General features: G+C 47.4%; 508 protein-coding genes, 2 tRNA genes, 4 pseudogenes, 4 riboswitches and 2 other annotated features (2 of these 520 running past the window's edge). Of the genes and pseudogenes, 149 read left to right on the top strand and 365 right to left on the bottom strand.

Annotated features, from left to right (window positions below; all coding sequences use genetic code 11):
- The 5 genes from ACXAD6_RS06540 to ACXAD6_RS06520 all read right to left on the bottom strand — a co-directional run.
- Positions 1–130, bottom strand: the 5' portion of a protein-coding gene (locus ACXAD6_RS06540) for an FtsW/RodA/SpoVE family cell cycle protein (protein WP_474968179.1). 1163 nt of this gene lie to the left of the window's left edge; only the first 130 of its 1293 coding nucleotides appear in the window; its start codon is at positions 128–130; its stop codon lies off the left edge, out of view.
- Positions 127–540 (bottom strand): PadR family transcriptional regulator, encoded by a 414-nt coding sequence (locus ACXAD6_RS06535; protein WP_474968178.1) that lies wholly within the window; start codon positions 538–540, stop codon positions 127–129. Before ACXAD6_RS06535 ends, ACXAD6_RS06540 begins: the two co-directional genes overlap by 4 nt.
- On the bottom strand, positions 540–1079 hold the full coding sequence (locus ACXAD6_RS06530; protein WP_474968177.1) for a sigma-70 family RNA polymerase sigma factor: 540 nt from the start codon (positions 1077–1079) through the stop codon (positions 540–542). The genes ACXAD6_RS06535 and ACXAD6_RS06530 overlap by 1 nt, the downstream gene beginning before the upstream one ends.
- Before the next feature lie 139 nt (positions 1080–1218).
- On the bottom strand, positions 1219–1908 hold the full coding sequence (locus ACXAD6_RS06525; RefSeq protein ID WP_474968176.1) for a M23 family metallopeptidase: 690 nt from the start codon (positions 1906–1908) through the stop codon (positions 1219–1221).
- 311 nt (positions 1909–2219) lie between these two features.
- A complete protein-coding gene (locus ACXAD6_RS06520; protein ID WP_474968175.1) occupies positions 2220–2474 on the bottom strand; it encodes a hypothetical protein in 255 nt (84 codons plus the stop codon).
- Between the two features lie 123 nt (positions 2475–2597).
- Positions 2598–2803: a binding site (T-box leader), on the top strand.
- Between the two features lie 87 nt (positions 2804–2890).
- Here ACXAD6_RS06520 and ACXAD6_RS06515 point away from each other — a divergent pair.
- Positions 2891–4234, top strand: a complete 1344-nt coding sequence (locus ACXAD6_RS06515; protein ID WP_474970371.1) for a sodium-dependent transporter — start codon at positions 2891–2893, stop codon at positions 4232–4234.
- Positions 4235–4352: 118 nt separating this feature from the next.
- On the opposite strand, the gene ACXAD6_RS06510 is transcribed toward ACXAD6_RS06515, so the two are convergent.
- Positions 4353–4679 (bottom strand): YnfA family protein, encoded by a 327-nt coding sequence (locus ACXAD6_RS06510; protein WP_027953838.1) that lies wholly within the window; start codon positions 4677–4679, stop codon positions 4353–4355.
- Between the two features lie 654 nt (positions 4680–5333).
- Between ACXAD6_RS06510 and ACXAD6_RS06505 the strand changes: the two genes are divergently transcribed.
- Both ACXAD6_RS06505 and ACXAD6_RS06500 read left to right on the top strand, forming a co-directional pair.
- The gene (locus ACXAD6_RS06505; protein WP_474968174.1) at positions 5334–6470 is read left to right on the top strand and encodes a CapA family protein; all 1137 of its coding nucleotides are present in this window, start codon (positions 5334–5336) and stop codon (positions 6468–6470) included.
- A 1156-nt stretch (positions 6471–7626) separates the two neighbouring features.
- Complete coding sequence (locus tag ACXAD6_RS06500) at positions 7627–8175, top strand: hypothetical protein (protein WP_474968173.1); 549 nt, start codon at positions 7627–7629, stop codon at positions 8173–8175.
- A gap of 140 nt (positions 8176–8315) precedes the next feature.
- Here ACXAD6_RS06500 and ACXAD6_RS06495 read toward each other — a convergent pair whose 3' ends face one another.
- From ACXAD6_RS06495 to ACXAD6_RS06455, 9 genes are all read right to left on the bottom strand, one after another.
- Positions 8316–8585: a hypothetical protein gene (locus tag ACXAD6_RS06495; RefSeq protein ID WP_474968172.1), complete on the bottom strand. Its 270-nt coding sequence runs from the start codon at positions 8583–8585 to the stop codon at positions 8316–8318.
- A gap of 54 nt (positions 8586–8639) precedes the next feature.
- Positions 8640–8771, bottom strand: a complete 132-nt coding sequence (locus ACXAD6_RS06490; RefSeq protein WP_474968171.1) for a hypothetical protein — start codon at positions 8769–8771, stop codon at positions 8640–8642.
- The gene (locus ACXAD6_RS06485; protein ID WP_474968170.1) at positions 8759–9550 is read right to left on the bottom strand and encodes a hypothetical protein; all 792 of its coding nucleotides are present in this window, start codon (positions 9548–9550) and stop codon (positions 8759–8761) included. Before ACXAD6_RS06485 ends, ACXAD6_RS06490 begins: the two co-directional genes overlap by 13 nt.
- Positions 9551–9567: 17 nt before the next feature.
- On the bottom strand, positions 9568–10131 hold the full coding sequence (locus ACXAD6_RS06480) for a DUF4256 domain-containing protein (RefSeq protein WP_474968169.1): 564 nt from the start codon (positions 10129–10131) through the stop codon (positions 9568–9570).
- Positions 10132–10381: 250 nt separating this feature from the next.
- Positions 10382–10534, bottom strand: a complete 153-nt coding sequence (locus ACXAD6_RS06475; protein ID WP_474968168.1) for a hypothetical protein — start codon at positions 10532–10534, stop codon at positions 10382–10384.
- A gap of 622 nt (positions 10535–11156) precedes the next feature.
- Positions 11157–11972 (bottom strand): YitT family protein, encoded by an 816-nt coding sequence (locus ACXAD6_RS06470; RefSeq protein WP_474968167.1) that lies wholly within the window; start codon positions 11970–11972, stop codon positions 11157–11159.
- Between the two features lie 151 nt (positions 11973–12123).
- Entirely contained in the window at positions 12124–12513 is a 390-nt protein-coding gene (locus tag ACXAD6_RS06465) for a hypothetical protein (protein WP_474968166.1), read from the bottom strand.
- A gap of 162 nt (positions 12514–12675) precedes the next feature.
- Positions 12676–14421, bottom strand: a complete 1746-nt coding sequence (ade, locus tag ACXAD6_RS06460; RefSeq protein ID WP_474968165.1) for an adenine deaminase — start codon at positions 14419–14421, stop codon at positions 12676–12678.
- Positions 14422–14558: 137 nt separating this feature from the next.
- A riboswitch (purine riboswitch) is annotated at positions 14559–14660 on the bottom strand.
- A 53-nt stretch (positions 14661–14713) separates the two neighbouring features.
- Positions 14714–15115 (bottom strand): potassium channel family protein, encoded by a 402-nt coding sequence (locus ACXAD6_RS06455; RefSeq protein ID WP_474968164.1) that lies wholly within the window; start codon positions 15113–15115, stop codon positions 14714–14716.
- Positions 15116–15231: 116 nt separating this feature from the next.
- Here ACXAD6_RS06455 and ACXAD6_RS06450 point away from each other — a divergent pair, with 116 nt between their 5' ends.
- Entirely contained in the window at positions 15232–15609 is a 378-nt protein-coding gene (locus tag ACXAD6_RS06450) for a nuclear transport factor 2 family protein (protein WP_474968163.1), read from the top strand.
- 43 nt (positions 15610–15652) lie between these two features.
- On the opposite strand, the gene ACXAD6_RS06445 is transcribed toward ACXAD6_RS06450, so the two are convergent.
- Positions 15653–16624 carry a Gfo/Idh/MocA family protein gene (locus ACXAD6_RS06445; RefSeq protein WP_474968162.1) on the bottom strand — a complete coding sequence of 324 codons (972 nt, stop codon included), beginning with the start codon at positions 16622–16624 and terminating at the stop codon, positions 15653–15655.
- On the bottom strand, positions 16621–17304 hold the full coding sequence (gene rpiA, locus ACXAD6_RS06440) for a ribose 5-phosphate isomerase A (RefSeq protein ID WP_474968161.1): 684 nt from the start codon (positions 17302–17304) through the stop codon (positions 16621–16623). The genes ACXAD6_RS06445 and rpiA overlap by 4 nt, the downstream gene beginning before the upstream one ends.
- Before the next feature lie 378 nt (positions 17305–17682).
- Here rpiA and ACXAD6_RS06435 point away from each other — a divergent pair, with 378 nt between their 5' ends.
- On the top strand, positions 17683–18555 hold the full coding sequence (locus tag ACXAD6_RS06435; RefSeq protein WP_474968160.1) for a DMT family transporter: 873 nt from the start codon (positions 17683–17685) through the stop codon (positions 18553–18555).
- Positions 18556–18720: 165 nt separating this feature from the next.
- On the opposite strand, the gene ACXAD6_RS06430 is transcribed toward ACXAD6_RS06435, so the two are convergent.
- The 3 genes from ACXAD6_RS06430 to ACXAD6_RS06420 are packed head-to-tail and all read right to left on the bottom strand — an operon-like array spanning position 18721 to position 20014.
- On the bottom strand, positions 18721–19350 hold the full coding sequence (locus ACXAD6_RS06430; protein WP_474968159.1) for a pyridoxamine 5'-phosphate oxidase family protein: 630 nt from the start codon (positions 19348–19350) through the stop codon (positions 18721–18723).
- Between the two features lie 22 nt (positions 19351–19372).
- Positions 19373–19537 carry a hypothetical protein gene (locus tag ACXAD6_RS06425; RefSeq protein WP_474968158.1) on the bottom strand — a complete coding sequence of 55 codons (165 nt, stop codon included), beginning with the start codon at positions 19535–19537 and terminating at the stop codon, positions 19373–19375.
- 24 nt (positions 19538–19561) lie between these two features.
- The gene (locus tag ACXAD6_RS06420; protein WP_474968157.1) at positions 19562–20014 is read right to left on the bottom strand and encodes a hypothetical protein; all 453 of its coding nucleotides are present in this window, start codon (positions 20012–20014) and stop codon (positions 19562–19564) included.
- Between the two features lie 144 nt (positions 20015–20158).
- Between ACXAD6_RS06420 and ACXAD6_RS06415 the strand changes: the two genes are divergently transcribed.
- The 4 genes from ACXAD6_RS06415 (at position 20159) to ACXAD6_RS06400 (ending at position 25891) form a co-directional block, all read left to right on the top strand.
- Positions 20159–21730, top strand: coding sequence for a sigma-54 interaction domain-containing protein (locus ACXAD6_RS06415; RefSeq protein WP_474968156.1), 1572 nt, complete (start codon positions 20159–20161; stop codon positions 21728–21730).
- A gap of 169 nt (positions 21731–21899) precedes the next feature.
- A complete protein-coding gene (locus tag ACXAD6_RS06410) occupies positions 21900–23048 on the top strand; it encodes an iron-containing alcohol dehydrogenase (RefSeq protein ID WP_474968155.1) in 1149 nt (382 codons plus the stop codon).
- A gap of 17 nt (positions 23049–23065) precedes the next feature.
- Complete coding sequence (locus tag ACXAD6_RS06405; protein WP_474968154.1) at positions 23066–24454, top strand: hypothetical protein; 1389 nt, start codon at positions 23066–23068, stop codon at positions 24452–24454.
- A gap of 18 nt (positions 24455–24472) precedes the next feature.
- The gene (locus tag ACXAD6_RS06400) at positions 24473–25891 is read left to right on the top strand and encodes an NAD-dependent succinate-semialdehyde dehydrogenase (RefSeq protein WP_474968153.1); all 1419 of its coding nucleotides are present in this window, start codon (positions 24473–24475) and stop codon (positions 25889–25891) included.
- 312 nt (positions 25892–26203) lie between these two features.
- Here the strand turns inward: ACXAD6_RS06400 and ACXAD6_RS06395 are convergent, their stop codons facing one another.
- The 7 genes from ACXAD6_RS06395 to ACXAD6_RS06365 form a co-directional block, all read right to left on the bottom strand.
- Positions 26204–26875, bottom strand: coding sequence for an HAD family hydrolase (locus tag ACXAD6_RS06395; RefSeq protein WP_474968152.1), 672 nt, complete (start codon positions 26873–26875; stop codon positions 26204–26206).
- Between the two features lie 211 nt (positions 26876–27086).
- Positions 27087–28868 carry a M3 family oligoendopeptidase gene (locus tag ACXAD6_RS06390; RefSeq protein ID WP_474968151.1) on the bottom strand — a complete coding sequence of 594 codons (1782 nt, stop codon included), beginning with the start codon at positions 28866–28868 and terminating at the stop codon, positions 27087–27089.
- A 79-nt stretch (positions 28869–28947) separates the two neighbouring features.
- Positions 28948–29148 (bottom strand): hypothetical protein, encoded by a 201-nt coding sequence (locus tag ACXAD6_RS06385; protein ID WP_474968150.1) that lies wholly within the window; start codon positions 29146–29148, stop codon positions 28948–28950.
- 519 nt (positions 29149–29667) lie between these two features.
- On the bottom strand, positions 29668–31059 hold the full coding sequence (locus tag ACXAD6_RS06380; RefSeq protein ID WP_474968149.1) for a DUF2254 domain-containing protein: 1392 nt from the start codon (positions 31057–31059) through the stop codon (positions 29668–29670).
- A gap of 280 nt (positions 31060–31339) precedes the next feature.
- Positions 31340–31942 carry a class I SAM-dependent methyltransferase gene (locus ACXAD6_RS06375; RefSeq protein ID WP_474968148.1) on the bottom strand — a complete coding sequence of 201 codons (603 nt, stop codon included), beginning with the start codon at positions 31940–31942 and terminating at the stop codon, positions 31340–31342.
- Between the two features lie 56 nt (positions 31943–31998).
- On the bottom strand, positions 31999–32460 hold the full coding sequence (locus tag ACXAD6_RS06370; RefSeq protein ID WP_474968147.1) for a DinB family protein: 462 nt from the start codon (positions 32458–32460) through the stop codon (positions 31999–32001).
- Between the two features lie 47 nt (positions 32461–32507).
- Entirely contained in the window at positions 32508–33641 is a 1134-nt protein-coding gene (locus ACXAD6_RS06365; RefSeq protein ID WP_474970370.1) for an iron-containing alcohol dehydrogenase, read from the bottom strand.
- A 706-nt stretch (positions 33642–34347) separates the two neighbouring features.
- On the opposite strand from ACXAD6_RS06365, the gene ACXAD6_RS06360 reads away from it, so the two are divergent.
- Positions 34348–34521, top strand: coding sequence for a hypothetical protein (locus ACXAD6_RS06360; RefSeq protein ID WP_474968146.1), 174 nt, complete (start codon positions 34348–34350; stop codon positions 34519–34521).
- A 60-nt stretch (positions 34522–34581) separates the two neighbouring features.
- Here ACXAD6_RS06360 and ACXAD6_RS06355 read toward each other — a convergent pair whose 3' ends face one another.
- From ACXAD6_RS06355 to ACXAD6_RS06275, 17 genes are all read right to left on the bottom strand, one after another.
- Positions 34582–34932 carry a DUF2200 domain-containing protein gene (locus ACXAD6_RS06355; protein WP_474968145.1) on the bottom strand — a complete coding sequence of 117 codons (351 nt, stop codon included), beginning with the start codon at positions 34930–34932 and terminating at the stop codon, positions 34582–34584.
- Between the two features lie 51 nt (positions 34933–34983).
- Positions 34984–36027, bottom strand: coding sequence for a serine hydrolase domain-containing protein (locus ACXAD6_RS06350; protein ID WP_474968144.1), 1044 nt, complete (start codon positions 36025–36027; stop codon positions 34984–34986).
- A gap of 48 nt (positions 36028–36075) precedes the next feature.
- Complete coding sequence (locus tag ACXAD6_RS06345) at positions 36076–36414, bottom strand: hypothetical protein (protein WP_474968143.1); 339 nt, start codon at positions 36412–36414, stop codon at positions 36076–36078.
- A gap of 81 nt (positions 36415–36495) precedes the next feature.
- Positions 36496–36915 (bottom strand): hypothetical protein, encoded by a 420-nt coding sequence (locus tag ACXAD6_RS06340; protein WP_474968142.1) that lies wholly within the window; start codon positions 36913–36915, stop codon positions 36496–36498.
- A gap of 5 nt (positions 36916–36920) precedes the next feature.
- Complete coding sequence (locus ACXAD6_RS06335; protein ID WP_474968141.1) at positions 36921–37121, bottom strand: helix-turn-helix transcriptional regulator; 201 nt, start codon at positions 37119–37121, stop codon at positions 36921–36923.
- Between the two features lie 142 nt (positions 37122–37263).
- Complete coding sequence (locus tag ACXAD6_RS06330; protein ID WP_474968140.1) at positions 37264–38331, bottom strand: SDR family oxidoreductase; 1068 nt, start codon at positions 38329–38331, stop codon at positions 37264–37266.
- Between the two features lie 140 nt (positions 38332–38471).
- The gene (locus ACXAD6_RS06325) at positions 38472–38672 is read right to left on the bottom strand and encodes a hypothetical protein (RefSeq protein ID WP_474968139.1); all 201 of its coding nucleotides are present in this window, start codon (positions 38670–38672) and stop codon (positions 38472–38474) included.
- The gene (locus ACXAD6_RS06320; RefSeq protein WP_474968138.1) at positions 38669–39139 is read right to left on the bottom strand and encodes a PH domain-containing protein; all 471 of its coding nucleotides are present in this window, start codon (positions 39137–39139) and stop codon (positions 38669–38671) included. The genes ACXAD6_RS06325 and ACXAD6_RS06320 overlap by 4 nt, the downstream gene beginning before the upstream one ends.
- Positions 39140–39348: 209 nt before the next feature.
- Positions 39349–40191 (bottom strand): alpha/beta fold hydrolase, encoded by an 843-nt coding sequence (locus ACXAD6_RS06315; protein WP_474970369.1) that lies wholly within the window; start codon positions 40189–40191, stop codon positions 39349–39351.
- 21 nt (positions 40192–40212) lie between these two features.
- A complete protein-coding gene (locus ACXAD6_RS06310) occupies positions 40213–41106 on the bottom strand; it encodes an ABC transporter permease (protein WP_474968137.1) in 894 nt (297 codons plus the stop codon).
- Between the two features lie 11 nt (positions 41107–41117).
- Positions 41118–42068 carry an ABC transporter permease gene (locus tag ACXAD6_RS06305; RefSeq protein ID WP_474968136.1) on the bottom strand — a complete coding sequence of 317 codons (951 nt, stop codon included), beginning with the start codon at positions 42066–42068 and terminating at the stop codon, positions 41118–41120.
- Between the two features lie 58 nt (positions 42069–42126).
- A complete protein-coding gene (locus ACXAD6_RS06300; protein ID WP_474968135.1) occupies positions 42127–43749 on the bottom strand; it encodes an ABC transporter substrate-binding protein in 1623 nt (540 codons plus the stop codon).
- A gap of 19 nt (positions 43750–43768) precedes the next feature.
- Positions 43769–44989 carry a dipeptidase gene (locus tag ACXAD6_RS06295; protein WP_474968134.1) on the bottom strand — a complete coding sequence of 407 codons (1221 nt, stop codon included), beginning with the start codon at positions 44987–44989 and terminating at the stop codon, positions 43769–43771.
- 29 nt (positions 44990–45018) lie between these two features.
- A complete protein-coding gene (locus ACXAD6_RS06290) occupies positions 45019–46083 on the bottom strand; it encodes an ABC transporter ATP-binding protein (RefSeq protein WP_474968133.1) in 1065 nt (354 codons plus the stop codon).
- Positions 46067–47086 (bottom strand): ABC transporter ATP-binding protein, encoded by a 1020-nt coding sequence (locus ACXAD6_RS06285; RefSeq protein ID WP_474968132.1) that lies wholly within the window; start codon positions 47084–47086, stop codon positions 46067–46069. The genes ACXAD6_RS06290 and ACXAD6_RS06285 overlap by 17 nt, the downstream gene beginning before the upstream one ends.
- Before the next feature lie 15 nt (positions 47087–47101).
- Positions 47102–47890: an IclR family transcriptional regulator gene (locus ACXAD6_RS06280; RefSeq protein WP_474968131.1), complete on the bottom strand. Its 789-nt coding sequence runs from the start codon at positions 47888–47890 to the stop codon at positions 47102–47104.
- 261 nt (positions 47891–48151) lie between these two features.
- A complete protein-coding gene (locus ACXAD6_RS06275) occupies positions 48152–49576 on the bottom strand; it encodes an aldehyde dehydrogenase family protein (protein WP_474968130.1) in 1425 nt (474 codons plus the stop codon).
- Positions 49577–49870: 294 nt separating this feature from the next.
- Between ACXAD6_RS06275 and ACXAD6_RS06270 the strand changes: the two genes are divergently transcribed.
- Complete coding sequence (locus ACXAD6_RS06270; RefSeq protein ID WP_474968129.1) at positions 49871–50152, top strand: hypothetical protein; 282 nt, start codon at positions 49871–49873, stop codon at positions 50150–50152.
- On the opposite strand, the gene ACXAD6_RS06265 is transcribed toward ACXAD6_RS06270, so the two are convergent.
- The 16 genes from ACXAD6_RS06265 to ACXAD6_RS06190 all read right to left on the bottom strand — a co-directional run bounded on the left by ACXAD6_RS06265 (position 50149) and on the right by ACXAD6_RS06190 (position 60646).
- Entirely contained in the window at positions 50149–50634 is a 486-nt protein-coding gene (locus ACXAD6_RS06265) for a GNAT family N-acetyltransferase (RefSeq protein ID WP_474968128.1), read from the bottom strand. The genes ACXAD6_RS06270 and ACXAD6_RS06265 overlap by 4 nt on opposite strands.
- Complete coding sequence (locus ACXAD6_RS06260; protein ID WP_474968127.1) at positions 50631–51122, bottom strand: N-acetyltransferase family protein; 492 nt, start codon at positions 51120–51122, stop codon at positions 50631–50633. Before ACXAD6_RS06260 ends, ACXAD6_RS06265 begins: the two co-directional genes overlap by 4 nt.
- A gap of 13 nt (positions 51123–51135) precedes the next feature.
- Positions 51136–51324, bottom strand: coding sequence for a hypothetical protein (locus ACXAD6_RS06255; RefSeq protein ID WP_474968126.1), 189 nt, complete (start codon positions 51322–51324; stop codon positions 51136–51138).
- Between the two features lie 22 nt (positions 51325–51346).
- The gene (locus ACXAD6_RS06250; RefSeq protein WP_474968125.1) at positions 51347–51640 is read right to left on the bottom strand and encodes a hypothetical protein; all 294 of its coding nucleotides are present in this window, start codon (positions 51638–51640) and stop codon (positions 51347–51349) included.
- 38 nt (positions 51641–51678) lie between these two features.
- Positions 51679–51933 carry a hypothetical protein gene (locus ACXAD6_RS06245; RefSeq protein ID WP_474968124.1) on the bottom strand — a complete coding sequence of 85 codons (255 nt, stop codon included), beginning with the start codon at positions 51931–51933 and terminating at the stop codon, positions 51679–51681.
- Between the two features lie 44 nt (positions 51934–51977).
- Complete coding sequence (locus ACXAD6_RS06240) at positions 51978–53021, bottom strand: DUF1835 domain-containing protein (RefSeq protein ID WP_474968123.1); 1044 nt, start codon at positions 53019–53021, stop codon at positions 51978–51980.
- A gap of 304 nt (positions 53022–53325) precedes the next feature.
- On the bottom strand, positions 53326–53679 hold the full coding sequence (locus ACXAD6_RS06235) for a hypothetical protein (protein WP_474968122.1): 354 nt from the start codon (positions 53677–53679) through the stop codon (positions 53326–53328).
- A 184-nt stretch (positions 53680–53863) separates the two neighbouring features.
- Positions 53864–53956: a DUF3986 family protein gene (locus ACXAD6_RS06230; RefSeq protein ID WP_474968121.1), complete on the bottom strand. Its 93-nt coding sequence runs from the start codon at positions 53954–53956 to the stop codon at positions 53864–53866.
- A 112-nt stretch (positions 53957–54068) separates the two neighbouring features.
- Positions 54069–54305 carry a hypothetical protein gene (locus ACXAD6_RS06225; RefSeq protein ID WP_474968120.1) on the bottom strand — a complete coding sequence of 79 codons (237 nt, stop codon included), beginning with the start codon at positions 54303–54305 and terminating at the stop codon, positions 54069–54071.
- A gap of 45 nt (positions 54306–54350) precedes the next feature.
- On the bottom strand, positions 54351–54623 hold the full coding sequence (locus tag ACXAD6_RS06220; protein ID WP_474968119.1) for a hypothetical protein: 273 nt from the start codon (positions 54621–54623) through the stop codon (positions 54351–54353).
- A 217-nt stretch (positions 54624–54840) separates the two neighbouring features.
- The gene (locus tag ACXAD6_RS06215; protein ID WP_474968118.1) at positions 54841–56487 is read right to left on the bottom strand and encodes an FAD-dependent oxidoreductase; all 1647 of its coding nucleotides are present in this window, start codon (positions 56485–56487) and stop codon (positions 54841–54843) included.
- A gap of 37 nt (positions 56488–56524) precedes the next feature.
- Complete coding sequence (locus tag ACXAD6_RS06210) at positions 56525–56806, bottom strand: adhesin (RefSeq protein WP_474968117.1); 282 nt, start codon at positions 56804–56806, stop codon at positions 56525–56527.
- Between the two features lie 16 nt (positions 56807–56822).
- The gene (gene arsA / locus ACXAD6_RS06205; protein WP_474968116.1) at positions 56823–58592 is read right to left on the bottom strand and encodes an arsenical pump-driving ATPase; all 1770 of its coding nucleotides are present in this window, start codon (positions 58590–58592) and stop codon (positions 56823–56825) included.
- A gap of 13 nt (positions 58593–58605) precedes the next feature.
- Positions 58606–58965 (bottom strand): arsenite efflux transporter metallochaperone ArsD, encoded by a 360-nt coding sequence (arsD, locus tag ACXAD6_RS06200; RefSeq protein ID WP_474968115.1) that lies wholly within the window; start codon positions 58963–58965, stop codon positions 58606–58608.
- Between the two features lie 901 nt (positions 58966–59866).
- On the bottom strand, positions 59867–60190 hold the full coding sequence (locus tag ACXAD6_RS06195) for a hypothetical protein (RefSeq protein WP_474968114.1): 324 nt from the start codon (positions 60188–60190) through the stop codon (positions 59867–59869).
- A gap of 18 nt (positions 60191–60208) precedes the next feature.
- The gene (locus ACXAD6_RS06190; protein ID WP_474968113.1) at positions 60209–60646 is read right to left on the bottom strand and encodes a hypothetical protein; all 438 of its coding nucleotides are present in this window, start codon (positions 60644–60646) and stop codon (positions 60209–60211) included.
- A gap of 242 nt (positions 60647–60888) precedes the next feature.
- Here ACXAD6_RS06190 and trxA point away from each other — a divergent pair, with 242 nt between their 5' ends.
- Positions 60889–61203: a thioredoxin gene (gene trxA / locus ACXAD6_RS06185; protein ID WP_474968112.1), complete on the top strand. Its 315-nt coding sequence runs from the start codon at positions 60889–60891 to the stop codon at positions 61201–61203.
- Between the two features lie 41 nt (positions 61204–61244).
- Complete coding sequence (locus tag ACXAD6_RS06180) at positions 61245–62102, top strand: alpha/beta fold hydrolase (RefSeq protein WP_474968111.1); 858 nt, start codon at positions 61245–61247, stop codon at positions 62100–62102.
- 191 nt (positions 62103–62293) lie between these two features.
- Here the strand turns inward: ACXAD6_RS06180 and ACXAD6_RS06175 are convergent, their stop codons facing one another.
- Together ACXAD6_RS06175 and ACXAD6_RS06170 are read right to left on the bottom strand one after the other, a co-directional pair.
- Positions 62294–62713 (bottom strand): RDD family protein, encoded by a 420-nt coding sequence (locus ACXAD6_RS06175; protein WP_474968110.1) that lies wholly within the window; start codon positions 62711–62713, stop codon positions 62294–62296.
- Between the two features lie 199 nt (positions 62714–62912).
- Positions 62913–63125, bottom strand: a complete 213-nt coding sequence (locus ACXAD6_RS06170) for a hypothetical protein (protein ID WP_474968109.1) — start codon at positions 63123–63125, stop codon at positions 62913–62915.
- 136 nt (positions 63126–63261) lie between these two features.
- Between ACXAD6_RS06170 and ACXAD6_RS06165 the strand changes: the two genes are divergently transcribed.
- Complete coding sequence (locus tag ACXAD6_RS06165; protein WP_474968108.1) at positions 63262–63477, top strand: hypothetical protein; 216 nt, start codon at positions 63262–63264, stop codon at positions 63475–63477.
- Positions 63478–63595: 118 nt separating this feature from the next.
- Here the strand turns inward: ACXAD6_RS06165 and ACXAD6_RS06160 are convergent, their stop codons facing one another.
- A complete protein-coding gene (locus ACXAD6_RS06160; protein WP_474968107.1) occupies positions 63596–63967 on the bottom strand; it encodes a hypothetical protein in 372 nt (123 codons plus the stop codon).
- 18 nt (positions 63968–63985) lie between these two features.
- Positions 63986–64867 (bottom strand): DUF1028 domain-containing protein, encoded by an 882-nt coding sequence (locus ACXAD6_RS06155; protein WP_474968106.1) that lies wholly within the window; start codon positions 64865–64867, stop codon positions 63986–63988.
- A gap of 135 nt (positions 64868–65002) precedes the next feature.
- On the opposite strand from ACXAD6_RS06155, the gene ACXAD6_RS06150 reads away from it, so the two are divergent.
- On the top strand, positions 65003–65353 hold the full coding sequence (locus tag ACXAD6_RS06150; protein WP_474968105.1) for a YflT domain-containing protein: 351 nt from the start codon (positions 65003–65005) through the stop codon (positions 65351–65353).
- Positions 65354–65395: 42 nt separating this feature from the next.
- Here the strand turns inward: ACXAD6_RS06150 and ACXAD6_RS06145 are convergent, their stop codons facing one another.
- From ACXAD6_RS06145 to ACXAD6_RS06130, 4 genes are all read right to left on the bottom strand, one after another.
- On the bottom strand, positions 65396–66841 hold the full coding sequence (locus tag ACXAD6_RS06145; RefSeq protein ID WP_474968104.1) for a phospholipase D family protein: 1446 nt from the start codon (positions 66839–66841) through the stop codon (positions 65396–65398).
- Positions 66842–66941: 100 nt separating this feature from the next.
- Complete coding sequence (thiT, locus tag ACXAD6_RS06140) at positions 66942–67508, bottom strand: energy-coupled thiamine transporter ThiT (protein WP_474968103.1); 567 nt, start codon at positions 67506–67508, stop codon at positions 66942–66944.
- A gap of 87 nt (positions 67509–67595) precedes the next feature.
- A riboswitch (TPP riboswitch) is annotated at positions 67596–67694 on the bottom strand.
- Between the two features lie 81 nt (positions 67695–67775).
- Positions 67776–68522: an alpha/beta hydrolase gene (locus ACXAD6_RS06135; RefSeq protein ID WP_474968102.1), complete on the bottom strand. Its 747-nt coding sequence runs from the start codon at positions 68520–68522 to the stop codon at positions 67776–67778.
- Complete coding sequence (locus ACXAD6_RS06130) at positions 68500–69384, bottom strand: SDR family oxidoreductase (protein ID WP_474968101.1); 885 nt, start codon at positions 69382–69384, stop codon at positions 68500–68502. The genes ACXAD6_RS06135 and ACXAD6_RS06130 overlap by 23 nt, the downstream gene beginning before the upstream one ends.
- A gap of 199 nt (positions 69385–69583) precedes the next feature.
- Here ACXAD6_RS06130 and yfkAB point away from each other — a divergent pair, with 199 nt between their 5' ends.
- Positions 69584–70708, top strand: coding sequence for a radical SAM/CxCxxxxC motif protein YfkAB (gene yfkAB, locus ACXAD6_RS06125; protein ID WP_474968100.1), 1125 nt, complete (start codon positions 69584–69586; stop codon positions 70706–70708).
- 74 nt (positions 70709–70782) lie between these two features.
- A complete protein-coding gene (locus ACXAD6_RS06120; RefSeq protein WP_474968099.1) occupies positions 70783–71367 on the top strand; it encodes a YgjP-like metallopeptidase domain-containing protein in 585 nt (194 codons plus the stop codon).
- 204 nt (positions 71368–71571) lie between these two features.
- Here the strand turns inward: ACXAD6_RS06120 and zupT are convergent, their stop codons facing one another.
- Together zupT and ACXAD6_RS06110 are read right to left on the bottom strand one after the other, a co-directional pair.
- Entirely contained in the window at positions 71572–72372 is an 801-nt protein-coding gene (gene zupT / locus ACXAD6_RS06115; RefSeq protein ID WP_474968098.1) for a zinc transporter ZupT, read from the bottom strand.
- Positions 72373–72496: 124 nt separating this feature from the next.
- Positions 72497–73150, bottom strand: a complete 654-nt coding sequence (locus ACXAD6_RS06110; RefSeq protein ID WP_474968097.1) for an SIMPL domain-containing protein — start codon at positions 73148–73150, stop codon at positions 72497–72499.
- Between the two features lie 124 nt (positions 73151–73274).
- Here ACXAD6_RS06110 and ACXAD6_RS06105 point away from each other — a divergent pair, with 124 nt between their 5' ends.
- Positions 73275–74741 carry a flavin monoamine oxidase family protein gene (locus tag ACXAD6_RS06105; protein WP_474968095.1) on the top strand — a complete coding sequence of 489 codons (1467 nt, stop codon included), beginning with the start codon at positions 73275–73277 and terminating at the stop codon, positions 74739–74741.
- A 35-nt stretch (positions 74742–74776) separates the two neighbouring features.
- Here the strand turns inward: ACXAD6_RS06105 and ACXAD6_RS06100 are convergent, their stop codons facing one another.
- Positions 74777–75931 (bottom strand): S1C family serine protease, encoded by a 1155-nt coding sequence (locus ACXAD6_RS06100; RefSeq protein ID WP_474968094.1) that lies wholly within the window; start codon positions 75929–75931, stop codon positions 74777–74779.
- A gap of 12 nt (positions 75932–75943) precedes the next feature.
- Positions 75944–77095, bottom strand: coding sequence for a zinc ribbon domain-containing protein (locus tag ACXAD6_RS06095; RefSeq protein ID WP_474968093.1), 1152 nt, complete (start codon positions 77093–77095; stop codon positions 75944–75946).
- Positions 77096–77374: 279 nt separating this feature from the next.
- On the opposite strand from ACXAD6_RS06095, the gene ACXAD6_RS06090 reads away from it, so the two are divergent.
- Positions 77375–77875, top strand: a complete 501-nt coding sequence (locus ACXAD6_RS06090; protein WP_474968092.1) for a 3D domain-containing protein — start codon at positions 77375–77377, stop codon at positions 77873–77875.
- A gap of 61 nt (positions 77876–77936) precedes the next feature.
- Entirely contained in the window at positions 77937–78458 is a 522-nt protein-coding gene (locus ACXAD6_RS06085) for a GNAT family N-acetyltransferase (RefSeq protein WP_474968091.1), read from the top strand.
- A 75-nt stretch (positions 78459–78533) separates the two neighbouring features.
- On the opposite strand, the gene ACXAD6_RS06080 is transcribed toward ACXAD6_RS06085, so the two are convergent.
- A complete protein-coding gene (locus tag ACXAD6_RS06080) occupies positions 78534–78770 on the bottom strand; it encodes a hypothetical protein (protein ID WP_027953760.1) in 237 nt (78 codons plus the stop codon).
- A gap of 458 nt (positions 78771–79228) precedes the next feature.
- Here ACXAD6_RS06080 and ACXAD6_RS06075 point away from each other — a divergent pair, with 458 nt between their 5' ends.
- The gene (locus tag ACXAD6_RS06075; protein ID WP_474968090.1) at positions 79229–80470 is read left to right on the top strand and encodes a YeeE/YedE family protein; all 1242 of its coding nucleotides are present in this window, start codon (positions 79229–79231) and stop codon (positions 80468–80470) included.
- A gap of 378 nt (positions 80471–80848) precedes the next feature.
- Here the strand turns inward: ACXAD6_RS06075 and ACXAD6_RS06070 are convergent, their stop codons facing one another.
- The 7 genes from ACXAD6_RS06070 to ACXAD6_RS06040 form a co-directional block, all read right to left on the bottom strand.
- Positions 80849–80941, bottom strand: a complete 93-nt coding sequence (locus ACXAD6_RS06070; protein ID WP_422875628.1) for a putative holin-like toxin — start codon at positions 80939–80941, stop codon at positions 80849–80851.
- 165 nt (positions 80942–81106) lie between these two features.
- Positions 81107–81502, bottom strand: a complete 396-nt coding sequence (locus ACXAD6_RS06065) for a secondary thiamine-phosphate synthase enzyme YjbQ (RefSeq protein WP_474968089.1) — start codon at positions 81500–81502, stop codon at positions 81107–81109.
- Between the two features lie 3 nt (positions 81503–81505).
- The gene (gene dapF, locus ACXAD6_RS06060) at positions 81506–82474 is read right to left on the bottom strand and encodes a diaminopimelate epimerase (protein ID WP_474968088.1); all 969 of its coding nucleotides are present in this window, start codon (positions 82472–82474) and stop codon (positions 81506–81508) included.
- A gap of 186 nt (positions 82475–82660) precedes the next feature.
- Positions 82661–84685 (bottom strand): iron ABC transporter permease, encoded by a 2025-nt coding sequence (locus tag ACXAD6_RS06055; RefSeq protein WP_474968087.1) that lies wholly within the window; start codon positions 84683–84685, stop codon positions 82661–82663.
- Positions 84686–84700: 15 nt separating this feature from the next.
- Complete coding sequence (locus tag ACXAD6_RS06050) at positions 84701–85711, bottom strand: ABC transporter substrate-binding protein (RefSeq protein WP_474968086.1); 1011 nt, start codon at positions 85709–85711, stop codon at positions 84701–84703.
- A 198-nt stretch (positions 85712–85909) separates the two neighbouring features.
- Positions 85910–86707 carry a helix-turn-helix domain-containing protein gene (locus ACXAD6_RS06045; protein WP_474968085.1) on the bottom strand — a complete coding sequence of 266 codons (798 nt, stop codon included), beginning with the start codon at positions 86705–86707 and terminating at the stop codon, positions 85910–85912.
- 101 nt (positions 86708–86808) lie between these two features.
- Positions 86809–87237 (bottom strand): Rrf2 family transcriptional regulator, encoded by a 429-nt coding sequence (locus tag ACXAD6_RS06040; protein WP_474968084.1) that lies wholly within the window; start codon positions 87235–87237, stop codon positions 86809–86811.
- Between the two features lie 157 nt (positions 87238–87394).
- On the opposite strand from ACXAD6_RS06040, the gene ACXAD6_RS06035 reads away from it, so the two are divergent.
- Both ACXAD6_RS06035 and ACXAD6_RS06030 read left to right on the top strand, forming a co-directional pair.
- A complete protein-coding gene (locus tag ACXAD6_RS06035; protein WP_474968083.1) occupies positions 87395–88351 on the top strand; it encodes an alpha/beta hydrolase in 957 nt (318 codons plus the stop codon).
- Between the two features lie 225 nt (positions 88352–88576).
- Positions 88577–88756 (top strand): hypothetical protein, encoded by a 180-nt coding sequence (locus ACXAD6_RS06030; RefSeq protein ID WP_474968082.1) that lies wholly within the window; start codon positions 88577–88579, stop codon positions 88754–88756.
- Positions 88757–88805: 49 nt separating this feature from the next.
- Here the strand turns inward: ACXAD6_RS06030 and ACXAD6_RS06025 are convergent, their stop codons facing one another.
- Both ACXAD6_RS06025 and ACXAD6_RS06020 read right to left on the bottom strand, forming a co-directional pair.
- Positions 88806–89153: a VOC family protein gene (locus ACXAD6_RS06025; protein WP_474968081.1), complete on the bottom strand. Its 348-nt coding sequence runs from the start codon at positions 89151–89153 to the stop codon at positions 88806–88808.
- A 19-nt stretch (positions 89154–89172) separates the two neighbouring features.
- Positions 89173–89730 (bottom strand): GNAT family N-acetyltransferase, encoded by a 558-nt coding sequence (locus ACXAD6_RS06020; protein ID WP_027953751.1) that lies wholly within the window; start codon positions 89728–89730, stop codon positions 89173–89175.
- Between the two features lie 272 nt (positions 89731–90002).
- On the opposite strand from ACXAD6_RS06020, the gene ACXAD6_RS06015 reads away from it, so the two are divergent.
- Both ACXAD6_RS06015 and ACXAD6_RS06010 read left to right on the top strand, forming a co-directional pair.
- Positions 90003–91406 (top strand): cell wall-binding repeat-containing protein, encoded by a 1404-nt coding sequence (locus ACXAD6_RS06015; protein WP_474968080.1) that lies wholly within the window; start codon positions 90003–90005, stop codon positions 91404–91406.
- Between the two features lie 239 nt (positions 91407–91645).
- Positions 91646–91942, top strand: a complete 297-nt coding sequence (locus ACXAD6_RS06010; protein ID WP_027953750.1) for a hypothetical protein — start codon at positions 91646–91648, stop codon at positions 91940–91942.
- A gap of 27 nt (positions 91943–91969) precedes the next feature.
- Here ACXAD6_RS06010 and ACXAD6_RS06005 read toward each other — a convergent pair whose 3' ends face one another.
- From ACXAD6_RS06005 to ACXAD6_RS05945, 13 genes are all read right to left on the bottom strand, one after another.
- Positions 91970–92188, bottom strand: coding sequence for a cytochrome C oxidase subunit IV family protein (locus ACXAD6_RS06005; RefSeq protein ID WP_474968079.1), 219 nt, complete (start codon positions 92186–92188; stop codon positions 91970–91972).
- Between the two features lie 25 nt (positions 92189–92213).
- Positions 92214–92597: a cytochrome aa3 quinol oxidase subunit IV gene (gene qoxD, locus ACXAD6_RS06000; protein ID WP_474968078.1), complete on the bottom strand. Its 384-nt coding sequence runs from the start codon at positions 92595–92597 to the stop codon at positions 92214–92216.
- Between the two features lies 1 nt (position 92598).
- Entirely contained in the window at positions 92599–93204 is a 606-nt protein-coding gene (gene qoxC, locus ACXAD6_RS05995; RefSeq protein WP_474968077.1) for a cytochrome aa3 quinol oxidase subunit III, read from the bottom strand.
- 1 nt (position 93205) lies between these two features.
- Positions 93206–95149, bottom strand: coding sequence for a cytochrome aa3 quinol oxidase subunit I (gene qoxB, locus ACXAD6_RS05990; protein ID WP_474968076.1), 1944 nt, complete (start codon positions 95147–95149; stop codon positions 93206–93208).
- 24 nt (positions 95150–95173) lie between these two features.
- The gene (gene qoxA / locus ACXAD6_RS05985; protein ID WP_474968075.1) at positions 95174–96121 is read right to left on the bottom strand and encodes a cytochrome aa3 quinol oxidase subunit II; all 948 of its coding nucleotides are present in this window, start codon (positions 96119–96121) and stop codon (positions 95174–95176) included.
- A gap of 572 nt (positions 96122–96693) precedes the next feature.
- Positions 96694–97266, bottom strand: a complete 573-nt coding sequence (locus tag ACXAD6_RS05980; protein ID WP_474968074.1) for a hypothetical protein — start codon at positions 97264–97266, stop codon at positions 96694–96696.
- 75 nt (positions 97267–97341) lie between these two features.
- Positions 97342–98385, bottom strand: coding sequence for a zinc-binding dehydrogenase (locus tag ACXAD6_RS05975; RefSeq protein WP_474968073.1), 1044 nt, complete (start codon positions 98383–98385; stop codon positions 97342–97344).
- Between the two features lie 138 nt (positions 98386–98523).
- On the bottom strand, positions 98524–99525 hold the full coding sequence (locus tag ACXAD6_RS05970; RefSeq protein WP_474968072.1) for an aldo/keto reductase: 1002 nt from the start codon (positions 99523–99525) through the stop codon (positions 98524–98526).
- A 243-nt stretch (positions 99526–99768) separates the two neighbouring features.
- Complete coding sequence (locus ACXAD6_RS05965) at positions 99769–99957, bottom strand: hypothetical protein (protein WP_474968071.1); 189 nt, start codon at positions 99955–99957, stop codon at positions 99769–99771.
- A 68-nt stretch (positions 99958–100025) separates the two neighbouring features.
- On the bottom strand, positions 100026–100508 hold the full coding sequence (rraA, locus tag ACXAD6_RS05960; protein ID WP_474968070.1) for a ribonuclease E activity regulator RraA: 483 nt from the start codon (positions 100506–100508) through the stop codon (positions 100026–100028).
- 318 nt (positions 100509–100826) lie between these two features.
- Positions 100827–101933 (bottom strand): NADH:flavin oxidoreductase, encoded by a 1107-nt coding sequence (locus ACXAD6_RS05955; protein ID WP_474968069.1) that lies wholly within the window; start codon positions 101931–101933, stop codon positions 100827–100829.
- 104 nt (positions 101934–102037) lie between these two features.
- Positions 102038–102439, bottom strand: a complete 402-nt coding sequence (locus tag ACXAD6_RS05950; RefSeq protein WP_474968068.1) for a hypothetical protein — start codon at positions 102437–102439, stop codon at positions 102038–102040.
- A 74-nt stretch (positions 102440–102513) separates the two neighbouring features.
- Positions 102514–103281, bottom strand: coding sequence for a PAS domain S-box protein (locus tag ACXAD6_RS05945; RefSeq protein WP_474968067.1), 768 nt, complete (start codon positions 103279–103281; stop codon positions 102514–102516).
- Between the two features lie 216 nt (positions 103282–103497).
- On the opposite strand from ACXAD6_RS05945, the gene ACXAD6_RS05940 reads away from it, so the two are divergent.
- Positions 103498–104340 carry an aldo/keto reductase gene (locus tag ACXAD6_RS05940; protein ID WP_474968066.1) on the top strand — a complete coding sequence of 281 codons (843 nt, stop codon included), beginning with the start codon at positions 103498–103500 and terminating at the stop codon, positions 104338–104340.
- Between the two features lie 64 nt (positions 104341–104404).
- On the opposite strand, the gene ACXAD6_RS05935 is transcribed toward ACXAD6_RS05940, so the two are convergent.
- Complete coding sequence (locus tag ACXAD6_RS05935) at positions 104405–104908, bottom strand: SRPBCC family protein (protein WP_474968065.1); 504 nt, start codon at positions 104906–104908, stop codon at positions 104405–104407.
- Between the two features lie 71 nt (positions 104909–104979).
- Positions 104980–105168 (bottom strand): hypothetical protein, encoded by a 189-nt coding sequence (locus ACXAD6_RS05930; protein ID WP_474968064.1) that lies wholly within the window; start codon positions 105166–105168, stop codon positions 104980–104982.
- 105 nt (positions 105169–105273) lie between these two features.
- On the opposite strand from ACXAD6_RS05930, the gene ACXAD6_RS05925 reads away from it, so the two are divergent.
- Positions 105274–106158: an NAD(P)-dependent oxidoreductase gene (locus tag ACXAD6_RS05925; RefSeq protein WP_474968063.1), complete on the top strand. Its 885-nt coding sequence runs from the start codon at positions 105274–105276 to the stop codon at positions 106156–106158.
- 655 nt (positions 106159–106813) lie between these two features.
- Here the strand turns inward: ACXAD6_RS05925 and ACXAD6_RS05920 are convergent.
- From ACXAD6_RS05920 to ACXAD6_RS05895, 6 genes are all read right to left on the bottom strand, one after another.
- The gene (locus ACXAD6_RS05920) at positions 106814–107959 is read right to left on the bottom strand and encodes an MFS transporter (RefSeq protein WP_474968062.1); all 1146 of its coding nucleotides are present in this window, start codon (positions 107957–107959) and stop codon (positions 106814–106816) included.
- Between the two features lie 283 nt (positions 107960–108242).
- Positions 108243–109019, bottom strand: a complete 777-nt coding sequence (locus ACXAD6_RS05915; protein ID WP_474968061.1) for a DUF975 family protein — start codon at positions 109017–109019, stop codon at positions 108243–108245.
- A 104-nt stretch (positions 109020–109123) separates the two neighbouring features.
- Entirely contained in the window at positions 109124–109264 is a 141-nt protein-coding gene (locus tag ACXAD6_RS05910; RefSeq protein WP_474968060.1) for a hypothetical protein, read from the bottom strand.
- Positions 109265–109464: 200 nt separating this feature from the next.
- On the bottom strand, positions 109465–109725 hold the full coding sequence (locus ACXAD6_RS05905) for a hypothetical protein (protein WP_474968059.1): 261 nt from the start codon (positions 109723–109725) through the stop codon (positions 109465–109467).
- Between the two features lie 18 nt (positions 109726–109743).
- Positions 109744–110118: a hypothetical protein gene (locus tag ACXAD6_RS05900; RefSeq protein ID WP_474968058.1), complete on the bottom strand. Its 375-nt coding sequence runs from the start codon at positions 110116–110118 to the stop codon at positions 109744–109746.
- Positions 110119–110364: 246 nt separating this feature from the next.
- Positions 110365–110556 carry a hypothetical protein gene (locus ACXAD6_RS05895; protein WP_474968057.1) on the bottom strand — a complete coding sequence of 64 codons (192 nt, stop codon included), beginning with the start codon at positions 110554–110556 and terminating at the stop codon, positions 110365–110367.
- 181 nt (positions 110557–110737) lie between these two features.
- Between ACXAD6_RS05895 and ACXAD6_RS05890 the strand changes: the two genes are divergently transcribed.
- Both ACXAD6_RS05890 and ACXAD6_RS05885 read left to right on the top strand, forming a co-directional pair.
- A complete protein-coding gene (locus ACXAD6_RS05890; protein WP_474968056.1) occupies positions 110738–111217 on the top strand; it encodes a DUF2243 domain-containing protein in 480 nt (159 codons plus the stop codon).
- Entirely contained in the window at positions 111210–112004 is a 795-nt protein-coding gene (locus tag ACXAD6_RS05885; RefSeq protein WP_474968055.1) for a cytochrome c oxidase assembly protein, read from the top strand. The genes ACXAD6_RS05890 and ACXAD6_RS05885 overlap by 8 nt, the downstream gene beginning before the upstream one ends.
- 124 nt (positions 112005–112128) lie before the next feature.
- Here ACXAD6_RS05885 and ACXAD6_RS05880 read toward each other — a convergent pair whose 3' ends face one another.
- Together ACXAD6_RS05880 and ACXAD6_RS05875 are read right to left on the bottom strand one after the other, a co-directional pair.
- Positions 112129–113337: an iron-containing alcohol dehydrogenase gene (locus tag ACXAD6_RS05880; protein ID WP_474968053.1), complete on the bottom strand. Its 1209-nt coding sequence runs from the start codon at positions 113335–113337 to the stop codon at positions 112129–112131.
- A gap of 457 nt (positions 113338–113794) precedes the next feature.
- Positions 113795–115315, bottom strand: coding sequence for an AbgT family transporter (locus tag ACXAD6_RS05875; protein ID WP_474968052.1), 1521 nt, complete (start codon positions 115313–115315; stop codon positions 113795–113797).
- A 380-nt stretch (positions 115316–115695) separates the two neighbouring features.
- Between ACXAD6_RS05875 and ACXAD6_RS05870 the strand changes: the two genes are divergently transcribed.
- The 4 genes from ACXAD6_RS05870 to ACXAD6_RS05855 all read left to right on the top strand — a co-directional run bounded on the left by ACXAD6_RS05870 (position 115696) and on the right by ACXAD6_RS05855 (position 119356).
- Entirely contained in the window at positions 115696–115893 is a 198-nt protein-coding gene (locus tag ACXAD6_RS05870) for a cold-shock protein (RefSeq protein ID WP_027953723.1), read from the top strand.
- A 295-nt stretch (positions 115894–116188) separates the two neighbouring features.
- Positions 116189–117037: an STAS domain-containing protein gene (locus tag ACXAD6_RS05865; protein ID WP_474968051.1), complete on the top strand. Its 849-nt coding sequence runs from the start codon at positions 116189–116191 to the stop codon at positions 117035–117037.
- Between the two features lie 156 nt (positions 117038–117193).
- The gene (locus tag ACXAD6_RS05860) at positions 117194–118558 is read left to right on the top strand and encodes a DUF2254 domain-containing protein (RefSeq protein WP_474968050.1); all 1365 of its coding nucleotides are present in this window, start codon (positions 117194–117196) and stop codon (positions 118556–118558) included.
- A gap of 324 nt (positions 118559–118882) precedes the next feature.
- The gene (locus ACXAD6_RS05855; RefSeq protein ID WP_474968049.1) at positions 118883–119356 is read left to right on the top strand and encodes a hypothetical protein; all 474 of its coding nucleotides are present in this window, start codon (positions 118883–118885) and stop codon (positions 119354–119356) included.
- Positions 119357–119406: 50 nt separating this feature from the next.
- Here ACXAD6_RS05855 and nfsB read toward each other — a convergent pair whose 3' ends face one another.
- Positions 119407–120060, bottom strand: a complete 654-nt coding sequence (gene nfsB, locus ACXAD6_RS05850; protein ID WP_474968048.1) for an oxygen-insensitive NAD(P)H nitroreductase — start codon at positions 120058–120060, stop codon at positions 119407–119409.
- Positions 120061–120726: 666 nt separating this feature from the next.
- Between nfsB and ACXAD6_RS05845 the strand changes: the two genes are divergently transcribed.
- Together ACXAD6_RS05845 and ACXAD6_RS05840 are read left to right on the top strand one after the other, a co-directional pair.
- Complete coding sequence (locus tag ACXAD6_RS05845) at positions 120727–120915, top strand: YjzC family protein (RefSeq protein ID WP_027953719.1); 189 nt, start codon at positions 120727–120729, stop codon at positions 120913–120915.
- A gap of 551 nt (positions 120916–121466) precedes the next feature.
- Positions 121467–121763, top strand: a complete 297-nt coding sequence (locus ACXAD6_RS05840; RefSeq protein WP_474968047.1) for a hypothetical protein — start codon at positions 121467–121469, stop codon at positions 121761–121763.
- Here the strand turns inward: ACXAD6_RS05840 and ddlA are convergent.
- Together ddlA and ACXAD6_RS05830 are read right to left on the bottom strand one after the other, a co-directional pair.
- Positions 121760–122857 carry a D-alanine--D-alanine ligase gene (gene ddlA, locus ACXAD6_RS05835; protein ID WP_474968046.1) on the bottom strand — a complete coding sequence of 366 codons (1098 nt, stop codon included), beginning with the start codon at positions 122855–122857 and terminating at the stop codon, positions 121760–121762. The two genes, ACXAD6_RS05840 and ddlA, sit on opposite strands and share 4 nt — an antisense overlap.
- A gap of 82 nt (positions 122858–122939) precedes the next feature.
- Complete coding sequence (locus tag ACXAD6_RS05830; RefSeq protein ID WP_474968045.1) at positions 122940–123902, bottom strand: helix-turn-helix transcriptional regulator; 963 nt, start codon at positions 123900–123902, stop codon at positions 122940–122942.
- 88 nt (positions 123903–123990) lie between these two features.
- On the opposite strand from ACXAD6_RS05830, the gene ACXAD6_RS05825 reads away from it, so the two are divergent.
- The gene (locus ACXAD6_RS05825) at positions 123991–124860 is read left to right on the top strand and encodes an SDR family oxidoreductase (RefSeq protein WP_474968044.1); all 870 of its coding nucleotides are present in this window, start codon (positions 123991–123993) and stop codon (positions 124858–124860) included.
- A 61-nt stretch (positions 124861–124921) separates the two neighbouring features.
- Here the strand turns inward: ACXAD6_RS05825 and ACXAD6_RS05820 are convergent, their stop codons facing one another.
- From ACXAD6_RS05820 to ACXAD6_RS05775, 10 genes are all read right to left on the bottom strand, one after another.
- A complete protein-coding gene (locus ACXAD6_RS05820; RefSeq protein ID WP_474968043.1) occupies positions 124922–125302 on the bottom strand; it encodes an avidin-fold protein in 381 nt (126 codons plus the stop codon).
- A 21-nt stretch (positions 125303–125323) separates the two neighbouring features.
- On the bottom strand, positions 125324–126844 hold the full coding sequence (locus ACXAD6_RS05815; protein WP_474968042.1) for an HAD-IA family hydrolase: 1521 nt from the start codon (positions 126842–126844) through the stop codon (positions 125324–125326).
- Complete coding sequence (locus tag ACXAD6_RS05810) at positions 126844–128112, bottom strand: amidohydrolase family protein (RefSeq protein WP_474968041.1); 1269 nt, start codon at positions 128110–128112, stop codon at positions 126844–126846. Before ACXAD6_RS05810 ends, ACXAD6_RS05815 begins: the two co-directional genes overlap by 1 nt.
- Positions 128113–128133: 21 nt before the next feature.
- Entirely contained in the window at positions 128134–128484 is a 351-nt protein-coding gene (locus ACXAD6_RS05805; RefSeq protein ID WP_474968040.1) for a DUF4181 domain-containing protein, read from the bottom strand.
- 5 nt (positions 128485–128489) lie between these two features.
- Positions 128490–128663 carry a hypothetical protein gene (locus tag ACXAD6_RS05800; protein WP_474968039.1) on the bottom strand — a complete coding sequence of 58 codons (174 nt, stop codon included), beginning with the start codon at positions 128661–128663 and terminating at the stop codon, positions 128490–128492.
- A 9-nt stretch (positions 128664–128672) separates the two neighbouring features.
- The gene (locus tag ACXAD6_RS05795) at positions 128673–128858 is read right to left on the bottom strand and encodes a hypothetical protein (protein ID WP_474968038.1); all 186 of its coding nucleotides are present in this window, start codon (positions 128856–128858) and stop codon (positions 128673–128675) included.
- Between the two features lie 96 nt (positions 128859–128954).
- Positions 128955–129116 (bottom strand): hypothetical protein, encoded by a 162-nt coding sequence (locus ACXAD6_RS05790; protein WP_474968037.1) that lies wholly within the window; start codon positions 129114–129116, stop codon positions 128955–128957.
- Positions 129117–129270: 154 nt separating this feature from the next.
- Entirely contained in the window at positions 129271–130170 is a 900-nt protein-coding gene (gene galU / locus ACXAD6_RS05785; RefSeq protein WP_474968036.1) for a UTP--glucose-1-phosphate uridylyltransferase GalU, read from the bottom strand.
- Positions 130171–130197: 27 nt separating this feature from the next.
- Positions 130198–131730: a glycosyltransferase family 2 protein gene (locus tag ACXAD6_RS05780; RefSeq protein ID WP_474968035.1), complete on the bottom strand. Its 1533-nt coding sequence runs from the start codon at positions 131728–131730 to the stop codon at positions 130198–130200.
- 572 nt (positions 131731–132302) lie between these two features.
- Complete coding sequence (locus ACXAD6_RS05775) at positions 132303–132536, bottom strand: hypothetical protein (protein WP_474968034.1); 234 nt, start codon at positions 132534–132536, stop codon at positions 132303–132305.
- Positions 132537–132727: 191 nt separating this feature from the next.
- Here ACXAD6_RS05775 and ACXAD6_RS05770 point away from each other — a divergent pair, with 191 nt between their 5' ends.
- Positions 132728–132910 carry a hypothetical protein gene (locus tag ACXAD6_RS05770; RefSeq protein ID WP_474968033.1) on the top strand — a complete coding sequence of 61 codons (183 nt, stop codon included), beginning with the start codon at positions 132728–132730 and terminating at the stop codon, positions 132908–132910.
- A 40-nt stretch (positions 132911–132950) separates the two neighbouring features.
- On the opposite strand, the gene ACXAD6_RS05765 is transcribed toward ACXAD6_RS05770, so the two are convergent.
- The 8 genes from ACXAD6_RS05765 to ACXAD6_RS05730 form a co-directional block, all read right to left on the bottom strand.
- A complete protein-coding gene (locus ACXAD6_RS05765) occupies positions 132951–133481 on the bottom strand; it encodes a GNAT family N-acetyltransferase (protein WP_474968032.1) in 531 nt (176 codons plus the stop codon).
- The gene (locus ACXAD6_RS05760; RefSeq protein WP_474968031.1) at positions 133478–134530 is read right to left on the bottom strand and encodes a DUF2332 domain-containing protein; all 1053 of its coding nucleotides are present in this window, start codon (positions 134528–134530) and stop codon (positions 133478–133480) included. The genes ACXAD6_RS05765 and ACXAD6_RS05760 overlap by 4 nt, the downstream gene beginning before the upstream one ends.
- 497 nt (positions 134531–135027) lie before the next feature.
- Positions 135028–135471, bottom strand: a complete 444-nt coding sequence (locus ACXAD6_RS05755; RefSeq protein ID WP_474968030.1) for a GNAT family N-acetyltransferase — start codon at positions 135469–135471, stop codon at positions 135028–135030.
- 18 nt (positions 135472–135489) lie between these two features.
- Entirely contained in the window at positions 135490–136305 is an 816-nt protein-coding gene (locus tag ACXAD6_RS05750; RefSeq protein ID WP_474968029.1) for a lipid II flippase Amj family protein, read from the bottom strand.
- A 106-nt stretch (positions 136306–136411) separates the two neighbouring features.
- Positions 136412–136579, bottom strand: a complete 168-nt coding sequence (locus ACXAD6_RS05745) for a hypothetical protein (RefSeq protein WP_474968028.1) — start codon at positions 136577–136579, stop codon at positions 136412–136414.
- A gap of 108 nt (positions 136580–136687) precedes the next feature.
- Positions 136688–137395, bottom strand: coding sequence for a MerR family transcriptional regulator (locus ACXAD6_RS05740; RefSeq protein WP_027953701.1), 708 nt, complete (start codon positions 137393–137395; stop codon positions 136688–136690).
- A 122-nt stretch (positions 137396–137517) separates the two neighbouring features.
- Positions 137518–137856 (bottom strand): hypothetical protein, encoded by a 339-nt coding sequence (locus ACXAD6_RS05735; RefSeq protein WP_474968027.1) that lies wholly within the window; start codon positions 137854–137856, stop codon positions 137518–137520.
- A gap of 17 nt (positions 137857–137873) precedes the next feature.
- Positions 137874–138371: a S66 peptidase family protein gene (locus tag ACXAD6_RS05730; protein ID WP_474968026.1), complete on the bottom strand. Its 498-nt coding sequence runs from the start codon at positions 138369–138371 to the stop codon at positions 137874–137876.
- Between ACXAD6_RS05730 and ACXAD6_RS05725 the strand changes: the two are divergent.
- Positions 138371–138418, top strand: a pseudogene (locus ACXAD6_RS05725) (hypothetical protein); the annotation flags it as partial. The gene ACXAD6_RS05730 and the pseudogene ACXAD6_RS05725 overlap by 1 nt on opposite strands.
- A gap of 99 nt (positions 138419–138517) precedes the next feature.
- On the opposite strand, the pseudogene ACXAD6_RS05720 reads toward ACXAD6_RS05725, so the two are convergent.
- Positions 138518–138652: pseudogene (locus ACXAD6_RS05720) on the bottom strand (LD-carboxypeptidase); the annotation flags it as partial.
- 129 nt (positions 138653–138781) lie between these two features.
- On the opposite strand from ACXAD6_RS05720, the gene ACXAD6_RS05715 reads away from it, so the two are divergent.
- The 4 genes from ACXAD6_RS05715 to ACXAD6_RS05700 all read left to right on the top strand — a co-directional run bounded on the left by ACXAD6_RS05715 (position 138782) and on the right by ACXAD6_RS05700 (position 141391).
- Positions 138782–139150, top strand: coding sequence for a group-specific protein (locus ACXAD6_RS05715; protein ID WP_474968025.1), 369 nt, complete (start codon positions 138782–138784; stop codon positions 139148–139150).
- 17 nt (positions 139151–139167) lie between these two features.
- Positions 139168–139668: an RNA polymerase sigma factor gene (locus ACXAD6_RS05710; protein ID WP_160836432.1), complete on the top strand. Its 501-nt coding sequence runs from the start codon at positions 139168–139170 to the stop codon at positions 139666–139668.
- Positions 139665–139901 carry a hypothetical protein gene (locus ACXAD6_RS05705; protein ID WP_474968024.1) on the top strand — a complete coding sequence of 79 codons (237 nt, stop codon included), beginning with the start codon at positions 139665–139667 and terminating at the stop codon, positions 139899–139901. The genes ACXAD6_RS05710 and ACXAD6_RS05705 overlap by 4 nt, the downstream gene beginning before the upstream one ends.
- A 76-nt stretch (positions 139902–139977) precedes the next feature.
- A riboswitch (purine riboswitch) is annotated at positions 139978–140079 on the top strand.
- Positions 140080–140200: 121 nt separating this feature from the next.
- The gene (locus tag ACXAD6_RS05700; protein WP_160842302.1) at positions 140201–141391 is read left to right on the top strand and encodes a NupC/NupG family nucleoside CNT transporter; all 1191 of its coding nucleotides are present in this window, start codon (positions 140201–140203) and stop codon (positions 141389–141391) included.
- A gap of 153 nt (positions 141392–141544) precedes the next feature.
- On the opposite strand, the gene ACXAD6_RS05695 is transcribed toward ACXAD6_RS05700, so the two are convergent.
- From ACXAD6_RS05695 to ACXAD6_RS05655, 9 genes and pseudogenes are all read right to left on the bottom strand, one after another.
- Positions 141545–141760 (bottom strand): hypothetical protein, encoded by a 216-nt coding sequence (locus ACXAD6_RS05695; RefSeq protein ID WP_474968023.1) that lies wholly within the window; start codon positions 141758–141760, stop codon positions 141545–141547.
- A gap of 61 nt (positions 141761–141821) precedes the next feature.
- Positions 141822–142121: an ATPase gene (locus ACXAD6_RS05690; RefSeq protein WP_474968022.1), complete on the bottom strand. Its 300-nt coding sequence runs from the start codon at positions 142119–142121 to the stop codon at positions 141822–141824.
- 63 nt (positions 142122–142184) lie between these two features.
- Complete coding sequence (locus tag ACXAD6_RS05685; RefSeq protein ID WP_474968021.1) at positions 142185–142415, bottom strand: PF20097 family protein; 231 nt, start codon at positions 142413–142415, stop codon at positions 142185–142187.
- A 178-nt stretch (positions 142416–142593) separates the two neighbouring features.
- Positions 142594–143109 (bottom strand): hypothetical protein, encoded by a 516-nt coding sequence (locus tag ACXAD6_RS05680; RefSeq protein ID WP_474968020.1) that lies wholly within the window; start codon positions 143107–143109, stop codon positions 142594–142596.
- 105 nt (positions 143110–143214) lie between these two features.
- On the bottom strand, positions 143215–143613 hold the full coding sequence (locus ACXAD6_RS05675; RefSeq protein ID WP_474968019.1) for a disulfide bond formation protein DsbD: 399 nt from the start codon (positions 143611–143613) through the stop codon (positions 143215–143217).
- Positions 143614–144562: 949 nt separating this feature from the next.
- Positions 144563–144817, bottom strand: a complete 255-nt coding sequence (locus ACXAD6_RS05670) for a hypothetical protein (RefSeq protein ID WP_474968018.1) — start codon at positions 144815–144817, stop codon at positions 144563–144565.
- Between the two features lie 483 nt (positions 144818–145300).
- Positions 145301–145720: pseudogene (locus ACXAD6_RS05665) on the bottom strand (His/Gly/Thr/Pro-type tRNA ligase C-terminal domain-containing protein); the annotation flags it as partial.
- A 172-nt stretch (positions 145721–145892) separates the two neighbouring features.
- Complete coding sequence (locus ACXAD6_RS05660; protein ID WP_474968017.1) at positions 145893–146267, bottom strand: hypothetical protein; 375 nt, start codon at positions 146265–146267, stop codon at positions 145893–145895.
- A gap of 142 nt (positions 146268–146409) precedes the next feature.
- Positions 146410–146583, bottom strand: coding sequence for a hypothetical protein (locus tag ACXAD6_RS05655; protein ID WP_474968016.1), 174 nt, complete (start codon positions 146581–146583; stop codon positions 146410–146412).
- A gap of 338 nt (positions 146584–146921) precedes the next feature.
- Here ACXAD6_RS05655 and ACXAD6_RS05650 point away from each other — a divergent pair, with 338 nt between their 5' ends.
- Complete coding sequence (locus ACXAD6_RS05650) at positions 146922–147398, top strand: hypothetical protein (RefSeq protein ID WP_474968015.1); 477 nt, start codon at positions 146922–146924, stop codon at positions 147396–147398.
- Positions 147399–147560: 162 nt separating this feature from the next.
- Here ACXAD6_RS05650 and ACXAD6_RS05645 read toward each other — a convergent pair whose 3' ends face one another.
- From ACXAD6_RS05645 to ACXAD6_RS05595, 11 genes are all read right to left on the bottom strand, one after another.
- Positions 147561–148175, bottom strand: coding sequence for a hypothetical protein (locus ACXAD6_RS05645; protein WP_474968014.1), 615 nt, complete (start codon positions 148173–148175; stop codon positions 147561–147563).
- 228 nt (positions 148176–148403) lie between these two features.
- A complete protein-coding gene (locus ACXAD6_RS05640) occupies positions 148404–148655 on the bottom strand; it encodes a hypothetical protein (protein ID WP_474968013.1) in 252 nt (83 codons plus the stop codon).
- Between the two features lie 174 nt (positions 148656–148829).
- Positions 148830–149102 (bottom strand): hypothetical protein, encoded by a 273-nt coding sequence (locus ACXAD6_RS05635; RefSeq protein ID WP_474968012.1) that lies wholly within the window; start codon positions 149100–149102, stop codon positions 148830–148832.
- A 471-nt stretch (positions 149103–149573) separates the two neighbouring features.
- Positions 149574–149750: a hypothetical protein gene (locus tag ACXAD6_RS05630; RefSeq protein ID WP_474968011.1), complete on the bottom strand. Its 177-nt coding sequence runs from the start codon at positions 149748–149750 to the stop codon at positions 149574–149576.
- A gap of 155 nt (positions 149751–149905) precedes the next feature.
- Positions 149906–150424, bottom strand: coding sequence for a GNAT family N-acetyltransferase (locus ACXAD6_RS05625; protein WP_474968010.1), 519 nt, complete (start codon positions 150422–150424; stop codon positions 149906–149908).
- A gap of 10 nt (positions 150425–150434) precedes the next feature.
- The gene (locus ACXAD6_RS05620) at positions 150435–150782 is read right to left on the bottom strand and encodes a DUF4260 domain-containing protein (protein ID WP_474968009.1); all 348 of its coding nucleotides are present in this window, start codon (positions 150780–150782) and stop codon (positions 150435–150437) included.
- A 144-nt stretch (positions 150783–150926) separates the two neighbouring features.
- A complete protein-coding gene (locus ACXAD6_RS05615) occupies positions 150927–151154 on the bottom strand; it encodes a hypothetical protein (RefSeq protein ID WP_474968008.1) in 228 nt (75 codons plus the stop codon).
- A gap of 69 nt (positions 151155–151223) precedes the next feature.
- Positions 151224–151496, bottom strand: coding sequence for a hypothetical protein (locus ACXAD6_RS05610; RefSeq protein ID WP_474968007.1), 273 nt, complete (start codon positions 151494–151496; stop codon positions 151224–151226).
- On the bottom strand, positions 151497–152186 hold the full coding sequence (locus ACXAD6_RS05605) for a VOC family protein (protein WP_474968006.1): 690 nt from the start codon (positions 152184–152186) through the stop codon (positions 151497–151499).
- Positions 152187–152368: 182 nt separating this feature from the next.
- On the bottom strand, positions 152369–153844 hold the full coding sequence (gene dacB / locus ACXAD6_RS05600; RefSeq protein ID WP_474968005.1) for a D-alanyl-D-alanine carboxypeptidase/D-alanyl-D-alanine endopeptidase: 1476 nt from the start codon (positions 153842–153844) through the stop codon (positions 152369–152371).
- Between the two features lie 142 nt (positions 153845–153986).
- Positions 153987–154499 carry a GrpB family protein gene (locus ACXAD6_RS05595; RefSeq protein ID WP_474968004.1) on the bottom strand — a complete coding sequence of 171 codons (513 nt, stop codon included), beginning with the start codon at positions 154497–154499 and terminating at the stop codon, positions 153987–153989.
- 144 nt (positions 154500–154643) lie between these two features.
- Between ACXAD6_RS05595 and ACXAD6_RS05590 the strand changes: the two genes are divergently transcribed.
- The gene (locus tag ACXAD6_RS05590; RefSeq protein WP_027953684.1) at positions 154644–155309 is read left to right on the top strand and encodes a type 1 glutamine amidotransferase domain-containing protein; all 666 of its coding nucleotides are present in this window, start codon (positions 154644–154646) and stop codon (positions 155307–155309) included.
- A gap of 63 nt (positions 155310–155372) precedes the next feature.
- Here the strand turns inward: ACXAD6_RS05590 and ACXAD6_RS05585 are convergent, their stop codons facing one another.
- Positions 155373–157802 (bottom strand): EAL domain-containing protein, encoded by a 2430-nt coding sequence (locus tag ACXAD6_RS05585; protein ID WP_474970368.1) that lies wholly within the window; start codon positions 157800–157802, stop codon positions 155373–155375.
- A gap of 168 nt (positions 157803–157970) precedes the next feature.
- Here ACXAD6_RS05585 and ACXAD6_RS05580 point away from each other — a divergent pair, with 168 nt between their 5' ends.
- Complete coding sequence (locus tag ACXAD6_RS05580; RefSeq protein WP_474968003.1) at positions 157971–159047, top strand: mechanosensitive ion channel family protein; 1077 nt, start codon at positions 157971–157973, stop codon at positions 159045–159047.
- A 150-nt stretch (positions 159048–159197) separates the two neighbouring features.
- Here ACXAD6_RS05580 and ACXAD6_RS05575 read toward each other — a convergent pair whose 3' ends face one another.
- The 4 genes and pseudogenes from ACXAD6_RS05575 to ACXAD6_RS05560 all read right to left on the bottom strand — a co-directional run.
- Complete coding sequence (locus tag ACXAD6_RS05575; protein ID WP_474968002.1) at positions 159198–159518, bottom strand: hypothetical protein; 321 nt, start codon at positions 159516–159518, stop codon at positions 159198–159200.
- A 481-nt stretch (positions 159519–159999) separates the two neighbouring features.
- A complete protein-coding gene (locus ACXAD6_RS05570; protein ID WP_474968001.1) occupies positions 160000–160317 on the bottom strand; it encodes a hypothetical protein in 318 nt (105 codons plus the stop codon).
- Positions 160318–160338: 21 nt separating this feature from the next.
- Positions 160339–160527 carry a helix-turn-helix transcriptional regulator gene (locus tag ACXAD6_RS05565; RefSeq protein ID WP_027953680.1) on the bottom strand — a complete coding sequence of 63 codons (189 nt, stop codon included), beginning with the start codon at positions 160525–160527 and terminating at the stop codon, positions 160339–160341.
- A gap of 159 nt (positions 160528–160686) precedes the next feature.
- Positions 160687–160974, bottom strand: a pseudogene (locus ACXAD6_RS05560) (GNAT family N-acetyltransferase); the annotation flags it as partial.
- Positions 160975–161000: 26 nt separating this feature from the next.
- Between ACXAD6_RS05560 and ACXAD6_RS05555 the strand changes: the two are divergent.
- Positions 161001–161738, top strand: a complete 738-nt coding sequence (locus ACXAD6_RS05555) for a GerAB/ArcD/ProY family transporter (protein ID WP_474968000.1) — start codon at positions 161001–161003, stop codon at positions 161736–161738.
- Between the two features lie 47 nt (positions 161739–161785).
- Here ACXAD6_RS05555 and ACXAD6_RS05550 read toward each other — a convergent pair whose 3' ends face one another.
- The 5 genes from ACXAD6_RS05550 to ACXAD6_RS05530 all read right to left on the bottom strand — a co-directional run bounded on the left by ACXAD6_RS05550 (position 161786) and on the right by ACXAD6_RS05530 (position 165935).
- A complete protein-coding gene (locus ACXAD6_RS05550) occupies positions 161786–162181 on the bottom strand; it encodes a VOC family protein (protein ID WP_474967999.1) in 396 nt (131 codons plus the stop codon).
- Positions 162182–162265: 84 nt separating this feature from the next.
- Positions 162266–162922: a response regulator gene (locus ACXAD6_RS05545; RefSeq protein ID WP_474967998.1), complete on the bottom strand. Its 657-nt coding sequence runs from the start codon at positions 162920–162922 to the stop codon at positions 162266–162268.
- Entirely contained in the window at positions 162919–164463 is a 1545-nt protein-coding gene (locus ACXAD6_RS05540) for a GAF domain-containing sensor histidine kinase (protein WP_474967997.1), read from the bottom strand. Before ACXAD6_RS05540 ends, ACXAD6_RS05545 begins: the two co-directional genes overlap by 4 nt.
- An 18-nt stretch (positions 164464–164481) precedes the next feature.
- The gene (locus ACXAD6_RS05535) at positions 164482–164994 is read right to left on the bottom strand and encodes an NADPH-dependent FMN reductase (protein ID WP_474967996.1); all 513 of its coding nucleotides are present in this window, start codon (positions 164992–164994) and stop codon (positions 164482–164484) included.
- 125 nt (positions 164995–165119) lie between these two features.
- Positions 165120–165935, bottom strand: a complete 816-nt coding sequence (locus tag ACXAD6_RS05530; protein WP_474967995.1) for a helix-turn-helix domain-containing protein — start codon at positions 165933–165935, stop codon at positions 165120–165122.
- 115 nt (positions 165936–166050) lie between these two features.
- On the opposite strand from ACXAD6_RS05530, the gene ACXAD6_RS05525 reads away from it, so the two are divergent.
- Positions 166051–167217, top strand: coding sequence for an MDR family MFS transporter (locus tag ACXAD6_RS05525; protein WP_474967994.1), 1167 nt, complete (start codon positions 166051–166053; stop codon positions 167215–167217).
- A gap of 92 nt (positions 167218–167309) precedes the next feature.
- Here ACXAD6_RS05525 and ACXAD6_RS05520 read toward each other — a convergent pair whose 3' ends face one another.
- The 11 genes from ACXAD6_RS05520 to ACXAD6_RS05470 form a co-directional block, all read right to left on the bottom strand.
- Complete coding sequence (locus tag ACXAD6_RS05520) at positions 167310–167627, bottom strand: hypothetical protein (RefSeq protein ID WP_474967993.1); 318 nt, start codon at positions 167625–167627, stop codon at positions 167310–167312.
- A gap of 49 nt (positions 167628–167676) precedes the next feature.
- Entirely contained in the window at positions 167677–171066 is a 3390-nt protein-coding gene (locus ACXAD6_RS05515; RefSeq protein ID WP_474967992.1) for an SCO7613 C-terminal domain-containing membrane protein, read from the bottom strand.
- Positions 171067–171168: 102 nt separating this feature from the next.
- Positions 171169–171885, bottom strand: coding sequence for a phosphatase PAP2 family protein (locus ACXAD6_RS05510; protein WP_474967991.1), 717 nt, complete (start codon positions 171883–171885; stop codon positions 171169–171171).
- Between the two features lie 223 nt (positions 171886–172108).
- Positions 172109–172459 (bottom strand): nuclear transport factor 2 family protein, encoded by a 351-nt coding sequence (locus ACXAD6_RS05505; RefSeq protein ID WP_474967990.1) that lies wholly within the window; start codon positions 172457–172459, stop codon positions 172109–172111.
- Entirely contained in the window at positions 172456–172824 is a 369-nt protein-coding gene (locus ACXAD6_RS05500) for a VOC family protein (RefSeq protein ID WP_474967989.1), read from the bottom strand. Before ACXAD6_RS05500 ends, ACXAD6_RS05505 begins: the two co-directional genes overlap by 4 nt.
- Positions 172825–172840: 16 nt before the next feature.
- Positions 172841–173494, bottom strand: coding sequence for a YdbC family protein (locus ACXAD6_RS05495; protein ID WP_474967988.1), 654 nt, complete (start codon positions 173492–173494; stop codon positions 172841–172843).
- An 11-nt stretch (positions 173495–173505) separates the two neighbouring features.
- Positions 173506–174075: a histidine phosphatase family protein gene (locus ACXAD6_RS05490; RefSeq protein WP_474967987.1), complete on the bottom strand. Its 570-nt coding sequence runs from the start codon at positions 174073–174075 to the stop codon at positions 173506–173508.
- Positions 174066–174806, bottom strand: coding sequence for a class I SAM-dependent DNA methyltransferase (locus ACXAD6_RS05485; protein ID WP_474967986.1), 741 nt, complete (start codon positions 174804–174806; stop codon positions 174066–174068). Before ACXAD6_RS05485 ends, ACXAD6_RS05490 begins: the two co-directional genes overlap by 10 nt.
- A 14-nt stretch (positions 174807–174820) precedes the next feature.
- Entirely contained in the window at positions 174821–175243 is a 423-nt protein-coding gene (fosB, locus tag ACXAD6_RS05480; protein ID WP_474967985.1) for a metallothiol transferase FosB, read from the bottom strand.
- 94 nt (positions 175244–175337) lie between these two features.
- On the bottom strand, positions 175338–175583 hold the full coding sequence (locus ACXAD6_RS05475) for a hypothetical protein (RefSeq protein ID WP_474967984.1): 246 nt from the start codon (positions 175581–175583) through the stop codon (positions 175338–175340).
- Positions 175580–176212, bottom strand: a complete 633-nt coding sequence (locus ACXAD6_RS05470; protein ID WP_474967983.1) for a lysozyme family protein — start codon at positions 176210–176212, stop codon at positions 175580–175582. The genes ACXAD6_RS05475 and ACXAD6_RS05470 overlap by 4 nt, the downstream gene beginning before the upstream one ends.
- 418 nt (positions 176213–176630) lie before the next feature.
- Between ACXAD6_RS05470 and ACXAD6_RS05465 the strand changes: the two genes are divergently transcribed.
- The gene (locus ACXAD6_RS05465; protein WP_474967982.1) at positions 176631–177080 is read left to right on the top strand and encodes a DUF1569 domain-containing protein; all 450 of its coding nucleotides are present in this window, start codon (positions 176631–176633) and stop codon (positions 177078–177080) included.
- A gap of 119 nt (positions 177081–177199) precedes the next feature.
- Here the strand turns inward: ACXAD6_RS05465 and ACXAD6_RS05460 are convergent, their stop codons facing one another.
- The 7 genes from ACXAD6_RS05460 to ACXAD6_RS05430 all read right to left on the bottom strand — a co-directional run bounded on the left by ACXAD6_RS05460 (position 177200) and on the right by ACXAD6_RS05430 (position 182339).
- Positions 177200–177682, bottom strand: coding sequence for a hypothetical protein (locus tag ACXAD6_RS05460; RefSeq protein ID WP_474967981.1), 483 nt, complete (start codon positions 177680–177682; stop codon positions 177200–177202).
- Entirely contained in the window at positions 177682–177885 is a 204-nt protein-coding gene (locus ACXAD6_RS05455; protein WP_160835229.1) for a helix-turn-helix transcriptional regulator, read from the bottom strand. The genes ACXAD6_RS05460 and ACXAD6_RS05455 overlap by 1 nt, the downstream gene beginning before the upstream one ends.
- 1069 nt (positions 177886–178954) lie before the next feature.
- The gene (locus ACXAD6_RS05450) at positions 178955–179494 is read right to left on the bottom strand and encodes a GNAT family N-acetyltransferase (protein ID WP_474967980.1); all 540 of its coding nucleotides are present in this window, start codon (positions 179492–179494) and stop codon (positions 178955–178957) included.
- Positions 179495–179667: 173 nt separating this feature from the next.
- A complete protein-coding gene (locus ACXAD6_RS05445) occupies positions 179668–180741 on the bottom strand; it encodes a peptidyl-alpha-hydroxyglycine alpha-amidating lyase family protein (protein ID WP_160842210.1) in 1074 nt (357 codons plus the stop codon).
- Positions 180742–181052: 311 nt separating this feature from the next.
- Positions 181053–181232, bottom strand: a complete 180-nt coding sequence (locus ACXAD6_RS05440) for a hypothetical protein (RefSeq protein WP_474967979.1) — start codon at positions 181230–181232, stop codon at positions 181053–181055.
- Between the two features lie 175 nt (positions 181233–181407).
- Complete coding sequence (locus ACXAD6_RS05435; protein ID WP_474967978.1) at positions 181408–181593, bottom strand: hypothetical protein; 186 nt, start codon at positions 181591–181593, stop codon at positions 181408–181410.
- Positions 181594–181793: 200 nt separating this feature from the next.
- Positions 181794–182339, bottom strand: a complete 546-nt coding sequence (locus ACXAD6_RS05430; protein WP_474967977.1) for a DinB family protein — start codon at positions 182337–182339, stop codon at positions 181794–181796.
- Positions 182340–182916: 577 nt separating this feature from the next.
- On the opposite strand from ACXAD6_RS05430, the gene ACXAD6_RS05425 reads away from it, so the two are divergent.
- Positions 182917–183567 (top strand): hypothetical protein, encoded by a 651-nt coding sequence (locus ACXAD6_RS05425; RefSeq protein WP_474967976.1) that lies wholly within the window; start codon positions 182917–182919, stop codon positions 183565–183567.
- Between the two features lie 212 nt (positions 183568–183779).
- Here ACXAD6_RS05425 and ACXAD6_RS05420 read toward each other — a convergent pair whose 3' ends face one another.
- From ACXAD6_RS05420 to ACXAD6_RS05405, 4 genes are all read right to left on the bottom strand, one after another.
- Entirely contained in the window at positions 183780–183968 is a 189-nt protein-coding gene (locus ACXAD6_RS05420) for a hypothetical protein (RefSeq protein ID WP_474967975.1), read from the bottom strand.
- 318 nt (positions 183969–184286) lie between these two features.
- Entirely contained in the window at positions 184287–185456 is a 1170-nt protein-coding gene (locus ACXAD6_RS05415; protein WP_474967974.1) for a type III PLP-dependent enzyme, read from the bottom strand.
- A 3-nt stretch (positions 185457–185459) separates the two neighbouring features.
- Positions 185460–187436, bottom strand: a complete 1977-nt coding sequence (locus ACXAD6_RS05410) for an IucA/IucC family protein (RefSeq protein WP_474967973.1) — start codon at positions 187434–187436, stop codon at positions 185460–185462.
- The gene (locus tag ACXAD6_RS05405) at positions 187433–189262 is read right to left on the bottom strand and encodes an IucA/IucC family protein (protein ID WP_474967972.1); all 1830 of its coding nucleotides are present in this window, start codon (positions 189260–189262) and stop codon (positions 187433–187435) included. Before ACXAD6_RS05405 ends, ACXAD6_RS05410 begins: the two co-directional genes overlap by 4 nt.
- Before the next feature lie 202 nt (positions 189263–189464).
- Here ACXAD6_RS05405 and ACXAD6_RS05400 point away from each other — a divergent pair, with 202 nt between their 5' ends.
- Positions 189465–190208 (top strand): hypothetical protein, encoded by a 744-nt coding sequence (locus ACXAD6_RS05400; protein WP_474967971.1) that lies wholly within the window; start codon positions 189465–189467, stop codon positions 190206–190208.
- Positions 190209–190250: 42 nt separating this feature from the next.
- On the opposite strand, the gene ACXAD6_RS05395 is transcribed toward ACXAD6_RS05400, so the two are convergent.
- The 4 genes from ACXAD6_RS05395 to ACXAD6_RS05380 form a co-directional block, all read right to left on the bottom strand.
- The gene (locus ACXAD6_RS05395; protein WP_474967970.1) at positions 190251–191399 is read right to left on the bottom strand and encodes a mannitol-1-phosphate 5-dehydrogenase; all 1149 of its coding nucleotides are present in this window, start codon (positions 191397–191399) and stop codon (positions 190251–190253) included.
- 1 nt (position 191400) lies between these two features.
- The gene (locus ACXAD6_RS05390) at positions 191401–191838 is read right to left on the bottom strand and encodes a PTS mannitol transporter subunit IIA (protein ID WP_474967969.1); all 438 of its coding nucleotides are present in this window, start codon (positions 191836–191838) and stop codon (positions 191401–191403) included.
- 14 nt (positions 191839–191852) lie between these two features.
- Positions 191853–193964, bottom strand: a complete 2112-nt coding sequence (locus ACXAD6_RS05385; protein ID WP_474970367.1) for a BglG family transcription antiterminator — start codon at positions 193962–193964, stop codon at positions 191853–191855.
- Between the two features lie 274 nt (positions 193965–194238).
- Entirely contained in the window at positions 194239–196071 is a 1833-nt protein-coding gene (locus ACXAD6_RS05380; RefSeq protein ID WP_474967968.1) for a PTS mannitol transporter subunit IIBC, read from the bottom strand.
- A 249-nt stretch (positions 196072–196320) separates the two neighbouring features.
- Here ACXAD6_RS05380 and ACXAD6_RS05375 point away from each other — a divergent pair, with 249 nt between their 5' ends.
- Positions 196321–197952, top strand: coding sequence for an acetolactate synthase large subunit (locus tag ACXAD6_RS05375; RefSeq protein WP_474967967.1), 1632 nt, complete (start codon positions 196321–196323; stop codon positions 197950–197952).
- A gap of 210 nt (positions 197953–198162) precedes the next feature.
- On the opposite strand, the gene ACXAD6_RS05370 is transcribed toward ACXAD6_RS05375, so the two are convergent.
- The 3 genes from ACXAD6_RS05370 to ACXAD6_RS05360 all read right to left on the bottom strand — a co-directional run bounded on the left by ACXAD6_RS05370 (position 198163) and on the right by ACXAD6_RS05360 (position 200232).
- Entirely contained in the window at positions 198163–198792 is a 630-nt protein-coding gene (locus tag ACXAD6_RS05370; RefSeq protein WP_474970366.1) for a fumarylacetoacetate hydrolase family protein, read from the bottom strand.
- Positions 198793–198955: 163 nt separating this feature from the next.
- The gene (locus ACXAD6_RS05365) at positions 198956–199495 is read right to left on the bottom strand and encodes a YcxB family protein (protein WP_474967966.1); all 540 of its coding nucleotides are present in this window, start codon (positions 199493–199495) and stop codon (positions 198956–198958) included.
- Between the two features lie 110 nt (positions 199496–199605).
- The gene (locus ACXAD6_RS05360; RefSeq protein WP_474967965.1) at positions 199606–200232 is read right to left on the bottom strand and encodes an FMN-dependent NADH-azoreductase; all 627 of its coding nucleotides are present in this window, start codon (positions 200230–200232) and stop codon (positions 199606–199608) included.
- Between the two features lie 245 nt (positions 200233–200477).
- Between ACXAD6_RS05360 and ACXAD6_RS05355 the strand changes: the two genes are divergently transcribed.
- Positions 200478–200666 (top strand): YjzC family protein, encoded by a 189-nt coding sequence (locus ACXAD6_RS05355; RefSeq protein WP_474967964.1) that lies wholly within the window; start codon positions 200478–200480, stop codon positions 200664–200666.
- 31 nt (positions 200667–200697) lie between these two features.
- On the opposite strand, the gene ACXAD6_RS05350 is transcribed toward ACXAD6_RS05355, so the two are convergent.
- Positions 200698–200922, bottom strand: coding sequence for a hypothetical protein (locus tag ACXAD6_RS05350; protein WP_474967963.1), 225 nt, complete (start codon positions 200920–200922; stop codon positions 200698–200700).
- A 137-nt stretch (positions 200923–201059) separates the two neighbouring features.
- Here ACXAD6_RS05350 and ACXAD6_RS05345 point away from each other — a divergent pair, with 137 nt between their 5' ends.
- The 4 genes from ACXAD6_RS05345 to ACXAD6_RS05330 all read left to right on the top strand — a co-directional run bounded on the left by ACXAD6_RS05345 (position 201060) and on the right by ACXAD6_RS05330 (position 202601).
- Entirely contained in the window at positions 201060–201377 is a 318-nt protein-coding gene (locus ACXAD6_RS05345; protein WP_474967962.1) for an ArsR/SmtB family transcription factor, read from the top strand.
- A gap of 72 nt (positions 201378–201449) precedes the next feature.
- The gene (locus tag ACXAD6_RS05340; protein ID WP_474967961.1) at positions 201450–201878 is read left to right on the top strand and encodes a DMT family transporter; all 429 of its coding nucleotides are present in this window, start codon (positions 201450–201452) and stop codon (positions 201876–201878) included.
- 12 nt (positions 201879–201890) lie between these two features.
- Positions 201891–202349, top strand: coding sequence for a DMT family transporter (locus ACXAD6_RS05335; RefSeq protein WP_474967960.1), 459 nt, complete (start codon positions 201891–201893; stop codon positions 202347–202349).
- 90 nt (positions 202350–202439) lie between these two features.
- Positions 202440–202601, top strand: coding sequence for a Spo0E family sporulation regulatory protein-aspartic acid phosphatase (locus tag ACXAD6_RS05330; protein WP_474967959.1), 162 nt, complete (start codon positions 202440–202442; stop codon positions 202599–202601).
- A gap of 30 nt (positions 202602–202631) precedes the next feature.
- Here the strand turns inward: ACXAD6_RS05330 and ACXAD6_RS05325 are convergent, their stop codons facing one another.
- Positions 202632–203723, bottom strand: coding sequence for a GGDEF domain-containing protein (locus ACXAD6_RS05325; protein WP_474967958.1), 1092 nt, complete (start codon positions 203721–203723; stop codon positions 202632–202634).
- 261 nt (positions 203724–203984) lie between these two features.
- Positions 203985–204068, top strand: a riboswitch (cyclic di-GMP riboswitch).
- A gap of 10 nt (positions 204069–204078) precedes the next feature.
- Here ACXAD6_RS05325 and sda point away from each other — a divergent pair.
- Positions 204079–204300, top strand: coding sequence for a sporulation histidine kinase inhibitor Sda (gene sda / locus ACXAD6_RS05320; protein WP_474967957.1), 222 nt, complete (start codon positions 204079–204081; stop codon positions 204298–204300).
- Here sda and ACXAD6_RS05315 read toward each other — a convergent pair.
- Complete coding sequence (locus ACXAD6_RS05315) at positions 204287–204694, bottom strand: Lrp/AsnC family transcriptional regulator (protein WP_474967956.1); 408 nt, start codon at positions 204692–204694, stop codon at positions 204287–204289. The two genes, sda and ACXAD6_RS05315, sit on opposite strands and share 14 nt — an antisense overlap.
- Positions 204695–204813: 119 nt before the next feature.
- On the opposite strand from ACXAD6_RS05315, the gene ACXAD6_RS05310 reads away from it, so the two are divergent.
- The 5 genes from ACXAD6_RS05310 to ACXAD6_RS05290 all read left to right on the top strand — a co-directional run bounded on the left by ACXAD6_RS05310 (position 204814) and on the right by ACXAD6_RS05290 (position 210265).
- A complete protein-coding gene (locus ACXAD6_RS05310; protein WP_474967955.1) occupies positions 204814–205563 on the top strand; it encodes an MBL fold metallo-hydrolase in 750 nt (249 codons plus the stop codon).
- A 154-nt stretch (positions 205564–205717) separates the two neighbouring features.
- Positions 205718–206953 (top strand): hydantoinase/carbamoylase family amidase, encoded by a 1236-nt coding sequence (locus ACXAD6_RS05305; RefSeq protein WP_474967954.1) that lies wholly within the window; start codon positions 205718–205720, stop codon positions 206951–206953.
- A 13-nt stretch (positions 206954–206966) separates the two neighbouring features.
- The gene (locus ACXAD6_RS05300; protein WP_474967953.1) at positions 206967–208577 is read left to right on the top strand and encodes an amidohydrolase; all 1611 of its coding nucleotides are present in this window, start codon (positions 206967–206969) and stop codon (positions 208575–208577) included.
- Positions 208574–208795, top strand: a complete 222-nt coding sequence (locus ACXAD6_RS05295) for a DUF3311 domain-containing protein (RefSeq protein ID WP_474967952.1) — start codon at positions 208574–208576, stop codon at positions 208793–208795. The genes ACXAD6_RS05300 and ACXAD6_RS05295 overlap by 4 nt, the downstream gene beginning before the upstream one ends.
- Complete coding sequence (locus ACXAD6_RS05290; protein WP_474967951.1) at positions 208796–210265, top strand: sodium:solute symporter family protein; 1470 nt, start codon at positions 208796–208798, stop codon at positions 210263–210265. It abuts the gene before it with no gap.
- 77 nt (positions 210266–210342) lie between these two features.
- Here the strand turns inward: ACXAD6_RS05290 and fdhA are convergent, their stop codons facing one another.
- From fdhA to ACXAD6_RS05245, 9 genes are all read right to left on the bottom strand, one after another.
- A complete protein-coding gene (fdhA, locus tag ACXAD6_RS05285; RefSeq protein ID WP_281657660.1) occupies positions 210343–211557 on the bottom strand; it encodes a formaldehyde dehydrogenase, glutathione-independent in 1215 nt (404 codons plus the stop codon).
- A 167-nt stretch (positions 211558–211724) separates the two neighbouring features.
- On the bottom strand, positions 211725–212351 hold the full coding sequence (locus tag ACXAD6_RS05280; protein WP_474967950.1) for an FMN-dependent NADH-azoreductase: 627 nt from the start codon (positions 212349–212351) through the stop codon (positions 211725–211727).
- A gap of 184 nt (positions 212352–212535) precedes the next feature.
- The gene (locus ACXAD6_RS05275) at positions 212536–212679 is read right to left on the bottom strand and encodes a hypothetical protein (RefSeq protein WP_474967949.1); all 144 of its coding nucleotides are present in this window, start codon (positions 212677–212679) and stop codon (positions 212536–212538) included.
- A 63-nt stretch (positions 212680–212742) separates the two neighbouring features.
- Positions 212743–214191: an aldehyde dehydrogenase family protein gene (locus tag ACXAD6_RS05270; protein WP_474967948.1), complete on the bottom strand. Its 1449-nt coding sequence runs from the start codon at positions 214189–214191 to the stop codon at positions 212743–212745.
- Between the two features lie 8 nt (positions 214192–214199).
- Positions 214200–214946, bottom strand: coding sequence for an SDR family NAD(P)-dependent oxidoreductase (locus ACXAD6_RS05265; protein ID WP_474967947.1), 747 nt, complete (start codon positions 214944–214946; stop codon positions 214200–214202).
- Positions 214947–214961: 15 nt separating this feature from the next.
- Complete coding sequence (locus ACXAD6_RS05260) at positions 214962–216020, bottom strand: tartrate dehydrogenase (protein WP_474967946.1); 1059 nt, start codon at positions 216018–216020, stop codon at positions 214962–214964.
- Entirely contained in the window at positions 216017–217246 is a 1230-nt protein-coding gene (locus ACXAD6_RS05255) for a M20 family metallopeptidase (protein WP_474967945.1), read from the bottom strand. Before ACXAD6_RS05255 ends, ACXAD6_RS05260 begins: the two co-directional genes overlap by 4 nt.
- 13 nt (positions 217247–217259) lie before the next feature.
- Positions 217260–218726, bottom strand: a complete 1467-nt coding sequence (gene panF, locus ACXAD6_RS05250) for a sodium/pantothenate symporter (protein WP_474967944.1) — start codon at positions 218724–218726, stop codon at positions 217260–217262.
- Entirely contained in the window at positions 218723–219004 is a 282-nt protein-coding gene (locus ACXAD6_RS05245; protein ID WP_474967943.1) for a YhdT family protein, read from the bottom strand. Before ACXAD6_RS05245 ends, panF begins: the two co-directional genes overlap by 4 nt.
- Positions 219005–219204: 200 nt before the next feature.
- Between ACXAD6_RS05245 and ACXAD6_RS05240 the strand changes: the two genes are divergently transcribed.
- The 5 genes from ACXAD6_RS05240 (at position 219205) to ACXAD6_RS05220 (ending at position 221923) form a co-directional block, all read left to right on the top strand.
- Entirely contained in the window at positions 219205–220371 is a 1167-nt protein-coding gene (locus ACXAD6_RS05240) for a PucR family transcriptional regulator (RefSeq protein WP_474967942.1), read from the top strand.
- Positions 220372–220514: 143 nt separating this feature from the next.
- A complete protein-coding gene (locus ACXAD6_RS05235; protein WP_474967941.1) occupies positions 220515–220973 on the top strand; it encodes a LytTR family DNA-binding domain-containing protein in 459 nt (152 codons plus the stop codon).
- Positions 220970–221386 carry a DUF3021 domain-containing protein gene (locus ACXAD6_RS05230; protein WP_474967940.1) on the top strand — a complete coding sequence of 139 codons (417 nt, stop codon included), beginning with the start codon at positions 220970–220972 and terminating at the stop codon, positions 221384–221386. The genes ACXAD6_RS05235 and ACXAD6_RS05230 overlap by 4 nt, the downstream gene beginning before the upstream one ends.
- 72 nt (positions 221387–221458) lie before the next feature.
- The gene (locus tag ACXAD6_RS05225; protein WP_474967939.1) at positions 221459–221764 is read left to right on the top strand and encodes a hypothetical protein; all 306 of its coding nucleotides are present in this window, start codon (positions 221459–221461) and stop codon (positions 221762–221764) included.
- 36 nt (positions 221765–221800) lie between these two features.
- The gene (locus tag ACXAD6_RS05220) at positions 221801–221923 is read left to right on the top strand and encodes a hypothetical protein (RefSeq protein ID WP_474970475.1); all 123 of its coding nucleotides are present in this window, start codon (positions 221801–221803) and stop codon (positions 221921–221923) included.
- A gap of 36 nt (positions 221924–221959) precedes the next feature.
- On the opposite strand, the gene ACXAD6_RS05215 is transcribed toward ACXAD6_RS05220, so the two are convergent.
- Positions 221960–222385: a DUF1801 domain-containing protein gene (locus ACXAD6_RS05215; RefSeq protein WP_474967938.1), complete on the bottom strand. Its 426-nt coding sequence runs from the start codon at positions 222383–222385 to the stop codon at positions 221960–221962.
- A 280-nt stretch (positions 222386–222665) separates the two neighbouring features.
- Positions 222666–224129 carry a methyl-accepting chemotaxis protein gene (locus ACXAD6_RS05210; RefSeq protein WP_474967937.1) on the bottom strand — a complete coding sequence of 488 codons (1464 nt, stop codon included), beginning with the start codon at positions 224127–224129 and terminating at the stop codon, positions 222666–222668.
- Between the two features lie 360 nt (positions 224130–224489).
- Here ACXAD6_RS05210 and ACXAD6_RS05205 point away from each other — a divergent pair, with 360 nt between their 5' ends.
- Entirely contained in the window at positions 224490–225254 is a 765-nt protein-coding gene (locus ACXAD6_RS05205; protein WP_474967936.1) for a sporulation protein, read from the top strand.
- 79 nt (positions 225255–225333) lie between these two features.
- Here ACXAD6_RS05205 and ACXAD6_RS05200 read toward each other — a convergent pair whose 3' ends face one another.
- The 11 genes from ACXAD6_RS05200 to ilvE all read right to left on the bottom strand — a co-directional run bounded on the left by ACXAD6_RS05200 (position 225334) and on the right by ilvE (position 238294).
- On the bottom strand, positions 225334–226467 hold the full coding sequence (locus tag ACXAD6_RS05200; RefSeq protein WP_474967935.1) for a D-alanyl-D-alanine carboxypeptidase family protein: 1134 nt from the start codon (positions 226465–226467) through the stop codon (positions 225334–225336).
- Between the two features lie 228 nt (positions 226468–226695).
- Positions 226696–227859 carry an iron-containing alcohol dehydrogenase gene (locus ACXAD6_RS05195; RefSeq protein WP_474967934.1) on the bottom strand — a complete coding sequence of 388 codons (1164 nt, stop codon included), beginning with the start codon at positions 227857–227859 and terminating at the stop codon, positions 226696–226698.
- Positions 227860–228004: 145 nt separating this feature from the next.
- The gene (ilvA, locus tag ACXAD6_RS05190; RefSeq protein ID WP_474967933.1) at positions 228005–228964 is read right to left on the bottom strand and encodes a threonine ammonia-lyase; all 960 of its coding nucleotides are present in this window, start codon (positions 228962–228964) and stop codon (positions 228005–228007) included.
- 14 nt (positions 228965–228978) lie between these two features.
- Positions 228979–229584 (bottom strand): 3-isopropylmalate dehydratase small subunit, encoded by a 606-nt coding sequence (leuD, locus tag ACXAD6_RS05185; protein WP_474967932.1) that lies wholly within the window; start codon positions 229582–229584, stop codon positions 228979–228981.
- Positions 229585–229588: 4 nt separating this feature from the next.
- A complete protein-coding gene (gene leuC / locus ACXAD6_RS05180; RefSeq protein ID WP_474967931.1) occupies positions 229589–231001 on the bottom strand; it encodes a 3-isopropylmalate dehydratase large subunit in 1413 nt (470 codons plus the stop codon).
- A 35-nt stretch (positions 231002–231036) separates the two neighbouring features.
- Entirely contained in the window at positions 231037–232143 is a 1107-nt protein-coding gene (gene leuB / locus ACXAD6_RS05175) for a 3-isopropylmalate dehydrogenase (protein ID WP_474967930.1), read from the bottom strand.
- A 16-nt stretch (positions 232144–232159) separates the two neighbouring features.
- Positions 232160–233707: a 2-isopropylmalate synthase gene (locus tag ACXAD6_RS05170; RefSeq protein ID WP_474967929.1), complete on the bottom strand. Its 1548-nt coding sequence runs from the start codon at positions 233705–233707 to the stop codon at positions 232160–232162.
- The gene (gene ilvC, locus ACXAD6_RS05165) at positions 233694–234725 is read right to left on the bottom strand and encodes a ketol-acid reductoisomerase (protein ID WP_474967928.1); all 1032 of its coding nucleotides are present in this window, start codon (positions 234723–234725) and stop codon (positions 233694–233696) included. Before ilvC ends, ACXAD6_RS05170 begins: the two co-directional genes overlap by 14 nt.
- An 18-nt stretch (positions 234726–234743) precedes the next feature.
- Complete coding sequence (gene ilvN / locus ACXAD6_RS05160) at positions 234744–235265, bottom strand: acetolactate synthase small subunit (protein WP_027953607.1); 522 nt, start codon at positions 235263–235265, stop codon at positions 234744–234746.
- Positions 235262–236977: a biosynthetic-type acetolactate synthase large subunit gene (gene ilvB / locus ACXAD6_RS05155; RefSeq protein ID WP_474967927.1), complete on the bottom strand. Its 1716-nt coding sequence runs from the start codon at positions 236975–236977 to the stop codon at positions 235262–235264. The genes ilvN and ilvB overlap by 4 nt, the downstream gene beginning before the upstream one ends.
- 414 nt (positions 236978–237391) lie before the next feature.
- Positions 237392–238294 carry a branched-chain-amino-acid transaminase gene (gene ilvE / locus ACXAD6_RS05150; RefSeq protein WP_474967926.1) on the bottom strand — a complete coding sequence of 301 codons (903 nt, stop codon included), beginning with the start codon at positions 238292–238294 and terminating at the stop codon, positions 237392–237394.
- A 431-nt stretch (positions 238295–238725) separates the two neighbouring features.
- On the opposite strand from ilvE, the gene ACXAD6_RS05145 reads away from it, so the two are divergent.
- A complete protein-coding gene (locus tag ACXAD6_RS05145) occupies positions 238726–239319 on the top strand; it encodes an ECF transporter S component (RefSeq protein ID WP_474967925.1) in 594 nt (197 codons plus the stop codon).
- An 86-nt stretch (positions 239320–239405) separates the two neighbouring features.
- Positions 239406–239522 (top strand): YjcZ family sporulation protein, encoded by a 117-nt coding sequence (locus ACXAD6_RS05140; protein ID WP_160834986.1) that lies wholly within the window; start codon positions 239406–239408, stop codon positions 239520–239522.
- Positions 239523–239785: 263 nt separating this feature from the next.
- On the opposite strand, the gene ACXAD6_RS05135 is transcribed toward ACXAD6_RS05140, so the two are convergent.
- Together ACXAD6_RS05135 and ACXAD6_RS05130 are read right to left on the bottom strand one after the other, a co-directional pair.
- Positions 239786–239965: a hypothetical protein gene (locus ACXAD6_RS05135; protein ID WP_027953604.1), complete on the bottom strand. Its 180-nt coding sequence runs from the start codon at positions 239963–239965 to the stop codon at positions 239786–239788.
- 104 nt (positions 239966–240069) lie between these two features.
- Entirely contained in the window at positions 240070–240309 is a 240-nt protein-coding gene (locus ACXAD6_RS05130) for an indolepyruvate ferredoxin oxidoreductase subunit alpha (protein ID WP_474967924.1), read from the bottom strand.
- Between the two features lie 122 nt (positions 240310–240431).
- Between ACXAD6_RS05130 and ACXAD6_RS05125 the strand changes: the two genes are divergently transcribed.
- Together ACXAD6_RS05125 and ACXAD6_RS05120 are read left to right on the top strand one after the other, a co-directional pair.
- A complete protein-coding gene (locus tag ACXAD6_RS05125) occupies positions 240432–241181 on the top strand; it encodes a potassium channel family protein (RefSeq protein WP_474967923.1) in 750 nt (249 codons plus the stop codon).
- A 126-nt stretch (positions 241182–241307) separates the two neighbouring features.
- Positions 241308–242030 (top strand): thermonuclease family protein, encoded by a 723-nt coding sequence (locus ACXAD6_RS05120; protein ID WP_474967922.1) that lies wholly within the window; start codon positions 241308–241310, stop codon positions 242028–242030.
- 33 nt (positions 242031–242063) lie between these two features.
- Here the strand turns inward: ACXAD6_RS05120 and ACXAD6_RS05115 are convergent, their stop codons facing one another.
- The 7 genes from ACXAD6_RS05115 to ACXAD6_RS05085 form a co-directional block, all read right to left on the bottom strand.
- Positions 242064–243272, bottom strand: coding sequence for an aspartate kinase (locus ACXAD6_RS05115; protein ID WP_474967921.1), 1209 nt, complete (start codon positions 243270–243272; stop codon positions 242064–242066).
- Positions 243273–243289: 17 nt separating this feature from the next.
- A complete protein-coding gene (locus ACXAD6_RS05110) occupies positions 243290–245107 on the bottom strand; it encodes an IucA/IucC family protein (RefSeq protein ID WP_474967920.1) in 1818 nt (605 codons plus the stop codon).
- A 9-nt stretch (positions 245108–245116) separates the two neighbouring features.
- Complete coding sequence (locus ACXAD6_RS05105; protein WP_474967919.1) at positions 245117–246448, bottom strand: lysine N(6)-hydroxylase/L-ornithine N(5)-oxygenase family protein; 1332 nt, start codon at positions 246446–246448, stop codon at positions 245117–245119.
- Complete coding sequence (locus ACXAD6_RS05100; protein WP_474967918.1) at positions 246426–247004, bottom strand: GNAT family N-acetyltransferase; 579 nt, start codon at positions 247002–247004, stop codon at positions 246426–246428. The genes ACXAD6_RS05105 and ACXAD6_RS05100 overlap by 23 nt, the downstream gene beginning before the upstream one ends.
- The gene (locus ACXAD6_RS05095; protein WP_474967917.1) at positions 246994–248763 is read right to left on the bottom strand and encodes an IucA/IucC family protein; all 1770 of its coding nucleotides are present in this window, start codon (positions 248761–248763) and stop codon (positions 246994–246996) included. Before ACXAD6_RS05095 ends, ACXAD6_RS05100 begins: the two co-directional genes overlap by 11 nt.
- A complete protein-coding gene (locus ACXAD6_RS05090; protein WP_474967916.1) occupies positions 248750–250168 on the bottom strand; it encodes a pyridoxal phosphate-dependent decarboxylase family protein in 1419 nt (472 codons plus the stop codon). The genes ACXAD6_RS05095 and ACXAD6_RS05090 overlap by 14 nt, the downstream gene beginning before the upstream one ends.
- A gap of 91 nt (positions 250169–250259) precedes the next feature.
- Positions 250260–251666, bottom strand: a complete 1407-nt coding sequence (locus tag ACXAD6_RS05085; protein WP_474967915.1) for a diaminobutyrate--2-oxoglutarate transaminase — start codon at positions 251664–251666, stop codon at positions 250260–250262.
- 281 nt (positions 251667–251947) lie between these two features.
- Here ACXAD6_RS05085 and ACXAD6_RS05080 point away from each other — a divergent pair, with 281 nt between their 5' ends.
- Positions 251948–253630, top strand: a complete 1683-nt coding sequence (locus tag ACXAD6_RS05080) for a serine hydrolase domain-containing protein (RefSeq protein WP_474967914.1) — start codon at positions 251948–251950, stop codon at positions 253628–253630.
- 428 nt (positions 253631–254058) lie between these two features.
- Here the strand turns inward: ACXAD6_RS05080 and ACXAD6_RS05075 are convergent, their stop codons facing one another.
- From ACXAD6_RS05075 to ACXAD6_RS05065, 3 genes are all read right to left on the bottom strand, one after another.
- On the bottom strand, positions 254059–254514 hold the full coding sequence (locus ACXAD6_RS05075; protein ID WP_474967913.1) for an SRPBCC family protein: 456 nt from the start codon (positions 254512–254514) through the stop codon (positions 254059–254061).
- Between the two features lie 10 nt (positions 254515–254524).
- Positions 254525–254812 carry a hypothetical protein gene (locus ACXAD6_RS05070; RefSeq protein ID WP_474967912.1) on the bottom strand — a complete coding sequence of 96 codons (288 nt, stop codon included), beginning with the start codon at positions 254810–254812 and terminating at the stop codon, positions 254525–254527.
- 432 nt (positions 254813–255244) lie between these two features.
- A complete protein-coding gene (locus ACXAD6_RS05065) occupies positions 255245–256243 on the bottom strand; it encodes an NADPH:quinone oxidoreductase family protein (protein WP_474967911.1) in 999 nt (332 codons plus the stop codon).
- Between the two features lie 152 nt (positions 256244–256395).
- Here ACXAD6_RS05065 and ACXAD6_RS05060 point away from each other — a divergent pair, with 152 nt between their 5' ends.
- Positions 256396–256989, top strand: coding sequence for a TetR/AcrR family transcriptional regulator (locus ACXAD6_RS05060; RefSeq protein WP_474967910.1), 594 nt, complete (start codon positions 256396–256398; stop codon positions 256987–256989).
- A gap of 40 nt (positions 256990–257029) precedes the next feature.
- Here ACXAD6_RS05060 and ACXAD6_RS05055 read toward each other — a convergent pair whose 3' ends face one another.
- Positions 257030–257455, bottom strand: a complete 426-nt coding sequence (locus tag ACXAD6_RS05055) for an OsmC family protein (protein ID WP_027953588.1) — start codon at positions 257453–257455, stop codon at positions 257030–257032.
- 782 nt (positions 257456–258237) lie between these two features.
- Between ACXAD6_RS05055 and ACXAD6_RS05050 the strand changes: the two genes are divergently transcribed.
- Both ACXAD6_RS05050 and rlmN read left to right on the top strand, forming a co-directional pair.
- Positions 258238–258561: a nucleoside triphosphate pyrophosphohydrolase gene (locus tag ACXAD6_RS05050; protein WP_474967909.1), complete on the top strand. Its 324-nt coding sequence runs from the start codon at positions 258238–258240 to the stop codon at positions 258559–258561.
- A gap of 216 nt (positions 258562–258777) precedes the next feature.
- A complete protein-coding gene (gene rlmN / locus ACXAD6_RS05045) occupies positions 258778–259863 on the top strand; it encodes a dual-specificity RNA methyltransferase RlmN (protein ID WP_027953586.1) in 1086 nt (361 codons plus the stop codon).
- A 38-nt stretch (positions 259864–259901) separates the two neighbouring features.
- Here the strand turns inward: rlmN and ACXAD6_RS05040 are convergent, their stop codons facing one another.
- Together ACXAD6_RS05040 and ACXAD6_RS05035 are read right to left on the bottom strand one after the other, a co-directional pair.
- Positions 259902–263063: a bifunctional cytochrome P450/NADPH--P450 reductase gene (locus ACXAD6_RS05040; protein WP_474967908.1), complete on the bottom strand. Its 3162-nt coding sequence runs from the start codon at positions 263061–263063 to the stop codon at positions 259902–259904.
- A 68-nt stretch (positions 263064–263131) separates the two neighbouring features.
- Positions 263132–263707, bottom strand: coding sequence for a TetR/AcrR family transcriptional regulator (locus ACXAD6_RS05035; protein ID WP_027953584.1), 576 nt, complete (start codon positions 263705–263707; stop codon positions 263132–263134).
- A 260-nt stretch (positions 263708–263967) separates the two neighbouring features.
- On the opposite strand from ACXAD6_RS05035, the gene ACXAD6_RS05030 reads away from it, so the two are divergent.
- Entirely contained in the window at positions 263968–264396 is a 429-nt protein-coding gene (locus tag ACXAD6_RS05030) for an excalibur calcium-binding domain-containing protein (protein WP_474967907.1), read from the top strand.
- Positions 264397–264495: 99 nt separating this feature from the next.
- On the opposite strand, the gene ACXAD6_RS05025 is transcribed toward ACXAD6_RS05030, so the two are convergent.
- From ACXAD6_RS05025 to ACXAD6_RS04970, 12 genes are all read right to left on the bottom strand, one after another.
- Positions 264496–264753 carry a phage holin family protein gene (locus ACXAD6_RS05025; RefSeq protein WP_027953582.1) on the bottom strand — a complete coding sequence of 86 codons (258 nt, stop codon included), beginning with the start codon at positions 264751–264753 and terminating at the stop codon, positions 264496–264498.
- A gap of 78 nt (positions 264754–264831) precedes the next feature.
- Positions 264832–265821 carry an NADPH:quinone reductase gene (locus ACXAD6_RS05020; protein ID WP_474967906.1) on the bottom strand — a complete coding sequence of 330 codons (990 nt, stop codon included), beginning with the start codon at positions 265819–265821 and terminating at the stop codon, positions 264832–264834.
- Positions 265822–265945: 124 nt separating this feature from the next.
- The gene (gene ald / locus ACXAD6_RS05015; RefSeq protein ID WP_474967905.1) at positions 265946–267082 is read right to left on the bottom strand and encodes an alanine dehydrogenase; all 1137 of its coding nucleotides are present in this window, start codon (positions 267080–267082) and stop codon (positions 265946–265948) included.
- Between the two features lie 22 nt (positions 267083–267104).
- Positions 267105–268445 carry an aminotransferase gene (locus ACXAD6_RS05010; protein ID WP_474967904.1) on the bottom strand — a complete coding sequence of 447 codons (1341 nt, stop codon included), beginning with the start codon at positions 268443–268445 and terminating at the stop codon, positions 267105–267107.
- 135 nt (positions 268446–268580) lie between these two features.
- Positions 268581–270173, bottom strand: coding sequence for a PucR family transcriptional regulator (locus tag ACXAD6_RS05005; protein WP_474967903.1), 1593 nt, complete (start codon positions 270171–270173; stop codon positions 268581–268583).
- Positions 270174–270423: 250 nt separating this feature from the next.
- On the bottom strand, positions 270424–270660 hold the full coding sequence (locus tag ACXAD6_RS05000) for a hypothetical protein (protein ID WP_474967902.1): 237 nt from the start codon (positions 270658–270660) through the stop codon (positions 270424–270426).
- 12 nt (positions 270661–270672) lie between these two features.
- Entirely contained in the window at positions 270673–272166 is a 1494-nt protein-coding gene (locus ACXAD6_RS04995; RefSeq protein ID WP_474967901.1) for an NCS1 family transporter, read from the bottom strand.
- An 85-nt stretch (positions 272167–272251) separates the two neighbouring features.
- Complete coding sequence (gene hydA, locus ACXAD6_RS04990) at positions 272252–273667, bottom strand: dihydropyrimidinase (RefSeq protein ID WP_474967900.1); 1416 nt, start codon at positions 273665–273667, stop codon at positions 272252–272254.
- 18 nt (positions 273668–273685) lie between these two features.
- A complete protein-coding gene (preA, locus tag ACXAD6_RS04985) occupies positions 273686–274972 on the bottom strand; it encodes an NAD-dependent dihydropyrimidine dehydrogenase subunit PreA (RefSeq protein ID WP_474967899.1) in 1287 nt (428 codons plus the stop codon).
- Between the two features lie 28 nt (positions 274973–275000).
- Positions 275001–276374, bottom strand: a complete 1374-nt coding sequence (locus ACXAD6_RS04980; RefSeq protein WP_474967898.1) for an NAD(P)-dependent oxidoreductase — start codon at positions 276372–276374, stop codon at positions 275001–275003.
- A 109-nt stretch (positions 276375–276483) separates the two neighbouring features.
- Positions 276484–277374: a nitrilase-related carbon-nitrogen hydrolase gene (locus tag ACXAD6_RS04975; protein WP_474967897.1), complete on the bottom strand. Its 891-nt coding sequence runs from the start codon at positions 277372–277374 to the stop codon at positions 276484–276486.
- A 182-nt stretch (positions 277375–277556) separates the two neighbouring features.
- A complete protein-coding gene (locus ACXAD6_RS04970; protein WP_474967896.1) occupies positions 277557–279029 on the bottom strand; it encodes a CoA-acylating methylmalonate-semialdehyde dehydrogenase in 1473 nt (490 codons plus the stop codon).
- A 235-nt stretch (positions 279030–279264) separates the two neighbouring features.
- Here ACXAD6_RS04970 and ACXAD6_RS04965 point away from each other — a divergent pair, with 235 nt between their 5' ends.
- Both ACXAD6_RS04965 and ACXAD6_RS04960 read left to right on the top strand, forming a co-directional pair.
- Entirely contained in the window at positions 279265–280125 is an 861-nt protein-coding gene (locus tag ACXAD6_RS04965; RefSeq protein WP_474967895.1) for an SDR family oxidoreductase, read from the top strand.
- 112 nt (positions 280126–280237) lie between these two features.
- Entirely contained in the window at positions 280238–280729 is a 492-nt protein-coding gene (locus tag ACXAD6_RS04960) for a hypothetical protein (protein ID WP_474967894.1), read from the top strand.
- A 23-nt stretch (positions 280730–280752) separates the two neighbouring features.
- On the opposite strand, the gene ACXAD6_RS04955 is transcribed toward ACXAD6_RS04960, so the two are convergent.
- The 4 genes from ACXAD6_RS04955 to ACXAD6_RS04940 form a co-directional block, all read right to left on the bottom strand.
- The gene (locus tag ACXAD6_RS04955) at positions 280753–281082 is read right to left on the bottom strand and encodes a DUF4257 domain-containing protein (RefSeq protein WP_474967893.1); all 330 of its coding nucleotides are present in this window, start codon (positions 281080–281082) and stop codon (positions 280753–280755) included.
- Between the two features lie 222 nt (positions 281083–281304).
- Positions 281305–281577, bottom strand: coding sequence for a hypothetical protein (locus ACXAD6_RS04950; RefSeq protein ID WP_474967892.1), 273 nt, complete (start codon positions 281575–281577; stop codon positions 281305–281307).
- A 177-nt stretch (positions 281578–281754) separates the two neighbouring features.
- A tRNA-Val gene (locus tag ACXAD6_RS04945) sits at positions 281755–281827 on the bottom strand.
- Between the two features lie 119 nt (positions 281828–281946).
- Complete coding sequence (locus tag ACXAD6_RS04940; RefSeq protein WP_474967891.1) at positions 281947–282351, bottom strand: ribbon-helix-helix protein, CopG family; 405 nt, start codon at positions 282349–282351, stop codon at positions 281947–281949.
- A gap of 130 nt (positions 282352–282481) precedes the next feature.
- Here ACXAD6_RS04940 and ACXAD6_RS04935 point away from each other — a divergent pair, with 130 nt between their 5' ends.
- Together ACXAD6_RS04935 and ACXAD6_RS04930 are read left to right on the top strand one after the other, a co-directional pair.
- A complete protein-coding gene (locus ACXAD6_RS04935; RefSeq protein ID WP_474967890.1) occupies positions 282482–282781 on the top strand; it encodes an antibiotic biosynthesis monooxygenase in 300 nt (99 codons plus the stop codon).
- 213 nt (positions 282782–282994) lie between these two features.
- Positions 282995–284323 (top strand): DUF2254 domain-containing protein, encoded by a 1329-nt coding sequence (locus tag ACXAD6_RS04930; protein ID WP_474967889.1) that lies wholly within the window; start codon positions 282995–282997, stop codon positions 284321–284323.
- 55 nt (positions 284324–284378) lie between these two features.
- Here ACXAD6_RS04930 and ACXAD6_RS04925 read toward each other — a convergent pair whose 3' ends face one another.
- Positions 284379–284624 carry a biotin/lipoyl-containing protein gene (locus tag ACXAD6_RS04925; protein ID WP_474967888.1) on the bottom strand — a complete coding sequence of 82 codons (246 nt, stop codon included), beginning with the start codon at positions 284622–284624 and terminating at the stop codon, positions 284379–284381.
- 154 nt (positions 284625–284778) lie between these two features.
- A tRNA-Val gene (locus ACXAD6_RS04920) sits at positions 284779–284851 on the bottom strand.
- A 237-nt stretch (positions 284852–285088) separates the two neighbouring features.
- On the opposite strand from ACXAD6_RS04920, the gene ACXAD6_RS04915 reads away from it, so the two are divergent.
- The 4 genes from ACXAD6_RS04915 (at position 285089) to ACXAD6_RS04900 (ending at position 287584) form a co-directional block, all read left to right on the top strand.
- On the top strand, positions 285089–285817 hold the full coding sequence (locus tag ACXAD6_RS04915) for an alpha/beta hydrolase (RefSeq protein WP_474967887.1): 729 nt from the start codon (positions 285089–285091) through the stop codon (positions 285815–285817).
- A 35-nt stretch (positions 285818–285852) separates the two neighbouring features.
- Positions 285853–286368, top strand: coding sequence for a YjcG family protein (locus tag ACXAD6_RS04910; RefSeq protein ID WP_474967886.1), 516 nt, complete (start codon positions 285853–285855; stop codon positions 286366–286368).
- A 5-nt stretch (positions 286369–286373) separates the two neighbouring features.
- Entirely contained in the window at positions 286374–286802 is a 429-nt protein-coding gene (locus ACXAD6_RS04905; RefSeq protein WP_474970365.1) for a GNAT family N-acetyltransferase, read from the top strand.
- A gap of 104 nt (positions 286803–286906) precedes the next feature.
- Positions 286907–287584 carry a DUF421 domain-containing protein gene (locus ACXAD6_RS04900; RefSeq protein WP_474970364.1) on the top strand — a complete coding sequence of 226 codons (678 nt, stop codon included), beginning with the start codon at positions 286907–286909 and terminating at the stop codon, positions 287582–287584.
- Here the strand turns inward: ACXAD6_RS04900 and ACXAD6_RS04895 are convergent.
- From ACXAD6_RS04895 to ACXAD6_RS04875, 5 genes are read right to left on the bottom strand one after another with little or no spacing between them, the layout of a single operon-like run.
- Positions 287571–288470: an MBL fold metallo-hydrolase gene (locus ACXAD6_RS04895; RefSeq protein ID WP_474967885.1), complete on the bottom strand. Its 900-nt coding sequence runs from the start codon at positions 288468–288470 to the stop codon at positions 287571–287573. The genes ACXAD6_RS04900 and ACXAD6_RS04895 overlap by 14 nt on opposite strands.
- A gap of 23 nt (positions 288471–288493) precedes the next feature.
- Positions 288494–288805, bottom strand: coding sequence for a hypothetical protein (locus tag ACXAD6_RS04890; RefSeq protein WP_474967884.1), 312 nt, complete (start codon positions 288803–288805; stop codon positions 288494–288496).
- A 57-nt stretch (positions 288806–288862) separates the two neighbouring features.
- A complete protein-coding gene (locus ACXAD6_RS04885) occupies positions 288863–289105 on the bottom strand; it encodes a hypothetical protein (RefSeq protein WP_474967883.1) in 243 nt (80 codons plus the stop codon).
- Entirely contained in the window at positions 289087–289425 is a 339-nt protein-coding gene (locus tag ACXAD6_RS04880) for a DUF1360 domain-containing protein (protein ID WP_474967882.1), read from the bottom strand. The genes ACXAD6_RS04885 and ACXAD6_RS04880 overlap by 19 nt, the downstream gene beginning before the upstream one ends.
- A 55-nt stretch (positions 289426–289480) precedes the next feature.
- Complete coding sequence (locus ACXAD6_RS04875; RefSeq protein WP_474967881.1) at positions 289481–289714, bottom strand: hypothetical protein; 234 nt, start codon at positions 289712–289714, stop codon at positions 289481–289483.
- A 189-nt stretch (positions 289715–289903) separates the two neighbouring features.
- Here ACXAD6_RS04875 and ACXAD6_RS04870 point away from each other — a divergent pair, with 189 nt between their 5' ends.
- Complete coding sequence (locus tag ACXAD6_RS04870) at positions 289904–290377, top strand: CotY/CotZ family spore coat protein (RefSeq protein WP_474967880.1); 474 nt, start codon at positions 289904–289906, stop codon at positions 290375–290377.
- A gap of 44 nt (positions 290378–290421) precedes the next feature.
- On the opposite strand, the gene ACXAD6_RS04865 is transcribed toward ACXAD6_RS04870, so the two are convergent.
- From ACXAD6_RS04865 to mgtE, 4 genes are all read right to left on the bottom strand, one after another.
- Complete coding sequence (locus tag ACXAD6_RS04865; protein WP_474967879.1) at positions 290422–290949, bottom strand: CotO family spore coat protein; 528 nt, start codon at positions 290947–290949, stop codon at positions 290422–290424.
- 505 nt (positions 290950–291454) lie between these two features.
- A complete protein-coding gene (gene fabI, locus ACXAD6_RS04860) occupies positions 291455–292234 on the bottom strand; it encodes an enoyl-ACP reductase FabI (protein ID WP_474967878.1) in 780 nt (259 codons plus the stop codon).
- A 225-nt stretch (positions 292235–292459) separates the two neighbouring features.
- Positions 292460–294322 (bottom strand): monovalent cation:proton antiporter family protein, encoded by a 1863-nt coding sequence (locus tag ACXAD6_RS04855; RefSeq protein ID WP_474967877.1) that lies wholly within the window; start codon positions 294320–294322, stop codon positions 292460–292462.
- A gap of 16 nt (positions 294323–294338) precedes the next feature.
- Positions 294339–295703: a magnesium transporter gene (gene mgtE / locus ACXAD6_RS04850; protein WP_474967876.1), complete on the bottom strand. Its 1365-nt coding sequence runs from the start codon at positions 295701–295703 to the stop codon at positions 294339–294341.
- A 284-nt stretch (positions 295704–295987) separates the two neighbouring features.
- On the opposite strand from mgtE, the gene prpE reads away from it, so the two are divergent.
- Positions 295988–296722 (top strand): bis(5'-nucleosyl)-tetraphosphatase PrpE, encoded by a 735-nt coding sequence (gene prpE, locus ACXAD6_RS04845; protein ID WP_474967875.1) that lies wholly within the window; start codon positions 295988–295990, stop codon positions 296720–296722.
- A 46-nt stretch (positions 296723–296768) separates the two neighbouring features.
- On the opposite strand, the gene ACXAD6_RS04840 is transcribed toward prpE, so the two are convergent.
- The 3 genes from ACXAD6_RS04840 to yjbM are packed head-to-tail and all read right to left on the bottom strand — an operon-like array spanning position 296769 to position 299099.
- On the bottom strand, positions 296769–297674 hold the full coding sequence (locus tag ACXAD6_RS04840) for an RluA family pseudouridine synthase (protein WP_474967874.1): 906 nt from the start codon (positions 297672–297674) through the stop codon (positions 296769–296771).
- Positions 297640–298446, bottom strand: coding sequence for an NAD kinase (locus ACXAD6_RS04835; protein ID WP_027953547.1), 807 nt, complete (start codon positions 298444–298446; stop codon positions 297640–297642). The genes ACXAD6_RS04840 and ACXAD6_RS04835 overlap by 35 nt, the downstream gene beginning before the upstream one ends.
- Before the next feature lie 14 nt (positions 298447–298460).
- Positions 298461–299099 carry a GTP diphosphokinase gene (gene yjbM / locus ACXAD6_RS04830; RefSeq protein ID WP_474967873.1) on the bottom strand — a complete coding sequence of 213 codons (639 nt, stop codon included), beginning with the start codon at positions 299097–299099 and terminating at the stop codon, positions 298461–298463.
- Between the two features lie 131 nt (positions 299100–299230).
- On the opposite strand from yjbM, the gene ACXAD6_RS04825 reads away from it, so the two are divergent.
- The 4 genes from ACXAD6_RS04825 (at position 299231) to ACXAD6_RS04810 (ending at position 301412) form a co-directional block, all read left to right on the top strand.
- Positions 299231–299812 (top strand): CYTH domain-containing protein, encoded by a 582-nt coding sequence (locus ACXAD6_RS04825; protein WP_474967872.1) that lies wholly within the window; start codon positions 299231–299233, stop codon positions 299810–299812.
- Positions 299813–299867: 55 nt separating this feature from the next.
- Positions 299868–300260 carry a globin domain-containing protein gene (locus ACXAD6_RS04820; RefSeq protein ID WP_027953544.1) on the top strand — a complete coding sequence of 131 codons (393 nt, stop codon included), beginning with the start codon at positions 299868–299870 and terminating at the stop codon, positions 300258–300260.
- A 2-nt stretch (positions 300261–300262) separates the two neighbouring features.
- A complete protein-coding gene (locus ACXAD6_RS04815) occupies positions 300263–301150 on the top strand; it encodes a ClpXP adapter SpxH family protein (protein ID WP_474967871.1) in 888 nt (295 codons plus the stop codon).
- Positions 301151–301235: 85 nt separating this feature from the next.
- Positions 301236–301412, top strand: coding sequence for a hypothetical protein (locus tag ACXAD6_RS04810; protein WP_474967870.1), 177 nt, complete (start codon positions 301236–301238; stop codon positions 301410–301412).
- A 127-nt stretch (positions 301413–301539) separates the two neighbouring features.
- Here the strand turns inward: ACXAD6_RS04810 and pepF are convergent, their stop codons facing one another.
- The 3 genes from pepF to mecA form a co-directional block, all read right to left on the bottom strand.
- The gene (gene pepF / locus ACXAD6_RS04805) at positions 301540–303348 is read right to left on the bottom strand and encodes an oligoendopeptidase F (RefSeq protein ID WP_474967869.1); all 1809 of its coding nucleotides are present in this window, start codon (positions 303346–303348) and stop codon (positions 301540–301542) included.
- Positions 303349–303418: 70 nt separating this feature from the next.
- On the bottom strand, positions 303419–304561 hold the full coding sequence (locus ACXAD6_RS04800; protein WP_474967868.1) for a competence protein CoiA: 1143 nt from the start codon (positions 304559–304561) through the stop codon (positions 303419–303421).
- Positions 304562–304651: 90 nt separating this feature from the next.
- Positions 304652–305344, bottom strand: coding sequence for an adaptor protein MecA (mecA, locus tag ACXAD6_RS04795; protein ID WP_474967867.1), 693 nt, complete (start codon positions 305342–305344; stop codon positions 304652–304654).
- Between the two features lie 297 nt (positions 305345–305641).
- On the opposite strand from mecA, the gene ACXAD6_RS04790 reads away from it, so the two are divergent.
- Positions 305642–306307, top strand: coding sequence for a TerC family protein (locus ACXAD6_RS04790; protein WP_474967866.1), 666 nt, complete (start codon positions 305642–305644; stop codon positions 306305–306307).
- A gap of 61 nt (positions 306308–306368) precedes the next feature.
- Here the strand turns inward: ACXAD6_RS04790 and spxA are convergent, their stop codons facing one another.
- The 8 genes from spxA to ACXAD6_RS04750 form a co-directional block, all read right to left on the bottom strand.
- Entirely contained in the window at positions 306369–306764 is a 396-nt protein-coding gene (gene spxA, locus ACXAD6_RS04785; protein WP_027953538.1) for a transcriptional regulator SpxA, read from the bottom strand.
- Positions 306765–307048: 284 nt separating this feature from the next.
- The gene (locus tag ACXAD6_RS04780; protein WP_027953537.1) at positions 307049–307642 is read right to left on the bottom strand and encodes a GNAT family N-acetyltransferase; all 594 of its coding nucleotides are present in this window, start codon (positions 307640–307642) and stop codon (positions 307049–307051) included.
- Between the two features lie 764 nt (positions 307643–308406).
- Positions 308407–309621, bottom strand: a complete 1215-nt coding sequence (locus ACXAD6_RS04775) for a putative glycoside hydrolase (RefSeq protein WP_474967865.1) — start codon at positions 309619–309621, stop codon at positions 308407–308409.
- Between the two features lie 176 nt (positions 309622–309797).
- Entirely contained in the window at positions 309798–310736 is a 939-nt protein-coding gene (locus tag ACXAD6_RS04770) for an ABC transporter ATP-binding protein (RefSeq protein WP_474967864.1), read from the bottom strand.
- On the bottom strand, positions 310733–311791 hold the full coding sequence (locus ACXAD6_RS04765; RefSeq protein WP_474967863.1) for an ABC transporter ATP-binding protein: 1059 nt from the start codon (positions 311789–311791) through the stop codon (positions 310733–310735). The genes ACXAD6_RS04770 and ACXAD6_RS04765 overlap by 4 nt, the downstream gene beginning before the upstream one ends.
- A gap of 16 nt (positions 311792–311807) precedes the next feature.
- Positions 311808–312938: an oligopeptide ABC transporter permease gene (gene opp3C, locus ACXAD6_RS04760; RefSeq protein WP_474967862.1), complete on the bottom strand. Its 1131-nt coding sequence runs from the start codon at positions 312936–312938 to the stop codon at positions 311808–311810.
- A 6-nt stretch (positions 312939–312944) separates the two neighbouring features.
- A complete protein-coding gene (opp3b, locus tag ACXAD6_RS04755; protein WP_474967861.1) occupies positions 312945–313871 on the bottom strand; it encodes an oligopeptide ABC transporter permease in 927 nt (308 codons plus the stop codon).
- Positions 313872–314043: 172 nt separating this feature from the next.
- Positions 314044–315726 carry a peptide ABC transporter substrate-binding protein gene (locus ACXAD6_RS04750; RefSeq protein WP_474967860.1) on the bottom strand — a complete coding sequence of 561 codons (1683 nt, stop codon included), beginning with the start codon at positions 315724–315726 and terminating at the stop codon, positions 314044–314046.
- Positions 315727–316142: 416 nt separating this feature from the next.
- Between ACXAD6_RS04750 and ACXAD6_RS04745 the strand changes: the two genes are divergently transcribed.
- On the top strand, positions 316143–316505 hold the full coding sequence (locus ACXAD6_RS04745; RefSeq protein WP_474970363.1) for a DUF3899 domain-containing protein: 363 nt from the start codon (positions 316143–316145) through the stop codon (positions 316503–316505).
- A gap of 56 nt (positions 316506–316561) precedes the next feature.
- Positions 316562–316762: a binding site (T-box leader), on the top strand.
- 72 nt (positions 316763–316834) lie between these two features.
- Positions 316835–317836, top strand: coding sequence for a tryptophan--tRNA ligase (trpS, locus tag ACXAD6_RS04740; RefSeq protein WP_474967859.1), 1002 nt, complete (start codon positions 316835–316837; stop codon positions 317834–317836).
- Between the two features lie 28 nt (positions 317837–317864).
- Here trpS and ACXAD6_RS04735 read toward each other — a convergent pair whose 3' ends face one another.
- Together ACXAD6_RS04735 and ACXAD6_RS04730 are read right to left on the bottom strand one after the other, a co-directional pair.
- The gene (locus ACXAD6_RS04735) at positions 317865–318626 is read right to left on the bottom strand and encodes a DUF3603 family protein (RefSeq protein WP_474967858.1); all 762 of its coding nucleotides are present in this window, start codon (positions 318624–318626) and stop codon (positions 317865–317867) included.
- Between the two features lie 90 nt (positions 318627–318716).
- Positions 318717–318917 (bottom strand): YuzI family membrane protein, encoded by a 201-nt coding sequence (locus ACXAD6_RS04730; protein WP_160834913.1) that lies wholly within the window; start codon positions 318915–318917, stop codon positions 318717–318719.
- A 157-nt stretch (positions 318918–319074) separates the two neighbouring features.
- Between ACXAD6_RS04730 and ACXAD6_RS04725 the strand changes: the two genes are divergently transcribed.
- Entirely contained in the window at positions 319075–320085 is a 1011-nt protein-coding gene (locus ACXAD6_RS04725) for an LCP family protein (protein ID WP_474967857.1), read from the top strand.
- A 22-nt stretch (positions 320086–320107) separates the two neighbouring features.
- Here ACXAD6_RS04725 and fabF read toward each other — a convergent pair whose 3' ends face one another.
- The gene (gene fabF, locus ACXAD6_RS04720; RefSeq protein WP_474967856.1) at positions 320108–321349 is read right to left on the bottom strand and encodes a beta-ketoacyl-ACP synthase II; all 1242 of its coding nucleotides are present in this window, start codon (positions 321347–321349) and stop codon (positions 320108–320110) included.
- A 16-nt stretch (positions 321350–321365) separates the two neighbouring features.
- Positions 321366–322304 carry a beta-ketoacyl-ACP synthase III gene (locus ACXAD6_RS04715; RefSeq protein WP_474967855.1) on the bottom strand — a complete coding sequence of 313 codons (939 nt, stop codon included), beginning with the start codon at positions 322302–322304 and terminating at the stop codon, positions 321366–321368.
- 200 nt (positions 322305–322504) lie between these two features.
- Here ACXAD6_RS04715 and ACXAD6_RS04710 point away from each other — a divergent pair, with 200 nt between their 5' ends.
- Positions 322505–322684: a hypothetical protein gene (locus tag ACXAD6_RS04710; protein WP_474967854.1), complete on the top strand. Its 180-nt coding sequence runs from the start codon at positions 322505–322507 to the stop codon at positions 322682–322684.
- A gap of 41 nt (positions 322685–322725) precedes the next feature.
- On the opposite strand, the gene ACXAD6_RS04705 is transcribed toward ACXAD6_RS04710, so the two are convergent.
- Entirely contained in the window at positions 322726–323673 is a 948-nt protein-coding gene (locus ACXAD6_RS04705; RefSeq protein WP_474967853.1) for a BMP family ABC transporter substrate-binding protein, read from the bottom strand.
- Between the two features lie 88 nt (positions 323674–323761).
- Positions 323762–324274 (bottom strand): hypothetical protein, encoded by a 513-nt coding sequence (locus ACXAD6_RS04700; RefSeq protein WP_474967852.1) that lies wholly within the window; start codon positions 324272–324274, stop codon positions 323762–323764.
- A gap of 131 nt (positions 324275–324405) precedes the next feature.
- Between ACXAD6_RS04700 and ACXAD6_RS04695 the strand changes: the two genes are divergently transcribed.
- The gene (locus ACXAD6_RS04695) at positions 324406–324579 is read left to right on the top strand and encodes a DUF2929 family protein (RefSeq protein ID WP_084162939.1); all 174 of its coding nucleotides are present in this window, start codon (positions 324406–324408) and stop codon (positions 324577–324579) included.
- Positions 324580–324723: 144 nt separating this feature from the next.
- A complete protein-coding gene (locus tag ACXAD6_RS04690; protein WP_474967851.1) occupies positions 324724–325536 on the top strand; it encodes an undecaprenyl-diphosphate phosphatase in 813 nt (270 codons plus the stop codon).
- A 108-nt stretch (positions 325537–325644) separates the two neighbouring features.
- On the opposite strand, the gene moaD is transcribed toward ACXAD6_RS04690, so the two are convergent.
- The 5 genes from moaD to ACXAD6_RS04665 form a co-directional block, all read right to left on the bottom strand.
- Complete coding sequence (moaD, locus tag ACXAD6_RS04685; protein WP_474967850.1) at positions 325645–325878, bottom strand: molybdopterin converting factor subunit 1; 234 nt, start codon at positions 325876–325878, stop codon at positions 325645–325647.
- Positions 325875–326336 (bottom strand): molybdenum cofactor biosynthesis protein MoaE, encoded by a 462-nt coding sequence (locus tag ACXAD6_RS04680; RefSeq protein ID WP_474967849.1) that lies wholly within the window; start codon positions 326334–326336, stop codon positions 325875–325877. Before ACXAD6_RS04680 ends, moaD begins: the two co-directional genes overlap by 4 nt.
- Complete coding sequence (gene mobB / locus ACXAD6_RS04675; RefSeq protein ID WP_474967848.1) at positions 326326–326856, bottom strand: molybdopterin-guanine dinucleotide biosynthesis protein B; 531 nt, start codon at positions 326854–326856, stop codon at positions 326326–326328. Before mobB ends, ACXAD6_RS04680 begins: the two co-directional genes overlap by 11 nt.
- Before the next feature lie 120 nt (positions 326857–326976).
- Positions 326977–327261, bottom strand: a complete 285-nt coding sequence (locus ACXAD6_RS04670) for a metal-sulfur cluster assembly factor (RefSeq protein ID WP_035531397.1) — start codon at positions 327259–327261, stop codon at positions 326977–326979.
- 103 nt (positions 327262–327364) lie between these two features.
- Positions 327365–328129 carry an alpha/beta fold hydrolase gene (locus ACXAD6_RS04665; protein WP_474909131.1) on the bottom strand — a complete coding sequence of 255 codons (765 nt, stop codon included), beginning with the start codon at positions 328127–328129 and terminating at the stop codon, positions 327365–327367.
- Positions 328130–328308: 179 nt separating this feature from the next.
- On the opposite strand from ACXAD6_RS04665, the gene ACXAD6_RS04660 reads away from it, so the two are divergent.
- The 4 genes from ACXAD6_RS04660 (at position 328309) to ACXAD6_RS04645 (ending at position 330815) form a co-directional block, all read left to right on the top strand.
- Positions 328309–329127 (top strand): Cof-type HAD-IIB family hydrolase, encoded by an 819-nt coding sequence (locus tag ACXAD6_RS04660; RefSeq protein WP_474909132.1) that lies wholly within the window; start codon positions 328309–328311, stop codon positions 329125–329127.
- Between the two features lie 95 nt (positions 329128–329222).
- Positions 329223–329369 (top strand): hypothetical protein, encoded by a 147-nt coding sequence (locus ACXAD6_RS04655; RefSeq protein WP_474909133.1) that lies wholly within the window; start codon positions 329223–329225, stop codon positions 329367–329369.
- A 2-nt stretch (positions 329370–329371) separates the two neighbouring features.
- The gene (locus tag ACXAD6_RS04650; protein WP_027953513.1) at positions 329372–329578 is read left to right on the top strand and encodes a DUF3813 family protein; all 207 of its coding nucleotides are present in this window, start codon (positions 329372–329374) and stop codon (positions 329576–329578) included.
- Between the two features lie 688 nt (positions 329579–330266).
- Positions 330267–330815 (top strand): DUF6944 family repetitive protein, encoded by a 549-nt coding sequence (locus tag ACXAD6_RS04645; protein ID WP_474967847.1) that lies wholly within the window; start codon positions 330267–330269, stop codon positions 330813–330815.
- On the opposite strand, the gene ACXAD6_RS04640 is transcribed toward ACXAD6_RS04645, so the two are convergent.
- Together ACXAD6_RS04640 and ACXAD6_RS04635 are read right to left on the bottom strand one after the other, a co-directional pair.
- Positions 330808–331233: a hypothetical protein gene (locus ACXAD6_RS04640; protein WP_474967846.1), complete on the bottom strand. Its 426-nt coding sequence runs from the start codon at positions 331231–331233 to the stop codon at positions 330808–330810. The genes ACXAD6_RS04645 and ACXAD6_RS04640 overlap by 8 nt on opposite strands.
- A 15-nt stretch (positions 331234–331248) precedes the next feature.
- Positions 331249–332076, bottom strand: coding sequence for a DUF2785 domain-containing protein (locus tag ACXAD6_RS04635; RefSeq protein ID WP_474967845.1), 828 nt, complete (start codon positions 332074–332076; stop codon positions 331249–331251).
- Positions 332077–332210: 134 nt separating this feature from the next.
- On the opposite strand from ACXAD6_RS04635, the gene ACXAD6_RS04630 reads away from it, so the two are divergent.
- The gene (locus ACXAD6_RS04630; RefSeq protein ID WP_027953509.1) at positions 332211–332474 is read left to right on the top strand and encodes a NifU N-terminal domain-containing protein; all 264 of its coding nucleotides are present in this window, start codon (positions 332211–332213) and stop codon (positions 332472–332474) included.
- Between the two features lie 38 nt (positions 332475–332512).
- Here ACXAD6_RS04630 and ACXAD6_RS04625 read toward each other — a convergent pair whose 3' ends face one another.
- Positions 332513–333427, bottom strand: a complete 915-nt coding sequence (locus ACXAD6_RS04625; RefSeq protein ID WP_474967844.1) for a BsuPI-related putative proteinase inhibitor — start codon at positions 333425–333427, stop codon at positions 332513–332515.
- A gap of 61 nt (positions 333428–333488) precedes the next feature.
- Positions 333489–334337: a YitT family protein gene (locus ACXAD6_RS04620; protein ID WP_474967843.1), complete on the bottom strand. Its 849-nt coding sequence runs from the start codon at positions 334335–334337 to the stop codon at positions 333489–333491.
- 178 nt (positions 334338–334515) lie between these two features.
- Between ACXAD6_RS04620 and ACXAD6_RS04615 the strand changes: the two genes are divergently transcribed.
- Entirely contained in the window at positions 334516–335376 is an 861-nt protein-coding gene (locus tag ACXAD6_RS04615) for a DegV family protein (RefSeq protein ID WP_474967842.1), read from the top strand.
- A 619-nt stretch (positions 335377–335995) separates the two neighbouring features.
- Positions 335996–336850, top strand: coding sequence for a DUF4349 domain-containing protein (locus ACXAD6_RS04610; RefSeq protein ID WP_474967841.1), 855 nt, complete (start codon positions 335996–335998; stop codon positions 336848–336850).
- Positions 336851–336898: 48 nt separating this feature from the next.
- Here ACXAD6_RS04610 and ACXAD6_RS04605 read toward each other — a convergent pair whose 3' ends face one another.
- The 4 genes from ACXAD6_RS04605 to ACXAD6_RS04590 all read right to left on the bottom strand — a co-directional run bounded on the left by ACXAD6_RS04605 (position 336899) and on the right by ACXAD6_RS04590 (position 341385).
- Positions 336899–338290 (bottom strand): alpha-amylase family glycosyl hydrolase, encoded by a 1392-nt coding sequence (locus ACXAD6_RS04605; RefSeq protein WP_474967840.1) that lies wholly within the window; start codon positions 338288–338290, stop codon positions 336899–336901.
- Positions 338291–338452: 162 nt separating this feature from the next.
- The gene (gene asnB / locus ACXAD6_RS04600) at positions 338453–340294 is read right to left on the bottom strand and encodes an asparagine synthase (glutamine-hydrolyzing) (protein WP_474967839.1); all 1842 of its coding nucleotides are present in this window, start codon (positions 340292–340294) and stop codon (positions 338453–338455) included.
- Positions 340295–340467: 173 nt separating this feature from the next.
- Complete coding sequence (locus ACXAD6_RS04595; RefSeq protein ID WP_474967838.1) at positions 340468–340674, bottom strand: hypothetical protein; 207 nt, start codon at positions 340672–340674, stop codon at positions 340468–340470.
- A 351-nt stretch (positions 340675–341025) separates the two neighbouring features.
- The gene (locus ACXAD6_RS04590; RefSeq protein WP_474967837.1) at positions 341026–341385 is read right to left on the bottom strand and encodes a YisL family protein; all 360 of its coding nucleotides are present in this window, start codon (positions 341383–341385) and stop codon (positions 341026–341028) included.
- Between the two features lie 160 nt (positions 341386–341545).
- On the opposite strand from ACXAD6_RS04590, the gene ACXAD6_RS04585 reads away from it, so the two are divergent.
- A complete protein-coding gene (locus ACXAD6_RS04585) occupies positions 341546–342742 on the top strand; it encodes an ornithine--oxo-acid transaminase (RefSeq protein WP_474967836.1) in 1197 nt (398 codons plus the stop codon).
- A 171-nt stretch (positions 342743–342913) separates the two neighbouring features.
- Here the strand turns inward: ACXAD6_RS04585 and ACXAD6_RS04580 are convergent, their stop codons facing one another.
- The 3 genes from ACXAD6_RS04580 to ACXAD6_RS04570 are packed head-to-tail and all read right to left on the bottom strand — an operon-like array spanning position 342914 to position 345819.
- Positions 342914–343417: a GDYXXLXY domain-containing protein gene (locus ACXAD6_RS04580; protein ID WP_474967835.1), complete on the bottom strand. Its 504-nt coding sequence runs from the start codon at positions 343415–343417 to the stop codon at positions 342914–342916.
- Positions 343414–344613 carry a DUF2157 domain-containing protein gene (locus ACXAD6_RS04575; protein WP_474967834.1) on the bottom strand — a complete coding sequence of 400 codons (1200 nt, stop codon included), beginning with the start codon at positions 344611–344613 and terminating at the stop codon, positions 343414–343416. Before ACXAD6_RS04575 ends, ACXAD6_RS04580 begins: the two co-directional genes overlap by 4 nt.
- 15 nt (positions 344614–344628) lie before the next feature.
- Positions 344629–345819 carry a DUF418 domain-containing protein gene (locus tag ACXAD6_RS04570; protein WP_474967833.1) on the bottom strand — a complete coding sequence of 397 codons (1191 nt, stop codon included), beginning with the start codon at positions 345817–345819 and terminating at the stop codon, positions 344629–344631.
- An 85-nt stretch (positions 345820–345904) separates the two neighbouring features.
- On the opposite strand from ACXAD6_RS04570, the gene ACXAD6_RS04565 reads away from it, so the two are divergent.
- From ACXAD6_RS04565 to ACXAD6_RS04540, 6 genes are all read left to right on the top strand, one after another.
- Positions 345905–346126 (top strand): spore germination protein, encoded by a 222-nt coding sequence (locus tag ACXAD6_RS04565; RefSeq protein WP_474967832.1) that lies wholly within the window; start codon positions 345905–345907, stop codon positions 346124–346126.
- Between the two features lie 10 nt (positions 346127–346136).
- Entirely contained in the window at positions 346137–346364 is a 228-nt protein-coding gene (locus tag ACXAD6_RS04560; protein ID WP_474967831.1) for a spore germination protein GerPB, read from the top strand.
- A gap of 44 nt (positions 346365–346408) precedes the next feature.
- Entirely contained in the window at positions 346409–346969 is a 561-nt protein-coding gene (gerPC, locus tag ACXAD6_RS04555) for a spore germination protein GerPC (protein WP_474967830.1), read from the top strand.
- Positions 346966–347193, top strand: coding sequence for a spore gernimation protein GerPD (locus ACXAD6_RS04550; protein WP_474967829.1), 228 nt, complete (start codon positions 346966–346968; stop codon positions 347191–347193). The genes gerPC and ACXAD6_RS04550 overlap by 4 nt, the downstream gene beginning before the upstream one ends.
- Positions 347186–347554, top strand: a complete 369-nt coding sequence (locus ACXAD6_RS04545) for a spore germination protein GerPE (protein WP_474967828.1) — start codon at positions 347186–347188, stop codon at positions 347552–347554. The genes ACXAD6_RS04550 and ACXAD6_RS04545 overlap by 8 nt, the downstream gene beginning before the upstream one ends.
- A gap of 63 nt (positions 347555–347617) precedes the next feature.
- Positions 347618–347836, top strand: a complete 219-nt coding sequence (locus tag ACXAD6_RS04540) for a spore germination protein (RefSeq protein ID WP_027956504.1) — start codon at positions 347618–347620, stop codon at positions 347834–347836.
- A 68-nt stretch (positions 347837–347904) separates the two neighbouring features.
- On the opposite strand, the gene ACXAD6_RS04535 is transcribed toward ACXAD6_RS04540, so the two are convergent.
- The 5 genes from ACXAD6_RS04535 to ACXAD6_RS04515 form a co-directional block, all read right to left on the bottom strand.
- Positions 347905–348189, bottom strand: coding sequence for an HNH endonuclease (locus ACXAD6_RS04535; RefSeq protein WP_474967827.1), 285 nt, complete (start codon positions 348187–348189; stop codon positions 347905–347907).
- Positions 348173–351892 carry a helicase-exonuclease AddAB subunit AddA gene (gene addA, locus ACXAD6_RS04530; protein ID WP_474967826.1) on the bottom strand — a complete coding sequence of 1240 codons (3720 nt, stop codon included), beginning with the start codon at positions 351890–351892 and terminating at the stop codon, positions 348173–348175. The genes ACXAD6_RS04535 and addA overlap by 17 nt, the downstream gene beginning before the upstream one ends.
- Positions 351892–355389, bottom strand: a complete 3498-nt coding sequence (gene addB / locus ACXAD6_RS04525; protein WP_474967825.1) for a helicase-exonuclease AddAB subunit AddB — start codon at positions 355387–355389, stop codon at positions 351892–351894. Before addB ends, addA begins: the two co-directional genes overlap by 1 nt.
- A gap of 416 nt (positions 355390–355805) precedes the next feature.
- Complete coding sequence (lepB, locus tag ACXAD6_RS04520) at positions 355806–356345, bottom strand: signal peptidase I (protein ID WP_474967824.1); 540 nt, start codon at positions 356343–356345, stop codon at positions 355806–355808.
- 54 nt (positions 356346–356399) lie between these two features.
- Complete coding sequence (locus tag ACXAD6_RS04515; protein ID WP_474967823.1) at positions 356400–357047, bottom strand: TVP38/TMEM64 family protein; 648 nt, start codon at positions 357045–357047, stop codon at positions 356400–356402.
- Positions 357048–357257: 210 nt separating this feature from the next.
- Between ACXAD6_RS04515 and ACXAD6_RS04510 the strand changes: the two genes are divergently transcribed.
- Positions 357258–357674, top strand: coding sequence for a YhjD family protein (locus ACXAD6_RS04510; protein WP_027956510.1), 417 nt, complete (start codon positions 357258–357260; stop codon positions 357672–357674).
- Here the strand turns inward: ACXAD6_RS04510 and ACXAD6_RS04505 are convergent.
- Positions 357595–358122 (bottom strand): competence protein ComK, encoded by a 528-nt coding sequence (locus ACXAD6_RS04505; RefSeq protein ID WP_474967822.1) that lies wholly within the window; start codon positions 358120–358122, stop codon positions 357595–357597. The two genes, ACXAD6_RS04510 and ACXAD6_RS04505, sit on opposite strands and share 80 nt — an antisense overlap.
- A gap of 288 nt (positions 358123–358410) precedes the next feature.
- Between ACXAD6_RS04505 and ACXAD6_RS04500 the strand changes: the two genes are divergently transcribed.
- Positions 358411–358875: a DUF3939 domain-containing protein gene (locus ACXAD6_RS04500; protein WP_474967821.1), complete on the top strand. Its 465-nt coding sequence runs from the start codon at positions 358411–358413 to the stop codon at positions 358873–358875.
- 307 nt (positions 358876–359182) lie between these two features.
- On the opposite strand, the gene ACXAD6_RS04495 is transcribed toward ACXAD6_RS04500, so the two are convergent.
- The 5 genes from ACXAD6_RS04495 to ACXAD6_RS04475 all read right to left on the bottom strand — a co-directional run bounded on the left by ACXAD6_RS04495 (position 359183) and on the right by ACXAD6_RS04475 (position 365359).
- Positions 359183–360118: a hypothetical protein gene (locus tag ACXAD6_RS04495; protein ID WP_474967820.1), complete on the bottom strand. Its 936-nt coding sequence runs from the start codon at positions 360116–360118 to the stop codon at positions 359183–359185.
- 84 nt (positions 360119–360202) lie between these two features.
- Positions 360203–361750: a bifunctional metallophosphatase/5'-nucleotidase gene (locus tag ACXAD6_RS04490; RefSeq protein ID WP_474967819.1), complete on the bottom strand. Its 1548-nt coding sequence runs from the start codon at positions 361748–361750 to the stop codon at positions 360203–360205.
- Positions 361751–361876: 126 nt separating this feature from the next.
- Positions 361877–363415 (bottom strand): fatty acid--CoA ligase family protein, encoded by a 1539-nt coding sequence (locus ACXAD6_RS04485; RefSeq protein ID WP_474967818.1) that lies wholly within the window; start codon positions 363413–363415, stop codon positions 361877–361879.
- A 145-nt stretch (positions 363416–363560) separates the two neighbouring features.
- Positions 363561–364562, bottom strand: coding sequence for a lipoate--protein ligase (locus ACXAD6_RS04480; protein ID WP_474970362.1), 1002 nt, complete (start codon positions 364560–364562; stop codon positions 363561–363563).
- Between the two features lie 65 nt (positions 364563–364627).
- Positions 364628–365359, bottom strand: coding sequence for an MBL fold metallo-hydrolase (locus ACXAD6_RS04475; RefSeq protein WP_474967817.1), 732 nt, complete (start codon positions 365357–365359; stop codon positions 364628–364630).
- Between the two features lie 124 nt (positions 365360–365483).
- On the opposite strand from ACXAD6_RS04475, the gene yhfH reads away from it, so the two are divergent.
- Positions 365484–365612 carry a protein YhfH gene (gene yhfH, locus ACXAD6_RS04470; RefSeq protein ID WP_084163219.1) on the top strand — a complete coding sequence of 43 codons (129 nt, stop codon included), beginning with the start codon at positions 365484–365486 and terminating at the stop codon, positions 365610–365612.
- Between the two features lie 104 nt (positions 365613–365716).
- Here the strand turns inward: yhfH and ACXAD6_RS04465 are convergent, their stop codons facing one another.
- The 5 genes from ACXAD6_RS04465 to ACXAD6_RS04445 all read right to left on the bottom strand — a co-directional run bounded on the left by ACXAD6_RS04465 (position 365717) and on the right by ACXAD6_RS04445 (position 372588).
- Positions 365717–366730 carry a LacI family DNA-binding transcriptional regulator gene (locus tag ACXAD6_RS04465; RefSeq protein ID WP_474967816.1) on the bottom strand — a complete coding sequence of 338 codons (1014 nt, stop codon included), beginning with the start codon at positions 366728–366730 and terminating at the stop codon, positions 365717–365719.
- 159 nt (positions 366731–366889) lie between these two features.
- The gene (gene hemY / locus ACXAD6_RS04460) at positions 366890–368296 is read right to left on the bottom strand and encodes a protoporphyrinogen oxidase (protein ID WP_474967815.1); all 1407 of its coding nucleotides are present in this window, start codon (positions 368294–368296) and stop codon (positions 366890–366892) included.
- Between the two features lie 4 nt (positions 368297–368300).
- A complete protein-coding gene (hemH, locus tag ACXAD6_RS04455) occupies positions 368301–369233 on the bottom strand; it encodes a ferrochelatase (protein WP_474967814.1) in 933 nt (310 codons plus the stop codon).
- Between the two features lie 13 nt (positions 369234–369246).
- Positions 369247–370284 (bottom strand): uroporphyrinogen decarboxylase, encoded by a 1038-nt coding sequence (gene hemE / locus ACXAD6_RS04450; protein ID WP_474967813.1) that lies wholly within the window; start codon positions 370282–370284, stop codon positions 369247–369249.
- Positions 370285–370389: 105 nt separating this feature from the next.
- Positions 370390–372588 carry a transglycosylase domain-containing protein gene (locus tag ACXAD6_RS04445; protein ID WP_474967812.1) on the bottom strand — a complete coding sequence of 733 codons (2199 nt, stop codon included), beginning with the start codon at positions 372586–372588 and terminating at the stop codon, positions 370390–370392.
- 53 nt (positions 372589–372641) lie between these two features.
- Here ACXAD6_RS04445 and ACXAD6_RS04440 point away from each other — a divergent pair, with 53 nt between their 5' ends.
- Positions 372642–373148: an antibiotic biosynthesis monooxygenase family protein gene (locus tag ACXAD6_RS04440; protein WP_474967811.1), complete on the top strand. Its 507-nt coding sequence runs from the start codon at positions 372642–372644 to the stop codon at positions 373146–373148.
- A 36-nt stretch (positions 373149–373184) separates the two neighbouring features.
- Here ACXAD6_RS04440 and ACXAD6_RS04435 read toward each other — a convergent pair whose 3' ends face one another.
- The 5 genes from ACXAD6_RS04435 to liaF form a co-directional block, all read right to left on the bottom strand.
- On the bottom strand, positions 373185–373670 hold the full coding sequence (locus ACXAD6_RS04435; RefSeq protein WP_474967810.1) for a thioredoxin family protein: 486 nt from the start codon (positions 373668–373670) through the stop codon (positions 373185–373187).
- On the bottom strand, positions 373667–374092 hold the full coding sequence (locus tag ACXAD6_RS04430) for a disulfide oxidoreductase (protein ID WP_474967809.1): 426 nt from the start codon (positions 374090–374092) through the stop codon (positions 373667–373669). Before ACXAD6_RS04430 ends, ACXAD6_RS04435 begins: the two co-directional genes overlap by 4 nt.
- 87 nt (positions 374093–374179) lie before the next feature.
- Positions 374180–374806 carry a response regulator gene (locus ACXAD6_RS04425; RefSeq protein ID WP_474967808.1) on the bottom strand — a complete coding sequence of 209 codons (627 nt, stop codon included), beginning with the start codon at positions 374804–374806 and terminating at the stop codon, positions 374180–374182.
- Positions 374803–375867: a sensor histidine kinase gene (locus ACXAD6_RS04420; protein WP_474967807.1), complete on the bottom strand. Its 1065-nt coding sequence runs from the start codon at positions 375865–375867 to the stop codon at positions 374803–374805. The genes ACXAD6_RS04425 and ACXAD6_RS04420 overlap by 4 nt, the downstream gene beginning before the upstream one ends.
- 12 nt (positions 375868–375879) lie before the next feature.
- A complete protein-coding gene (gene liaF / locus ACXAD6_RS04415) occupies positions 375880–376620 on the bottom strand; it encodes a cell wall-active antibiotics response protein LiaF (protein WP_474967806.1) in 741 nt (246 codons plus the stop codon).
- 207 nt (positions 376621–376827) lie between these two features.
- On the opposite strand from liaF, the gene ACXAD6_RS04410 reads away from it, so the two are divergent.
- A complete protein-coding gene (locus tag ACXAD6_RS04410; RefSeq protein ID WP_474967805.1) occupies positions 376828–377265 on the top strand; it encodes a ferritin-like domain-containing protein in 438 nt (145 codons plus the stop codon).
- Between the two features lie 400 nt (positions 377266–377665).
- Positions 377666–378844 carry an amidohydrolase gene (locus ACXAD6_RS04405; protein WP_474967804.1) on the top strand — a complete coding sequence of 393 codons (1179 nt, stop codon included), beginning with the start codon at positions 377666–377668 and terminating at the stop codon, positions 378842–378844.
- Here ACXAD6_RS04405 and ACXAD6_RS04400 read toward each other — a convergent pair.
- Genes ACXAD6_RS04400 through ACXAD6_RS04390 form a run of 3 tightly spaced genes read right to left on the bottom strand, consistent with a single transcriptional unit; the run spans position 378841 to position 381541 of the window.
- Positions 378841–379542 (bottom strand): EcsC family protein, encoded by a 702-nt coding sequence (locus tag ACXAD6_RS04400; RefSeq protein WP_474967803.1) that lies wholly within the window; start codon positions 379540–379542, stop codon positions 378841–378843. The two genes, ACXAD6_RS04405 and ACXAD6_RS04400, sit on opposite strands and share 4 nt — an antisense overlap.
- Before the next feature lie 48 nt (positions 379543–379590).
- Entirely contained in the window at positions 379591–380805 is a 1215-nt protein-coding gene (locus ACXAD6_RS04395; RefSeq protein WP_474967802.1) for an ABC transporter permease, read from the bottom strand.
- Entirely contained in the window at positions 380798–381541 is a 744-nt protein-coding gene (locus ACXAD6_RS04390) for an ABC transporter ATP-binding protein (RefSeq protein WP_474967801.1), read from the bottom strand. Before ACXAD6_RS04390 ends, ACXAD6_RS04395 begins: the two co-directional genes overlap by 8 nt.
- Positions 381542–381681: 140 nt before the next feature.
- Here ACXAD6_RS04390 and ACXAD6_RS04385 point away from each other — a divergent pair, with 140 nt between their 5' ends.
- From ACXAD6_RS04385 to ACXAD6_RS04375, 3 genes are all read left to right on the top strand, one after another.
- On the top strand, positions 381682–382110 hold the full coding sequence (locus ACXAD6_RS04385; RefSeq protein ID WP_474967800.1) for an HIT family protein: 429 nt from the start codon (positions 381682–381684) through the stop codon (positions 382108–382110).
- 128 nt (positions 382111–382238) lie between these two features.
- On the top strand, positions 382239–382772 hold the full coding sequence (locus ACXAD6_RS04380; RefSeq protein WP_474967799.1) for a tryptophan transporter: 534 nt from the start codon (positions 382239–382241) through the stop codon (positions 382770–382772).
- Positions 382773–382920: 148 nt separating this feature from the next.
- Positions 382921–383328, top strand: coding sequence for a YtxH domain-containing protein (locus ACXAD6_RS04375; protein WP_474967798.1), 408 nt, complete (start codon positions 382921–382923; stop codon positions 383326–383328).
- Positions 383329–383468: 140 nt separating this feature from the next.
- On the opposite strand, the gene ACXAD6_RS04370 is transcribed toward ACXAD6_RS04375, so the two are convergent.
- The 3 genes from ACXAD6_RS04370 to ACXAD6_RS04360 form a co-directional block, all read right to left on the bottom strand.
- Positions 383469–384386: a glycine betaine ABC transporter substrate-binding protein gene (locus tag ACXAD6_RS04370; RefSeq protein ID WP_474967797.1), complete on the bottom strand. Its 918-nt coding sequence runs from the start codon at positions 384384–384386 to the stop codon at positions 383469–383471.
- 61 nt (positions 384387–384447) lie between these two features.
- Positions 384448–385296: an ABC transporter permease gene (locus tag ACXAD6_RS04365; RefSeq protein ID WP_027956537.1), complete on the bottom strand. Its 849-nt coding sequence runs from the start codon at positions 385294–385296 to the stop codon at positions 384448–384450.
- Entirely contained in the window at positions 385280–386482 is a 1203-nt protein-coding gene (locus ACXAD6_RS04360; RefSeq protein WP_474967796.1) for a quaternary amine ABC transporter ATP-binding protein, read from the bottom strand. The genes ACXAD6_RS04365 and ACXAD6_RS04360 overlap by 17 nt, the downstream gene beginning before the upstream one ends.
- A 264-nt stretch (positions 386483–386746) precedes the next feature.
- Here ACXAD6_RS04360 and ACXAD6_RS04355 point away from each other — a divergent pair, with 264 nt between their 5' ends.
- Both ACXAD6_RS04355 and ACXAD6_RS04350 read left to right on the top strand, forming a co-directional pair.
- Positions 386747–387259 (top strand): GbsR/MarR family transcriptional regulator, encoded by a 513-nt coding sequence (locus ACXAD6_RS04355; protein ID WP_474967795.1) that lies wholly within the window; start codon positions 386747–386749, stop codon positions 387257–387259.
- A 241-nt stretch (positions 387260–387500) separates the two neighbouring features.
- On the top strand, positions 387501–388034 hold the full coding sequence (locus ACXAD6_RS04350; protein WP_474970361.1) for an HTH-type transcriptional regulator Hpr: 534 nt from the start codon (positions 387501–387503) through the stop codon (positions 388032–388034).
- A gap of 79 nt (positions 388035–388113) precedes the next feature.
- Here ACXAD6_RS04350 and ACXAD6_RS04345 read toward each other — a convergent pair whose 3' ends face one another.
- Positions 388114–388440, bottom strand: a complete 327-nt coding sequence (locus tag ACXAD6_RS04345) for a DUF1878 family protein (RefSeq protein ID WP_035532700.1) — start codon at positions 388438–388440, stop codon at positions 388114–388116.
- 226 nt (positions 388441–388666) lie between these two features.
- On the opposite strand from ACXAD6_RS04345, the gene ACXAD6_RS04340 reads away from it, so the two are divergent.
- The 3 genes from ACXAD6_RS04340 (at position 388667) to ACXAD6_RS04330 (ending at position 390641) form a co-directional block, all read left to right on the top strand.
- Complete coding sequence (locus ACXAD6_RS04340) at positions 388667–389218, top strand: DUF3267 domain-containing protein (protein WP_474967794.1); 552 nt, start codon at positions 388667–388669, stop codon at positions 389216–389218.
- A 119-nt stretch (positions 389219–389337) separates the two neighbouring features.
- Positions 389338–389520 carry a hypothetical protein gene (locus ACXAD6_RS04335; protein ID WP_027956542.1) on the top strand — a complete coding sequence of 61 codons (183 nt, stop codon included), beginning with the start codon at positions 389338–389340 and terminating at the stop codon, positions 389518–389520.
- 200 nt (positions 389521–389720) lie between these two features.
- Positions 389721–390641, top strand: coding sequence for a peptidylprolyl isomerase (locus tag ACXAD6_RS04330; protein WP_474967793.1), 921 nt, complete (start codon positions 389721–389723; stop codon positions 390639–390641).
- Positions 390642–390671: 30 nt separating this feature from the next.
- On the opposite strand, the gene ACXAD6_RS04325 is transcribed toward ACXAD6_RS04330, so the two are convergent.
- From ACXAD6_RS04325 to ACXAD6_RS04300, 6 genes are all read right to left on the bottom strand, one after another.
- Positions 390672–390866, bottom strand: a complete 195-nt coding sequence (locus ACXAD6_RS04325; RefSeq protein WP_474967792.1) for a sporulation YhaL family protein — start codon at positions 390864–390866, stop codon at positions 390672–390674.
- Positions 390867–391004: 138 nt separating this feature from the next.
- Positions 391005–391562, bottom strand: coding sequence for a GbsR/MarR family transcriptional regulator (locus ACXAD6_RS04320; protein ID WP_027956545.1), 558 nt, complete (start codon positions 391560–391562; stop codon positions 391005–391007).
- An 84-nt stretch (positions 391563–391646) separates the two neighbouring features.
- Entirely contained in the window at positions 391647–394547 is a 2901-nt protein-coding gene (locus tag ACXAD6_RS04315) for an AAA family ATPase (RefSeq protein WP_474967791.1), read from the bottom strand.
- Positions 394525–395784, bottom strand: coding sequence for a metallophosphoesterase family protein (locus ACXAD6_RS04310; RefSeq protein ID WP_474967790.1), 1260 nt, complete (start codon positions 395782–395784; stop codon positions 394525–394527). The genes ACXAD6_RS04315 and ACXAD6_RS04310 overlap by 23 nt, the downstream gene beginning before the upstream one ends.
- 118 nt (positions 395785–395902) lie before the next feature.
- Positions 395903–397117 (bottom strand): ABC transporter permease, encoded by a 1215-nt coding sequence (locus ACXAD6_RS04305; protein WP_474967789.1) that lies wholly within the window; start codon positions 397115–397117, stop codon positions 395903–395905.
- Positions 397118–397154: 37 nt separating this feature from the next.
- Positions 397155–398054 (bottom strand): ABC transporter ATP-binding protein, encoded by a 900-nt coding sequence (locus tag ACXAD6_RS04300; protein ID WP_474967788.1) that lies wholly within the window; start codon positions 398052–398054, stop codon positions 397155–397157.
- Positions 398055–398216: 162 nt separating this feature from the next.
- Here ACXAD6_RS04300 and ACXAD6_RS04295 point away from each other — a divergent pair, with 162 nt between their 5' ends.
- The gene (locus ACXAD6_RS04295; RefSeq protein ID WP_474967787.1) at positions 398217–398402 is read left to right on the top strand and encodes a YhzD family protein; all 186 of its coding nucleotides are present in this window, start codon (positions 398217–398219) and stop codon (positions 398400–398402) included.
- 31 nt (positions 398403–398433) lie between these two features.
- On the opposite strand, the gene ACXAD6_RS04290 is transcribed toward ACXAD6_RS04295, so the two are convergent.
- The 3 genes from ACXAD6_RS04290 to ACXAD6_RS04280 all read right to left on the bottom strand — a co-directional run bounded on the left by ACXAD6_RS04290 (position 398434) and on the right by ACXAD6_RS04280 (position 401015).
- Entirely contained in the window at positions 398434–399204 is a 771-nt protein-coding gene (locus ACXAD6_RS04290; protein WP_474967786.1) for an enoyl-CoA hydratase, read from the bottom strand.
- A gap of 229 nt (positions 399205–399433) precedes the next feature.
- A complete protein-coding gene (locus ACXAD6_RS04285; RefSeq protein ID WP_160834837.1) occupies positions 399434–399793 on the bottom strand; it encodes a YlbF/YmcA family competence regulator in 360 nt (119 codons plus the stop codon).
- An 85-nt stretch (positions 399794–399878) separates the two neighbouring features.
- Positions 399879–401015, bottom strand: coding sequence for a DUF445 family protein (locus ACXAD6_RS04280; RefSeq protein WP_474967785.1), 1137 nt, complete (start codon positions 401013–401015; stop codon positions 399879–399881).
- A 137-nt stretch (positions 401016–401152) separates the two neighbouring features.
- On the opposite strand from ACXAD6_RS04280, the gene ACXAD6_RS04275 reads away from it, so the two are divergent.
- The gene (locus ACXAD6_RS04275; protein WP_474967784.1) at positions 401153–401335 is read left to right on the top strand and encodes a hypothetical protein; all 183 of its coding nucleotides are present in this window, start codon (positions 401153–401155) and stop codon (positions 401333–401335) included.
- Positions 401336–401381: 46 nt separating this feature from the next.
- Here the strand turns inward: ACXAD6_RS04275 and ACXAD6_RS04270 are convergent, their stop codons facing one another.
- On the bottom strand, positions 401382–401663 hold the full coding sequence (locus tag ACXAD6_RS04270) for a metal-sensitive transcriptional regulator (RefSeq protein WP_027956555.1): 282 nt from the start codon (positions 401661–401663) through the stop codon (positions 401382–401384).
- A 111-nt stretch (positions 401664–401774) separates the two neighbouring features.
- Between ACXAD6_RS04270 and ACXAD6_RS04265 the strand changes: the two genes are divergently transcribed.
- Both ACXAD6_RS04265 and ACXAD6_RS04260 read left to right on the top strand, forming a co-directional pair.
- Positions 401775–402671, top strand: a complete 897-nt coding sequence (locus ACXAD6_RS04265; RefSeq protein WP_474967783.1) for a PucR family transcriptional regulator — start codon at positions 401775–401777, stop codon at positions 402669–402671.
- A gap of 123 nt (positions 402672–402794) precedes the next feature.
- Positions 402795–403892, top strand: a complete 1098-nt coding sequence (locus tag ACXAD6_RS04260) for an ABC transporter ATP-binding protein (RefSeq protein ID WP_474967782.1) — start codon at positions 402795–402797, stop codon at positions 403890–403892.
- Positions 403893–404029: 137 nt separating this feature from the next.
- Here the strand turns inward: ACXAD6_RS04260 and ACXAD6_RS04255 are convergent, their stop codons facing one another.
- The 3 genes from ACXAD6_RS04255 to fumC all read right to left on the bottom strand — a co-directional run bounded on the left by ACXAD6_RS04255 (position 404030) and on the right by fumC (position 406043).
- Positions 404030–404197: a hypothetical protein gene (locus ACXAD6_RS04255; protein WP_474967781.1), complete on the bottom strand. Its 168-nt coding sequence runs from the start codon at positions 404195–404197 to the stop codon at positions 404030–404032.
- 135 nt (positions 404198–404332) lie between these two features.
- On the bottom strand, positions 404333–404536 hold the full coding sequence (locus ACXAD6_RS04250) for an alpha/beta-type small acid-soluble spore protein (protein WP_027956559.1): 204 nt from the start codon (positions 404534–404536) through the stop codon (positions 404333–404335).
- Between the two features lie 115 nt (positions 404537–404651).
- Complete coding sequence (fumC, locus tag ACXAD6_RS04245) at positions 404652–406043, bottom strand: class II fumarate hydratase (RefSeq protein WP_474967780.1); 1392 nt, start codon at positions 406041–406043, stop codon at positions 404652–404654.
- A 260-nt stretch (positions 406044–406303) separates the two neighbouring features.
- Between fumC and ACXAD6_RS04240 the strand changes: the two genes are divergently transcribed.
- On the top strand, positions 406304–407221 hold the full coding sequence (locus ACXAD6_RS04240) for a zinc dependent phospholipase C family protein (RefSeq protein ID WP_474967779.1): 918 nt from the start codon (positions 406304–406306) through the stop codon (positions 407219–407221).
- 6 nt (positions 407222–407227) lie between these two features.
- Here the strand turns inward: ACXAD6_RS04240 and ACXAD6_RS04235 are convergent, their stop codons facing one another.
- Positions 407228–408511, bottom strand: a complete 1284-nt coding sequence (locus tag ACXAD6_RS04235; protein ID WP_474967778.1) for an MFS transporter — start codon at positions 408509–408511, stop codon at positions 407228–407230.
- Between the two features lie 100 nt (positions 408512–408611).
- Between ACXAD6_RS04235 and ACXAD6_RS04230 the strand changes: the two genes are divergently transcribed.
- The gene (locus ACXAD6_RS04230) at positions 408612–409232 is read left to right on the top strand and encodes an NAD(P)-dependent oxidoreductase (protein ID WP_474967777.1); all 621 of its coding nucleotides are present in this window, start codon (positions 408612–408614) and stop codon (positions 409230–409232) included.
- Positions 409233–409270: 38 nt separating this feature from the next.
- On the opposite strand, the gene ACXAD6_RS04225 is transcribed toward ACXAD6_RS04230, so the two are convergent.
- The 3 genes from ACXAD6_RS04225 to wrbA form a co-directional block, all read right to left on the bottom strand.
- Entirely contained in the window at positions 409271–410062 is a 792-nt protein-coding gene (locus ACXAD6_RS04225) for a M15 family metallopeptidase (RefSeq protein WP_474967776.1), read from the bottom strand.
- 139 nt (positions 410063–410201) lie between these two features.
- Entirely contained in the window at positions 410202–410444 is a 243-nt protein-coding gene (locus tag ACXAD6_RS04220) for an IDEAL domain-containing protein (protein ID WP_474967775.1), read from the bottom strand.
- A gap of 238 nt (positions 410445–410682) precedes the next feature.
- Positions 410683–411288 (bottom strand): NAD(P)H:quinone oxidoreductase type IV, encoded by a 606-nt coding sequence (gene wrbA / locus ACXAD6_RS04215; protein ID WP_474967774.1) that lies wholly within the window; start codon positions 411286–411288, stop codon positions 410683–410685.
- Positions 411289–411511: 223 nt separating this feature from the next.
- Here wrbA and ACXAD6_RS04210 point away from each other — a divergent pair, with 223 nt between their 5' ends.
- On the top strand, positions 411512–412381 hold the full coding sequence (locus ACXAD6_RS04210; protein WP_474967773.1) for a cation diffusion facilitator family transporter: 870 nt from the start codon (positions 411512–411514) through the stop codon (positions 412379–412381).
- A gap of 36 nt (positions 412382–412417) precedes the next feature.
- Here the strand turns inward: ACXAD6_RS04210 and ACXAD6_RS04205 are convergent, their stop codons facing one another.
- On the bottom strand, positions 412418–412954 hold the full coding sequence (locus ACXAD6_RS04205) for an N-acetyltransferase family protein (protein WP_474967772.1): 537 nt from the start codon (positions 412952–412954) through the stop codon (positions 412418–412420).
- 233 nt (positions 412955–413187) lie between these two features.
- Here ACXAD6_RS04205 and ACXAD6_RS04200 point away from each other — a divergent pair, with 233 nt between their 5' ends.
- Positions 413188–413493, top strand: a complete 306-nt coding sequence (locus ACXAD6_RS04200; protein ID WP_474967771.1) for a hypothetical protein — start codon at positions 413188–413190, stop codon at positions 413491–413493.
- 59 nt (positions 413494–413552) lie between these two features.
- On the opposite strand, the gene ACXAD6_RS04195 is transcribed toward ACXAD6_RS04200, so the two are convergent.
- Positions 413553–413846: an AzlD domain-containing protein gene (locus ACXAD6_RS04195; RefSeq protein WP_474967770.1), complete on the bottom strand. Its 294-nt coding sequence runs from the start codon at positions 413844–413846 to the stop codon at positions 413553–413555.
- Positions 413843–414577: an AzlC family ABC transporter permease gene (locus tag ACXAD6_RS04190; protein WP_474967769.1), complete on the bottom strand. Its 735-nt coding sequence runs from the start codon at positions 414575–414577 to the stop codon at positions 413843–413845. The genes ACXAD6_RS04195 and ACXAD6_RS04190 overlap by 4 nt, the downstream gene beginning before the upstream one ends.
- A gap of 386 nt (positions 414578–414963) precedes the next feature.
- Between ACXAD6_RS04190 and nhaC the strand changes: the two genes are divergently transcribed.
- Positions 414964–416364: a Na+/H+ antiporter NhaC gene (gene nhaC / locus ACXAD6_RS04185; RefSeq protein ID WP_474967768.1), complete on the top strand. Its 1401-nt coding sequence runs from the start codon at positions 414964–414966 to the stop codon at positions 416362–416364.
- A gap of 164 nt (positions 416365–416528) precedes the next feature.
- Positions 416529–417380: an MBL fold metallo-hydrolase gene (locus ACXAD6_RS04180; protein ID WP_474967767.1), complete on the top strand. Its 852-nt coding sequence runs from the start codon at positions 416529–416531 to the stop codon at positions 417378–417380.
- A gap of 9 nt (positions 417381–417389) precedes the next feature.
- Here the strand turns inward: ACXAD6_RS04180 and ACXAD6_RS04175 are convergent, their stop codons facing one another.
- The gene (locus ACXAD6_RS04175; RefSeq protein WP_474967766.1) at positions 417390–418175 is read right to left on the bottom strand and encodes a cobalamin-binding protein; all 786 of its coding nucleotides are present in this window, start codon (positions 418173–418175) and stop codon (positions 417390–417392) included.
- 95 nt (positions 418176–418270) lie between these two features.
- Here ACXAD6_RS04175 and ACXAD6_RS04170 point away from each other — a divergent pair, with 95 nt between their 5' ends.
- From ACXAD6_RS04170 to ACXAD6_RS04160, 3 genes are all read left to right on the top strand, one after another.
- Positions 418271–419098 carry an alpha/beta fold hydrolase gene (locus ACXAD6_RS04170; protein WP_474967765.1) on the top strand — a complete coding sequence of 276 codons (828 nt, stop codon included), beginning with the start codon at positions 418271–418273 and terminating at the stop codon, positions 419096–419098.
- Between the two features lie 19 nt (positions 419099–419117).
- On the top strand, positions 419118–419969 hold the full coding sequence (locus ACXAD6_RS04165) for a hypothetical protein (protein ID WP_474967764.1): 852 nt from the start codon (positions 419118–419120) through the stop codon (positions 419967–419969).
- A gap of 184 nt (positions 419970–420153) precedes the next feature.
- A complete protein-coding gene (locus ACXAD6_RS04160) occupies positions 420154–420351 on the top strand; it encodes a cold-shock protein (protein WP_008634702.1) in 198 nt (65 codons plus the stop codon).
- A 564-nt stretch (positions 420352–420915) separates the two neighbouring features.
- Here the strand turns inward: ACXAD6_RS04160 and map are convergent.
- Positions 420916–421671, bottom strand: a complete 756-nt coding sequence (gene map / locus ACXAD6_RS04155; RefSeq protein ID WP_474967763.1) for a type I methionyl aminopeptidase — start codon at positions 421669–421671, stop codon at positions 420916–420918.
- A gap of 93 nt (positions 421672–421764) precedes the next feature.
- Positions 421765–422316 carry a sugar O-acetyltransferase gene (locus tag ACXAD6_RS04150; RefSeq protein WP_474967762.1) on the bottom strand — a complete coding sequence of 184 codons (552 nt, stop codon included), beginning with the start codon at positions 422314–422316 and terminating at the stop codon, positions 421765–421767.
- 81 nt (positions 422317–422397) lie between these two features.
- Here ACXAD6_RS04150 and ACXAD6_RS04145 point away from each other — a divergent pair, with 81 nt between their 5' ends.
- From ACXAD6_RS04145 to ACXAD6_RS04135, 3 genes are all read left to right on the top strand, one after another.
- Positions 422398–422898 carry an N-acetyltransferase family protein gene (locus ACXAD6_RS04145; RefSeq protein WP_474967761.1) on the top strand — a complete coding sequence of 167 codons (501 nt, stop codon included), beginning with the start codon at positions 422398–422400 and terminating at the stop codon, positions 422896–422898.
- Positions 422899–422964: 66 nt separating this feature from the next.
- Positions 422965–423687: an ABC transporter ATP-binding protein gene (locus tag ACXAD6_RS04140; protein ID WP_474967760.1), complete on the top strand. Its 723-nt coding sequence runs from the start codon at positions 422965–422967 to the stop codon at positions 423685–423687.
- Complete coding sequence (locus ACXAD6_RS04135; protein ID WP_474967759.1) at positions 423680–425317, top strand: putative ABC transporter permease subunit; 1638 nt, start codon at positions 423680–423682, stop codon at positions 425315–425317. The genes ACXAD6_RS04140 and ACXAD6_RS04135 overlap by 8 nt, the downstream gene beginning before the upstream one ends.
- A 37-nt stretch (positions 425318–425354) precedes the next feature.
- Here ACXAD6_RS04135 and ACXAD6_RS04130 read toward each other — a convergent pair whose 3' ends face one another.
- The gene (locus ACXAD6_RS04130; RefSeq protein WP_474967758.1) at positions 425355–425774 is read right to left on the bottom strand and encodes a universal stress protein; all 420 of its coding nucleotides are present in this window, start codon (positions 425772–425774) and stop codon (positions 425355–425357) included.
- A gap of 293 nt (positions 425775–426067) precedes the next feature.
- Here ACXAD6_RS04130 and ACXAD6_RS04125 point away from each other — a divergent pair, with 293 nt between their 5' ends.
- Positions 426068–427540: a SulP family inorganic anion transporter gene (locus ACXAD6_RS04125; RefSeq protein ID WP_474967757.1), complete on the top strand. Its 1473-nt coding sequence runs from the start codon at positions 426068–426070 to the stop codon at positions 427538–427540.
- A gap of 44 nt (positions 427541–427584) precedes the next feature.
- Here ACXAD6_RS04125 and ACXAD6_RS04120 read toward each other — a convergent pair whose 3' ends face one another.
- Together ACXAD6_RS04120 and ACXAD6_RS04115 are read right to left on the bottom strand one after the other, a co-directional pair.
- Complete coding sequence (locus tag ACXAD6_RS04120) at positions 427585–428217, bottom strand: GNAT family N-acetyltransferase (protein WP_474967756.1); 633 nt, start codon at positions 428215–428217, stop codon at positions 427585–427587.
- A complete protein-coding gene (locus tag ACXAD6_RS04115) occupies positions 428187–428618 on the bottom strand; it encodes a hypothetical protein (protein ID WP_474967755.1) in 432 nt (143 codons plus the stop codon). The genes ACXAD6_RS04120 and ACXAD6_RS04115 overlap by 31 nt, the downstream gene beginning before the upstream one ends.
- On the opposite strand from ACXAD6_RS04115, the gene ACXAD6_RS04110 reads away from it, so the two are divergent.
- Complete coding sequence (locus ACXAD6_RS04110; RefSeq protein WP_474967754.1) at positions 428617–429489, top strand: DMT family transporter; 873 nt, start codon at positions 428617–428619, stop codon at positions 429487–429489. The genes ACXAD6_RS04115 and ACXAD6_RS04110 overlap by 2 nt on opposite strands.
- Before the next feature lie 48 nt (positions 429490–429537).
- Here ACXAD6_RS04110 and ACXAD6_RS04105 read toward each other — a convergent pair whose 3' ends face one another.
- Positions 429538–429726, bottom strand: coding sequence for a hypothetical protein (locus ACXAD6_RS04105; RefSeq protein ID WP_474967753.1), 189 nt, complete (start codon positions 429724–429726; stop codon positions 429538–429540).
- A 125-nt stretch (positions 429727–429851) separates the two neighbouring features.
- Between ACXAD6_RS04105 and ACXAD6_RS04100 the strand changes: the two genes are divergently transcribed.
- The gene (locus ACXAD6_RS04100) at positions 429852–430826 is read left to right on the top strand and encodes a S66 family peptidase (RefSeq protein WP_474967752.1); all 975 of its coding nucleotides are present in this window, start codon (positions 429852–429854) and stop codon (positions 430824–430826) included.
- Between the two features lie 290 nt (positions 430827–431116).
- On the opposite strand, the gene ACXAD6_RS04095 is transcribed toward ACXAD6_RS04100, so the two are convergent.
- Positions 431117–431866, bottom strand: a complete 750-nt coding sequence (locus tag ACXAD6_RS04095; RefSeq protein ID WP_474967751.1) for a (S)-benzoin forming benzil reductase — start codon at positions 431864–431866, stop codon at positions 431117–431119.
- A gap of 138 nt (positions 431867–432004) precedes the next feature.
- Here ACXAD6_RS04095 and ACXAD6_RS04090 point away from each other — a divergent pair, with 138 nt between their 5' ends.
- Positions 432005–432640, top strand: coding sequence for a YczE/YyaS/YitT family protein (locus ACXAD6_RS04090; RefSeq protein ID WP_474967750.1), 636 nt, complete (start codon positions 432005–432007; stop codon positions 432638–432640).
- A 26-nt stretch (positions 432641–432666) separates the two neighbouring features.
- Here ACXAD6_RS04090 and ACXAD6_RS04085 read toward each other — a convergent pair whose 3' ends face one another.
- The 7 genes from ACXAD6_RS04085 to ACXAD6_RS04055 form a co-directional block, all read right to left on the bottom strand.
- Positions 432667–433137, bottom strand: coding sequence for a hypothetical protein (locus ACXAD6_RS04085; RefSeq protein ID WP_474967749.1), 471 nt, complete (start codon positions 433135–433137; stop codon positions 432667–432669).
- 68 nt (positions 433138–433205) lie between these two features.
- Complete coding sequence (gene dat / locus ACXAD6_RS04080; RefSeq protein WP_474967748.1) at positions 433206–434093, bottom strand: D-amino-acid transaminase; 888 nt, start codon at positions 434091–434093, stop codon at positions 433206–433208.
- Positions 434094–434257: 164 nt separating this feature from the next.
- Positions 434258–434806 carry a hypothetical protein gene (locus ACXAD6_RS04075; protein WP_474967747.1) on the bottom strand — a complete coding sequence of 183 codons (549 nt, stop codon included), beginning with the start codon at positions 434804–434806 and terminating at the stop codon, positions 434258–434260.
- Positions 434807–434904: 98 nt separating this feature from the next.
- Positions 434905–436317 carry a SpoVR family protein gene (locus ACXAD6_RS04070; RefSeq protein WP_027956593.1) on the bottom strand — a complete coding sequence of 471 codons (1413 nt, stop codon included), beginning with the start codon at positions 436315–436317 and terminating at the stop codon, positions 434905–434907.
- An 87-nt stretch (positions 436318–436404) separates the two neighbouring features.
- On the bottom strand, positions 436405–436899 hold the full coding sequence (locus ACXAD6_RS04065) for an N-acetyltransferase family protein (protein WP_474967746.1): 495 nt from the start codon (positions 436897–436899) through the stop codon (positions 436405–436407).
- A gap of 106 nt (positions 436900–437005) precedes the next feature.
- A complete protein-coding gene (locus tag ACXAD6_RS04060; protein ID WP_474967745.1) occupies positions 437006–437548 on the bottom strand; it encodes a YhcN/YlaJ family sporulation lipoprotein in 543 nt (180 codons plus the stop codon).
- A 110-nt stretch (positions 437549–437658) separates the two neighbouring features.
- Positions 437659–438171 carry a hypothetical protein gene (locus ACXAD6_RS04055; protein ID WP_474967744.1) on the bottom strand — a complete coding sequence of 171 codons (513 nt, stop codon included), beginning with the start codon at positions 438169–438171 and terminating at the stop codon, positions 437659–437661.
- 136 nt (positions 438172–438307) lie between these two features.
- On the opposite strand from ACXAD6_RS04055, the gene ACXAD6_RS04050 reads away from it, so the two are divergent.
- Entirely contained in the window at positions 438308–438541 is a 234-nt protein-coding gene (locus ACXAD6_RS04050) for a YhdB family protein (RefSeq protein ID WP_474967743.1), read from the top strand.
- Positions 438542–438573: 32 nt separating this feature from the next.
- On the opposite strand, the gene ACXAD6_RS04045 is transcribed toward ACXAD6_RS04050, so the two are convergent.
- On the bottom strand, positions 438574–439227 hold the full coding sequence (locus tag ACXAD6_RS04045; RefSeq protein ID WP_474967742.1) for an SDR family NAD(P)-dependent oxidoreductase: 654 nt from the start codon (positions 439225–439227) through the stop codon (positions 438574–438576).
- Between the two features lie 158 nt (positions 439228–439385).
- On the opposite strand from ACXAD6_RS04045, the gene ACXAD6_RS04040 reads away from it, so the two are divergent.
- Positions 439386–440024, top strand: a complete 639-nt coding sequence (locus tag ACXAD6_RS04040; protein ID WP_474967741.1) for a TetR/AcrR family transcriptional regulator — start codon at positions 439386–439388, stop codon at positions 440022–440024.
- A gap of 168 nt (positions 440025–440192) precedes the next feature.
- Here ACXAD6_RS04040 and ACXAD6_RS04035 read toward each other — a convergent pair whose 3' ends face one another.
- The 11 genes from ACXAD6_RS04035 to ACXAD6_RS03985 form a co-directional block, all read right to left on the bottom strand.
- Positions 440193–441614 carry a dihydrolipoyl dehydrogenase family protein gene (locus ACXAD6_RS04035; protein ID WP_474967740.1) on the bottom strand — a complete coding sequence of 474 codons (1422 nt, stop codon included), beginning with the start codon at positions 441612–441614 and terminating at the stop codon, positions 440193–440195.
- A gap of 3 nt (positions 441615–441617) precedes the next feature.
- Positions 441618–442007: a DUF1499 domain-containing protein gene (locus tag ACXAD6_RS04030; RefSeq protein WP_474967739.1), complete on the bottom strand. Its 390-nt coding sequence runs from the start codon at positions 442005–442007 to the stop codon at positions 441618–441620.
- 124 nt (positions 442008–442131) lie between these two features.
- Positions 442132–443118: an anti-sigma factor domain-containing protein gene (locus ACXAD6_RS04025; protein ID WP_474967738.1), complete on the bottom strand. Its 987-nt coding sequence runs from the start codon at positions 443116–443118 to the stop codon at positions 442132–442134.
- Complete coding sequence (sigI, locus tag ACXAD6_RS04020; RefSeq protein ID WP_474967737.1) at positions 443115–443852, bottom strand: RNA polymerase sigma factor SigI; 738 nt, start codon at positions 443850–443852, stop codon at positions 443115–443117. Before sigI ends, ACXAD6_RS04025 begins: the two co-directional genes overlap by 4 nt.
- A 360-nt stretch (positions 443853–444212) precedes the next feature.
- The gene (locus tag ACXAD6_RS04015) at positions 444213–445040 is read right to left on the bottom strand and encodes a S1C family serine protease (RefSeq protein WP_474967736.1); all 828 of its coding nucleotides are present in this window, start codon (positions 445038–445040) and stop codon (positions 444213–444215) included.
- Between the two features lie 250 nt (positions 445041–445290).
- Positions 445291–446298 (bottom strand): TIGR00341 family protein, encoded by a 1008-nt coding sequence (locus ACXAD6_RS04010; RefSeq protein ID WP_281659365.1) that lies wholly within the window; start codon positions 446296–446298, stop codon positions 445291–445293.
- Positions 446299–446417: 119 nt separating this feature from the next.
- Positions 446418–447248 (bottom strand): aldo/keto reductase, encoded by an 831-nt coding sequence (locus tag ACXAD6_RS04005; RefSeq protein WP_474967735.1) that lies wholly within the window; start codon positions 447246–447248, stop codon positions 446418–446420.
- Positions 447249–447350: 102 nt separating this feature from the next.
- A complete protein-coding gene (helD, locus tag ACXAD6_RS04000) occupies positions 447351–449600 on the bottom strand; it encodes an RNA polymerase recycling motor HelD (protein ID WP_474967734.1) in 2250 nt (749 codons plus the stop codon).
- A 177-nt stretch (positions 449601–449777) separates the two neighbouring features.
- Positions 449778–450128: a hypothetical protein gene (locus ACXAD6_RS03995; protein WP_474967733.1), complete on the bottom strand. Its 351-nt coding sequence runs from the start codon at positions 450126–450128 to the stop codon at positions 449778–449780.
- A gap of 5 nt (positions 450129–450133) precedes the next feature.
- A complete protein-coding gene (locus ACXAD6_RS03990) occupies positions 450134–450553 on the bottom strand; it encodes an ATP-binding protein (protein ID WP_474967732.1) in 420 nt (139 codons plus the stop codon).
- A 154-nt stretch (positions 450554–450707) separates the two neighbouring features.
- Positions 450708–451778, bottom strand: coding sequence for an undecaprenyldiphospho-muramoylpentapeptide beta-N-acetylglucosaminyltransferase (locus tag ACXAD6_RS03985; RefSeq protein ID WP_474967731.1), 1071 nt, complete (start codon positions 451776–451778; stop codon positions 450708–450710).
- Positions 451779–451879: 101 nt separating this feature from the next.
- Between ACXAD6_RS03985 and ACXAD6_RS03980 the strand changes: the two genes are divergently transcribed.
- The gene (locus ACXAD6_RS03980) at positions 451880–453229 is read left to right on the top strand and encodes an MATE family efflux transporter (RefSeq protein ID WP_474967730.1); all 1350 of its coding nucleotides are present in this window, start codon (positions 451880–451882) and stop codon (positions 453227–453229) included.
- Positions 453230–453491: 262 nt separating this feature from the next.
- On the opposite strand, the gene ACXAD6_RS03975 is transcribed toward ACXAD6_RS03980, so the two are convergent.
- Positions 453492–453855 carry the 3' end of an aldehyde dehydrogenase family protein gene (locus tag ACXAD6_RS03975; RefSeq protein WP_474967729.1) on the bottom strand. 1070 nt of this gene lie beyond the right edge of the window, so only the last 364 of its 1434 coding nucleotides appear in the window; its start codon lies beyond the right edge, outside the window — the gene reads right to left on this strand; its stop codon occupies positions 453492–453494.

The raw sequence follows: 453855 nt of genomic DNA, 5'->3' as shown, positions 1-453855 counted from the left end.
ACCCCTTGTTCAGCAGGCTTTCTTTTTCCTGTTGGATATGGCTGTTCAACTCACAGGCAATCCTATTCCCGGTTTCTTTGTCTTTAATAAAGGACTGGACGGTTTGAAGGTAATCGCTTCGTGATCTCATATCTGTCCCGCCTCCACGAGCGTTCGCAGCACCTGCGGTTTGTCGGGGGAGGACTCATATTTCTTAAGCAGTTTCCTTCCCTTTTTCGTCAGTTGATAATATTTCTGCTCTTCTTCTCTCCACTCCGACTGGATGCACCGCTTCTGTTCAAGAATGTGAAGCGTCGTATACAGCGCACCTTGATCGCTTTCAAACGTTTTAATCCCTCTTGCCCGGATTTTACCAGCCAGCGTATAGCCTGTCTCTTCCTGTACGAGGAGCTGTAAAATAGACAGGCGGATTTGTTCCGGGCTACATTCCTGTTCGGCTATTTTCTCCATCACTTCATTTCGACGCGCCTGATCGAATGTCAATGGCTTGAATGATGTATGATCGAGTGCCTGCTTCAACTTTCTTAATCGGTTTTCCATCAAAGTGTCCCTCCCAGGCGTTGTTTAAGTAGAACTTTTGCGCGCTTCAATCGTGTCTTTAATGTATTTTCATTTTTCTTCAAAACATCGGCCATCTCTCTCGTCGATAAGTCCTCGTAGTAGTGAAGATAGATGACCTCCCTGTATTTCTCAGGCAGGTCCATCACCGCTGCGGCCAGTTCGTGATCGACATGGTTCTGGATGACCGTGTCTTCTGTACTGGAAGCATCTTTTGTCTGTTCCAGCTGTTCCTGCTCGGAGACGGTGACTTTCCGGTTATACCAGCTTTTTAGATGATCCTTACAGTGATTGATGGCGATCCGCCACAACCATGTTGTCAGTTTGGATGTGCCGTTGTATGTATGCAGGTGGTGATAGCCCTTCACGAAAATTTCCTGCGTTAAATCCTCCGCCAGTGCCGCATCCTTTACGTATGAATAGACAAGGTGGAGGATGGCTGTTCCGTAGTTTTCCATCAGTTCCTGGATGATTGCTTCTCTGTTTTCATGTTCGATCGGTGTATTCATTGAGTGTTCCACATTGTCCCCTCCTGCCCCGTTAAACGATACAGGTCTGGAAATAGTTTTACAAAAAATAAAAAAAGACAGCACGATGTGTGCTGTCTCAGGCTGAAAAGTCCGGTGCAGGCCGTTAAAGGTGGCTCCAACCCGGATTTCCTCACTGAAATACGAGGCTGTTTCTTTTTAGGAAGCGGTCATGGAACGTTAGAGGCACGCCTTCTCCATCTTTTTCTGCATGAATGTGGAGGTGCGGCTCCGTCGTATTTCCTGTGTTTCCCACTTCCCCTAAGAGATGGCCCGCCTCGACCGCATCTCCCTCCTGGACATGGACTGAGCCCGGTTTCATATGAGCGATATGAACATCCACGCCCTGACAGGAAAGAATGACATGATTTCCTGCCGGGTGCTGCTCCTTGTCCGGCTCTGCCTGCGGAAGAATGTCTTCATATTCGTCCACCGCTGCTGTCACTTCACCTGTGCACGGACTGTACAGCGGCTCCCCATAAATTTCATAATCTTCCAATTTGGCAGGGGATATGCCGTCAGCACGGGCGGTAAGCGCATTGACTTTAAGAATGTCATAAGCATAAGCCTGTGTCTCGGATTCATAGTGATAGTTGATGGACGTACTGGCTCCCCCATGACCGAATGCATAGACCCCCTTCTTCATTGGAAATTCCATGTCGACAGCCTTGTCTTCTTCCGACAGGGCGTATCCCGACAGTCCGGAGACCGCAATGGATCCAAAATAAAGGATTAAGAAGAAAGCTGATGACCATGGAAAATCCAGCCCTTTTATTCTTCTTTTCCGATTTCTTAGGCAGCCTTCGCCAACGCCTGTAGACAAAAACACTTCCTACGAGAAAGCTGAGAGGCAGAAGCCAGCGCATATAGTGGGTAAAAATATGCCACGGCCCGATGATAAAAATAAATGCCATGAACATAAGAGCCGCAGCCCAGTCTATCAAGAGATATGTACGTTTCGAATACGCTGATTTCAATAAATGGACAAACAATAGTACGGGCAGCACGAGGTGGATAAAAGCCTGAAACCAGATCAACCAATCATTCCCTTCGCCAAATTAGAACGATGACGCTCTTTAATCATCTATACGTTCTGCAATGGAAAAAGTTTCATAGGTTTCAGGCTGTCCCTCTTCATGTACGTCTGCTTAAGTATTCACTGGCCCCCAGCACCGCAATAGCAAACACAGCAATCGTGATGACCAGCGCGCCCGGAACACCGGAGGATCCGAGGTAGAACAGAAGCAGGATAGCCCCGCCGATGCCAAAAGTAACAAACAGCAGCGTCAAAATAACCGAACGCCCATGTGTCAAGGACTTCCATTTCTTCCATCCGACCGCAGCCAGGATGAGCGCAGCAGCAAAAACAATCACAGCACCTGTCGTCATATGACTTCCCCCCTTTTGTAAAGGTATACCCGGAAGAGAAGCGTTCAATCGGGTAATTTCATATTTTTTACATTGACAAGAAGAATGACCCATGATTAAAATAGTATCCAACTGTTAATAAAAAGAACGGCTGAGAGAGAAATCAAGTAGCCGTCAGGATCCCTGTCCCAGAGAGCCGGTGCGTGGTGAAAACCGGCACACATCCTGACTGTGAATTTCACTTCTGGAGCTTTTTCCACCGTGGTGGGAAACAGTGGCGACTGTTATACGCACAAGTGATGAGTGTATGCTCATAACAAGGGTGGTACCGCGGTCCAACCGTCCCTACGTCATGTAGGGGCGGTTTTTTTATTTGTCAGCCCTTTGGCGCATAGATGCGTCAAAGTAAAAAAGAAGGTAAAGGAGCTTATGTCATTATGAAACAACAAGAGCAGTGGACATCCAAGATCGGATTTATATTAGCTGCCGCCGGTTCCGCCATCGGACTCGGCGCCATCTGGAAATTCCCTTATATCGCCGGCCAGAACGGAGGCGGAGCATTCTTTCTATTATTCATTATCTTTACATTGTTTCTCGGTTTGCCCCTGCTGTTAGCAGAGTTCTCCATCGGACGCACCGCTCAGAAAAATGCTGTAGAATCCTACAAAACGATCTCACCAGGAACGAAATGGCATTGGATCGGCATCATGGGGATGATCACATCCTTCCTGCTTTTGTCGTTCTATAGTGTGATCGGCGGCTGGATCGTCGCTTATTTGTATAAAACACTCACCGGGCAGCTGGCGTCCGTGGATGCCTCCTCCTACGCAGAGATATTCGGAAGCACCATTTCCCATCCGTTCGGAAGTGTGCTTGTCCAGCTGATCTTCATGGTCATGACCGTTCTTGTGGTCTCCCGGGGTGTCCAGCAGGGCATTGAAAAAGCCAGTAAAATCATGATGCCTGCCTTGTTTGTATTGTTTATCCTGCTTGTCATCCGGGCCGTGTCTCTTGATGGCGCGATGGAAGGCATCACCTTCCTGTTGATGCCTGACTTTACCAAAGTAACCTCGCAGACGATTCTAGAGGCGATGGGGCAGTCCTTCTTCACCTTGAGTGTCGGAGTTTCCGTTATGGTAACGTACAGTTCATACCTGCTTAAAACAGAAAACCTGCCCCGCGCTGCCTTATCCATCGGTGGCATGAACATTTTCATCGTTCTGCTTGCGGGACTGGCCATTTTCCCCGCAGTGTTCGCATTTGACCTCCAGGCGGATGCCGGACCTGTCCTGTTGTTCCAGGTGCTTCCGACTGTATTCAGCCAGCTGCCGGGCGGCATGATTTTCTTTGCCGGCTTCCTGCTGTTGTTCTTGTTTGCGACGTTGACCTCGGCTTTCTCTATGCTTGAGATCATCGTATCCGTGCTCTCGAAGGGCGACAAAGCGAAGAGGAAAAAATGGGCGTGGATCATCGGCCTCGCCATCTTCGCTGTCGGGATCCCATCGACATTGTCCTACGGAGTCCTGGCAGACGCCACCCTGTTCGGACGGACGTTCTTTGACAACATGGATTATGTAGTCAGCAACATCCTGTTCCCGATCGGGTCGCTTTTGATCGCCTTGTATGTACCCAATAAAATGAAAAAGTCAGCGCTGTATGAAGAACTGCAAAGCGGCAGCCGGATGAAAAAAGGGGTGTTCCAAACATGGTTTATCCTGCTCCGTTATGTAGCGCCGCTTCTGATTATCATCGTCATGCTGGATGTGCTTGACGTATTTTAACCGTTAGACTTTGTTAAAGACTCTTACTAAAAAAGAGGAACCTCCACTTTTGGACGTTCCTCTTTTTTAAACACGGATAACACAAACTCCAGCCGTTTTTCTTTTCGAATATATGGAACTACTCCCGTGGGGCGAGTAACATGACCGCTACACCGACCATGCATATTCCTGCACCAATCCAATCATATAAATCAGGTGTTTTTTTATCTACGCCCCATCCCCATAAAACAGAGAGAATGATAAACACTCCCCCATATGCCGCATAAACTCTCCCGAAGGACGGAAAAGCTTGGAATGCAGCAATCACACCATACAACGCTAAAGCTGCACCTCCGCCCAATCCCCAATACAGCGGTTTACCTTCTCTCAGCCACAGCCAGATCAAATACCCTCCCCCTATCTCCGCTATACCTGCAAGGACAAAGAGTAAAATCGTATGTAGGATAATCGTAATCACTTCCTAAACTATCGAGTCTATGAACCTGTTTTTCCTTTTTATCAAGGGGTTCTCCCCATTTCCTTATAGGTATAGTATTCCATATTATTGTATGGGAGGCCATCCTTTGTGATCGTTCTGCCCCTTTACTAAAAGGTGGATACTCTATTGAAAAATCGCCGCTACCCTATTTTTGTTATTCCTCATATTCTATGGAAATCGTTGGCCGGTTCCAGTTGTTCTCTTAACTCTCTCCGAAGTTTCTCCACCTTCTTTAACTTCCTTAAAGTGAGCAATGAGAAAACACGAACAGCACTATATTTCACCATTATTCTGCTTCATCATCTTTTCCAGTAGAACCTTCCTTTCATCATTCAAAAGGATAGGTACACGACCTTACTAAAGAGGCGTGAAGAAATCTCCTCCTAAAGCAAGGGTTTCTTTACACATTAAAAAACATAAATTTCAATGGGGAGATTTGCCTGGATTTAACAATTATTTTATAATAAAAGTCATATGATGTCGAAACTATTCCGCTTATGTCCAACAAACCTCACAGGCCTGCTTATCTAGGTCCTGTAATGACGCTTTATCATTATTCTAAAGGTATGAGTGGTGGTTTATGGGACCATGCAATATAAATATCGACAACAGGAGGGTTTGATGAAAAGGAAAAGCCTGCTTATCATTTCAGCGCTCATTTTGGTTATTAGTTTCATTGGCGCTTCCACCATCTTCTCCCAACCGAACGAAGAAGACACGGAAAAACGTGTGTCATCCAATATGAGAACGCTCAACAAACCAACGAACAAGACCGATGTGACGGAAGTTTCACTCGCTGCTGTGGGGGATCTGTTAATCCATAAAGAAGTATACAATGATGCGAAGACTTCTTCAGGCTATGATTTTAATCCGATGTTTCAAGAGGTCTCCCCCTATCTTTCCAATGCCGACATTACCTTTGCAAATTCAGAGAGCATCATGGGCGGTGCGGCCATCGGCGTATCCACCTACCCTTCATTCAACACCCCCTTTGAATTAGGGGATGCGTTAAAAGCGAACGGCATTGATATTATTTCCATGAGCAACAATCATACGCTGGACCGGGGAGTTCCTGCGATTGAAAACGCGATTAATCAATGGGATTCACTGGGAATTAAAAAGGTGGGTGCCTACTTGTCACCGGAGGAAAGAGATAGGATCACAACGATCAAAAAGAATGACATCACTTTCTCCTTTCTGGCTTACACCTATGGAACAAATGGAATCCCGACCCCTGATGGAAAACCATACCTGGTGAACAGGATTGATAAAGATCTGATTGCCTCTGACATTGAGAAGGCCGCCGGAGAATCTGATGTCGTCGTCATGAGTTTACATTTCGGCAATGAATATGAAAGAAACCCGAGTACAGATCAGAAGGAATTGGCAGCCTTTGCAGCCGAACAAGGAGCAGATATTATACTCGGGCATCACCCGCACGTGCTGCAGCCACCGGAATGGATTGAAAATACAGATGGGTCTCAGAGTCTCGTTTTTTATTCTCTCGGTAATTTTCTCTCCGGCCAGGAGGAAAAATACCGGCGGATGGGTGGCATAGCGGGAGTGACTGTGCAGAAAGTGAAAGGTATAGAGGGAACATCCATCGATATAAAGGAACCACGGTTTAAACTTACGTATGTAGACTTTGAAAATGATCAGGATTTCAAGATTCTCCCTATGAAGGAATTTGACCAAGACATGTTCGAGGAACTATCCAAACACATGAAAACATCCATCCATGATCTATCGGTAAACTAAGCAAAAAAACGCACGCTCTTCCTAAGAGCGTGCGTTTTTTGCTACTGAAAAGGACACCATCGATTCAAAGGATTCGTTCCCATAAAAACTCGCAGCTCGTCCTTTGGCATCAATGGCACCAACCTGCTCTTATGCTTAAGAATTTTTTGGTCAACTTCTCCATGACTTCTTCTAAATACAATAATTAGATTATCGGAATAACAAGTAGCAGCCGCCTAAAAAGACGATGAATAGGATGCTTAAGAAAATACTTTTTATGATGCGTCTTTCTTTAGTTTTAGGAATGAATGTCCTTTCAACGTATCTCCAGAACCCACCGATGAAAAGCAGGCTCAACAATACCAGCATGTTACCTGTAGAGTCATCTATCCAAATCATTCTGAAACCGGTGAGAACCAAGAACAAAATCCCTATATAACCAATGGTCAAATAAAAATGCATTTGTTTCTTTTCTTCGGACAAGGTATGCCCCCTAGTTATTTGACATTCAATCATAGCAAGATGAACATTATAAATTTTTCCACATGAAATTTTCTTCTATGTATTTTACATAATAATCCGCTCTAGCCAAGATCCTTTTGATAATAATTCCCCGGCACCTTTTTTCTTCTTCAAATTAGTCCTGCAATATATGGGGAGAAAAAGTCAATTGCAAAGAAGAAATTTAACCTAAAGCAGCAGTTACCAAAGTTGCAAGGATTGAATAATAAACATATTTATTACTCAACTGAAGAACCTCCTGATATTAATTACGAACAGCGTACTTGTAAGTTTCAACAATCATCCAATTTTACCTATTACTTTAAAACTGGGTCTTCCCCAAACCTGACCGGAGCATTAAAAAGGAGACCGTTCTTCTTGGAAAGAACCGCCTCCTTTGTATAAAAAACCTGATATCAAGGTAATTACCGATGATTAATCCCTTACCTCTGTTCAAAACACTATATGTTTAAAACATCCAATACTTTAGTAATAATGAAGTGAACGATCTATATTTATGCAGCATTCTATCCTATTTTTTTCACAGAATTGACCTACTATTAATCTTAACTGGTAAATTTTATGTTTTGTCGTCTTAAATGAATGGAATAAAAAAATGACACTCCTAGAAGCTTATAACCCATAGATCCCTATTTAACTTTAAGGAGGATTGTATGTGTCATCCCTAATGAAAACCATAGCTTTATTATCACTCATCGTTGTGCTCGGAGCCTGCCAACCAAATAATCAAAACTCAACGAATACCGAAAACATAACAAAAAATGAACAAGCGTATGAAGAAAATGAAAAGAACTCAATAACTCCAGACAATGTTAAAGTTTCATTGTCCCAAAATGAGCAGAACATTACCTCTGAATCAGTTCTAAACTGTTTCTCATCAAACAAATGCTCTGAAGAAACTGTAAAGCGAGAATTAAATAATGTTCATTTAAATGAAATGACTGAAAATGTAAGGATCACTCCTGTTAAAGAAGATGAAGAAATCATCGTTAACATTGACGGCCCACAACCCCAAAAAATAAGTTATATAACAAAAACGCTAAAGAACGATACTGCATCTATTTCGGATGAGGTTGTCGATGGTCATTCATTCGTAATTAGCAGTCAGGGGGAGTACAGTATTCTTTTAACAGCACAATGGGAAGATGAAAATGGAAAGTTTGAAGGCAGTGTTTCCAAAGCTGCTAAATTAAATGTTAAGTAGATCGTTGTTTACAAGATTAAAAAGAACAATATTATCAATCATCTTTTATCCTGCAGGACCTCTGACTTCTTGAATCTATCTTTGCCATGCAAGCCCGAGCTAAAGGCCCCCCTTTCATGAGGTGGGGTTTTCGTGCACATTTAATTCATAAGTGATGAGGTTTTTGTTATGAACAGGTAAAATATGATGGCTTCAACAGGAACCAAAATCAACACATTCTTTAATGTATGATCTTTAAGCTGCACCAAATAACCTATACCCCAAACTGCCGTTACCAGTATTGGAATTAAAATTACTGCAGCATTTTCTTCAAGAGCAAATGCTGCGACAGTCCAGGCTAAGAAAACGCTAAAACCTACAGCCAATACGCCTATAATTATATTTATCATATGTATGTATTTATTCGCCATTACAGCCCTCCTACCTTCCAAATGTAACAATTTAATGATTTTAATCATTCTACCTCAAACAGATGTTAACAATGAACGAATGCCAGGGGCAATTTCCCACGCTATGGACAAAGCAGTCAAATTCCCTGTCAGGGCCATCGCCGCCGGCACTTTTATCAAAGATATCGTCTGATCTACATCAGCCACAGCGCTTTCCCTTCTTCTTTTGTAAAAGAGAAGTACGTCACAAAAAACTGCTGCAGACTCTCATCCGAAGTCCCCTCCACCCATTCGCGATAGATATCCAGTAATGTATGGACACTTCCTCCGCAGTATTTCTCTACGAGCTCGGAAACGACGTGGGTACTTCTCCAATAATCATAAAAAGCGGCGGATAGCGCTTCACTGCTTCCTCCCCGGTATCCCGCCGCACCAAATTGACCAAGTGGATATGTTCCGTAATCTTCCTTATATTTGTCGATCAATAAGCGTTCGACTTCCATGATGGTCTGGCACCGGTCTTTACTCAAGATCAGTGTTCTTGGTATGTAAAAGCAGAGTCCCTCTTCAAACCACATATCCCGGGCATCTTCTTCCTCCCATGTTTCAAACTCAGAATGAAAAACATCGGCGTGGTGAGTAAGTTCATGAGCGGCAATTACAGCCACATCTTTTACGGTCAGGCTGTCATAATACCTCTCCGCTTCCGGTACTCCTGCTGCACTTGGTCTATACAACTCTTTCCACGTCTCTACCACAGGATGAAGGTGAATCAGATCCCTGGAGGTATACGCCGGAAGTGGAATGGTCGAATAAAGTTCTGTTGCTGATGGAACATCATGAAAAACGATGCCCCGCGGTGATTCATACGAGGAAATTGTCCTGAGCTGTTCAGAAAACCTTTCAAGCTCTTCCAGCATCAGCTTCCCGCTTTTTTCGATGGATTGTACATGGGATGTGTCGGTTACAGATACGGCGTATTTCATCGAATCCCCTTTCTCTTTTAAAACCGGAGTGACCCTCTGAATCCGCGGGCGGCATAGTAGGATTCCGCCCCATTATGATAGGTGAATACACGCCCGTAGCGGAAATCACAGAAAATCGCCCCGCCTTTGGAGCGGACGTCATCCGGCGTTTTTACCCAGCTGGATGTTTTCGTATCATACTCTCCCGTTTCCTGAAGAAAACGGTATTCCTGTTCAGAAAGCATTTCGATGCCGATGTCCCCGGCCAGGTCCACTGCTGATGTTTCCGGTTTGTATTTCTTTCTCGCTTCCAGCGCCTTCCGATCATAACAGACGCTCCTCCGTCCTTTTGGACTCTCCTTCACACAGTCAAAAAAGACAAGCTCATCTTTCTCTTCATCGTAAAAAACCACATCCGGCTCACCGCCCGTCTCTTCCATACGATAAAGCACAGCGTTTTTTTCAGAGTGAGTGTTCAGCTTTCTTTCTACATCAGCCCACTGAATTCCCTGATGACGTTCCGGGTGCTTGTCAAAACGCTGCTTCAATGAAGATCGAAGTTGATCGCTTTCCTCTTGAGATAAAAGCTTTTCCTTAGACATTCTTTTTCCTCCTTTAACGTTTCTTTGTTCCGATCCTATCGCAGTCCAAAATTCAGTGCTCCCCTTTTCCCAAATAGGAGGCCGGGTGATCAGGACAGACGAAGACACGGAAGGATCCTTTATCCATCCTGATGATCACTTTCCGCAATCTTTTTCAACTGTTTCCCAATAAACTGCAGGTTGCGGGCAATGACAATAAGAACGATAGCGATGAATGCTAAAGCAATGGTAATCAAGCATGAGCCTCCTTTTAATACTTTCCAATAAATACTTGAAACTGAATACTAAAACCGGTTAATAAAACGATCCCTGTAACCAGACATCCGATGTGAATGATCCGTTGGAACGTATTTTCTTCTTTTACCTTCCGAATGGTAACGAGCGAAAACAAGTTCAGCAGCACACCAAATAAAAGAGCGAAATCGATGACACCCCTCTCCTTATCTTTGGATGTTGTCTAACATATAAGCTTGTTCCATTCATTCTACGATTTTCATAATAAATCGTTTCATTGTTTTTACTCGCTATTCCTCCGTATACGGGTAACTCTCTCCTGCCCTTGATCTTCGGGGTACTGACAGAAAGTTAAGGAATCCGTGCTTCTGACTCCCACTCAACGCTGGGAAAATGTACGCTTGCAGAAACGGACCGGAATGGCCTTAAATGGCATCGTTCAGCCGTCTTGGTTCACAAACCTTTTTAAAGTGACCCCAATGGTCGTGAGCTGGATCTGGTCTTTTTTCCATGCTTCCTTGTTTACCCTATATCCTTTCTCTTCTTACGCTCCTCTTCGACAAAGAATCAAAATCACCTTCCTGATTCCAAGAAAGTATGAAACTTAGAAAATATCATATTCACGTGGTCTGACACAGTTCGATTATTCAACTTAAATATGGGGAATGTAAATTTCCTGATTCTACGGGGAGTTGTGTATTATAAGTAAACATCCATACCAATAACAGCTGATAAGAACTATGGCATAAAAAAAGCAGCTATTCAAAACGAATAACTGCTCTTCTACGAACCTATGAAATAAATCCACCCGACACGTCTTTCACGTTGTGCACAACAATAAAGGCGTCAGGGTCGGTTTCTTTTACAACCCGCTTCAACTTAAGAAGACGGTGGGTATGGACAATGATGTACAGCACCCGGCGCTCCTCCTTGGAATATTCACCTGTTCCATAGAACAGCGTCGCACTGGAAGCAAGCTCCGTCGTAATCCGTTGAGAAATTTCCTCTGTCTTTGGAGAAATGATATTGATGGCTTTTTTCGAGTCAAAGCCACCGAGCACAAAGTCTGTCACGATCTTTCCGACGTACAAGGTGATCAGCGTGTACATGGTGGAGATGGGACCGATAATAAAGATACCTGCAACAACGACCATCGCATCAAGCGCGAACGTCACTCCGGTCAAATCCCACCCGAGCTGATGGTTGAGCATCCGGGCGATAATAGAGGTCCCTCCGACCGAACTGCCGGCCTGATAAATGAAGCCGAAACCGATTCCGGTAATAACCCCGGCAAAGATGGCCGCCAGCAGGGCATCTTCGATCGGATACGCCCAGATGTGTTCGAAAAACCATAGGAAAAAGGAAAATAAGGCCACATTAAAAACGGTTTTGATTACCATCGGCTTCGGAAGATACCTTATGCCGACACCGAGCAGGGCGACGAATATGATCGGTGTCGTAATCCCAGGGGAGATTCCGGTGCCGTAGTAAATCAAAAGAGAAGCACCGACAATACCGCCCTCAGCGATGGAGTTCGGCATCGCCAGCTGCGTCACTGCCAACGCAAATAAAAGAGATCCAATAATAATGTACAGGGTGTTTTTCATAGATTTTCCTCCCATCTCCAACAAAAATGTCATCCACCTTTTCTAGCAGCTTCTTCTATGAGAAGCGAATAGAAAAGGCAGGTTTGTAAATGATTCACTTCAAGATCCATAGATAAACCTGTTTTTCAGCTGAGGAACAAAGGCTCAGCCGTCATTTTTTCAATACGAATTCTTCTTTGTTTTCTCCCCATTCGACGGTCACTCGGATGGTCTGATCACTGGTGAACACGGAAGAGTTACTGCCGGAATGGTGTGTGAATGTTCTGCTTTCCGGGGTATTCTCGAAGTTGATTTCTCCACGCCCTTTAGACGTGATCATTTCATACTCGTATTCTAAATAATCAGCTTCCCCCAGCTGCTCAACATCTCCGTTGAATATCAAAGCAAAATCTTCAGTCGTTTCCTTCTCCGTCACATTCACTTCCATTTCCCCATGCCAATGTTCACTATCCCCTTCATAAATATAGCGTTCCTGATTGGAACAGCTGCTCAGAATGAGTAAACCGAGAAGGGCCGTCATGACCCATCCCTTCTTTTTCATAACACCCCTTCTTTCTATATAGTTTGCAGAGGATACGATGTCTGCAAAAGATGAAACCCAGGTTATGATAATTATTTCAGAATCCCTCACAATCCTCAATATCCTCTCTGTAAAAAAGAAAAAAAGCTGAAGACACGTCCTTCTTCAGCTTTTCGTGCGTGTTCAGTGTGAACTGACGGGGATATGCTTCTGCTGGATCGTATCAAACAATCCTTTCGTTGTCAGCTTTAACTCCGGGATGACGGGGAGGGTTAAGAACGATAAGGTCAAAAACGGGTTGATATCGACATCATTCCTTAATACGCGTTCCAACGCAACATCGATTTTTTTCAATCCGTCATAAAGCGCTGGTGCGTCCTGCTTGGACATCAGTCCGGCGATTTCAAGCTCCACGGAAGCCAGAACCTTCCCGTTTTGAACGACGGCGAGACCTCCGCCCATGTCGTGGAGATGATGGATCGCAGTCAGAATATCCTTGTCACTCGTTCCTGCCGCGACCAGGTTATGAGAGTCGTGAGCGACGGTCGATGCGATGGCCCCATTGTTCATTTTCAGCCCTTTCACGATTCCGAGACCTGTATCTCCCGTGTTCTGATGACGCTCAACAACGACGAGTTTGCTTTGGTCACGTGCAGGCGACGGAACAAACAGCCCGTTCTCCAGTTCCACCTCTTCCCTGCACTTATGTGTCAGCAGCCGGTTGGGGATGACTTCGATGACCGCACCTTGCTTGTGAAAGACAGGGATATCAAGGGAGCCTTCTTGCATTTCAGGTATATGAACGGTATCGCAGACCGCTGGAACGACAGGGTCAGCTTCACGCGGATCACCGGCATAGGCCCCTGCCTCCGCCACCTTCACTCCTGCTTTATAGACCGTTTGAACCTTTATGTTCTCTAAATCCTCAAAGAAAACAAGGTCCGCCTCATATCCCGGGGCGACTGCTCCCTTCTGCTCCAGGCCGTAGCATTCCGCGGCGTTGATTGTCGCCATCTGCACGGCCTGAATCGGGTCGATCCCATGTTTTATGCTCAACCGGACGTTATCATCGATGCTGCCTTCCTCCATCAATTCGTCAAGACCTTTATCATCCGTACAGAAAAGGAACCTGTGCGCATTGCGCTCGTTTACGACAGGAACAATAGATGAAAGATCCTTGGAGGCCGATCCCTGCCGGATGAGGACATGCATGCCCCGTTCAATCCGCTCCAGGGCTTCTTCGCCTGTATTGCATTCATGATCCGTCGTGATGCCGGCGGCCTTATAAATGTTCAGGGCCCTCTCATCAAATCCTGCACCATGGCCGTCAATCGGAACACCGAGACGGGAAGCGGTAAGCAGCTTGTCCATCATATCCTCTGCTCTTGATGCGACAGCCGGGAAGTCCATAACTTCAGCGAGTCCGAGCACCTGCTTATGTTTATAAAAGCCCTCGAGGTCATCAGCTGTAAGATGCGCTCCGTTCTGTTCAAGGCTTGCAGCGGGCACACAGGACGGCAGCATAAAATAAACATCCAGCAGGCAGTCTGCGGCATCATCCATCATGAACTGGATCCCTTCTTTTCCACAGACGTTGGCGATTTCATGAGGATCCGTCACCACAGACGTCACACCACAGGAAAGAGCGACTTTGGCAAATTCACTCGGTCTCACCATGGACGATTCCATATGAACGTGTCCGTCGATGAAGCCGGGCGCGACGTACATTCCAGCGGCATCCACGATTTCTGCAGCCGAATCATAGCAACCCAGACCGACAATGAGACCATCCACGATGGCGACGTCCTTTTGCACCACCCGCTGGTTAAAGACGTCGATCACCCGGCCATTCTTGATGACCATGTCAGCGGAGCGTTTTCCGGCTGACACCTCTATACGTTTTCGTAACTGCTCTTTGTGTTGATCCATGCTTCTGCCCCTTTCTTCGAACGAGATAAGCACGTACCGCCGGCTGGTCATCGATATAAAAAAACTCCAGGAAACAGACCTGGAGTTTGACGTTAAGGAGTAATGAATAAACGGGAACCTGTCCATAGATAGACGTTCCCCTCTCATTTCTTCCTCGTAGTCAAACTATTTACGGTAGTTTGGTAGAGACTTTTGGACCTTATTTCCAACGTTATACGAGTCGTTCTGAAGTTGTGTTTAAAGATATTGTTTTCTATTGTAAGCAGAGACGGTTGTCCGGTCAACAAAAATTTTATAATGTCTTTCTGCGCTGGGTTTGGTTTTCATCATGCTTCTCGAAATCCGCAACCGCCAATCCCACTTTGATTAACACCATAGCCATGACGCCCATCCCGACAAACAGATAGATCATCGTAAACCATTTACTCAAATCCTCCTGCGGGACAAGGCCGGTATTGCCGCTGGTTGGAATCAGACTGCTGAAGGCATAATAAAAGGCATCCAGATACGTCCAGCCCTCCACCCCTCTGTAAAATAACGTACCGGACAGCAGAATGAAAGCTAGTGTCGTCAGCAGCGAGCGGAAGACGGGCTCCTTCATACTCCGGAATAAGGCGCTTAACAGCCGCTTCAATGTTAATAGAAATGAAATCATACGTACGTCCCCTTTGTGATCGAACCATATACCGTCCATTTTACCACACAGACCCAGAGGAAAAAGCGGAAAAACAGGCCGGCTTTTTGACAAGGGGGTTTCTTTTTCTATATGTTTAAACCCGTATCCCATTGATCTACTGAAGGAGAGACATCATGAAAAATTTGGATTTGTATTTCGACTTATTCGACCGCTCCAGAACGAGTGAACAAGCGGAAGAAGAGCTTCACCAGCTGTTCAGTGAAGATATCGTTTTCGTTCTGAACGGTGACCGTAAAGAAGGCTTGGAGAACTGGAAAGCCTTCGTCCGCAGCATTTATGAAAACAACGTGGATTTGAAGCATATGTATGAAGGCTGGAGAAAGCACGAGGGGACGGATTTATATATAACGAGATGGGCCGTCTGCGGAAAACTCGCTTCCGGCAAAGTCTACACCCAGACCGGCATCGACAAGGCGATGCTCAATGAAAATGGGAAAATCACCTACCTCGAAAACATTCCGGATCAGCAGGATTTGTTTGACGCGTACTGATCATAAAAAGGCAGCGCTCCACGTGGAGCGCTGCCTTTTTCCTTTATTCAAAGTCGTACGTTAACTCCCACTGCTGGCGGGCTTCATCCATTAACTCCATCACCTGGCGGGAAAGCGGAAGGGTCCAGTTTTCCCCTTTTTCCAGTATCAAACGGTTCACGGCCTCGACCTCATACTGCAGGGCCTGCTTCGTTTCACCGGCCTCGATCGTTTCAACAGAGCCATCTGCTGTATACGTGATCGCCGCTTTTTCGGCTCTCGGGAAATCATCCACGGTAATGAAGCCTTCATCACCGGCGATAATCCCGCGCTTCGGCATTTTCGCACGCATCGCAAGGGAGACGACGGCCATTTCGTCATCATCATTCTTCATGACGATGCCGGACTGTTCATCGACGCCCGTTTGATATTTTTTCACGGTCGTATGAAGCTCTGTCGGCTGGCTGGACAGGAAGAAACGGACAAACGACAGCGCATAGGTGCCGATATCCAGCATTCCGCCGCCGGCCAGATCCGGGTTGAAGAAGCGGTTGGATGGATCATCCTCCTTACAGCTTCCGAACGTCACGTTGACCATGTTCACCTTCCCGATTCTTCCAGATTGTATGATTTCGTCCAGCTTCTGATACAAAGGCATATGATACAGGGTCATCGCTTCTGCGACGATGAGGTTTTCAGCTTCTGCAACCTCGACAATTTCCTCAAGCTGTTTTCCGTTCATCGTAATCGCCTTTTCACAGAAAACGTGCTTGCCGTGCTTTAATGCGTCCATAATATAATCATAATGAATGCTGTGTGGGGTGGCTATGTACACGACATCCACGTTGTCATCCAGCATCAGCTGCTTCGTTTCTTCATAGACGTGCTCCACTTGATATTCATCGGCAAAGGCTCGGGTCTTCTCAGGATTGCGGCCCCATACTGCGTATACGCTTCCATTCACCTCCTGGATCGCTCTGGCAAAGCTGCCGGCAATCCCGCCGGGTCCTACAATTCCCCAATTCACTTGTCTCATCTTACATCTCCTCCTCTTTTCATTTCCTGTACTCCTGTTTCTCCGGCCATCAGTACCTTGGTAACGACAGACGTAAACAGCGAGGTATCGACCACACCGGTCACCCCTTTGAAACGGCTTTCCAGATCAGCACTGTCCTGCCCCGCTTCCATATAAACGTCTACTAAGAGGTTTCCATTCCCGGTATATACCGGTCCATCCTGTCCGCTGCTTTGACGGACGTGAGAAGCGCGGGCCGGAAACGATTTCAACTGTTGATTTACAAAATGCAGCGCCTGGGGCAATACTTCCAAAACGACCGGATGGTCATAGGTTAATAAAGGGACAACCTTTGTCTCATCGACAAGCAGAATATATTCCTCTGAGAGTCCAGCGACCAGTTTTTCCATCGAATGAATGCCTCCCCCGCTCTTCAAGGCGTGAAACTGCTCATCGACCTGGTCACAGCCGTCAAATGCTGTATCGATCTTACTAACGTCTGTGATGGAAACGACCTCCAGGCCGGCGTCGATGCAGTGCTGTTTCGTCTCCCACGACGGCGTCACTACTTTCACATACATCTTGTTTTCATTAATCAGCGTAATCAAGTGCTTGATTGTACTTCCTCCACCAAGCCCAATGATGCTGCCTTCGGTTATGTATTCCAGTGCCTTCTCCGCACACCGCTGCTTCACATCCATCTTCATCCACCACCTTGGGACCAATGTACAGCAAGGGCATGTTTTCTGCAATGCATACGCTCCATTTTTATCCAAGCTATCCTTTTGCCCGTTTACAAGGCAAACTGAGCTCCTCTCGTATCATAAGGAAGTTCCTATCAACGTCGGACCGATTAGGACTTCTTAATCTCGGACCTCCATGGAAAGGAATCGTTACAAGTATTGCACGCATAAAAAAATCTAAAAAATCAATCCAATATGTTATCTCAGAATATCTTCATCCCCCAAAGTCCCTACTCCATTATACCGATTGTTATAGTTGTTGATGATTCTACGTTTAATAAAGGTTTCCTGATGGAATATGCCCTAAATAGATCTGGTAAATAGAGGAGGAAGCTTATGAAATATATCGGTGTCACATTCATTTTGACCGCCGCTGTCTTATGGGGGATGACCGGTGGTGTGGCAGACATTTTAATGGATAAAGGATGGAGCCCTGGGGTCATTTCCTTTTACAGGGGAGCCATCGGTCTCGTCTGTGTTTTCATTTGGTTTATCATCAAGCCGCGCCAGCATATGCCACGCACATATTCGCTCGTTTTATGGGCAGCTCTCGCTGGTGTCGGCGTCGCTGGGAACTTCACACTTTATTTTCTTAGTATAGAATCATCCAGTATTGCGGTAGCGGCAACCCTCATGTACACCGCACCTGTGTTTGTACTGCTTGCTTCTTTCTTTCTCGGAATCGAACGGTCTTCCTGGCTGAAATGGGGCTGTATCGTTTCCGTATTGATCGGGATCGTACTGCTTACCGGAGCCTATAGCAGCAGCGGGGCATCCGTCAATCTGACCGGAGCACTCACTGGACTGGGCTCAGGCCTGTCCTACGCTCTGTTCATTTTCGCCTTTAAAAAAGCAGCCGCAGAAGGAAGCGCACCAACCACTCTGACGATTTCCTTCATCGTTTTCAGCATCCTGTTGTTTTTCTATATGGATATTCAGGAAGCAGCTTCTGTTCTTACATCAGAGGATCTGCCTCTGTTCATCGTACTCGGATTGATCGGTGCAGGCATTTCCTTCGTCCTCTATGTATTCGGGATTAAACGGACAGCTCCTACTACAGCTTCCATTGTTGCTATGGTGGAACCGGTCACGGCCTCCATTTTCGGCGTCCTTATCCTCAGTGACAGCTTATCGCTCATCCAAGGTGCCGGCATGGTTATTATCCTGATGACGATCACGCTGCTTTCCTTTAAACAGGCTCAAGATTGAATCCAAAAAAAGCCGATCCAGTTACTGGACGGCTTTTTTTATATCTATTAAATTTTATTCCTTTTTCACTCCGGAAATGACAGCTATAAGAAAGAAAACAAAATACACAAGGCCTACTCCGATCAATATGTTCATGACTACATCCATACGTACGCCCTCCTCCAATTAATAGAGTTTGTTTCTATAGCTCTCATCGAGCCGGTCCTGAATCGAATCCACCGTGGAGTTCGGAAGCTTGGCATGTGTAAACAGCATGCGGGCGGCAGAAGGACGTTCCCCTTCTGCGATCCATGCTTCCGGGTGCCAGAGTTTTGAGCGTATGAGGGCTTTGGCACAGTGAATAAAACACTCCTCCACCTCCACTGCAATGCCGAGCTCAGGCGGACGTCCTTTGACCGCCATTTTCTTCAGCACATCCTTATCCTTTATAATCTGCGCATGCCCTTTGATTCGGAGTGTTTCTCCAAGTCCCGGGATGAAAAAGAGCAGACCGGCACGTGGATTGGTGATAATATTACGCAGGGAATCGACTCGCTTGTTCCCGGGTCTTTCCGGTATCACAAACTGTTTTTCGTTTAAGATATGGACAAAGCCGGGATGATCCCCTCTTGGCGATGCGTCCGGCTGCCCCTTTTCACCTGAGGTCGTAAGTACTAGAAACGGAGATTTAGAGATAAAATCCATACAGCCGTCATCAAGGAAGGAAATAACCTTACTTACCACGAGATCACTTGGATCTCCGACATGACTCTGAAGCTCTTTTTCATCCGAAATCGTCTCCTTGAACCGATACATCCGCTTCCACCCCTTCTATTTCTTATAAAAACGCAGCCCCCACAATGAATAAGACAAGAAGAGGGAGGACAACAAAAATCATGATGAGCACCTTCACGTTTTCCACATCCCTAAACATCGTCCTGCGATTGAGATACAGCATGAAAGCAAGTAAAAGAATCGATATCCCTGTCAGCCATCCGTACATGCAGACTCCCCCTCCTTATCTTATTTATGGCAGGATGTCTTTAATATCATACAGATGATCCATTAAAGAAAGACCTGTCAGCACAACCCCCAAAGAACTGTAAAGGATGGTTTTCCGAACACTCTCCCCTTTTTTTACATCAACGGCAACCCAGTACAACGCTGCGAAGATGGAAGTAAAAAACACCCAGTAGTGGATGGACTGGTCATTGAGCTGATCTACGAGCATGTTGGCTTTCCATTGATCTTCTTCAGGTGGATCATACATCACGGTTTTCTCTGTCATTCCGAATGCATTGTTTTTCTCAACCGTGACCGCTGTGAAATCCTCATTAACCATCTTAAATCCGACAGCATCATAACCGAGGGGAGTATAGCTGAGCGAATAAGCGAGGAAGTAGGATAGACCGAAGGCAGCCAGTACAAAGCCTGCATAACCCAGCTTCCTTTTCCATGTCTTGTTTTCATTGAATTTCATGATGAGCCTCTCTTTCCTCAATAGATATATATCTAAATTCTATAAGTTATGGATGTTTTTGTCACACCCTCATTAATCCGTATTTTCTCAGCCCGAAGCTCTCTGTGATAAAATAACTACAAACAGCGAACGGAGGCGATAGGGATGAAGCTTCATCTGAATGATCCTGTTCATCAGGCAGTGGATTGGCTTAGCGAGCGCAACGAAGAGAAAATTGAAGTGGTCAATGACCAGGGAGAAATCGTAAGCAAGTTGTCCAAAGAAGAGGTCCAGCTCATTTTGAAGAATGAATCTATGAGTCACACTCTTGGGGAGATGCTTCACAGCCAATCAGCCTCTGACCCTAACCAATATGAGGACATTCTCCAGAGCCCTTTCTTTAATGACATTATCAATTCTTTGTATGACGGCGTATTCATTACGGATGGCGATGGTATTACGGTATTGATTAACCGTTCCTATGAGCGGATTACAGACTTAAAGGCCGAGCAGCTGATTGGCCTGCATATGAGTGAAATTATTGAAGCCGATTACATATCAAAATCCGCCTCGCTTCAAGTCATTAAGGAAAAACGCCCGGTCACGCTTATGCAGCAAATCTCCAACGGCCGGAATATTATCGTATCCGGCACTCCGATTTTTTCTAAAAACCAGGAGATCTTGTATGTCGTCAACAGTGTTCGTGACATTACAGAACTGTTGCAGTTGAAGCATGAAATGGAAGATCTTCAGGAATTGAAAAACCTCCGCCAAAGTTCTAAAGAAGCCTACTCCAAGTCAGACAACTCCCCTTTCTATACGAGTGAAAAGATGAAAAGCATCATGACACTGATCAAACGAGCAGCTAAAACGAATGCCAAAGTTCTGCTGCACGGTGAAACGGGCGTGGGCAAAACAATGATTGCCAAGCAGATTCACGAGCTTTCCAATAGATCCGAGCAGAATTTTTTGGAGCTGAACTGCGGTGCTCTGCCCTCCAGTCTCATTGAAGCCGAGTTGTTCGGCTATGAACCAGGGGCTTTTACCGGTGCATTGAAAAAAGGAAAAAAAGGACTGTTGGAGGTGGCTGATCACGGGACATTGTTTTTAGACGAAATCGGTGACCTGCCTCTCGATCTTCAGGTAAAGCTGTTGAAAGTCATCGAGGATCAGGCCTTTTATCCGATTGGGTCGTCGACCTTGAAGCATATCCATGTCCGGTTGATTGCCGCCTCTCATAAAGATTTGAAAAAGCTTGTAGCCTCCGGAGATTTCCGAGAAGATCTGTATTACAGGCTGAATGTTGTTCCCTTGCACATCCCTCCGCTCCGAGAGCGAAGAAAAGAAATCATCCCTTTAGCCCGGCTGTTTGCCGAAGAATTTGCCGGTACTTATGAAATCGAGCGGGCCCTCCATGTCGATGTGCTTGAGCTGCTTTATGACTATGACTGGCCGGGAAACATCCGTGAATTGAAAAATCTGATCGAACAGCTTGTTGTTCTTGCCCCTGATAAGGAAATAACAAGAGAACTGCTTCCGGAAGAACTGCTCCCTACAGGACAACAGCGGATGTCTGACCTGGATGGTATTGTTCCGCTTAAAGCTGCAGTAGAAAATATTGAACGCGAAATGATTACCAAAGCATTGAAAAAATATAAAACCACCCGAAAAGCAGCTAAAGCTCTTGAGGTCAGTCAATCCACAATCGTACAGAAAATGAAAAAATGGGAGAAATGATTTCTTTTCCAATCATTTCTCCCATTTTTGATTATAAATAAAATCAGTTTTATGCTATAAAATGTAAACGTTTTCTGAATAAAGGCATCAGATTACGGGTTCCCCTCGATTTTAAAACTTGGCATAAAACTTGCATGTAATGTTGTAAAGAGAAAGGAGAATGTCTATCATGTCAATCTCAACTTTTAAAATGGCCAACAAGCTCATTACAGGTCACGGAGCAACGAAAGCCCTTACCGAGGAATTGGAACGATTGAACGTATTCAACCCCTTACTCGTTACCGATGAAATTTTAGAAAAAGTAGGTGTCGTAGATCAAATCACTCCACTGCTGAGTGGACCTTCGTACGGAATATTCACAGGTGTGAAACCGGATCCCGAGCTGCGTATCGTTGAAGCATGTGCAGATGTATTCAATAAAGGAAAACACGATGGGCTGATTGCTATCGGAGGTGGAAGTGCCATTGATATCGCCAAGAGCGTATCCGCCTTCGCTTCTTTCAACGGCCGGCTGTCCGAATTGCTCGGCACAGACCTCGTTCCAGAGAAAGGCTGCCCTCTTATCGCTCTTCCAACGACAGCTGGAACAGGATCGGAAGTGACGAACATTTCCATTCTTTCTGATCAGGAGGCGAAGCTGAAAAAAGGAATGGTGAGTGATCACCTGCTTCCGGATGTTGCGATGGTGGCTCCGGAAATGACTCTGACCATGCCTCCTTCAGTAACAGCCGCAAGTGGTGTTGACGCTTTAGTACACGCCGTTGAAGCCTATATATCTGTCCATGCCTCTCCGATAACTGATGCCCTTGCGCTTCACGCTGTAAAAATGATTGCAGAGAATCTACCGAAAGCCTACGCTAATCCCGACCATGTCCCGGCAAGAGAACAAATGGCTGTCGGAAGCCTGATGGCTGGAATGGCCTTTGGGAATGCCGGCGTCGGCGCTGTCCATGCTCTAGCCTATCCGCTTGGCGGAAGGTATCATATTGCGCACGGTATCAGTAACGCCCTACTTCTTCCTTATGTCATGGAGTGGAATAAAATGGCCTGCGTCGAGCGCTTCCGCAATATTGCTGTGGCTCTTGGTGAAAAAGTGGAGCACCTTTCCGACCGGGATGCTGCCGACACGGCGGTCCTCGCCATGGAGCGTCTCTGCCGGGACGTCAACATCCCATCAGGACTGAGCAGCTTCGATATCCCGGAAACAGCCCTGCCTGAAATGGCCGAGGACGCCAGTAAAATTGAACGGCTGTTAAACAACAATCCAAGAAAGCTTTCCAAAGACGACATCGAAAAGATTTACCAATCCGCCTACTAACCTAAAGAAAAGAGGAGATGCATGTGTGGAAGAATCGTGCGCACGGTGAAGAATCACCGTATATTCCGTTAGGTCCATTCAAGCTCCGACTTCCTTTCGTCCACTATAAATTCGAGTGGCCGGACTATGTCCAGGGATTGTTAATGTGTGCTGTGGACCTTGCTGCCATTCCGTTAATGATTGAACTGCTCGGCATGCCTTTTGAAGTCGCTTTAGCTGTCGTTTTACTTAACGGCGTCCTTTACTTGACCCACCATTTATTCGGGGACCCTGTCGTTCCAGGGTGGATCACACCGGCAATACCGTTGATTATGGCCTACGTCTCCACCTTCCCTGAAGGGGTCGACCGTGTCCATGCGCTCGTCGCCTTTCAGCTGACGCTGGGTCTCTTGTCGATTCTGCTTGGCGTCACAGGTCTCGCGGGTAAAGTGGTTTCCTTCGTCCCTCCAGCCATTAAATCAGGAATCATTCTCGGGGCCGGGCTGGCTGCTGTCATTTCTGTCTTTGAAGTTGGCGGACGCTTTGAACAGTTTCCATGGACGATTTCGATTGCTGTCGGGATTGCCTTTTACATTATCTTCTCCAAGCATTTCAGCAAATTGAAAAACTCAAGCTCCATGTGGGGATTTATCGGTAAACTCGGTATTTTTCCAATTATCATACTCGCAGTCATAGTCGGACCTTTGTTCGGGGAGGCCCCCTGGCCGAACATCGAATGGGGACTCATCAACCCGGATTTCGGCACCCTTTGGAGTGAATATACGGTCTTTGGTGTTGGTTTCCCTTCCTTGATGCTGTTTTTACAAGCCATCCCGACCGTCCTTGCTGCCTACATTGTACTCTTCGGTGATGTTCTGCAGAGCGAGGCCCTTATCTCCGAAGCTGATGAAGTGCGCCGCGATGAAAAAATCGACTACAACGAAAACCGTGCCCACCTAATTTTTGGAGGGCGTAACTCCATCATGAGTATCCTAGGTCCTGATATAACAATGGCCGGACCGCTCTGGGCGGCGATGCAGGTGGTTGTGATCGAGCGCTTTAAAGAAGGAAAAAAAGCAATGCACTCGTTGTTCGGTGGGTCAGGATCATTCCGCTGGGGAACCAACACAGGCCTTCTCCTTATGCCGATTGTCAGTCTTGTCCAGCCCATCCTTGGCATCGCGCTTGCCCTTACCCTGCTCATCCAGGGATATGTCAGTGTCAGGGTTGGGATCCTGGAAGCCCGTAGTCATAGAGATTTAGGGATCGCCGGTATTATCGGTGCTGTCCTTGCTACGAAAGGGGCGACCTGGGCGTTTGCTGTCGGCGTTCTGCTCACGCTCCTCATTTACGGAAAGAGATTCTTCAAAGGGGAGAATGATGAAATTTTCACGAAGGATATGAAAGAGGATAAAAAGATTTCTTAACCATAGAGGAGGAATATTATGGAACACCATCCGATGATTATTAAAGGAAAAAATACCGGCGGAGAGCTGCCTGTTCTGGAAGTTACCAACCCAGCCGATGCATCAGTTATTGCCACCGTTCCTTATGCAGGGGGAGAAGAAGCCCGGCAGGCGGTTGATGCCGCCAGTCATGCTTTTCCTGGATGGGCTGGATTATCCGCATGGGAACGCAGTGATCGTCTGAGAAAATGGTTTGAACTGATCGAAGAAAATAAGGAAGACCTCGCCCGGACGATGACGTTGGAACAAGGAAAGCCATTGAAGGAAGCACGTGGAGAAATGAATTACGCCAACGGATTTATCTCCTGGTATGCTGAGGAAGCAAAGCGGGTTTACGGTGAACAGATTCCCGCCACTCAGCAGAACAAGCGTCTCTTCGTCTCTAAACAACCAGTTGGCGTCACTGCTGTCATTACACCGTGGAATTTCCCGGCGGCGATGATTACGAGAAAAGTAGCACCGGCGCTTGCCGCGGGCTGTACGGTTGTCATTAAACCAGCAGAACAGACACCGCTCACCGCTCTCAAAGTCGCAGCTTTAGCCAAGAAAGCCAGCATCCCGGACGGGGTGATTAACGTAGTAACCGGGGACGCAGAAGCTATTGGTGAAGCCTGGCTGACCGATGACCGCGTTAGAAAACTGACGTTTACAGGATCAACAGAAGTAGGACGTTTGTTAATGAAAGGCTCTGCCGATACGGTGAAGAAAATTTCCCTTGAGCTTGGCGGCCATGCCCCCGTCATCGTCATGAACGACGCGGATCTTGAAAAAGCCATTGCGGGCGTATTAGCTTCTAAATTCCGTAATGCCGGCCAAACGTGTGTCTGCTCAAATAGACTATACGTCCACGAAAGCATTGTTGACAGTTTCACAGAAAAACTGACGAATGAAGTGAAGAAACTCAAAGTCGGAAGCGGTCTCGAGGAAGGAAACGATCTAGGACCTCTGATTGATGACTCAGCAGTCGCAAAGGTAGAAAAACATGTCACCGATGCACTTGAAAAAGGAGCCGTCGCTAATTATCACGGTTCCCGTTTGGACGGTCTTTTCCATGAGCCGGTTGTCCTTTCGAATGTGGATGATTCCATGCTCTGTATGAACGAAGAAACCTTCGGACCCGTCGTACCGATCACAACGTTCAAGTCCGAAGAAGAAGCCGTCCGCCGTGCTAATGATTCTATTTATGGTTTGGCTGCCTATGTGTTCACAGAAAATCTGAGCACCGGCATACGTATTAGTGAGCAGATGGAATACGGCATCGTCGGACTCAACGACGGCCTGCCTTCCACTCCACAGGCCCCATTCGGCGGCTTTAAGCAGAGTGGTCTCGGCCGGGAAGGCGGTCATCATGGAATCGAAGAATATTTAGAAACGAAATATATTTCTGTAGGGCTGTAAACGCACTCTTCATTGTAAGTAATCGGCTTATGTCAAAAGGCTTCACTCTTGGAAGAATCGATAAGCAGAACGCGGCATTCTACCATACAGAATAAAAAGTACGATTTAAAGAAGGAAGACCGTTCAGTGAGACGGTCTTCCTTCTTTAAATCTCAGCCTCAAGCAGAGGCCCTAATGGTAGATATCATTGCTTCCCATTCCCTGCTGTAAACCCGCACTGAGGAAAAGCAGCAGGGATTAATCGTTTCACCCGCACTTTACAATGAAAGATGTACAATACTTCCAGGAATCCCTTCACTCTCCGAGTCGCTTCTATTGATAGGGTGTTTCTTCCAGTAAAGGCATGACCCGCTTTAAATCACGCAGATCTTCAATGACAACATCCGCCTGTGCCAGTTCTTCCTCCCGCGCAAAATCAAAGCGGCATCCCACGGCTGTAAATCCATTTTCCTTGGCTGCCCGGATATCAGACAGTCGGTCGCCAACGACCGCCCCTTCCTGTATAGCATGCTTTTGGATAATTTCCTGAACGAGCCTGGATTTATCAAGAGAGTCGATTTGTTCTATGCTGAATGTCTCCGATACCCACCGGTCAAGGTGATAATATTCTACAATGGTCTTCAGGTACCTTTTCAAACCATTACTGGCTATGTATACCGAAACCTCCTGACTTTTCAGGTCTTCCATCGTTTCCTCCACCCCTGGATACAAGGATCCCCTGCCATTCTGAATATTGCTGATGAGCCTGTCTAAAAAGAGCGCATCCACTTCGTTTCTTTCATACGTAGTGAACTCAGGCAGCAGGGTCTCCCACACTTTCGGAAGAGGCACGCCCATAATCCGCTGATATTCAGCCAGCGGAGCTGCTCCTTTCCATTTGTTGATTTTTCTCAGTTCCTGGAAAGTATCTTCAAGAGAGGCTTCCAGAATTTGATTGGTTTGAAATAGTGTTCCGTCCATATCAAAAATGATGGCTTTTGTCATAGTATCCTGCCTTCCGCTTTTCAGTCAGTTTTTTTCTGGTCCATTAAAAGGGCCCACTACTCAGGCCGGTTGGTGGATGAGGAAAGGTCCGAACACCAGGCCGATTCTCCCCATAATAATCAGGCCAAAAAGGTCAATGAATCTATCAACAGCCCTCCTACTTCCGATGTATGAAAGTTGACAAAATCCTCACGAAATACACTTTAAATTGTCAGTTTGTAAGCTTTATATACTTTTCTACGGCATCCTTCAAAGGTTCTAAAGAAGCTTCCCAGAAGTTCGACCCTGTCAAATCCTCATTCAGAAATTCCCTTCCCAGTTCTTCCATCGTACGCTTTCCTGAATTTCCAAGCAGTTGGTCATACATACTCGGAAAACCATCCTGCTCCTGCAAATACATGGAATACAGACCGTTACTGAACAAGTAACCAATCGTGTACGGCAGGTTATAATAGGCTTTTTCTGTGCTATAGAAATGCGGAATCGTCATCCATGTATATCCATTCACCTCTTCCAGGGTGCCTTTGAACCATTCCTCTTCTTTCTCGATCGTCAATTGAACGAGTTCATCAGCTGAAAGCGTTCCCCGATTCCGACGTTCATAAAACGCCCTTTCAAACTCAAACTTTGCCGGGATAAAGGCTGTATACTTCATTCCATTGGTGATTTTCATCTCCAGAAGAGACAACTGATCATTTTTCGTTTCCGCTTGCTCAATTGCTGCATCAAGGACAAGGTTTTCAAGGAACGTAGAAGCCGTTTCAGCAAGTCCTGTACCTATCTGTCTGGCAAATCCCGGCTTTTCATGAAGGATCAGGTTATGGTAGGCATGTCCCAGTTCGTGGGCAAGCGTAACCACATCCTGATAACTGCCTGTAAATGATAGAAGTACCCGGCTTTCTTCAGCCGTGGGAAGAGATGCACAAAAGGCGCCATGGCGCTTATAGTCAGAAGGCTCTGCATCAATCCACCCCTGGTCAAATGCACGTTCAGCAAACACCCCTAGTTTTTCACTGAAAGAGTGAAACTGATGAATGATGATCTGTGCTGCTTCATCATAGGAGAGCGATGTTTCTGAGGTATACGTCGGCGCCTGCGTGTCATACCACGTCAGCTTTTCGACCTTATTCAATTCAGCTTTTCTTTGGAAAAATTGATGCAGCAAGTGTTTATGTTCATGCAGAGTGTTCATCAAACTGGAGATGGTCGTTTCACGAATGCGGTTTTGATCCAACATTTCCTTCAACGGATTAGACCAGTCGCGAATTCGGTAAAGCTCGTTTCGAAATCCAGCAAAGTGATTGAAAATAGAAGCAAACCGATCGGCGTTCGCTTCACAAGTGTTTAAGATTTCTTCACCTACAGCTTTTCTTACACGACGATCGTGAGAAAAGGCCGCTTGTACAAAAGCCTTGCTGAAAGGAATACTCTGGGTTTCTCCGTTCGCTTCCACCCTTACGCGCAAGTTCGATAATTCCTGCTCGTAATGATCTTCCCACCCATCAAACCCATCCACAGCAAGGTTATGAATAAGCGCTTCCATCTCAGGAGAAAGCTGGTCCTCCATTTTTCTTCTTTCTTCATTTAAATAAAATCGGACGGATCGAACCTCCGGATGTTCTACGAGCTGTTCCCATTGAGTGATCGAAAGCTTTGCCAGGAACAGGCGGAATGAAACCATCATCGTATTAAGCTTAGATTTTATCATGCTGCATTGCCCGGCCATATCGCGCCATTTTGCATCTGTAACGTTTGTGGACTGCCGGCAGATGATGTATTCATCCAATTCGAATACTTTTGTTTGAAGATCCTGTACATGGAGAATGTTTTCAACAGCTTCCTCAATCAGCGTAGCTCCATTCTCTTTCTCCAATTTGCTCTTCCTTCCCTCAATCTGTAGAACGATGTGCTCCATCTGGTCCTCCAGCGCCACTTCCCGGCCTCCTGGGCGGACCGATTCCAAGTCCCATTGTGTTGTTTTCGCCCTCTTCAAAAAACCCCTCCTATGTAAATAAACTGGTTTCATTGTAATACAAATTGGAATTGTTTTCCTCATCAAAGAGATAAATCTACTAAAAATGGAAAGCAATTAAAATCAAAAGAAGTCCGCTCAATACACCAATGGCCACATACATCCAATGCCCATGGATTTTCACAGGCAGATCGTTCAACATGATCGCTCCCCATCCGATGACAACGATGAATGTTATAATAATCGCTGAAATAACCGTCTCCACGACATCTTCCCCTTGTAAGAGATTCGATGATTTCATCACCAAGATATAGATAAAATACCGGGAACCTCTTCAGATGATCGTTTCTATAAACAGCCACTTGTTATAGGTAAACAACAAAAAATTATATTCCAAAAACGTTTACTAAACCAAGTGACGGGAAAGTATGTTCTGAGGGGGAATTTAAAATGGAATTACTCCAATTCCTTAGGGGGGAAATGTATACTGGAATAAGTTTTCACAACGAACATAACAATCCTGTCTGCTGTGACCTGGGGGCGTTGACCTCTAACGAGCAGCTTTTACTCTTTATGAGATTAAAACCAACGACAGTAAAGTACTTTCCCATGGAAAGAAATCCGTACTTAATTTGTTCAGACCAACACCATTCGCAAACTTATTTCCTTACTACATGACCTGGGCATACCGGGGGTCCGCGGGATTCCCGGCAGTCTCCCTCCCTTTATAATACATCCCACTTCAAATTCCAATTATTTCAAAATGAACAAAGATGCGCAACTTGAAAAAGGCTTATCCACTCATGGATAAGCCTTTTTCTTATGAAGAAAAATCCTGTTCATTCTGTAATGATTCTTTCACGGGTACAGTGGCCGCACTTTTCGAACTGACCCGCTGCAGCATATATTCAAGCAGAAACAGGTAATCCTGTTGATGTCCTGTATTCTTCGAAAGCTCGGACAGCTGTTCAATAATATACAGGCAGTCATTTTCATAAAGGCTGTAATTATCAAAACCGAGGATCGTCTGGCGCGCAAACTCCCATAAATCTTCGTGGACGTCCTTCTCCATCGTTTTACTGAGCAGAGAAACCATCGTCAGCAGTTCCGTCATGACCGTCGAATTCTGGTCCGCATATTCCCTGATGGATGCGAACCCTTTATGAAGGTAGTAGCGGAAGTCCTTCTGGTTCAAAATGACCCTGAGGCTTTCCTCCTGATCAAATAGATAAGGGGAAAAATTGGTCGACTGACCGATCCGCTTCAAAAGATCTGTGATCTGGTGGATGGTATTGGTCACCGTCAGCGGGTCGTTATGACCGAGCGCTTTGATGGCGACTTCTGCAAGTTTGATTAAACCATACTCCAGGTCCTGAATCTCCGTTTGTTTCACACCGATTTCAATCGACTTGAAGTACCGTTCCGGATCAACCTTAGAACCGGATTCCCAGTAGCTGAACACCGGTGTCCCCTCCACCACAAATTCACCAATCCGGACATCGAACCGCAGGATCCCTTCATCTCTGGAAGCCTGCTTGACGAGCCTTGCAAAATCGGCCACCTGCAGATACCCGGACTGAGGGGAGGTTATGACTTTCCTATCCTCTTCAGGCGGGAGTGAGTCAGGATCGACGTCTTTATCAAGGTGAAAAGGAGCCAGCTCCTTTTCCAAAGCCGTCTGGACTGATTGAGATTTGGCGTTCATATTGTAGCTGATGTTATGAACCTGCATCCATGTCGTCGTATGGTTGATGAAATAGATGAAGGTGACGGCAGCTATAATCGCAGTCAGGATTGACAGGACCGGCGTTGCGGCAATGTACTCCTCTTCCTCATGCGTCACATACAGGAAGTTCAGCAGCACATAAATGAAGCTTCCGTTAAAAATACCGAGCACGTGCTGGGTCGCCCGGTCACTCACGAAGTTGACAAGCATTTTTGATGAAAACTGCCCGCTGAACGTTGTTAAAGCGACGAGCAGAGAGTTGATTGTAAAGGCGCTCAGTGTAAGGACGCCTCCGACGAGCGCACTCAGCAGCACCTGCAGCGTCTGCCCGCTGAACCCGATTGCCGGTGGCAGATATAAACTGACATCCACGATGTAGTCGAGGTAAAAAGTGAAGGCGGACAATCCGACCGCCCCGAGAATATACCAAAAAGGCATAAACCACAGCGTCGATTTCAGCTCACTCCTGCGCTGACGTTTGGACATGTTAAAATATTTCTTTATATAGTAGAAGAAACCCATAAGCGGCACACCATTCTGTTCTAGAGTATTGGAATTCTTCTAATTCCTTCCCTTGAACGGTCGCCGCTAACCTGATTTCGTTTAATTCTTCAGGGTGGATGCAGGAATTGACCGATATATCGCAGATTTGACTGATATATTCAGAAAAAGATCGATATATTGCAGATTTAGTCGATATATCCGAAAAATAATCGATATACGCAGAAAAAAACCGATATCCATATGTGAGCGGACCTTCAAAAGATCAGTCTTCCTTAAAAGCCGCAGCCAGGAACATTGAAGCGTCCTGCTTCATGAATATCTTCTCCCCGTGGTGAAACGTGTGAACATGGGAAGACACAAAGCCTGCTTCCTTTAGAAGATTCTGTAGATCTTCGTGATAAAAACCGTTATGCACTTTAGGGTGGTTGATTTGGTCGTTTTTATCAAAATCGACGATGAGCAGCTTCCCGCCCCTGTTCAAGAGGTGGAACAGCTTCTGTAAAATGTCCTTGGTGTCCGGGATGTGGAGCAGCACAAGAGAGACCAGTACGATGTCCGCCTGTGGTTCTGGTGTTTCTTTAGTATAATCTGCACAGAGAACAGAGGCATTGGTGATGCCGCTGCGTTTGATCTTCTCTTCAGCGATTTTCAGCATCTGTTCAGAAGAATCGATAAGCTGGACGGACTTCACTAGATCCGCCAATGCCAGCCCCACCAAACCTGTCCCTCCTCCATAATCTACAAGGAACTTGGTAGAACTGTCTTCCAGTTCTTTTCTTACTTCTTGAACGATATAACCGGCCGTTTCTTTCCTCTCGGGCGAATCGTAAGTTGCCGCTAATTGTTCGAATACGTTGTCGTCCATATTTCCACCTCCATTCCTATTTAAAAAACCGGCCGGAAATCCGGCCGGTCTGCTTCTTACTTTTGATCGGTCTGTGCTTTGATCGCTTTTATTGTGCCCGTATGTACCCCTTCGTGATACAGCGTGAAATTCAAAATTTCACCAACGGTTTTCATGGATAGAAACTCCTCTGCTGCCTCTTCATCAAGTTTTCCTGTGAGAGCTTCCTTCAGAAGTTCCGGCTGGTGTTCGAGATGTTTTCTCAATTCATCAAGAGTAGGAACACTGCCTTCCCAATCCGCCGGCTTCGTTCCCGGAGCGAACAGCTGGAAAAAGCGCGGAGGCGTGTCGACCTGTGTACCGGCGAACTTGGCTATCATCCCATTTTGAGCAGCAACAATATGGCCGAGATTCCATCGGATATTGTTGGCAAATCCTTTCGGTTGGAGATCCGCCTGCTCTTCCGTGATTCCATCTAAAATTTTCAATGTTGCTTTTCTCACTAATGCTATTTGTTGAAAGATTTGTTCTTCGTTCATGCTACCAACTCCCTTCTCTCCTATTCTATCCTTCTGTGCTGTATTTCTCAAAGAATTGGAGACTGAAAGGCAGCATTTAGAATCTGAAGATAATCTTCTTTCGTAATCGTCCGGGCATTGCTCGGGGTCGAGTTATTGCGTTCCGCAAGTTCAGCCATCCGCTCGAAGTCCTCTTCCTGAACCGCAGGTATTTCACTCAAAAGAGGAATGTCCAGCTGTTTTGTGAACGCATAGATTTGACGGACGAATTTCTCTACGGCCTCCTCATCCGAATCGTTATCTTCTGCCATCTTCATAAGCCGGGCCATTTCCGCGTGCAGCGGCACGTTTTCCTGCGCATTGAATTCCATGACATGAGGAAGGAATATGGCATTCGCTACGCCGTGCGGGGTATCATAGAGGCTGCCAAGCGCTTCCGCCAAGCAGTGGACAGCCGCTACATCCGCTGACCCAAAGCATAGACCCGCAAGCAGGCTTCCCTCCTGCATTTTCGCCCGTGCCTGAAGATCTGCTCCGTTTTCAAACACTTGAGGAAGATGCTCGACAATGACCTCCATCGCTCTTGCTCCCATCGCCTGTGATACAGGGTTCGTCACCTTACACGAATACCCCTCGATAGCATGGACAAGGGCATCGACTCCTGTTGCTGCCGTTACGTCCTTTGGTACCGTCAACGTCAGTTCCGGGTCCAGTACGGCTGTTACCGGACGGAGCATCGCGTGCTTCAGCGTGATTTTCCGGTGCGAGTCCGCGAGTGTAATGACCGAAGAGCGGGTAACTTCTGATCCGGTGCCGGCCGTCGTTGGAATACAGAGGATCGGTGCTGCATTCATATAAGCCCTCTTCCCCTCTACATAGTCCTCAGGACGGCCGCCGTTCGGGCCAAGAAGCGCCACCGCTTTTGCCGTATCGATGGGACTTCCACCGCCAATCGCAATGACAGCCGAAGCTTTTTCTTTTTGAAACACTTCCACTCCCATCAGGCATTCCGTATCGCGTGGGTTCGGAGATACCTGGTCAAAATCCACCACACGATAGCCCGCATCTTCAAGAGAATCTAAAACAGGCTTTACGATTCCAGCCTTTTTCACACCTGGATCGCTCACGACCATCACGGTTGTCCCCGGCTCTGTCATCTCCTTCAGCAGTCCCGGTACTTCCTTGGAACGTCCAGGTCCCATCACAATTTTAGTCTGGCAGTAGTAGTCAAAATTCAATAGCAAAACCTCCTCTTCTATTTATCCGGCCCTCGGCCCTGTGTTTGAGTATGTACGCATGCTTCCTTTGCGTGTATCAGCTCGGTCCCCGTCCCTCGATTCCTTTCATTCTCGTCACCATTTCTACTATACATCTTTTCACATAATATTCCGACAGATCAAACACTCTTTTTCATCAAAAAGAGTGTCAGCTCGTATAGAAATTCCTGTTTCTTTACGAGCTTTTTTCTTCCTTACCGCCAGGAGCGAAAGCCCCATCCCTTTCCGCGGACGAGCGCCTGAGCTTCCTGACCAAGTCAGCGGAGGGCGTGCCCCCGGCATCCATCCACCAACAAGCGGAGTGTGACCCTTTACACAACAGATGGACAACTCTAACTGGTTACAGGCTTTTTACGCTTTTTCCTCAAAGGGAGTGTCTTTTCCTTCATACAGTGGCAGCGAAGAATCTCAATCATTACCTGACCTGTTCTCAGGTATTAGAATGGAGTGACGATGAATGATACGACGGCGGCCAGGAATTTATTTCCAAGTGATGAAACCTATGATACCCTTGGATTATCTACTTTCACGATGTAACCATTGAGAGAACAGGTTGATTCAGTTACAAGTAATGGAAAGAGGTGTTTATTTGAGGAGAATATGGCTCCCTTTATTAACATCCGTTGGGACAATGGCTCTATTATATTGGATTGGAGATCTATTTCATGTATCTCTTTTCAGGTTTTCATTCGAATTAAATGAACCACTGGAAAATGGGTTTTTTTTCGATGTGGATATTGAAATATCACCGATTGTTATCGGCTTAATCGTTGGATTTATTGTGGAACGCAGACTTAAAGTCTAAAGTAAATAAAAAAGAGACACACCAGCTCTGTTAGAAGAGCGATGTCTCTCTTTCTGCCTGTTACCCGCGCAGGATTTTTTCCATAGCCTTGCCTTTCGCCAGTTCATCCACCATCTTATCCAAATAGCGGATTTCCTGCATGATGGGTTCTTCAATGTCTTCCACCCGGACACCACAGACAACCCCTTTGATCAGCTTACGTGACGGGTGAAGCTCAGGCGCTTCCTCGAAAAAGGTTTCAAAATCCGTCTTTTCCTCCAAGTGCTCCTCCAGCTGTGCCTGGGACAGCCCGGTATGCCAGCGGATGATTTCGTCCACTTCTTCTTTGGTGCGTCCTTTTTTCTCAGCTTTTGCGACGTAATGAGGATAGACACTGGCAAAGCTCATACTGTAGATTTTATGTTTGGTCATTCCACGACACCTTCCTTTTAACAGGATCTGTATCAGTATTATAGCATGGTTTTACGATCCGCTATTCCAACCCAGCAGGAATTCCTCGATAACATTCGTAACTTCGAACGGTCCGGATTGCTGATTGGAAGGAACCACTGTGATGAGGCCTGCATCCGGATAATAGGAGGAACGGAAGCTGACACCGGGATCAAAGCCCGTGACGTGGTAGTTGTATATATGCCCGTCTTTTTGGTTCATCCAAATCCCGTACCCGTAATGAATCGTTTCATTCACCTGCACGTGAGGATGCAGAAGCTCATTGGTCATCTCTTCGCTCAGCAGTTCATATTGGAATAAAGCTTCCCAGAACTTCGCCATATCCGGAGCTGATAAAAACGCGCCGCCATCTGAACCGCCTTGTTTGGGTATCGAATAAACATTCGTCCGCCATGTACCCTTTTCCTTGTCATCGATATATCCGATCGCTGAATTGACCGGGAGCTGATCGAGAGAAAAATACCCGGAGTCATACATCCCGCAGTGATCAAAAATCTCTGACTGAACATAATCCGTATACGTCCGTCCTGTTTGTTCCTCAATGATTAACCCAAGAAGAATATAGGCCGCATTGTTGTAGTGGAACCGCTCACCAGGCCTGCCGTTCATCGGTTTCTTTTGAAAAAGGGGCAGAAAATCCTTGAGTTTTTCGATTTTATAGACAGGCACATCCTTCCATAAATTCTCATAATCCTCCATTACTTCTTCATCAAAATAATCCGGCAGGCCGGACGTATGTGTTAACAGGTGATGAATGGTTACATCCTTATCAAAATAAGGGAATTCAATCGCCAGACAGTCGGCCAGTGGTGTATCGAACTCCAGCTGTCCTTTTTCCACAAGCCGGCAGACGGCCACAGCGGTGAACAGTTTGCATCCGGAGGCTGTCCCGAAACGGGTGTTGTATGTATTCAGCCTTTTCTCCGCTCTGTCTGCATAACCATAGGCCTTCTTCAAAAGCACCTGTTCCCTGTCCTTTACATAGACGACTCCGGAAAAGTTAATTTCCTTACATTTATCGTGGATCACTTCCTGCAGCTCTTTATGTATTCTCATCGATTTCCTCCGCTCCATTTTGTTTCGAATGAACCACCGAGATCTCAATCAAGGAAAACTAGCGGCTTCGGTTTCGGCCAGCCATTTATCGACAGCTTTGACAGGGAAATAATATTCGTAGCCGATTTTCACATAAGGGATCTGACTCTTCACAACATCGCCCTCTTTCTTCGGAAGAACCTTTTTTATCTGCTCGTCACTAAGACCTAGGTAATCCTGAAGTTCCAAATAACTCATCAGCTGAGGATCCTCAGGCTGTTCGCGGACTATAACCTGTTCACCAGCCTCATGGGAGCTCTGCGTGAGGGCATTGGAAAGAATAATCGCTCCTGACAAGATGCAGGCGCCTACAATTAATAATGACATGTTGGTCGTTAATTCTTTCATGACCATCCTCCTTTACGGCCCTATTATTCCAAAACCTCCCTGGAACCTCAATCCTTTTTGGAAAAACCGTACAAGAAAAGACTATTCGTTGCGCTCTTTCTGCCGGAGACCGTACATATAAAAAGCGGGGAGGACCGAACAGACAAAAACGATTCCTCCAACCAACAGACCGTCCATCACGTTGTACCCATTCGTCAAGGCGGTGAAAGTGACAAATAAAAGAGAAATCAATGTGATTACACCGAGAGATATGTACAACCGTGTCACGGGGGACCGTTTTGTTTTCTCATGCTCCACACTGATACTCATGGAAAGGTAGGCATTAATCACTCCTGTCATAATGAAAACAAACCAGACAGGGTTATCCGTCATCCCGTCCATCCCATAGTTTATCAGATCATAAAGCAGGATTCCGATCATTCCTAAAGTCTGGACAATAAAAGTAATCCTGATGTTCTTTAAATTTTTCAACTGCAGACGTTCATCTTTAATTTTTTCCATTATTTTCACTCCTTTCGTTCCTGCCAGAATACTTCATCCAACGTTTGGTTAACGGCATAGCAGATCTCCAGACACAGCTTCAACGTTGGGTTGTAACGGCCTTTCTCAATCAAGCTGATTGTCTGACGCGTTACACCGACCTTCTCTGCAAGTTCCTGCTGAGTTAAATCGAGGGTGACACGCGCGATCTTCACTTTATTTTCCATAATTATCTATCCCTTCCTCATCAATGTAACATATAAGTTACATAATGCAATGCATATATTCCATTTATCACAAAAACAGCCTTACTGCTTAAAAACGGTTATTAAAAAAGACCCACCCGGATGTCGAGTGGATCTTAAGCCTTTACTGCTTAGAGAAATCCGGAAGAACGCCTTCCTGCTGGAATTCACGGAACAGGCGGGTAAACATTTCTTCACTGTCTACAAATTTGTGGAATCCATATTCTCTGAGTTTTGTTGTAGATGTCATCACATCATAATCACAATTGAAAATGAAGTCTCCAAAGCCCCATAAGGCCAATTTGTCATAAGGAATGTCCTGCAGGTGGTATTTCTCTTTCATCTGCTCCCATAACTCCTGCTTGTCGGCCATCATCTCAGAGAGTTGGATTGGCGGCTCTGCTCCTGCTGCTTCCATATCAAAATAGTCGGCAATCGTCTTCCACATGTGCTCCCAGCGGAAGTAATCCCCGTTCGTCACATTGAATATTTCAAATGCGCAGGATTCCTCAACCGCAGCCCACTCCACACACTGAGCGAGAAGGGTCGCATCTGTTACCTGAGCAAGATACGGATGCGCTTTTCCAGGAAAACGAAGAGGCAGACCCAGTTCCTTGGATATCGAAGCGTAGGCGCCGATCACCATAGAAAGGTTCATGGGCTTTCCGACTGAATACCCGCAGACGACATCTGGACGGAGGATTGTCCAGCTCCAATCTTTCCCTTCCTGTGCCCGGCGCATATAGTCTTCCTGTGTAAAGTAGAAGTTCGGCGGCATATGGCGGGCGTCCGTTTCCTTGGCTGGCGTTTTAATAGGTCCGAGATGCACGCCGTAGGCTTTTGCCCCCTGCATCAAAATCACACGCTCCAAGTGGTCCGCGTTTTTTTCTACGGCATTTAATGTATTTTCAAACATCGTCTGATTGACCTCCACCTGCTTTTGAGGATCAGATTCATAGTCCTGATATGCCGCATAAATGAAATGGGTCACTTCTGAGAACGATTCCAGATTCTCCTGGACGTTCTGACCATCCATCATATCCGCTGAAACATAAGTGATATCCGATGGATCATCAGGGATATGACGGGCAATGCCGATAACATCCCAGCCCTCCAGCTTACTCAGGTGCCTGGCAATGTAACTGCCGATCACTCCTGTAGCTCCGGCAACGACAGCTGTTTTCTTCTGCATATTCCATACCTCCCGGATCAGATTAATGTGAGTTTCACATAAGTATGACTTTACCCGCGATATTCTTCCTCCAAACAACTTCCATTCCAATCATGGTGAAAAAAGGAAGTTCAAGCACCTCTTTCAGGATGACTAATTGATCATTTATGCCTGCCTTTTTTTGGTTTTTTCCGATCACTGAGAGGAGCAATCCAGAAGCCAATGACAAAGCCGGCAACCAGCATTCCTATTAAATGATTCCAGTCGATCGCACCATCATTTATGTATCCCAGGATAACAGAAAACGGGCCCAGTATGCCCAACATCAGAAGGACGGACATGATTCTCTTTTTCAAACTCATGTCCCCGCCTCCCTCAACGTCCGGCTGATATCAATCCCTGGATTATTCCTCTGCAGAAGGCGAAGGAAAGCCTTCTCATCTTTGGGAGAAATATGTGTAATGGCATGGTCGGACGAATGGATTTCGAGACGCCTTACCGCGAGTGCAGGAGCGGCAAACGGACTGTTTCTCTGCTCCACTCTATGAATATCTTCGATGCGGATCTTTTTTCTCATCGGACCAAATTGAATGTGCAGACAGCCATGTATGATTTTGTATCCGGTCGAAAACCAGATCCATAAAAGGACTCCTATGATACCTGCACTAAGAAGGTACCCAGGCACGCTTTTATATGTAATCAACTGCCAACCGGCCGCTTCTCCCCCAAATAAATAGAGTAGAACAATGCTTCCAATGATTCCTCCGTACATAAGCACAAACAACAAGTCTTTTCTGGACGGAAAATACACGTCCATCACCTCCACCATCTATACGTGTTCCTATCCGTAAAAGTTTCGCAAAAAATGGAGGAAATTGTAAAAAAATCAACCTTGAGAGCATCCCCGCTGCAATCGGGGATATAAAGATGAAAAGAACTGGATACGAAGCCCTTGTAGTCAACTAAAAAGAAAGAGTGCCGGATGTAACCTGACACTCTTTCGTCTTTATATCTTACCTGTCGTCTCTTGCTTCTTTATTAAAGAGGTTGTACAGCACTATGTTTCTGGAGAAAACGACGGACCAGTTCTACGTATCTTTCATTCTCCTCCAGCTGGGGAGAGTGACCGCTGTTTTCAAAAATGACGAGCTCGGCATTCGGCACGCATGAGGCAATCGTCTCCGAGCAGATCACAGGAGTGACCCAGTCATGCCTTCCGACAGTCACAAGCGTCGGTACGTGGATCTCTGCCAATTGATCAACCAGATTAAACGCGGGTTTATTATGCCGGAAAGCGAAGTTATGGGTTTCGTGCCTGTAGTAAATCTGCTCGAGGCGCTGACGCACGGCTTCTTCATCATATTCAACGGTATACAGAGGCTGGATCAAAGTGAACAGCTCTTTCAAATCCTCATCGGAGTGTACCTCCCCTCCAAAAAGGCGGGTCATGTTTTCTTTTGTAATGCCGTCAATCCCACTCTCAAGAGCACGGTCGATGGAAAGGTAGTCAAAGTCACTGCTTGCTGCGGTATCTCTCAACAGCACGCGGGTGACACTGTCAGGGTAGCGGATGGCATATTCAAGCGTTAGAAATCCGCCGTACGAGCCGCCTAAAATGGTGATCGGACCTCCGACAAGCTCCAGGCGGACAGCTTCAATATCCGCCGTCCACTGTTCATGAGTGAAAGGGGGACGGCCCTCCGATCTTCCTGAACCTCTCATATCCATAAAAACGAGCTTGTACGTATCTCCCAAGGCGGAGAAGGCTTTGATATCACCACGGCAGTCTCCCAGACCAGGAGCTCCGTGAATAAAGAAAATCACCTCTCCCTCGGGATTTCCATGGACTTCATAATACAACTCATTATCATTCACGTTCATGAACAAGGCGCTTCCTCCTCTTTATTTTTTCGCAAAACGCGGGTCCAGGGCATCCCTCAGTCCATCACCAAGAAAATTATAGGCCAGTACAACGATGGTGATCGCTACACCCGGAAGCACACCTAAAATTGGAGCCGTCCAGATGTACTGCTGGGAATTCTGCAGCATGTTCCCCCATGTCGGCGTTGGTGGCTGGATGCCGAGACCGAGATAGCTGATCGCACTTTCCGTAAGAATGGCCCAGGCAATAGCGAGTGTTCCGGAGACAATGATCGAGGGAAGAATCTGCGGAACGACATATTTTAAGAGAATCCTTTTCGCAGAAGCCCCGGCCGCATTGGCCGCTTCAACAAACTCGTATTCTTTCCACTTCAACGTTTCTCCGTAAACGACACGGGCAATTTCCACCCAGCCGGTCAGGGCGATGACAAGCACGACCATGAATGGCGTCGTCCCAAGCACCGTAAGAGCAACAAGGACGAAGAAAAAGTTCGGAATCGCCATCATTGCTTCTGTAATACGCATGAGGACCGCTTCGACTACTTTTCCAAAAAATCCGGCGCAGGCGCCTATGATCGTGCCAATAATCAAGGAGAAAAGCATCGCACATAACCCGACTAAGAGTGTCACACGCCCGCCGTGAAGCATGCGTGCGAAAACATCCCTGCCCAGGTCGTCCGTTCCGAAGGGGTGCTGCAGCGTCCAGCCGGCAAGGGCCCCTGCATCGGTCAGTTCATCCGGAGTAATCGGCCACAGGACAGGACCGAGAAAGACGACGGCGTGGACAACGACTAAAAACCATAACGATAGATACGCCACTTTGTTCTGCTTCAACCTTGTAAGTAATACGAAGCGCCGCTTTTCCTTTTTCCGGTGCTGCTCTTCCATATCTTCATTTATAGAAGCTCCTAACATTCGGTCCCCTCCTATGCCATGTTTTTCACACGCGGATCGACTTGAGAATAAATGATGTCGACAAGCAGATTGCTGATGATAACGACAAGCGTAATGACAACGGTAATGCCCATGATCAATGGATAGTCACGGCCATTGGCTGCTTCAATAATCAACGTCCCGATTCCTGTCCATCCAAAAATCGCTTCGGTGATCACAGCACCGCTCAGCAGCCTCGGAATCAGCACGCCGATAATGCTGATGATCGGAATCATCGCATTCCGAAGCGCATGCACATACAAAACGACAAATTCCTTCGCCCCTTTGGAACGGGCGGTACGGATATAGTTTTGTGAAATGACTTCCAGCATCGATGATCTCGTGAAGCGGACGATATTCGGAAGCACGGTCGTCGATAAAATCAGTACCGGCATGGCTAAATGAGCCATCCAGCCCCGAAAGTCAAAGTCCGCGCCCCTCGGTCCGACACCGGACGATGGCAGCCAGCCAAGTTCAACAGAAAATAAGAGAATCAGCATCAGCCCGAGCCAGAAGGAAGGAACCGACAAACCGATGACACTCGAAAAGTTGATCACGTGATCAGCTGCTTTTCCTCGTTTCAAGGCGGAGATGACTCCAAGGATGATGCCTGCAATAACAGAAAAAATGATCGTGAATACGGTAAGTTCCATCGTGTAAGGCAGCCGTTCAGCTATCCTTTCCACGACCGCTTCACTGGAGTTAAATGATGTGCCGAGATCACCGGTGACAGCATTCCCCACCCACTCAAAATAGCGGACGATCACCGGCTGATCCAGGCCGAGACGTTCGATTACCGCCTGACGCTCCTCGGGTGATGCATCCATACGCATGACCCCTGTGGGCCCACCTGGCGCGAGATTGATAAGAAAAAAGGTAATGACGGTCACAATGAACAATAAAATGATGCTTTGTCCAAAGCGGTTGAGTAAAAATCGAATCACACAGGTCCCCCCTTTTTATAAAAGAGAAGTGCACGCGGTGGTGCACTTCTCCCATGACTTACTCCGCCATATACCATTCCTGGATATAGTGAAGCGTATCTCCGAAGGCCAGTTCAGGTACGCCGTCGATATCCGAGCGCTTCACCTGTACTTCCTGCGGGTACCAGAGGAACATGTAAGGAAGTTCTTCAGCCATCAGCTTCTGGGCTTCTGTGTAGATTTCCTTCCGATCCTCTACATCGCTCGTTTCCGCACCAGCGTCCAAAAGCTTGTCCATTTCTTCATTTCGATAAGCCGGGATGTTGTTCCCCTGCTCAGCAAAATCGGAGTGCATGTACGCCTTCAAATCCGGATCCGGCGGATAGCGCCACCAGTTCAAGGTCATCGCATAATCCCTTTGGATGACGACTTTGTCAATCATCGTATTCCAGTCCATCGTGTTCAACTGTACATCCAGCCCGATATCAATCAAGTACTGCTGAGCAAGCTGGGCGATCGCTTCTAAATCCCCTTGAATACCGATATCAAAGATGATTTCGAAGTTTTCTCCATCCTTATCGACAAATCCATCACCGTTCGTATCCTCCCACCCTGCTTCAGCAAGGAGTTTTTTCGCTTCTTCCGGATCGAAGGGATACTGCTTCACATCATCGGTGTAATACTCCGACAACGCCGGCGTAATTCCGGCATCTGCAATCGTTCCATAGCCTTGAAGGACGGTATCGATGATGTTCTGACGGTCAAGCGCATGTTCCATCGCCTGACGTACCTTCACATCCTGGAACCTTTCTTCCTGCTGGTTGACGATCAGCCAGAAGAAACGGTTCGTATCGCGTCCGTTCACATCCACACCGTCCGCACTTTCAATCCGATCGACAGCAGAGGTGTCATCCAAAGCGAAAATGGAAAGTTCTCCGCTCAACAGCTGCGCCACATGGGTGTTGGCATCAGGAAGGATTTTGTATTCCACTTCGTCCAGGTTCGCGGCATCTCCGAAGTACTCCTCATTCCGCTCCAGCACGACGCTCTGGCCGGAAGTGTAGGATTTAAGCTTGAAAGGTCCTGTTCCTACAGGGTTCTCCTTGTTAAAGCTTGTTAGATCCCATGGGTCTTCTCCTTGAAAAATGTGTTCAGGAATTATCTCTGTGTTAAAGCTCAGGTAAGCCGGAAGCGCGGCAACCGGACTCGATAAGTTGAACATAACGGTGTAGTCACCATCTGCTTCCACACTTTCCACCTGTCCGAAATAGGAGGCACTGTTCGCTCCAAGCTCTTCATTCAACGTAATATCATTGAACGTAAACACGACGTCTTCTGATGTGAACGGTTCGCCGTCGTGCCATGTGACATCATCACGGAGCTGGAAGGTCCAGGTCAGGCCATCCTCGGACGTTTCCCACGATTCAGCCAGATCCGGTGCAGGCACCAGGTCTTTCCCAGGTTTCGTCAACCCGTCGAATATGACACGGTTAATGACATTGGACTCGGCATAGGCACTCGGGTGCCACGGATTAAAGGTTGGATCGGCGACAATCGGAATCGATACCTTTCCGCCGGAAACAGCCTCTTCAGAAGACGCCGTCGCTTCTCCCTCTGCCTCCTCTTCCCCTCCGTAGGAACAGGCGGCCAGGAACAACGCCATAAGTGCAGCTGATAAAAAGACCCACCATTTTTTATTCATCGTCATCGTCCCTCTCTTATTATTTCGCCCACGTTTCTTTCAGCACACGCATAATGTTTCCGCCGGTGACTTTACGGATGTCTTCCCGGCTGTATCCTTTAGCGACAAGCCAGCGGACAATGTTCGGAAAACATTCCGCCGGATTTTCCAGCCCTTTGACATAATCGACACGCTCCATCGAGGATTTCTGTGCACTTTTGATGGATAATTGACCGGCCAGTGTATCATGAAGGCCGACATGGTCACCGAATAAGGTGTCCGGCCCAAAGGCTACATGCTCGATCCCTACCAGGTTCGCCGTATATTCGAAGTGTTCCATGAACGAATCGATATTATGGTGCGGATGATTTTCCGATATGGTGGAATGCGGAGCTGCCTCAATTCCTATCACCCCGCCTTTTTCAGCACAGGCTCGGATGACACTGTCCGGCTTCATACGCTTCGTATCCCATACACCACGAGCACCGGCATGGTTGATGGTGACCGGTTTTGTACTCGTTTCAATCGTGTCAAGCGCCGTTTGGTCACCAGCATGAGAAACATCCACAGTGATGCCGAGCTTGTTCATCCGTTCGACCGCCTGTTTTCCAAAAACGGAAAGACCGGCATCCTTCGGCTCACGAAGGCCCGAGCCCAGCATATTCGATTCAGAGTAGCACACGCCCATCGTGCGGATGCCGAATCCATACAGCACATCAAGCCGGTCCAGCTCATTTTCAATCATGGATGCCGATTCCAAGGCTCCGACAAAAGCGATTTTCCCTTCTCTTTTCGCCCTGGACAAATCCTCGATACGCTCGGCTTTGATCACCATATCCTGATGAGCGATGTCGCTGAAGCGGATGCCCAGGTCGTGAATGACATCCGACCATTTCCACCCTGCGAGTGAGGTGATCATCGCTGTTCCATCCATGAAGTTCTCAAAGATGACATCAAGTCCGGAATCGCTCAGCGCTTCAAACGCTGTAAAGTCCCTGCCCTGCCGGCGGAATTCGTAAAACTGGTTAAGATCTTCCGGTGCGATGAATGTGTGTTCATGCATGGAGATCATCAAGTCCTCTTCCAGGATCGTCTGGACCTCATTTTCCTGCTCATTCGTCACAGGATAGGAAAAGCTCGGGACACGGTCCACCTCTTTTGCGAGAGTGTAAGATTTATAATCGACGCCCGCTTCCAGGTATTGAAAAGACTTATAGCCGTCATAGACTTTTTGGTTGCCTTTTTGAATGAGTTCAGCCAAAGGATATTCCCCTTCCTTTTATTTACTGTTTATGCCATAATAAGGTTGTTAGTTTTGTTGTCAGATGGTTTCTTACGTTGAGCGACAGCTTCTTTTAACGTCTGCCCTTTTTCCAAAGGGTAATGGCAGGCTGTGAAATGGCCGTTTCGCGTTTCCTGCCATGCTGGAACTTCCTGACTGCATCGTTCTGTTGCAAGTGGACACCTCGTCCGGAAATTGCACCCTGAAGGTGGAGATGCTGGTGAAGGCATTTCCCCTTTAAGAACGATGCGTTCTTTTCTTGCTTCGGGATCGGCTTCTGGTACAGTCGACAAGAGTGCTGCTGTATACGGATGCGCAGGATCATTGAAGATCGAATCCGTATCGGACAGTTCGACGAGTTTTCCTAAGTACATCACACCCACCCGGTCGGAAATATGACGCACAACGTTCAGTCCGTGCGCAATGAACAACAGTGTCAATCCCATTTCACGCTTCAGCTGGATCAACAGATTGATGACCTGGGACTGGACCGACACATCCAAAGCGGACACCGGTTCATCCGCAACGATGAATTCCGGCTCAAGCGCAAGCGCCCTCGCTATACCCACCCGCTGCCTCTGTCCTCCGGAAAATTCATGGGGGTAGCTGTGATAACGGCTCGCATCCAATCCTACAAGCTCCAACAATTCCTTAACCTTTCTTTCTTTTTCCGCGCCTTTGGCAAGACCGTGAATCTCATACATCTCCCCGATAATCTGCCCGATTGTGAAACGCGGGTTCAAAGAGCCGAATGGATCCTGATAAATGATCTGCATGTCCTTGCGGAGTCTGCGCATGTCTTTCTTCGAATATTCAAGAATATTACTCTGACCATAAAGCACCTGACCGTCCGTCGGATCCTGCAGTCTTAAAATGTTCCGGCCGAGTGTCGATTTCCCGCAGCCGGATTCTCCGACAAGTCCGAGAGTCTCTCCTTTATAAATATCAAAAGAAACATCATCCACCGCCTTCAGCGTCTGCTTCCGTTTCCCTAAGGCCCCACCTCCTTTAATCTCAAAGTATTTCTTCAAATGCTGAATTTCCAACAGCTTTTCTTTATGATTTTGATTCAACGGGATCCTCCTTTCTATGAAAAAGGTCAAGCTGCGAGGCAGTGAACTCTTCCACATGCCAGCACGCGACGTCACGCCGGCCCATTTTTTGAAGCGGGGGTTCTTCCTGATGGCACTTTTCTGTGGCAAAGCTGCAGCGCGGCGCAAACCGGCAGCCTTCAGGCATCTGGTTCACGCCTGGAATCGTTCCTTCAATGGTCGGAAGAAGCTCCCCTCTGGCACCGCTCATTTTCGGAATCGATTCAAGCAGCCCTTTTGTATAAGGATGATGGGGGAGGTCAAACAAATCGCTGGTCTCTGCAATCTCCATCACCTTCCCGGCATACATGATGATGATCCTGTGGGAAAGCTCTGCCGCTACCCCGATATCGTGGGTAATGAGCATGATGGACATGTCTTCTTCATCCCTCAACTTTCGGAGCAGCTCGAGGATCTGCGCTTCGATTGTGACATCAAGCGCTGTTGTCGGTTCATCTGCAATGAGAAGCTTCGGTTTGGAAGCGAGCGCAATGGCAATCATGACCCGCTGCCTCATCCCTCCCGACAATTCGTGGGGATACTGCTTCAATCTCGTTTTCGGTTCAGAAAGCCCGACAAGGGTCAGCAAATCCTCCGCCTTGTCCATCGCTTCCTTTTTCTTCAGCGGCTCATGGTAACGGATCGCTTCGACAATCTGCTGCCCGATGGTGAAGACAGGGTTCAAAGCGGTCAGCGGCTCCTGGAAAATCATTGAAATCTCTGCTCCTCTGATTTTCCTCATTTCCTCATTCGTCTTGGTTGTCAGTTCTTCTCCCATATACTCAATCGATCCGCTTACGATTTCCCCATTTTCAAACTCGACCAGTCTCATCACAGACATCGATGTGACACTTTTACCACTGCCGGATTCCCCGACGATGCAGACGGTTTCTCCTTTTTCAATATCAAAACTCACCCCGTCGACCGCCCGGACAAACCCTTCCTTTCCCTGGTATCCCGTCACGAGGCCTTCCACCTTCAACATATGTGATCCCCTCCTTTAATGAAGACTTTCAAGAAGATAGTTCCTTCTGGTCGGAAAACAAACTTTGCTCAAAACAGAATCAAGCTCTCCTCTGTGACGAATGAGATCAGGTAAAATCTGTTCCGCTACTTCTTCTGTGAGACGGTAGCTGGGGCCGGCTATCGATAACGATCCGAGGACCATGTGTCCGTAATCAAACAAGGGAATAGAAACCGCAGCTACATCACTGATCGTTTCACCGGAGGAATACGCCCACCGCTTTCTTTCGATGTCCTCAAGTTTTTCCAGCATATCGGTTTCTGATGGGATGAGGCCGGGGTGTTGGACAGCCCCTTCATGAACAATTCTTCGTTGTACTTCTTTAGGCAGGTGACAAAGGATGACTTTGTGGGAAGCCCCGATATAAAGTGGGGAACGACGGCCGACTGAGCCCGCGAAACGGACAAGGCGGCTGCTTTCTACAATCTTGGAGAAGACTCCTTCCTCGTTATCCAGAAGTGTCATAACGACACTTTCCCCGGTTTCGGAAGCAATCTTATGCATGATGGGATGGATGATCTCAGAGATTTGAAAATGTTGTTCGACGATGTTGCTGAGCTCAAGGAATTTAATGCCGAGCTCATATTTCTGCGTATCCACGCTGCGGTACACATACCCCCGTTCTTCGAGGGTGGTCAGCATCCGGTGGACAATGGTATGACTCATATCAAGCGCCCGGGACAATTCCCGTAGTCCCCACTTCGGATGTTCCAGCGTGAACATATCAAGGACCTGCAGCGCCTTATCGACGGTTTTTGAACTCACTCGGCTTCACCGCTTTCTAAGTGGTTCTATAATCGAACCAATATTCTGAATTTTATGATTACTAATGATACTAGCACAAAATGACCATTTTGCAACTACTTTTTCCGACTTTTTTCGGGAACCGAAATAAAAAGAAGCCTTGGGCTCAGGCGGCTCAAGACTTCTTTTATAAAGATTCTGGTAAAATTCGGTGTAGACCCTACTAAAAAAAAGAGCTGTCCTCCTGGAAGAGAGAACAGCTCTTTTATAAGCCATGACCAATTAAGACGGGAATCCAAGAATCGCTTTTTTCTCAAGATATTCTTCAATTCCATAATCGCCCCACTCACGACCAATACCAGATTGCTTATAGCCGCCAAATGGTGCATTGAAATCATGAGAGGCATCATTGACCTTGATGCGCCCGGCACGGATGGATGTGGCAACTTTTTTAAGGGTTTCCGGATCTTTACCATAGACGTACCCTGCTAAACCATAGACAACATCATTCCCGATTTCAATCGCATGATCGATGGTGTCATACGTAATGATACTCATCACAGGTCCAAAGATCTCCTCTTGTGCTATGACCATATCATTCGTTACATCCGTGAAAATGGTTGGTTTAGCGTAATACCCTTTATCCAGTCCTTCTGGAAGTCCTGTACCACCGGCAATTAAGTTTGCACCTTCTTCCATCCCTTTTTCAATATAGGATTGAACGGTATCCCACTGCTTCTTGGATACAAGGGGTCCGACATAATTTCCTTCACGAGGATGGCCTACCGGGAATTCAGGAAGCACATCTAAGACGGCTTGTTCAAATTCTTCCTTCTTGGAAGCTGGAACAATCATCCGGGTCGCAGCAGAACAAACCTGCCCGGTATTCGTGGCGATATTGCTTACTGCATTTCGGGCCGCATCTTTCATATCCGCATCTTCCAGAACAATCAATGGAGATTTACCTCCGAGCTCAAGAGCGACGTTTTTAATCGTTTCAGAAGCATTCTGCATGATTTTCGTTCCAACGCCCCCGGAACCCGTGAAGGATACAAAGTCAATATCAGGGTGTGAACTGATGCCGTCACCAATCGTTTCGCCTGTACCATTAACCAAGTTGAACGCTCCTTTAGGTACGCCCACCTCATCAAAGATTTCTGCTAACATGATGGCAGCGAACGGCGTCATTTCAGAAGGTTTCAATACAACAGGGCTGCCGGCTGCAAATGCGCTGGCAATTTTTGTTGAAGCTTGGTTTGTCGGGAAGTTCCATGGGGTGATTAAGCCGCTGACCCCGACAGATTCCTTGACTACCGTATGGTTGCCGCGGTGCTCCATGAATTCAATAGTTTTAAGAGATTCAGCCGCTTGAGCAAAATGATTGTAGCCCATGCTGTAGTGAATCTTCTCCGAAATTTCAAGAGGTGCACCCAGCTCTTCCGTCATCACATCGATGAATTCATCTTTGCGTCGTGCATAGGCTTCGGCTATGTTCTCAAGCATTTCAATACGCTCTTCTTTAGAAGTTTGAGAGAAACTCGGGAAAGCATCGCGGGCGGCTTGAACAGCTTTATCCAGGTCTTCCTTCGTTCCCAGACTAATTTGACCCATCGGTTCTTCCGTGGCAGGGTTTATGACGTCCTCGGTGTCATTTCCCGTGGATTCAACCCATTCACCGTTAATGTAATGCTTCAAAATCGTACGCATATTCAAATTCTCCTTTATAAAAAGTTGTGTAGTTTGCTTTGTTTAGTCATGTATTACCGCTAACGCTCTACACAAAACATCTCGAAGCTAAGAGGGGTTATTTAACATGCCTCTGACTGCGCTTCCATTACTGATATAGCAGGAATAGGAATTTGATATAAGAATTACGAAAAGAAAACAGCGGCCTCCTTTACAGACACGGAAGCCGTTTATGAACAGGTCAATGGAATTGACCCCTTCTTGCCTCGACAAACGCCCACTGCTAACATGAATAGAGAAAAGGAGGTTATATCCATGACTGGCAATCACAAAGGATTCAGATACTTGGCCATTCTATGTATCCTACTGTCTCTGCTCGTCCAGAATCTCAGCCTGTTGGATGTCGTTTCCTTCCACGAGAATGTATTATTCCTGTTCAACTGGATGCTGCCGGCATCCGCTCTCGCATTATCCATCGTCTCGTTCTCAAAGTCGCAGAATAAGAAAGATCTGCTTATCACGGGTTTTGCTGTACTGGCCTTTTTCTACAGTATCATCTTTATCGTCTTCGCCTGGATGATGATGGATACTCCTTAACCGCCGTTCCATACATAGACGAATTCGCCGTCTTCCTCTTCCATCCTCTGAAACCCTGATTTCTCCAGCAGGTTGATCGATGGAAGGTTTTCTTTTTCCACACCGGCCTTGATCACGTAATCCCCTTTGGATCGGATCCAGTGAGTCAAGGCTTGGACAACCTCATACGCATAGCCCTGCCGCTTATACGAAGGATCAATCGTATAGCCCACCCAGAAATCATCCTCCTTCTTCAGCAGAAATACATCACCGAGGAGCACGTGGTCTTTCTTTCTTATCACAGCCAGCTGAGAACCATCTTCCACTCTCTGCGGATTCAGCAGGGTCGTTTCATAAACCTGACGGGTGAATCCTTTGAACCCCTGGTATTTCATCCAGTCCAGATCATTCCGGTAGCTCATGAACGCCTCGATGTCCACGGAAGTAAAAGGTCTTACATAACAGCGCGGAGTTTCTAAAACAGCGTTCCTTTCCTCACTCACACCGAGTTTCCCCCTCTACCACGCAGCGGCTTATGGTAACTATACATCCGTTTCTTTTCATAGATCCTCTCTCTGTATTTAAGAAAACCAAGAGAAGTCCAGAACGTTACGGCAGGAAGGTTGTCCGCATGAACAGCGATTTCAATCACGTCCGCCTGCCGCTTTTTCATAAGCTCCTCATAAACCCTGTACACCTTTTCCCCAAAACCCTGACCATGATAGGTGCTGTCCATCAGCAGCAGACTCAGCCATGGATTTCCGGAGTTCGGCGACTGCATGCCGTATTCAATGATTCCGATGAAACTTTCACCATGACCAACCAAATATCTCTCATTCCCGAGTTCATCCGCTTCTCTCCACTGCGCTCTTATGTCATCTGCTGCTAGAAATTCCTTGTCATAAGCGATTTTATTGTAGGCAGGACTTGAGTTGTGAATCCTACACTCTTTTTGGATATGAGCCTCCTGCACTTTTGTAAAGCTGAACATGTTCCCGACTCCTTCAGTTCCATATGACATTTCCAATAAGGGCAAAAAGCATCATCAAGGCAATACCTCCGAACAAAACATACCCCATCCATTTAATCGGGCCGGGCAGTCCGCCCTCACTCGGTTTTGGATACCCTTCGATTTTCTTTTGATGATCGATGGCATCATTAAAAGATAAATCATCGTTGGAATGGTTGGACATAGACTCACCTCCATCTATAGGATCAAGAACCGTCATGATCGCTGATATCGTCAAAAAGATCTCCCGTAATAAGGTCGTCATCATAGGAATCAAAAGTATTGTAGTATTTGGCGTCCGGATGTCCTAATACAGCGTTTTTCCTTCTTTCATAGGTGCGGATGAGGTGAAGGACCGAATAACCGATGCCACCAGCCAGGGCTGTGTATACTAGAAAATCTGCCCTATAAAAAAGATATGTACAAACGGCAGCTATAGCGGAGAGGAGCAGCACAACCTCGAAAACTTTGATAGTCATCACCTCCTTTTGGTTCCACATACTTCCCTTCGATACGAAACTTTTTGATTCTATCCTTTTCATGCAAAGGAAAGAACAGCCATGACATGGACAACGGAAATCGTCAAAATGCCGAGGATGTTCGCTAACACGACGAATGCCTTCCAACGCTGAGCTTTCAGGCCGGTCAACAAGCCGATGACAGGCAGCAGCATTGTTACGATAAAAATCAGAGGGTATTCCTCGATGAAAGACCCGGCGGGAGCTTCAGGATTGATGATCATCAGGATAAAGGCAGTCACGATACAGAGTAAAGATACAGACGCACGCATCATTGATCCACTCTCCTTTTCTATATCTATACCTTGATACCCACTTATTACCAACATGATCTTTCCGGTTCCTCTTTGACTCTCACGTCAAAGTACCGCATGCCTCTCGGAATCCCCTTGATATCCAATCTGTTTTCAAGAACCAGCTGAATCAATCGGTATTCTATAAAAGCATCACTGACTCCCTGCCTCGAATGCCCGATCACTTCTCCTATGATCCTGGCTGCTGGGATGAAATCAACACATCCGGCATCTTCATGAAGGCTTCTTACGCTTTGAAGAATGAAGGAATCAAAGTAGTCGACCGCTTTTGAAAAGACTCCTTCATTCCATATTCTCAGCTCGCTGTTTTCCGAGGATAACCGCAGCCAGTCTTTCTCCAAACGATTCCTCGCTTCAAAAGGAATGGGCTCATTTGAAGCGTGATGAATCATCTCCCCGAACTGGTCAGGGGAGATTTCACCTGTATGGACGGGATATCCTTTGGAACGTTTCATATGGCTTTCACTTACGTTGATTGTCCTCACACGACCGTTCCATGCTTTCAGTAGCTGCAGAACGAAGCGCAGGCCAAGCTGTTCATGGGCATTATTTCCAACCCAGATGGTCATCTGGACATGATCAGGAATGTTCCGGATGCCTTCCATTGCCTGTTTGTTTTCCTGAACATAAGTGAAAATCTCTTCGTCATCCAGTTGAATACGGTCATAGAGCCAGTCCAGGCGTTCCTGCAGCCCTTCTGGCTGATCAAGATTCCGGACCGGCCCGATAGAAAACATCAAAGGGAGGTTGATAACTATGTCATTGTCTCTTTTAAGATTTTCAAGCGTATTTTTGAGCGCCCCATATGCGGAGTGGCCAATGACGATATGGACTTCTTTCACCTCTGTTTGATTGCTGGATAAAGGATTCATTCGCTGTTTATACATCTCATCTACGCTGTTTTTTACGGATTTTATCCGTTCTACATATTCATCTGCCGATAAATGTCCGCTATCCGCATATTCCAGCATCAACCATGATTGTAAAACGATTGAACGAACTTCTTCCCCGCTCAAGGACTCCACTTTCTTTTTCATTAAAGGATCCATTTTCCCACTCTTCCTTATCGGTTTAATGTTAGTAACTACAGGTATCAAACCCTGAAACAAACTTGCTGAACGCGCATGGAAAGCCGCACAGAATGAAAAAATTTTTTCCCTCATCAGAACGACGCTGGAAAGGGATCAATCCCTTGAACAGTGTAAATCAGGAGCTGCCCGCTTGAAAAGAAGCCGCTTCTCTTTTTATTAGTGAAATCAACTCAGCTTCATTCATGTCAGAATGGAAGGGATCATACACGAGTAGATCGATGCTGCACAGGTGTTTCCAGCCTAGATCCCCCCTCTCACCTATTTATTCATGCTCCTCACGTGGAAGAAGACCGTTCGTGACTTTATGTATAGTCTTATTCATTAGAGAAACACATATTGATAGCGCCGCAATCACGATCAGAATAAATACGATGGTACTTAAAATCTCATACGGCATCTTTCCTGCTATCCAATTTCCTCCGTAATAAATCATTATAAATCCGATAAAAACGCTGACCACATAAGCCGCACCTACACCGATCATTTGGTAGACCGTCAGCTGCGCTAAGCGTTTTTTGTTTTTTAAGACCTTTGCGATGATAACTGCGATAAGAGATATAAACGTAAGGACCGCTTCCATTTCCTGCACCTCCAAGCTGAACAAATTCTTAAGCATCCGCCTCTATCAATTTATAGTGTCTTAACCACTTTTCGAACGAATGATAAGCTTGATTTTCAAAATTCTTTGTATCATCAATGGAAAAAATGAAGATGCCATAATGGTCAACAGAAACCCCAAGTCCTTTATTCATTAGCTGAGAATATAAGTTCCCAGGTCCGGAATCATCAACATAAACATCTCAGAGAGGTTCCCAGATTCTTTTGTATGCGACAACCTCCAGGTCATACCCTTCATAATATCCAATGTGAAAATGCAAGTCCGGATTGTACATCAGCTTTTCTCCTTGAATGACTCCCTAACGTCCATAAGGATCCTCCTTTATCAATGCTTAGATCATTCACCCAAAACCTCGTATCGTGCTGCTGAAATAGAAAAGTACCTTCCTACATGACCCAGGCACCCAGCAGAATGAATCCACTTCCTATAGTCATGACAACACTCTTTGCCAGAGGATAAGGAAGCTTGTTCAGGAGTTTCATCAGACTTTCCCACTCCAGGTATCCGCTTGATCCAACTCTCCCATCATCCACATAATCCTTCCTTCTTTTCATCTTGAATATGGACGCATACAGGATAAAGACCCCCCAAAGGATGAGGACTGCACCTAAAATAAGAACCATGGAGATCTCCTTTCTTTGCCGGCTGTTGGTTTATAATTCACCGCTTCAAACGCCTCCGCTCACTGTCCCGATGATGTTAAAAGCAATCGGGAACAAGAAGAGACCGATGTTAAAAATCATTCCTGCCCGTGCCAGGTTGTCATGGTTCATTTTATAGCCGATCAAACCAAGGGCTGCTCCTATTGGACAGATGACAAATGGAAGGACGAGAGGCAGTCCCTGTATGTTCAAAGGAACGATACCGAACAAAAAGTTTACAATCAAAGTCGTTAAAACGGTTGGAATCAGAATAGATACCACACTCATCAGCTTTTTCACTATAAAACGTCCTCCTCTCTCCTCTGCGAGTTTTCATGAAGTGCGGTTGAGAAATCACCCTCCATCCTATACGGTCAAAAAGGAAATTGGTTTCAAATAAAACCATTTAATGGATAAAAGCACAACAAAAGGAGCAGCTGCTTGCATGCAAACAGCTGCTCCTTGATAAGTGATCATAGTATCGTGAACGAACCTTGTAATCTCGTGAATGCTCTCCTTATTGATTGGATTTAGAGAAACTCTGGTAATTCTTATTTCCCCCGGAAAGGTTATAAACTTCCTCAAATCCCATGTTGATCAGCACGTTCTGGGCAGCATTTCCCGTTACACCCTTATTGCAGTAAGTCACTGTCGGGATGCTCGGGTCCAGCTGTTTCGCTTCCGCGCGCAATTCAGCCAATGGAATGTTGACCGCTCCTTCCACATTGGATACTTCGTACTGCTTCGGCGCTCGTGTATCAATGACTTGAATCTTCTCCCCGTTCTGGATTCGATTCGTCAGTTCCTGCGGCGTGATGATCCGGTTCTTTTTGTCCATCGCATTCTGAAGAGCCATACCTGTATACATAACCGGATCTTTAGTGGTACTGAATGGTGGCGCATAAGCTAAGTCCAAATGGAAGAGATCTTCGGCACTCGCTTTTAAGGAAATCGCCGTCACGAACACGTCGATGCGCTTATCAACGCCGTCTTCCCCGACAATCTGCACACCTAGAATCCGGCCCGTTTTACGATCGGCGATGGCTTTAATGACCATTTCCTTCCCACCAAGGTATTCGGCTCTTGCCGGTTTAATGTTGTGAAGAACTTCAATGTCATAGCCTTCCATAACCGCATCTTTTTCACTTAAGCCGGTATAGCCGACAGCTAAGTCAAAGACTCTTAAAATTCCTGTCCCTAAAATACCGCGGTGGGCCAGATCTCCGCCAGTGATGACATCTCCGGCAATCCTGCCCATTTTATTCGCTGTCGACCCAAGCGGACGATAGAGCGGGTTTCCTGTAACGATGGAATAACTTTCCGCGACATCTCCAACGGCATAAACATCAGGGAGATTCGTCTGCATCTTTTCGTTGACCTGGACGGCCCCGGATACGCCTAATTCTACACCGATCTGTTCAGCCAGCTTCGTATTCGGGCGTACACCTGTCGCTAAAATGACCATATCCGCATCGATGACGCTTCCCTTGGTTGTTTCTACGGAAGTCTCTGTAATGGCTGCCGCTTCTTCATGGAGGAGTAGGTTGACCCCGTTTGCTCTCAAGTGCTCTTCCACCCGGAAGGCCATATCCTTATCCAAGTGCGGCATAATTTGATTGCTGCGTTGGACAATCGTTACATCCAGTCCTCTATGCTTCAACTGCTCAGCCATCTCTAGTCCGATGAAGCCCGCACCGATAATCGTCACTTTTTCCGGGTGGTTCGCTTCCATATAAGAATGGATGGATGCTGTGTTCTGGATATTTCGGACATGGAACACATGCTCCATCTCCACTCCGTCCACCTGCGGCGTCGTTGGAGCTGCCCCGGTAGCAAAGACCAGTGTATCGTAATGATCTTCGATGATTTCATTGTTGTTCAGATTCTTCACAGTGACCACTTTTTGATCCGGGTTAATCTCTACAACTTCATGACGGGTGTGAATGTCCACATTGTAGCGCTTTTTGAACCATCCGGAACTCCTAGGAGTGAGTGTTTCAAGTTCGTCCACTTCGCCTCCTAAAAAGTAAGGAATCCCGCAGATGGAATAGGAGATATCGTAATCGGCATTGTATAATGTAATGTCTGCGTTCTCATCGTTTCTTCGTGCCTTTGCAGCGACAGATGTACCTGCTGCAACGGATCCAATAATAATGATCTTCATTTGGGTGCAACCCTCCAGGTTTCTCTTGATGTTTTTCTTAGCAGCACTGATCCATGCCGAGCAGGACAAACTGTGCTCCTTCTGGTGTATCTTCCTGATCTAACGTTAAGCTATCCACTGTATCTTTGACATCCTGATCAATGGAAACCTTCAGGCCGTCCATATCTTTAACAAGGTCGTTTTCTTCTGGTGCATCCAGAGAAATACCGAGTTGTGGACCACAGCATCCGTCCCCCATGGAATAAAAACGGACCCCTTCTGCTCCATTTTCTTCAATCATGCCCTGTAGTGTACTTTTTGCATTTTCTGTAATTTTCATGTTCATCACCTCTTCATTAGGATTGAATGTAAGCTTTCCATTGTTCATAGGCCGCATGTTTTCCGGCTCCCCATGGAATCAGCGCACTTCGTGCGGATAATTCTTCCTGTACCTTTCTGATCCATTGTTTTTCCGTTGCTGCGCGGGCCTCTAAAACAGGGTCCCTCGTTCCAGCTGCATAGAAGCTTCGGTTGATGACCCACCATTTCGGAGTAATTTCCGCCCGCTTCAAGTCTTCCTGCAGACGCCCTGCTTCAAATACAGGAGTCGCTTCCGGCAGAGTTACGACGACTACACCTGTCTCTTCCGGGTTCCGCAGTCTTGGCAGTAATTTGGTTACGCTCTCAGGAATCTCACCTGTGGAGCGGCTCATTTCCTTGTGATAGGCCTCAGAAGAGTCGAGTAAAAGCAGGGTGTGACCGGTAGGAGCCGTATCAATGACTACGATTTCCTCCTCGGAATCTACAACATCGGCAAAGGCTCGGAAAACGGCGATTTCTTCGGTGCAGGGCGAATCCAAGTCTTCTTTCAGATAGGCGAGCTCCTCTTCATTCAGCTCACCAGCCTTCGTTATGACTTCTTCCTTGTATTTTTCCACTTCGACTTCCGGATCGATGCTGCTGATGGTGAGGTTACTATGGACCCGGCTGTCCTTGAACATATCCGCTACGTGAGAAGCCGGGTCTGTCGTCGTTAAGTGGACGCGGTGACCTTTTTCAGTCAACCCAACGGCGATCGCAGCCGCAGTGGATGTTTTTCCGACGCCGCCTTTCCCCATTGTGAAAATGACACGCGTGTTTTTCGCTGAGAAGTCATCCACGACCTCTTTTAATGATGGGAGCGGTGACAGATCCATGCCTTCGTCCGCGCTCTCCACCTCAGCATACGGAGACTCACTCACAATCTGACGCATGTGCTGAATATCCGTTAAGGAATAAGGAACATAAGGTAAAGCATACGTATCGATATTCTGCAGGGCTTGAGGGATCTCCTTCAGGGCTTCCTGCTGCTCACTGTAGAACGCAGAAGCTACTTCATCCCCGGTATCATACGACTGGAATACACCATTGATCACCAGCATTTGATGTTCAATCCCGATCTTGCCAAGCTCGACGGCTGCCCGCTCAGCTTCAAAAATCGTGGATTCCTCCGGCCTTGCTACCATGACCAATGTCGTCTTCTCTCTATCCGAAAGGGAATCCATGGCTTTTTGGTACATATTCTTTTTGTCGCCGAGTCCGGACAATGGCCCCAGACAGGACGCTCCGTGTGTGGATTCTTCCAAATATCCGGACCATGCTGTTGGAAGGGTCAAAAGCCTTAACGTGTGCCCCGTAGGTGCTGTATCAAACAAGACATGATCAAAGTCTTTGAATATCTCATCATCTGCGAGCAGATGGGAAAATTCATCAAAGGCTGCTATTTCAACGGTACACGCTCCGGAAAGCTGCTCTTCCATCTGGTTGACGACCGATTCAGGCAGCTTGTCCCGATACGGGCCCACCGTCTTTTCCCGGTAGGCTCTTGCTGCTTCTTCCGGATCAATGTTACTGGCGTACAGATTGTTCACACTTGGAATCGCCACAGGTTCACGGTTCAGTTCCATATTAAAGATATCCTGGAGATTGGAAGCTGGATCCGTACTCACCAACAGAACTTTCTTCCCCTGATCCGCCAGGCTTATCGCTGTGGCACAGGCGACGGATGTTTTTCCAACTCCGCCTTTTCCAGTGAAAAACAGGTACGGCGTTTGAACATGTGTACGTGGATGGTAGGATGTCTGCATAACTACGGCTCCTTTATTTGTCCATATTGATAGAAACACGGACTTTCGGTTTCTGCGTCAATTCTTCTCCTTTGATTTCAAGCCATTCACTGAACTCATCATTCGTCGGGTATTCGCCTGCTTTGACAACCTGACCGTCCAGAAGAGTAACAGGAAGAGCATCTGCTCCTTTTTCCTGCAGTACCTCGTTCACTGCTCCATTCTCAGCAAAAGCTTCTGGTTCATTGCCCAGGTTGAATCTTGTAATGTTCACACCTTTTTGCTCCAATGAATAAACGGCTGAAGCCACTCGTGTCAGGTTCGGGTCGACACTCGGTCCGCAGACGCCTGTGGAACAGCACATGGCCGGGTCAAATATTTCTACCTTTTTCATATGTAAAACCTCCTTAGGGATGTTCGTAAATGTTAAACCACGCATACTGCCGGTGGCTCTTTTAGATCTTACCTCTTCCGTTCGTTAACACCATTTAAAGATTACAGCATCATTATATAATTAAATGCTTATATATCTCAAGGGATAATTTAATAACTTCTCCTTGAAAATGACCACATCCCTGTTATGTCAGGTGTAGTGGAAAAGACTTAATTAAAAAGCTCTGTTAAAGTCTGTTGTTGATATTTTAAAAGATTACTAAATTGTTTCTGTCTGGAATTAGGGGTCCGGTCCGTTATTTACTCAGAGCATGGAATGGCAGGGAAAACCGTCCGCTTTCCGCGGGGAACGATGAGCCTCCTCGAACTTCGTTCTCCGGGGTCTCCCCTTGTTCCTTTTTCCCGCAGGAGTCTACCTGTTTTCCCTGCCATCCCTTTCGTAGTGGTGTAACGGACTTCGGTTATGTCCTTTCTAACTCCCCTTCTTTGAAGAGGCGGCCTTGGGAATGGCGAGACTCCTGTGGGATGAAGGTACATCGTGAGACCCCGGAAGGCGCAGCCTGAGGAGGCTCACGGTACCCCACGGAAAGGGAGTCATTCCCAAGGCCGCCTCCTACAAATCCCATGACAGAAAGGGGTGATCTGAGCTCACATGTTACATAACAACACCAAGCAATAACAGAGCCAATTTTAAAAAAGTACGGGTCATGGAGTACCTTTCATAATGGTCACGGGTCGTGTATAAGTAGATCCCCTTCATCAGAGACAGATCTTAAGTTAAAAAGAAGCACGTTCTTCCGTTTAGCAGGAGATCGTACTTCTTTACGTTACACAAGAGTACAGAAACAGAAATTCCTACTCAGTAAAAACGCAGCTTCATAGATTTAGGTTAAGATACATGACTATCCATCACCATTTGCAATGGGTAGAAATCGATAGGCCAAGTGTGTACGACAATTATTCAATATATAAAAACCTTTTTGTTCGTCTTTGGACATATATCCGCATTGTTGTCTTGTATTAAAAACATCCTGCACTCTATTTTCAGAAGCGCTGTAATAACTTAAATCAGGTTTCACTGAAATCCAGCTCTGACCGGCATTTTCATCATAATTCGCCTCTAAATCATAAATCAGCACACCTTTGTACCCCTCATCCTTTACTACTCTGATTTCCCTGTCATTGTTTTCGTTTTCACCACCAGCAGAATTCATGAATTCTTCCAATATATTTTTATTTTTCAATTAATTGTCTTTCAACACCACATCTTCCTTACTTGGTTGGTATTCATTTTCTAATACTCCACCTCCTGAATGATTATCCAGGGATTTAGAAGTACCTTCTCGTTCATTCAATTGGATTTGTGCATTTTGAACAGAAGAACGGAGTGCAAAAGCGACTATAGCATTCTTATCAGTCTCACCCTCACCTGTGTCAATCTTATCAATAGCTTCTAAAGCTTCATTTATCATTTCTTGGTCTGTCGATGGCTTAATCTTACTAACTTCTCCTTGCTTGACCTTTTCCGAATCATTTGTTTCGTATAAATGGCTTACTTTTTGAACAGCGGTATCTACACGAGCCGAGTTTCCATTACCGATACCGCACCCCTGCAATAACAAGGCAATACTTAAGCTGATAACCAAGAATCCAAGTTTTCTATTCACTTCTGTAACGACCAAATAATCACCACCTTAACCGATTTGAACTGCCATTTTCTTATTATTTCTGTTTTTACAAAAAATAGCAGATAAGCCTGTGGAAGACAAATCGTACGTTTAACCATTCTCCCTATTCAGACGTATCTTATCAAATACTTAAAAAAGTCCATGCCTCATCAGTTGACGTCAGTTTCAGCATCATGTAACCTTCTAACTACTAAATATTTATTTAGTGGTTATACCGATGCAAGGAGGAATGGAATATGGCTATTCGAAACGCCACAGATGAAACATTTGCACAGGAGACAAGCAGCGGACTCGTTATCGCAGACCTTGGCGCCCCATGGTGTGGTCCTTGTAAAATGATCGCTCCTGTTCTGGAAGAAATTGATGAGGAACAAGGAGATCACATGAACATTGTAAAAGTAGATATTGATGAAAATATGGAAACTGCTCAGAAATATGGTGTGATGAGCGTTCCAACCCTCTTATTCTTCAAAGATGGAGAACTAGTCGATCAGGCAGTCGGTTTCAAACCGAAAGAAGAAATTGTCAGCATCGCCGAGAAACATGCGTAAATAAATAACTCAATCATACGATTATCCTGGGAGGTATAAGAATGAACCAACCTGCAACTATGAATGAAGAAACGTTTAAGCAAAGACAACAATCGGTTATGTTGGAAGGCATCGTCGAGGAACCGGTTAAAGTCAATTTTACGGATGTGGGCTCAGGTACGCCTGTAATGCTTTTACACGGCATCCCGACCTGGTCCTACTTATACCAGAGCGTCATTCCGGAGCTTGAAGAGGATTACCGTGTCATTGCACCTGACCTGCTTGGCTATGGACAGTCCGATCAGCGTGACCAGTTCGACCGCTCTCTTCATGTACAGGCGGATATGGTACTCAAGCTTATGGATGAATTGGCATTGGATCAAGTGAATCTTGTTGCTCATGATATCGGTGGAGGCGTTGGTTTGCTTCTTGCTCTTCAAGCACCGGAACGTATTAACAAGCTCGTGCTTTCTAATTCCGTCGCTTATGATTCCTGGCCGATTCAAGATATGCTCGTGATGGGGCACCCTTCCAAGAAGAACGAGTCCACGCAGGAATTCGAAGCTTTTCTATCCAAAGCGTACAAAGAAGTGTTCTCTCATCCGGAACAGCTGACTGAAACCTTTTTACAGGGAATCATGGCCCCTTACCTGCACGAGGAAGGCAAACTGAGTCTCGTACGTAACGCCGCAGCATTGAATACAAATGAAACGACTGCGATTACGTCGAAGCTTTCCACCATCAAGCAGCCCGTTCTTTTACTATGGGGAACAAAAGATGAGTGGCAGCCGGTGGAAACAGCAGAAAAACTCATTAAAGATCTGCCTGACAGCACACTCGTAAGATTTGACGAGTCCGCCCACTGGGTTCCTCAGGAAGCACCGAAAGAATTCAGTGCAGAAATTAAGAAGTTCATATAAAAAAATAAAATACAAGCAGCGTCGGAAGGACGCTGCTTTTCTTCTTTGCTCTATTCACCACGATTTGAGCGCTTCCTGTATGCTCTCCAAACTTTCAAGACCTACTATGTAAGAAATGGTCCCTCCAACTACAATTCCCATGACAAACCACCACGTGTATTTCAAAAGCACCCCTCCCTTGGGAACAGCTTCTACCCCTCATTCGATGCATAAGTTCCTGCGATCATGTCATGTACAGCTTTTTTATCCTTACGAAACACAACCATCAGAGCACTGATGATAATCGAGAGTCCTCCCGTTATCACCCCAAGCAGATACTTCCCTAAAAGCTCTCGAAAAACCATGTCAAGAAGGTTCAGCTTATTCCCGTTCTCTTTTTTCACTTTTATCAACATCATCCTTCTGCCAACACCATACCCCTGCCACGCTACTGGTAAAAGGATGCAGTAAATCATATAGAAGACACTTGTCAAAATGTCTTGATATGGACCATTATGGATACCAAAAAAGAAAGGTATAAAGACTCCAATTGGAATATAGATAAGCAGGACATCGATGACTTCAGCCAGTACCCTCATGCCGAAGCTTGCTTTATCAAGGCTGAAAGGCATATCATCATCCTTTACAGATTTTATTGAAGCTTCTTATTACACGGGTATTTTCCATATCCATTGTTCTCGTCCGGATGATCTTTGTGTCCTTTTCATTCTTGAGGCTTAAAAGACCAAGGATAATAACGAACACACTGGTTAGTGCGATAACTCCAAATACAATGAGTTCCAAAGAAAAACCTCTCTCTTTTCATGTATTTCAAAAGAAAAAGTCCTGCAGCTTCAGCAGCATCTGTGAAATAACATCTGAGCTGCCCGGCTGAAACAAAACGATAGACGAAGCGGCGAACACGACTCCAATGACCAGTTGAGCCCAAGCAGCAGGATTCGTGGAGGAATGGAAGAGTTTCTTTCCTCCCAAAACTCCCAGTGCGACCCCCACGCCAAATAAAATAAAGTAATAAAAGCCCATTCAATCACCTCCCAAAGGTTATGAATATCATCCAGAGCTTCCTTCAGCCGTTCCTCTAGTATACAGAAAATGGGTAATGTTACCATATAAACAGGGAAAATTTTCTTTTATAAAACCATGATGGAAGGTGACCACTATGAAAAAAACACTGCTTGTATTCATATGGCTGACAGGAATCTACAACTTTATCCATATTTTGTTAGGATTTCATATAGAAAAACCCCTCCTTCTATTCTCGATAAACACCCATATTTCGGTCGGACTGCTGACTAGATTGATTCAAGCCTTGTTTATTTTAAGTTTGTTGATCTATGTAAAAAAATACGTAAACATCCGCAAAGAGACGTCCTGATTTGATCCCCCGAAGGATCGCTATGTAGCTTTCTCTTAAAATAAGGGTTCCGGTGCTGGTAAGAATAACCGGAACCCTTATGTTGATCATTCTCCCTATCTCAAAGAGACGCCTTAAATCACACCACCCATAAACATAGGATGAACAACAGGCCTGAAACAGGAGTCATGATCAGACGTTCCTTTTTACTCCTTGAGATTAAGTTCATCAATGTGTTGATGCCCATGAAAATGATGATTACCCACATGAGAATCGTAGTGGGTAAAAATCGGAGCAGATCAGAGAATTGAAATGCATGCTGAAGAACGATACCGGCCATAAAAACCAACAGCAGGGCATTCAGTGCGCTGGCGACTCTCAAATTCGCCGGCAGGACGCGGTGGGACCCCCCCATGGCCGCTTCCCCGAGCGGAAAACCGGACGCGAGTAACACTTGAAACACAGCCACGAAACAAAATAAAACGGCCGATGTAATCGCTGCGACCTCCATGCCCCATCCCCTCTTCCTTTATCTTCTTTCGCTTTTACCTGGCTGACTCTTCATAAAATCCAGCACCTTCCGATCGACTTTCCCCTGGTCCAGCTCACGACCTTCGAAGTTTTCGGTATGCAGGTACGTCGTCCAGGATTCATAGAACACCTCGTCATCAACTTCCTTACTTTCAAGGCAGCCAAGACGGACTAAATGGCCTACCATTTCCCTTTTTACATCTTCATCGATCAGCTGGACATCCTCTTCCTTCGTTTCACCAAAGTACAATTGGTGCAGCTGGTAAATCCGCTCAAGTTCCTTGATCGGCTCAGGATGATCGTCCACTCTGAGATCTACAGCGACATCGCTTAGTCCGCCGTAGCCTGCTTGATCACGAACGACGAGCACGGCCGCCGACTGCTTTCCTCGGCTGTCTCCCCCTGCTTCCTGCGCCGCTTGGATGGCTCTAATGAGACGTTCGGCCAGGGGGCCTTCCGATTGTTCAAACGCATGTCCCATATGGGTCACCGTTTCTTCATTTACTAATATGTTTCCTTGAGCCGCATAATGCTTCCCTGTGATTCCCCCAGCCCAGTCATAACAGTCTTTCCCGGTAAAAGTCGCTGCCTGACCGGAACGGTCGACAACTCCGACTTGACGGTCTTCCTTTTGAAGGTCTTCGTCCGTTAACTTTTCGATGACTTCCTCCGCAGACAACCCTGCCTCAAGGAGTTTCAACCCTTCCGGACCGTAGGCAGGGTTGGCAAAAGCCTGGGTGGCCACCGCTCCCACACCTGCTTTCGCCCATGGAACGACGGAGCCGACGCCTAAAAACTTGGACTGTACGGCCACGCCCCATTCCTCACGGCCGGGGTCACAGGCGGCAATCGAAAATGTAGCAATGATTTGATTGTTCATCTCTTTTCCCTCCAATATCCTTACCATTCGACAACACATTCAGATTTCCTTCTCTTCCCATATTCCGATTAACAATAGAAAATAACGGGTAATTTCACTGTAGAACATGATATAAACAAAGGAGCAGTGAAAAAAATGAAACCACTTGTACGTGAATACACAAATGATGAACAGTTGAAGGATATGGTAGAAAAACTGAAGAACGAAGGCATTGATAACGAAGAGATTTACATCCTGTCCCATGATGATGACCGGACCGAACGGATTTCGAAGAGTGTGAATGCGAATACGATTGGTGCTTCCGAGCAGGATGCGAAAAGCGTCATCACGAATATCTTCAGTAAAAAAGGCGATGAGCTCCGCACAAAGATGCAGGAAATCGGATTCTCCAAAGAAGAAGCTGGACAATATGAAGAAGACCTGGATGAAGGAAAAGTACTTCTTATCATAACCAATCCTGCAAAAGCTCAGGCAATTCTCTCCTGATAAAAAAGCCCTTGACGCAAAACATGCGTCAGGGGCTTCTGTTTAATAAGTTGTAAACCATGTCCACTTCTGCAGATAATACGTAGCATAGCGGATGGACGTCAGATTGTCCTGGTAGGTTTCATAGTCGGTTGTATAATGGCCGTCTTCATTGGACCAGATCCTCGTGAAGTAATCGTTGACCTCCTGGAAGACCACCTCCTCCCCGGGCCCGTGGATGACGACATCCGCTTCCAGGTTAAGGTTGGACAGGTTTCTTCTCGTATAGTTGGCGGAACCGGCGACGATGGCGTCATCATCCGGCCCATCTATATACAGCATTTTCGTATGATACTGCTCGACGTTCGTGTCATACCAGCGCAGCTTGATGTTCTCATTTCCGAGGTTCTTCAGCTCGGCAGCCACCGGCAAATTGGGCAGCCCCGGCTTCTCATGGCCGAACGCGGTTTTATTGGGATCCATAATGATGCGTACTTCAGCCCCGCGGTTGGCCGCTTCATCGATCCGGGCGGTCACCTTTTTATCAGCTAAATAATACATCCCGATCCATACGTCATCCCCTTTACCAGCGTCCTCCAGCTTTTCCAGCACGGCGTCATAGATCTTTCCTTCGGTCACGAACTGTGTGTGAAGCGGTCCTTCCTGCTCTTCCCATTCATAGCTGCTGTAGTCGATGAATTCCCCGCCGGAATAGCGGGCCACCGCTTCTTCTGCTTCCAGAATATCTTCAATGATCGGCCCTTCCATTTTAAAAGCAACGTTCTCATGATACCCGCTGGCATCGTGAGGATTTGCTGTGGATACAACGGCTGAATCCTCAGTCACAAGCAGCTTCCGGTGGTTCGCCTTGATATTCAACAGCTTCATGTAGGATCGAAGCGTCACGTCAGGGGCCTCCTTGGCAATCGGGTTGCCGATCCATCCGTCCCCTTCCGTCCCCATCCATGAAAACAGCAGGCGCCAGGCACTGGAGTATAACGGATTGGAATCTCTCAGTTTGTCCAGATTGGTTAAGACGACGTTCACCCCGCCATCTTCCAGGCGGCGGATCGTTTCCGATTCATAGGAGCCGTAAATGGTATTGATTTGGTCGGTAATAAACACGACTTCAAGGTCAGGCACTTCTTCTTTTCTTTCTAATACAGCGTCCACGAGACGACTGCTGATTTCGGGAAATTCATTTTTCCCGTTCGTGTAGCCGTTGAAAAGAAACATATCAGCGACAATAAAATCATCCGCTTCCCCTATAGTGGCATACATCTCCTCAAAAACCTGAAGATCATGAACCGTATCCCCCTCTTGATTCTCATAGGAGAGGTCACGGAAAAACTCGATATCCTCCATCTGATGGACACCGCCCTCGTAGGAAACGCCTTCCGGGAGCGCTTTCCATGAGGTATGATAGGCAATCATGACCGAAAGGATCAACACGATCAAAAGCAGCAGCCAGACCCATTTCTTCTTTAATAACCCCTTTATTCTTTTCATTCTTATCCCCCCTGGTCTCTGCCTGTCTTTTCACTACCCGGGGGTGTTTCAAACATGGAAAAAAAAGCCTTCTACCGCAGGGGCAGAAGACTTTCCTCATTTAATGAAGCAGCAGCTTTGGACGCTGTATGAACAAAAGGCTGATTACGATGGCGCTTAAGATAAACGCAGGCAGCATGTATCCGCCATTATAAACGAGGGAGTACAGCCAGACCGGCTGTCCTTCCGGCGCAAACTCACCGTAAAAGATGATCCCTGCTGCGAAGTGACCGAAGAAGCGGAGTACACTGCCGATAAAGCATCCCGCGATGATCCACCCGACGAGAGCTTTCGTTTCCTTGGAGCGGATCGCATTCCAAAGCGGTTTGGCCACGATTCCTGCCGCACCGATCACCGCAAACGCCACAATGTAGTCCAACAGCGTCTGCAAAGGGGTGATGATATAGGCACCGGTCAAAATCTGATAGATGCCGAGCAGCAGTCCAGTCGCCGCGCCTCCCTTCACGCCCCAGCGGAAGGCCATAATGAAGACCGGCACCATTGCAAACGAAACGGAACCGCCCTGGGCCCATAATTTAAATGATAAAAACGGAAGGATATCCAGTAGTAGTGCTAATGCGGAAAAGATCGCAATTTCTACTAAAAATAGGACTCTGCGGTTTCTCATTCCAGCATTCCTCCTTTAAAAAAAGACACAAAAAAAGCAATGCAGACAGGGACGCTTCCTGATGGAGGGATCCCGAATGCATTGCACCATCAAAAAAGCCGCCATCCCTGCGCCAGTACTAACTGACAGGTTCGAAGGGTCTGAACGAGGTTCACTCTCAGCCGCTAGGCTCCCCTTGTAGGCTTTGTACCGATTACTCTTCTTGCTATGCTTCTATTATATCAAACTTCTCTCCGATGACAAAACTTATTTCCCGGGCAATGGAGTCTATTTTGTATTCGTATACATCTGGAAGAATTCCAGACTGCGCTCAACAATCAAATCCTGGTCATGATCCAGTGTTGCGACATGGTAGCTGTTTTCCAAATGGACAAGCTCCTTGTGCTCCGAAAAGACCGAATCAAAGATCACTTCTGAATTATTGGGCGGGACGACGTGATCCTCATCCGAGACGAAAACCAGAATCGGGCAGTGAATCGTATCAAGCCGCTTTTTCACCTGATCCATTAAGACCGTGATTTCGGTAATGGATTTGACCGGTGTTTTGTCGTAGGCCAGTTCATCCTGGCCGGGGTCTTTAATATCGGAGCCGATGGCATCAAGAAAACGTTCGTCTGTCGCCGCACTCTCCTCCATCACCGGGATGTCGATTGCTGCATTGATCGGAATAACCCCCTGGATGTCCTTATGCTCACCGGCCATATAAAGGGCAAGCGTTCCTCCCATGGATAAACCGACGACGAATATAGAACTGCACCGTTCATTCAGCCATTGATAGGCGCTCTCCACTGATTCGATCCAGTCCTTATAGGACGTCGTCTCCATATCCTCCGGTGCTGTGCCGTGTCCTTTCAACCGTGGACAGTAAACGGTATAGCCTTCGCGTGCGTATGCTTCTGCGAGCGGACGCATGCTCTGGGTCGTCCCTGTGAACCCGTGGGAGACGAGTATCCCCACCTCATTGCCCTCGTATTTGATTTCCTCTGCCCCATCAAGAATGCTGTACTCGGCCATCTGGTTTTCCTCCTTTTGTTTTGGTGGAACCTAATATCCGTTTCAATACCGCCTTTTCGAGCCATGCCCATGGAAGAAGCCTTTTCAAAAGCACGTTGGTCCGGACGCCCGCTCCGACTGGATAACGCAGTTTTTTCAGCTTGTCTTTTTGGATCAGTCCTGTCATGAGGTCGGCGACGGAAGCCGGCTGGGCCCGTGACTCTTCGTTCAAGGCACTCCACAGTCCTTTTATGTAGGAAGCATAAGGCGACGAAGGATTGTGTACTTCCTCTGGAAGCTTCATACCGGACGACCAGATATTCGTCTGAAAAGAGCCTGGTTCAATCAACGCGACATCAATGCCGAATGGCTGCAGTTCAAAGCGCAGGCTTTCAGAAAGTCCTTCCAGCGCATGCTTGGACGATACATACGCCGATAGCCCCGGAAAACCGATCAATCCACTGACACTGCTGACATTTAGTATTTTTCCGGACCCTTGGCGCCTCATGACGGGCAGAACAGCCTTCGTGACGGCTATAACACCAAAGACGTTCGTATCGAACTGCCGGCGGTATTCCTCAAGTGGGACCTGTTCCAGGAACCCTCCTACCGCATAGCCCGCGTTGTTCACGAGCACATCCACCCGCTCCAGTTGTTCTGCTTTTTCCTTAAAACGTTCAATCGAGGTATCATCCGTGACATCCAGCTGCCACACTTCAATCTTCTGCTTCACGTCTTCCGTCAGGTCTGCGTTTTGGAAAACCGACGCTTTTTCCATATTCCGCATTGTTGCAATGACACGGAAGCCTTTCTCTGCACATTTCACAGCGGTCTGCTGTCCGAATCCGCTGGAGGATCCGGTAATCATAACGGTTGGCTGCATCGATGGTGTCCTCCTTTATCTATTCGTCTACCCTTTTCCTTTCGTTGTCACACGGGGAAACTCCTTTTTCGATATGCAGGCGTTTCCTGCTTCTTTTTCACGTTCGTCAAGAAGGAATGGTATAGTTCGAGCTTGAATAATGTTAGAATAGGAAAGGTTAAGACCGAATCAATTAAATAGAAAGGAAGTTTCATATTTTATGAGTACCAACATGAAGCTTCAGAAGCTTACACCTGAGTTTGACCCGTGGGAAGCCTACATGGACGTAAAGGAACACGGGCATATGACGTTATCCAATATTGAATTTACGACGACGACGCTGTGCAATATGCGCTGCGAGCACTGTGCGGTCGGATATACCCTGCAGCAGAGGGACCCCGAAGCGCTGCCGATGGATTTGATCCGGAAGCGACTGGACGAGATTCCTCATCTGAGGACTTTGAGCATTACCGGCGGGGAGCCGATGATGTCGAAAAAATCCGTCGAAAACTATGTGCTGCCCCTGTTGAAATACGCTCATGAACGCGGCGTACGCACACAGATCAATTCCAACTTGACGCTTCCTTATGAGCGCTATATCCCGATCATCCCCTATCTTGATGTTTTACATATTTCGCATAACTGGGGAACGCTTGAAGAATTCATCCACACCGGATTCGCCCGCATGGAGCGCAAGCCTTCCGAGGAAAACCGGAAGAAATTCTTCGACCGGATGGTGGAGAACTCCCAGCGTCTCGCGGATGAAGGCGTGATGGTATCCGCGGAAACGATGCTGAACCGACGCACCTTCCCTTACCTGGAAGCGATCCACGATCATGTGAAGGAAATGAAGTGTGCAAGGCATGAAATCCATCCGATGTACCCGGTGGACTTCGCCAGTGCTCTTGAAACGCTGAGCCTTGAGGATATGCGTACAGGAATCAACCGTCTGCTTGATCACCGCGATGAAGATACGTGGATGCTGTTCGGCACCCTGCCTTATTATCCATGCAGCACCAATGATGAGGATCTGGACATGCTGAAGCGCCTGTACAGCGCGAAAAATGTGACGGTAAGGAACGACCCGGATGGGCGCTCCCGCTTGAATGTCAACATATTCAGCGGCGACATTATCGTCACCGACTTCGGGGACGAGCCTGGTCTTGGCAACATTCAGGACACTTCCCTGGAAGACGCATACCAACAGTGGATGCAGACCGACACGGCGAAAAGCCTCAACTGTCACTGCCCGGCGGTGGAATGCCTCGGTCCAAACGTTCTTGTGAAGAACTCGTATTACCAGGACGTCGATTTTCAGAAGCGGGAAGCGAAAATCACCCTGTAATCTCCAAGCAGTGCTCCTCTATTCAGGGGCACTGTTTTTTTACAACATCACCGACATGTAAAGGAGGTCTTGATATGCCGCTCCTACAGCATAATCAGACAACGATCCAATATACCGTCCATAAACAGCCGCAGCTGCAGTTCACGAAAATTTACCTGGATGATCTGAACGGGGTCCAGGTGACGGCGCCTGAGGAGAAATCGGATGAGAAAGTCCATGCGTTTGTAGAAAAGAAAGCCGACTGGATCATCAATCATTGGCAGAAAACGCACGAAGACCTCTACCTTGGACCTTTCTTATTGGAAGAAGGACAGAAAATCACCTATCTCGGCCGCTCCTATAAGCTGTTATTTGAGCAGACAGACTCAGAAAAGACGACCCTTTCATTCCAGCAGGGAAAGTTTAAATTCTGCACCTCCCCCGCTTCCAAAGATGAGCAGACTGCTCAATTGAATGAGCACATGACCGCCTGGCTCAAGGATAAAGCCGCTGAAAAATTCAAGGCACTGAGCACGCATACGGTCGAAGTCGAGGATGACCTTACCCGTCTTGGAAGCAGACAGGAGGAATCCATCACCATCAACTGGCGGCTGATCCAGCGGAAAAAAGCGGCTATCCAAAGCGTCATCGAAGATCTTTATACAGGAAAGACGTATTAAAAAATCCCCCGGACGCCATCAGGCAGCCGGGGGATTTTTATTAAATAAGCTCTGTTAAAGTCTGTTGTTGATATTTCATACGCTTACTAAATCGTTTCCGTCTGGAATCAGGGGTCCGGTCTGCTATTTATTCAGAGCAAGGGATGGCACGGAAAGGGAGTCATTCCCAAGGCCGCCTCCTACAAATCCCATGACAGAAAGGCATTAAATAAACAACAGCAGGCTCAGGGCCATGACTGCCATTCCGGCGACAACGCCGTAAATAGATAAGTGCGGCTCCCCGTACCTTCTTGAGGCCGGAAGCAGTTCATCAAGGGATATAAATACCATAATGCCGGCAACTCCGGCGAAGAGGATTCCGAAAACCATATCATTCAAAAACGGCATAAGCACAAGATAGGCAAGAATGGCCCCGATCGGCTCGGATAACCCGCTTAAAAAGGACAGGTTGAACGCCTTTTTCTTATCCCCTGTGGCGAAATAAATCGGTACTGAGACCGCAATTCCCTCCGGGATGTTATGGATCGCAATAGCGGTGGCAATGGCAATGCCAAGTGCCGGGTCATTCAATGCCGCTGTGAAGGTGGCAATCCCTTCCGGAAAGTTGTGGATCGCAATGGCGAGGGCTGTGAACGTTCCCATCTTCAAAAGATCGCGGTCCTTCTGCTTGTCCTGTGTCATATCCTCGACCTTTTTCACTTCGTGAGGGTTGCCTGCTTTCGGGATCACTTTATCGATGAGAGCAATAAGCAGCATGCCTCCGAAAAAGGACACCACTGTAATCCACTGGCCCATTTCATTTCCGAGCGCACTTATGAGGGAGTCCTGGGCCTTGAAGAAAATTTCGATCATGGATACGTAAATCATCACTCCGGCCGAAAAACCGAGTGACAAAGATAAAAATCGTGTGTTTGTTGTTGATGTGAAAAATGCGAGTATGCTCCCTACTCCGGTAGCAAGCCCTGCAAACAGGGTGAGACCGAAAGCGAGCAGTAAGTTTTCCATGTGACCTCTCCTTACCTGCGAACATCTGTTACTGCCCATTGTAATGGATGTTTTTCCTCGGCACAACATTTTAAACCAAGACCTTTTTCTCCATATAAAAAAACACAGTCAAAGTCCCTGTGTTTTAAGGATAAAATGGAAACCAGACATCCACCCGGGCTGTAATCTCCATCATCCCCGGCTCGATCGGTACAGCACTCTCACTGAGCGCCTGTGTTTTGGCATAAGGCTGAAGAGGAGAAACGTCCGGACTTTTTTCCTCGACAATACGGACCGGCTGCTGGTCAAGCCTCACATTCATCGTATTCGCGATCGTCTGTGCTGTGGCAAGAGCCTGCCCGAGGGCGATTTGAAGGGCCTTTTGATAATAGTAATAAGACTGACTCACCGTAAACTCGATGTTCGTCACCCGGTTGGCACCACTTTGGACGGCAGCATCAATGACTGCGCCTGTCTGTTCAATATCATCTACGGTCACGGTCAACATATGGGAAACCTGATATCCTCGGAACACCTGTTTCCCATCCACATAATCGTACTGCGGAAACACGGAATAATCGGATGTTTGAATATTCATCTCGTCCACACCTGCAGCCATCAGCTGATTTTTCACCATGCTGGTGACCGCTGCATTTTCATTCTGAACCGAGGTGAGATCGGTCCCTTCCGTCACAACACCGAGCTGAACAACGGCTGTATCCGGCTTCACTTTAACACTTCCTGATCCCTGGACTCGGATCTGCCTGTCAGATCCGTCCTGTCGGAATAATTGATACATCGGCCATTCCCCCCCTTTACTAATTCATGTGCGGCTCACTATGAATATGCACGTTGGAAATTACATCCATAGAACCGTACTGTTCATTAAATGGACTGAATAACCATAAAAGGGGGTGTTTTCCATGACGAATTATCAATCCGAGGGCTTTACATATCCAGATGATTTTCTCCGTATCATCCATAAAGGTCTTTCGCCGTCTGCTCAAAAGAAGCGGGTGATCATTATCGGTGCCGGCATGGCCGGACTGTCGGCAGCTGGTTTATTAAAGGATGCCGGTCATAAGGTGACCATCCTTGAAGCTGACAGCCGTCTGGGTGGAAGAGTCTATACGGTCCGTGCCCCGTTCACGAATGGCAATTACCTCGATGTCGGAGCGATGCGGATACCGACCAATCATAAGCTTGTATATGCGTATGTCGACAAATTCGGACTGGAAACCAATCCTTTTCAAAACACGCGGAAAAATGACCTCTTGTTGATTAATGGAAAAAAAGTGTATCACCGCATTTATGAACAAAACCCTGCCATTCTTGATTTTCCTGTAGATTCGGAGGAGCAGGGCAAAACGGCCAAAGAACTGTTTCTGTCAGCCGTCCAGCCGTTTCTTGATGTTTATAACCACAGCAGTGATGCTGAAAAAGAACACCTCAGAGACCGCTATTCGGACCTTTCCATGAGTGAATATTTAAGGAACAACCCCTACGGCCCCTCCATGTCTTTAAATGCTGTGAGGAAAATCAAGGTCCTGCTTGGAATTGAAGGTTTCCCGGAATTCGCATTTCTGAACATCCTCACTGACATTACGTTTCCAATCTTCCAAGGGGATACGAAATTCAGGGAAATCAAAGGCGGGAATGACCGGCTGCCATGGGCCTTTTACCCGGAGCTCTCCTCCGCCATCTACTTCTGCGAACGGGCCGTTGCAATCAATCATTACAAAGATGGCGTACAGGTCGTGTCAAAGAATGAAAAAACCGGAGGCTATTCCACCTGGACCGGAGATTATGTCCTGACGACCATTCCTTTTACGACTTTCCAATGGATCGACGTCCGTCCGTATGACACGATTTCCATAAAAAAATGGGCGGCGATCCACGAAATCATCAATGTTCCAGCTGTAAAAATAGGCATAGAATTTTCATATAAATTCTGGGAGCAGTATCCGGTCGGGAACATCATCACCGATTATCCCTCCCGCTTCATTTACCAGCCCAGCCATGACGGTGGAAAACCTGGGCCGGGAATTCTGCTTGCCAGCTACACGTGGGGACAGAATGCGCTGTTATTCAACAGCCTCAGTAAAAAGCAGGCCGTAGAGGAAGTGATGAGCGACCTTGCCAAGGTATACGGACGGGTCGTCTATGATACGTATATGACCAGCATCGTCTACAACTGGAGCCGAAACCCATACTCTGCGGGCTGTTTCACCCTTTTCACTCCGGGTCAGAGCAGGGATTTGGAGGACATCATCCCTCTGCCGGAAGGCCGCATCCATTTCGCCGGCGAACACACCTCCTCCTACCACGGATGGATTGAAGGGGCTATTGAATCAGGCATCCGGGGCGCTGTAGAAATCCATAACCGATAAAAAAACCACCGCTCTTATCATGAGCGGTGGTTTCGTCATTCTTCTTCTTTGGATTCGTTACTGATTTCCTCGCCGGATCCCTGCATGATCTTCACCGACTGGTTTTCCTTCTGAATCGGATACACCACTTTATATTTCTTAACCTTGACTTCTCCATCCACGGTTTCTTCAGCAGTGATGAAGGCGGTCACGACAACCTGATCGTCCTTCGGATCAGCGACAAGGTTATCGACGGATACACTCAGCGTATTGTAATAGCCTGAACGGAACTCTTCAAACGACGTCTTCTCCTGCCAGCTTGAACTGATCAGGGAATAGGCCGTTACAAAGTCGCCTTGGTTGATGCTGTCATAAAAATACTGCACCATGTACGTCGCCTGTTCTGCATCTGTACCGGTAACCGGAGACTGCACCTGTTCATTCAGCTCAGGGAATTCAGGCAGCGATTCCATCGGCGTTTCGCTCCAGCGCTCCACCATCGGCAGCACATCCGCAATCGGGATACTGAAACCGATCGTTTCCTCATCCAGCTTGGCTGAATTGATTCCGACTACTTCGCCCGTGTCCCGGTCAAGCAGCGGACCACCGCTGTTCCCCGGGGAAATCGGCGCAGAAATCTGATACATGTTTTCGTAATGGAACGGCTCGATATCCAGCGTCCGGTCCACGCCGCTGATTTCACCGCGTGTCACCGTATTCTGCAGACCGAGTGGACTTCCAAGCGCCAGCACTTCGTCCAGCAGCTCGGCATAGCCCTCTGTCCGGATCGGGAGCGGATCGCGCCCCTCAAGGCCGGGTACACGGACAACCGCAACATCTGTATCGCGGCTCACCCCGATAACATCCCCCGGCATCTTTTTACTGTCCGTCGTAATAACAGAGACTTCTTCGGCGTTGGCGACGACGTGGGCATTCGTAATCACATCACCCTTGTCATTGTATAAAAACCCGGAGCCGATCGTGCCGTCCGGAAGTTCAATCTGGACGACAAGCTTTTGAGATTCATAGATAATGTCCTGTGTTTCTTTTGGCACTTCTGCGTTTTTCTCATCTTCTTCAGGAGGCTGATTGAGTACAGCCGACACCGCCAATTGTTCCGGCACCGTGTCCAGAATATAGAAAACGCCCGCCGTACCGCCTCCGACGATAAGTAAAGAGACGATCAGGCTGATCATCCAGGAGCGTTTCATTGCCGCATCCTCCTATTCTACTAACCATTCCAGCTCTGTCATTTCCACCATGTATTCCCCTTCTTCCAGGTTGTAGTACATTTTCTCAAACTTGCCTGTACTGCCTGGATTTAAGTAGTTGGGGTACACCTTGGCGGATTCTGACCGGACGACTTCTCCGTCCTGTGTTTTGATGTCATATTTCACACTGATTGTGCTGATCACCTGGGTGGCCAGACTTTTCAATTCGCCACTGATTTTATAATCACCGAATTCATCTTTTTCCATTTGGATATCCACTACTTCCAAGGCTTCGGTTTCATTACGAAGCTCATCCTTGGCGGCCTGCTGCATCGCACTTTCCAAACGTTCCTGAGCGGCCTGTTCAAACGCCTGCTTCTCCTGCTGCACCCGTTCTTTCAGCTGGATCAGCTTTTCATCGTTCGAGACGTACTGAAGACCTTCATCAATCAGAGCGATGGCTTCAGTGTATCGTTTGTTCTCAGCCGCTGCCTCTGCCGTTTTCGTGGAACGGTTGACGATTTTTTCATAAATCTTTTCCCGGACCTTGGCTGCTTCTTCCAAATTCAAATCCGAAAGGGTATTCAGTTTGGCAGCCAGCTCATCCACATCTGTAATTTTGGAAAGTTCCTCGTTCACTTCCTGTAGAGTGAATCTGGAATCCATCTCATTCACTGTTGGTACAAGTGTCTGATAGATCCGCCCGTTTTCCTGTCTTAAGGCTGTTTGGACTTCAGACAGCTGGTCATCCGCTTTTGAAAGGCTGCCTTCTTCGAGCAGCTTGGACACTTCTTCCAGTTCCTTTTCCATACGGAGCACACTTTGTACGTGGGTCAACTCCTCCTGCAGCGCCTCTGCATCCGGACGTTCCTGGATGGCACGCGTAAGCAGCTTCTCTGCTTCCCGGTAATCTCCGGCAAGGGCTGCTTCCTCTGCTTCCGTCTTCCACGAGGCTGCATCTTCATTTATCCCTGTTTCCTGGTCATAGACAAAATAAAGGGCCGCCCCCACCACAACAAGGACTATCGCAGGTGTAAGAATGGGCAGCCACGATCGTTTCTTCTCAGCATCAGCCGGGGATTCTTCTGATAAGGATGCTCCACACTGGGAACAGTAACGCGATCCCTCGGCGTTTTCATGGTTACATTGAGGACATGTGATCATGGTCTGGTCCTCCTTTTTTCACAGCTTTCTTGTGATCCAGAATCGTACATAATCCTCAACTATTATAGCATGACCATTGATAGATTCGTAAACGTCTATCGTCCCTTTTTTCGTTTTTTTCACGAATGCTCCCTGCGTCCCGGTCCCGTCTTCCAAAAGAAAACCCGCGTCCGTCGAATGTCATGGAACTGTAATCAATCTGTAGGTATTTTGTATTTGTTTATCTACAGACACACCTGTTATACTGCTCTCAGATCTAATGCGAAAGAGGTGGATGACATGATGAAATTTTTCCTATCCTTTGCTGTCATGCTTACCCTGTTTTCCGGAATCGACCATATTTCAAGTGCTGAGGAAACCGATAAGACGGCCCAGCCTGTTGATAAAAAAGCAACCATCCTCGATGAAAAAGAAGACCAGCACAACCGCTTTGAAGATAAAGAAGAAAAAGAAGCCTCCTTTGCTTCGCAAAACAAAAAGGATGATGTGAAACGGACGGTAGCCGTTGAAGCGACAGCCTATACCGCTTTCTGTGAAGGCTGCAGTGGAACGACCTACACCGGCATCGATCTTCGCGCCAATCCTGACAAGAAAGTCATTGCTGTCGATCCTTCCGTCATCCCGCTCGGCTCGACCGTCCGGGTTCCCGGCTACGGAACAGCCACAGCCGGAGACATCGGGGGAGATATCGAAGGTCACCGGATCGACTTATTTATGGCAGAGGAAAGAGATGCCTTTGATTACGGGCGACGTCAGATCGAAGTGGAAATTCTGGAATAATCCTTTTAAATAGACACCGATTGTGAGAAACTCCCTTTTAGATAACGAAGGGAGTTTTTTTATGCCTGTACTCATTCAACAGGAACAGCCGTCTGACGTAACGTCCGTCGGAAAACTTATTCAACGTGCATTTGCGCTGGAAGAGCACAGCGATCATACCGAGCACCTGCTGGTCGAAAGACTGCGCACCTCTGAAGCTTTTATTCCTGAACTGGCCTTAACAGCCGTTGATGACGGTGAAATCATCGGTTATCTCCTGCTCACCAAAATCACGATTGGAGATAACGTATCCCTCGCCCTTGCACCGGCAGCCGTGGACCCGGAGAGGCAGCGCGAGGGAATCGGTTCATCGCTCATTCAACACGGCCTGAAAAAAGCCGGAGCGCTCGGCTTTTCTTCTGTCATCGTCCTCGGCCACCCGGATTACTATCCGAAGTTCGGTTTCCAACCCGCCTCCCACTGGGGTATTGAAGCGCCATTTGAAGTACCGGGAGAGTCGTTCATGGCTCTTGAACTGCAGCCCGGCGTCCTGAAAGACATCAACGGCACTGTCCATTATTCCCAGCCTTTTCTGGAAACATGAAAAAGACCGGATGAACATCATCCGGTCTTTTTATCATACTTCTCAATCGTTCCCCATAATTTAGAAAGGTGGGCGTCAATCTCTGCTGAAACGTGTGCGTCGGGCACAGCGGTCAAGATAGAAGCTTTCCACTCCGCTTGTGTGAAGCGCTACGCCATCCTCAAGGAACCACCATGTGCCACGGTCCAGCTGTTTGACAATAAATTCGGAGGTTTCTTTTTCGTCCATTTCCTCACTCAATTCAAGATCGTGGGTGACGACCCTCTTGCTGTCCAACAGGAAAATTACGTGCCATTCCTTCTTCTTCGGCATTGCATTCATTCCTTCCTATGTAGGCTTATTAATGTACCCATACCCGGCTTTTTTGTCTGCTAATCGTAGAATTCCCTTTCCTGCATGAAAATTATGCAGATCAAGCAAAAAAAGCCACGCGTAACGCGCCGCTTTTCATTATATTTTATGTAGGGGGAGGTGCGCCTGATGTACGCCAAGAAGTTCTTCGGTTTGAGTTGATACAAACAAAGAAAAACCAGCGAGTGACATATGAGCGAACGACAGGTATAAGACATCCCTCCAATAATTGTATTCAACCTTCCTGTCCACACTTTGAGTGTACCACTTGTATCTGCCATATAGTGTTAAATCTCCGTAAAGAATGATCTGTGTTCTCTTTGTACAACCATTGTATGCAAACTGGTTTACAAATAGAAGACTGGTCGGTTAGAATGTTTAAAGCTCATTAAACAAATCGGAATTAGGAGGAATAGCACATGCAGCAACAAGCAGTTCATCAGACGGCGTCCAGCCGGTCTACGATTCCTGCCCAGCTTGATCCGGTCCAAAAGCCGTTCATGTGGGCTGGCATCATCGCTTCCCTGCTTTTATTCATAACAATTATCAGCATGACCAATGTTACGCAGGGGGTTCTGTTTATCATCGGACTCGCCTTCGGTCTCGTGCTGCTTCACGCACGATTCGGCTTTACATCAGCCTTCCGGCGGCTGCTTTCTGTCGGTAACGTCCAGGGACTGCAGTCACACATGCTGATGCTCGCTGTCGCAACGACAGGCTTTGCCATCATTTTAGGTACAGGCTTCAGCTTCACCGGAACCACTCCGCAAGGGTACGTTTTCCCTGTCGGCGTGAGTGTTGTATTCGGTTCCTTCATCTTCGGTATCGGGATGCAGCTGGGTTCCGGCTGTGCATCTGGTACTCTTTACACGGTCGGTGGTGGAAAGTCTTCCATGGTTCTGACTCTGCTCGGCTTTATCGCAGGGTCTGTCCTCGGTGCCTATCACATCGGATTCTGGCGGGAAACTCCGGCCCTTCCTGCGATTTCTCTTGCTGAATCCACAGGACTCGGCTACTTCGGAGGGTGGATTCTCCAGCTTCTCATCTTCCTCGGCATTTACGGTGTAACGGTGAAGTTCGCCAGGAAAAAGAACCCGCCGCGGATGGAACCATTGAAAACGACCACCGGGCTTAAACGTCTATGGCGTGGCGCGTGGCCGCTTCTCGCCGCCGCTGTCGCCCTCGGTGTATTGAACGCCATCACCCTTGCTGTCCGCGGAAACCCGTGGGGCATTACATCTGCGTTTGCACTTTGGGGATCCCAGTTCATCCAGATGTTCGGTGTCGATGTGGCGAGCTGGCAGTATTGGTCTGAGAACCCAGCGCCCCTTAATCAGACGGTGCTTGCAGACTCTACAAGTGTCATGAACTTCGGCATCATCCTTGGTGCCTTTATCGCTGCCAGTGCGCAGGGGAACTTCAAGCCGGGTAAAATCAAACCGGGGATCGGTTTCGCTTCCATCATCGGCGGAATCCTCATGGGATACGGCGCCCGCCTGGCCTTCGGCTGTAACATCGGTGCGTATTTCGGCGGTATTGCCTCCTTCAGCCTGCACGGCTGGGTGTGGATGATTATGGCGCTGATCGGAACGTATCTCGCCCTCTTCCTGCGGCCATTGTTCGGATTGAAAAACCCGAACCCGAAAGATTCGATCTGCTGATCGATTATCCAGCATGCCTTTGTTCAGGCGTGCTGGATATTTTTATATGGCTGCGTCAGAGATGAAAAATCGATATATCCGCGGTTTGACTGATATGCTGCGGATGTGACCGATATATCCACAAAAAGACCGATATCAGCGCCGTTTCGGCTGATATAACCGAAAAAAGACCGATATCCCGCAGTCTGGCAAAGGACAGGAACGCTCGTTCAGGTTTCTTTTTCCGGAAAATGTGGTATGATAAAAGCAGATAAAGGATACACATAAGAAAAGGGACCACAGCTGGCACTGTGATCCCCTCTACGGATAGCTGGCCTGCCAAAGGGCGCAGCCTACATGAAAAATAGACTCACCCGCATTCACGTCAGAATAGGGAGTCTATTTTTTTATGCGTAAAATCGCTACAATCAAACCAAGCAAAGACACGATCAGGGAACTGAACGCGATCATCACCATCAGCGATTCATACATACTCAGAGGCATCACCCCCTCCATCTTTGAGACATGGGGATCAGCCGACACCCTATTCAACTGGCAGGAACCACTATCCTTTCTAAATTATAGCATGGCCTGCTGCCCGAATGTGACAGGCTTTTCTACCTAAAAAAAGAGCAGGCGCAGTGCCTGCTCTTTCACTTATAACACTTTAGCTACGAATTTACGGCTGCGCGGGCCGTCAAACTCACAGAAGTACAGTCCCTGCCACGTGCCGAGTACAAGGTGGCCGTCTTCTACAATCAACGTCTGTGCATGACCGACGGTGCTCGTTTTCATATGCGCAGCTGTGTTGCCTTCTGCATGTTTATCTTCGGCCTGATCCCACGGGTACACTTCGCGGAAACGGCGGAGCATATCGGTTTTCACATCAGGATCGGCATTTTCATTTACCGTCAGTCCCGCGGTCGTGTGCATGGAAGAGACGATGACGACGCCATCCTTCACACCTTCTTCACGGATCCAGTCCTGCACCTGGCTGGTCACATCAATCATTTGGTCATGATGATCCGTGCGTACATGAAACGTCTTCAACATCGGTTACCCTCCAATTTCGGAAGCAGCATAAGCTTCCAGTTTTTCATACGTTTCGTTTTCCTTATCAAAAAACGTTTGTCCTGTTACCTCGAAGCGGCTGTTTTCAAGATCAACATCAGCCACAGCTTCGTATACATTTGTTCCATTCCCGCGCAGCTGGATAGAGAAACGTCCGTCGTTCTTTTCAACAACACAGTTGACGAGACCACCTTTATTAATGACGACAATCGGTGTATCAAGATCGTTCGGACCCAGGATGGTGGATACGAGCGACGAGGCGGACATGGCTGTACCGCAGGCATTCGTCAGTCCTACGCCTCGTTCATACGTGCGGACGAAGATTTTATTTTTCTCCAGCACCTGGACAAAGCTGACGTTCACCCCTTTCGGAAAAACCTCAGGCAGTTCGTTGGCGCGGCGGCCGATTCGTTCAAGCTCAACCTGATCCACGTTATCCATCAGGCTGACGATATGGGGATTCGGCACACTGAGGGCAGTGAATGTCCGCTTATCAGAAAGTTCAGGGATAGCACTGTCCACCGCCTGCTCTCCATCATGAATCATAGGAAGGGAAGCAGGGGCAAACGATACCGGCTCGATCTGAACCGAAAACGTATCGATATCCGGGAAAATTTCAGCGACCTGGCTGACAGGCAGGACCGCTTCCTGCGTTTCGATCGCAATCGATGGATGTCCGAGCTTTTCGATCATATGGCGGGCTACACAACGGAGACCGTTGCCGCACATTTCCGCTTCCGATCCGTCGGAGTTGAACATCCGCATCCGGCCTTCCGCTTTCTCACTCGGCATGACAAATAAAATGCCATCGGAGCCGATGCCATTCGTTCGATCACATAACAAAAGCGACAGCTCTCTTCTTTCTTCCTCGGTAAATGTAAAGTCATGCTCAATTTCATCGATGAGGATGAAATCGTTCCCTGACCCGTGGCATTTGATGTATGGCAGCTTCATAAACCTCTCCCTTTCACGTTCTTTTTTCTCCCTATCTTAGCATATTTCATTCGGAAATGAAGCGTGAGCGTTTGAATTTTGTAAAAAGTCCGAGGTGAACGTAAGAAAGAAGACAGGGGCGCTGATCCCCTGTCTTCCTGCTGTTCAACCACCCATCCTTCACGATTGATTGAAGGCATGATACCCTCATGCAGACCTTCTTTTCATCAACCAAAGGAAGTATGGGGCCCCGATGATGGCCACCAGGATTCCTGATGGAATTTCGTTAGGTGCCAAAAGCGTCCGGCTGAATAAGTCCGCCGTCACCAGGAGCACGCCGCCAATCAGCATGGTGACCGGCAGCAGCTTCTGATTGGCACTACCCACCAGCAGCCGGGCCAGGTGCGGGGCAATCAATCCTACGAAACCTATGGAACCAACAGCCGCCACACTGGAAGCTGCGAGAAGCGTAGCCATCAGTGCCATTTGGAACCTCACATTCACTACACGCAGCCCCAGCCCTTTGGCTGTATCATCCCCAAGACCTAAAACATCAAGCGTTTTAATGGAAAAGGCAAGAACAGGGACAAGGAGCAGCATCGGCCAGATCAAATACTGGATAAGCTCGTCCCACCCTTTTGCATAGGTTGTCCCGGACAGCCATGTAAGCGCAGAGGCCACACCAAGATCAGCCTGCACGACCATGATCTGGATAAGCGCAGACCCGAAAGCAGAAATACCGATGCCGAGCAGGGCGAGCACCGTCGGTTGGAACTCAGCTTTGGCGCCGAGAACCATCACGATGATGAAAAAGACCACCGCTCCGGCCATAGCTCCGACAGGGATCCAGATGGCAGATACACTGAACCAATACATCGTCATAAGCGCCCCTACTCCGGCACCAGAGGTTATACCGATGACGGACGGGTCGGCGAGTGGATTTCTCAGCACCCCTTGAAAAATGAGTCCGCTCAATGCAAGGACTGCTCCACTGAACAAGGCCACGAGGGCCCGCGGCAGCCTCAAGTTCACGATCATGTCCTGCATAAACGTGCTGCCTTCCCCAAAGAAAGCCTGAAAACCGACGAGCGGCTCAAATCCGTAGTTCCCTGATACGAGACTGACACCGACAGTCACCAGGATAATGGCAGCCAGAACGGGAAGCACTTTTCCAAGAGGCATGCTGATCGAGTTCCGGCCGGCCATCACCGCTCCGCTGTCCTGAGAGTTGCTGCGCTTCATCCGCAGGACAAGCCAGATGAGCCATGGCGAACCGACAAGCGCCGTGATCGCCCCAACAGGAAGCTCAGAAAAAGAGGGATCGATGATACGGGCGAGAACATCTGCAAGCAGCAGCACATTTCCTCCCCACAAAAAGGAGCCGAGAATAAGCAGCAGATGTGACCTGTAGCCGATCAGCTTCATTAAATGGGGGGCGATCAGACCGACAAATCCAATCGGCCCGACAATGCTGACGGTCACACTCGTCAGCAGCACCGCAGCCAGGATGGTGATGAGCTTCACGTTTCTCACATTCTGCCCTAACGCCGTCGCCACGTCATCTCCGAGAGTCAGTGTGTCTAATTTCCCTGAAAAAGCGAGAACAATCAGCACACACACGGCTATAAGCGGAAGCGAAAAGACCACTCCGCCCCAGTCGTTCTGAACGAGAGTCCCTGATCCCCACAGGAAGAGACCACGCGTTTCATTCTCATAAAAGATTTGAAGGACCGATGTCAGGGAGGAAAACAAGAAGGTGACAATCATCCCCGCCAGTACCATACGCACCGGAGTCGCATCTCCACCTCCGGATAGAACGTAGACAAAACCGAATGTCAATATCCCGCCCAGAAAGGCCGTGAGAATGCCATTACCGACCAATGCAGCCGGCAGAAAAATCGTTGTGACGACTACAGCAAAGTACGTACCGGAGTGGATGCCGAGCGTACTTGATGAAGAAAGCGGATTTTTCGTGACCGTCTGCAGGATGACACCGGATACAGCAAGAGCTCCACCGGCAAGAATCCCCATAACGGCCCGGGGTAATCGAAGCGTCCTTACCGTATGGTGCTCCAACGTATTTTCCGGGCGGAAAAGTGCATCCATCACCGTCGCAAACGGAAGATCCACGTTTCCTTGATTGATATGTATAAAAGTTAAAAGACACAACAATGCGGCTCCACCCCCGAAGGTGGAGACCGCCATTATTGTGTTCTTCATCGTTGTGTTCATGTGCACACACTCACTTTATTCTTCTTCCAGTGCCGCATTCACGACCTGTTCAGCCAGCACTTCCGCAGACAGCGGTCCACCGAATGTCCAGGCATCCCCCGGCATTTGATAGGTGCGGTCTTCTTTTACGAAGGCCAGTTCTTCCCATACCGGGTTGCCGGCCAGCTGGTTTTCGAAGATGTTGTCTTCTTCCTGCACGATGTAGAAGAAGTTCGTGTCCTGATAGTTCTGCAGGGTTTCCACCGTTGTTTCCGTGTACCCGTACACTTCCAGTTCTTCTGATTCATGATCATTCGTCATGCCCATATTGTTCATCACTTGGGCGGCCATGGAATTGTCTGTAAACAAACGCAGTGTCGGCGTATCCTGCAGGGTGAAGGACTGGCTGAGCACGTAGTTCATGCCCTCTTTACCAGCTTCTTCTAAACGGGACTGCTGCTCGGAGAACGTATCCTCCATATTAGTGAGGACTTCTTCAGCCTTATCCTGTTTACCAACGATTTCTGCAACCGTATTGAATTCTTCCTTCATGTTGGCAAATTGATCCTGGGCCGCTTCCTCAGAATAAGGAGCGAACATGACCGTTGGAGCGATTTTCTCAAGTTCTTCTTTAATCGCTTCGTGACGGAACTGGACACCGATGATCAAATCAGGCTCCAAACGGGAAATCGCTTCCAGATTCGGCTCCTGACGTGTCCCTACATTCTCAACAGAGTCGCTGAATGGAATCCCGACGTTCACCCAGTCCCCGTAGGCGTCCAGTTCAGCAACACCAACAGGTTCCATGCCAAGCGCCTGTAGATCCTCTGCATAGGTCCACTCTAATACGACCACTTTCTCAGGAGTGCCTTCAATCGTCTTTTCTCCTGAAGCGTCCTCAATCGTTACAGAGCGGCTCTCATCAGAAGAGGATTCTTCTGTGCTTTCCTCTCCGGAGGACTCCTCCGCTGATTCTTCCTCTCCTCCGCCGCAGGCAGCCAGCAGAACGAGGCCGAGTATAAGTGCAAACAGCCAAAATTTCTTCATATGTAGCATCCTCTCTTTTATTCAATTCGGAATCCATCATCCAGTTCTCTTTATACCCTTAAATCAACTAAATGATAAAGATTCTCAATCTCATTACATTTCATATGCTACCCCACTCCCCCGCACCTGTCAATGCCGGTTGTTGGAATTTTTCAGACTCTTCGGTTCTATACCTCCTTTCCTTCGACAAAAAACTTCTCAGCTATCCACCCAGTCATATCCCACCAATCTTTTCCTTGTTTCTTTCTTCACTGCTGCATGTAGTTGTTTGACGAGTCCTCCATAAAAATAAGGGAATAATCCTTTTTTCACCCATCCATGCTTCCAGGCGAAAACCGCCTGCTTAAATGTTAATACAACTTCTGATATGTAATCCATCACCTCGACCTCCAACCGGCGGCACGCACGTTCAACCGTACGCCAGGCTTTAAGAACATCAGCCGGAGATAGAAAAGGGCGCGCGGCTTCAATAAATGGAATGGCAATGAACGATGGCAGATGGGAATGATCGAGGGGGTCAACCTTACTAAAAGAAGCTTTTCTCAGGTTCGTCTCTGTTTCCTGAAGGGTTTTGGAGGGATGGGACTTAGAGCCGCTTGACTCAGTAGAGGGTAGAGGGGTGTCACGAAGGGGATCATCAGGGGTGTCATCGGAAGGTAAAAAAACATCCGGCTGTGGAAGAAATACGATCAAATTCACTCCCTGCCGGCCGTTCGGCTTCTTTGTTTTCACTCTCTCTATCAGGCCTTCTTTTTCGAGAGTACGGAGAGCGCGGACGACCGTGCTTTCACTACAGGAGACGGCCGAAACGATGGTCGACCGTTTCGGGAAAGCGACGCCTGGAAATTTGACAGCGTGCCGCCATACATAGCGGAGGACTTCCATCGTTCCTTCCGATAAAAAGGCTTTACGCTGGTATAAGTAACTCCGTACATGCCGGTCGAGCTCCTGCTTTGTCTGGAAACGCTGCTGTTCCTTTATGTTCATCCCAATCATTTGTTCCGCCTCCCAAAAAATCCGGTATACACGATAATCGAAACCAGGATGGGAGTTGGTGTCTATCTTTTTGAAATTTCCACAAAAAAATGGAGAAAACCTTAAGATTTCCTCCGTCCATCTTTCTGATCGAGAAGGTGCTGGATCGTAAACTGTTCCAACTCTTCCTGAAAGCGTGCTTCTGCATGACTGATCATCTGAGCAATGAAATACTCGACGCCTGTCGACGGCACGGTGTAAAACGGTGTGATCCGGGTATCTCCCAGCGCTTGATAGACTTCCTTCACTGTAATTTCACCGGGAGACTTGGCCATTTGATAACCTCCATATCTTCCACCCTGTGCTGTTACATAACCTGCATGGGTCAGCTTCGATAAAATCTTCCTTACGAATGTGGGATCCTCCCCCATCTTTTCTGCCATGTGATGGCTTTTCAACATCGTATCAGAGGAAGCCAGCAGTACGAGCGTCCTCAAAGCCACATGGAACCATTTCGGTCCTAAATCGCCGGATTGAATCATCAACTGCATAAGATCCTCTCCCCCTTATTATTTTCTGAAAATTCTATTGACTATTATAGCATAATAGGCTTATGATTTAATTGTGCAACAATCATCACAATTAAAGTCTTAGGGTTGTGTGTTTCTTTTTGTTTATTTGAAAACGATTACAAAAAGGAGTGTTTCTATGAAAAATCGTGTAGATCCATCGCTTCTTCCCGGCTTGGACACGTTCCAGGATATTGATCTCAAACCTGAATTCCTGCCGTCCATCCGGGAAGGATTTGACCAGATGTATTCCCCTCTTCCTCCGGATGATTCACTGTCCATTCACGACGAAATCATTGCAGGTCCGGACAACCATTCCCTTAAACTCAGAATCTACCAGCCGGCTGAACGGGACGAGAAACTCCCTGCCCTTTTATGGATACACGGGGGTGGATATGTGCTTGGTACTGTGGAGAGCAGCGATCCGCTCTGTGCTGAGTTTGTTAAAGAGGCCGGCTGCGTCGTCGTATCTGTTGATTACCGCCTCGCTCCGGAGCATCCGTATCCGGCCCCCATCGAAGACTGCTACAGCGCACTGAAATGGATGGCCGGCCATGTAGAGGCCTTGAATATTGACGGTGACCGGATTGGTGTGGCAGGAGCAAGTGCCGGTGGAGGGCTGACCGCTGCCTTAACTCTGCTCGCAAGAGACCGCGGCTATCCATCCGTCCATTTTCAAATGCCTCTTTATCCGATGATTGATGACAGGAACAATACCCCATCTGCAAAGGAAATCAAGGAAGGCATGATATGGAACCAAACAACGAATGAAGCTGGATGGCAGATGTACCTTGGACCCCTGCATGGGACAGACAACGTTCCCTCTTACGCCGCCCCTGCAAGAGAAACGGATTACAGCCGCCTGCCTTACACGTATACCTGCGTCGGTCAGCTCGATCCATTCCGAAGTGAGACGATCGCCTATGTGACAAAGCTCGCCGAAGCTGGTGTAGATGTAGAATTCCACCTGTTCCCAGGAGCCTATCACGGTTTTGAAGGAGTTAACCCGGATGCAGATCTGGCCGTCCGGGCGAAAGATGAATATATCCAAGCCTTGAAAAAAGGGTTAAACGCACAGACCCGAGTCCAAACGTAAAAGACCGCCCCTGTACCGGGGCGGTCTTTTTATGGTTTAAAAAATGCGAGACAGCCTCCACAGCTGACCATGGATCGTGTAGTACAAACCAGTGAACATAAGAAGGTCAACGGAAATAGACAGCATAAGCCGAACTTTCTTTGACGCTGCTCCTTCTGATACGTTATACTGGAAAAACTCTTGAAGCTTCGGTACTAATCTTTAAGAGTTCAGGAGTGAATACACATGATGAAAACGAAAGTCGGACAGTTGGTTAAAGATCGCTGCACAAGCTGCTTCCATCACCAGCTGAAAGTTATTAAAGTCGTACAGAAAAACTTTGACGAAAAAGTAACCTACGTCGTCTGGACACAATGTCCGGAATGCGGAAACAACGACCATTCCCTAATGCCTGCAGAAAGCTGAGGATAAGGAATAACAATAAACCGGGACTGTCCTCAGTCCCGGTTCTTTTTTATTCGACCGAACAGGTTAAAAGCTGATTCCCTTCCGGATCGTAAAAGTGACAGCCATAGATGGAACCTCCGAAGGACTCCACTTCATCGACTTTGACTCCTTTTGCTTTTAACTCCCGGTACGTCTCTTCAATATTTTCCGTTTCCAGAAAAAAAGGAGCATAAGGCAGCGGCCGTATTGCGTCTGTCTGTGCCTGGAGCAGGACAAGGCCGGTTCCTTCCAAATCAAACGTCAAGTACCCATCTCCTTCTTCCTGAATGTCAAAAGGCAGCACACGTTTATACCATTCCTTCGTCCGATCAAAATATACCAGATGAATAAAGCATGTATGGATACGATGTTTCATTGGTCTCCCCCTTTATTATTTACGGCTTACGGCGGAAGGCTTCCCATTCCGAGCGGAGCATCCCCATTTTCACTGCATCGTAATATTCTCCATCAACGAGACGGGCCTGTCTCACTCTGGCTTCCTCAATCATCCCGGTTTTCTCAGCCACCCGGATCATCCGTGTGTTCCCCGACCATGTCGACATGCCGAGGCGGTGGATGGATGTATTTTCAAAGATGTATTCGATCCACTTCTCATAGGCGAAGGAACCGTACCCTCCGTTCCAATACCGCGAGTCAAAGATAACGATACCTGTCTCCAGCCAGCCGGACTGGCGGTCCAGCCAGTAGGACCCCACATAGCCGATGACGTGGTCGTCCATTCTTAGAACGAGGCCGTCCGGTATTCCTGGAGCAAGCTCTTTCTGCCAGAGCACTTCATATTCATCCAGGTTCATTTTCTTCTCCTCTATATAGGGAGCATTCCATTCCTTCGCTTCCTGCCGCTCCTCAATGAATGACCAGTAGTATAAGTCAGCTATATCTTGTTTCGTTGCTTTAGCGAGATACAGGGTTTCTTCGTTTGTCTGTGTCAAAAAATTACGCTTCCTTTCCATGTCCGTACCAGTGTTTTACTTAGGATTGTCTTCTTCCTTATTATTTCAAACTAAACCGTATTGTTCAATAAAAGATCTGTCAAGTTCATGTCCTTGTCGAATTCTGGCGGATAAAATAGATACCCTTTTCTTATCTATTCCTATATAATCCTCTTAGTGTTAAGAAATGGAAGGTGAAGCCTGGAACGATGGACCTTGAGTGACCTGTACAAAAAGCACGAATAAAATGGGGCAGAGGAGAAACGAACGAATTGAAAAAAACATGGGGATTGACAGCAGCACTATTACTTGCAGCCACACTATTCGCACCTTCCGCAGAGGCAGCGGTGGATACATCGAAAAAGGGGACGGAGGTTGAAAAACCGAACCTTAATGAAATCCGGCTTCTGGGTACAAATGATGAGGATTGGGGTTTTATCGAAGAAAAGGAACCCAATAATACCTTTACCCAGGCCAATAAGATCTCCATAGATGATCTTGTCACCGGGACATTCACAAACAAAGACAAAGACCTTTATAAGCTGACCATTGACGGCGATGAAGAAGTAAACATCGGCCTTTCTATTCATACAGAGGAAGAAACAAAGATGGACTTGAACATCACTGTTTACGATGAAAAACAAAAGAAAATGGACGCTTTCGATGAATGGACGGATGAATTCGGATACTTCGGAGATTATTACCTGCAGCCAGGCACCTATTATCTGGAGGCTTCCGACCTGAAAAATGTGAACAGCGGGGACATGTATTACCTTTACTCTTACGTGTATGAAGAAGAGCCTTACATCGAGCGCATTGCCGGAAAGGATCGATATGAAACCTCTGCGTTCATCGCAGCCCGAAGCAGCGGCGGCTACCCGGTCGAACACGTTATCCTTGCGACTGGACAGGATTTCCCGGACGCTTTGGCCGGATCGCCTCTGGCTTCTATGTATGCGGCTCCGATTCTGTTAACAAAGCAGAACAGCCTTCCTGACATTACGAAATCCACGCTCCAATTACTGAATACGAAATCTGTGACCATTCTTGGAGGAACGGGAGCGGTTTCTAAACAAGTAGAAAAATCCTTGAAGCAGCTTGGTATGGACGTCGACCGTATCGCGGGCAAAGACCGGTATGCGACAGCGGCGGCTATCGCTGATGAACTTCCTCCAACAGATGAAGTCATTGTTGCCTATGGACGCAACTTCCCGGATGCTTTAGCTATGGGGCCTGTCGCTTCCATGTACATGATGCCGATTCTATTAACGGAAAAAGACCGTCTTCCGAAGGCGACGGCTGAGGCGCTGAAGTCTTATGACACTTCTTTTGTCGTCGGTGGCACAGGTGCAGTCGGTTCAAACGTGTTCAAGCAGCTTCCTGATCCAGATCGTATATCCGGTAAAAACCGCTACGATACTTCCGTCGCCATTGCTGACTATTTTGACCTTGATCCGTTCCAAGTGACGATCGCTACAGGGGACCACTTCGCTGATGCGTTATCGGGCTCTGTCCTTTCTTATGGCACCCCTCTTCTGCTTACTCCAAAAACGAAGCTGGATCCCACCGTCAAAGCTTATGTGAAGCAGAATGATACATTGATGTTCACCATTCTCGGTGGTACAGGTGCTGTCAGTGAACATGTGGAAGACGATATTTGGGATCTGTTTGACTAAAATCTTTTCGGTGAATGCCACCGGATAACAAGGCTGCCGTGGATATTCCCGGCGGCTTTTCTGCTTTTTGTCACGGATTCTCCATGTATAAATCCTCCCCAACCGCCGTATAATAAGGGCGCAAGCCTTTTTTTGAAATAAATTCGAACATTTTGTGTCCAAAATGAGAACTTTCTGTTACAATATAAATATAAAGAAAACGTTTTCAACATCTACAGAATGAAAAGGAGATGAATATCGTGGGTGTATTAGTCATGTTCCTTCTATTGTCTACCGTTACGCCATTTTTATTCTTACAGTTGAAAAAGCCGGCTCTTGCAGTTGCCCAATCCGTCCTGCTCGTCGGGATGTGGGTGTACTACTTCCAAATCATCCTATACACGGCTCCCGCAGCCTTTTCCGTTACGTGGTCCATGTTTTACGCGGGTCTGATCGGATCACAAATCGCCTGGATCCTGTTCATCATTGCTACGGTTGAACAAAGCCCCGGATATCAGGCAAATCTCGCCAAAGAAAAAGACACGCTCCCTTCCTGATACGTCAGGAAGAGGCGTGTCTTTTTTTTAATGCCCGGGCTGGAGTTTCACAAGCTGAATCATCGCCTGTGTAAACGCCAGTCCGGTCAGAATCATAAATACATACGTGGGCTGGTAAGAGGAATACAAGACCGCTGTCAGCGAAAATGCTGTTAGTGCAATACATAGGATAAACCCAACCAGGTCCTTCCAGGGCCAATGGCTGACCCTGGCTTCTTCCTGATTGATCTCATCTCTCTTTTCCATTCCTTCTCACCCCCGTATGTGTATTTTAGTGACCGCTGTGGTCTCCTTCACTATCATCCATCTCCATGTGTTCTTCGTGCTCTCCCCCGTGATCGCCATGATCGCCGTGGTCAAACCCGAATGACATCGTAAAGAGGGAGCCGGCTACAAGGATAGCCGCAAGAGCGAATCCGTGGAACATCATGTTCCATGGAACCGCCCCACCGCCGCTTTCCTTTTCAGTCATGTGCATGAACATGAACAACTGGACGCCCGCCTGTAGTAACGCGAGAACCATGATGAACACGATCACCCAAGTGACAGGCAGGTCGGATTGAATGACCGCCCAGGCAGCAAGCAGTGTCATAATGAGGGACAATGCAAAACCGATCACGTGATTCATAGGTACTTTCTTATCTGTTTTTGCCATCTTAGATCACCATCCCTATGAGGTATACGCATGTGAAAATGAAGATCCAGATAACATCAAGGAAGTGCCAGTAAAGACTGATGATAAAGAATTTGCGGCTCGTTACATTCGTCAGACCGCGTCTTGCAATCTGTATAAGCAGCAGGATGGCCCAGCCGGTACCAAGCGTTACGTGAAGCCCGTGTGTTCCGGCAAGGACGAAGAATCCAGACCAGTAAGCACTGGACGTTAAGCTGGCTCCTTCATGCACATAGTGTACAAACTCGTATATTTCAAAGCCGAGGAATCCAAAGCCAAGTGCGAGTGTGACGATCATCCACGTCATCAGGCCTTTGACATTCCCTCTGCGCATCTGGTGAATGGCCAGACCGCAGGTAAAACTACTCGTTAGAAGCAGGAAGGTCATGACAAGGACAATGCCCGGCTCAAATAGTTCCATGGGTGTCGGCGCATCACCTGTACGGCCGAACAACACGGCATACGTCGCAAAAAGTGTCGCAAACAGGACAACTTCTGCGGCAAGGAATATCCAGAAGCCAAGAATGGTCATGCGTCCTTCCTGAGTCCGGTATTCCAATGGTCCGGTTTTCAGTTCTTCAGCAGCCATATCATAACCCCCTTGCTTTTCGCTCAATGCGTTTGATTTCTTCTACAGATACGTAATAGCCGTCATCATAGTCGAAGGAGCGGAGAATCATAACAGCGACTCCACCGATCAGACCAAAGATGGCTACCGGCATCCATTCGAATACAAGACCAAAGCTTGCAAGTCCGAGGAACGCCATCATAATGATCGGCGTTGCTTTGTAGCTCGGCATGTGAATCGGCTTCAGCTGTGATTCGTCAAATGTTGTCTTACCTTCTTCTTTCATGCGTACGTAAGGATCGATTTCATCCACGTAAGGCAAGGTAGCGAAGTTGTAGAATGGTACCGGCGTCGTTGTCGCCCATTCGAGCGTACGGCCGTTCCCGTTCCAGGAATCTCCTGTTTTTTCGCGTTCCGCATGACGGAAGCTGTAGTAAACGTTGTAGACAAAGACGATGAACCCAAGTCCCATTCCGAATGCTCCGACGGTGGAAATGACGTTCAATGGCAGCCACTCGACGACGTTCGTAATGAACAGGCGGCGCGGCATTCCGTCAAGACCAAGGAAGTACTGCGGGAAGAAGCAGACGTGGAACCCGAAGAAGAAGATCCAGAATGCCCATTTTCCAAGTCGTTCGTTCATCTTGTGACCGAACATCTTCGGATACCAGAATACAAGACCCGCGAAGCAGGCAAAGACTGTACCCGCGATCAGTACATAGTGGAAGTGAGCAACAAGGAAGTACGAGTTATGGAACTGATAGTCCGCTGCGGCCATTCCGAGCATAACCCCTGTAACCCCGCCGAGAATGAAACTCGGAATAAAGGCCAGAGACCAAAGCATCGGAACCGTAAACTCGATTTTCGATTTATACAGCGTCGCAAGCCAGTTAAAGATTTTAACCCCTGTCGGCACTGCGATCAGCATCGTAGATACAGAGAATACAGAGTTAACAAAGGCTCCGGCTCCCATTGTAAAGAAGTGGTGCACCCATACAAGGAAACTTAACAGAGCAATGATGATCATCGACCAGACCATCGCGTGATAACCGAACAAACGCTTCTTCGCGAATGTGGCAATGATTTCTGAGAAGATACCGAAAGCCGGAAGGATAACGATATAAACCTCAGGGTGGCCCCACATCCAGAACAAGTTGGCCCACATCATCGGAAGTCCTTCCGCTGTCAGCGTGAAGAAGTGAGCTCCGAAGATACGATCGATCGTAAGAAGTGCAAGCGCAACGGTCAGGATCGGAAACGCAAATACGATAATGAAACATGTGACAAGAGTGGACCATGTAAAGATCGGCATATGGAACAGCTTCATTCCAGGAGCACGCATCTTAAGGATGGTTACCATCAAGTTAATTCCCGTTGCCAGTGTACCAATACCGGATAGCTGTAGTCCCATCAGGTAGAAGTTCTGACCCGGTCCCGGGCTTAATGCCGCACCGGAAAGTGGTGTGTAGCTTGTCCAACCGGCATCTGGTGATCCACCGATGACGAAGGAAATGTTAAAGAGCATCGCTCCAATGAAGAAGGACCAGAAACTCATGGCGTTCAACCAAGGAAACGCGAAGTCACGGGCTCCGATCTGCAATGGAACAACAATGTTCATCAAACCGATCAGGAACGGCATCGCCATGAAAATGATCATGACCGTTCCGTGCGTTGTGAAAATTTCGTTATAGTGCTGGGAATCGAGGAATCCCAAGTCTGGAAAAGCGAGCTGGACACGCATCATCAGGGCGTCCATACCGCCGCGGAATAACATCAGCAATGCACTGAGAATGTACATGACACCGATTTTTTTGTGGTCAACGGTCGTCAGCCATTCACGCCAGAGCCAGCCCCACTTCTTAAAGTAAGTTAATAGGACAGGAATGGCGATGGATACAAGCGCTATGGAGACCATGGCGGCATATATAATCGGCTCACCGGTGACTAATATATCTGTAATGCCCATGTTTTCACCTGCTTTCTTAACGTTCTATTGAAATTCTTCCTGTTTTTCAATTTCATCCAGGTGCAGTTTCTCTTTAAAGAGTTCTGCATAGTTTTCGGCTACAAAGCCCATTCCCTCATGAGTACCATGATCATAGTACTCCAGGTGAGTGGATGAATAAGCATCTTTTTCCGTCAAGCCCGGCTTCAGAAGCTCCTCATACTGTTCTTTGGACAGCTCAGGGGCTTCATTCTGGATGCCACTGACCCAGGTATTAAAGTCTTCTTCAGGTTCTGCGTGGACTTTGAACGTCTGAGCAGCGAACCCTTCGCCGTTGAAGTTGGAGTTACGTCCGTCATAGACGCCTTCTTCGTCAGCTTCCAGATAAAGAATGTTCATCATGCCCGCCATGTTGTATTTCTGCCCGCCTAGAGCAGGAATCCACAAGGCTGTCATGGAATCCGCGGATGTCAAATGGAATTCGATCGGACGATCCACTGGAATGTGCAGATAGTTGACTGTCTCAATGTCTTCTTCAGGGTAGCTGAAGAACCATTTCCAGTCGGCTGTGGTTGCATGAATGACAAGCGGCTCTTTAGCCTCTTCCCCTTCTGCAGGCTCTGCAGGTTTCTCCAGGTCAAACAATGTTGTCACTGTCGGAATCGACAGTAGAATAACGATGATTAACGGAATGACAGTCCAGATAATCTCAATCGTGGTATTGCCGTGCAGATTCGGAGCATAATCGCTTTCTTTACGTCCGGGACGATTCTCACGATATTTAATGACCATGAACGCAAAAAGAGCGAATACGACAACGATGATGCCTAACATAAACCAAAGAGAATATTTAATCAGTTCATATTGACTTTCTGCTGCAGGCCCCTTGGGATCGAGCACTGTCATCTCAAGCTGCCCACACCCACTAAGGAACAAAATCAATCCAAGTGGAAGCAGCCCTAACCATCTTTTGCGAAGATGCTTAGCTTTCATTAGTTTTCACCCTCCTATCAACCAACCTATATAAGTATGAAACTAAGAATCTATATTGTTCTTATAGATCATAACGCTTGATAAATTATATCAGAAATTACAAAAATGCAAACAACCGTTCACGATTTTGTCAAAGAAGAGTCAAGACATTGTTAATAAATCGACACAAGTTATACGCTTTCAAGGAAATAAAAGGAATTACTAGTCATATTTACATACAAAAAACCTGCATCCCCCTTGAAGAGAAGCAGATTTTGTAAACTGCTGTTAAAGATGTGCCGACTCACTTGGACAGGGGTCCGTCATGATGTATAGAGTAATCAGCAGAAACCGTTCATGATGCCTCCTTTCCTCTAAGTGCTGAACTTGCCCATTAACGGTCTGGGAATCTATTGCCTTTCTGTCTGCTTCTCAAACTCCTGAACATGTCCTTAAAGCAACTTTGCATCCTTCTACCTATCATCTAATCACATCTTTCGACAATTCTCTACTATTTATCGGCAGCCCACGTATCTGAATCGGTTTTAGGAGTCATAAAAAAAAGCCTCCTCACCGGAAGCCGTTTCCCTCACTCATTTTGCAGATTCCTTCATTTGTATGGCCACAGACGACTGCACCGCACTCTCTCCTCTATGAGGATCCTGCGTATCCAGAACGTGTCCCTCATGTACAGCGGCCTCTGCCCCGCCATTAAAGATGGTAAAATATGAAGCTGTCACCGCTCCTGCGAGTTCATCCCTTTTTCCTTTTTTCACGAACGACACCGTATAATCTGTTCCTTGAGGAGACGTGACTTCCGCTTTTCCACCGATTGTATTATGAAGGGATAATTGGGCGGAAATCCGTACGACTGCATAGTTTCCCCTTTCTTCTTTCATACCGAAGATGCTGTACGCGTGATTAGCTGAACGTGTGACCCACAATTTTTCACCGACCGTCGTCACAATGGATTCCACATCACTTCCAGGGTGTTCATCAAGAAAATGTTCAACCGCTTCTTTCTCAGACGAAAAAGACTTTTCTTTCCCCTCCTGGACGTGCTCCCCTTTGCTGCATCCTGCTGAAATACTGAAGAGCAGAACGAGGAGCATGATCGTAGACACCTGTTTCAATCCGCTCTCCTCCTTGCCATGTTTATGACTCATTTTATCAAATATGGGTGAAATTCCCTGTATAACAAAAGAAAAAGCCGGACCACTTAAGGTTCCGGCTTTCTACGCTTATTTATCTTCCGGCAGCAGGACGATTTTTCCGAGCTTTCCAGCTTCCTTAAAGAATTGCTGGGCTTCCTTCGCCTCTGTAAGCGGGAAGGTGCGCTCGATCACGGGTTTTAATTTACCTTCCGATATCGCTTTCAGCATCTTCTTGAATTCCTCTCTTGTTCCGAGCACAGAGCCATACATTGTAATGTGTTTCAAATAAAGCGTACGGAAATCGAGCTCTGTCTTTTGACCGCCTGCAGAACCGGATGTGCAGAAGCGTCCGCCTTTTTTCAACACTTGGAGCGAAGTCGAGAATAAGGCATCTCCGACCACATCAAGCACAGCATCGATCGGACCGCCGGCGGCTTCAAGGATATCCTCATCAAGGTTAGCAGATTTATAGGAAACGACATGAGAAGCACCCAGTTCTTTCAATTGGTCTGCTTTATCAAGGTTTCCCACAACAGCGATCACCTCTGCTCCAAATACCTGGGAAGCAATCTGGACATTCAAAGATCCAACGCCGCCATTGGCTCCCGTCACCATCACTTTTTCACCGGGCTTGATTTGAATCTGTTCAACCATATGCCAAGCCGTTAATCCACTGACGGAGAAGACCGCACTCTCCGTGAAATCCTCCAACGGCATCGGCATACAAAGTTCAGCCGGCCAGGCGACATACTCCGCATATCCCCCGTCATATTCAGAGCCGATAAAGGACATATCCTCTGAGATGTGCTCCAGTCCTTCTTTTCCGCTCGATGTGAACGGGAATAATACGACATTCTCTCCTTCAAGGGAAGCTTCCACCCCATCTCCCGTTTTTACGACCGTACCCGTAATGTCCGATCCTGGAGTCCTCGGGAACTGAACACCTTCCGGGCGCCAGCCGGATTGGCTGCCCTGTCCGTATGCCCCTTCCCTCATCCAGATTTCCGTATTGTTAATGGCACACGCTTTCACCTTTATAAGAACTTCACCAGATTTCGGTTCTGGAACAGGCACCTCTTTTTCTTCAAGCATTTCGATACCACCATAACCTGTGACCTGCATGGCTTTCATCTATGAATGACCTCCTTCAACTTTTTGTTCTCTATGTACAGGATAAGCAATCTGAAAAAAATTATCCAGTTAAACCGTTCGGTATACACGAATAAGAGCAGGAAGAACTATAAAATTCCCTGCTCTATCCATGGCCACTTATATTTCAGACCGTACAGGCGGACCATACTCTTTCAGTGATCCATTTCGCAGATCATTCGTATAGCTGGACAACATTTCGTCTATCATCAACAATTCCTCCCGGGAAAGCTGGAAGTCATCCACCTCTTCTACTCTTTCCAGCTGGGACGGTTTCCGCGCTCCCCACAAGACTACATCGGCACCAGGCTTATGATCCAGCAGCCAGCGGACCGCTAATGCAATGAGGCTGTGCCCGCGTTTAGATGCAAATGCCCCTAAGGACTCTACAGCTTCAATCAGCTGTGGAAAACGGTCCCCTTGAAAGAGCTCAATATGACTCCTTAGGTCACTTCGCGGAAAAGAAGCATTTTCGCCAAACTTTCCTGTCAACATTCCATGAGCAAGCGATCCCCAGGAAAGGGTGGCAATTTCATGATTGTGACTGTATTCGAACCAGTCGATAAGATAGCGCTGCAGCAGATTCAAATGCATCTGGGCGGTATGGATGGGAGCGTAATTCTGCCATTCTTCCATCTGCTCCGGACTGAAATTGCTCACACCAATCGCTCTGATCAAGCCGGATTCATAAAACGACCGCATCTTTTCCGCTGTTTCCTTGATAGGAAAATCCGGATCCGGCCAGTGGACCTGATAGATATCAAGATAATCCGTCTGCAGCCGCTTCATGCTGTTTTCAAGTTCCTGCTCCAGTTGATCCGGGCGGCTGTCCCGCCAGCTGCCTTCCCTCGTCCAATCCACCCCGCCTTTTGTAGCAAGGACCAGTTCATCTCTCGGAACGTGTGAACAGGCGATGGCTTTTCCTACAAGCTCTTCCGCCAACCCTTTCCCATAAGCCGGTGCCGTATCTATCGTCGTGATGCCCTTACTCAAAGCGGCCTGGATCGTCTGGATGGATTCGTCCTCGTTCGTACCGCCCCATCCGGTGCCGCCGATGGCCCATGTTCCAAGAGCGATGCGGGTAGCTTCCACTTCACTGCGGCCAAGCTTCACTTTTTTCATAAGTGAGCCCCCTTCCTTTTTATGGGAACCATTAACCCATCTCTCTCTTTTCCAAACATGGAAACTCTTAGAAAACAAAAAAACTTCTAACCCTGTCAGAAGTTTTTTCAAAAGTATCACTGTATTCATGGTCACATTCCGCTCATACGAGAATGTATGCTGCGGATACGGACTCAGACTACTTTTTCCAGGAATAACACGGAGTATCTCTCCAAATGGAAACTCTTCGTCTCATCAGCAGCTTTACGCGTTAATTTTTAAGTTTTCCAGTGTCAGAAAATAGTTGAGAACAAATTGACGGACTTCCCATTCAGGAATTGTATTTCTTCCGTCTGTAAATCCGTCTTCTTCGTAGGAAAAGTTTCCGAATGACAGGCGTTCTCCGGAAATCAGCTCGAGCATTACTTGATTCGTTTTCTCCATATACTGCATCACCATCACCCTTTCTACTAGAAGGTTAGACAGAATGATAGCTTTTTATACATGGACAACCCTATGAATCAATCATGGAGCTTTTCTTCTGCAAGAACGACTCCGTCTTCATCCACGTACGCATACTCCCCCGGATGCCAGACGACGTTCCCAAAAGTTAATGGAATATTCTCCTCTCCCTTGCCTTCCTTTTTGCTTTTCAACGGAAAAGTTCCGAGAGCAAGAACGCCGACATCTGTGTCTGCCACTTCGAGCGAATCCCTTATGTACCCGTGAATAATGATCCCCGCCAGGTTCCTCTTCTCAGCGATAGCGGCTAGATTCCCTCCCATAAGGGCGCAGTTCTGCGAGCCCATGCCGTCGACGACCAATACATTTCCTGAAGGGATGGTTTCAAGCGCCTTTCTCACGAGCACATTGTCATCCTTCACCTGAACTGTGGAAATTGGGCCATGAAAGCTTTTCTTCCTGCCAAAGCTTTTTAATCCGGGGGAGGCTATGCGAAGCTTGTCCGGATAGTCATCACATAAATCTGCTGTCTTCACATCCATTGATCTTCCTCCTTCAAAGGGAAAGTATAGAAAACGCCTATACAAACCATTCGCCTCTCCACCTCTATTATCCTTCTCTACCCAGGGGGGCAGGGAGGATAACAATGGATGTGCCTATAATTTTGCAAGAGAAAAATCAGGGCCTTATTTAATAAACAATCCTTTTTCTTAAACTCCTCATTGAATGAAGTCACGAGGGAGCATCCACCGATAAGCGGCACGTGATCACCCATCGGGGCCGTTCCACTGGATGATCATTCTTATTTAGACCATCAAAAAAAGCAGGCACGGAAATTCCATGCCTGCTTTTCTACGATATTAATAGAGTTTACCAAGGGCTTCTTTATCGAACGGCTTCAGTTCATCGGAACGACCTTCTTCCACCTTCTTCACCCATGCCGGGTCATGAAGCAGGGAACGGCCGATCGCTACAAGATCGAATTCATCGTTCTGCAGTTTCTCCATCAATCCATCAAGGCTTGAAGTCTCTGTGCTGGTGAAGGATGTGAACACACCATCAAGTCCGACAGAACCGACGGAAATAACCGGTTTGCCTGTGATTTTCTTCGTCCATCCAGCAAGGTTCAAATCAGAGCCTTTAAATTCCGGCTCCCAGAAACGGCGGGTGGAGCAGTGGAAAATATCCACGCCGGCTTCAACGAGCGGGTTCAGGAACTGCTCCAGCTCCTCCGGTGTTTCTACAAGTTTCGCTTGGAAATCATTCATCTTCCATTGGGAGAAGCGGAAAATGATCGGGAAATCCGGACCGACTTCACGTCGGCAGGCTTCTACGATTTCCACCGCGAACTGGGTGCGTCCCACAAGATCTCCACCGAAGCGGTCTGAACGCTTATTGGTCTGTTCCCAGAAAAACTGGTCAATCAAATAGCCGTGGGCGCCGTGGATTTCAATCGCATCAAAGCCGATACGTTTCGCATGGCCGGCAGCGGCCGCATAGGCTTCTACAAGATCTTCCACTTCTTCCGTTGTGAGGGGTTCGTTGATTTTCTCCCCATCCAGATTCAGACCGGACGGGCCGACAGCAGCGGCTTCCGGATTCGGAAGGTCGCCTTCATTACGGGTCATGCCCACATGCCAGAGCTGCGGTGCGATTTTACCGCCGGCTTCGTGCACTTCCTTCACGACATTTTCCCAGCCTTCCAGCGCTTCTTCGCCGTAGAAAAGAGGAATGTTTTCTCCGGATACAGAGGCCGGATGACCGATCCCTGTACCTTCTGTGACAATCAAACCGACATGGTTTTCCGCACGACGGCGGTAATAGGCGGCGACTTCCTCATTCGGTACACCACCCGGGGAAAACCCGCGTGTCATTGGCGCCATTACGGTCCGGTTTGCAAGTTCAAGCTGATCACTATTGAATTTTTCGAATAATGGTTGGACAGATGTTGGAACATTGTTTGTCATTATCTTTCCTCCTCCTTTTTCTCTGCTAGTTATTATTGCAGAGGAAAAGGACAAACAAAAGCGATACGTTTTGAGACCGGTAAACATGAGCCGATGGACTCACCTTATTCCTTCATAAACCAATGGGACGACCTCCGCTGAAACAACAGCACAAAGCCCCCAATGACGAGAAGCGTCTCCATAACGTACAGCCAGAAGAAGGAAGGAGCGGAATCGAACCACGTAACGGTCTCTCCCATGCTGCTGATTAGACTGAAGGTAAACAATCCGAGATGAGTGATTCTGGCCCATTCCCTCCCTTGGTAGATCTTCCAAAGCAGAAACAGGCTGAATGATAGAAACAGAAGGAATCCCCCGATCAGCAAAGGCATGTAACCCTCTCCAAGTCCAGCTGAATCCAGCCCTGTCACTCCACGAATTATGGATAATAGGAGAGCGGTGCCTAACAGAAGAACGCCACGCACAACTCCTTTAGGTGGTTGGTTCGTTCGTTTTCGGTTTTCCACTGTATGTCCTCCTTCCACATTACAATAAAAAAAGGACCCCGATGGTACCAAGGTCCTTCACTTTTCACCCACATTCATGATGACTGTGTGGAATGGATACCGAGATGGGAAAGGGCTCCTTTCACATCCGCCATGGCCGGAATTTCCGATAAATCCATGTGCATGCGAGCGGCTTCTATGGCCATTTCGGGACGCAGTCCTGTAACAATCGTTTTGACACCGAGAAGCGAAAGCACGCGGTTGATTTTAAACAATGAATCGATGACAACACGATCGAACGTATATATTCCGGAAAAATCAATGATTAAATGATTCAGTTTCTGCATCTGCACCTTCTCAGGAATGACAGCCAGAATCTGTCCGGCTTTTTCCTGATCGATTTTCCCTGTCAGGGGAAGCACAGCTGTCTCATTCATTATCGGTACGATGGTGGCGGATAATTCGTTAATTTCCTTCACGACTGCCTGATGCTTCTCCTCGATAGCCTTTCTTTCGGTAATATCACGGATATAGGATTGAATGGCTCTGCGCTCTCCCATTTTGACAGGGTGGCAGTATAATTCGACAGGTACAGGCGTTCCGTCCATCCGGTACACTGTCTCCTCAATCACATCGGCCGGTTTCTCATAAGCCGAAAGAATCCGGTTCTGGATGGCCCCTTTGGACGTTTCCTGGAAAATATCCAGCGGACTGCTCCCCGTCACCTCTTCTTTCGTTGTTTGAAACAGCTTTTCAGCTGCCTTGTTTATGTAGATAATCTTGTAATCTGTGTGAATGATCAATGGATCGAGCGAATACTCCATCACTTCTTTGTAATCCACGTCAACGATGCTTTCAATCATGTTTCGTCCTCCTTGCAGTCAGACAGGGTCCTGTCTGTCGATCCAACCAGATGAAAATGGGAGGTCTCTATGATGCTGCTTCTTCTTTTATTCTAACATGTCCTCAGACAAGCGTCTTTCAAACAGAATCTTTTATTTTCTGAAAAATTCAGTTTATTATAAAAAGGAAGTGGAAGATAGAGGAAGACCTATACTTTGATCAAGGAGTGACGATTTATGGAATCATCCATCCCGGAAATTGTATTGAATGACGGACTGCGCCTCCCTGTTATGGGATTCGGAACATCCGGATTGAAAGGAAATGAAGGGGCTGCAGCTGTCGAGAGTGCCATTCGGACAGGTTATCGTTTGATCGACAGTGCCTACAACTATGAAAATGAAGGAACCATCGGCGAAGCGGTCAAGCGCAGCGCTGTTTCCAGAGAAGAATTATTGATAACATCCAAGCTGCCCGGGCGCTACCACGAGTATGATAAAGCGGTGGCAGCCATTCAGGAATCCTTGTATAGAGGCGGTCTTGATTACTATGACCTATACTTAATCCACTGGCCGAATCCGGAAGAAGATCACTTTGTGGAAGCTTGGCAGGCTTTGATCGACGCGAAGAAATGGGGACTCATCCGCTCGATCGGTGTCTGTAACTTCCTTCCTGAACACTTGGAGCGTTTGAAAAATGAGACCGGCGTCCTGCCGAGCATCAACCAGATTGAACTTCATCCCTACTTTCATCAGGAAGAACAGCGACGCTTCCATGAAGAGCACAACATCGCAACGGAATCGTGGAGTCCTCTCGCCCGCGTACAGGATATTCTCAATAACGATGTGATCCAGAAAATCGCAGATGAACAGAATCGTACGGTTTCCCAGGTGATCCTACGCTGGCATTATCAAATCGGTGCGGTATCGATTCCAAAATCGGCCAATCCGGTGCGTCAGAAAGAGAACCTTTCCATTTTTGATTTTTCCCTGAGTGAAAATCAAATGAACGATATCGCCTCCCTCACCAAGGAAGATGGCCGGATCCAGAATCAGGATCCAGCCGTTTATCAGGAATTTTAATAGATTCACAGAACAAAGAAAAAGCTTAGAGGAAAACGTGCCGTTTCCCTCTAAGCTTTTTCATTTAATGCATCTTCACTTTTGCCAAATACTGATCCAGACAGTTGAACTGGGACGTCATCCCGTCAATGACCTGCATCTCCAGTAATTTCTGGAGCTCTGCTTCAGATTCAAATTCACTCTCAATGATCAGCTTCGTCTCCTTACCCTCTGGAATAAAACGCAGGTCAATATCAATCATCGGAAGCTGTTCATTCACCATGCCTTCCGCGTCTGAAAACATATCTTTATACTGAATCCTTTTCATCGGTTCGATGGACTGGAAGATTCCAAGCCCCCAGGACTGCATCCCATAAAACTCACCCATGCCTTCATCCACACACGTCATTCCATAATGCCAGACTCCGTTCGGCATAAACTCGAAGGTTTTCACTTTCGTGTCCCAGCCTTCCGGACCCCACCATTTTTCCAGACGTTCCGGTTCCGAATAGGCTTGAAAAACAAGTTCCACAGGCGCCTGAAAGACACGTTCCAAGACAAGCATATTCCCTTTGACAGTAGAGTTCATGGTCAGCCTCCATTCATAATGGTCTACCCTATTTAACTTCCCGTTCCCCTGCAGGAATTCCTGCTTGACGTTTATTGCTTTTCCATATGACACTCAAAATGCTCCAACACGATCCCGGACTTCTCCATTTCAGGCAGTCCTCCGTTATCATAGCAGTCATTCGTCTTCTCCATCACTTCTGCATGACTTTGGTATATCAATAGAAAAGCCGTCGCTGCCAAAATAATGATCGCTGAACTGATAAAGAATATTTTCTTCATTGTTTCTCCCCCTCCTTTTTTAGAAAACCTTCCAAGCCTTTACCTATCTCTTCGTTTTCAGAATTGTTATACTACATGTAAATCTATTGGAAAGGGTGGTTATTCATGAACAAACCGACGATTGGATTTATCGGTACCGGAGTGATGGGAAAAAGCATGGCCCGCAATCTGATGCAGGCCGGATACCCGCTGCAGCTTTTCACCCGCACAAAAGAAAAAGCAGTCGAACTTATCGAGGACGGTGCCCACTGGTATGAGGATATCCCTTCCCTCGCAGCAGCATCCGACATCATCATTACGATTGTCGGCTATCCCAAGGATGTCGAAGAGGTATACTTCGGGGAAGCCGGGATTCTACATAATGCTGACCCGGGTTCAACCGTCATCGATATGACGACTTCCTCTCCTGACTTAGCAAAGACGATTGCCAACAAAGCGAAGGAAAAGGATATTCACGCTTTTGACGCCCCTGTTTCCGGCGGGGATGTTGGTGCGCGTAACGGAAAGCTGACGATTATGGTCGGCGGCGGACAAGAGTCTTTTGACGAAATAAAGCCCGTGTTCGAAGCCATGGGTGAGAACATCGTCCTTCAAGGAGAAGCCGGTGCCGGTCAGCATACAAAAATGTCCAACCAGATTGCCATTGCTTCCGGGATGATGGGTGTAACAGAAGCGATCCTGTACGCTGAAAAAGCCGGGCTCGACCCGAAAACCGTTTTGAAAAGCATCGAATTCGGTGCAGCCGGCAGCTGGTCCCTTTCCAACCTCGGTCCGCGGATGATTGATGGGAACTTCGACCCCGGGTTTTACGTCAAACACTTCATTAAAGATATGCAGATTGCCATCGAGTCCGCAGAAAAACTGGACATCCCCGTTCCGGGTCTGAAGCTTGCCAAGCAGCTGTATGATCAACTGGCAGAGGCCGGTGGTGAAAATAACGGAACACAGGCGTTATACAAATACTATGAACTTATAAAAGCAGAAGCATAAAAGGAAGGCTCCGGGCCGATGGTCTGGAGCCTTTGCATATGTATCTATTCGTTTCACTTCCCTGACTCGAACAAGTAATTATAGATGGATAAAAAGAAAACCGTAAAGACAGACAACCCTATGATATCGATCCAATCCATGACCCTACCTCCCTCCAATAACTGGAATTTAATTGTATCACGAAGGAGGTCGTCTATGTATGGTCAGCAGGTACGTTTTTCACGAAAAAAAGCCCGCCTCCCGGGCGGGCTTCCTGCTTGGAAAAAACTTTTTTTCTAGCGACTCCAAAGGAACGGGCATCCATACTTGGTCATGGTAGGATCTTTCCCACGCAAGCAGCAGTAACGCAGCCTGTACTGTTCTATTGAAACGGCGAAGGATCTATGCTCACCTTTCCCTTTTATCATATAGCGTAAAGTTGTTTTCCACAGGCACCGGCACGAGGAGCGTTCGGTGGTGACGCCTGCGGCAACAGCACGAGCCGAAGATCCACTTGGTCCAATGGTTTCTTGACCAAGTTAGCTGAGGCCGTGCCCGCGGCAGGCATCCGCCGAAAAGCGGAACGTACCGTCTCAACACGACATGCGGACTACTCTAACTGGATAGGACGAACGTTTTCTACAGACTGAACGCCAGCCTCCCGTGCGGGCTTCTTCTATTCTTTTTCTGTGACAGGAAGAGCAAAAACTTTCAGGCAGCCGATGATTCCAAGCAACAGAAAAATGAGCTCATACGGGGAATAGGCCAGCATCCAGCCGAAGACCGCCGGACCGATAATCGCTCCGACATTCAAAATGACAATACAGATACTGAAACCTTGAGCTGGTATCTTCGGAAAAACTTTCGCGCTCCATATCGGCAGGTAAGCCGCATACAGCATAAAGGAAGCTCCGAACAAAGCACCGGAAATGCATACCAGAATCCAGCTCTGGAATAGATACAGGATGGCAATACTCAGCGAATAAACAAGGATGGTCACGATAAAGCTCATCCGCATGCCCAGTCTGCTGATCATGTCTCCGGCACACAAACCGGCAAGACCGGCGATTCCTGTAATCAAAAAGAAGACGGCATTGGCATTCGTGATCGAGAAGTTTTCCTGGACGAAATCTGCCGCATACGTCCAGTAGGTTGCTTCTGTTACTCCAAACAGAAAAGAAGCGATATAAAAGGGATTGGCCTCTTTTGTAAAAAGGGGACGCAGGTCCGCCATCTTAATCGGAGCCCCAATCGTCTCCGCATTTTTTTCGGGAACAGAACGCCAGGCCCATAGAAGAATGAAATAACCGAACACGGCGCCCCCGCCCCAGATGATCCGCCAATCCCCGTTCAGAAGTAAATATAAAAGGGATATGAAAATCAAGCCAACAGAAGAACCTGTACTGATAATCGCAAGTGTCCGCTCCTGCACCCTTTCTTCAACGTGCTGGGTCACACTCTTTGAAAAGGACGACCAGGTCAACCCGGGACTGAAGCCGGCCAGCAGACAGGAAGCCGCAAAAATGAGCCAGCTGTCCGTCAGCGCTGCAGTTAAAAGACCCGTGGAGGCCGCGAAGATCCCTCCCAGAATCATCGGCCGGGCTCCGAATTTTGATACAAGAAGAATCACCATAAGAGCCCCGGCCAAAAACGTAATAAACGTTAGGCTCGAAATCACTCCGAGCAGTGATGCCGAAAGATCGAAGGAACTCCTGAAATCAGTGAACAATAAGCCGTAGCCATACCTGAACCAACCAAATATAATAGATAAAGCCAGTAAACCAATGATTGATATCTTAGGTATTTCCATTCGTTTTGCCATAAAACCATCCTTTGTATTCCATTTAGTTTTCTGGAATAGCATTACCCGGGTTCCACATAAATCAAACAGCTTAACTACAAAGGTTTTCATGGATAATTATCCCATCTTCAATCACGAGTTACTATTGGAATATACAAGTGATTCTCTTCTTAAAAAATTCAGCAGGAAGAAAAAGGAAGAGGGCGCTGGACCTGCCGGCAGATAACACGCCACCGCTCCTCCTACAGTCAATCAACCGTTTCATAAAAAAATGCCTGCTCGAAACGGGCAGGCATAAAATCGGTTATCCATTCACTTTTGCGTGCCATTCATCCCGGCGCCTTTTCTGCAGAAGTTCTTTGTAAAAAGCCAGCCGCACGACTTCGAAAATAGCGATACTCACGAAAGCACCGAGCCCTATAAGCAACGCTCCAAACATTGTTGCGACCATCATGAGCAGGAACAGCCCGAGCAGCGGCCATCTGGAGCCTTTCATCATTGAAAAGCTCTGCTTCAAACCGGCCATCATTCCTATATCGGGGTCATCGTACAGAATATAGGCGACTTGGGAAATACTTAAAAACAGCCAGACGATGCCGGCAAACAGAAGAAGCAGTGCTACATACAAAGCCAGTACCGTGAGACTTCCACCTGCTATGGAAACCAAGCCTCCAAGCGCTGCATAGATCGTCATCATCCCAATCATTGTCAAAAGCAGATTAAATAAGAAAAAGACAACAGCCCCTTTATAAAGCAGCTGCCAATTTTGAAAAGGATAAGCACATGCCTTAGCAAAACGACGCCGCATCGTATAAGCGGTATTTGTTATGTAATCAACCATGATAAAAAAGAGAAAGCTGTTCAGCACAGAAGCTAAGACTATAGATAACAACGTCTCTGAGTTCAACACAGCCAATGGGTCAAAATTGATAATGACCGTTCCCTGAACAGGCAGGGTGCCTGCAATTACTATAATCATGTAACAGAGAAACACGACCCCGATAATCCGAAGCCAGTTCCCATCAAGAATTCGAAAACCATCTTTTATAGAAGACCCAAGATATCTTCCACCCCTTCTCATACTTTCAGACTAAGTCATTCTACCAAAAAAAGCATCCTTACGAATCAAAAGATGCTTTTCTCATCAATAACTATTTCTGCATTTCAAGACCGGACTCTCTTTACTTATTGAACCTCGGGCTTACTAAAAAAAGCAGCCACCAGCATGAAAAACAACGACGCCAGCACGCCTAATGCCTCCTGATCGAACAAAATCGAGACAGGTATGGAGAACGCAGCACATATGAAAAACAACTGCATCAACATCCACTCACCTCCCTGTATTCTTTATGTACTGCTCAGAGATCCTTCCTTTTACAATCCAGCAGGAACCTTCATTTCAGATGGATAGATGATATTTACAAGAAAGGTACGACCTCCCCATTATGGTATTCCACCCCTTATCCCTGCTGTTACACTGCTGCGTGTATGGAAACAAGTCGTTCAGCAAGCCTATGTTTGCAGGCTCATGGGTGCCCGTTTGTGATGGACTGAATCCAGTAGCCACCCGCCATAAGAATGAAAAAGCTGAAAAACATCACCGTATTCGCAGCTACGAGCCAGTAATTTTTCGCAAGCACAGCAAAGACAGTCCCGATGGGGGCGATAATAAAAATCAGCATCCATAATGGGCTGGCAGTCTGAAAAACGAGATTCGGCACCCACATGAGCAGGCTGATGACCAGACTGGACGCAGCTGTCCTCCTGTATAATTTTTCTTTTTCCATTTTCCCCTCTCCTTCCGACTACAAAAAACTGATAACCATGAAAACAAATAGAGCGAGAAAAAACAGAAGAGTACCTAAAACGATACATGGAGCTGTCCATTTCAAGAAACCTCTCTCTTTGTTCTTCCATGCGAGAAAAGCCAGCACGAGACTTCCCACTGCTGTACCCAGCGCACTGAAAAAGCAGATTTGGATCATGATTTTGCCAAAGCCCTCAGGGTCAGCCGGAGCCCCCCATAGGACATGACGATCAGCAGAACCGCGGATGCACTCAAACCTGCTGACCATACACTGTATGTACGCCTCACTAAAAAACTCCTTCTCTTTATTCATCCTTTTCATAAACGTGGACGAAGACAGAGCTAGGAAGCCGACCACCAATAAAGGCTTCAAGTTTCCCCCTCCCCTCTTCGAAAGCGGCATATCGGAGGGTACAGCGGCATCAGCACCATTGTGCTCAACCGGTGTTACCGGCACCTCTTCAATTGCTGCCCAGCGAAAAGGAGGTAGAAGAATGGACTCATGGTATCCCCTTCACGCTTTACAAAAAGACCTTTCTATCATTCCATATGATGGAAGCTGTTTCAACGTCCTCCCTCCTATCTGGGGTAGACATGGTTATATTTTTAAAACGATAGATTAATCCCGTGTAAAAAAAGAAACCAGCAGCATCAGCAGTCCATAAGCAAACGATACAAGAATGAAAATTACAAGAATACGGAAGGTTTCATACAGATACGGAAGAGCCGCAATTAATAAAATCATAAAAACAAAGCCCGCGATGTCTCTATTCTTTTCCTTCCTCGTTCGCGCTTCTGTCCGGCGCCTCATACGTTCCCCCCTCCTTTTTCAAAACTGCAGGACAATCCTTTCCCTTCTCTATTTATCTTTCACAAACCAGGACATCCAAACCCATCCCGCTCAGACCAGCAGATTTTTACGCAAATACGTTTGTATCACCAGTGGTCTGGGTACAAAATAGGAAGGATTTAGGAGAACAGGAGGTTTATAGATGAGCGCCAAACATATCCAGCCCAACCGCCACCATTATACAAAGCGGACGTTATGGTCCGGCCTGCTATTTGGAATCGGGCTGGCCGCTTTTATAGATGAAACCATCTTTCACCAGTTGTTAAGATGGCATCACTTTTACGATCAATCCACCACAGACGTGGGGCTGATCTCTGACGGATTGTTTCATGCCTTCAGCTGGTTTGCCACGATTGGAGGTTTGTTTTTATTTGCGGATGTCCGGCGCAGAAACGGATTATCCCTCACCCGCTGGTGGGGGGGTGTACTGACAGGCGCAGGAGCTTTTCAATTGTATGATGGGATCATCCAGCATAAGCTGATGAGACTGCATCAAATCCGTTATGTGGAAAACATTCTTCCCTATGACCTCGTATGGAATATATCGGCGGTCCTCATGATCCTGACAGGGGTGTTTCTCCTCAAACGCAGCAGTGGAAAGGGGGACATTTTCCATGCCTGACTATCATGGAGGGATGGGAGGAGGACTGATGGATGTGGGGATTATCGTTCTATCTCTTCTTCTCATCGGCTTATACATAGGAGGCGGTATCCATTCCAGCCGTATCCGCCACCTTCACCGCTGGCCTTGGTTTCGTTATGTCTGCTGGGCGGCAGGGATTTTCTGCGTGTGGGCAGCCACAGGCAGCCCCATCGCCGACCAGGCGCACCATGACTTCCGTGCCCATATGCTGGGCCACCTCCTTTTAGGAATGCTCGGACCTCTCCTGCTTGTCCTTGCCGCCCCTGTGACTCTTCTTCTTCGAACACTGCCCGTTGCAGCTGCACGGAACGTTTCCCGTCTACTCAGGAGCTCTTATGCGGGGTTCATCAGCCACCCGGTTACCGCCTCTCTATTAAATATCGGCGGGTTATGGCTGCTTTACACGACCCCCCTTTACACCATGATGCATGAAAATTCCTGGATCCATGCCGCTGTTCACCTGCATGTTTTTCTAGCAGGCGTCCTTTTTACCAGCGCTATGATTTATATCGACCCTGCAGCCCACCGCTTCAGCTTTTTGTACAGGACGGTGGTATTCATCATCGCCCTTGCCGGACACGGGATCCTTTCCAAATACATTTATGCTTCTCCTCCGGATGGCGTCCCACAGCTTCAGGCTGAAGAAGGAGCCAAGCTTATGTATTACGGCGGGGATGTGATCGACGCTGCGATTATTTTCATCCTCTGCCTGCACTGGTACAAAGCCGCGGCTCCTGAAAAACGCGGAGCAGTCGCAGGCAGGTAATCGATTCGGGCGCACCACTTCACCAATCCCAACTTTTCCGTATTATAGGAAGCTTCTCCCTATCTTGCCGGATCCAAACTCACAAAAAAATCCCCCACAACCTGTGAGGGATTTTCCTTGATTATTACGGAATGTTGTTTCCTTCCACAAGAGACGCCTTGGAAAAATCATAATCAAAGCAGACACGGTAAAGCTCTTCGATTTCATAAAGCGTCGGTACTCTCGGATTGCTGGCTGGACTTCCACTGTCCCATGCATCCGCAGACATTTTACTGATAACGCTTTCAAATTCCTGTCTATCGATGCCCCATTCGTTTAAATTAGGGATGTTCAGCTCCCGGCATAATTCTTTGACGGAAGACACCGAATGATCCGCTGCTTGTTCATTGGAAGACAGCCCGTCCGGAGAAAAAATCCTTCCTACATCGGCCAGTCGATCAACCGCCTCCTTTCTGCTGAACTCCAGAACAGCGGGAAGCAGCATCGCGTTTGAGTAACCGTGGGGAACATGAAATAATGCACCAACCGGTCTCGACATGCCGTGAACCAGGCAGACAGAGGCATTGGAAAATGCAACCCCTGCCTGCATCGCAGCCAGGGACATCGCTTCTCTCGCATCCATGTTATCTCCATCATGATAAGCCGTTTTCAAATGCTGGACAATTAAATTCATTGCGGAAAGAGCCATAACATCGGCCATTGGATGGGACTTTTTCGATACATAGGCTTCAATCGCATGGCTTAAGGCATCAATTCCTGTAGCCGCTGTCACATGTTTCGGTGAAGAAAGAGTGAGGTTCGGATCAACAATCGCCACATCCGGCAAAAAGGCCGGCTGTTTGATCATCATTTTCACGTCATCCGTGGTGTTCGTAATGACGGTTACATCGGTTGCTTCTGAACCGGTTCCCGCTGTCGTCGGCACCGCCAGATGAGGCGCCGGCTTTACACCCACTGTTTTCTTCCCGCCCCGGTAATCACCGATATACCCTTCATTCGACGCAAGGACAGCAACGGCTTTAGCTGTATCTATACAGCTTCCGCCTCCCAGAGAGATCACTACATCACACTGCTTCGTCCGGAACAATTCGAGGGCTTCGGCTACATAAACATCTGTCGGTTCAGATTCAACTCCTGAATAAACCACGCTTTCCATATTCGATTCAGTTAAGTACTTCCGGCCTTCGTTGACATATCCCAGCTCGTCCATGACAGGATCGCTGATCATCAACGCTCTCCTTCCCCTGAGAGAGGCTTCTTTTCCGATCGTTTGAAAGGCTCCACGCCCATAGTGGATCGTTTCAGGCATTTGAAAGACGGCATAGTGCTTCACGACAACCCCACCTTTTGATTTTTTAATCACAAAACTTAGAACGGACGACCGCAGCCTGGTGGGAAAGATCTCTCGTGTACAGCTTTGAAGTTTTAAAGAGGTGTTATGTAGGTAGCAAACTCGTGGATGAAGGGTGTCATTCTGCTGCCTGCGGTGTTTGTTCGCTTTCATAATACAGATGTATTCGTTACCGATATCCCATATTTTAAGCTGATGGGGATGCTCCGAATCCATCAGAACCCTTCCCCTTTCCACCGGCTCATAAAGCCCGTGGTCTGTCAGCTTTTTTCAGGTTGGCACTCCGGTGCTCTTCTATCCCATACAACCGTTTCTTTCGACCTTTCTCCAAGTATGGAACCTCCTATTTTTTGTAATTATCTGTATTGTAACACAATTATTTTTTTAAAGAAGAATACAAAAGGACGCCCGCCGTAACAGCGGACGTCCTTTTGATTTTTTAATAATGAATCGGTGATCCCGGCCCTAAATCCGCTCCTGTCATCATCCAGATGATCAGCATGATCGTCCAGGAAATCAGGAAGAAGACGGTGTACGGGAACATGACGGATATGAGTGTTCCAATTCCCATTTTCTTATCGTACTTCTGAGCGAAGGCGATGATGATCGCAAAATAAGTCATCAGTGGTGTAATGATGTTCGTCGTTGAATCGGCTACCCGGTACGCCATTTGTGTCAGCTCCGGGGAATAGCCGAGCTGCATCATGATCGGTACGAACACCGGGGCCATCATCGCCCATTTTGCAGAGGCGCTGCCGATGAATAAGTTAATCACAGCAGCCACAAGGATGAACCCTAATATCAATGGGATGCCTGAAAGATTGGCGGATTCGAGCAGTTCAGCTCCGTACACGCCGATCACAAGCCCCATATTGGTCTCTGAAAAGTACGCGACAAACTGACCAGCTGTGAAAGCGAGCACAATGAACATCCCCATTGATGCCATCGTATCTGAAAGCTGTTCGGCTACATCCTTGTCATTTTTAATTTCCTTCGTGGCGATGCCGTAAAACAACCCTGGAATAAAGAACAGAATCGTTATGATTGGTACAAGAGAGCTCATGAACGGCGACTGGATAATCGCTCCATCTTCCCCTCTCAGCGGTGCGCCCGGCGGAAGAATCAACAGAGCCGTCAATACAGCAGCAATGGCAATGGAAATACCTGCCCATTTCAACCCTTTCTTTTCAACAGCCTCAAGACCTTTCAACTCTTCGCGGAACTGCCCCTTGTACTCACCAAGACGCGGCTCCACAACTTTTTCAGTTACAAGCCCGCCTACGAAGGTCAGAAGAAACACGGATACGATGATAAAGTAATAGTTCATCGCAATGTTCATGCCATCTGCATAAGCAGGATCAATGATCGCTGCCGCGTCAATCGTCAGCTCTCCCAGCAGGGGATCGGTCGCTGATAAAAACAAGTTGGCACTGAACCCGGCGGAAACACCGGCAAAAGCCGCAGCCAGACCTGCAAGCGGGTGGCGTCCGAGAGCAGCAAAAATCACGGCTCCCAGTGGCGGAAGCACTACATACCCGGCGTCAGACGCTACACTGGACATGACACCAGCGAATACGAGTCCATATGTAATCAATGCTCGAGGAACAGATAAGACGAAACCGCGGAGACACGCGCTGATCAGCCCTGTCCGTTCTGCGAGCCCGATTCCGATCATCGTCACGAGTACAACTCCAAGCGGAGCGAACCCGATAAAGTTTTCTGTCATACTGGAAAAAATGTACTCGATCCCATCGGCGCTGAGCAGGTTCTTAACTTCAACCCTTTCCCCTTCTTCCCCGGGATGCTCCACACTGACTCCAAAGCTTGAGACGACAGCCGATATAAGAACAACCAACAGAGCCAGGACAGCAAACAATGTGATTGGATGCGGAAGTTTATTCCCGACACGCTCAATGACATCCAACCCTTTTTGAAACAATCCTTTACGTTTGTTTTCCAAAACACATTTCTCCTCTCTTGTTGCAAAATAAAAAAACGGCTGAGAAACCTTTCCGCCGCTTTTATATATTCCTGCCGCTTTCAGTATATATGCAATGATTTTAAAAATGAAGACGCTTCCAATAATAATCAATATTAGCTCTATTCTGAAAATAATTAGTGATTTTCCTAGTGATGATTCGTGCAAAGTCAGGAAAGTGAATTTCTTTTTCACGGAAGGTTGACGTTTCGTCTTTACGCTGATATAGTAGTAATTAATTATTCTTGTTCGTTTAGGAATGAAAGCAGAAGGAACTATTGAGTGACTTTCGTCTGGAATGAATATGCAGAGCAATTATAGTAATACATTGTGGATCAGTTCCACGCAGGAGGTAACAATTTATGTTACAAGGTAATGTGAAATGGTTTAACGAAAGCAAAGGTTTCGGTTTTATTGAAGTAGAAGGACAAGACGATGTATTCGTACACTTCTCTGCTATTCAAGGCGAAGGTTTCAAAACACTAGAAGAAAACCAAACAGTAACATTCGAAATCGTTGAAGGCGACCGCGGACCACAAGCGGCTAACGTTCAAAAGTAATCGCGATTTCATAAAAAGAAGCTTCCATCTGGAAGCTTCTTTTTTTATATATTCAAAATAAGTCCCATCACTCATGAGGACATGACGGCAGCCCCTGTTCATTTCATCCTCCCATGAATCTCCACTTGTAAATCCAATAGAAGCCCTCCACCATAAGGAAGCCCCTCGTCTGACCCTTACCTTTCAGCCATCCTCATTGAAACCCTGTTCTTTTTACTACTATAATATAGGATGCCGTAAAAAGAACGTCGTAATTCCAAGTACGGCCTAATGTTGATGATCAGGGGGCAGGAAGATGAATAGCCAAATGAAAAACACGAACGATAAAATCAAACGCATAGGGATATTTTTATCTGAGAACAGCACAAAAATCGCTCAGGTGTCTCTATCCTCTCAAAACTTCGAAGATACTTATGATTTAAAAGGAAGAGAAGAACAATTTCAAGTATCTATAAAGACCGTTTCTTCTTTGATCCAGCAAATCGGAATCCATTTAGCGGAGAAGGACGAGCGTAAAGAATTAAAATTTTTAAGTGAAATTGAAGCCGGTGCAGCTGTAGAGAATCACCAGCTGATTACTACCGTATTAAGCTCCCTCCCGTATTTCGAGAGAACGTTATGGACATTCCTGGATGATGAATGCAACCAATTAAATTTCACCGCATCCGAAGTCATTCAGTTGAACCAATCGTTAAATCCATTAATCGGTTCCTTCATTTATAACTTCGTTTCGACGTATGTAGAACAGAATGAAGAACAAAGGGAAACGATCAATAACAAATTAAATGAGCTTTCCATCCCTATCATACAAGTATATGAACACATAGGTGTCTCTCCCATTATCGGGGAAATAGATGAAGAAAGAGCGCACCTCATGAGGGAAACCTCCCTGGCTGAAACAAAGAATAAAGACCTTACACATCTTATTATCGATTTATCAGGAGTCACATCCATCAATACATTTGTAGCTCAGCAGTTGAATCATACAATTGAATCCTTGAAACTGATGGGTGTTCAAGTGATTTTGACCGGTTTGAGCCCATCGATATCCCTCTCGCTCGTGGAACTAGGGATAAAGCTGGATCACACAGCGGTCAAGAACAGTCTTCATCAGGCATTATCCGATTTGAATTTATTCAAGTAATAGCTCAGACCACTCTGAAGAAAGGCGTTTACTGCATACCCCTTTCTTTTTCATCCCCATACTGTCCTTTATTACGATTACTTCAACCTGAAAAAGGGGATGGAAAACAGCAGGAGGTTAAGTCAAGAATTCATTAAATAAAAAGGGGTTGAATCGATGTCTAAAAGAAACATTTTCACATACTTTTCGATGACGAAAAGGGAAAGAAGAAACGAATTGAATCAAACATTATGGCTGATGCCGGCCCGTTACATAGGAATAGCCATTGTTCTATCAGCGGTCAGTGTGTTTTTGGATACATTTTTAGATGTTCATCAATACCTTCCACACGCCATGACGTTTAACGGGACCACCGTCAGGCTTCTGGTCACAACACTCATAGGCGGTGTGCTTACTCTGAGTGCCTTCACCATTAACTCCTTGCTTGTGGCTTTGACCACTCTCAGCGGGCAGTTCTCTTCCCGTATGATTTTGAACTTCATTAGTGATTCCGCCACTCAGCATGTCCTTGGTATTTTCAATGGCAGCTTCATTTATGTTTTATTGAATATTATGTATTTAAGCAACAGCAGCAATGAAGCATACTTTGTCATTCCATTCCTTTCCGTACTCGTAACCTTCATGGCGGCCGTTACATTTATATACTTTGTCAACCATACGTCTACGTGGCTTCAGGTACATAACATAACGTCGAATATGAAACAGACCACAACCTCTACCATTCGAACATCCTTAGTGGAAGAGATTGGTGAACACAGAATTAAAGGAGATAATTATCGGGATGAAATCACCGACACATCCGAACCCACTGTCGTACTTGCTGCGAAGTCCGGTCATTTACAATCCGCCAACTTCCCAAAAATAATCGAAGAGGCCCGGAAAGATGATGCAGTCATTGCACTAAGAGCCTCTATAGGTCAATACATTTTAGAGAACACCCCTTTACTAGAGTATTGGCACCACGGAGAGCACTTGGATGTAGAAAAGTATAAAGAGCTTGTTCGTGTGGAGGAGAAAAAAACCGAGATCCAGGACTTGGAATTCGGTTTGGAGAAATTAGTAGAGGTATCAGTGAAAGGATTGGGAAACAACGATCCACTAACTGTGAATAATACGCTGTACCAAATCACAGACCTGCTAAAAGAGATTGGAAACGCGACAAGCTTTTCCCCTATTCTTGTGGATGATACCCAGCATGTTCGATTAAAGTTAAAATACGACGGATTCGACTATTTCTTATTTAAAAGTTTTGGATATATACGAGAATATGCAGGCCAAAATTCAACCGTAATCATCACAATATTGGAAATGCTTCATCTTCTGGCCCAATCGATGGAACCGAATGTTCAGAAAGAAATCTGGTCATTTGCTGAACAAACGATAAAAGGGTATCCACACCCTCTGTATGAAGCCGATGCCCATTTCATTTTAAAAAATCTTAAAGCTCTAGCTGCTCAGACCCAGCATTCGGAAAATTACTCCAGACTGGAAGAGACTTTATTACAAAAAATTCACTCCTGAACATTTGATGATTTTATCAGAAACATCGTTATCCTGTTTTTACAACCGTTTCCTATATAGTAAAAGCCCTTTGGACTTCAACCAAGGGCTTTTTTTATGGAATAACCGTTCCCGCGGGTGTTTCCGTGTCTCCCCCCCTTTATAACAGATTATATATTCCGAAATCTCATGGTGAAAGGGGATGGGTAAGGCCACCACTTATACAGCACCTGTTTTGAAAAGGCTCTGGTTACTTTCATTTAAGCTGCGTGCATACATAATCAGCATGGATATATGAAAGTAAGGGTATCCTAACCGCAATGATTGTATGTAAGGAGCGGAACAATGGCTAAATCTAAATGGAAGACCATCTTCCCCGTTACTCTGTTCATCCTTTCCTGGCTGTCGGCTTTCCTGCTTGGCAGACGTACCTTTTTCAGGTATTTACCGATCGCCAGCTTTACGAGTTTGATCATCAGCGTCCTCAGCGTCGTGTCGAATCAGAGGAAATGGTGGGAGAACAAAAACCCCCTCTCCCCCGGACCTGTGGATTACACGTATAAAATCGGTCCGTTCTTCCTGGCAACCATTTGGATTTTCAAATTCACCTATGGGACATTCAAAAAGTATGTACTGCTGAATGCGCTTTTAAATATCATCAATGCCTATGCATTAGCAGAGATCTGGGAGCGGCTCGGGTTATTCAAATTGAAAAAAATCAATCATACGATCTGGTATGTCATCTGCGTTCATCTATCCATCATCATATACGGCGTACAGTTCTTGATGGAAAAAGCCATTAAAAACAGCGGTAAATAAAAAACAGGTGAGGCTGCAGCCCCACCTGCTTTCGTTGTTCCTCTATACCGTTACACTTCCTCGATGATTTCCGCCTGATCCAGTCTTGATTTCGGCAGATCCGCGTTAAAGTCTGTGGATGTACGGTAGCCGAGAGATACAACTACGCTGGACGTGAATCCTTTTTCACGGAGATTGAACTCCTCATCCAATGCCTTCATATCCATGCCTTCCATCGGAACAGCATCGATGCCAAGCTCAGCCACACCAAGCAGGAAGCTTCCTACATTCAAATAGGTTTGCTTTTCAGACCAGTGATAAAGATCCTTCACATCATATTTGTGGGTATCCACAAACATTTTTCTTACGTTATGGTTCATCTCTTTGAATTTCTGTTCAGCAAATCGGCCGTCCTGGTCCTCTTTTTCACTGATATGATGCAGGAATTCATCGGTAATCTCTGTTCTTGTTGCGAAAACGACAACAGCTGAAGCGTCCAGTACTTTTGGTTCGTTGAAGCTGAACATTCCTTCTGCCCCTTTAGCTACACGCTTTTTTCCTTCTTCTGTCGCTGCCAGGATGAAATGCCACGGCTGGACATTTGTAGAAGATGGGGCCAGCTGCAGCATCCCTTTGATTTTTTCTATATCTTCAGTTGAGATTTTTTTCGACTGATCGAATTCCTTTGTGGAGTATCTTTGATTTAATGCTTGAATCGGTTCCATTCCAATCGTCTCCTTTGAATATAATGATTTTATTACTCTCTCTATGGTTTGTTTAAAGCACCTGAAAATTTCATGCAGACCGGGATTTGTTACAGCCGGTATATATCGTTCACAATAAATCCGGCTGAAAAGGTAAAACGGCTTCCGCCTATAGAGCTCATTCAAAGTAGAGCTGTCATCAACATCCGCCCATTGGATACAGAGGGTCTCTGCTTTCTCTCTTTCCGAGGCCCATTCCAATACCAAGGCTTCACAGGCGTCCCGCTGTCCGTTCCCTCCGAACTTTCGATCGTCCCTATGATGGTTTCACCCGCACGCTTCCCTCCTTGAATCTGGTTGGTTTCGGTGATGCAGACCTAGCATAGCACAGCACTCAAGGCCACGTAAGTATGCACATTTTTGTGGCATGGTACCCTTTTTTATACCTTGGAAATTAGTGAAAACGATCACATAAAAGCTGAATCATACCGACCACCACCATATAACTAAACCAGGAGAGCGGAATCTTTATTCCTCCCCCTTTATACACACCTTCCATTTTATTACACCGATCATTTTTCCTAAATAATAAATAATTTCCATTTCTATGTGCTTTTTACGTTTATAGGAAATCGAGATGGGTATATTCTCTATGTAACAAAAATAAATGAAAAGGGGTTTTTTGAAATGGCAGATCGTTATAAGACTGGAGAAAAAGCACCTGAAAACGGCACATACGAATTCGACGGATTGGTAAACGGCGGGAACGATGCGGATGTAACGGAAGATGAAAAACATATTGAACTGAGCAACGGAGATACATTCCCACCAACGCGCTCCAATAAGGACGCTGCTTATTGGAAGAAAGCCAAGTAAACCATAAGAAAACCCTCCAGATTTGACTGGAGGGTTTTCTTATGGTTTTTATTACAGAATCCTTTACAATATTAAAGGAATATTTCAAAACACATCGAGCTGTTCCTTTCTATCAAGATCCATGAGACAATGTTATATAAATATAGTAAATAAACCTGTTGATATTGAAAGGCTGAGCAAAGATGTTCCTTATAGAACGCACACGGAATGGGAAAGTAGAAACATTAAAAGATTCAAGCAGCCATCTGACTAAGACCTTCACGACCCTCTTGGAAGCGGAAACGTTCTGTACTAAACTGAACCGGGTCATCGATTCAGATAAGCAGTGGAAGGTAAAGGAAAGCAGGTTTGTCTGAGAAAGCGGTTGAAAGACGGCTTTCTTTTTTATGGCGTTATGGAAGGATATCAATTAAATAGTGGATATATCAATTTTTTCTGATATATATCAATCAAAATCCAATTATATCGATGAAACCCCCAATATATCAGTCCATTCCCTTGACGATTTTTCCTCCCACCCTTTAAATGAAAGAGAAAGGGGGAGCACGACTATGAATACGATCAAGGTCCTAAAATGGATCACCGGCAGTATAGAGTTTATGGCCATTGTCCCCGTTTACGGATTGGTTTTAATCTTTATTCCTTATTCGTTCACGGTAATGGCAGCCGTTCATTTGCTTGTCCTTCTACTCGCAAAAAAAAGCGGCCTCCCTATCGCAGGAAACCTTGTCGGGATAGCCGCTTCTCTTATGATTTTCTACACACCATGGGACTGGTTCTTTCATCTTATCGCAGCGATTCTGATTACAAGGGAAGCCTCGCTTATGAAGCGTTCTTCCGTCGATTAGTCAACAGTATTTTTCAATGCTTGATCCTGATGATGGCGTTCGATGGCGAGATCCAGCAGCTTCTCGATCAGCTTCGAATAAGAAATACCGCTCGCTTCCCACAGTTTTGGATACATACTGATTTTAGTAAAACCGGGCAGCGTGTTCACCTCATTGATGATCAGCTCACCATTCTCTTTCAGGAAGAAGTCCACCCGTGCAAGCCCCTGACATTCCAGAGCTTCAAATGCCTGGATGGACTGGATCCGGATATCTTCCATAACGGTCTCATCCAAGTCGGCCGGGATTTTCAGTGATGCCCCGTTTTCATCTATATACTTCGTCTCATAGGAGTAGAAGTCGCTGTTGGGCAGCACTTCCCCGGCTGTAGAAGCGGCGGGCTGCTCATTTCCGAGCACAGCACACTCGATTTCCCTGCCTTCGATACACGCTTCGATCATCACCTTGTGGTCATACTGGAGCGCTTTGTCCAGGCCTTCTTTATACTCTGCTTCTGTCCTGATTTTGCTGACGCCCACGGATGATCCTTGATTCGCCGGTTTAATGAAGAAAGGAACACCAAGGTTGTTCTCGACTTCTTCAAAGGATGGGGCGCTTGATGCCGACCGCTTCACGGTAAACCAGTCAGCGACTAGAAATCCGGCCGATTGCAGCAGCTTTTTTGTAATGTCTTTATCCATGCACACCGCGGAGCTTAGTACATTGGGGCCGACGTAAGGAAGATTGGCCATCCGTAGCATTCCCTGTACACTGCCGTCTTCTCCGAGCGGACCGTGGAGAATCGGAAAGATGACATCCAGCTGTTCTAATGCTTCTGATCCTGTTACCGGAATCATTTGATCCCTCTCCCGCCCCGGGACGACTGCGACGTTTTTGTTGGATTTATGGAGCGCGATTTTATCCGGATGGTCTTCATTCATTAAGTATTCCTCCGGACTGCTTAAATGCCACTCTCCCTGCTTATCAATACCGATCAACGTCACTTCATACCGTTCATGGTCCACAGCTTCCATGATGTTTTTCGCGGACTGAAGCGACACTTCATGCTCCGAGGATTTCCCGCCGAACAACAGGCCTACTTTTATTTTTCCCATGATCTTCGTCCTCCCTTTTCCTGACATTTCCTTCTTCTTTATCATATCAAAAAAACGGGAGGGTTCATGACTTTCCTGAGATTCATTGATAAAGGTCCAGAAGCCCCTGTGCTCTTGCTTTAATCTTTTCAATGAGCGCTTCAGGCTCTATCACCTTCACTTGACTGCCGAAGCCTGTGCCAAAACCGACCGCTTCTTCTTCTGTGTTGAACAGCAGGGACTGCTCCACCCAGCCATCAGCCTCTAAACGTCCTTCTCCATCCGGTGTGACAAAACGCGGAGTAAAAAAGATGCGGCGGTAGGCCTCCGGTGAAACGCGGAGTGTAACAGGATACTTGGGGAGGTTGCGTGTGAACTGTTTTTTAGACGCTTCCCAATAGGAAGCCAGATGAAAGTCCACAGGTCTTTCGAACGTTTCTTCTGTTTCAGTTACCGTTCGGATCCGCGCGTGTTTATAGTTCCGGTACTCTCCCTGATCATTCAGCGCAGCCACGTACCATTGGTTCGCCTTGGCAATCAGACCGAGCGGGCAGATGGTTCCCTCTGTCACCGTTCCATCAGCTTTTTCGTAAATCATTTGAACCCTTTTCTCCTCCATGACCGCTTTTTTCAACATATCCAGAGAAGGACCTGTCTCCTCGCCCCGTTCTTTCCATGTTCCCATATCTACATATATCCGGGACCATACATTCCGCGCCATCTCCCTGGATTGTTCCGGCAGTGATAAAAGCAGCTTCTGCATCCGGTCGTCCCCGCCATCATCCATGTGGAGATCCTGTATGATTTTATCTGCTGGTGGAAGAAATAAAGCCAGCATCTCCTGCTCCTTCAGCCAGCTGAGCTTCTGTTTCCAATGATCGACGAGTCTCCATCCCCCCGCTCTTCCTTTCTCTGCATACACCGGAAGTCCGGCAGCACTCAAGGATTCCATATCACGGTGGATGGTCCGTTCTGATACTTCCAACTCCTCAGCCATCCGTCGCGTCGTCACCGTCTGTCCATGTTGGAGAAGCAGAAGGATTTTCATCAAACGTTCCGCTTTCATAAAAAAATCCCTCCCTTTTTTAAAATATGACACTCTTTGTCATACTTTAAAGATAGGATAAAGATAACGCAAAAGAAAGGATGATTCCATGACCCTGAACAATACAATCGCAGTTGTCGCAGGAGCCACAAGAGGAGCTGGCAGAGCCATGGCCGTCAAGCTCGGAGAAACCGGGGCTGTCGTTTACGTCACCGGACGGACGACAAGAGAAGAACAGTCCCCGATGGAACGGAAGGAAACGATTGAAGAAACTGCGGAACTTGTTACAAAAGCCGGCGGGACAGGCATCCCGGTCAAAGTCGACCACACGAAAGAAGAAGATGTTCAAAAACTTTTTCAAAAGATTGAAGAGGAACAAGACGGAAAACTCGACATCCTCGTCAATGATATCTGGGGCGGTGACCCGCTGACTGAATGGGGCAAAGATATCGCGGAACATGATATGACCAAAGGGCTGCAGCTCCTGAATCAGGCTGTGAAGGCTCACATCATTACGGCACATCATGCTGTACCGCTGATGAAAAAGAACCGCTCCGGTTTGATTGTAGAAATAACGGATGGCACCGACTACAATTACCGCGGCAGTTTCTATTACAGCCTTGCCAAAGTCTCGAACATCCACATGGCCGCAGCGATGGCGGAGGACTTGAAAGGCTTTGGCATTACCGCTGTTTCGTTGACACCGGGATTCCTCCGTTCCGAAGCGATGCTGGAACACTTTGGTGTGACAGAGGAAAACTGGAAGGAGGGCGCCGAGGTAGACCCCCACTTCATCGCCTCAGAATCGCCGGCTTACATTGGAGAAGCGTTGAAACATCTCGTACTCGATCCGGATGCCGCCCGGTTTAACGGACAGGCACTGAGTACATGGGGCCTCACGGACGTTTATGGATTTAAGGATGCGGACGGCACTCAGCCGCACTGGGGCCGGCACTTTGAAAAGTATGTAAAGGAATAAAAAAAGGCACGATCCCGATCTGTCGGTGATCGTGCCTTCTTTCTTACTCTGGATGGTGCATTTACAGGTTCTTCTCTTTAAATGTGCGGTGCAGTTCCCGTGACTCGACCTCTTTAATGATGGACGAGCCCGTTGTCTGTTCCTCGTCCATCCACTGCCATTGTTCATGCAGCTCCAGCTGTCCGTCTTCGTTGATGTGCGGCACAGACCGGCACTTTCCTCCCCTGATTTCATGATCGGTGTTGATATGGTTGTATCTGAATTCAAGCGTATCATCGTCATGGACAAGGCCAATCAGGCGCCCTTTGATAATATCTCCACCTGCATAATCCGCATAAAGGATGCGGCCCTCCTGGTAATACGTAAACTGCGTTTTGGACGAAACTTCTCCACCTGGGCTGTTTTCAACGGATACAAACGTACGGTTATGATAGTTGACCAATGCATTCCCCTCCTTTTCCCATCACTGATACCTGCTCATTCCGCTTTCAAAAGCCGCCCTGTCCCCATAGTTCAGACCGTAGAGCGCCTCCTGCAAAGCAAATGTCTGTTTATAGAAATGGGCACGCTCAAACATCTGCGCCCCGCCTGGATACAGAGACCATGCCTCTTTAACAAAAGATTCGCCGTAGCCGGCCAGAAGACCTGCAAAATCATAGGCAGGATCGCCGATGCCTGTTTCGCCGAAGTCTATCACACCTGTGACCTGCCTGCCCTCTTTATCCCAGAGCAGGTTGGACGGACCGAAATCTCCGTGAATAAGCGTCGTGGAAAACGTAAACCGTTCCTGCTCAAAAAAAGTTTCGAACGTATCTTTCACCTCTATCCTGGAAGAGCCGCACATGAAAGGAAACAATCGGTGCTGGATGTCTGCATATAACGTTTCAAGGCCAGCTTTTATCTGTTCCGCTGTCGTCTTCTCCACTGTCCTACGATCGGTCGGTATGTTATGAAGTCTATAGAGGAACGAGGACAACTGTCCTGCGATGTGTTTCTGCAACGACTCCTCCAGTCTTTCCATATCCGCAGGCCACAACGGCTCTCCTTCGATCCACCGGACGCCCGAAAAAATATTCTCCGGCGCCTGATTATCCAAAAACCTGTATGCAGGTTCAGGAATAGGAAGAGGGAGCTTCCCTTGGATATGATCAAGGACACGCGTTTCCCGAATGAGCTTCTGAACCCCTTCCTTGTATTTCGGAAAGCGGAACACATACTTCCCATTGATGACGTAGACGTCATTGTTCTGACCCTGCTCATATCTTTCCATAACATGCACAGACAGACCGGGACAGTGCCCTTGAATGATGTCCGCTTTCTCTTTTTTCTGTAAGTTACGCAGCACTACAGGAATTTCCTCTAATCCGGTAATCACAGCATCAGCTTCTGCTGTTTTCCAAAGCGGGTTCTTCTTCCAAACGGTTTTCATGCCGGCTTTTGCTGCTGCCTGGACATCTTTTTCCGGATGATCGCCAACAAATACACAGGCTTCCACCGGCACTCCCAGACGGCGGGCTGCCCTTTGAAAAATGGCTGCATCAGGCTTTTTTACGCCTTCAGATTCGGAGATAAGAATGTCCTTTATATAAGTATCGATTCCGAGTGCCTGGATGTTGTCCATTTGAAAGGGATGGCGTCCATTTGTCAGGATTCCGAGCTTCCACCCATTGCCTTGCAGCCCATCTAACAGTTCGATGAGAAAAGGAAAGGGTACACAAGAATCTTGAAAATGTTTCAAATAGTCGTCCAGCAGTTCTTCCCACGCTGCACCTTTGATATCAAATTCCTCGATCAGCTGCTGATAGACAACATCTTTCCAAACGTATCCGTGGTCATCCAGTTCGATAAACCGCTGCACGTAGGTTTCTTTAGGAATGATGCTGAGCGCCTCCTGCCATCTCTCATACTGCCCAGTGATAAACGTCCGTACAGAAGCGTCCCGGTCAAGCAGCGTGCCATCCAGATCAAACAGGACTGCCTGCATCAGCCATCCCTCCGCTCGTTCACATATTCCTGAAACCCCTTCAACGCTTTGGAGAACGCCTCGTTGATTTCCTTTTCATCGATGTTCATCATCCTTCTATTTTTCATCACCCAGTTCCCCTCGACCATGACGTGCGCCACATCCTCGTCCCTCACTTGGAACAGCAGGTTGTGCAGAGCAGTGGAAAATTGTTCGTTCTCAAAAAAAGTGTTTGTATATTCATTTTTTCTGATGAACACAAGATCCGCTTCAAAGCCTTCTTCGATCCGGCCCAGCCTGTCTTGCATTCCATACGCGGCCGCGCCGTTCTCTGTTGCCATCTTCCACACGTCTACGGCGGAAAAGCGGTCGACCGGCTGGTGGATTTTCAATCCGTAATACACCATCTTCATAAGATCCCACATATTCGTGTGGACGAAATCGGTGCCGAGAGAGACGTTCACCCCTTTTTCAATCATAAGAGGAACATCCGCCACCCCTGCCCCGGTGTCGAGGTTGGATAACGGACAGTGCACAACGGAACTTTCCTGATCTGCAATGATTTCAATATCTTTTTCTGATAGATAGACGCCGTGAAAAAGGACGGTCTCCTCATCCAACAGGCCGCGCTCCTGATAGAGCTCGACGCTGGACCGGCCGAACGCCTCGTAAACAAGGTTGTGGCGCCACTTGTTTTCCATGCAGTGGGTCATCCGGACCGCCTTGTACGCTTCGTTCTCATCTTGCAGCTTCAGCAGTTCCTCTTGGGTCAGGTCTTCCTCTTCCAGCAAGTGCGTTCCGAACATCACTCGTCCGTTGATGTTGTTATGATACTCCCCGATTTCTTCATATGTATCTACGATTCCCCTGATCCCGAGGCCGTTCACCGCTTCACTCAGCTGCCACGGAGATGGGCCTGGATCCGAGTCGCTCACGAAGGTTATCCCGCTTTTCACCATTTCGATGTAACTCTTCTGCGCCACCTTATAGAAAAGCTCCCGGGACATATAATGATCCAGATAATCAAAAAACAGCTGCTGGATGCGGCCCTGGTCAGAATCCCCAGCCCAGTCCTGAATAGCCATCTCTTTCATTAACCCGGCTGCTAAAGGGGAATAGCTGTGAAAGTGGGCATTCACTAATCCAGGCACAATGATATACTCCTCACAATCCATTACTTCTTCCTCCTGAGCGTCAGGTTGAAAGGTGATTTTCCCGTTCACAATGCGAAAACCGCCCCTTTCTAAATACCCTTCCGCATTCAAAAAAACAGCATTTTCAAGCTTCATCTTCTTTCCCGCCTTTCCTATTTAATGGATGAACAGGGCAAAAGAGATCAACACCGACCCGAGGGCGAGTGTTTTGACAAACTGCCTGGATGCTTTGATGTATCGGTATTCAAACCAGACCTCAATCGCTGTCATGATAACAAGAAAGCTGACCCAGAATACCCTTAGATAAAAGGTGGAATCCAAGGAGAGCACAAGCCAGAGCAGACTTACAAAAACAACGGCCGCCCCACCTCTCACCCATTGATAAGCTTTTTTTCCTGATGTTTCATGCACATACCGGGTCTTCTTTAACCCCAACAGCTTTTTCAACACAAAATCCATGGCAATGACGAGTACAATCCCGCTAACGATAAAAATCCATAGATTCACAGCATTCATTCCTTTCCTGTATTCTCCTTACTCTGCTGCTCCTTTATCACTACTTTTAAAAGAGATTTCACTTCCTCTATATCCCTCTCCTGCTTGCTCATCTTTTTATCCATATAACTTACCGTAAAGACGACATATAACAACAAAACTAAGCCTGCAAGGACCAAAAATCCACCCATCATCACCACCTACTCCACCGTCTGATTCGCTTTGATCACAAGGTCGCCGACGCCCATGGCCGTGAATCCATTCAACAGACCAAACCATGGAAGGACGGATCCTCCCCCGCCTGAAAAAAGCATCACAATCGCAGCGACCGCACTAAAAAACACAAAAAACAATCCTAAAACAAATACAATCCGTCCGACAATCACAACATATGTCCCTCCATCTTTCTTTTCATCATCAGGTTATCTTTCTTTGTATGTATGTCGTCCATTCCGAACAGAAGCCGACCTGCCTTTTTAAGATCACCCGCCCCTTTTTTCCACGAATAAAAGAACCAATGTCGCCAGCGGACCTAAGAGGAGCGATAACAAAAACCAGTTCAATCCTGTCCGATTTTTCCCCTGAGCGAGGCCGGCGTTGATCAAGGCGAGTGTTCCCCACCCGACGGCGTATGAGTTGTCCATGTTCCCTCTCTCCTTATAAGAATCATCTACATTTTCCAGCCTGTTTCCATCGTAACATGGATCAGCCATGGTCCGGGGCGTCATTTCCATACGCATGTTAAGCGACCATCTAAAAAACCGTCTCTGTCTGTGAACAGACAGAAACGGTTCTTATTTACGAAATCTGTGTTTTCATCCGCATGGTTTCATAGTTTTCGACCACTTTTTTCATATACTCATACAGGTCTTCTTGAAGCTCCTCACGTTCAAGAGCAAGATCAATCGTGGTCTGGACAAACCCCAGTTTCTCCCCTACATCATAGCGGCGCCCTTCCATCTCCCAGGCATGGACAGAGTGGATGGTATTCAGCCGGTCAATGGCGTCCGTCAGTTGGATTTCCCCACCCGCTCCGATTTCGTGGCGGTCCAGGAAGGCGAATATTTCAGGTGTCAGGACGTAGCGGCCGATGATCGCCATATTGGACGGAGCCGTTCCCGGTTTCGGCTTTTCAACAAAGCCTTCCACGTCATACCACCGTCCTTGCTGGGCAGCCGGCTGGATGATCCCGTATTTATGGGTCTCTTCCATAGGTACAGCTTTCACACCGATGACAGGGGACTGTGTTTCTTCGTAGATATCCATCAGCTGGCGGATGCCCGGTCTTGCACTGCGCATAATATCGTCACCGAGAAGCACAGCGAACGGCTCGTCCCCGATGAAGTGGCGGGCACACCAGACCGCATGACCCAGTCCCTTCTGCTCTTTCTGCCGAATGTAATGGATATCAGCGAGGTTGGTCGTGTAACGGACTTGATCCAGCAGTTTCTGCTTGCCTTTATCCAGCAGCGTTTTTTCCAATTCGAAGGCCGTGTCAAAATGATCCTCGATCGACCGCTTCCCTTTTCCTGTCACAATAATGATTTCTTCGATACCCGCTTGAATGGCTTCTTCTACAATGTATTGGATGGTCGGCTTGTCGACAATCGGCAGCATTTCCTTCGGCTGCGCTTTCGTAGCTGGAAGAAACCTCGTTCCAAAACCCGCTGCTGGAATAATCGCCTTTTTCACTTTCATCCTAATGTCCTCCTTTATTTCAAGTGGTTATGCTGTATGCCTTCCACGAAGCGTCCAGATTTGGTACGCCATCAACAATGAGGTATAGATGGTAAGTACGGTTAAGATCACCCAGCCGGTGTCGAGATAAGGGTATACCGCTTCCTGTACAGGTGTACTTGTCAGGAAGTCACGGTAATGGAAGGCGAGATAAACGAGCACTCCGACAGCGGCTGCGATGCCGACCAAACCTTCCGCCAGTTTACTCCGTGTTGTTCCTCTTTCCGCACTGTACTGGATCGCCCACCCATCTTTTTTATGGGCGGAAAGCTTGCCGAGCCAGACATGGGAAAAGGTCACAAAGTTGACCCACAAATACATCTCAGGACTGATCAATAACCCGGCGAGAATCACGTCAATGGGTCGGTGCATCGGTGTTTTCAAGGCAAGAATCGTATTCAGGACAGAAGCAAGGATGATCGGGGTCAGCCAGATCCACGCCCAGAAGAATTGATCGGTTGCCACCGATACGGTCAGAAGGCTGATGAACAACAGACGGATCATCAAATCGATGAAGGTTTTAATCTGGGAACGCCAGATTTTCGAACGGTGTTTCGATTTCACGCCGATGTCGCTGTTGGTCAGAAGTTCGACCGTCCCCCCCTGCCATTTGTTCCGCTGCTGACGGAAGGTGTGGTAGGAACGCATCGAGTCTACGAAGCAGCGGGCTTTGGGGCTGATAAGTGTTTTCCATTTTTTCTGGATCTGCCAGGTTAACAGCATATCCTCCACATCACTTTCATCCTGCCACGGGCCATCGAGTTTGTTTTCCTCAATAATATCCTGGAGAGCTTCCGGGCGGAACAGTGTCGCCTGTCCTCCGAGAACATAGGTGCTCCCACCACGGTACTGAAGATCGAGCAGCCAGCTCGCCATATCCTGCTTCTGCTGATGGGTCCACCAACGCGTGATCGGACCGCCATATTGGCCGCTTGCAATCATTTCTTCATAATGAACATCATCTTTAGAAATCAGGCTTTTCTTTTTCGGCATCCGCATCGTATACTTCGCCATCACCCCGCCGATGTTCCGGGCGCTCATCAAGCCTTCCCAGAGCTGCGTCAAAGCATCCGGGGCAAGGCGGCTGTCGGCATCCATCCCGAGGATCGCCTTGACCGAGGTTTTGTAAAACTCCTCATAAACGCTTGGTTTCTTATCGTAGAGGTCCAGAGGATCACCGTAGATGCTCTTCCAGGCAGCGTTTAAGGCGCCTACTTTGCGCTGCTTGTTATTGACGGTCGTCAACACTTTCAAGTTCAGGTTGAATTCTTCCCCTGCAGCGAGCGCAACTTCCTCTGTCCGGTCTGTACAGTTGTCGGCGATGACAATAACATCAAGCTCCACGTCCTTTGGCAGCGTCTGATCACCGAGGCCGGCCAGGCAGTCGCGGATGGATTTTTCTTCATTGTGGGCGGGAATGAATGCTGTAATTCTCGGTTTCATGTACGTATGTTTGACGCCGTGGATATTCAGCGTCGGCCGGTCATCCTGAACAGACGGGATGGATACCACATTTTCCATTCGATTACCTCCATTGGTTCGCTCCGCAGTCCTGTAGGACACTCTCAGCAGAACGTCTCGTTCTTTTTCGTTCGTTTTAACGAATGATTGTGTTCATTATAAAATGCTTTTTTCAAATAGAAAAGTTCTATATTCACGGGTATTCCTTTATAACGAACAAAAAACCAATGTTTTTTTCAATTTCCCTCCCATTTTTAACTAATTTCACGTATTTAGAACAAACGAACTAATTCTTTTGATGCATAAAAAATACCCCGGTGCATCCACCGGGGTTCGTTCATAACTAAAATACAATCCTATAAGGCCAGGTTCCTTCCATAGGTCTGACAAAAAAGCAGAGGTCATCAGCCTTCGTCTCAGCCCTTCGTTTTCACGGATGATCAAGGACTGCTGATGAAGCGGATGATTTGAGCTGCACATGACGTGTTCCAGCTTTCAGGAAGAAAAAGAAGCTCTTTCAGCCGGACTTACCTATGTAATCCCAAGCGTGCACCGGCTGCGTCCAGCTATTCTTCCGGACGTGCTTCCTCATCTATGTTTCCCTTTACAGCTTTGCTTCCCTAAAGGAAGAGCTACTGGATTTTGCGCATACGTCCGTACCCACTATAAGGGTTTGTTTTCGCACGGAAATACTGGCGGGCACCGTGATAGGTCGTATACCACAAACCATTGATAATGGAATACTTTCCTTCGCTTTCTTTCTGATAACAGACCGGGTGAAATGATGAACCAAACACTTGATCTTTCACCTCAATAATGCCGAGCCCATTCTTCTCATCTTTCCAAATGGCTACTATCTGTTCCACCCTTCCACCCCCTGAAATGTAATGACGAGAATAATTATGCCAAATTCTTCACATCCTGGCAATCCTTTTTTTCAGAAAAATCGCAAATTATCAGAAAAGGATCCCATAAGAACAGATATTCCCCGCTTTCCAATTTCTGTTTACCACTCACCAGAAAGGGTAGATGAGAAGAAAAGGAAGGGGAGGATGTTATGAAAAAGAAAACGAAAGCCATCCTTATAGCGCTCGGAGGATTGGTTATGCTTGGGTTTATTGTGTTTGAGATCGTTCAAGGTGACATTGGATATACGACGTTCAAAAACATCGGGGTCGTGGCTGTTATCGCTTATGTTGTGTACACGTTTTTTTCAAAGAAACAGAAGAGTGAGATATAGAAAAGGAGCTGTCCACAGGCCGCTCCTTTCTCAATCTCTCCTATATATGAATGATCTGCTTCTCCATCCGCACGTCTGCCCACATCCGGCCCTGCCAGTACGTGAAATCAGCCTGCTGCGTCAGTTCACTGTAGCCCATTTTTTCGTACAGCCGCCGGGCTCTTGTATTGTATTCAAATACGCCAAGTTCAATCCTCTTCAACCCAGCTTCCTTGATTTTTTCCTCTATATGAGCCATGGCGAGAACACCAATCCCCTTTCCACGCCCTTCAGGTTCACCGATTGTAATGCCGATCCACGCCGACCGGGGTGTTTTTTTGAAAAGGTGTGGAGGGTCAATCATGTAATTCACCTCGCCGACAAGCTTTCCATCCTCATAGATCAGAAAAATCGTATGGTCGCTCAAGCGTTTTTCCAAGTCCGCCAGTGTCATAGAGCTTCGGCCGGACAGCTCTTCGGCATTTTTGTTGGGACGGATCAGCGGGATCAGCTTCTCATCATTGTTCCAGCGGTTGAAGGCCGCGACGTGCTCCTCGGTGGGAACCGTTAACCTATCAAAAGTCGTCGTCATTGTTTTGTCCTTTCTGGAACGGGTTCTTCAAGAAGCCAGTCGAACCAGCGGCCGTGGCCGTCTGTCGCTCCAATGGTATGGGTTTCCATTCTCCCGTTCTCATAAACATCCATATGAAGATTTTCGTCCTTCATATGGTTATAGATATGAAACACAGGGCGGGTACGGCTGATGTCCACAAGATGCTCATGAAGTCGTGCTTTGACTTCACCCGTCATCTGATTGGCCACATGGGTGTGGAAGATGCAGAGCACCCGATTTTGTGGTATACGTTGAGCCAGTTCAGGAAGTACCTCTACCCCATCTCCCTCGTAGAAATCCGGTGGGTTCAGCCGCAGCTCCTGCACGGCTTGTTCCAGATGCTCCCGCCTTTGGTTATGTTCCGGCCAGATGAGCGCCTTCAACCACAGCATCGTCTCTTCATGGGTCACATCACAAACGTGCAGATCCACTCCGATCTTTTCCTTAATGACCGGCGGCTGATGCATAAAACCCGGCAGCTTCCCGTGACGGACCTCTGAATTAAGATGCAGCTGGGAGCGGGCACAGCCATAGATCGTATCCCTGCCATAACTGTACGAATACCGGTCAACAAGCAGCTGCAGTCCAGCACTCGTGCCGATTTCGATCAGGCCGAGCGGACGGTTCGTACGGGCTGCGATGTGGCAGAAGACAGGGTAAAGGTAGGCACACCGGCGTACTTCATTCGTCTGCACACGCTTTTCCTGCATGAGCTTTTGTATGTCATGTTCATATAAAAAAACAAATTCCCGAAAAACCGGATACGCCTGCTCTTTCGGCTTGGGAACATTTGTAAAAGTCGGATAAAAGGAGTGCAGCGGATGCTCATTCCTTATCATTAAAAGGTAATGTACAGCCCCCAGCAGCAGGTTTGGCACAGGCTGTCCAGCGGGAGCCTGTGCTGCCAGCTGAAGGATTTCTTTGTCTTCAGCAATCTGTTCAGCCAGGTGCTGGTACAGTGGACTTGACCCGTTACACTCCTCCTCAGCAAACTGATAGAAACGTTCAGACATGGATGACACAGACATTCTCCTCTCTACGTTTTCACTCTTTTATACTATCTTAGCATAAGGCTATACCCACTTTTCACATGAAAGCGTTTGATGTTGAAAAGTTAAGAAAACAGTGTTAACAAAGGAAAAGGCTAACGACATACTAAACGCAATATCATATCAATCGCTGTTGCTGCCATCAGGTTGTTGAAGTGGTCACATGCCGCTTATCGGTGGATGCTTGCCGCGGGCACGGCTTCACCACCGAACGCTCCCCGTGACCGCCATATAAAGAGACCTTGAGGAATGACATCTATTAAACAAAGGGGCATTCCTCAAGGTTCTTACGGCTGAGAGTGAGTGCAAGGGAGTCTATTTGTATTCCAGAAGGTGTGCAGACGATTCCACTCCTGCGGAAAAACGGACGGACGAGACCCCACAGGGTGGTTTTCCCGAGGAGGCTCGGACGTTCGTCCGCGGAAAGGGAATCGTCGGAGCACCTGAAGGTACCACCAGTACATAAGGGCGGGTGTTTAATTCATGACCTTCTCCATCTCCACTTCCCCGGCCTGTTCACGTACAATGGAAAAACCCGCTTTCTTATAGACCGTCACTGCGGGTTCATTTTCCACGGAAACAGTGAGGATAATTGAACGAATCCCCTCATACTGTCGAACACCAAAAGCGATGCCTTCACGGACGAAGGTCTCTCCAAATCCCCGCCCGATCCACTCAGGCTTCAGGGCGAGTCCGATTTCCAGGAACTCTTTCTTTTGAGTAAACTCGAACAACCCCACCGTTTTTCCATCGAAAAGAGCGGCATAACCATCACAGCCGCCAGGGCCCTTCAGTATTCCGTCTCTGTTGTACGATTCATAATACGGGATCATCATTACTTGCTCGACGAACCCTTCGTAATTCCAGGTGTCAATCTCATCCACCAGGTCCATAGTCAGAGGGACAAATGTAAACATCATTCCATTCTCTCCTTTTCATTAAACGATAAACGCCGTAAACCAGGCAATGTAATGAGCTCCCGGAATAAACAGCAGCTGGGCAAGCAGTGTTCCAAGCAGCCGGGATGTAATCATAAGCAGAGATACGTTCTTCAGCTGGCTGTAGCTTCCACGCTTTTGGATGACATCATCCGCCATCACTGAAATTTTCGGATCCACAAACACGACAAGCAGAATGGTCGCCACACCGTTGATCAAACCGGATGCCATGATTGCTGTTGAAGCTCTGTCCGGAGCCAGAAGCGCGGCATAAAGCGCAGAAAGGACTCCAATCGTATAAATGGAGGTCACCAGCATATTGACGAAAAACAAGCGCTTCGGAATGTTGGATAACGAAAAGCCCTTTAAGTAACTCCGCTTTGGAAGCGCGAAAAGATGCAGGCCCCGCTTGAAATAATCCTTCGTTGTAAACGTCTTTAACAGCACCGGAACAGATCCGCCATTGTTGGATAAATGGACGATGGCCCGTGAAAATAAAGCAATAAACGTAGGTAACAGCACAATGCCGGCCAGTGTCCCCACCGTCGACGCTCCGATGATGATTCGATATTGATCTTCTACAAAAGCCAGCGTATTCTCAACCGGCGCAGCATCAATCAAACTGCCGGTAAACGGCTGCTGCATCATATTGGCCATCCTGGAAACGATGACCATCAAATTAAACAAGGCAAGAGCCGAGGCGATCCGCCCCACTCTTGCCCCTGACATCCGCACTGCGTAGGCCAGCGTTTCAATGGTATGGATGACTAAAATGAACAAAGCTATGTAGAGCACTTTCTCCGTGAACACTTCCATTCGACAACCATCCTTCTTGTTGACATGCAAACCTTTCGAACGGGCTTGACCATAAAAAAAGAAACATCTCAGCTGGAGATGCATCTTTTTTCAACAGGTTTTCTTGTCAGTTCCGAGTCCTTCCTTTTCTAATCGGACTCTGTTCCGGCGGGTCTTCGGGAATCTGCAGGCGGCTGGGATGGCTTCTGTGGTGCCCTTCCCTTTTAATGTCCACAAACACCATCAACATCACGACGAGGAGCAGCGTACCGCCCCAAAGAAGATTTTCAATCAATGAGATCCCCCTTTTATTGTCCAAAACCTGTTACGTGCAGCCCGGCATTGCTATCCTTCACAAAAAACTGCTGCGCCTTCTTTACGTTAAAGAGCGTTCCCGCTCGATTTATTTTCGAAACAGGGAAAACAGCTTTTCCCAAGGACCTTTGGTATTTTTTACGGTGACTTCCAGACGACGGTTGAAATCATTCTGCGCCTGCCATTCCTGCTTTTGTTCCGCACGCATCGTCTGAAGCTCTTCTTTCAACAGATCGCTTTTTTCCTTTTCTCTCTCCAGCATCTCTTCATACTGCTGCTTCTGATCCTCCATCATCCGGTCAAGCTTCGTATGGGTTTTCTGTGAAAAGTTACCGACACCTGAACTGATGACGTGGTGATCCTGCTGCAGACGGGAGACCGTGTTTTTCAGCTCGGCCATGTCCTGCTTCAACTGGACATTCATTTCCCTTGAGGCGGCAAGCTCTCCTGCCAGCAGTTTGAGGAGCTCCTCAGTTTGACCGGGATTTCCAAGAGCAGAGGAATATGTATCCGATACAGTCAGCGCCGTTTCTGTGTATCCCTTCAATTTCTCCTTCTGTTCCTCCACGACGATTCTTGCCTGTTCATCCTGTGGCAGGTCCGTATCGCGGATTTCCTTTAAGGCTTCTATATCCGAGGCGACGAAGATCCGCCTGTCACCATCTTTAAAGAACTCGTATCCGTTCCGTTCAAGAATCTGCCCATAACGACGAACAGTAGTAGTTGCGATCCCTACTTCTTCAGCCACTTCCTTCGTTGAAAAAGCGCGCTCATTCGGTTGTATATCGTGTCGCATGCAGGGCCTCCTTTTCTTCTCCAGTATTGTCCAAGAACGACCGGAAACAAAGGCACTGTTTCCGTTTTCTCTCTCTTCCTCTATTATACATGGATGAAGGCCCTTTGTGGTTTACGGAAGTATTAAATCGCAGGATTTTTACCGCACCGGCTGATGAATCTCTGTTTCTGCAGGTATGTACTCAATTCCTCTGCGCTGTTGAATGTGACCGGGTATCCATAGGATGTAGGCGTCTGTCCCTGGTTCGTTTTTTTACGGAATCGGCGGAGTGATGTGTTATGGACGGGTTTCCAATTCTCCGTATCCTCCACCCTGTCCGGGTCCCTGACAATCGTGATCTCCTTATTCATCAACATATAGATGACTTCACCTGTGCCGCGTTGTTCGAACTCCATGGATTTGGTTGTTTCATAGGACATCACAAAGTCCTGCTTGAAAAAAGCCTGTCTGTATTCTCTCATTATTCCTGCTCTCCCCTTTACTCTATCCATTCTTCTATACTATGAACGGTTTTCCTGCCGGCGTCCATCCTTACCTTTTTACCGATAGCAAGTGGATGCATCGGGTGTGTGTGACACGTATCAAACTCAGCCAGCACCGGGATTTCAAGACCATCCAGCTGCTCCAACAGGAGATCGAGCGGACGCTTGCCTGTACCGAGATCATCATACAACTCATGCTTCCCGATCAGAATACCACCGGCTTTATGGAAAAGACCGTGTGCTTTCAACATGGCAAAATTCTTCTCGACCACGGCTGCGGTTTTCCGGCAGTCTTCCAACAATAAAATATCTCCTTCATGGATCTCCGGGAAGTATTCCGTCCCGATAAATCCGTACATGGCATTGACATTGCCGCCGATGACACGCCCTTCCGCCTGCCCCTCCTGACCGGTCACCCAGTCGTTCTCATACAGGGTCTTTTCTGTCGTCTTTTCCAGCCAGTTCACCGGTTCATCCGACCAGTAGGCGGGCATTGGAACGGTTTTATGAAGCCTTTCAAAGGAACCCGAAGCTTATCGTGGGCTATTCGGATGCTACCGCTGTTTTGTTGAGCCTGTACCTCCGCCCGTTCTTTTGGTGTACCGGAACGGTAGCTTTCCTGTTTACCTGTCCGGCTGCCATCTTTGATATGAAATCCTTTTCCTTCAAGAAAAGCCTTCGCCCTGGTGAAGCGCTTCTCAGCTGTAACCGTCGCAGGTGCTGAAGGTGTAAATACACCAATGGTATCCCCTTTACGTAAGCGTCTCAATACCATTCCACTCCTTCTCTATATTTCTTCCATTATTTCAGATGGCGAAAAATAAAACAATTTTTTCCTTTTCGCGCGAACCTTTCCTGCTTCTCATTGGTATAGTTGGTAGAAGAGATCAAAGGAGGAATGAAGATGGGCATCGGTTTTATCATTTCAATGGGGGTCATGTTTGTCTGGATGGGGGTCATTTTGGCCGTGACGATACCAATGGAGAAAAAGTACATCATCCGCAGCAAAGGAAAGATTGATTATAAGAAAACGGAGCTTTTTCTGCGCTGGAATGTTTTTGATACCTTAACCGTCATCCTTGCCGTATATACGATTATCTGCGTACAGGTTCTCAACCTGATGATCAGCTCAGGCGCCACCGTTGGAAATCCATATGTCCAGTTTTTCACGAACCAGGCTCAGGCATGGACGATTGTCGTTATCCTGTATTTATTCAGTCGTTTAAGCCGCACATTAAAGTCTGTACACGCCCGTATGGGAGAAGCTTCGTGAACCACCCGGAAGCCGTCATGGAGGACTGGCAGCAGGGAAATGAAGAAGCTTTCGAACAGATCTATACCGCCTTTCACAGGCCGGTGTATGCGTTTATTTACCGCTATACGAGAGACGAACCATTCAGTGTTGATATCGTTCAGGATACGTTTCTCCGCCTGCAGACACATAAGCACCAGTATGTGTCTTCCAAGGGGACTTTGAAATCCTACCTGTTTCAGATTGCCTACCGGTTGATGGTCAACAAATTGAACCGGAGAAAAAAGTGGCGGAGCCTGCTTCCCTTTTTAGTTCCTTCACAGGAGAGTACGCTCCATCCTGCAGAAAAACTGACGGTCCAGCAGGCAGTCAGCGGCCTTCCGGATCTGCAGCGTGCCGTGATTCTTCTCTACTACTACCATGACCTTCCTCAAAAAGAAATCGCCGACATCCTTCACATCCCCTTAGGGACTGTGAAATCGAGACGGCATCAAGCCATTCAAACATTAAAAACGCACCTGGAGGTGGAAGACCTGTGAAAAATAAGCTCCATGATCACACAGAGCTCGACCGTAAGCTCGCCGAATACGACGTCGACGTTCCATATATCCCCCGAAAAAAGAGCCGTTGGAGCCGCCTGGTTCACTACCTTGCGTCACCAGCCGATAACCCTGTTGATTTTCTCGCACCTGTCCGGCCGAGCTTTTCTTTGGCGTCCGTCATTCCAGTCCTCGCGGCTGGTTCCCTGCCCATCACCGCCATCTTTTTATAGGATTGAAAGTTTCCAATTTTACAACTTCCTTTGAATCTATTGTTCCCTCTCCTGTATTCTGCTAGAATGCTGAACATACAATTTCACACGGATTCCTTATATACATGCGGAGATATGGTCCGCAAGTTTCTACCCGGCTGCCGTAAAGAGCCGGACTATAAGGAAAGAATAGACAGGGATCTTACAGCCACAGGTAGGTCCCCGTGCCTCTTTCCTTATGTTTATAGGAAAGAGGCCTTTTTTGTTGTCTGACGTCTAATCTCCTTAAGGGATCCGTCATATTCAGGGAGGATTACATCATGCAGATCATCACCGGACTGCTCTCACTCGCAGCCCTTATTGGACTGGGCTGGCTGTTAAGCAGCAGCAGAAAAAACATCAAGTGGCGGACTATCCTGACCGGCTTATTGATTGAAGGACTGTTCGTTTACACGATGCTGAACATTTCTATCGGTCAAGCCGCTTTGAAAAAGGCCGCTCTTTTCATCCAGCACATCATTGATTACAGCTCGGCCGGCATTGATTTTGTCTTTGGTCCACTGCTTGCGGAAACAGGCGTCAACTTTGTATTTGCCATCCATGTCCTAGGGGCCCTGATTTTTATTTCCGCCCTGATTTCCGGATTATATTACCTCCGTATCCTGCCGGTCATTGTGAAGTTCCTCGGCACGATCGTAGGAAAGCTGTTAAAAACCTCAAAAGTGGAGTCATTCAGCGCGGTTGGGAATACCTTCCTTGGAGTTGCCGAAGCTCCTCTACTGGTGAAGCCGTACTTGAGCCGCATGACCAAATCGGAAACATTTGCAATTATGGTCGGTGGAACAGCCTCTGCCAGCGGGGCGATCCTCGTCGGCTATGTAGAAATGGGAATTGATTTGACGTATCTATTGATCGCCATATTCAGCGTGCCCTTCGTTTCTCTTGTCATGGCCAAGCTGTTGGAGCCGGAAACAGAAATCTCCGAGTTGAATGAAACCGTCTCTCTCGAAAAGTCCGGGCAGGCGAACGTCTTTGAAGCCATCTCCGACGGTGCGGTTAATGGAGTAAAACTTGCGGCCAGCATCGGTGGTTTGATGATCGCTTTTATCAGTGTCATTGCCCTGGTCAACGGGGGATTGGGATTGATCGGAACAGATCTGTCCACCATTTTCGGCTATCTCTTTTATCCCTTTGCTGTGATGATCGGCATTCCTTTTTCCGATGCCTTCCAGGCGGCTTCCTTAATTGGAACGAAGCTTGCGGCGAATGAGTTTCTCGCCTACTCCAACCTGAAGCAGATGGCCGGGGATCTTTCTCCGATGACGATGGCCGTCATGTCTGTGGCCCTCTGCAATTTTGCCAACTTATCCTCGATCGGCCAGTTGATTGTCGGACTCGGATCACTGGCTCCGGAGAAGCAGTCCCAGGTTGCCCGTCTCGGTTTAAAGGCAATCATCGGCGGCACGCTTGCCAGCTTCATCACCGCTGTATTCGTATCTATGTTTCTTTAAAAATTCAACAGTCCTATGAGGACAAAAGGGACTTCCAATTTCACGGAAGTCCCTTTTTACAGATAACTTATTCAACTGAACCACCTTATTGTTCAAACCTCAAGGTCAATCAGGTAATTTTCAATGGACGCACCTGATACACGAAATATTTCGTTATGAATTCGTAGTGATTTTTAAATGTTTTTCTCCTAAAATAGTAATGCTGATGTTCCACCTGGGGTGCATAACTAAATGATCATAGTCATCGAATTCCAATAACATATGAATGTCATCATCTTCAGCTGTAAGAACAGCAACCCTTTTGTTCTCAAGGTCTACATATGTCTTGAAGCTTTCCTGCATCTCTATTTTCCAATCAAAAAAATCCATCATGCACCTCCAATTACCATGGTCTTACCCATGTACCTACCACAAATGAACATATGAATTTTCACGCTTCTTTTTTCTTCCACATATAAAAGTTATAGATAACTTGAAAAACAAAAACCATAAGCAATACTAGGATAAACACCATTTTTGTCATCGTCGTAATTGCTGAAGAGTAGTAAAGAATAAGGGCTGAGAAAATGACCACCGGTGCAAGGGTGACCGTCCTTACCAATTTCCTTCTGTACGAAAGTGCAAAATAATTTAGTTTAAACCCTTTGTCTTGTTTGTCTCTATTTTTATATCTAATAGATAAGACTGCAATGACGATTGCAGAGATTAGCCCGGGAATTATAAAAGACATTCCAGACAGCTCCTTTCTTTCAAGACTGCCCCCGTGTTAAAGAAGTGAAGGAATACATTACGGCTAATACTCTTCGTTGTTTTCCTTGTGTTTGAAAAGAACTAAATTACATTCTTCACACCTTGAGGCTGGTGTTTTTTTGACTTTTAACCATGCATCTTCTATTAATATTTCACTCCCAAAATCAGCAAAAATTGAATCAGGCGAGTCTGACCAGCAAATTCTTCGTGGAGAGAAAATATATCCACCCTTCAACTCATTCCCACACTCCGGGCATCTGAGCATATCGTCCATTATTAATAACCCTCCTCCCTTGTTCTACTTTCTAAAAGCTTCTTTCTCATGCTCATCCAACCGCACCAATAATCATGTCTTTTATTACACCTACGATACCAATCCAATTCAGTTTCAACAAATATGTGGGTAAATCCCCTTGTTGACTCGTGCTTAGAAAAAAGGTGCAGACTTGTCCCTACATCTTTTTTCTAATACCTTTTTGTTTTAGGTAGTATTGTACTTCTTCTATTTTGCTGTTTGACTTAACTTGATGGATATATTTATTCGTATGTAAGTAGATGTAAGGGTCGTTCCTTACAAAAAATTTCAATTCATTCCAAGAACACTCTTCTTTAGTTTCTCCTTTATGAATTACTTGAATAAGATCACCAGTTAAATAGACTTCCTTATCTCCAAAAAAAACATCCTTTTTCTTTAATAGTGCTTTTTTATTCCGTTTTTTTATGAGAATGAACGTTCCAACTAAATAGAACCCTAAACCAAACGTATACAAAAAAATGTAACTAAGAGGACTTATATATACCCCGGGCCTCATGGCTTTATAAACTAAATCGTAGGATACAAGGATAATGACCCCTAATATAATAGTTATAATTTTCCTTATTTGTTCATTTTTACTATGTTTTAAGATGTGTTGTATATATGGATCTATATCTTCAGAATTTGTAGTGTAGTTGACTTTTATCGCCATATTTACCTCCAGAAAGTTTGATGGATCATAACCATTTTTCCAACATATTCAATTTACCGTATGATGTTTTCACTATTCTACTTAATTAATACATAGGGAACTTTCTTACCTTGCAGCGCTCAACCCCTTTGTTAGTTTATAAACAACTCTGCCAAAAGTGAACTTAACAGGATACAGAGAAAGAATCACTGCAATAATCACACTAAAGGTCTTTATGCCTCCAGTTAATTGTAATATGTCGCTTATCAAGTAACTGGATAATTGCAAAAGACCATAAACGATAGCAATTGACACAACATATGCAAACAATATTAGAATCACTTGGAGTATAGACATCTGTTTTATCTTTCCTATATTTTTAATGCTGCCATCGTTAATTGAAAAAGAAATGTACGTCATTGGAAGTAATAATAAATACCAATTCGAATAACCAATCCCTATCCATGAAGCACCCATTCCCAGAAGCAGACCCCATCCAATGATGTTAAAGATTTTTTTACTCACTTTATCACTCCCACAAGAAGATGATAGACATCTGTATTCCCATGTCATCCCGGTTGGTGCTGGTTCTTATTCCACAGCTTCCCCCCGTTTCCATAAGACTTGATCACGGGATATGTTATGTAATTTACTAATCTTCCCACCTTACTTAGTTCAGACAGATGGTCACCCTTTTCAAATTTAAAGAGATAATGCTCCTATGAATACAATAATTAAAGCCAGGAATAACAAGTTCCATAAGTTTCTACCACGAAAAAGTGATAAGTTATTAAGCTAACCGATAAGACAGGTGAAAACCCTTATTCTTTCATTCTTAAATTCCAAACGTTGTATCCTTTCTACTCACGCAACAATAAATAGGATAATTCAATCTCTCGTAAGTATTCCAATTACAGACATAAGTAAAAAGTATGTAACAAAGGTAATGAATAATTATCTCCTCCAAACAGCATAATACTATCCGGACCATTTTCTTCCCTAATACCTCAGTCCAAAATAAAAAAAAGACGACCATCAGTATTGAACATTTGTCATCGTTACTTTATTTGTAACCTTACATTTAGTTTCCATCAGTACCTTCTGATCCTTCGAAAAATTCCTCATACAACCATTTAAATAATGTTGAAAAAAAAGAGATCCCTATTATTTCAATGGTTGACTGGTTATCGGATGAAAACAATGCATTCCATAGTAAAAGACCAATAATCATGAAGAAGAAAAACCTAATATAACCCAGCACTTTAACCACCTCTTATCTTTAGACGTACACTTATTACTATTCCTTCGTCATTATTTCAGCCGTTCCAATTATGTATCTAAGAGAGAAGATCCGACCTTTTTTCAAACTGTTTATCATTTAGAAATCAACCACAACTCTAAACTTTATGAAAAAGGCGACCACTCGTATTGAATAGTCGCCCTTGTTAGTGGAAGACTCAATTTCAAGAAGGGATTACATTTTTTCTTTTGAAAACGGAGGATGCTTGGTAAAGACAAATAAAGTGAATAATCCTATAGTAGAAAAAATAGCTGAGGTAATAATACCAAATCCACTCATTGTAAAGGTTTTATAAATAGACCAAGCTGTAACTATACTTACAATAAAGGCAGGTATATAATATTTGATATATTTATCGTTCATAACTTTTACCGATAAGTATAAGACTTGGAAAAGAAGCAGCGTTAAGAGTACAACCTTAATGATCATTTTCTTCTCCCCTATCTATTGAATAACCTTTAATGTTTTTAGGCTCCGGCATTACCGAATGTTCTATGATGGCTTCCAGTATTCTCAACGTTTTAACGCCTCCATTTCAGAGGTACAATCGTTATCCCCGTTCACCTATTCTGGTTCCTCCTATTACTCATACGATACTTCTCCAATTTAGTTTCAATATACCTTATATTTCCAAGGTTGATTCTTCCACAATCCTGTAAAAAATAAAAGAGGCAATCCTTTTTCAGAATTGCCTCTTATTACTACTGAAGATTCATATTCAAAACAGCCTGCAATCAGAAGAAATTGTTTATTCATGACCATTCATATTCCAAGTTGCCATACAGTAAAGAAGCTCACCATCAGCAGAGAATTTCCTTTTCTTTTCGCTCTTACTATGCTTGACGACGTGGTCAATGTGAGGATCTATACCTTCTGTATTTGTAGGATAATGTAATTTGATGTTGATAATAATTATTCAAGTAAATCTTTATTGACTATAGACTGTTTAATACTTGTTACAAATTCATCTAATCCCATTTCTTTCGTTGCTTTATCTCCATAAGACCTAACGTTCACACATCCTTTTTCAACTTCCTTGTCTCCCAACACCAGAATGAAGGGTGTTTTGTTTATTTGAGTTTCCCTGATCTTGTACCCTAACTTTTCCTCTCTACTGTCCTTTTCCACTCTAATCCCTTCTTGTTTTAACCGATTCATTACTTGATCCGAATATTCTTTATGAACGTCGTTTGATGCAGGTAGTATTTTTACTTGAACAGGTGCTAACCAAGTTGGAAATGCCCCTCTATAATGCTCAATGAGTATGCCTAAAAAGCGATCAAGGGACCCAAACACAGCCCGGTGAATAACCACTGGACGAACTTTTTTATTTATTTTTACTCCTTGGAAACGATTCTAGTTTAGTTCTACACTAAATATTAGATAACCCTTACTCATATTAATATCCTTTAGAAGTGACCGTACTCTACCCTGCTTATAGTAAAATAACGATTGTTCTATTGACCAATTGCCCCTGTCTACTGAATAACCTTGTTAATCATTCTTATCTCAAAACATCTTTTCCAAATAGACTTTTTAATTTATTTGCTTGTTCATCAGACGCATTAAAAAAGGTACCTGCATTCTTTCTTAGAATTGCTTTTTGGTGTACATAATACACAAACCACTTGCTGCCATTAATTTGAAATATTACATCCGGGTTTCCCTTGGCATTTGAGAGTGCTTCTTCAATTGGGACCTCATTTAAATTAGTAGTTAACTCTTCGTTTTGCTTAACAACATCTTCTTCTTTTATTACTTGGACAGGCTCAGTATCATTCCTGATTGAGTATATTTCTACCTCCTCTGCACTACCTTTTGAACACCCACACACAAGGAAGAAAATAGAAATCACGCAAAGTAATGTTAAGTATTTCATCTCGTTTTTTCCATCCTTCCTTTACATCACTTAACTAAATCTGTTAGTTAAAAAGCTAAATACAGCTATGCCTATGTACTGAGAGCAATAACTTTATTGAGTAATCGTTCCCGTTTCTGTAAGACTTGAATTCGAGAGGTCTTTACAATTTTTCTTTATCCCCAAACTTGCCTGTTATAGGAAAAGTAAAACCGCCTAGCGTTAATCCTAATACAAGTGACCAGTTCATTTCACCGAATATGAAGTATCCGAAGAGAATAGCAGCGACTGCATAAGCGAGTGCAGAGATAATGCGATCTTTAATTCTTTTATTCATATTGCAATTCTCCTCCTACTACCTATATTTAGTCTCTGTCCTTACTGACCTCTATTACCAACGGAGTATATTCCCAAACTATACCAATGTAAAAAAGGCGATCCTTCAATTGAAGAAACGCCCCCGTTAACGAAAGACTCGAATTCAAGATAACCGAAGCAAGGTGGTGGTTCCTGTGCTTCTTGTCGTAAGCGCCAGAACCATCCTTAGTTTTTATGATTCCTTATTTACCACATTAATTCTTAGTTGTATGAATCCTTCTATATGTTGATATTTTCCAAATGAGGACTTACAATTCCAAGTGTAACATTTAAGAAGCTTTCCAACGGGAGTTGAAAATGAATAAATTTCTATTTTTTCTTTTTATTTTAATTAGTTTAGTAGGGTGCTCATCAACTGATCAAGGTAAAGATGAGAAATACAATAACAACAAGGGGGAGAAATTGAATGAAGAAATAACTATCAAAACTGGGGGTAAGAATTACGAACTTGAGCCTGTATACGCATGTAACAAAAACTGCATTTTAAAAGATGATCTTGAGATGATACATGAGAATTTTGATAGTTATGGAGTTCCTGAAATAGACACTCCGGCAAAACTAAAAATTAATCAAGCAGACATTGACGCTAATAGTTCTGGAGCTATGATCCATTATAATTCTACAACTAAACAAGTAAACTTGAGTGATGATTATTCACTACCCGTAACAGGAAATAAAGGAGAATCCTCAAAGTATATTTATTATAAACACCATAAGACTGAGGGTGAAAAAGTTCAGTATGAAATTTACGCTTTTACAGTTGTTCCTAATTAAATCGCTCTGTTAAAGTTTAGTATTAATATTACTACCAAAAAGAGATTCCAATTTCATGGAATCTCTTTTTGATATTGGGCATATTCAACTGAAGCCCCCTTTTTTATAAGACTTGATTTCAAGGTATTTGGTCATAACAATATATAAATCGAACCAATACTCTTACTTACTTAAATCTACCTTGATGCTTTTATCCTCACCTAATCGCTCGTTATTTTCATCTCTTGGCGCTTCCATTTGGAAAGTTATGTTTTTTACTTCCTCAGCATTCAATTCGTCTAATAAATAAGAGGCGAAAGCCCGGTATTCCCCAGCACCCCTATAACCAAAAGATAAGTTACCACTCTTCAAGAGGTTTGGTTCAATCCATTCTTCTTCAGAATTTATTTTTATCGGGAGATGTTTCCCATCAAAGGTTAAATTATCCTCCTCTGAAGTAACTATAAAATCCAACCTGATAAACGTAACTTCACCATCTGGAAGTTCTTCAGTAAGTATATTCTTCATTTCTCCTTCCTGTACCGAAACCCCAAGCATTTCTATAGTTATAGGACCAGATGTAACAGTTCCTAATTTTGTTTTTGAGTTTACAACTTCAAAATCTCCTAAAGAAAAAATATTATCTTCCTCAGAATTATTATCACCCGTTTTCTCTATTTCCTCAGTTTCATTCTCTTCTTCTGAGGTCCTATCATTGCTTGTTTCAACGTCATTACAAGCCGTTAGCAATAGTAATGAGCTAGATAAAAATATATATAGTAGTGTTTCAAGTTTCAATATCTCCACCCCATTTCAAATTATCCATATTAAGATTGCCTTATCACTCAATATAGTGGCAATAACTAGCGTAGCATAATTATGATTTCCTAGAAATAAAGTCTTAAAAACCGGACTGAGTCTTCCACCAACCTGCCCAAAACGTTAAGGGAGCAATTCTTCTGTTAAAGAATTGCCCCCGTTTACGTAAGACTTGAAGTCAAGATAGTATCTTCTTCCCCTCCATATTTAGGGTGTGTTCCAAAAAAATGTAGTAACTATAAAAGGTATAATTATGGACACTAAAAGAATCAATCCATTGCCAATGAATCCAATCTTTCTGTATGTTCCTTTTTCCGAGAGCATGGCAAATACCAATCCTAATATAGCAATCACTACACCTGCAAAAAGAAAAGCATCATTCCTCGAAAGCATCGTTATGTATGCAGCTAGGCTTACTAAAAATAACACAGTAGAAATTATTCCTAACTTCCTTCTCACACTTTCCCCTCCCCGTTATGTAAATTATTCCAAAATATTGTATGTAACTCAATACTTTTAGAAAATGAGCTTTCACGTAATATGGGAGACAATTCTTTTATTAAGGAATTGCCCCCCGTTTCATGAAGACTTAATTTCGAGATAATTCGCCATTATCTATAAAACTGCTTTTATTTACGTTATCAAAAAAATAATCGAAGTAATCAGAAATGGTGAACCGAATATGCCAATCTTCATTCCTAACCTTCTTTCTTCTCTATCTCCTTTATCTGTTGAAGCCACATTTAATTCAGACCTTCTAATAAACGTTTTCATAAGGAAAGCAGAAATTAAAGCTGACCCAAAACCGATAATATTAACTAAACTAATGAACATTTTCAGGCTAAAGAATATTGTAATTGACAATATAATTAATAATAAGAAACCATACCCTAAAGCGTTTCTCATTGTCACACCTCTTTCTTTATTTTCAGCGGGGTTATGCCAAAACAAGTGAACAAGAAATATTAACTTATAATATTCCCTAATAAAGTAAAGCCCCCCTTTTCTGGAAGACTTGAAATCAAGATAATTAACCGTTATTTATACATTATCCTTATCACAACACGATGTTTTTAAGATATAAAATACCATAGATTAAAGCACTAACAACTAAAATAAATAAACCAACCATTAAGAACCCGTATGTAAAACCTCTAACCATTGAAAATAAATCTAAAAACATATTTTTTATAGCATTAAATATAAATTGCACCCCAAAGCCTCCAACCAGTATTAATTTGAAACATTTACATTATTAAATTACGGGTTATTCTAACTAAAAGTTTCACTCAACTATTTGTAAGAATATATATGCTGCTGAATACCAATAAACGATGTACAGCTTTTGCCACTGATACTGAATGACTCGAAACTGAGTTACCTTTTATCTTTGAGGCTTTTCACTTCGTTTTCAAGGCTTTCAACTTTTTTCTGTAATTCTTTATTGGGTTCAGTAACTTTTCTCCCTATAATGACCAAAAAACCAATTAGAGAAACTATTCCACCTCCAACAGCAACTACACCAAATATCACAAGGTCTAAGATAACTATCACTCCTAAAAAGCACTTTAATTCATATACGAATGAGTACATAAATCGTTTCAAAACTGGCTATTATCTCGAATTCGAGTCTTCAACTAACCTGCCCATTAGCTAAAGACTCAGTATCGAGATAAATATCAACACCGAACTTAAACGAAGCCTTTTATTCAAGGCAGCAGTCTCCGCCTGTAACGGAGAGAAGTGTAAGATGATGCTTCCTTACTCTCCCCATAACCCGGCTGTTCCTCATGAAAAACAAAACCTCTGGCTTCGTAAAAAGGAATGCCCTTATCATTGCCTTTTTGAACCGAAGCCCATTGTTCTTCCGCTCCATAAAGATCCTTCTGCTGCTTCGTCAAGGCTTCCAGCAGCTTCGTACCGATTCCCCGGCCTCTGTAATCCGGATCTAGATAAAGGACATAGATTTCGCCGGCCTTCTGATCGATCATCCCGCCGCCAATTGCACCAACAATCCTGTCCTGTTCAAGAGCGGTTATGTAGCCGCTCCAGTCTCTCCCTGCAGGAACAATCTCTTTTTGGATGCGGGCCAGGTTATAAAATTCATCGATGACGGTCTGTAAGTATTCTTTGCTGTAAATCGCTGCGTACGTGTCCTGATTCCCTTTGATACAGACCTCCCGGATGCCGGGAGCATCACTCATAACAGCATTTCTGACTATAATCATCGTTTCCCTCCTATATTCTCTGCTGGTGGGTATGTTTGAAATCTGTGCCATACTTTAAACCGTAGCCGATGGTCCGATCCATCCCGATATGAGCCGTCCAGATCAGCGCCAGCGCGGTTACAAGCCCCCACTGGTAATATAGACCGGTGAGGAGAACAAGTCCCGGCACTACATAGGTGTGGCCGATATTGTATAGGACGGCTCCCGCCTTGGCATTTATGATATAGCCGAGCATGAATACATCAGGTGCAAGAAGGAGAAGAAGAAACAGCCAGAGCGAATAGCCGGTCGTTGTGTAAAAATAAGACGACATAATGAGGACGAGTAATCCTTCCAGATGAATCCATGTTTTGGGCACTGGGTTCCACTCCTTTTTAGGTGATCGGTTTGAAAAGGGGCCATGACAAGCAGGTCGTGCCACGATCCGTTTCGGAAAAGCTCTTCCTTCAGACGCCCCTCTGTTGTAAAACCTGTATGCTCATACAATCGGACGGCGCATTTATTAAACGCACAGACTTTCCTCTGATGTTTCTAGTTCTTCAATCCTGTAACTATTCGATGTGTCTGAGGTGGTGATCCTCTTGATGAATTGTTCGGTGCTTTCATAGGTGGGGACATCGAGGTGGGGCTGGGTCGTCTTCATTACTTCCATATCATTTCTCCATTGATGGTAGATGGGTGGGGCTTTTTCCTCTACTTTCCGCAGACGTATGCGTTCAGCTGTAAACAAGTCATTCCTCCCTCTCTCTGCTGAGCCGTTCACCTCTAGTACGGTCAACAAGGAGAAACGTTTCAAAAATCAGGCAGGAAATCGGATGCTTCCATTATTCACCTGCACATTCCCATGACCTGCTTTCCTCATCCGTCCTGATGCAAAATCATTGTTTGTGAATTGACGGAAATACTGCCTCGCTCCGTTATACGTCGCATACCACAGCTGGTTGATAATGGTATACGTTCCATGACCTGCAAAGCGGAGCGGATGGTAGGAAACACCAAAGACCGGATGAGTCATTTTAGCAATCCCGTACCTGCCCTTTTCATCCAGCCACAAGCCCAGCATCTTCTCCATTTACACACCCCCCTCCCACTCCTCTACAGAAACGAGGCCGTCCTCACCCACGTACGCGGTCCCTCTCCCCTTTAGGAGAGCCGTTACAGGATAAACCTCAGCCATCTGATCAGAAAACAGCCACTTTCTACCCGGTTCGAGGAGCAAAAGAAAGCTTTCGTCTTCCTTTTCCCCTATAAAATTCAGGAGGTGCGGCCGGATTGGGCGCTTTTCTCTTTCGATGAGATTCAACCGTTCAAGAACTTCAGCCCCCTGCCCGGCGTCCACCGCTATAAAGCTCATTTCATTGACCTTCTGCAGGCTCTCTATGGAGAACGGCTGTCCATCACTCTTTGGAGCCGTACGCCTTGCGATACACTCGACAATATTACCGGCGGGATCCTGAAAGGAAAAGGCACGGGCCTGAAGATGCTGGAAGGCCGCCTCATCCTGATCCTCTTCTTTTAGGAGCGGGGTACGGGCCTTCACCCACTCTTTCGCCTCCTGAAACTGGTCTGCCGGGATATCAAAGGCGAAAAGATAAAAAGGATGTCCTTCCTCTACTTTTAGAAAAGTGATGGTGCTTCTCCCAGCTTCAATGGTCAGCTGACCTTCTCCCGATTCTCTCTCCTTAAAACCGAGGACCTCTTCGTAAAAATGTTTCATATCCTTGAGCGGCCGTGTATCCAGCATGACTTTTTCAATAAACATTTCTCATTCCTCCTTCACAGCGGTACCTTCATGGTAAAGAGAGGGGAAAGGAATCACATCAGGGGACAGACCGATGTTTTCTACGTCTTTCGATGGAGATCAAGACCCGCTGCAATCATTTTCTGTCTGCCACAACAATCAAAAAGGCGGCCGGAAACTTTCCCGGCCGCCTTTTTGGTATCTTATCCCTCATATTCAGCAAGAGTTACTGCGAGCTCATCCTCAATCTCCTGAACGGAACCTAAATAGTTATTCAAAAGGATGGAGAAAATCAACTCCTCCCCGTCTTTCGTCGTAACATAGCCGGAAAGCGAGGTCACACCAGTCAAGGAACCTGTCTTGGCATGGACATTCCCTTCAGCCGCTGTGTCCTGCATCCGATTCCTCAATGTACCCCCAACAAAACGTTCTTCCTTTCCTGCCACGGGAAGGGATGTGTAGAACGCGTCATACCACGGTTCCTGGCGAACTTTATATAAGAGTTCTGAGATTTCATCGGCCGGAACCATATTGACATGCGACATGCCTGACCCGTCCCGCAGGCGCATCGTATCTGCATCCACATCAATCGTCTGCACATACTCTTCTACGACATCCAACCCTTTATCCCAGCTGCCCTCATCGTAAACGGTCCGCCCCATTTCCTTGATTAACACCTCAGCGTGTCCGTTATTACTCAGCTTCATGAATGGGATGAACAAGTCTTCAAGCGGCATCGATGTATGAGATGCAACAAGGTCGGATTTCTCCGGCGTTTCCGCGTACGTCATCTTTCCTTTCACCTTTATGCCGGCTTCCTCCAACGCCCTTTGGAAAAGGTCGAGCGCAAGTCCAGACGGCTCATCGACCGCCACCCAGGAGCGGGACCGGCTGCCTTCAAGTGGAAGAGTCCCTTCCACAATAATCTCGTTTGTTCCGTGTTTCCGTTCAATCGTGACATCTTTCTCTCCATCTTCAGCAACCGTCTTCGTTTGATTGATGATTTTTACGTGGTCTGTTTCCGGTGTCACTTCGATATCAGCCTCCACACCTTCTTCGTTTCCTGGGTAGGCAGCGACGATCACCGTTCCTGCATCGTAATCTTCATTAGGCGCAGCTGTAAGGGCAGAAATCTGAGAAGCATAATAACGGGATTCATCATTCCAGGAAATGTCCTCAGACAAACGGATATCATCGTACCATGTGTCATCCGCAACCAGGCTTCCTTTGACTGCCCTGATCCCTTGGTCCTTCACTTGTTGGGCAAGCTCCTGAAAATCCTCATAGAGAAGGGTCGGATCTCCTTTGCCCTTTAGGTAAAGGTCCCCGTGAAGCTGACCTCCTCTTATTTTCCCTTCTGAATACACTTCCGTATCAAACGTGTAGCGGGGGCCAAGCGTATCCATCGCAGCCGCTCCCGTCAGCAGTTTCATGTTGGAGGCCGGCTTCAACCGGTCATGGGCATCATGTTCATATATGACCTCTCCCGTGTCGGCTGAGCGGACACTCACACCGCTCAGCGCTCCGTCCAGCTTCTCATCACTTAATAGAAGGTTGAGTTGATCAACCAATTCTTCATGTTCCAGAGAAGCCGTCACTTCTGTCTGGACAGGCTGAAAAGGAAAAAACAAAACAAGACTCGTCAACGTCAGGACTGCAGCATTGGATAATTTCCGCATATGTATACGTCTTCCTCCTCCAATATGGGGTCTTCTACACCTTACCAAAAATTACAGAATATTATAATAATTAACAGATATTTTCCACAAAACAGCCCCAAGGAAGCAGTTCTTTGGATAGAGTTTCAACCTATCTATCCTCTCAGCTGCGTGACCAGTCCCATGCCGCTTGTTGAAGTTGTTGGACAAACCCGCCCTTTCCCTCGATGTACGCGTCGATATTAAAACGGTGGGCCTGCGCCAGCTGCTTTTTCAACCGGGCATAAGCGTTCCGCTCAGCGTCATGCGTCCGAAGATAATCACGGAACACGAGATGACGCTCTATTTCAGGACTTCCTTCTTCAAATACGTGCACGTGATGGGTTCTATCCTGTCCTCCTTTTTGAAAAAAACGGCGGCCGGGCAATCCGTTCTCACCTTTCGCTTCATACCCTGCCTTCTCCATTGCAGCGACCGCTTCATCGACCGCTTTCAAATTACTGACAACAGGAAGTATATCAATCACCGGCTTGGCCGCAAGTCCGGGAACTGCTGTACTGCCGATGTGATGAACATCGACGAGCGCTGATCCAAAGATCTTTTCCAGTATCCGCTTTTCCTGTTGAAATAAAAATGACCAGCCCGTGTCATAAGGGACAACCTCCACCTTCCTCATCCGACCCCTCCTTTATTTTCCTGATTATCCACATTCAAGTATAGCAGATGAGTAAATGTGTCCCGTTTGAGCAAACTATTTTCGTTCCTGTCCTTCATCGTGTATAACTTATCGTGTAACATCACTTATTTAGGAGGTACCATCATGAGCAAAAAAGTTCTAATGGTCGTAACCAATCACACTAAAATTACAGATGATCATAAAACAGGCCTGTGGCTTGAGGAGTATGCTGTTCCTTATAATGCCTTCAAAGAGCAGGGCTATGAGGTAAAAGTAACAAGCATCCAGGGTGGCGAAGTTCCACTGGATCCCAACAGTATTCCTGAAGAAGAAGTGAAAGAATGGGCGGAAGCTCAAGCACAGCTGAAGGATACAGCCAAGCTTTCCAAAGAAGATGCCAATGGATTTGACGGTATTTTCCTTCCAGGCGGACACGGGACAATGTTCGACTTCCCGGAAAACGAAACGCTTCAGTATGTCCTGCAGCAGCATGCGGAACAGAACAACGTCATCGGCTCTGTCTGCCACGGTCCTAGTGGTCTCGTCCATGCGACGTATGAAAACGGCACACCGATTGTCAGCGGCAAAAAAGTGACCGGATTCACGGACTCCGAAGAAATCGGCATGGGTCTGGATGTGCATATGCCATTCATGCTGGAAACAGAACTGCGCAACAAAGGCGGCGAATTTTCCAAAGGGGATGACTGGAGCGCCTACGCGGTCCGCGATGGTAATCTGGTAACCGGCCAGAACCCGATGTCCAGTGAAAAAGCTGCAGAGAAAATGGTTGAAGCTTTAAAAGAAAACTAAAAACTCCCCTTCCAAAAGGAAAGAGAGTTCCAGGCTGTCGGGATCGTTCTCGACAGCCTTATTTTATGTCAGGGGTGCTCCTTTCATCGGCTGAAAAAACCGGGTGGAAATCTGGTCATGCGGCACCGGAGCACTGCACAGGTATCCCTGGTACTGGTGGCATTTCCTTGAAATCAAGTAATCCAGCTGGGACGGCGTTTCTACACCTTCTGCGATGACGTTCAAGTTCAAATTGAGAGCCATATGGATAATCGTATCTACAACAGCCCTGTCTTTAGAACTTTTGTGGATCGTCTGAATGAACGATTTATCAATTTTAAGGGTATCAAGCGGGAAGTCCTTCAAATAATTCAAGGAGGAATATCCGGTCCCGAAATCATCGAGGGAAATTTTGATCCCCATCGCTTTCAGCTCATGCATAAAAGGAATCGCTGTTTGCGGATTTTGTACGACACTCTCCGTCAACTCGAGATCCAGGTACTTCGGATCCAGACCGGTTTCGTCCAGGATCTCTTTAACGGAATCCACAAATCCTGGATCGTTGAACTGGACGGCTGAAATGTTGACAGAGATATGGCAAAGCTCATGCCCTTCGTCAAGCCATGTTTTGAACTGAGTACAGGCTTTTTTTAATATCCATTTCCCCAGTGGAATGATCAGCTTCGTCTCCTCGGCAAGTGGAATGAAATCCAGAGGAGAAACAAGTCCCAGTTCACGGTGATTCCAACGAACGAGCGCTTCGAAGCTCTTCACATCCCCCGTACCAATAACGACCTGAGGTTGATAGTAAATCTCGATCTCCCCGTGTCCGGCCGCTTTTCTCAGACCGGTTTCCAGCATCATTTTCCTGGAAATCACTTCATTAATCTCCATCGTAAAGAATTGATACTGGTTGCCGCCCTCCTGTTTCGCCTGATACATCGCCGTATCGGCAAATTTAATAAGATCATCCGCCTCCAAGCCGTCCTCCGGATAAAGACTGATTCCGATCGACGGCGTCACGAACAGTTCCACCTCATCAATGAAAAAAGGCTCACGCAGAGCATCAAGCAGCTGACTGGCAGCCATGCCGGCTTTATAGGAACTTGTTTCTCTCAACACCAGAATAAACTCATCCCCGCTCTGCCGGGCAGCAAAATCGTTGTCCCCCAATCCAGCCTGCAGCCTCTCTGTTACCTGCTTCAGCAAGGCATCCCCTGTCTTGTGTCCATACACATCATTGATTTGTTTAAATCGATCCAGATCCAAGAACAAGACGCCGGCTTCCTCGTTGTTTTTGTGCGCCTGCATGAGCACGGTCTCCAAGTGATCGTTCAGCATTCTCCGGTTCGGAAGATGGGTCAGTTCATCTTTATACACGAGCTCATTGATCCGCTCCTGCTGTTGAACCCGCTCCGATATATCACGGATGATTCCGGTATAATACGTCTGCTCGTCGTTGGAGGTCGAGGATAAGGATAACTCCAAAGGGAATACCCTTCCTGTGGCGTGCATTCCCTCGAGTTCCACCGTCTGTCCAATCACACGCGCTGCTCCTTTTTTCAAAAACAGAGCTGCCCCTTCAGGGTGTGCTTCATAAAACGAAGGCGGAACGACGATATTGATCAGCTGACCGACCGCTTCCTTCTGGCTGAACCCGAAGGTATCGACAGCTGCCTGGTTCCAGGCGAGAATCTTTCCTTCCTGGTTCATGGTGATTACGGCATCGTTCGCCGATTCCACAATGGTCTGGTACAGGGTATCCATGAAAAGGATATGATCGCTGTGCTCTTCCATTTTCGTATCGTACCGGTTCACTAAAATAAACAGTCCGATTAACACAAACACTCCGAACGTCACGATGTATCCGAGCGGCGTCGGGTCTATAAAAGGATCGGTATGAGCGGACGTTTCCACATGATAAAAGCTTGCTGATGCCATTCCGGTATAATGCATTCCGCTGATCCCGGCCCCGAGCACCAAGGAGGCTCCTATTTTAAAACGCTTCATCCTTCTTGGGTAATTCATAAAACTCTTCAATACAATCAAAGCGGTAAAAGAAGCCGCGAAAGCAATGGCTGCCGAAGCGGCAACAAGCTGCGCATCATACTGGATCGCGGCTTCCATGATCATCGCTTCCATGCCGATATAATGCATCGAAATGATGCCGAGGCCGATTACAATCGAACCGACCGCTGCGTCGATCCGCTTTTTCAATCCACGGCTCATTAAATAAAAAGCTAGAAAACTGGCTCCCGCTGAGGAAAGGATGCTCAACGTCAAAAGCCATGAATCATACCGGACCGGCATGCCCATGTCATAGGCGAGCATCGCTACAAAGTGCATCGACCAGATGCCGCCGCCCAGCGTAAGCGCTCCAGCTGCTATCCATTTCCACTTCGTCAGGCCGGAAGCTTTCTTCAACCGTTCCACCATCGTCAACGAAGCAAATGATGCCGCCACAGCTGCAACAATCGATAAAATTACAAACCATGTATGATAGGAACCTGTCATTTCCACTCGTCTTTTCCCTCTCTTCTTTTTATCTCTTTCTTATATCGGCGGCCGGATGTCAAATTAGAGAGAATTCTGGAAAAGAATCACGCCTGAGCTTAGCTTTTTTGACGGAGGGTAAAAGACATAGTAGGATGAACAAACACACGTGACAAGTGAGGTGGTTTTTTGGACTCTTGGAGAAGTTGGTCGTGGGAGGATATTTTAGCCGTCATCCTTTTCCTAACCGCCGTTATCCTGCTTCGATGGATATTAACAGGACTTGTGAAACGTCTGTTTTCAAGCCGTCCGCGGGCAGAAAAAGCTTTTCTATCTTTAATCAACTGGTTTTCCTACAACGGGATTCTCGTCTTTATCATTTTTTATTTTGCCGATTCCAAATGGCTGTTCTACGAGCTCATCCCTATAGAAAGTGTGGATGTCACCCTTTTTCTCATTATCGTAGCGCTTCTGATTCTGACGTTCGCCTTCCGGATTTCCCGGATTTTGAACAGGTACATCTTTCCGTTCTTTTATGACCGGCATCAACTGGATAAAGGCACCCGTTTCACTATGGAACGTGTCATCCATTATGTCATCATGGTGATTGCGTTTTATATCAGTTTGACAACGGTCGGTATTGATCTCAGCGCCCTTGCCGTTTTTGCCGGAGTGCTCGGCGTCGGGATTGGTTTCGGGATGCAGAACATTGCCTCCAACTTTATTTCCGGACTGATTCTTCTTTTCGAACGGCCGATCAAAGTAGGAGACCGGGTCCTCATTGATGATGTGGTTGGTGATGTCCAGCGGATCAGCATGCGGGCGACGATCGTACGCACGTTAGAAAATGAGCATATCATCATTCCGAACTCGTATTTTCTAGAAGAAAAAGTAGTCAACCGTTCCTTTTCCGACCCACGCCTTCGGTTAACCATTCCAGTTGGTGTCGCCTATGGTTCCGATGTGGAAAACGTGAAGAACGCTCTTCTGCAGGTAGCCGCGGACGCTCACGAAGCGAATGCGTATGTCCTCAATGATCCGAAGCCTTTCGTAAACTTTAAAGGCTTTGGCGATTCCTCGCTCGACTTTGAGCTGTTCGTCTGGATATCTAAACCGGAGGATTTGATCCCGATCAAAAGTGAGCTGAACTTCAGCATTTACGCAGCGTTCAGCCGTGAAGATATTGAAATTCCATTTCCCCAGCGCGATTTACATATTAAATCGAACGCAGCTGGATGGTTTAACGAAAAGGAAGGGCAGCCTTAACCAGGCGCCCTTCTTTGTCGTTTTCATCTAATGGGAAGGATATAACAACATCTGGAACAACATCTCTCCTCTATCACATCAATTATTGAATAAGCGTCATCGTTATGATGAGAGTCGTTAAACACGGACCAAGCTGATACCCTTTTTTGTTCATGAATAAAGAATTCCCAATGGGTAAGGCAGTAGTATCCTTACAACAAACCATATAATAACGGCCAAAAACAGGAACATCACAGCGATACTCAACGTCTGCCTGTAACGCTTTTGTTCTCTTAAATTTAAGTGAATGATATCCCAGACCAGCCTTAGGAAGAGTAAACCCATAATAAGGAACATGAAGAAAATCAGTGACGTATCAAACACTTTAGAAACGATAAATACTACAAAGATCCCGATAAAAGTTAAGAGGTTGTCCATTCTTTTATCCACTTGCTCGATATTCCCATCTATTGCTCTAACGATTCCCTTCACGAAACGCCCCCCCTTTGAGTCAAACCTATGTATTTGAATTACTAAACCAATGTGGGCTCTTTCCTCTTATTGCTGTTATTTCCACTGATAGATCAGCGGATAAAAATCCAGCATAGTCACCGTGATCAATCCTTGATGTATCTGTCGCCAGTCATTTTTTTCTGGAGTGAGATTATCGGGTGGGATTGATGGATTTGCGGTAAATGGTTTGTTCGGCATCAGCCTTTTGTTCCTCAACCTTATGTAAGTGTCGATCATTATCTATACCTGTTTAGAAGCCCAAACGAAGAGCATTCCCAATAAAATAGTCGAAATAGAGAGGAGCAGGAAAGATCCTACTAGAATCAGGGCTGGAATGAGGTAACAGACAGCAGCAGCTGTGATGAACCATCCTGTAACAAATAAAAAGCTGGACAAAAATTCAATGATGTTTTTTATAAAATCACCTCATTTAAATACATCGTTCGTTGCCGGCAGACTTCTATGCACTTACCTTCCTGCTGTTGATAAAATAAAATACACAATAACTCAGGAATAATATCGTTAAATAAAACAACTCAGGATAATTTGTTTTTATGCCCTCCAAGCGGGGATCTCCCACATTAAAGAATTCAAAGAGAAAATTTGCAAGCATGAACAGAATGATTGTTGACCAGCTTTGTATCACTGCTTTTTGTTTAATCCACTGTTTTCGTTCATCTTCTTTAGGCTTGAAGATAAATTCTCGACTGCCGGACAACACCCCAACAATACCAAGCCAGATAAACGGAATAACTAAGTTTGTTAAAAATACACTCATCTTACACGTCCCCTTCTACGGTTATGGTTTAAATACCTGATCAACAGTGGTTCCTAGCTGTTTTGCGATATTAAATGCCAGTTTCAAGGTGGGGTCATACTTGTTATTTTCTATCGCATTGATCGTTTGACGGCTGACATTACACAGATCGGCAAGTCTTCCCTGGGAAACCCCAAGCTTTTCTCTTAACGGCTTAATCTTGTTTTTCAAATCGTTCCCACCTTTTTTCTTCAGCTGACTGTCAAAAGTATTTTACACTTAAATGGTAATAAAACCCAATCATAATGTCAAATACTTTTGACAGTGTAGTTATACTATATCTAAGTAGAGCGAGTATTGACATTATAAAAAGGAGACTGGTTCTCTCCTTTATTTTATAGTGATCATATACACGTCTACCTCTCCCTCTTTCATAAACATCTCTTTAGACTTATGCATGCCGATCGAACGGGCGATATGTGCGGATGCTGTATTGCCCGGCTGTATAAGGGAGATATACCTTTTCTCACTCCTGTGCTTCCTGCCATAGCTCAGCAATAATCCAGCCGCTTCCTTTGCATATCCCCGTCCTTGGAACTCGTTGATGATCCAATAACCGATTTCCACCTCTTCTTTTCCGTCAACCTGTTGGGGTACCAAGCCGGCATGCCCGATACGTTCCCCACTCTCTCCCGTGGGTCATTATGATCCCGTTTCTGATGGTCATCGGTTACTCGACGGTCTTAGGGATCGAAGCTGTCGCCCGTAGTGCAGAAATTCTTGTTTTCTTTACGATAATGCTTTTGGTTATGTTATGGGGCCTTGGGTTCTTATCCGAAGAATTCGATCCCATCTACCTGCTTCCGTTATTCGATCAGGATTGGTCTGTCCTGCTCTCCATGATTTTCCCTACGGGTATCAGCTTTCCCTATGGAGAGTTGATCGTATTCACCGTTCTGTTTTCCTTGGTAAAAAATAAAGAAACAGTGAAACGCTACGCCTGGGTCCCTATTTCAGCAGCTGGCTTTATCATTATCATCACGATGGAGCTTGTCATCGGCATCCTGCATGCACCGATGGCAGAACAGTATTTCTTTCCTTTTGCTAAGGCGATGGAGCTTGTCACTTATTTTTCCTTTATTGAACACCTTGAGATTTTCACCACTCTTTTACTTCTGAGCGGCGTATTTATCAAAGTATTTATCTTTGCCTATGCAGCCTTCAGCCTTTTCAAGGAATCGTTTCCTATGAAAAAAACAAAGCTCTGGCACAGCTTTGTTCTCATCTTCCTGATTGGCGTCATGTCGATGATTGCTTCTGAAAACCTGATCCAGCACTTGCAGATCGGACTGAAGGTCGTCCCTTATGCCCTTCATATTCCCTTCCAATTCGGGATCCCCATCCTTACCGCCTTCGTTTTAATCCTAAAACGCCGGAAATAATGCAGGAAGAAAGCCCGCCCTTATTGGTACATAAGGGCGGGCTTTTTTCACTGCGCTTTTTCGTCCGGTTCGTGAATGCCGATAAGGTTGCCCTCCGTGTCATGGAAATATCCCTGCCAGGCCATACCAGGCAGTGCATATTTCGGCATAGCGACGGTGCCCCCCTGCTCTTTGATCAAAGCTTCGGTGCGGTCGAAATTCTCGACACTCATCGTACAGACAAAGCTGTTGACTGCCTGTCCTTTTTCAGGGGCCGGTCCCTGACGCTGCATCAGGGCCCCGTTGATGCCTGGAGTAGAAGCATCCCCGGTCACAGCTCCGAAATAAGGCATCCCTGCATATTCACTGTAATCCTCGTACGTCCAGCCAAAGACACGGCTGTAAAATTCCTTCGCCCTCTCCATATCATCCACATGAATTTCAAAATGTACCAGACGGCTCACAGGCTTCTCCTCCTTTTGGGTATGCTATTTATTTACATTCGACTCCAAAAAGAAGATTCCTCCTTTCCAAGGAGAACCGTTCAATCAGCTGCTGGATTCTTCGAACATTTTTTCCTTCATCGCATAGATGGCCGCCTGGGTGCGGTCATGGACGTCGAGCTTGCTTAATAGATGACTCACATGCGTTTTCACCGTTTTCTCTGTGATGAACAAAGCAGCAGCTATTTCCTTATTGCTCTTTCCAAGGGTAATTTGATAGAGTACATCTTTTTCCCGTTTCGTCAGCTTGAACGGAGCATCAGGAGCCCGTCCTGTTTGATTCTGGTTCATTTCCGTTAAAAGCAGCTGGGTCGCTTTCGGGTGGAGCAGTTTTTCACCTCGGTGAGCGGCGCGGATGGTCCGGACGAGCTCATCCGGGTCTACGTCCTTCAGCTGATACCCTGACGCGCCTGCCTGAAGGGCGGGGATGACGTGGTCCTGATCGGAATAACTGGTCAGAACGACGATTTTCGCTTCTGGATACCGTTGAAGAATCTCCTTAGACGCCTCTACCCCGTCCATCACCGGCATCATCAAATCCATCAGGATGACATCAGGAGAACACTTCTCCATTTTTTCCAATGCCGTCCGGCCATTTTCCGCTTCTCCCACCACTTCGATATCCTGCTGGGTATTCAAAAAGAACTTCAGTCCGCGCAGAACGATTAAATGATCATCGACGAGCATCACCCGTATACTCATTCCATCCGCTCCTTTCGGTTTCCCTTATGAGGGAGAAATACTCGTACTTCTGTGCCCCGTCCCTTCACACTTTGAATGGAAAACGAACCGCCGGCCAGTTCGGCCCGCTCTCTCATACTCGTCAATCCAAGGGTACGGCCCTCGACATCTTCATGATCATCGATTCCAGGACCACAATCGGATAGCACCATACCTGCCCCTGTTTTTGTTTCATAAAAGTGGACGGCAGCGGTGGTCTCGTTGGTGTGTTTCTTAATATTATTGAGGGCTTCCTGGCCGATCCGCCATAATGCCTCCTCCGCATTTCCCGACCAGTCCGGAACCTGCTCCATATCGATATCCAGCGTGATGCCGAGATGGTCGGCATATTTTTTCAAAGCTGCACTCAATCCTTCTTCAACCCCGACCGGACGGAGCTGCCAGATCAGCGACCGCATTTCCTTCTGGGACTCCTGAGAAAGCAGCAGCATGTCCTCCAGCATCTCCCGGAGGTCCTGTTGGTCATTTGGAATCATTTCTTTTACTCCACGGGCGGTTAAAGAAAGGGAAAAAAGCTTTTGATTGACTGAATCGTGCAGATCTCTGGCAAGGCGCTTCCTTTCTTCATGCAGCAAAAGCTCCCGGCGTTCTTTCTGAAGGTTCAGACTCTCAGCTGCAAGAGCCATATTCCGGACGAGGGCCTGTTGGACTTCAGTGTCTCTGCTCTGAAAAGGCTGTCTGCTGCCTGAGACCGTATGAAGCAGCCCCACGGTCTCGTCCTTTATGGTGATGGGATGGATGGCCTCTGATTCTCTGTTTTTTTCTGGAATCTGCATAATCTCTTCCGAGAATTCCCCGCCGCTTGACGCTTGTTTTATGTACACATGGTTGTTCTTCACGTACATGGCTGCCGCCTGCCAGCCAAAATGAGCCATTCCTTTCGTAACTGTGGTCTGACATATGCCAGGGATGTCTTCTTCCTTGTTGATGGAACGAACCACCTTATTCAGCTTTTCATAAAGCTCTGCTCTTTTCTGTTCCTCATGATACAGCCTCGTCCGCTTGATGGCGGTTCCGATCTGATAGGCGACGGACTGCATCAAGGTCAGTTCTTCCTCTGAAAAATGTTCCTTATAAGGGGCTGCGATATTCAATATCCCGAAGAATTCCGTCCCGTCGCCAAGGGGAATCGTCGCATGGTGGGAGATTCCCTCCGTGTCTCCACGTTTGTTTTTCACAGCTTCTGTGATCCGCTTGCATTCGATGATATTGACCGGCTCTGTCAGCTTGCCGTTCCAATACCGGTGCAGGCAGTGGCAGTCCCCCGAACACATCGGCGCTTTTTCCTCTCTGGAAAGCGCCGGCGGCAGACCGTAATCGGCAATCAGCGTATAATGCGGCTCCTCATCAACGAGAAAGATCCAGCCCGCTTCCAAATGGGTCAGCTCCAACAGCTTTTCAAGGACGGCCTGGAGCATTTCATGCATGTCGTTACAAAGATTCAAAGTTTCCGCGATCCCTTTCATGATTGTTAATTCTTCCACACGGTCAAACGCACGCATCCTTTTCCTCCGTTTCCATCAGTTTGTTACGGGAAGGTATTGGTGAAGCTCAGCAAGGACGCTGTCCAGCCGGTCCTCCGTTCCTTTCTTTAATCCGCCCTCCGCATCGAAATCCTCCGGGTCGAAGACCATCTGCTGCGGAAGTATCAGGGCATACAAGCCCCGGCCGACCGTCCTCATCTGGTTGACCGCATTTATACCGCCTTTTCCTCCGCCACAGACAGAAAACAGAAGGGTTGGTTTCCCTTTGAAATGGGACCCATCCAGAAATTCGAGCGCATTTTTCAAGGCTCCGCTCATCCCGTTATGATATTCCGGAGATACCCAGACAAACGCATCCGTTTCCGCTGCGGTTTTTTTGAATTTCATGACAGCCGGGTGATGCTCCTGCTGTTTTGTACCATCAAATAAAGGCAGCTGCTCTTCACTCAAATCAATCAGCGAAGCCTGAAGCTTCTCCGCCACCTTTGTGGCTGCCTGCCTTGTCCGTCCCTGCTTTCTTGGTGTTCCACTAATCACTGTTATGTTCATTTCGATTCCTCCTTGCTCTTATCTTATCTCTGAAAGGAAAAATCGGACTCCGGGAAATGACGGAACTTTTTCTACAACTTTGGACGGAAAACGTTCGTTCGCCATTGAAAAAGAACAGCTCCCCTTCACCGATGTTGATCGGCATACACCTTTGCCGTTACACCAAAACGGGCTTTAAAGGCCCTGGAAAACGTACTGAGGGACTGATACCCCACATCAAAGGCCGTTGTCATAATATCACGTCCCGGATTCATCAGCTGTCTTGCCGCTTCCTCCAGCCGGATCTCATGAATGTACGCTCTTGGCGTCCGACCCGTCTGTTTCACGAACACCCGGTGAAGATGGTATTTGCTCATATTCATTTGAAAGGCGATCACATCCAGCGTCAGATCCTCCCTGAAATGTTCATTTACAAAGGCCTGTACCTGGGCAGCAATCCCTTCTGGACTGTGAAGATGATCGGCTGCTGCCTGCTGCCATAAGTTTGTGTGAGAGCCCTCTATATGGGTGAGGATGGTTTCTGTAAAAGCTTCCTCGTTGGACAGTACCTGATCGATTCCTTGAAAAGCCGCTGTCTGCATCTGTTTTTCTGCTTCCTTCACGACTGCAGCGGGAACGGTCTGGAGTGCTGAAAAATCTACGGGGGAGACACTTTGTCCAAGCCGCCCCTCCAGGACCTTCCGGACAACAGTCTCGTTAAAGCTGATCAGCATAATCATCCCTCCCCCTGAAGCTTCATGCTGATGGACATCACCAGGAGGCACAATCAGTGCTTTTTCCGCATCCAGATGCAGATGCGTACCGTTATGGCGGACGGCGATGCTCCGGGACATGGGAATACTGATCTGGTAATGGTCGTGAGGGTGCGCTTCATCCGCCTCCCCCTGCTGTAAATCGAATAGTAACACTCCGGTATGCTCGAGATCGAGCCTCATTTCCATGCTGCATCTTCCTTTATTGAGCAAGATTTGCTGATATAACCGCAAGAACCGCCACGTCCGCCCTTCCTTCTTTCCAATACAATAGGTTTACTTCCTAAGGAAAGGGGTCTTAGTAATGGAAACACGGACGATAATGATTCAGACCGGCGGGCATGCGCTCCTATCCTTTATCTCCATCCTTTTACTTCCGTTTTTAACTCTGTATATGTATGACCGATTCGACGAAAACCTCAGTCTGACTGCTTTGGTCATTGGCATCCAGCCCTTCACGGAAATTCTTTTCACACTGCTTTTCAGCAGGTGGATCGACCGCTTCGGCCGAAGACCAGTGCTTTTAGGTTCTCTGGTGTTTCAACTAGCGGCGATGGTTGGATTTATCGTGGCTGCAGATGTATGGACGTTTGCCGTCTGTGCTTTTTTGAATGGCCTTGGGCGGTTTGTCTACATCCCTGCGGCCAGGGCGCAGATATCAGAAACGGTTCCTTTGGAGAAACAAACACGGACGTTTGCGCTGCTGGAGACAGGTTCAAATATCGGCGCCCTGGCCGGACCTGCTGTTGGAACGGTGCTTTTCAGCTGGCATCCACCGTTATTGTTCGCTCTGCTGGCCGTGCTCACCTCCATCTATGCCTTGATCGTCTGGCTGTGGCTGCCGGAGTCATGGACCGGTGTCCTTACAGAAGTTTCAGAGCGGAAGCCTGTCCCCTATAAAAAACCAGCCTTCCTTGCCTGCAGCATGCTGCCGATCAGTCTGTTTCATGCCCAGATGGAAACGAACTGGCCGATTTACTTGAAAGAGAATATGGAACATTATCTCTGGACGTTTTCAGTCCTGCAGATGTCCGGCACGCTCTTCTTTATCTGCTTTGAAGTCCTGCTTGTCCATTGGGCGGAAAAATGGCCGCGGATACGGGTCATCCAGACCGGATGGCTGTTTTATACAGCGGCTGCTTTTGGTTTTGCGTTTTCCACTCATTTCGTTGGACTTATTGTATCACAGCTGTTGTTGTGTATTGGGGCTGTTCTGGTGCTCAATCCGATGCAGACGTTCATCAGCACAATCGCCCCGCAGGCTCATAAAGGAAGATATTTCGCCTTGTTCGGCCTGCACTGGGATTTCTCCAGGTCCGCTGGTCCATTCACAGGCGGCCTCATGCTTTCCTTTTTCGGTGGAGGATGGTTGTTTTCCACGCTTGGAATCCTCCTGATCATCGGCGGATTCATTCAGACAAACCGCCTGACCATCTATTCCAGGGATGAACCAGACAGGATGGCCGGATGATGGATGTGCATCCAGAAGCACTCACACAAAAACCCGTCCTCTCCTCTTATCCTGGGACGGGTTAAATGATATACGTAAACGAGGCGGCCCGTTCAATACCAGTAGTAAGGGTAAAAGGGACCGAAACGGCGGATGCCCCAGAACGGAAAGCCGAATAAACCGAAAGGACCGAAAAACGGGAAGAACAAACGGCTGTCAGCACTGCCCTGGCTCTGCGGCATCTGCTGCTGACCGGCAGGCTTGAGCAAATACAGCTGTTCGTCGTCGAAGCTGTGCAGAATGCCGGCATGAACGGAACCATCATGATTTTCGATCTGGATCATTTGATAAAGGTGCTGATGGCAGAAATCCTTCGCTCCCTGCTTCTGTCCTCCGGTTCGGGGAGACCTATGAGACGGATGATGCATCATCGAGACCCTCCTTTTTCTCCCCATCGTATGACAGAAGCCTAAAAGCGTGCTAATCCCATTGTTTAAGCGAGAGCCACAATTTTTTAAGTTTCCGTTCCACAGGCTTTCCTTTACCGGACTGCTGCTTCTGCCATTCGTTGTAACTGGCCGTCGCGATCAATAACACCCCTGCCGTCAACAGGTACACCCACCACGGTGCCCGGCCCCAGTAGGGCTTCGTCTGGTAGATGACATTGAAAATGAGCACACCCATTCCTGTAAAAAAGTACGATTTAATCTTCAGCTGCATCCCCGCCAACATGGACACGACGGATAAACCGCCAATGATCCACGCATCCCAGAGCGTATGACTGATGATCGCATCGCTCACAAGATAGGCCGCAATGAAAAGAAGGAGCCCGGACTGCACGTGACTCATGGCCACCCTGTACTCGTGCCACGTTCGTTTTCGTAACAGATAAAGGACGAACAGCAGCGGCAGGGTATACAGTTCAGCTTCCAATAGATCAGGAACGTAGGCATCATAGTCAACAAGGATCCAAAGATACGCCATGTAAAAACAGACGCTCCCGATTGTGTAGGACACCTTATCAAACAAGGGACGGTTCCACCTTGAAGCGGATACCATCATCCACGAGCCTGTGAGAAGCAGCGGCAGGACTTCCACCCATGCGTTCCCGTAGGCTGCCGTATAGATCGTAAGAAAACCGATATAAAGCAGGGCGGTGAACGCATAGGCATCGACTTTCTGTCTGGAAGCGATGAGAGAACGGAACAGGTACCAACCTGCCCCGTACACGAGCACAGCCGCAGATGCAAGAACCGGAATCCATACGTCCCTGCCCCAAATCTGTCCGATGTTCTCCCACATCAACAGCGTGAGAAGCAGCGGCAGGAACAGGACATACCACCAGCGGCGGAGATGAATCAATACAAGCGTGATGATGACGTATGCGCACATAGGCGCAATTTCCCAGGAAGCCATAAGGCCGCTGCGGCTCATGATCAGCGCAAGACCAAGAATGGAAAATGGAATCAAAAACCAGTCCAGGCGTTTTTTCCATGGCTGAGACAAAAAGGTCCAGACGAACCCGAGAATAACCGTGCTCATCATAAATGCATATTCGCCCGGGATCAGCGTCCAAAGACCCCACTGCTCTGTAAGCGTGTAAATCAAAACATAGACAAGGAAGGCAGCTGCATAAAGCATCAACCGCCGGCCAATCTCTCGTTCTTCCCGCCAGGAGCTCCAGCTGTACACACCAAGAGGGACAAGGAAAAACAGGGGATGAACGCCCTCTGTTCCAAGCGTCGTCAGCCACATCAACCCGATGATGACCGGAAGCATACCATGAGCCAGCACGTAAAAGGACGGACGGAGCCCGAGCGCTTTCCCTTTTTCTGCTAGGACAAGCAGCCATACCGGTGCAAACAGACTGTAGACGAGCGCTCCGTCAAATCCGGGAAGCGGCAGGGGTTTGATGAGCGACAAGTAAAAACCCGCTGTCGTTAAGGCCGGAAAAATCCAAAGGGACGCCTTCGATCCATAAACTGTCAAACCGTACGTGACGAATAAACCGATAAACAATAACAGCGGGCGGACAAATATCTGATCCACGAGCGGATCGACAAGCAGCAGAGCCATGGCTGCGATATAGGTGCCCTGCCCGATGTAAAACATCTTGATCTCCAATGGTTTTTCCTTCAAGAGCCGCCAACCGCCTGCTCCGGCTAACAGAAGCAGCCCGGAACACGCCAAATGAAACGAATATCCAAAACCATCTCCATACGCCGGAAGCCGGTCTGTCATCGGCTGGTAGATGAGAATCATGGAAGTCAAGAGGGCTGCGGGATGAAACCACTGGGCCGTCCATCGCCAATCCTGTTCAGCCCCCTTTTTATAGACGGCCACGGCGAGCGCTGAGCTCACGAGAAACTGAAGCGATAGATGACCATAGGCCTCCATCGTCCAAGTCAGCGTAATACAAGCAGCCATGGCCAGCAGGCTTATGTAAAAGCTGCTGAACTTAACCGGCTGCAGCCAGCGTCCTTCTCCCCAAACGCCCGGGTACAGGCAGAGAAGCGCAGCGGCAGTATAGACAAACAGATACATCGGTCCACTGCCAATCAGTGACCAGAGCTGAGCGGCACTGATTATATAAAAAACCGGAGCCATATACTTGAAAATGGCACGTCCTGAAACAACAGCAAGCAGCAGGTAGTTGATCATGATGATCAGATACGCAGCCAGAAGCAGCCAGGAATCCTGTTCAGCACGGAGCTGCAGACTCTGGAACGTAATATAGATAAAAGCACAAATGGAAACGACACCACTCGTATAGTGGAACATCTTTTTGACAAAGCTCTGCTGCTTCACGGCATAGGCAAAACCTACATAAAGCAGACCTGCCGCGGGAAATATCACCTCTTCAATGTGCTGCAGCGGCGAGTGTTCAACGAGCTGATAGACAGCATAGGCGAGCATTGCGGAAAAGACGAATTGATATTCCTTCGTCCCGTAGATAAATACCATCGCCATATACATGGCCGCTGTAAGCAGCAGGTTAAAGCTGTAAAAGACCTCCTCTTCAAAAAAGAAGAGCATGAACAGAGTCGATAAGACAAGATGCAGCTGGGTATATAATGGTAGTTCTCTCGTAAACAGCTGCCAGCGCTTTTGTTTTCTAAAACAGATATATCCTCCAAGCAGAGCAGCGTTGTAGACCATGACGATGAGGTAAAACCCATCTGTACCGACAGGCAGCGCACCGGCCGCAAACGCCGTGGTCATGCTCATGAAAACCAGCGATATCCACACATACAGCCGCGAGCGGTAAACCATGGCATGGCGGATATACAAAGGCAGTGGGACCAGCGTTCCTGACACCCCCAGGATGTAGCACCCTTCTCCGTCCAACGAAAAATAGCTGCCAAACAGTTCAAAATAACCGGCTGCAAGAATGGCTACCGGAATCAATAAACTGCCGAGTGTCAAAAAGGCGAAAGCCGTTTTTTCAATGCCAAGCACCCTTTTCGTCCCGTAACTGAGCGCAAAGAAGAAGAGGGATACTCCAATGATGGCCGTGAGCTTCGCCCCGGGCCCCATCTGATCCCATTGACTCGTTGCAAGAATCACCCCTGTCATAAGCAGCAGGGCTACTCCGAGGATCAAGGACCACGTAATGTTCCGCTCCCTTACCTCTTCCGGTGACTTCTGCTTTTTCACCTTCTTTACCGGTTCAGCCGGCATAGGACTTTCCTTATTAACGGGTTCGGAAGCTTCCTGACGCTCGATCCTTGCGGCCACGGCTTCCTTATAGTGTTGATCTTGTTTTTTCACATATGTATAAGTCGCTTCATCGATGTAGCCTTCACTTCGCAATCGATTCAGCCTCTCGTGGAAGTATTCATCTTTCAGCTGATCGGCATATTTCCCCATCGCTCTCCCTCCTATCCCATCCATTGTAACACCAGGATGGCAATATTTGGGTCGCGAATAAAAAAACGTCCGCCCCTTCTTTTGAAGAGCCGGACGTTTCCATCAGGACGACATCGTTTGTTTTTCAGAGGCTTGATGGTTTCTGCGCCGGCGCCACATCATCATTTCCAGCGCGGCCATACAGATCAGCAGCCAGCCGAGACCAAGCGCGAGACCTGCAGCGATATCAGTGAAATAGTGCACCCCGATAAACGTCCGGCTTACAGCGATAAGAACGATGACCGCTGATAAAAAAACATTGATCGTCCATTTCCATTTTTTATGAAGGGGGCTGATGACGACCAGATAAATCAAAAACCCATAAAAAGCCATCGCTCCTGACGAATGACCACTCGGAAAACTGTAGCCCACACCGTCATACTGCTCCAGCACTTCCGGACGCTGCCGTTCAAACAGCAGTTTGAGGCCCTTTGTTAACGCACTGATGCCGATCATATTGACGAGGAAGAACACCCACAGCCACCGGCTCGTTTTGGAAAAGAAAGCCAGATAAATCAGCGTCACAGCAGAAGCAGCCGTGATCCACCAGACAGATCCAAGCTCCGTCACCGTTCCCATGAACTGATCAAGTCCAGGGGTGGACAGCGATGCTGTTATATTCGACACGGCCTGATCGACCGCAAATTTTTCGTCTTCCATCACATCTTCCGCCAGCTCAATAAAGCCGTAAAACGCCGCACCCATCAAAAAGAAGCCGATGATGACTGTAACGACAGAGGCTTTGGAGGGCTCGGAAGGATGAATACCACGGAATAGCATAATGATGATCTCCTTTCACCCAAGTTCAACTACTCTTCTCTTACCCCTCCCCACACCCTGCGCAAACAACTGAAAATGTCTGGATCAGCCTGTTCGTTGATAGATCTGCCATTTCGTTGAGATACTCCTAAACGATTGGCTGCCTCCAGAAAATCATTGATCAAACCATATGTTCATGGAAAAACGCACAAAAAAAGCACAGGAACAAGTCCTGTGCGTGCGTTCATTTCGGAGTCGGGGTCCCTTGGTGATGAACCATCTTCCACGTGTCTCCGTACTTTTTCCAAATGGAGCTCCGCCATGACGTTTTCCCTGTCTCTTTGATATGAAGCAGGAAAGTGGTCAGTGCAGCATCTTCGGCGAGCTGCTGTACTTGAAACTGTTCACATGACAGACCGCGGTCCTCTTCCTGCGGCAGACGTTCGAGCACATGGTCTTTTCCAAAGACAGCACCAGTACTGGAGATTTCCTGGAAGTCATCGGCGAGCCGCCGGTCGAGTTCTTCTCTCGAAGACCTCACCCCGGCCGTCAACAGCTCTGTTTCCTGCTGATATAGATGGGCATGCAGGCTCATGATGAGCGCACCTTTTGTTCAATAAGTCCGAAGCCGATACCAGTCGGATCGACGAGATAGGCGAGGTAAAAATCCTCGTATTCCATTTTCTCCTTTACGACGAGAGCGCCTCTCTGCTCCGCCTCAGCCATCGTTTCATCAATGGAGGCCACTTCGACCTGGATGCGTGCACCGTGCGGGAAATCAGCGCCTCCTTTTGAAATGCCGCCATAGACCCCGTTTTCCTGACCGGTTGACACCGGGGCATACCCCCAGGAAGGCTCTCCGACGTCCCAGCCGAACACTCCCTTATAAAAGGCTGCCGCTTTTTCCGGCTGTTGACTGCTTAGTTCAAACCCTACGACTTTTCCTTTTCTATCAGTCATCCTCATTCTCCTCCATTCAAGAATGCCGTCCCATTAAAGCCGGCATCACTCGCCAGCTTTCCTCGATGACACATCCGTCTCCTGTCAGTGTAGACACAAGATCTCCAGGTTTAGCGTTTGTCAGAAGTTTCGGAAACACATCCGATTGATAACGTCTGTGAAACGATTCATCCGCCCAGCTCGATAAAATAAGGTAACAGCTCTCACTCTCTGTATGCCCGGCGAAAAATCCGCCGGTCATTCCCGGAGATGAAGCCATTCCAGGATTCCAAACATTTTCCTGCACCTCAAGGAAACTCTGAACTCTTTCCTTTTTCACATGAGTGAATGCCAGACGCAGAAAGGCTCCCTCTCCAAAAATTCCGGCAGGCTCAGAGCCCTTGATGTTAAACAGCGGTTCATACCATTGTACGTCCAGCTTCTCGTACATCTGATCCTGCCCTGACTGATGAAATACCTCATCATGGTTGTTCTTCATAAAGGTGTCGTAAAAGTGACGGTCCTCCCAGAAAGCAAGAATAAAAGCACGGCAGGGATGCTTTTTGCTCCAGCCACCGGCCTGTCCTAAAAATCCGGGTATATCCCTGAGCCGGCTCCATGAAGCCTGCGCTTCGGAAAAGGCCTGTTTCTTTTCAGGACTCACTTTACATTTGATTAATTTAATCAGCATGCAGATTCTCCTTATCCATGCACATGTACCCAGCCAGCATCCAACAAAAAATCTTTCCTTGTAAGGGAACGGGATTCCAGGATCTCCCTGAACGAGGTGATTGTTCCATCATGGGACAATAAAAACACTCTCCCTTTTTTCCATTTTCGGCACCGATGGAGAAACCGCCGACCATAATCGAAGAATACCTCATCATTCATATGATTGATGCCGTGGTCCCATAATTCAGGCTCACATTTCTCATCCACATGGAGACAGGAAGCGGATACTTCTTCGATAGATATTATTTCGTCACAAGGGAGCGTTTTACATCCCGGTCTCTGCGGAAAAATCCGTGGCCCTGCCCAAGGAGTGACCATTCCCTCTGCCTCTCCTGAGTGATTCCAGTAATGAAACGTCTCAAGTGTACGGACCGTCGGACTGATGTAAACAAAGTCCCCGCTCCTGAGGGGAAGTGTCTTATGCAGTTCTGCTGCCTGTTGAATTCCTTCTCCAGTTAAAGCGGGATGCCGGCGGTGCAGACTTTCCGGCGGATTCACCGTATGCCAAGCTTCCGCATGTCGGACAAAGGTCACATCCACCCTTTTTCACCACCTAAAATAAGAAACAGAGGAATCCTCATGCGCCGTTCATATTCCTTTTTCTCAAGAAAAGCGTCCGGCTCCGGGCAGCCTTCTTTCAGTCCTGTTATCTGGAATCCCGCCTCCAGAAGTTCCTGAACATATGCTTCTACAGGGCGGTGATGTTTAATGACCTCATGATCGATCCAATGTTCCTTCCGCTCTCCTCTATGAAAATAATCATCCACCACCCAGTTCGTACGCCCCCCAGGCTGGTCAGACGGCGCTGTAGTCGATGTCAGAAGCGGATGCTGCACACTGAATACAAAGCGGCCGCCGGGCTTCAGGCCTTGATAGACGCTTCGGAAGACAACGGACACCTCTTCTATATAATGGAGCACCATCCTTGAAGTAATCAGATCATAGGCTTCCGGTTCCATTCTAAAATCTTCCACCATTGTATGGTGAAGACGGGCACGGACGGCTTTCAGGTTTTCCTGTGCGGCCTTAAGCATGTTTGCTGATCCTTCTACTCCCTCATAGATCCGGCAGCCGGCCCTGCAAAGGTCCAAGCCAAAGGATCCATCTCCACAGCCGAGGTCCAGCACCCGCTGGTCATGAACCTCTCCCACCATGTTTAGAAAAGCCGGCTTTTCCATCGCATTATTCGGACTATCATGGCGGTTGCGCCGGTGTAAAAAAGCATCAAAAAATTCATTTTCGTCATAAATAGATGAACCGTTGTATCCCATCCTGCCCCTCCTGATCAGTCATCATAAAATTCCATATGCGGCTTCGTCTTTTTGTAATGATCCATCCTGTCCGCCAATGTCCCGGTATGAAACTCGAATTTATGCCCATCAGGATCTGTAAAATAGACCGATGACCGATCGCCGGTTTCCCTTTCCCTTCCGCTCAAAATGTTTACACCCCGGTCCTCCAGCTTCAAGACCATTGATGGGAGTTCGTTTTCCTCTATGGAAAAAGCGGTATGGGTGTAGGACGCCTGCTCAGGCCTCGGTATATCCTTTTCTTCGTTAAGGGCCAGCCATATCCCTGCAAGATCAAAGTAAGCGGTCGTTCTCCCCTTCGCAAGCAGACGCGCTCCGAAAATGTCCTGATAAAAATGGATGGAGCGCTCCAGGTCGGAGACTGAATAAAGAAGATGGTTCAATCCGGCTGCCTTCATCCACCGTCACCCTTTCTATGAAACTTCGTTTATTATTTCAAAATAATTGAATATTTTCAATCATATTCCACACAAAAAACCCCGGGATGCGTTCTCATTCCCGGGGTTCTCCACAGCGGCATGTGTAGGCTTCGAAGGTATATGTCTGATAAAGCAGCGGAACGGCTCCCTTTTCCGCCGGCGTCTGATAGACTTCGACAAGAGGAGCCACATCCTGCGCGGCCGCTCTGGCTGCAGCAGCCTCTATATCCTCTTCCTTTTCAATTTCATAACGGTTCATAGCTTCAAATAATGATTCGTGCGGACAGACATCATAGGTGATCGCTGTAAAAGCACTCATGATACGCCACCTTCTTCTTCATAATAATCGAGAACAGCATCTACATAATAGATATCCCCATAACAGGCATCATACTGCTCCGCTTCTTCCCGGATACAGCTGTATTCCCCCGTATCCTTCAACTCTTCATATTTTTCCGCTGAAAAAGAAATGGCCAGTTCCTGTGTATATTCACCGCCACGGTTCATGACATAATCGATGAAGCCAGCCCCGAAGTTGTAGGCCTGCAGGGCAAGCTTGACATCGCCATCTGCCTTTTCCAACGTTGTGGCAAAGTAGGAAACGCCCTGCCGGATCGATACTTCCGGATCCTCAATACACCCGACTTCCCCGCAGTAGGACTCAGACGCCTGCATCGGATCATCTCCTCGGCCGCCGGATTCCTGCATCATAAGGGCAAGCAGCACATCCGAATGGTCTGCAATCCCCTCTTCAGCTGCGTAGTTCTCCACTTCCTCTTCATACTGCCGGACACTGTCTGAGAGCGGGTCCGTCTCCTCCTCGACGATACTGCTCATCACTCCACCACCACCAGCTTCCTGTACGATGAGATAAACAAGACCGGCCGCTAAAAGGAGAAAAAGAAAAGGTCTCCACGGGCCGGATGCGTTACGTTTACTGGATGCCATTGCCTTTCCTCCTTTTCTTCTCTCTTTATCATACAATAGGATGAAGAGATTGATAGAATAAATGCTCATGAAACCGTACACTGAAGAGCTTATAAAGTATTCCAAAAGTCCTGTTCTACTCCCCTATACAGCCATACAGACCAACAGAATGTTCTCTAACTTTTAAACGAAGGAACTGTTAACGTTCACTGTTGATTTTATTACAAAAAGGAACTTCCAATTTAATGAAAGGTCCTTTTTGTATTTGACTTATTCAACTAAATCCTTTTTACGTTAAGATGTGATTCCGGATATCTTGAAGCAGATTTCTAACTAAGTCATCCATTAGATAAAAGGATTAAATAACGTTGACGTTGTACTATATATTAAATATTCGAGGGCAGTTTTGGATTAAAATAAAAACTAAAGGAGTATTCTAATGAAAAATATTTTTGAAATCACGTATACAGAGGATATATTAAATCGTATCGAACGACTAAATGTAAATTCACAACCAAAATGGGGAGAATTGGATGTGTCTCAAATGTTAGCTCATTGCTCTTCTTTCCAAGATATCGCAATGGGAAATACTTTTCCCCCACGTGGTTGGTTAGGGTTATTAGTAGGTAGATTTGCAAAACCTATCTTTTATAATGACAAACCTTTAGATCACAATATGTCGACTATTCCAACCATTTTAATTACATCTAAAAAAGATTTTGAAATGGAAAAAGAAAAACTGAAACAAAAAATAATCATATTTCAAAAAAATGGACCAGAGGCTTGCACAGATCATCCACACCCTTTTTTCGGAAAACTCACTTCCGAACATTGGGGAAAAGGAACCTACAAGCATCTTGACCACCATTTAAAACAATTTGGTGTGTAGTGGCAGAAGTTAAAAAAACCGTACCATCAAAAATTCACCTGCTTTATCAGAAAAATAGCTTAATGCCTTGTTAATTCTTGTGCTTATGTAATAAAGGGCTATTGTACAATCGGCTCCCATTAACGAGAATATAGAATTTTGAATGAGATTAAATAGAAGATTAGACCTACTATTGGTATCGAAGCTGTCGTGAACATAGGATACCAAACAAAATCTAGAAAATAGTTTGGAACGAACATATATGAACCGAGGATTAAAAATGAATACAACAATATAAAAGCAAATGCAAAACGTACTGCTTTTCCAGTTATCTCCACCGACCGTTCATCTGAGGCATCATATTCAGGTAAGATATAGTCTTCCATTCTTGCTTGTTTATTTTTCCCCATAAAAAGTAAATGAATCACATTCATAATGACTACTATTATCGTGATGCCAATAAATACTTGGCCCACCATATTATCTATATTTACGGAAAACCCATCGATATATCCTCTTCCTAATAACTCAAATTGTTGTTCAACTCTAACAGATTCATAAACCATAATCCCTAGTGAAACATAAAGTAAAGACCTTATAATAATTGTCAAATATAACCTCATTACTCTTCTCCTTCTTTATAAAAGATATTTTCTATCGGCTCATTGAAAACTTCTGCAATATTCATAGCTAGAAGTAATGAAGGAACGTAACTTCCCTTTTCCAATGAAACAACCGTTTGCCTGGTTACACCAATCTTTTCAGCCAAATTTCCTTGTGTTAGGTTGTATCTTGCTCTTAACTCTTTCACGCGATTAATCAACAATCAACATCACTCCTAAATTTTCCCTCTGTTATTGTAAAGTCAATTATTCTTTTTGTAAAGTTCATTTTACTTCCCGAACATCAAAACTCCTTTTTTCAAACAAAAAAACTGTACCATATCTTCAGAGTACAGCTTGCAATATTTATTTCTCCACTTCCCCGCCTAATTAGTACAAAAGCAGGCTATTATTGTTGAACAAACCTGCTCCGTCAAGGCAATATACGAAAGTAATTATTCAACTAAAGTTCCCGTTTTTATAAGACTTAATACTGAGATAACTTAAGATTGAATTAAAACTTAACGATTCAATATTCAAGCCACCACAGCCTTATTATAAAAGTGAATCAAAGCTATCTAAAATAAGCAGCCTCCTTATTGGACCGTCTGCTCTTATTGTAAAGTTTTGTTTTACTGTTTTCTTATATAACTTATATATATGCCAATTAATCCACCTACTGTAAAAGCAAATACGGTAAAAGCAGATATCTGGGCACTAGGAAGATCTCTGTTAAAAATATTATAGATTGATATAACCACTATCAAAAATAAGCCTATTAGACTTAGAGTTAATTTCATTTTGCAATACCTCCTGACAAGTAATCTTTTATCTCACCATACAAGACCTTACTAATTTGGATAGTAACATAATGTTTCATCTCAAATTTAAGCCTTCAACTATCCTAATTAACATAAGAAGGAAGCGATCCCCAATGTTCAAGAAACGCCCCCTTTCCTTGGATACTTGATTTCGAGATATTCTTTAGTTCGTTATCTTAATTTAACTGTCCCTTTACATGAAAAAAGTAGCTATTTTTTCGTGAATTGAAATTATCAATCCATATAATGAAACGTAGAGTAGTAATTTCCCGTAATACATGTAATCTTATCTGGAGGTGCATGATGAAAGATATTTTCAAACTTATATTCGCAGTAATTTTAGGTATAGCATTGTGGGATGGAATAAAATACATATGGAATCTACTAATTTAAACCGTAAAAAAACAACCATTTTTTGGTTGTTTTTATACTGTCAAAAAGTTATTGCGGAAAAGCCCCCGTTCTTTGAAGTTCAATTGTTGTCTTCCTTTTCCAAATCCTCAACCAGCATTCCATATACTATACTGTCTGTCCACTCACCTTTGCTCCAGTAATCCTGTTTGAAGTGCGCTTCTTTTCTCATGCCTATTCGTTCACACAGCTTTTGAGAGGCTAAATTCCTTGCATCCAAGGTGGCTTGGATCCGATGCACTTTCACTTCTTCGAATAAATACTTCACTAATTGACTAACTGCCTCTGTTGCATATCCCTTACCTGAATTTTGATCAGAAAAGCTATAGCCAATTTCAACCGTATCTTTAACCCCTGTAAACCATATAGATAAATCACCGATCACGCTTGTACTGTCCACTACTGCCAGACTTAAGCCAGTTTCTTTAGTAAGAGAACAGTTCTCCAATTTCTTCTGAAATAACTCCTGCATGTTTTCACATGTCCATTTTTCGTGCAGTAGATACCTGCATGTCTCCTCGTTATTGTAGATGTTAAATACATCTTGTAAGTCAGTCATTTTAAATGGTCTGATTGTTAACCTTTCAGTAGCGAATTCCAAGAGAGAACCTTCCTCCTTAGCTTTATTTAATCTATTTAAGAATTGTCCCCGTTTGTTTAATACTCGATTTCAAAATAAAAGCATCTTTTTAATCACTCTAAAAATATTGCTAGCCTTTTTATTACCTTTAAAAAAAGAAGGACTGCTAAGCACACGACCTTCTTCATGTTTATCTATTTTTCCTTATACATCTGCAACCGATGATTCTCGAGTTCTGCCACAAAGATATCCCCCTCTTGATTCACGGCGATATCATGAGGGATTTTCAATTCTCCATCCTTGGAACCCCAACTACCAAACCGATTGATAATCTTACCGCTTTGATTCACGACCAATATTTGATGAGAACCTATTCCACCTTTTGGATAAAGAGCATTTCCGCCATCTGCTACATAGACGTTACCGTTATCCCCAACTTCTACACCGAAAGGGCGTCCCAGCTCCTGCTGACCCCACTCATTCAGGAATTCACCATCCTGTGAAAACACCTGAATTCGTGCATTGTTTCTGTCCGCTACATATAAATTCCCTTTCTGATCGTGAGAAATTCCATGGGGAAGATTAAATTCACCAGGACGGTCCCCCAAGTTATTCTTTTCCCACAAGAATTGTCCATTAGCACCAAATTTTACAATTCGTCGATTACGGTAACCATCGCTGACAACAAAAGACCCATCATTCATGACAGTTACATCCGTAGGCCTCGCAAACGTATATTTCGTGATTCCGGTCGGAAAATTGTGCAGCACATTCCGTATTCGTAAAGCAGGTTCCATATAAAATGGATAATCATCACCAAATGTAGCCTGTAAACGACCGTCTGCTGTAAACTTGTACACTTTGTTTTGGATGATATCCGTAATCCACACATTGTCTTCATGATCAATCTCGAGGCCATGAGGAGATGCAAATATATTCTTTCCCCAGCGGGCTTTAACTTTTTTTGTATCTCCATCTATGACGATAAGTGCCGGTTCCTTGATTAGACTTTCACCGCCATATTCAGAACTGCCCCGATGTAAGTAGTAAATATCTCCTTTACTGCTTACTGCGACGCCACTCGCCTCCCCGGCAATCTTTTTATCTTCGTCACTCTTTGGCCAGAGAACTTCCGGTTCATAGGCGGCTGATTGTTTTGACACAGGGGCTTCTTTATATACTGTATCACTTCCTCCACGGCTGAACCATGCAATCAATGCTCCTAGCAGGACGATAATTCCTATTAGAATGTATAAACTCTTTCTCATTATCTTTCAACTCCATCATGATTTATTGCTGATAAGAATGTAACATAGGTTGGAATGATATTTCGTCTGACCCTGGACATAAAAATGTATAGGACCAGAGACGTATGGAATATCTAATAGTTTTAGCATAAAAGATTTGGTATTATATCGACTCCAATTCTTCTATTAATCTGCCCGTTAACCAAAAAGAAGCGATTGTTCTAATTGAACAATCGCCCCCGTTTCTACAAAACTTGATTTCGAGATATTTTGTGTTATTAATTAACAAACTCACCCATGAGCTATAGAACATATATAATGAATAAAACCAATTATTTATTCTCACTTGACTTATAAACTCTTGCGCCAGTCACTAAAATCCCTCCAACTATGAGTATTAGTGTTGAGTAGGAAAAAGACACTGGTACATCTTTAACAAAGTTCAATACTATGCCAATTGCCATTAAAATTGCTCCAGTAAAAAATATAGCTTTGCGTAATTTAATATTCAAGAGAACCACCCTCTCTAGTTTCCCCTAGTTCATTCATAAAGAAAAAAATTTAATTGATAAAATTTAGTAACCCCACTGCTCCTTTAGTTATAAATCTAAATACAACTAAATTTATATTTTAGGGTAAACACTCTATTGAGCAAACGCCCCCGTTAATGGAACATGCAAAAATCAATCATTCACAAGAAACAGACCAATTAAATGCTAGAAAATCTTGCTCAATCTTTGGAGTTTTATTGTTATCAAAACAGGCTTTCTTGGTGTATTCGAGGGAGTTATAGTTCAAAAAAACAGCGACTGTCAGTAGTAGAAAAGCAATGGCTGATACTATAAAAAAACTTTTGGTCTTTACCTTCTTCATATCAAAAACCTCCTCTTAATAACTTGTGTGTCTTCTAAAACTCTTCTGGTCCGTCAGTTAAATAGCTAAATGCCCCGATATTCCTTGTGCATATGTAATAAAGGACAAAAACCTCTATTGGAGAATCGCCCCCGTTAACGTAAGACTCGATATCAAGATAATATCAATGGATATGTTGGCTTAAAATTGTTACCTATAGATTATCTAAGATTGGGGGAATTATTATTTCTATTATCAGAAATTAATCTCTTTAATAACCTAATTTGTCCTCGATGATTAATTTCGTCCTCTAAGACATGGAACCAAAGGTAGTAATTATTGTAAAGTGTACCGTTGTCCCACTGTTTTTCTTCAAATAACCACTCATCTGGATAACCCCTTAATTTATATAGAGACCGTTCTCTAACTCCAGCTAGCTCATTAAGATAATACTCTAGATCCTTTTTTCTTATTTGTTTTCTAGCTGTTGGTCCAAGTTCTAAGGCAGCTTGCCACTTTTGTAGTTCATCATTGTTTATATCACGTTCTTCAAATGAAATTATTTGATGGACAAACTCGATAGAAGCTATATGTAATAAAAGGCTCCCTATTGTATTTGAACTCTCATCCGCAAAAAAATCTAAGGCATCCTGGCTTAAACCCTTAACTTCTTGTAACGTAACTGCTCTTGTGTGTTCTAACACAGACACTAGTTCCCCTATTTTTCCTGAAAAATTTTCAACGCTCTTTATTCTATAGTCAATCATCCAAAAACCTCCTAATAAGTCTATAACAAGGTTATCAATTTATTCTGAAAAATATAGCCTGAAATTTTAAAAACAAAAATGTTATAATAAAATCAGATATACAAAAAGAGCAAACCAATTATTGGTTTGCTCCTTCTATTAGTGGGGATTCTTTATTATATAAACGCCCCCGTTAACTTAAGACACGAATTCGAGGTAAATTGAAACACACTTTAAGTAACACACCTATTATTGGAAAGAATTGCGTATATTATTTTTTAATCGTCTTGACAATCCGAATGATAAGAAATAAGCCAATGACTATTATCGCGTAGTTCAAAATAAGCGCAAAAATTTCAAAGCCAAAATCACCGCTCCCATAGTATTTGAACCAGTTAAGTGGAAACCCAAAGAAGTAATATGGTACCTCCCTTTCAATCCCTATGTATGGCAAAAAGGAGAGAAACAGCGTAAGTATCAATGCACCACCGTAAAAAAATTTCTTTTTGTTTTCATAAATCATTTTGTTTTACCCCCACAGTTTCAAAATAATGTAAAATAATGATTGCTTATTCTATTATATTCCAATTATACTTATTTGGAAGATAAATTGGAGAGGAAGAACACTGTGAAAAAGAAAATAGGACTATTGTTACTGGTTGCCTTCATGCTTATGGGAACATTGGGGTCTCAAGTTTCAGCCACCTCCTCAAACACTAAGACTAGACAACTCATCGAGGAAATGAAAAGGATAGATTCAAGTAATGAGGACTTGGAAATTATAACTGCGAGCGAGTTACCTGAAGGAACTCCGGTTATGAATTTCGATACTCTGGAGGAATTTGAAAAAGCTCTTGAAGGTATGGAGGTAGATAAGGGCTATGAGGGTGACGATGCAGTATTAGTATATGATAATAAAGAAGAAACAGCGGATGATCCAATCCCATCGGTTGATGATATGGATAACCCAGATGCGAGTACGAAGAGCGGTTCAGCAAGAATTAAGTGGAGCACGTATTCTGTTTTCAAAATCTGGCTTCCAAATACAATGTATATCGACTTCTCTTATAAGTACAAAGGTTCCGGTTCAAGTAAAAAGTTTTCTTCAATTTCATCTGTTGCATCTTTTAGCAGTGGATTTCCTTCCAATTGGGTCCAAACGACTCGTTCCGCGAACTTTTATGATAACTCCAAGGGTGTAAAGATAAAAATCCAAGGTTATCATTTATTATTTAACTACACATCATAGTTATCACTTAAAAAAATAATCCTTTTACCACTTCATAAATTGCAATTCCTACTACTACCCCTAATAAAAATTTTACGAAGTTCATAGTTTTCCTTTCCAAAACGTTTCCCCCTTTATCTAAGCTTCGATTTTATTAAACATCATTAATGTTGAAAGCAAACATTATATTGAACAATCGACCCCTTATCCGTAAGAAAGCAGCTTATTACTCGTCACATCAACTCTCGTTTCTCCTTTTCCTTACCGAATAAGTGATGAAAACTTATTTCAAATATCATAAAGCCTACAATAAGTCCTGCAATATATGGGGAGGGAGAGTCAATCGCAAAGAAAATGATTAAACATAAAGCAAAAGTAACCATACCAGCAAGGATTGAATATTTAACATATTTATTACTCACCTTAAAAACCCCCTATAATAAATTACGAACTGCCCACTTTAAAGTTTCAAAAATCATCCATTCCCACCTATTATCTCGAAACTGAGTCTTCCAAAAACCTGCCCGTTTCTTGAAGACTCAGTTTCAAGGTATATATCCAAATCCGGGAACAAGATACAATGGTTACATCATGAAAGTAGAAAATCTAAAGTTATTATAATAGAACGCTCATTCGCATTCTTCGGATATCATCAACAAGCTTTAACAGTATCCAAACTTAAAAATGCTGTCGAAAGCTTTCTCGACAGCCTTGAAGCCTCCTATTATGGACGGCTTACATTATTCATTCAAATAAATCATCTGAGGTTTAGGATGACTTAAAAAGTCATGGTGTGAAATCGTCCAGGCATAAGCTCCGGCATATTCAAAAACAACGAGGTCTCCGGCACGAAGCTTATCCACCTGCTCCCCGCGGACGAGGACGTCATTCGGCGTACATAGTTCTCCAGTAATTGTTACATCCTGATTTAAAACACCCGGACGCGGCCAGTTTTTCTCCCACCTATCTACAGGAATGACCTGGAACGGATGACTCATTTTCCACGCCGCCGGCAGACGTAGATGATGAGAGCCGCCGCGGACAAGGGCAAAGGCCTGCTCATGGTTTTCCTTCACGTCCAGAACCTCTGTTACATAATAACCACATCCGGCTGTCATATAGCGTCCCAGTTCCAAAATCACTGTCATGTCCCCGACTTCTTTCTCCAATTGTTGGATACCTTCAACGAACGTCATCCAGTCAAAAGGTGTGTCCGGGTCCCAGTAATTGATACCGATGCCTCCCCCGACATCGACAGTTTCCAGATCCAGGTGGAACGCACTGGCCCAGTCCTTAGCTTTCTGGATGCAGAGACCGGTAAAAGCGACGTGCTTGTCCGCATCGAGGTTGTTGGACATAGCATGAAAATGAAACCCCTTCACATGAATATGATCCAGTCCGGCTGCGGCATTCAGGATATCCGGCATTTGATATTCATCGATACCGAACTGGGTGGGTGTTCCAGACATCATATGATGACTTTCCGGCACATCCTTCCGAAGGTTGACACGCAACAGGACAGGCATGACTTTCCCAGCTTTTCCTGCCGCTTCATTGATCCGGTAAAGATCATGGAGGCTTTCTACATTGATGTAACGCACCCCTTTTTCTACAGCGGCTGCGATTTCCCTGTCTTTCTTTGCAGGCGCACCGAAAAGAAGCGGCCGATCTCCCCCTGCTTTATTCATCTCCTCCTCTGATGCCGTGTCAAAACCGTCTACGATAGGAGTAAGCGCTGCTAAAATATGAGGGTCCGGGTTGGCTTTTACAGCATAATACAGGTCACAAAAATCCGGCAGGCTCGACTTCAGTGATTCCGCATGGCTTTTCAGCTGCTGTAAGTCATAGACATACGCACAGATGGGATCTTTTCCTTGATGCTTTTCATTGATGATCTTCTCGATATCCATTCCTTATTCCTCCACAACCTGATGCCCCAACGGATTCGGCACTTCATTGTATCCATACCCTTGACTGTTCGTAAGACGCATTTTTGTCAACGATTTGTGCATGACCACAGGCTGATAGAGGAAATCACGATCTTCCTTCACAGCCTTCTCCGATGCTTCATCAACTGCCAAATCGTCCAATATCTGTTCACACTGCTGTTTCACAACGTCCCAGAACCACGGCTCTCCGGCATTTGTCCACTCACTCAGCTGGCGGATGATTTCCCCGAGGTGATTTTGGAAGACCGTGTAATACAGCTTATGGTGCATGTCGGACAAGTTGTTCGTTACACTGACAGAATCAGCGGCAAACGCCGGGGTATGACCGCGGCTGCGGAGACGGTCTGTACAAATACGCGATCCGCCCCAGTCACGAAAGAAGAAACGGGAAAGACGGCCGTTTTTAAAGACGGGAATACTGTTCTGCAAATGCCCCTCCAGGGCGATGCCGTATTTCACCATCAGTTTCAAATATCCAGGAAGAACTTTCTCAACATAGGTCTTGAAAAAGCTTTCCGATGCTTCTGCTATCGTAAGGTTTTCACAGCGGCTCAGTTCTTCGATTATATCTCTCAAAACGGTCCGGCCGCTGATCGGAGATTCGGCATAGAGGGCCATTCCAGCCACCGCCCATTCCCCATCCTCCAAATGATGGTCGATGTCTTCCCGCAGCAGCATTGTTAAATTCCTGCTTTTAAGGCGGTCGTCCGATTGGAAGGCCGCACCGGAAAGCTCCATCAGAGGAACGAAGCTCTCCATATCTGATTCTTTTTCGTAAATGTCCTTGATCAGACGGGAGAAAACCGTGGAATTCATAGCCGTCTGCATCGAAATCGACCGGATTGTGGATGTCATCTGACTGTTGACCGCCAATTTTATGACCGGTTGATTCCCTTTCGGGGCCACAGTTCGAAAGGATGAGGTAGCTTCTGCATCCAAGTATGGCTGATCTAATAGAACAACCATCCCGCTTTTTATCTCCTCTTCATAAATAACAGGTAGAGCGTTTTCCATCTGCCACGGATGGACAGGGATCATCTCATACTCCTCCGCGTCATACCCTTTATCTGAAAGCTCCCGGCGGGCAGCCGATGTCTGATCCGTAAAATACTTCTCCAGACCGGTCTCTGTCATAACAAGCGCACTCCGCTTCACAGCTGCAAACCGGATGATAAACGGCTGATGAAATTCAGGTGAAAACCGGAGCACATCCGGATAGGAAAGACCGAGTTTCGTCTTAGCTCCCGGATGTAAATGATGCCCCTCGACGACAAGTTGTTCGAAAAACAACCCTGGTGAAAATCCGGACCCTCTTTTTTTAAAGGCCAGATAAGAAAAAAGTGTATCCGCTCCAAGATTATAGGCTTCCTTCTTCACTCCATCCTTCCATACCTCATCAAAAGCAAGAGCCATTGTTAAATTCGCCGTTCCATTATTCAGTTCCCGTGTAAATGGGAAGAGGTTCGGAAAATCCTCCACGGAAAATAATAGATGAAGAAGGTCAGCCGCTGATTCCACACGCCGGCAGCCTTCGCTGGAGACAAACAGGATCCCCTCTGCTGTTTCAATCATTTGGAAGGCCGAAACCCGGCGGATCGGAAATAAGACACCATAGTCACCCCGGCAGATGAACAAATAGTCCCTGCCTTCTTCGAGAGGATGGTTTTTCAGCCCCTTATACAGACGCTCTTCCGAGACGGGGACTCCATCTGCCAGCAGCGTCCCACGCTCCACTTCAATCTTCCGGGCGGTTTGATACATCCCCTGAATGTTCTCGCGAAGAATCGAATCGGCCAGTTTATGCAGAATTCCCTTTCTCCCGTTGTTTCTATGTTTATGGAAATAGGGTACGAGTTCCGGATACGAGGTGGTCAGGAACTCCAGACACTTCTCCTCTTCAAAAATCGGTCGGGGCATCGTGTGAAGTTCTGTAGGAATCATTTCTTCGTCACCTCCTTTGTCAGTGGATTGGGAGCATCCACATAACGATAGTCTGTATATTGATCTGTGAGTCTCATTTGAACGAGGGCTTTCATCTTAGACGGGCCGGAACATAAGGCCCTCTCGTCTTCTTCCGCATCTTGTTGAATGGAAGGAAGCTTCCTCAACTCTTCATATTGATCATGAATAACCCTTCGGACTTCCTCCCACATCTCATCCTCTCCACAGCCAAGAGATCTTGCGAGAGCCGTAATGATTTCGCCGAAGTGATTATGAAGCAGTGCATGAGAAAAGACATGCAGGAGATCATCCGGTTGCTCGGTCAGCAGGTTCGTAGCCGGATCAATCGGCAGTTGATCAAAGAAGCGTTCGAGCCGCCCGCTCATTATCCGGATACCGCCATAATCTCTCAAAATGATACGCTCAGGCCGTCCTTTTGAGAAGACGACCACACAATTCTGCAGATGCGCTTCCATTGCAATACCATATTTCGTCAAAAGCGTCAGAATGGGAGGGAGGACAGCCTCTGCATAGGCTTTGATAAACGACGCTGCCGTTGAATGTTCCATCGACTCCATCATTTCCCGGGCAATTAACATACCGCTGATTGGGGAGTCAGCCACAAGAGCAGCCGCCGGGACAGCGACTTCGTCTTCATTCAGATTCTGTTCCGGATTTTCCCGAAGAATGGCTGCCAGATTCTTCTGCTTTTCATGTCTGACATCAGCAGATAACAGACCTTTGGGTTCATAATATAGACCGGCGGGTTCCTTCATCGCAGACAGCCGTCCGGCCAAATCGCGGTCCTGACTTAACAAGGTTTCAAAAAGACGGGATAAGGCAGGACCGTTCTTTGTTGAAGCGGCGGACACGGTCCTGACTGCACTCGTCATTTGTACGTTCACAGCCGTTTTTATATGATGACGGGTGACGCTTCCTTCGGGAGCAAGGGTGCGAAAAGAAATCAAGGCTGTCATAGGCAGGGTGTACGCTGGGACCGGAAATACCAGACCGCTGTCCAGTTCTTCCTTATAGTCCGGTTCTATCGTATGCTCCCACTGCCACGGATGGACAGGAAGAAGTTCATAGTCCTCCCTGTTGACTTCCTTCTGTCTGCAGGCCGCTTCAAAAGCATGCTCCAGTCCTTGATATTCTTTGAATAAAATGGATGAAGCTGTTTCCCCTCCCATCGTCGTCTGCCGCACGACGTCTTTATGTACCGCTGCCGGAATGACACCTGGCTTCCCCGCCCATTCCGGCGCAAACGTGCGGATGTCCTCCGTACTCAAACCCATTCGTGTGCGTGATCCGGGATGGATCGTATGCCCCTGAATGACCCACTGTTCAAAATAGACGAGTGGACTGAAAGAAGCATCCGCCCGTTTTTTATGTTCCACATAGGAAAGCATCGTTTCCGCTCCCCTTCTGCGGGCTTCTTTAACGGCTGTCGCTTTCCTGACAGATGCCGCCTCAAGGGCCAGGGCATAGTTGGAAGCACTGTTGACCATTTCATCATAAAACCGCTGGACGGACTCTTTTTCATCAGGGGCATACAGGAAATCCAGCAGCTGTTCCGGCGTTGTGACCGCAGACTCCGCCCCCTTATCGTCTATATGAAAGACACGGCTGATATCTAATTGGCCGAGCATGTATGTTTTTTCCACGATCACATGGATTATTCCTCTGTTGGCTTTCAAGCGGATTTCTCTGTCCCCATTCTTCCATTCATAAGCAAAAACATGCTCACGTATGATGGCTTGAAGAAGCTGATGGAGCACAGATAACGACGCTTTTTCTTGATGTTGAAGTTTACGCATTTCTTTCATTTCTGTCACCTCTTGCCGGGGTTCATTTTATGTACCGGGGTCTATTCCCTCAAACAATAGGGAATAATCTCCCCATACTGCCTGTAACGTTAGAATACTCTTCTCCCCCCTCTGGTTATGCTCTACCTGTTGTCCAAAGACAGAAAATATTTTATACTTGATAATGATTATCACTATAAAATCACATGTAGGAGTCATATTTATGAAGACTGCATTCCAAAATATTCAAAAAAACCATCGCATCTATATCGGGAGCCGGCATGCCGGACATGTCTCACATAACGTCACCGACCTGATTGAAAATAAAGAAAACCTTGAGTGTCTGTTGACCGCTCAGGCGGACAATCTTGAAGCCCCGAATCTGTCTGTTGCCGGGCTGTTATTTGGAAAAATGTACTCGGTTCTTACGATGGGCCTGTTTGAATCCATCGTCCGTCATGGCATTTTGTTTGATGGACATCCGGAGCATTATGGGATTCAACAGAAAGAAAAGAACGTCATGAATTACATCCTTGCGGAAGACTGCGTCCATAAAGTCGCAGATGTATCCGAGGCGTATGTGAAAGCACAGATTCGTACGTTCATCGTACATCATCTGCAGCCTTTGTTCCAGACAGCCGCCCACGTTTCCAAGTGCAAGGCGGCCCATATGCGTTCCATCGTTTCCCACAACCTGCATCAACGCATGTGTGCGCTTGAAAAAGAAGGGGTGGATCCGGACCAGTTGGAAAAGGTCTTCCGTTGGTTCACATCAAACGAGCTATTCCATGAAAATGAGCGCAATCCGCTCTACTTCAAATTCCGCTGGTACACCTCTGAAGAGGGAAAACAAACCTATGTCCGCCGTCACTGCTGCATGAAATATATGCTCCATGATGCGGATAAAAGCAAATGCTGTCCGACCTGCCCGCTCATTACTGATGAGGAGCGCAGGGACCGGATATAAGGAAAACCCCCGCCAGGCTTACGTACTGGACGGGGGTTGGTTTTATGCTTTCATTTGATTGTATTTCTGTTCTACGAGCTGGACGAGCGGATGACCGGCGTCCAGACCTGACACGCGGACCAATGTGGCTTGAAGTCCTTCGTTTTTCAATTCTTCCTGGATTTCAGCTGCTTCCGGATCCTCCTTATAATCATACAAGAGGGCCGCAGCAATGACTTCTGCCAGGTGGGACGGCTCTTCGTTCATACGTTCAGCATACTCAAAGGCTGGACGAATCAAACGGTCTTTCGGTCCAAGCTTCCTTTTCGGCGCACGCCCGACGCGGGTCACTTCATCAGATAGATCCGGGTTTTCGAAGCGCTCGATGATTTTATCGGCATATGCTTGATGTGTTTCTTTGTCAAAACCGTACTTCTCTATGAGAACGGCCCCTGTTTCAGCGAGCGTACCACGAAGAACATCCTTCACTTTTGGATCATTCATCGCTTCCATAATCGTCTTATGACCATAATAATAGCCGAGATAAGCAGGAACCGCATGCCCTGTGTTAACGGTGAACAATTTCCGTTCAATATACGGCGTTAGATCACTCACATACGTAATGCCTTCGACCGCTGGACGATCTCCTTTGATTGCCGGCGTTTCCACAACCCACTCATAGTAGGGTTCTACCTTGACGGCAAGCGGATCTTCGTTGGCCTGATCAGGAACGATACGGTCGACCGCTGCGTTCGGGAAACCTGTTTCCGCAAGAACAGCGTCCGCTTCATCCCCCTCTAGATGCTCCAAAACCGAGGCTTTTAATGATTCACTACCACCAATCATGTTCTCACAGGCGATCACATTTACGGGACCACCGTTGTTCTGGCTGCGCTGCTTCAAGCCTTTAGCTAAGAGGCCTGAGATGACAGAGAGAATGTGGGGGCCGACCGCTGTCGTAACCAGATCCGCTTCAGCAATCGCTTCAATAACGGCCGCTTCCTGCTGGATACTGTTCAAACCGGAAACGTGTTGCACTTCCAGGGATTCAGCTGATCCGGCAAGCTCCACCGTGTAACTCCGGCGTTCATTCAACTGATTGATCAGCGTTTCATTGACATCGACGAAAATCGTTTCAAATCCTGACTGGTCCAGCAGAGCTCCGATAAATCCTCTGCCGATGTTTCCTGCTCCAAAATGAACGGCCTTCATGTTATTCCACCTCGCTGAACATTTGAATGACTTCTTCCTTGCTTTCCGCTTCAATTAACTTTTGTACGTTTTCTTCTTCCGAACATACAATCGCAATTTGAGAAAGAATTTCAAGGTGCTCATCGCCTTTACCAGCAATACCGATCAACAGCTTCACGATGTTTCCGCCTCCGAAATCCACCCCTTCTGGTACCGTCACCACACTGATGCCTGTTTCAAGTACCACTTTCTTCGCATCCTCCGTACCATGGGGGATCGCTACAAAGTTACCCATGTAAGTGGAAGTCAGCTCTTCACGTTTCAGCATTTCATCAATATAGGACGCCTCTACATACCCCTGGCCATTTAAAATACCGCCTACATAACGGATCGCTTCTTCCTTTGTCGCCAGTGTTTGGTTCAGTTCAATGTTTTCTTTTGTCAAAATGTTGTTAGACATGATTCATTCTCCTCTTATTGTTTAGTTTGTAAATATTCATAAAGCTTTGTGCTGAGGTAATTGACGATGGTGTCTTCCTCTCTGGATTCCAGAACAGCCACACATTCTTCCTCCTCAACAATCAGCGAACTTAAGTAACTCAATGTTTCGAGACCCTCTCTGCTCATATCCGCCGGTGCGAGCATAAGCAGAATGGTGTGTACGTCAGCGGGTTCCCCACCCATATCGACAGCCTTCACCGGCTCATGAGTGAAGTGGATTGTAAAGGAAGGCTCTTTCACCGACTCACTGCGTGTATGGTACAATGCAAGAGCTGTGCCGGGGATGGCGAGCCCGCCTTTCTGCTCCCGATCCAGCAAGGCTTCAAGAACATCAGGACCGTTTGGAATGAAACCGTCTGCGGCCAGGCGTTCCGTCATCGCTGTCAATACACGGGGCATACCATAACCATCTGCCTCCAGGACGCGGAGCCTGTTCAGCAGATGATCAATCACATCGGCAAAGCTCCTCCAGCTTTTCAGCCTGTGTTTCACCTGTCGGAAGTCCACCCGGGTCACCGAGGGTTTCGGATCCTTTTTCGCTTCTTTCAAATGACGAAACACCTGGATACGACGGATGGTGTGCTCCAGCTTATGAACATCCTTCTGCGGCAGAACAGGACTTACCCTTACATAATCGTCTATATCCGGAAGCTCAATCGTAGAAACGATCAGGTCATAATCTTCCTTCATCATATCCTTCAATTCAAAAAGCGAGCGATGCTCAACGGATTCGATTTCATTGAACCGCTTTTGAAGCTTAGCGGCGAGGATCTTAGCCGTCCCGATTCCGCTTGAGCAGACAACAAGGACATCCAGTCCCCTTCTGCCTTCCAGCTTTAAGAGAGCGGAGGCGAAATGCATGACAACAAAGGCCACTTCTTCTTTCGGAAAGTAAAGATCAGGAAAAACTTCAGCAAGACTTTCTTCGATATGGACGAAAAGCTCCGGGTAATCTTCCACCATCTGTTCGGTAAACGTATTCTCAATCCCCATTTGGTGCTTCAGCCTGTATAAGCTCGGCTTCAAGTGAGCTACAAGGTCATGCAGCAGGCGGTCGGACTCGTGAAAATGGATGCCGGTTCGATTTGTAACTTCTGTAATCAGCTGTTTCGTTTGTACAGCAATGCTCATACTTGACTCCTCAAGTACAGAATGACGGTCGTAACGCGCTTTGGCTCCCATCAAGTGCATCGTAATGAAACCTGTCTCCGCTTCCGGAATGTCCAGTTGAAACGCATCCGCCAGCAACCGTGTCAGCTCCCTCGCAAATCCGAACTCTTTGGAATGACGAAGCTTATCCAACTGTTCTTCTTCCATATGAATCATTTCTCCGTATTGAATCCGCTCGATCGCAAGACCAAGGTGGATAACGAGAGCGATATAGGCGCTGTCTGCCAGCGGGTAATGCAGGTTATTCCTCAATTGTTCCACATGGGTTTCAATTCGAGTCAGCTTGTCCGGCTGCACAAAATCCAGCAGCTGACCGGATATAGAGGATACCGGCTTTTTATCGGCCTGCATATTCTGCTGAAGGAGCGAAAACAAATCCAGTTCATTCAAATGCTTCATAAGCAGCGAACTGATGGCTTTACGGATACCCGATTCAGGGCCGCTCACTTCCACTCCATAGCCCCGCCTGCGGACGAGCGTCAATTCAAAATCCGCTAAATAGCTTTCCACTTTATCTAAATCATGACTGGCGGTTGCCACCGTCACTCCAAGGTCAGTGGCCAGCGCGGACAATTTTACAGGCTCTCTTGATTCCAGCAGTTTGGATAAAATGAGCACCTGACGTTCTTCAGGCGTATAGTCGACCGTTTCCTGCTGATGCAGTTCCCGTTTAAACTGCTGCCTGTTTTCAAATGGGCCTTCAAGAATAAGTAATCCTCCAGATTGTTTGGATAAACGGAGCCCGTACTCCTCAAGAACACTTTCAATTCCCTTTAAGTCACGATGGACGGTTCTGGTGCTTATACCGAGATCCTCAGCCACCTGTTTGATCGTCACGGTCTCTTGCTCTGAAAAAAGCTGCTCTAAAATCTTTCTTTCGCGGGCTGTCACATACATCTGCCTCACCTCCCTCATTGACAACATTTAATTAGTTTATTTGCTATATTTCCATCTTAGCCAGGTTCGTAAGGGTTTTCAACAGAAAGTAAACCCACTCTCGTCACGATGGCTGTGACAAAATTAAAAAAGAAAACATTCTCCCAAAACTCCGACAGTTGGATCAGGCGCTTGCCGCTTATCGGTGAATGCCTGCGGTAGGACGGAAATGGTCTATCACATGAAGGCACGAGATATAATATATTTTGACCAAACAAAAAAGGAAGCCTCATGGGCTTCCTTTTTTTCGTGCTTATTCGTCTTCTTTCAATTCATTGACCAATTCATCATAGCGCGGGCTGTTCAGGAAGTTGTCCACGGAAATGTGGTGGGCTCCTGGTACACGCTGCATCGCACGCTCCGTCAAATCTTTGTGTGTGATGACGATATCCACATCCGATGGCAGGTCATTGATCGCCATGTTTGTCACATCAATGTTAATCCCTGCTTTTTTGAATTTGTTCTTAAGAAGGGAAGCTCCCATTGCACTGGACCCCATACCGGCGTCACAGGCGAAGATGATCCGGTCAATTTCCTTTTCATCCACGGCTGGGACTTCTCCGGTATTTCCAGATGGCGCAGGCTGCGCTTTTTCCTGGGATTCTTCAGGCTTCTCATCATTTTGCAGTTCATTGACAAGCTCATCATAGCGCGGGCTGTTCAGGAAGTTATCCACGGAAATGTGGTGCGCTCCCGGAACACGCTGCATGGCGCGTTCTGTCAAATCTTTGTGCGTGATGACGATATCCACATCCGATGGCAGGTCATTGATTGCCATGTTTGTCACATCAATGTTAATTCCTGCTTTTTTGAATTTGTTCTTAAGAAGGGAAGCTCCCATTGCACTGGATCCCATGCCGGCGTCACAGGCAAAGATGATCCGGTCAATATCCCCTTCACGTACAGATGGAACTTCTTCTGTATTTCCAGAAGGAGCTTCCTCTGTAAAAGCTTCATTTGCTTCTTCGTCCTTCGTCAACTGGCCGGAAACAGAACTCTTCTTCCCTTTCATCTGTTCCATCTGCGCAGTCGCCTGGTTCAAATCGTCTTCCTCCTCTTTCTTGCTCAGCTTCAGAATCAAGGAAGCGACAAGGAAGGAAGCAAGAGCGGCAATCAATACACCTGCAATTACTCCCAGCAGATCTCCACGTGCTGTCAACGTCCCGATGGCGATGATACTACCCGGAGACGGTGTAGCTGTCAGTCCGACACCAAGAGCGGCAAAGGTTGCTGTACCTGATACACCACCAGCAATAACGGCTAGAAGCAGAGCCGGCTTGGACAGAATGTACGGGAAGTAGATTTCATGGATCCCACCGAAGAAGTGGATGATCGCAGCACCAGGTGCTGTCTGGCGGGAAACCCCTTTTCCAAAGATCGTAAAGGCTAACAAGACACCAAGTCCAGGTCCTGGGTTGGACTCAAGCAGGAAGAGAATCGATTTTCCAAGATCCTGCGTTTGATCCACTGCAATCGGACTCAGGATGCCGTGGTTGATGGCGTTGTTCAGGAACAAAATCTTCGCTGGTTCAATAAAGACGTTGACCAGTGGAAGCAGTCCGGCACCAATCAGGAACTCTACCGCACTTCCGAGAATATTTGTCAGTCCTGCCATTACCGGACCGACCACATAATAACCAATGATAGCAAGAATACCTGCGGCAATACCGGCCGTAAAGTTGTTGATCAACATTTCAAAACCGGATTTCACTTTTCCTTCAAACAGTTTGTCTACATATTTGATGACAAGGCCACTGAATGGACCAATCACCATGGCACCAAGGAACATCGGAATGTCTGCTCCGACGATAACCCCCATCGTCGCTGTCGCACCGACCACTCCTCCGCGCAGACCGTGGACAAGACGTCCACCTGTGAAACCGATCAATAATGGAAGGAGATACGTAATCATCGGGCCGACCATTTCGGCTAAATCTTCGTTTGGAAACCATCCATCTGGTATAAATAAAGCGGTAATAAGTCCCCATGCAATAAATGCGCCGATGTTCGGCATGATCATACTACTTAGAAAGCTGCCAAACTTCTGTACCCGGGCACGGAAACCAGCTTGCTGCTTTTCACTCATTTTGTTTCCTCCTCGTCTCTTTCGTGTGTTTCTTCTGTAACCTTATGATAAAGCGGTTACAACCCATATCTCAAGACAATCTAAACGCATGTTTGTCACAGATGTCATGACAGGATTAAAAAACCTGTCATGGCGCGGTTTACCAGCCCTCCACATTCATCAAAACTGGAATGTGATCCCAGTTCTTGTTTGAGTTTCTGCTCACAGGGAACGTTTACACAAGATAATAAGGACAGGAGGAATAGGACGATGAATGCAGCTCAACTACTGATTCAATGCTTGGAAAAGGAAGGCGTCGAGTACATGTTCGGCGTGCCGGGGGAAGAAAATATTGATGTGATGGATGCTGTTTTGGACTCATCCATTCAATTTGTCACAGCAAGACACGAAACGAGTGCCGCTTTTATGGCAAGTACGTATGGACGTTTGACTGGAAAACCTGGTGTCTGCCTCGCCACGCTCGGGCCAGGTGCTGCCAATCTATTAACAGGAGTGGCCAACGCAAACATGGACCGCTGCCCACTGATTGCGATTACCGGTCAGGCGGGCCTTGATCGTCAGCATAAAGAGTCCCATCAGTACTATGACCTTGTCGATATTTATGAACCTGTGACCAAATGGAATGCCCAGATCAAAACAGGTGAAATGATTCCGGAGGCCGTACGGAAAGCGTACAAAGTGGCAGCGGAGGAAAAACCGGGCGCGACCCACATCGATCTTCCCGAAGATATTGCCGAAACCGAAGTAGAGGGAGCTCCCCTGTCAATCAGCCGCTCCACTCTGCCGGTAGCAGAAACGTCCGTGATCCAGGAAGCAGCGGAAATCATAAAAGAAGCACGGTTTCCACTCATCTTAGCCGGAAATGGAGTGACCAGGGCAGGAGCATCTGAAGAACTCCAAGAGTTGGCCGAAAAAGCCTCCATTCCTGTTGTCCATTCCTTTATGGGCAAAGGAGCACTCTCTTGGAAACATGAACACAACCTCTTTGCAGCAGGTAGCGGAACAGATTACATTACGTGCGGATTCAGCAAAGCTGATTTAATCATCACGATCGGCTTTGATATGGCAGAGACTCCTCCGGAAAGCTGGAACCCTTCCGGCCGTACTCCCGTCCTCCATATCGATACGGCAACGGCTGAAATCGATTCCCACTATCCGGTCAAGGTGAATGTCGTTGGGGACATCCGTAAAAACCTGGCTCAGCTGAATACATCCCTCTCAAGTCAGGAACGGGACCTTTCATGGGCCGAACATGTGCGCAGTCAGATGCTTGAAGATATGAACGCTCATAAAGATGATGACTCCTATCCCTTGAAACCGCAGAAAATCATCTCCGATCTGCGCCGGACTTTGAACGATGAGGACATCGTTATTTCCGACGTGGGCGCCCATAAAATGTGGATGTCCCGCCTCTATCCGGCCGCCCTTCCGAACACGTGTCTCATCTCCAACGGACTTGCTTCCATGGGGGTAGCTGTTCCCGGTGCTGTCGGTGCGAAGCTGGCTCACCCGGACAAAACAGTAGTGGCCGTGTGCGGGGATGGCTCTCTTTTGATGACAGAAGCAGAAATGGAAACGGCAGTTAGACTCCAGCTCCCTATCATCATTCTGTTATGGCGTGATGAAGGCTACGGATTGATTGAATGGCATCAGAAGAAGAAATTCGACCGCTCTTCCCATATCGGTTTCGGAAACCCGGATTTCTCCAAACTGGCAGAAGCATTCGGTTTTGAGTCTCTAACAGTAGAGAAAGGTGATGCTCTTACAGAAACCCTTAAACATGCCATTTCTTTAAACAGGCCTGTACTGATTGACTGCCCTGTCGATTACGGTGAAAATATGAAGTTGACGGAAAAACTAAACCAAATCCAATGCGACTGAGGGATTGGACAGGAAAGCAGATTCAATGAACGAATAAAAATAAGCGGAGCCTTATGGCTCCGCTTTCCAAGCTGTCGAGAAATTTATCGGCAGCTTTTTTGATCGTTTCTTTTTCTTCTTGTTTCCCATGTATGTAAGAACATGTCCAAGAGATTCTTTTCATATAAAAGGGGGTCGCTCCCAGAAAAGACCTATACTTTTCTCTGTTCTTTACTGGATATGAAGGGGTCCGAAAGCATACGATTGACTGCCGGACTCCATCTCAAATGTGAAAACATCCCCACGTGCAGCAGGCCCCACCCCTTCTGGTGTACCCGTGAAAATGATATCTCCCCTGCCGAGCCCGAGACGACCTCCAATCACGTCAATAAGCTCCCGCAGGGAAAAAATCATTCGTTCCGGCTCCCCATTCTGAACGATTCTTCCGTTTTTAAAAAGGGAGAAGGCCGCCTTACGAAACGCCTCTTCCCCTGGGAAAGGCACAAACCGGCTGACTACAGCTGATCCAGGAAAGCCTTTCGCCATTGTCCACGGATGCCCTTTTTCCTTCAGTTTCGACTGTACATCCCTCGCTGTGAAATCAATGCCGAGGGCGATGCCGTCGAGCATAGCATCGAGCGGTTTATCTGGATGGTAGTCCTCTCTCATTTTTACAACCAGCTCTCCTTCAAAGTGGATCTCCCCCTGCTCAAATGGAAGGTGGATTTCTCCCTCCGTTGTATGTAACGCGTGGGTCGGCTTCATAAAAATGAGCGGCTCGGACGGCACCTGATTGCCAAGCTCTTCTGCATGCTTTTTATAATTGCGCCCTACACAATAAATGTTGCGGATTTCCTCCATCTCTTTCAACTCCTCCCTGTTTTCCTGCTTTCTCCAGTTTAGCACAGGAACCAGGAGCTTACGGAATATCCCTCGAATGTATACAGATGTTCCACCCTCTACACGTTTTTCAACAAACAGGCCATCCATTACTATAAAAAAACGCAGAGCAAAGGCTCTGCGTTTACGTAGAAGCTGGAATCCAGCGTTTATAGGGCTGTTTGCTGAGATGATGAGCTGCGAGTTCCTTAAATTCCTGCTGCTGTTCTTCGGAAGCGAAATAGCGCTTCGGCAGAATGATGGTCTGCTTATCCTTTGTATAAAGAACAAACATTGTGGAGACTTCATTCAACGTCGCAATTTCTTTCCATAAATAGCAGTGGCTCTGTTTTTTAATCTTTTCGGTAATCCCTCTATCATCAATGGTATAGGTCCATGCATTTTTGGCATAATAATCAGCTTTGTAAACACCTGTAGAGCGGAGATGGAGGACAAACATCATGATCAGGAAGACAAAAGCAGCCGGGATCAAAGCATATCCCATAGAGACCAGTCCCTTCTGCCACCAGGCTCCTTCTACGGATCCATAAAACAAAACGGTAAACAGTACCAATGTGCTGAACAGCGTCCATATCTTCATCCGTTTAAAATGAAAAGCGTGGCACTGCTTAAATTCATTCAACTGAAGAATGCCGCTGATATGAATTCCTTTCTGGATATTCATGGTGTACCCTCCCTTTTAAAAAGTCTACGCTAAGATTAGAGGTTATCCTCATCTTTAGCAACCATTATGCTTAAAAAAACGCACCCCAATTTATGGGATGCGTGGGAGAATTAAAAGGAGACAGCCACTTTTTCTGCTTTCTCCAGCCCTTCTTCAATGATGCTTTCCGCCTTGTCCGGGAATTGGTTATGCCCTTCAATGACGAGCGTCGTAATGTCTGAAATGCCCCAGAAACCAAGAATGTTTTCCACGTAATTGACCGCCATCTCTGCCGATTGCGCCGGTCCTTCAGAATAAACACCGCCTCGGGCGTTCAACACAGCCACTTTTTTATCAGGAAGCAGCCCAACAGGTCCTTCCGCTGTATAACGGAACGTTTTACCTGCCTGAGCCAGATAATCAAAGTACGTGTGAAGAACAGCCGGTATCGTAAAGTTCCACAATGGGAAAGCGAAAACCACTTTGTCCGCTTCCAGGAACTGGTTTAAATACCCATTGACCGTCTTCGTGGCGGCTTCTTCGTTCGGAGTCAGTTCCATCCCTTGGGACAGTTTGAACATACCGTTGATTTTATCGGTATTGTAGTACCCGAGATTTTCTTCAAACAGATCCAGCTCTTCAATTTCGTGATCCGGATGATTCTCTTTATAATGGTCCAGGAACGTGTGATACAGCTTCACACTCACGGATTGTTCAATTGGTCTAGAATTCGCTTTAACAAACAATACTTTTGTCATTAAAAATCCCTCCAGCATCTATTCAGGCCTTCTGCCTATTTAATTTGAATTCATAATGTTGCTATACATACTATATAACAATCATCATACTAATCGTCTTCGTTGAATATGTCAATCATCACGCACTCAGAGATGCACATACGACATAATACCCATTTTTATCCAAGTTGGTTTAACAGGAAGAAAACCCGGCTATAGAGCTAATGTGCGCACAGGAAATCATTAAATGGAAAGGATGTATACACATGGCAGATCGTTATAAGACAGGCGAAAAAGCTCCGGAAGCAGGTACGTATGAATTTGATGGTTTAGCCGATGGCCGCAAGAACAATAACGTTACAGAAGATGAAAAACATATCGAACTCAGCAGCGGTGATACATTCCCACCTCTCCGTTCAAGTAAGGAAGCAGCCTATTGGAAAAAAGCCAAATAAAAAGAAACCTGAACCCCTTTCATAACTGGGTTCAGGTTTTTTTCTTCCCCTGGATCACTTTAAACCGACTGCCTTTGGCGCCTGGTTTCTCTTCAAATGACGTGATGGCGGCCCTCACACCGATGGAAAGGGAGCCATCGGCCTCTACTAAAAATAAGGTTCCCGGTTCTTTCACCTCAACGGAACGAACGTTATGCCTTGCAAAAAGCTCCTGCAGCTCGTGGATCAGTTCTGTTTTCCCATATGTGAAACCCATTTGTGATCACTCCTCGTCTAGTCTTGTTACTAGTAGGGTATGTAGAAGAAATAGAAACATGCCACTTCTCTATGATAAGAGAACCGTTGAAAGGCACGGTCGTTGACATATCGATAATCCTCGATTAATATAGGCCTATGAAAAATTACATCGATATCTTCAAAGTATTAGCCAACCAGACAAGATTGGATATGCTAATGTGGTTGAAAAATCCTGAAAAACACTTTGATAAGCCGACCGCTCATCTATCTAAGAACATCAATGAAAAAGGCGGCGTCTGCGTCGGAGATATTCAGGAAAAAGCCGCCCTTTCGCAGTCAACCGTATCCCACTACCTGGCAATGATGCAGCATGCCGGCCTGCTGGAATCCGAACGCCATGGCAAATGGACCTATTACCGGAGACGTGAGGAAAAAATTGAGGAAGTCGCGGAATTTATAAAAAGAGAGCTGTAAGCTCTTTTTTTACCACCTATATATCGATAATTTTAGATATGTAGATATGAGTTCAAAGGAGGAACTTTTCCTATGAAAATCTGGATTTATTTCATTGCTCTGATGGCAGGCATTTCCCTCAGTATCGAAGGAGCTGTTTATGGAGAACTGGGACAAACCATCGGAAAGCTGGAAAGCAGCTTTTATAATTTCGCCGCCGGCTCCATCATTCTTGGACTTATTGTACTCTTTTTTGGTAAAGGAAGACTTTCTGCCGCAGCCGAAGCACCCCGGTGGCAGATGACCGGTGGACTGCTGGGTATCATCTATCTGACGGTTTTAATTTTTGCCATCCCCGTTGTAGGTGTCGGCGCGGCCATGATCAGTGTCATTGTTGGGCAGCTTCTCATGAGTCTGCTGATTGAATCGAGAGGTTGGCTTGGAAGCCGGGCCGCTCCTGTTCCTAAAGAAAAAATCTTTGCTGTTGTCCTGATGACTATATCACTGTTTCTCATTTATTAAAGGAGGATTCTTATGGGCTTATTGATTATCGCAGCCTCTGTGGCAGGGGGTACACTACTCAGTTCACAAAGCTCCATCAATGGAGCATTAAGCAGAAAAGCCGGCACGTATGAAACGACCTTTTTCACGTTTATAACAGGAGCACTCATGCTTGCTCTGCTCGTCCTTTTCTTTGGCGGCGGCGACGTTATGAAAATTCTGGAGGCTCCCTCCTGGCAGCTGAGCGCCGTGTGGTTCGGTGTCGGTTACATGTTTCTGACCGTCCTCGCTGTTCCACAGATCGGTGTCATGGCCACCAACATTTCCACCATCATCGGACAGCTCGGCACCGGAATGCTGATCGATCACTTCGGATGGTTCGGCGGGCTTCGAATTCCCCTGGACGGAGAGCGTATCACAGCATTCGCCCTTCTAACCGCCGCCCTTTGGCTGATGTATAAAGCCGATAAAAAACAGATCAAAGGGACATAAAATTTGTAGAAGTTTGTAACCTTCTGTATAATCTATCACTATGAATCAGACCTTCCACTATAGTGGAAGGTCTCTTTGGGCAGGTGTCATATGCTGAATACAACGTTTTTGTCAAACCTGAATGAAAAGATCGAAGGCATCCGGGCTGAAATGTATGAAGCCTATGAAGATGGACGCAGCTATGAAGAACTCCTCAAAATCTCCCAGGAGCTTGATGACCTGTTAAATCGTTTAGAACAAATAACAAAATAAAAAGGATGCCTGACTCACAGGCATCCTTTTTCATGCAGATATGACTTTATTTCTCCCCGAGTGTTTCGCCTCATATAAGGACTCATCCGCTTTTTCCAATAGTTCCTTCGCTGTCGACACATGGTCAGGATATGTACTCACCCCAATAGAGACCGTAATGGAAATCTTTTCTCCATCAGGCAGGAGAAACGCTTGATGTTCCACCGTCCGCCGAATTTTCTCTGCTTTCGCCCTGCCGGCTTCGTTGCTGCAGTCCAAAAGGATAACGGTGAACTCTTCTCCACCGTTTCTGGATACGATATCAAAGGATCGGGTTATTTCATTCAAGGTGCTCCCCAGCTGGCGCAGCACTTCATCACCCGCCGCGTGCCCATAGGTGTCGTTCACGCGCTTAAAGAAATCAATGTCGATGGCAAGCAGGGTCAACGCTTCCTCTTTTTCCACGGCGTTCCTCACACTATCGTTCCAGAGGCGGTCAAACTCCCTTACATTATATAATCCCGTCAAATAATCGACGGATGACTGCTCTTCATACGTTTTAAAAAGATAATGAGACCTCCGCAGGTAATGGACGAGGTAGGAAGCCAGCATCCCACCGATAAATGAAATCAGCCAGTAGATGGGAATGAGAAACTGCAGTGTGCCCCAGTCTCTGACCACCAAGGAAATGACAATCGAAAAGACGATGTTCGACCAGAGCAGCATTTGAAAGGAGGATTTGAGCGGACTCTCCCTGTGATGAAGCTTCCGGTACAGCCACATATAACCGATGAACAAGAAAATCATTAAGATGACAGCGGCCATTGAAGAAAGATTGACCCCGTATAACAAACGTCCGGAAGCAATAATGACAGCACTCAACAAAGCCGGGCGGATGCCTATGTATAGAATCAGAAGGATGACCGGGAGGTGACGAAGATCGATAATCGTCTGCTCAGTCACTTGTATGGAAAAGTACATCAGCAGCATGCCAAGCAATCCGCCTGCCACCCCGTCGATCCACTGACTGTTCTGTTTTGAAACCGCAGGCAGCAGCTTCGTCCATCGAAACTGCAGATACATAAAAACGAGGGCAATGACGATGCAGATATTAATAAAAAATTCCTGAATGATCACAAACACTCTTATCCCTCTTTTCCTTCTTGCATCCCTTTGTTCTATTATCGACATTTCCTAACAGATTTGTCTATGAAAATTGTCACCCCTATGTAAAAGAAGATGTACAAAACATGTACAAACCTGTACATTATGGTCTTTCTTCCTATTACAAAATCAGTCATTTTGTGGTAATAATAGAGTATAAACAACGACGATTATAAGAAACAGATTCTGCGGTTCAGGTCGTTTCCTTTTGTGAAAGGAAGGGTATACGTATCAAAATAAAATAAACGAGACACGATGAACTGTGATTTTTAATGTGGGCACTTGAATCACAGGGAGTGAGTAGTGCAACCGGCTCCGCTCAGGAGGCATAACCATGAGTAAAACACCCCCGCGTCCTATGGAAAGCAGCGACGATAACAAAAACCACTTCGTTCACCTGAACGCTTCGTCGATCAAGACCTTGTCGGATCCCCTTCTCCTTCTGACCTACCGTCAGGCTGCTGAGATGGGACTGGATCAAGACTTCCTTTCCCTTATCTGCAGGGAGTTGAAAGACAGGGGGTTCTCCATTGAATGCTCCTCTAGCTACGGATGACAATGGATAATTTATAGCTCACCCGTTGATTGAGTTCTACCAGCCATTCATCCAGGACCTCATTGGAAGGAAAACGGCATTCCAATAAATAGCACCCCTCCCCGCTGATTTTATAATTATTCCTGACGAATGATGGATGGTTCTCGAGAAATGTAAAATAAGGCTGATGATTCAGGCTGTCTGTGTAGATATTCAAAAAGCAGTGGACAGGATAGCCCATCTTCTTTTCGTTCACGCGGACGGTATAGGATTCAATCAGCCCTTCGTCTTCTAATTTCAAGACTCTTGATGCTGCGGCCTGTCCTGTGAGATGGACATGTGCGCCCAGCTCCTTCATCGTCATCCGGCCATCTTTCTTCAGCTCTTCTATAATTTTCTCATCCGTTTTGTCCATGACTTCTGCCTTCCTTTCATATTTCAACTCTTTTCAGCCAAACACTTGATTAATAAGGTGTACTCCTATTTCCCTTCATAGTACGCTATTGTCAACAGAGATAAAAGGAGGAAGCCTTTATGAAAATCAAGCTGATTCGAAATGCAACATTACTGGTGAGCTATGGAGGAAAAACCTTTCTAATCGATCCATTCCTTTCCTCACAGGGAGCCATGCCGGCTTTCCCGGATACGCCCCATCAGGATTTAAGGAACCCGACCGCCCCCCTGCCTGTCGATGCCCAAAGTCTGACCGATGTGGACGCTGTCTTCATCACTCATCTTCATCCTGATCATTTTGATGAGGAAGCAAAGGACGTTCTCCCCAAGCAAACGCCCCTGTTCGCTCAAAATGAAGAAGATGTGAGTGCGGTGCAGGACGCCGGATTCACCCACGTCCACTCCTTCCAAAATGGCGTGGATATGGAAGGGATCCGCATTACCCGTACCCCGGGACGGCACGGGTCGGAAGAAATGACAGCTATGACAGGAAAGGTGTCCGGTCTCCTTTTTGAAGCAGAAGGTGAAAAAAGTCTTTATATTGCCGGGGACACGGTCTGGTATGAAGAAGTCGAACAGACGCTGTCCTCCCGCCGTCCTGATGTGATCGTCGTGAACGCGGGTGCCGCTCAATTTTTAGAGGGCGGGCCGATAACGATGACGAAAGAAGATGTCACAGCTGCCTCCCAGGCGGCACCGGAGTCTGAGATTCTCGCTGTGCACATGGAATCCCTGAACCACTGCCTGTTAACGAGAGAAGAGTTGAAGTCTTATACGAGCGGTTATCCGTCTATTCACATCCCTGAGGATGGCGAGACGCTCACCTTTTGATCCTTTCCCCTCCGGACCTGCCGGAGGGTTTTTTTATGCCTGACATAAAGAACAGCCACAACTTCCACCATTATCCAACATCGTTTTACGTTATGTTAATTGTCAGACAATTCAGATGTTGATATAGTGATAAAAACAAAGGAGGCGATGATTGTTGCAGATCAATCAGGACAGGTATAAAGACCATCTCATGACACTTGCGGAGATCGGAAAAATTGGAGAAACGGGTGTCAACCGGCTCGCCCATTCCAAGGATGACCGGAAAGCGGTTGATGTCGTACAAGGATGGATGGAAGAAGCCGGGCTGACGACAAAGATTGATGGTTTCGGCAATCTGATCGGTCGTATGGAGGGCACCGAGCCTGATCAGCCTATTCTCATGATGGGGTCCCACATTGATTCCCAGCCGTACGGGGGCCGTTTTGACGGGACCGCCGGAGCTCTTGGGGCCATTGAAGTTGTACATACAATGAAAGAGCAAAACATAAAGCCGGTTCGCACGATAGAAGTGATCTGCTTTGCTGATGAAGAAGGTTCCCGATTCAACAAAGGTGTATTTGGTGTACGCGGCCTCATCGGCCAGCTCGAGGAAGGGGAGATACTCCGGAAAGATAAAACAGGGATGACCCGGCTCGAAGCTTTAAGGGAATTCGGTGTCGAACCGGATGTATCGGAAAGTCCCGTCTACAAGCCGGGCGATATTGAAGCCTTTTTAGAGCTTCATATTGAACAGGGGCCTGTCCTTGAATCAAAGGATAAGCCTGTAGGCATCGTGTCAGCCATCTCCGGGCCGATCTGGCTTACGGTGACTCTGGAAGGCTTCGCCGGCCATGCCGGATCTGTACCGATGCATTTACGACAGGATGCCATGCTCGGGGCTGCCATCATTACAAAAGAATTCAATGAACTTGTCCGCAGGGAAGGAACACCAAATACCGTAGGAACGGTCGGAAGCATCCAGAATTTCCCGAATTCAAGAAACATCATTGCCGAAAAGGTCGAGTTCACCATTGATTTGAGGGACATCGACCTGGACGCGAGAAACCGCCTGGAAGAAAAACTCTATCAATTAATTGAGAAAACGAGTAAAGAACACAACCTCGAGTACTCCATTACAGAAGATACCAAGAGTGATCCCCGTTACTGCGCGGACTGGATTAAAGAGATTATGAAAAAACACGATGATGAGCTTGGTTATCAATCTCCAACCCTCATGAGCGGTCCGTTTCACGACGCCTTGTTTATGTCCTATATCAGTGATTACGGCATGATCTTCGTCCGCTGTGAAAAAGGGATCAGCCACAACCCGCTGGAATACGCAGAAATGGAAGATTTACAAAAAGGTGTGGAGCTGCTTTATCATACAGCGGTGGAAATTTCCGGAGCTTAGAAAGGTGGCACGTATGCAGGCAGACAAAATTTTTATGAACGGAGAAATTGTCACAGCGGACGAACATTTCCATGTGTATGAGGCCCTGGCCGTCCAGGGGGATAGCATCCTCACAACGGGAACGAACGACGAAATCATGAAAACCGCCGGCGCCCATACAGAGGTTGTCGACCTCAAGGGCAGAACGCTCATGCCCGGATTCATTGACGCTCATGCCCACCTCGAGCTTTACGGAACAAATGCCCTCGGTGTCAATTGTAAAAAACCCCCGACGATTCCTGACGTTCTGAAGGCACTGAAAGAAAGGGCTGGAAACACCCCGGATGGTCACTGGGTGCGGGGATGGGGCTACAATCAAAACGAACTGGCTGAGAACCGGCATCTAACGAGGTGGGACTTGGACAAAGTGTCCACCTCCCATCCGATCATAGTCGTGCGGACGTGCGGGCATATCTCCTGCGTAAACAGCAAAGCCCTGGAGATGGCAGGAATCGAGGATTCCACTCCAGATCCGGCGGGCGGGTCTTACCACAAAATCGACGGACAGTTGAGCGGCCTGCTGCTGGAAGCCGCTCATATGACTGTCTTTCAGCACGCCGATTACAGCGAAGAAGAGGTACTTCACGGACTGGCGCTTGCTTCTCAGGACTTTTTATCCTACGGCATTACAAGTGTTCATGACGCCGGCGGTTATGGGACGAAGCATATCCGCTATTTACAGCAGGCTGTCCAGAAAGGCATCGTGAAGCAGCGCATCTATGCACTGTACGGTTCCCTGTCCAACGCTCCGGAAATGGTCCGCGCAGGACTGGAAAGCGGCATTTCAACAGGCCTTGGGGATGAATGGTTCAAAATTGGACCCGCGAAACTGTTTATCGATGGGAGCAGCAGCGGTCCTACCTGCCGAACAAGAGACCCCTATAACAGCGACCCCGAAGACAGAGGAATGTTATACCTCTCCCAGGATCAACTGGACGGACCACTTCTGGAGGCCCACCATCGTGGCTGGCAGATCACCGCTCATGCGATGGGCGATGAAGCCGTGGATATGATGCTGCACACCATTGAGCGAGCGCTCGATCATGCACCAGCATCCTCCCCGCGCCACCGGATTGAGCATGCAGGAATTGCACCTTCCGACCTTGTCGGACGGATTCGAAATACCAGAGCGGTTCCAATTCCGAATCCTTCGTTCCTCTATGAATTCGGCGACGGCTATGAGCATGATTACGGAGAACGCATCAACCATATGTTCCCATTAAAAAGCTATACGGATCAGCACATTCCATACGCCGTTGGTTCCGACAGTCCGATTACCACTCCAAATCCTTTTTACGGTCTGTATGCAGCGGTTACCAGGCGCAGTAAAAGCGGCCGGATCATAGGAGAAAACCAGGCCTCTCCACTTGAGGAAGTGATCCGGGCTTATACGTGGGGCGGCGCTTACGCCTCGCATGAAGAACACAGGAAAGGAACGTTGGAACCAGGCAAAGCGGCCGACCTTATTATCCTCGATCGTTCCATTATGAATTGTCCTGTTTACGAGCTTCCCGGCATACAGGTGGAAAACACCACCCTGAATGGAAAAACCGTATATACATTGCAAAAGGAGGACGTCTATTGAGTAAACAACGTTTTATAAAAATTTACTGCCTTTCATTAAGCATTCCTTTCCTGTTGATGGTTTTCCCGCTTTTCACCATCGGGAACCGGGAGACCCCCTTCATTATGGGCCTCCCCTTCTCGGTATTCTGGGTGATTTTCTGGATCTTGATCACCTTTGTCATTGTACTATTCCTTTACCGTCTGGATCCGGACAAAGACGAAAAGGGGGTCCAGTAAATGGCTCAGTGGCAGATTGCAATGATTATGATGATTGCTTATCTCGTGATCGCTTTATTGATCGGTGTGCTTGCCGGCCGCAATCAGGATAAGCAGTCTCTGGAAGAATTCACGACAGCTAAAGGAAATCTCGGTCTTTTCGTCATGTGGTTCTTAATGGGAGGAGCCGTCTTCAGTGCCTTCTCCTTTCTCGGGGCTCCAGGGTGGGCTTTCTCCCGGGGGGCTCCAGCGCTTTATATCATCACCTACACCGCTTTCGCTATTTTACCGTGGTATATTATCGGTCCGAAAATCGGCCGGATCGGACGGAAACATAACATTTATACCGTCGCCGGCTTCATGCAGCTGCGTTATTCCAGCCGCATACTGGCCATGATGATCGGAATCATCGCTCTGCTCGCTTCGATCCAGTATCTGGCGACTCAGATGAAAGGCATGGCCTATATCTTCAGCATTATGACTGAGGGCCGTATTCCTTTCTGGCTCGGTGCCTTGCTGTCCTACGGCATTGTCGTCGTCTATGTGGCGACCGGCGGTCTGCGGGCTGCCGCCTGGTCAGATGTTTTCCAGGGCATGCTCATGATCGTCATTTCCTGGACGGTCGGATTGACGATTGTGAATCAGCTGCACAGCAGTGTTCCTGATATGTTCAGGAATTTAACAGAGACCGCTCCGGGCTTCCTTCAGATCGGTGCCGAAGGATCGACGATGAGTGCGATGGCTTATACGACGACGATTCTCGTTTCCACCATCGGCTTTCTTATGTGGCCGCATTTATTTTCTAAATCCTATGCCACAAAAGCGCGGACGATAAAGAAGACGGTACTCGTCTATCCTGTATTCGCCCTGTTCTTGATTCCTTTGTTGTTTGTCGGATTTTCAGCTGTCAATGTCATTGATCCGTCCCAAATCGGATCACCCGACGAAATTCTCCCTTATTTGATCACGACGGTCCTTACCCTGCCAGGCTGGGTGTACGGCCTTGTCGGAGCCGGTGCCCTGGCAGCAGCCATGAGTACAGCCGATGCCATTACTCACAGTGCTTCCCTCGAATTTACCGACGGGTTTGTAAAGAATATCAAGCGTGATCTTTCCTCCAAAACCACCCTTTTAATCATGCGGATCGGTGTGTTTGTCATTGGTGGACTCGCCTATGTGATTACTGTTTTTGGAGGCCAGGGATTGATTGCCCTCCTGCTCGGTGCATACGGATCGATCGTCCAGTTCGCCCCGGGCGTATACGGAGCGCTCTATTCGAAAAAAGTCACAGAACCCGCGGTCATTACAGGGTTGATCACCGGTACAGTCGTGAACTATTATTTCCAGCTCGTCGCACCGACTACACCGCTGGATATTAACCCAGGCATCCTCGGCCTGATCTGCAACATCGGTCTTGTCGTCATCATCAGCGGATTCACACAAGGAAAGGAGCTTCCGATGGCGGAAGAGTACCGCAAAGTCGGATCCTGACAGCTGCAGAACAGATGTCCAGCTTTTTTCTCTCAAAAAAAACGCATCCCTCTCCACTGAGGGATGCGTTTTCATTTTTACGTACGGATCAGATTATGGGGATCCAGTACGAATTTCTTAGCGGCTCCCCCATCAAACTCCTCATAGCCGCGCGGGGCTTCATCCAGACCAATGACGGTGGCATTGACCGCTTTCGCAATGTCGGCTTTTCCTTTCAATATCGACATCATCAATCCGTGATGATACTGCATGACAGGCGTCTGCCCGGTCGCAAACGACTGCGCTTTGGCCCAACCTAGCCCGAAATCGAGCTTAAGCAGTCCACGCCGTGCATCTTCCTCAGAGGCCCCGGGATCCTCTGTTACATAAAGACCGGGAATCCCGAGTCCGCCCCCTGCTTTTGTTGCGTCCATAATGGAGTTCAAGACCGCTGCCGGTGCTTCCTGATGGTTGTGGCCGTGAGCTTCAAAACCGACACAGTCTACAGCCGCATCCACTTCAGGGACACCGAGGATCTGTTCGATTTGTTCAGAGATATTGTCATGATTACCAACGTTGATCGTTTCACAGCCGAAGCTCTCCGCCTGCGCCAGCCGTTCGTCAATCAAGTCACCGACGATGACAGCGGACGCACCGAGAAGCTGGGCGGAGTGAGCAGCAGCCAGGCCGACAGGACCCGCGCCGGCGATATATACAGTGGAACCCATTTTCACACCCGCTTTATAGGCGCCGTGAAATCCCGTCGGAAAAATGTCCGAGAGCATCGTTAAATCAAGGATTTTCTCCATCGCTTCGTCTTTATCCGGAAACTTGAGAACCTGAAAATCTGCGTAAGGCACCATCACATATTCCGCCTGGCCGCCTACCCATCCCCCCATGTCGACATAACCGTACGCCGAACCAGGTCGGTCGGGATTCACATGCAGGCAGATGTGGGTTTTCCCTTCAATACAATTGCGGCACCTTCCGCACGCAATGTTAAAAGGTACAGATACCAAATCCCCTTTTTTGACAAACTCGACATCTCTTCCTGTTTCAATGACTTCTCCTGTAATCTCGTGGCCGAGCACGAGTCCTTCCGGTGCCGTCGTCCGTCCGCGGACCATATGCTGGTCACTTCCACAGATGTTGGTGGAGACGACTTTTAAAATGACTCCATGTTCACACTTGCGCCCGACATTCTTCGGATTCACACCCGGTCCATCTTTCAGGACAAGTTCGGGGAATTCGATTTCCTTGACCGTTACGCCGCCATTTCCGGTGTACGCTACCGCCCGGTTGTTTGTAGCCATTGCGTTCCTCCTCAAAATAATAAACTCCCTTAAGCGTCGGCTGCTGAGCTTCGTGACATGATTTAAAGATATAACATGTATTTTTTTCCCATTTCACCCATAATCAAAACAATATTCTGTCATTTTTTCACAAAAAAAGACCCGCCTGTCAAGCGGATCTTGAAGGTTTAGAACGTTTCTGCGGCATCCTTGGCTTTCGCTTCAGCTGTCGACTTTATTTCCCCGGCTTTGTCAGGCATAGCCGCATGCCCTTCAACGAACAACCCTTCAATCGAGGGAATACCGAAAAACTGCATGACAGTCTTGAGGTACCGATGCCCCATTTCCATTCCTGCAGCCGGGCCTTCAGAATAAATACCACCACACGCCTGGATATGGAAGGCTTTCTTATCCGTCAGCAGACCAACAGGACCTTCCTCTGTGTATTGGAAAGCTTTCCCTGCCACTGCTACGGAATCAATATAAGCTTTCATAACCGGTGGAAAAAAGAAATTCCACATCGGTGTTACAAAGACATATTTATCAGCGCTCGTAAACTGATCACTTAATTCCTTCAAGCGGGACACTTTTCTCTCCTCATCCGGGGTGAGTTCACCTCCGGACTGCAGCTTCCCCCAGCCACTGAAAATATCCGCATCGATGTGAGGGATGGACTCCTTGTACAAATCAATCGGCGTAACCGTATCTTCTGGGTTTGCGGTTTTATACTGCTCGATAAATGCCTTGCCGACACTCATGCTGTAAGAAGCAGTTTCATCATGAGGGTGGGCGGTTATATACAGCACTTCAGCCATGGTTCATCGTTCCTTTCCATTCTCTGATGCTCATTAGTGTGCAGCAAAGAAGGAAACTTACTACAACCGAGAAGCAATAAATTATGGAAAGAAGAGCGGAATGATCACTCCAAGGCATAAAAAAACAGCCTGTAGGAAAACAGAAGCTTTCTACAGGCTGGGGCCAACTTTATGAAGTTTCTTCTTACAACGATTCGTCCTCATGATTCACATATGGATTACCGGAGAGATGACGGCTGACGTCCTTTGGAATCACAACTTCCTCCGGCTGCTCATACTTTTCCTTTGATTGAACACTTCCATCGTAATGATAAGGTGTATCCTTCATGCGGCACGCCTCCTCTGCATTTCTGTTAGCATGCGTGCTTGAAGAGCGGGCTATACAGAGCCCTTACATTTTCAAGGCGATGTTTTTCAGTTGTGTATAGTTTCTTAAAGCTTCCAGCCCCTTCTCTCTGCCAAAACCACTCTTGCCGTAACCGCCAAAAGGCATCTGTATCCCACCGCCGGCACCGTAATTATTAATGAAAATCTGCCCAGCCTTCACTTTTTCCGCCAGCTTATGGGCACGGGATACATCCTTCGTCCAAATACCCGTGACAAGTCCATACTCGGTGCTGTTGGCAAGATCAGCCGCTTCCTCATCCGTTTCAAAGGTGAACACAGAGAGGACCGGGCCGAACACTTCCTCTTGGGCTATCTCACTTTCAGGCCGCAGACCGTCGATAATCGTCGGCTTGAAATAAAAGCCTCCAGGTGCCTCTGAGACGTGCGCACGTGTACCACCAAGCAGAAACGTCCCCCCATCTGCCTCCACCTTCTTCATAAAATCCTCAATCCGCCGGCACTGCTGCTCGGATAAAATCGGACCGATATCCGGGTCGCTTTCTCCAGGTCCCAAGCTCAAATGGTTCATTCGATGGATCACCTTCTCTACGAACGAAGCTCTGCAGTCCGCATGAACGAGCAGGCGGGAACCTGCGGAGCATGTCTGGCCGGCATTTTGAATGATCGATTTGACCACCCATTCGACCGCTTCGTCCAGCGGGGCATCCGGAAATACGATGTTCGGAGATTTCCCTCCAAGCTCAAGGGTCACAGGGACGATATTTTCTGCGGCAGCTTTCATCACCTTCGTCCCGGTCGGCACCGATCCTGTGAAAGTGACGTGGTTGATATCATTATGAGAAGCAAGGGACGCCCCTGCGGTGTGTCCTTCTCCAAGGACGATATTCACGACTCCTTCAGGAAAGCCTGCCTGCTGGAGAATCATCCCAAGCTCTACAGCAGTCAGAGGCGTCTGTTCCGCCGGCTTCATGACGACCGTATTGCCTGCAGCTAAAGCGGCTGCGCAGCTTCTCGAGGCCACTTGAAGCGGATAGTTCCAAGGAATGATGTGAGCCGTGACGCCCACAGGCTCACGAAGGGTGTAGTCAAGCACCCCCGGTTCAATCGGAATCGTTTCCCCGTGGATTTTGTCGGCGGCTCCCCCATAAAACTCAAAATAACGGGCCGCTGCCTCCACATCCGCCCTTCCCTGTGAAATCGGCTTTCCCGTATCAATCGTCTCTAGACGGGCGAGCGACTCTTTATTCTCCCTGATTACTTCTGCCACTCTCATAAGCATCTGTCCACGTTCATAGGGCTTGACCAACGGCCAGTCTCCTGCACTAAAAGCATTTCTTGCTGCCGATACGGCCAGATCAATATCCTCTTTGCTGCTTGCGGGAGCATCGGCGATCACTTCTCCAGTCGAAGGATTATGTATATCCATCCGTGCACCGGCAGAAGGTTCTGACCAGACACCATTGATTAAGTTCTTAAGTATGCGCACATTCATTTCCCCCTTTATAATCCGCGGCCGCCATCAATGGAAAAAACACCGCCGGTCGTCATACGTGCTTCATCAGAAACGAGGTATACGACGGCATGGGCAATATCATCAGGGTCGATCAGCTTCCCGAGTGGGACAGACTGCTGAAACACCTCCCTCTTTGTATCATCCATATTCTCTCCGGGCTGGACAAATTCCCCGAGCATGCCGGTATCAGACGGACCGGGGTGAATGACGTTGACCCGGATGCTGTGAGGAGCAAGCTCAATAGCAAGCGCTTTCGAAAAAGCCGTCACAGCTCCTTTGGAAGCAATGTAGGCACTGAGGCCGGGTCTCACCCGTTCAACGGCAATGGAGGCAACATTCACAATAACTCCGCCCTGCTGTTTTTTCAGATAAGGAACAGCGGCCCGGCACATGAGAAAGGCCGCTTTGGCATTGACATTCATAATGGCATCCCAGAATTCCGTCGTGACTTCCTCAAGAGGAGCTGCAGCCTGGGCCATCCCGGCAGCGTTGACGATGCCATCGATCCGCTCAGAATATGCAGCTGCCGAATCCACCACACGCTTCACGTCTTCTTCCTTCGTCAAATCCGCCTCAACAAACTGAAAGGCCCTATCCTTCAAATCTTCCATGTCCCGACAGCGGAGGTCCACAGCGGTTACAGACGCCCCTTCGTCCATCAATCTGGAAATGACCGCCTTTCCCATTCCTCCGGAAGCACCGGTTACAATGAAATGTCTATCTTTGACTCTCACCTCAACATTCCTCCTTTAGGTTTGGGCATGAATGGCACGAATGATGGCATCCCCCATATCTGCCGTACTTGATTTTCCACCAAGGTCGGGTGTACGTATGTCCTGTTCCGCAAGAACAGACTCCATCCCATTCATTACCATATCGCTTAAATCAGGCCGTCCGTTATGTTCCAGCATTAATGCCGCCGACCAGATCTGGGCAACTGGGTTGGCCATGCCTTTTCCTGATATATCCGGGGCTGACCCGTGGATGGGTTCAAACATGGATGGGAAACGGCCTTCCGGATTCAAGTTTGCTGAAGGTGATAAGCCGAGGCCGCCCACAAGTCCTGCCCCGAGATCTGTTAATATATCCCCGAATAGATTGGATGCAATAACGACTTCAAAAGATTCCGGACGGTTAATAAAGTAGGCCGCCAGCGCATCAATATAAACAGAGGAGAGCTGAATATCCGGGTACTGCTGTCCAACTTTGCGGACGACATCGTCCCACAGCTTCATCGTATGAATGATGGCATTGGATTTCGTGGCGCTTGTAACGGTCTTCTTTCCATGCTTTCTCGCGTAGGCAAAACCATAGTCGCTCAGTCTCCGAATCCCGGCCTTCGTCATGACCGTCGTCTGTACCGCCATCTCCTGATCCGTCCGATCATACATACGGCCGCCCATGTGGGAGTATTCTCCTTCCGCATTCTCGCGGAAGACGACGAAATCAATCGGGTCTCTCGTGTACAGCGGAGAAGCAACCCCTTTCAATTGTTTCACCGGCCGTACGTTGACGTACTGCTGAAACTGCTTACGGATCGGCATGATCAAATCCCAGATGGTCACTTCATCTGGTACCCGGGCGTCTCCGATGGCTCCAAATAAGATCGCATCGAAATGCTGTAAATAATCAAGGGCCCCTTCAGGCATCATCCGACCGGTTTCCATATAGTAGGCACTGCTCCATGGCAGCTCTTCCATTTCCAGTTGAAACCCCGAATCCAGAGAAGACAGGGTATTCAACACTTTAAGCGCTTCATTCATCACTTCCGGACCTATGCCGTCCCCCGCCATGACTGCAAGCTTCATGACTCTTTCGGCTCCTCAAGAAATTCAAGCGCCGTCTGACGGTACAACTGGGTCGTTTCAACAAGGTCACAGATGTCAATGTATTCATCCACTTGGTGTGGAACTTCCCGGTCTCCTCCACCCGTGGTCAAAATCGGGATGCCGGCAAGGTGTAGAAACGTTCCGTCGGTGGCCCCGGGCACGCCGTTGTACACCGGCTCTTTTCCTGTTACTTTTTTGTAAGCTTCCGCCACTGCGGTCACGACAGGATCCTGCCGGTCGGTCTTCGTCCACGGACGTTCCTCCAGCACTTCCATTTCTGCATGAAACCCGGCATCCCCTTCCATCGTCCGGTCGAGAATCTGCTGAATATCCTGCTTTAACGCCTCATGATCCTGTCCTGGAATCGTGCGGATATCCAGCGTTGTTCTGCACTGTTCAGGCACAACATTGATCTGAGGCTCCCCGGATACCGGTGCCTGCAGGATCGTCGGCGTAATGCTCGGCCATCCCAACTGTTCATGTCTGCCGGTTCTCTCCTTTTCTCTCTGCTCAAGCTGGTCCAGAGCGACAATGATTTGTGCCATTCTTGTATTCGGGTTTAAGCCTGAGAGCGGCATCGCTCCATGCGCCTGCCGGCCGTAAGCATCAATCTGGATCCTCATCGCTCCTTTTTGAGCGGTACAAAGCTGGTTTTCCTCCGGTTCACAAATGACAGCGCCATCCACACCGCTCGCCCACCCATTTTCAATAAAATGCTTGATGCCGATCATCATGCCTTCTTCATCACATGGAATACAGAGAATGATTTTTCCAGTCAGCGCTTCTTTGTCCTTAATCAAAGAGTGAACTGCGGTGATGGCGCAGGCCAGGTTGCCTTTTGTGTCATTGGTGCCTCTGCCATACATCCGGCCTTCGACGATTTCAGCCCCGAACGGATCATATGACCAGCGAGCAGGATCCCCTTCTGTAACGACGTCGGTATGACCCTCAAACAACAAGGTTTTCCCCGGCTTTCCGGTATCATAAATTCCGATGACATTCGGACGCCCCGGCGCTGCCTCCTCTACATGGACTTCAAGTCCCATCCGCTCCAGATACGCAGCAGCAAAGTGAGCGGTTTTTTCTTCGTTCCCATCCTTTACCCCCGGACGGTAGACACTTGGTATCCGTACAAGCGCCTGCGTCAAATCGACCACTTCTTTTGTATCGCGCTCCACACGTGCTTTTTCATCAATCAAGATCATTTCATCCACTCCTCTATGCACTCCATAGTTTGGTAATGACTTCATCCTGAACCTTGGCATGATGTTTCATCGTGATGAGACTGACAAGGACATAGGCAGCGAACGACAACAGCACCGGCATAGCAACCGTATGCATTCCAAAAGCATTCGGCATGAATGAATGGAATATAATATAGCTTCCGACCCCGGTAATAATCGAGGCCATCGCTCCGCCTGCATTGCCTTTTTTCCAATACAGGCCCATAATCACCGGCCAGATAAAGGCCGCCTCCAATCCACCGAAGGAGAATAAATTCAACCAGATCAGCAGTTCGGGCGGGTTAACGGCCATGGCAAATACGAGCAGACCGATGACGGTCGTGACACCGATACTGATTTTCTTAATCGTGCGGTCGTCTGCCTCCGGCTTCACATAATTCAAGTACACATCCTTAACGACAGCGGAGCTGACCAGCAGCAGCAGGGAGTCGACCGTTGACATGATCGCGGCCATCGGTGCGGCCAGAACGATTCCGGCAAGCCAGGCCGGCAGCACTTCCATCGCAATTCTCGGCATGACCGTATCTCCAACTTCTATGCCTGGAAGCACGGACCGGGCAAATACCCCCGTCAAGTGCATGCCGAGCATAATGAACCCTACGACAACGGTTCCGATCAACAGGGCCCTGTGCATCCCTTTTGAACTTTTATAAGACATGGCACGGACAGCCACCTGGGGCAGACCGACGACACCAACACCTACTAAAATCCAGAAGGATGATACATAGAGCGGTGTGAGAGACTGATCAGCACCATACGGCGAAATCAGATTCGGATTCTCTGCTGCCAGGTCAGATATAATCGGACCGATTCCGCCTCCTGCAATGATGGTACCTATCAAAATGACCAGCGTCCCGAAGAACATGACAACGCCCTGGACGGTATCGGTAATCGCTACGGCGCGGAAGCCTCCGATAATGACGTAGACAAGGACCGATACCGCAAAAATGAATAAGGCTGCTGTATAGGAAAGCCCCGTCAGCGATTCAATCAGCCGGGCACCGCCCACCCACTGGGCCGCCATAGCTGAAAACAGAAACAGGATAATGCTGATCGCTGACAAAATGACGACCCACTTATTCTGATAGCGTTCCTTCAGGAAATCGATCAGGGTGACAGCTTTGATCTTCCTTGCCATAATAGCGAATTTCTTACCAAGCACCGATAAGACGAAATATCCTGTAGCAAGCTGTGTCATGGACAGAAGCACCCAGCCGAGTCCCATCGTATAGGCAACTCCAGGTCCGCCGATAAAGCTGCTCGCGCTGCCGTATGTAGCAATCATTGTCATCGCAAGGATAAAACCGCCCAGCTGCCGGCTGCCAAGGAAATATTCCTGCAGGAAATTGGATGTCGTCTTCAAATGATTCGAAGCGTAAAAACCGATACAGAAAATAATAACGAGAAAAACTAAAAGAGGTACGACAACAGCCCAGTTCATGATTCATCCTCCTCATCCAGCGGAACTTCCTTATAAAAATATTTCACAGCCAGAATAACGAGAAGAGTGATAACCACAGTGGTTACAACACAGCTGTAAAAGAACCAGTCCGGAAGACCGAAAATGTAATTGTACTCGGATACCGGCTTTGATCCCAGTCCGTACGCTGAGCCGAACCACATGAGAAAGTTGAGGATGACAAGACCAACGCCGATCAGCGCTTCCCTGTCCGCCACCCGGTACCGAGGGTCCTCCTCAAACGGTTTTTTTTGTTTCATATAGATCCTCCTTTATCTATTACCTACAACCTATTTCGCCATATAACCCTTTTCCGATCCATAATTTTCAGATATATTTGAATTGGAAGATTATTATTAATCCTAGCATGGAATAGTAAGGAACACATTAGACATCAGGGCAATTCTCAGCATCAACCCATGTACATGATGTAAAAACATACAGGAGGCTGATTCTTTCTATGTCCACGATGATGTTTACGGTTCACGATATGCTGAAGCGCCCCCAGTTCAAGCATGCGTCCATACTGGCCGGCCGCGGCGGGCTCCAGAAGGCCGTTTCCTGGGCGCACATTCTTGAATTGACGAAAGTGAAACACCTGCTGCATGGCAGCGAATGTGTCATGACGACAGGAATCGGATGGGGAAAGGAATTGCAGCATGCCCGTTCCTTCCTTGAACAGCTTATCGAAAAAAAAGTGACCTGTCTCTGCATAGAACTCGGCGATTACATCACCCATCTTCCATCCCCACTCCTGCAGCTGGCAGACGACCATGACCTTCCCGTTCTCGTGTTTAATCAGGAGGTCCGGTTTATCGATATCTCCAAAGATATCAACCAGCTGATCCTTCAGTCCTCAAGGCTCATGCCCCGCCAGGAAAACTGGGTCAGCCGCTGGCTCGAAGGCTCCATGACTGAAAAAGAGGCGCTGCCCTATCTTAAGAAAACCATGGGAAGCCGCGGGGCCTGGGGCATTCCGTGTCTGTTGACCGGATATGATGACAGCATCCCCTACCAGCGGGACATTTTCCAATCTTTTTTTCAACAAGAAGGCTTTCACCCTCTGACCGTGCAGAATCGTGATGAACTCGTCCTCCTGCTTCTGGATGAACGAAAGGAACAAGTTCCGGAACGTCTGTTCAAGTCCTTGCAGGCAATGAAGGAAAAAGTGCGCAGTATGTATCATACCATCAGCTGCGGGCCTTTGTTTACAAATCTATCAGAAATCACTCCTGCCATGCGCTGTGCACAGGAAGCCGCCCACATCCAGGCCGCTTTTCAGCTTGAGATTCCCTTCTATGAGAAACTCCACCCGTGGCGGCTGATCATAGAGGACGATAAACGAGGCCGCCTTGAATCATTCATTCAAGATACACTGGGGGATGTGCTTGCCTATGACGAGGCGCATGATACCGATCTTCTTGAGACACTCCGTGCCTATCTGGAAAGCTATGGATCAAAGAAGGATACCGCTGAACGTCTTTTCATCGTGCGGCAGACGCTCTACCACAGAATTCAGAAACTCGAAGAAATCCTTGGTTCCCACTTCCTCCGATCCGATCAACGAATCGCCCTGGAAATGGCTCTTCTCGGGTGGCAGTACATACAAAGCCCGGTCCGCTCCTGAGAGCGGACCTTTTTGCATGTCACCTTTTCCTATCCACCCCTCACCTTTCCAAAACAGCGGCTGGACCGTATGATGATTACAGAACTGGGAAACCACGCGTATACTAGAAACAGATCCAAAACGTCAGGAGGGATTGGTGAGCCATGAAAGTGAACATTGATGTCGATGAAAACCATCCGGAAACGAGCATTACGATTCACTGCAGTCACGTTGATGACACCGTGAAGGAGATCCTTGATTTCCTCCACGAAAAAAAGCAGGCGTTTGTTGTCGGGAAAAGCGGGGAAAGCCAGCACATTTTAAAGCCGGAACATATTCAATTTTTCCGGTCTGAGGATGAGGCCGTGTTCGCTTATACCAAAGACGCCTCCTTCAAGGTTAAGGACAAACTCTATGAACTGGAACGCTCCCTCCCTTCCCAGCGGTTTGTAAGGATCTCCAAGTCTGTTCTCGCCAATATCTATGAAATGAGCCGCTTTGAGCCTTCTTTTAACGGCACCCTCTGCGTGTATTTCAAATCAGGAGAAAAGGAATACGCATCCAGGCACTATGTGGGGAGAATCAAGGAGATGCTGAATATGAACAGGAGGGACAGCAGATGAAAACATTTCTTATCAGAAGTGCAGGTGGTATTTTCTTCGGAGCTTTCTTATCCACGATCATCGTTTATACCCTGATCTTTTTTGGTAACACCCCGACGCTCGACAGCGCTGCCTTCGTAAAAAATTCCCTGGCCGCCATGGCTGCCGGATGGTTGTTTGCTGTTAGTCCCCTGTACTTTGAAATCGAGCCGCTCACTCTGCTCCAACAGACGATTCTTCACTTTATCACAGTGACCATCGGCTATTTCCCACTGGCGATTTACGCCGGCTGGCTGTCCTTGAACTTAGGAAGCTTTCTTATATTCACAGCTGTGTTCCTCATCATCTATGCCGGCATCTGGACAGGGTTCTACTTTTATTATCGAAATGAAGCCGAAGATATGAACGAAAGCCTCGACCAGCTTTATGATTAAACAAAACAGTTGCACATAAAAACGCCTTTTGTATAATAGGATTATCCTGAAACGGAAAGGAGGGCTTTCTTGATGAAGAAACAGCCGTTGTTCACACTGTTATGGATGGCGGGCCTGTGTCTCCTGCTTTCCCATCCGGACATGTCCCACATGCCGGTAAAAGCAGATATTCAGGAAAGCCAGACGGTAACGGCGGAAGGCCCTTCGTTTGAAGAGGACCCTGCTGCCAATGACGGGGTCCTTCCCTCCGGAGCTGCCCGGCCGGATCTCAAGATTTACCCGACTTCCGTTATGGTTTCTGCGTGGGATACGAGCAGGTCCACATGGCTGACCACGGTTTTTTATCAATCCAACTACTTATCATCCTTTACTTTTTGAGGCACCAACTTCAAAAAAGTAAAGGGGGAACCAATGATGTTCTGGTTTAGAATGATTATGATCGGCATGTTTTCCTTAACAGCCGTGTCACTCTTAACGGTTCAAGGAACGGAGATGTATCACGCCTTCCTGGAACTGTTCAATAATAAGCACCAATAAAAAAATGCCTCTCCCTTTTCATGGGAGAGGCATTTTTTATTCATCCGGATACGTCTGTTTCAGGAACGTGATCGATTGACGGATCAGCTCTTTCAGCACATCCGTATCGATATCATCCAGTTTATTGACATACACACAGGCTTTTCCTGACTTATGCTTTCCCAACTGTTCAAGCAGTTCAGCTCTTTTTTCATCCCCTGTAGCGAAATATAGACTGTGCCGCGCTTTTCTGGGAGAAAAACCGACGAGCGGCGCATCTCCTTCATGGCCGGTGGGGTACTTATAATGGTAAGACCCGAAACCAATGATGCTTGTCCCCCACATCTTTGCTTCATATCCACTGGTTTCTGTGAAGATATCGAGGAGACGATAGGCATCTTCTTTCCTCTTCTCTGACTCCACCTCTTCAATAAATTCAATGACACTGCGGTCATTCTGCTTTGTTTTCAATTCATATCCCATGGATTTTCACTCCTCTCTTCTGCTTCCTTTATTTCCACGCCCGTTTCCGGAAATCCTCTCTCACCTTTCAGAAAAAACACCGCGTTATTCATGATGGTCCTATGAAAAAGAAGAAATCATAATCCGGCTGCTGCTTTATACGGTTACCCATGACTTTCTGCTGCCCCACCTTCTCTCGACCGGCTTACAAATCAAAAGCAGAGCACGGTAAACTAACCGCTGACCCGTGACGATCGACGAAAAAAACCCGGCATCCATGTGCCGGGTCCGAGCAAACCAGTCAGCTGACATCTTTCAACGCAGGCAGACGTTTTTTGTAACCTGCCAACCGGCTGACATCCATCTCTTCGGTAATGTGCTGAATGTCCAGGATCATACCTGAGAGCTGCTGGACTTCCTGCCCCATGGTTTGGATGGTTTTCAGCTGTCCTTTTGAAACCTCTCTGATATGATCATTCTGAACTTTCCCTTCTTTTATAAAGGATAAGAGATCTTCAAACGAATGGGATAAACCATCCGCGGTTTTGGTCAGGTTTTCACCAAAAACTTGTATTTCCTCTGCTTCACTCTTTACGTGCTGCGACTGATTCAGAATATCTTTGAAGTTCGTCTCCATCTCTTCCAGATGCTTCCTGCTCGCAGCCATGCGATCCATACCTTCACTGGAATGCTGATCAGCCTGATCAACGTAATGCTGGATCGTTTCCACGATTGCAAAGATCTTCCTTGTCGATGCTTCCGACTGTTGAGACAAGCGTTGTACCTCGGCTGCCACTACACTGAAGCCCTTCCCATGTTCGCCGGCCCGCGCAGCTTCAATGGAAGCATTCAAGGCAAGCATCCTTGTATTTTCTGTAATGGATGCGATGTCTTTCGTAACCTGTGAAATATTCTCTGACGATGTGCTTAATAACTGGACGGTCTCATTCGTTTGATGAATGCTTGATTCGGTCTGATGCAATTGACCAACAATCTGCTCCAGCGACTGTTCACCTACTTCGGTAACCCGGGCCGTCTGTCCTGCCTGGTCGAGAACCATATGGAGATTCTGGTTCATATTTTCTACCGCCTTATGCATATGCGAAAGGTCGTCAGCATTCTTCACTGCTTTTTTGACCTGAAGATCGGTGTTTTCATGGCGTCGTTCCATCAAATCTTCCAACTCTTGATACGAATGGGTGGAGCTTTCTGAAGAACGGTTTAACAGCTGAACGGTTTCCTGGAGGGCGGCGCCAACGGTTTGAAGCTGTTCCATTAATCGTTTGGTTTCTTCCTGCTTGTCATCCGACAATGTTTTCAATTCATTGACATGCCGGTTTTTCAACACAATCTGATAGCTTGTCCCTGCGCTTGTCAGCAGGAGGTAAACCCCATGCAGCGCAAACATAAACCACGTATAATCCGATGTTCCATAGAAAAACTCCGTCCCTGTAAACATAGCCCCGAAGTGAAACAAAGCAAAAATGATCGTCATCAATCCAAGCAGCTCCACCCGGTCATAAAAAGCAGCAAGAGCAACAACTAAAAAGATGGAAAAATGGTAGACGACCATACCTTCCCCATTCGTGATCATGCCGATGCTGATAAACGTGAAAAGCAGCGCGTTTATCCACGGCAGCGCCTGATGGGTTTTATTTTTGTAATAGAATACGGAAGATAATATAAACAGCAGCAACGGCACCACCATGTACATATACAAATACGGCGTATAGGCACTGAAATCCGCAGCTGACCAATGGTGCATCCTGTTTCTGTGAATGAGATGAATCAAAAACATCAAAGCCAAGCCTACTGCTGAAAACAACAACATCGTTCGATTTTTTTTATGTAACACTAACCTCTCCCTCTCTACCTGGTCCTTATTCTCTAGTATCGGCCTAATATAGAAATTCTTCACCTTTTTGCACAAAAACATTTTACCCTGATGAAGAATAAAAGCCTCTGAAAGAACATCATTCCCTCCCGGTACTATCCTGAAACTATTATCCTAGTAAAGTGTTCACCCCCTCATAAAGGAGCCTTTATACCTATAAAAAGAAGGATTCATATTTTTTGAACCCATTTCTTCTTTTCATCCGTATACATTAAAAAAGGAGGAGATCGTATGTTCAAGAAGTTTTTAGCAAGTGTCGGTGTCGGAGCCGCCAAAGTGGATACCCAGTTGGAAAAGGATCAATTCATCCCGGGTGAAGACGTTCACGGGAAGGTTGTTATCCAAGGGGGAGACGTGGAACAGTCCATTGATGCCATTCATATCTTTTTAATGACGGAGGCTGTCCGCGAGGTGGATGACCGTAAAGTGAAAGAAAACGTGTCCCTGCAGAAATACGCAGTATCCGGACCCATCACGATTCAAGAGGGAGAGACAAAGGAAATTCCTTTTTCCATCACCATCCCTTTTCATGTACCGGCTTCTCTGGGACGACGGCTTCCGATATGGTTTGAAACCGGACTGGATATTCCAAGAGCACTTGATCCGGAAGACCGTGATCCAGTCACTATCGCTCCGCACCCTTACATTGGAACCATTCTGGATGCATTGGAAAACCAGCTCGGCTTCCGCTTAAGAAAAGTCGAAATGGAGTATTCCAAGCGGCACGGATATGTCCAGGAGTTCGAATTCGCACCTGGTGGAAACTACCGCTCCTACTTAGATGAACTGGAGGCCGTTTTCTTTCTTCAGGAAACCCATGTCGAAGTGATGCTTGAAGTGGACCGCCGCGCCCGCGGACTTGGGGGGTTATTCGCAGAAGCGCTCGAAATGGATGAAAGCCGGGCTTCGCTGACCCTTACAAAAGAGGAGTTAACGGGCTCCACGCAGACCATCGCCCGCCGGCTTCAGGAAACCATCGACCGCTATAAAAACTAAAAAGAAGGGTGACAGGAATGTTCCTGTCACCCTTCTTTTTAGTTTCCCTGAAATAGGATATCCTTCGTATTCATCAGCCTTAGAAATGAAGGACTTCCAACGCCCAGAATTTCGGAGGGATGATCAAATAGTTCAGGTAATCTGTCCATGAATCCTCTTCTTCCTCAACAGCGGCAGGTTTCGGAACGTTCGTTACTTCTGCCTTCTCTTCCAGCTGATAGGAAGTCAGTGGAGTCCCATCCTCACTGTTGATCGTTACTTTCCCGTTATCATTTACAGAGACTTCTGCTTCCTCTTCTTTTAAATGAGTATAAGGAATCTCTTCAGGTAGCATATACTCATCCGCTCTGCCGCCAAGAATTTCCTCTTTTTGAACGAAGGACGTTTCATAGTTTTCGAATCCGTAGTCCAGTAGTTCTTTAGTATCGGTATAGACCTGGTCCTGATTCGGCGTTTTCATGGTTATGGCAATGAGGTTCGTATCCTCACGGGCCGCCGTGGTTGCCAGCGTAAATCCGGCCTGTGGAACAAAACCGGTTTTCCCACCCGTGATGCCTTCGTAAGGATCTTCCCGGAACAATTTGTGATGGGTATACAAGGTGGTCTCCCATGATTCTCCCGTCCAGTCCATGGTTTTTGTACCGAAAATCTCCATGAACGTTTCATTCTGCATCGCATACTGAGTGATTAAAGCGAGATCTCTTGCTGTTGTCATATGCTGTCCATCATAAAGACCGTGCGGATTGGTGAAATGGGTTTTCTCCGTTCCGACTTTTTCTTGTAGGAAGACACTCAAATCTTCAGAAAAGCTGTCTACACTGCCGCTCATATGCTCAGCTATAGCCGTCCCGGCATCATTCCCTGAGTTGATCAGCAGTCCTTGTACAAGCTTTTTCAGAGAAACCTGCTCCCCTTCCATCAGGAAAACACTCGATCCGCCTGTGTTTCCCGCTTCTTCACTTACCGTCACCAGATCTTCCGGGTCTCCGTTTTCCAACGCATAAATCGCAGTGGCGATTTTAGTCAGACTAGCGGGATACATCTTACGGTCAGCGTCCTTCTCGTAAATGACCTTCCCGGTGTTTGCTTCCATAACAATGGCTGATTCACTAAGAATATCAGGAGAATCGGGTTTAGCCTCCCCATACACGGGGGTGCTAGAGAAATTGGCAGCTAGAAGGATAAGTGTCAGTATAATTGTAAGCTTTTTCAATCGAATGTCTCCTTGTTCAGTTGATTAATTTCGACATTTTTCTGCAATTGCTTACAATTATATCTTGAAATCATTGAATACCCAGACAATATACGTAGATTTAATTGAAATGTAACCGGCATGTAAATTTTCTAACTAATCTATGAATATGAGGTAAAAACTGACAACGGTTTCTCCCTCTATCAAAAAAGCCCTGAGAGGTTTGCATTCCTCTCAGGGCTTTTCTATTTACAGGGATCGGTTCAAGATGTCGCGGACACTTTCCTTGTCCAATTCCTTATACGTGCCAACACCCGGCTTGATGAACGTTTTTTCAACAATGGAGTCGAAATCCTGACCATCAATATCGAAATCTTTCAAGGTGGACGGGGCGCCTAGAGAGTTCCAGAAACCTCTTAAGGCAGCCGCTCCTTCTTGGGCTGTCTGCTTATCGTCTTTACCTTCAGGATCAATACCAAAAACGTTGACGGCCAGCTGCTTCACGCGGCTTGGATCTTCTTCGAGGACGTGTTCCAGCCAGTTCGGGAACAGGATGGCGAGACCGCCGCCATGGGGAATATCATATACCGCAGAGAGCGCGTGCTCGATGCGGTGTGTGGCCCAGTCGCCGCCGTCGGTTCCATTGGACAGCGTACCATTGAAAGCTGTCGTACTTATATACATCATTGTTTCGCGGTACTCATAGGACTGCTGATTTTCCATCAGTTTAGGTCCATATTCAACAGCTGTTCGGAGCAGCGATTCGATAAACCCGTCGATCATCGGTGTATTGGGAGTGCGGTGGAAATAGTGCTCCAACGCGTGAGACATACTATCGACGATGCCGTACACAGTCTGGTGTTCCGGTACAGAAAACGTATAGGAAGGATCAAGGATCGAGAATGTCGGGAACACGTGCGGGGAGCCCCAGCCAAGCTTGTCTCTCGTCTCCCAGTTTGTGATGACAGATACCGCATTCATCTCCGATCCAGTTGCTGCCAGCGTAAGGACGGTACCAAACGGAAGGGCCTTTTCGACAGCAGCACTGCCGGTAATGAGATCCCAGGCGTCTCCTTCGTATTCCGCACCCGCGGCAATCGCTTTTGTACAGTCAATCACACTGCCTCCGCCGACAGCCAGTAGGAAATCAATCCCTTCCTGCTTACAGATGTCCACACCTTTTTGTACCGTCGTTAAGCGTGGGTTGGGCTCCACACCGGAAAGTTCATACATATCGGCATCCAGAGATTTGAGCATGCCGACAGCTTCCTCGTACACACCGTTCCGCTTAATGCTCCCGCCGCCATATACGACAAGCACTTTCGACCCTTTCGGGATTTCCTGGGCTATCTGCTCGATCTGGCCTTTGCCGAAGTACAGACGCGTCGGATTATATTGTAAAAATTGATTCATCATTTTCACCTCTTATGTAATGGATTCACGAGTATTGTACCATCCCCTCCCCCCTCACACGAACCATCCGCCTCTGCTTCTTTACTCAACATACAAAAACCAGAAGAAACCGCTGCCGGTTTTCTTCTGGTTTAATCCTGTCACCTTATGCGATGACAACCTTTTTTGGGTTGGCCAGCTTTCGGACCAGTGGCAGCCGGGAGAGATCCATGTTCCCGCCGCTCAAAACAACGCCGCACTGCTGCTGTTCAAAGGAGTGACATGTCTTTAGAAGGCCTGCCAGTGCTGTGGCACCAGCCCCCTCTACAAGGGTTTTCTCTCGTTCAAGCAGCAGAAGCATCGCCTGGGCGATTTCATGTTCTTCCACGGTGATGACCTGGTCCACGTATTTCTGGATACACGTATACGTTAACCTTCCATGCTCTTTCACGGCAATGCCATCTGCGATTGTGGAAACAGACGTCAGTTTTGCCGGTCCTTTCTTATAAAGTGCATTGTAGGTGGACGGTGCTTTGGCTGACTGAACGCCGATCACCGTAATATCCGGTTTCAGTTGTTTCGCAGCAAAAGCAACACCGCTGATCAAACCGCCGCCTCCAATTGGTACGAAAAGGCGTTCAAGATCCGGCTGCTGCTGAAGCATTTCCACAGCCACCGTAGCCTGACCAGCCATCACTTCATAATCATCAAAGGGATGAAGGAACGTCGCGCCGGATCGTTCCTGCTCGATCCGTGCGGCCTGATACGCTTCCTGAAAGGATTCCCCTGTGAGGACAACGGTTGCCCCGTAGCCTTCTGTTGCTTCCACCTTCGCCTGTGGTGTTCCTTCCGGCATGAAGATTTGCGCCGTAATTCCCCGCTTCGCTGCAGCAACCGCCACTCCCTGGGCATGGTTGCCTGCTGAGGCAGCAATGACTCCGCATGCGGCTTCCTCTTCCGTCAGGCAGGCGACCTTATAGGAAGCTCCCCTGACTTTAAACGCGCCGGTTTTCTGCTGATTTTCCATCTTCAAATAGACGTGCTGCCCTGTCCGCTCATTAAAGGTCGTTGACGTCTGCAGTGGCGTGCGGTGCACAACCTCCTGCAGCTGTTCCTGTGCATCCATTACTTTAGCCAGCGTTAAGAAATCCCCAACGTCTTCACTCCTTTTTGTTTTTCCTCAAATTGGTCGATTTTGTCTTCGTACGTCAGTGTAACGGCAATTTCATCCCAGCCGTTCAACAACATTTCCTTATGATAGGGCTGAATATCGAATGCCACTTCGAAACCGCCGCCATCAATCGTCTGCGCCTCCAGATCCACGGCCACTTCATAAGCCTCGGTTTCCGCCTTTTCCATCAACTGATCAACGACAGGCTTCGGCAGTTGAATAGGAAGGATCCCGTTTTTGAAGCAGTTGTTATAAAAGATATCAGCAAAGCTCGGAGCGATGACGACACGGAAACCATAATCCTGGATCGCCCATGGGGCGTGTTCCCTGGAGGAGCCGCATCCGAAGTTCTCTCCTCCTGCTAAAACCGAAGCACCGTCATACTTCGGCTTGTTCAGGGAAAAGTCCTTTCGCGGAGCCCCGTCATCATCAAACCGCCAGTTGTAGAAGAGGAACTGACCAAACCCCTGCCGTTCAATCCGTTTCAAGAACTGTTTTGGAATGATCTGATCGGTATCGACATTCGATCGATTCAATGGGTAGACCAGACCTTTGTGCTGTTTTAATGGTTCCATCTGTTCACCCTCCTACCGTACCGGCATATTTTCTGACGTCTACAAAACGGCCTTCAAGAGCTGCTGCCGCTGCCATTTCCGGACTGACAAGATGGGTGCGCGCCCCATTCCCCTGACGCCCTTCAAAGTTACGGTTGGACGTTGAGGCACAGCGCTCACCCGGCGGAACGATATCATCGTTCATCGCCAGACACATGCTGCAGCCGGCATCGCGCCATTCAAATCCGGCAGTCAGGAAGATCGTGTCCAGACCTTCGGCTTCTGCTGCATCTTTCACTGACTTGGACCCCGGTACAACGAGAGCTCTGACCCCATCATGGACACGGCCGCCACGGACGATTTCAGCCGCCCGGCGCAGATCGCTCAAACGGGAGTTTGTACAAGATCCGATAAACACGTGTTCAACAGGTATGGACTCAATCGCCTGATTCGCTTCAAGGCCCATATAATCGATCGCCCGTTCAATGCCGTCACGGTCATCCTCCACCTGCTCCGGATCGGGGACACGTCCACCGACAGGAACACACTGAGAAGGGTTGGTCCCCCATGTCACCTGAGGCTCAATTTCATCTGCATGGATGGTAAGGGTCTGGTCGTATTCCGCCCCTTCATCCGATGCCAGCGACAGCCACTGCTCCTTGACTTCTTCAAAATCTTCTCCCTCAGGCACGTAACGCTTCCCGCGGAGATACTCGACAGTGGTCTCGTCCGGTGAAATCAAACCGGCACGTGCGCCCGCTTCAATCGACATGTTACAGACCGTCATCCGTTCTTCCATCGTCAGGTTACGGACCGCTTCGCCCGTGTATTCAATGACATGGCCGGTACCGAAACGGACGCCGTATTTACCGATGATCGCCAGAATCAAGTCCTTGGCTGTCACTCCTGTTCCCAATACTCCCTCCACATGAACCTGAAGGGTTTTCGGCTTGGCCTGCCAGAGAGATTGAGTGGCCAGCACGTGCTCCACTTCACTCGTGCCGATTCCAAATGCGAGGGCGCCAAAAGCCCCGTGTGTAGAGGTATGACTATCTCCACAGACGATTGTTTTTCCCGGCTGGGTTAACCCAAGCTCCGGACCAATGACATGGACAATGCCCTGGTCCGGGTGGTTGATATCCGCCAGCCGGACTCCAAATTCCTTACAATTTGTCTCGAGTGTTTCCATCTGTTTCTTGGAAACTTCATCCTTGATGACATTGCGGTGGATGGTCGGCACGTTGTGATCCATCGTTGCAAACGTACGATCCGGCCGCCTCACCTTCCTTCCGCTCATGCGGAGCCCTTCAAACGCCTGGGGAGAGGTCACTTCATGAACCAGATGCAGGTCGATATAGAGAAGATTCGGCTTCCCTTCTTCTTCGTGGACGACATGCTGATCCCAAATTTTTTCAACTATGGTTTTTGGTTGACTCATTCCGTTCCGCTCCCTTCTTTTCTTTGTTGTACCGCTCATACATAGCAGCGCATAATATTTTCTGTTGCATCACTCGTGCTGATCTGGTCGACAATTTTAGCTGCCAGTTCACTTCCGCTGACTTTCACACCACTTTTCAAATCGATGTCTGCGGTGTGATACCCTTCCTGCAGCACCCCGGCAACAGCGGCTTCCACTTGTTCGGCTTCCTCTTCCATACCAAAGGAGTGTTTCAGCATCATGGCTGTGGAGAGAATGCTTGCAATCGGATTAGCTTTATTCTGCCCGGCAATGTCCGGAGCTGAACCGTGGACAGGTTCGTAAAGACCGACACTCTTTTCGTTCAAGCTTGCTGATGGAAGCATACCCAGAGATCCGGTTAAGACAGAGGCTTCGTCGCTTAAGATGTCTCCGAACATGTTTTCCGTAACGATCACATCAAAATACGAGGGGTTCGTCACAAGCTTCATCGCTGCGGCATCCACGAGCATATGCTCAACAGTCACGTCCGGATAATCCGCTTTTTTCTCTTCGACGATTTCCCGCCACATCCGGCTGGATTCCAGGACATTGGCTTTATCCACCGATGTCAGGTGTTTTCTTCTGACCCGCGCGCTTTGAAACGCCTGATCGACGATTCTTTCAATTTCATGGCGCTCATAAGCCAGCGTATCCACGACTTCCTGTCCGTTGTTCCTGCGCTCACTCGGCTGTCCGAAATACAAACCGCCGGTCAGCTCCCGGACAATCAACAGGTCACTGTTTTCAACGACTTCCTTTTTCAAAGGGGAAGCATGGAGCAGCTGATGAAATGCCTGGACAGGACGGAGGTTGGCAAACAATCCAAGCTGTTTGCGGATACCCAGCAGCCCTTTTTCCGGCCGCATATGACCGGGCAGCTGATCCCATTTCGGACCTCCGACAGCTCCAAGGAAAATGGCGTCGGCTTTTTTAGCCGCCTGGACCGTATCATCCGGGAGCGGCGTCCCGTGCTGGTCGATGGCTGCTCCTCCAATGTCATGACTTTCAAATGTAAAGGTATGCTGGTAACGGTCGGCGACCGCCTGCAGCACCTGTCTGGCTGCTTTTGTTACTTCCGGACCGATGCCGTCGCCCGGCAGTAAAACGATATGTTTCTCCATGTACATCCCCCTTTTGTTATACCTGCACTTTTTCGTAGCCTTCATGACGTTTATGCTGATAAAGTGTACGATTGACCGCGTTTAAAAATGCGTGGGCGGAAGCTTCCAGCACATCCTGCGCCGATCCACGGCCGGAGGCTTTTACCCCGTTGACGGTCAGCTGGACGTGAACCTCTGCCAGTGCATCGCGTCCTCTTCCAATGGAGCTGAGTTGATAATCCTGTAGATGAACATCTGCATCAATCAAATCATCCAGTGTGTTGTAAATCGCTTCGACACTTCCTTCGCCGGTATTGGCTTTTTCCGCTTCTTCTCCATCCGGTTTCGTTAAAAGAACCGTAGCGGTCGGGCGGTTGATGCTGCCGTACTGGACCTGGAAGGCTTTCAATTCGTACTTCGGCTGGTCTTCGTTTTCGGTCTGCGTATCGGTAAGAATCGCAAAAAGATCATCATCGGTGACCTCTTTTTTCTTGCCGGTCAAATCTTTGAAAGATGCGAACGCTTCTTTCAGCTTCGTTTCGTTCAATTCAAAGCCCAGCTCTTCCGCTTTCTGCTTGAACGCGTGCCGGCCGGAGTGTTTGCCAAGAACCATCCGGTTGGAATCAATACCCACCATAGCCGGTGTAATGATTTCGTACGTCGTAGCTTCTTTCAGGACACCGTCCTGGTGAATACCGGACTCATGGGCAAAGGCATTACGTCCGACAACCGCCTTGTTCCCCGGCACCTGCATCCCGGTCAAGCGGCTGACAAGATCACTCGTCCGCTTAATTTCCTTAAGAACCAGACCCGTTTGGAAATCGTAGCGGTCCTGCCTGATCTGAAAGGCGACGGCAATCTCCTCTAAAGCGGCGTTTCCGGCACGTTCTCCGATACCGTTAATGGTGCCTTCGATCTGGCCGGCCCCGTTTTCGACGGCTGCCAGGGAGTTGCTGACGGCCATCCCCAAATCATCGTGGTTATGCGTAGAGAGGACCGCTTGATCAATGTTCGGCACCTGCTCCCTTACATACCGGAAAAGACTGCCGATTTCATCCGGTGTCGTGAAACCGACCGTATCCGGCAGATTGATTACTGAAGCCCCCGCATCAATGACTTGTTCAATGATGTGAACGAGAAAATCCCGGTCCGAGCGCAGCGCATCCTCTGCGGAGAACTGAACATAAGGGAATTTCTCACGGGCGTAGCGGACCATGCTGACGGCGGTTTCTACAACCTCATCCGGCGTTTTTTTCAATTTATGTGTCATATGAATCGGGGAGGTGGCAAGAAAGACGTGGAGTCTCGGCTCCGCTCCGCCTTTCAATGCTTCCCACGCGATATCGATATCGCGCTTATTCGCCCGCGCCAGTCCTGTTACTGAACAACCGCGTACCGTATCGGCAATCTCTTTGACTGCATCAAAATCCGCCTGGGAGGAAGCAGGGAATCCTGCTTCCATAATGTCTACACCAAGTCTCTCCAGCTGCTTGGCAATTTCCACTTTTTCCAAACGGTTCAAGTTGACCCCGGCGGACTGCTCTCCATCACGCAGGGTCGTGTCAAAGACATTAACGTGAGCCATGAGTGACCACATCCTTTTCTTTGGATTGGGACTTCTTGACGAACGGCATTAATTCGCGGAGCTCTCTACCCACCTTTTCGATTTGATGCTGACTTTCCTTCGCGTTGATCGCCGTGAACTCAGGACGGTTCACTTGGTTTTCAAGAATCCAGCCTTTCGCAAATTTACCAGTCTGAATATCTGTCAGCACTTCTTTCATGCGGGCTTTCGTAGTTTCATCAACGACGCGTGGACCGGAGACGAAGTCACCCCACTGAGCGGTATCAGAAATGGAATAACGCATGCCTTCCAGACCGCCTTCATACATAAGGTCTACAATCAGTTTCAATTCGTGAAGACATTCGAAGTAGGCCACTTCCGGCTGGTAACCAGCTTCTGTCAATGTTTCAAAGCCTGCCTTAACAAGGCTGGTCAAACCACCGCACAGGACAGCCTGCTCACCGAACAAGTCTGTTTCGGTTTCTTCCTGGAAGGATGTTTCCAATACACCTGCACGGCCGCCGCCGATTCCTTTCGCATAGGCGAGAGCAACCTCTTTGGCTTCCCCTGTTACATCCTGCTCTACACCGATCAGGGCCGGCACCCCTGCTCCTTCTTCAAATGTACGGCGGACAAGATGTCCCGGACCTTTCGGAGCTACGAGGAATACATCCACATCGGATGGAGGGACAACCTGATTGAAATGAACGTTGAATCCGTGGGCGAAAGCAAGCGCTGCACCGGATTTCAGATTCGGTTTGATCTGTTCTTCGTACACTTTCGGCTGATACTCATCCGGAAGAAGGATCATAACGACATCAGCATCTTCTACAGCCTCCGGAACGGTCTTCACTTCCACACCGTCTTCCACTGCTTTATCCCATGATTTCCCTTTACGAAGACCAACAACGACATCATGACCGCTCTCTTTCAGGTTTAATGCGTGGGCATGACCCTGGGAGCCGTATCCGATGACAGCTACTTTCTTATTTTTTAGAACCTCATCTTTAATATCATTGTGGTAGTATACATGTGCCATGTTTCATCCATCCTTTCATCATTTTAATAGGGAGTAAGATTTGAATTCTGCTACCTGGGGCTGGTGGCCTCGTGTAAAGGCGGTCAGCCCGGTTCTTGCTGATTCTTTTATTCCATAAGGGCGGAGCAGATCGATAAGAGCATCAACCTTGTCGGATTTACCAGTCACCTGAACCGTGACACTTTCCTTGCTCACATCAATGATCGACGCCCGGAATGGCTCAATAATGCTTTGGATTTCATTGCGGATCTGAGGGTTGCTGATGACCTTCACCATCGCCAGTTCTCTCGCTACGATGGCTTTATCCGTGATGTCCGATACTTTCAGGACATCGATTTGTTTGTTCAGCTGTTTCGTCAGCTGCTCCAGCTTCCTCTCATCCTCCACCTCGACGACGAAGGTCATTTTGGATACTCCTTCGGTTTCTGTGCGGCCGACAGATATGCTTTCAATATTGAACTGCCGCTTAGCGAGGAGGCCGGTGACCCGGTTCAGGACACCGCTCCGGTTATGAACCGTTGCTGTCACGATGCGTTTCATCGTTTCACCCCAATCATCTCGTGGATTCCTTTTCCAGGTGCAATCATTGGATAGACGTTCTCTTTCTGCAGAACCCGGCAGTCGATAAGGGCCGGCTGATCATTGTTCAGAACTTCCGGAAGTACATCCTCCAGCTGTCCCTGGGTTTCAATTTTATATCCAGGTACTTGGTAGCTCTCCGCCAGTTTTACAAAATCAGGCTGGACATCCATGATCGACTCGGAGTAGCGTCCACTGTAAAACTTCTCCTGCCACTGCCTTACCATTCCGAGCGCCTGATTGTTGACGATCAAAACTTTGACTGGAAGCCGCCGCTCCTGGAGAACAGACAGTTCCTGCAGCGTCATTTGGAAACCGCCATCGCCGACAACCGCCACACAGGTGGATTTCCGATCTGCCAGCTGAGCACCGATCGCCGCTGGAAAACCGTACCCCATCGTTCCAAGCCCCCCGGAAGTAACCCAGCGGTTCGGCTCGTCGAACTGGTAATACTGGGCCGCCCACATTTGATGCTGCCCGACATCTGTCGTTACAACCGCTTCCCCTTTGGTATATTCATAGACTTTCTGGAGCAGCCACTGGGGGACGATCTCTGCCTCCGGCTGGTCATGCCACAAAGGGAAATCCTGTTTGTTCTTTTCTGCTTTCATCATCCAATCATGGTGATCCAGGTTCTGCACGGCTTTTTCATTCAGCGATGTAAGGGCCGCTTTCGCGTCCGATACGATCGGGATATGGGTTTCCACGTTTTTACCGATTTCTGCAGGGTCGATATCGATATGCGCCACTTTGGCATGTGGTGCAAAATGTTTCAGATTACCTGTCAGTCTGTCATCAAAGCGTGAGCCGAAGTTGATGAGCAGATCGCATTCGTACAGGGCCATATTTGCTGCATAAGTTCCGTGCATCCCGGCCATGCCAAGGGAAAGACGGTCGCTGCCGGGATAACTTCCAAGACCCAGCAGAGTCGAGGTGACCGGAAGCTCGTAATTTCTTACAAATGTCCTGAGCTCTTCAGAAGCCTTGGCGTGGATAACGCCGGATCCGGCCAGAACGACCGGCTTTTCAGCTGCAAGAAGGGCTTCATGCAGCTTATTGATCTGCATCGGATTCGGTTTCGTCGTCGGCTGATATCCCGGAAGATGAAACTCCTTGTTGATGTCTTTTTCAAAGACGGTTGAACTGATGTCTTTCGGAATATCCACGACGACAGGACCCGGTCGTCCAGTCGTAGCTATGTGGAAGGCCTCATTCACAATTCTCGGAAGATCTTCAATATTCTGAACTTGGTAGTTATGCTTCGTGATTGGTGTAGTGATTCCCATGATGTCCGATTCCTGGAAGGCATCTGTACCAATGACCCCTTTCGCCACCTGTCCGGTGAAGATGACGAGTGGGATCGAATCCATCATGGCATCGGCAATACCGGTCACAAGGTTCGTTGCCCCTGGTCCTGATGTGCCGATAACAACTCCAGCACGGCCGGAAACACGGGCGTAGCCTTCAGCTGCATGGATGGCCCCTTGTTCATGCCTTGGAAGCACGTGATCAAAGCTGCCTTCCGCCCGGTAAATGGCATCGTAAATCGGCAGCACAGCTCCTCCTGGATAACCGAACAACGTATCAACACTCTGGCCAATCAATGCCTCTACAAGTAAATCGGCCCCTGTTTTCACTGCGGTCTTTTGTTCCGCACTTGCCTGTGCTTTCATTTTTTTCATCCCTCCTGCAGTAGTTGTGAAGAATAAAGCGGATTTTCCGCTGTTCCACCTGCTCTTTGTCGAATAAAAAAGAGACCTTCTCCTCCTCAAGTTCATGCACCACCAGAATGATGCAGGAACGTGAGGGGTGAAAAGGTCTCTCTTTACTTCCACGGTACCACCCTCGTTCATGAAGCTCTCAAAAGCTTCACCTCATGGAGTCGTCATAACTCCTTTTGGTAACAGGTGCAGTGATACACCTGGTCCGGCCTACTAAGCATACCGTTCAGCGGGGACACTCAAGGATGATGTCAGAATAAGATGTATTTCCGGGCTTCCAGCAACCCCGGCTCTCTGTGAATACAAGGCCTTATCCCTTTTTCCTATCATTGTTTTAGGTTGATTCAGTTGTCAAAATGCGCTGCATCAGCTTACGTGCGCCTGATTCTTGCCGTATACCTTGTAACCATCTGTTGTTGTTACCTGTCTGAACTCGGACAAGAGATGGTTGGTCACAACACCCGGTTTCCCATTTCCTACCTGCCTCTGATCAACTTCGACGACGGCGATGACTTCTGCAGCGGTTCCAGTGAGGAAGACCTCATCTGCGACATACACGTCGTGGCGTGTAAAAGGCTGCTCCTTCACGGTATACCCCTTCGCTTCTGCGAGATCCATGATGGCATTTCTTGTAATTCCTTCGAGAGCACCAAGATAGGTTGGTGGTGTAAAGATGGTCCCGTTCTTAACAATAAAAATGTTATCGGCGGAGCCTTCCGTTACATACCCCTGATCATTCAGCATGAGCGCTTCATCCACGCCCGCCTGATTCGCTTCCATTTTTACAAGAATGTTATTTAAGTAGTTTAAAGACTTCACCTGCGGTGGAAGGACATCCGGCCGGTTTCTTCTGCTTGATACGGAAGCAAGCCGGACTCCCCGCTCGTAAAGTTCTTTTGGAAATAAAGCGAGTGCTTCAGCAATGACAACCAGACGCGGATTTGCACAGCTGGATGGGTCAAGACCAAGATTGCCTGATCCTCTTGAAACGACAACCCGGATATAAGCCGTTTCCAGCTGGTTGCGGCGGACCGTCTCTGCGATAATTTCCTCAAGCTCCTCCTTTTCATATGGAATTTGGAGCATGATCGATTTCGCTGAATCATAAAGGCGGTTTAAATGCTCATCGAGCTTGAAAATGTTGCCTTCATAAACGCGAATGCCTTCGAACACCCCATCTCCATATAAGAAACCATGATCATAGACAGAAACGACGGCCTCTTCTTTCTTCACGTACTCGCCGCTCATATAAATCCATTGGCTGCTCATCCTCAGCACTCCTTTCTTTTATTATTTAATGTTTGAAATAGTTAAAGAATGATAAAGAAAATGTGGACCCTCTAAGAAGGTGAATATTCCACTTATACAGGGTCCAAGTTCAGGGCTTCCACATGAACCAACCGGACGATTGGGTGTAATCGATGTGGTTGATTGAGGACTACTCTAAACGGATTTTCACAGAAGGTCAACAGGTTTTCGTTAAATTTTCTGAACACTCCAATTATTCAATGAATTCGTAAAGCGCTTACACCGTTGAGATGATTGACTTCGCCCGATTAGAAAGACTTTCTTTTTTTCTTTTTTATCTCCATGGCGGGCCTGAAGAGAGAAAAAAGAAAAGAAACCGCATGTTTATTTCATGTGACCCGGGGTATGAAATCCCGGTATGAATAAACATCTGTATAGAAAGGAATTCCCTTATGTCATTGTCAAAAATGAGCGGCACAGCAATGCTCGCTTCCATCCGTATTGTGCTCTACTACTTGAAATTCCCGCTCCCCTTTTTTCCCGTATTTCTGACGATGGATTTCAGTGACATTCCAGCCCTTATTGGTGCGCCGGTCTTCGGTCCAGGGGCGGGGATCATCATACAGCTGTTGAAAAACGCTGCCGACTACCTCCTTCATGGAAGTTACGCCGGACTTCCCGTCGGACAGCTCGCCAATTTCCTTTCCGGATCGCTGATTGTCGGATTGATGGGGGCTTTTTTCAAAAAAAAGAAGAAGGTCGACCCGTTCAGCCTGATGGTATCGGTCCTTCTTTTCCTATGTTGGATGTATGTCCTTCATTATTATTTCATTCTGCCTGTGGTGATGAGCCTTATCGGTGTGAGTGAGTATGTTTATGTAGAGGGGTTTACCGCCTTCAATCCGTTTGCCCGTGACTTTCGCACGGCTGTCGATTTTGTCGTTCTCCCTTTTAACTTCATAAAAATCTGCACGGTCTATGCCTTAGGTCTTCCGCTTGCGCTGAGGCTTTTACGGCTGGTGAACAGACGGCTGCCTGACCTTTAACCCGGCCGCCCCCGGGCATCCGCCCTGCCCTCCTGCCCCTTTTCTACATAGTTTGTGATATAGCTGAAAAAAAGGTGGTGAAAAGCATGGGCTGTGGTTATGGTGGCTACGGTTACGGCGGTGGCGGATATGGCAGCACGTTCGTTCTAATCGTCGTATTGTTCATCCTGTTGATTATCGTAGGTGCATCGTTTTATTATTAATCGATGATGGAGAACGGACGTCTGTTCTCCACTCTACAAAAAAGAACCAGAGGTATTCACCACCTTCTGGTTCGTTCATCACTGACTGACAGTGGATATTTGTTTTTTTAATATAGAAAAGGTTATAATGGCATCGAGGCATAAAACGAACTCTACCTGTATATGTCTCCCCTGAAACCGGAGCTCCCCGCTCCGGTTTTTCTATTTCAATATAACTTAAAACCAAAACGCAACGACAGACCCTGCAGGTCCCTCAGCTTTTCCTACGCACGCTCTTCTCTTTGATACTCCAGATTGATGTAGATCTGCTGCAGTTCAGGCAGCGTCATCTCCACCGTTTTCTTTCCAAGCAGGTCTTCGGTGTAGCCGAGATTTCTCAGGTGGTCAATTAAAGCATACCTGTCCTCGAATGATTTTTCGGGCGGATAAGCCGACATCAGCATCCAATCAACTCCTGTACAAAGATTAAAAGATTATATCATTACTTCTCTTTGTCTACCCGGTTTTCCTGCTTACTAACAATACTTATTTTACCAGCTTCCCTGCGTCAGTCGACACCGAAGAAGGCTTCTGCCTTTGCAAGATATGGTTCTTCCTCCGGCCTCATCTCATACTCTTCAACGATCGCATCCACCGGGCACACCGACACGCAGGCTCCGCAGTCGATGCAGATATCGGGATTGATATAGTACTGGTCCTCCCCCTGTTCAATACAGTCGACCGGGCAGACACTGACACACTCTCCTGCCTGTTCGCCTTCACAGGGCTGTGTAATGACAAATGCCATATGTATCTCTCCTTCTTTTCATATAGTCCCAGTTTCTCGAAGAAACAGGCAGGTTGTCAACTCGGCAGACCGATTTATAATAGATAGGAGGACGTACACGCATTCAGGGAGGGATTTTACTGATGGTAAAAAAATGGGCCGTCATCTACGAAACCGTTTTACTCACACTTGCACTACTATCCGTCATGTATTTATGGTCGGACCATCCGGCTGCCATCTTCCTGGACCGGTTTGTCTGGCTGCTGTTTTTCGTCGACGTTACCATCCGGATCCTGCGTTCAAAGGATAAACTGCATTACATAAAAAAGCATCCGCTTGAAGTCATTGCCGCCATTCCTTTAGAGAGCATTTTTCAGCTTGCCCGTGCGGCCAGGCTGTTCCGTCTTTTGCGAATGCTGCTCATTGTCCGGCGGCACTTCCCCCACCTGCTTAAAATCCTAAGGACAAACGGACTGGACCGTGTCCTCCTGTTCTCATCCGTCATGCTGTTTGCCTCTTCCGTCATTATCCGGCATGCGGAGGAAAATATTGACTCTTATGCCGACGGTTTGTGGTGGTCGATTGTGACAGTCACAACCGTCGGCTACGGAGACATTGCCCCTTCCACACTTTCCGGCAGGCTCGTCGCCATTTTCCTGATGGTCATAGGGATCGGTTTGATCGGGATGCTTACCGGTTCCATTACCACCTATTTCGTCAAGAAACCGAAGGATGGACACCACACGATCCGCTATATCCAATCGGAACTCGACCGTTATGATGAACTATCCAACAAGGAACGCGACCGCCTCGTATTTCTTCTTACAGAAATGAACGAGGAGCATGCAGAAGAAAAAATCAAGCATAAAGAAAACGGACGGAGGCGTCACTAACGTCTCCCTCCGTTTTCTTTATGTACGAATCCCGGCCGTCCACATTCAGGTCTTCCCGTCCATTGAAGGAGCGTCTAAAGAAAAGTAGAATAAAACCAGAGGATGACCGGGGAAGGAGAACATCTTATGCTCGATAAACATTCATGGATCAAACCTCTCATGCTCGTTGTCACTTTTCTTTTCCTTGCTGGATGCCAGGCGGTAGAAACGACGTCCGGCGAGCTTGAAACCGCCGTCGTCACCCGCGTTGTCGACGGGGACACGCTGCATATAGAGTGGAACGGCAAAGAAGAAACGGTGCGCCTGCTGCTGGTGGACACACCTGAGACCGTCCATCCCGGCAAACCTGTGCAGCCCTATGGAAAAGAAGCGAGTCAATTCGCGAAGGAAACATTGTCGGGAAAAGAAGTTCAGCTGGAGTTTGACGGCCCCGAGCGTGACAAGTACGACCGGCTGCTTGCCTACATATGGGTCGAGGATACCTCTTTTAATCAACTTCTGCTGGAAAAAGGCCTTGCCCGTTATGCCTATGTCTATGACCCTCCTTATACGCATGCCGGGAAGTTGAAGGATGCGGAGCAGGAAGCCTCCGACCATAAAAAGGGGATTTGGAGTCTCCCGGGATACGTGACAGAGGACGGATTTGCAGAAGGTTTTGAAGACGGACAGAATGAAAGCAGCTCTTCCAGCCACAAAGCCCCGCCCGAAGGGGACGACAAGGACTGCTCGGACTTTCATACACAAGAAGAAGCCCAGACCTTTTATGAAGACGCCGGCGGACCTGAACAGGATCCCCATCGTCTGGATGGGTCCGACAAGGATGGACGGGTCTGTGAAAGCCTGTCCTAAAAAATCCGGTCTCACCACGGAGACCGGATTTTTTTAATGAACAGCTGATGTATGTGCTGTCTCCTTTTCCATACAACGATCGTGAAGGACCTGACAGACTTCTATCCTGTGACTCTCAGGAACATCAATCGTCCAGACATGCGGCTGAATTTCTACAACAAAACCATCTTGAAGACATGGAAGATTCCTCATAAGCGAGCGTGCTTTCTGCTTGTCTTCCTCGGATCTGAAAATGACATGCACGAGGGCCCTCCCCTCATAATATTCAGGAACTATCCCCTCCGGTCTTCCACCGAATTGGTTGAGCCAGGATTTTGTATCATATACATCTTCATCACGTACAAGAATTCTGTATAGACGGTTTTTTATTTTTTGAACCGCTTTCCAAGGACGCAAATCTTTCTTCCATTCTCTCTGCAATTCCCTCACATCTATCCCACTATGGATAGAGAAGTGGGATAGTCCTGTTTCATAAGTCACTCCTATCACAGGAAAAGAATGGGGACTCAAGGTCCTTGGAAGAATGGTCGTCCCTTCCTGCTCCGTAAAGCTTGAACGGACAACCAAAGGGATCTGCCAGGCTTCCGCTGCAGCCGCAGCTCTCGGGTGGACAACGGATGCGCCGAGCTCTGCAAGGGCAGACAAGCTTTCGTAATCCAACTGTTCATATTTCTGCGCTCCTGTGATTGTTCCTGGATCTGCGGTATAAACGCCGTCCACATCCGTGAAAATTTCACAGCGGTCCGCTTTCAGGACACCAGCCAGCACCGCTGCTGTCGTATCCGATCCTCCACGCCCGAGGGTTGCCACTTCATGGCCTCCGGGACAGCCTTGAAAACCGCTGACAATGACCACCTTTCCTTCCCTGAGTCTATGCCTTATGGGTTCAGGGTCGACGTCTTTCACAAGGGCTTCACCGTAGCTGGAATCCGTTTTAATTCCGGCCTGTGCTCCAGTCAGCGCTTCGGCCTCCACTCCCCCGGCCTTCAGTGCCATCGCCATTAATGCACACGACACCTGCTCCCCTGTAGAAAGGAGAAGATCCATTTCTCTTGCTACAGGAAGGGAGGAAACTTGTCCGGCAAGAGCGGTCAAGTTGTCTGTCGTTCTGCCCATAGCAGAAACAACGACAACGACTTGACGGCCTCTTTTCACTTCCTTGATAATCCGATCTGCCGCATCAGTCATCCGCTTCGTTGTCTGCAGGGATGTGCCTCCATATTTTTGTACGACAAGTTCCACCATGATCCCTCTTTCCGTCAGGTTATCTGTTCCATTTCATTCTTGAAGGCTGCCAGGGCGTTCGTTACCTGACCGAATTCCGATGCATGAGGACGGTCTTCACCATCTTCATATCCGTAATCAACCATACGGTTTCGATTCAGGCACAGCTTGGTCATCGTCGGCTTGAAGAAATCAAACAATGCAAACCGATCCTCCAGCTGCGGAAACCTCCGTTGATAATCCTGGATCGCCTCTGCCAGAAGGCCCCAGAACACATCCTCTGTCAACAGCTCATGCGTTTCCAGCACATCGCTTAAGTAGCGGAGGTGACAGATAAACAATCCTGTAAAAATAAATTGCGTCAATCCTTCGGGCGGTTCACTGCGGAGCACTTCCTTCATTTCCTCAGAGAGGTCCTTCAATTCTTCGAACGTCTGATCCGTCACATTGACATCATCGACAAAATCCTTGACTGCCAGGCGGTGAGGCTTGTAGTCTTTCAGGACAAGAATGGTATTCTGCCCGTGCGGACTGAAAACCGTCCCGTATTGATATAGGAAGTGAAGCAGTGGATCCATGATCACTTTATAAAATTGACGCATCCATGCTTCCGGATCCATGCCTGACGCTTCAATCAGCGCCTGCACGTAAGGGGTGCCTTGATAGTCTTTATGAAGCAGCGCTGCAAGTGTAATGGGCTGCTCCCCCTCTTCCACATATGTATAAATACTTTCACGCCAGATTGTCCCGAGCATTTCCAGGTATTGATACGGGGCGTTTTTCACAGACGCGAAGTGGGGCTGGTCTACATTGATACTGGCGTTCTCTCCAGGAAGAATCACCCGGCACTCCCGCTTAAGAAAATCATCCTTCTCATACATCCCCTTGATAAGGGCCGTCACCTTCGGGGCAATCCGTGTCCGTTCGGCAGGAAGACCACGGTAGACCAGTGTGTTCAAAATACTCATTGGAAGCTTCACGTGGTGCTTATCCTTTTCGCTTCGGTTGACGAACGTACGGATGGACTGCTGTGGAAGGTATTTGTCCTGACCATCACCGAGCGGGATCATGGTCTTTCGTGCCAGCTCGCCTGGGAAATGCAGGACAATGGTGTTTTTCCACTGCCATTCATGGACAGGGAGGAAATAATAATCGTCTGGATTCTTCCCTTCTTCTTTCACAACGGCGGCAAACCGCTCTCTTTCTTCCTGGCTCAATTCTTTTTCCAGCAGATCTTTGTAGGAAAGTCCATCCACAGCCTGGAATTCAGCGAGACTGTGATGCACAGCAATCCAGGATAGAAGGATTTCTTCCTGATGTTCCGGCGCATACCTCAAGTAGTCATCATAGCCAAAGCCAATCCGGCCTTTATTGTAAGTGATCCACGGGTGGCCTTCCATATATCCTTCCAGTTCCGCATAATCGAGATCGATCAGATCACGGGATGTCCGGTCCGTCTTTCTTTTCAAGTAAACGTCCGCCATTAATGTCGCCTGTAGTTCCTTGATCAAATGCCCGGTCGTTTCCGGCTTCATGCCAATCGCATCTTTAAGATCAATCAGAAGCTGAACTGCATCGTCCGGTTCTTCTACTTCTTGGCCGTGTCTGACGGTTATGGATGCGTCCTTCACGTCCCAGCTGTCAAACAGACGGCTGACGGCTTCAAACGTATACACTTTTCCGCCCAAAGCGTGGAGATCAAATTTCTTCGTCTTTCCATTCTCCGCAATCAATTCCGGACGGATCATATCTTCATACATATATTCGGCCAGCATCTTGGCCATCAGCTTCCGATTGACCGCTTTCCAGTCCGCTTCGTTGAAACTATTGGAAACTTCCGCTTGTTTATACATGTTCATCCCTCATTTCTTCATGCTTGAATGTTCCGGCTTCCTGACTGCTCCAAACGTCTGGAACACATTTTCGACCTGTACCGGATACACGTCCCGGCCGGCAATTCTGTTGATAATGACTGCATTCCGATGCGCGCCAAGACCAAGATCAGGAGCCCCCACCCCGTGGGAGTGAAGTTCACCATTCTGAACAAAAACACTCCCCTGTGTCTTAAGCGTCGTTTTCAATTCATAGGTTTTCTCAATCTGAAAACGCCCCCGTTCATCCCATAAGACCTTGTCTTGAATCGACTGGAGAAAAGTAGGTACCGCCGGCTGATAACCCGTGCCTAACACGACCACATCAGCTTCTGCCTCTACCGTGTCTTCCTTAACCCTATGAACACCACTCAGTGTCCACCGTCCGTTTTCCCAATGGATGGATGTTAGTTCTGTCATCGCCTGAAGGTGGATGTCCGGGGACGCTCCTCCAATCGTCCGTTCATATAAATGATCATAAATATCCGCAATGGTTTCAGCACTGATTCCTTTATACAACAGCCCTTGATCCTTCAGAAGCGCATCCTTCTTTTCCTGCGGCAGTTCGTAGAAAAAATCGATATAATCGGGGGAGAAGTATTCAAGACCGAGCTTGGAGTATTCCATAGGAAAGAATCCGTTCGATCTTGTATACCACTGAAGACGCCCCCCGGTTTCCTGCTGGCTGCGGGCAAGATCGAGGAAGACTTCCGCAGAGCTCTGACCGGATCCAAGGACAGCGATCGACTGATCCGGACGGATATTCTTCTCTAAATACTCGGACGTGTGAAAAACCGTATCTCCGAGAGTTTCCTGAAAAGCAGGCGGGATGTATGGCTGTGTACCAATTCCGATCACCACATTCTCTGCGTAGTACACCTCCTCCGCCCCCGTCTGCTCTTGAAGGACGCCTACTTCATATACAGCGCCGGATTCCTTTTCTACTACGTCCACACGGGTAACGGTTCGGCCGAAGCGGCAGGACGTGAGGCATCCACTTACCCAGCGGCAGTAGGCGTTGTATTCTTTCCGGGGGATATGGAATTTCTCCAAAAAATAAAAATGGTAGAGCCGCTGATGCTCCTGCAGGTAATGAAGGAAGCTGTACTCACTCCGGACATCCGCCATGCTGACAAGATCGGCAAAGAAAGGGACTTGAAGGGTCGTGCCTTCAATCAGCATGTTCGGATGCCAGTTGAATTCCTCTTCCTTTTCGAAAAAGAGGGCAGAGACGTCCTCAACAGGGTCAAGCAGCGCCGCCATCCCTAAATTGAACGGGCCAAGACCCACTCCGATCACATCATATACGTAGGAAGGCTTCATCTTTCCATCTCCTTTCGAACTCTTCCCGCTCACAAAACATCAAGAGGGCTTCTTTATCAGGGAGCGTAATCGGTGCCACCGGCCTGAATCCACACGCCTTAAAAACATGAATCATTTTTTCATTGCGGATGTCCGGCTCAGCCACGACCTTTGTTGTATTCTGGTGCCTGAATTGAAACTGCACCATGGCTTTTAATAACGGCAGGGCGTACCCCCGGCCAAGAAAATCCTTTTCGCCGATAAGAAGGTGGATGCCCTGATCATAGGGAGAGGGATTATAACAGCCCTCCACCACGTCTCCCTTCACCCAGTAAGCTTCCCAGTAACTCATAGGAGTACCGTTCATACATCCGATATAAAGCGTTTGGTGAGGATCATTCCCTGCCTTCTGAAAATGGGTGTAAAATTCCGGCCAAGGGAGGTTCAGCTGCCAGAATGGATGCACATGCTCCTCGTTCATCCATGTATGAATGAGCGGGCCGTCCTCTTCCTGCACCTGTCTGAATGCCAGCGAGCGCGCGATGGCAGGATCATAGAATTCATAATCAAACCTCATGATGCGCGCCCACCTTTGCAGCCAATGGGTTATGCACGTTCGTATACACAGACTGGGATTCCATCGGACCAACAAGCTCGTCCATATCATACAAACGTGTTAACAGGTTGGCCTTACATGGAAGCTGCTGTTCTTCCAGCAGGGTTCGAACAACGTTCATCGGCAGCCATGCGGCCAAACGGCTTTGCAGCAGATCTATCAGCTTTTCCTCCTCTACAAGACCGTTCACCCCGAATCCGTTAATGATTCCATATAAATGATTAAAGAAAAAGTAATAGCGGAGCCGCTCTTCAGCCACCTCATCGTCACAAATGGTGTCACTTTCCTCATTCAGGGATGGAAGCAGGTTGGACAGTTTTGCACCATAAGAACGACTGAAGTAATACCCCTGATTGTCCCTGTAATAGAACTGAGAAGGATACCCCTCCTTCAGACGTACAAGGGAATTCTGCTGGTGGGCTTCGAGTGCAATCCCGTAATTGGACAGCAGCCACAGCACCGGATCAAGGCTCATGGATAAATAACGGTCAAACCAATCCATACTGACTTCTTCCAGTGTCCGCTTTTCCTTTTCTGCGAGACCGTGAATGATCGACGCCACCCTTGCTTTTTCACCATAGGCATGATCTTGAACGAGAGCAGCAGCCGCTGTCACCTGAGCCTCATCGTCGTAAAACGGATTTTCCCTGAGGACTACTTCAAAACCGGAAACCTCTGAGCCTGTCACCACGTTCACAGAGGCAGGGTCTTTAATAATGTGAAAATCCGGGTACTTCTCCCTCATCCGGCTTCCAAGCTCTGTATCCAGCAGTCTCGATACTTCCACGCCACGCGCCAGTTCCTTCGGTTGATTGACACGGAGGGAGTTTGTAATTTTCACAGGTACCGAGAACTTATACATAAACCGGGAGGATTCATTGTACAGCGTCCGGAAGGAAGAAGTAGCCGTGAACGGTTCACCTGCCGGCCCGAGGTCCGTTAACAGCCCTTTATTCAGCAGTTCCTGAACCTCTTTTTCTTGGAGAACCTTAGCAGCCTGCAGCGGATGAAGCGGAATCAGGTACCGCCCTTTCTCCCATTCTTCTATCATTCTTTCTGCCTGCTCCCCTTTGAGGGCATCTATTTTGATCCACTCGACAGCCGGTTTGGAAAGACTGGAATCCTGGGTGACGATGGATGGGTCTGCGCTGAAATAGTGAAGCCGGAAGCGGCCTTTCAATTCCGGGGTATAAAGGTCATCCTCTCCATCTGTCAACCCCTGCTTACTTTTTGGAGTGGGGTGCAGAAGATGACCAAAAAGGAGCGACTGTTCGGCTTCTATAAATGTAAAGAACTCATCAGAAAGCTGTTCCCGATCCCCCTCACGCTTTTTGATATAGCCTTTAATTTTTTTGCAGCTGAGCAGAACCCTCAGCACCAGTTCGTCCTCAGACCATTCCCGGCCGTTGCCGATGAGCCATTCCTTGACAATCAGTGTCGTCATCGTCACGTAATCCAGTGTTTGGTAATCTCCGGTTCGGCCTGTTTTGTAAAAAGCCGGAAATCGGAAAAGGTGTCGGCCTGTCAAGGACCAGTAGTCCACGTTTACGTATAGGTGAATGCCCTGTCTGCCAAGAGACAGACGAAGCACGGTCTGCCCCTCTTCCCGGAATGGATGATCATCTGTATCGATTCGTTCATATTCCTGCGTTTCTCTTAAATAACAATTGAGAAAACTCTGCATCGAAGCCTGCTCTGCTTTTTCTTCAGCTCTTATCAAGGTGGATCCCTCCTATCATCTGCTGTGCTGCTGTTTGTTCGACACGATCAAGGACGTCCTTCACATCATCGATCGACGTTCTCGGATTTAAAATTGTAAGCTTAAGATGGGTTTCTCCATGGACCTTCGTTTTCGCCACCACCGCTCTTCCGTCCTGAAATAACGCCTGCTGCAGGCTCCGGTTCAAGCGATCCACGTCCCCATCACCATCATCCGGTCTGTACTGAAAGACGACGGCCGACAACTGTGGTTCTGGATTTGCCGGATAAAAAGCGGACCGCCTTGTCATTTCCTGCGCCGCCAGCCGGGCTGTTTCAATCGTCTGGTCGATCATACTGCCGATCAAATCTGTGCCGAGCGTTTTCAACGTCAGAAAAATTTTCAATGCATCAAAGCGCCGGGTCGTCTGGACACTTTTGTTGACGAGGTTCAGAACGCCTTCCTGTTCATCCTGTTCCGGGTTCAAATAATCGGCATGATGGGAAATCCATTTGAAATGATTGGAATCCTTCAGTAGAAACACACCGCTGCTTATTGGCTGGTATAACCATTTATGAAAATCGAGGGTCATGGAATCCGCCTGCTCCAGACCGGCCAGTTTATGACGGTGACTGCTGAGAAGGAGCCCTCCTCCATAAGCGGCATCAACGTGAAACCAGATGTCATTTTCCCTGCAGATGTCTGCCAGCTCCTCCAATGGGTCAAGGCTTCCAAAATCTGTTGTTCCGGAAGTAGCAAAAACGGCAAAAGGAAGCAGTTCCTGTTCTTCCATTTCCATTATGATCTGCCGTAGAGCAGAACCGTTCATCCGGTGCTCTCCGTCGACTGGTACGGAAACGACAGCGTTCTCTCCAAGACCAAGCTGTGCCGCAGACTTTTTCACGGAAAAGTGAGCTTCCTCTGAACAAAGGATCCTCAGCTTCTTAAAGCCTTCCGGCAGCCCCTGTTTTTGAACGTTATGGTTCCACTGTTTCCTGCAAAAAGCATCACGCGCCAGCAGCAGTCCCATGTAATTGGACTGTGTTCCTCCACTCGTAAAGACGCCGTCAGCTTGAGCGCTGTATCCTGCCTTCGAGGTCCAATACCGGATCATCTCTTCCTCCACATACGTAGCGGCAGGACTCTGGTCCCACGAATCCATCGATTGATTCAAAGCTCCGATCAGCAGCTCACCGGCAATTCCCGTAAGGAGCGGGGGACAGTGCAGGTGCGCCATACTTTTTTCATGGGAGACATGCAGGCTGTCGCGGATGACAGGCTGAACTGCTTCCTTCAGCACATCCTGGAAAGGGCGTGCTTCTTCTGTTATATCCATGACGGCCTCGATCTGCCTGCGGATTTCCTCCTGTTGTGCGCCGGAGAAGGGATGATCCGCCTGCTTGAATGTTTCCGTAAATGTTTGCATGACCGTCTCCACCTGACTTTGAAATGCCCGGAGACTCTCTTCCTCCTGGTGAAGGAAAAAGGATTCAAAAAGATCAGTCTGTTTCCTCGATTCAGTCCTCATGGACATATCCTTTCACTGCTGCCTCAACAGCTTTACGGAAGATATCCGTAACTTCCTCCACCTGTTCTTTCGTAATAATCAGCGGCGGCAGAAAACGGACGACAGCGCCGTGACGACCTCCTACCTCTAAAATGAGTCCTCGATCAAAACATTCCTTTTGAATACGGCTGGCAAGCCTGCCATCTCCCGGGAAGCTGCCCCGCTTAGATTCCTTACCTGCTGGGTCTACGATTTCAGCTCCGATCATCAACCCGCGGCCTCGGACATCCCCCAGCTGAGGGTATTCCTTTTGGATATCATTTAAAGCCTGCATCAAAATCCTTCCCATCTGCTCGGCATGATCTGGAATCCGATGATCTTTCACATATTTCAAAGTTGCGGTCCCTGCCGCCATCGCCATTTGGTTGCCCCGGAAGGTTCCAATGTGCGCGCCCGGTTCCCAAGCATCCAAATCACGGTCATAGATGAGAACGGAAAGAGGAAGGCTCCCTCCAATCGCTTTGGACAGGACGAAAGCATCCGGAACAATCCCTGCATGTTCAAACGAGAACAGTTTTCCCGTTCGGCCGATGCCTGTTTGAACTTCATCGATAATCAGCGGAATTCCCCGTTCCTTCGTAATCCTCCTCATCTCCTGGATCCATTCAACCGGGGCCGGGATCGATCCTCCTTCCCCCTGAACTGTTTCAAAAATCATTGCAGCTGGAGGAAGGATTCCACTTTCCGGGTCATCCAGGAGCTGTTCGATATAGGCAGCACTCAGCTCAGCTCCCTCTTCGCCACCTCTGCCGAATGGACAGCGGTAATCATAGGGGTAGGGAAGGAAATGGGTATCAGGAACAAGTCCCTGCACCCGCTGCTTCGGAGCGAGATTGCCGCTGATGGACATCGTTCCATGTGTGGAGCCATGGTATCCTCCCTGGAAGGTTAAAATACTCTGCCTTCCTGTCGCGGTCTTAGCAAGCTTGAGCGCTGCTTCAACCGCGTCTCCTCCTGTCGGACCGCAGAACTGCACTTTCGCCCTTTCACGGAAAGATTCCGGCAGACTCATAAACAGCTCATCGACAAAGCTTTCTTTAACTTCGGTGGTAATGTCCAATGTATGTAAAGGCAGGCGGTCATGAAGGACTTTCTCCATCGCCGCAGTCACCACAGGGTGATTGTGACCGAGAGCAAGCGTTCCCGCGCCGGCCAGACAATCGATGTATCTCCGTCCTTCCACATCTGTGATATGAATGCCTTCCGCTTCCTTGATCGCCAGTGGAATGCGTCGCGGATAGGACCGGGCGTTCGATTCTCTCTTCTCCTGCTGTTCCAACAGCTGATGATTTGAAATTTCTGTATGTACACTCATGTTTCCAACTCCTTTAACGTCGTGTTGTTGATCCAATGCCATCTTAGTTGATAATGATTTTCATTGTCAACACTAATTGATAACCATTATCATTATCAATTAGTCCTATATTTCTTTCATAAAGACTGCCATAAAAGGGTTTTTCATACTTTCCTAAAATGATGATTTTTCTGATAATTAGCTGAAAAGACCCCCTGTTGCAAAGAGGCCTATAGTCTGTTCTATCTGCCAATATTTTCAACAATCATGCCGAAAGTGGTATAGACATCTATATGAATGTCTTTTATGATGAAAGAGACAATGGAAAATTAAGGAGGTATGCAATGAAAAAGAAAACGCTATCAATTCTGCTCACAACCGTCCTCGGTGCTTCATTATGTTCCGGGGCTGTCGGTGCCGCCCCGGGAGCGAGTATAGAAAATCCGCCAAAAGCCAACCCGTATCAGCAGGGAAAATCTCCGTCCAATAACCACTCATGGGACCGCCAATTTCCGTCGCTTCCCGTATTACATCCAGGATCGATTCGAGGTGCAGGAATGAGAACAGAACCACTAAAGCATATGGATAACGTTTTGCAGACCGCTGTCGACAATGATGTCATGCCCGGAGCCGTAGCCTTCGTTGCCAGACGCGGACACATCGTCAAAGAAAGCTCTTACGGGTATGCGGTCCGCTATGTAGATGCAGACCGGACAGAAACAAACCACCCCATCACCATGACCAAAGACACTATTTTTGACCTGGCTTCCATCAGCAAAATCTTCACGACAACAGCAGCAATGAAGCTTTACGAGCAGGGAAAATTCAATCTGGATGACCCTGTGGCCAAACACATCCCTGAATTCGCAGCCAATGGAAAAGAAGAAGTTACCATCGAACAGCTCATGACCCATACCTCTGGATTTAAGCCATGGATCCCCCTCTATCAAGTAGAAGGTGATCGTAACGACCGCCTCCAGCATGTTTTTCAATACCCGTTGGAAAATACTCCGGGCTCTACATACACCTACAGTGACCTCAACATGATTACCCTCGGCGCGCTCGTGGAGCGGCTGTCCGGCATGAAACTGGATGCCTATGTCCAACAGGAAATTACAGCCCCGCTTGGAATGAGTGACACCATGTACAATCCACCGGAACAGTTGAAGAACCGTATTGCTGCAACGGAATACCAGCCATGGACAAACCGGGGACTGGTATGGGGGGAGGTCCATGATGAAAGTGCATGGTCTCTGGACGGCGTTGCCGGCCATGCCGGAGTCTTTTCAACCGCTTCCGATTTAGCAGTTTTTGCCCATATGTTTTTAAACGACGGCAAGTACGGGGGCACACGGATTCTTGAACCTGAAACCGTTGATCTGCTGACAGAGAACCGGATTCCACAGTTCCCCGGCGATGATCACGGACTTGGCTGGGAACTCCAGCAGGGATGGTTTATGGATGCTCTCTCTTCTCCATCCAGCTATGGCCACACCGGATATACAGGAACATCCATCGTTGTAAATCCAGAAAACGAGACGATTGCGATTCTATTAACCAACCGGGTCCATCCGACCAGGGAGACGGTTTCCACCTCTCCTACCCGCCGGATCTTCGCCCGCACCGTTGCCGATGCTATCCCGGTAACAGCACCAAAATCGAAGAAGGAGACGTGGTTCGCCGGCTATGGTGACCAGTTATCCCGTTCCATGACCGCTGAAGTCAACCTCTATAAAGACCGGACCCTTTCGTTCTCCACATGGCACCAAATCGAGAGCGGTTTCGATTTCGGAAAAATAGAAACCTCCACAGACGGCAGCAGCTGGGAAGAAGTGTTGTCCCTTACAGGCCGAAGCCAGGCATGGGAGGAAAAATCTCTTACCATTCCGGCAGAAACGAAATATGTCCGGTTCACCTACGAAACGGATACCTCCGTCAACAACCGCGGATGGTATATCCATGGGGCTGAAATGAATGGAACTCCCCTCTCCTTTTCCAGCGAAGAATGGGAAAAGAGGAAATACTAACAACCATCCGCTGTCACCCACGGGGTTTTATTCAAAATAAAGACGGATGACTTGGAGTCATCCGTCTCAGCTTGTAGAGAGCCCTTTTGTTTTTCCAGTATCTGCAGGAGTTCCGCACCTTCACTTTCTGCGGACGAACATCCAAGACTCCTCGGGACAAACTCTACGCGGCCTCGGCCGACCGTTTTCGGAGGAGAAAATGAACGGCGCTTGTTCCGGAACCAAAAAAAGACTCCCTTCCACCCAGACACCCTGGGAACTAATTTTAACATTCACTTGGTTAGGTCACGAGGAGTGTTCGGTGGTGACGCCTGCGGGAACGGCACGAGCCGATAAGCGGAACGTGGCCGTAAATGTTTCATTCGGAAGCGAAGCAGATACCATATATTCTCTTTCTCTACAGCCTGAAAAAGACGGATGACCTCATGTCATCCGTCTTTTTCAAGCTCATTTTTTAAAACCACTGCCCGATTTTTCAGCATCCTTGTCATATACTTCTCCAAAAACAGCCGGTCAGCGAGCCGTCCCAGGATACCAAGGGGCGATTGATAAACAAACGTATCCACCATCAGCGTCCCTTCACCTTTTTCAATGAAATCATGGGTATGGGTGAAGGAATGGAAAACACCTTTATCCATCACATCGACAAACCGATGGGGCGTCTGCATGGAAACAATCCGTGCCGTCAAACGCTGCCGGACGCCGAAGTGAATGGCTTCCCAGGTGACGGTGTCCCCTTCCTTCATCAACCCTGCGGTTACACCTCCGACCGCTTTTTCTTTTGTCTGCGTCATGCTCTTCGTATGCAGATCAACGCTCCGTGCCGCGTCAAACACCTGCGAAACCGGAGCCTTTATGAATTGGTAGTGAATGATTTCAGGCATACATCCTCCCTTAGTTGTCATCGGACGTAAAAAATCCCGTAATGGTTAAGGCTGTGCCTCCAAGGGCTGGAACCAGATGAACGAGGAATACAGTAAACGCCGTCGAGAGTCCATGCTCCGACGGACGCGCTTCAGCGAACAGTGGAGCAAGAGGAAACACAAGCAGGAATAGAAGAGCAATTCCTGCCCCTATCCACCTGCGCTTTTTACCTTTTCTCACTGTTTTTTCGAAACTGATCCATATGACCGCTGCATAAACACAGAGTAAAAGAAAAAGCAGACGACCTCCTCCTTTCATACGGATCGTTCTTTACAGCTTCCCGATAGTCAACGCCCTACCCGGGTTCAGACATGACAGCTTCTCTCCCTTTCGTCTGCCCTTTGTCAGCCTGATGATATGCACACTCCGGAAGCTGTTCACTTGTAATCCTGTACCCGTCCCGGCCCGTGACAAATCCAGGAATGCCGGGTTATCTCTACAAACTGAAAGTGTACATAAGCCGTACAGCTCTCCCCCTATGCTTCAAAGGTTTCACCTTTTCTGAAATGACGCTCAATACATGTATGCAGATCCTACTGAGGTACGCCTGTCATCCATTCCAGTATCATCGTTTCTTAAAAACCTGTCACGTTTAAGCTCGAAACCTTAGTTTTTAATAAGAAGTGAACTATATACTTTCATTTCCTCCAGATAAAAAAAGCCCGGTTCATGAACCGGGCTCTCCTTCGTTTATTCTTCTGTTACCTTCACAATCGTACGTCCACGTGTTTTTCCTTCAAGGATATCAGAAAGCGTCTGTGGCAGCTGATCGAATGTGATCTCATTTTTCATTTCATCAAGGCCCTCCGGCTTCAGATCATCAGCGATCCGGTTCCAGATGGTTTTTCGTGTTTCAATCGGGCAATACACAGAATCGATACCCAGAAGATTGACACTGCGCAGAATGAACGGGAATACAGTCGTCGGAACGCTTGTACCCGCTGTCAAACCACTCACCGCAACAGCACCACCGTATTTTGTTTCACTTAAAATGGTCGCAAGCGTCTTACCACCGACAGGATCGACGGCCCCGGCCCAGCGCTGTTTGCTCAATGCCCGTACTTTTTCCGGGGAAAGCTCTTCGCGTGGAATGATATCCTCTGCACCGAGGTGCTTCAAATAATCATGCTCGGAGGCTTTTCCTGTGCTTGCGGTCACATGATACCCACGTTTTTTCAGCATAGCGACAGCCATACTGCCCACACCGCCGGTCGCTCCAGATACAAGAATGGAACCATCTTCCGGTTTCACACCTGCTTCTTCAAGCTTATGAACGGACAAGGCTGCTGTAAATCCAGCCGTACCGAAGACCATGGCTTCTGACAGGCTTAGATTTTCCGGAAGCGGAATGATCCAGTCCCCAGGAACACGCGCATATTCACTGTATCCACCATAATGAGATACTCCAAGTTCATAGCTGGTTACGATGACTTTCTGTCCTTCCTCATAGCGGGAATCAGCAGATGATACGACCGTCCCGGCCAAGTCGATTCCGGGAACAAACGGATAAGACTGGACGATCTTCCCGTTCGGAGTACTTGCCAGCCCGTCCTTATAGTTGACGCTTGAGTAATGCACCTGAATGGTGACGTCCCCTTCAGGCAGGTCATTCAATGTCAGTGACTGAATGTCCGCTGTAAAATCATCTTCTGTTTTATTCACTACAAAAGCCTTAAATGCTTCGCTCATGTGTAACCTCTCCTTTCACCTTTTCATGTGATCCAACTCTATCGTAAGGCATTTTATACTGACTGGTCAAATTATTCTATCCGGTCAGAAAAAATATTTTCATGTCCTGCCTTCTTCTTGTATAATAGATGGTTAGTATAGGAGGTAAGCTTATGGCTAAGAAAGCAGAGCAGCGACGACAACAGATTTTGAAGGCCGCTTTTGAAGCAGTGGCTGCCAAAGGCTATGATTCTGTTACGCTACAGGATATCGCGGATTATGCGGAAGTGAGTAAAGGCGTGACCAATTATTACTTTAAAAATAAAGTGGATGTCTTTTCCCACTTGTTGGAGTGGATTACAACACGCATCTATGAAAAAGAAGCCGCTTCTATTGAACGAAAAGAAACAGCATTGGAAAAACTCGAAGCTTATATAGATCAGGTGTTTGTCAGTCCTGAAGAAAATAAAACGTTTTACAGCGTCTACCTCGATTATCTGTCTCAAATGAAGCACCAGGAACGCTACAGGCAGATCAACCAGCAATTTTATGAAAACTGCTGGTCCATCGGACGTGAAATCATTACGCAGGGACTGGAAGAAGGCGTCTTTCACGTCGAGGATGTCGAACAGTCCGCCATCAGTATCCGCAGTATGATTGACGGAACCCTTATCCAATGGCTGATGAGTCAGGATGATGCCAAGCACGCGAGTTATAAGTTCCATTGTCATCAGTCCGTCCTCCGCCTACTGAAGGCGTCCTCATAGAAAAACCTCTCAGGAAGCTGTCCTGAGAGGTTTTTCCATTTTATAATTCCTTCGTACCTTTGACGCCATTGATCGAATAGCTTGCCGTCAATTCCGCACTGATGGAGTGGGAAACTGAGCAGTATTTATCTTTGGACAATTGAATCGCGCGGACGACTTTTTCCTCAGGAAGGTCGCCTTTCAAATCATAATGGATGTGCATGCTCGTAAATTTACGTGGGTGTTCATCGGCTCTGTCACCACTGACATCCATATGGAAATCTTCAATTGGAAGACGCATTTTCTTTAAGATGGAAATGATATCAATACCCGTGCAGCCAGCGACTGCGTTCATTAATAATTCGGTCGGTCTGGCACCGCCGTTCTTCCCGCCGGAGTCCTCTCCAGCATCCATGTCGACCGTGTGGCCGGAGGGAGTATCTCCTGAGAACGCCATATCTCCATTCCATTGAACTTTAAATTCCATCAGCTTCATCTCCTTTAATAAGAAGGGGTTTGTTTTATCATGCACTTTCTGATTCCCCTTATACAACCCGGGGTTTATTCAGAAACACCTTCTACTCTACCACAGCTTTTCTAAAAACGTGTGTCTCCTGCTCAGCCCTTTCTTTATAAAGAAGAGACTCTGTTATTGCTTGGTGTTGTTATGTAACATGTGAGCTCAGATCACCCCTTTCTGTCATGGGATTTGTAGGAGGCGGCCTTGGGAATGACTCCCTTTCCGTGGGGTACCGTGAGCCTCCTCAGGCTGCGCCTTCCGGGGTCTCACGATGTACCTTCATCCCACAGGAGTCCCGCCATTCCAAGGCCGCCTCTTCAAAGAAGGGGAGTTAGAAAGGACATAACCGAAGTCCGTTACACCACTACGAAAGGGATGGCAGGGAAAACAGGTAGACTCCTGCGGGAAAAAGGAACAAGGGGAGACCCCGGAGAACGAAGTTCGAGGAGGCTCATCGTTCCCCGCGGAAAGCGGACGGTTTTCCCTGCCATCCCATGCTCTGAGTAAATAACGGACCGGACCCCTAATTCCAGACGGAGACGATTTAGTAATCGTTTAAAATATCAACAACAGACTTTAACAGAGCTTATATAGAAGAAAACCGTCCTGACATCACAATCATTCAAACCCTTCCAGAGCCATCATTGGGGCCTCTGATTCCTTTATGGTCATAACAAAAGAAGCGCCGGTTGTTTCTCTGTCCAGAAAAAAAGGTATGGACAGGTATAGGTGAAAGGAGAGTGGAAGACGTGGAAAAGAAAAACAGACTCGTCCGCGATCATACCCCTCAGGAACTGAAGGGTTCAGGAAAAACGATTCGAACGAGGCAGCTGGCCGATCAAGAATATAAGGAAACATTGAAAAAGAAGCTTCTCGAAGTCGTCGATGACTATGCCCACGCAAAAGAAAACCGTAAATCCCTCACGAAACTTGCAGACATGATGGAGGTCATTCATGAATTAACCTATTCACATGGAGCGACCATCGAAGAAATCGAACATATCCGTCAGCACCGCCGCACGGAAAAAGGCGGATTTAAAAACCGCACCCTCCTGATCGACGTAGACGAATAAACACGAGCGGTCCTTTTCTTCCAACCCTGCAATCCAGACGTTCGGTTAACAGAAGAGAATAAACCGATGCTCATGAATGTCCGCAGAAAAGCTGTGGCGTGTACACCTGAAGAAGCCGGGATTTTTGCAAAATTATAACATTGGCTTGGATGTTGTCCTTCCTGTTAAAATCGCTTATGATGGAAATAGTGATTTTTTTTAAAGAGGAGCGTATATATGAAACAATCCATTTACGGATTGACGTTTGAACAGCTGACCAGCTGGCTTGAGGAGCATGGGGAAAAGAAGTTCCGTTCCAAGCAGGTGTGGGACTGGCTGTACCAAAAGCGTGTAACAGAATTCTCGCAGATGAAAAACGTCAACCAGTCCTGTATCGACCTTTTGGCTGAGCATTTTACGATCGAAACTTTGACCGAGGAAATAAAACAGGAGTCTCAGGACGGTACAATTAAATTCCTATTCAAACTGGATGATGGAAACGTTATTGAAACCGTATTGATGCGGTTCAACTACGGCCTATCCGTCTGTGTAACGACACAAGTCGGCTGTAACATCGGCTGTTCGTTCTGCGCCAGTGGTATTCTTCGTAAAAGCCGTGACCTGACAAGCGGAGAGATTGTGGAGCAGATTATGCAGGTCCAGCATCATCTTGATAAGCAGGGTAAAGATGAGCGCGTCAGCCACATCGTAGTCATGGGAATCGGAGAACCGTTTGATAACTATGACAACCTGATGGATTTCCTGAACGTCGTGAATGATAAAAAAGGACTTTCCATCGGTGCCCGCCATATTACGGTATCCACCAGTGGAATCGCACCAAAAATGTACGAGTTTGCGGATGAAGGCATTCAAGTCAACCTTGCCTTATCCATTCATGCACCGAACAATGAGCTGCGCACACAGATTATGAAAATCAACCGGGCCTATCCGCTTGAAAAGCTGATGCCGGCCATTGATTACTATCTGGAGAAAACCAACCGCAGAATTACGTTCGAATATATTCTGCTTCGTGATGTGAACGATCATAAAAAAGAAGCCGAAGAACTTGCCGCTCTGTTGAAGGATAAGCGTCACTTGTCCTATGTCAACTTAATCCCCTACAACCCGGTCGCCGACCACCCTTACGAGCGAAGTGAAAAGGAAGCTATTCTGACGTTCTATCAGACATTGATGGACCGCGGGATCAAATGCGGGGTTCGTACGGAACACGGAACAGATATCGATGCGGCCTGCGGTCAGCTACGCAGTAAGCAGATTGAAAAAGAAAAAGCACGTAAAAAGAAACAGATGCAGACAAACTAAAAAGGATGAGGCTTTCCAGCCTCATCCTTTTTTTATTTTCAGGCTCCCGCCCATACATCTTTAGCCAGTCTGCCCTCTTTCTCGAGTTGATCGATCCAGTCAGCTGCAGCCTTTTCATCTGCGCCTTTGACTTCCTGAAAGCTGTTCTTCAGGGTTTCCAGTACTTCAGGAGCCATACGGCTTCCATCCCCACAAATATAGAGATGGGCGCCCTGTTCCAACAGGGGAATCAGCTTGTCCTTATCCTCATCCATGACGTGCTGAACATACCTCTTCGGCAGTTCTTCACAGCGGGAAAAAGCGGTGTTTAACGTAATCAAATTCAGTGCTTCCGCTTCCTTCAGCTCGTCTTCATAAAGGAAGTCCTGCTTCGGATGGCGGCACCCAAAGTAAACATGGGCTTCTCCCAGTTCTTTTCCTTCCTTCTGCAGGTGTGTTCTCTGCTGAATGAACCCTCGGAAAGGAGCAATTCCTGTTCCAGGTCCGACCATAATGACTGGAGTCCGGCTGTCCTCTGGAAGGTGGAAAGCTGTTTCCGGCGTCCGGATAAAGCAGGCGATCTTATCAGCAGTGTCAAGGGAAGCCAGGTAATTGGACGCCACACCTTTGTACTCTCCTTTACCACTCCAGGCTGCTCCCTTCACGACACTGACAGTCAAGCTTACGCGCTCTTTCCCTGCCGTCGGTGAGCTTGAAATGGAATAATAGCGCACCCGAAGCGGTGGGAGAAGAGCCAGGAACTGCTCAAATTCCATGAGGCAGGAATCATATTCCTCCAACAGTTCGAGCATCGTCCGTCGCTTGGCAAGGATTTCTTTTTTATAGGCCTCTCCTTCTGTCAGGCGCTCGAGTTCCTGTTTATGAGGAGGACACGGATTACTTGCCGCAAGGGCACGCAGCTGGGCCCGAGTCGCCGGTTCCTGAAGTTCAACGTACGAAGATAACAATTCTCTAAGCTGGACCGGCTGACCTGATGGCAGATGCTTCGCTTTTCCTGCCCCTTCCTTCAGAACGACAAAGGCTTCTTTTTTCAGTGAAAAACGGTCCACTACTCTGTCCACGAGGTCTTCATGGTTCTCTGGGACAACACCGATGTGGTCTCCTTCTTGATACACAGTCCCTTCTGGAAGCAGAAGTTCCACGTGTCTTGTACTCCGGGCCCCAGCCTGGTGAAGCTCACGGTTCTCCAATACTTCCGCCGTAAATGCCCCGTAAGACTGACCAACCGGCGTATAACTCGTCCCGCTCACATAGTCCATAGCAATAGAACTGGACTGCTCGGACGTCTCTTTCACTTCCAATTCATAGAAGGAAGCGAGTTCATTCCAAAGGGTTTCCTGCCACATTTCCAAATCACCGTCAAAATCTTCACTGGCATCTCCTTCTCCGCGGGAAAGAAGACGTCCTGCACCTTTGGCTTTCATTTCTTCGTCGATCCGCTGAGGGATCCGCTGATACGTAGCCGCCCAGTTTCGATCCCCACAGCCAAAGACCGCATACGTGACACCGGACAAATCTTCTGATTCAAGTGTTGGAATCCATTCCATGAACTGACGGGCATTATCAGGCGGGTGGCCGTTATAAGAAGCGGAGATAAATAACACGGCCCCGTCCTTCGGAACGGCACCCACATAGTCATCCAATGGTGCTGTAACGGTTTTGAATCCAAGAGAAGTTCCTTTTTCGGCGATTTCCCGTGCTGTTCCCTCTGCAGTTCCAAGGTTTGATCCATACAGGATATACAAAGGAGTGCCATGCGCATTTGAGACCATTTCCGGATCCTCCACCTGGGACTTCGGAGCTTCCTCTGCCGGCTTTGGGAAGATGGACGCCTCTTTTCTGGCCTTCACTTGCAATGTTAGTCCGTCAGGCTTCAGTGTCAGTGTTTCTTTTACATCGAGTTCATAATTTGTATTATCCACAAGATCAAAATGCTGAAGCACCATGCCGAGGACAAGGACAGCTTCATGAAGGGCGAACTGTTGACCGATGCAGGCTCTCTGTCCGTTTCCGAACGGCTTGAAAGCATCGGCCGGCACCGCCGATGGATCTTCAAAACGCTCCGGTCGGAAGGCTTCTACATCTTCCCCCCACGCCGCTTTATCCCTATGCAGCTCAGGAATCAGCAGGGTGAAGGCATCCCCTTTTTCCACTTCATATTGACCGCCAAGTGTTGTATCTTCCTTGGCGTAGACAGAAAATGCGGGCGCGGTGGGCCAGAGACGAAGCGCTTCATTCAGTACCATTCGTACATATTTCAGCTGTTTCACCTGTTTAAAGGATGGCGTATCCTGACCAAGCACTTCATCTACTTCCGCCTGAGCTTTCTTCCTTTTCTCAGGGTGCTTCATTAAAAAGTAGAGGGCAAACGACAAAAGCCCGCTCGTCGTTTCGTGTCCGGCGATGAGGAACGTAATGATCTGGAAACGGATGTTTTCATCGGAAAGACCCTCACCTGTTTCAGGATCCACCCCTTTGAGCATATGGGATAGAAGATCATCTTCTCCCTGATCACCTGCCTCTTTCCGCTCAGCAATTAAACCGTCTACCAGCTGGAACATATAATCAATATCTTCTTTATACTGGCGTTTCGACCGGATCATCAGCTTATCCTGAATGCCGAGACGCTGGGACTGGCTCATCGATTCATCCAGAGCGCGGACCATTTTCTCCACGAACGGATGCATATCTTCCCTGTAGAAACTGTTGAATCGGAAGTTGAATCCACACAGGCCGATGGTATCAAGCGTCAGTCTCGTCATATCATCAGGAACTTGAACCGCTTCCCCTGCATTCAGCCGTGACCACTTCTGTACCAGCTGAACAGCGATGTCGACCATTTTATCGTGGTAACCTTTCATGGCCTGCTGACTGAAGCTCGGAAGGAGGATGTTATGCGCTTTTTTCCAGTTGGGCTCGCCGGTTCCACTCGTAAACAATCCATCCCCGCCAAAAGCCCTCACTTTTTGCAGGGCAGGACCCACATGCTTGTCGAACCGGTTTTCGTCAAGGATCTCATCCGCTAAAGACGCACTGGAGATAAATGTGCTCACTCTTCCTGGAAATTGAAACTGAAAAATGGACCCGTACTCCTCCGCCATACTCATGAACGACTGGATGGGTTTGTCTTTATTCAGCAATGGCAGGTTTCCAAGCGGCCCGTATTCCTTCGGTCGTGGTATTGTATTTGTTTTATTCACAATGATTCACCTCTTGTTAAAATTACGGAATGAACATTCATTCCGTTTTGTGTGAAAGAAATGCCCCATCAATGATGATGACGCACAGCATCCCAGCAGCTTTCTTCAACTCCATGAAGTAAATCCCGGCTGGCTTCCAACTCTTCGGATCTAATCAATTGTTCAAGTTCTAAAAAGCCGCCGAAAATAATAGCAATCAAAGCGAGCGACGGCAGCTGGCGGATTTCTCCCCGCTCTTTTCCCTTGTCCAGAAAATCCCGGAGAATCTTCCAAAGACAGCTGAACTGTTTCCGGCTGGACTCATTCAGGAAATAAGCCCCGTTGTGCGTCTTAATAAAATAAAGCGCATGTTCGTGCTCATTTGTGAATTGGACCATCCGTTGAAACAAATGATGAAACTGCTCCCTGCTCGAGCTTTCTTGAGGATATTCCTCCTCCAGCATTCCTTTGAATGCCTGGACATAATGCTGGAAAAGCGTATTCACAAGAACTTCCTTGTTCTCAAAATAACGGTAAATCGTTCCTGCGCCTACACGGGCATCCCCGGCAATCATCGGAATCGTCGTAGCATCGAAGCCGCGTTCAGCAAACAATTTCAAGGCGCTGTCTAAAATATCTTCTCTCTTCGTTCTGTTTGTGGGCATCGGTGTTTCTCTCCTTAACCAAGGAATGAATTCTCATTCCTATTAAAATCTTAGTATAGTTTATCATACCCCTCAATCAATCAAAGGACTCATATCTGGTAACTTTATCTAATTCACGTCCAATTTTTTCATTAGTGTAAAGATTCATTTACAATATTGTTAAATAATGGTTTACCCCTGCGTTTTTTGAGGAATGACCTCTATATAGAGAGAAAAAAATTACAGGGAGATGGTGAATCTATCTAAAAGGGGTTTTTCTATTGAAAAAGCTGCTTGCAGGTCTGTTTGCCATAGGTTTGATTTTCAGTAGTTTTGGAGCCGTAAGTGCCGATAATCATGACGGTGATAAAGACTGCCCTGATTTTGCTTCTGAAGAAGAAGCAAAAGAATACTGGGATGAAAAAGGCTACTCCGCCGAAAATGATCCAGAGCGTTTAGATGGAGACGGTGATGGTGTTCCATGTGAGGACTCCGATTATAGTTCCTCCGACAGTTCAGTGGAATCTTCCGATGACATGTCCTCCGGAGATGAGGATGCAGCCGAAGAAGAAGAAGAAACGATGTCCAGTGAAGAGGAAGGCGGGGAACTGCCTGACACTTCAGCACCGTACGCTACATATGCGTTGTTGGGGATGACTCTTTCTGTACTTGGTGGAACCGCTTTAGTCGTGCGCCGCAGGGAACAATAAAACGAATGACACCCTCTCCCCTCATGCAGACAGGCTCTCCTGCCTGTCTTTTTTATGCCGTAAAAAGAAGCAGACGCGCTCCTGCGTCTGCTTCTATCCTTATTTCTGAGCCGTGTCCTTTTCTTTCTTTTCCAGAAAGTATTTAATTCCTGCCACAGTACCAATACCGAGCAGTGCATACTTCAGCCCTGTAATGACAGCATCAGGATTCAGACCATTTTCCCAAAGCGAAAAACCGATACCGAGAAGGACGGCAATTATCGGAATAAATCGATTGGACACCCGGCGGGTCTGACGGATGGCGTACAAAACGACGGCCAGACCAATATAGGGGGTGAAATCCATCATGATTTCCATCGTGCATGTCTCCTTCAAGTGAAATGGGGCTTCCTGTTATCAGCCTATTCACGAAGAACCAGAGGTAGACATGACCCGTTAATCTTCTATGTTGACGATGACACAGCCGTAACCTTCTCCACTGTCAATAACCGCATTGGCTTCTGCAATGTCTTCCAACGGGTAGATTTTATCAATACGGTGGAGAAGCAGATCGGACCGCAGTGCTTCATCAATATCCTCAATGGCCTCCTGCTTCGCTTCTTCCGGCATGTCATAAACGATGATCATACGGATCGTTAAGTTCATGAACATCATACGCTTGAACGGAAGAACAGGCTCCGGGACGATCGTTGAGGAATATGTGGCAATTACACCTCCGACTCGGATGATGTCCAGCACGCTCTCCAGATTCGCTCCAAATTCCACATCAATGACACGGTCCACTTTCCGGCCTCCGGTAAAGTCCAGCACCTGTTCAACCATATCATCAGACGTATGATTGACAATAAAATCCGCTCCTGCTTCACGGCAGTAGTGGCTGGATTCTTCATTACTCGCCGTCGTAATGACGACCGCGCCGGCAAGCTTGGCCCATTGGATCGCATAGTAGCCGACACGACCGGCTCCACCCGTAATGAACAGGACTTCTCCTTCTACCGGTCCATCAGCAAAAACGCTGCGGTGGGCGGTCATGACAGGAATACCGAGGCAGGCCCCTGTTTCAAAGCTGACCTCTTCCGGCAGTTTTACAGCTCTCCGGCTTTCCACCGCACAATATTCCGCTGCTGTTCCATACTGTCGTTGAAACTGGGCCTGGTACACCCATACTCGTTCCCCGATTCTCGCGTGGGAGACGCCTGGTCCGACAGCTTCGATTACACCCGCCCCGTCACTGTTAGGGATGACTGGTCCACCATCCAGTAAGTTTTGAAAAGAACCTTGTCGTTTTTTTGTATCAGAAGGATTCACTCCTGAAGTTTTCATTCGTATCAATACTTCTCCATGTCCGGGTTCAGGAGCAGCGTACTCCCCTGTCTGCAGCACCTCTTCCGGTGCACCGAATGCTTCAAACCATGCTGCTTTCATACAAATAACCTCCTTGATTTTCTCCCCTTACTATACCCTGGATGCTGAAATACAAAAAGCCTGCAGAAAGCAAAAAGGCTGTCGAGATCATCTCGACAACCAGATAGAACCAAGATTTTGGTGCTTATTTAGGCAGGGTCGTTTTACCGTCCAGGACTTTCTGGACGTCTGTAAAATCCATTTGATGAGCTTCGGCTACCTGCTTATAAGTAACAAGGCCATTGACAACGTTCAGGCCTTTACGTAGAGCCGGACTGTCCAGACAGGCTTTCCGCCACCCTTGACCAGCGATCTGCAGAGCATACGGAATCGTCACATTTGTAAGCGCGACGGTAGAGGTCTGAGGCACAGCTCCCGGCATGTTTCCTACTGCATAATGGACGACGCCATGTTTGATATAGACGGGATCATCATGAGTGGTTACATGATCCACCGTTTCGACGATCCCCCCTTGATCGACAGCTACATCCACAAGCACGCTGCCTTTCTTCATCGTTTTCACCATCGCTTCTGTAACGAGTTTCGGCGCCTTTGCTCCCGGAATAAGGACGGCACCGATCACAAGATCGGATTCCTTTACGGCTTCGCTGATATTCAACGGATTGGAAACGAGTGTATTGATCTGCCATCCAAAAATATCATCCAGCTGCCGGAGACGCTCAGGACTTAAATCGATGATGGTGACTTCCGCTCCGAGACCGACGGCAATTTTAGCCGCATTTGTACCGACGACCCCGCCGCCGATGATGGTCACTTTTCCACGTTTCACCCCGGGCACGCCACCAAGAAGGATTCCGGTCCCCCCGAGCGGACGCTCTAAAAATTGTGCGCCTTTTTGAGCTGCCATCCTCCCTGCCACTTCACTCATCGGCGTCAAAAGCGGCAGGGAGCCGTTATCGCTCTGCACCGTTTCATAAGCGATAGCCGTCACTTTCTTATCGGCCAGCGCTTTTGTCAATTCTTCATCCGCAGCCAGGTGCAGGTAGGTAAAAAGAATGAGTCCTTCATAAAAAAACCCATACTCCTCCGCCAGCGGTTCTTTTACTTTCAAAACCATCTGCTGCCCCCAGGCTTCTGAAGCTGAACCGACAATCGTCGCACCGACCTGCTTATAATCAGTATCCGAAAAACCGGAACCTTCCCCGGCTTTTGTTTCCACAAATACCTCATGGCCCTGCTGAATCAGGGTAACGGCCCCTGCCGGTGTCATAGCGACCCGGTTTTCATTATTTTTCATTTCCTTCGGGATTCCAATACGCACGCTGAAAACCTCCTGTCATTCTCTAAAGGGTGTAGATAGCCTCGACCAGTGTATGGATCAGGAAGGTGACATCCTCCTCTTCAATCGATAACGGCGGTGCCAGTGTTAATATGTTATTGTAACCGGCTACCGTCATCCCATTCTTCCCGATAATGATGCCTTTGTCCTTACACCGGCGGATGACGGTATTGACTTTTTCCACAGCCAGCGGCTCTTTCGTTTTTTTATCGGTGACGAGCTCGATTCCAATCAGCAGCCCTCTGCCTCTGACATCTCCTACATACTTATGCCCCTGCAGACGTGTTTGCAATTCGTTTTTCAAGTGATCCCCCAGCTGTCTGGAACGTTGGAAAAGCTGTTCCCTCTCCATAATTTCAATGTTTTTCAGGGCAACGGCGCAGGAAGCAGGGCTGCCTCCAAATGTATTGATATGCCGGAAGAAGTCGTAAGTCTCCTCTCCGCAGAAGGCTTCATAGATTTCTCTTTTCACAGCGGTTGCTGACAAGGGCAGGTAGGCACTGGTCATGCCCTTGGCCATCGTGACGATATCAGGCTGCACCCCGTAATTCATAAATCCGAACGGCTGACCGGTCCGTCCAAACCCGCAGATGACTTCATCCACAATCATTAAAGCCCCGTGTTTTTCGCAGATGGACTTCACTTCCTTCATATAATTTTCCGGCGGAACGATGACGCCTCCCCCTGTGATAATCGGTTCCATAATCACTCCGGCAATGGTTTCGTTGTACTCCCATGTCATAACCTTATCGATATCCTCCGCTCCCCAGCGGTCCGCTTCACTATGCTGACTGCGGTATTCATCAGGCGGAGCTACATGAAGAAAACCTGATCCCAGCGGTTCATATTTATATTTCCGCTGCGCCTGACCTGTAGCAGAGAGAGAGCTTGTCGAGTTCCCATGATACGCGCGGTAACGGGAGATGAATTTGGACCGGTAATGATCTCCCTTCTGCTGGTGATACTGCCGTGTCATTTTGAACGCCATTTCATTCGCTTCGGACCCACTATTGGAAAAGAAGACGACATAGTCTCCCCCGAGCATGTCATTGATTTTTTCAGCCAGATTTACGGCAGGCTCGTGGCTTTCGGTCATCGGCATGTAGGACAATTCCTTCATCTGATTATAGGCGGCCTCTGCCAGTTCTTCACGGCCATATCCGATGTTCACACACCACAAACCTGACATCGCATCCAGAAAGCGACTGCCTTGCACATCCGTAATCCATGAACCTTTGGCACTTTTCGCGATCATTGTATTTTCAGGCTTGTAAGGCTTCATGGAGTGCCATACATACTTTTCGTCCTTTACGAACATATCATTCTGCACATCCGCGTTTGTCATGGAAAAACCTCCCCATTCCTGGATAATTATTTGAATTATCTTAATTATCCAACATTAAAGAACAGGTTTCATTAGACATTGTGTTAAACCGTCCTCCGAACGCTTACACATAATGACAACACGCTTGTATGGAGGTCAGGCATGGAGAGCCTGCTGGTATTCATGAGCGACAAGCGCAAATTCGATCACCTGACGTTTTTCACAGTCCATGAAGTCCGCTCCGAGCAGCATTTCCAGCTTCTCGAGCCGGTGATAAAGCGTCTGTCGAACAACAAAAACTTTGTCTGCCGTTTCTTTCTTGGAACCATTGCAGGCAAGATACACCCGTAAGGTTTCCAGAAGCTTCGTATTATGTTTTTGGTCATACTGTATAATCGGCTCTAAATATTCATCGACCAGCCCGTTGAGGTTGCTGTGTTTATGTACAAGGGAGATGAGCCGGTACATGTGCATATCATCATAAAAATATCTGTGCTGTTCAGGTGGAAGATTGCTTTGCAGCGTCAGCGTTTCCAGTGCGGTCTGGTAACTTTCACTGATCTGATCCAGGCGTCGTATATATTTTCCGACCGCAATTTGGAAAGAAGCCACCGACGGATCATTCAGCATGCTGATTTTTTTCAATCTGTCCACACCCGACTTCATGCGGATCTTCCAGTCCTCCTCCTCTTTTCGGTTCAAGAGGATGTACGTAATCAGCTGACGGCGCTGCACTGGAAAAACGTAAAACCCATTCTGATCAAAAATATTCTGCACAAGCATGTTCAAGTACGTAACATCCGGATTGGTGCGCCGTTCGTCGGCCATGTTCATTTGAATGGTCACAGCCGCAGCCCCGGATGAAGGCAGCTGAATTTTGTAGCGGGGGAGACGGCTTTCGATTTCCTCTTTGGTATGTTCTCCTTCCAGCCAGCCCATCAGCCATTCAGTTTCCTTCGCCTTTCGTTTCTCCTCTGTATACAATTCCCGGAGGAGGTACTGGGCAAGAGCCGTGGCTGTGCGGTCGAGAAGGAGCGATTCGAATTCTCCGAGCTCTCGTCTTCCACATAATAAATAAATGACAGCAAACTCCCGTTCCAGCACTTGGACAGGCTGCTGCAGCAGCCACCGTTTCCTCTGAGCGGGCGGGGCATTCAATTCAGCAAGCGCCTCCTCCCTCTCCTTATTTCTAAGCTGCGGCACCGTGACCACCGTGTGATCTTTCGTGACATAGATCAATTGGCAGTTCACATACTGCTGGAGATTCTTAAGAATATCAAAATAGTTATCAATGGACAGCAGGCGTTTATTCAGGCGCTGGGCGTAATCCTCGAGGCTGGAAATCCGTTCATACTGATGGTTGATCAAATCGGCATGGATCTCCCGGGTGATTTCAATAAAGGAAACCTCTTTCTCGAAAACGATGACAGGGAAGTCGTGCGCATCTGCAAAAGCCAGAGCATCCTCTGACAACTCCTGAATAAACGTACCGAGTTCGATGCAGATGCCGGCGACGTTCCGTTCAACCAGCTGCTGAAGCAGACCCAGCAGCAATCGGTCATCATTTTTCCATCCAAATCCTGTAGAAAGAATAAGCTCTCCACCCTTGAGGTTTTCTCTTACTTCCGTCATTTCAAAGACATGCACCCATTTCACTGATTTCGAAAGTCCAGCATGTCCCGATATGACTCTTGCCGATGAAAAATGGTCTCGTTTCAGAATGTTTTCAATAGACATGGAATCTTTCATACAACGCCCCCCTCTTTTTAACGTATACCAAAAGGCCGTGATAATCGAACATCTTGTAAGATAATCTCACATAGAGGCTGAATCATTGGATAGTAAGGGTTTGAACACACTTACATTCCCCCGTCGGTCAGAAAATCTTCCCTGATCGATTCTGTAAGCGCTGTCATTATTCTTCATAAAAAAAACCGTCTCCTTCTATTTTAACAGGAACGAATAAAAAAGACAGAAAAAAAAGCAGGGAGCCTGCCCCCTACTTCATTTCCTGTTTCTTCTGCTGTTGAAATAATATCGTTGAAAAATATTTTCTTGAATCCGGATGAAGAATATGAAGCCTCTCCACCTCAGGCTGGTCCGGATCACTGCCTTTGTACATAAACTCGAGGAAAGCTCCGCTTAAATTTTCTGTTACAGCTTTTATGACATACCCCTGTTCCAATAAAAAGTCGATTTTTTCCCTTTCTGCATGAAATTCACGATGGTCTGACATAGTATTCCTCCTTTAAACATCTGCTTTTTGTGTTAAATCCTCTGTCCCTGTTCGTTTTCCAAGCTTCTCTTCTACAAATCCTTCCCCAATGATCCAGTCTCGTCCAACTGTGATTCCCAAGTACTCATCATCACTCGGGTTCTCGATCTCAGCCTGCGGATGCTTTTTAAAATACCAGTGCTTGGCAAGCAGGTAGTAACAGAGCGCTCCGATCCCAAATCCTACGAAGAAGGACCATGTACTGAATAGATAGGCGAATACGCTGCCAATGATCCAGGAAATCATACCAGCCCAGTTCACCCCACCGTCGTAGGTATACTGACCGCCGCTCTTATACAGATCCGTGACATTCATCCGGCGTCTTCTTAGTAGATAGTAATCAGCAAAGATGATCCCGACAATCACAGATAGAATCGCCGCCGCTATTAAGAGGACGGGAATCAGCAAATTAAAAATACTCCACGGCTGTATGACCGTTCCGACAAGCCCCGCTAAGAACACCCCTGCCCAGAAAGGCAGTTTCGGGCCGCCGACGTTGGAAAAGATCGTTGCAGCCGGAACAATATTCGCACTCACGTTCGTCGACCACTGAGCCAGTACGATCATGAGAAGGAGAATCCCAAGGACAAGTCCGCTCGCTGATTCCTGCAGGGCAACGACCGGGTCAAAATTGGAAACCGCAATGTACGAGACAGCACCCAGCACAACGATAAACGTCTGGGTTAGAGGCAGACCGACGAGACTTCCGACCATGGCCCCTTTATTCCGCTTGAACCAATTCCTCTCATATTTTGGAGCTTTGATGAACCTGGATATGGAAGAAATATCCGCCGCCAGCGTCGCCCAATATCCCATATTACTGACCACAACGATGACAAAAGCCGTGAAAGCCGCCCCACCGGTCACCGGGCTTTCCACCCATGCCCAGATATCCTTGCCCTGTTCCCCTGCAGTACCTGTAAGGTTGAAGTACATCCATACCCCGATCAAAATAATGATCGGCGCGGCAAGATCCGCAAATTTTTCAACAGCCTTGATTCCAAGTGCGGTATTAAAAAGCTGGAATAAAGCAAACAGAATATAGCAAATAAACCAGTTATCAAAGCTGAATAAAATGTTTAAAATGCCGTTAATGGCTGTGGATCCGAAGTAGGTATTGATTCCAAACCACATCGATGCAGCCACACCGCGGATGACGGATGGAAAATGGGTGCCGACGATACCGAAGGGAGCCCGCATGTATACGGGAAAAGACAAGCCATGTTCGATGCCGATGTCTGCAGTCAGAGTGATGGCCAGACCGATGAGTATTGTACCGAGAAGCGTTCCGAGGACAACCCAGATGAGAGAGATGGACTGGACCCCTGCTCCACCGATGGCGAATGCAGCTAAAACGACAGCCATCCCCACCCACATAAACGTAAATCCGAGGGTGCCGATTTTCTTCTGATCATGGGGAATGGGCATAAGGTCCGGGGACATTAAATGATTATCTTTCCTGCTCATGAAGCCGTCTCCTCCTAAGTTCACCTTTAAATTTCGCTGTCCGGCAGCTGCCGGACAGCGTGTTTATTTCATTCACGAGGGCGTGTTACTTTTGGTAAAGCTTCTCCTGAGAAGACGTTTGACTGCCAAACTTGGACCGTTTCAAATAGCGGCCGCTGCCGATTTTTCCAACAAACTGCTGATCCTTAATGACAAATTCCCCACGGGAGAGGACGCTGACCGTCTGTCCGGTCACCTGCATGCCTTCAAACGGATTGTAATCCGCGGCCATGTGGCTTGTCTCAACAGAAATCGTCCGCTCCACATCCGGATCAAAGATGACGATATCCGCATCGGCCCCAACGGAAATCGTTCCTTTCTGCGGAAATAATCCGAACGTTTTCGCTATTTTGGTAGAGGTCATATCAACAAATTCATTCAAACTGATCCGGCCTTTTTTCACACCTTCCGAGAATAATATACTGACACGGTCTTCAATGATTGGACCGCCATTTGGTATTTTAGTAAAGTCCCCTTTGCCAAGGTCCTTCTGTCCCTTGAAATCGAAAGAGCATTGATCCGAACCGAGCGTCTGCAGATCGCCGGTCTTCAATGCGTTCCACAACACTTCCTGGTGGTGTTTTTCTCTAAGAGGAGGGGACCAGACGTATTTCGCCCCTTCAAAGTCCGGTTTTTCCAAGTAACTTTGATCCAGAACCAAGTACTGCGGGCACGTTTCACCTATGACGTTATAGCCTTTCTTCCTTGCTGCAGCAATGGCTGATACGGCCTGCTCACAGGTGACGTGGACGACATAAAGCTGCGAATCGGCCAGTCCGGTCAACTCTGCCGCCCGGTTGGTCGCTTCCCCTTCCACTTCCGGCGGGCGGGTCAGCGCATGATAAATAGGGTCGGTCTGTCCTGCATCAAGGGCCTTTTTCACTAGGTGATCGATGACATCCCCATTTTCGGCATGCACCATGACAAGCGCTCCCAGCTTCTTCGCTTGTTCCAGCGTTTTAAAAAGTGTGCCGTCATCGGACTGGAACACATTTTTATACGCCATAAACACTTTGAAAGAAGTGATGCCCTCGTCTTCAATGACGGTAGGAAGCTGATCCAGGACACGTTCGTTCATTTCGCTGATCATCAGGTGAAAGCTGTAGTCGATGACCGATTTATCCTGAGACTTGGCATGCCACTGATCGATGGAATTCTGGAGCGGTTTTCCTTTATCTGTTAAACAGAAATCAATGACTGTTGTCGTCCCACCATAGGCCGCAGCAATGGTTCCTGTTTCAAAATCATCCTTACTGACCGTGCCCCCGAACGGCATTTCCAGATGGGTATGCGGGTCGATCGCACCTGGGAAAATGTAGCGCCCGGAGGCATCCACGACTTCGGCCGAAGTTTCATCAAAACCTTGGCCGATCATGGCGATTTTTTCATCTTCGATCAAAAGGTCCGCCTGATACGTATCTGCTGCCGTGACAATCGTTCCATTCTTTATAATTTTTCTCATCCAATCCCTCCATGTTATTTACTTAATCAAATCTACACTGCACGATGGTGTGGCTCCAATCGCTGCCTGCCGTTCGTTCCACGTCATCGGAGGCTTCCCGTTGGCATACTCCACCATATCAATCGCCCCGTCCACCGGACAGACGATGCTGCACAAATTACATCCGACACAGTCTTCCTCGCGCACCTTCAAAATGTCCCGGCCCTTTTCATCCTTGAGCATATCAATGCACTGGTGCGACGTGTCTTCACAAGCAATATGACACTTATTACAGTTGATGCACACATCGTTGTTGATTTTGGCAACGACCTGATGGTTGAGATCAAGATTTCCCCAGTCCGAATACTTCTCGACAGACTTTCCGACAAGGTCCATGACCGAATCAAGGCCCTTGTCATCCAAATAGTTGTCCAATCCGTCGATCATATCCTCAACGATGCTGAAGCCGTGGTGCATGGCCGCTGTACACACCTGCACACCCGTCGCGCCCATCAGCATGAACTCGACCGCTTCCCGCCAGCTGGAAACGCCGCCCATGCCCGAAATCGGTACATTGATTTTCGGATGACGGGCGCACTCCGCCACCATGTTCAGGGCGATCGGTTTCACCGCCGGACCGCAGTACCCTCCGTGCGCGCCTTTGCCGGCGACGTTTGGTACCGTATCCCATGAGTCCAGGTCCACACCGGCGAGGCTGTTAATCGTATTGATCATACTGACCGCATCTGCGCCGCCATTGACGGCTGCTTCCGCTGTAAAGGTGATGTCGGTAATATTCGGAGTCAGCTTAACAATGACCGGGGTCTGCGCCACTTCCTTCGCCCAGGCGGTCTGTTTTTCCACAAGCTCAGGAACCTGGCCCGAGGCCGCCCCCATGCCGCGTTCTGCCATGCCGTGGGGACATCCGAAGTTCAGCTCAAGCCCGTCCACCCCGACATCTTCCACGCGTTTAACAATTTCGTGCCATTTTTCCTGTGTTGGTTCCACCATTAAGGAAGCGATGATGGCATGATCCGGAAATCTTTTCTTCGTTTCATAGATTTCCTTCAGGTTCACTTCAAGCGGACGGTCTGTAATCAATTCGATATTGTTAAATCCGGCCACACGCTTCCCGCCATAGGAAACAGCAGCGAACCGGGAGGACACGTTCAAGATTGGATCGCCAAGCGTTTTCCAAACAGCTCCTCCCCACCCCGCCTCGAAGGCACGCTGCACCTGGTACCCCGAGTTGGTCGGGGGAGCGGATGCGAGCCAGAAAGGGTTGGGGGATTCGATCCCTGCCAGATTTAATCGTAGGTCAGCCATAAGATTCCTCCTCGTAGTTTTTGTAAAGTTACACCGCAGCCGTAGGCGTCGGAGAGAGCTGTTTATGAATCGCCATAGCGACTTCCTTGCCCTGAAGGGCAGCCGTGACGACCATCGCCTCTCCCTGCCCTTTCGCAAAAATGACATCGCCGGCGGCAAAGACATGGGATTGGGAGGTTCTCAGTGTGACTGGATCGACTTTAACGACGCCGCCTTCATGGTCCAGACCAAACGATTCAATTAAATCGGTGTAGCGCGTCTGACCGATGGCTTTGATGACCGCATCCGCTTCTATCAGGAATTCGGATCCGGGTACGGGTTCCGGTCTTTTCCTTCCATCTTCCCCAGCAGACCCAAGCTTCATCTCCACACATTTCAAATGCGTGACGTGACCCGTTTCATTACCAAGAACTTCTACAGGCTGGGTCAGCCAGTGGAACTGTACATCATCCTGTTTTGCAAAATCGTACTCAAACTCATAGGCTGTCATTTCTCTGCTTGTCCGGCGGTAGACGATTTTCACGTCCTCCGCCCCTTTACGAGCGGCACAGGTGGCTGCGTCAATGGCTGTGTTTCCGGCTCCGATCACAATGACCTTGCGTCCAAGCAGCTCATCCGTTATCGGACCGGACTTTGTTTCTTTCACAAATTCAATCGCATCATGAACACCGGTCAGACCCTCTCCGGGGATCCCAAGCATCGGTACGTGACCCATACCGATCGTCAAGGCGATCGCATCAAACTGCTCGGACAGCTCTTCGAACGAAATATCCGCTCCAACCGCCGTATTCGTTCTGATTTTCACGTCCAGCTTTTCCACCTGGTCCACTTCCCACCGGGAAATTTCCTGCGGCAGCCGGAACGATACGATCCCGTATGTATCCAGACCACCGGCTTCCTCTGCTGCTTCAAAAATTGTGACATCATAGCCGAAACGGGCAAGTTCCCGTGCGGTAGACAAGCCGGCAGGTCCGCCGCCGATCACAGCGACACTCATCCCATTTTTCTCTCCGGGTTTGAATAACAGCTGTTCATTTTTAATGGCCCAGTCTGTGGCGAAACGCTGCAGATCACCGATTAAGATCGGTTCTGTCGAATGGTTCAGGACACAGGCCCCTTCACAAAGTTCTTCGGTCGGACAGACGCGGGCACATGTGGCACCGACAGGGTTGGAGGACATAATCGTCTTCGCTGATCCCTTCAAATTCCCGGAAGCAATTTTTTTAATGAACTTCGGAATATCGATTCCTGTCGGGCAGGCCTGAATGCAGGGCGCATCATAGCAGTACAGACAGCGGTTGGACTCCTCCATCGCCTCCTGGGCATTCAATCCATCATGGACCTCATTAAAATTCACCTGAAGATTCTCCAGTGATATCCCCTTGCTTTTCAACTGAGTCACGCTGATCCCCCTCTTTCAGTAAGATACGGATTTATAAAAAAAGCCCTGCATAGATCCTTTTCAGCCCCCGGCCCTATGCAGAACTCTCTGTTCAGATCGTGATGGGTCATTACGGGAGAAGCTCACCCATTTTTTCATACGTTTCCGGGCGTCGGTCACGGTAGAACTGCCAGGTGTCACGAACTTCACGGATGAATTTTTTGTCCATTTCCCCGAGGATGACCTCATCCTGATCCCGGCTGCCTTCTGCGACAAAGCTGCCGCGCGGGTCAACCAGGTAGGACTGGCCGTAAAACTCGCCCATATTCCATGGACCTTCGTAGCCGACACGGTTGATCGCCCCCAGGTAATAACCGTTCGCAACGGCATGGGCCGGCTGTTCCAGCTTCCATAAATATTCGGAAAGTCCGGCTACGGTAGCCGATGGATTGAAGACGACTTCTGCACCGTTCAGACCAAGGACACGGGCACCCTCAGGAAAATGGCGGTCGTAGCAGATGTAGACCCCAACCTTGGCATAGGCCGTATCAAAAACCGGGTAGCCGAGGTTGCCTGGTTTAAAGTAATATTTCTCCCAAAATCCATACCCTTTGTCCCCAACACCCACCTGCGGAATGTGATGCTTTCTATATTTGCCGAGATAGGAACCATCCGCATCAATGACCGCCGCTGTGTTGTAGTACGTGGCAATCCCTTCCCGCTCATAAATCGGAAGAACAATGACGACCGACAGTTCTTCAGCCAGATCCTGAAACAGCTTCGTCGTCGGACCGTTCGGAATTTCCTCTGCGGCGTCGTACCATTTCGGGCTCTGCTCGGAACAGAAATATGGACCATAGAAAATTTCCTGCAGGCAGATGATCTGCGCTCCTTGTTGCGCCGCTTCACGTACCAGAAGCACATGCTTTTCGATGGACTGCTGCTTGTGGACCTCTACAGGTTCACTACCATCCACATCATGTGAAGCTTGAATTAAACCGATCTGTACTTTATCTGACATAAGTGCTCCTCCTCCTACCGCTTTAATTTTATAAAATTCATAATATTTAGTTATTTAATCATACAATACAGGTTTTTGTCGGAAAATCCATTATACAAAGTGTCAAAACCTTGCTGGATCCATTGTTAAAGATGGAAACAAAGAAGGAAGAAGCGCCCCATCTGCTTCTTCCTCCATCTTCCTTAATACCAGCGCTGTGTCAGCATTTTACGTTTCGTATAAAAGTTCAAGCCATCTTTTCCATTGGCATGCAGATCCCCATAAAACGACTTTTTATTTCCGGAGAACGGGAAAAAGGCCATCGGTGCAGGTACATTCACGTTCACTCCGAGCATTCCCGCATCCATTTCTTCCCGGAACTGCTGGACTGCTTTTCCGCTGGACGTATAGATGACGGCACCGTTGGCAAATTCTGACTCATTCGCCGTTGCGATCGCTTCATCAAGAGTATTCACCCGGACGATGCTTAAGACAGGGGCAAAAATTTCATCCTTCCATATTTTCATATCCTTGGATACATGATCGAAAATGGTTGCGCCAAGGAAGTATCCGGAATCATGCTCCCGGAGCTCTACCCGGCCGTCTCTGATTAAGGCCGCGTTTTCTTTTTCTCCGGTTTCAATGTAGCTCAGCACACGCTCACGGTGAGCTTCACGGATTAATGGCCCGAGGGTTGTTTCATCATCGAGACCATTGCCTACATTCAACTGATCCGCTGCTTCTTTTATCTTTGCAGCAAGGCTGTCAGCCACATCGCCCACGGCAACAACGACAGAGCAGGCCATGCACCGCTCGCCCGCACTTCCAAAAGCGGCATTGATGATCCCTTCGACCGATTTATCCAGGTTACAGTCCGGCATAACGATGGAATGGTTTTTGGCGCCGGCCAGCGCCTGGACGCGCTTCCCATGCTGTGAAGCCGTTTTATACACATATTCCGCTACAGGCTGGGAACCTACAAAGGAGACAGCATCGACCTCTTCATGCTCAAGCAGGCCGTTGACGACATCATGCGCCCCGTTGACAAGGTTAAGCACGCCTTTCGGGAGTCCCGCTTCATGGATGAGCTCCACCAGCATTTTTGCTAAAATCGGCGTCCGTTCCGATGGCTTAAGAACAAAGGTATTCCCACATACAAGCGCAAGCGGGAACATCCAGAGCGGAACCATCATAGGGAAATTAAATGGGGTGATACCGCCGACGACCCCGACTGGATACCGGTACATCCCTGAATCGATGCCTTCAGCGATATCCGGAAGCACATCCCCCATCATGAGACTCGGAGCCCCTGCTGCAAACTCCACACACTCAATGCCGCGCTGTACTTCTCCTGTGGCATCCTTTTTCGTCTTTCCATTTTCCTGTGTCAACGCTTCAGCCAGTTGATCCCGGTTTTCAATCAGAAGCTGCTGATATTTGAACATGATTCTCGCTCGTTTCGGTACTGGAGTCTTCTTCCAGGACTGAAAAGCCTCTCTCGCTGATTGGACCGCTTGATCCACATCTTGTTTAGTTGAAATAGGGACCCTTGCAATGGTTTCTCCAGTTGCCGGGTTTGGAACTTCTTCCACCTGACCTCCTTCAGAAGGAACCCACTCGCCATGGATAAAGTTTTCAATAACCACCTGATTCGACTTCGAGAAAGTTGTCGCCATCCTGTCACCTCTTGTTTCATATATTTTTTCACTCAAGATAAGTATAAATTCTGAATTTTTACACATCAATGGACGAAACGTTAAATGAATGGCGGTTGGAATGAACAGAATGACACGTAAATCCTCTATCCAGCACCCTGGAAGAATGGAGGGATAAGAAGACGGTCACGAGGGAAAGCTAGCGGAAGTGGATCTGCACCAATTTTAACCATTTGTACATAGGGGGTTACGCATCATGAAGAAAAAGAAGGCCGTACAACCGGAACAGCATCAAGAACGACAGCCTGGTTACGAGTATGACATGAAGCCGCTGCCGGAGTATGCAGATGAGACCTATAAAGGAAGTGGAAAACTGGCGGGTAAAACCGCCGTGATCACCGGAGGAGACAGTGGGATCGGCCGAGCGGTCAGCCTGCTTTTTGCCAAGGAAGGCGCTGATGTAGCTGTCCTTTATCTGGATGAGCATGAAGATGCAGCCATTACGAAGAGCTTAATCGAGAAAGAAGGCAGGCGCTGCGAGCTGTATCACGGGGATATCGGTGGACCGGAGTTTTGCGAAACCATTGTCGAACAAGTAGTAAAGACATTTAAAACCATAGATATTCTTGTCAACAATGCAGCCGTTCAATATCCGCAGACAAGTGTGCTCGATATTTCCAATGAACAGCTTCTGGAAACATTCCGCGTCAATTTCTTTTCCTACGTTTATATGACGAAAGCGGTCCTGCCTCATATGAAGAAGGGATCCTGTATCATCAACTCTTCTTCGGTGACAGCTTACAAAGGGAACGATCAGCTCATCGATTATGCATCAACCAAAGGTGCCATCACCTCTTTCACACGTTCCCTCGCCGGATCCCTGATCGATCAGGAGATACGTGTGAACGGCGTGGCCCCCGGGCCGATCTGGACGCCGCTGATCCCAGCTAGTTTTGACAAGAAAAAAGTGGCGGAATTCGGTTCGGACAATCCCATGGGCCGTCCAGGCCAGCCGAGGGAAGCGGCCCCCGCCTATGTCTATCTGGCCTCCAGTGATTCCAGCTATGTCACAGGTCAGATGCTTCATGTAAACGGAGGAATTCCTGTCAACGGATAAAAAAGCTGCGGAAGCGGCTTTTTTTTCGTTCATCGATCGCCGTTTAACCGACTAACGGAGTGGTCGACGTGTTATAATTATCCATAATTGTATGGGAAGGATGGTGTCGCTTATGGCCCGAACCAGTTTCTGTCATTGTTTCAGCAATCAAGAAGACCTCGCTCAAGGTACAGCATCCACCCGGACCTATCTTGCCTTCTGTGTAGTAACCGGCAGGGAAGGTGCCATTGAGTTCAGCTTTCAGACGACCTATATCGATCAAAGCAAAGAACCCCCATTTGCTACATTCTACGGGGTGTCCAGCGAATGGGAAGAGGATGCCGACTCACCAAAAAAACTGCGGATCCACAGCCGCTCTCCGCTCACAGATGACGGGCAGACCCCGTGCGAAAAACCTTTTCTACGATCACAGGAACTCTTTTACTCGTACACCGTCAATCTGGATCTACATAAACTGAAAGCCTACCAGAAAAATCCCGATACTTATCTGACAACGATTCATTCGAAGGTGTTGTATGAGGAGTTAAAGGCGGTGTATACCGGCATCTTTAAAACAGCGCCTGTCGATACGGAGCATGATCATTTTATGCTTTTAGTGGATTGAAACAAAAAAAAGGATGGGTCCGGTCATTTTAAACGCTGGTTGATCCGGTCCAATCCTTCCACTTTCGCTTTCTCCACGTTCAATTCTCTTTTCAAAAGCACATTCTCTGCCGTCATCCCGGCCAGGATCGATATGCCAATCAATGTCCGCAGCAGGCCCGGTTCCGGTACAAGGTATGTGACTGCAAAAACCGCTGCTGCAGCGCCAATTAAAAAATCGGCTAAAAACCCGAGATAAATGCCCTTTGGACGTCTCCGCCTTCTTGGGAAAACCAAAACCTTTCCGTTTCTCATCAAATGAGCCACAACGCCTGTCATCCCTCCGATACAACCGGCAATCAGGAGCGTGTCCACATTATTGATCCCCCTAAACTTAAAAAAGCGGCCGCTGGAAGATATTTAGAAACATAAGAACTATGCACTAATCATCCACCAAAGCGGGCCGCCTCGATAAGTCTTTTATTGTATAAACGAAAAGTTACTATAATGAACATGCTACCTTCAGTGTACAACATTCCAAAAAGAAAATAAATACTTATTTTCAATTTTGTTCTTCAAATAACAATAAATGTAATTTTAAGTTTTTTTCACATCCAGTAAGTGTTGGATTTCTGCTTCATAGTAATCCACTTCTTTTTTGGAAGTAGCCTCCATCATACCCTGCAGCAAGGGTTCATAGTTTTTCTTCTCCATTTTGTCTGTAGATTGAAATACGGCTCTGCTCTCCTCATAGTGATCCAGAAATAATTGAAGCTTCATGTAATAGTACCGGGTTTCCTCCAATGAAACGGCTTCTCTGAAAGCATCCAGCAAATCATCGAATTCTTCATCTTTTTTCTTTTTCCCCATATCCTGCCTGCCGCACCTCCTGAAGAGATTTGTTAAAGAATTAATTTCTATTTATTACCCATTATACAAGAATATGTAACGGCTCACGTTAGAGAATCCGAATTTCTTCTATAAAAAAAGAAATGATACAGCCTCTCCTTGACGAGAAACTGTACCATTTCAGCACGTGGGTTTGTATGATTCCGATTGGGCTCGAACCAACGACCTCCACCCTGTCAAGGTGGCGCTCTCCCAGCTGAGCTACGGAATCAAAATAATAATGGGTATTTCCTGGTGACAAGTAATAATATACTACGGAAAAATCGGAGTGTCAATATAGTGTGAAGATTTTTTTAAAGGTTTGTAAATATGCACGAGGAAGGCTTCCCATCAAAGGTTTTTCAATAAGGTCCGGATCGCCGCTGAGCGGTCCATGCCATTCTCTTTTGCATAACTCTCCAGCTTCTTGTAGGATTCTTCATCCAAACGCACATGCAGGGATCGGGTCAGTTTATCCTCGGTCTTCTTTCGCGGGCGCCCACGCTTGATGTGCCGCTTTCCATCCTCATCCATCCATACATCAAGGGTGACTTCCCCTTCTTTTTCAATTACCTCGGCACCGTTGTTTTCTTCCCACAACTGCTGAGCCCTTTCCTTGTAACCGGTCATCTGCCGGATATCTTCTTCAGGGAGACCAGCATGTGCCGCCTTTTCCCTGAACTTATGTTTCAAAAATTCCTCCAGTTCTTCATAAGAAGAAAACGTCAACTGCTTCATAATCTCCGTCCTTTCCATCTCTGTCCATTATGCCGGAATTCTTAATGAAATGAAACAGCTTTAAACTTTTTTGTGGCACAAAAAACATTCATCTAGTATACTGGGATTGTTACTTTTTGTAGCACAAAAATGAAAGGCAGGAGATCCTATGTATATCGAATCGAAATATATAACCGTTAAGGAAGGGTACACAGAGCAGCTGGTTTCCCGCTTCAATCAGCCGCTTCCTATAGAAGACATGGAGGGATTCCAAGGAATGTCCATTGCTGTAGAGAAAGCCCGTAAAGGAGAACAGATGGTCATCATCACTACAAGATTCGCCTCCAAGGAAGATTATAAAGCGTGGAAAAAAAGCGATGCCCACGTGCAGGGCCACAAAACAAAACAAAAGCCTGATTTTGTTCTGAACACCTCTCTTGGCCTTTACGAAGAGATACTGAGTAAATAAAATAAAGAACCTCTATGTCGGCCAACATAGAGGTTCTTTGTTTATAATAAGGTCTCTCTTTCCTTATCCGGGAGGCTTCTTCCCTGTTTTCAATTCGATATGGATGATTTATGACGATTTCAAGGAAAGCGTGACGGGCTTTCTGTTTTGTAGGTTTTGTATATTTCGTTCATAATAGAAAAAGAACAATCATACAGAAGGCAGGTTTTTCACATGAATAACAGCAAACGATGGATTGATCTAAGAGACAGTTTTCTTTTTCTTCCCGCCATTTACAGCGTGATTTCCATATTGAGCGTTGTGATCTCCATTCTTCTTGATGAATGGATCGTATCCAATTGGAAGGACGCCCTTCCCGGTTTCCTCCTAACAGGCAGCTCAGTGGCTCAAACACTGTACGGATCGCTCGTCACCTCCATCTTAACGATGACAACCATCAGTTTCTCCACCATTATGGTTGTCCTTACAACCTATACCACTCAATTCTCTCCCAGGACACTTCAGGACTTTATGAAAAGCCGGATCACCCAGCACGTGTTGGGGGTCTTCTCCTTCGGCTTCATCTTTTCCCTGCTGCAGTTGTTCCTGCTTGGGAAGGATTCCGGATCCGGATTCATCAGTCCGTTTTTAACCGTTTTCGTATCCATCGTCTGCCTGGCTTTCTTTATCATTTTCATTCACCACTCTTCCCGTTTCATCAAAGTGAACAATTTAATCGGCACCATTCGCCAGAGCACGTCTGATTTGATCAACGGAACCTTTTCAGAGAAAAATTACGACCGTTACACCGAATGGGATCACGAGGAAATTGAAAGACGAAAGAATTCAGAGAAAAGAGTCATTGCGACAGGGGAATCCGGATATATCCAGAGTGTCAATTACTCTTCCTTGATTCAATGGGCGGAGAAAAATGACCTTTTATTGGAGACCACCTTTTCCATGGGGGAATACATTCAGAAAGAAATGCCCCTGTTCTATTACTGGGTAGAATCAGAGCAGGAGAACCTCACACCAGAAGAAGCAAGAGATTTTGTCGTGATCGGCAACGAGCGGGTCGACATTCAGGATATAGAATTTTCACTGCAGAAGCTTGTGGAAATCGCCGTGCGCGCCATTTCCCCAAGTCTCAATGATCCTCATACGGCCACGAACTGCATCAACCGGATCGGCTCCCTCCTCGTTGAGCTCGCCGATGTATATGAGCCGATCCGATATTACCCGGACGATAATGACCACCTCCGTCTTATCGCAGAGCCGGTACCTTTTAGTGAATACTTGTATAAATGCTTCTATCAAATCCGCATTTACGGACACCATGATGTGTCCGTCATGAACTCCGTGATGGAAGTATTGTACAAACTGGCATTCATACAAAAGGAGAAAGTCCAGGACGACGTGTGGAGATTCGGCCGTTACATTATTAAGGCTGTTGATGTAGAGAATATGGACGAGCTTGATTTTGAGCGGTTTAACCATCAGGCACAGAAACTGGCCGATGCGTGTGGGACAACCATTTCCTTGAAGAGCGATGATGCTTCATAACCTATGTACCAAATAAAGAGAACCGTCCATATTCCGGACGGTTCTCTTTTGTGTATTAATCGCTGCCGGATATGATCATATCGTCTTCCATCTCGGCAAGAAGGGTGGCAGGTGACACTTTATCACCTTTCTTAATATGAAGCTTTTTCAGGCTGCCGCTGATGCCCACCGCTACCTCTGACTCTGTCCCGTCCCGCTTAATAACAAAAAGGGGTTCCCATTCATAGACATACTCCCCGTTCTGAACGAGGACTTCGGTCACTTCTCCATAACACGGGGAAATGATTTTTTCGGGCCGCATGGTTCATTCCTCCTGTTCTCACCACGCCCGGTCCAGCTCAGGGCGTTTGAAACAGCATATGTGGGAGAAGAGGACAAGATGACTGGAAAATAAAAAAGAAGTGACGCAGCCTCTCCCTGGATGAGAAACTGCGCCACTCCGGCACTTTGTATGATGATTCCGATTGGGCTCGAACCAACGACCTCCACCCTGTCAAGGTGGCGCTCTCCCAGCTGAGCTACGGAATCTTATGTAGAAATTTGTCGTTTTTTGCTGACAAAGATTAATATACTATGGATCACAATTGAAGTCAACATGATTCGACAAACTTTTTTACAAACCTTCCTCCTCCCTCCATCATTTGGGTTATTGATCTGTTCCACTTTTTCAACAATTCTATGATAAAATAAGAAGTGCAACGTTTACATCGAATTTTAAGCGGGAAATTTTCATATACTTCCGTGCTGTAAGGAGGTGGTCTATTTATGGGTAGAGACGGATCCATGACCGAGTACACCATAAACAGTCAGTACTTAGACGAAGAAATGACCCTTCGTGTGTATACGCCGAACAACTTCTCTCCTCTATACAAGTACCATTTCTGTATCATGCAGGATGGAAACGATTATTACTCCATGGGGCGCGCTGCCACTCTGAGCGATAAGCTCCACAGGGAGGAACGTATGGAACGGACGATTTTCATTGGTATACATTACAAGGATAAATACGACCGCAGGGAGAAATACCATCCTGACGGCCCGAGACAGGGAGACTACGTCAGCTTCCTCATCAGGGAGGTCGTCCCATTTCTTGATGAACAGCTGCCCGGGTATAATATGGGGAGAGGCCGGACACTGGCCGGGGATTCCCTTGCCGGAACCCTTGCCTTAATGACAGCTGTTAAATTCCCGAATATCTTCGGAAATGTCATCATGCAGAGTCCTTATGTCGATGATCACGTCCTGGAAGTCGTCGACACAGGGCGGCAGCTTTCTTCATTAACCATCGATCACACCATCGGTCTGGAGGAAACGGACGTGGAGACGACAACCGGTGAGCGGATGGATTTTCTTGAACCAAATCGAAAGCTGCGGGATCTTCTACAGGAAAAGCCGGTCTCCTATACGTACCATGAGCTGGATGGCGGTCATACTTGGGGATCCTGGCAGAAGGATTTTGAACGGGCTTTATTGAACATATTTAGTGGTGAATAAACGTTTTAAAATGGGACAATCAGGAGGTTAGTTCAATGAAATACGGAATAGCAGTGTTTCCATCAAAAAAAGTACAAGATGTAGCGAATTCTTACCGCAAGCGATATGACCCTCATTACGCGCTGATTCCTCCTCACATTACGATGAAAGAGGCGTTTGAAGCGGAGGAAGATCAGATTGAAAGTGAAATCATCCCCCAGCTGAGGGAAATTGCCAAGAACACAGAGCCATTCTCCTACGGGGTGTACAAGGTAAGTTCCTTCTCTCCCGTAACCAACACCATCTACCTGAAGATTGAACCATCCGATGAAATTTTTGATTTGAATGATAAACTTTACACTGGTGTACTGCCGGAAGAAAAAGATTTCTCCTTCGTTCCGCACATCACGATTGCTCAGAAGCTTTCAGACGAGGAATTTTCCGATGTATACGGCAGCCTCACTATGCTTAAATTCGATCTGCAGGATCAGGTCGATCGTTTCCAGCTTCTTTACCAACTTGAAAACGGCGCATGGAGTGTCTATGAGACATTCCGCCTTGGCAGAGGGTGAAGCTCGTGGATATCCGGCAGGTCAGAAACAAACAGCAGCTGGACGATGCCTACACAGTGAGAAAAATCGTCTTTGTACAAGAACAGCAGGTACCTGAAGAACTTGAAATCGATGAGCATGATGAAGCGTCCCTTCATTTCACCGGGTATGAGAACGACAAACCGGTAGCCGCCGCCCGTCTCCGGTTTGTCCACGGATACGGGAAGCTTGAGCGCATTTGTGTTCTGAAAGAGAAACGCGGCCATTCCTACGGCAGACAGATGATTGAACAGCTGGAAGCCGCCGTGCGTGACTATGGGTATGACAAAGCCAAGCTTAATGCTCAAACCCAGGCGGAAGCCTTTTATGAAGCCCTCGGTTATGTCACGATTTCAGACAAATTCATGGATGCCGGCATCCCACATGTCACGATGGTCAAAGAATTGAATGAATAACCAGCTCCCGCCTATGGAAAGGCGGGAGTTTTTTCGTTTATATTCCACCCCTTTTGTCTACAATGAGGCATAGAAGAACGAAAAAGAAGGATCGTGACGCTTCAATGGAATATATACAAATTACGGTGGAGACTCTTTTCGGGTTTGCCGCGCTGTTTGTCATGACTAAGGTACTGGGTAAATCCCAGATTACTCAAATTACAGCTTTTGATTTCATCTCCGCCCTTGTACTTGGAGAGCTTGTAGGAAATGCCCTTTACGATCCTGACGTCGGTATTCCCGACATCGGCTTTGCCATTATACTGTGGAGCATCCTTATTTACACAACAGAGATGATCACGGAAAAGTTTAAAGGATCCCGGCAGCTTCTTGAGGGAAGCCCATCCCTCGTAATTTATCAGGGAAGGATTGACCGAGAGCAGCTCAAAAAAAATAAGCTGGATATCAACCAGCTTCAACACCTTCTCCGCTCCAAGGATGTCTTCTCGATCAGGGATGTGCAGTATGCTGTTTTGGAAACGGATGGAACCATTTCTGTGTTGAAAAACTCCCATTCTCAGAACGTCAGCCGAAAGGATTTGAACCTCCCTCCTCTTCCCGTCCCGCTTCCCCGTACCATCATCAGTGACGGGGAGGTCATCTGGGATAACCTGAAGGAAGCCGGGCTTGATGAAAATTGGCTGCATCATCAGCTGAAAGCCCAGGATTACGAGACACCAGAGGCCGTACTGTATGCAGAGTTCCAGGATGGTGACCAAACCTTGTTTGTCATCGGCTTATAGCCGAAAACACCCACTTATGATCAACCAGACGATCTTGAATCACTTCTGCTTTTTTCAAGGTTACGGCATAAGCGGTTACAGCCGTCCGATATAAGAGCCACTGCCCGAGCGCAGGCGCCTGCACATCCCACTTCGTACACAGAATGGAAATCAGCTCTTCGTGCGTCACCTCTCCTGTCGACTCCACTGCCGACTGGACAGCATCGAGGATACGCTGATGGTAGACGATATTTTGACGGATCGTTTCAGAGGGATCTTGTTCGAATGACCCGTGGCCGGGCAATGCCCCGGCACACGGGATAGCCAGAAGACGCTCCAGACTGTGGATGGTTTCTCCGGCATCCACCAGAAACGGGATCCGGTGCTTCTGGAGCGTCTCCAGACTGAAATAACTATCCGCGGCATACAGGACGTCTCCGGCTTTCAATGCAAGCTGATGATGACTGTGGCCCGGGAGCAGAAAAAGTTCGGCTGTGATCCTGCCGAAATCGACTTGTCCTTCATCGACAACCCTGTCAATCCGTACAGGGGGACCTTCAAGAAACTTATTACGGAGTTCTTTAAGCGGAGCAACCCCGCTGAACAGATAGAGCGGCTCCAGCGATGGATTGGAAAGGACCGACGCTTCCAATACGGGGGCAGATGTATGAACGTCATACGTATGCTGTACATAGGAAGCTCCGCCGTAATGATCCGCATGAGCATGGGTGATAAATAGGTGGGTGAGCGGAAGCTGCCGTTTTTCCAGTTCCTTCAGCACCTTTTTAACCGATGACCGATCGATACCTGAATCAATCAGCAGCCCTGTACCGCCTTTATGAATGTAGCCGATATTTACGGATGAATGATCATAGAAACACCAATCATTGATTTGTTTGAACGTCATCGTTACAGCCCCTTCAAGCATTTCTATACAGTTTCGCTGAAGTAGCTGCCTTTTCCTGTTACAGCAGCATAGGTTTTCACGCCGATGTTCTGATGCGCGGGGGATGCCGGCTTATGATCTTCGGCCTCTGCCGCATGGAATCCGGGCGTGGTGATAAACGGACTGTTTTTCTGATAGACAAGGCGGTCCTCTTCTCTCTGCTGCCGACCGGGTCGTTTCGTATCGAGGCTTGCCTTGAAAATTTTATCCACGGCAAAGGACTGCTGGTGCTGATTCACAACTCTTGTCTGGTAATCCTGATACTGGTAATGATTCACAGGCAGAATATATCCCATCCGGAACGCCTCCTTTATCTTCCATTACCCCGAAAACACCGAATTGAACCAGGCCTGTCATTCAAAAAACTTCTCCATCTTCCCTGCATATTTGTTTAGAAATTTTTCTACATCGGTCATCTGTTTGGTGAACCTTTTCTCCCAAGCTCCCAAATCCTTTTCCCACTGCTGGAATTTCTTGTCCGGCTGTTTGATAATGCCTTTATATTTCGACGTTTCCACATCGATTTCCTGCAGGACTTCAAGCAGCGTCTTTGCCTTCTTTTTTTCCTCTTTCCCCGTCACAGGCGGTCTGTCCATGCATACAGAACCGACTGCAGACCTGCGAGAGCAAAGACAAAGACGAGCCACTCCCCGTATGGGACCACCAGATAAAATACGACCATAATGATGGAGGACCAGACACCGACACACCACTGACAGCTCAAACCTTCACCAATAAACCCTTTAGGCTCGACCCACTCTTCTTCCACCCCTTGATCGTTCGTAACCAGCTTCACATTGAAAAACGGACGTCTCATCCACTCCATAATGTAATCACGTACAATCAAGCGGGTCAGACGGAAACTCGCCAGAGCAAGCAGCAAAAATTCTGCGATGGATAACATTTGATATCCCATCCTTTCTAAAGAAGAAAAAAGCCACTACATACATCGTAGTGGCTGCTTACTCAGTTTAGAACCAGCGGAATCCTCCACGACGGTCGGAAGACTCATCATCATGGCGTTTTCTAGAACTTGAACTGCTTTCGTCCGCCCCGGCTTCCCTGCGTTTCCTTCCGAAAAACGGATCCACACGGTCACTGCTTTCATCACGGTCATGACGTCCGCGGTGCTGCGGCTCAATAATGACATTATCAGCTTTAATAACAAGGTCTTTGACATGAATGACCTTTTTCTTCTCAGACATTCCCCTCACTCCTTAATCGAATTCATTGTTACTTTATGGTTTTCAGCTTGGCCGGGTATAGTCGTCCGCCCATACAAGACGAAAAACTTTGGGAATGCCTGAATACGGACAAATGCCCACACCGACAGCGCTGACAGACATATTCTAGTAAAGACAATACGTCAATGCGTATGGAAAGGGGAAAAAACAATGAGCTGTGGTAAAAAATACGATTCAGGCTCCTGTGTTATTGATATCCTAAAAGACATCGTGGATGCTCAGAATGACGTCCTGCACGATTGCACAACGAGCTGTGAACAATCAATCGCAGACCTTCTGGGTGACAGTAACGGAGGATCAGGTTTCGATACAGTACCTGTTATTCTTTACTGTAAAGACGGATGCAAGCCTTTTAAAGGTTACGGTTCAAAACGCAGCGGAGAGCGCTGTAATGTCAAAGGGAGCTTTTTCTTCCGCGTCAAGTCCGTAGACGACGATGGATGTGCGATTCTTGAACTTCTATTCTCTGACCGCAACGGAGACGATGAGGATTCAAGAGACGACGATCCGAAATCACCTGCTGATCAAAGCTGCCGCGACCTTCGCGCTTCAGGGATCTGCATCACGGTGGACTTGAACTGCTTCTGCCACGTTACCTGCCTTCCGGCTGCCAGCACGCTGTAAGAAATCAGAAAAAAACCGCGCAAACAGGCGCGGTTTTTTCTGTTTCAAAAGCCCAGTAGACGAATATCAATAATCGTATCAAAGTCAATCTCCCTCTGAAACGGCCGCTGAAACACCTTCATATGGACTTTACCATCCTGATAATCGGTAATGTACCCTCTGAGCTGATCTTCTTTGGTCGTCACTTCACATTTCATCTTCGGAACATGGGGGGATAATTGAAAAAAGTAATCCACTTTTTCCTCCAGGGAGAGTTCGTGGAATCGCTGCCTGCGCTCCCGGCTGGATACTTGCTTTTCTTCGTTATCCCGATCGTTTTCCACCTCAGGCGTGTCGGTATTCTCCGGAAGTAGTTTTGTTACTTCTTCTGTATGAGCGGCATGGGTTCGGCGCATCCGTGCTTCTTTTTCATATCGTGGTGTTTCTTTTGCAGCGGGCTGTTCAGAACCACGTGACCTTACTGAGCGTTCCGTGCGGAAACTCGTCTGCATAGGAACAACGGCAGGCTTTAGATTTTTCGGCTGAACAATGTAAAGCATCGGCTGCTTGGCAAGACGTTTTTCATCGGCCATGTTCGATCTCTCCTTTTCCAGTCGGTCATCACCTTATGTATATGCCCTGTCTTTCTCCCATGTTCATTTTCGACGATCATCGTGGAAGTTTCCGTATTATTTACACATTCTTTCTCTTGATCCTCATCCTGTTAGGAGTGACACGGCTGTGAAAATGATTTACATGGATCATTGACGGTCGAACATGGAACCCCTCATTTTCATCTCTTCTTTTCATTGCACAAGAAAAAAGAGTGATTTTCTTTGATAAATCAAAGAAAATCACTCTTAATTAGATGGGACACCGTTGATTCCATGACGAGCGTTCGATGGTGACGCCTGTGGGAACAGCGCGATCCGGAGATCCACTTGGTCCAGTGGTCTTCCTCCCCAAGTCAGCTGAGGTCGTGCCCGCGGCAAGCATCCATCGACAAGCGATTCGTGAAAATCAACAACAACCTTTAACCACATCTCTTGATAGGAAGGAGGATTTCAGTGGCCTCATCAAAATGGACGGATTTTTTCTTTAGTAAGCGACAATACTGAATCCGGAGTCAACGTGGATGATTTCCCCTGTCACACCACGGGACAGGTCACTCATCAAGTAGTAGCCGGTATCGCCGACTTCCTCCTGAGTCACCGGTCGGCGCAGTGGAGCACGCTCTTCGATCACTTTCATAATTTCATTGAAATCACCGACACCTTTAGCTGATAATGTCCGGATAGGTCCGGCAGAAATCGCATTCACACGGATGTTGTGCTTCCCTAAGTCATTGGCCAGGTATTTCACGCTGGCATCAAGACTGGCTTTCGCTACACCCATAACGTTGTAGTTTTTTACAACCTGCTCTCCGCCAAGGTACGTCAGCGTAACGATGCTTCCTCCGTCGGTCATCAATGGCTGGGCAGCACGCGCAACAGCCGTCAGTGAGTAGGAACTGATATTGTGGGCTGTTAAAAATCCATCACGGCTTGTGTTCAAAAACTCATCCTTCAGCTCTTCCCTGTTCGCAAAGGCAATACAATGCGCAAGTCCGTGAATCGTTCCGACATCCCGTCCGATTTCTTGAAATGTGTGGATAATCGCTTCGTCGTTTGTCACATCGCACTCATACACCAGTGGTTCTTCCACTCCGTCCAGAGTCGCGGCCAAGTCCTGTACCGACTTTTTAAACCGTTCCGATGCCACGGTGAAAATCAACCGGGCGCCCGCTGCGTGCAGAGAACGTGCAATTCCCCACGCAATACTCCGCTTGTTGGCAACACCCATGACTACATACGTACGTCCTTCTAAAGAAAAGTTCACGCTGATTCCCCTCCTCAATCATTCTCACAAATTAGTATTTGTTATTAGTACCTGCTCCTATTTTAAACGATCCACGTTTGAAAAACAAATCAGGATCCATAAAAAAACCCTAATCATCTAATGATGGGTGTGGTCACTAGTCCCGCATACATAAAAAGCTTGTAGAAAAACACGGAGTTTCTCTACAAGCTCAATGGCTGCTCTAACAAAAGCGGAAGTTCATCATCAGCACCATTCACAGTATTCCAGTTCCATTTTGAGTTCATCCACATACTCGTTGGAACCTGTCACGATTAAGCGGTCCCCGATTTTCAGCTCCGTATCGCCGTGAGGAACGATGGAATCTTTGCCACGGAAGATCCGGACCATGATTACGTCTCCTGTAAAAGGGAACTCCCGGATATGGACGCCGTTATACATGGAATTGTTCATATTGATCTGATAAAGCGCACTATCCTGCTTTGTCAAAATATCAAGCACGTTCGGTGCTTCGATCATCGCTTTCAAAAGAGCCTTCGAGGACAGGAAGACGCTGAAGACACTGATGCCAAGCTCCCTCATCTCTGTAGAAAGCTCAGGAGATTCGACTCGGACAATAATCCGCTCCACACCTTGTTCTTTCGCATATCGGGCGATTTCTGCGTTCCTTTCCTCGTCCCCTGTAGAGGCGACGACAAGGTCCACATCAAAGACACCCAGCTCTTTCATATTCTCGACGTTGTAACCGTCCAGCTCCTTGATATCAAAGCAGTTCCGGCTGATTCGTTCATCGATTTTATCCACTTTCGTATGGTACAAATGCGTTTCATACGCGTTGATATCCAGTTCACGCACAACAGGAAGCGTCATCCGGTTGGATCCGATGAAGGAAACCACCGTTTTATGGTCCTCATCCTCAAAGCGTCCATATACCTTTTTAAAGACGATCGGTGCGACAACGCAGGTCAGGACGGCTACAAGAATAAGCGCCCCTTCCATCTGATCGTCAATCATTCCTTCCCTTTTGCCAATCGCAGCAGCGGCAATAACGAGAGATAAGGTGGACGTCAGGATAAATCCGGATCCGAACACCGTCTTACGGTCATACCATTTCGAAAGGATCAAGGCCGGAACAATTTTGGAAATCAACAGGGCTGCAAACAGCAGCGGAATCAATAACAGGACACGTGTATCCGTAAACAAACTCCAAATATCTATTTCTACACCGACCATGACGAAGAAGATCGGGATTAAGAAGCCATATCCAAAACTGTCGAGCCTTTTGACCATTTCCGGGTTCGGTGAAAGCAGAGATACAAGAGTACCCGCTAAGAAGGCGCCCAGAATGTTTTCCGCACCCACAGTTTCCGATAAAGCAACGAGAAGCAGGATCAATGTAAAGACGGCACGTGTATCGATCTGGATGGTACCTTTAGCCATCGTCTCCACAAAGGATTGATGACGGAACTTTTTCCCGATGTAATAGAAAAGGACACCAGCAGCAAACAAAATAAGCAGAAGCCACGTATTGCCGCCGTTCTCTCCATAAATGGAGACGAATACGGCCAATAGGATCATGGTAACGAGGTCGGCGATTACAGCGATCAGAAGGATCGTCTGACCGATTGTCGTTTTCATCATCTGTGCATCTTTCAAAGTTGGAACAACTACACCAAGGGAGATCGTTGAAATGATCAACGTCATAAGAAAGGCATTGTCTATAAATCCAGCCAGCACGAATACATAGGACAGCGCCAGGGAAATGACGAATATTCCGACAAATACGATGACCGCCACCCATACTGGATTGGGGGCGCCGGTTCCCTGGTTGACCGGTTTCGCACGTTTCTTCTTGCTTGCAAAAATGGAGAAGTCTATTTCAAGACCACTCAGGAACATAAGAAAAATGAACCCCAGGGTCGATAGTATTTCAAGCCAGCTTCCCTGTTCAACAAGGTCAAATCCACTTTGACCTATAATCAAACCTACGATGATTTCTGCTACTACCACCGGAATCATATTCAGTTTAAACCGGTGGAGTAGGATGGGAGTAATAAATGCTGCAATTATGACAATAACCAGTGAAGTTACTGAAGCACCATGTTCCATACTCGCCCTCCTTCCTTCATATCAAAAAATTCATAAAGGCTGTTGCCATACCGAAGTAAATCAGAATGGAAATCAAGTCATTCACTGTTGTGATGAATGGCCCTGAGGCAACAGCGGGGTCAATGTTCAAACGATGCATGATAAGGGGGACGAGAGATCCTGCGAGCGTTGCAACAATCAGCGTTAATAAAATGGACAAACCTACTAATAATCCTAAGAAAAAGTTTCCCTGCCATATATAAACGATAAGGGTAATCAGCACACCACAGGAAACTCCGGTGATCACACCAGTACCTGCTTCTCTCATCATCATTTTCCATTTTCCTTGTTTCTCTATTTCTCCTGTAGCAATTCCACGGACAGCAACAGCAAGCGCCTGAGTACCCGTGTTTCCACCCATTCCGGCAATCAGCGGAATAAAGATGGCAAGAATGGCTACTTTATCCAACGTTTCCTCAAACCGCCCGATCAGGCTGGCTGTTAAACTCCCTAAAAATAGCAGGATTACCAGCCAGGGAAGCCTCTTTTTCGCTGAGGCAAAAGCGTTATCATCCGGACTGTCCACATCAGAAATCGCAGCAAACTTCGAGTAATCATCGCTGGCCTCTTCTTCCATGACGTCCATAATATCATCCACAGTAATGATACCAAGCAGATGATCTTGAAAATCGACAACAGGAAGCGCGAGAAAGTCATAATCCCTGACCATCCGGGCGACCTCTTCCTGATCTTCCCCTACTGATACCGATACCACCCGTTCATTCATGACATCGGAAATCAGCCAGTCTTCTTCAGAAATAATCAAATCCCTCAACGAAATAACACCAACCAGCCTTTTATCTTCATCTATGACATACGTATAGTAAATCGTTTCGGCATCAGGGGCTTCTGTTCTCAAATGCACCATGGCTTCCTTGATCGTCATACCGGCCTTTACGACAACGAACTCTGTGGTCATGATGGACCCTGCGGTTTTCTCCTCATAATGGAGCAGGTCCTTGATTTCGTCCGCAGCTTCATCATCCATGATCGTCAGGAAGCTGGCTACTTTATCTTTATCTAATTCGTTGAATATATCAACAGCATCATCGGCAGACATTTCGGCAAACACCTGGGCGGCAAATCTTGGATCCATTTCTGAAAAGAAGGGTTCAATTTCCTCATAATCGATATGCTCCATCACATCTGCCACTTCTTCCGGTGACAAATAAGTATAGATCTGCATTCTTACATCCGCATCCAGATCCTCAAAAATCCGCGCCTGATCATAGGGATGCATCTCCAAAAATTCAGCACGAAACTGATCGATATGTTCATTGAACAGGGCATCTTTAATATTTGCCCAGACTTCTTTCCGCTCGTGGTCATCTAAGTGTTCCATAAGCAGCCCTCCCCCGTGTCTATTTCGTTTTTGACCGTTTAATCTTAATTGTGATTCATAGGTTTGTCAACGAATGTCACGCAACTTTTAAATTCAGCTTCCGTACCGTCTCCACGCCTATCCATAGTCTAACAGAAAGGCCCCTCCGGGATGGAATAACGGGCGGCCATGTTTATTATTCATCCCCGTGGGAAAAATATCATTCAGATTCCTTCATGCGCTGCAATTCCTGCCCTTTTAAAACACCTGCAGCCTCTCATTCCATTACCAAAAGGAGCGTCATTATGACCTATGATGTGATCGGAGATGTCCACGGCTGTCTCCCCGAGCTTGTTCAACTGTTCGAGAAGCTTGGTTACAATTGGAGCGACGGACTCCCCCTCCATCCGGATGGCCGTACACCGGTATTTGTCGGAGATATCACGGACAGAGGTCCGGACTCTCTCGGGTGCATCCGGCTTGTTTACAGACTTGTCTATGAACAAAACGCCCTTTATGTCCCGGGAAATCACTGTAACAAATTGTACCGGTTCTTTCTCGGAAACCCGGTCCAGGAAAAACACGGACTGGAAACGACCGCGGCGGAATACAGAAACCTGCCCGGGAAGGAGCAGCAATTGGTGAAAAAGCAGTTTCTCCAGCTTTACGAAGAAGCCCCGCTGCACTTGATTCTGCAAGATACAGGAGCTGTCGTAGCTCATGCCGGTATTAAAGAGGAAGATATCGGAAAACGAAGCAGACGAATCGAAACGTTCATTTTATATGGAGATATCACCGGGGAAAAACTCCCCGACGGGCGCCCGGTGAGGAGAGACTGGGCTCAGGACTATAAAGGAAGCCGGTGGATTGTTTATGGGCACACACCTGTAAAAACGCCACGCTTTGTCAATAAGACCGTCAATATTGATACCGGATGTGTTTTTGGAGGAAAACTGACGGCTTTCAGGCTTCCGGAAGAAGAGGTGGTCAGCGTCTCCTCCTCCATGCCTTATATAGAAGAGAAATTCCGATACGATTGATATCTACCCATCATAAGGTGAAAAAAAGCTTGAGAACCCTATGTCCTCAAGCGAAAAGATCCCACTCTTCAGGTGTTTCCGTTACGAATGTCATCCTTTTCTTACTCCAGGGATGACGGAAGTTCAATTGGTAACAGTGCAGCGCCTGTCCCGGGATCCACGGGCAGGCGTTTCCACCATAAAGGGTATCCCCCGCAAGCGGATAACCCAGATGTTCCAAGTGGACCCTGATTTGATGCGTCCGTCCCGTCATGAGCTGGAGGCGGAGCCATGTATATGCCCCGCTCCTTTTCTCCACTTCATAACGTGTCTCAGCCGGCCGTCCTTCCGACGATATCGTACGGCGGATAATCGATCCCTCTGCCCGTGCAATGGGCTGATTCACGATGCCTTGATCCGCTTGTAATCTTCCCTCCGCTACAGCTTTATACCGGCGGTCGATTTTCTTCATGCTCTGTGTCAGCAGGCGGTGGCTGTACGCGTGTTTAGCGACCAGCATCAATCCGCTCGTGTCCTTATCCAGTCGTGTGACGATGTGAACCGTGCATGGATCGTTTTCCTGAATGTATCGGAAAAGCAGAAAAGCCGCTACAGATGGTTCGTTTTTATCAAGAGCTGGGACCGAAAAAAGGCCGGCCGGTTTATTGATGACGAGTACATCCTCATCTTCATACACAATGGAAAGCGGACCTTCCATCGGCTGAATGGACCCGCGTTCTTCCTCTGGAAATTCCACTTCAAGAAGATCACCGCTCCTCAGCGGCTGCCACATGTCCATCCGTTCACCGTTGACAAAAACGCTGCCGCTGATCCGCACTTTTTTGATCAGCTGCCGGGAGAATTCCCCCGCCCCAAACAGGAAGTCCCGACTTGACCAACCGGAATAAGCGGCGGTGATGGTCCACCGCTTTATCACTTTAGACGGAGTATTCATCCGCCACGAAGGAGTCATGCACGCGTTTCCAGAATGGGAATGGACGGAAGCGGGCGAACCGTACTTTTTCTTCTGCCACCCGGCACTGGATCGACTTCACGTCTTTATACGTTCTTGAAATGTGATCGATGGTGAACAGGAAGCTGCGGTCGTGAAGCGGCTTGAACATACATGTATGATGGCTCGGCAGGATCAGGGGTGACCCGATCGTACGGAACACCCGGTTGTTGATGGAAGCCATTTCGGCAATCTGGAAGGCCTCCAGGGATGGATGAAGGATCGCTCCCCCAAGCGCCTTGTTGTAAGCTGTACTTCCTGAAGGTGTGGATACACATAAGCCGTCTCCCCGGAAGGTTTCGAAATGATCGCCCTTGATTTCAATATCCATTACGACAGAACCTTCGGATGTTTTGATCGTGCATTCATTCAACGCAAGGTAACGGTCTTCTTCACTGCCATCTTTCGGGCGGATCGTCACCTCAAGGAGTGGATACTCCACCACTTGAAACGGCGTTTTCGCTATTTCAATGATCAGTTTTTCAAGTTCTTCCGGCATCCAGTCTGCATAGAAACCAAGATGCCCGGTATGAATACCGATAAATGCGGTTTTATCCAAACGATGGACATACGTATGGAAAGCTTCCAGAAGGGTTCCGTCCCCGCCTACGGATATGGCCAGTTCAGGCTCATCCTCATCATATTCCAGCTGGAATTCGGTTAAGTAATTCTTAATTTTTGAACGGATTTCGTTGGATTTCTGATCTCCCTTAGATAAGATCGAAAACTTCATTGTCGGCCACTCCTCTACATTTTTTTCGGGTTTTTCTTCTGTTCTTCTTTTCTTAAGAAAGCACGCTGGGCTTCCTGCACCTCATTTTTTATCTTGGACATTTCTTCATCTAATTGAAAGGCGGCCTCGCCTGCGCGCTTCAGACGGGATTTGATCTCTGCAGGTATCTTACCCGAATATTTGTAGTTTAACGAATGTTCATTGGTCGCCCAGAAGTTCATCGCCAGGGTCCGGATCTGAACTTCAGCGAGCAGCCGCTTTTCCCCGTGAATGGTTTCAACAGGGTACTCGATAATCACGTGGAAGGAACGGTATCCGCTGTCTTTTTTTCTGGACACATAGTCCTTTTCCTCCACAACCTTTAAGTCATGCCTGTTTCGCAGCATATTCACAACAGCGTAAATATCGTCCACAAACTGACAGACGACGCGCACACCAGCAATGTCCTGAATTTCCTCTTCAATGTTTTCAGGATTGATTCCTTTTCGTCTCGCTTTTTCTAATATACTTGTTTTCGGCTTAACGCGTCCGGTTACAAACTCTATAGGAGACTGTTCCTCCTCATATTCAAACTGCCGCCTCATGCCTTTCAGCTTTATTTTCAGCTCCTCAACTACCTGAGCATATGGAGCTATAAATATATCCCAATTCATTAAGCGTCCACCTTTATGTAACCAATCTTTATAGTAATTATGTGCGTTTTATCTTTCATTCATTGTATCATAAAGTCAGCCTGCTGAAGAAGCAGAGTGACCAAAGGAACTACAATACAGGAGGGGTTCTCATGACCCAGGAAATCGAAATTGAATTCAAAAACCTGCTGAAGGAAGAAGAATACAACAGGGTTTATCATTTTTTACCATTCAAATCAGTTGAACTTATCGAACAAACCAATTATTATTTTGAAACAGAAGATCTAAAACTGAAACAGCACGGAGCGGCTTTGAGAATCCGTAAAAAATCCGATCAGTGGACACTGACCTTGAAGCAGCCGCACCCGGAAGGTCTGCTTGAAACACATGATTCCCTCACAGAGGAAGAAGCCAATTTATGGATACAGAACAAACGAGTGGAAAAAAGCCGGGTGTTCAAACAGCTGCGTGATCTCGGCATTGATCCGGATCACCTGCACTACTTAGGTTCGCTGACAACAAGGCGGAAAGAATTGGAGTATAATGGGGCCCTTGTTGTCCTTGACCACAGCCTCTATTATGACCAGGAGGATTACGAACTTGAGGTGGAAGCAGAGAGCAGAACGTCGGGAAAAGCCGTAATCCAGGAAATTCTTGAGTCCTGCAATATTCCTGAGCGCGAAACAGATAATAAGATCAAACGTTTCTATAACGCCAAGCTCAAATCAGAATAGTTGCTGTCAGACACCCCTCATTGCTAAAATGTTGAACAGACAAGGATGGGATGCTATGCAGCGAAATCAATCGTTTTACGATGCCGTCGGAAAAGAAAAGATCGACGAACTGGTGGAAGCCTTCTACAAGAGAGTCCAGCAGCATCCGGATTTGATTCCGATATTTCCGGATGATTTTACAGAAACCATCCGGAAACAGAAACAATTTTTAACACAGTTTTTCGGAGGCCCTCCTCTCTATGTGGAAGAGCACGGCCATCCGATGCTGCGGGCCAGGCACCTTCCTTTTGAAATCACTCCTGCCCGGAGAGATGCCTGGTTGTCCTGCATGTCCGGAGCTATGACAGAAGTGGATCTGGAGGAGCCTTACCGCTCTGCCATGTTCGACCGGCTCGTGAAAACGGCCAACCATATGATGAATACACCTGAGGATGAGAAAGGAGAATAGTTGTGGGTTGGAAAAGTTTAAATCGTGATCAACAGACAAACGGAACATCAAGCGGCTTTTTTAATTTATTGAAACGCCCTATAGAGATATACGTCTTCATCGACCCGCTTTGTCCAGAATGCTGGTCACTTGAACCCTTTCTTAAAAAGCTCACGATCGAATATGGACGCTTCTTTACCATCCGCCCGGTCATTAGCGGAAATCTTACTTCCTTACAGGAGAGTTACGGCAGAAAAGCCGAAAACCTGAAAAAAGAATGGGACCACACCGGTTCCAGAACAGGCATGTGCTGTGATGGGGATGTATGGCTTGAAAATCCTGTCGCCTCCCCGCTTGCGACTTCCCTGGCTGTTAAAGCCGCCGAACTGCAGGGTAAAAAAGCAGGCATGCGCTTCCTTCGTAAGATCCAGGAGTACGTGTTTCTGGAAAAGAAGGACATTTCCAATGAAGAAGTTCTTATTGAATGCGCAGAAAACAGCCGTCTGGATGTTGCTGAGTTCAAACGGGATCTTCATTCTGATGCAGCCCGCCGAGCTCTTCAATGCGACATGAAGCTTGCTGGTGAGATGGAAGTGGATTCTACTCCGACCATCGTCATTTTCAATGAATCAGAAGAAGACGCCGGATTAAAAGTGACCGGCCTGTATTCGTACGATGTTTATGTGAAAGTGTTGAAAGAAATGCTGCAGAAGGATCCTAAGCCGGGGGTCAAACCCGATTTAGAGGATTTCTTACAGCACTATCGCTTTGTAGCCAATAAGGAAATTGCCGTCGTTTATGACTGGACGGAACAAGAAGCTAAACACGAAATGAAGAAGCTCGTCCTAAAACAGAAAGTACGCGAAGTCCCTGTGAAGCACGGGGCTTTCTGGAAATATATCGGTTCATAAAAAAGCTCCCTCTCCGGGAGCTTTTTTATGGCCGGATCATGACGAATCCCCCTTGATCATACATTTTTATAAAGGAGGACTGGTCATGAAAATATGGTTGACGCTGGCTGCACTGGCTGTTCTGTTCATGCTTTTACTTTTTCACTTGTTTGCTCTGATGCATCTCTATCCTCTCTACATCACTTCCCCTCTCTTGTTTACAGCCATTTTCCTCATTGTATCGGCGGCCTCCTACAAAAAAACATTCAAAGGCTTTCATTAACCCTTTTCTGTCCTTCTCACCCGTACGGCCGGCTGTGGAAAGGAGTGTTTTCCTTTCCGCAGGGCAGGAACGCTTGGGAACAAAAAAGCTTGTAGAAAAACACAACGTTTCTCTACAAGCTTTTTTATTATTTTTTGAGGAGCTGCTCCATTTCATTGAGTTTTTCCTCAAAGACATCCAGGGCGGACGAAATCGGATCTTTTGATGTCATATCAACACCGGCCTGCTTCAGCACTTCAATCGGATAATCACTGCTTCCGGCCTTCAGGAAATTCTTATAACGTTCGACAGCAGGGCTGCCTTCTTCAAGAATCTGTCCAGCCAGAGCTTGTGCGGCTGCATAGCCCGTCGCATATTGATAAACGTAATAGCCCATATAGAAGTGAGGGATTCTCGCCCACTCCAGGCCGATCTTTTCGTCGATAACGATGTTTTCCCCGAAGTATTTTTTGTTTAGATCATAGTAGATGTCGGTCAGTTTCTCAGCGGTCAGCGCTTCCCCGTTCTGAGCCTGCATATGAATCGTGTGCTCAAATTCCGCAAACATCGTCTGACGGAAAACTGTGCCTCGGAAACCTTCCAGGAAATTGTTCAGCAGATACAGTTTTTCTTTATCACTGTTCGTATTTTTGGTCATGTACTCATTCAGAAGAGCCTCATTACACGTGGACGCAACTTCAGCCACGAAAATGGAATAATTTCCATACCGATACGGCTGATTCTCGTGCGTATAGTAGCTGTGCAGGGAATGTCCGAGCTCATGGGCAAGTGTAAACAAATTGTTTACATTATCCTGCCAGTTCATTAAAATATACGGATTTGTTCCGTAATGGCCGGAAGAGTAAGCCCCACTGCGCTTGCCTTTGTTTTCGACGACATCGATCCAGCGGTTTTCAAACCCTTCCTTCACAGTGTTCACGTATTCCTCTCCAAGAGGCTCCAGACCTTTCAGCACAAGATCTTTGGCTTCCTCATATGGAATATCCATCTCCGCTTCTTTGACCAGCGGCGTGTAGAGATCGTACATATGGACTTCATCAAGATTCAATACTTCTTTTCTCAGTTCGACATAACGGTGAAGCAGTGGAAGACGTTCCGTGACTGCTTCAATCAAGTTATCGTACACGGATTCCGGAATATTATTGTTATCCAGCTTCGCCTGTCTTGCACGGTCGTATTTCCTGACCTGGGCATTGAAATTGTTCTTTTTCACATGCCCGCTGAGCGTGGAGGCGAATGTATTTTTAAATGCACCGAACGTATCATACATCGCATCAAAGGCCGATTTCCGCACATCCCTGTCATCCGATTTCAGGAAGTTGATATAACGGCCGTGGGTGAGATCCACCTCTTCCCCTTGTTCATTCTTTATGGATGGGAAGGTAAGATCCGCATTATTCAGCGCCCCGAAGGTTTGGGATGGGCTTGCTCCAATTTCAGAAAAACCGGCAAGAAGTTTTTCTTCCTTCTCACTTAAAACGTGGGCACGCTGACGGGTAATCTCATCCAAAGTATGTTCATACAGCTTGAGAGGCTCGTGCTCATTCAGAAAGGACTGCACCTTTCCTTCCGGCAGGGCTAGAATCTCCGGCACGATAAAACTCATTGCGGAAGCGATTTTCGTGTAGAGGTTTTCCGCTTTTGCATTCATTTCCTGATAATAGGCGTTCGTGGTATCCTGATCGTTGCGCATATGGGCATACGTGAATAACAGCCCGATTTTATTGGATATTTTATCCTGGAAAGATAAAAGCTCATATAATTGTTCAGCAGATTCACCGATACGGCCCTGATATTTCTCCATCTCAGGAAGCATGGCTTTCGTTTCTTCAAGGTCTTTATACCAGTCTTCATCTGCAGCATACATGGCTTCAAGGTTCCATGTTTTTTCTACAGGGACTTCTTCTCGTTTTGGCAGTTGCTTAGTAGATGACATCTGCATCCTCCTTTATTTCATTCCTCATCCTCATTCACTTCTCGATAAAAGAAAAAATACCTCCCCGCTGCTACATGATCTTTAAATTTTTCAACCTGGCCAGCGTGGTCCGGTCATCCAGAAAGGCTTCCTCCATAGTGGCCGGGAAAGCAACCTCCCTGGTTTTCACCCACTTATTGTTCCCTGTTTTTTTCAGGATATTTAAGAGGCTGAGCAGCTCTGCATACTCCGCCGCAGGATCAGGCCTGTATTGATTAATCGTAACCGGAACTTCCATTTTCGGAAAATCCACCACCGAACCGACGGGCACCGGAGTAAAATGGTCTAATAAAAGCCTTGTCTGCCATATGTAAGGCTTTACACTCAGCTGCATCTGACTGGCTACGGGAAGGTAACAAACGCTTGGAATGAGGGAAAAGTGATACCCCTTCAAGTATAAATACTGCCGGAACTGCTTCTCCTTACTTCCCGGCTCCCGGCGGTATGTCGACCGGTTGTTGTGCCAGGATTTTTTCCAGTGATGGAATATCGAAGGAAGTACGGCTTTCCGGCCGGGGGAGAACATTTGAGGAAACGTGCTTTGCGGTAAGGAAAAGGAGTGAAACGAACCGGTCACAGAGGCTGGGGACAACCAGCGGAGACCAGACGCTGTCGTCATCGTCTTTTCGCGTGGGTGAAAGAAGAAGAGTTGATAACAAGCAGACCATTGATATAAGAAGGATTGAAGAAAGGTATTAAATTGGAGCATGTGAGGGCTTTTCTTTTTCCAGTGTTTCGGTCCAAGGATCCATAAAGGGAAAACCCCATGGTCCACGTACCTCTTTGTACGCTTCCATATGTCTGTAACCGGTATCGTAGAGCACTGATACTCTACGGCGACCTTTCGATTAGAACCGGAAATGTAGACATCTGGCTGTTGTTGAATACCGGGAAGGTAACGTTCCAGTTCTACCTGATACCCCTGGGCTCTCAGCCATTGGTATATCAGCCACTTTCCAGCTTCATGCTCCTCTGATTCCCCGCCTTTGATCGAGGAACAGCGGCTGTCTGGGAGATGAGCAAAGTGCGGTATCACTTTGGGTCCCGATCGGATCCGGACAGGCTCCCGGCAGGTTGGGCAATAATAAGCGCGCTCTTTCAATCGGGAAATATCGGAGAAGGATTTTTGATAAATGGACTGAAGCTGCTCTTGATCATTAAGAGCATACAGCATAAAGCATCACCTCTCCCCAATATTCGACATCGTGTCATTTTCTCCTGCCTGCAAAAAAAATAAGCACACGATGGTGTGTGCTTGTTTATATTAATCAAGTGGAAAGTATTGTCTGATCTGCTGCAGGGCCTGCTCTTCAAAGATGACTTTCCCATACTCCTCAAGACGATGGACGGTCAAGGATGACTCGTGAGCATATTCCATCAGCTGGCTCAGCGTATTTTCCTGTTCGTCATCATTCATACGTTCATCATCGAACTGAATATACAAGTAGTAACGGTCTTCGAAGTGGAATAAGCGCTGTTCCATTGATTCAGGAATAGATAGATAATGACTGAGCTGGATAATATCTTCGAACTCATTGAATTTCAAGGTGAAAGTCAAGGAACCTTCCGACTCTTCTTCTCCATCTTCCTCAGACTGCTTATAATCTCCGGATGACTGGTATTTATCATCCAGCAGGGATTCAAGTTTTTCATCCAGCGGAACATCGACACCCTTACCTTCATCATTCGGCAGTTCAAGCTTTTGACCATCCTGGGATACTTGAGCTTTTGTAACGATCACTTCCAGACCTTTGTCCATAGCCTGGACTTGGATCCAAAGCGGTCCGTCCGACTGGAAATTTTCCTTATCGTTCACTTCATCCATCATTTCCCAGAAAAGCTGTTCACTTCTTTCACGGTTATACCAAATTTCTTCTCGATCAAAACCTCTTTGTTCTACATCCTGATATGTTACGTAAAATTTTACGGTATTCTCATTAATGCGTTCGATTTCCATACGTTTCTCTCCCTTCTAAACATGTTTTAAGGGGGAAGGGAATGCTCACCCTTTGTGCTTCTTCCTAGACCCTTACCCTTCAGGCCTGAACTTCAACCGTGATAATGTGCCATGTAAGGGTTGATGTGATTCTATTGTATGACAGCTGAAGCAAAATGAAAAACAAATTGCTCGAATTCAGCATAGAGCTGTCCGCGTTCTGAATAGATTAGAACAGAGCCTGTAGTGAAGCGGGTTGATTTTTCATTTTAGCTTATTACCATTAGTTTGTCACTACGTAGCAGGAGGATTTTTTTCATGAACTGGGACCTACTTGAACCACTCTTCATCATTATCAGCATCGACATTATTCTCGGCGGTGATAATGCGGTTGTCATCGCTCTGGCCAGCCGGAACCTGCCTCCGGAACAAAGGAATAAAGCAATCTTATTCGGAACAGGGCTTGCTATTGCGGCAAGAGTCCTGTTAACGGTGGTTGCTCTTTATCTTCTCCAAATTCCCTTTCTTCAATTAATCGGAGGGCTGCTTCTTTTTTACATTGCCTTCAAACTGCTGACGGATACCGAGGAAACCGACCACATCAAGGCGGGTGACAGTCTTGCCGCGGCGGTAAAAACGATTGTGTTTGCTGATATCGTCATGGGCTTCGATAATGTCCTGGCCATTGCAGGCGCTTCCCACAATAATATTCTGCTGGTTATCATCGGGCTGCTCGTTTCCGTTCCTATCATTGTATGGGGAAGCCGGATCATTCTTCATATGATGGACAAGTTTCCCCTGCTCATTTATTTCGGGGCCGGAATTTTAGCTTATACAGCTGCAGAAATGGTAAAAGAGGATCGATACATGATGCAGTATATGGAAGATTTCCCATACATCCATCAATGGTTTGCTGTAATTATGGTCATTATCATTATTACTTTAGGGTATTGGATAAATAAACGAAAAGGAACGGCGATTTGACAATATTCAAGCCTAAAATAAAAACTGCGGCAGCCTGGGCTGTCGCAGTTTTTATTTTGTATTAATTAACGAGACGTTGAGCTTCTTTCAACTGGAATGTACGCACACTGCGCGGAAGGAAACGACGGATTTCGTCCTCGTTATAACCAACCTGGAGGCGTTTATCATCAATGATGATCGGGCGGCGCAGCAATCCCGGGTTTTCCTGGATCAGATCAAACAGATCCTGCATTGGAAGCTGATCGAAATCAACTTTCAACTTCTGGAAAACTTTAGAGCGCGTAGAGATGATTTCTTCCGTTCCATCCTCAGTCATACGAAGGATTTCCTTGATTTCATCCAGTGTAAGCGGCTCAGAAAAGATATTTCGTTCCGTATAAGGGATGTTATGCTCTTCCAACCAAGCCTTCGCCTTTCGACATGATGTACAACTTGGTGAGGTATAAAGTGTAACCATACAGAAACTTCACTCCTCAAATATTTTATGGTAGAGATTCAATTGCTTCTTTTTTTATAATCAGTACAATCTGTACTATGGTTCTACTATAACACAGTTGTCAAGTTTTTTCTATATCTATACGAACATATGTTATGAAAAGCAATCAATTTCTGGTTCTTATACCCTTATACCACTTACATATAGAAGTTAAACACCATTTCTGCATTTTTTCTTTCCAACTCATTTATCAACTACTGCACAGTCATTGAAAATACCCGCCGGAATAGCAGCGGGTATTTTTCTTATGTCTGACGGGTTTTCCCGAGTTCGTCCAGAATATCCTCGGTGTCCCTTTTCTCGTCGTGGGTCAGCACTTCCTCTACCGGCTGATACGACTTTCCATAAAACTGTTCATCCTTATACGTATGGATTTCTGTGTACATTTTCTTCATCTGCTCGAAAATCTGCTCTTCCGATGCATCATCCGGTGACCAGTATAAAATTTCCATACTGTTCATTTCATTCGTTACGACAGAGCGGCGGGTATATCCAATGGATTGGGCATGTGTGAAACCTTCCCTTTGATAAAAGCGGAGACGCGCCTCCGTATCAGAGTCTTCATAATCCACAGGTTCTACTTCAAGGATGATGGGTTTGCCCTTGGCCTTCATTTTTTCAATGAGCTTATGACCGAGTCCCTGTCCCCGCGCTGCGGTGGAAACGTATACATAATCGATGAAAAGAAAGCTGTCGAATTCAGCATACATCAGGACGTGGTATTCCCCCTCGTCTTTGTAGTAGACATCGCTTTTTTCCTTTAATAAAGCTTCCATGTGTTCTTTTGACTTCATTTCCTCAACTGGGAAATATTCGTTCAGCTTTTCATACCAATTCATTGATCTGCTCCCTTATGATTAGTCCCTTTCATTATAGCGAAAATTCCTATCCTTGTTAAATGCACCGCTGTACAACCCTTGCCAGCACTTAGGCTTTACTTTCATTACTTACGTTATTCCCGGCGTTCACGGCCATTAACCTCAAAAATACAAGCCGCCTTCTCATGTTTGAATAAAAAAACCTATGTTAACCAGTTAGAGTTGCCCATTTGTCGTGTGAAAGGTCACTTTCCGCTTATCGGTGGATGAATGCCGCGGGCACGCCCTCAGCTAACTTGGTCAGGAAGGTCGCCTGCCCAAGTGGATCTTCGGCCCGTGCTGTTCCCGCAGGCATCACCACCGAACGCTCCACGTGTCGACGTTAGAATATAGAGGAAAGAGACTGCGCCCTATGCAGGTTTGCAGATTCCAAAGAACGGCATGAGCTGCGCTATGGCCGCCTGCGTGGAAAAGAAGAGAAAGAACAAGCGCTGATGACGGGTGTCTGCCGGAATATGAAAAAGATTGTTCTCCATCCAGCAAGGGTGAGCGGGGTGAAGGAGAGTCTTTGTCGATGTTAAAGAACCCCCAAGGAGCGGTGCCCCTTCCACTCCTGCGGAAGAACGAGTGGGCCGAGATCGCCGAGCGTGGGTGTTGCGAGGAAGCTCGGGCGCTCGTCCGCGGAAAGGGAAGGGGCTTTCGCTCCTGGCGGTAAGAAAGAAAAAAGCTTGTAAAGAAACAGAGATTTCTCTACAAGCTTAAGACCGGGGAGACCCCGGTCTTTTTTATTCATTCATCGGTGTGTAGTCGACACCTTTCGTATAGTTATTCCCGGCATTCCATAGAAGGAACTCATCAATACCGTTTTCATTCAAGGCTTTGATCTGCGCTTCTACTTCAGCTTTCCCATACTGTTTCGTCGGTCCGGAATACAACCAAGGGGCTTCAAAGTCCTGAAGCCATGGACGGGAGGTCGGAGCTGGATCCAGCTTACCGAGAACTTCATTTTCCACTTTGGCGTATTCATTGATCAACTTATACGGTTCAGCATCCGGTTTGGATATACCGAAATACGGACCCCAGTGACTTGGGTAGATCATTGATGAAATAACATCGACGTTGGAAGATATTTTCGAGAAGTTCTGTCCGATGTTCGGAGCTTCTTCGATGGTCGCTGAATATCCGAAGATATCCACAGACACATCAACCCCGTAATATTCCAGCTCTCCACGGGCGTATTCTACAAAGTCGGTGACAGCCTGAACACGCTTCTGCACGTTATTCAGGTCCATATCCGCATATTTCCCCTGCCCGTAATCCAGCTGGTCATCCCGGCTTCCGAAGCCTTCAGGGAAACGGACGTAATCATATTGAATTTCTTCAAAGCCCATCTCTGCTGCTTTTTTAGCAAGCTCTACGTTATATTCCCATACCTCTTCCATGAATGGGTTCACAAACGCTTCTCCCTTGCCGTTTTTCCATACCTGTCCATTTTGTGTAAAGGACAGATCGGGACGTTTCTCCGCCAGCATACTGTCTTTGAACACAACGACACGGGCAATCGGATAAATGCCTTTTTCCTCAAGTTCCTTCAGCATCTGCTCAGGATCATCAATAAAAGATTCAGCCACATCAGCGTAAGGTGATCCTTCTTCAGGCTGGAATGTGATGTTTCCGTTATCCTCTTTGATATCGATGACCATCGCATTCAGCTCGGTGTCTTCTACCAGCTGCGTCAACTCTGCCATCTTAGCTCCGCCGGCGGAAGGACCCGTAACGTAGATGCCGCGAACCGCATCCGGATATTCAAAGCTTAATCCAGAGTTGTATGTAAACCTTGCGGCCGGACTTGGAACAGCCAGCTCCTTTAAGCCCATCTGCTTTTTCGTAAGCGTACCGGCATCTTTACCATCTGCTGCTTCTGCATTATGTACTGGAATCATCATGCCCACAAGCAGTATACCTGTGAAAATCATGGTCCAGAGACTTCTTTTCCCCATTTCATCCTACTCCTATCCTATTATGTCTCTTATTCATTATAAAAGAGGAAGCTTCGTTATAACAATGATGATCTGAACTTTCCTGAAATATTTGGAAGATTGCTTCCTTTTTCCTATAAAAGGGAACATTCATGAAAAAGACTCTGCCTATGGAGACAGAGTCTTCTTTTTCTTCCTTATCTACCTGTACCATGCTCTCTTTGATACTGCTCAAATTCCTTCGTTGTACAAAGGACAAAATGTCCAGGGCGTACTTCACGGAATTCCGGTTCCTCACTTGTATCATGCTGACTCGGATCATATGTGAAACGTTCACGGGAACGTTCATAATCCGGGTCAGGCAGCGGGATGGCGGAAAGAAGAGACTGTGTATACGGATGGATCGGGTGCTTATACAGTTCTTCTGCATCTGCAAGTTCCACCATTTTACCAAAGTACATTACACCGATACGATCACTGATGTATTTGACCATGGACAAGTCGTGGGCGATGAATAAATACGTCAGGCCGTTTTCATTCTGCAGTTTCTTCAACAGGTTGACCACCTGGGCCTGAATGGAAACATCCAGGGCGGAAATCGGCTCGTCTGCGATAATAAAGGAAGGATCCACAGCCAGCGCGCGGGCAATGCCGATACGCTGGCGCTGTCCACCACTGAATTCGTGGGGATAGCGGTTGGCGTGTTCCTTGTTCAAGCCGACGGTTTCAAGCAGCTCATGAACCCTTTCTTTTCTTGCTTTCGAATCTTTTGAAAGGCCGTGAATGTCCATGCCTTCTGCAATAATATCCTCGACCTTCATCCGTGGGTTCAAGGATGCATAAGGGTCCTGGAAAATCATCTGCATTTCCCTGTTGAACTTTTTCAACTGGTCACGGGATTTTTTCCCGTGCACATTTTCGCCGTTGTAGAGAACTTCACCATCGGTAGCATCGTACAAACGAATGATGGTCCGGCCGGTTGTGGATTTCCCACAGCCCGACTCTCCTACAAGGCCGAAGGTTTCACCCTTGTAAATATCGAAATTCAAGCCGTCCACAGCTTTTACAACGCTGTGTCGTCCGGTTTTAAAGTGCTGCTTCAAATTTTTTATTTCTACTAATTTTTCCTTGCTCATCGTTGTTCACCTTCCGAACCGCCGGATGTTTTCGCCATGCCTTCCATGCGTTTCTTCACTGCAGCTGGAGGATCGATATCCGGAGCATTTTCATGAAGCAGCCACGTGGCAGCGTAGTGCGTATCGCTTACCTTGAACATTGGCGGCTCCTCTTCCAAATCAATTTTCATCGCATACTCATTCCGGGCTGCGAAAGCGTCCCCTTTCGGAGGATTCAGCAAGTCCGGTGGAGAACCTGGAATGGCATAAAGCTCTTCATCTTCACTGTCAAGAGACGGCATGGAACCCAGTAGCCCCCATGTATAAGGATGTTTCGGATTGTAGAAGATATCATCCACCGTTCCAACTTCTACAATCTTACCAGCGTACATCACCGCCACACGGTCCGCTACGTTGGCTACAACACCGAGGTCGTGGGTAATGAAAATAGTAGCTGAATCCGTCTTCTTCTGAATATCCTTCATCAATTCAAGAATCTGCGCCTGAATCGTTACATCAAGAGCTGTGGTCGGCTCATCGGCGATCAATAATTTAGGGTTGCACGCAAGAGCAATCGCTACAACCACACGCTGCCTCATTCCACCTGAGAACTGGTGAGGATACTGCTTCATGCGGTTTTCTGCATCTGCAATTCCAACAAGTTCAAGAAGCTCAACGACACGTTTACGTGCCTGCGGCTTGCTCATTTTCTGGTGTTTGATCAATCCTTCCATGATCTGGTTTCCAACCTTCATGGTAGGGTTCAAGGAAGTCATCGGATCCTGGAAGATCATCGAGATTTCCTTCCCGCGGATTTTCTGCATCTGCTTATCCGACATTTTAGCAAGGTCGCGTCCTTCAAAAATGATTTCCCCCTGCTTAATGCGCCCTGGAGGCATTGGAATCAGCTGCATCAGCGCTTTGGTCGTAACGGATTTTCCGGAACCAGATTCTCCCACAATCGCCAGGGTCTCCCCTTTATTCAAATCGAAATTAACCCCACGTACAGCTTTTACTTCACCGCCGTAGGTGTCAAAGGATACATGTAAATCTTTTACTTCTAGTAATTTTTCCATTGGTTACACCTACCTCCTATTCACGCATCTTCGGATCAAACGCATCACGCAGACCGTCCGCTAAGACGTTAAAGGCAATCATAATTAAGGAAATGACAACTGCCGGGAACAACAAGATGTGCGGATAAATCTGCAGCGACTGGAAACCAGCATTGATCAACGTACCCAATGAAGCCATCGGCGTCGGCAGTCCTAAACCGATAAAGCTTAAGAAGGCTTCAAAGAAAATCGCTGACGGGATCGAGAACATCGTGTTAATGATGATCAACCCAAGTACGTTCGGAATCAAGTGCCTTTGAAGAATCCGGCTGTCTTTCGCACCGAGTGTGCGTGAAGCAAGCACGAATTCCTGGTTTTTCAATTTCAATATTTGTCCACGGACAATCCGGGCCATCGATATCCATCCGGCTATCGCAAGGGCAATCGTAATCGATAAGATCCCGGGCTCTAAAATCAAAATCATCAAAATAACAAGAACAAGGTTTGGAATACCTACGAGAATTTCAATAATCCGCTGCATGACGTTATCCACACGGCCGCCGTAATAAGCTGAAATTCCACCGTAGGCAACACCAATCAGCATATCAATCGCTGCAGCAAGGAAAGCAATGTATAAGGATACACGCGTTCCCATCCATGTACGTGTCCACTGGTCACGACCGAGACCGTCTGTCCCAAACCAGTAGTTTTCCTGAATGTCTTTCGCTGCATAAACATCATACGTCGCTCTTACCTGGGCAGGATCACCGTCGCTGCCGTCGTTAACAACTTCTGTTTCAATGAAATCTTCCTGATTGTTAAAGCGCATCAAAGCTTTGGATTCTGCCTGCTCAAGTGTAGCTGCTGATTGGACGTCGGACAGCGTACCATCCATACCAAGCCACCCAAGCCCCTCTACCTTCGGAGGCATTTTAGAACGGGAAAGGTCCTGTTCGTATACGCCGTAATCATTCAAGTACGGTCCGAAAATTGCCAGCAGGGCTAAAATAACAAGTACAGCAAGCCCAATCATCGCACCTACGTTTTTACGAAGGCGGATAAAGGAATCCTGCCAGAACGACAGGCTCGGCCGGGTAATCTTTTCACTTTCAGTATCTGTGGTATCCACAGGAACAAATAAATCTTTATTTGGTTTATGGTTTTCCATAAATGACTACTCTCCTTCTGCCAGTCGGATTCTAGGATCAATGACTCCATAAAGCAGGTCGATGACCAGGATGATAATGATGAACATGAAAGATAGCAGCAATGTTGTCCCCATAATGATTGGGTAATCATTCACATTAATCGCTTTTACAAACTGTTCACCGATTCCAGGTACGGCGAAAATGTTCTCAATAACCAAAGAACCTGTCATCAAACTGATCGCCAATGGGCCTAAAACCGTAATCAATGGGATCAAGGCGTTACGAAGACCGTGCTTGAATACGACACCGAATTTATTGACCCCTTTGGCACGGGCAGTCACGATATAATCGGAACCCATTACCTCAAGCATTTCTGTTCTCATAAAGCGGGCAGCAATTGCAATTGGGAAGATGGCCAACGAAGCGGTTGGTAGAACAGTATACTCCCAGCCTTCCCACAAGGCAACTGGAAACCAGCCGAACTTAACGCCAATATAAAACTGCAGGAGTCCTGCGAATACAAAGGACGGAATGGACTGACCCAGCACAGCTAAAAAGGTGGACGTGTAATCCATGAATCCGTTATGGTAGATTGCAGAAACCAAGCCTAAAAGCATTCCCAGAATGACTCCAATCACCATCGCCTGCACACCAAGCTGCATGGACGGGCCGATTCTTTCCATAATGATTGTTGAAACTTCACGGTTATCGAACTGGAAGGAAATACCCAGGTCTCCCTGTACAAGATTAACCATATAATTAAAATATTGAATTGGCACTGGATCATCCAGGCCATACTTTTCCAAAACTACCTGTTGTTGTTCTTCTGACAATTTATCTGCAGCACTTAGGGGAGTACCTGGTAAAAACTTCATCAGGAAGAACGTTAAGGTAGCAATTAAGATCATCGTTATAACCAAGTAAATAAGCCGTTGAATAATATAACGAGTCATATTGAACACCTCCATTAGATAAACCACAGTCTCTTCTTATTGCCTGAATTAACTGAAAGTTGTTTATAATCAGAATAATAGGTTGACAGGGAAAAAGAGAGCATACGCCAACTCGTTGGACATATACTCTCTTCCCTATTAAGCAAGCCTATATGTGGTTGGAATCCCTCAATTATTCACCTTCGATATAAGCATATTTGTACGTGTAATCAGGACCCATTGGCTGAGCCATGACACCTTTAACATACGGCTTCCAAAGTTGAGCCTGTGCACGCTGATAAAGTGGAGCCAGAACAGCATCCTCTTGAATCAACAGTTTTTCTGCTTCTAGGAAAGTTTCGAAGCGCTCAACTGGTTCTTGTGCAAGTTCGTTATTCGCTTTTTCAATCATGCCGTCGTACGCTTCACTGGAATAACCGGTATGGTTGTTACCACCATCGGTCACCCACATGTTCAGGAATGTGTTCGGGTCAATGTAGTCAGGACCCCATCCAGCATTCTGGAAGTCATACTCCATGTTCTTGTCGCGCTCGATACGCTCTTTAAATGGTACAGACGTTACTTTAACCGTCAGTCCCTCAAGCTGCTCAAGCTGATCTTTCAGGTATGCGTCCATTTCAAGGGCTGTTTCTGTGTCACCGCCAAGGTATTCAAGCTCTACAGAATCCATACCTTCTTCTTCTTTCGCTTCGTTCCAAAGCTTCTTCGCTTCCTCAACATTTGTTTCTACAAGCTCTCCGTTGATTTCACGGAAATCTTCTTCTGTTTCAGGGTGTTTCGCGAAGTTTCCAGGAACATCGCCGCCTGCTGGAACAGAACCGTTATTCAAAATAACATCAATCATGCTTTGGCGGTCGATAACCATCTGAACCGCTTGACGTGCTTTAACGTTGCTCAGCATATCGCTTTCCTGATTCATCTTCAGGTAGAAAAGAGTCGGCTCTTCCTTCACACTGAATTCATCAGAAGTACGGTATTGATCAACAAACTCAGAAGTCAAGTTAACGCGGTCAACTTCACCTGTATCATACAAGTTTACTCCTGTAGCTGTTTCTTTAACAACTTTTACATTGATTTCTTCAAGCTGTACATTTTCTGCATCCCAGTAGTCTTCATTCTTTTCAAGCGTCCAGCCTTCCCCGTGACTCCATTCCGTCATTACAAATGGTCCGTTGGAAAGAAGGTTTTCGGATTCAAGCGCGTACTGTTCACCTTTGTCCTCAACGAACTTCTCGTTCATTGGAAGGAACGTGCCGAACGTCGTCATAGACTCAAAGTATGGAATCGGCTTTTCAAGTGTAACTTCAAATGTGTAGTCATCTACCGCTTTAACGCCAAGCTCTTCCGGAGGAACTTCTCCGTCAGCTACAGCCGTTGCATTAGCAATTACTCCACCCATCATATATGGACCGTATTCAGATCCTGTATCAGGGTTTACAGCACGCTGCCACGCGTAAACGAAATCGTTGGCAGTTACCTGATCGCCGTTTGACCAAACAGCGTCTTCACGAAGAGTGAATGTCCAAGTCAAACCGTCTTCACTTACTTCGTGTTCTTTAGCAATACCAGGCTCGGGTTGACCATTCTCGCCCAGGCGGTAAAGACCGTCTGTCGTAGATCCCAGCCATTGGAATGCAACAGCGTCTGTTGCAAGCGAAGCATCCATTGTTGGAATATCCGCTGTATCCATCAAGCTAAGTACTTGTTCCCCTGAAGCTTCAGAAGAACCTTCTGTGTCTGATGAGTCCCCGCTGTCTGCAGAATCAGACGACTCGTCCGATCCGCCGGAACATGCTGCGAGGAACATGCTTAGTGCCAGTGCCAGGACCAGCAGCAGCCAATTTGTCTTTTTCATCTTTGAAAATGACCTCCCCTAAAAATTTTCAAGAAATTATTGTGGTATTTTGTCCACATATCGAATTATACAAGTTTTCTAACTATTTTGCATTACCTTTTTTTCATGAAAATTCCCAAATTCCCATCATTATTACGTTTCATTAACACAAAATAAGACTAAATGCCTAGTTTATTTTACAAAGACTTTGGAATAAACTCTAGTAAATATTAGCCTTTCTGTATAAAAAAAGGGACGCATTGATAAGTATGTGTTGTTTAGCGCAGTTCTACGCTAAAGCCCATGTATGATTTATACATTATTTTATGTTTATTAAATATTCTGTTTCATTAACAACTTTACTCTGCCTTCATACTTGCTCTCCATGCTATAATGATGGGTGAGTTTGTCAGAAAGGTGGAGACCTTGTGAGCATCATGAGAAATAAATGGAGGATGACCGGTATTAATCTGGCGGCCGCTACTTTATTATTTATCATCCTCGCCCCTGTTTACAATCTATATCATTACATTAATCAGCTCTTCTACCTGTCCTTCTTCTATTTAGGGATCGGATTGATTGCGTGGGTGACCCGCGGTGGTTTTTTCGATGGAATCACCTATGGGTTCCGGCGCTTTACCAATAGAATGAGTAAAAACGGGGATTATATGGACGACTGGCAGGATAAGCCCCTTCCTTCTAAGAGTATCAGCGGCTCCTGGCCGCGCTTCTTCTTATTCCATGGGTTTATCTTGATGGTGGGTTTACTTATTTTACTTCTCATTTACTATCTTCTATAGCTACTTGCGGAAATGCCGGTGTTACGCTATAATACAAAATTACTTCAAACATAAGATGAAAAGCTGGGAAGAAGATTAAGTACGGTTCATCTCCCCTCTCCAGAGAGGCTGTGGCTGCTGTGAACAGCTGAGGGCATGAACGGGAACTGGGACTTCGGAGCTTCTGATAGACGTAGCATCGGCGTTAACGATTCGAGAGACTTTCGTTTGTGTAAACGAAAGTAATAAGGGTGGCACCACGGTCATTCGTCCCTTCCACAAGGAAGGGATGGATGGCTTTTTTATATTCCTGCTTTTCTTACTTATAAACTAAACCAGAGGTGAAAAAGATGACAAAAACGATTTTTTCCGGTATTCAGCCGAGTGGAACATTGACGCTCGGTAACTATATCGGGGCTATGAAACACTTTACAGAGCTTCAGGATGAGAACAACTGCTATTTCTGTATAGTAGATGAGCATGCCATTACCGTTCCGCAGGACCGTTTAGAACTTAGAAAGAACATCCGTTCACTCGCTGCTTTGTATCTGGCTTCCGGCATTGACCCGGACAAGGCGACCTTGTTTATCCAGTCTGAAGTTCCTGAACACACTCAGCTTGGATGGATGCTCCAAAGTATCAGTTACATCGGGGAACTGGAAAGAATGACACAGTTCAAGGATAAGTCTGCCTCCGGAGGTAAGGACGGCGTTTCCTCCGGCCTCCTGACGTATCCTCCTTTGATGGCTGCTGACATCCTTCTTTATAAAACAGATATCGTACCCGTCGGCGATGACCAGAAACAGCACTTGGAGCTGACACGAAACCTGGCCCAGCGCTTCAACAACAAATTCAATGACATTTTTACGATTCCGGAAGTGCGCATTCCTAAAGCAGGAGCCCGGATTATGTCCCTGCAGGACCCGACGAAAAAAATGAGTAAATCCGACGAGAACCAGAAGGGCTTCATTTCAATGCTGGATGACGAGAAAAAAATCCTGAAGAAAGTGAAAAGCGCAGTGACCGATTCGGACGGAATTGTGAAATATGATAAGGAAAACAAACCAGGGGTCTCCAACCTGCTTACCATTGAATCGGCCTGCAGCGGTGTTTCCATCAGCGATTTGGAAAAGAAATATGAAGGAAAAGGGTACGGCGACTTCAAGCAGGGGGTAGCGGAAGCGGTCATTGCCGTTCTCAAACCGATCCAGGACCGTTATGAAAGCCTGATTGACTCAGAAGAACTGGATGATATTCTTGATCAAGGTGCTGACAAAGCGTCTTATGAAGCCGGGAAGATGATCCGGAAAGCGAAAAAAGCTATGGGCCTTGGAAGAGTGAAAAAGAAATAAAATCAAAAACAGCCGGAATTGAGTGTTCTCAATTCCGGCTGTTCATATGTTGGGAAACGCGTTCATTCTCTCCATGCCAGATGGTTTCAAAAAATGGTTGTCCTTTAACCATCTTCTTACATAATTCTTCATGAACCATTGACCACCCGCTGCATGTCCCTTTATACAAACGGTCCCAGGCTTCCTGTACGCTGAACTGCTTGATGGACGCATACTGCCCCGGATCCCATTCCGTGAGCCAGTAACGTACTTCCTCAGGATGGTCCGAATTCTTCAGCTGATCAAGCGCCATCATAAGCAGCTGCTTCAACTGCCGTTCCCTGCGGGTTAAGCCGGCCATTTTACGGGGGTCCAGGGATAAAATATGATGCTCTTTCAAAATGTTTTTATCCATATAATAGGATTCCGGCATTTTCCCCTGAACCATTTCAAAAACAAGACGTTCCTGCCTTGGAATCAGACGGCTCTTCTTGACCGGGAGGGTATAGCCGATCGTGTCAAAAACGACGACATCCTTTCCATTTGTCACAACCGCAGCATACTCCACGGTCTGCCGCTCCTGGTTCTTTTTCATATACGTCTTCCGGTGGATATCCTGAAGCAGTGCCGGCGGCAGATCCTGAAGATCGTTTTCAATAAAATGAAACAGCTCATCATTCACAAACAAAAGTGGAATCTGATCGATCAATTCAATGCCGTCTTCTTTCCTCCACTCATGGAATCGGCACACATTGTACCCGTTCTCTTCACCTTCAAACCAGTTCACCCATAGATCATGCATGTATAACATTACGGACCCTCACTTTCAATCAGTGATCTCTTTTGGTTACATTATGACCATTACTGGCTTTTTTATTCTTTCAATCCATATTTTAGAAAATTAATCATCCATTAAAATCAGGGCCGTCGTGATGAGTAGAATCCCAAGAGGAAACAAGTAACATTCCAGGCGGGTTCGGATCAGCAGGAAAAATTCAATCCAGCTGAGACCTGCGGGAACAAAGTTCAAATAGGTGATGGTGATCGTCCCTCCAGCCACAGCAAAACCGAAACCGGTTAACAGCAATAACCAATACCACACAGGCAGCCTCCTCCCGGCTCGTCCTCCTACAGCTATCTTATGAAGAAAATCTTCTGGAAATGCGCGGAAATACTGAGAAATCCCAGTCTTTACAACTCTTCCATTAACAGGTACATTATTTATCAGGTACGTTTCTACTTTGAAAGGATGATGAGGTTTGAGTAATTCCCGTTCCTTGCGGAAAAGACGGAATAAACGCCGCAGACGCAAGGGGATAATCGCCCTGTTCGCTTTTATATTGCTGGCCTTCAGCAGTTATACCGCTTACGAATTTTTAGCCGGCAAGCACCGTTCTCTCAATAACCAGACCGCATCGGCCGAGAATGCCTTCTCAGAAACGACGGAAAGCCTCTATAAAGATGAATTTAAAGGTGTCGATAATGGGGATGACCAAATGATGGTTCTCCTTCTGGGTATTGACCAGAGAGGATCGGAAGTGTCCCGGACTGATACGATGATGCTCGCTCAGTATGATAAAAAGACGCAGAGTACGAAGATCGTTTCATTGATGAGAGATATGTATGTGGACATTCCAGGTCACGGCAAAAACAAATTGAATGCCGCTTTTGCCATCGGCGGACCTGAGCTCCTCCGCGAAACAATCGCTGAAAACTTCGGTATTGAAGCCGAGTACTATTCGATCATAGATTTTAACGGTTTTACCGAAATTGTGGACACCCTCTCCCCTGACGGAGTAGAAATTGACGTAGAGAAAGATATGCAGTATACGTCCGGGGACGGCTCAACCAACATTGACCTCGAGCAGGGAAGCCGGATTTTATCCGGAGATGAACTGCTTGGCTATGTCCGTTTCCGTAGTGATGCTTCGGGAGACTTTGGCAGAGTGGAGCGGCAGCAGAAGGTGATTCAAATTTTGAAGGACGAACTACTGTCTGTGCAGGGCGTTTTAAAAGCTCCCCGCCTCGTCGGATCCATCCAGCCTTACATCGACACCAATCTAAGTGGAACAAGCATCCTGAATGCCGGGAAGGATATCCTTTTCCAATCTTCCGGGAGCATTGACATGATGAGTGTTCCAACAAATGATAACGTGTGGAATGAACGCAAGGACTATCCGGTCGGCCTCGTGTTGAATCATGATTTTGTAGAGACCGCTCAGACGTTGGAAGAATTTTTCGAAGAAGACAAAGAGTCCGGTGTGTCATAACGACACACCGGACTCTTTTTTATTAATCCTGATATTTTTGGAAGATCAGACTGACGTTATGTCCGCCGAAACCGAGGGAATTACTCATCACCGTGTTCACGTCCTGGTGACGGGCTTCGTTCGGTACATAATCCAGATCACATTCCGGATCCGGTGTTTCATAATTAATCGTTGGAGGCAGAATGCCATCATTGATCGCTTTCAATGAAATAACCGCCTCAACGGCACCAGCGGCTCCCAGCAGGTGACCGGTCATCGATTTTGTAGAAGAAATCGCCAGTTTTCCGGCATAATCCTGGAATACGGTCTTCGCCGCATGGGTTTCAAATTTATCATTCAGTTCTGTAGATGTTCCATGAGCGTTCAAATAATCGATATTCTCTGGTTTCAGGCCGGCATCACCGATGGCTTGAAGCATAGCTCTTGATGCGCCTTCGCCTTCCGGGGCTGGAGACGTAATGTGATACGCATCTCCTGTCGAGCCGTAACCTGTGATTTCGCCGTAGATTTTCGCTCCGCGTTTTTTCGCAGATTCCAATGTCTCAAGAATGAGAATCCCGGCACCTTCACCCATAACAAAACCGTCACGGTTCTGGTCAAACGGGCGGCTTGCTGTTTGTGGATCTTCATTTAAGGACAGTGCACGGGCGGATGCGAACCCTGCGAAGGACATTTTGTTCATTGGTGCTTCCGTACCACCCGCAATCATAATGTCCGCGTCTCCACGCTGGATGACCTTGTAGGCATCTCCAATCGAGTTGGCACCTGAAGAACAGGCCGTTACCGTACAGGAGTTGATCCCTTTCGCACCGAGAGAAATCGACACCTGTCCCGCAGCCATATCCGGAATCATCATCGGGATGAAGAATGGACTGACACGACGGTATCCTTTCTGCTGGAAAGTCTCAAACTGGGACTCATACGTTCCCATGCCTCCGATACCGGATCCGATCCACACACCGGTACGCGGCGCAATTTCTTCTGTGATTTCAAGGCCGGCATCTTCGACGGCCATATGAGAAGCAGCCATGGCGTATTGAACAAATGGATCCATACGGCGCGCATCTTTACGATCCACCCACTTGGAAGGGTCGAAATCCTTCAATTCCGCAGCGACATGCACCGGGTAATCGTCTTTATTTACTTTTGTGATTTCTCCGATACCGGAAACGCCGTTTTTTATACTGTTCCACATATCTTCCACTGTATTACCGACAGGAGTTACGGCTCCCATTCCAGTAATGACGACACGTTGTTTATCCATGAAAATTCCTCCTTGGTTACTTACCCCATCGAAGAGCTACGGCGCCCCATGTGAGACCACCGCCGAATCCGACAAGAACTACTAGATCATTATCTTTAATTTTACCTGCCTTCACGTCCTCTGACAAAGCGATCGGAATTGAAGCAGAAGAGGTATTTCCATAACGTTTAACGGCTGTAGACATTTTCTCTTCTGGTATCCCAAGACGCTGGCGGGCCGCTTCCATAATACGAATGTTGGCCTGGTGAGGCACCAGGTAATCGACATCCTGTTCACTTAAGCCGATCTTTTTAACCACGTTCACGGATGATTCCGGCATTTGACGAACTGCGAACTTGAATACTTCCCGACCATTCATCTGAAGTTTTGCCTCGGGTTTCTGATATAGATGCTGGCCGCCTGATCCGTCAGAGCCAAGCTCAAAGGAAAGAATCCCCTTGTCCTCACTGACAGGACCGATCACAGCTGCACCCGCGCCGTCCCCGAAAAGAACACACGTATTACGATCGCTCCAGTCCGTAATTTTAGACAGTTTCTCAACACCGACAACGAGTACATTCTGATAAGCGTTTGATTCAATGAATTGTTTCGCTGTTATGACACCGTACATGAACCCTGCACAGGCCGCACTCAAATCCATAGCGGCCACTTTTCTCGCTCCAAGCTTTTCCTGAAGAACGGTGGCGACCGAAGGGAAAGGCGTGTCAGGAGTGACGGTGGCTACAAGGATCATATCAATGTCCTGAATGTCCAGACCAGCATCCTTCAAAGCTTCCTGAGAGGCGCGGACAGCAAGGTCAGAAGTGTCCATATCATCGGAAGCGATGCGGCGCTCTTCAATTCCTGTCCGCGTCCGGATCCATTCATCACTTGTATCTACTATTTTCTCCATATCTTTGTTGGTCAATACTTTTTCAGGCGTGTAGTGTCCTATTCCTAAGAATCCTGCCTTCATATGTTCATCCCCTTAAAGGTAATATCTAATATCAATTCTTATGACTTGGTACTAATTCTAATTCATACAGAACATTTCTGCAAGCACACCGCCATCTCCTCCCCTTTTCAAAAAATCATGATATTTCCAACCGTATTAAAAAGCCGCCCACATGGCCGGCGTTCCTGCTCATATTGTAGAAATAAGGAGGTGTATCATGAATGACCAAGCGTAAATCATCCCCGTTTGATGATTTCTGGGGATTCAACAATAAAGATAACAAGGAAGATAAGGAAAAGGAGTCTTCCCTCCACTTCCCTGACTTATTTCAGGAAGCTTCGAAAACATGGAAATCCATTTCTCCAATGATGAAGCCGTTTATGGATAAATTTAAGAAATGAACGAAAAAAGACTTTGAAGGCAGATGCCTCAAAGTCTTTTTTCACTGCGGGAGCGTGCCCGTTTCCTTATAGTTTTCCACTTCCGCTTCCAGATTCTCCTGGAATTCTTCCGGAACGACAGGACTGAATTCCCCCATCGTAATCGCTCCTTCACTGAAATCAAAGGTAAGTGCTTCTCCGGGAAGGTCTCCGTTGAAATAACGTTCCATAGCCAATTTGTATACTTCATCAACGTTTTGAACCGTGCTCGTCAAAACCGTTTGAGCAGCAATGGAGGACTGGTCTTCCAAGTAACCGACTGCAAGACGGCCATCATCCCTCGCCTGTTCGATAATGGGCACCGCAAACAAATCACCCGCCGGATAAAAAACGTCAGCTCCCTTGTCCCTCATTCTTTCATACTGCATAAGAGCAAGTTCAGTGTTTTCCCAGCTGTTCAAAAGAGCCACATCGACGTCAGCCTCCGGATTCTGATATTTCACACCCTCATAAAATCCTTCCACCTCGGGCTGCCATTCAAAAGCACCGATCAAACCAACTTGATCCGCCTTCGTCATTTCACCGGCGACCATGCCTCCGAAAAACCCCATCGCCCTTGCATCAAAGTTCAGGCTCGTTACGTTTTCTGCGGCAAACTGCCCGTTAAAGTATATGAAATCAATCTCAGGATACGCTTGATGCAGTTCACGAAAGTAACTGCCATAGATATTGCTGTGTCCGAAAATCACCTCGGCTCCCTGCTGAACAAGCGCTTCCACAGCTTCCGCCGATTGCTGGTAGCTGCGGATTTCTTCTTTATAATAGATATCCACCCCATACTCTTCCTGAATTGCCTGCAGCCCCCGGTACCCCTGCTGTCCCCAGGATTGATCGTCAATCGAAGTTTCCACGAGAAGGCCGACATCGACGTCTTTTTCATATCCAGGGAACCATTGGCAGCCAGCTAGAAAAACAATCAGAAGCAGAATCATGATGACTCGATTTTTCAACGGTATGCACTCCTAAACCCCTGCGGCTAGTCTATCCCTATATTCTACATCTTTTTCAAAGAGAACGCTATGCCGCGGGGGCAGGGGGTCAACAAAGGAGCTGCCAGCTGTGAAAGACGGCTTCGATCCGCTGTTCCATCAATTCCTCATCTACGACATGGCCGGAAAGCTGAAAAGGCTGATTGCCTAAAAGGCTCTTGGATAAGTCGTTCAAGAAGTCTCCGATATACACCGCTTCTTTCTTCTTGATCCATGATTTCAACTGCTCCGTGTCCTGAATACCAAACCGCTGAAGATCCATCCATTCACCATACAGGGGGGGAAGTTTCACCCAGAGCGTTTCTCCGTTTTTCCGGACAAGGAGGTGATGATCGACATATTCCACAGAGGCTTCCTTCTCTGTCCCCTGCACGTGGTTTTCTTTATCTTCCCTTTGGAAAAAGTGCTGAAAATTACTATTCCGGCCGACATACATATATAAGAAATCACTCTGATTCGTTTCAATAGGATCGATCCCGATCACTTCCACGCCTTCCTGAAGAAGATAGGATGTGATATGAAATCCAATCCAGTGAAAGCACGGCTGGACGGTTACAAGCATAGAAAATCACTCCTTCTTTATCTTCCTACATCCTATTCCACCTGATGTCTTTTCATGAAGCGATTTCATATTTCTTTTTTTTCGACATTCTGCTACTATAGAAATAGATTGCGTAAATGAGGTGAGTAACGATGCGGATGATATGGACAATTCTATGGGCTTTTGTATTAAGTTTTATGTCAGCGTATGTGATCAGCAACATGGCCGGAGGCAGTTTCGCTTTCAGCCAGGTGATTGTGATGACCATTCTTTTCACATTAGCCGCTGTTGTACTTGGGGACGGTCTGATCAAGGACGAAGCTTGAGCCAAAACGCTGCTATCTTCGGATGGCAGCGTTTTTATGTGTCTGAAGAGCTGAGGATATGAATAAATAGACCGATTGTACATAAAAATCAATCAACGATATAGTGGATAAAGCTATGGTTGATCTGGGTAGGAGGAGAAAAACATGGAAGAAATATGGCTGATTATTAAATACTTATTTCTCGGGATATTCCAGGGGTTTACCGAACCCATCCCGATTTCATCAAGCGGACACCTCGTTATCGTACAGGAGCTGCTCGGTTTAAACCTGAAGGGGCTCACCTTTGAGGTTCTCGTAAACTTCGGCTCTCTTGTCGCCGTCCTCATTATTTACAGAGAAGATCTGATCCGTTTGTTCAGAAACGGCATCGGCTACATCATGACAAGAGACAGCCGGCAGAAAGATGATTTTGATTTCGTCCTGTATTTGTTTATCGGAACCATTCCTGCAGGTGTTCTCGGCGTTTTACTTGGAGATGCGATTGAAACCTTATCCAGTGTTCAGACGGTTGGAATCACACTGATCATTACAGGAATCGCCTTATGGCTCATCCGTAACATGAAAGGCAGAAAAGGCGACGGGCAGATGACATGGAAGGATGCGCTCATCGTTGGTATGGGACAGGCGGTTGCCTTGATCCCCGGTATCAGCCGGTCAGGAGCGACCATTGTTGCGGCTATGTTCCTTGGCATGAAACAGGAAACCGCGCTGCGCTTTTCTTTTCTTCTGTTCATCCCTGTCAGCTTAGGGACGATGCTTCTTTCGATGGATGATGTCATTGCGGATGCCGGCGGTTCTACAGGTACGTGGATTGCCTATGTTGTCGCCTTTGCCGGTTCGGTAGTCGCTTCCTATTACTCCCTTCGCTGGTTCATGAACATTATGGAGCGGGGAAACTTAAAATACTTCGCTTTCTACTGCTTCATCGTCGGCGGACTTGTCGTTTTATTCTTATAAGTGTAAAAGAGGCGTTTCACACAGATGTGAAACGCCTCTTTATTTTGTAGAAATGGTCAACGTCTTCAGGAGCTCTCGTTCCCCTCCTCTCAAATGGAGGGGCGGTTTTCAACCTCCACTGACAGGAGGCAGAAAGGCAATCGTGTCGCCTTCTTCAATTTTATGTTCCCGGCCGGCGAACTCTTCATTGACCGCGACCATACTTGTTTGAAGCTGGTCACTTGGGCAGACTTCAAAGACCTTCTTTTTCACTTCCTCTACCGTCAAGCCGGCAAGATCCATATCAACGTTTTCCGTACCGGCGGCTTCTTTCAAACCGGCAAAAAACAACAGCTGATTCATCGGCTTTCCTCCTTCGTCGGCACTCCAGGTTTGGTTTCCTTCTGATTCCCGATCCACTCTTCGCCATCTTCCCAATGTTCTTTCTTCCAAATCGGAACAATTTCCTTGATCCGTTCGATGGCATACCGGCTTGCCGCATAGGACGCGTCCCTGTGCGGGGTGGAAACAGCAATCACAACAGCGATATCCGTGATATCCAGGCGGCCTGTGCGGTGGGCCATCACCGTTGTTGTGCCCGGCCACTGCTGTTCTATCTCGTCAGCAATCTGCTGAAGCTTCTTTTCTGCCATGGATGGGTACGCCTCATAGTGTAAATGCAGTGTTCTTTTCCCTTTTGTAAACTCACGGACCGTACCTATGAACGTGTTGATTGCCCCTGCATCCCTTCGCGTCACCATGGCAATAATATCACCGGGAGACAAAGGTTCATCGGTCACCCATACTTGTTTACTGTTCACGTCTCTCCTCCCCTTTCGCCAGACGATAGACCTCCGACAGACGCTTTCTCCAGTCTTTCAGTGCTATCACTGGAAAAGGAACATCCACGGTCACCGCTTCATTCCATGTAATGACCAGCTGGATATTGTGCAGCTGATCGAGAAGTTTTAGATCTTCTTCCCTTTTTATGATGACAGCTTTCGGGTAGGCTTCGTTCTTATACCCTTCCACAGCAATTAAATCCGGATCAAACTGGCGGTATAAAAAAATAAGCTTGTCGAGCGTATAGACCTCTTGATGGGACAACTCAAGCTGAAAACGTCCGGAACTGTCGACCCCTGTCATAAAGGCACCCGCCTCATGAAGGCGGCAGCTGTCTGTTTCATGATGCATTACCTTCAATGGTTCTTCATGGGTGTGACGCTTGATGGCGGCAGTTTTTTCTCCACGCTCTGCTCCGAATGCAATCAAATCGGAGAGCAGGGATGTTTTTCCGCTGTTTTTATACCCGACGATTTGGAAAACCGGGGCTTCATTCATGTCGTTCCCTCCCTCTCGTATTCACGAGCAGGCACGGCAGGCTTTCCCTACCCCAACCCAAATGCTTCACTTATGTAAAAAACCCTGCCGCATTTCATACGGCAGGGGCCTCACCTTTCATCAATCCGGAATTCCAAGAGCGATTTTCGCATAACGGCTCATGCGGTCCTTCGTCCAAGGTGGATTCCAAACAATGTTTACGGTAATCTCATTCAATTCAGGCAGATCAGCAAGTGCGCGCTTAACGTCCTGCTCAATGTGTCCTGCGAGCGGGCAGCCCATGGCAGTCAAGGTCATTGTCACCTTTGTGTCTCCGTTGTCTTCTATATCAACACCATAGACAAGACCGAGGTTGACAATATCAATGCCGAGTTCCGGGTCAATGACATTCTCAAGGGCGCCCATTGCGTTTTCTTCCAATGCAGTTGTACTCACTTAAGTTCCCCCTTTACAGTATTTCAAACTCTATTATAAACAAAATATTGGAGATAATAAAATAATCCCGCTGTTACAGCACAAGTTCCAGCCAATTGACCATTTCAACCATTCCGAACCGGCTCACTTTATGGTCCCGTCCCACTTCTCTCAGGAAACGGATATTTTCTGGATTTTTATACTGTTTGATCGCTTCATTATAGAAGTCGTACGAGTGCTCAAACGGCACAACTGGATCGGCATCCCCGTGCCAGAAGAACAGCGGCCGTCCAAACAGCTTATCCATCTGTCTGGAAAGGTCGATGCCTGCCAGGGAATCATACATCTCATCCAGATCCTCCTGACTTAGAGGCACATGAAGACCTGCCTTCTCCGCTCCTTTGATGGTACGCTCTGCAAAATCCACAATTTTCGGTGACCCCATCATGACTGCTGACGCCTGGATCCATGGATACATCGTCAAAGCTGCGCTTGTCGTGATTCCACCCATGGATGTGCCTCCTACGCCGATACGACGGTCAAGAATCAGATCAAGGCGGTCAAGTTCATCCTTCAGATCCTGCAGATCCTTCAGGTTTTGATACACGATGTCCCAGAACTTCATATCCAGTTCCTTTTTTGAAAGGTCCTCTTCCCGCTCTCCGTGAAAGGCGCTGTCCGGCAGAACTACACGGAAGCCTTTCTGCGCGAGCATATAAGCCTGTGGAAGATTGTGCTCCTTTGCACTTGTGAAGCCGTGAAAATAAATGAATACAGGGAGCGGCTGGTCCTGTTTTTCTGTATCTACAATGGTAAGTGCTGGTACGTTTTTGTATGAATTACGGTATATCCCTATCATTGCGGCTGGTTCCTTTCTGATAATCTTTACTTGGCCTTAAGGCATGTTTAATAAAAACGGTCTATAATTTATCGTAACACTGCGGTTCTTGATTGGAAAGTGTTAGGTCATCAAGGAGGATATTCTTTACAATCCATTACCTGACCGATAAACTATACATACAAAATGAGGTGAATAGTATGAAACAGCATTTAATTGCATTGGATTTAGACGGTACTCTTTTGACTGACGAGAAAAAAATCAGTGAAAAAACGAAGGGCATCGTTCAAAAGGCCATGGATCAGGGGCACATCGTTGTCATCGCTACAGGCCGTCCACACAGAGCAAGCATCGATTTCTACCATGAACTTGGACTGGAAACACCGATGGTCAATTTCAACGGGGCCCTGATTCACCATCCTTCCGACCACCGCTGGGATGCGATCCATTCTCCTTTAGGGATCCGCACCGCACATAAAATCATTCATACCTGCCAGGAACTGGGCGTCAAAAACATCCTGGCGGAAGTGAAGGATCAAGTATACCTTGACCAATATGACGAAGATATTATGAGTATTTTCCAGACGAAAAATGATCCGATTACGGTCGGGCGTCTGCAGGCCAACTTGAAAGATGACCCGACTTCCATTCTCATTCATCCGGAAGAGGAAAAAATTAAAGCGATCCGTGCGGAACTGGATGAACACGCTGCGCTGATCGACCACCGCAAATGGGGCGCTCCCTATCACGTAATCGAAATCGTAAGGGCAGGGCTGAACAAGGCGGTCGGCCTGGATAAGATCTCCCGCTATTTCCACATTCCGCAGGACCGGATTATCGCATTTGGTGATGAGGATAATGATCTTGAAATGATCGACTATGCCGGAGTAGGCGTTGCTATGGGGAATGCGATCAACGAATTGAAGGACGTCGCCAATCACATCACCGGCACGAACGAAGAAGACGGCATCGGGGCGTTTCTTGATCAGTACTTGAGCCTCAATAAACGGGCGATCTAAAGGAAATGGTTTCCTCGGTTAAAACCACTGCTCTCTGCCATACTAAGCTTGAACGTGAAAGCGTTCAGGCTTTTTTATGACAGGAGGGTCTTGTCATGGAGCAGCGTAAGCAGGACAGCCGCAAAGACAACAGCCGGGTGGAAGTGCAGACATTTGACGAAAGCATCATGGAGCCGAAAAGGCTGACAGATGCAGATCGTAAACAAATGGAAAGCGACCGGCATACAGTAGGAGGGTTTTAACCATGGAGAAAAACCTTTTTGAAAATGCGCGCGATGCAGTCAACCGTTTCACCCAGCGTGGCGGAAGACATGATGCTACGAGCCAGCAGGATATGGAGGCGGCCAGACAAGCGATCCAATCTGCCTATAGCCAATGTTCACAACAGGAGAAACAACAGCTACAGCAGTTGGAGCAGCAGATGGAAGCCCATCATAACAACCTGCAGTAATTTTTTTATTCAGACCGGATTGATTTCCGTCTGTAAGGGGTATAACAGAAGTGCCCCCCTAATGATTTTCATAAAAAAGAAAAACACCCGTCCTGCGGGTGTTTTTCTCAGCTTGTAGAGAAACCTCTGTTTCTTTACAAGCTTTTTTCTTACCGCCAGGAGCGAAAGCCCCTTGGGAGTTCTTTAACATCGAACAAGACTCTCCTTCACCCCGCTCACCTTTGCTGGATGGAGGAGAGTCTTTTTTATATTCCGGCAGGCAGCCGTATCAGCGGCTGTTCCTTCCCTTTTTCTTTTCCACGTAAGCGGCCATAGTGCAGCCCGTGCCGTTCGCTTGAATCTGCGAACCTGCGTAAGGCACAATCTCTCTCCTCTATATTCTAACGTCGGCACGAGAAGCGTTCGGTGGTGACGCCTGCGGGAAGAGCACGGGCCGAAGATCCACTTGGTCCAATGGGTTTCTTGACCAAGTCAGCGGAGTCCGTGCCCGCGGCAGGCATCCACCGATAAGCGGAACGTGTCCCCCCAACACGACGTGCGGAGAACTCTGACTGGATAACACAGGCTTTTTCTTCGGACTGCCGATGAATTCCGGCAGTCCTTTTCTTTGGGTTCCAAAAACTTCTGCACTTTTCCTGAAACCCCTCTCCCCCACCTGTATACAATAGCTGTAAGGAGGCGGAGAGAAATGGAACAGGATCAGACTTTCGGTTTATGGGTGACCGCTGCAGGGACAATCGCCTCGGCTGTGAGCATAACCATTGATAATGACGACCTCGATCTCATCGGGAATGTTCTGCAAGCATCCGGAAACGGGCTTGCTGCCAATGAAGACGGAACCTTTACACTCCTTACAGCCGGAAGCTTGATCCAGGCCTCGGGAAATACAGTCATCGTTTACAGCCTGCTCGCGGATCTGCCGGAAAACGAGGCGTTGTCCCTGGTCATCCAAGGAAATCTTTTACAGGCGCTCGGGGGAACCATCGCCTTTTCCGAAACTTTGAAAGGCCCCTCCAGTCGTTTTTCCGTCTATACTTTGAACGGCCAGCTGATGGAAGTCATCGGAAATTCCATGCAGGCCGTCGGGTCAGGAAAAGAACGGCGCGGGGAGGAAGACCCGTCCCTCAACCTGATCGGCAGCTGGATCCAGGCCGGGGGAGCCGTTTTGTCCGCCCTGGCCGCTGAGGCAGCCCGCATTCACGAAAAAAAGACGGGGAAGACCCCGCCTTTTACGTAAAACGATCATAGGATTTTTTCAAGGTCACGGCATAAAGGACATGACCGAACAGCCAGAAGAGAACGGCGGATCCATCTGTTACCGGTGGCGTTTCCTTAAGTGCAAGGATGGTGAGCGGGACATAAGTCAAGGCGGCAGGCGCTGTCAAAAGAGCCGCTGCCCGCCAATGGTTCCGGGACGTACTTTGGACCCGGTACATAAACAGCCACGCATACACCAGACCGATGATCCAGGATATGATCATATGAAAAAACCACTCCATAAGAACCGGCCAGTCAATACTTCCGAACCACGGAATAAAGTCTACGTTCATCAACAGCGTATACACTTTATCCCCCGTAATCTTCTCGACGAACCACATGTACAGGCCAAGGACAATGCCAGATGTCGTTCCGATAAACAGTCCCCATCGAATCATAGGCTTCCTCCAGGTTTAATAGGCTTCCTGCTTCCTAAGTTCCCTCAGAAGATTTTCTAAAACCTGTCGAAGCTCCCGGTAATCCCCTTCAAGCATACGGAAATACATCGCTCTCATGAAATGCTTGCTGTTGTTGATAATGATGTCTTCCTTAGGGTCCTGCCACCCGTCTCTTATATAAAGCAGGGTCTCCAGCCATTCCATCCGCTCCACATGGTCAATTTTACGGAACATCATCAATACAGCGGTGACCATTCTTTCTTCTTCATCAAAAAGGTAAGGCTGGTCGATGAGAAACTGCTCCCGGATGACGGGAAGCATATGGAGAATCTCCTCACGGGTCATTTCCTCACAGGCGGCTGCACTGTAAATGGCATCCGCTGCATGAGCCATGGCGTGAGCCCATCCCTTCCCTTCCACATAACCCCTGTGATCTTTTTCCTGCTGCATGTATTTCTTCAAATGCTCCCACACCCGGTGGACCTCCTCTTCCTTCAGGAAAGGAGCTTCCCTGTGCTTCTGCATAATGGGCGGAATCAGCAAAACGGAAAAGCTCCGCTTGAATACAGCATCTTCCTCCTGCTTGGACGTACCGATTCTGTAAAACAAATAATTTTTATTTAAGACGGACTGAAGTATATTTTTCAACTGGTCATTCGAATAATGACCACGCTCAATAAACGTTGTAAAAACGGAGTGGATCAGGTTATCTCTCAACTCAGGATGTACCGTTCCGATTTTCTGAAGCATCATCGTCGTCAATTCCTGCAGGTTCTGCCCCTCTGGAAGAGCATAATCGTTCTCTTTAATCGGCTGCAGAACTTCAATTAGTTTCGTTTCCATCTCCCACACCTCCTCAAACATTGCTCTCATTGTACCACAGATATTCCCATCCCACGCCTGATAACGTTTAGGAGTTTTGATTACAGGATTTTTTTGATAGAATAGGAGCAGATGGAACAGAGGAGGATAATCATATGGCTATACAAGTACAGGAAACACCCAATCCGAATGCACGCAAGTTCACGACGGAATCCATGATCTTTCAGGGGGACGGCAGTGTGTCCGTTATGCCCGGGCAGACGAGTGAGCACAAAATCATGAACGATCTAATGGAGCTGGACGGTGTCGATAACGTATTCGGCTTCCAAAACTTCATCACTGTGAACAAGCTTCCACAGGGAGACTGGGATGAGCTGACACCGAAAGTGAAAAGCACACTGGAAGAATACGGGTATTAAAAAACAGCCCTGCCGTTCTAAACGGCAGGGCTGTTTTTTTATTCGGTCGTCTGTACCTGTTCAAGAGGAATATAGTTCAGATGAATCGGACGCCCGTCGTCTGAACTTTCCTCAAATAAAATCAGAGTGACCATGCCGTAATCCGGCATATCCTCCTTCGGGATGGAAATATTGATCTCAAAAGGAGACCAGGAAGGAGCTCCCTCTTTGACTTTTACTGGTGTTGGGGATACCTGTACGTTATGACCGTCTTCCACACTGTAAAGGAAAGATCCTTCAGAAACGCGGGCTTCCCCTTTTACGACATACGATCCGTTATCTCCTGACACCGTCACTTTACGGAAAGCTTCCCCTTTGCCGTATTCCGCCTCTTTCAATCCGGTCTCATCCGTCTTTGCTTCCTCTTCGGTTACAGCATCCTTCCCTTCAAGGGTGAATGACTGGGTCACTTCAAAAGGATTGGCATCCAGCGGCTGATCGTTGATCGTATCCACAAGGAACGTCATCGTTGCCTCGTAGTCTCCCGGCTCAATATCAGCCGGCCACGTTTCAGAAGCCTGCAGAAGGTCTCCTGCTTCGACTTCCTCGGTCGTTAAGCCCTGCGCAAACATCTGATCCGCGGAGTAGGTATACACCACTTCTCCTTCTTTGTCTTTCACCTGGATTTCATACTTCTGACTTGAGGTGAAGCCCAGAATGACCGGGTCCTCCCCCGTATTCTTCAAGGAAAACTGAAACGAAACTTCTCCGGAATCCACAACTACTTCCGCATCCATCACCATTTGTTCGATCAGGCCCTCCATATCAATTTCCGTCTGCTGATCCTCGGTTATCTCCTCGGATGCCGCTTCTTCGCTCTCCTCACCTTCCGCCTGTTTGACTTCCGATTGGTTCGAGCATCCTGCGGCAAATAAGAGCGCTATTCCGAAGATACCGGCTAGCACGTTTTTCATGACCCCCACTCCTCTTTATGCTATTTAATGTATTCGTCGTTTCAGAGGTGGAAAAGTTACATCATTGATCGTCTTTTCGGAAAAACCCGAAGATACCTGTCGTCTGAACGATGTTGGTAAAGGCTTTGGGATCCACATCCTGAATGATGTGCTGCAGGTCATAAAGCTCATAACGCGTAATGACCATGACGAGCATGTTTTTATCCTGCTGTGTAAACGCCCCGCGGGCAGGAAGTGTCGTAATCCCACGGACCATGTGACCGTGGATGGCTTTTTCAAGATCGGCTGCCCTGGATGTAATGATCATCGCTGTCAGCTTCTCATGACGTGTATGGATCGCATCAATCACCCTTGTTGTAACATACAGCGTAAGGAGTGTATAAAGGGCGTTCTCCGGTTTGTAAAGCACTCCGGCAATCACGATGATGGCACTGTTAATGATCAAGAAATAAATGCCGATCGGGCGGTCCTTCATTCTCGACAGAATCATCGCGATAATATCGAGACCTCCCGTGGAAGCCCCCCATTTCAAGGTGATACCTACACCTGTACCACCAATCACGCCCCCGAACACCGCATTCAGGATGATGTCTTCGGAGAGCTGCATCACAGGGATGACCTCAAGAAAGAACGTCGTAAAAGCAACAGAAATGGCACTATAAACGGTAAATCCTCTTCCTACTTTCATCCATCCTAAAATGGCTACAGGGATATTAAGTATGAATAAGAGCAGCCCGGTACTGACCGGAATGCCGGCGAAATCATTCAAGATACTCGTTAACAGCTGGGCGACACCTGTAAAACCGCTCGCATAAACGTTGGCTTCAATTAAGAACAAGTTCAGTGAAATCGCGTTCAAAACCGCACCGAACAAAACAATCAGAATCCTTTTTATTTCTACTGTAAACACCGAAAAACCTCCTAACCTCTATCATCTATTCATTTTTATCACCCGATGTAGGTAAAATCAAGTTAAACTTGAGGAAAATACCCTGATTTTGTCGAACGATGGTTCACTTTTTATTTTGACTATCCACAGGATTGTGCCTACACTTAACATACAAACTCTATGACAGTAGGTGACGCAGATGAACGTGCAGATTATTTGTGACTCGGCCAGTGACTTGAGCCGGGACACTGTTGAAAAGTATGGGATTATCTCCCTCCCTTTAAAAGTGATTATGAAAGACGAGGAATATGTGGATGGGGAGACGATTACCCCGAAGGATGTATACGACCGTATGCGCCAGGGGGATGCACCGAAAACGGCGCAAGTCTCTGCGCAGACATTCAGAGAAACGTTTACGGATCTTGCCGAAAAGAACCAGCCTTTCATTTATTTCTCCTTCTCCTCCGAACTTTCCGGCACATACCAGACGGCAAAAATGGTCGAGCAGGAAATCAAGGAGGACTATCCGGAAGCCGTTTTTGAAGTGGTGGACACAAAGGCGGCCTCCCTCGGATGCGGTCTCATCGTTATGAGAGCGGCAGAAATCGCCCGTGAGGGAGCAGACCTTGAAACCGTTCTGGAAACAGGAACCTATCATGCAGAGCATATGGAGCACATCTTTACAGTCGATGACCTTGAATACCTTCAGCGCGGGGGCCGGGTGAGCCGGACAGCAGCTTTCGTCGGAGGACTGCTGAAAATCAAACCGCTTCTGCATATGGAGGGTGGAAAGCTGATCCCCCTTGAAAAAATTCGCGGATCCAAGAAAGTCATGAAGCGGATGCTTGAAGTCATGGAAGAGCGGGGGCATGATTTGAAAAACCAGCGTGTGGCCATCAGCCACGGAGACGATTTCGAAAGAGCCGGACAGCTGGCTGAAATGATCAAGGACCAGTTTGGAACATCCGATATTCACATCGATTATGTCGGTGCAACCATCGGCGCCCACTCAGGCCCGGGCACGATCGCTTTATTCTTCTTAAACGACACATATCAATAACTATTCCCTGAACGATGTAACCCTACTCCCTCTTTGCGCGTCTCATTTATAAAGACAGCCGGGGAGGCAGATGGGATTTACAGTTCCCTCCCCCTGTCCCACGCGATTGGGGGTTTTTCTTATAAAAAAAGCTCTGTTAAAGTCTGTTGTTGATATTTTAAACGATTACTAAATCGTCTCCGTCTGGAACCAGGGGTCCGGTCCGTTGTTTACTCAGAGCATGGGATGGCAGGGAAAACCGTCCGCTTTCCGCGGGGAACGATGAGCCTCCTCGGACTTCGGTTATGTCCTTTCTAACTCCCCTTCTTTGAAGAGGCGGCCTTGGGAATGGCGGGACTCCTGTGGGATGAAGGTACATCGTGAGACCCCGGAAGGCGCTGCCTGAGGAGGCTCACGGTACCCCGTGGAAAGGGAGTCATTCCCAAGGCCGCCTCCTACAAACCCCATGACAGAAAGGGGTGATCTGAGCTCACATGTTACATAACAACACCAAGCAATAACAGAGCCTATAAAAAAAGCAGCATCCACGTTTTTTCTTTTTTCATTACTTCTCTTCCTTTTTACTGGCTGTCAAACAGACAGGGAAGGCTCGGAATCCCACGAAAATGAAGATACAGCGGTGGAACAGGATCAGACGACCGAGCCTTCCGATTCCGGACTTCAAGCCGACAGGGAAAACGGCAAAGCTGAGGAAGAGAGCAGTATCGGAAAGTTGATGTTGTATGAAGCTGTCCTCACTCTTGAAACCGATGATTTTAACTCTTACCAAACAAACATGAACAAAAGCATGAAGCAGTATGATGCGTACATGGTCGAAACATCCATTCAAAAAACAGCCAGCGGCGGGCGTGAAGGACACATCACTCTGCGAGTACCGCAGCCGTCGTTCACTCCTCTTCTTGACGCCCTTGAGGCCGCGGCAGACGACGTGAAGTCGAGAAACATCAGCAGCCGTGATGTCACCAGACAGTATGTCGATCTGGAAGCCAGATTAAAGGCGAAGGAAGAAATTGAAGCCCGTCTCCTTGGATTTCTAGAAAAGGCCGGAGCCACTGAGGATTTGGTGCGTATCTCACAGGATCTGGAGCGGGTTCAGGGAGACATCGAGTCCTTGAAAGGTGAAATGAACTTCCTGGAAAACCAAAGCGAACATTCAACAATCACTTTGATGATCAAGGAAACAAACCTCTCTGTACCTGAAAGTGCGTCACTCCATACAGGAGAACGTATCAAACAGGCGTTTTTCCGTTCCTTGAACGGACTGCTCCTGGGCAGCGGTAGGACTCATTGGGTACGCTCCCTTTGTCGTTCCACTTCTGGTGGTCGGCGCATGGTTGATTCTCAGATATCGCAGACATTCCAGAAAAAACAAATAAAAAAAGCGTTCCAGCAAGCTGGAGCGCTTTTCATTCCCAGGCTGTCGAAAAAGTTGTCGACAGCCTTTTTTGTGGATTCGTTTCCCCATATGGTTTGAGCCCGTACCCGAGGCAGTCCCCGTCGATCAGTGGATCCACCAGAAGGTCTATGCTTTTTCAGACGAACGGCTTTTTCGGCTCAAGATGATAACCGCCACGGTAAACAGAAGCAGAACGCCCCCGACAAAGCCGATGAACAGCCAGTTATAGCCGCTGTTCTCTTCAATGATGAATACATCCGCCGTTTCCCTGTCCATAGCCAGGCGGTACGTCCCATCCGACTGTTCCCGTACCACTCCGTCCTGGAGAAGGCCGCGCAGCTGGAGGCCGCTGTCCAGGTGATCCAGCTCTGCTGTTTTCGTTTCTGCCGCATTGTTGATGGCAACAATCAGCGACTCTTCTTCGTCCCTGCGCTCGAAAACGATCAGCCCGTTGTCGTTATATAACTCTTCATATCCTCCCCGGGTCATCGCCGGGTATTGGTCCCGCATCGACGTTAATTTTTCAATCCGCTGCTTTAACTCCTCATTTCCGGCTTTCACATTGATCATCGGTACCGTTTCAGGGTCCCCTCCATCATCCAGCGGCGTTTCCGATCCGTAATACACAACAGGAACGCCTGGTGTTGTAAAAAGATAGGTAAGGCCGAGACGCCAGCGGGTAATGGGGTTCTGCCCGTTTTCAACCGCCTCATGTGTAAAGCGGCCGGTAAAAGGGCCGTCGAGCTGCTGGACACCGGTTGCCGATGATGCGATGCCTGCTACAGCACCCGGAGCTTCGAAGACGTTCCTGATCTGCTCAGGAAGATCCCCTGCCTCTTCCAGGCTGGTTGTATAAAGAACAGAATCCTTCTCCTCCATCATCTCTACACCCGTTTGTGATATAACGTGGAAGCCGTCTACTCCCGCTTCTTCCTCCCAGAACTCCATCGTTTCCTCCATGTAAGCAGCGGCTGCTTCCTTTTCCATGTTCAGCTGCGGAAGATCGTCAAGCCATGACAGAGGCGCATCTGTCACACCTTCCTTCAACCAGCTGCTTTTCGTATCGTCTTCGAGCCACGGATGTTCAGCAGCTGTGAACAAAGGAAGATCAAGCACCACTTTCAGGTCACGATCATGAGCTTCCTGGACGAACGCTCTCATTTCCTTCATCGTCCCGAGCTGTTCCTCGACAGCCTGGAAGTCTGTGACCCAGAAGCCATGAAATCCTCCAGGAGCATTGGCCATCACCGGGGACAGCTGGATTTTCGTAAAACCAAGTTCCTCTATGTAATCCAATTGGCTGGTCAGACCTGCAAGATCCCCGCCTTGATAAGCCTGCGGGTCTTCAATGTCCACTTGTTCATCGTTGCTGCGGTCGCTGTTGAAAAAGCGGTCCACCGCGATATAATACACACTCTCGTCCTGCCACCTGCGCTCTTCTCCTTCGACAGCTGTGGAAACCATGCTGTTTAAAAGGAAAAAAGAAAGAAGCAGAAGGATCCCTGCTGCCTTTTTCATATTCCGTCCTCCCTCGACCTGAAAAACACTCCTCTCTAAGGGTACCGCTTTCATAACTGCACCGTCAATCCTGTGTTTACGGAGAGAAGAATTGAAAATCCAGCGGCAGACCAAAAACCTGTGCGGTGTTTTTCAACACCGCACAGGTTTGGCTGCTCATCCCTAGAGCTGGACACGATATGTTCTGAACCAGTGATCGATCTGACAGAGGTGAGCAATCAGCTGCGGACCTGTCATCAGCTGACCGAACCACGGCGTATCCATCGACTTCCCTTCGCTTTCTTTCAGCTTTCTTACTTGATCACGATCAAACAATTGAAACAACGGAGCACGCTCATCGGTCAGAATATCATCCATCCACCGGCAGACAGCCCGGGTATAGTCAGGGTGGAAGGTTTTCGGATACGGATTCTTCTTCCGGAACAGCACCCGGTCAGGAAGGATGCCTCGCAGCGCCTGGCGGAGGAGTCCTTTTTCCTGATCGTTATGAAACTTCATGCTCCACGGCACATTCCACACATACTCCACCAGTCTGTGATCGCTGAAAGGAACGCGGACCTCGAGACTGGCTCCCATGCTCATCCGGTCTTTCCGCTCCAGCAGCGTCTGCATAAACCAGTTCATATTCAAATACGACATCTGTCTGTGCTTCTGCGCATCTTCACTTTCGCCATCAAGCAGCGGTGTCTCGGCGATGGTTTCGTTATAACGCTTCAGCATATACCATTCAACATCAATGTCGCCTTTTAAATCATCCCGGACCAGCCGGTTTCTTTCATCCAAGGACCGGATCCACGGGAAACCCTTCCGCTCTTTATCTTCTTTCCTGTAAAACCACGGGTAGCCTCCGAAGATTTCATCGGCGCATTCCCCCGACAATGCGACCGTCACATGTTTTTTTATTTCTTCACAAAACCAGAGAAGAGACGAGTCCACATCCGCCATACCTGGAAGATCGCGCAGCTCTACGGCCTGTTTCAACCGGTCCATCAAATCATCCGTAGCGGCTTCCATCACCGTATGGTCTGTCTGATGCTGCTGACTGACCAGCTGAATAAAAGCTTCATCCCGATCCGGCTGGAAGGCATTTTTCTTAAAAAAGCGGGCCTGGTCCTTATAATCAATGGAAAATGTCTGCAGCGTCCCCCTTTGATTCTGCTTATACATGTCGGCGGCCACTGCTGTGATGGCACTGGAATCCACACCGCCCGACAAAAAGGTGCCGAGCTTCACATCTGAAACGAGCTGCCGTGTGGAAGCATCCATAAAAAGCTCCCGGACTTTTTCCACCGTCTCATCAAATGTATGTTCATGCGGGGCACTCTTCACATTCCAGTACCGTTTCACGGCAAGCTTTCCTTTTTCAAAAAGAGCCCAGTGCCCCGGACGGATTTCCTGAATGTCCTTGAACACGCCCTGCCCCGGGGTACGGGAAGGTCCGAGCGATAAAAGTTCATGCACACCGGATCGGTCAAGGACAGGGTCCACTTCAGGATGAGCAAGAATAGCTTTCATTTCTGAAGCATAGAGCAGTCGATCCCCTTGATGACTGTAAAAGAGCGGCTTCACACCGAGACGGTCTCTGGCAAGAAACAACCGCTTCCGTTTCGTTTCCCATACGCTGAAAGCAAAAATGCCATTCAAATGGTCGACACAGTCTGGTCCCCACTCTATATAGCTGATGAGCAGCACTTCTGTGTCTGAATGGGAAGCGAAGCTCCATCCTTTCGATTTTAAGACCGCGCGGATGTCTTCTGTATTATAAAGTTCTCCGTTATAGCATAGAACAAACTGTTCATCCCTGGCGGTCCGGACCATCGGCTGCCTGCCTCCATCAGGATCGACAACAATCAAGCGTTGATGACCGAAGGCGGCAGATTCGTGTATCCATGTTTGATAATCATCCGGACCGCGGTGTCTGAGTGTATCCGCCATACGGTCCAGTATAGAAGCTTTCCCCTCTGTCCGGGAATCACTGTCCACCCAACCGACAATTCCACACATCCTGCTTCACCATCCTTTTTCTAACAGAAGTCTTTCGATAAAACATCCATGATGACTCACTATATGAAGGATCACAGACTTCTATGAAAAAGGCTGTGGTAAACTTCAGGGTTGATTCCACCTGAAAAATAACCCTCCTCTCACTGGCTTGTATATAAAGATTATGAATGATTTCATGTCTCCCCGTTTTTTTGATTGTATCTAAACTGTTTAATGGAAAACTTAATTATGTAGTAAACAGACCCTATAACCAGCACTAAACATGCTGAAAAACTTAAAGTCATCAAAAATCCCCCCACAGCAGTTTGGAAGACATTATTTAGAATGAAGGTCACAGCCGCAAAAACAATCGTTAAAATCAAAAAAGTTTTTTTATTCATCTACTCCCTCCTTATTTTTCAAAAACACGAAAGCCATTTAAATCCTGACCCTTGATTGGTATGGCTTTATAAATCGCCCGAAGTCTGTACCCCATACATTTTGGGATGAAAGTTTTTGAGCAATCCATTTGTCTCTCACTAAGAAATGTTCGCAGCCTTTATTTCAACATTGACTTTTAACATAGCCAAAGAAAAAGGAATAAACCTGTTGACACCGGGAATGATAATCATTATCATTGTATATGTAAACAACATCCGTTATCCCCCAAGTAGCGGACATAAGAAACAGAATTGAAGCCCCCTTCTACCTATAAAAAACGCTGCATGCGATTCGCGCATGCAGCGTCATTTTTATGCAGGTAAAATGCCCGCGCCAAGAAATCCGAAGCCGAGTACAAGAGCAATGACCGCAGCAACGAGCAGCTGTCCCCACCAGATCGCAGCCGTTTTCTTTTTCTTATATTTCACGCAGACCATTTCCATTGCGGCGATTGCCCAGAGCCCTACGAGTACTTTTATGATAATCATAGCTCCGTACACGGAGTAACTGGCAAACAATGAACCGCCGGAGTACAAGATCAACAGATAGAAGACCCGCAGAATCATATGCGAAATCTTCGCTGCTTTTTCTCTTCCTCCCCGTGCAAAAGTCGTCACAAGGGCGACAAGCACAAAAGCAATTACCCAGGAAGTAATATGTAAGTGCGCCATAATGGTTTCTCCTCCTTTTCTATCCATCTACCGCTATGATACCACGACTGGCTTCCACTTTCCTATTCAAAACTAAGACGGATAATTTTTTCAATAGTACGAAAAACACGGCATAACCTGTTATAATGATTGGAGATTGAATAGAAATGGGAGGGATCACATGTCTGTTATAAGCAGTCAAAACATTATCGACCAGACACAGGAATACGGGGCCAAAAACTACCATCCACTGCCGATCGTTATTTCCAAAGCAGAAGGCGTATGGGTGGAAGATCCGGAAGGGAACCGCTATATGGATATGTTAAGCGCTTACTCTGCCGTCAACCAGGGCCACCGCCATCCAAAGATCATCCAGGCTTTAACCGATCAAGCCAGCCGCGTGACCTTAACTTCACGCGCTTTCCATAATGACCAGCTCGGCCCTTGGTATGAGAAGATCTGTAAATTGACGCATAAAGATATGGCACTTCCGATGAATACAGGAGCTGAAGCTGTTGAAACCGCGATTAAAGCAGCAAGACGCTGGGCTTATGATGTCAAAAAGGTGGATGAAAACCAGGCGGAAATCATCGCCTGCACCGGCAACTTCCATGGCCGGACGATGTCAGCTGTGTCCTTGTCTTCTGAAACTGAATATAAACGCGGCTTCGGTCCGATGCTTCCAGGTATTAAGCTTGTGCCTTACGGCGATATTGACGCGTTGAAAGAAGCCATCACAGAAAATACAGCTGCCTTTCTACTTGAGCCGATCCAGGGAGAAGCAGGCATTGTGATGCCTCCGGAAGGATTTCTTAAAGAAGCATACGAGGTGTGTAATGAGGAGAATGTCTTGTTTATTGCGGATGAAATCCAGGCCGGCCTCGGGCGGAGCGGTAAAATGTTCGCCTGCGACTGGGAAGGTGTGACTCCCGATATGCTCATTCTCGGCAAAGCCCTTGGAGGCGGTGTATTCCCCATCTCCTGTGTTGTTGCCAATAAGGATATCCTCGGTGTCTTCAATCCAGGATCCCACGGCTCGACGTTCGGCGGCAACCCGCTTGCCTGTGCGGTATCAACCGCCTCGCTTGAAGTGCTTGAAGAAGAGAAACTGGCACAGCGTTCCCTTGAACTCGGTACGTACATGATGGAAGAATTAAAGTCCATCGACAATCCAAAAATCAAGGAAGTACGCGGCAAGGGACTATTTATTGGTGTAGAAATGACCGAACCTGCCCGTAAATACTGTGAACAGTTAAAAGAGAAAGGTCTTCTCTGCAAGGAAACGCATGAAAATGTCATCCGCTTCGCTCCTCCACTTGTGATCCAAAAAGAGGATTTGGACTGGGCGATCGAGCAGATCAAAGCTGTTCTTGCTTAATCAAAAAAACCTCCCCGTTGGAACGGGGAGGTTTTTTGGTTATAGAGAAGCTCGGTCCATTTCCTTTCCACGGAGAGCGTTCAGTGATGAGGCAGTACCCGCGGGAGGCATCGACCGATACGCGGCACGTGATCATCCCGACCATTCAAGCCCTTCCGCATTATTCAGCGTTTAATCCAAGGAGACAATTTTTTTCTGATTCCACGGAGCGAGCACAATGGTTACGAGCCGTTCTTCCTCCTGCTCCCACATCCGCCCCGTATTTTCTTCAATATAATAACGGTTCAGCCCGATATCCACGTGATGGATGGAGGCACGCTCATCTTCCCACAGATAACGTGCTGCCAGCACGACCTGCCCCTCTTCAGAATCAGGCCGTTCCACACCTGCCTTCTGCAGTTCATAGATGCCGCCTTCAACCGCATCAAGAAGAAGAAAGACCTTCGCTCCCCTGTCCGGAGCCTTTTTCCCCTGCCACTGGTCTTCGGAAATTTCTTCGATCTCATAACCGAGCTCCACATAATCTCCGTAAAAAGGGTCGCGCGGATCCACAGGAGCTGTTTTCAGCACCACTTTTTCTCCTACAACGTCCATCGCATAATAACCACCAGCCATCAGAAGGAGAAACAAAACCTGAACGGATACAAGTCCATAAAACCACCACTGCTTCTTCACTCTTCCTCTCCCTCCTTACGGAACGACCGGCGTTTCTTTTCCAGCCCATAACTGAGGCCGAATAATAAGAGACCTCCGACGAAAAAGAAGACAGAACGGTCCATAAAGTCCCAGGCCAGCTGGAAATAAGCAGCCAGTGTCGTGAGCAGGAAGGCCGCTGTCCCTTTGTTCACCCAGCGCCGCACTTCCTGCTGGTAGCCGGAAACAAGCCATAACACGGCATAGACGAACAGGACGATCAGCGAGAAGAGATCTCCTGATGGAAAACGGAAAACAGGTATAAACAACAGCAGATCAATCCAGTAATAATTGGTCGTACTCAGAGCCGAACGTACAACAGCAAAAACAAACAGAACTGCCCAGATGAGAAAGAAGTAAAGGGAAGATTCCGTTAACGTTTCAGCGTATCCATCGCCAAGGAAGAAAATCTGCAGAAAAAAGACGGCGAACATGAAGACGACTGCTGATGTTTTCCATATTCTCGTCTGACCTTTTTGGATGATAAAGTCATCAGCGATATAAAGGGCCATCGATACGACGATCAGCCAGTAGTACGGATATCCGCCGCTGAAGACAAGGACAAGGGCCTGGATGTAATAGGAAGCAGCGAACACTCCGGCAAACGGAAGAGAGCGTGTCACGTAGACCGCCCATCCAAGACCCACAAGCAGCAGAAAGCCGAGCCACAGGTAAAAGTCCTGAAAAACAAGACCGCTGTAAACCTGTCCGGCGGTTAGGATCACAGCCGCTGCGTAATAAAACAAGCTTTCTCTCATAATGTAGTACAATCCTGCCGCGGCCATGGACCACAGCAGAAACGGAGACGCACTGAAAGCCGTATAATGATACATCTGGCCGATCAGGAAAATGGCTGCACCGAAAATGAGCAGCGCTGTCAAGATAAGACTGGAACCGACTCGGGCAGATTTCTTCCTGTACACCCTTTCCCCTGCCACGTAAAAAGCGGACATGGACAAGAGAAGAACCGCCAGGCGCCCCCAATCAGCCAGGTAGGACCAGTTGGATGCCGTAAAAGTAAGAAAGCCAAGACCGATGAATAAAGCGGCAAAGGTGAGCAGAACCGGTTTATATTGTTTTTCAGGGTAGTGCTCCAACAGCTTTTCCCGCTGGGCTTCCGTAATGATCGCTTCTTCCACCCACCACTCACTTTCTTTCAGCAGTTGATTACGCTTCAAATTCTCCGCCTCCTGTTAAGAAACCGCCTTTTTCCGGCGTTTATTCGGTTGCTTCTGTCCGTAGGTGAGCGTCCGCCACAGCCATTCCAACGGACCGTACCGGTAGTTTTTCAGCCAGAACCGGCTGAGGAATACTTGAACGATGTAAAACAGGATAACAATCCCCATACTTGCTGCAGGCGACACTTGACCGTACAACCCGAAGCCGGCGGAATAGAACAGCACAAAGCAGAAAACGGACTGCAGAATATAATTGGACAACGACATCCGTCCCACCCATACCAACGGGGAGGCCAGTCTGGCACCCATTCCCGTGCGGAACAATAGAGTAATAGATAAGACGTAAAAAATAGCGGAAGCAGAGCCCCCGGCACCGTCCTGCATAAGTCCGAACCACAACGGATTCCCATAGAAGTGAGGGCCGGCTTTCAACGTGACAAACAGAATGCCTGTAACCACCCACACCTTAAGGATCGTACTCCTGTGGGCGTCCGGCTCATGAAGCCACCGCTTCCGGCACACATACATGCCTAATAGAAACATCGGCACAAGACTCAGCACTAAAAATGGAAGATTGCCGATGGCATTGGCATACTGCCAGTCTGTAAGGTTCTGCTGCCAGATATCAAACAGAGAACCATTCCCATAATGGCTCAACGCGCTCTCAATCGCGGGACGATTCACAGATCCCTGAAACTGTCCCCGGGTCACATAAAGGGCAAGCGTAAAAGGAAGCGTGAGAATCCCGAGCAGACCGAATGCCCAGCCAAGCAGAAATCCGGGAGACACTTGAAAAAAGACCGGCAGGATAAGCCCGAGCACCCCGTAGCTGAGCAGGATATCTCCGTGCCAGATTAAAAACGCGTGCACCATTCCGAAACCAGTTAAAACGAAAAGCCGTCTGTAAATGACCGGCATATACGGAATCCCTTTTTCCTCGAGCCGGTCCTTCATCATCTGAATCCCAAACCCGAACATAAAGGAAAACAAGGTGTAGAAACTGGCTTGAAAGAAAATATCCACGATACTCTGAACCGTCTGGTCCACCGAAGAGGACCAGAATTCCTCCTGCCCGCCGTATAGGAAGTACGGGGCGTTAAAGGCCGGGACGTTCACCATGAAAATCCCGAGGATCGCCAGGCCCCTGGCGGCATCAATCCAGTTCAGCCTTCCTGAATCCCCGAGGGGAGACGCTTTTGTATTCATATGTATTCCTCCTCTGACCTTTATTTTACTTTTCTTACGTTATTTAAACAACGAGGTTTCATAAGATATAGAAAGGAGTTTTTCTATGCCTGCCAAAGTGGGAGCTGTCAAAGTCATCTCTCTTTCGTCTTCGAGCATCTTCAATATCGGTGATGTGTACTATATGGCGCCTCAAGCGGCCGCCAAGACCTTTGCCGGCGGCGGTTCCTTCAACACTGGCGACGGCATCCGCATCCACATCAACCGGTCGGATACGTTCGTCAATGACTCTGAAAATATCGATCAGCCTATTATAGGGAATGCGTAGGAGGAATGTTATGAACATAACCGTACATCAATCGATTTACATTCACGTATTGAGAATCGGCAGTGTCGCCAACTCTTCCGTCGTTCAAATTGGAAGCTCCGGGGTGATTCAGTCAAAATCAGAACTGTACAATTCCGGTGGATACACGGCACCTGGAAAGAAAGCGCAGCCGGAAGACGGGGAGGTATCTATCCCTGAATTCGGACCTGGAACACTCGTCCCTCTTTCCATAACATAGCTGTCCCCTTTTTTTCATAGGATGGTACAGGGAGGTGAGTGGAGTTGAACCCGTATTATTCCTGGCAGGCATGGGTGGACCAGATGATGAAGCAGATGGAACAGCAGCAGCAAATGATTGATCAGCTGCAAAAGAAAATCGATCAACTCCAGTCCGCAGAACCCCCTGCAAAAACCGTCATTGAAAAAATTGAGTACCACTTTGATCAGCTTAAAATTGAAACACTCGAAGGAACGCTTCAGATTGGTCTGACCCCGGGCGGCAGCGACCTTTCCGACATCGGGGATCTATACAACGGGCAGGGACAGCACCCTCAACTGCCTCAAACGGATGAGCAGGCCCTTCATTTTCTGCACGAATATATGGTTTCGGATATTCCCGGCTGGATGAACCAGTACTGCCGGGATCATGAAAGGGAGATTTCCGACGCTCACAAAGAGCGGATGATTGCCGACATAAGAAAGCAGCTGCCTCAGCGTCTTGAATATTACCGGAGTGAAAACCCGGAATCACCGCCGGAGAAGATCTTCCATCAAGTGAAGGCGGAGATTCAGCATTCCATTGCCCAGTATCTCGATAACCTCGAAGGAGATGGTCAAGGATGAATCATATCGTCCACAATTACGGGCTGCATGTAGGAAACATCCATGTCACAGGGGTCGCAGCCTCTTCAGTCTTCTTGATCGGTGATAACAAAACCATACGTCTGCAGTCTTTTTTTGATACGCCACCGGAATCTTTGATTATCGGACCGTTCGAAGAAGTGGATGCTGAAGCTGATGCCGGCTTAGAAACAGAACGAGAGGATGAGCATCCGGCCGATGATTAAACGGATGGTCTATACGAACGATATCGAAATTCAATCGCTTGCGATCGGCTCCATCGCTGATATCGGTGATGTGTATAAAGCTTCGCCAAATTCGCGTGTGCTGGCTGTGCAGAAAGAAGGACCTGCGTTCGAAGAAGACGTATTTCAGTTTGATGATTTTTCCATTTTCTCTTTAAAAAGCCCTCCCCCTCCCCTTCCTCTGAATGTAGAAACGTTCACGTTTCAAAACAATCCGATCTTCATCCATAACGTAAGAGTCGTCGGTGTATCAACGGCGGGAATTTTTCAAACCGGCGGAATCGATCATATCGATGCGCTCAGTTATACGAAACATTTCCGAATCCTAAAGGATGAACCATAACCTGAACGACTGCATAGGTTGTTGGTATATGGCTTGAACCGTACATGAAAAGGAGGCACTGCTATGCCTGCGATTGTCGGTCCGATCAGCATTAACAGCGTAGGAGGTGGGGTCGTCAACTTCGGAGACTCGTTTTATTTATCTCCTAAAGCGACGTCCAAAACAAATGCCGGATCCGGAGCATTGAATACTGGCAACTGGATTATTACCAACAATGGACTCAGCTCCACGAACCCCTTTGATCCGGACATTGCCGACCAGAATATTACAGCCAACGCCTGAAGCGGCACCTGTGGAAACAGGGGCTGCTTTTTTTCAGACAGAAAAAAACCGGGGGCGTCCCCGGTTTTTCAACGTTTCCTTCGATTGGATTTTCTCGTCGTTATTTTCTTTTCCGGATCCTGCTTTTTCACCCATCGCAAATACTTCTGCATGGCAGGGTGATCCTTCAGGCGTTCAGGTGTGTGATAAAAACCAGCCAGCTCCGCATTCGTAAACAGTGCATGAATCTGACGATGGCAGGCACCGCACAGCCAAATCGTCGGTCCTTCCACACCACCGTACTGCCTTGGAACCAGGTGATGCTCCGTCGTTTTCACGGGCGAGCGTCCACACAGCTCACACGTTCCCTCCATCGGTCTCCACCTCCACCTCGAGTGGTCCATCAAAGAAGTACAGGCACGTATTCCGTACCGGCTGCTTCCAGATTTTTTCGAGAGCCGTTTTATATAACCCGAGCTGCATCCGGTAACGATCGGCCAATTTCTGTGCGGCCTTCTCTCCCTGCTCGGGAATCTGGTCAGATTTATAATCAAGAATCATCCATCCATCCTCATAAGGAATCACCACATCAATCACCCCTTGGATGAATACCTGCTCCTCTGTTTCTGTTTCCCACTTGGCATACACTTCGTGGGCCGGCAGCGTCAAACTGAAGGGGATCTCCCGTTCAATCGTCTCTGCTTTCAGCACCATGGCCCCGACAGACGTATGGAAAAATTGCGCGACCGCTTCGGGATCCACCGCATCGGCTTCCTCCCGGCGCATAATTTCCTTGAGCACCAGGTATTCCACATACTCTTCTACTTCGGCTGCTGTCCATACTTTTGTCAAAGGAAGATGCTGCATGACGGTGTGCATGGCTGTTCCCCGCTCCGCTGCTGTCAGCTTTTTCTCTTCCTGCATAAAACGCGGGCGCCTGACAATCGGAGCGCGGTAAGGAATGACCAGCTGGTCGCCGGCGTATTCATCAAGCGTTTCCCGCTGGCGTTTTATTTCCGTTACTGTCTGCTTCGCTCTCGTATAAGCGGCCTGCTCGTGAGGATAGACAAAGTTCAGCCGCTCCACATAAGAAGGATCCACATCGGCTTCCACGTCCACCTTCGTCCACTCCTCAACCGCCGCCTGCAGTTCTTCATCCCGCTTTTCCATCACTTCGTCAAGCACATTGAACTCACTTCCGTGGGCGATATGAACCTTCCACTGCGAGTGGTCATACTGGATGGATTCAGCGGTCTGCACTTCTATTCCTCCACGGAGCTCATCTGCCTGGTGGTGACGGATCAATGCAGGACCGATCCAGTCAAGGTACGACTTTGCCTCGAGCCGGTCATGTGGTGGAAGGACCCAGTCCTTGACATCAGCCGCCAGCTGCCACTTTTTCTGCTTTTTATCAAAAGAAGCGACATTTCCGACCATAACAAGCTTTTCCTTTGCTCTCGTCAAGGCCACGTACAAGACCCGCATTTCCTCAGCCAGAAGCTCCCTGCGCTTCGCTTCTTTCAACGCGTGATAGGCAAGTGTCGGATACATGAGCCGCTTCTGCGGGTTAATATATCTTGTACCGAACCCGTAATCTTTATGAAGCAGGTACCGGTTTTTCAAATCCATCATATTGAACTGCTTGTCGACAGCTCCGAGAATGACAAACGGAAATTCCAGCCCTTTACTTTTGTGAATGGTCATGATCCGGACAACGTCCTCCTGCTCACCGAGCGCACGGGCCGCCCCGAGGTCATCGCCCCGCTCTTCGATCCGCTCAATAAACCGTAGAAAACGGAACAATCCCCGGAAGGACGTTGCTTCATAGGAACGGGCCCGGTCATACAAGGCACGGAGGTTGGCCTGACGCTGACGTCCACCCGGCATACCACCGACAAAATCGTAATAGCCTGTTTCTCTGTAAATCTCCCAGATCAACTCTGACAGCGCTCCCTGGCGCGCCCGTTCGCGGAAACTCTTCAACAATTTGAGAAAATCATCCACTTTGCGATCCAGCTCATTGTTTCCCACATAAGCCTGCATCGCTTCATAGTAGGTCGAGCGTTTCTTCGCCAGACGGATCTGCGCAAGCTCATCCTCATCCAGTCCGACAATCGGCGATTTTAATACCGAAGCTAGCGGGATATCCTGCATCGGGTTATCAATGACCTTCAGCATACTCAGCATCACCTTGATTTCGATCGCTTCAAAATATCCGGTTGAAAGTTCCGCATAAACCGGAATCCCCTGCTGTTTCAGTTCATCAACGATTGTCGGAGCCCAGGTCATGGAACGCATCAAAATGACGATGTCCCTGTATTGGATCGACCGCTTCGTTCCAGTCTCCTTGTCGACGACCTGAGCAGGCTCCCCGCCTTCATACCCGAGCCAGCGCCGGATCATTTTTCCGTAGGCTCGTGCTTCCAGCTGCGCCTTTTCCAAATCTTTGTAGGCTTCGTCATCTTCCGAGTCCCCCTCCTGGGACTCCCGGTCAATAACAAAAAGCTCTGCTTCGGTATCATCCGAAGTCAGTTCATCATAAATCGTGTTGCTGTAAATGAGTTCGGCTTCTTTCTCATATTCCATCTCCCCGACTTCCTCGTCGAGCACCTGACGGAAAATGTAGTTCGCCGCATCCAGCACCTGCTTCCGGCTTCTGAAGTTCCGGGCGAGATCGATACGCTCCCCCATACTTTCATCCGCAGCGTAAGCCTTGTATTTATTCAAAAACAACGAAGGTTCGGCGTGACGGAAGCGGTAAATGCTCTGCTTCACATCGCCCACCATGAAGAGATGACCGGCGTCTTTTCCTTCGGTCAACAGGCGGAGCAGCGTCTCCTGCACAAGGTTGGTATCCTGATATTCATCAATCAGCACTTCAGAAAACTGGCGCTGAAAGCCCTCCGCCACCGGCGAAGCTGCCAGTTCCTCAGAGGAGGCGGAATCATCAAGGAGGATATTGAGGCAGTAGTGTTCCAGATCGGAAAAGTCGACGATCGCCTTTTCTTTTTTCAACTGCTCATAGCGCTGCTTAAAGTCCTTAACGATGATGACCAGCTGTTCCATGACCGGATACAGATCCTTCATATCCTTCAGATAGCTTTCCAGGGTGCGGGAAAACCACTCGTCCCTCAGCTCATTCCACCGCTTCTTATACCGGTCGCGGATTTTCTTCGCCTCATCCTTTTTCTCTTCATCTGCGTCCATTTTCTTTCTGGAAAGAGCCTTGAATTTCTGTCCTTCCATGAACGCCTGAAGCTCAGACCACGAATGGGCCAGCGCCCCCTTCGCCTGCTGGATGAGTTCAAGATCGCCTTCTGCGGTTTCTCCGTATGCATACGGGCCGTCCGGCTCCCTGGTGAGATCGAGCATCTGCCGGGCCTCGGTTTCCATCGCCTTCAGCTGGCTGGATACTTCCTGTTTCAGCAGGTCGAGCCACACCAGCTTTTCTTCTTCCTCATCTTCCCGCACATCATACATGGCTGCCATTTGATCGAGCCATTGGTCCGGCCACGGATTCTGTGTGGCAAACGTATAAAGATCAAGCACAAGTTTCTCCACATCCAGGTCGCTGCGGTCACTGGAAAACCGTTCCACAACGTCAAAGAACCGTTCCTGCTCTTCTCCATCTCTGCCGTACCAGTCCTCAAACAGATCCTCCAGGACTTCCTGCTGGATAAGATCAGCCTCTACTGTGTCCGCAATACGGAAGCCGGGATCAAGGTCCAGCATATAGGCATACCGCCGCACCACGTCCATACAGAAGGCGTGCAGCGTTGAAATCGACGCATTCTGCAGCAGAGCCAGCTGCTTTTTTAAGTGATGGGAGCCCGGATTGTCCTCAAGGGCTTTTGCAAGGGCCTGTCCGACCCTGTTCCGCATCTCCTGAGCGGCTGCGTTTGTGAAGGTCACAACAAGCAGGGAGTCGATGTCCACGGGATTTTCCTTATGCAGCAGCTTTTGAATGATCCGTTCAACGAGGACGGCCGTTTTTCCAGAACCAGCCGCCGCTGCTACGAGGATATCGGAGCCGTGCGAGTAAATGGCCCGCTCCTGTTCTTTTGTCCAGCTGACCATTATGAATTCTCCTTTCTTCCAGCCAGTCGTGCCAACACATCGTCATCGTTCAAGTCCTGCAGTTTGCGGTACTCGTTCCCCTCAAGGGTCGGATCAAACTGACAGACGGAACGGAACGAGCAGTGCTCACACGCGACCTGCTGTTTCTTCTGATAGGGATCCAGGTCAATTGTTCCATTCGTAATTTTCGTCCCTGCCTGGCCCATCAAATCGCGGATATAGGCTTTCAGCTGTTCAAAACGTTCGGCATCGGCCGTTTTTGAACTCTTGTAAAAGCCGCCGTTCGCTTTCAGAGCCGCCGGGACAATCTGGCTGTATCCCTTGTCAAGACCCGTGTCCATCATCTGGACAACGCGTTCATTTTCCAGCAGGAGCCCCTGCATTTTGAATTTCTTAAAGATTTCTTCTTCGATCTGCTGATCCTGCAGCAGCTGTTTCCCGGTAATCATCGGGTTGTGTACATGGAAGTACAGGACCCCCGCCGGTGAAGCATTCATGCCGAGCCACTGCTCCGCATTCGTCAGGACGACATCCAGATACGCGAGCATCTGCAGAGAAAGGCCGTAAAAAACGTCGACGAGGTTCAAGCCTTTGCTGCTTGATTTATAGTCAATGATTCTAAGAAACAAATCTTCCTGAGACAAAGCTTTGTCGACCCTGTCAATCCGTCCGCGCAGCATCAGTTCATAGCCGTTCGGCAGATCAAGAGATAACGGGGGCAGCTCGGCACCTTCCGTCCCGAAACCAAGCTCAAGGCCAACGGGAGAGAAGCTGCTCTTCCGGGCCTGTTCACTCAGGACGAAAGCAGCTCTCGCAATGACCTGCTGAAGCTTCTTCTGAATATATTGATAGCGGTTGGAGCTTTTCAATATTTGGTTCTGCAGGATTGGAGCAAGGTAGCTTGTCGCCCGTTCCGCATACTGGTCCGTCTCCGGACGCTGCAGCTGGGAAAAATCGCGCCCTTCCTCCTTGATCCATTCGGTAATCTGCTTCAGCGCTTCGTGGAACAACTGCCCGATATCCGGGGCGTCCAGTTTATACGTACGCCGCTCTTCCAGGTTGAGGCTGTGCTGGGCAAAGTACTGGTAGGAACAGCGGTGATACGTCTCAAGTCTGGAGACACTCGTTTTCAGCCTTTTATCAAACAGCTGGTTTGTCGTTTCCTCTTTCAAATCGACCGGCTGATTTCGATAAAAGAGGCTTTGCAGCACGCGGTTCGTCAGCCCGTGGGCCGGCTCATGATCGATGTACCAGTTGAGCAGCTCCCACCAGACCGGCTGCATCATATACCCTTTTAAATATCTGGAAAACTGGGCCGTCAACGCTGATCGTGTTTTTGCCGGATTGGTAATAAACCGGCGTGCATCGTGGAGATCATCCGGCTCCTGCCACAATTCATGCTCCGCGCAGCGCGGGAACAGTTCTTCGATCCGCTGAATGAGCGGCGCCGGCACTTTTGATTTTCCTTCTTCGTTGCTCAACGGATAACTCACCCATAACTGCTCAGAAGCCATCGTCAAAGCAAGGTACACGTAAAAACGGTCGTCCAGCAGCTGCCGGCTGCTTCCGTCGGCAAGTTTCAATCCGTGCTCAGCGAGAAGCGAGCGCTCCTGTTCGGAGATCATTCCGTCACCTGGCGGCTTCATCGGCCACATCCCATCCGTCACACCGAGCAGGAATCCGGCTTTGATGCCCGTCATCCTGGAACGGTCCACACTTCCGATAATGACATGGTCCATGCTCGGAGGAACGTGGGCAAACGTGAGAGCCTCCAGCCCGCTGTCCAGTGTTTTCCGGAAGACCTGCAGCGACATTTTTTCCTCTCCGGCCATTTCCACCATTTCATCCAGCAGCTGCAGACATGCGTCCCACACCTGCTCCTGTTCACGCCCCCGCTCAATCTCTCCTCGTTCATCATAATCGTTCCGCCACGTTTCCAGCTGTTCTGGAACACGAAGGTTTTCAAGCCATTTATACAGCACCCCTGCTCTGCCTTCAATAGACTCTGCCGCACGCAGCTGTTCATCGAAGGACTGCAGCGCCTCGCGTACCTGCTCCCGGTAGGCGTTGATCCGGTCCTGTTTTTCCTTCTCCTCATCTGTCTTGGACGCCTGCTCAAACCCGCGGAACCGCTGATATACCCAAGGTTCTTCCGAAAACCACTGACTTCGGGAGCGTATGCCGTATTCAAGCACATAGTTCTCCAGTTCATCAATGGCATCCTCCGTCAGCGGCCAGCGCGGATGGGAGGCTGGAATAAATCCGGTCTTTAACAGACGGAACACCGCATCATAACGGAAGTTTCCTTCCACGACGTCCAGTCCCGAACGAATCAGTTCAATCATCGGGTGGTTGAGCATCGTCCGTTTTTCATCAATAAACACAGGAATACCATAATCATCAAACAAGGTCTCAATCAAACTGTGATACACATCCGGCTCCCGCATTAACACCGCCATATCCTTAAACCGATAGCCCTGGTCGCGGACAAGCTCAAGAATTTTCTGTGCGACACCTTCAACTTCCGCCCGCGGATGGACGGCTTCCGCAATCGTCACAGGGGCCTGATCAGGATAAGTCTCAGCCGGGCGCACATCATAATACTCCTCCAAGTGAAGGAAGGCAGGGTTATCTTTCATCCGGCCCGCAGTATGATCAAGCACTTCCACGTCATCAACTGTCGTGCCCGCCTCCTCGGCCGTCCTTTTCAGGTCAAGGTAGGTCTGTTTCGTCTCATAAAACAAATCCAGCTCTGAATTCCCTGTCTCTTCCGGGTTCTCGGTCGTAAGAGTGACGTGGACGTTCTTCACCTTTTTCAATAACGCTTCGATGACCCCGTATTCCTGCGGGGTGAAGCTGTGAAAACCGTCAATATAGACGTCCGCATCTTCTAAATAACCGGCTTCCCCGATTTTTTCAGATAGAAGCTGAAGCTGATCCTCTCCGTCTATGTACTGCTCTCTTAGAGCATCTACAAGTTTATCGTAAATATAGAAAAGATCGTCCAGCTTTTCCTTCAGTCCTTCTTCCTGACTGGTGGAATGAACGAACTGCTCCAACGCATCCATCTGGGAACGAAGATCATCAGGTGTAATCCGGTACCGTTTGAATTCGGTGATGATTCCTTCCAGCTGAGCAATGAACCCCTGCTTCTCCACAGCCTTCTGGAAGACGCGCCAGTCGGATGTGCGCTCTTCTACAATTTTCCTCAGCATCATCTGAACGCCTGTTGAACTGATAAACTTCCTCGTTCCCCCGCCCGTCTCCTGAAGCACACGCCAGGCGAGGCGTGAAAAGCTGAAGACCTGGGCTCTGATCGATCCCTGCATGCCTTCGCGTTTCAGCAGCCCGTATTCCTGCTGGAACGTCATTTGATCAGGCACAATATAGACAATGGCCGGACCGCGCGGGGCTTCCTGCAGACGCTGCTCGATTTCATCGAGGCAGCGCGTACTTTTTCCCGCTCCCGATCGGCCGATTAAAAAACGCAGACCCATCTTTTCCGCTCCCTTCTTTCTTCCATACTGCTTCTATTTTATCACTTTTCCCCACCAAATGAAGAATCCCGCGACTCTGCAAAAAGGAAGAGCTTGTATAGAAAGTCTTTGTTGCTTCAGTGCTTTCAGGAGCACAGACCCTCTTCGAACGTCCAAGTCTCCTCTGGGAAGATCATCCTGCCGGGCTTTTCCCACAGGAGCGGAAGGGCTGATTCCTTTCAGGATCGAAACGGATTCTCCTCCACCTGTGTTTTCCCCCTGTTGAAAAATAAAAAGGGGATCATCTGTTATACAGATGATCCCCTTTGTTGAGCCCCCCATTGCGCAAAGGCATGTGGAAGGTTCTGCAGGGACGTATACAGGAACAGGGCAGACAGATGATCTTCCTGCCCAAGTTCGCTGCAGCCGTTTCCCGGCTATTTAAACTGTATTCCAGCCTGACTGAACGGCCAGTAGCGGACATCCACTTTCCCGACAACCGTCTCTTCCGAAACAAAACCAAAGTAGCGGCTGTCCAGACTGTCTCTGCGGTTATCCCCCATGACGAACAACTGCCCCTCCGGTACCGTTGTGGACCCTGTCACTTCCTCCAGTGTAAAATCCTCCGTAAAAGGAAGGCCGTCACTGGGACGAAGATCATCAAGGTAGCTTTCATCCATAAGGACACCGTTCACGTAAAGCTGGTCATTCTTAAACTCTATTTCATCACCAGGAATGCCGATGACCCGTTTGACATAGTCTTCATCTTCATTAGCATGGAACACAATGACCTGCTGCCTGTCTATTTCGCTCCAGTCATACACCGCTTTGTTCACCATCAAAAGATTGCCGTCATACAGGGTGGGCTCCATAGACTCCCCATCGACGACATAACTCGCAAATAAGTAGGAACGGAAAACAAACGCCAGCAGAAGGGCAAGCAGGACAGTCCGTATCCATTTCAGGTATTTTTTCATGGTCTGCTCCTCCATGTGTTGGTCTATCCACATTTTACCCGCAATGGAACGAACTTAATCGTCGCGGCGCACTTTCCGCTCCGCCTTCCTTTGAATCCGCCCCTCCAGATATTTTCCGAGAATCCAGAATAGAAGAATACAAATACCGACGACAATCGATTTCACCGGATTCTGGGCGAATGAGGCAATGCTTGAGCCGACATAGGAGATGGTGAAGATCATCACCGATTTTCCTAATAGAACAGCAAGAATAAACTGCTGCCGGCTGACTTTGGACAAACCGGAAACGACATTGATGACGGCGGAAGGCGAAAAGGGAAAGCACATCAGCAGAAACAAAGGCCCGAAACCGTGTTCCTCCACCCATACGACGACCCGTTTCACCTGCTTCTGTTCTGTAATGGCGCGGAACGGCTTTTTATCCCCGAGCCTGCGGATGATAAGAAAAACACTGACCGCACCGATCACCGAGCCGATCCAGGAATATAAAAATCCGCGGAACAGCCCGTACACCACCGAATTGGCCAGCACAAAGGCCACTAAGGGGAGAACAGGAAGAAAAGCTTCCAGCAGGGGAAGAAGAATGCCGGGAAGCGGACCGAGGCGATCCAGCTCCTCCAGCTGGCGGATGATATAATCAAACAGCTGATCGTTCTCAGCTAAATGCCGCCATTGATTGATTTTTTCAAATACAGCATCCATGATGAAGCTCCTTATGTACACCTATGAAGAGGGGTTTTCTTTTTATTTTATAGGATAGGTATCCCCTCTGCCCAGTCTGTTTAATCAAGATTTCCGTTTCTTTCTCCCGCTGCCACTTTTAACCTCTTCAAAAAACAGGTTGCATAAAAAGGATGTCTGCGTGGTATAATACAGAACAAGAACGTTTGTTCGTATTCGGAGGGGAATGACATGAGGTACTTAAAACAGAAAGAATTGGATCTCGCTTCCCGCTACTTGTTTTTATCTATGGCGGTTACAGTCATCAGGCAGGATCGGAAACACGTGGAACAGGGGAAATTCAAAATAAAGGAGCCGTACATGGAGCTGCTCGGTAAAATGGAGCTGGAAGCGCGCCAGGAAAGAAAAGAGCTGAGAAAACAGATGGATGCCATGAAGATCCAGGTTGTGGAGTCCGGACGCAATGATTCCTTCACGTCTTTTCTATTCCTTGCCCACGGCTATGAGGAAAAGCGGAACTACTTCAACCCGGCCATCCGCAAAAAGGTGGAAAACATTCTATTTGAGCTTATGAAAAGGTCTCAGCAATCCGGTCCGCCCGTCGCTCAGAGGCAGCCGGCCCATCACGAAAACGGTCTTCGAGAATAACGCGCAGATGAGCCGTGCGCTGTACCTGGTTGGCAAACATCCCGTCAGAAACAGGAAAATTGACGGATGTGCCCTGTCCGAAATGGACCGTCGTCGTTTTATCTCGCTCACCGTTAAAGGTCCGGATATATTTGTGGGCGACCCAGGAGCATTCTTTTCGTTTCGGGGAAATAATAGGGAAGAAATAAATACCCATCGCTTCGGAGATGACAATCGGAGGTTTATGTGTGTAGCTTGTCAGTTGTTTCGTCCCGGCCATGCGCCCGTCCAGACTGCTGGCGAAATAGCGGCAGGAATCATCCACGATCGTACTGGGAGCCGCGTGCACATAAAAGCGCTCTTCCCGCTCCACAACTTCAGTAAAGACTTGTCCATTATCCTGCTGGACAGCAACCAGCGCCATCGTCTTCGGGTTGATTTCATATTCTTTCTTCTGCACATGCGTCATCCACAAACACCCTTTCTCATTTAGACAGCGGTAACTCTCCCTGCAGGTCGATCTTACCGCTTTTCTTCTTCAATTTACCAAAAACTAAGAAAAAAGTCTAAACATTCTCAAAAAAATATCCATATCTGCTATACTACAGTTAACAGCCGCTGCCTTCGGGGTAAGCGTCTTTCTTTTCTTCCCCCTTCTGTCCGAAATCCGGATTGAGCAGTGTAAACACCTCAAGTTCAGGCTGACCTTTCATCACAGGCACCTCATTCCCTCCATTCCAAAGAAAGGAGACTATTCATGTGGAAACGTAAAAAGAAACCTTCACAAGCCGGCAGAAAACAAACATTGGAAGTCCGTGACTTATCGATCCATGATGTCCGCAAGGCCGTTCACGCCTTCGCTGATCACAAACCAGGAGATGTTCCCTTGAGCGTCCTCATCAATCAGGACCTGACACTGGACTATGACCTGCTGGCGCCATATCTCGAGGGACTTCCGGAGAAGAACTACTATATGTCCAGAGAAACTTATGAACTGTTCGAAGAAGACGCCCTTGACTTAGCTCAGGATCTGGACCTCGTTCAATATGCCGTGGATCAATACATGAAACAGACTCAGGAACTTCCTGTCATTGATCATGACCCTTTTAAACGGATAAATTATTATAAGCTGGAAAAACATGATTTGTTACAGCGCCGCCCGAATCGCGACTTTTATCTCACAGACGAGGAGTTTATGATCACCTATAAAAAGCCGGAATAATAAAAGACAAAAAAATGCCAATGCTTCATAGGAAGCATTGGCCAAAAGAGACGACTGGTTAACTTTTGAGTGAGGGAATAAATTGTTTGAAAAGTTCTTCTGAGAGGGAAGATTCTTTTCATTACACTCATCAGTAACAAGTTACTGACCCATTTACGACAACCAATCGCAAATGGTTTGAGATCAATAAGCATCACCGCTTATCTGTTTTTATTGTAATATATCTTCCGCTCATAATCACCGAAAAAAAGTTGCGGTTTCCCGCAACTCCTTGCGTATTTACTAAGAAATGACATTTGACCTTCCCTCACGAGGACTTGATCAGCTCGTCCTGCTCTTCCTTCCACACCGTCTCTTTCTTCTCATAATCCCGCTGCAGAGACTCGAGATCAACAAGAGAGTCGTGTGTCTGCTTTCGAATCCTGCGTACCTCTTCATGGGACTGCTGGATCTTATTCTGTACAAATAAATCCACAATCAAACCATCCAGAAAGTAATCAGCTATCGTCCATCCTTCAGAGATTCGGAGGTCCACATCGGCGAATTCGCCGATGTCCGCCATTTCATTTGCAAACTTCCGCAAATGCTGTTGGGCCATATGAACAGCTTCTTCTGCCTCATCCATTCTGGAATGCTTCACCGCTGTGGTGAGAAGACCCCCGCCAAGCATATCGGCCATTCCCCAGTTTTCCGCTTTCGTCAAAAACTCCGAAGCCGCCTCCAAAGCCTTGTGCGCTTCCTTTCCTGCCTGCAGGGCTTCTTCAATTTCTGTCCGCTCTGCAAGAAGCTGCGAGCGCTTCTCACTAATTTCCAGCAGCCGCTTTCCTTTATCACCGCCGCCGGAGACGAGCGCCTCTTTTCGTTCCTCGTACAGCGTACGATAGCGCGTCCGCACCCCGCTCAGGCTCTGCATCCGTTCTTCAATATGACGTATTTCCCCTTCGATGTCCTTACGGGACTTTTCAGCCTCCCGCCATTTCACACCAGCCTCAACCACTTCCTGCTTTTCTTTTTCCATCCGGTCCTGCTTTTGGCCGGTAAGGACAACGAATAGACGACTCAAACGAACACGCTCCAGCTTTTCCACATCCTCTTTTTCCTCCTCCAGTCTACGAGCGAAATGGGCTTCTTTTCCGCGTGCCTCCTGAAGCTCTTTTTCCAGCTGGTTATGTTCACGTTCCAAACGTTCCAGCCTATGTACGTCCTGTTTGGCTTCCATCAATCGAGATAATTGTTTCTCCACGTTTCATTCCCCCTTTCCTTTTTTACGACCCCACCCACATGAACGTTTCACATCCATGAAAAAAAGACTGCCGTAATAGGCAGTCTACTCATCCAACAGGTTGTTTTCAGCGATATGATCTGACACGATATCCACAAGAAGCTCACCTTCACGCAGGAGCTCCCCACGTCCGAAAGCTTCAAAACCATCTCCGCCGTAAGCCAGATACTGGGTGACAGCGACCGTATAGGTCTGCTCGGGATCGACCGGTTCACCGTCTTGATCCAGCAGGTTATATACAGAAATCACTCCGTCGTTCTTCTCCCACTCATATGTCAGCCCTGATGGCTGTACCCTGTTCGTCCGTCCTTCGCTCCACTGTTCAAGCAGAGCGTCTTCAATCTGTTCGCCGGTCATTGTCAGACTGACCCCATAATGCTTGAAAGGAAGCGAGGAGTGCAGGTCCACAGCTTGAATGGGACCTTGAGGGATACTTTGACGTATCCCACCGTGATGCACGAATGCCATATCCGCCTGCATCTTCTCCTTCAGTGAACCGGCTACAAGCTCACCGAGTGCAGAACGGCCTTTTTCGTCTTTCTTCCTCGACAAACCACGTTCCGCCTCTCCCAGCACCTGGTGATACTCCTCTTCGATCTGAGCCTGATATGGCTCCAGCAATGCCTTTGTCTCCGGATCCGGGTCCATCCCTTCGTGGTAGGTCACAATAATCTCTGCTTCTTTATTGACGATATCTTTAGTGGCCGGGTCGATCGTCAAATCGACTTTGGAAAATGCCCGGCCGTACGAATACGCCTGAACGATCAGCTTTCCATCTACTTCAATATCTGCATACGTATGGTTATGCCCTGCAAACAGGACATCAACTTCATCATCAATGGCTCCGGCCATCTCTACAAAGGACTCAGAGCCTTTTGTGCCGGACTTGTCAGATGCAGCCGAAACATGGCCGAGAACAATAATGGAAGAAACCCCTTTATCCTTCAATTCCTGAACCGCTTCATTGACCGCCGTGACTTCATCCGTAATCCTGACGCCTTCCAAGTTCTCTTCGAGGACATAATCACGCGTGTCTGTCGTTACCACTCCAATAAAACCGACAGGCACACCTTTGATTTCTTTAATGATGTGGGAAGGAAGCAGCGGCTCTCCTGTCGATTCATCCACGACATTTGCAGCAGTATAAGGGGTGGTCGAACCAGAAAACGTCCCCGTCTGCTTATGCCATCCCCCGTCAAGCAGGCGCGTCATTTCCTCTACTCCCTCATCCAGTTCATGGTTTCCTAGTGTTCCAACATCAAAGCCCACCCTGTTCATCCATTCGACCGTTGGTTCATCCTGAAACAAAGAAGAAATTGGCGGACTTCCACCAATCATGTCTCCTGCGTGAACAATAAGAGAGTGAGGGTTCTCCTTCTCATAGGCTTTCAAGTAAGCGGCCAGGTATTCAGCCCCTCCCGCTTTCTTTCCATCAAAGGTCAGTTCTGCCTCCAGCTGACCATGCAGATCGTTGACACCGAGAAGCTGAATGTCCACGGGCTCCTCGGAATACAGCGTTTCAGCAGCCAGCAGAAAACCTGTAACAAGCAGCAGCCCCAACAGCAGCGGCATTCGACGTTTGAACGTTCTCATACACCCACCCCTTCCTTATTCCTCTTTAAAGTATCAAGAGAAAATAAACGGGGTCTTAAGTTCTTATAAATGATTGTTAAATTAAAGAAGCCGCTCCGGCTGAATGAAACCGGAACGGCTTAATGATTAAGAGCTGGTGAGCTGCTTGCGTAAGTTCTTTCTTAATATTTTCCCTGTTGTGTTCTTTGGAAGTTCGTGTAGAAACTCAATTCGGGACGGCCATTTATACTTGGCGAGCCGCTCACGGCAGAAAGCGAGCAGTTCGGCTTCCCGGAGAGACGGATTCCTGGAAACAACAAAACTGATGACCGTTTCCCCAAGCTCCGGGTGCGGCGCACCGACGACCGCCACTTCTGTAATGTCCTCGTGGCTGTATAAAACCTCTTCCACTTCTCTTGGATAGACATTATAGCCCCCGACAAGAATCATATCCTTTTTCCGGTCCACAATGTAGAAATACCCTTCTTCATCTACACGGGCCATATCGCCGGTATAAAGCCAGCCATCTCTGATTGTTACAGCAGTTTCCTCCGGCATTTTGTAATAGCCTTTCATCACGTTCGGACCTTTGACGATCAACTCTCCGACTTCGCCGACAGGAACATCTTCTCCTAGTTCATCCACGACGCGGTTTTCTACATTTTTTATATTTCTCCCTATTGATCCAGCTTTTCTCGGACGGTCCAGCGGGTTGAAGGCAGTGACCGGCGAAGCCTCCGACAATCCATACCCTTCTGAGATCCGTACGTGAAACTGCTGTTCAAAAGATTCCAGCAGGGATACAGGCAGCGATGAGCCGCCGGAGATGGACAGACGCATGTGCCGGAAGGTCTGCACCTGATCGCTGCCTGTCTGCTGCAGATAATTATACATCGTCGGCACTCCGGCAAACACGGTAGCTTTATGTTCATCTGCCACAGCAAATACTTCCTGAGGGGAAAACTTCGGAATGACGAGGATGGTGCCTCCATTCATAAGCGGTGCATTCAAACAGACGGTCAGGCAGAAAACATGGAACATCGGCAGTGTGGCAATGACCCGGTCATCGGAAGAAAACTCCAGGTAGTCCGCCACATCTGTGGCGTTGGAATATAAATTCCGGTGGGTCAGCATCGCACCTTTCGGCTTCCCGGTCGTTCCTGAGGTATAAAGGATGACTCCCGTGTCTTCATCCTCAAGGGGCGGTCCCTCAAAAGCCGGGCTGCCTTCCTCCACCGCTTTTGTAAACGATTTCATTTTTGGAGACAAGGAAGATGCGGACAAATCCATACCGCTGTTCGTATCGGCAGCAAAATAATGCTCCACATCGCTTTGGTGATCCAAATGTTCAAAAATCTCCAAAAGGACATCCATTGTGATGACAGCTTTGACATCCCCATTCTTTAAAATGTATCCAATCTCTGATGCGGTGTAGGTCGGGTTGATTGGGATAACAGTCGTCCCCGCACGGAGGGCTCCGTACAAGCCGATCATAAACAGAGGACTGTTCCCACTTACCAAAGCCACATGGTCTCCTTTCCCATAGCCAAGCCTGGACAACGTTGAAGCGAATTTCGTTACGGACGCATCGAACTCTTTGTAGCTGACCGAATGACCTTGAAAAATATAGGCATCCTTGTCAGGGTTTTCTTGAGCCGTCAGCATCAGCTGTCCGCTTAAATTCATGCATGCTCCCCCTTATTATGAATGAATAATCATTCACCATTTGTATTTTCTAATTAATTATAAAATACTGAAAACTTTTTATCAACTTATGTCTAAACGTGAAATAGGAAAAACCCGGCCCCCTCCAACAGAGACCGGGAATTTTTTAATAAAGGATGTTCAAAAAGTCTTCTTTTGAAATTTTCCCAAGGTAATAGGAAATATCCACCTCATCCAAAGCTTCAGAGATGGCCTGGCGTTCATACCTGCATCCGATCAATGTATCCTCGACTACATGGATATCACCGACACCGAAGAAATCTCCAAACACTTTTGCATTCTGGATGGTACCTTTAGACACATCAAGACGGACATCGTAACTCCCTGCTCCTTCAATCCGCTTGGTGTGCTGGATGTTGAACTTCGGAGAACGGCCGTAGTTCCAGTCCCAGTTTTTATAGCGCTCATCGGCAAGTTTATGGATGTTGTCCCAGTCTTCGGCAGTCAGCTTATACTGTGGTACATCCTTCACATCCTCCACATCAAAAATATAGCGGAGAATCAGGTGTTTGAATTCCTCCATGGAAATCGGCTCTTCGAGAAATTCAGAGATGTTCGCAACGCGGCTGCGGATCGATTTGATTCCTTTGGATTTGATCTTTTCTGTTTTCACATTCAGCGCAGATACGACGTTTTCGATTTCAGAATCCAGCATTAACGTTCCATGACTGAACATCCGCCCTCGTGTAGAAAACTGGGCATTCCCTGAAATTTTCCGGCCATCCTCTGCGGTAATGTCATTTCTTCCGGACAACTCCGCATTTACACCGAGCTTTTTCAAGGCTTCTGTCACCGGCTTCGTAAATTTAGCGAAATCATGGAAGCTGTCTCCGTCATCCTTCGTGATGAAGCTGAAATTCAAGTTTCCGAGATCATGATAAACGGCTCCCCCACCGGACAGGCGGCGTACAACATGAATGCCGTTATCTTCCACATAATTGGTGTTGATTTCCTCCACCGTGTTTTGGTTCTTCCCAATTATGATGGACGGTTCATTGATATAGAACAGTAAGTAGGTTTCATTAATATCGAGATTTTTTAAGGCGTACTCCTCGATCGCCAGATTAATCCTGGGATCATTAATGCCTTCGTGGTCTATAAAAAGCATGGCTTTCATCCTTTCCAGTCCTTATTCCATGTACCATTGTAATCGTTTAGAAAAGGAGAAACAATCTATTTACTCCAGGATAAACCTTCCTCTGCGATCTGAATGGTTCCTTGAAAAACGTTCCGGGCTTCCTGACGCAGGCGGGTATGATCCCCGAAATGTGGAAGATGACTGAGCCAGAGCGTATCCACCCCGGCATCCCGGGCGATGGTGGCAGCTTCTGTACTGGTCATATGCCCCGGACCGGTCCCATCCATTCCATGATAGAAGTTCGTATCTGTAATCAACAGGTCCGCCCCTTCTGCAAAATCCCCCCACGGTTCGAAATAACTCGTGTCCGCTGTATAAACAATCGTGTTGTCCCCATCACTGATCCGCATACCATAACAAGGAACAGGGTGGGAGGTTTTTTGAAAGTCAATCGTGAATGGTCCGAGTTTCAGCGTTTCTCCAGGATCATAGCCGACGCCTTCTGTATACTGATGGCTCAGCCGCTCAAACTGTTGTTTGTCTTCTTTGTGCCCATATAGATAAAGCTTCTGATTCGTTTCATGCAGAGTGTTCTGAACGAGCATCGCGTATTGCAGCGGTCCGATATCCGCTATATGGTCATGATGGTAATGAGACAAAAGGACAGCATCAAGATCCATCACTTTTTTGTACTGCTGCAGTCGCGACAAAACACCACTTCCGCAATCGACAAGCATCGTAAATCCACCCTTCTCCAACAAGTATCCGGAGGTCGCACTTCCTGACGCCGGATAGGCTCCCCAGTATCCGATAATCGTCACTTTCACATCATCCACTCCCTTTTTAAAAAAATTCCGCCTAAATATGCTTTGTTTTATAACAGATGGTTGATTTCTGAATATTGTTATAATACAATGGTTTTACATTAAAAATACTTGGAGGCGATTTACCATGATGAATGTTCTTGAGTTTTTCCGTAACCTGCCGAAAAAGCACTGTGCTCAATGTGGAAATGTCATTCAGGAAAAAGCCGACTGTTATGGTAATGTTTGCGACGACTGCGACCACCCTGCCCGTTAATTCCAGTATTCCACAAAAATCCATAGAGTGAACCTATCATTTGAAGCAGCTGGCATCAGCTGCTTTTTTTATGGATGCCATAAAAAAAAGCCATTCGTAGAAAACTACTGAATGGCTGCTTCTCTGCGTTTCGTTGAATTTCTTAATAGAAGCTGATGGGGATAGACATACCGCTTCGGTGCAATGGCTCCCGGATGAAGCAGCTGCTGTATGAGTACTTCCACCGTTTTATCCGCCATTTGTATGACCGGCTGCTGGATGGTTGTGACAGAAGGCACCATCAGGAGCGACACCATCTGATTATCAAACCCTACCACGGCGAGGTCCTCCGGCACCTTCCAGTCTGAGGAAGAAGCTTCATAGATTAAACCGGCTGCTACTTCATCCGATCCAGTAAATACCCCGTCAATATAAGGGAATTCGCTGCGAATCAAATGAAAGACCTTCTGTCCGTCACTGACATCAATCGCCCAGTCGATATTAAGCTCGTCGAGGAAAGGTCGCCCATATTCCTCCAACGCCTCAAGGAATCCCTGCTTCCGCATAGCTCCCAGATGACTTTCCGGCCCTCCGCTGGCGTACGCAATATGTTTACACCCCTGCTCCAGCAAATGAACAGCAGCTTCGTAGGCGGCTGTTTTATGATCCATATGAATCATTGGAATCGAAGCATCCTCCATGTATTCATTGCAGAACACAATCGGACCGGACTCCAGATAAGGCTCGACATCCTTCCAATCATTGATGAGGGAAGCCATAATCACACCATCCACCTGCTTCGTTTTCAGCAGCTGAAGATAGTCGATTTCTTTTTTTCTGGAATGGTGGGTCTGGCAGACGATCACCTGGTATCCCCATTCGGATGCTTTCTGCTCCATCGCTTCAATTAAGTTTCCGAAGAATGGATTGGTAACCCGGGGCAGCAGGACTGCTATGGTTTCTGTTTTCTGGCTGCGCAGGCGGCGCGCAGATGAATTGGGGACATACCCGAGGTCCTTCATGGCCTGGACTATTCGCTGCCGCTTTTCTTCAGTCACGTATGGCTGATCATTAATGACGCGGGACACCGTCGTCCTTGATAATCCAGCCAATTTCGCTACATCTTCAATCGTAGCCATATTCATTTCCCCCTTGATGCTATTTGAAAACGTTTCCAATTATTATCATACTAAGCCTTGTCGTTTCATGCAAGCCCTTTCATAAGGTTGCAGGCTTCTATAAGGAAGGCTGCATATAAAAAAAGCCCCCCGTTGATCCGGGGAGCTCTTCTCGTGCCATTATACAAAAAGATGTGTGAGAACCTTCTCTACGGCCGCTTCTCCCTGGTCAATACAGTCAGGAAGACCGATGCCGCGGTAGGAGCCGCCAGCCAGATAAATGCCGGGCAGCTCTTTTTCCATAGCTGCTGTAATATGCTGCAGCTTTTCCTTATGCCCCACCTTATACTGAGGCATTGCATCATGCCAGCGCGTCACAACAGAAAAATCCGGTTTTTCCGTAATGTTCATCGTTTTATTCAAATCCTTCAAAACGATGTCCTGGATTTCTTCATCCGTCTTTTCGACGATTTCCTGATCCGACGGCTTACCGACATAACACCGGAGAAGCACTTTTCCCTCTGGTGTCGAGTGCGGCCATTTTTTATGTGTCCACGTGCAGGCGGTGATGCGGAAATCGCTGTTTCTCGACACGACAAAGCCTGTGCCGTCAATATCCTTCTTAATGGCTGACGCATCAAAAGCCATGGCGACGTTGGCCACCGATGTGGCATTGGTGTTCTTAAACGGCTCAAGAAAATCAAAGTGGGACAGCATGCGCTGAACCGCGAAATGGGGAACAGCCATAATGACAGCATCCGCTTCCTTCACTGTTCCATTACTGAGCAGCAGTTGATAGCCATCGTCCTGTTTCTCGATATGATTCACTTGGACTCCCGTTTGTACCGTTCCTGGATGCAGCTGCTCTTCGACCGCATCCACCAGGGAGCTGAGCCCGTGTTTCAGGGTACGGAACATGCTCGGTTTCTTTTCGCCTTTTTTACGCTTTGGGATGTTAGTGGTCCGACGCAGTCCTTTAATCAGGCTGCCATACTCCTGCTCCATCTCATAAAACTGCGGGAAGGTCGCCTTCAGGCTCAGCTGATCGATGTCGCCGGCATAAATGCCGGACAAAAGCGGCTCAATCAGGTTTTCGACCACTTGATTCCCCAGCCGGCGCCGGAAGAAAAGTCCAAGCGACTGATCTCCCTCCACCGTCTTTTTGGACTTCACAAGATCCATCGACGCTCTGATTTTTCCTGCAGGTGTGAACAATCCGGAAAAAAGAAATGGACGGATCCGCGTAGGAATCCCCATATAGGATCCCGCCGGCATCTTGTGAAGCCGCCCATTCACTAAGATGTAGGATTGACCTGTCCCATTGGGTACAAGCTCCTCCCCCAGTCCGACTTCACGGGCCAGGCGCCCGGCGCTTTCCTTTCGTTCCAGAAAAGAATCAGGACCGCGTTCAATCGTGAACCCGTCCTTTTTCACGGTTTCAATTTTACCGCCCAGACGATGGCCGGCTTCTAATAATGATACATCGAGAGGGATGTCTTTTTCGTCTGCTTTTTTCTGAAGGTAATAGGCGGATGTTAATCCTGTGATCCCCCCGCCTATAACTACGACTTGTTTTCGTTCCCCCATCGTCTTACTGCTCTTTCGCTTTATCCAGCACGACATCAGCTAGAGTGTCGATAAACTGCGGATGCGTATTCGGCATTTCAGGACGGTAATAGCCTGCTCCGATTTCATCACAGACAACCTTACACTCGTAATCGTTGTCGTAAAGAACTTCCAAGTGATCGGAAACGAAACCGACCGGCGCATACACGAAAGTGGTGTATCCTTTTTCATGATAAAGATCACGGGTAAGGTCCTGCACGTCCGGACCGATCCATGGATCCGGTGTATTCCCTTCACTCTGCCAGCCGATTTCATAATTGGTGATGCCGGCGGCTTCTGCAATCAAATCCGCCGTTTTCTTCAGCTGATCCGGATATGGATCGCCGCCTTCCAAAATCTTCATCGGCAGACTGTGCGCCGATACGATCAGGCAGCTGTTTTCTTTTTCTGCTTCATCCATTTTGCTGTATTCCGCTTCCAAAGCCTGCTTCCAGTAATCGATAAAGCCCGGGGCGTCGTACCAGCTTTCCACAGAACGGATAGTGATGCCGTGTTTGTCTGCTTCCTCTTTCGCACGTCCGTTGTAAGATTTTACGCTGTACGTGGAATAGTGGGGAGCAAGAACAATGGAAACCGCTTCGTCAATGCCATCTTCGGCCATCTGAGCCACCGCATCTTCCACGAACGGCTCAATATGTTTTAAGCCAAGATACATATGGAATTCAACATCCTCCTGTTTTTCATTCAACGCGTTCTGTACGGCTTCGGCCTGATCATCCGTAATGCGGGCCAGAGGCGATATGCCTCCAATGGCATCATAACGGTCACGCAGATCCTGAAGAAGCTCATCCGACGGCTTTCTTCCCCGGCGGATGTGTGTGTAATAACGCTCCAAATCTTCTTCCTTATAAGGAGTTCCATAAGCCATTACTAATAGTCCCATTTTCTTCTGTGCCATGCAGCTTCACCTCTTAGTTCTTTTTTGAGTACGTATGGATTAAATTGGTCAAACGCTTCAATGTTTCCGGTTTGATATCCGGTGTGACACCATGTCCAAGATTAAAGATGTGGGACGGATGATTTCTGCCCTCATCAATGATCCGCTTGGCCCGCTCTTCAATAACGTCCCAGTCGGATAAGAGAATCGTCGGATCCAGGTTCCCCTGCAGCGGTTTCGTCACCCCTGCGTTTCTAGCTTCTGTAATCGACATTCTCCAGTCCAGACCAATGACATCGACAGGAAGATCATCCCATTCGTGGATCAAATGACCTGCTCCGACGCCGAAAGTAATCAACGGGACATTTTCTTCCTTCAATTCAGAGAAGATCCGCTGCATCACCGGCTTGATAAATGTCCGGTAGTCTTCGACGTTCAGGGAACCTACCCACGAATCGAAAATCTGGATGGCTTCGGCTCCGGCTGCCACCTGCGCTTTTACATACGCAATGACCATATCAGCAAGCTTATCCATGAGAGCAAACCATGTCATCGGCTCACTGTACATCAGTGATTTTGTTTTGCTGTAGTTCTTGGAAGGACCGCCTTCAATCATATAGCTTGCCAGTGTGAACGGCGCTCCACTGAAGCCGATCAATGGTACTGTCAGCTGCTCTTTCGTAAGCAGACGGATGGTATCCAGAACATAAGGAACATCCGCCTCCGGATCAATGGTTCCAAGCTTCAAGATGTCGTCTTTCGAGCGGACTGGATTATGGATGACGGGACCGACCCCTTTTTTGATCTCGACATCCACACCAATCGCCGGAAGAGGGGACATGATATCCTTATAAAGAATGGCAGCGTCCACGCCGTACTGCTCGACAGGCAGACGTGTGACGTAGGCACACAGTTCCGGTTCATGAGTGATCTCAAACAATGAGTATTTCTCTTTTAGTTTGCGGTATTCAGGCTGTGACCGTCCGGCCTGGCGCATAAACCATACGGGTGTATGATCGGTTTCTTCACCGCGGAAAGCTCTCAATATTGTGTCATTCTCAATTTTCTTCATGAATAAGACTCCTTTTTAACGTTCATCAACGACCCGTTTTCAACTATAACATTTATCGGAAAACCATGTCGCTGTATAAGTGGTTTGTCACGATTTTGTACGATTTTAAAAGTCCCAGTTCAGGCGGACAGAGTTGGACGGCTGTCCTTCTTTACCTGTAAGCGGGTCGGCGGGGACAATGTAGTAGCGGGTCTCATCAAAAACACTGAACGCACTGATGCGGAACTCCCCTTTGCCGGTCACTTCCCCGACTTTAACATCCTCTCCCTCTTCTTCCCTGAAAATACGGTAAATAATCCGTTCATCCTCCGGTATGCTCCACGTAATCGTCCCGCGCAGCGTAGCCAGTCCGCCCAGGTTGAGGTTAGCCTCCGCATCTGTAATCACCGGCAGGGAGACAGGATCAGGAAGACTTTCCACTCCTTCCGGCTGTTCAAACGCTGTCGCAAGCTCCTGCTGCTGGTCCACTTTCGTTAAAATGCGTTTCATCATGCGGGCCGGATAGGCACTGCTGCCTTCCAGACGGCTGCCTTTTTCATTGGAGTCATACCCCATCCAGACGGCTCCGGCATATTCCGGGGTATAGCCGGCAAACCAGACATCTGTATCCTGCTGCGTACCGGTTTTCCCAGCCAGGGCTTTCGGATAGTCGCCGGAACTTGCGGTACCATCCTCCACGACTGTCTGCAGAATTTCCGTCAAATACCAGGAGGTTTGAGCGTCAAACACCTGCACTTCTTCCGGCGTATGCTCATGGATAACCTTTCCCTCCCGGTCTGCCATCTGCTTAATGGTATAACTGTCTTTCTTCACTCCTGACTGGGCAACGGCCCCGTATGCCTCTGCCATCTGCAGGGGTGTATAGCCTTCAGAAAGCCCGCCTAAAGCAATCGCAAGCCCATCGTCCTTTGTAGAAAGACCCAGTTTATCTAAATACGTTTTCGCATAAGGGATGCCGATTTGATCGAGCAGCCATACCGCTGACACGTTCTTCGATTCTACAAGAGCTTCGTAGAGCGACACCTGACCTTCGTACTCATCGTTGTAGTTTCTTGGATTAAACTCACCAAAGGCCTGCCGTTCATCCGACAGCAGGGAATACGGGTCATATTCATCCATCATGAGGGCCGGGCCGTAGACCGCGAACGGTTTGATCGTTGAAGCCGGCGGCTGTTTTGAAAGAACCCGATTGAAGTCCCCGTGCACATAATCCCGTCCGCCAACAGCGGCAGCAACGGCTCCCGTCCGGTGATCGGTAATCGTCAGCGCCCCTTCCACAGGACCTGCTGTCCCGGGAATATATTCCCCGTTTTTCATTTCTTCGGCAGCTATTTTCTGAATGACCGGATCCATCTCCACGATGATCTGATAACCGCCGCGCTTCAGTTCGTCCCGTGAGATATGATACTTCTCAGCCGCTTCCTGAATAACGAGGTCGACGTAACTATTGGACCACGTCTCCTCCTCCGTATCTTCTTCTCTTTCCACAGCCAATGTCGTTCCCTGCATCTGTTTCAGTACAGCGGCATCTATGCTTCCTACATCATACATCCGTGCCAGCACAACGTTCCTGCGTTCTTCAGCTGCTTCAGGGTTTTCAAAAGGAGAGTAGGTATTCGGTGCTTTCGGCAGCCCTGCCAAAAGCGCTCCTTGAGCGATGCTGAGATCTGAGACTGAGGTTTGGAAATAGTGCTGGGAAGCGGCTTCAATGCCGTACGTTCCCTCCCCGAAATAAATCCGGTTCAAATAAAGTTCCAAAATTTCGTCCTTCGTGAAGTTCCGCTCCAAATAAAGGGCGGCCATCACTTCCTTCGTCTTACGCATCCACGTCTTTTCATTGGTCAAAAACACATTTTTCGCCAGCTGCTGCGTGATGGTACTGGCTCCCTCCACCTTTTTCATGGCGATGATATCCTTATATACCGCACGTAGAATACCTTTAAAGTCTACACCGGAGTGCTCACGGAAACGGCTGTCCTCCACGGCAGTAAAGGCTTCCTGCACATGATCAGGAACCTGGTCGATACTGACGACCTGCCGATTCTTCGTATAGATACGCTCAATCACTTCACCATCGGCCGTTTCCACTGTCGTCATTTCATCAAGGATTAAATCCTTCTCATTGACGACGAAACGCCCGCCGAAATAGATCGTCATAAAGCCTGCAAATAAGAAAAAGACAAGCACGCCAAGACCGAGAAGCGGCCACTTCCATTTCTTCACCCAGGAAGGAAGCTTGTCCCATTGTTTTTTTAATTTCACTGCAATTCGACCCTTTCTGTCTGTCACCTTCCAGCTTGCCACCCTTCAACCCCTATTGATACACTGAACATACCGAAGGAAAGGAGACATCGCCTATGAAAGTTTCAATGACAAGTGGTACACTGGATTACTTAGCTAAACTGCGGGAGCAGCACCCTGACGCCTCCATCTTCTACATGCAGGATCAGGATAAAACCCTCGCTTATTATGAAGGAGACGGTCCTTCGATTTTCTCTGAGGGCCGGGATTATGAGACGGTCGACCGTGTCGGGGACGTCCAGTCGGAAGGGTATGTGGTTATGAACAACATCCCTGTCAGTGAAGAGGGACGTCCGGTGTTTGAGGATCGTTTCAAGCAGAGAGCGGGAAGCGTAGAAAACCAGGAAGGCTTCCAGGCCATCCGTATCCTCCGCCCGCTGAAAGGAAATACGTATGTTGTCTTCACCCAGTGGCGGAACCAGCAGGACTTCGAAGACTGGAAGAATTCCAAATCCTTTGATGATGCCCACAAAAAGTCCGGACCGAAACACGCGAAGAAACCTTCCTTTATAGACGGAGACGCCTATATTACACAATACCGTATGATCCAGCTTGAAGACTAGCATAGCAAAAGTGAGCGGCACATGCCGCTCACTTTTTTATTCTTCCTCTGCCCCATTGAGTACTTCATTCCGGAAAAATTCCTCGAACACCGTTTCCGGCTGCTCTCCGACAAGTCTCGCCTGCTCTTCGCCATTTTCATAATGGACGAGTGTCGGCGTTGATTCAATGCTGTACGCTGTCCACACATCAAACTCTAATAAGTTCATTTTTTTCATGTCGATATCCAGATCCTCTACCATCGGCACAAGCACAGGAGTTGTCCGTTGACAATGCGGGCAGGTCGGACTGTAAAAATACACGGTAACCGGATCTCCCGATTCGATTTCCTCCTCCAGCTCATCCGGCAGAATCTGATTCTGGTAATTCGGATCGTCCAGCTGGTTGATGGTAGCCTGATCCAGCTCATCCTTGCCATAAGGATTATCGGCTGTCTTCTGATCATTCTGGTAATTGACGACAAAGATAAGGACAACAACGAGAACAGCCAGCACACTGGCGAAAATAATCATGCCTTTTTTCATGAACGATGACTTCCTTCCTTTTTCACTACAAGCACGTGAATGATAAAAATGATGATAAATGCGGTTCCCGCTAAAAACGGAATGGTGATGAAACCGAATAGATTGATGTACTGGCCACTGCACGGCACAAGACCGCACGAATCCCCGGCGGATAAGACCGGGATTTTCTGGAGGCTGTAGTGCCAGGCAGATACACACACACCGATACCGCTCATAAACAACCCCGGCAGCGCAACCGCCATATTCTTTTTCACAAGGGCTGTGCCATAGATGAGCACGAGCGGGTACATGAGAATACGCTGATACCAGCACAACTCACACGGCGGAAAGCCGAGCACTTCTGAAAAAAACAAGCTTCCGGCCATGGCAGTCAGAGATACAGCCCAGATGACAAACAGCCGGCTTTCATGATCCTTCTTCATACAAGTCTTCCTTTCTCTCTCCTACCTGTCATTATACTCGTGTATTTATTGAAAACAAAGGATTTATCCATTTATAAAACACTCCCCTTACGCCTGCACAAGCCCATTACGATGGGCATAAACAGCCGCTTGTGTCCGATCCTGCACCTCAAGCTTGCTCAGCACATGACTGACGTGGGTTTTCACCGTTTTTATGCCGATGTAAAGAACATCACTGATTTCCTGGTTGGTCATCCCTTCTCCGATACACTTAAGAACTTCAAGCTCCCGATTCGTTAAATCCTCATGCAGGGATTTATCTTTCCGAAACCGGGTCATCATTTTCGTGGCGACTTTTGGTTCAATGACGTTTTCTCCCGCAAAAGCCTTCCGGATCGCGTCTGCGATTTCATCAGCCGACGAGGTTTTCAACATGTAGCTGAAGGCCCCGGCTTCAAGGGCGGGAAAGACCTTTTCATCATCGTAATAGCTTGTCAGAATGATAATCCGGCACGCTTCGGTTTTCATAATTTCTTCCGTAGCTTCAATACCGGTTCCGTCCTCCATAATCAAGTCCATGAGGACAACATCCGGCTTCTGCTGCTGCACGACGGCCACTCCTGCTCTGCCGCTGGATGCCTCCCCTACAATATCAAGGTCCTCTTCCGTACTTAAATAAGCAATGACGCCTTTACGTACAACATCATGATCATCAACGACTACCACACGGATCATCCTGTTTCCCCCTCCATTGTAAAACGGACAGGAACACGCAGATCGATATGCGTCCCCTCTCCTTTGCTCGAACGCAGAGAAAAAATGCCGCCGATTTCCTCACAACGCTCCTGCATCGTTTTCAAACCATAGGAAGCTTTGTTTCCCTTTTTTTCTTCTACACGAAAGCCTGCTCCATTGTCGGAGATATGTAAAAAAACTTCTTCTTCATCGCTCGTACAGATGACTTTCACTTCATCCGCCCCTGCGTGCCGCAGAACGTTGGATAAGGCTTCCTGAACAATACGGAAAAGCTGATCCTCCATCGTTTTCGTTAGACCTTCCACATCCTCCATATCCACTTGAAAATCAATCCGGCACTTCTGCTTCAATTCTTCGATTAAAGCACCCACGCCTTCGGTCAAAGATTCCCCGGATAAATGCACCGGCCGGAGATGAAGCAGCAGCGCTCTCATTTCCGTCTGAGCCTGAAGCGCCATCTGAGTCATCTCCCCCACCTGCTCTCTCGCACGGACAGGATCACGCTCAAAGATCTTCTCAGCCGCCTGTGCCATCATCGTCAGGGCAAACAACTGCTGACTGACGGCATCATGGAGATCCCGGGCCAGACGCTGTCTCTCTTCAATCGCTGCCGCTTTATGGGCGGAACGGGCGAGCTCCCCTTTTTCGTCAGCCAGCTTTAAAAGGGCGTCCTTCTGCTGCTGCAGCTTTTGACCGAGGGTATTCAATTCATCCCCGAGCCCGGCAATTTCATCATCCTCCTGAAAGTAAATCCTGGACGACAGCTTCCCTCTCGCCAGCTGTGTAATCATTGTTGAAATATAGTCGAGACGCTGTTTCATATCCCCGCTCGAACGAAACCCGGCATACAGCGCCGTCAAAAAACCGATGAAGACATATACCACGATAAACAGCAGAACCGCTCCCGCTTCCAGCCACGCTGGATCGAACCAAACGTCAACGGACAGCAGGACAGCCAGCAGGATCAATGTATTTAGAAAAAGGCCGTAAAGATGAGAGCGGATGAACATATAACGTACACTGTTTAGTTTTTTCAGCACCGCTTTCCCCCCTTACACCTGAACCACTTTAATGGAACCGGCCGTTAATTCAATCTGGATGGTCAGTTTCCGGCGGGCTTCTTGGTAATCCCGTGTTTCATATTGAATGAAGCGGTTGATTCCGTCCGCCTTCTGGCCGGCCACCTTGATATCTCCGGCTTTCACTTTTGCGTCCACCCGAAAAGGCACCTGCTTTGGTACAAACATGCGCACATCACCGGCCCAGCCGGCCACACGGATCGGAATATCCTCATCTGGAATAAAAGCTTTGGTAAAATCGAACTTGTAATCACTAACCGCGCTCCAGACGTTCATCGGCTCTACCTTCCAGTTTTCTTCTGTAAAAGATAGATCCCCGACCGCCATCGTCCTGGATGCAGGCAGCGGTTTATCAAAATAGCGGGCATCGCTGCCTCCGCTTCTTCCCTTCATGATCCCAAACCCGATATACACGAACAGCAGCGGCCAGAGCTGCCAGATATCCCAGAAGCGGAAAGTCATCACTCCGAAACGGTCCAGAATCAACAGGGCCGCAAAAACGGACAAAAATGACCCGGTCACCCAGCTTCCCGCTTTTTTAAAAAGAGCACCGCTCCACATTCTCAACCCAAACAGCAGAATGATAAACGGATAAATCATACCCCAGGATAGATTCATTTCCAGGGAAATGATGTTCATATTCGTTAACAAAAGAATGACTCCGGCCCCAATCAAAAGGAAGGCCGCAATCCCTCTCCCAACAGTTGTACTCATCCTATCACCCTTCTCTTACGTAAATAATTCGACAAAAACAGTATAAAAACCTTTCCTGTGCCTGTTTTCATTTTATCTGTTTCATGGAGAGGTGAAACCCCGCTGCAGAGGGGCACCCCTTCCGACTTGAGACGGAATTTCACGTTTAAATGGATAGCGGGAGGGAAAAGTAATGGGTGAGACTGAAATAAGAAAGGATGTTGTTGCATGGATGAAAAAATGAAAGCCCTCATTGATGGCTTGAATGAAGACCTCGCGCATGAGTATGCCGCTTCCATTATGTACACTTATAATGCGGCGGTCGTAACAGGACTTTACCGTTCCGTTTTGAAGCCGTTCTTCGAAGAGGAAGTCGCCGATGAACAAGGGCATGCCTTATATTTAGCTGAAAAAATCAGTACACTTGGAGGCACACCGACAACAACACCGGCAGAAGTGAAACAGCTGAGAGAAGTTCGTCCAATGCTCGAGGAAGCACGTGAAGCGGAGAGACAGACGATCCAGCGCTACGAAGAAAGAAAACAGCAGGCGGAGGAACTGAGCCTGACCGAGCTTTCCGTCAAGCTTGATGATATGATTTCAGATGAAACCCACCACATGGAAGAGATCAGCCGCCTTCTTCAGGATTCCCGGCTGCAGGATTAATCTTCTATCCACGGCACAAACCCGTACGATGAACAACCATCGTACGGGTTTTTTATGATTGCCGGACAACAGTCCCTCTTCACTGCAGTCTTTCTCTTTTAAGAAGGCACTGTTATTGCTTGGTGTTGTTATTTAACATGTGAGCTCCTATCATCCCTTTTTGTCATGGGATTTGTAGGAGGCGGCCTTGGGAATGACTCCCTTTCCCTGCCATCCCATGCTCTGAGTAAATAGCGGACCGGACCCCTAATTCCAGACGGAAACGATTTAGTAATCGTTTAAAATATCAACAAAAGACTTTAACAGAGCTTTTAAGAAAAGCATGCGTCCGGGATAAATTTGAGAATATTCAGAAGCTGTATTACAATTTGTACAACCACAACATAAAGGAGAATGCGACATGAGGGAGAATGTTTTTCAAGCCATCGACCGTCAATACGACAAGATGGTGGAAACACGCCGGTATCTTCACCAATATCCGGAGGTTTCTTTCCACGAGGAGAAAACGGCGCAATTTATAGCAGATACATATGAAAGACTGGGCATTCCTTATGAAAGCCACGTCGGCGGCAACGGTGTCGTCGCCACGCTTAAAGGCGGAAAACCCGGCCGAACGGTTGCCCTTCGTGCAGATTTTGATGCCCTGCCGATCCAGGAGGAGAATGATGTTTCCTACCGCTCCAAGCATGACGGGGCGATGCATGCCTGTGGACATGACGGCCATACGGCAGCTTTGCTAGGCCTGGCCGAAGCTCTCGCCCCTTATCAAAGCGAACTTCCGGGAACCGTGCTGTTCCTTCATCAGCATGCGGAGGAATATGCTCCCGGAGGTGCCAAGCCAATGGTCGAGGCGGGAGCCATCGAAGAAGCGGATGCCGTCTTCGGAACGCACTTATGGGTAAATGCACCGACCGGAGTCATCCAGACGTCTAAAGGGCCGTTTATGGCTGGAGCGGACCGTTTTGAAATTACGATCAAAGGAAAAGGTGGACACGGCGCTCAGCCGCACCAGACGAAAGATGCCATTGTCATCGCTTCCCAGCTCGTGACTACGCTGCAGCAGGTGGTCAGCCGCCGGATTGACCCTCTGAAAACGGCGGTCGTTACGGTCGGAACTTTGGAAGCGGGCGGCACCTTTAACGTGATTGCTGATTCAGCTAAGCTGACGGGGACAGTCCGGACGTTTGATGCTGATGTTCAGGATCTGATTATCGGCGAAATGGAAAAAATCATAAAAGGTACGTGCCAGGGATATGACGCCGACTATGATTTTCTTTATGAAAAGGGCTACCCACCGGTCATCAACCATATCGATGAGGCTGAACTCATCCTGGAGAACGCTTCTAAGGCGGATGCTTCCCTCGTTACCGAAGAAGCGGAGCCCGTGATGGCCGGAGAGGACTTCGCCTATTACTTATTGGAGAAACCGGGTGCGTACTACTTTACGGGAGCTCAAATCCCTGATCATTACTACCCGCATCATCATCCGAAATTCGACTTTGATGAGTCTGCCCTGCCTCACGCTGCAAAGACGCTGTTTCAGGCTTATATGAGCTATCAGGAAAAACACCAGTCCTAAAGAAAACGTAGACGAAAGGACTGTACAGCTGTTTCACCAAGCTGCTCCAATAAACGTCCATTGGCCACAAAGCCGACGACGGCACCGATGCCGGGGACGATTTGGAGCAGCTTTACTATATCAAGCGTATCTCTGTACTCCATCTGAAGCGTTTTCCAATCCACATTCTTCTCCTCAAGCGGAACGTCCTTCCAATTCATCACTTTTTCCTTCGTCTGTTTCCTCACGTCATCGCTGGAATAAGCCAGCATAAAGACGTGCAGTAAATAGACTCTGTCCTCATACGAATGGATGTTCATTCCACACACCTGGGCCGCATCGAATAAAAACTTCATCTTGATACTTAACAGCAGAGGAAAGTCGGCAAGGCCCAGCCATATGCCGCCGAACCCCGTCCCGGCTCCTTCCAGTGAAGCGGTTCTTTTGTACTGCTTCAGCAGTTCCTTAATCTTCACCTCCCGCTCTTCCCACGTCCAGTGGTCTTCGACAGTCACAGGCCTGACGTATTCAGAGGTGGTTAAAGCGGCTTCCATCATGGAACGGACACTTTCCGTTATCACCTGGTGGATGCGGTCGGGAATCGTACTGTTGATCCGCTGCTGAAACGGCTTCGAGGTCCGCTGCAGAAGAGCAGACCGTTTATCGAGCGACCGGCTCCAGCGTACGGCTTCTTTCTTCACCTTTTGTTCGTAGTTCAATGAAGACCCTCCTTTTAAAAAGAAGGCTGCTCCATGCAGCCTTCCTTGTTAGTTTAATCGTTGTTTGACATACGTTTGTACAAACGCATAACTGAACAAAGCACCGAGCACCCAGACACCAATCATCCCCGCCCATTGGAATTGAAGAGCAAGCAGGATTCCGAAGACAGCCGTCTGGAAAAGCATGATCGTTTTCAGCCATTGCAGGACGGCCTTCTGTTTCCACTGTTGATGAACGGGATAGAGATCGAGCCAGATAATGGTCCTGTGGTGATTCCAGAGGGTCATCATCTGAAACCCGCTCAAATAGAGAAACAGCAGAGCAAATGCCCCTTTCACCCAGACGTTCGGGACAAACCAAACCGCCAGCCCGCCAATAAGAATCAGCCGGAGGTACATGCCTAAATAATCACTGCTCCGGACGAATGTAATCCGGAACAAATAAGTAAAGGAGTGGTCCTGACGGAAGGGGATCCTCTGCACGAGCAGCCGGACAAGCCCGTGCCTTTTCTTCACGGTGTTTTTCAAATGCGGCACATCCGTGAACATATTGGCGATCCGGTAAAAGGCACGCATCCGCTGCTGGTCCTTTTCTACGAGCAGGTCCCAGGCGAGTCCGGCTTTTTGACTCGCCAATGTATACGTGTACAGGACGAGGGCGGCAAGAAGAACGGTTACGACACCGGCAAACACCCAATCTCCGCGGGCAAGAAAGAAAAAGATGAAGCCGTTCAGGAACGCCTTGGCCACCTGATCCACCCGGCGGATCCGGCCATTCCTTTCCTTGAGCATCCACCAGTTGGAAAGCATGTTCCACACCTTCACAACAAGGACGACACCGATCATCATGAAATAATAACGGCCACCCAGAGATGGATAAGACGCCAAATATAACGGGCCGAGCGCAGCCGACACAAGAAAGATTAAATAAAGCTGGACGATGTAACTATAGTAGAGACACCGCTTGAAGTAATCATTCAGCTGATACTCAGCCGGAAGGAGAAAGACAAGGTCCGGCTCTTTCAGCAGTGTCCGCACCGGACTGTAGCCGGCGAGAAAACCAAAAGCGACAGCGATGACGAAAGCGGTAGGGAAGTTCTCCGGAAGATTCTGAAGCCACTGCTGATAATAATAAGCCGAAGCTGAAATGAAAAACAGCATGGCCACTGCAATATGCCCGTTGAACATGTATTTCAAGTAGCGGCTCGTTTCCTTGATGTGTCCGGAAAAACGCGCAGACCAGAACTCCTTCGCCTTAATCATGCTGCTCTTCCTTTGTAAGCTCGACATATATATCGTCCAGGGAAGCATGGGGGCGGCCGAAGGATTGTCGGAGCTCCGCCAGTGTCCCCTGCGCACGGATCTCTCCGTCGTGGAGAATGACAAAACGGTCACAGTACTTCTCAGCTGTCGCCAGAATATGGGTGGACATAAGAATGCCCGCCCCGTTCTCCTTCATATCCACCATCATCTGCAGGTAGGACTGGATCCCAAGCGGATCAAGACCGACAAAAGGTTCATCCACGATATAAAGTTCCGGTTCTATGAGGAAGGCGCACATGATCATCACCTTCTGACGCATCCCCTTAGAGAAATGGACAGGGAACCATTTCAGTTTTTTCTCCAGACGGAATTCCTTCAATAGTGGATCAAGACGCTTCTTAAAAACATCTTCAGGGATGTTGTAAGCCATAGCCGTCAGATGAAGATGCTCATAAAGGGTAAGCTCATCATAGAGGATTGGCATTTCAGGAATATATCCCAGCTGCTGCCGGTACTTCTCGGGATCCTCATCAAAGCGGGTTCCGTTAATAGACACCGTCCCCTTCTTCGCCTGCATCAATCCGATAATATGCTTGATCGTCGTACTTTTCCCCGCTCCGTTCAATCCGATCAATCCGACGATTTCTTTCGGTTTCACATCAAGACTGATGCCGTGCAGGACGTTTTTATGCGTATAGCCTCCGTGGAGGTTTTCAATATGTAATAAAGACTGCATGCTATCCCTCTTTTCATTGGTCCATTTGAGTGAATTTTATCATATTTTCCATCTGCACACACGCCGCCCGCGCTTTCTACTAATGGGCGTCTACCGCTTCTTATGGTACAATACATTCAATAATGAAAGGAGTGTCAAACATGGCAGACTCGTGTATCTTTTGTAAGATTATTGACGGAGACATCCCTTCCGCTAAAGTGTATGAAGATGAAAAAGTGTATGCTTTCCTCGATATCAGTCAGGTGACGAAGGGGCACACGCTCGTCATCCCCAAGGCGCACTGCAAGGATATTTACAACACCCATCCTGACACAGCAGCCGCTCTTTTCTCGAGAATTCCTAAAATCGCCAATGCCATTAAGGAAACGTATGAACCGGTCGGCTTGAATGTGCTGAACAACAACGAAGAACCAGCAGGACAGTCTGTTTTCCATCTACATATTCATCTGATTCCAAGGTATGGGGATAATGATGGTTTCGGAGCAAAATGGGAAGTCCATTCCGATGAGTACTCCCCGGAGCAGCTTCAGGCGGTTGCCGGTGAGATCAGCAGCCGGATTCCTCATTAACACTATGTATCATTTTTGATTTTCGGAGCTGATTTTTGTATAATACAGGTATGCGTTCGCAGGCGGTCAGAAGGACACGTCTGGAATGTCATTTAGAAGAGATTAGAATAGTTGAGGAGAGATGTTAAATGAATATTCGAGTATTAGTTATGTTGTCCCTGCTTGTTGGTATTGGTGCTGTGCTTCACGCGGTGGCTCCACCGTTTTTCTTCGGGATGCGTCCGGACATGATGCTGGCCATGATGTTCCTGGGCATACTGATGTTCCCGAAAGCCCCTTATGTACTGCTTTTGTCCTTAGCTACCGGTTTTATCGCTGCTTTGACAACGACAGTGCCCGGCGGCCAGCTTGCCAACTTGATTGACAAACCATTGACAGCTTTCGCTTTCTTTGGACTTGTACTGCTGACGAAAAAAATCTCTAACCATAAACTGACGCAGCCGATTCTTGCCGGCATTGGAACAATGATCAGCGGATCCATTTTCCTTGGCGTTGTCCTATATATCATCGGCCTGATGGAAGCGAGTTTCGGCGTCATGTTCGCCACAGTCGTTCTCCCGGCTGCGGTCTTCAACATCTTGTTCGTCGCCGTTGTGTACCCTGTTGCCATGAAGATCCTCAAGCGGTCTTCCATGGGAGGTCCGGTCCGGCAGGCTTCGTAACCTTGTCAGTCAACAAAGGCACTACTTTTCTGTAGTGCCTTTGTTATACTTAAAACGACAGACGCTTTTTTATCATTTTAAGGTTTTATTCTTACATATTAAGAGAAAATAGAACCATGGAGATGGATCTGAAAGGAGATGGACGGATATGCCAAATGGAAAATCGTTAGCTCTGGGCATTTTAGTAGGAGGTGCCGTCGGGGCCGCATGCACACTTTTTAATGCCCCATCATCCGGAAGGGATTTCCGTGAAAATGCCAGACTGAAAAGCGAAAACCTGAAGAATACCGTGCTGAGCCTGAAAGAGGATGGCATGCAGCTCAGAGACCAGATTACTCAGACGTCCAAAGAAGGTGCTGAATTAATTAAAGAGCTTTCCGAGGATGTGAAATCCTCCATTGAAAGCTGGAAACGCACCGTCGAACCCCACCAGAAAAACATCCAGAAATATTTGGAGCAGATTGAAGAGAGTCTGAAGGAGCTGGAGGAAAAAGCGAAGGCCGATCAAAACACCGACCCTTCCCAGCCAAGTCATGAGACCATTAACCATCAATAGCCGAAAAGCCCCCGTTGATCCAAACGGGGGCTTTTGTACGCTTTAAAGTTAATAAACAGGGTGTATACCCTGCTAAAAACCCGTGCAGGGATCAACATGTCTCGATTCCTGCACGGGTTTTCAATGATGCGTTTCAGCTGTTATTCCGCCGCTTTCAGATCCTCAATAGAATCAACATCCATATAGGCTGGAACGACAAGGCCGATTTTAGCCCCTTCCAAGTTGGCACCAAGGTCCACAATGCTGTCCTCGTGTTTTTCATACTGACTTCCGTGAGTGACCGGCAGCCACGCTGCGACCATTCCGGAAGCTTCTCCAGAGGCTACAGACTCCCACATCGGTCCGTTATCCAGAGACGTCAACGTTACGTCAAATCCTTGCTGCTTCAGCACTTCTCCAATGACATGCGTAGAGGCAATTTCAGAATCCCACATCACATAAACCAGCTTCACTTCGGTTCCATCGACTTCTTCCGTCCCTTTTGTCCACTCCGCTACAAGATCTTCATTTTCTTTGATCCATTTTTGTGCGGCTTCTTCTTCACTGCTGCCTTCATTGATATCCAGCATGACCGATTCCATGTCTTCGGTTGTCCAGTTGAACTGGTCCAAGATTTGATAAGCGTTCGGCTTGTCTTCTTCCAAGCCTTCGCGAACCATCGTCTTAATCTGCTCTTCTTCACCGAAGACACCCTTAGGATCTTCTAAGTATTCAAGGTCATATTTGGAAAACTTCCAGTGCGGTGTCCAGCCAGTGACAACAATCGGCTCTTCGTCCTCATAAGCTTCTCCAAGTGCTGCTGCCATGGCCCCTGAGGAGGATGTAGACACTTCCCATCCTTCAAGGTTGTCATACTCTTCCACAGCTGTCTGTGCTTTACTGACAACACCGGCACCCGCTTCGACTCCGGTAATCTCATAATCCATTTCTTCCCCATAACTGACCTCTTCTGATGAAGAATCACTTCCGGACGCTTCTTCTTCTGATGAGCCACATCCTGCAGCAATCAATGTCAGTGACACCCCTGCTGCCATACCTAAACGCTTCCAGTTCCACATGTAAATCTCTCCCCTTTAAAAAAATGTGTGTATTAGAAAAAGACGATGGTCTTTTTTCTCCTTACTGCTCGCCACGCTGTGTATTCAGGTTTTGAGTAAAACGGTCGATAATAATCGCCAATATGACAATTCCAAGGCCTGCGACAAACCCTGTTCCTACTTCGGCCCGCTGCAATCCGGTAATAACCGTCTGCCCAAGACCTTTGGCTCCGATCATTGAAGCGATAACCACCATGGAGAGGGCAAGCATGACCGTCTGGTTGATTCCAGCCATAATCGTTTTCTTTGCCATCGGCAGCTGTACTTTGAACAGCTTCTGAACGCCGGTTGTACCAAAGGAGTCAGAGGCTTCAATCAGTTCGTGAGACACCTGTCTGATTCCCAGGTTTGTGAAACGGACGGTCGGCGGTGTCGCAAATATAACGGATGCAAATACACCCGGGACCATCCCGATACTGAAGAACGCTACGGCCGGTATTAAATATACGAAAGCCGGCATCGTCTGCATAAAGTCCAGAACAGGAGTGAAAATCTTTTCCACGGTCCGGTTTTTCGACATCCAGATTCCCAGCGGAATACCTGCAATAACACAGATCAAACTGGCAAACACCACAAGAGTGAAGGTATTCATTAACTCTTCCCACAGCTCCTGGTTATGGATAAACCAAAGACCAATCACAGAAAAAGCCGTCAAACCGAATTTCTTACCGGAAACAAAGAAGGCCAGCACTCCGACGATGGCGATAAACAGCCAGACAGGAATGCCCATCAGCCAGTCTTCGGCTACAATCTCGATAAAGTCACCAAAATCATTTTTTATAAAATCAAATAAAAATCCGAACGTTTCTGTCGTTAACTCTGTGGCATCCGACACCCACTGGGCTACTGGAATTTTAGGAATCGATTCCATGTAGATTCACCTCATTTCCTGCAAGTGCGGCGATAACAGCACCGCGTACGATAATTCCCTTCAGCTTCCCTTCGTCTATGACGGCAACTGGAACAGGAGCATCATGGATGATGTCGAAAATCTCCTGCATCGGCGTGGAACCCTGAATCTGCGGCACATCTGTACGCAGAATCCCTTTCAAGTCCTTCACGTCCTGCCTGGCTGCCTCTGAAACATCATCCGCTGTGACATAGCCATGGAGGTTCCGCCGGCTGTCGGTGACGTAAATCGTAGAAAGGCCTTCTTTACGCATTCTTTCCAGAGCGGTTCTCGGTCCGTGCTTCTCCACATCCACGGTCTCCGGCCGTTTCATAATATTTTCAGCGGTCAACACTTTCGAACGGTCCACATCCTCTACGAATTTCTCGACATATTCGTTGGCAGGATTCACGAGGATTTCTTCCGGTGTGCCGATTTGAACAATCCGTCCATCCTTCATCAATGCGATACGGTCGCCGATCCTTAAAGCTTCATCGAGATCGTGCGTAATGAATAAGATCGTCTTCTTCATCGTTTCCTGCAGATCGAGAAGCTCATCCTGCATTTCCTTACGAATCAATGGATCCAAAGCAGAAAAAGCTTCATCCATTAAAAGAACTTCAGGATCATTGGCAAGAGCGCGGGCGAGTCCGACTCTCTGCTGCATTCCCCCGGAAAGCTGACCCGGGAACTGGTGTATGTATCCGCCAAGACCAACGAGTTCAAGAGATTCCTCGGCTTTTTTCTTTCTTTCCGATTTATCAATGCCTTGGACTTCAAGGCCGAACTCTGTATTTTCAAGTACGGTCCGATGTGGGAATAACCCAAATTTCTGGAAGACCATGCTTAGCTTCTGACGTCTGACCTCTCGAAGGGAACGGCTGTCCATCTTCGCTAAATCCTCTCCATCAATGAGCACACTGCCTTCCGTCGGCTCGATGAGACGGTTGATCAAACGCACGAGTGTGGATTTCCCACTCCCCGACAATCCCATAATGACAAAAATTTCTCCTTCTTCAACGTCAAAGGAGGCTCTGTTGACACCTACCGTATTTCCGGTTTTTTCTAGAATTTCTTCTTTTGTTTGTCCTTCATCTAAGTATTTCGTCGCCTTTTTAGCGTTTTTACCAAAAATCTTTGATAAATTCTCTACTTGTATGACCGGCACGTTTTCACCTCATTTTCTAAAAATCTTCAAACTGTGACTTTGAACTCATTACCTTATACACTGTAACCCATTTGCAAATAAAAGTTCAAACGTACTTTACTTTAAAATAAGTACAAAAATTACGTACAGTTCAAACTGTACGTAATTTAAAGGGTGATTTGCTTCATATTTCGTTTAATTTCGACAAAATGCTTGTCGATCCGTAATTTTTCTTGGATTACCATTTATAGTAATGTAGTCGTAGAACGTAAAAAGGAGGAGCATATGGGAGGAAACGATCACCACAACCTGGAAGACATCCAGATGAAAGTCATACACGAATTTTCTAAAACCCTGGAGATGTTCGGTTTATCCATGGCTGACTCCCGCTTGTTTGTCACCCTTTACCTTCATCCGTCACCAATGACGCTTGATGAGATGAGCAGCGCGCTGGGAAAAAGCAAGACGGCCATGAGTACTGGAATCCGGAATTTATCCGATCAAGGACTGGTTGAACGTGTGTGGAAAAAAGGGGTTCGGAAGGATTTATATACACCCACCACCAACCTCTACAAAACCTTTATGACTTCCTACATACAAAAATGGCAGACAGCTGTGAATGAACAAGAGAATGAATTAGCGGCTGTAGAAGAGCAGGTGCAGGAAAACATGCAGCGTTGTGTGAAACAAAAAGAAATGGATGAAACCGCGTTTCTTCAGGAACGCATGAGGGAAATGGTCCATTTTCATACCTGCCTTTCCAAGGCGCTCCAGAGCCTTCATCCGGACCCATTTTGAGCTTCTCACCAGTAAACATACGTTTACTGGTATTTTTTTATCATTTTTCTGTTATTTACACCTTGTCAAATACAGAATGTTTTATATTATTATAAAGAGGGAATAGGATACTGGAATAGCACATTCTAACTTTCCTATTGCCGCCATGTCTGGCACAATAGAATTAAGAATATACCTAAAGAAGGTGAAATTGGTGAAGGAAAAGATCACAAAGCGAGAAGCCATTTATTATAGTCATAAAATGGCACAACTGTCCAAAGCGCTTTGGAAAGCCATCGAGAAGGACTGGCAGAACTGGATCAAACCTTTTCAGTTGAACATCAATGAACATCATATTCTATGGATTGCCTACCACCTCAAAGGGGCCAGCATTTCTGAAATATCCAAATATGGTGTGATGCACGTCTCGACTGCCTTCAACTTTTCAAAGAAAATGGAAGAACGCGGACTCCTCCAATTCTCTAAACGTGAGAATGACAAAAGGAATACCTATGTGGAACTGACTCCTGAAGGAAACGACCTTTTGGAATCCACGCTCAATGAGTACGAGCCCGACGACAATTCGGTGCTCAAAGGCGTGATGCCGATGACCGAAATGTTCGGGAAACTTCCTGAGTTCCTTGATCTATCCGCCTTGATTAAAGAGATTTACGGCGATGAATATATGGAGATTCTGGAGCGTTCTCTTGAAAATATTGAAGAAGAGGCTTTAGTCAACGAGCCGACGGATTTGGAAAAGTACAAACAAAAGTCGCAGAAGTCACGTTCTTCTTAACGCCCTGGTGCTTATCCCTTATAAACCCGGACTTATATGCTGAAAACCCCTTTCCGATGTTTCATTGGAAAGGGGTTTTTTATGTATAGGACAGAAGCAGTTCTGTCAGGTCTTTATAATACCCTTCTTTATGAAGGGCTTCGAGAGAATCTGTAATGGGAAGCTTCCAACAGACCATCCCCGCGTAATGAAAGAGTAACGAAGAGTGATCCAGCAGCCCCTCCTCCTTCTCTTCCTTATAAAGATCAGAGAGCGTCTGCAGCAAATGCATCGTCTCGTCATATTCCATTTCTGTTAAATCTTTTTCAATCACTAATTTTGTAAAAGGATAGTGGTCAATTTCTTTGATGCTGCTCAATAATTTCAGTTGAAAAGAAAGAGTGTCACAAAGATTCACATTCTTCATACTTTTCCCTCCCCTCTCGCTGTCACCCTTGTCACAGCAGGGTTTCAGACCACTTCGAGATCAAGTAAAATCTTCAGTGGTATTTTTTACGAAAAACCTATTGCTTTTTGTCTCTAAACATACTATTATTCGTCTTGTGCTAATAAAACGATAGAGAAAACGTACTCCTATCATATCGATAATCATAATAAAATCACAGCATTTTTTGTAGTAAGGGGGGATTCTTATGATGAACTGCTGGAAATCAGTGAACATCAATAAAGAATTCGGATTAAACCGTGTTTATATCATGTCTATTCTCACCGGACTATTGTCCTTTTTAATTCTTTACCTGCCGTTTTCCATGATCCATGCGACGCATGATATGAACGATCACGGTTTTATACCGCTGCTGGTCATTCTATTCTTTCTGCCGTCCATTCATAGGCTCATGCATATGCTGCCTTTGATGCTCAGCTATAAACGACTGCGGGTTCACTTTAAATTCAGGAAACGCTGCGTACCGACGTTCTCGTATCAATGCAAGACGAGGCTGTCCAAACCGATGTCCATGACGATGGCACTGGCACCGACTTTTTTGATTACTGTTCCAACACTAGTCATGAGTTACGTCTTCCCGAATTACTTCGCCTATCTGGTGCTGTTTGCCTCTGTGAATATCGGGCTGTCCTTTTCAGATTTTCTTTATGTCAGCCATTTCGCGAAAGCACCGAGGAAATGCATCATTGAAAATGCGAAAGACGGCTACGATATTCTCATTCATCAGCCGAAAGCATAAAATCAAAAACAGCGTTCAGTGGAGCGCTGTTTTTTTATGGCCTGGAACGGGGTTTTCCTGTTCAATCCAGTTAAACTTTGATAGAGTAGTTTCATAGGGAATAAAGGAGGTTCATCAACATGGCATTTGGTTTCAGCTTGTACGCGCTCGTCATTTTATTCGTGTTTAACTCACTCACACATTCCTTATGCTTAAAAACGAAAATGTCGAACGAGAAGCAGACTCGTGTATTCCGAACAATTAATGTGCTGATCACTATTTTACTCATTTCATCCTATGTGGAAGTCTTAAATACACTATAATGACCCAGGCCGCTGATCCCTTCAGCGGCCTGTTTTATATTCGATCGGATAAGGAAAGACTGGGGGTGGAAGCTCCCCCACCCTTTTTCGCTGAACATTATAGTATAGGACAGGGAAAATGTGTTATATTTACTCATAGGCTGTTTATTTAATCTCTACGTCATGAAAAAATTACAAAACGTTTTAGGAGTGTCATGCACATGAAAAAAGTAGCCATTACTGCTGCCTTGGCGGCAGGCGTCTTCACCCTTTCAGCTTGTTCATCAAACGCGGATGAATCGGAAGTCGTCGTTCAAACGAAAGATGGAGAAGTAACGAAGGAAGAATTCTATCAGGAACTGAAAAGCCAGCATGGTGATCAAGTGCTTCAAAGCCTTGTTATGAAAGAAGTTCTTTCCAACAACTATGAAGTGACCGATGAAGCCGTTGAAGAAGAACTGCAGACATTGAAAGACCAGTACGGGGAGCAGTTTGAAACTGTCCTTGAACAGAATGGCTTCTCTGATGAAGAAGCCTTCAAGGAAACCATCCGCATGAGCCTGCTTCAGGAAAAGGCGGCAGCTGAAGATGTCGAAATCACAGAAGAAGAAATGAAGCAGTACTATGAACGCATGAAAACAGAAGTAAAAGCAAGCCATATTCTAGTCGAAGATGAAGAAACCGCTCAAGAAGTGCAGAAAAAGCTTGATGACGGTGGTGACTTCGGAGAGCTTGCCAAAGAATACTCCACAGACGGCTCCTCTGAAAACGGCGGAGATCTCGGTTGGTTTGGTCCAGGACAGATGGTCGCTGAATTCGAAGAGAAAGCCTACGAATTGGAAAAAGACAGCGTCAGTGAACCTGTCGAAACACAGTTCGGCTACCATATCATTAAAGTGACCGACAAGCGCGAAAAAGAAGATATCGAGTCTTATGAAGATACGAAAGATGAAATCCGACGCACACTTGTGAGCCAGAAGGTCGATCAGACACAGCTTCAAGAGAAAATGGATCAGCTTGAAAAAGATGCCGAGATTGATGTGAAGGATGATCAATTCGAAGGTCTTTTTGATGACGCATCTGAAGAAGACGAAGCAGCAGAAGAGGAATCAAGCACGGAAGAAGAGAATACAGAAGAATAATAAAAAGCCGGGTGATCCTTCACCCGGCTTTTAGTTTGAGGTCATTCTCCGTTTTCCCCGCCGCTGCTTTTCCTGCTCGATCCTCTTCAAATACACCTGTCCCTCTTGTTCAATAAACTCCTGCTCCAATGTATGTTCCGCCCTCATAGCCCGGAAAGCCATATAGCCACTGAAAAATATAAAAGCCACACATAGAAATACCCAGATCGGCAAACCGAATAGCATACGCTGTTCCTCCCTGCCCTGTTTACCATAAGCTTATGTACCAGCATGACGGAATATGAACAAGCTCCCCTCCAGCAAAAAAACTGCCCCGCGCTTTTTCCATTCAATGATCGGAAAAGCCGGGACAGTTTTTTTATGTTATTCACTCTTCTGATCGATTTTCGGAACGTATTTAAAAATTTCCCCGGATTCAACGACATGGATGAATTTCATCAGCCAGCGGTAGTAGTTCTGGGCATATTTTAAACGGTCGATATCCACCTGGATCTTCTCTTTCAACTCTTCATCGGAAGTGCGGTTCTGAAGAGATTCCAGTTCCTGAATCGCCTCGTCCGCCTCTTCAATGTTCGTTTCTGTATGATGTCTCCACCTGCTCCCGAAAAGGGAAGTGAATGACTTATACCAGTCTTCCTCCGACTTGTACAAGTCTTTCCGAACTCCTTTTTTAAAGGAAGGTTCCACCATTTTCATATCAGACAAAGCCCGGACACCTGTGGACATACTCGTCTTACTCATCTCAAGAGCTTCACGCATGTCATCCAGCGTCATCGGCTCCTCGGAGAAGTACAACACTCCATACAGTCGTCCTATCGAAGGAGTCACCCCGTAGAGGCTCATATTCTTAGCAATCACCTGAATGAATTGTTCAATTGTTTCTTCGTATTTCGTCCAGTCTTTATTATTTGTTTCTGGCAATGGAAACCCTCCATTTGCATAATGCTCATGTAATCTTAGAACATTTTATCATTAAAGTCCTGAGATTGCGACCTAAACCTCAATTTATTTTAACTGCTGAATATTTGCGTCTGTAAACACTTGCTGAAGATCACTTCTCCAGGAGAAAAACAGCACCTGGTGACGGGTGGATACGCCCTGTAGAATCGTAGTCATTTTCTGCAGCCGGCTTTCATCGAAATGCACAAACGCATCATCCATAAAAAAGGGAAGCGGCCTTTGGCCGGCCATCGTTTCCCCCAGAGCCAGACGCAGCGATATGTACAACTGATCGCGCGTCCCCTTCGATAATTCTCCAGGGGCAAAAAGCATTCCTTCTGAATTGAGCACGGTGATCCCCCGTTCAGAATCATCAGCCGCTATGCTTTCATAGCGGCGGTCGGTCAACACCCGGAAATAGTCCTCAGCCGATGCCAGTACAGCAGGAAGGTAGGTGGATTGGTAGGACTGTTTGGTTTCCTTTAAGGCCTGCAGGGCAGTCTGATAGCCGGCCCATTCCTTTGCCAGCTCCTTCAGCTTCTCTTTCTCCGCCTGATAGTGGTGGGTCAGAGCTGAACGCTTATCAGAATTCTCCATCTGATCGAGCCGGCTGTGGATATCCGCAAGATGCTGCCGCGCATCAGACTGCTGCGTTTCCAGCTGCTCGATATCCCGTTTGAACTCTCGGATTTCGGTCAGCAGCCGGCTTTCCTCCGGCACTTGATTCCATACATCCGCATATGACTGATCTTCTTCAGACAACAACCCTTCGATTTGAAACTGATGCCCGGCGACGTTCTCCTGAAGTTTCCTTACGGTTTCTGCCTCTTCCGCCTTTTTATAGAAGTCTTGTTCGCTCTCGACCCCGCACTCTCCAAAAAGCTGATGGCATTCTTCAAGATAACCTTGCAGCTGATACGTGATTTTTTTAAGACGGTGTTCCAACGCTTCCAACGCTTCTTTTTGTTGATGGACATCCCTTTCCAACTGTTCCTGCTTTTTGACCCAGCCGCTCAATTCGTTCCAGCCTGTACGGACAGTATGATCTATTATTTCCCAATCTAAACGTCTGTGAAACGTTTTCAATTGCTCAATCATTCTGTCCTGTTCCCTTTCCAGTTCCTCTATCCGATTCACTGCCTGAAGGTATTCCACTCGCTTTTCACGAAGTTGAACGACTTTATGAAATAACTTCTCCCAGTGTTTCACATCAAGTCCGGTTAGAAACGGATAAAGGCTTCGCTGCTCTGTCACTTGAGCTTCCAAGCGGCGCCGGCGCTGCGCGGCAACACTTTCTTTTTCCTGAAGACGGATGTCTTCATGATTCAGCTGCTTCCACTGATCATGAACATGCTTCCATTCCGTTCTTCTTGTTTCATATTTCCTCAGCTCCTCCCGTGCTCTTTCCACTTCTTCTTCTCTGCTATCCGGGATTTGAGGATGGACACTCTGTGGAAGGCGGGAAGCATAGAAACTGAGACCGATGGACAACATCACTCCAAGCAGCAGCCAAACAACACTCCCGCCGCCTATAAAGACCGCTGCCCCGCCTGATAGGACAGTGGCGGCTCCAACAAAAAGAACAGACCTGTTCGGACGTCTCCTGCCGGCTTTTCCACTGTTCCTTGTGGCTCGGTTGGCCGCAGCCGTTTCTGAAGCTTCTTGAACTTTGGATTGAAGAGCAGCCGCTTCGTCTTCACCGATCATCTCTTCTTCCAATTCAGCTTTCTTCGTCTCTACATACTGAAACTCCCGCTCCAGATCCATGCTTTGATCATGAATATAGGCCCTTTCCTGAACCAATGTCTGCTCTTCGTTTTTCAATTCTCTCCACGTTTCTTCTATATAAAAGGGAAATGTGTAATCATCAAGATCGGCAACGGTCAATGGAATATCCAGCGCCTGGACTTCCTTGGACAGCTCTTCCTGCCTGCGCTCTGATTCCTTATGCAGCCGATCTTTCTCATAATCGATCTTTTCTGATTCGGGGCGTTGCTTCAAAAGCATTGCTGCTTCCTCAAGTCGTTGAGGCTGGTAAGCGGTTGACAAAGCCTTCAGCTTTTCCTTTCCGGCTTCGACATCCGAAGTGAGGAGCTTCTTTTCTGATTGAAGGGGGAGGATTTTTTCCTTGAGCTGCCTGTATCTTTCCATTCCCCCATCAGGAAAAACAATGAACGCCCGGCGTTGAAGTTCTTCCAGCCCTTGATGATAGTTCACAAGTGCCGGTCTGGCTTTCAATAATTGTTCCGTCCGGTAGAGGGCATTCGTTTTCTCCCTCCAGGCCATTCCAGAGGCTTCGATTTCCTCCATCGCCTGCTGCTTTTCCTCAAGCAGATGAAGGTAGTCCTGCTCCTCTTTTTCGAGTGATCGTTTCTTTTTATAAAGGTCTTCCACTTTATGAAGCTGTTCATTGATTACGGGTTTTCTGCCCTGGGGTTTGAACCGCTCCTCCACTTTCTTTTCCAGCCATCTTTCTGTGCGGCTGATCCGATCCGATCCGGTGAGACCGATATCCAGCAAGGTTTCACCAAGACTTTCAGCAGACAGCGTTTCCAAATGGCGGAGGTCGTCCGCATTGAAACTGAAGATCGCTTCAAAGCTCTCCCGGTCCAGACCATTCAACTGTTCCCTCAGCCATTCTTCTCCATACTCTACTCCAAGAGAGCTGCGGCAGACCGCCTGTCCTTTATGCCGGTCATGAAATCGTTCGACTGTCACGACTTCAGCTTCTGCCGTCTCTACCGTGATGGTACCTCCAAGCCCCCCGCCTTGTTTAGGCTTATATGCTTCCCTCTGCTTAGGCGGCAGACCGAAAAACATGTATAAAAAGAAATGATAAAGGGTGGATTTCCCTGCTTCATTCCTTCCTGTAATGATGTTCGGACGGTCCTCAGCGAAGGATAGGGAGAACCCGCTCCATTTTCCAAAGCCATGAATATATAGGTTATGTATGATCAAAGCCGTCATCCCCGCTTCCTATTAATTGGTTTACTGCCGCTGCTTTTGCTTTCTCCAGCACTTCCGCCTGCTCCTTTTCATTAAGGGAAGGAACGAACCGCGACATCTTCCTGTGACCGTACAATGGAGCGAGCCACGAATCCAAGGCTTCGGCGTCTGCTTCATTCATTTTCTTCAAGAACTCTCCCGTGAAATGAGGACCATGAAGATCTTCTTCAGTCCAGCTTACCCTTTCATCCAGACGCACATCTTCAATCCACACCCAGCCGTCTTCGATAACGTCTTCATTTTCGTTAACGATATCCTTCCATTCATCCATTACCCCCGAGGACCACCAGCGCTTCCACTGACGCCCGCTGCCTTCAATCGTCACAGAGAGCATGACAGAGTCGCCGCTTTCCGCAACGTGATGCTTCGCACTCTCTAATACGCGCTCCAATTCATTCGGGCTTTCCAGGGATGGAACAGGAACGGTAACACTTTCATACACAAAGCTGTGCAGAGGCTGAAACCTGTACTCCCATTTCCCCTCCTGTTCTTCGATGACGTAACACCCTTTCGGCCCCTGTTCTTTCTGAGACCTGCCCTGTGTATTTCCCGGATAGATAATCAGCGGGTCTGCAGATAAAATTTCCCGTTTATGGATATGGCCGAGCGCCCAGTAATCCATCCCCGTACGCTTCAATTCCTCCAATGTGAAGGGAGCATAAACATCGTGATCCGTATTCGATTCCAGACTTCCATGAAGCATAGCAATGTGATACGGAGGGTGTCCCGTCTTTTGAAACTCCTGCGCTTTGTGCTCCTTGACCACCCTTGTCTCGTAAGAAAAGCCATAAATATGCGCCAGAAGCTCCCCCTGCTTATAAAAGGGAACCTCCTGGACACGCTCGCTCTCGAATAGGAATACATTTTCGGGAAAGGAAACCGCGTGCTCCGTTCCTGACGTAAAGTCATGGTTTCCAAAGCTGACGTATACATTGATCCCGTGCTTCTGCAGCTTCTCAAATCCCCGGCGCACATGGACCTGTGCCTTCAGGCTGCGCAGTTCCTCATGATAGACATCCCCGGCAATCAACAGGAAATCCGCCTCTTCTTTTATACATACTTGAATAAGGCGGTCAAAGGCTTCAAAGGTTCCCGCCCGCAGCCGTTCGAGCAGTTCCTCAGGGAGATGGCCTTTCGTCTTAAACAGGCTGTCCATATGCAGATCTGCACTATGGACAAATGTGATTCCATTCCGCATAGCTTCCGCTCCTTCACTCCATCTTTTTCTTTTATTTTACCAAAGCACACCCACGAATGCACGTTCGCTTCCAGGGCTTCTGCGCAAAAAAAGACCGCCCCGGGGAGGGCGGAAACGTTCAGGATGACTTTTCTTTTTTCGATAGTTGGAGGGCTGCTTTAAGATCCTTCAAAGATGATGATTTTCCGTAAAGGAGAACGCCTCCTCTGTAAATTCTTGCCCCTATCCATCCGAGCAGCGCAATCGAACCGATCAGCACGCCTAAGGAAAGGGAGACCTCCCATACGGGGACGTCGAGCATCCCGACTCTCAGGAACATAATCAACGGGGTGAAAAACGGGAAATACGAGCTGATGGTAATGAAAGTCGAATCCGGCGAGGCCAGACCGAACATCGCAATCATAAAGGCAGCCACGATAAGCATGATCATAGGAGCAGTCATCTGCTGGGCATCCTCCAGACGGCTGACGAGAGACCCGAGCGTTGCTGCAAGGGTGGCAAACAATAGGTATCCCAGCAGGAAGAATACGACCGCATAAATGATGGTGGCAGGCTGAATCGTGGTCAGCCCCAGCCCATCAATAAATGAAGCGCTCCCCGACTCTATCGTCTGCTGAATACTGAAATATCCGGCGGTCAGGAAAATGGCAAACTGGGTTAAGCCCACGAGAGCGATACCGATGATTTTAGCGAACATCTGGGAAACCGGAGACACACTGGAAATTAAGATTTCCATCACCCGGCTGGATTTCTCCGTAGCCACTTCCGTAGAAATCATCTGGCCGTACATAATGACAGCAAAGTACATAAAGAACAACATGATATATACGATTCCGCGCGTCTGATTGAGTTCTTCCGCGGATTTCGCCCGTTCCTCCAGGGCTTCCAGTTCAAACGATACCGGAGCTGATATCTGCTGCAGGGTTTCCGGCGCCACGTCTGCTTCTTCGGTCACCTGCTCGATTTTCACCTGCTGCAGGGCCTGACGGACAGGCTCACTTGCTTCTATATTCGCAATCTGATTGGCAAAGTACGTCGCTTCCGGGAGCTGATCTGCCCCTTGCCGGATGTGAACGACAGCCTCATAACTGCCTTCTTCTACTTCCTGCTTTGCCTCTTCCAGCGTCCCTTCATAGGTTTCAGCGGCTGCTGACTCACTGGAAGCGAGACTTCTTTCAAAAGCCGACGCCCAAGCTGCACTTTCGGAAAGAACGGCAATACGGTTTTCATCTTCGTCCCCACTGAACTGTTCAATGATGGATTGAAGGTTGGATACAGCGAAAATAAACACGAGCATAATGAGCGTCGTAATCACAAAAGATTTGGATTTCACTCTATTTTTATATGTATGGCCCATCATAATGAAGAACTTATTCATAGGAAGCCCCTGCCTTTTCAATGAAAATATCATTCAGTGTCGGTTCTTCCAAATCAAAGGTGCGGACAAAGCCTTTTCCATGAAGGGATTCAAAAATACCCGCAGCTGCTTCTTCCGCAGTAATTTGAAGCTCGCATCCTTCTGCAAGCGGCTTATATTTGGTCACACCCTTGAACGACTGTAAATATGAGGTATCAAAATCTGCATGAATGCGGATGTTTTTCTTACCGAACGATCGTTTGATTTCCTTCAACCTGCCGTGAACGACGGGGGATCCATGATGAAGGATACAAAGACTTTCACACAATTCCTCCACATGCTCCATACGGTGGGATGAAAACACAATGGATGTGCCAGCTTCCTTCAATTCCACAACAGCCTCTTTCAACATTTCTACATTGACCGGATCCAGTCCGGAAAACGGCTCATCCAGAATAAGCAGCTCCGGCTTATGCAGAACAGCCGATATGAATTGAATTTTCTGCTGATTCCCTTTGGACAACTCCTCTACTTTTTTCTGCTTATACTCCGGCACTTTAAATCGTTCCAGCCAGTGGTCGATTTCCTCCACTGCCTCCTTTTTGGACATCCCGCGCAGTTTAGCCAGGTACACAAGCTGCTCTTTCACTTTCAACTTCGGGTACAACCCCCGCTCTTCAGGAAGATAACCAATCAAATGGCTCTCCCCATAGCCGATTTTCCCCCGATTCCACGATATCTCTCCTTCTGTCTGATCCAGCAGCCCGAGGATCATACGGAACGTCGTCGTTTTGCCCGCTCCGTTGGCTCCAAGAAAACCGAAAATCTGCTGTTCAGGTATCTCGATGGATAAATGATCCACTGCCGTGAACGAACCGAACGTCTTTGTAACATTCTCCAACCTCAAAGTCATACCGATAACCTCCCCTTTCTGTTTATCTTACGGGCTTGTCCGCCCGGGAGTTTCAATTTTTCCACAAATAAAAATGAAGAAACTTGAAGCTTTTTGCAGGAATTTCGCTTTCTCATGACAAATGTAAATAAATGAACAACTATTCATTCGAGGGGGACATCCATGAAACGCTACTACTTAACCGTATTCGAACAAGACGGGACAAATGTGCTTGATGAGAACTTTGAAGCTGAACATGATGAGGAAGCAAAAAAAATAGGGACAGCCAAACTGACGGAGCATGGATACAGTGAGTTTACCCACCGCTGCGTGTCGCCTGATGGACGGCTGGTTCTTTTCCACCGCTGAAAAGAGCCGCGCTTAACGGCGCGGCTCTTCATTATTTTCCGTGAAATACAGGCTTCCTCTTCTCCATAAAAGCCTGAACACCTTCGAGGTGATCATCTGTGTGCCTCAGCATCCATTGGGTTTCCCTTTCCTCTGTCAAATAGGTCTGGAGCTTTTCCAAGCCATATTTATGATAGATCTCCTTCGTCGCAATCATCGATCGGAGCGGGCGGCGGCTCCAATAATCTGCAAGGTCTCCAGCTTTCTGCTGGACCGATCCTTCAACAACCTGGTCAATCAGCTTGTATTCATAAGCTTCCGCAGCCGACATCCGCTCCCCCTTCCAAGTAAAATGCTTGGCCTGATGGGTACCCAGACGTTCCTGGAGCCAGAAGTGGCCGCCCCCGTCCGGAGCAAGTCCGATGCCGATGAAGTTCATGGACAACTGCGCCCCTGCTTCCGCCATTACATAATCAGCCGATAAAGCAATACTGAGTCCGAGCCCGACGACAGGCCCGTGAACAGCAGCGATCACAACCTTAGGCATCGTATAAAAAGACTTCACGATATATTCAATGTCATCCATCACCTGGTCGTACACGTCACGGTCGGCGGCTTCCTTCATCATTGTAAGATCCCCGCCGGCGCAAAAGCCGTCTCCACTTCCCGACAAAACCACAACCTGAGCCTTTGAATGCTGCACCTGGTCGAGAACGTAAGCAAATTCAGCTAACTGCTCCGTCCCGAGCGCATTGTACTTTTCTCCGCGGTCCAACGTAATGTGCACAACATTATCCTTTTCTTCAACCCTAAAGTGGCCCATTCTTCTCCCCCTGGATTCAAAAATGTCTTCTATTCGTTACATTTCGCCGGCGTGTCTCTTTTCTCCTGCAAAGGTCGACAACATTCCATCCATCATGCAGAAAAGACACAAAGACAGACTCCTGCTGAATGAGAAGGGCCGCTGCGTTTCCAGGCATAAAAAAAGAGTCTGCAGAGAACACAAGGTTCTCTGCAGACTCGGACCACCGTAGAAACGGCGGTCAACTGCATTACTGCTGTGGCTCTTCCGGATTACCGTAAAGCTCTTCCAGCGGTTTTGTAATAATACGGCTGATATCGTTGATAACAGTGTTCAAACGCTGTTCTTCTTCCATCAGCTTGGAAATCTGTGGGTGCTGCTGTACAAGTTCTACGACTTTACGAGCCTGCTCCACTTCTTCTTCGGAGATTTCCTCTCCCTGCATCTGTTTTTGTTGAAGCGTCATTTGTGTCTGACGGAAATCATCAAACATTGTTTTCGCTGCTTCGTCATTCATAACCGCTTCATAAGCTTCTTTCAAGCTTGTGAATTCTTCACTGTTGCGGATCGCTTTTTCCAAATCATAAGCGTAATCGTATAGGTTTGCCATAAAATAAGCCCTCCTGTAATTTCGTACTTCTAACATTCCTACCCCACTATAACAGACTCACTGAAGTCTGTATAGGAATAGGGTCTTATCCGATCACCATGACGAGAGCGGCCTGCAGCAGACCGATCAGTCCTCCAAGAAGAGCTCCGAGATATGTGATCATCTTGAATTCCCTTCTTGAAATGCCAAGGACCATCTCCTCCAGACGATCCACCTGGAAAGCCTCTACCTCTTCCTTGACGACTTCCTCCAGTCGAACGGATTGGATCATCCCTTCCACTTTGCCGGAGATGACATCGATGGATTTCCTAATGAGGACCGGAATCCATTGTTTGGTCACCTTCTCCTGAATAGGAGCGGTCCAGTCTGCAATCGAACGCTCCATCCATTGCTCAACAGGAAGAGCCTCCGCCGCCGTCTGCCCGATCAGACGCCCGATTTCATCAGAACCGATTCGTTCTTCCACGGATTCCAGGGGCATGTCGAGCCATTTCTCTTTTTCTGCATGAAGCATCGTTTTCAACCATTCATTCATTTCACTGTCGGACACATATTTCAGAAGAATCGGATACAGACGTTCAGTCAGCCCGTCCGGACCTAAGAAAGAGGAAATCATATTACCGAGAAACCCTTGATTGTCCAGATAATTATTAATGAGGGCGGAAACTTTCTCTTTTCCCTCTGTACTCCGGAAATAATTCTCGATACTTTTTTGAATGTGCTCAGCGGCCTGGTCAACGCCATGATCCACCTTCGATGTCCATTCCGGAGTCAGCAGCTCTCTGATTTCCTGCTGCCTGTATCCATCCATCAGCATATGGTACCGTTCTTCGATCCAAGAAGCCGTATTCGATCGAATTTCCTCTGAAGCCACATCGATTTGGAAATCCTTCAGCAGGGATTGGACGGATTTATCCTGCTGCATCCATTTCAACGCCTCTTGTTCAGCCAAGGAGGTCATCTGGCTCACCAGAGCAGGTTCAGTCAATTTGCGGCGGATACCCTCGGGTGTAAGAAGATGATTCACGACCATTTTCCCGAGCTGTTGTGCTAATTCATTCTGTCGTTTAGGTATAAGCCCCGGCGTAAATGGAACGCGGAACTTCCCGATATATATCGCACGGTAAGGGCGGAAAAGCATCTTAATCGCGAGAGAGTTCGTTACTCCACCAATCAAGGCACCGATCCCCATCATTAAAAGAATCAGAAGTATTGGATGCATCGTACAACCTCTTTCTATCGTAGTGTACCAAGTATAATGGAAAAATGCGGCGTGTGCCAAACGAGAGGAATGAAAAAATATCCACTCTCATGATTCCCCTTCAAACGGGCCACCCTATAAGGAAGGAGGTGACCAAAATGAAGGAGGAAAAAAAGAAGGCACCCGAAGGAAAAGACCAGTTTGAAGTGGATGTTGACCGCATGATTAATGAAGGAATGGCGGGCGGCACCGTAGCGCCAGTATACGGGCGGGAGCAGATCGGGGAAGCCCATGAAATTCCGGTTCAGGAAAATCGGAAAAATGACCTTGCAGAAAAATAATAAAGCTGTCTCTGATGGACCCTCATCCATCAGAGACAGCTTCATTTCAGCGGCTTTTCACAATCATCTGTACAGCTTCATTGATTAAATCTTCAGCGGATTCTCCCTCTTCGTGAGCAACGCGTATACATTCCTCAAGGTTTTTCGCTACAATATAACCAATCGCCCGGTCCATCGCTGAACGTGCCGCAGACAGCTGGGTGATGACATCTTTACAGTCTTTTTCCTCATCCATCATTTTAAGGACACCGCGCACCTGCCCTTCAATGCGTTTCAACCGGTTTTTCGTTTCTTGTCCATAGAAACTCTGTTCTTTTACGTGTTCCACTCCGATTCCTCCTCTCCCTCCGACTTATCATGTATAGGGATCAATTGACTTTGCGGATTTCTACATTGTATTACTATAATAGTAAATATCCTAGTAAAAAGGAAGAGATTCATGTCTGTCATTCATCAACTCCAGCAGATCTACCCCTCTATGAGGGTGATCACCGAAGCAGAAGCCGGCGATTCAGACCAGTGGGACTATTATCTGACGCCGGAAAAAGAACTCATTGCCATCCCTAAGGGCGAAAGGAATAACCAGGAAGCGGAGCTGTTATCCATCTTCCTTACTCCTTTTGAGAAAGATACCATGACCGAGACAGAAAGGGAAACGGCATGGAAGGAACTCACTTCCACCGGCAGCCAGTATGAAGGCATTTCCTGGCCGCAGTCGTACCGCTTCATCCTGTTTACATTTGATGACTCCGGCGCTGAAAAAAGCACGATAAAAGAAGCGCTCCAGTCTCTATTTCCGGAACGCGTGCCCCTGCTCTGGCAGTCGGACCAGTCGGGATACATGGTGGAGGAAATCTTCTCGAGCGGGCAGGAGGTCCTGACATTCGAAGGGATTCCGGATGTTCTCATGAGTGACTTCTACACAAATATACGTTTTTTCACAAGCCATTTCAGTTCTGACTTAAAAGAAGCCCCTTCTATTTTGAAATGGTCGCTGAGCGGAGCCGATCTGGCAGATCGATACCACATGCCCGCTGTCGTTTCCTACAAGGATATTATTCCCTATTTCTACATCGACTACCTTCCTGAAGCCTATTGGCATCAGGTGGAGCAGTCGATCTTCCACGAGGTACTGGAAGATAAGGAACTGCTTCAGACCATCAAGGTTTTCCTTGAAACCGGATCCAACACGTCCCTTGCTGCTAAAAAGCTGTATATGCACCGGAACAGCCTGCAGTATCGTGTCGATAAGTTCATCGAAAAAACGGATTTGGATATTAAGGATTTCAAAGGGGCGGTCATCACCTATCTTGCTCTTTTACATCTACAGTTGTAATTCGACAGAGTGCACAAAGCTCACGATGGTGAGTTTGTGCACTTTGTCCATTTACCGTTTTCAGAAACTTCGGTACACTGAAATCAGTTAAGAAAGCGATTTCAAAAACAGGGGGAGTTTCCAATGGCAGAACTTAAACTGAACAATATTGATAAAGTGTATGATAAAAATGTGAAAGCCGTCGACGATTTCAACCTTCATATCAATGACAAGGAATTCATTGTTTTTGTAGGTCCGTCCGGTTGTGGTAAATCGACAACACTCCGTATGATTGCAGGGCTTGAAGAGATCACCGGCGGAGACTTCATGATTGATGACAAGCGCATGAACGATGTAGCACCAAAAGACCGTGACATTGCCATGGTATTCCAGAACTATGCCTTGTATCCGCACATGAACGTGTATGACAACATGGCCTTCGGTTTGAAACTCCGCAAGATGGATAAGTCGGAAATTGAACGCCGCGTCAAGAACGCCGCTCAGATCCTTGGATTGGAGGCTTTACTGGACCGTAAACCAAAAGCGCTGTCAGGTGGACAGAGACAGCGTGTAGCCCTCGGGCGTGCCATCGTCCGTGACGCAAAAGTCTTCCTGATGGATGAGCCTTTATCCAACCTGGATGCCAAGCTTCGTGTCCAGATGCGCGCTGAAATCCAGAAACTGCACCAGCGTCTGCAGACAACGACCGTCTACGTTACCCACGACCAGACCGAAGCGATGACGATGGCCACCCGTCTTGTCGTTATGAAAGATGGAATCATCCAGCAGGTGGGTGAGCCGAAGGATGTCTATGATAAGCCTGAGAATGTGTTTGTCGGCGGCTTCATCGGGTCCCCGGCTATGAACTTCCTCCATGGCACACTGGCTGATGGTCACATTGAACTCGGAGAAATCAAAATTGCCGTACCGGAAGGAAAAATGAAGCCGCTCAGAGAACAGAGCTACATCGGAAAGGAAATTATCCTCGGTGTGCGTCCGGAAGATATGCACGATGAGCCGCTCTTTATCGATGCCAACCAGGACAAGAAAATTACGGCCGACATTGAAGTAGCTGAGCTGATGGGCTCCGAATCCTACCTGTATTCCAAATTGAATGACCAGGAATTCATCGCCCGTGTCGATTCCCGTTCCGATATCAACGGTGGAGACCAAATTACCTTGGCGATTGATATGAACAAAGTCCACTTCTTTGATAAGGATACAGAAAGCCGTATCCGCTGATCATAACAAAGCAGCCCTATCCAGGGCTGCTTGTTTTTTTAGGGGAACTGCATGTTTCTGAATGCCTCCAAAAACGGTAAAACCCGGGCAGTGTCTGGAATAAATCACCGCCCGGGCTGTATCGTATCTGAAACAGCCTATGTTGTCTGAATATCCTGCAGACCACAGGCTTCACACACAAAAAGGTGAACACATTCGTCCTGAATGGAGGAATCGATCTCACCATCAACAAGGTCGGTATAGGTAAGATCCAGATAAGGGCTGTATTCATCAAGAAAATCAGTCACCCTTCCCCGATCCTTCATCCTACCCTCACACCTCGGGCAGGCGCGCTGCGTTTCTCCCCACCCGTTACAAAGTCCGCATTCGTACATAATTGGTCCACTTCTTTCACAAAAATAAAGAGGAAGGGCGCACCCTTCCTCCTTCGTCACACGTATTTATTTTTGGTATCCACCGAACTGCTGTTCAGCCATTTGTACAAGACGCTTAGTGATTTCTCCACCTACAGAACCGTTAGCACGTGCTGTAGAATCTGGACCAAGCTGTACGCCGAACTCTTGAGCGATTTCGTATTTCATTTGGTCTAGAGCTTGTTGTACACCAGGTACAACCAACTCGTTTGAACTGTTGTTGTTAGCCATGTGTCTCACCTCCTGTCCTGTGTAATCGTAGTATGGGTCGGAGGTTTTGTTTTTATGTCAAAAAAGACAGTGGTAATTACTGGAGAAAAACAATAGACACATGGCTGGATTCCTTTTACTTGGCGTTTGGTTTTGTCATGGCTTTTGGATCTACGTAATCCTCGAACTGCTCTTCGGTCAAAATACCGAGCTCCACAGCTGTTTCTTTCAACGTCTGGTCTTTTTCAAATGCTGTTTTTGCTATTTTCGCGGCATTCTCATAACCGATATGAGGATTCAAGGCCGTGACCAGCATCAGGGAGTCACGCAGATACTTTTCAATCTGTTCATGATTCGGCTCAAGGCCGCTGACACAACGCTCATCAAAGGAGACCATACTGTCAGCGAGAAGCTGGGCGGACTGAAGGAAATTATGAGCAATCACCGGTTTGAATACATTCAATTCAAAGTTCCCTTGACTGGCAGCAAAACCGATGGCCGCATCATTTCCCATTACTTGAACCGCAACCATTGTAACCGCCTCACTTTGAGTCGGGTTCACTTTCCCAGGCATGATGGAACTTCCAGGTTCATTGGCCGGAATTGTTATTTCTCCAATGCCGCAGCGCGGACCGCTCGCAAGCCAGCGGACATCATTGGCGATTTTCATCATATCCGCAGCCAGAGCTTTCAAAGCTCCGTGCGTATGTACAAGTTCATCGTGGGATGTGAGGGCATGGAATTTATTCGGTGCAGAAACAAACCCTTTGCCGGTCAACGCATTGATTTCAGCAACGACCTGTTCTGAAAAATCTTCATGCGCATTCAGGCCTGTCCCGACAGCCGTGCCGCCGATAGCAAGTTCTTTCACATATTCACTGCTCTCGATCAGCATCTTCTCCGTTTTTTCCAGCATGCGGTGCCAGCCGCTGATTTCCTGCCCAAGCGTGAGGGGTGTCGCATCCTGGAGATGAGTTCGGCCGATTTTCACAATATGATTAAACGCTTCCATTTTTTCTTGTAACGTGTGCTTCAACTGGGTGAGGGCAGGAAGGACAACATCCTCCACTTTACGGACGGAAGCGATATGCATCGCTGTAGGATACGTATCATTTGAGCTTTGTGATTTGTTGACATCGTCATTCGGGTGAAGACGCGTCTCACTCCCCTTCTCTTCCAGCCACTGATTGCCCACGTAGGCGATAACTTCGTTCACATTCATATTCGACTGCGTGCCGCTGCCGGTCTGCCAGACCACTAACGGAAAATGTTCATCCAGCTCACCTGCAATGATTTGGTCCGCAGCATAGCCTACCGCTTCCGCCTTTTCCTCTTCTAAAAGTCCAAGAGCAGCATTGGCTTTCGCTGCGCTCTTCTTCAAGATGGCAAAGCCTTCGATGACTTCCTTCGGCATTTTTTCATCACCGATCGGGAAATTCTCTTTACTTCGCTGCGTTTGTGCCCCCCAATATTTTTCACTTGGCACATGTATTTCACCAATCGTATCTTTCTCCACGCGGTAATCCATGAAAAATCCTCCCTTTTCAGTTCTTTCTATGCTTTTTCATTGTATCAAGAATCTTTTGAACAATCACCTGAATGACGGGTGTTTTTGACAATTTTCCGCGTTTTCATTTCAGATTATTTACATTTTTCAGATAATCGTCTATACTTATGCTGTCAAGCACCGGTTAACCAAACCACGCTTGACTTCTCAAGTGGGTATAAAGTGGTGAAAAGAGCCTTGGAACGGCTCTTTTTTTTGCTTTAAAACAGGAGGTAACGACCATGCCGAACATTTGGACTCACATTCTATTTATTGATGAACTTTGCGAAAGGATTCTCTGCCACCCCCTGATCCATGCAGCACCGAACAGTCTGCATATGGGCGCCCAGGGACCGGATCCTTTCTTTTATCATAACTTCCCGCCCTTTTGTTCGTCCAAAAAAGGGACCGCTCTGGGCACCCTTCTGCACACATCTCGATGCGGCCCTTTTCTCATGGATATGATCGAGGCGGGAGCAAAGGAAAAAGCTCCAATGCAGGCCTATATGACAGGTTTTATCAGCCATCACATGCTTGACCGGACGACCCATCCCTTCATCCATTTCCATGCCGGTTATGAGGGAGCGAAGCATCAGGAATTGGAAGTGATCATCGACACTCTCTTGATGAAGCGTTTCCGAAAGAAAGATCCATGGAAAACAGCCGTTCACAAACACATCCGTTTATCTTCAACCTTGGAGGAACAACTGACCAGCTTCATGCACCCCCTCCTTGCCAGACAATTCCCGGCCGAAGCCTCTCACTATCCACGATCCCTGATCAGGCAGTCCTACCGCCATATGACGGCTGCGCAGAAACTGCTGCGAGACAGGTGGCAGTGGAAAAACAAATGGCTGTCGTCTTTTGTCTCCTCCTATTCTCACAGTCCCATTATTGACGACATCGATTATATGAATGAAAACCGCCGCCCATGGCAGCATTCCGCTACATCCGCTGTCCATACAGAGTCGTTTATTGATCTTTACGAAGCAGCGCTGAGCGAAGCTGTTACGGTTCTTTCATTAGTTTTCCACTACTGGGAACACCAGCAGACAGAGACTTTCAAACAGCTGAAGAAAAAGATAGGGGACATTTCCTATGACACAGGAAGACCTTTGTCCGAGAACCGCGCCAACCAATACAGCCGCCCCCTCCTTTAGGGTCGTTTAACGTTCGACAGGTTCACCACTTCCAGACGAGGCCTGATCAGCACCTTTTTCCACATCAACAAACCAGAGAAGGAGAATGCCCGCTGTGAAAAATCCGACCAGCGATAGAATTCCGAGACGGCTGGAACCGGTCAACTGACCGATCAACGCAAAGGCAAAGGGACCAAAAACAGCAGCGAACTTAGAAGAAATGCCGTAAAATCCAAAAAATTCTGCCTCGCGACCTTCCGGGACCATCCGTCCATATATCGACCGGCTCAATGCCTGCGCCCCTCCCTGAACGACTCCGACGCAGACCGCAAGGATGTAAAAGTGAAACACTGTCGTCATGAAATAACCGAGAGCTACGATAAAAAGGTAGATAAAAAGCGTGATCAGCAGGGCTCGTTTAGCTGTGATTCTTCGTGCCAGCCGCCCGAATAAAAATGTACAGGGAATGCCGACAAACTGAGTAATCAAAAGAGCTGTAATGAGCGAGTTGCTGTCAATTCCGACATCCCGGCCATAGATGGCGGCCATTTTAATAATGGTAGAAATACCATCATTGTACAGCCAGAAAGCGGCCAGGAATAATAGGAGCGGCTTATAAGACCGAAGCTCCCCTGCTGTCTGTAAAACACGACGGAATCCGATGGATAGGTAGGAGCGCTGCCTCACACTGGTTTTCCTTTTCTCCTCTTTAATATGACGAAGCAGGGGAATGGAAAAGATCAGCCACCATATCCCGACAGAAACGAAGGACAGCTGCACGGCCGTAGTGCTGTTCGGAAGACCGAACCAGTCATACTTCATAATCATAAGAAGATTGACAGCAAGGAGAATGCCGCCCCCTACGTAACCGAGCATAAAACCAGCAGCTGAGACTTGGTCGATCTCCTCCTCCCCCGCAACTTCAGGCAGAAAAGCATCGTAAAATACGTTGGCGCCGGAAAAACCGACGGTACCTGCAATCAGAAGCAGAGAGGCCCATACATAATCCCCCTCGCCGACAAATGCCAGCAGAATAGAAGCAAGGATCCCCATGAAAGCGAAGAACATAAGAAAACGTTTCTTGGAAGCGGAATAATCACTCACGGCACCGAGAATGGGGGCGAGCAGCGCAACGATTAAAACAGCGGCTGACTGGGAATATCCCCAATAACTCGCCGCAAGCGACGATGGTACTCCTTTCGCTGCCACATCATAATAGAACACAGGCAGCACAGCAGCCATAATGGTGGTGGCAAACGCTGAGTTCCCAAAATCATATAAAATCCAGCTGCGCACAGACTTTTTCGTCATAGCCATCCCCCCAGCACTATCTTTAGTCCTAAGAATAGCAGAAGAAAAGATCGGAAAGGTTTCTTGATAGAAAAATTTACAAATATTTGAGGTGATTCATATGAAAATAGCTGTAATCGGTGGAACAGGCCGTGTCAGTACCCATTTCATCCGCTATGCCCTAAGCAGGGGCCATGAAATAAAAGCGTTGGTCAGGAACATTCATAAAGCAGAGGAAATGCTGGAAGGGGCAGAACTTGTCCAAGGGGATGCAAGGAATCAGGAAGATATCAGAAAGACGCTGACAGACTGTGAAGTCGTGTTTTGTGGATTAAGTACAGATAAGTCCGATACCCTCACAACAGCCGTCCCGCTTCTTACGGATGAAATGGAGCGTCAAAGTTTGAAAAGGGTGGTAACGATCGGGACCGCGGGAATCCTCGACAGCCGCTACGAGGATGGAAAATACAGGTTTGAAAGTTCGGAATCCAAACGGAGTAAAACGTTCGCGGCAGAAGAACATGCCGGGGTTTACCAGCATTTACAGAAAACCACACTCGATTGGACGATTGTCTGTCCGACCTACCTTCCAGAAGGAGACGTTCAAGGCGGCGTCCGCTTTGAACTGGACAGGCTTCCGGAGGATGGTAAAAAAGTGACCACCGGCGATACGGCCGTCTTCGCCTACCAGACGCTTATAAACGACCAGTTTTCACAAAAGCGCGTCGGCATCTGCTATTAAAAAAAAGAAGCCGTTTCCCATCGGGAAACGGCTTTTTATTATTCAGTCTCACTGACCGGCTCGTAACCGAAGAATTCCTCTAAGGTCACCTGCTGTTCATGAACCTCTGCCGCTGCTTCTTTACCAACATAGCGAAGGTGCCACGGTTCATATTTATAACCGGTAATGTCATTGTTTCCCTCCTGATAACGGACGACAAACCCATATTCATAAGCATGGTCCGCCACCCATTCACCTTCCGGGGTATCACCGAAAGCCTGGGTCAGTTTAAACGCCATTTCTGCCGAAGTCACATCCATCGCCAGACCTGTCTGGTGTTCACTTGTTCCCGGACTCGCAGAAAACGTATCGGTTTCTTCTTTTCCATACACTTCTACGTTCCGTTCATAAATTTCTTTCTGACGTTCATACGAACGATATCCTGACGCGGCTACAAGTTCAAGCCCTGCTTGATCTGCGCCTTCAAAAAGCTCCTCCAGCGCATCAGCCGCCTCCTGCCTTAACTGTTTTTTCGGATGGTCTTCCTCAAAGGAAAACGGCACATCCGGTACGGTTAAATCCGGAGGGGCATAGCCGTCTGGGAGTTTCCGCTGTTTATTGACGACGACTTCAACACTTTCAGGATCACCGACTTCTATCATTCCATTGGACAAAGCGGTATCCTCATTTTGAGACGCCTCTCCTGATGCTGGTGTACTTTCTTTCTCCTCCTGCTGGGCAGTGGATGAGGCAGGTGCTTCCTCTGCCTGATGGTCATCCGAACTGAGAGGATTGTTGGAACACCCGGTTAATGCGGCCCCTATCAAGGCCATGGTAAGTATTTTTTTCACACTAATTCCCTTCCTACTTTCAAAGATGCTGTAACAACTATAACATTGTCAGGAAGAAGTTGTATATCCACATCTCTACCTAATAACGGGTCTATAAAAGGCCATATAAAAAAGCCGCTGTCACTCCAGCGGCTGTGCTTTATTCCCATGTAAACGGCTGATACTGCAGGCTGAGCCGGTCGAACGCTTCCCGGTCGCCGCTGTCGATAGCCTGGTTGATTTCTCTATCTAAACGATCCTTATTGAATTGATAGCTGAGGTGATCCAAAAGCAGACGCGAGGCTAGTTTTATTCCAAAAGACAGTTCTCTCTTTGCCGTAATCTCTTTCCCTTTGTAACCGGGGTTCCGACGAATAACATAATTGATCTTTTGCTTTCTCATGAGATTACCCCCTTCATGCTTTTTTTCATTATGCAGGATTTACTAGAAGAACGCAACAAGTTTTCTGAATATTTAGTTATATCATTCCCCGATTTCTACTTACATAAACCTGCTGAACCGCTTGTTTACTAGGGTGACAGCACATGCAGCCGCCTGATATTTTTTTGAACTTTCCATATCCCGCGTCCGTATATATAAAAAAAGGACGCAGCTTAACGTCTGCGCCCTCTCCTTTTCCTTATTCTGCAAATTTACCTGCAATTTCAAGAGTCCGGTTGACCTGGTGGCGGACAGCTGCTTCCACATCTTCTTTCATATGACCTTCCCCGTCTACACTGACACTCGTTCCGTATGGATTCCCTCCTGCTCCAAACACCGCATCATTGGTGTATCCTGGAGTGGCAATAATGGACCCCCAGTGGAACATCGTTGTGTAAAAGTTGAGAAGAGTGGATTCCTGACCGCCATGAGGGTTCTGTGCAGATGTCATTGCACTGATGACTTTGTTTACAAGCTTCCCCTGGAACCATAAGCCGCCGGCCTGGTCCATAAACTGTTTAATCTGCGCCGGCACATTTCCAAAGCGGGTCGGCATGCTGAAAATAACGGCATCTGCCCAGTCCAGATCATCAACCGTAGCTTCAGGTACAACATCTTTAGTAGCTAAGTAGTGATCCTTCCATGCCGGATTCTGTTCTATAGCTTCCATCGGAGCAAGTTCAGGAACACGGATGAGTTTCACTTCTGCATTTGTTTTCTGTGCTTCCTCTTCCGCCCACTTGGCCATTTTGTAGTTCGTTCCTGTAGAGCTGTAATAAATAATCGCAAGTTTTACCTGAGCCATTTTTTATCTCTCCTTTAATGAATTTCGAATTTTATGATTTTCACTGTTGCTATTCCCCCCTTATATTTATTTAAAACTAAAGAATCTCCAAATCGAGATGATGCTGAATTTGACCTCAGGCAATGTACATGCGTGAGGGAAGCTTTTTTTCTCTGGACTCACTAATGACCGTTTTGGTAAGCTAAAACATGCTGTAAAAACCGAGGATGGAGGTGTCAGGCGGATGAGTGAATACGAAAATTTAAAGAGAGGGGAACGGGGAGCCTGGGTCAGTATCATTGCCTACCTTGTTCTGGCCTCTGTCAAGCTGCTGGTCGCCTATACCGGAGAGTCTGAAGCTTTACGGGCGGACGGCTTGAATAATACGACGGATGTGGTCGCCTCCATCGCTGTACTCGTCGGACTGAAAATATCCCGCAAGCCCCCTGATGAGGACCATCACTATGGACATTTCCGTGCAGAGACGATTGCCTCTTTGATTGCCGCCTTCATTATGATGACTGTCGGAATCGAAGTCATTATAGGAACCGTGCAGGACCTCATTCATCAGGAAACAAGCCAGCCATCGCTTTTGACTGCCTGGACCGCTCTGGGAGCTGCCGGAGTCATGTTCGGCGTCTACCGCTATAACTTAAATCTCTCACAAAAAGTGAACAGCCCCTCCCTTTATGCGGCCGCACAGGACAACCGATCCGACGCGCTGGTCAGTATCGGAGCCTGCATTGGTATTTTCGGGTCCCAGTTCGGTCTCTTCTGGCTCGATCCGCTGGCAGGTTTCATCGTCGGTTTGATCATCTGCAAGACAGCCTGGGACATCTTCAAGGAAGCCACCCACAGTTTGACCGATGGTTATGAGGAAGGGCAGATTGAACATATTCGTACAACGATTTCCGGCCATCCGGATGTCTGGGCCGTTAAAGATGTGAAGGCAAGATTACAGGGCAGTCAGACGCTTGTTGAAGCAACCATTCACGTAGACCCTCACATTACGATCCAGCAGGGACACGAAATTACGGATGAAGTAGAAGCCCTCTTAAAAAAAGAGAATGATATCCGGTATGCCCATATCCACATTGAACCTTTCGAAGAATAAAAGCTCCCGCTTGTCATTCCCAAGCGGGAGCTTTTGCTATACCGTCAGCGCTTCTTCCAGTGTATGGAGATCTTTCCATCCATACGCCGTTTCCTCATAGGTACCTTGACCAATCGTCACTTTTTCTGCTTCTACGGGGTCCGCTCCATATTTTATGTAAAACTGACTGGACGGATTCCGGGTCAACACCCAGACAAGAAGCGATTGATAACCAGCCTCCCCCATTCCGCGTACAAAAGTCTGCAGCAGTATTTTCCCATAGCCTTTCCCCTGATACTCATCCAGGAGATAGATGGCATAGATTTCTCCATCATACCCATAGTTCTTCGTCCGCTCTTTCCCTCCGGAAACGAAACCTACCACTTGTCCTTCATCATTTTCGATGACGAAGGCAATCTGACCATTCAAAGGTTTTCGCAGAATGGTTTCCCATAATGTGATTCTATGCTCAAGTGTTGTATTACTAATATCCCTTTCATCAATCAGATCCTTATATGTGGATTTCCAGCTCTTCACATGAATGTCCGCTATCGTCGCGGCATCTTCAAAACGCGCTTCCCTGACGTGAGGCATTCCGTTCACCTTCTTCTTATATATTTTCTTTATTGTAACAAAAAGATGATGCAACGTACGGCATCATCTCTTTGTTCACAATTATCGACAGGAAAAACTGGAGATCCTGCGTGTATCGAATCCCGAATAAACCCACCGCTGCTGACCGGGGCGCCAGCGGTAACCCGCTACAGATGTTCTTCCAATGTAGGTTGGATAAAACCAGAACGACCTTCCATTGACAAGACGGATCCATGTATAACGGTACAAACATCCATACAGGGAGCCGGGATCAACGGCATACAACTCCGCTCCCTGTCCTCCGGATGGAGGTGCTGGAGGTGGAGGCGGCAGCATTCCGCCGGGGCCTCCCGGTCCGCCCGGTCCGCCACCGGGTCCTCCGGGCCCTCCAGGCCCTCCTGGTCCGCCTGGTCCACCCGGTCCGCCTGGTCCACCACCGGGCCCTCCAGGTGGAGGCCCTTGGGGAGGCTGACCACCAGGTCCTCCTCCAGGAAATCCGAAGATCTGCCCAAAAGGAAAGCCAAATTGTCGATGCATAACGATCAATTCCTTTCTCGGAAGTATCCCTATACGATATGCATCCACTGGGCGGGTGTGCTTATACTGTTAATAGAAAAACAGTCCCGATGGATCCCAAAACTACAAAGATGATATGTATATTCAGCCAGGCCAGCAGCACAGCAGCAAGACCCGCAGCAACCCCTACCTGCGGTGCATCTGGTTTCACTGTCAGGATGCCTGGAAAAATGAGCGCTCCTAAAGCGGCGTACGGAATAGCGTTCAACCATCGATCCACCCAGCGTGGAAAAGCAGCAACATCCACAATGAACGCAGGCAGAAATCTGGGAACAGCTGTAACGACGGCCATCCCAATAATCATCCAGATGATCATGATTCCTCCTCCTCTCCTAGAATCCAAATCCCGCTCAGACCACCTACAAGCGTGCCGGCAACAATGGCCCATCCTTGATTCATCCCCATCCTTTGACAAAGATAATTAATGAGGAGAGCGGTCACAGCGATTATGGCAATCCGCCCATTTCTTTTCACAGAAGGAATTAAGAGTCCGATGAACATCGCATAAAGAGCGACACCCATGCTGTCACTCAGCCTTGCAGGAATCACATCACCAAGCACCCCTCCCAAGAAGGACCCTCCCACCCAGGAAGCGTAGGCAGTCAGCATAAGGGAAGCATAAAAATAAGCGCCATTAGGTTCCGCAACTTCCTTTTTGTAGAGGGTCGAAACCGCAAACGTTTCATCTGTCAGCCCGAGCGTTAACGGGATCTTGGCGCGAAGAGCCATCGTTTTCAGCCGGTTCACGAAGGAAAGCCCCATCACGAAATGGCGGAAATTCAAAACAAACACAGCCGTAACAATTTCAACGAACCCTGTCCCGGCAGCCACCATTCCAACAGCAAGAAACTGGGCAGCTCCAGCAAACACGAGCACGCTCATCAATGTCAATTCCAAATTCGTCATGCCGGATTGTCCAGCGAGCACCCCATATGTCAAAGCTACTGGCAGATATCCGAGCATAATGGGAAAGCCGGCCGTGATTCCTCTCTGCACCATATGCATCCGTGAAGAGGAATGGGCGTGTTTGAAAGCATGGGTTTCCATAGGGGCACCTCCTTTCTGAAATTTCCACTATTATACCCAATCGATGAGGATGATGGAAAGATTTTTCAATGAAAAAATGTTGACATCGCACTGGTGCTCTTATATTATAAATGCAACTTACTTCATTACGGAAAAGCGTTTAAGCAAAGAAGATTTTTTGTATCAAGTACTCCGCAGTAAAAGGCAGTCAGACAGCCAGCAGAGACCGGATGGATGGTGAAAATCCGGGCCGGCTTCCTTTGAATTACAGGGTACGGTTCAAATGATACAACCACAAGAGCGGGTAAAGAAATGTTTCTTTACCAATAAGGGTGGTACCGCGGAGCGATGCTTCGTCCCTTCCTTTGGGACGAAGCTTTTTTGTATGGATTAGAGGAGGAAGAAACATGTTTCATTTACAGCCAAAACACCTGCCATCCTTGGTAGAATCCATAGTTATGCTCGTTCTGACTATTGGAGTAATCAGTTATTTTATCATCTCTCTGCAGACCGCTCCACATATCCCGATTCTTTTAGGCATTCTCCTTATGCTTACGTATGGGTTATTAAAGAAAAACTCCTTTAAAGACCTGCAGTACGGGATGACTCAGGGCGCGCAGACAGGAATGGGAGCGGTACTCCTGTTCTTCGTCATCGGTATCCTTATATCCAGCTGGATGGCCGCGGGTACCATCCCTGTCCTTATGGACGCCGGATTTACGATTGCGGACGGCCCTTGGTTCCTGGCCATCATTTTTGCCGTTACGGCTGTCATCGGTGTGGCCCTCGGAAGCTCATTCACGACAGCTGCTACCGTCGGTGTGGCCTTCATGGGGGTGGCCGGATCCATGGACGTCTCCCTTGCAATGACTGCAGGAGCCGTCGTCTCCGGCGCATTTTTCGGAGACAAGATGTCACCGCTCTCTGATACAACCAACCTTGCTTCCACGGTTGTAAAAGTGGACTTGTTCGATCACATTAAAAATATGGCGTGGACAACAATCCCGGCCTTCATCATCACGTTCGTTCTGTTCATCTTCCTATCTCCGGACAGAAACCCGGACGTTGAACAGCTCGATAACTTCCAAAACGGACTGGCTGCATCAGGCTTAATGCACTGGACATCCTGGATTCCAGTCCTTGTCCTCGTTGCCATGACCATGACTAAACGTCCAGCCTTCATTTCTCTGGCTGTCAGCAGTCTGACGGCTACGGTTCTGGCCGGGTTTAGAGAAGTCCTGCCGTGGACGGCTTTGTGGCAGACATGGTTCAGTGGGTTCGAAGGAAGCACAGAGGTGGAAGTGGTCAATGAACTACTCACAAGGGGCGGAATGAACAGTATGCTCTTTACGGTTTCCCTCGTGATTTTAGCACTGGCTCTCGGCGGTTTGTTTTTCGTTACCGGAATCATCCCGGCCATACTGTCTCGAGTACAGGATTCACTGAAATCAGCAAGGTCAGCGACGCTTTCCACCGCATTTACAGCGATCGGTATCAACATCGCGATTGGCGAACAGTACCTTTCCATCCTGCTGACAGGAGAAGCCTATCAGGATGTATATGAAAAAGCGGGACTCGCACGTAAAAACCTGTCCAGGACACTGGAGGATGCAGGAACAGTCATTAATCCTCTTGTCCCATGGAGTGTGTGCGGCGTATTCCTTTCCGGTGTGCTTGGTGTACCGGTCCTTGATTATCTTCCATTTGCATTCTTCTGCCTGTTATCCCCAATCCTTACCATCTTGTACGGATTGACAGGAAAAACGATAGCTTCGGCAGCCAATCCGTCTTATCATAAGGCGAACTAATCGGAAGCACTTCCACTTTTTGGCTGGATGATGAAAAATGAACCATCTACGGATAGTAGAAGGAAAAGCAGCCATCCTAAAACAGGGACGTATCCACCAGAGGGTACGTCCTTTTTCTATTGCATAATCCGTGCGATCATTTCCCACACTAACCTGTAGAGAATATGAAAGAGGTGACAGGTGTGGACCAGGAGAAGCATGGAGAACAACAGGATCATCATTTAGATATGGAACAGGCAGAAGCTGAACAAGTTCTTGACGATGTCGCCTTCTACCGTACATTGATTGTCAATGTCATCTTTATAGGAAAAGAACAGACAGAGGACTGGGTCCTTGTCGACTGTGGAATCAGCCATTACAGCAGAAGGATCATAGCAGCTGCGGAAAAACGCTATGGATCCAGACCCCCTAAAGCGATCATCTTGACCCACGGCCATTTCGATCATGTAGGTTCAGCAAAAAAACTGGCAGACCATTGGAATGTCCCCATTTTTATTCATCCAATGGAAATGGATTATGTGACCAATCAACGGGATTACCCTGTAGGCGATGCCACAGTTGGTGGAGGTTTTTTTGCTTTGATTTCCCCATTCTTCCCTACACATCAGCCGGATTTGAGCCGCTATATCCATTCCATTCCGAACGATGGGAAAATCCCCTCACTCCCTGACTGGCAGGTCATCCACACCCCCGGTCACACACCGGGGCATGTCGCACTATACCGTCCGGACGATGGCACCCTTCTTGCTGGAGATGCCTTTATTACTGTAAAACAAGAATCCAGCATGGCCGTTTTCATTCAGCATCAGCATGTTCATGGACCCCCGGCCTACTTTACTCACAATTGGGAGGAAGCTGAAAAATCCGTACAGAAATTAGCGGCCTTGAACCCGGTCACCGCGATCACTGGGCACGGGCTCCCTATGTCAGGGGAAGCCCTCAGCCATCAACTCAAGGAACTCGCGTCCAATTTCCGCGAGCTGGCTGTTCCTAAGCATAAAAGGAAACTTCACTAAACGACGAGCTTATCCAAGCTCGTCGCTTTCTTTTTGCAGGACATTCGTCAACTTTGCCAGCCCCTCCAGCAGTCTTGGACTTGGACGACAGAATAATGATTCCTCCAGGACATGGATCCTGTCGTTTTTCACAGCCTTCATCTCCAGCCATCCCGGGCGTTTTCTAAGAAGATCCGGGTTCATTTTTTCTTCCTTCACCCCCACCCATACCATGCAGATATGGTCAGGGTTACGATTCTTCACTTCTTCCCAGTCCGTTTGAAAACTGGCCGTATCCTGATCTGCAAAGACATTTTCAGCTCCGGCCAGGCGGCTGATTTCCGTCAACCAGTTCTTTCCACCCGGAGTAAAAACCGGCTTGGGCCACCATTCCCAGTACAACGCAGGCTTTACCTCAGCAAGAGAAGCCTTTTCCATCAAACGATCCAATTCATCCCGGTACTCATCCGCTCTATGATCGGCCTCCTCTCCCATCCCGAGCTCTCTGCCGACACGACGGACATCCTCCCCAATCTCTGCCAGGCTGTTGGAATCGATGATGATATAAGGAAGACCGGCTTTTTCAAGCCCTTCAATATTTTTTTCCATGCCCGGTACAGACAGCGAAGCCAGGACCAAGTCCGGCTTCAGCTCTGCCGTTTTTTGTATATCTATGGATAAATCAGGGCCGAGCTTTGGAAGCTTCCTGATTTGTTCCGGATAATCAGAATAATTATCGACACCAACCAACAGGTGGGTCTGATTCAGATAGGCGACAATTTCAGTATTGCTTGGACATATCGACACGATTCTCACTTTTCCACCCCTATTAACAGAATTGTCTGATGTTTCATTTTCTTTTATTATAGCTTATATTTAATGTATGGAAAAAGAAAGAAAGGGATGAGCCCATGACCACGACACTCCTTGATTCAACAAACGGAATAGTGGAATTTACATATATCGGAGAAGGTCCTCCTGTGCTGCTGTTGAAAGGTGGACACTGCAGCAGAGATACAGATTTATCCCACAGCAGCCTTGTATATGAAGGATTCTCACTGCTGACGATTTCCCGGCCTGGTTACGACTACACAGAACCCTCGACAGGCCGAACACCGGATGAATTCGCAGATACAATGGTTGAGGTGCTTGATTATTTAAATTTGGAACGCGTCCATGTCATTGCTGTGTCTGCAGCAGGACCAAGCGGAATCGCTCTAGCTTCCCGCTACCCGGAGAGGGTGGACCGGCTTGTTCTTGAAGCAGCGCTGACGGGGGCATGGGATCGAAAGGCCCGGAAAAAGGCGATGCTGCTGTTCGGTCCCGCAGAAAAAATGGTCACAGGCAGCCTCAAGTTTATGCTTAAACTTTTCCCTGACCTTGTCATGAAGCAGCTTCTTGCTGATATGACGACCGAAGATGTGGAGGATTACCTCAATCATTTATCGGCCAATGACCGGCGGTTCATCTATGATATGCTCGCCACCTCCCAGCCCGGCAGAGGCTTTATCCTTGACCTTGACCATGATGTAACGAACCTGGATGAGCTGAATGTCCCTGTTCTCGGCATGTACTCACAGAAAGACCGCAGCGTCCCTTATACAAACGCCCTGTTGTTGAAATCGACGGTACCCGATTGTGAAATCTACGAAGTCAATGCTGACAGTCATTTGATCTGGATTGGAAAAGATGCTCATGATGTTTGGAATAAACGGCTGGAATTTCTAAATCAATCCTAAAACATTCGGAGGGATCACCATGGATGATGTAAGGTGCTCACAAATGCTGGATCGTTTCTTAACGTTTTATGACCAGGCTTATCGAGAACCCCCTCATAAGCGTCATGAATTATGGATGGAATATTATGATTTCCCTCATACACCGCCGGGGTATCAACAAGGGCAGCTCGCAAAGGAAATGGTGGAGTATGCCTGGAACAAGTACAATCACGTCTATGATAAAATTCAATACTTCGATATCAGTCCGTTGGAAATGAATGAGCACGTGGATCATATTAAACAAATTCTGCACAGCACCACCTACGTTGATGTAAACGTACTCTTTTTTGTCGGAACATTTGAAACGGATCCTTTCATCATCCAGGAAAATCATCAATACATTCTCTGCTTCCCTGTCGAACTGCCCGGTGGTCAGACACGTTTGATTCAGGAGCTGGCCAGAGTCGTTCACTGCCGCCAGTCCGGACTCGCCCCCAGCCATACCCGTACCCTCGGGCAGCTGATCTTTCAGGAGGGGCTGGCGATCCATACGACATTGGAAGTGCTGGAGGAAAGCGGGATATCAGATCCTTACTTCAGCTGGGATGAAGAAAACTGCAGCCGCGAACCGAACCGGGTCATGATGAACATTCAGCCCCATCTGCACCGCACAGATTACGAGGCCCTCTACTCTTTTACCAAAGGTACCGGTGCATCAGGATTTGAAAAAGAAGCCAATTACACAGGGTGGCTTGTCATCCAGCACCTTCTCGAACAGGGGAAGCCGTTGTATGAACTGGCCCGCATCGCTCCTGAGGAAGTCGATATTCTTGTGGAACGTTCCCTGCTTTCATTAATGAATCAGGCCTATATGACCCAGCCCCAGGAGTAAAAAGGAACTTTTTTGTAATAGGGCTTTCATTCCTTTTGCCCATCTGTTATACTATGGTTAATTATTCGTTGTTCGATGAGTGTCATGCAAGAGAAGATGTTTCGCAAGATGTCGTCTTGATGGACTTGAATGAGCAAGAATAGTAATACAATGTGGAGTTTCTCCACGCAGGAGGTTTTTGTACATGGTCGAAGGTACAGTAAAATGGTTTAACGCAGAAAAAGGTTTCGGTTTCATTGAAGTAGAAGGTCAAGACGACGTCTTCGTTCACTTCTCCGCTATTCAAGAAGAAGGATTCAAAACTCTTGAAGAAGGTCAAGTCGTAACTTTCGAAATTGAAGAAGGTCAGCGTGGACCACAAGCAGCTAACGTTCAAAAATAAGAACGTATAAAAAACTCCCCTTTCGAGGGGAGTTTTTTTTATGTCTTGTTTTTAAAATAAGGCTCTGTTATTGCTTGGTGTTGTTATTTAACATGCGAGCTCCTATCATCACCCCCTTTCTGTCATGGGATTTGTAGGAGGCGGCCTTGGGAATGACTCCCTTTCCGTGAGGTACCGTGAGCCGCGGAAAGCGGACGGTTTTCCGTGCCATCCCATGCTCTGAGTAAATAGCAGACCGGACCCCTAATTCCAGCGGAAACGATTTAGTAATCGTTTAAAATATCAACAACAGACTTTAACAGAGCTTAAAATAAAAAAGGAACAGCTCACAGCTGTTCCTCAGGCTGTCGAGAAAGTCTCGACAGCCTTGTTTTTTTCGACTTTAAAATTTCCCAAGGAGCGGTGCCCCTTCCACTCCTGCGGAAGAACGAGTAGAGATCGCCGAGCGTGGGTGTTGCGAGGAAGCTCGGGCGCTCGTCCGCGGAAAGAAAGAAAAAAGCTTGTAAAGAAACAGAGGTTTCTCTACAAGCTGAAAGAAACAGCTCACAGCTGTTCCTTTTTTATTTATTCATCTTCCTGTTCAGTCAAGATGACAGGGCCGTCTTTTGTAATAGCCACCGTATGTTCATACTGCGCGGATAACGTCCCATCAACCGTGCGTGCCGTCCAATTGTTCTCATCCATCTGACTTGCCCAGTCTCCGATGTTAATCATCGGCTCGATGGTGATGACCATTCCCTCTTTCAGACGTGCTCCTTTGCCAGCCGCACCGAAGTGAGGGATGTAAGGATCCTCGTGGATGGATTCGCCGATTCCGTGTCCGGTGAAATCACGGACAACCGAATACCCTTCACCTTCCGCATATGCTTGGATCGCGTGGCCGATATCACCGATCCGTTTCCCCGGTACAGCCTGCTCGATTCCTTTATAAAGAGATGTTTTCGTTACATCCATCAGTTTTTGAGCTTCTTCACTGATTTCTCCCACGGCATGTGTCCAGGCAGAGTCCGCAAGGTAACCATTCAAGTTGACGACCATATCGATGGTGACGATATCGCCCTCCTTCAACTTCTCATCGCGTGGGAACCCGTGGCAGATTTCATCATTGATGGAAGCACATGTGGTGAATTCGTACCCTTGATATCCCTTCTGCTCTCCGGTAGCTCCGCGTTCAGCTAAATATTTTTCCACAAATTTTTCGACTTCCATCGTTGTGACACCCGGCTTAATAAAGGTGCGCAGTTGTTTATGGACATCAGCCAGCAGCTTACCGGCCTCGCGCATGTTTTCAATTTCTCTTTGACTCTTACGTTTAATCATAGTGATACAATCCTCTCTTTTTTCTTATTACGTATGCAAGTATCCCTCTGTATGATAACGAAAAAATACCGGCAAAACTACCCCGGAGCCTTATTAGACTGTTCTGATGACCTTTGCAGGGCTGCCGGCGGCGAAAACATGATCCGGGAGATCCTTGGTGACAACCGCCCCTGAACCAATCACGACATTGTTTCCAATGGTAACTCCGGGATTGATAATCGATCCTCCTCCGATCCACACATCATCACCGATGGCAATCGGCCGCCCGGACTCCAGCCCCTTTGCTCTTGTTTCCCTGTCCATAGGGTGCAGAGCGGTGTACAACTGAACGTTCGGTCCAATCAGGACACGGTCTCCGATCGTAATCGGACATATATCAAGAAAGACACAGTTAAAATTAGCAAAGAACCTGTCTCCTACATGAATATTGTAACCATAATCACAGTAAAAAGGCGGTTCCAGGGTCATCTCCCCGGCAATTGTTCCAAACAGGTCTTCGATCAACTGAGATCGGTAATGCTCCTCCGTATTCTTCGTTTGGTTCAATGCGTGGGTGATCTGCCTGGCGCGCGATCTTTCCATCACCAGTTCATCGTCCCAGGGTTGATACAGTTCACCACTCACCATTTTTCCCTTCTCTGACATACGATCCCTCCTGTGGTTTTGATGTCTTTACTTTATCATAGTTTTCGGCTAGGCTAGGAACAACAAAAGGAGGCAAAGCCTATGGAGACGCGCGAATTGAACCGTTCAGATGCAGAAGCCTACTATGAGTTAAGACTCGAAGCTCTGCTTACAAATCCGGACGCTTTTATTACGACCTACGAACAGGAAAAGCAGAAGCCGGACCCGATCGAAACGACCGCAGAACGGCTGGAGGGTAAAGACACCAGAACCTTCGGACTTTTTTCAGGAGAAAAACTGACTGGGGTAGTCACACTGGTACGGGAAACACACCCGAAGTTCAGACATAAAGCATCCATCGTTGCGATGTACATCACACCGGAGGTAAGGCGGACTGGAGGAGCCATGCTGCTTTTGGAAGAACTGATCCAGCATGCCCGGGCAGTGGAAGTCGAACTCCTTCACCTCAGCGTTGTTACAGAAAACACCCCGGCAAGAGAGCTGTATCGAAAGCTCGGTTTTCGATGCTGGGGCGTGGAGAAGCAAGCAATCAAACTTCCCACAGGTTATTTAGATGAGGAGCATTATGAACTTTTTCTGTGAAATTGAAACGGATAAAAGCTACCGTTCGTATACCATTCATAAGCTCCTGAAAAAGGAAGGGATGGAATGATTGAAATCAAGCAGGCAACTAAAAACTTCGCCGGTAAAGCAGCCGTCAAGGACTTGGATTTGACGGTCCCGGACGGGAAAATCTTCGGCTTTCTCGGTCCCAACGGTGCTGGAAAGTCGACAACGATCAAAATGATGACGGGGATCCTGCCGCTGGATGCAGGCTCCATATCCATGAACGGCGTGGATATCAGCACTGACCCTATGAAAGCCAAGCATCAGTTCGGCTATGTTCCGGACCGCTCAGACATCTTTCTCCGATTAAAGGGCATGGAATACTTGAATTTTATTGGTGATGTTTTTGATGTACCGGCAAACGTCCGAAAAGAGAAAATCGAATACTTAACGAAAAGCTTCGATATCTATGAAGCACTGAATGATCAGATTCATACATATTCGCACGGCATGCGTCAGAAAATCGTTGTCAGTGGTGTGCTTCTGCATGATCCTGATGTATGGATTCTTGACGAGCCGTTAACCGGCCTTGATCCTAAGTCTTCCTATACTTTGAAAGAAATGATGCGGGAACACGCAGCCAAAGGAAAGACCGTCTTTTTCTCCACCCATGTGCTGGAAGTCGTTGAACAGTTATGTGACGAGGTGGCTATTATCAACAAAGGACATGTTCAATTCAGAGGAAGTATGAAAGAAATGAAGCAGCAGTTCCAGGAGGACAACAATCTTGAGAAGCTGTTTTTGGAGCTGACACAAAATGAGTAACACGTGGAAGCTGATGAAGTTGATGGTGAAGATGCAGTTATCTTTCGCTCACCGCAGTACATCAGAAAAAACAGGCTACCTCATCTTAGCCGTCCTCATGATCCCCTTCGGGCTGTTGATTCTTACACTGTTGAACGAACTGATCGCAGCCATGTATGCGGCCTTCAGCCCGGCAGGGGATGAAGCGGTCATCCTTGGGGTTTTATTTGTCTTAATGACCGTTTTTTACTGTTTTATCAGCATAGGTACCGTTTTATCATCTTTTTATTTTGCAGAGGATGTGGAATCGTTTGTACCGCTCCCTTTTCACCCTTATCAAATAGCAGCCGGAAAAGCAGCCGTTCCATTTCTGTCCCTTTACGGGGTGAATGCGGTCATTCTGCTCCCCGGGCTTGCGTTTTACGGTCTTCACAGCGGTGCGGGACTGCTTTATTACAGCTCCGCCTTCCTTGTCTGGCTTCTGCTTCCGGTGCTTCCCTTTGTTTTGACTGCCATTGCCATCATGTTCATGATGCGTTTTGTCAATATCTCGAAAAACAAGGACCGAAGCAAAGTCATTGCTGGACTTCTTGGTTTTGGATTCGTTATCGGAATCAATGTTGTGATCCGTCTGGAGGGCGGCAGCCAGAATATGTATCAATTGGCGGCTGAACAGGGAGACCTGCTCGGATTAGTGACGAAGTTCTTCCCTACTGCTTATATAAGCAGTTCAGCCCTCGCCGCCCCTGCGTCCATACAGGGTATCCTTTTTCTCGTATTGATGACCGCACTATCCGCAGGAGGGATTGCTCTCTTCTTTACTATCGGCCAGAAGCTTTATTTCAAAGGCGTACTCGGTTTATCCGGTGGAAAAAGGAACACGTTTACTGAGGATACAGTCGAAGCTTATGTGAAGAAAAAGCCTCTGATCTACAGTCTGTTCAAAAAAGAAGTCCTGTTGATTTTACGTACCCCCACCTTCTTCACCCAAGTCTTTGTGCAAAGTTTGATTCTGCCTGTACTAGCCATTGTGCTGATCATCATGGAAATGGATGGACCGCTTGGGGGAGCCGGCACTCAGCTGGCCGGAATGAACGGAAAATTCGTCATTCTGGCCTCTGTCGGGCTTTCGGTCGTTGTTTTTGGATCGAACCCTGCTTCCATCTCTTCGATTTCAAGGGATGGGAAAAGCTGGTTCAATCATCTGTATCTGCCTATTCCACCGTCAAAGGTAATCACGAGTAAAATGCTGACGGCCTATCTGCTGAATGCCATCTCCTTGGTTATTTTGAGCGCAGCCGCTTTATGGGTCATAAAAATCCCTCTGTTCATCTGGACAGCATGGTTCATCCTGTCCCTCCTCATAAGCTGGATTGCTTCTGCTGCCGGCGTGATGGTGGATCTATACAGCCCGAAACTGGACTGGACAGATGAGCGTGAAGTATTCAAGGGTCGTTTCATCGGAATTGTTCCCCTCGCCATTGAAGCCCTTGTCTTTGGCGTGATTATAGTGATTGTCTGGAATATCAACAGTCTGCAGGGGCTCTGGCCGGTAACAGGTGCTTTATTCATCATCTTTCTGCTGCTGGCATTTCTTATGCAGACGGCCATGAAGAAGTTAACGGAACGACGCTACCACAACCTGCTGTAAAAAAACAGGCAGAAGAGATTGCCTCTTCTGCCTGTTTTTATTTCACAATCATAACGGGGCATTTGGCCCGTTTAGCCACCTTATGACTGACACTGCCAAGAACCATTTCCTGGAGAGCATTCAATCCCCGGCTGCCGATAATGACGATATCAAAGGCATGATCATTGGCGTAATGAACGATGGTTGGCCCGGGTTCTCCATGACGGATGACAATTTCATAAGAGATATCTTTGCCGCGGAGGACGTCTTCGATCGGCTCCAGTCTTTCTTTCCGCTTCTGATCGATCACTGTTTTGTCTCCCTGTGTCAGGACATCGGTTTTAGACTGGTCGACATCGACCACATAAATGATGGTGATCTTTGCCCCCATCTGGAGCCCGGCAAGCTCTGCCGCTCGTTCTGCTGTACGTATGGAATGATCGGACCCATCGGCCGCGATCAATATGTGTTTATACATGACCGCTCCCCCCTTCTTTTTCATCATTTTACCATGGATTGTGAAGCCCATGTAAATAATTGAAGACACGCACCATCTCCCACATATTGGAACCCTCCATCCAGAAAAAATTCCGCCTACAGACAAATAAGAGTTTCATAGAGATATTTGAAGAATAAAAGAGAAAAAAGTTTATTTATGCGCTTACATGGGGTTATGTAATTCCTTCGATAGGTGATATAATCTGAACGTTCTTGCCGGAATTACGTATTGCCAAGGGTAATACAGACAAAATTTAAGAGAGAGGTGCGCAATTGAACACACAAACATTAAAACAACAATGGTTTGGAAACGTAAAAAACGATGTGCTTTCAGGTATGGTCGTCGCCATGGCCCTTGTTCCTGAAGCGATCGCTTTCTCTATCATCGCTGGAGTCGACCCCATGGTAGGATTGTACGCTTCCTTCTGTATCGCTGTTGTCATTGCTTTTGTAGGGGGACGGCCTGGAATGGTTTCGGCCGCAACAGGAGCGATGGCTGTGCTTATGGTGACGCTTGTGAAGGATCACGGACTTGAATACCTGCTGGCCGCCACTATTCTGACAGGTATCCTGCAGTTTATTCTTGGTGCCTTAAGAATCGGACAGTTCATGAAATTCATCCCGAGATCGGTGATGATCGGTTTCGTAAACGCCCTGGCCATCTTGATTTTCTCGTCCCAGCTGATTCACTTTGAGGGCGCAGGTCTTGCTATGTACGCCATGGTTGCAGGGTCTCTTGCTATCATTTATCTACTGCCAAGGTTTACAAAAGCTGTCCCATCTCCGCTTGTCGCCATCGTCGTCATGACGATTATTGCCGTAACAACAGGAGCCGGCTTTAAGACCGTTGGAGATATGGGAGAACTATCAAGTACTCTTCCCATCTTCCTTGTACCTGATATTCCAGTAAACTTTGAAACGCTGCAGATCATTTTCCCGATATCGCTTGCTCTCGCCTTTGTAGGACTACTTGAGTCACTGCTTACGGCTCAGATTGTCGATGATATGACAGATACCGTAAGTGATAAGAACAAAGAAGCCCGCGGACAGGGCATGGCCAACGTGGTTTCCGGTCTGTTCGGCGGAATGGCCGGATGTGCGATGATTGGACAATCGGTCATCAATGTTTCCTCAGGAGGACGCGGACGATTATCCACACTGGTGGCCGGTGTCTTCATGATGACATTGATTATTGCCTTTAATGACCTTCTTGTGCAGATTCCAATGGCTGTGCTTGTCGGTATTATGATCATGGTGTCCGTGGGAACCTTCGACTGGAGTGCCTTGACGAGACTGCATAAAACACCGATCACAGACACGGTCGTGATGGTAGTAACCGTTGGAACCGTTGTTTACACCCATGACCTTTCCAAAGGCGTCCTGGCTGGTGTCATCCTGAGTGCGATCTTCTTTGTGTCCAAGATTTCCAAAGTCCACGTCGAAGAACAGGTGGAGGAAACAACAAGCAGGATTGTTTATCACGTATCCGGACAAGTCTTCTTCGCTTCAACAGACAGCCTGCTTAAGCATTTCGACTTTAATGTGAAAGCCGATACGGTCCGGATTGATTTCACTGATGCCCATGTGTGGGATGACTCAGCCGTAGCTGCGATTGATAAACTTGTCCTGAAGTTCAGAGAGCAGGACAAAGAAGTAGAAATCGCCGGGCTCAATAAAGACAGCTCCCAGCTTGTCAAAAAGCTGGCGGTCCATCATAAAGCGGATGCTTCCCTATCCAATCATTAAATAGAAGAAGCCACTGCCAAGTGAAAAGCAGGCATTGATGAAAATCAATGCCTGCTTTTTCTTTTTTTCCACTCCCTCCGGAGAACCGCATAGACGGCCGAATCCCTCCAAGCGCCTTTCACGAAAATATCCTCCCTCAGTGTTCCCTCTTTAACCATTCCGATTTTCTCGAGCACCCGCTGGGAGGCTTTGTTTTCCGGACTGCTCAGTGCTGTGACGCGATGGAGACCACACACGTCAAAACTGTACGCCAGCATCAGACGGCAGGCTTCTGTCGCGTATCCCCGCCCCCAGTAATGATGGTGGATGATAAAGCCGATTTCACCGACGCCATCCCAGTCCTTGATATTCAACTCTATATTTCCGATCACCTGATCGGCGCCTTTCTCCACAACCGCAAATACATACCGCGAGCGGTGTTTCTGCCTGGCATCAATCAGCACCTGACGGACAAAAAATCTGCTTTCTGTTTCTGTATGCGGCCCCCAGGGCTGGTATTTAACGGTATCCGGATCTGAAGCGTAGGGATGGAATTCCTCCCAGTCTTCCGGGAGAACCTCACGGAGATAGAGGCGTCTCCCTTCTGCGGTTACCTGAATCCCATGATCATCCGACGGAGTCAGATCAAACGGTATTCTGCTGTTCGTCATACGTTTGTCCTGAACGCTTCCATCCATGCACGGGGATGTTCATTCACTAAAAATGTCCGCACGCCCTTCATTGTATGAAGGTAAAGAAATCCGGAGCCCTGGGAAAATTCTTTGTAGGACACATCATGGACGTCCTTAAGCTGGAATGTTTCATCCGGGCATACGACTGAATCCTCATATAATTCCAGGCTTTCCTCCCTTTCCTCATAAAGCTGTTGATTATTACGGATCGTCCGTGTTTTAACAATGATGGGATGAGCACAAATCACACCAATCGTCCCTTCTCTATTTTGTCTGTCTCCATTATACACGACCTCCTCTTCTTTTTTAGGATTGAAGTAATTCTGCTTTTCATCCCTCTTGATTTGTATTAGGATGGTTAAGGTGTTTTTGAACAACCTAAGAACAACTGGAGGAACATCAACCATGACAAATCGTAATAAGGGAATTGTATTACTGCTCATATCAGCGTTCGGTTTTTCCATGATGGCTGCCTTAGTCAAGCTGTCCGGTGACGTTCCAACCGTGCAGAAGACACTGTTCCGCAACCTCGTTTCCGCTGTCATCGCTTTTGGATTTGTTCGCTATAATAAAGAGCGCCTGTTCGGAAAGAAGGAAAATCAAAAGCTTCTGCTTTCCAGGTCCGCCCTCGGTACCATCGGGATGGTTCTATACTTTTACGCCATTGATAACCTTGTGTTGTCCGATGCGGATATGCTGAATAAACTGAGCCCGTTTTTATTAATTATCTTCTCTGCCATCTTTTTAAAAGAACGGACGAGACCGTACCAGCTTATCGCCATTGCCGTAGCTTTTGCAGGCACACTCCTTATTATCAAGCCGGCATTTTCACTTGAATTCATTCCATATGCGGCCGGCCTGTTTTCTGCGGTGTTCGCTGCCGGAGCCTACACGCTGCTGCGCGTCCTTGGGGATAAAGAGAAATTCTACACCATCGTGTTCTACTTCTCTTTTTTCACAACGATCACCCTGCTGCCGTTCACGATCGCTTTTTATGAACCGATGACAGCCAGGCAGTGGGCCTACCTGCTGGGTGCCGGTGCATTCGCGACGCTCGGCCAGTTTGGTCTGACGATTGCCTATAAATTCGCTCCTGCCCGTGAAATTTCCATCTTCTTTTACTCCACGGTTGTTTATTCGGCCCTGATCAGCATTCTTCTGTTCGGCCAGATTCCAGACCTTCTGAGTGTTGCTGGTTATTTCACTATATTTGGTGCTTCCCTTTACATGTTTTTGAAAAACAATAAAGAAGCAAAAAAACAGGCGAAGGCCTCATAAACAGGAAAAGGACGGAGCGGCTGCGCTCCGTCCTTTCTGTGCTGTGGATCAGTCCCCGCTGTCTCCTGCATCACCGCTGTCTCCTCCCATGATTCCAGGTGCGTAAAACGAGGCATCCCGTTTTTTCTGATGCAGGCTGGGCTTTTGCTGCTTTCTTAATGGATTTCGTATAAGGTAGACAATAACCATGGTAAAAAAAATAAGGACGCCCCCAAGTCCGAGAATGGTTTCCCACATGTTCTCCACCTCCTTCTTTCTTCTTTACGAATCAGCTTTCCTTAAAGATTCAAAATTTTAACAAATCATAGACACCTTCCGATTCCTTTGATATATTTAAATGATTCGTAAAAGGAGGGCTCCTGATGATACCTGAAAAACTAAAACAGGGGGATGAAATACGGGTCATCTCTCCAGCCAAAAGCTTGTCCATCGTCGCTCCCGAACAGCAGAAGCTCGCTCTCCAACGCTTCAAAGACATGGGGTTTACAGTAAGCTTCAGCACATATGCAGCAGAAGCACCGACCCTTTTTTCCAATCCTGTGGATCACAGAATCTCGGATATTCATGAAGCGTTTAAGGACCCTTCTGTTAAAGCTGTGCTTACAACATTGGGAGGATACGACAGCAACCAGCTGCTGAATCGTTTGGATTATGATTTAATCAAAGCCCATCCCAAAATTTTCTGTGGGTATTCGGATATCACAGCACTGGCCAACAGCATCTACCATAAAACAGGACTGGTCACATACAGCGGCCCACACTTTTCTACTTTCGGTATGGAAAAAGGTCTGGACTATACGCTGGAGCATTTCCGGATCATGTTAACAACAAACGCCCCTGTAAACATCGAACCAGCTGCTCAATGGAGTGATGATGCGTGGTACCTTGATCAGGATGACCGTACGTTCCACCCTAACCAGGGCCCTGTCGTCATTCAAGAGGGAAAAGCATCCGGCACGTTGATCGGAGGAAACCTGTGTACGTTCAATCTGCTGCAGGGAACTTCCTTTATGCCGGAGCTTGCCGGTACGGTTCTTTTCTTGGAAGATGATGAGCTTTCCAATCCAGAAACCTTTGATCGCGACCTGCAGTCCCTCATTCACCAGCCTGGATTTGATCAAGTGCAGGGGATTGTGATCGGCCGGTTCCAAACGGCTTCAAATATGGATCTTCATACACTGACTGCTGTCATTGAAAGCAAACCGGAGCTTGCTCACCTCCCTGTCATTGTTCAAGCTGATTTCGGCCACACCAGCCCGATTTTCACCTTTCCCATTGGAGGATATGTAGAAATACACGCTGAAAAAAGCCAGGTCAACATCCGTCTCCACGGATAGAAAAACCGTGTATTAAAGCTGTGGAGTGTTCTCCACAGCCACCAGGAGAGCACCAATCCCTTTCCGCCCCGGGATCTATTGAGCTCACGTGGAGCGCACGGTTGTGATGCCTGCGGGAACAGCACGGGCCGAAGATCCACTTGGGCAGGCGACCTTCCTGACCAAGTCAGCGGAGGGGTGCCCGCAACATTCATCCACCAATAAGCGGAATGTGACCCTTTGCACGACAAATGGACAACTCTCACTGGTTAACTAACAAAAAAACCACCCGTACAAGGGTGGTTTTTTTGTTAGTTAACGAGGTCGTATAAGCGGTACACTTGTCCGTTTGTGATTTCCTGACCCAGTAGATTCATGAGTACCTCAGCCACTTCCTCCGGAGAACGCAGGACATTTTCTTCCTTCATCTTTTTGAATTTATCCACATCCGCAAACGCGGATTCACTGGAAGAACGGATTTCCTGCTGCATATCCGTATCCATGACCCCTGGACTAAAGGCTAGAATCGTATGGCCGCTGCCCTCCTGCTCAAGAGCAAGCGTCTCTGTAAAACGGTTCAATGCAGCCTTGGAACTGCTGTACACACTCCAGCCGTGAATACTCTTTTCAGCAGCTCCGGACGTAATCATCACGATGCCAAGCTTGACACCGGCTTCGGACGCTGCCGGAAGCAGTTCATTCATAAGCAGGATCGGAGCTGTCACATTAATCTGCATGTGCTTCTGCACTGCTTCAGCATCAAGATTTCCTGCTGTTTCAATCGGTTCTACGACACCGGCATTATTGACGACGTACACGTATTCCGTCTGTTCATGAAAAACTTTTTCCTTTACCACATCTGCAACATTCTTCAAATCGGCAGGATCATTCAAGTCTGCCTTTATGTGCTCAAAACTTCCAGCTTTCTCCTCATTCTGTGCCTCCAGTTTTGCATTTCCTGAACGGGAAATCCCTAAGACGTGGACCCCCTGTTTTATGAATTTTTCTGCCACCGCTTCCCCGAGTCCTCGGGACGTTCCGGTAATGACTGCATATTTCATGTCGTATCCTCCTTCTTCTTTGTATAGGATAGAGGGAACCGATCATCCTCTCCCTCTTCCACAGCCGGCTCTCTTTACATCGAACTTTTCAAGCGATATGATGAACAAAGCAAATGTGTTCGTGCAAAGGAGCCGATCATGAAGTATTTCTTTCTCTTCATTATTTACGTTGCGGGCCTGGTCGTGTCGAGCCTCGGCCTTGCCCTGATTATAAAATCCGGCCTCGGTGTAGGACCGGGGGACAGCATTGCCGTTGGTTTGTCGATGCATTTACCTGTCACTGTCGGCAGCGTGATGATTGCCGCCTTCATCATCCTTCTTCTCGTCAATGCGCGTCTTGAACGGAAACGGCCGCAGTATGAATCGTTAATTCCGATCATCCTGCGGGGCCGTACCCTTGATCTGTTTTTATACGGATCATTGGAAAAACTGGATGTACAGGTATGGTGGGGCCAGTGGGGCATATTCAGCCTCGGCCTCCTCGCCACAGCTGTCGGGATATCGGTATACCTCCGGACCCCGTTCCCGCGTATCCCACTTGATCATTTCATGATGATCATGAACGAGAAAACCAATCAGTCCAAAAGCTCCATCCGGATCTTTTCCGAATCCGGCATGGCGTTGATCGGCTTTTTACTGGGGGCACCAGTAGGCTTTGGCACGTTGATTGTGGCGATTCTGCTCGGCCCGCTCATTCAATGGACCTTCCAGTGGGCCCGCCCCATTGCCAGGCTCTGGTCAGATTCCGAGAAACAAGCCGCTCAAAAAGCGTGATGCTCTCATCACGCTTTTTTGGGCGGTTATTTTTCAAAAGTTAAGTGAGTAACACCTGTTTCTTCAAGTTTCCGTCCGATTTCTTCTTCGATTTCCATCCGTTTCTCCATCTGCTCATCTGTGAGTTTATCTCCAAGCGGACCATAGATGTTCGTCAGTTCTCTCTCTGAAAGCTTTTCCACCAGCTTGTCCCAGAAGCTGAACTCATCATATTCCTCGACATGGGTATCCATCAGTCTGGATTCATAGTCCACATCAAGATCATGGACTCCCAGCTGTTCATGGTGCGTAACCTTGTCTTCCAGACCGCCTTCTTTATATTTTGACAGAACGGCTTCCCGGACGTCCTCAAACTGTTCATCCAGCTCCATTTTTGTCGAGTTGACCATCCATGTTCCAAGAAACACCGCTTCTACAAGCTTTTCATATTGGTCCTGCGTTAAATCCAGCTTTACATTCGGCACGATTTCCGCCCCTTTCCTTGATTTCATCTGCATTATAGCATACGTGAAACCACAGCACACAAAGAAAGCCGGCAGCGTTTCCGGCTGCCGGCTGTTTTTATTTATTCCGCTGCTGCTGTGGAGAATAGGCAGGCCTCTTCCGGAAGTCCTGCATCCTGTTCATAGCACTTTTGGAGTGTCCGTGTAACCGGCCCCGGTTTTCCATCGGCGATGATCAGCTCATCCACTTTTAAAATCGGCATAACTTCAGAAGTACTGCTCGATAAGAAGACTTCATCCGCGTCCTGCAGATCTTCTAATGAAAATGTTTCTTCAATGAACTCGATGTTCTTCTGCTGACAAAAAGCTTCTACACGCATTCTTACACAGCCGTGAAGAATGTTCTTTTTAGCAGGATGGGTATAGACCTTTCCGTCCTTGACCAGGTAGGCATTGGAGGAGCTGCATTCGGTCACTTCCCCATCTTTATGAAGAATGGCTTCATAACTGTCCTTCTCTTTAGCTGCCTGTTTAGCCAGAACATTTCCAAGCAGGTTCAGACTCTTGATGTAGCACCAGTCCCAGCGTACATCATCATGTGTAATGGTGGTTACGCCATTTTTCAACTTCTCCTCAGGTCTTGGGAGATCTTTCACATAAGCGTAAAGGTTCGCCTCAATCTCATCCGGAAAGGCATGATCCCTTGGCGCAGAACCTCTTGTGATCTGCAGGTAAACCTTGGCATCACCAGTGACGTGGTTTTTCTCCAGCAGCTCGTCAAGTTTGGCATACAGGTCCTCTTTCGTATAAGGAACCTGGATCTTTATAGCTGCTGCGGAACGATATAACCGCTCCACATGCTCATGAATTAAGTAATAACGGCCGCCGTAAATACGGATGACTTCATAAATACCATCCCCGAACTGCAGCCCGCGTTCTTCAAACGGATAGCTCAGCTCATCCTGTCCGACAAAATCATCCTGTGTCAAAATATGGTTATAAATCGTCATTCTTTACCTCCTCAGCATTCCATAACAGATTAAGAACTAGTTTAACAGAAAACGCGGACCATTTGTTCTATCTTCTTTAAATCTTTCTGTATCACGAAAAATATCGGCCCACACCCTTGTTACAGAAGGATTTGGACCTTCTAACATCAGGGTATGCGCCGCCATTACTGGATGTTTGGTTCTATTTCAATAACCGCTTCCACCACGGGAAGGTGATGCGGAGTCCGCTCCCCTTCTTCCTTTTTCATTGGATAAAAGGCTACATGGAGGTCTTCCAGCGATTCATCATAATGAAAGTCATCAAACTGCACATAACGGAATGTGGAGAAGGTGCCCTGCACAATGCCCTCGGTTTCTGCGTTATACGTCGTCCCATTGGAATCTACAGCTTTAACGAGGAATTCAATTTCTCCATCTTCCAGAAGCCATTCCTCGTCGTTCTGGTCAATCAGGGCGCCTCCGTCTCTGTACCACATCCCGAAATACAGCCCTGTCGAATCATTACGGCTGTAAAGTTTCGTAACAAGGATGCCGTTTCCCAGATCACTGACTTTGCTCGTTAACGCCTGAGGATGCTGCGTGGGCTCGTCGATCATCGGATACAGGCGGTCTTTCGTAAGACCATTCAATTCCCGGTTGTCAAAGAAAAACACGACCGCAAGCGTAAGGACAGCCAGAAAACCTATGATTGCCAGACGGACGTTACGCATCATGCCACCCCTTCTGCAAACGTTTTATTATCTCCTTATTATAGCAGATGCAGCGCCCTTTTCATGAAGAAAACTGCCCTTTTTCAAGAGCAGTTTTACACTTACACATATTTTTTCTGAACTTTTTTACCACTGTAGCTGAAGATGACATCGCGCCCTTCCACTTTCGTCTCCATATGCACCGGGCGTCCCCACAATTGATACACGTAAGGAAGCGTCTTCTCCAGGTAACTGACGTCCAGCTCCACGTCTTCATAATGGTGCTTCAAGTAGAGCTCTCCGCTTTTCACGTAGTCTCCGTCCTGCACGGTTAAATAGGGAAAGCCCCCGTTGACTCTCATTGTGACAAGCTGATCTCGGACCGCTTCATGATCTTTATCCGTAATCTTATATTTCTGCCCCTGTTTCTGGAACAGGTACAAATCTTCACGGCGGACAAGCTCTTTCGTTAAATAGTTGCGGATAAAGCTTTGATCGGATTCGATCTCCCTGACTTCGTACATCTTCTCGCGTCCCGTCCCTGGAACGACGCCGTGCTTTTTCATCTCTTCTGAAGGATTGTCATAGCGCTCCTCGATATCTTCAAAGATCTTCAAACCTAAGTAATAGGGGTTGAGCTGGGTTTTTGAAGGCTGGACAACACTTGCGTTCAATTTCGCAAACTCGATCGACTCGTCGCTGGTCAGATCCATTTCACGTAAGATTCTCGCATGCCAGTACGAGGCCCATCCTTCATTCATGATCTTCGTTTCGAGCTGGGGCCAGAAATACAGCATTTCCTCCCGCATCATTGTCAGGATATCCCGCTGCCAGTCTTCAAGCTCCCGGCTGTACTGTTCAATAAATAAGAGCAAGTCCTTCTCCGGACGAGGCGGAAACTTCTTTTTCTTTTTAAAACGGGGCTGATCTTCCGATGAGGATTCATCAATATTCCATAAGTCATCATATTCCGTAAGCAGCGCTTTTTCTCCACTGCTTTCCTCATCATCCACCGACCATGCCAGCTTCGGTCTTACGAGAGAGGGATCGATATGTTCCTGGATCGCCAGGACTGCGTCCAGGAAGGACTCCACTTCTTCCTTGCCGTAGAGTTTATCATAGGCAGCAATCCGTTCCGCTGTGGCAGCCATGCTTTCAACCATGTCCCTTTTCGTATTTTGAAAACGGGCATTGTTTTTAAAGAAATCACAGTGGGCAAGAACGTGGGCGACAATCAGCTTATTTTGAATCAGGCTGTTGGAATTCAGTAAAAACGCATAGCAGGGGTTGGAGTTGATGACGAGTTCATAAATTTTGCTGAGCCCGAGGTCATACTGCAGTTTCATTTTGTAGTACTGCTTTCCGAAGCTCCAATGGGAAAACCGCGTCGGCATACCATAGGCACCAAATGTATAAATAATATCATCAGGACAGACTTCATAACGCATCGGGTAAAAGTCGAGCCCGAATCCTTTGGCGATTTCCGTAATTTCGCGGATCGCGTATTCGAGCTTTTTCTGGTCATCTGGTTTCAAAGATGCCCCCTCCTTCAGTTTCGCTTACCTTACTATATGAACAGGAAAGAGCGAACATGAAGGTTACGGGCATGTTATATCCACCCGCTATAGAATTTTAGCCATCATGTATTCATCCAGAAGCTGCCCGTCCACCATCAGTGTCCTCTGCTTTCTTCCTTCTATTATGTATCCATGCTTTTCATAAAACCGGACAGCCCTTGTGTTCCGAACCATCACAGTCAGCTCAAGACGCAAAATTCCATGGTCCCGCGCCCATGCATCCACATATCCGAACAGCTCATCGGCCACTCCGTTTCCCTGCACCCTTTTCTTCACCCCTGTAATGATCTCTGCCGAGTGGCGGTTTCTCGGAGCTGCCCCTCCAAATACCGTGACATGCCCATTCAGCCCCCACTCGTCTTCAGAAAGAAGGAGCAGCGATCCTTGATGTTCTCTGCAATGTTGAATCATTCCTTCCACACGATCGAGTGTCCACGTGCGTTCATCCCTGCCATAAAGCAGGAAGTCTGTCTCTTCCTCAAGTTCTGCCATCAACCTTTTGTAACGTCCGGCATCATCTCTTTCCGCAGTTTGAATCACAGGCTTCCCTCCAGAATAGGTTTTTCTACAGCTTAACAGAAAACACCGGCAGGCAGCCTTTATACATAAAAAACCAGCTCCCCCAAAAAGGAAGCTGGTATACCCATTAGGAACGTTCATCGGGGAATATGCGGTCGACCATTTCTCCGAATTCACGGAAAAACCCTTGCACAGGTTCGCCATTTTCAACATCATCCACATAGTTGTTCGTCAAATCGACGAAATCAGGGTTTGTGGAAATATACACGTTGTTAATATCCTGATCGGAGCCTTTTACCGCTTCTTTGATCTGCTTTTCCATTTTATCGGAGACCTCATTTTTATCTCCTTTTGGATTATCCAATTCAGCGGCGACGTAGGCGTTATCACGTGTTTTTAATACATACGCGCGATCCACCCCGTCCACATTTTTGATAATGCGGTTGGCGGCATCTTTAGCCACATGGTAGTTCGTGTTGTGGACCATGCCTCGGTCATTGTCATATTGATTCGCTTTCTGGCCTTCCTGATACATGTTGTCGGCCTCGCGTTCAAAACTTGTATTTTCAACCCCATTGTAGTTACCGTCATTGCCGGCTTCCTGCTCCGCCTGACAGGCGACAAGAGAACCCGCTGCTAATAACCCAAGGGCAAGTGTCTTGATTTTCATTGGTATTCCTCCTTTCCGATTGCTTTTAGTATGTGTGTCCAAAACACAAATATGCGGTTGTAAAATCAACCATAAGAAAACCCAGATCCTTTTTGGACCTGGGTTTTCTTTCAAACGAAAGGAAGACTCCACCATATATGTATAAAGATAAGGTATACGAAAAGAATAGCATTAACAAACATTAAAAACGCTGGTACAAGTTTGAAGATTTCCTCCGTTTTCTTATAGCTCATCCTTAGGATGATAAAACCACCCACAAGCATTAGGTACAGGCCGATGAACCACACCCAGACATAGGAAGTATCACCGTCCCATCCCACTTCATATCCGATCCCATAAACCAGCCAGGGCGCCAGGAAAGCAAGAATGGCCAGAATCATAAAACGCCGGCTGCTTTTTATGTAATACAGCGAAATGGCGGCTCCTGCGAGGGATGCACATCCAATCACTTCACTAATCGTAATCATGACTCTCTGGACACTGTCGGCTTCAGCTGTGACAAAGCTCAGGAATAAGAATAGGCTGAAGGCGGCAAGAAGTCCCGTATGCGCATAAAGCTGCTGTTTCTCCGACATCCGAACGTCTCCCTCCGTAGATATAGCAAAAACTTTCCATTCCATCATAACAAAATTTCCATGGATCTGCGGAAGAAAAACGCATTTTTATGTCGAGTCTGGAAGAACTGTGACGATCTTTCAGTGTGGGGATGACCGCGGGTGGAGATACTAAAAACACTTCTTTCAAAAGGAAGTGTCAGCGATGAATACGTACGATTATGATAAAGCTCTCCACTATATGATATGGGGACAGTGGGATGATCTGCTTGTCCTTATGGTCCGGACCAATGATGAATTTTTGTCCAAAAAAATTGAAACTTTTCTGCATGCCTGTTACTACCCGAGCATGCACAAAGACCGCCTCCATTCACACGAAGCCCTGCTCAGCTATATCGATCATGCTCAAACGACAACAATCGAAAGTTTTTCTTTATAAAAAAAACCGCAGAATCCACTTCTGCGGTTTTCTCATTCCACGTCTGTACCTACGCTCCCGATCCGCTGGACGGCCATCGGTGATGTGTCATCCAACACTGTTGTGAACGCACGTGCCCACTCCTTTGTCCATTCCACATCATCCAGAACATGCACCATACCTGTTTGAACCTGACAGGGACCAGCTTCTTCCATAACAGCATGGACAAATGCTTCGACCGCCGCCAACCCTGAAGAGTTAAGGACAGACTTCTGCCGGACAGGGTGTTGAAAAACCGTAATGATTTTTCCTGCCCCCTGCTTCTTCATAACTGGAAACACCGCCTTTACAGGAAGGAAAATCCCCTGTACATTCCGCTCATAGGTACGCTGCCACTCTTCGACCGTGACGCTTTCCAACGAACCGGAGTCCTCAAAACGGGCATGGGTAACAAGGACATCCACCCTCCCAAAGGCATTCCTGGCAGCCTGGACAACATGTTCCATATCATTTTCTTCTGTGACGTCCGCCTGAAACGCAAGAACACGTCCAGCTCCCTTCTGCTCCAGTACTTCCTTAAATAGAAAAATATCCTCCGAATAACCGGTTACAGCAAGGGAGGCACCTTCGGCGGCCAGCTGAAGCGCCGCCTCTTTTCCCATGCCTTCTGCCGCTTCGGTTATGACGGCTGCGGTATTTCTTCTCATGATCCATTCCCCCTTTTAAGTACCTTCATGATTCCCATTTCTTGTTATTTCCATATTTTCATCATATCAAACCATCCCCAATGCCCGCGTCTTTTTTACAGAAGATTCACAAAGGCTTTCTGATTTGAAATATATGAATTGAAACAGTTCATAATTCGATGTATGATGTACGGGAAGAGGTGTGGCCGATGAATGGATTTGAAAAGCGGAAGGAAAGAAAAAAGCGCAGCATCCTCGATGCTTCCCTCTCCTTATTCGCTGAATATGGAGTACAGAAGGTCAGCATTCAGGAAATCGCAGCAAAAGCCCAGGTCTCCCAGGTGACCATCTACAATTATTTCGGTGGTAAAGATGAACTCGTCTTTGAAACGATCAAAAAGTTCTTCTACGAGCGGTTCGAACAGTTCCGGCTTATTGTACGGGACCCTGACCGGAGCTTCAAGGATAAAATCAACCATGTCATATTGGAAAAGAAAGAAAATATTCTGCACCTGGACCCAGGCTTCCTGCAAACCGTTCTCACAGATCATCCTGGAATTCAGGAGTTTGTTCAATCGTTTACCCAGAATGAAACCATCCCGCTCTTAATGGAACTCATTGAACAGGGAAAAAAAGAAGGAGACGTACATCCCGATGTCTCTTTCCGATCGATTTTGTTCTTTATCAACGCTTTTTATCAGGCTCTGCAGTCGGCGGATCACTTGTTTGATGAATCGATTACATCCTTTACAGAGGAAATCACCCATATGTTCTTTTATGGGCTGGCCGGTGATCAGAGTCAACGCTTGAATCAATAAAACGATGAAAAAAGCTGTCGAATATTTCCCGACAGCTTTTTTTCGTCTTCCTCCTGAAGCCGTAAAAGAAATGGTACGAGGATCATGGCGCGAAAAAGCTATGCTGTATCGCAGGCATGCAGGCAGCCCTTTGTTTCCCAAGGGTCCGGATGTCATGTCCGCGCTCTTTTAACGCCATTTTTTCACATACCATTGAATCAAATCATTGACCCGGCTGCCGAACAACTTCTCCCTCCAATAAAGGTCTGATGTCTGGGATACGACATTATTGCGCGCGGGATACGGGTGAATGATGTTGGAAATCGATTGGAACTTTTTATTCAGCGCCTGTACGGTTCCTACTTCCTGCATCCATTCACCTGCCCCTTCGCCGACCGCATGGGCCCCGACAATGCGTCCTCTGTTGGTCGTCAGGATTTTCACTACGCCTGTCGTGTTCCGTTCCGCCATAAACCTGTCGTTATTTTCCAGTTTCGTCTTGAACGTCAACAGGTTATCGCCGTATTTTTCTTTTGCTTCCTTTTCTGTTAAACCAAGATGATAAATTTCCGGTGCCGTGTACACCACCCATGGAATCTTCTCATAGGAAGCTTTCCGGGAAAGACCCAGCACAGCGTTGGACACGGCGATTTTGCCTTCCATTCCGGCGACGTGTGTAAACGGCATCGACCCGTTACAATCGCCGACGGCGTAAATGTGATTCTGGGACGTTCTTAAGGAAGCGTCGACGGTAACCGCTCCTTTTTCTGTCTCCACTCCCGCATGTTCCAGTCCGAGACTACCGGTATTCGCCTTTCTTCCTGTCGCAACAAGAAGTTGTTCAGCCTCAAGTGTGTTTTCCACACCGTCTTTTGTATAGACGACCTTGACTCCGGTCTGCGTCTTTTCAATACGGTCCGCTTTTGCATTCGTCAAGATGCTCATTTCCCGGGCAGCTGTCTGCTGAGCGATCCCTGCAATTTCCTCATCCTCATTAGCGAGGATCGTATCATTCCCTTCCAATACGGTTACATCTACACCAAGACGGCTCATGGCCTGGGAGAGTTCAATACCGATAATCCCGCCGCCGATGACCACCATCGATGACGGCCGCTGGCGCAGAGAAAAAATGGTTTCATTCGTTAAGTAATCGACCTCATCCACTCCTTGGATCGGCGGGATGAAGGGGGAGGAACCTGTCGCGATCACGATCCGCTTAGCCGTGATCGTCTTGTCGCCTACGCGGAGTGTATGCGGATCTTGAAAGACAGCTTCTGCTTCATACAAATCGATGCCCATATCGATAAAACGGTCTTTGGAATCATGGTTCTGCACATCCTCCACCGCTTCAGCCACACGCTCCATCGCTCCACTGAAAAGCTGATCGTAGTCTTCATTAGAGAAGGATTGATAGTGAGAACTCGTGTGGACCTCCTTCGCAGCTTGTATGAGGGCTTTGGACGGCATGCACCCGTAGTGAAGGCAGTCGCCTCCAAGGTTTGGTTTTCTTTCAATAAGAGCCGTTTCTGCCCCGAAGCTTGCCGCTCCTGCGGCGACGGTAAGGCCCCCTGACCCGCCCCCGATCACCGCAATCTGATAGTCATAATCCATCGTCTATTTCCTCCTCATGCTTTCGTAATGTTCTGAGATGCTGTTCATCCGCTTCCTGTTGACCCCCATGTCCGAATACCCTGTACGGGAGGCAGAACGGAAGTGGATCACCTGTTCATCCTGATCAAAGTAAAATTCCACATCATCTTTGAATTTCATCCATTTCGACTGGACGATGCTGTGGATATAATTTTCTGTTTCCGTTTCAATCGTCGTTCTCTCCATTTGATGGAGCACTTCCTTCATGACCTGCTTAGAGGTTTCCAAGTCTTTGGAAAATGGAAGGGGGTCCATTTTTTTATCCTGCTGGCCGGCCTGTGTGGACACACAATTGGGGGATGACGGACATTCTGCCAGACGGCCATCTTTTACACCCAGATACGGTTTACTCATCATTATTCCTCCTTTTACTCACACTACCTCTATATTCACTCAAAATACAATAAAAAAACACTCCCCATAAATCAGGAGTGTTTTCAGTCACATGGAATACTTTCTTATCAACAAGCCATGCCTTTTATGGAAAGGTCTCTGGGACAGGATCATCCCCGTGAACACCGGTAGCGGGACTGCGGGAAGACTGGTCTTCATGACGAAGGTCGAATTCTGCTTGTCCGGGAAGAAGCTCCGGCTCTTTTTCCAGATCGTCCCCAGGAGACTGCCGCTCCATCGAGTTCTGCGGTTCTACTTTTGGATGGACAGGTGCTGAGTCAGAAAAATCGTCAGAAGTTTCACTGGTATCCTTTTCCCCTTGAGATGCCGGTTTCTGATAAAAGGATTGTATGATTTCTTTGTCCGTATCATCAATGGTTTCCGGGATATTCTCTGTGTCTTCGTTCAGATTCTCCTCATCCGTGAGCCGCTCCGCCATCCATTTATTCACAGAAAGATCGTCGTCCTTGGCCTTTCTGCGCCATTCGTCCGGAATAAGGTAGGCCGCGACAGTCATCTGTTTAGAGTTGTCGTTCAGCGTACCTTCCATTTCTTCTAAGTATTGGTGATCAAAATCTGATTCCAGATAGCTGATGCCGATGAGCACCTGGTTCCCCTCACTTACAAAACCGTGATCACGGCTCGCTTGAATCAAATCCATCGTTACATCCGAAGCATCTTCCTTCTTCCAATCTGAAAGAAGGGTGACAATTTCCTCCGCTTCCGCGTTATTCGGCTCGATGTCGAGCACCTGCATTCGATCATTCAACTTAAGTTCAACACTAGGGTTGATGTCTATATTCATATAGGCAAAGGCCTGGTTGCTGCCATGCCAGGAGTATGCGGGAATTAAAACCATTAGAAAAAGCACAGCCGCCACGACGGCTTTTGTATAACGATACTGCAGCATCTGTGACCACTGCCGGGCCGCTTTACTTGAGGGGATGGATTGAAACTGCACTTCTGTCCCCACTTCTGCTTGAGCAATCGTAACAGCTCGATAAAAGCGGCCTTCATTCGTCATGACAATCATATACTCTTTCTTACGCTCCATGACAATGCCTGTTTTCACATGCCCACTCCTTTCAAATAGTCCTTAAGATATATATAATCCCCCTTGAAAATGAGAACGAGAGCAATGATGAACTTCCGATTTCTCTCCAATGTCTTTTTACTGACATCCACACGGTCGACTAAATCCTTAATAGGAAGGCGGCCCTTTTCAAGTACCTGTGCGCGCAGATCATCATCATCATAAACGAGCCGGGCCACTTGAACCGCTGATTCTCTTGCATCCCGATGCTTGGGAGAGACTTCAATCAATTCTTCAAAAGAAAGCTTATACCGCTCCAGCTCCTGCTGGAATTCAAGGATTTCCTCCCTGCGGTGCCAGGCTTCCGTTTCCAATTGATGCCGCTCTCTGGCTGCGGAAATTTCCAATGGATTCTCCATCTGCTCCTCCTCATGGAAGTCCTCATCCAGAGAGGTGACAGGTGGACGCTTCTGCTCATTACGAATGTAGTCGATCACTTTCCGTTTGATTACAAGACGGGCGAAGGATAGAAAGGAACTTCCTTTGTTCGAAGAATAGGATTGAATCGCTTCATTGAAAGCGAGCAGCCCAATACTGAATTCATCATCTCTGGCAGGGTCTATATATCTTTTACACACTTCAGAAACACTTTTGGCGATAAAAGGTTGATACTGCTTGAGCATTTCGTTTCTTGCTTCGTCATCTCCCTCTTTTGCTGACGCTACTTGTTCGTCCAGGGAGGCGTCATTTTTGTGAAAAAGACGTTTGATCAACCTTTACCACCTCCAGCCTACTAATGTTTTCGTATAAATCCGTTTATTTCTGGGTGTTGATCTATAAATTATTTCATTTATGTTACAGATTTGTATCAACCAATATGCCTGAAGTATGTGTTTGAATGAGTTTGGGCATAGGTATTGCATGTAAGCATGACCATTTTACTCAAAGAAAGGGGGACTGGTCTACCACATGAGGTTTACATTTTATTAAATAATCATTTCAAAATTCAGGCCATTCGTCCCCTTTTCCATCCACCTTTCGCCAATGGGACCGTATTCTACACCAAATGACAAAACTATCATCCAGTTTTGCGCACCGGAAAAGGACTTTCGAACTAAAAAAAGAAGCTCCAATCATGGAGCTTCTCCTGACTGTTCATAATAATAATCAATCGGTACAGCAAGCCCGACACGTCCTTCGTCCTCGTCATTCATTGTAGCATAAACGACGGCGATGACATCCCCTTCTTCGTTGATGACTGGACTACCGGAATTCCCACGGTAAATGGGAGCATCCAACATAAGAACCTCCTGCTCCATACCGGAAACGTCCGTATAACCGAGCACATTACCTTGATTAGCGATCCCGGAGAAACGAAGGGGATTCCCAATGAAATAGACATGCTCATCCCTCTGAAACTGGGTGGAGGCGGCAAGGTCCAAGTGGGGAAAACCTTCCTCCCCATCCACCTGCAGGACGGCGAGGTCCACCTCAGGGTAAACGGCTTGAACCTCCGCACTAAATAATCCCTGTTCAGGAAAAGCTACTGCGATCCGTTTCTCCCCTTCGATGACATGATGATTCGTCAAAATCGTCCCGTCTTCAGATACGGCAAAACCGGTGCCCTTGCTCTGCCCTGCTTCTACAACGACGACGGCCTCTTTATATGTTTGAATGGTTTCGTCATTAGATAACTGAGCTGAGGTCATCAGGAAATCCACCGCCGGAATGGAAAAGGTATTAGGCAGAGCAGCCGTAACGTTGACAACCATAACGCCGGCAATCAGCCAGAAAATCCATCTCGGAAAAGGACGCTTTTCTTTACGTTTTTCTCTTTCTTCACGATCCCGTTCCAGCGCTTTCCGCTTTTCTTCCTGCACGAGATCATACAGCTCTTCTTCATCTATTTCTTCATACAAATCCTCATCAATGATGTCTCTTTTTTCATCTTGATCACTCATCGGATTTGCCTCCAACTTTTATGAATTAGAGAACCCCCATGATCTTACTCATGTGTTCTCCGCTTCATCATTGTATCACGGTTAGGGACGAAAAGCCGACCAGCAGAAAGGCGGTGGACATTTCCCGGGAAATACGACATTATTTTTGATAGATCAGTTATCATGCTGTGAACCATAAAAAAACATACGCTCCGGACGTATGTTTTTCCTCGGTAACCTGCGGGAGGCTCACTCAAAACCCGCTCGGCAATTATATGATTTTCTGACCTTCCAGAATGACGATGGCCAGGACAAGGATGATAATGCTGACAAAAACAATGGAAAGCGGACGGGAAACATTGGCTCTCTGGACTTCCTGCCATCGGACAGGGCGAATACCGCTGATGGAAAAGATCATAACCGCCGCAAGTATGATTGACATGATGTTGACTGTGACAAGCAGGAAGGCGCCGTAAGCTGACACAAACGCCCCGTCACCGATGGACATACCAAGGGCAACAGAAGGCGGCAGCAACGCAACCGCTACCATAACCCCGACAAGGTTTCCAGACAACCGGTTGAGAAAAGCAAGAGCACCGGCGGCCCCGGAAGCTACGCCGAGCGGGATGTCGATCAAAGTCACCTTTGTCCGGTCCAGATACTGACTGTTTTCCATTCCAGCATCGGTCACATAACCAAAAAGAATCGAAATGGCTAATACGATGAGTACACTATATAAGGAAGACAGAGCAGACTTGCCGAGCAGCTTATAGTCTCCAAGGATGGCCGAGAAGGCAATGGAGATGACGGGGCCGATCATCGGCGCAATCACCATGGCACCGATAACGACCGCTTCACTGTCTTTGATGATCCCGACTGTTGCCACGATCGCTGAAAGTACGATTAATAGAGAATAGTTCCAGGAAATTCTGCTGTTTTTTTCTGCTGCATTCATTAGTTCATGGCGGCTCGCTCTCAGCAGTTTCGCTTTTTCTGCTTCCTGCTTCTCTCCTTCTTCCTCCACCGACTCGTTGATGGTTTCCTTGGATAAGTATGTCTGGACAGGGATCAGCATCGTTTCAAATCCTTCAACGACATTTGAGACTCCCTCTAAATAGTTGAGGATTTCCTCGACATCACTTGTATCGGCGAGCATCCGGACGAGCATGCGCTCTTCGGACTCACTGGAAATCCAATAGGACCGGTGGTCGTATTGTTGAAGCTTTTCATTGATTGATTCAAAGTGCTTATCCGGGATATAAACTTCTATCAGCTGCACATTCAACAGACCATCCTCCCTGCCGGCACATTTTTTATTAATGTCCCACAAAGAGAGAAGCGCATACGCCTCTGGTCCATTAAACCTGAAATCACCAGCCACGAAGGCTGGTGATTCCTTTATGCATCATAATCAAATTCATCCGGATGCTTGCCGATACGGTCCCCACTGTGCAGTTCGTCGATACGCAGCATTTCATCGCTCTTCAAGTCAAAGTCGAAAACGTCAAAGTTTTCTTTCTGACGATCCGGATTGGACGACTTCGGAATAACGACCACATCATGCTGCAGGTGCCATCTTAAAATAACCTGTGCCGGGGTTTTTTGATAGTTTTCAGCAAGCTGCTTTAAAATAGCGGCATCAAAATAGCGGCCCCGGGCAAGCGGCGCCCATGCTTCCAGCTGGATTCCTTTTTGATAACAGTAATCAGCAAGCGCTTCCTGGTAGAGGGCCGGGTGAAATTCCACCTGATTGACCATAGGGGCCACTTCTGCATCCTTCAGCAATTCATCGAGGTGATGCTCCATAAAATTGCACACCCCAATGGCTCTTACACGTCCCTCACGGTAAAGTTTCTCCAACGCTTTCCACGTGTCTTTGAATTTCCCAGGAACCGGCCAGTGAATAAGGTACAAGTCCAGTGTCTCTACTCCCAGTTTATCAAGGCTTCTATCAAAGGCTTCCAGCGTTTCTTCATATCCCTGTTCGTCATTCCACACCTTTGTAGTGATGAACAATTCATCCCTGGGCACCCCGCAGGCTTTGATCCCTTCCCCAACACCTGCTTCGTTCCCATAGAATGAAGCGGTGTCAATGTGGCGGTAACCAAGATCGACAGCGGATTGAACCGCTTGTTTAACTTCGTCTCCATCTTCCATTTTGTATACGCCAAGACCTACACGTGGAACTTTCACACCATTACTTAGAACGGCTTCAGAACGGATTCCCATTAAAAAAAACTCCTTTCTTTTATAAAAGCGCGGCCTGAAAAATGAAGCATCCTGCAGACACCATCAGCTTTATGACTGGATGTACCCTGTATTGCCGGAAATCTAAACTTCTATGAAACGGTCCGGTTGAATGAGGTGAAGCAGAAAATCCTCTTTTTCTTCTCCAATCATCAGCAGCCTGTGAAGGGGACGGGTCATGGCTACGTACAGCATTTTCAAATCAAGCTCCGACTCCTTGAAAGGATCGCGGTCGTTATATAAAAGGACCACATCGAATTCAAGACCTTTAGCCATGTAGGCAGGTAAAACCATTCGTTCAGACAAGTTTTCCTCCCCCTCTCTCAAAAGCTGAAAAGCTATGCCATAGACTTCCAGTTTTCTCTGGACCTCCTCAGCTTCCTTCATCGTTTTTGTAATGATGGCAAAGCTGGACATCCCTTCTTCCACGAGACCGAGGCAGTAGGCATGGACTTTTTCCTCCCATCCATTTCTGAGAGGAAGAAACTGCGGAAGAGACCCGTGACGGACGACAGGCTCAGCCCGCGGCAGGGAAACCGGAAGATGAGTAAGAAGGTCGTTGGCAAGATCCATAATTTCAATGGTTGTCCGATAGGTTTTCTGCAAGGTTAAATAAGAAGCAGAAGGAAAGATGTCCTCGACCAGGGACTCCCAATTGTCTAGTCCCCTGTATTGATAAATGCCCTGGGCCAGATCTCCGACAATGGTAAACAGGTCCGTTTGACAAGCCCTGCGCAGGGCATAGATTTCAAAATAGCTGTAATCCTGTGCCTCATCGATCACCACTTTTTTAGCGCGGTCATCCGGAGGGGTGCCTATTAGAAATGTATAGAGATAAAGCAGAGCCGCGAGATCCTCCGAATAGATATATCCCTTTGCAAATGCCGAACGGGAACAACGGCGGACAGCTCTCCATTCTTCAGTATCCTCAGGGTGGACCCCCAGAAATACGTTCTCCTCAAACAGCCTTTCATATGTCCTCTCTATAGGAAAAGCCGGGTACTGCTTCATAAAGGAAGCGACAGCCGTCCGCGCGGCCTTTTTGATCTCCGCGAGACGCTCCTCTTTTCTTGTAATCAAGTAGCTGACACGGATTTTCCGTTTATCCGGATCCTTCATTCCGTACAAAGCCTTATCCAGTGCTTCATCGTATTTGGCAGCCACCTTCTCCAAAATCTGCTTTTTCTTACGCCGCAGTTCACTTTGGAGCACTCCTTTAATTTTTTTCACCCGTACCTCATAAGGGAAATAGCTGTATTCCTCAAAAAACAGACGGTTGATGGCTCGAGCTTTTTTTATCCGGAACTCCGACAGCATAAAATCCTGATTGATTTTGTACTGCTTTTTCAATGATTGGATGTAGGTGTCCATGATGATTTGGAATTCTTTCGATCCCTTCAACCGGGCGGCTGTGACCCCGTCCCACCCGATGGTACCTTCAACAGCCTGTGTGAGCACTTCATGCTGGGTAATGACCGGACGTTTGATCCCGGCCGTATGAACGGCATAATCCTGGAAAGTGGACTGCCTGGCGCGCTGCACCCCCAGTTCAGGAAGTACTTCTGTGATATACTGAATGAATAGACGGTTGGGAGCGAGAATCAGCATTTCGTCAGGTTTGAATATTTCTTTCATCGTATAAAGGAAGTAGGATATGCGGTGCAGAGCAATCGTCGTCTTTCCACTTCCCGCTGCCCCCTGGACGATGATCGGCTTTCGAAGATCCGCCCGGATAACACGGTTCTGCTCTTCCTGAATCGTCGAAACAATTTCGGATAAGCGCCCGCCGGCGTTTTGGGAAAGGGAGTCCTGCAGGAGATCGTCATTAGCCGTTACATCAATATCACGGTAGTCCATCAACTCTCCTTCTTCAATCTGGTACTGCCGCTTTAAAGAAACTTCTCCCTCATACCGCTCGCCCAATGCCTCATAGCTGACCTTTCCAAGCCGTCCTTCATAGTAGACGTTGGCCAGCGGACTCCGCCAGTCGAGGATAATAGGGAGCTGCGTTTCCCTGTCGAACAAGGAGACCTTCCCTATGTAAAACTGTTCTGTTTCGGGATTTTCTTTCCTATGAAAATCAATACGGGCAAAGTAAGGCTTCCGCCGCAGACTCTTCAAATTATCCAGCTGATCGCTGGACATCTTCATGAAATTGGCGTGGGAAAGCATTTCCTGATACCTCAGGCTGCTGTCCTGGAAGTCAAGGTTTTCCAGCGTATCCCCCTGCCGCTGCTTTAAAGAGGCACGACCGCTTTCCTGAACAGCAATCATCCGCTCCATATAAGCCTTCGTAAATTCCAGACGATCTTTTTCATACTGACATTCATTCAAACTGTATCTCCTCCCTTCCATCTGAATAGCTGCGAACAACAAATCTAAAAACAGAGAAAACCAACATATCACACCCTTTTTGGAAGCGCAACCAAATCTAATGTGAAGCTTCCAGCAGCATGAAAAAAGCTTGTAGAGAAAGTTCTCTACAAGCTCTGGATGCAGGCATCCTGTTGGTTATCTCTGCTTTTCGGGTGCGAGCTTAGGAAGCGGCCGCTCAAAAATCATATAAGACAGCAGCCGGAGGAAAAGGGGATACAAAGCAATGATTCCGATGATATCCCCGATGCCGCCCAGAAGATCGGTACCCAGGAGACCCACAGCCAGAATCAGCATGACAAGGATATTGACCGATCCCGTCAAACCATTCACCGGCTTCCAGACGCCCGCAACGGTCCGGGTGTCCTGTTCAAGTTTCTCAAAACATCGATAATGATAGGGACGCAGGCGGAACCAGCTGGATGCCGTCACCAGCTCATCCCGGTCCTTGATTTCTTTATAACAGTAGCGGCACATATTGGATTTCACGGTATCTACTCCTGAAGATAATTTTTCATCAGCAAACATTCGTTGCCTTTATCATTATACCTCAGACAGTCCATAACTCGAAGGATGAGCATAATGCCCCTGCCGTTTTCATCCAGATCCTCCACTTTCGGAAACCAATGCCTCACATCGCTCGACAATTGATAAGGCCGCCAGTCAAAACCTTCGCCCTGGTCGTAAACCCGGACGACGAGACGGTGCTTTAGAAAGTTCACCTTCAGCAGGATCGGGTAATCTCTGTTCTGCCCGTGTCCGTGCTCCCAGGCATTCCATACCGCCTCAGAAATACTGGCGTCGACGAGCAGTTGATCACTCCCGAAGTACTTGGCTAAATAGGGATGGTATTTTTTCCGGATCGTCTTTATTTCTCTTGGGTGTCTGATCTGCGCTTCAAGAGACGTCTTCATGATTCAACCTCTCCTCTGCTGAATGAGTAAAGAATGACTAATGCGGTGATTGGTCTACAATTACCTATTCCCTTTTATGTCGTCCTATAAAAGGTTTAAGTGGTTTTTTCATAAAAATGGAAGAAAAAACTTCTTTACTCGTTCATTTCAAGAATCACTTTTCAAACGTCTGAATGAGTCGTATAACCCTTTCTTTCGTCTGTTCACTCTTATAATCCTGCATACTTTCCAATATTTGTTGTTTATTCTGCATCAACATCTGAAGATCCGTCGTAAAACGGTCGCCGGTCATTTCTTCTTCCTCCAGCTTCATCGCATAGCCCTGCTTGACAAAGGAATCGGCATTCAGGATTTGATCACCCCGGCTGGCTTTTCGCGACAACGGAATAAGAAGCATCGGTTTTTTCAAGGCTAGAAATTCAAAGATGGCGTTGGACCCGGCCCTGGAAACGATAAAGTCCGTGGCCGCAAATAAATCCTTCAACTCGTCCTGGACATATTCAAACTGGGCATATCCCGGTCTTTTCAAGGAGTCATCCTTGTTTCCACGTCCACAAATATGAATGATCTGTACGTTCTGCAGCAGCTGATCGAGGTTGGAGCGGACCGCATCATTGATGACCTTGGAGCCCATGCTTCCTCCCATGACCATCACGACAGGCTTCTGTTTATGAAAGCTGCACATGGAAAGACCTTTGGATCGACTGCCCTGGAAAAGCTCTTCCCTGACAACGGCTCCAATAAATTCACCTTTATCTTCCGGAAGGTGCGTCATCGTTTCCGGGAATGTAGCCAGAATCTTTTTCGCAAACGGGAAAGAAAGCTTGTTCGCAAGACCCGGCGTGTAGTCGGATTCATGGATGAGCGTGGGAACGCCCTTTAATCTTGCAGCCATCACGACCGGAACCGAAACAAACCCGCCTTTTGAAAAGACAACGCCTGGTTTTCTCTTACGGATGATAGACAGTGCCTGCATCAGACCCTTGGCTACTTTAAAGGGATCCTTGAAATTCTCCTTCGACATATATCTCCGGAGCTTTCCTGTGGAGATGCCGTGGTAGGTCACCCCTTCCAGCGGTTCAATCAACTGCTTTTCAATTCCTTCATAGGAACCGATATAATCAACGGTATATCCCTGCTTTTGAAATTCCGGGATAAGAGCGAGGTTCACAATGACGTGACCTGCCGTTCCTCCGCCTGTAAATAAAATGCGCTTATCGTTCATGATTGGATTAACGTCCTTTCTAAGATCTTTCTTCTATGGATAAATGTGCTATAATCCTCATATTCCTCTAAATTGCATTGTAACAGAAAAGGGAGATCACCATGTATGAAACTCACACAATAAAAGAGAAAATCAAACTATTTCTAATCATTTTGTTTCCTATTTTAATTACCCAGCTCGGCATGTACGCCATGAACTTCTTTGACACCGTCATGTCCGGCAGAGCAGGACCAGATCAGCTCGCTGGTGTTGCGATCGGCTCAAGCATCTGGGTACCCGTATTCACAGGTCTGAACGGGATATTGATGGCGATTTCCCCGATTGTCGCTCAATTAAAAGGCGCCGGGAGGGAAAAAGAGATACCTTTTTCCGTCAAACAAGGGGTCTATCTAGCTGTCCTGCTGGCCGTAGTCGTAGCGGGGACCGGGTGGTTCCTGCTGGATCCCATCTTGTCCCTCATGAATATCGAACCTGAAGTTGCCCGCGTGGCCCGTTATTATTTAGTCGCCCTTGGAACAGGTATCGTGCCATTATTCGTCTTTAATATCCTTCGTTCCTTTGTCGATGCTCTCGGACTGACGAGACTTTCCATGATGGTCATTCTACTGACCCTCCCACTCAATCTCTTATTCAACTATATGTTGATATTTGGGAAATGGGGCGCTCCTGCTCTTGGAGGTGTAGGGGCGGGGGCCGCTTCGTCTCTGACGTACTGGGTGTCTTTACTTATCCTCGTCCTGATCATCCACCGGGTAAGACCATTGAGGCGCTATGAGATTTTCAAGGCATGGAAACGGCCATCGCTGCGTGAATGGAAAGATCAGCTGAAAATCGGTGTTCCCATCGGGTTCGCGATTTTCTTTGAAACGAGCATTTTTGCTGCGGTGACCTTCTTCATGACGGTATATGACACCAATACGATCGCTGCGCACCAGGCAGCGATCAACTTCGCTTCGTTTCTGTACATGGTACCGCTCAGCATTGCCTTCACTTTGACGATCGTCGTCGGATTTGAATCAGGGGCGGGACGTTACAAGGAAGCCCGCACCTATTCCTACCTTGGCATCGGACTCGCTGTATGTATGAGCGTCATTGCCGGCCTCATCCTATACGTATTCGATGACAGTGTAGCAAGGTTATACAGCTCTGATGAAGCTGTCGTGGAATTAACAAAAACCTTTATTATTTATGCGGTATTTTTCCAGCTGTCTGATGGATTCGGCGCCCCGCTTCAAGGCATCCTCCGTGGATATAAGGATGTGAATATTACATTGGTGATGGCCTTCGTTTCCTACTGGGGAATCGGGCTTCCGAGTGGATGGCTGCTGGCCAATTATACAGCTTTCGGCCCCTACGGCTACTGGCTGAGTCTGACCATCGGTTTAACAGCCGGAGCAGCAGCCCTGTTTATCCGGATGGTCCTGCTGCAGAGAAAACAGCTTCGTAAATAAATAGAGCCTCCTGTAAACGAACAGGAGGCTCAAGATATTGAAGGAATACTATACTCGTGCGAACCGTCACATCCAGCTTTTCGGTGGATGCTTCCCGTGACTTCCCTGAATGATGGGCAGCGAAGAAATTTTTTCTTTTTCACCAAGAATGATGTGAAAAATGGATTCTAATACAGCCATTCTAACTTAACGAAAAACGATTCCTTCAAATGATCCTTGTTTGACAAAAGTCGTGTAGAATCGCTTTTAATATTCAGGCGTCTTAGTATGATTTTAAGTTCATAACCACGAGACGTTCTTCTGTCATATCCTCCATCGCATACTTCGGACCTTCCTTGCCGGATCCGCTGTCCTTCACACCGCCATAAGGCATCAGATCCACGCGGTATTGAGAAGAATCATTAATCATGAATCCTCCAACCTCCACGTTTCTGGCCGCATAGAAAGCCGTGTCTACATTCTGGGTGAAGATTCCTCCCTGCAGACCATAGCTTGACGTGTTGACGTCTTCGATACAGGCTTTTATGTCAGAGAACGTTTGAATGGTGACTACTGGGGCGAAGATTTCTTCACAAACCACCTTCATATCGCCGGTCACGTTGGTAAGGATGGTCGGTTTCAGAAGA

The organism is Halobacillus sp. ABH2_015, assembly GCF_056158945.1.
The sequence above is the reverse complement of the archived record's forward strand: the minus strand, read 5'-3'. Positions and strand labels throughout refer to the sequence as shown.

Coding starts and splice junctions, on each gene's coding strand:
- ACXAD6_RS06495 (WP_474968172.1), bottom strand. CDS start 8,585: ATGGCGAATAAATACATACATATGATAAATATAATTATAGGCGTATTG.
- ACXAD6_RS04410 (WP_474967805.1), top strand. CDS start 376,828: ATGGATGAAAAAATGAAAGCCCTCATTGATGGCTTGAATGAAGACCTC.
- ACXAD6_RS06445 (WP_474968162.1), bottom strand. CDS start 16,624: ATGAGACAAGTGAATTGGGGAATTGTAGGACCCGGCGGGATTGCCGGC.
- ACXAD6_RS05315 (WP_474967956.1), bottom strand. CDS start 204,694: ATGGACAAAACGGATGAGAAAATTATAGAAGAGCTGAAGAAAGATGGC.
- ACXAD6_RS04205 (WP_474967772.1), bottom strand. CDS start 412,954: ATGCCTCACGTCAGGGAAGCGCGTTTTGAAGATGCCGCGACGATAGCG.
- ACXAD6_RS04310 (WP_474967790.1), bottom strand. CDS start 395,784: ATGCGGAATGGAATCACATTTGTCCATAGTGCAGATCTGCATATGGAC.
- ACXAD6_RS05230 (WP_474967940.1), top strand. CDS start 220,970: ATGAAAACATTTCTTATCAGAAGTGCAGGTGGTATTTTCTTCGGAGCT.
- ACXAD6_RS05025 (WP_027953582.1), bottom strand. CDS start 264,753: ATGGAAATCATGATGGATTTCACCCCCTATATTGGTCTGGCCGTCGTT.
- ACXAD6_RS04775 (WP_474967865.1), bottom strand. CDS start 309,621: ATGGGGAAAAGAAGTCTCTGGACCATGATTTTCACAGGTATACTGCTT.
- ACXAD6_RS05090 (WP_474967916.1), bottom strand. CDS start 250,168: ATGCAAACATTTACGGAAACATTCAAGCAGGCGGATCATCCCTTCTCC.
- ACXAD6_RS04325 (WP_474967792.1), bottom strand. CDS start 390,866: ATGCTATTCGGTTTGCCGATCTGGGTATTTCTATGTGTGGCTTTTATA.
- ACXAD6_RS04465 (WP_474967816.1), bottom strand. CDS start 366,730: ATGGCTACGATTGAAGATGTAGCGAAATTGGCTGGATTATCAAGGACG.
- rraA (WP_474968070.1), bottom strand. CDS start 100,508: ATGGATGTGAAGACAGCAGATTTATGTGATGACTATCCGGACAAGCTT.
- ACXAD6_RS04745 (WP_474970363.1), top strand. CDS start 316,143: ATGAGAAATAAATGGAGGATGACCGGTATTAATCTGGCGGCCGCTACT.
- ACXAD6_RS06135 (WP_474968102.1), bottom strand. CDS start 68,522: ATGGCCGAGTACAGCATTCTTGATGGGGCAGAGGAAATCAAATACGAG.
- ACXAD6_RS06025 (WP_474968081.1), bottom strand. CDS start 89,153: ATGAAACATCGTATCCATACATGCTTTATTCATCTGGTATATTTTGAT.
- ACXAD6_RS04645 (WP_474967847.1), top strand. CDS start 330,267: ATGGAACAGGATCAGACTTTCGGTTTATGGGTGACCGCTGCAGGGACA.
- ACXAD6_RS04770 (WP_474967864.1), bottom strand. CDS start 310,736: ATGAGCAAGGAAAAATTAGTAGAAATAAAAAATTTGAAGCAGCACTTT.
- ACXAD6_RS05355 (WP_474967964.1), top strand. CDS start 200,478: ATGGCAGATCGTTATAAGACAGGCGAAAAAGCTCCGGAAGCAGGTACG.
- ACXAD6_RS04650 (WP_027953513.1), top strand. CDS start 329,372: ATGGAGAAAAACCTTTTTGAAAATGCGCGCGATGCAGTCAACCGTTTC.
- ACXAD6_RS04490 (WP_474967819.1), bottom strand. CDS start 361,750: ATGAGAACGTTCAAACGTCGAATGCCGCTGCTGTTGGGGCTGCTGCTT.
- qoxC (WP_474968077.1), bottom strand. CDS start 93,204: ATGGCTGCTGAAGAACTGAAAACCGGACCATTGGAATACCGGACTCAG.
- ACXAD6_RS06105 (WP_474968095.1), top strand. CDS start 73,275: ATGACGAATTATCAATCCGAGGGCTTTACATATCCAGATGATTTTCTC.
- ACXAD6_RS04735 (WP_474967858.1), bottom strand. CDS start 318,626: ATGTTATACATGCATGATCTATGGGTGAACTGGTTTGAAGGTGAAGAG.
- ACXAD6_RS04105 (WP_474967753.1), bottom strand. CDS start 429,726: ATGTGGGAAACCATTCTCGGACTTGGGGGCGTCCTTATTTTTTTTACC.
- leuC (WP_474967931.1), bottom strand. CDS start 231,001: ATGAGTCAACCAAAAACCATAGTTGAAAAAATTTGGGATCAGCATGTC.
- ACXAD6_RS04265 (WP_474967783.1), top strand. CDS start 401,775: ATGTCTGTCATTCATCAACTCCAGCAGATCTACCCCTCTATGAGGGTG.
- hemY (WP_474967815.1), bottom strand. CDS start 368,296: ATGGGGGAACGAAAACAAGTCGTAGTTATAGGCGGGGGGATCACAGGA.
- ACXAD6_RS04240 (WP_474967779.1), top strand. CDS start 406,304: ATGCCGAACATTTGGACTCACATTCTATTTATTGATGAACTTTGCGAA.
- ACXAD6_RS04170 (WP_474967765.1), top strand. CDS start 418,271: ATGACCACGACACTCCTTGATTCAACAAACGGAATAGTGGAATTTACA.
- ACXAD6_RS05980 (WP_474968074.1), bottom strand. CDS start 97,266: ATGAGTCATAAACATGGCAAGGAGGAGAGCGGATTGAAACAGGTGTCT.
- ACXAD6_RS04040 (WP_474967741.1), top strand. CDS start 439,386: ATGTATGATGTACGGGAAGAGGTGTGGCCGATGAATGGATTTGAAAAG.
- ACXAD6_RS06050 (WP_474968086.1), bottom strand. CDS start 85,711: ATGAAGAAATTTTGGCTGTTTGCACTTATACTCGGCCTCGTTCTGCTG.
- ACXAD6_RS04715 (WP_474967855.1), bottom strand. CDS start 322,304: ATGAAGGCAGGATTCTTAGGAATAGGACACTACACGCCTGAAAAAGTA.
- ACXAD6_RS05555 (WP_474968000.1), top strand. CDS start 161,001: ATGATCCCGTTTCTGATGGTCATCGGTTACTCGACGGTCTTAGGGATC.
- ACXAD6_RS04780 (WP_027953537.1), bottom strand. CDS start 307,642: ATGAATTGGTATGAAAAGCTGAACGAATATTTCCCAGTTGAGGAAATG.
- moaD (WP_474967850.1), bottom strand. CDS start 325,878: ATGAATCAGCTGTTGTTTTTTGCCGGTTTGAAAGAAGCCGCCGGTACG.
- ACXAD6_RS06095 (WP_474968093.1), bottom strand. CDS start 77,095: ATGATCACATGTCCTCAATGTAACCATGAAAACGCCGAGGGATCGCGT.
- ACXAD6_RS05400 (WP_474967971.1), top strand. CDS start 189,465: ATGAAGACTGCATTCCAAAATATTCAAAAAAACCATCGCATCTATATC.
- ACXAD6_RS03980 (WP_474967730.1), top strand. CDS start 451,880: ATGTATGAAACTCACACAATAAAAGAGAAAATCAAACTATTTCTAATC.
- ACXAD6_RS05715 (WP_474968025.1), top strand. CDS start 138,782: ATGGGCATCGGTTTTATCATTTCAATGGGGGTCATGTTTGTCTGGATG.
- ACXAD6_RS05330 (WP_474967959.1), top strand. CDS start 202,440: ATGCTGAATACAACGTTTTTGTCAAACCTGAATGAAAAGATCGAAGGC.
- ACXAD6_RS05255 (WP_474967945.1), bottom strand. CDS start 217,246: ATGATCTTGATTGATGAAAAAGCACGTGTGGAGCGCGATACAAAAGAA.
- ACXAD6_RS06410 (WP_474968155.1), top strand. CDS start 21,900: ATGTCAATCTCAACTTTTAAAATGGCCAACAAGCTCATTACAGGTCAC.
- ACXAD6_RS04255 (WP_474967781.1), bottom strand. CDS start 404,197: ATGAAGGATCGGGGAAGGGTGACTGATTTTCTTGATGAATACAGCCCT.
- ACXAD6_RS04605 (WP_474967840.1), bottom strand. CDS start 338,290: ATGAAAAAGGCAGCAGGGATCCTTCTGCTTCTTTCTTTTTTCCTTTTA.
- ACXAD6_RS05405 (WP_474967972.1), bottom strand. CDS start 189,262: ATGAAAGAAATGCGTAAACTTCAACATCAAGAAAAAGCGTCGTTATCT.
- ACXAD6_RS06110 (WP_474968097.1), bottom strand. CDS start 73,150: ATGTATCAATTATTCCGACAGGACGGATCTGACAGGCAGATCCGAGTC.
- ACXAD6_RS06085 (WP_474968091.1), top strand. CDS start 77,937: ATGCCTGTACTCATTCAACAGGAACAGCCGTCTGACGTAACGTCCGTC.
- ACXAD6_RS05660 (WP_474968017.1), bottom strand. CDS start 146,267: ATGAAATACTTAACATTACTTTGCGTGATTTCTATTTTCTTCCTTGTG.
- ACXAD6_RS04895 (WP_474967885.1), bottom strand. CDS start 288,470: ATGACGTTCAAACAAATCAATGATTGGTGTTTCTATGATCATTCATCC.
- ilvA (WP_474967933.1), bottom strand. CDS start 228,964: ATGGATGCACAGGAACAGCTGCAGGAGGTTGTGCACCGCACGCCACTG.
- ACXAD6_RS05375 (WP_474967967.1), top strand. CDS start 196,321: ATGAATGCAGCTCAACTACTGATTCAATGCTTGGAAAAGGAAGGCGTC.
- ACXAD6_RS04965 (WP_474967895.1), top strand. CDS start 279,265: ATGAAGAAAAAGAAGGCCGTACAACCGGAACAGCATCAAGAACGACAG.
- ACXAD6_RS05135 (WP_027953604.1), bottom strand. CDS start 239,965: ATGCTGATGTCGGCTTATCCGCCCGAAAAATCATTCGAGGACAGGTAT.
- ACXAD6_RS04545 (WP_474967828.1), top strand. CDS start 347,186: ATGATTAAACGGATGGTCTATACGAACGATATCGAAATTCAATCGCTT.
- ilvB (WP_474967927.1), bottom strand. CDS start 236,977: ATGAAAGCACAGGCAAGTGCGGAACAAAAGACCGCAGTGAAAACAGGG.
- ACXAD6_RS05395 (WP_474967970.1), bottom strand. CDS start 191,399: ATGAAGGCCGTTCATTTTGGAGCAGGAAACATCGGCAGAGGATTTATC.
- ACXAD6_RS04750 (WP_474967860.1), bottom strand. CDS start 315,726: ATGAAAAAGACAAATTGGCTGCTGCTGGTCCTGGCACTGGCACTAAGC.
- ACXAD6_RS05080 (WP_474967914.1), top strand. CDS start 251,948: ATGAAAAAGAAAACGCTATCAATTCTGCTCACAACCGTCCTCGGTGCT.
- ACXAD6_RS06455 (WP_474968164.1), bottom strand. CDS start 15,115: ATGGACGGTATATGGTTCGATCACAAAGGGGACGTACGTATGATTTCA.
- ACXAD6_RS05510 (WP_474967991.1), bottom strand. CDS start 171,885: ATGCTATTCCGTGGTATTCATCCTTCCGAGCCCTCCAAAGCCTCTGTC.
- ACXAD6_RS05740 (WP_027953701.1), bottom strand. CDS start 137,395: ATGCGACACGATATACAACCGAATGAGCGCGCTTTTTCAACGAAGGAA.
- ACXAD6_RS05970 (WP_474968072.1), bottom strand. CDS start 99,525: ATGAAAAAAGTGAAGCTTGGCCGCAGTGAAGTGGAAGCTACCCGCATC.
- ACXAD6_RS04910 (WP_474967886.1), top strand. CDS start 285,853: ATGAAATACGGAATAGCAGTGTTTCCATCAAAAAAAGTACAAGATGTA.
- ACXAD6_RS06225 (WP_474968120.1), bottom strand. CDS start 54,305: ATGGTTCTTATTTTAGGTGCAGTCCTCATCCTTTGGGGGGTCTTTATC.
- ACXAD6_RS04275 (WP_474967784.1), top strand. CDS start 401,153: ATGAAGGAGGAAAAAAAGAAGGCACCCGAAGGAAAAGACCAGTTTGAA.
- ACXAD6_RS06120 (WP_474968099.1), top strand. CDS start 70,783: ATGCCGCTCCTACAGCATAATCAGACAACGATCCAATATACCGTCCAT.
- ACXAD6_RS05055 (WP_027953588.1), bottom strand. CDS start 257,455: ATGGAATTTAAAGTTCAATGGAATGGAGATATGGCGTTCTCAGGAGAT.
- ACXAD6_RS04875 (WP_474967881.1), bottom strand. CDS start 289,714: ATGTCTGAGAAGAAAAAGGTCATTCATGTCAAAGACCTTGTTATTAAA.
- ACXAD6_RS05790 (WP_474968037.1), bottom strand. CDS start 129,116: ATGGACAACTCATACGCCGTCGGGTGGGGAACACTCGCCTTGATCAAC.
- ACXAD6_RS04540 (WP_027956504.1), top strand. CDS start 347,618: ATGCCTGCGATTGTCGGTCCGATCAGCATTAACAGCGTAGGAGGTGGG.
- ACXAD6_RS06170 (WP_474968109.1), bottom strand. CDS start 63,125: ATGGGCTTTTATTACTTTATTTTATTTGGCGTGGGGGTCGCACTGGGA.
- hydA (WP_474967900.1), bottom strand. CDS start 273,667: ATGAGAAAAATTATAAAGAATGGAACGATTGTCACGGCAGCAGATACG.
- ACXAD6_RS05770 (WP_474968033.1), top strand. CDS start 132,728: ATGAAAAAGAAAACGAAAGCCATCCTTATAGCGCTCGGAGGATTGGTT.
- ACXAD6_RS04435 (WP_474967810.1), bottom strand. CDS start 373,670: ATGAAAAAAGGCATGATTATTTTCGCCAGTGTGCTGGCTGTTCTCGTT.
- ACXAD6_RS04800 (WP_474967868.1), bottom strand. CDS start 304,561: ATGCTGTATGCTCTTAATGATCAAGAGCAGCTTCAGTCCATTTATCAA.
- ACXAD6_RS05930 (WP_474968064.1), bottom strand. CDS start 105,168: ATGAAGAAAATATTCTTTATCAGTTCAGCGATCATTATTTTGGCAGCG.
- ACXAD6_RS05765 (WP_474968032.1), bottom strand. CDS start 133,481: ATGACGACGACTTTTGATAGGTTAACGGTTCCCACCGAGGAGCACGTC.
- ACXAD6_RS06275 (WP_474968130.1), bottom strand. CDS start 49,576: ATGCGTACGATTTTGAAGCATTACATTAACGGTGAATGGGTTGAATCC.
- ACXAD6_RS05300 (WP_474967953.1), top strand. CDS start 206,967: ATGCAGGCAGACAAAATTTTTATGAACGGAGAAATTGTCACAGCGGAC.
- ACXAD6_RS05470 (WP_474967983.1), bottom strand. CDS start 176,212: ATGGCATCCAGTAAACGTAACGCATCCGGCCCGTGGAGACCTTTTCTT.
- ACXAD6_RS05935 (WP_474968065.1), bottom strand. CDS start 104,908: ATGAACTCTACTGTCAAAGGGAATATGCTTGTCTTGGAACGTGTCTTT.
- ACXAD6_RS04290 (WP_474967786.1), bottom strand. CDS start 399,204: ATGGGCCACTTTAGGGTTGAAGAAAAGGATAATGTTGTGCACATTACG.
- ACXAD6_RS05220 (WP_474970475.1), top strand. CDS start 221,801: ATGTTCTGGTTTAGAATGATTATGATCGGCATGTTTTCCTTAACAGCC.
- ACXAD6_RS05495 (WP_474967988.1), bottom strand. CDS start 173,494: ATGCTGATTAAATTAATCAAATGTAAAGTGAGTCCTGAAAAGAAACAG.
- ACXAD6_RS06350 (WP_474968144.1), bottom strand. CDS start 36,027: ATGAGAATACATAAAGAGCTGCAGGAAGTGATCCACGATAAATGTAAG.
- map (WP_474967763.1), bottom strand. CDS start 421,671: ATGATTAAACGTAAGAGTCAAAGAGAAATTGAAAACATGCGCGAGGCC.
- ACXAD6_RS05625 (WP_474968010.1), bottom strand. CDS start 150,424: ATGATTATAGTCAGAAATGCTGTTATGAGTGATGCTCCCGGCATCCGG.
- ACXAD6_RS04045 (WP_474967742.1), bottom strand. CDS start 439,227: ATGAGAAGAAATACCGCAGCCGTCATAACCGAAGCGGCAGAAGGCATG.
- trxA (WP_474968112.1), top strand. CDS start 60,889: ATGGCTATTCGAAACGCCACAGATGAAACATTTGCACAGGAGACAAGC.
- ACXAD6_RS06400 (WP_474968153.1), top strand. CDS start 24,473: ATGGAACACCATCCGATGATTATTAAAGGAAAAAATACCGGCGGAGAG.
- ACXAD6_RS04285 (WP_160834837.1), bottom strand. CDS start 399,793: ATGGCAAACCTATACGATTACGCTTATGATTTGGAAAAAGCGATCCGC.
- ACXAD6_RS06370 (WP_474968147.1), bottom strand. CDS start 32,460: ATGAACGAAGAACAAATCTTTCAACAAATAGCATTAGTGAGAAAAGCA.
- ACXAD6_RS06470 (WP_474968167.1), bottom strand. CDS start 11,972: ATGAAAAACACCCTGTACATTATTATTGGATCTCTTTTATTTGCGTTG.
- ACXAD6_RS06245 (WP_474968124.1), bottom strand. CDS start 51,933: ATGATGCGTGCGTCTGTATCTTTACTCTGTATCGTGACTGCCTTTATC.
- ACXAD6_RS06425 (WP_474968158.1), bottom strand. CDS start 19,537: ATGTACGGATGGCTGACAGGGATATCGATTCTTTTACTTGCTTTCATG.
- ACXAD6_RS05465 (WP_474967982.1), top strand. CDS start 176,631: ATGAAAAATATTTTTGAAATCACGTATACAGAGGATATATTAAATCGT.
- ACXAD6_RS05655 (WP_474968016.1), bottom strand. CDS start 146,583: ATGAATAAAAGAATTAAAGATCGCATTATCTCTGCACTCGCTTATGCA.
- ACXAD6_RS06165 (WP_474968108.1), top strand. CDS start 63,262: ATGAAAAAAACACTGCTTGTATTCATATGGCTGACAGGAATCTACAAC.
- ACXAD6_RS05810 (WP_474968041.1), bottom strand. CDS start 128,112: ATGAAGCTTGAAAATGCTGTTTTTTTGAATGCGGAAGGGTATTTAGAA.
- ACXAD6_RS03985 (WP_474967731.1), bottom strand. CDS start 451,778: ATGAACGATAAGCGCATTTTATTTACAGGCGGAGGAACGGCAGGTCAC.
- ACXAD6_RS04790 (WP_474967866.1), top strand. CDS start 305,642: ATGAACTGGGACCTACTTGAACCACTCTTCATCATTATCAGCATCGAC.
- ACXAD6_RS05195 (WP_474967934.1), bottom strand. CDS start 227,859: ATGAATCAATTTTTACAATATAATCCGACGCGTCTGTACTTCGGCAAA.
- ACXAD6_RS06250 (WP_474968125.1), bottom strand. CDS start 51,640: ATGTGGAACCAAAAGGAGGTGATGACTATCAAAGTTTTCGAGGTTGTG.
- ACXAD6_RS05485 (WP_474967986.1), bottom strand. CDS start 174,806: ATGGGATACAACGGTTCATCTATTTATGACGAAAATGAATTTTTTGAT.
- ACXAD6_RS06130 (WP_474968101.1), bottom strand. CDS start 69,384: ATGCAGCCAACCGTTATGATTACCGGATCCTCCAGCGGATTCGGACAG.
- ACXAD6_RS05855 (WP_474968049.1), top strand. CDS start 118,883: ATGGCTAAATCTAAATGGAAGACCATCTTCCCCGTTACTCTGTTCATC.
- zupT (WP_474968098.1), bottom strand. CDS start 72,372: ATGGAAAACTTACTGCTCGCTTTCGGTCTCACCCTGTTTGCAGGGCTT.
- ACXAD6_RS04810 (WP_474967870.1), top strand. CDS start 301,236: ATGAAAATATGGTTGACGCTGGCTGCACTGGCTGTTCTGTTCATGCTT.
- ACXAD6_RS04870 (WP_474967880.1), top strand. CDS start 289,904: ATGAGCTGTGGTAAAAAATACGATTCAGGCTCCTGTGTTATTGATATC.
- ACXAD6_RS05415 (WP_474967974.1), bottom strand. CDS start 185,456: ATGGATATCGAGAAGATCATCAATGAAAAGCATCAAGGAAAAGATCCC.
- ACXAD6_RS05430 (WP_474967977.1), bottom strand. CDS start 182,339: ATGATTGACTATAGAATAAAGAGCGTTGAAAATTTTTCAGGAAAAATA.
- ACXAD6_RS06100 (WP_474968094.1), bottom strand. CDS start 75,931: ATGAAACGCTCCTGGATGATCAGCCTGATCGTCTCTTTACTTATCGTC.
- ACXAD6_RS04050 (WP_474967743.1), top strand. CDS start 438,308: ATGAATACGTACGATTATGATAAAGCTCTCCACTATATGATATGGGGA.
- addA (WP_474967826.1), bottom strand. CDS start 351,892: ATGGTCAGCTGGACAAAAGAACAGGAGCGGGCCATTTACTCGCACGGC.
- ACXAD6_RS06045 (WP_474968085.1), bottom strand. CDS start 86,707: ATGATTGGGATGAACATAAAGGAACAGCAGCGTTTCCAGACAAAGCAG.
- ACXAD6_RS06435 (WP_474968160.1), top strand. CDS start 17,683: ATGAAATATATCGGTGTCACATTCATTTTGACCGCCGCTGTCTTATGG.
- ACXAD6_RS04700 (WP_474967852.1), bottom strand. CDS start 324,274: ATGCTTGTAACCGTCCAGCCGTGCTTTCACTGGATTGGATTTCATATC.
- sda (WP_474967957.1), top strand. CDS start 204,079: ATGAGTAAAACACCCCCGCGTCCTATGGAAAGCAGCGACGATAACAAA.
- ACXAD6_RS04340 (WP_474967794.1), top strand. CDS start 388,667: ATGATGAACTGCTGGAAATCAGTGAACATCAATAAAGAATTCGGATTA.
- ACXAD6_RS05170 (WP_474967929.1), bottom strand. CDS start 233,707: ATGGCTCACGTTAATGTCTTTGACACGACCCTGCGTGATGGAGAGCAG.
- ACXAD6_RS05840 (WP_474968047.1), top strand. CDS start 121,467: ATGAATACGATCAAGGTCCTAAAATGGATCACCGGCAGTATAGAGTTT.
- fdhA (WP_281657660.1), bottom strand. CDS start 211,557: ATGGCTACAAACAACCGGGCGGTAGCGTACACCGGAAATGGCGGCGTA.
- ACXAD6_RS06505 (WP_474968174.1), top strand. CDS start 5,334: ATGAAAAGGAAAAGCCTGCTTATCATTTCAGCGCTCATTTTGGTTATT.
- ACXAD6_RS04200 (WP_474967771.1), top strand. CDS start 413,188: ATGTATAACGGTACAAACATCCATACAGGGAGCCGGGATCAACGGCAT.
- ACXAD6_RS06090 (WP_474968092.1), top strand. CDS start 77,375: ATGATGAAATTTTTCCTATCCTTTGCTGTCATGCTTACCCTGTTTTCC.
- ACXAD6_RS06075 (WP_474968090.1), top strand. CDS start 79,229: ATGCAGCAACAAGCAGTTCATCAGACGGCGTCCAGCCGGTCTACGATT.
- ACXAD6_RS04115 (WP_474967755.1), bottom strand. CDS start 428,618: ATGGTTGATGTTCCTCCAGTTGTTCTTAGGTTGTTCAAAAACACCTTA.
- ACXAD6_RS04190 (WP_474967769.1), bottom strand. CDS start 414,577: ATGGAAACCCATGCTTTCAAACACGCCCATTCCTCTTCACGGATGCAT.
- ACXAD6_RS04880 (WP_474967882.1), bottom strand. CDS start 289,425: ATGGGATATCAAATGTTATCCATCGCAGAATTTTTGCTGCTTGCTCTG.
- yfkAB (WP_474968100.1), top strand. CDS start 69,584: ATGAGTACCAACATGAAGCTTCAGAAGCTTACACCTGAGTTTGACCCG.
- ACXAD6_RS05590 (WP_027953684.1), top strand. CDS start 154,644: ATGAGCAAAAAAGTTCTAATGGTCGTAACCAATCACACTAAAATTACA.
- ACXAD6_RS04570 (WP_474967833.1), bottom strand. CDS start 345,819: ATGAATACAAAAGCGTCTCCCCTCGGGGATTCAGGAAGGCTGAACTGG.
- ACXAD6_RS05070 (WP_474967912.1), bottom strand. CDS start 254,812: ATGAAAGGAGGAGGTCGTCTGCTTTTTCTTTTACTCTGTGTTTATGCA.
- ACXAD6_RS04950 (WP_474967892.1), bottom strand. CDS start 281,577: ATGGGGAAAAAGAAAAAAGATGAAGAATTCGATGATTTGCTGGATGCT.
- ACXAD6_RS06155 (WP_474968106.1), bottom strand. CDS start 64,867: ATGAACAATCAAATCATTGCTACATTTTCGATTGCCGCCTGTGACCCC.
- ACXAD6_RS05570 (WP_474968001.1), bottom strand. CDS start 160,317: ATGAGTGTATTTTTAACAAACTTAGTTATTCCGTTTATCTGGCTTGGT.
- ACXAD6_RS04590 (WP_474967837.1), bottom strand. CDS start 341,385: ATGGCGCACTTACATATTACTTCCTGGGTAATTGCTTTTGTGCTTGTC.
- ACXAD6_RS05100 (WP_474967918.1), bottom strand. CDS start 247,004: ATGAGGTTTGATTATGAATTCTATGATCCTGCCATCGCGCGCTCGCTG.
- fumC (WP_474967780.1), bottom strand. CDS start 406,043: ATGGATTACCGCGTGGAGAAAGATACGATTGGTGAAATACATGTGCCA.
- ACXAD6_RS05730 (WP_474968026.1), bottom strand. CDS start 138,371: ATGCCCGCCTACTGGTCGGATGAACCGGTGAACTGGCTGGAAAAGACG.
- ACXAD6_RS05975 (WP_474968073.1), bottom strand. CDS start 98,385: ATGAAAGCCATGCAGGTCACAGGTTATGGTGGTATCGAAATGCTTGAA.
- ACXAD6_RS04690 (WP_474967851.1), top strand. CDS start 324,724: ATGGAAGAAATATGGCTGATTATTAAATACTTATTTCTCGGGATATTC.
- ACXAD6_RS05365 (WP_474967966.1), bottom strand. CDS start 199,495: ATGAATATCCAGAAAGGAATTCATATCAGCGGCATTCTTCAGTTGAAT.
- ACXAD6_RS05735 (WP_474968027.1), bottom strand. CDS start 137,856: ATGAGAGAATACAGACAGGCTTTTTTCAAGCAGGACTTTGTGATGTCC.
- hemH (WP_474967814.1), bottom strand. CDS start 369,233: ATGGCACAGAAGAAAATGGGACTATTAGTAATGGCTTATGGAACTCCT.
- ACXAD6_RS04635 (WP_474967845.1), bottom strand. CDS start 332,076: ATGGAAACGAAACTAATTGAAGTTCTGCAGCCGATTAAAGAGAACGAT.
- ACXAD6_RS05865 (WP_474968051.1), top strand. CDS start 116,189: ATGAATAGCCAAATGAAAAACACGAACGATAAAATCAAACGCATAGGG.
- ACXAD6_RS04940 (WP_474967891.1), bottom strand. CDS start 282,351: ATGGAAAGGACGGAGATTATGAAGCAGTTGACGTTTTCTTCTTATGAA.
- ACXAD6_RS05435 (WP_474967978.1), bottom strand. CDS start 181,593: ATGAAGAAGGTAAAGACCAAAAGTTTTTTTATAGTATCAGCCATTGCT.
- ACXAD6_RS06180 (WP_474968111.1), top strand. CDS start 61,245: ATGAACCAACCTGCAACTATGAATGAAGAAACGTTTAAGCAAAGACAA.
- ACXAD6_RS05905 (WP_474968059.1), bottom strand. CDS start 109,725: ATGGAAAAAGAAAAATTATACAGGAGGACAGCTGCGTCCAGTCTGGTC.
- ACXAD6_RS04615 (WP_474967842.1), top strand. CDS start 334,516: ATGAACGTGCAGATTATTTGTGACTCGGCCAGTGACTTGAGCCGGGAC.
- opp3b (WP_474967861.1), bottom strand. CDS start 313,871: ATGACTCGTTATATTATTCAACGGCTTATTTACTTGGTTATAACGATG.
- ACXAD6_RS06070 (WP_422875628.1), bottom strand. CDS start 80,941: ATGTATGAATCGCTGATGGTGATGATCGCGTTCAGTTCCCTGATCGTG.
- mecA (WP_474967867.1), bottom strand. CDS start 305,344: ATGGAAATCGAACGCATTAATGAGAATACCGTAAAATTTTACGTAACA.
- rpiA (WP_474968161.1), bottom strand. CDS start 17,304: ATGGATGTGAAGCAGCGGTGTGCGGAGAAGGCACTGGAATACATAACC.
- ACXAD6_RS04500 (WP_474967821.1), top strand. CDS start 358,411: ATGTGGAAACGTAAAAAGAAACCTTCACAAGCCGGCAGAAAACAAACA.
- ACXAD6_RS04235 (WP_474967778.1), bottom strand. CDS start 408,511: ATGACGAAAAAGTCTGTGCGCAGCTGGATTTTATATGATTTTGGGAAC.
- ACXAD6_RS05945 (WP_474968067.1), bottom strand. CDS start 103,281: ATGATTGAAAGCATCGTTGACGTGGATTACAAAGAAGTGATGGAGTAT.
- ACXAD6_RS06080 (WP_027953760.1), bottom strand. CDS start 78,770: ATGCCGAAGAAGAAGGAATGGCACGTAATTTTCCTGTTGGACAGCAAG.
- ACXAD6_RS04370 (WP_474967797.1), bottom strand. CDS start 384,386: ATGTGGAACTGGAAGCGTTTAGGTATGGCAGCAGGGGTGTCACTGACA.
- ACXAD6_RS04150 (WP_474967762.1), bottom strand. CDS start 422,316: ATGTCAGAGAAGGGAAAAATGGTGAGTGGTGAACTGTATCAACCCTGG.
- ACXAD6_RS05060 (WP_474967910.1), top strand. CDS start 256,396: ATGGCTAAGAAAGCAGAGCAGCGACGACAACAGATTTTGAAGGCCGCT.
- ACXAD6_RS04840 (WP_474967874.1), bottom strand. CDS start 297,674: ATGACTCCTTCGTGGCGGATGAATACTCCGTCTAAAGTGATAAAGCGG.
- ACXAD6_RS05205 (WP_474967936.1), top strand. CDS start 224,490: ATGTTCAAGAAGTTTTTAGCAAGTGTCGGTGTCGGAGCCGCCAAAGTG.
- ACXAD6_RS05585 (WP_474970368.1), bottom strand. CDS start 157,802: ATGACAGGTTCCTATCATACATGGTTTGTAATTTTATCGATTGTTGCA.
- ACXAD6_RS04075 (WP_474967747.1), bottom strand. CDS start 434,806: ATGATGCGTAACGTCCGTCTGGCAATCATAGGTTTTCTGGCTGTCCTT.
- ACXAD6_RS05920 (WP_474968062.1), bottom strand. CDS start 107,959: ATGGCAAAACGAATGGAAATACCTAAGATATCAATCATTGGTTTACTG.
- ilvN (WP_027953607.1), bottom strand. CDS start 235,265: ATGAAACGCATCGTGACAGCAACGGTTCATAACCGGAGCGGTGTCCTG.
- ACXAD6_RS05685 (WP_474968021.1), bottom strand. CDS start 142,415: ATGGACGATATGCTCAGATGCCCGGAGTGTGGGAATGAGTTGAAGGGT.
- yhfH (WP_084163219.1), top strand. CDS start 365,484: ATGATGAATGTTCTTGAGTTTTTCCGTAACCTGCCGAAAAAGCACTGT.
- ACXAD6_RS06055 (WP_474968087.1), bottom strand. CDS start 84,685: ATGAACACAACGATGAAGAACACAATAATGGCGGTCTCCACCTTCGGG.
- ACXAD6_RS04350 (WP_474970361.1), top strand. CDS start 387,501: ATGGCACAACTGTCCAAAGCGCTTTGGAAAGCCATCGAGAAGGACTGG.
- galU (WP_474968036.1), bottom strand. CDS start 130,170: ATGAAAGTGAAAAAGGCGATTATTCCAGCAGCGGGTTTTGGAACGAGG.
- ACXAD6_RS05120 (WP_474967922.1), top strand. CDS start 241,308: ATGCTCGATAAACATTCATGGATCAAACCTCTCATGCTCGTTGTCACT.
- ACXAD6_RS04140 (WP_474967760.1), top strand. CDS start 422,965: ATGATTGAAATCAAGCAGGCAACTAAAAACTTCGCCGGTAAAGCAGCC.
- ACXAD6_RS06520 (WP_474968175.1), bottom strand. CDS start 2,474: ATGACGACAGGTGCTGTGATTGTTTTTGCTGCTGCGCTCATCCTGGCT.
- ACXAD6_RS06040 (WP_474968084.1), bottom strand. CDS start 87,237: ATGCAGTTGATGATTCAATCCGGCGATTTAGGACCGAAATGGTTCCAT.
- ACXAD6_RS05755 (WP_474968030.1), bottom strand. CDS start 135,471: ATGATGTTTACATTTGTCCCTCTGACTATGGACCTGGTGGATGAGATT.
- ACXAD6_RS04230 (WP_474967777.1), top strand. CDS start 408,612: ATGAAAATAGCTGTAATCGGTGGAACAGGCCGTGTCAGTACCCATTTC.
- ACXAD6_RS05005 (WP_474967903.1), bottom strand. CDS start 270,173: ATGAAAGATTCCATGTCTATTGAAAACATTCTGAAACGAGACCATTTT.
- ACXAD6_RS05380 (WP_474967968.1), bottom strand. CDS start 196,071: ATGAGTGAAAAGCAGCAAGCTGGTTTCCGTGCCCGGGTACAGAAGTTT.
- ACXAD6_RS05690 (WP_474968022.1), bottom strand. CDS start 142,121: ATGTCTTTTATAATTCCCGGGCTAATCTCTGCAATCGTCATTGCAGTC.
- ACXAD6_RS05075 (WP_474967913.1), bottom strand. CDS start 254,514: ATGCCTGAAATCATTCACTACCAATTCATAAAGGCTCCGGTTTCGCAG.
- ACXAD6_RS05890 (WP_474968056.1), top strand. CDS start 110,738: ATGAGCGCCAAACATATCCAGCCCAACCGCCACCATTATACAAAGCGG.
- ACXAD6_RS04130 (WP_474967758.1), bottom strand. CDS start 425,774: ATGTATAAACACATATTGATCGCGGCCGATGGGTCCGATCATTCCATA.
- ACXAD6_RS04960 (WP_474967894.1), top strand. CDS start 280,238: ATGGCCCGAACCAGTTTCTGTCATTGTTTCAGCAATCAAGAAGACCTC.
- ACXAD6_RS05545 (WP_474967998.1), bottom strand. CDS start 162,922: ATGAGTATACGGGTGATGCTCGTCGATGATCATTTAATCGTTCTGCGC.
- ACXAD6_RS04055 (WP_474967744.1), bottom strand. CDS start 438,171: ATGATGGAATGGAAAGTTTTTGCTATATCTACGGAGGGAGACGTTCGG.
- ACXAD6_RS04900 (WP_474970364.1), top strand. CDS start 286,907: ATGGAATATATACAAATTACGGTGGAGACTCTTTTCGGGTTTGCCGCG.
- ACXAD6_RS05130 (WP_474967924.1), bottom strand. CDS start 240,309: ATGGCATTTGTCATTACACAGCCCTGTGAAGGCGAACAGGCAGGAGAG.
- ACXAD6_RS04595 (WP_474967838.1), bottom strand. CDS start 340,674: ATGAATAAAAAAACTTTTTTGATTTTAACGATTGTTTTTGCGGCTGTG.
- ACXAD6_RS04405 (WP_474967804.1), top strand. CDS start 377,666: ATGAGGGAGAATGTTTTTCAAGCCATCGACCGTCAATACGACAAGATG.
- ACXAD6_RS04180 (WP_474967767.1), top strand. CDS start 416,529: ATGAAAGAGGTGACAGGTGTGGACCAGGAGAAGCATGGAGAACAACAG.
- fabF (WP_474967856.1), bottom strand. CDS start 321,349: ATGGATAAACAACGTGTCGTCATTACTGGAATGGGAGCCGTAACTCCT.
- ACXAD6_RS04060 (WP_474967745.1), bottom strand. CDS start 437,548: ATGAAAATCAAGACACTTGCCCTTGGGTTATTAGCAGCGGGTTCTCTT.
- ACXAD6_RS05815 (WP_474968042.1), bottom strand. CDS start 126,844: ATGCAGGCAGTCCTGTTTGATCTGGATGGCACGCTGCTTGACCGGGAC.
- ACXAD6_RS05965 (WP_474968071.1), bottom strand. CDS start 99,957: ATGCAGTATATGGAGAAAACGAATCAAGTAATGCTCGAGCTGATTTCC.
- ACXAD6_RS04885 (WP_474967883.1), bottom strand. CDS start 289,105: ATGGACAGACCGCCTGTGACGGGGAAAGAGGAAAAAAAGAAGGCAAAG.
- ACXAD6_RS06255 (WP_474968126.1), bottom strand. CDS start 51,324: ATGTCCAACCATTCCAACGATGATTTATCTTTTAATGATGCCATCGAT.
- panF (WP_474967944.1), bottom strand. CDS start 218,726: ATGAACTGGGCTGTTGTCGTACCTCTTTTAGTTTTTCTCGTTATTATT.
- ACXAD6_RS06065 (WP_474968089.1), bottom strand. CDS start 81,502: ATGTTGAAGACGTTTCATGTACGCACGGATCATCATGACCAAATGATT.
- ACXAD6_RS04820 (WP_027953544.1), top strand. CDS start 299,868: ATGCAGCGAAATCAATCGTTTTACGATGCCGTCGGAAAAGAAAAGATC.
- ACXAD6_RS04385 (WP_474967800.1), top strand. CDS start 381,682: ATGGCAGACTCGTGTATCTTTTGTAAGATTATTGACGGAGACATCCCT.
- ACXAD6_RS05010 (WP_474967904.1), bottom strand. CDS start 268,445: ATGACAAACGCGGATGTGCAGAATGATATGTTCGTAAAGGACGAAAAG.
- ACXAD6_RS04640 (WP_474967846.1), bottom strand. CDS start 331,233: ATGATTCGATGGGGACTGTTTATCGGAACGACATCTGGCATTGTCCTT.
- qoxB (WP_474968076.1), bottom strand. CDS start 95,149: ATGGGCATTACAGATATATTAGTCACCGGTGAGCCGATTATATATGCC.
- ilvC (WP_474967928.1), bottom strand. CDS start 234,725: ATGGCACATGTATACTACCACAATGATATTAAAGATGAGGTTCTAAAA.
- ACXAD6_RS06395 (WP_474968152.1), bottom strand. CDS start 26,875: ATGACAAAAGCCATCATTTTTGATATGGACGGAACACTATTTCAAACC.
- ACXAD6_RS04935 (WP_474967890.1), top strand. CDS start 282,482: ATGTATATCGAATCGAAATATATAACCGTTAAGGAAGGGTACACAGAG.
- ACXAD6_RS05635 (WP_474968012.1), bottom strand. CDS start 149,102: ATGAGAAACGCTTTAGGGTATGGTTTCTTATTATTAATTATATTGTCA.
- ACXAD6_RS05695 (WP_474968023.1), bottom strand. CDS start 141,760: ATGGATTTTTTTGATTGGAAAATAGAGATGCAGGAAAGCTTCAAGACA.
- ACXAD6_RS05240 (WP_474967942.1), top strand. CDS start 219,205: ATGTCCACGATGATGTTTACGGTTCACGATATGCTGAAGCGCCCCCAG.
- ACXAD6_RS05245 (WP_474967943.1), bottom strand. CDS start 219,004: ATGAAACAAAAAAAACCGTTTGAGGAGGACCCTCGGTACCGGGTGGCG.
- ACXAD6_RS05360 (WP_474967965.1), bottom strand. CDS start 200,232: ATGACAAAAGTATTGTTTGTTAAAGCGAATTCTAGACCAATTGAACAA.
- ACXAD6_RS04535 (WP_474967827.1), bottom strand. CDS start 348,189: ATGGAGGGAACGTGTGAGCTGTGTGGACGCTCGCCCGTGAAAACGACG.
- ACXAD6_RS06005 (WP_474968079.1), bottom strand. CDS start 92,188: ATGGAAAAGAGAGATGAGATCAATCAGGAAGAAGCCAGGGTCAGCCAT.
- ACXAD6_RS05125 (WP_474967923.1), top strand. CDS start 240,432: ATGGTAAAAAAATGGGCCGTCATCTACGAAACCGTTTTACTCACACTT.
- ACXAD6_RS04550 (WP_474967829.1), top strand. CDS start 346,966: ATGAATCATATCGTCCACAATTACGGGCTGCATGTAGGAAACATCCAT.
- ACXAD6_RS04915 (WP_474967887.1), top strand. CDS start 285,089: ATGGGTAGAGACGGATCCATGACCGAGTACACCATAAACAGTCAGTAC.
- mobB (WP_474967848.1), bottom strand. CDS start 326,856: ATGAATGAAGCCCCGGTTTTCCAAATCGTCGGGTATAAAAACAGCGGA.
- ACXAD6_RS06235 (WP_474968122.1), bottom strand. CDS start 53,679: ATGCTTAAGAATTTGTTCAGCTTGGAGGTGCAGGAAATGGAAGCGGTC.
- ACXAD6_RS04505 (WP_474967822.1), bottom strand. CDS start 358,122: ATGACGCATGTGCAGAAGAAAGAATATGAAATCAACCCGAAGACGATG.
- ACXAD6_RS06375 (WP_474968148.1), bottom strand. CDS start 31,942: ATGGACGACAACGTATTCGAACAATTAGCGGCAACTTACGATTCGCCC.
- ACXAD6_RS04335 (WP_027956542.1), top strand. CDS start 389,338: ATGGCATTTGGTTTCAGCTTGTACGCGCTCGTCATTTTATTCGTGTTT.
- ACXAD6_RS05540 (WP_474967997.1), bottom strand. CDS start 164,463: ATGCGTGCGTTTGACCGTGTGGAAGAATTAACAATCATGAAAGGGATC.
- ACXAD6_RS05210 (WP_474967937.1), bottom strand. CDS start 224,129: ATGCACCATTGGTCAGCTGCGGATTTCAGTGCCTATACGCCGTATTTG.
- ACXAD6_RS06355 (WP_474968145.1), bottom strand. CDS start 34,932: ATGACCAAACATAAAATCTACAGTATGAGCTTTGCCAGTGTCTATCCT.
- thiT (WP_474968103.1), bottom strand. CDS start 67,508: ATGAGAAACCGCAGAGTCCTATTTTTAGTAGAAATTGCGATCTTTTCC.
- ACXAD6_RS04085 (WP_474967749.1), bottom strand. CDS start 433,137: ATGCAGATGAAATCAAGGAAAGGGGCGGAAATCGTGCCGAATGTAAAG.
- ACXAD6_RS06415 (WP_474968156.1), top strand. CDS start 20,159: ATGAAGCTTCATCTGAATGATCCTGTTCATCAGGCAGTGGATTGGCTT.
- ACXAD6_RS05110 (WP_474967920.1), bottom strand. CDS start 245,107: ATGTATAAACAAGCGGAAGTTTCCAATAGTTTCAACGAAGCGGACTGG.
- ACXAD6_RS06515 (WP_474970371.1), top strand. CDS start 2,891: ATGAAACAACAAGAGCAGTGGACATCCAAGATCGGATTTATATTAGCT.
- ACXAD6_RS04480 (WP_474970362.1), bottom strand. CDS start 364,562: ATGCTTTTTATAGACCACGAAGGCATTAATGATCCCAGGATTAATCTG.
- ACXAD6_RS05345 (WP_474967962.1), top strand. CDS start 201,060: ATGAAAAATTACATCGATATCTTCAAAGTATTAGCCAACCAGACAAGA.
- ACXAD6_RS05505 (WP_474967990.1), bottom strand. CDS start 172,459: ATGAGCCTGCATGCCCATCTATATCAGCAGGAAACAGAGCTGTTGACG.
- ACXAD6_RS04300 (WP_474967788.1), bottom strand. CDS start 398,054: ATGACTTTGAGGTTGGAGAATGTTACAAAGACGTTCGGTTCGTTCACG.
- ACXAD6_RS04210 (WP_474967773.1), top strand. CDS start 411,512: ATGAGTGAATACGAAAATTTAAAGAGAGGGGAACGGGGAGCCTGGGTC.
- ACXAD6_RS05515 (WP_474967992.1), bottom strand. CDS start 171,066: ATGGGGAAATATGCCGATCAGCTGAAAGATGAATACTTCCACGAGAGG.
- ACXAD6_RS04925 (WP_474967888.1), bottom strand. CDS start 284,624: ATGCGGCCCGAAAAAATCATTTCCCCGTGTTATGGAGAAGTGACCGAA.
- ACXAD6_RS04145 (WP_474967761.1), top strand. CDS start 422,398: ATGGAGACGCGCGAATTGAACCGTTCAGATGCAGAAGCCTACTATGAG.
- liaF (WP_474967806.1), bottom strand. CDS start 376,620: ATGAGTACAACTGTTGGGAGAGGGATTGCGGCCTTCCTTTTGATTGGG.
- ACXAD6_RS05530 (WP_474967995.1), bottom strand. CDS start 165,935: ATGGAAATGAGGCTCGATCTCGAGCATACCGGAGTGTTACTATTCGAT.
- ACXAD6_RS05475 (WP_474967984.1), bottom strand. CDS start 175,583: ATGAGTGCTTTTACAGCGATCACCTATGATGTCTGTCCGCACGAATCA.
- asnB (WP_474967839.1), bottom strand. CDS start 340,294: ATGTGTGGAATTGTCGGTTGGGTGGACAGTGATTCCCGGACAGAGGGG.
- ACXAD6_RS05105 (WP_474967919.1), bottom strand. CDS start 246,448: ATGAAGCCTTCCTACGTATATGATGTGATCGGAGTGGGTCTTGGCCCG.
- ACXAD6_RS04930 (WP_474967889.1), top strand. CDS start 282,995: ATGAATAACAGCAAACGATGGATTGATCTAAGAGACAGTTTTCTTTTT.
- ACXAD6_RS06385 (WP_474968150.1), bottom strand. CDS start 29,148: ATGAAATCATCGAATCTCTTACAAGGGGAAGATGTCGTGGAGACGGTT.
- ACXAD6_RS05270 (WP_474967948.1), bottom strand. CDS start 214,191: ATGAATGTGCGCATACTTAAGAACTTAATCAATGGTGTCTGGTCAGAA.
- ACXAD6_RS04890 (WP_474967884.1), bottom strand. CDS start 288,805: ATGGGATATATTCTGCCTGTGAATCATTACCAGTATCAGGATTACCAG.
- wrbA (WP_474967774.1), bottom strand. CDS start 411,288: ATGGCTCAGGTAAAACTTGCGATTATTTATTACAGCTCTACAGGAACG.
- ACXAD6_RS05335 (WP_474967960.1), top strand. CDS start 201,891: ATGGGCTTATTGATTATCGCAGCCTCTGTGGCAGGGGGTACACTACTC.
- ACXAD6_RS04250 (WP_027956559.1), bottom strand. CDS start 404,536: ATGGCTAACAACAACAGTTCAAACGAGTTGGTTGTACCTGGTGTACAA.
- ACXAD6_RS05610 (WP_474968007.1), bottom strand. CDS start 151,496: ATGGAGAAGATGCTGGGCTTGTGGCTGGATGAAAAGGGCAGGTACGGG.
- ACXAD6_RS04330 (WP_474967793.1), top strand. CDS start 389,721: ATGAAAAAAGTAGCCATTACTGCTGCCTTGGCGGCAGGCGTCTTCACC.
- ACXAD6_RS04630 (WP_027953509.1), top strand. CDS start 332,211: ATGGCTATACAAGTACAGGAAACACCCAATCCGAATGCACGCAAGTTC.
- ACXAD6_RS05035 (WP_027953584.1), bottom strand. CDS start 263,707: ATGCCCACAAACAGAACGAAGAGAGAAGATATTTTAGACAGCGCCTTG.
- ACXAD6_RS05280 (WP_474967950.1), bottom strand. CDS start 212,351: ATGGCTGAAGTGCTGTATATAACCGCCCACCCTCATGATGAAACTGCT.
- ACXAD6_RS05445 (WP_160842210.1), bottom strand. CDS start 180,741: ATGAGAAAGAGTTTATACATTCTAATAGGAATTATCGTCCTGCTAGGA.
- ACXAD6_RS06310 (WP_474968137.1), bottom strand. CDS start 41,106: ATGTTAGGAGCTTCTATAAATGAAGATATGGAAGAGCAGCACCGGAAA.
- ACXAD6_RS04695 (WP_084162939.1), top strand. CDS start 324,406: ATGCGGATGATATGGACAATTCTATGGGCTTTTGTATTAAGTTTTATG.
- ACXAD6_RS05390 (WP_474967969.1), bottom strand. CDS start 191,838: ATGTCTAACAACATTTTGACAAAAGAAAACATTGAACTGAACCAAACA.
- ade (WP_474968165.1), bottom strand. CDS start 14,421: ATGGATCAACACAAAGAGCAGTTACGAAAACGTATAGAGGTGTCAGCC.
- ACXAD6_RS04100 (WP_474967752.1), top strand. CDS start 429,852: ATGATACCTGAAAAACTAAAACAGGGGGATGAAATACGGGTCATCTCT.
- ACXAD6_RS05915 (WP_474968061.1), bottom strand. CDS start 109,019: ATGAGAAGGGGTGGAAGATATCTTGGGTCTTCTATAAAAGATGGTTTT.
- ACXAD6_RS06210 (WP_474968117.1), bottom strand. CDS start 56,806: ATGAAAATTACAGAAAATGCAAAAAGTACACTACAGGGCATGATTGAA.
- ACXAD6_RS06335 (WP_474968141.1), bottom strand. CDS start 37,121: ATGGAAAATAAAGTGAAGATCGCGCGTGTCACCCTCGATTTAACTCAG.
- ACXAD6_RS05000 (WP_474967902.1), bottom strand. CDS start 270,660: ATGTCAGACCATCGTGAATTTCATGCAGAAAGGGAAAAAATCGACTTT.
- ACXAD6_RS04345 (WP_035532700.1), bottom strand. CDS start 388,440: ATGAAGAATGTGAATCTTTGTGACACTCTTTCTTTTCAACTGAAATTA.
- ACXAD6_RS06270 (WP_474968129.1), top strand. CDS start 49,871: ATGACTGGCAATCACAAAGGATTCAGATACTTGGCCATTCTATGTATC.
- ACXAD6_RS04440 (WP_474967811.1), top strand. CDS start 372,642: ATGAAAGTTTCAATGACAAGTGGTACACTGGATTACTTAGCTAAACTG.
- ACXAD6_RS04855 (WP_474967877.1), bottom strand. CDS start 294,322: ATGGAACATGGTGCTTCAGTAACTTCACTGGTTATTGTCATAATTGCA.
- ACXAD6_RS05925 (WP_474968063.1), top strand. CDS start 105,274: ATGAACAAACCGACGATTGGATTTATCGGTACCGGAGTGATGGGAAAA.
- ACXAD6_RS05385 (WP_474970367.1), bottom strand. CDS start 193,964: ATGAGGGAGGTGAGGCAGATGTATGTGACAGCCCGCGAAAGAAAGATT.
- ACXAD6_RS04015 (WP_474967736.1), bottom strand. CDS start 445,040: ATGAGTGATCAAGATGAAAAAAGAGACATCATTGATGAGGATTTGTAT.
- ACXAD6_RS05750 (WP_474968029.1), bottom strand. CDS start 136,305: ATGGAAGTGTTCACGGAGAAAGTGCTCTACATAGCTTTGTTCATTTTA.
- ACXAD6_RS06450 (WP_474968163.1), top strand. CDS start 15,232: ATGAAAAATTTGGATTTGTATTTCGACTTATTCGACCGCTCCAGAACG.
- yjbM (WP_474967873.1), bottom strand. CDS start 299,099: ATGAATTGGGATATATTTATAGCTCCATATGCTCAGGTAGTTGAGGAG.
- ACXAD6_RS05940 (WP_474968066.1), top strand. CDS start 103,498: ATGGAATCATCCATCCCGGAAATTGTATTGAATGACGGACTGCGCCTC.
- mgtE (WP_474967876.1), bottom strand. CDS start 295,703: ATGGAACACTTAGATGACCACGAGCGGAAAGAAGTCTGGGCAAATATT.
- ACXAD6_RS05885 (WP_474968055.1), top strand. CDS start 111,210: ATGCCTGACTATCATGGAGGGATGGGAGGAGGACTGATGGATGTGGGG.
- ACXAD6_RS05710 (WP_160836432.1), top strand. CDS start 139,168: ATGGAGGACTGGCAGCAGGGAAATGAAGAAGCTTTCGAACAGATCTAT.
- hemE (WP_474967813.1), bottom strand. CDS start 370,284: ATGAAGAAAATTGAGAATGACACAATATTGAGAGCTTTCCGCGGTGAA.
- ACXAD6_RS05680 (WP_474968020.1), bottom strand. CDS start 143,109: ATGGCGATAAAAGTCAACTACACTACAAATTCTGAAGATATAGATCCA.
- preA (WP_474967899.1), bottom strand. CDS start 274,972: ATGGCTGACCTACGATTAAATCTGGCAGGGATCGAATCCCCCAACCCT.
- ACXAD6_RS06330 (WP_474968140.1), bottom strand. CDS start 38,331: ATGCAGAAGAAAACAGCTGTCGTTGCCGGAGCTACAGGAGTGATCGGC.
- spxA (WP_027953538.1), bottom strand. CDS start 306,764: ATGGTTACACTTTATACCTCACCAAGTTGTACATCATGTCGAAAGGCG.
- ACXAD6_RS06160 (WP_474968107.1), bottom strand. CDS start 63,967: ATGGAGGTCGCAGCGATTACATCGGCCGTTTTATTTTGTTTCGTGGCT.
- ACXAD6_RS05870 (WP_027953723.1), top strand. CDS start 115,696: ATGTTACAAGGTAATGTGAAATGGTTTAACGAAAGCAAAGGTTTCGGT.
- ACXAD6_RS06215 (WP_474968118.1), bottom strand. CDS start 56,487: ATGAAGATCATTATTATTGGATCCGTTGCAGCAGGTACATCTGTCGCT.
- ACXAD6_RS06380 (WP_474968149.1), bottom strand. CDS start 31,059: ATGTCCAAACGTCAGCGCAGGAGTGAGCTGAAATCGACGCTGTGGTTT.
- ACXAD6_RS04825 (WP_474967872.1), top strand. CDS start 299,231: ATGACCCAGGAAATCGAAATTGAATTCAAAAACCTGCTGAAGGAAGAA.
- ACXAD6_RS05670 (WP_474968018.1), bottom strand. CDS start 144,817: ATGATCATTAAGGTTGTACTCTTAACGCTGCTTCTTTTCCAAGTCTTA.
- ACXAD6_RS05275 (WP_474967949.1), bottom strand. CDS start 212,679: ATGAAGGATACACCTTATCATTACGATGGAAGTGTTCAATCAAAGGAA.
- ACXAD6_RS06405 (WP_474968154.1), top strand. CDS start 23,066: ATGCATGTGTGGAAGAATCGTGCGCACGGTGAAGAATCACCGTATATT.
- ACXAD6_RS04355 (WP_474967795.1), top strand. CDS start 386,747: ATGGGAGGAAACGATCACCACAACCTGGAAGACATCCAGATGAAAGTC.
- ACXAD6_RS05140 (WP_160834986.1), top strand. CDS start 239,406: ATGGGCTGTGGTTATGGTGGCTACGGTTACGGCGGTGGCGGATATGGC.
- nhaC (WP_474967768.1), top strand. CDS start 414,964: ATGTTTCATTTACAGCCAAAACACCTGCCATCCTTGGTAGAATCCATA.
- ACXAD6_RS05595 (WP_474968004.1), bottom strand. CDS start 154,499: ATGAGGAAGGTGGAGGTTGTCCCTTATGACACGGGCTGGTCATTTTTA.
- ACXAD6_RS04005 (WP_474967735.1), bottom strand. CDS start 447,248: ATGGGAATCCGTTCTGAAGCCGTTCTAAGTAATGGTGTGAAAGTTCCA.
- ACXAD6_RS06430 (WP_474968159.1), bottom strand. CDS start 19,350: ATGTATCGGTTCAAGGAGACGATTTCGGATGAAAAAGAGCTTCAGAGT.
- ACXAD6_RS05830 (WP_474968045.1), bottom strand. CDS start 123,902: ATGAAAGCGGAACGTTTGATGAAAATCCTTCTGCTTCTCCAACATGGA.
- ACXAD6_RS04710 (WP_474967854.1), top strand. CDS start 322,505: ATGACCAAGCGTAAATCATCCCCGTTTGATGATTTCTGGGGATTCAAC.
- ACXAD6_RS04970 (WP_474967896.1), bottom strand. CDS start 279,029: ATGGCGACAACTTTCTCGAAGTCGAATCAGGTGGTTATTGAAAACTTT.
- opp3C (WP_474967862.1), bottom strand. CDS start 312,938: ATGGAAAACCATAAACCAAATAAAGATTTATTTGTTCCTGTGGATACC.
- dacB (WP_474968005.1), bottom strand. CDS start 153,844: ATGCGGAAATTATCCAATGCTGCAGTCCTGACGTTGACGAGTCTTGTT.
- ACXAD6_RS05350 (WP_474967963.1), bottom strand. CDS start 200,922: ATGGGTTTCACATATGGGAAAACAGAACTGATCCACGAGCTGCAGGAG.
- ACXAD6_RS06345 (WP_474968143.1), bottom strand. CDS start 36,414: ATGAAAGAATTAACGACCAACATGTCATTATTAATTGTAGGCGCCTGC.
- ACXAD6_RS04030 (WP_474967739.1), bottom strand. CDS start 442,007: ATGAGTAAACCGTATCTGGGTGTAAAAGATGGCCGTCTGGCAGAATGT.
- ACXAD6_RS05910 (WP_474968060.1), bottom strand. CDS start 109,264: ATGTTGATGCAGTTGTTTTTCATATGTGCTGCGTTCTCCATACCTGTC.
- ACXAD6_RS05520 (WP_474967993.1), bottom strand. CDS start 167,627: ATGATGCATCATCCGTCTCATAGGTCTCCCCGAACCGGAGGACAGAAG.
- ACXAD6_RS04835 (WP_027953547.1), bottom strand. CDS start 298,446: ATGAAGTTTTCGATCTTATCTAAGGGAGATCAGAAATCCAACGAAATC.
- dat (WP_474967748.1), bottom strand. CDS start 434,093: ATGACGATTTATAACCATATTTTGACACAGGATGATTTTGTCGGACAG.
- ACXAD6_RS04865 (WP_474967879.1), bottom strand. CDS start 290,949: ATGGCCGATGAAAAACGTCTTGCCAAGCAGCCGATGCTTTACATTGTT.
- ACXAD6_RS03990 (WP_474967732.1), bottom strand. CDS start 450,553: ATGAAGACGTCTCTTGAAGCGCAGATCAGACACCCAAGAGAAATAAAG.
- ACXAD6_RS06480 (WP_474968169.1), bottom strand. CDS start 10,131: ATGTCTAAGGAAAAGCTTTTATCTCAAGAGGAAAGCGATCAACTTCGA.
- ACXAD6_RS06230 (WP_474968121.1), bottom strand. CDS start 53,956: ATGTACAATCCGGACTTGCATTTTCACATTGGATATTATGAAGGGTAT.
- ACXAD6_RS04390 (WP_474967801.1), bottom strand. CDS start 381,541: ATGCAGTCTTTATTACATATTGAAAACCTCCACGGAGGCTATACGCAT.
- ACXAD6_RS05065 (WP_474967911.1), bottom strand. CDS start 256,243: ATGAGCGAAGCATTTAAGGCTTTTGTAGTGAATAAAACAGAAGATGAT.
- ACXAD6_RS06285 (WP_474968132.1), bottom strand. CDS start 47,086: ATGTTGAAGGTGGAAGGCCTCGTGACGGGATACCAGGGAAAGGAAGGG.
- ACXAD6_RS05780 (WP_474968035.1), bottom strand. CDS start 131,730: ATGGAAAATGTGGTATCCATCCCGTCTGTTCAGGATGACCGGCCGACG.
- ACXAD6_RS05020 (WP_474967906.1), bottom strand. CDS start 265,821: ATGAAAGCAGCATGGTTTGAAGCATTCGGTGCACCGGAAGAGGTGCTG.
- fosB (WP_474967985.1), bottom strand. CDS start 175,243: ATGAAGGCAGCCGGATTGAACCATCTTCTTTATTCAGTCTCCGACCTG.
- arsA (WP_474968116.1), bottom strand. CDS start 58,592: ATGCAGACATCCTACCATCCACGTACACATGTTCAAACGCCGTACCTG.
- ACXAD6_RS04665 (WP_474909131.1), bottom strand. CDS start 328,129: ATGATAGGGATATACCGTAATTCATACAAAAACGTACCAGCACTTACC.
- leuD (WP_474967932.1), bottom strand. CDS start 229,584: ATGGAACCATTAAAACAGCACAAAGGTCTGGTCTACCCATTGAATCGA.
- ACXAD6_RS05260 (WP_474967946.1), bottom strand. CDS start 216,020: ATGAAGCTTGCAGTCATGGCGGGGGACGGCATAGGTCCGGAAGTGATG.
- ACXAD6_RS04515 (WP_474967823.1), bottom strand. CDS start 357,047: ATGGATGCTGTATTTGAAAAAATCAATCAATGGCGGCATTTAGCTGAG.
- ACXAD6_RS05525 (WP_474967994.1), top strand. CDS start 166,051: ATGGAAACACGGACGATAATGATTCAGACCGGCGGGCATGCGCTCCTA.
- ACXAD6_RS04425 (WP_474967808.1), bottom strand. CDS start 374,806: ATGATCCGTGTGGTAGTCGTTGATGATCATGATGTTGTACGTAAAGGC.
- dapF (WP_474968088.1), bottom strand. CDS start 82,474: ATGAAGCTGCCATACATCAAATGCCACGGGTCAGGGAACGATTTCATC.
- ACXAD6_RS06030 (WP_474968082.1), top strand. CDS start 88,577: ATGATGAAAACGAAAGTCGGACAGTTGGTTAAAGATCGCTGCACAAGC.
- ACXAD6_RS05290 (WP_474967951.1), top strand. CDS start 208,796: ATGGCTCAGTGGCAGATTGCAATGATTATGATGATTGCTTATCTCGTG.
- ACXAD6_RS06175 (WP_474968110.1), bottom strand. CDS start 62,713: ATGCCTTTCAGCCTTGATAAAGCAAGCTTCGGCATGAGGGTACTGGCT.
- ACXAD6_RS06315 (WP_474970369.1), bottom strand. CDS start 40,191: ATGAACGTGAATGATAATGAGTTGTATTATGAAGTCCATGGAAATCCC.
- ACXAD6_RS06340 (WP_474968142.1), bottom strand. CDS start 36,915: ATGGAAAAAATTAAAGATGAACGTCTGCAGTTGAAAAATTTAAAGAAC.
- ACXAD6_RS06260 (WP_474968127.1), bottom strand. CDS start 51,122: ATGTTCAGCTTTACAAAAGTGCAGGAGGCTCATATCCAAAAAGAGTGT.
- ACXAD6_RS04560 (WP_474967831.1), top strand. CDS start 346,137: ATGAACATAACCGTACATCAATCGATTTACATTCACGTATTGAGAATC.
- arsD (WP_474968115.1), bottom strand. CDS start 58,965: ATGAAAAAGGTAGAAATATTTGACCCGGCCATGTGCTGTTCCACAGGC.
- ACXAD6_RS04120 (WP_474967756.1), bottom strand. CDS start 428,217: ATGGATGGAAGCGTTCAGGACAAACGTATGACGAACAGCAGAATACCG.
- ACXAD6_RS06240 (WP_474968123.1), bottom strand. CDS start 53,021: ATGGATCCTTTAATGAAAAAGAAAGTGGAGTCCTTGAGCGGGGAAGAA.
- lepB (WP_474967824.1), bottom strand. CDS start 356,345: ATGAAAAAATACCTGAAATGGATACGGACTGTCCTGCTTGCCCTTCTG.
- ACXAD6_RS05605 (WP_474968006.1), bottom strand. CDS start 152,186: ATGTTTATTGAAAAAGTCATGCTGGATACACGGCCGCTCAAGGATATG.
- ACXAD6_RS04035 (WP_474967740.1), bottom strand. CDS start 441,614: ATGGATTATGACTATCAGATTGCGGTGATCGGGGGCGGGTCAGGGGGC.
- ACXAD6_RS04565 (WP_474967832.1), top strand. CDS start 345,905: ATGCCTGCCAAAGTGGGAGCTGTCAAAGTCATCTCTCTTTCGTCTTCG.
- ACXAD6_RS04365 (WP_027956537.1), bottom strand. CDS start 385,296: ATGGAATCGATTCCTAAAATTCCAGTAGCCCAGTGGGTGTCGGATGCC.
- ACXAD6_RS05535 (WP_474967996.1), bottom strand. CDS start 164,994: ATGAACATAACAGTGATTAGTGGAACACCAAGAAAGCAGGGACGGACA.
- ACXAD6_RS06150 (WP_474968105.1), top strand. CDS start 65,003: ATGAAACCACTTGTACGTGAATACACAAATGATGAACAGTTGAAGGAT.
- ACXAD6_RS06465 (WP_474968166.1), bottom strand. CDS start 12,513: ATGAAAAAGAAGGGATGGGTCATGACGGCCCTTCTCGGTTTACTCATT.
- addB (WP_474967825.1), bottom strand. CDS start 355,389: ATGGGTCTGCGTTTTTTAATCGGCCGATCGGGAGCGGGAAAAAGTACG.
- ACXAD6_RS05955 (WP_474968069.1), bottom strand. CDS start 101,933: ATGACAAACAATGTTCCAACATCTGTCCAACCATTATTCGAAAAATTC.
- ACXAD6_RS05760 (WP_474968031.1), bottom strand. CDS start 134,530: ATGTCTGTGTCATCCATGTCTGAACGTTTCTATCAGTTTGCTGAGGAG.
- ACXAD6_RS04670 (WP_035531397.1), bottom strand. CDS start 327,261: ATGGGCGCCCTTGAGAATGTCATTGACCCGGAACTCGGCATTGATATT.
- ACXAD6_RS04625 (WP_474967844.1), bottom strand. CDS start 333,427: ATGAAAAACGTGCTAGCCGGTATCTTCGGAATAGCGCTCTTATTTGCC.
- ACXAD6_RS05500 (WP_474967989.1), bottom strand. CDS start 172,824: ATGACTGATAGAAAAGGAAAAGTCGTAGGGTTTGAACTAAGCAGTCAA.
- ACXAD6_RS04135 (WP_474967759.1), top strand. CDS start 423,680: ATGAGTAACACGTGGAAGCTGATGAAGTTGATGGTGAAGATGCAGTTA.
- ACXAD6_RS04260 (WP_474967782.1), top strand. CDS start 402,795: ATGGCAGAACTTAAACTGAACAATATTGATAAAGTGTATGATAAAAAT.
- ACXAD6_RS04090 (WP_474967750.1), top strand. CDS start 432,005: ATGAAGTATTTCTTTCTCTTCATTATTTACGTTGCGGGCCTGGTCGTG.
- ACXAD6_RS06360 (WP_474968146.1), top strand. CDS start 34,348: ATGGCTCTATTATATTGGATTGGAGATCTATTTCATGTATCTCTTTTC.
- ACXAD6_RS04510 (WP_027956510.1), top strand. CDS start 357,258: ATGAGGTACTTAAAACAGAAAGAATTGGATCTCGCTTCCCGCTACTTG.
- ACXAD6_RS04295 (WP_474967787.1), top strand. CDS start 398,217: ATGAAACGCTACTACTTAACCGTATTCGAACAAGACGGGACAAATGTG.
- ACXAD6_RS05215 (WP_474967938.1), bottom strand. CDS start 222,385: ATGGGATATGAATTGAAAACAAAGCAGAATGACCGCAGTGTCATTGAA.
- qoxD (WP_474968078.1), bottom strand. CDS start 92,597: ATGGCAAAAACAGATAAGAAAGTACCTATGAATCACGTGATCGGTTTT.
- ACXAD6_RS05145 (WP_474967925.1), top strand. CDS start 238,726: ATGTCATTGTCAAAAATGAGCGGCACAGCAATGCTCGCTTCCATCCGT.
- leuB (WP_474967930.1), bottom strand. CDS start 232,143: ATGGAGAAACATATCGTTTTACTGCCGGGCGACGGCATCGGTCCGGAA.
- ACXAD6_RS04995 (WP_474967901.1), bottom strand. CDS start 272,166: ATGAGCAGGAAAGATAATCATTTAATGTCCCCGGACCTTATGCCCATT.
- ACXAD6_RS05340 (WP_474967961.1), top strand. CDS start 201,450: ATGAAAATCTGGATTTATTTCATTGCTCTGATGGCAGGCATTTCCCTC.
- ACXAD6_RS04165 (WP_474967764.1), top strand. CDS start 419,118: ATGGATGATGTAAGGTGCTCACAAATGCTGGATCGTTTCTTAACGTTT.
- ACXAD6_RS06485 (WP_474968170.1), bottom strand. CDS start 9,550: ATGAAATACGCCGTATCTGTAACCGACACATCCCATGTACAATCCATC.
- ACXAD6_RS04655 (WP_474909133.1), top strand. CDS start 329,223: ATGGAGCAGCGTAAGCAGGACAGCCGCAAAGACAACAGCCGGGTGGAA.
- ACXAD6_RS05845 (WP_027953719.1), top strand. CDS start 120,727: ATGGCAGATCGTTATAAGACTGGAGAAAAAGCACCTGAAAACGGCACA.
- ACXAD6_RS04095 (WP_474967751.1), bottom strand. CDS start 431,866: ATGAAATATGCAGTCATTACCGGAACGTCCCGAGGACTCGGGGAAGCG.
- ACXAD6_RS06035 (WP_474968083.1), top strand. CDS start 87,395: ATGAAAAATCGTGTAGATCCATCGCTTCTTCCCGGCTTGGACACGTTC.
- ilvE (WP_474967926.1), bottom strand. CDS start 238,294: ATGAGCAGCCAATGGATTTATATGAGCGGCGAGTACGTGAAGAAAGAA.
- trpS (WP_474967859.1), top strand. CDS start 316,835: ATGACAAAAACGATTTTTTCCGGTATTCAGCCGAGTGGAACATTGACG.
- pepF (WP_474967869.1), bottom strand. CDS start 303,348: ATGTCATCTACTAAGCAACTGCCAAAACGAGAAGAAGTCCCTGTAGAA.
- ACXAD6_RS06325 (WP_474968139.1), bottom strand. CDS start 38,672: ATGAGTTTGAAAAAGAGAATCATGTCCGTCCTTCTGATGTTGGGCATA.
- ACXAD6_RS04380 (WP_474967799.1), top strand. CDS start 382,239: ATGAATATTCGAGTATTAGTTATGTTGTCCCTGCTTGTTGGTATTGGT.
- prpE (WP_474967875.1), top strand. CDS start 295,988: ATGACCTATGATGTGATCGGAGATGTCCACGGCTGTCTCCCCGAGCTT.
- rlmN (WP_027953586.1), top strand. CDS start 258,778: ATGAAACAATCCATTTACGGATTGACGTTTGAACAGCTGACCAGCTGG.
- ACXAD6_RS05800 (WP_474968039.1), bottom strand. CDS start 128,663: ATGGGTGGATTTTTGGTCCTTGCAGGCTTAGTTTTGTTGTTATATGTC.
- ACXAD6_RS05235 (WP_474967941.1), top strand. CDS start 220,515: ATGAAAGTGAACATTGATGTCGATGAAAACCATCCGGAAACGAGCATT.
- ACXAD6_RS05225 (WP_474967939.1), top strand. CDS start 221,459: ATGAAGAAACAGCCGTTGTTCACACTGTTATGGATGGCGGGCCTGTGT.
- ACXAD6_RS06300 (WP_474968135.1), bottom strand. CDS start 43,749: ATGAATAAAAAATGGTGGGTCTTTTTATCAGCTGCACTTATGGCGTTG.
- qoxA (WP_474968075.1), bottom strand. CDS start 96,121: ATGAAAGCTAAGCATCTTCGCAAAAGATGGTTAGGGCTGCTTCCACTT.
- ACXAD6_RS06535 (WP_474968178.1), bottom strand. CDS start 540: ATGGAAAACCGATTAAGAAAGTTGAAGCAGGCACTCGATCATACATCA.
- ACXAD6_RS06145 (WP_474968104.1), bottom strand. CDS start 66,841: ATGAAAAGAATAAAGGGGTTATTAAAGAAGAAATGGGTCTGGCTGCTG.
- ACXAD6_RS05650 (WP_474968015.1), top strand. CDS start 146,922: ATGAATAAATTTCTATTTTTTCTTTTTATTTTAATTAGTTTAGTAGGG.
- ACXAD6_RS04195 (WP_474967770.1), bottom strand. CDS start 413,846: ATGATCATCTGGATGATTATTGGGATGGCCGTCGTTACAGCTGTTCCC.
- ACXAD6_RS05410 (WP_474967973.1), bottom strand. CDS start 187,436: ATGATTCCTACAGAACTTCACACGATGCCCCGACCGATTTTTGAAGAG.
- ACXAD6_RS05895 (WP_474968057.1), bottom strand. CDS start 110,556: ATGAGGCGCCGGACAGAAGCGCGAACGAGGAAGGAAAAGAATAGAGAC.
- ACXAD6_RS04430 (WP_474967809.1), bottom strand. CDS start 374,092: ATGAAGAAGGATCATGAAAGCCGGCTGTTTGTCATCTGGGCTGTATCT.
- ACXAD6_RS05460 (WP_474967981.1), bottom strand. CDS start 177,682: ATGAGGTTATATTTGACAATTATTATAAGGTCTTTACTTTATGTTTCA.
- ACXAD6_RS06320 (WP_474968138.1), bottom strand. CDS start 39,139: ATGGTGGAGGTGATGGACGTGTATTTTCCGTCCAGAAAAGACTTGTTG.
- ACXAD6_RS06365 (WP_474970370.1), bottom strand. CDS start 33,641: ATGGGACCTGGACGTTCCAAGGAAGTACCGGGACTGCTGAAGGAGATG.
- ACXAD6_RS05085 (WP_474967915.1), bottom strand. CDS start 251,666: ATGGCATTGGATCAACAACACGACGTTAAAGGAGTTGGAAACATGAGT.
- ACXAD6_RS04280 (WP_474967785.1), bottom strand. CDS start 401,015: ATGCATCCAATACTTCTGATTCTTTTAATGATGGGGATCGGTGCCTTG.
- ACXAD6_RS04375 (WP_474967798.1), top strand. CDS start 382,921: ATGCCAAATGGAAAATCGTTAGCTCTGGGCATTTTAGTAGGAGGTGCC.
- ddlA (WP_474968046.1), bottom strand. CDS start 122,857: ATGGGAAAAATAAAAGTAGGCCTGTTGTTCGGCGGGAAATCCTCGGAG.
- ACXAD6_RS05700 (WP_160842302.1), top strand. CDS start 140,201: ATGCAGATCATCACCGGACTGCTCTCACTCGCAGCCCTTATTGGACTG.
- ACXAD6_RS04975 (WP_474967897.1), bottom strand. CDS start 277,374: ATGTCAGATAAAGTACAGATCGGTTTAATTCAAGCTTCACATGATGTG.
- ACXAD6_RS04765 (WP_474967863.1), bottom strand. CDS start 311,791: ATGGAAAAATTACTAGAAGTAAAAGATTTACATGTATCCTTTGACACC.
- ACXAD6_RS04110 (WP_474967754.1), top strand. CDS start 428,617: ATGACAAATCGTAATAAGGGAATTGTATTACTGCTCATATCAGCGTTC.
- ACXAD6_RS04660 (WP_474909132.1), top strand. CDS start 328,309: ATGAAACAGCATTTAATTGCATTGGATTTAGACGGTACTCTTTTGACT.
- ACXAD6_RS05860 (WP_474968050.1), top strand. CDS start 117,194: ATGTCTAAAAGAAACATTTTCACATACTTTTCGATGACGAAAAGGGAA.
- ACXAD6_RS04395 (WP_474967802.1), bottom strand. CDS start 380,805: ATGATTAAGGCGAAGGAGTTCTGGTCTGCGCGTTTTTCCGGACACATC.
- ACXAD6_RS04220 (WP_474967775.1), bottom strand. CDS start 410,444: ATGAGAAAGCAAAAGATCAATTATGTTATTCGTCGGAACCCCGGTTAC.
- ACXAD6_RS04485 (WP_474967818.1), bottom strand. CDS start 363,415: ATGAATTTAAGCGGACAGCTGATGCTGACGGCTCAAGAAAACCCTGAC.
- nfsB (WP_474968048.1), bottom strand. CDS start 120,060: ATGGAACCGATTCAAGCATTAAATCAAAGATACTCCACAAAGGAATTC.
- ACXAD6_RS06420 (WP_474968157.1), bottom strand. CDS start 20,014: ATGAAATTCAATGAAAACAAGACATGGAAAAGGAAGCTGGGTTATGCA.
- ACXAD6_RS04315 (WP_474967791.1), bottom strand. CDS start 394,547: ATGACGGCTTTGATCATACATAACCTATATATTCATGGCTTTGGAAAA.
- ACXAD6_RS04160 (WP_008634702.1), top strand. CDS start 420,154: ATGGTCGAAGGTACAGTAAAATGGTTTAACGCAGAAAAAGGTTTCGGT.
- ACXAD6_RS04585 (WP_474967836.1), top strand. CDS start 341,546: ATGTCTGTTATAAGCAGTCAAAACATTATCGACCAGACACAGGAATAC.
- ACXAD6_RS05825 (WP_474968044.1), top strand. CDS start 123,991: ATGACCCTGAACAATACAATCGCAGTTGTCGCAGGAGCCACAAGAGGA.
- ACXAD6_RS05310 (WP_474967955.1), top strand. CDS start 204,814: ATGAAAATCAAGCTGATTCGAAATGCAACATTACTGGTGAGCTATGGA.
- ACXAD6_RS05370 (WP_474970366.1), bottom strand. CDS start 198,792: ATGGAGGAAATCCGCAACATTTATTGTGTAGGGCGCAATTATAAAAAG.